This window comes from Streptomyces phaeolivaceus (assembly GCF_009184865.1).
In the GTDB taxonomy this organism is placed as follows: Bacteria; Actinomycetota; Actinomycetes; order Streptomycetales; family Streptomycetaceae; genus Streptomyces; species Streptomyces phaeolivaceus.
In genome coordinates this window covers 7,509,540-7,970,912 of record NZ_CP045096.1, presented here as the reverse complement: position 1 = coordinate 7,970,912, position 461,373 = coordinate 7,509,540, and the positions used below count along the sequence as shown (strand labels likewise).

General features: G+C 70.8%; 382 protein-coding genes, 6 tRNA genes, 3 rRNA genes, 12 pseudogenes and 1 riboswitch (2 of these 404 running past the window's edge). Of the genes and pseudogenes, 163 read left to right on the top strand and 240 right to left on the bottom strand.

All coding sequences use genetic code 11. The features are described 5' to 3' along the window. Positions 1-794, top strand: partial view of an MFS transporter gene (locus F9278_RS36690; protein WP_152172145.1) — the 3' portion only. It extends 757 nt beyond the left edge of the window; the window shows 794 of its 1,551 coding nt (coding positions 758-1,551); its start codon lies off the left edge, out of view; its stop codon occupies positions 792-794. Positions 795-916: 122 nt separating this feature from the next. Here F9278_RS36690 and F9278_RS36685 read toward each other — a convergent pair whose 3' ends face one another. The 4 genes from F9278_RS36685 to F9278_RS36670 all read right to left on the bottom strand — a co-directional run bounded on the left by F9278_RS36685 (position 917) and on the right by F9278_RS36670 (position 5,116). Continuing rightward, positions 917-2,569 (bottom strand): DUF4153 domain-containing protein, encoded by a 1,653-nt coding sequence (locus F9278_RS36685; RefSeq protein WP_226967104.1) that lies wholly within the window; start codon positions 2,567-2,569, stop codon positions 917-919. 236 nt (positions 2,570-2,805) lie between these two features. Next, positions 2,806-3,714 carry an ADP-ribosylglycohydrolase family protein gene (locus F9278_RS36680; RefSeq protein WP_152172144.1) on the bottom strand — a complete coding sequence of 303 codons (909 nt, stop codon included), beginning with the start codon at positions 3,712-3,714 and terminating at the stop codon, positions 2,806-2,808. Positions 3,715-3,726: 12 nt separating this feature from the next. Then, positions 3,727-4,386: a histidine phosphatase family protein gene (locus F9278_RS36675; RefSeq protein WP_152172143.1), complete on the bottom strand. Its 660-nt coding sequence runs from the start codon at positions 4,384-4,386 to the stop codon at positions 3,727-3,729. A 124-nt stretch (positions 4,387-4,510) separates the two neighbouring features. Continuing rightward, on the bottom strand, positions 4,511-5,116 hold the full coding sequence (locus tag F9278_RS36670) for a YdbC family protein (protein WP_152172142.1): 606 nt from the start codon (positions 5,114-5,116) through the stop codon (positions 4,511-4,513). Positions 5,117-5,270: 154 nt separating this feature from the next. Between F9278_RS36670 and F9278_RS36665 the strand changes: the two genes are divergently transcribed. Further along, on the top strand, positions 5,271-5,804 hold the full coding sequence (locus F9278_RS36665) for a TerD family protein (protein ID WP_264300192.1): 534 nt from the start codon (positions 5,271-5,273) through the stop codon (positions 5,802-5,804). Between the two features lie 89 nt (positions 5,805-5,893). Here F9278_RS36665 and F9278_RS36660 read toward each other — a convergent pair whose 3' ends face one another. Together F9278_RS36660 and nrdR are read right to left on the bottom strand one after the other, a co-directional pair. Then, a complete protein-coding gene (locus tag F9278_RS36660; protein ID WP_152172140.1) occupies positions 5,894-8,791 on the bottom strand; it encodes a vitamin B12-dependent ribonucleotide reductase in 2,898 nt (965 codons plus the stop codon). 160 nt (positions 8,792-8,951) lie between these two features. Next, a complete protein-coding gene (nrdR, locus tag F9278_RS36655) occupies positions 8,952-9,515 on the bottom strand; it encodes a transcriptional regulator NrdR (protein WP_152172139.1) in 564 nt (187 codons plus the stop codon). A 539-nt stretch (positions 9,516-10,054) separates the two neighbouring features. Between nrdR and lexA the strand changes: the two genes are divergently transcribed. Beyond that, positions 10,055-10,831, top strand: coding sequence for a transcriptional repressor LexA (gene lexA / locus F9278_RS36650; protein WP_020114122.1), 777 nt, complete (start codon positions 10,055-10,057; stop codon positions 10,829-10,831). Positions 10,832-10,963: 132 nt separating this feature from the next. On the opposite strand, the gene F9278_RS36645 is transcribed toward lexA, so the two are convergent. From F9278_RS36645 to F9278_RS36630, 4 genes are all read right to left on the bottom strand, one after another. After that, the gene (locus F9278_RS36645) at positions 10,964-13,006 is read right to left on the bottom strand and encodes an ATP-dependent DNA helicase (protein WP_152172138.1); all 2,043 of its coding nucleotides are present in this window, start codon (positions 13,004-13,006) and stop codon (positions 10,964-10,966) included. Between the two features lie 92 nt (positions 13,007-13,098). Continuing rightward, positions 13,099-13,845 carry a GNAT family N-acetyltransferase gene (locus tag F9278_RS36640; RefSeq protein WP_152172137.1) on the bottom strand — a complete coding sequence of 249 codons (747 nt, stop codon included), beginning with the start codon at positions 13,843-13,845 and terminating at the stop codon, positions 13,099-13,101. A gap of 30 nt (positions 13,846-13,875) precedes the next feature. Further along, a complete protein-coding gene (locus tag F9278_RS36635; protein ID WP_193241795.1) occupies positions 13,876-15,861 on the bottom strand; it encodes an IucA/IucC family protein in 1,986 nt (661 codons plus the stop codon). A gap of 60 nt (positions 15,862-15,921) precedes the next feature. Beyond that, entirely contained in the window at positions 15,922-17,361 is a 1,440-nt protein-coding gene (locus F9278_RS36630) for a diaminobutyrate--2-oxoglutarate transaminase family protein (protein WP_152172136.1), read from the bottom strand. A gap of 391 nt (positions 17,362-17,752) precedes the next feature. Here F9278_RS36630 and F9278_RS36625 point away from each other — a divergent pair, with 391 nt between their 5' ends. After that, positions 17,753-18,985 carry a trypsin-like serine peptidase gene (locus F9278_RS36625; protein ID WP_152172135.1) on the top strand — a complete coding sequence of 411 codons (1,233 nt, stop codon included), beginning with the start codon at positions 17,753-17,755 and terminating at the stop codon, positions 18,983-18,985. Positions 18,986-19,345: 360 nt separating this feature from the next. After that, positions 19,346-19,801: pseudogene (locus F9278_RS36620) on the top strand (hypothetical protein); the annotation flags it as partial. A gap of 31 nt (positions 19,802-19,832) precedes the next feature. On the opposite strand, the gene F9278_RS36615 reads toward F9278_RS36620, so the two are convergent. From F9278_RS36615 to F9278_RS36605, 3 genes are all read right to left on the bottom strand, one after another. After that, positions 19,833-21,107 (bottom strand): DegT/DnrJ/EryC1/StrS family aminotransferase, encoded by a 1,275-nt coding sequence (locus F9278_RS36615; protein ID WP_152172133.1) that lies wholly within the window; start codon positions 21,105-21,107, stop codon positions 19,833-19,835. Continuing rightward, positions 21,100-22,593 (bottom strand): Gfo/Idh/MocA family protein, encoded by a 1,494-nt coding sequence (locus F9278_RS36610; protein ID WP_152172132.1) that lies wholly within the window; start codon positions 22,591-22,593, stop codon positions 21,100-21,102. Before F9278_RS36610 ends, F9278_RS36615 begins: the two co-directional genes overlap by 8 nt. A gap of 368 nt (positions 22,594-22,961) precedes the next feature. After that, a complete protein-coding gene (locus F9278_RS36605; protein ID WP_152172131.1) occupies positions 22,962-23,945 on the bottom strand; it encodes a LysR family transcriptional regulator in 984 nt (327 codons plus the stop codon). Between the two features lie 186 nt (positions 23,946-24,131). On the opposite strand from F9278_RS36605, the gene F9278_RS36600 reads away from it, so the two are divergent. From F9278_RS36600 to F9278_RS46465, 3 genes are all read left to right on the top strand, one after another. Next, the gene (locus tag F9278_RS36600) at positions 24,132-25,496 is read left to right on the top strand and encodes a (5-formylfuran-3-yl)methyl phosphate synthase (RefSeq protein ID WP_193241794.1); all 1,365 of its coding nucleotides are present in this window, start codon (positions 24,132-24,134) and stop codon (positions 25,494-25,496) included. A 130-nt stretch (positions 25,497-25,626) separates the two neighbouring features. Next, complete coding sequence (locus F9278_RS36595) at positions 25,627-26,541, top strand: carboxymuconolactone decarboxylase family protein (RefSeq protein ID WP_152172129.1); 915 nt, start codon at positions 25,627-25,629, stop codon at positions 26,539-26,541. Positions 26,542-26,554: 13 nt separating this feature from the next. Further along, positions 26,555-27,673 (top strand): hypothetical protein, encoded by a 1,119-nt coding sequence (locus F9278_RS46465; protein ID WP_193241793.1) that lies wholly within the window; start codon positions 26,555-26,557, stop codon positions 27,671-27,673. A 159-nt stretch (positions 27,674-27,832) separates the two neighbouring features. Here the strand turns inward: F9278_RS46465 and hflX are convergent, their stop codons facing one another. The 6 genes from hflX to miaA form a co-directional block, all read right to left on the bottom strand. Next, complete coding sequence (hflX, locus tag F9278_RS36585) at positions 27,833-29,332, bottom strand: GTPase HflX (RefSeq protein ID WP_152172128.1); 1,500 nt, start codon at positions 29,330-29,332, stop codon at positions 27,833-27,835. A 191-nt stretch (positions 29,333-29,523) separates the two neighbouring features. Then, entirely contained in the window at positions 29,524-31,026 is a 1,503-nt protein-coding gene (locus F9278_RS36580) for a M1 family metallopeptidase (protein WP_152172127.1), read from the bottom strand. A 108-nt stretch (positions 31,027-31,134) separates the two neighbouring features. Continuing rightward, entirely contained in the window at positions 31,135-33,312 is a 2,178-nt protein-coding gene (locus F9278_RS36575) for a RelA/SpoT family protein (protein WP_193241792.1), read from the bottom strand. A gap of 299 nt (positions 33,313-33,611) precedes the next feature. After that, positions 33,612-34,481: a diaminopimelate epimerase gene (dapF, locus tag F9278_RS36565; protein ID WP_152172125.1), complete on the bottom strand. Its 870-nt coding sequence runs from the start codon at positions 34,479-34,481 to the stop codon at positions 33,612-33,614. A gap of 46 nt (positions 34,482-34,527) precedes the next feature. Continuing rightward, entirely contained in the window at positions 34,528-35,058 is a 531-nt protein-coding gene (locus tag F9278_RS36560; RefSeq protein ID WP_152172124.1) for a hypothetical protein, read from the bottom strand. A gap of 102 nt (positions 35,059-35,160) precedes the next feature. After that, complete coding sequence (gene miaA, locus F9278_RS36555) at positions 35,161-36,099, bottom strand: tRNA (adenosine(37)-N6)-dimethylallyltransferase MiaA (protein WP_152172123.1); 939 nt, start codon at positions 36,097-36,099, stop codon at positions 35,161-35,163. 181 nt (positions 36,100-36,280) lie between these two features. On the opposite strand from miaA, the gene F9278_RS36550 reads away from it, so the two are divergent. Continuing rightward, positions 36,281-36,568, top strand: coding sequence for a hypothetical protein (locus F9278_RS36550; protein WP_152172122.1), 288 nt, complete (start codon positions 36,281-36,283; stop codon positions 36,566-36,568). Positions 36,569-36,593: 25 nt separating this feature from the next. Further along, positions 36,594-36,842 carry an antitoxin gene (locus F9278_RS36545; RefSeq protein ID WP_152172121.1) on the top strand — a complete coding sequence of 83 codons (249 nt, stop codon included), beginning with the start codon at positions 36,594-36,596 and terminating at the stop codon, positions 36,840-36,842. 84 nt (positions 36,843-36,926) lie between these two features. Here the strand turns inward: F9278_RS36545 and F9278_RS36540 are convergent, their stop codons facing one another. From F9278_RS36540 to F9278_RS36510, 7 genes are all read right to left on the bottom strand, one after another. After that, positions 36,927-37,628 (bottom strand): class III extradiol dioxygenase subunit B-like domain-containing protein, encoded by a 702-nt coding sequence (locus F9278_RS36540; protein ID WP_152172120.1) that lies wholly within the window; start codon positions 37,626-37,628, stop codon positions 36,927-36,929. Positions 37,629-37,771: 143 nt separating this feature from the next. After that, positions 37,772-39,298, bottom strand: coding sequence for a tRNA (N6-isopentenyl adenosine(37)-C2)-methylthiotransferase MiaB (gene miaB / locus F9278_RS36535; protein WP_152172119.1), 1,527 nt, complete (start codon positions 39,296-39,298; stop codon positions 37,772-37,774). A 53-nt stretch (positions 39,299-39,351) separates the two neighbouring features. Further along, positions 39,352-44,004 carry an FtsK/SpoIIIE domain-containing protein gene (locus F9278_RS36530; protein WP_152172118.1) on the bottom strand — a complete coding sequence of 1,551 codons (4,653 nt, stop codon included), beginning with the start codon at positions 44,002-44,004 and terminating at the stop codon, positions 39,352-39,354. A 138-nt stretch (positions 44,005-44,142) separates the two neighbouring features. Beyond that, positions 44,143-45,579, bottom strand: a complete 1,437-nt coding sequence (locus F9278_RS36525; protein WP_152172117.1) for a hypothetical protein — start codon at positions 45,577-45,579, stop codon at positions 44,143-44,145. Further along, complete coding sequence (locus F9278_RS36520; RefSeq protein WP_193241791.1) at positions 45,576-46,139, bottom strand: sigma-70 family RNA polymerase sigma factor; 564 nt, start codon at positions 46,137-46,139, stop codon at positions 45,576-45,578. Before F9278_RS36520 ends, F9278_RS36525 begins: the two co-directional genes overlap by 4 nt. Positions 46,140-46,479: 340 nt before the next feature. Then, a complete protein-coding gene (locus F9278_RS36515) occupies positions 46,480-46,779 on the bottom strand; it encodes a hypothetical protein (RefSeq protein ID WP_152172115.1) in 300 nt (99 codons plus the stop codon). A gap of 107 nt (positions 46,780-46,886) precedes the next feature. After that, a complete protein-coding gene (locus F9278_RS36510; protein ID WP_152172114.1) occupies positions 46,887-49,139 on the bottom strand; it encodes a coiled-coil domain-containing protein in 2,253 nt (750 codons plus the stop codon). A 221-nt stretch (positions 49,140-49,360) separates the two neighbouring features. On the opposite strand from F9278_RS36510, the gene F9278_RS36505 reads away from it, so the two are divergent. The 3 genes from F9278_RS36505 to F9278_RS36495 all read left to right on the top strand — a co-directional run bounded on the left by F9278_RS36505 (position 49,361) and on the right by F9278_RS36495 (position 63,552). Further along, positions 49,361-59,893 carry a scabin-related ADP-ribosyltransferase gene (locus F9278_RS36505; protein WP_152172113.1) on the top strand — a complete coding sequence of 3,511 codons (10,533 nt, stop codon included), beginning with the start codon at positions 49,361-49,363 and terminating at the stop codon, positions 59,891-59,893. Continuing rightward, complete coding sequence (locus F9278_RS36500; protein ID WP_152172112.1) at positions 59,890-62,583, top strand: right-handed parallel beta-helix repeat-containing protein; 2,694 nt, start codon at positions 59,890-59,892, stop codon at positions 62,581-62,583. The genes F9278_RS36505 and F9278_RS36500 overlap by 4 nt, the downstream gene beginning before the upstream one ends. Before the next feature lie 69 nt (positions 62,584-62,652). Beyond that, positions 62,653-63,552, top strand: a complete 900-nt coding sequence (locus F9278_RS36495; protein WP_152172111.1) for a hypothetical protein — start codon at positions 62,653-62,655, stop codon at positions 63,550-63,552. 27 nt (positions 63,553-63,579) lie between these two features. On the opposite strand, the gene F9278_RS36490 is transcribed toward F9278_RS36495, so the two are convergent. Further along, entirely contained in the window at positions 63,580-63,975 is a 396-nt protein-coding gene (locus tag F9278_RS36490; protein ID WP_152172110.1) for a pyrophosphohydrolase domain-containing protein, read from the bottom strand. A 214-nt stretch (positions 63,976-64,189) separates the two neighbouring features. Between F9278_RS36490 and F9278_RS36485 the strand changes: the two genes are divergently transcribed. Beyond that, complete coding sequence (locus tag F9278_RS36485) at positions 64,190-65,341, top strand: peptidoglycan recognition protein family protein (RefSeq protein WP_152172109.1); 1,152 nt, start codon at positions 64,190-64,192, stop codon at positions 65,339-65,341. 191 nt (positions 65,342-65,532) lie between these two features. Continuing rightward, the gene (locus tag F9278_RS36480) at positions 65,533-66,528 is read left to right on the top strand and encodes a TAXI family TRAP transporter solute-binding subunit (protein WP_152172108.1); all 996 of its coding nucleotides are present in this window, start codon (positions 65,533-65,535) and stop codon (positions 66,526-66,528) included. Between the two features lie 39 nt (positions 66,529-66,567). Here F9278_RS36480 and F9278_RS36475 read toward each other — a convergent pair whose 3' ends face one another. Further along, positions 66,568-67,980: a HAMP domain-containing sensor histidine kinase gene (locus F9278_RS36475; protein ID WP_152172107.1), complete on the bottom strand. Its 1,413-nt coding sequence runs from the start codon at positions 67,978-67,980 to the stop codon at positions 66,568-66,570. A 10-nt stretch (positions 67,981-67,990) separates the two neighbouring features. After that, on the bottom strand, positions 67,991-68,677 hold the full coding sequence (locus tag F9278_RS36470; RefSeq protein ID WP_152172106.1) for a response regulator transcription factor: 687 nt from the start codon (positions 68,675-68,677) through the stop codon (positions 67,991-67,993). A 318-nt stretch (positions 68,678-68,995) separates the two neighbouring features. On the opposite strand from F9278_RS36470, the gene F9278_RS36465 reads away from it, so the two are divergent. The 7 genes from F9278_RS36465 (at position 68,996) to F9278_RS36440 (ending at position 75,172) form a co-directional block, all read left to right on the top strand. Continuing rightward, entirely contained in the window at positions 68,996-69,772 is a 777-nt protein-coding gene (locus tag F9278_RS36465; protein ID WP_152172105.1) for an amino acid ABC transporter ATP-binding protein, read from the top strand. Between the two features lie 82 nt (positions 69,773-69,854). Continuing rightward, the gene (locus tag F9278_RS36460; protein WP_193241790.1) at positions 69,855-70,709 is read left to right on the top strand and encodes a glutamate ABC transporter substrate-binding protein; all 855 of its coding nucleotides are present in this window, start codon (positions 69,855-69,857) and stop codon (positions 70,707-70,709) included. Positions 70,710-70,829: 120 nt separating this feature from the next. After that, entirely contained in the window at positions 70,830-71,507 is a 678-nt protein-coding gene (locus F9278_RS36455; RefSeq protein ID WP_152172103.1) for an amino acid ABC transporter permease, read from the top strand. Next, entirely contained in the window at positions 71,504-72,427 is a 924-nt protein-coding gene (locus tag F9278_RS36450) for an amino acid ABC transporter permease (RefSeq protein ID WP_152172102.1), read from the top strand. The genes F9278_RS36455 and F9278_RS36450 overlap by 4 nt, the downstream gene beginning before the upstream one ends. Positions 72,428-72,625: 198 nt before the next feature. Continuing rightward, positions 72,626-74,317 (top strand): FAD-dependent monooxygenase, encoded by a 1,692-nt coding sequence (locus F9278_RS36445; RefSeq protein ID WP_152172101.1) that lies wholly within the window; start codon positions 72,626-72,628, stop codon positions 74,315-74,317. A gap of 184 nt (positions 74,318-74,501) precedes the next feature. After that, positions 74,502-74,549: a hypothetical protein gene (locus tag F9278_RS48535; protein WP_309506048.1), complete on the top strand. Its 48-nt coding sequence runs from the start codon at positions 74,502-74,504 to the stop codon at positions 74,547-74,549. An 83-nt stretch (positions 74,550-74,632) separates the two neighbouring features. Then, a complete protein-coding gene (locus F9278_RS36440) occupies positions 74,633-75,172 on the top strand; it encodes a cupin domain-containing protein (RefSeq protein WP_152172100.1) in 540 nt (179 codons plus the stop codon). A gap of 102 nt (positions 75,173-75,274) precedes the next feature. On the opposite strand, the gene recX is transcribed toward F9278_RS36440, so the two are convergent. The 6 genes and pseudogenes from recX to F9278_RS36420 form a co-directional block, all read right to left on the bottom strand. Next, positions 75,275-76,159, bottom strand: coding sequence for a recombination regulator RecX (recX, locus tag F9278_RS36435; RefSeq protein WP_152172099.1), 885 nt, complete (start codon positions 76,157-76,159; stop codon positions 75,275-75,277). A gap of 3 nt (positions 76,160-76,162) precedes the next feature. After that, a pseudogene (locus F9278_RS48530) lies at positions 76,163-76,795 on the bottom strand (intein-containing recombinase RecA); the annotation flags it as partial. 123 nt (positions 76,796-76,918) lie between these two features. After that, a pseudogene (locus F9278_RS48525) lies at positions 76,919-77,533 on the bottom strand (intein-containing recombinase RecA); the annotation flags it as partial. Then, positions 77,534-78,382, bottom strand: a pseudogene (recA, locus tag F9278_RS48520) (recombinase RecA); the annotation flags it as partial. Positions 78,383-78,691: 309 nt separating this feature from the next. Further along, positions 78,692-79,990, bottom strand: coding sequence for an AI-2E family transporter (locus F9278_RS36425; RefSeq protein WP_226967103.1), 1,299 nt, complete (start codon positions 79,988-79,990; stop codon positions 78,692-78,694). A 104-nt stretch (positions 79,991-80,094) separates the two neighbouring features. After that, positions 80,095-80,289, bottom strand: coding sequence for a DUF3046 domain-containing protein (locus F9278_RS36420; protein ID WP_152172096.1), 195 nt, complete (start codon positions 80,287-80,289; stop codon positions 80,095-80,097). A gap of 79 nt (positions 80,290-80,368) precedes the next feature. Here F9278_RS36420 and F9278_RS36415 point away from each other — a divergent pair, with 79 nt between their 5' ends. Continuing rightward, positions 80,369-81,313 (top strand): hypothetical protein, encoded by a 945-nt coding sequence (locus F9278_RS36415; RefSeq protein ID WP_152172095.1) that lies wholly within the window; start codon positions 80,369-80,371, stop codon positions 81,311-81,313. A gap of 30 nt (positions 81,314-81,343) precedes the next feature. On the opposite strand, the gene F9278_RS36410 is transcribed toward F9278_RS36415, so the two are convergent. From F9278_RS36410 to F9278_RS36400, 3 genes are read right to left on the bottom strand one after another with little or no spacing between them, the layout of a single operon-like run. Then, complete coding sequence (locus F9278_RS36410) at positions 81,344-81,652, bottom strand: AzlD domain-containing protein (protein WP_152172094.1); 309 nt, start codon at positions 81,650-81,652, stop codon at positions 81,344-81,346. Further along, positions 81,649-82,494 carry an AzlC family ABC transporter permease gene (locus F9278_RS36405; RefSeq protein WP_404818974.1) on the bottom strand — a complete coding sequence of 282 codons (846 nt, stop codon included), beginning with the start codon at positions 82,492-82,494 and terminating at the stop codon, positions 81,649-81,651. Before F9278_RS36405 ends, F9278_RS36410 begins: the two co-directional genes overlap by 4 nt. Before the next feature lie 29 nt (positions 82,495-82,523). After that, positions 82,524-83,384, bottom strand: a complete 861-nt coding sequence (locus F9278_RS36400; RefSeq protein WP_152172093.1) for an AraC family transcriptional regulator — start codon at positions 83,382-83,384, stop codon at positions 82,524-82,526. Positions 83,385-83,512: 128 nt separating this feature from the next. Between F9278_RS36400 and F9278_RS36395 the strand changes: the two genes are divergently transcribed. The 3 genes from F9278_RS36395 to F9278_RS36385 all read left to right on the top strand — a co-directional run bounded on the left by F9278_RS36395 (position 83,513) and on the right by F9278_RS36385 (position 90,098). Beyond that, the gene (locus F9278_RS36395; RefSeq protein WP_152172092.1) at positions 83,513-88,273 is read left to right on the top strand and encodes an ATP-dependent helicase; all 4,761 of its coding nucleotides are present in this window, start codon (positions 83,513-83,515) and stop codon (positions 88,271-88,273) included. Between the two features lie 173 nt (positions 88,274-88,446). Next, positions 88,447-89,301: an Fpg/Nei family DNA glycosylase gene (locus tag F9278_RS36390; protein WP_152172091.1), complete on the top strand. Its 855-nt coding sequence runs from the start codon at positions 88,447-88,449 to the stop codon at positions 89,299-89,301. Between the two features lie 32 nt (positions 89,302-89,333). Next, a complete protein-coding gene (locus F9278_RS36385; protein WP_152172090.1) occupies positions 89,334-90,098 on the top strand; it encodes an SDR family NAD(P)-dependent oxidoreductase in 765 nt (254 codons plus the stop codon). Here the strand turns inward: F9278_RS36385 and F9278_RS47660 are convergent. The 3 genes from F9278_RS47660 to F9278_RS36370 form a co-directional block, all read right to left on the bottom strand. Next, positions 90,046-90,339, bottom strand: a complete 294-nt coding sequence (locus F9278_RS47660; protein ID WP_152172089.1) for a hypothetical protein — start codon at positions 90,337-90,339, stop codon at positions 90,046-90,048. The genes F9278_RS36385 and F9278_RS47660 overlap by 53 nt on opposite strands. A 240-nt stretch (positions 90,340-90,579) precedes the next feature. Further along, a complete protein-coding gene (locus tag F9278_RS36375) occupies positions 90,580-91,845 on the bottom strand; it encodes a tyrosine-type recombinase/integrase (RefSeq protein WP_152172088.1) in 1,266 nt (421 codons plus the stop codon). A 272-nt stretch (positions 91,846-92,117) separates the two neighbouring features. After that, positions 92,118-92,570 (bottom strand): helix-turn-helix domain-containing protein, encoded by a 453-nt coding sequence (locus tag F9278_RS36370; RefSeq protein ID WP_226967102.1) that lies wholly within the window; start codon positions 92,568-92,570, stop codon positions 92,118-92,120. Between the two features lie 117 nt (positions 92,571-92,687). On the opposite strand from F9278_RS36370, the gene F9278_RS48880 reads away from it, so the two are divergent. The 61 genes from F9278_RS48880 to F9278_RS46455 all read left to right on the top strand — a co-directional run bounded on the left by F9278_RS48880 (position 92,688) and on the right by F9278_RS46455 (position 130,725). Beyond that, a complete protein-coding gene (locus F9278_RS48880) occupies positions 92,688-93,014 on the top strand; it encodes a helix-turn-helix domain-containing protein (protein WP_152172086.1) in 327 nt (108 codons plus the stop codon). Further along, positions 92,950-93,168, top strand: coding sequence for a helix-turn-helix domain-containing protein (locus tag F9278_RS36360; protein WP_152172085.1), 219 nt, complete (start codon positions 92,950-92,952; stop codon positions 93,166-93,168). The genes F9278_RS48880 and F9278_RS36360 overlap by 65 nt, the downstream gene beginning before the upstream one ends. A gap of 85 nt (positions 93,169-93,253) precedes the next feature. After that, the gene (locus tag F9278_RS36355; protein WP_152172084.1) at positions 93,254-94,429 is read left to right on the top strand and encodes a hypothetical protein; all 1,176 of its coding nucleotides are present in this window, start codon (positions 93,254-93,256) and stop codon (positions 94,427-94,429) included. 115 nt (positions 94,430-94,544) lie between these two features. Then, positions 94,545-95,378, top strand: coding sequence for a hypothetical protein (locus tag F9278_RS36350; protein ID WP_152172083.1), 834 nt, complete (start codon positions 94,545-94,547; stop codon positions 95,376-95,378). Then, positions 95,375-95,935 (top strand): helix-turn-helix transcriptional regulator, encoded by a 561-nt coding sequence (locus tag F9278_RS36345; protein ID WP_152172082.1) that lies wholly within the window; start codon positions 95,375-95,377, stop codon positions 95,933-95,935. The genes F9278_RS36350 and F9278_RS36345 overlap by 4 nt, the downstream gene beginning before the upstream one ends. Next, positions 95,932-96,372 (top strand): hypothetical protein, encoded by a 441-nt coding sequence (locus tag F9278_RS36340; protein WP_152172081.1) that lies wholly within the window; start codon positions 95,932-95,934, stop codon positions 96,370-96,372. The genes F9278_RS36345 and F9278_RS36340 overlap by 4 nt, the downstream gene beginning before the upstream one ends. Then, on the top strand, positions 96,366-96,578 hold the full coding sequence (locus F9278_RS36335) for a hypothetical protein (RefSeq protein ID WP_152172080.1): 213 nt from the start codon (positions 96,366-96,368) through the stop codon (positions 96,576-96,578). Before F9278_RS36340 ends, F9278_RS36335 begins: the two co-directional genes overlap by 7 nt. Beyond that, positions 96,575-97,045 carry a hypothetical protein gene (locus F9278_RS36330; RefSeq protein WP_152172079.1) on the top strand — a complete coding sequence of 157 codons (471 nt, stop codon included), beginning with the start codon at positions 96,575-96,577 and terminating at the stop codon, positions 97,043-97,045. Before F9278_RS36335 ends, F9278_RS36330 begins: the two co-directional genes overlap by 4 nt. Beyond that, positions 97,042-97,242 (top strand): hypothetical protein, encoded by a 201-nt coding sequence (locus F9278_RS36325; protein ID WP_152172078.1) that lies wholly within the window; start codon positions 97,042-97,044, stop codon positions 97,240-97,242. The genes F9278_RS36330 and F9278_RS36325 overlap by 4 nt, the downstream gene beginning before the upstream one ends. Beyond that, complete coding sequence (locus tag F9278_RS36320; protein ID WP_152172077.1) at positions 97,239-97,526, top strand: hypothetical protein; 288 nt, start codon at positions 97,239-97,241, stop codon at positions 97,524-97,526. Before F9278_RS36325 ends, F9278_RS36320 begins: the two co-directional genes overlap by 4 nt. A gap of 87 nt (positions 97,527-97,613) precedes the next feature. Further along, complete coding sequence (locus F9278_RS36315; protein WP_152172076.1) at positions 97,614-98,360, top strand: hypothetical protein; 747 nt, start codon at positions 97,614-97,616, stop codon at positions 98,358-98,360. Next, a complete protein-coding gene (locus F9278_RS36310) occupies positions 98,357-98,650 on the top strand; it encodes a hypothetical protein (protein WP_152172075.1) in 294 nt (97 codons plus the stop codon). The genes F9278_RS36315 and F9278_RS36310 overlap by 4 nt, the downstream gene beginning before the upstream one ends. After that, a complete protein-coding gene (locus F9278_RS36305; protein WP_152172074.1) occupies positions 98,647-99,219 on the top strand; it encodes a hypothetical protein in 573 nt (190 codons plus the stop codon). The genes F9278_RS36310 and F9278_RS36305 overlap by 4 nt, the downstream gene beginning before the upstream one ends. Before the next feature lie 84 nt (positions 99,220-99,303). Further along, complete coding sequence (locus F9278_RS36300) at positions 99,304-99,519, top strand: hypothetical protein (RefSeq protein ID WP_152172073.1); 216 nt, start codon at positions 99,304-99,306, stop codon at positions 99,517-99,519. Beyond that, the gene (locus F9278_RS36295) at positions 99,516-99,917 is read left to right on the top strand and encodes a hypothetical protein (protein ID WP_152172072.1); all 402 of its coding nucleotides are present in this window, start codon (positions 99,516-99,518) and stop codon (positions 99,915-99,917) included. The genes F9278_RS36300 and F9278_RS36295 overlap by 4 nt, the downstream gene beginning before the upstream one ends. Beyond that, positions 99,914-100,162 (top strand): hypothetical protein, encoded by a 249-nt coding sequence (locus F9278_RS36290; protein WP_152172071.1) that lies wholly within the window; start codon positions 99,914-99,916, stop codon positions 100,160-100,162. The genes F9278_RS36295 and F9278_RS36290 overlap by 4 nt, the downstream gene beginning before the upstream one ends. Positions 100,163-100,191: 29 nt before the next feature. Further along, positions 100,192-101,547: an SgrR family transcriptional regulator gene (locus tag F9278_RS36285; RefSeq protein ID WP_152172070.1), complete on the top strand. Its 1,356-nt coding sequence runs from the start codon at positions 100,192-100,194 to the stop codon at positions 101,545-101,547. 15 nt (positions 101,548-101,562) lie between these two features. Beyond that, on the top strand, positions 101,563-101,895 hold the full coding sequence (locus tag F9278_RS36280) for a hypothetical protein (RefSeq protein ID WP_152172069.1): 333 nt from the start codon (positions 101,563-101,565) through the stop codon (positions 101,893-101,895). Continuing rightward, positions 101,892-102,662 (top strand): helix-turn-helix domain-containing protein, encoded by a 771-nt coding sequence (locus F9278_RS36275; RefSeq protein ID WP_152172068.1) that lies wholly within the window; start codon positions 101,892-101,894, stop codon positions 102,660-102,662. The genes F9278_RS36280 and F9278_RS36275 overlap by 4 nt, the downstream gene beginning before the upstream one ends. Further along, complete coding sequence (locus F9278_RS36270) at positions 102,659-103,072, top strand: hypothetical protein (protein ID WP_152172067.1); 414 nt, start codon at positions 102,659-102,661, stop codon at positions 103,070-103,072. Before F9278_RS36275 ends, F9278_RS36270 begins: the two co-directional genes overlap by 4 nt. Further along, complete coding sequence (locus tag F9278_RS48305) at positions 103,069-103,194, top strand: hypothetical protein (RefSeq protein WP_264300191.1); 126 nt, start codon at positions 103,069-103,071, stop codon at positions 103,192-103,194. The genes F9278_RS36270 and F9278_RS48305 overlap by 4 nt, the downstream gene beginning before the upstream one ends. After that, entirely contained in the window at positions 103,191-103,493 is a 303-nt protein-coding gene (locus F9278_RS36265; RefSeq protein ID WP_152172066.1) for a hypothetical protein, read from the top strand. Before F9278_RS48305 ends, F9278_RS36265 begins: the two co-directional genes overlap by 4 nt. Positions 103,494-103,495: 2 nt before the next feature. Next, on the top strand, positions 103,496-103,990 hold the full coding sequence (locus tag F9278_RS36260) for a hypothetical protein (protein WP_152172065.1): 495 nt from the start codon (positions 103,496-103,498) through the stop codon (positions 103,988-103,990). Between the two features lie 125 nt (positions 103,991-104,115). Further along, positions 104,116-104,793: a hypothetical protein gene (locus tag F9278_RS36255; protein ID WP_152172064.1), complete on the top strand. Its 678-nt coding sequence runs from the start codon at positions 104,116-104,118 to the stop codon at positions 104,791-104,793. Then, positions 104,786-105,514: a YheV family putative zinc ribbon protein gene (locus F9278_RS36250; RefSeq protein ID WP_152172063.1), complete on the top strand. Its 729-nt coding sequence runs from the start codon at positions 104,786-104,788 to the stop codon at positions 105,512-105,514. Before F9278_RS36255 ends, F9278_RS36250 begins: the two co-directional genes overlap by 8 nt. Continuing rightward, positions 105,511-105,846, top strand: coding sequence for a hypothetical protein (locus tag F9278_RS36245; RefSeq protein ID WP_152172062.1), 336 nt, complete (start codon positions 105,511-105,513; stop codon positions 105,844-105,846). Before F9278_RS36250 ends, F9278_RS36245 begins: the two co-directional genes overlap by 4 nt. Positions 105,847-105,972: 126 nt before the next feature. Continuing rightward, positions 105,973-106,344 (top strand): hypothetical protein, encoded by a 372-nt coding sequence (locus F9278_RS36240; protein WP_226967101.1) that lies wholly within the window; start codon positions 105,973-105,975, stop codon positions 106,342-106,344. A 34-nt stretch (positions 106,345-106,378) separates the two neighbouring features. Then, positions 106,379-106,786, top strand: a complete 408-nt coding sequence (locus F9278_RS36235; protein WP_193241788.1) for a PASTA domain-containing protein — start codon at positions 106,379-106,381, stop codon at positions 106,784-106,786. A gap of 72 nt (positions 106,787-106,858) precedes the next feature. Continuing rightward, positions 106,859-107,146 (top strand): hypothetical protein, encoded by a 288-nt coding sequence (locus F9278_RS36230; RefSeq protein ID WP_152172060.1) that lies wholly within the window; start codon positions 106,859-106,861, stop codon positions 107,144-107,146. 4 nt (positions 107,147-107,150) lie between these two features. Next, positions 107,151-107,342 (top strand): hypothetical protein, encoded by a 192-nt coding sequence (locus tag F9278_RS36225; protein WP_152172059.1) that lies wholly within the window; start codon positions 107,151-107,153, stop codon positions 107,340-107,342. After that, complete coding sequence (locus F9278_RS47655) at positions 107,329-107,706, top strand: HNH endonuclease (protein ID WP_226967100.1); 378 nt, start codon at positions 107,329-107,331, stop codon at positions 107,704-107,706. The genes F9278_RS36225 and F9278_RS47655 overlap by 14 nt, the downstream gene beginning before the upstream one ends. Next, positions 107,703-107,933, top strand: a complete 231-nt coding sequence (locus tag F9278_RS36215) for a hypothetical protein (RefSeq protein ID WP_152172058.1) — start codon at positions 107,703-107,705, stop codon at positions 107,931-107,933. The genes F9278_RS47655 and F9278_RS36215 overlap by 4 nt, the downstream gene beginning before the upstream one ends. Before the next feature lie 240 nt (positions 107,934-108,173). Next, positions 108,174-108,674, top strand: coding sequence for a hypothetical protein (locus F9278_RS36210; RefSeq protein WP_193241787.1), 501 nt, complete (start codon positions 108,174-108,176; stop codon positions 108,672-108,674). Beyond that, on the top strand, positions 108,658-110,304 hold the full coding sequence (locus F9278_RS36205; protein WP_226967099.1) for a hypothetical protein: 1,647 nt from the start codon (positions 108,658-108,660) through the stop codon (positions 110,302-110,304). Before F9278_RS36210 ends, F9278_RS36205 begins: the two co-directional genes overlap by 17 nt. A gap of 12 nt (positions 110,305-110,316) precedes the next feature. Further along, positions 110,317-111,852 (top strand): phage portal protein, encoded by a 1,536-nt coding sequence (locus F9278_RS36200; protein WP_152172057.1) that lies wholly within the window; start codon positions 110,317-110,319, stop codon positions 111,850-111,852. Beyond that, a complete protein-coding gene (locus tag F9278_RS36195) occupies positions 111,849-112,817 on the top strand; it encodes a hypothetical protein (protein ID WP_152172056.1) in 969 nt (322 codons plus the stop codon). Before F9278_RS36200 ends, F9278_RS36195 begins: the two co-directional genes overlap by 4 nt. 43 nt (positions 112,818-112,860) lie before the next feature. Next, the gene (locus F9278_RS36190) at positions 112,861-113,661 is read left to right on the top strand and encodes a hypothetical protein (protein WP_152172055.1); all 801 of its coding nucleotides are present in this window, start codon (positions 112,861-112,863) and stop codon (positions 113,659-113,661) included. A 17-nt stretch (positions 113,662-113,678) separates the two neighbouring features. Next, complete coding sequence (locus F9278_RS36185; protein ID WP_152172054.1) at positions 113,679-114,530, top strand: P22 phage major capsid protein family protein; 852 nt, start codon at positions 113,679-113,681, stop codon at positions 114,528-114,530. 22 nt (positions 114,531-114,552) lie between these two features. Then, complete coding sequence (locus tag F9278_RS36180) at positions 114,553-114,924, top strand: hypothetical protein (RefSeq protein ID WP_152172053.1); 372 nt, start codon at positions 114,553-114,555, stop codon at positions 114,922-114,924. Beyond that, complete coding sequence (locus F9278_RS36175) at positions 114,924-115,526, top strand: hypothetical protein (protein ID WP_152172052.1); 603 nt, start codon at positions 114,924-114,926, stop codon at positions 115,524-115,526. Before F9278_RS36180 ends, F9278_RS36175 begins: the two co-directional genes overlap by 1 nt. A gap of 12 nt (positions 115,527-115,538) precedes the next feature. Further along, a complete protein-coding gene (locus F9278_RS36170) occupies positions 115,539-116,135 on the top strand; it encodes a head-tail connector protein (RefSeq protein WP_152172051.1) in 597 nt (198 codons plus the stop codon). Next, the gene (locus F9278_RS36165; RefSeq protein WP_152172050.1) at positions 116,132-116,473 is read left to right on the top strand and encodes a phage head completion protein; all 342 of its coding nucleotides are present in this window, start codon (positions 116,132-116,134) and stop codon (positions 116,471-116,473) included. Before F9278_RS36170 ends, F9278_RS36165 begins: the two co-directional genes overlap by 4 nt. A gap of 10 nt (positions 116,474-116,483) precedes the next feature. After that, positions 116,484-116,810, top strand: coding sequence for a hypothetical protein (locus F9278_RS36160; RefSeq protein ID WP_152172049.1), 327 nt, complete (start codon positions 116,484-116,486; stop codon positions 116,808-116,810). A gap of 3 nt (positions 116,811-116,813) precedes the next feature. After that, on the top strand, positions 116,814-117,185 hold the full coding sequence (locus tag F9278_RS36155; protein WP_152172048.1) for an HK97-gp10 family putative phage morphogenesis protein: 372 nt from the start codon (positions 116,814-116,816) through the stop codon (positions 117,183-117,185). 5 nt (positions 117,186-117,190) lie between these two features. Further along, positions 117,191-117,337: a hypothetical protein gene (locus F9278_RS46460; RefSeq protein WP_193241786.1), complete on the top strand. Its 147-nt coding sequence runs from the start codon at positions 117,191-117,193 to the stop codon at positions 117,335-117,337. Between the two features lie 3 nt (positions 117,338-117,340). Next, positions 117,341-117,544 (top strand): hypothetical protein, encoded by a 204-nt coding sequence (locus F9278_RS36150; protein ID WP_226967098.1) that lies wholly within the window; start codon positions 117,341-117,343, stop codon positions 117,542-117,544. After that, on the top strand, positions 117,541-117,942 hold the full coding sequence (locus F9278_RS36145) for a DUF3168 domain-containing protein (RefSeq protein WP_152172046.1): 402 nt from the start codon (positions 117,541-117,543) through the stop codon (positions 117,940-117,942). The genes F9278_RS36150 and F9278_RS36145 overlap by 4 nt, the downstream gene beginning before the upstream one ends. Positions 117,943-117,955: 13 nt before the next feature. Beyond that, the gene (locus F9278_RS36140) at positions 117,956-118,375 is read left to right on the top strand and encodes a phage tail tube protein (RefSeq protein ID WP_152172045.1); all 420 of its coding nucleotides are present in this window, start codon (positions 117,956-117,958) and stop codon (positions 118,373-118,375) included. After that, the gene (locus F9278_RS36135) at positions 118,375-118,746 is read left to right on the top strand and encodes a hypothetical protein (RefSeq protein WP_152172044.1); all 372 of its coding nucleotides are present in this window, start codon (positions 118,375-118,377) and stop codon (positions 118,744-118,746) included. Before F9278_RS36140 ends, F9278_RS36135 begins: the two co-directional genes overlap by 1 nt. Then, positions 118,728-119,111, top strand: a complete 384-nt coding sequence (locus F9278_RS36130) for a hypothetical protein (RefSeq protein ID WP_226967097.1) — start codon at positions 118,728-118,730, stop codon at positions 119,109-119,111. The genes F9278_RS36135 and F9278_RS36130 overlap by 19 nt, the downstream gene beginning before the upstream one ends. Before the next feature lie 50 nt (positions 119,112-119,161). Continuing rightward, on the top strand, positions 119,162-119,452 hold the full coding sequence (locus F9278_RS36125; protein WP_152172043.1) for a phage tail assembly protein T: 291 nt from the start codon (positions 119,162-119,164) through the stop codon (positions 119,450-119,452). 27 nt (positions 119,453-119,479) lie between these two features. Further along, positions 119,480-121,630, top strand: a complete 2,151-nt coding sequence (locus F9278_RS36120) for a phage tail protein (protein WP_152172042.1) — start codon at positions 119,480-119,482, stop codon at positions 121,628-121,630. A 12-nt stretch (positions 121,631-121,642) separates the two neighbouring features. After that, entirely contained in the window at positions 121,643-124,771 is a 3,129-nt protein-coding gene (locus F9278_RS36115; protein WP_152172041.1) for a hypothetical protein, read from the top strand. Between the two features lie 13 nt (positions 124,772-124,784). Further along, the gene (locus F9278_RS36110) at positions 124,785-126,398 is read left to right on the top strand and encodes a right-handed parallel beta-helix repeat-containing protein (RefSeq protein WP_152172040.1); all 1,614 of its coding nucleotides are present in this window, start codon (positions 124,785-124,787) and stop codon (positions 126,396-126,398) included. Between the two features lie 13 nt (positions 126,399-126,411). Beyond that, a complete protein-coding gene (locus F9278_RS36105) occupies positions 126,412-126,663 on the top strand; it encodes a hypothetical protein (RefSeq protein ID WP_152172039.1) in 252 nt (83 codons plus the stop codon). A 72-nt stretch (positions 126,664-126,735) separates the two neighbouring features. Further along, positions 126,736-126,972, top strand: coding sequence for a hypothetical protein (locus F9278_RS36100; protein ID WP_152172038.1), 237 nt, complete (start codon positions 126,736-126,738; stop codon positions 126,970-126,972). Further along, the gene (locus F9278_RS36095; RefSeq protein ID WP_193241785.1) at positions 126,965-127,885 is read left to right on the top strand and encodes an N-acetylmuramoyl-L-alanine amidase; all 921 of its coding nucleotides are present in this window, start codon (positions 126,965-126,967) and stop codon (positions 127,883-127,885) included. The genes F9278_RS36100 and F9278_RS36095 overlap by 8 nt, the downstream gene beginning before the upstream one ends. A gap of 3 nt (positions 127,886-127,888) precedes the next feature. Continuing rightward, a complete protein-coding gene (locus F9278_RS36090; RefSeq protein ID WP_152172037.1) occupies positions 127,889-128,254 on the top strand; it encodes a hypothetical protein in 366 nt (121 codons plus the stop codon). After that, the gene (locus F9278_RS36085; RefSeq protein WP_152172036.1) at positions 128,251-128,592 is read left to right on the top strand and encodes a hypothetical protein; all 342 of its coding nucleotides are present in this window, start codon (positions 128,251-128,253) and stop codon (positions 128,590-128,592) included. The genes F9278_RS36090 and F9278_RS36085 overlap by 4 nt, the downstream gene beginning before the upstream one ends. A 154-nt stretch (positions 128,593-128,746) precedes the next feature. After that, positions 128,747-129,931, top strand: a complete 1,185-nt coding sequence (locus F9278_RS36080; RefSeq protein ID WP_152172035.1) for a helix-turn-helix domain-containing protein — start codon at positions 128,747-128,749, stop codon at positions 129,929-129,931. Positions 129,932-130,026: 95 nt separating this feature from the next. Next, entirely contained in the window at positions 130,027-130,725 is a 699-nt protein-coding gene (locus F9278_RS46455) for a DUF6415 family natural product biosynthesis protein (RefSeq protein ID WP_193241784.1), read from the top strand. Between the two features lie 111 nt (positions 130,726-130,836). Here F9278_RS46455 and F9278_RS36070 read toward each other — a convergent pair whose 3' ends face one another. The 10 genes from F9278_RS36070 to F9278_RS36025 form a co-directional block, all read right to left on the bottom strand. Then, entirely contained in the window at positions 130,837-131,070 is a 234-nt protein-coding gene (locus F9278_RS36070) for a helix-turn-helix domain-containing protein (RefSeq protein WP_152172034.1), read from the bottom strand. 527 nt (positions 131,071-131,597) lie between these two features. Next, positions 131,598-132,068, bottom strand: a complete 471-nt coding sequence (locus F9278_RS36065; protein ID WP_152174330.1) for a Dps family protein — start codon at positions 132,066-132,068, stop codon at positions 131,598-131,600. A gap of 221 nt (positions 132,069-132,289) precedes the next feature. Then, the gene (locus F9278_RS36060) at positions 132,290-132,667 is read right to left on the bottom strand and encodes a helix-turn-helix domain-containing protein (RefSeq protein ID WP_005481441.1); all 378 of its coding nucleotides are present in this window, start codon (positions 132,665-132,667) and stop codon (positions 132,290-132,292) included. Positions 132,668-132,776: 109 nt separating this feature from the next. Further along, entirely contained in the window at positions 132,777-133,322 is a 546-nt protein-coding gene (locus F9278_RS36055) for a CinA family protein (RefSeq protein ID WP_152172033.1), read from the bottom strand. Then, positions 133,319-134,065, bottom strand: a complete 747-nt coding sequence (gene pgsA / locus F9278_RS36050; protein WP_152172032.1) for a CDP-diacylglycerol--glycerol-3-phosphate 3-phosphatidyltransferase — start codon at positions 134,063-134,065, stop codon at positions 133,319-133,321. Before pgsA ends, F9278_RS36055 begins: the two co-directional genes overlap by 4 nt. After that, positions 134,062-135,543: a 30S ribosomal protein S12 methylthiotransferase RimO gene (gene rimO / locus F9278_RS36045; RefSeq protein WP_152172031.1), complete on the bottom strand. Its 1,482-nt coding sequence runs from the start codon at positions 135,541-135,543 to the stop codon at positions 134,062-134,064. The genes pgsA and rimO overlap by 4 nt, the downstream gene beginning before the upstream one ends. A gap of 124 nt (positions 135,544-135,667) precedes the next feature. Next, a complete protein-coding gene (locus tag F9278_RS36040; protein ID WP_152172030.1) occupies positions 135,668-136,531 on the bottom strand; it encodes a helix-turn-helix domain-containing protein in 864 nt (287 codons plus the stop codon). Between the two features lie 324 nt (positions 136,532-136,855). Continuing rightward, positions 136,856-139,591, bottom strand: a complete 2,736-nt coding sequence (locus tag F9278_RS36035; RefSeq protein WP_404818973.1) for an FtsK/SpoIIIE family DNA translocase — start codon at positions 139,589-139,591, stop codon at positions 136,856-136,858. Positions 139,592-139,790: 199 nt separating this feature from the next. Next, complete coding sequence (locus tag F9278_RS36030; RefSeq protein WP_152172028.1) at positions 139,791-140,474, bottom strand: response regulator; 684 nt, start codon at positions 140,472-140,474, stop codon at positions 139,791-139,793. Between the two features lie 297 nt (positions 140,475-140,771). After that, the gene (locus tag F9278_RS36025) at positions 140,772-146,165 is read right to left on the bottom strand and encodes a HAMP domain-containing protein (protein WP_193241783.1); all 5,394 of its coding nucleotides are present in this window, start codon (positions 146,163-146,165) and stop codon (positions 140,772-140,774) included. A 455-nt stretch (positions 146,166-146,620) separates the two neighbouring features. Here F9278_RS36025 and F9278_RS36020 point away from each other — a divergent pair, with 455 nt between their 5' ends. Then, entirely contained in the window at positions 146,621-149,365 is a 2,745-nt protein-coding gene (locus F9278_RS36020) for a SpoIIE family protein phosphatase (RefSeq protein WP_152172026.1), read from the top strand. Positions 149,366-149,426: 61 nt separating this feature from the next. Here the strand turns inward: F9278_RS36020 and F9278_RS36015 are convergent. The 9 genes and pseudogenes from F9278_RS36015 to F9278_RS35975 all read right to left on the bottom strand — a co-directional run. Continuing rightward, a tRNA-Thr gene (locus F9278_RS36015) sits at positions 149,427-149,499 on the bottom strand. Positions 149,500-149,592: 93 nt separating this feature from the next. Further along, entirely contained in the window at positions 149,593-150,255 is a 663-nt protein-coding gene (locus F9278_RS36010; protein ID WP_152174329.1) for a DegT/DnrJ/EryC1/StrS family aminotransferase, read from the bottom strand. 112 nt (positions 150,256-150,367) lie between these two features. Continuing rightward, a 5S ribosomal RNA gene (gene rrf / locus F9278_RS36005) occupies positions 150,368-150,484 on the bottom strand. 88 nt (positions 150,485-150,572) lie between these two features. Beyond that, positions 150,573-153,696: ribosomal RNA gene (locus tag F9278_RS36000) — 23S ribosomal RNA — on the bottom strand. 304 nt (positions 153,697-154,000) lie between these two features. Next, positions 154,001-155,526 (bottom strand): 16S ribosomal RNA (locus F9278_RS35995). The 16S, 23S and 5S rRNA genes sit together here, the layout of an rRNA operon. A 515-nt stretch (positions 155,527-156,041) precedes the next feature. Further along, on the bottom strand, positions 156,042-157,727 hold the full coding sequence (locus F9278_RS35985; RefSeq protein WP_152172024.1) for a ribonuclease J: 1,686 nt from the start codon (positions 157,725-157,727) through the stop codon (positions 156,042-156,044). Positions 157,728-157,890: 163 nt separating this feature from the next. Then, positions 157,891-158,790: a 4-hydroxy-tetrahydrodipicolinate synthase gene (gene dapA, locus F9278_RS35980; protein ID WP_152172023.1), complete on the bottom strand. Its 900-nt coding sequence runs from the start codon at positions 158,788-158,790 to the stop codon at positions 157,891-157,893. A gap of 211 nt (positions 158,791-159,001) precedes the next feature. Next, positions 159,002-159,451 (bottom strand): annotated as a pseudogene (gene thyX / locus F9278_RS48300) (FAD-dependent thymidylate synthase); the annotation flags it as partial. A gap of 3 nt (positions 159,452-159,454) precedes the next feature. Beyond that, positions 159,455-160,651, bottom strand: a pseudogene (locus tag F9278_RS35975) (FAD-dependent thymidylate synthase); the annotation flags it as partial. A gap of 190 nt (positions 160,652-160,841) precedes the next feature. Here F9278_RS35975 and F9278_RS35970 point away from each other — a divergent pair. Continuing rightward, a complete protein-coding gene (locus F9278_RS35970; RefSeq protein ID WP_152172021.1) occupies positions 160,842-161,399 on the top strand; it encodes a hypothetical protein in 558 nt (185 codons plus the stop codon). Between the two features lie 76 nt (positions 161,400-161,475). Here the strand turns inward: F9278_RS35970 and F9278_RS35965 are convergent, their stop codons facing one another. The 5 genes from F9278_RS35965 to rpsO form a co-directional block, all read right to left on the bottom strand. Further along, positions 161,476-161,931, bottom strand: a complete 456-nt coding sequence (locus F9278_RS35965) for a tetratricopeptide repeat protein (protein ID WP_152172020.1) — start codon at positions 161,929-161,931, stop codon at positions 161,476-161,478. A 17-nt stretch (positions 161,932-161,948) separates the two neighbouring features. Further along, the gene (gene dapB / locus F9278_RS35960) at positions 161,949-162,701 is read right to left on the bottom strand and encodes a 4-hydroxy-tetrahydrodipicolinate reductase (RefSeq protein ID WP_152172019.1); all 753 of its coding nucleotides are present in this window, start codon (positions 162,699-162,701) and stop codon (positions 161,949-161,951) included. Positions 162,702-162,744: 43 nt separating this feature from the next. Further along, the gene (locus F9278_RS35955) at positions 162,745-164,124 is read right to left on the bottom strand and encodes a M16 family metallopeptidase (protein ID WP_152172018.1); all 1,380 of its coding nucleotides are present in this window, start codon (positions 164,122-164,124) and stop codon (positions 162,745-162,747) included. Beyond that, positions 164,121-166,340 carry a polyribonucleotide nucleotidyltransferase gene (locus tag F9278_RS35950; protein WP_152172017.1) on the bottom strand — a complete coding sequence of 740 codons (2,220 nt, stop codon included), beginning with the start codon at positions 166,338-166,340 and terminating at the stop codon, positions 164,121-164,123. Before F9278_RS35950 ends, F9278_RS35955 begins: the two co-directional genes overlap by 4 nt. Positions 166,341-166,697: 357 nt before the next feature. Then, positions 166,698-166,985, bottom strand: coding sequence for a 30S ribosomal protein S15 (gene rpsO / locus F9278_RS35945; RefSeq protein ID WP_030041128.1), 288 nt, complete (start codon positions 166,983-166,985; stop codon positions 166,698-166,700). Positions 166,986-167,297: 312 nt separating this feature from the next. Between rpsO and F9278_RS35940 the strand changes: the two genes are divergently transcribed. Further along, a complete protein-coding gene (locus F9278_RS35940) occupies positions 167,298-167,597 on the top strand; it encodes a DUF397 domain-containing protein (protein ID WP_152172016.1) in 300 nt (99 codons plus the stop codon). A gap of 383 nt (positions 167,598-167,980) precedes the next feature. Then, complete coding sequence (locus F9278_RS35935) at positions 167,981-171,184, top strand: SCO5717 family growth-regulating ATPase (RefSeq protein WP_152172015.1); 3,204 nt, start codon at positions 167,981-167,983, stop codon at positions 171,182-171,184. Between the two features lie 105 nt (positions 171,185-171,289). On the opposite strand, the gene F9278_RS35930 is transcribed toward F9278_RS35935, so the two are convergent. From F9278_RS35930 to rimP, 9 genes are all read right to left on the bottom strand, one after another. Further along, positions 171,290-172,243, bottom strand: coding sequence for a bifunctional riboflavin kinase/FAD synthetase (locus F9278_RS35930; protein ID WP_152172014.1), 954 nt, complete (start codon positions 172,241-172,243; stop codon positions 171,290-171,292). A gap of 135 nt (positions 172,244-172,378) precedes the next feature. Next, a complete protein-coding gene (locus F9278_RS35925; protein ID WP_152172013.1) occupies positions 172,379-176,506 on the bottom strand; it encodes a trypsin-like peptidase domain-containing protein in 4,128 nt (1,375 codons plus the stop codon). Positions 176,507-176,903: 397 nt separating this feature from the next. Then, positions 176,904-177,818 (bottom strand): tRNA pseudouridine(55) synthase TruB, encoded by a 915-nt coding sequence (truB, locus tag F9278_RS35920; protein ID WP_152172012.1) that lies wholly within the window; start codon positions 177,816-177,818, stop codon positions 176,904-176,906. Further along, a complete protein-coding gene (gene rbfA / locus F9278_RS35915) occupies positions 177,815-178,279 on the bottom strand; it encodes a 30S ribosome-binding factor RbfA (protein WP_152172011.1) in 465 nt (154 codons plus the stop codon). The genes truB and rbfA overlap by 4 nt, the downstream gene beginning before the upstream one ends. A gap of 72 nt (positions 178,280-178,351) precedes the next feature. Continuing rightward, complete coding sequence (locus tag F9278_RS35910; protein WP_152172010.1) at positions 178,352-178,645, bottom strand: DUF503 domain-containing protein; 294 nt, start codon at positions 178,643-178,645, stop codon at positions 178,352-178,354. Positions 178,646-178,881: 236 nt separating this feature from the next. Continuing rightward, positions 178,882-182,025: a translation initiation factor IF-2 gene (gene infB, locus F9278_RS35905; protein ID WP_152172009.1), complete on the bottom strand. Its 3,144-nt coding sequence runs from the start codon at positions 182,023-182,025 to the stop codon at positions 178,882-178,884. 146 nt (positions 182,026-182,171) lie between these two features. Further along, the gene (locus tag F9278_RS35900; RefSeq protein ID WP_152172008.1) at positions 182,172-182,486 is read right to left on the bottom strand and encodes a YlxR family protein; all 315 of its coding nucleotides are present in this window, start codon (positions 182,484-182,486) and stop codon (positions 182,172-182,174) included. Between the two features lie 113 nt (positions 182,487-182,599). Then, positions 182,600-183,586 (bottom strand): transcription termination factor NusA, encoded by a 987-nt coding sequence (gene nusA, locus F9278_RS35895; RefSeq protein WP_152172007.1) that lies wholly within the window; start codon positions 183,584-183,586, stop codon positions 182,600-182,602. A 2-nt stretch (positions 183,587-183,588) separates the two neighbouring features. Continuing rightward, positions 183,589-184,098 (bottom strand): ribosome maturation factor RimP, encoded by a 510-nt coding sequence (gene rimP / locus F9278_RS35890; protein ID WP_152172006.1) that lies wholly within the window; start codon positions 184,096-184,098, stop codon positions 183,589-183,591. Positions 184,099-184,332: 234 nt separating this feature from the next. On the opposite strand from rimP, the gene F9278_RS35885 reads away from it, so the two are divergent. The 3 genes from F9278_RS35885 to F9278_RS35875 are packed head-to-tail and all read left to right on the top strand — an operon-like array spanning position 184,333 to position 186,233. Beyond that, positions 184,333-184,821 carry a hypothetical protein gene (locus tag F9278_RS35885; RefSeq protein ID WP_152172005.1) on the top strand — a complete coding sequence of 163 codons (489 nt, stop codon included), beginning with the start codon at positions 184,333-184,335 and terminating at the stop codon, positions 184,819-184,821. Beyond that, positions 184,818-185,273 carry a ferritin-like domain-containing protein gene (locus tag F9278_RS35880; protein WP_152172004.1) on the top strand — a complete coding sequence of 152 codons (456 nt, stop codon included), beginning with the start codon at positions 184,818-184,820 and terminating at the stop codon, positions 185,271-185,273. Before F9278_RS35885 ends, F9278_RS35880 begins: the two co-directional genes overlap by 4 nt. Before the next feature lie 27 nt (positions 185,274-185,300). Continuing rightward, positions 185,301-186,233, top strand: a complete 933-nt coding sequence (locus F9278_RS35875; RefSeq protein WP_152172003.1) for an aminoglycoside phosphotransferase family protein — start codon at positions 185,301-185,303, stop codon at positions 186,231-186,233. A gap of 110 nt (positions 186,234-186,343) precedes the next feature. Here F9278_RS35875 and F9278_RS35865 read toward each other — a convergent pair whose 3' ends face one another. After that, the gene (locus tag F9278_RS35865; protein WP_226967096.1) at positions 186,344-187,150 is read right to left on the bottom strand and encodes a ferredoxin; all 807 of its coding nucleotides are present in this window, start codon (positions 187,148-187,150) and stop codon (positions 186,344-186,346) included. Positions 187,151-187,216: 66 nt separating this feature from the next. Here F9278_RS35865 and F9278_RS47650 point away from each other — a divergent pair, with 66 nt between their 5' ends. Next, positions 187,217-187,552 (top strand): hypothetical protein, encoded by a 336-nt coding sequence (locus tag F9278_RS47650; RefSeq protein WP_226967095.1) that lies wholly within the window; start codon positions 187,217-187,219, stop codon positions 187,550-187,552. Between the two features lie 107 nt (positions 187,553-187,659). On the opposite strand, the gene F9278_RS35855 is transcribed toward F9278_RS47650, so the two are convergent. The 6 genes from F9278_RS35855 to dxr all read right to left on the bottom strand — a co-directional run bounded on the left by F9278_RS35855 (position 187,660) and on the right by dxr (position 195,089). After that, a complete protein-coding gene (locus F9278_RS35855) occupies positions 187,660-189,363 on the bottom strand; it encodes a proline--tRNA ligase (protein ID WP_152172001.1) in 1,704 nt (567 codons plus the stop codon). Between the two features lie 97 nt (positions 189,364-189,460). Continuing rightward, the gene (locus tag F9278_RS35850; RefSeq protein ID WP_152172000.1) at positions 189,461-189,991 is read right to left on the bottom strand and encodes a GNAT family N-acetyltransferase; all 531 of its coding nucleotides are present in this window, start codon (positions 189,989-189,991) and stop codon (positions 189,461-189,463) included. Positions 189,992-190,120: 129 nt separating this feature from the next. Continuing rightward, positions 190,121-190,975, bottom strand: coding sequence for a GNAT family N-acetyltransferase (locus tag F9278_RS35845; protein WP_152171999.1), 855 nt, complete (start codon positions 190,973-190,975; stop codon positions 190,121-190,123). 192 nt (positions 190,976-191,167) lie between these two features. Beyond that, positions 191,168-192,325 carry a flavodoxin-dependent (E)-4-hydroxy-3-methylbut-2-enyl-diphosphate synthase gene (ispG, locus tag F9278_RS35840; RefSeq protein WP_086755710.1) on the bottom strand — a complete coding sequence of 386 codons (1,158 nt, stop codon included), beginning with the start codon at positions 192,323-192,325 and terminating at the stop codon, positions 191,168-191,170. Positions 192,326-192,477: 152 nt separating this feature from the next. Further along, a complete protein-coding gene (locus F9278_RS35835; protein WP_152171998.1) occupies positions 192,478-193,782 on the bottom strand; it encodes a M50 family metallopeptidase in 1,305 nt (434 codons plus the stop codon). Further along, complete coding sequence (dxr, locus tag F9278_RS35830; RefSeq protein WP_152171997.1) at positions 193,779-195,089, bottom strand: 1-deoxy-D-xylulose-5-phosphate reductoisomerase; 1,311 nt, start codon at positions 195,087-195,089, stop codon at positions 193,779-193,781. The genes F9278_RS35835 and dxr overlap by 4 nt, the downstream gene beginning before the upstream one ends. A 202-nt stretch (positions 195,090-195,291) precedes the next feature. Between dxr and F9278_RS35825 the strand changes: the two genes are divergently transcribed. Continuing rightward, positions 195,292-195,747 (top strand): lamin tail domain-containing protein, encoded by a 456-nt coding sequence (locus F9278_RS35825; protein WP_152171996.1) that lies wholly within the window; start codon positions 195,292-195,294, stop codon positions 195,745-195,747. A 102-nt stretch (positions 195,748-195,849) separates the two neighbouring features. Here F9278_RS35825 and F9278_RS35820 read toward each other — a convergent pair whose 3' ends face one another. Both F9278_RS35820 and F9278_RS35815 read right to left on the bottom strand, forming a co-directional pair. Then, positions 195,850-197,790, bottom strand: coding sequence for an acyl-CoA dehydrogenase family protein (locus F9278_RS35820; protein ID WP_152171995.1), 1,941 nt, complete (start codon positions 197,788-197,790; stop codon positions 195,850-195,852). A gap of 121 nt (positions 197,791-197,911) precedes the next feature. After that, positions 197,912-198,721 carry a GH12 family glycosyl hydrolase domain-containing protein gene (locus F9278_RS35815; protein ID WP_152171994.1) on the bottom strand — a complete coding sequence of 270 codons (810 nt, stop codon included), beginning with the start codon at positions 198,719-198,721 and terminating at the stop codon, positions 197,912-197,914. 245 nt (positions 198,722-198,966) lie between these two features. On the opposite strand from F9278_RS35815, the gene F9278_RS35810 reads away from it, so the two are divergent. Together F9278_RS35810 and F9278_RS35805 are read left to right on the top strand one after the other, a co-directional pair. Continuing rightward, positions 198,967-199,980, top strand: coding sequence for a LacI family DNA-binding transcriptional regulator (locus F9278_RS35810; RefSeq protein ID WP_152171993.1), 1,014 nt, complete (start codon positions 198,967-198,969; stop codon positions 199,978-199,980). 150 nt (positions 199,981-200,130) lie between these two features. Continuing rightward, positions 200,131-202,182 carry a glycoside hydrolase family 31 protein gene (locus F9278_RS35805; RefSeq protein ID WP_152171992.1) on the top strand — a complete coding sequence of 684 codons (2,052 nt, stop codon included), beginning with the start codon at positions 200,131-200,133 and terminating at the stop codon, positions 202,180-202,182. 25 nt (positions 202,183-202,207) lie between these two features. Here F9278_RS35805 and F9278_RS35800 read toward each other — a convergent pair whose 3' ends face one another. Further along, complete coding sequence (locus F9278_RS35800) at positions 202,208-202,636, bottom strand: ATP-binding cassette domain-containing protein (protein ID WP_152171991.1); 429 nt, start codon at positions 202,634-202,636, stop codon at positions 202,208-202,210. On the opposite strand from F9278_RS35800, the gene F9278_RS35795 reads away from it, so the two are divergent. The 3 genes from F9278_RS35795 to F9278_RS35785 all read left to right on the top strand — a co-directional run bounded on the left by F9278_RS35795 (position 202,627) and on the right by F9278_RS35785 (position 205,674). Then, positions 202,627-202,929 (top strand): ABC transporter permease, encoded by a 303-nt coding sequence (locus tag F9278_RS35795; protein WP_264300190.1) that lies wholly within the window; start codon positions 202,627-202,629, stop codon positions 202,927-202,929. The two genes, F9278_RS35800 and F9278_RS35795, sit on opposite strands and share 10 nt — an antisense overlap. 311 nt (positions 202,930-203,240) lie before the next feature. Further along, complete coding sequence (locus F9278_RS35790; RefSeq protein ID WP_319023151.1) at positions 203,241-204,320, top strand: AI-2E family transporter; 1,080 nt, start codon at positions 203,241-203,243, stop codon at positions 204,318-204,320. A gap of 100 nt (positions 204,321-204,420) precedes the next feature. After that, a complete protein-coding gene (locus tag F9278_RS35785; RefSeq protein WP_152171989.1) occupies positions 204,421-205,674 on the top strand; it encodes a sulfotransferase family protein in 1,254 nt (417 codons plus the stop codon). Between the two features lie 215 nt (positions 205,675-205,889). On the opposite strand, the gene F9278_RS35780 is transcribed toward F9278_RS35785, so the two are convergent. From F9278_RS35780 to F9278_RS35755, 6 genes and pseudogenes are all read right to left on the bottom strand, one after another. Then, positions 205,890-207,068: an IS701 family transposase gene (locus F9278_RS35780; protein WP_152166950.1), complete on the bottom strand. Its 1,179-nt coding sequence runs from the start codon at positions 207,066-207,068 to the stop codon at positions 205,890-205,892. A 66-nt stretch (positions 207,069-207,134) separates the two neighbouring features. After that, a complete protein-coding gene (locus F9278_RS35775) occupies positions 207,135-209,606 on the bottom strand; it encodes a CBM35 domain-containing protein (RefSeq protein WP_152171988.1) in 2,472 nt (823 codons plus the stop codon). Between the two features lie 112 nt (positions 209,607-209,718). After that, a complete protein-coding gene (locus F9278_RS35770) occupies positions 209,719-210,534 on the bottom strand; it encodes a carbohydrate ABC transporter permease (RefSeq protein ID WP_193242069.1) in 816 nt (271 codons plus the stop codon). A gap of 8 nt (positions 210,535-210,542) precedes the next feature. Next, positions 210,543-210,758: pseudogene (locus F9278_RS35765) on the bottom strand (sugar ABC transporter permease); the annotation flags it as partial. Between the two features lie 2 nt (positions 210,759-210,760). Then, positions 210,761-211,597 (bottom strand): annotated as a pseudogene (locus F9278_RS35760) (ABC transporter substrate-binding protein); the annotation flags it as partial. A 149-nt stretch (positions 211,598-211,746) separates the two neighbouring features. Continuing rightward, positions 211,747-212,814: a LacI family DNA-binding transcriptional regulator gene (locus tag F9278_RS35755; RefSeq protein WP_193241782.1), complete on the bottom strand. Its 1,068-nt coding sequence runs from the start codon at positions 212,812-212,814 to the stop codon at positions 211,747-211,749. Positions 212,815-212,900: 86 nt separating this feature from the next. Between F9278_RS35755 and F9278_RS47645 the strand changes: the two genes are divergently transcribed. Beyond that, on the top strand, positions 212,901-215,774 hold the full coding sequence (locus tag F9278_RS47645; RefSeq protein ID WP_404818972.1) for a glycoside hydrolase family 36 protein: 2,874 nt from the start codon (positions 212,901-212,903) through the stop codon (positions 215,772-215,774). 148 nt (positions 215,775-215,922) lie between these two features. On the opposite strand, the gene F9278_RS35735 is transcribed toward F9278_RS47645, so the two are convergent. The 6 genes from F9278_RS35735 to F9278_RS35705 form a co-directional block, all read right to left on the bottom strand. After that, the gene (locus F9278_RS35735; RefSeq protein WP_152171985.1) at positions 215,923-216,672 is read right to left on the bottom strand and encodes a glycoside hydrolase family 12 protein; all 750 of its coding nucleotides are present in this window, start codon (positions 216,670-216,672) and stop codon (positions 215,923-215,925) included. Positions 216,673-216,865: 193 nt separating this feature from the next. Then, on the bottom strand, positions 216,866-218,851 hold the full coding sequence (locus F9278_RS35730; RefSeq protein ID WP_152171984.1) for a beta-galactosidase: 1,986 nt from the start codon (positions 218,849-218,851) through the stop codon (positions 216,866-216,868). Further along, a complete protein-coding gene (locus F9278_RS35725; RefSeq protein ID WP_152171983.1) occupies positions 218,851-221,094 on the bottom strand; it encodes a sialidase family protein in 2,244 nt (747 codons plus the stop codon). Before F9278_RS35725 ends, F9278_RS35730 begins: the two co-directional genes overlap by 1 nt. Positions 221,095-221,631: 537 nt before the next feature. Beyond that, positions 221,632-222,603 carry a carbohydrate ABC transporter permease gene (locus tag F9278_RS35715; RefSeq protein WP_152171982.1) on the bottom strand — a complete coding sequence of 324 codons (972 nt, stop codon included), beginning with the start codon at positions 222,601-222,603 and terminating at the stop codon, positions 221,632-221,634. Next, positions 222,600-223,700 (bottom strand): ABC transporter permease, encoded by a 1,101-nt coding sequence (locus F9278_RS35710; protein WP_152171981.1) that lies wholly within the window; start codon positions 223,698-223,700, stop codon positions 222,600-222,602. The genes F9278_RS35715 and F9278_RS35710 overlap by 4 nt, the downstream gene beginning before the upstream one ends. A 26-nt stretch (positions 223,701-223,726) precedes the next feature. After that, positions 223,727-225,412, bottom strand: coding sequence for a twin-arginine translocation signal domain-containing protein (locus tag F9278_RS35705; RefSeq protein WP_152171980.1), 1,686 nt, complete (start codon positions 225,410-225,412; stop codon positions 223,727-223,729). 398 nt (positions 225,413-225,810) lie between these two features. Here F9278_RS35705 and F9278_RS35695 point away from each other — a divergent pair, with 398 nt between their 5' ends. Continuing rightward, positions 225,811-228,684: a glycoside hydrolase family 3 C-terminal domain-containing protein gene (locus F9278_RS35695; RefSeq protein WP_152171979.1), complete on the top strand. Its 2,874-nt coding sequence runs from the start codon at positions 225,811-225,813 to the stop codon at positions 228,682-228,684. A gap of 145 nt (positions 228,685-228,829) precedes the next feature. Here F9278_RS35695 and F9278_RS35690 read toward each other — a convergent pair whose 3' ends face one another. The 3 genes from F9278_RS35690 to F9278_RS35680 form a co-directional block, all read right to left on the bottom strand. Then, positions 228,830-230,281, bottom strand: a complete 1,452-nt coding sequence (locus F9278_RS35690; protein WP_152171978.1) for an aldehyde dehydrogenase family protein — start codon at positions 230,279-230,281, stop codon at positions 228,830-228,832. 301 nt (positions 230,282-230,582) lie between these two features. Next, positions 230,583-232,361 carry a PucR family transcriptional regulator gene (locus F9278_RS35685; protein WP_152171977.1) on the bottom strand — a complete coding sequence of 593 codons (1,779 nt, stop codon included), beginning with the start codon at positions 232,359-232,361 and terminating at the stop codon, positions 230,583-230,585. 180 nt (positions 232,362-232,541) lie between these two features. Continuing rightward, on the bottom strand, positions 232,542-234,680 hold the full coding sequence (locus F9278_RS35680) for an ATP-binding protein (protein ID WP_152171976.1): 2,139 nt from the start codon (positions 234,678-234,680) through the stop codon (positions 232,542-232,544). A 271-nt stretch (positions 234,681-234,951) separates the two neighbouring features. On the opposite strand from F9278_RS35680, the gene gabT reads away from it, so the two are divergent. Both gabT and F9278_RS35670 read left to right on the top strand, forming a co-directional pair. Further along, positions 234,952-236,286, top strand: coding sequence for a 4-aminobutyrate--2-oxoglutarate transaminase (gene gabT, locus F9278_RS35675; protein ID WP_152171975.1), 1,335 nt, complete (start codon positions 234,952-234,954; stop codon positions 236,284-236,286). Between the two features lie 411 nt (positions 236,287-236,697). Further along, positions 236,698-237,381, top strand: coding sequence for a phosphatase PAP2 family protein (locus F9278_RS35670; protein ID WP_152171974.1), 684 nt, complete (start codon positions 236,698-236,700; stop codon positions 237,379-237,381). Positions 237,382-237,470: 89 nt separating this feature from the next. Here the strand turns inward: F9278_RS35670 and F9278_RS35665 are convergent, their stop codons facing one another. The 7 genes from F9278_RS35665 to F9278_RS35635 all read right to left on the bottom strand — a co-directional run bounded on the left by F9278_RS35665 (position 237,471) and on the right by F9278_RS35635 (position 245,394). Beyond that, positions 237,471-237,923: a hypothetical protein gene (locus F9278_RS35665; RefSeq protein ID WP_152171973.1), complete on the bottom strand. Its 453-nt coding sequence runs from the start codon at positions 237,921-237,923 to the stop codon at positions 237,471-237,473. Positions 237,924-238,133: 210 nt separating this feature from the next. Continuing rightward, the gene (locus F9278_RS35660) at positions 238,134-239,552 is read right to left on the bottom strand and encodes an NAD(P)/FAD-dependent oxidoreductase (protein ID WP_152171972.1); all 1,419 of its coding nucleotides are present in this window, start codon (positions 239,550-239,552) and stop codon (positions 238,134-238,136) included. 46 nt (positions 239,553-239,598) lie between these two features. After that, the gene (locus tag F9278_RS35655; RefSeq protein ID WP_152171971.1) at positions 239,599-240,399 is read right to left on the bottom strand and encodes an ABC transporter permease; all 801 of its coding nucleotides are present in this window, start codon (positions 240,397-240,399) and stop codon (positions 239,599-239,601) included. Beyond that, on the bottom strand, positions 240,400-241,341 hold the full coding sequence (locus tag F9278_RS35650; protein ID WP_152171970.1) for an ABC transporter permease: 942 nt from the start codon (positions 241,339-241,341) through the stop codon (positions 240,400-240,402). Beyond that, positions 241,341-242,522: an ABC transporter ATP-binding protein gene (locus tag F9278_RS35645; RefSeq protein ID WP_152171969.1), complete on the bottom strand. Its 1,182-nt coding sequence runs from the start codon at positions 242,520-242,522 to the stop codon at positions 241,341-241,343. Before F9278_RS35645 ends, F9278_RS35650 begins: the two co-directional genes overlap by 1 nt. Positions 242,523-242,530: 8 nt before the next feature. Further along, on the bottom strand, positions 242,531-243,775 hold the full coding sequence (locus tag F9278_RS35640; protein WP_152171968.1) for a polyamine ABC transporter substrate-binding protein: 1,245 nt from the start codon (positions 243,773-243,775) through the stop codon (positions 242,531-242,533). Between the two features lie 83 nt (positions 243,776-243,858). Next, positions 243,859-245,394, bottom strand: a complete 1,536-nt coding sequence (locus F9278_RS35635) for a gamma-aminobutyraldehyde dehydrogenase (protein ID WP_152171967.1) — start codon at positions 245,392-245,394, stop codon at positions 243,859-243,861. A gap of 212 nt (positions 245,395-245,606) precedes the next feature. Between F9278_RS35635 and F9278_RS35630 the strand changes: the two genes are divergently transcribed. After that, on the top strand, positions 245,607-246,170 hold the full coding sequence (locus F9278_RS35630) for an NADAR family protein (protein ID WP_193241780.1): 564 nt from the start codon (positions 245,607-245,609) through the stop codon (positions 246,168-246,170). 43 nt (positions 246,171-246,213) lie between these two features. Here the strand turns inward: F9278_RS35630 and F9278_RS47635 are convergent, their stop codons facing one another. Then, positions 246,214-247,272: a DUF4190 domain-containing protein gene (locus tag F9278_RS47635; protein ID WP_226967093.1), complete on the bottom strand. Its 1,059-nt coding sequence runs from the start codon at positions 247,270-247,272 to the stop codon at positions 246,214-246,216. 259 nt (positions 247,273-247,531) lie between these two features. On the opposite strand from F9278_RS47635, the gene F9278_RS35620 reads away from it, so the two are divergent. Beyond that, positions 247,532-248,644 carry an adenosine deaminase gene (locus tag F9278_RS35620; RefSeq protein ID WP_152171965.1) on the top strand — a complete coding sequence of 371 codons (1,113 nt, stop codon included), beginning with the start codon at positions 247,532-247,534 and terminating at the stop codon, positions 248,642-248,644. 56 nt (positions 248,645-248,700) lie between these two features. Next, positions 248,701-249,399 carry a glycerophosphodiester phosphodiesterase gene (locus tag F9278_RS35615; RefSeq protein ID WP_152171964.1) on the top strand — a complete coding sequence of 233 codons (699 nt, stop codon included), beginning with the start codon at positions 248,701-248,703 and terminating at the stop codon, positions 249,397-249,399. Positions 249,400-249,427: 28 nt separating this feature from the next. Here the strand turns inward: F9278_RS35615 and gap are convergent, their stop codons facing one another. The 15 genes and pseudogenes from gap to F9278_RS35540 all read right to left on the bottom strand — a co-directional run bounded on the left by gap (position 249,428) and on the right by F9278_RS35540 (position 265,928). After that, positions 249,428-250,426 carry a type I glyceraldehyde-3-phosphate dehydrogenase gene (gene gap / locus F9278_RS35610; RefSeq protein WP_152171963.1) on the bottom strand — a complete coding sequence of 333 codons (999 nt, stop codon included), beginning with the start codon at positions 250,424-250,426 and terminating at the stop codon, positions 249,428-249,430. A 109-nt stretch (positions 250,427-250,535) separates the two neighbouring features. Next, positions 250,536-251,492, bottom strand: coding sequence for a GlxA family transcriptional regulator (locus F9278_RS35605; protein WP_152171962.1), 957 nt, complete (start codon positions 251,490-251,492; stop codon positions 250,536-250,538). 124 nt (positions 251,493-251,616) lie between these two features. Further along, complete coding sequence (locus tag F9278_RS35600) at positions 251,617-253,329, bottom strand: sigma-70 family RNA polymerase sigma factor (protein ID WP_152171961.1); 1,713 nt, start codon at positions 253,327-253,329, stop codon at positions 251,617-251,619. A gap of 204 nt (positions 253,330-253,533) precedes the next feature. Then, positions 253,534-254,082 carry a hypothetical protein gene (locus F9278_RS35595; protein ID WP_152171960.1) on the bottom strand — a complete coding sequence of 183 codons (549 nt, stop codon included), beginning with the start codon at positions 254,080-254,082 and terminating at the stop codon, positions 253,534-253,536. Between the two features lie 88 nt (positions 254,083-254,170). Next, positions 254,171-254,830 (bottom strand): YceI family protein, encoded by a 660-nt coding sequence (locus tag F9278_RS35590; RefSeq protein WP_152171959.1) that lies wholly within the window; start codon positions 254,828-254,830, stop codon positions 254,171-254,173. Positions 254,831-255,027: 197 nt separating this feature from the next. Then, positions 255,028-256,320 carry a hypothetical protein gene (locus tag F9278_RS35585; protein ID WP_152171958.1) on the bottom strand — a complete coding sequence of 431 codons (1,293 nt, stop codon included), beginning with the start codon at positions 256,318-256,320 and terminating at the stop codon, positions 255,028-255,030. 132 nt (positions 256,321-256,452) lie between these two features. Next, positions 256,453-257,265 carry an IclR family transcriptional regulator gene (locus tag F9278_RS35580; protein WP_152171957.1) on the bottom strand — a complete coding sequence of 271 codons (813 nt, stop codon included), beginning with the start codon at positions 257,263-257,265 and terminating at the stop codon, positions 256,453-256,455. Further along, positions 257,262-257,999: an MBL fold metallo-hydrolase gene (locus F9278_RS35575; RefSeq protein WP_152171956.1), complete on the bottom strand. Its 738-nt coding sequence runs from the start codon at positions 257,997-257,999 to the stop codon at positions 257,262-257,264. Before F9278_RS35575 ends, F9278_RS35580 begins: the two co-directional genes overlap by 4 nt. Then, complete coding sequence (locus F9278_RS35570) at positions 257,990-259,324, bottom strand: M20 family metallopeptidase (protein WP_152171955.1); 1,335 nt, start codon at positions 259,322-259,324, stop codon at positions 257,990-257,992. The genes F9278_RS35575 and F9278_RS35570 overlap by 10 nt, the downstream gene beginning before the upstream one ends. After that, entirely contained in the window at positions 259,321-260,256 is a 936-nt protein-coding gene (locus F9278_RS35565; protein WP_152171954.1) for an ABC transporter permease, read from the bottom strand. The genes F9278_RS35570 and F9278_RS35565 overlap by 4 nt, the downstream gene beginning before the upstream one ends. Further along, positions 260,253-261,206 (bottom strand): ABC transporter permease, encoded by a 954-nt coding sequence (locus F9278_RS35560; protein WP_152171953.1) that lies wholly within the window; start codon positions 261,204-261,206, stop codon positions 260,253-260,255. Before F9278_RS35560 ends, F9278_RS35565 begins: the two co-directional genes overlap by 4 nt. After that, a complete protein-coding gene (locus F9278_RS35555) occupies positions 261,199-262,758 on the bottom strand; it encodes a sugar ABC transporter ATP-binding protein (protein ID WP_152171952.1) in 1,560 nt (519 codons plus the stop codon). Before F9278_RS35555 ends, F9278_RS35560 begins: the two co-directional genes overlap by 8 nt. A 4-nt stretch (positions 262,759-262,762) precedes the next feature. Beyond that, the gene (locus F9278_RS35550; protein ID WP_152171951.1) at positions 262,763-263,833 is read right to left on the bottom strand and encodes an ABC transporter substrate-binding protein; all 1,071 of its coding nucleotides are present in this window, start codon (positions 263,831-263,833) and stop codon (positions 262,763-262,765) included. A 267-nt stretch (positions 263,834-264,100) separates the two neighbouring features. Then, a pseudogene (locus tag F9278_RS47630) lies at positions 264,101-264,404 on the bottom strand (spermidine/putrescine ABC transporter substrate-binding protein); the annotation flags it as partial. 87 nt (positions 264,405-264,491) lie between these two features. Beyond that, positions 264,492-265,928: a gamma-aminobutyraldehyde dehydrogenase gene (locus tag F9278_RS35540; RefSeq protein WP_152171950.1), complete on the bottom strand. Its 1,437-nt coding sequence runs from the start codon at positions 265,926-265,928 to the stop codon at positions 264,492-264,494. A gap of 178 nt (positions 265,929-266,106) precedes the next feature. On the opposite strand from F9278_RS35540, the gene F9278_RS35535 reads away from it, so the two are divergent. The 6 genes and pseudogenes from F9278_RS35535 to F9278_RS35510 all read left to right on the top strand — a co-directional run bounded on the left by F9278_RS35535 (position 266,107) and on the right by F9278_RS35510 (position 272,010). Further along, positions 266,107-266,622: an Lrp/AsnC family transcriptional regulator gene (locus F9278_RS35535; RefSeq protein WP_193241779.1), complete on the top strand. Its 516-nt coding sequence runs from the start codon at positions 266,107-266,109 to the stop codon at positions 266,620-266,622. 19 nt (positions 266,623-266,641) lie between these two features. Next, positions 266,642-268,006 carry an aspartate aminotransferase family protein gene (locus F9278_RS35530; RefSeq protein WP_152171948.1) on the top strand — a complete coding sequence of 455 codons (1,365 nt, stop codon included), beginning with the start codon at positions 266,642-266,644 and terminating at the stop codon, positions 268,004-268,006. A gap of 205 nt (positions 268,007-268,211) precedes the next feature. Next, positions 268,212-268,931: pseudogene (locus F9278_RS35525) on the top strand (ABC transporter ATP-binding protein); the annotation flags it as partial. Between the two features lie 278 nt (positions 268,932-269,209). Next, positions 269,210-270,496 (top strand): hypothetical protein, encoded by a 1,287-nt coding sequence (locus F9278_RS35520; protein ID WP_152171946.1) that lies wholly within the window; start codon positions 269,210-269,212, stop codon positions 270,494-270,496. Positions 270,497-270,617: 121 nt separating this feature from the next. Continuing rightward, on the top strand, positions 270,618-271,025 hold the full coding sequence (locus tag F9278_RS35515) for a VOC family protein (protein ID WP_152171945.1): 408 nt from the start codon (positions 270,618-270,620) through the stop codon (positions 271,023-271,025). A 265-nt stretch (positions 271,026-271,290) separates the two neighbouring features. After that, on the top strand, positions 271,291-272,010 hold the full coding sequence (locus tag F9278_RS35510) for an LAETG motif-containing sortase-dependent surface protein (RefSeq protein ID WP_152171944.1): 720 nt from the start codon (positions 271,291-271,293) through the stop codon (positions 272,008-272,010). 106 nt (positions 272,011-272,116) lie between these two features. Here F9278_RS35510 and F9278_RS35505 read toward each other — a convergent pair whose 3' ends face one another. From F9278_RS35505 to rpsB, 10 genes are all read right to left on the bottom strand, one after another. After that, on the bottom strand, positions 272,117-272,932 hold the full coding sequence (locus tag F9278_RS35505; RefSeq protein WP_226967092.1) for a maleylpyruvate isomerase family mycothiol-dependent enzyme: 816 nt from the start codon (positions 272,930-272,932) through the stop codon (positions 272,117-272,119). 11 nt (positions 272,933-272,943) lie between these two features. Further along, complete coding sequence (locus F9278_RS35500) at positions 272,944-273,981, bottom strand: ABC transporter ATP-binding protein (protein WP_152171943.1); 1,038 nt, start codon at positions 273,979-273,981, stop codon at positions 272,944-272,946. Then, positions 273,981-275,615 carry an ABC transporter permease gene (locus F9278_RS35495; RefSeq protein ID WP_152171942.1) on the bottom strand — a complete coding sequence of 545 codons (1,635 nt, stop codon included), beginning with the start codon at positions 275,613-275,615 and terminating at the stop codon, positions 273,981-273,983. The genes F9278_RS35500 and F9278_RS35495 overlap by 1 nt, the downstream gene beginning before the upstream one ends. Positions 275,616-275,668: 53 nt before the next feature. After that, positions 275,669-276,769 (bottom strand): thiamine ABC transporter substrate-binding protein, encoded by a 1,101-nt coding sequence (locus F9278_RS35490; protein WP_152171941.1) that lies wholly within the window; start codon positions 276,767-276,769, stop codon positions 275,669-275,671. 230 nt (positions 276,770-276,999) lie between these two features. After that, positions 277,000-278,106, bottom strand: coding sequence for a 23S rRNA (adenine(2503)-C(2))-methyltransferase RlmN (rlmN, locus tag F9278_RS35485; protein WP_152171940.1), 1,107 nt, complete (start codon positions 278,104-278,106; stop codon positions 277,000-277,002). Positions 278,107-278,213: 107 nt separating this feature from the next. Further along, positions 278,214-279,332, bottom strand: a complete 1,119-nt coding sequence (locus F9278_RS35480; protein ID WP_152171939.1) for a phosphatidate cytidylyltransferase — start codon at positions 279,330-279,332, stop codon at positions 278,214-278,216. Further along, positions 279,332-279,889 carry a ribosome recycling factor gene (gene frr, locus F9278_RS35475; RefSeq protein WP_045561444.1) on the bottom strand — a complete coding sequence of 186 codons (558 nt, stop codon included), beginning with the start codon at positions 279,887-279,889 and terminating at the stop codon, positions 279,332-279,334. The genes F9278_RS35480 and frr overlap by 1 nt, the downstream gene beginning before the upstream one ends. Before the next feature lie 155 nt (positions 279,890-280,044). Next, on the bottom strand, positions 280,045-280,806 hold the full coding sequence (gene pyrH / locus F9278_RS35470) for a UMP kinase (RefSeq protein WP_152171938.1): 762 nt from the start codon (positions 280,804-280,806) through the stop codon (positions 280,045-280,047). A gap of 195 nt (positions 280,807-281,001) precedes the next feature. Further along, positions 281,002-281,838 (bottom strand): translation elongation factor Ts, encoded by an 837-nt coding sequence (gene tsf / locus F9278_RS35465; protein ID WP_152171937.1) that lies wholly within the window; start codon positions 281,836-281,838, stop codon positions 281,002-281,004. A gap of 193 nt (positions 281,839-282,031) precedes the next feature. Further along, complete coding sequence (gene rpsB / locus F9278_RS35460) at positions 282,032-282,958, bottom strand: 30S ribosomal protein S2 (RefSeq protein ID WP_152171936.1); 927 nt, start codon at positions 282,956-282,958, stop codon at positions 282,032-282,034. A 459-nt stretch (positions 282,959-283,417) separates the two neighbouring features. Between rpsB and F9278_RS35455 the strand changes: the two genes are divergently transcribed. Beyond that, positions 283,418-283,960, top strand: a complete 543-nt coding sequence (locus F9278_RS35455; protein ID WP_193242067.1) for a M23 family metallopeptidase — start codon at positions 283,418-283,420, stop codon at positions 283,958-283,960. 102 nt (positions 283,961-284,062) lie between these two features. Here F9278_RS35455 and F9278_RS35450 read toward each other — a convergent pair whose 3' ends face one another. From F9278_RS35450 to proS, 18 genes and pseudogenes are all read right to left on the bottom strand, one after another. Next, positions 284,063-284,620, bottom strand: a complete 558-nt coding sequence (locus F9278_RS35450) for a TetR/AcrR family transcriptional regulator (protein ID WP_152174324.1) — start codon at positions 284,618-284,620, stop codon at positions 284,063-284,065. A 185-nt stretch (positions 284,621-284,805) separates the two neighbouring features. After that, positions 284,806-285,642 (bottom strand): RNA polymerase sigma factor WhiG, encoded by an 837-nt coding sequence (gene whiG / locus F9278_RS35445; RefSeq protein ID WP_152171935.1) that lies wholly within the window; start codon positions 285,640-285,642, stop codon positions 284,806-284,808. A 284-nt stretch (positions 285,643-285,926) separates the two neighbouring features. Continuing rightward, positions 285,927-287,087 carry a DNA-processing protein DprA gene (dprA, locus tag F9278_RS35440; protein ID WP_152171934.1) on the bottom strand — a complete coding sequence of 387 codons (1,161 nt, stop codon included), beginning with the start codon at positions 287,085-287,087 and terminating at the stop codon, positions 285,927-285,929. A 49-nt stretch (positions 287,088-287,136) separates the two neighbouring features. After that, positions 287,137-288,759, bottom strand: a complete 1,623-nt coding sequence (locus F9278_RS35435) for a YifB family Mg chelatase-like AAA ATPase (protein ID WP_152171933.1) — start codon at positions 288,757-288,759, stop codon at positions 287,137-287,139. Further along, the gene (locus F9278_RS35430; RefSeq protein ID WP_152171932.1) at positions 288,759-289,139 is read right to left on the bottom strand and encodes a YraN family protein; all 381 of its coding nucleotides are present in this window, start codon (positions 289,137-289,139) and stop codon (positions 288,759-288,761) included. The genes F9278_RS35435 and F9278_RS35430 overlap by 1 nt, the downstream gene beginning before the upstream one ends. Before the next feature lie 128 nt (positions 289,140-289,267). Further along, a complete protein-coding gene (locus tag F9278_RS35425; RefSeq protein WP_005311352.1) occupies positions 289,268-289,576 on the bottom strand; it encodes a DUF2469 domain-containing protein in 309 nt (102 codons plus the stop codon). A 56-nt stretch (positions 289,577-289,632) separates the two neighbouring features. Further along, positions 289,633-290,184: an NUDIX hydrolase gene (locus F9278_RS35420; protein WP_193241777.1), complete on the bottom strand. Its 552-nt coding sequence runs from the start codon at positions 290,182-290,184 to the stop codon at positions 289,633-289,635. After that, positions 290,174-290,917, bottom strand: coding sequence for a signal peptidase I (gene lepB, locus F9278_RS35415; RefSeq protein ID WP_152171931.1), 744 nt, complete (start codon positions 290,915-290,917; stop codon positions 290,174-290,176). The genes F9278_RS35420 and lepB (F9278_RS35415) overlap by 11 nt, the downstream gene beginning before the upstream one ends. Before the next feature lie 79 nt (positions 290,918-290,996). Continuing rightward, a complete protein-coding gene (gene lepB / locus F9278_RS35410) occupies positions 290,997-292,010 on the bottom strand; it encodes a signal peptidase I (protein WP_193241776.1) in 1,014 nt (337 codons plus the stop codon). After that, positions 291,898-292,998: pseudogene (lepB, locus tag F9278_RS35405) on the bottom strand (signal peptidase I); the annotation flags it as partial. The gene lepB (F9278_RS35410) and the pseudogene lepB (F9278_RS35405), both read right to left, overlap by 113 nt. Next, entirely contained in the window at positions 292,991-293,719 is a 729-nt protein-coding gene (gene lepB / locus F9278_RS35400) for a signal peptidase I (protein ID WP_152171928.1), read from the bottom strand. The pseudogene lepB (F9278_RS35405) and the gene lepB (F9278_RS35400), both read right to left, overlap by 8 nt. An 81-nt stretch (positions 293,720-293,800) precedes the next feature. Next, positions 293,801-294,151, bottom strand: a complete 351-nt coding sequence (gene rplS / locus F9278_RS35395; RefSeq protein ID WP_013000407.1) for a 50S ribosomal protein L19 — start codon at positions 294,149-294,151, stop codon at positions 293,801-293,803. A 133-nt stretch (positions 294,152-294,284) separates the two neighbouring features. Then, positions 294,285-295,118: a tRNA (guanosine(37)-N1)-methyltransferase TrmD gene (gene trmD, locus F9278_RS35390; protein ID WP_152171927.1), complete on the bottom strand. Its 834-nt coding sequence runs from the start codon at positions 295,116-295,118 to the stop codon at positions 294,285-294,287. Beyond that, positions 295,118-295,687, bottom strand: a complete 570-nt coding sequence (gene rimM, locus F9278_RS35385; protein ID WP_152171926.1) for a ribosome maturation factor RimM — start codon at positions 295,685-295,687, stop codon at positions 295,118-295,120. Before rimM ends, trmD begins: the two co-directional genes overlap by 1 nt. Before the next feature lie 84 nt (positions 295,688-295,771). Further along, positions 295,772-296,011 (bottom strand): RNA-binding protein, encoded by a 240-nt coding sequence (locus tag F9278_RS35380; protein ID WP_033526925.1) that lies wholly within the window; start codon positions 296,009-296,011, stop codon positions 295,772-295,774. Positions 296,012-296,013: 2 nt separating this feature from the next. Then, positions 296,014-296,433: a 30S ribosomal protein S16 gene (gene rpsP, locus F9278_RS35375; RefSeq protein ID WP_152171925.1), complete on the bottom strand. Its 420-nt coding sequence runs from the start codon at positions 296,431-296,433 to the stop codon at positions 296,014-296,016. Between the two features lie 326 nt (positions 296,434-296,759). Further along, positions 296,760-297,356, bottom strand: coding sequence for a hypothetical protein (locus tag F9278_RS35370; RefSeq protein WP_033526923.1), 597 nt, complete (start codon positions 297,354-297,356; stop codon positions 296,760-296,762). Between the two features lie 260 nt (positions 297,357-297,616). Continuing rightward, positions 297,617-299,032: a proline--tRNA ligase gene (gene proS, locus F9278_RS35365; protein WP_152171924.1), complete on the bottom strand. Its 1,416-nt coding sequence runs from the start codon at positions 299,030-299,032 to the stop codon at positions 297,617-297,619. 202 nt (positions 299,033-299,234) lie between these two features. On the opposite strand from proS, the gene F9278_RS35360 reads away from it, so the two are divergent. Beyond that, positions 299,235-300,104, top strand: a complete 870-nt coding sequence (locus F9278_RS35360) for an SAM-dependent methyltransferase (RefSeq protein ID WP_193241775.1) — start codon at positions 299,235-299,237, stop codon at positions 300,102-300,104. Between the two features lie 302 nt (positions 300,105-300,406). On the opposite strand, the gene ffh is transcribed toward F9278_RS35360, so the two are convergent. From ffh to nsdA, 6 genes are all read right to left on the bottom strand, one after another. Beyond that, positions 300,407-301,957, bottom strand: a complete 1,551-nt coding sequence (gene ffh / locus F9278_RS35355) for a signal recognition particle protein (protein WP_152171923.1) — start codon at positions 301,955-301,957, stop codon at positions 300,407-300,409. 147 nt (positions 301,958-302,104) lie between these two features. Beyond that, on the bottom strand, positions 302,105-304,555 hold the full coding sequence (locus F9278_RS35350) for a [protein-PII] uridylyltransferase (RefSeq protein ID WP_152171922.1): 2,451 nt from the start codon (positions 304,553-304,555) through the stop codon (positions 302,105-302,107). Positions 304,556-304,581: 26 nt separating this feature from the next. Continuing rightward, positions 304,582-304,920 carry a P-II family nitrogen regulator gene (locus F9278_RS35345; RefSeq protein WP_003997576.1) on the bottom strand — a complete coding sequence of 113 codons (339 nt, stop codon included), beginning with the start codon at positions 304,918-304,920 and terminating at the stop codon, positions 304,582-304,584. Next, entirely contained in the window at positions 304,917-306,194 is a 1,278-nt protein-coding gene (locus F9278_RS35340) for an ammonium transporter (RefSeq protein WP_152171921.1), read from the bottom strand. Before F9278_RS35340 ends, F9278_RS35345 begins: the two co-directional genes overlap by 4 nt. Positions 306,195-306,510: 316 nt before the next feature. Continuing rightward, positions 306,511-307,158, bottom strand: a complete 648-nt coding sequence (locus tag F9278_RS35335) for a hypothetical protein (RefSeq protein ID WP_152171920.1) — start codon at positions 307,156-307,158, stop codon at positions 306,511-306,513. Positions 307,159-307,572: 414 nt separating this feature from the next. Next, positions 307,573-309,048 (bottom strand): transcriptional repressor NsdA, encoded by a 1,476-nt coding sequence (gene nsdA / locus F9278_RS35330; protein WP_152171919.1) that lies wholly within the window; start codon positions 309,046-309,048, stop codon positions 307,573-307,575. A 427-nt stretch (positions 309,049-309,475) separates the two neighbouring features. On the opposite strand from nsdA, the gene F9278_RS35325 reads away from it, so the two are divergent. After that, positions 309,476-310,132 carry a bifunctional DNA primase/polymerase gene (locus F9278_RS35325; protein WP_152171918.1) on the top strand — a complete coding sequence of 219 codons (657 nt, stop codon included), beginning with the start codon at positions 309,476-309,478 and terminating at the stop codon, positions 310,130-310,132. Positions 310,133-310,237: 105 nt separating this feature from the next. Here F9278_RS35325 and ftsY read toward each other — a convergent pair whose 3' ends face one another. Then, a complete protein-coding gene (gene ftsY, locus F9278_RS35320; RefSeq protein ID WP_152171917.1) occupies positions 310,238-311,437 on the bottom strand; it encodes a signal recognition particle-docking protein FtsY in 1,200 nt (399 codons plus the stop codon). Between the two features lie 136 nt (positions 311,438-311,573). Between ftsY and F9278_RS35315 the strand changes: the two genes are divergently transcribed. Then, positions 311,574-312,545: an LLM class flavin-dependent oxidoreductase gene (locus F9278_RS35315; RefSeq protein WP_152171916.1), complete on the top strand. Its 972-nt coding sequence runs from the start codon at positions 311,574-311,576 to the stop codon at positions 312,543-312,545. Positions 312,546-312,687: 142 nt separating this feature from the next. On the opposite strand, the gene F9278_RS35310 is transcribed toward F9278_RS35315, so the two are convergent. The 4 genes from F9278_RS35310 to F9278_RS35295 form a co-directional block, all read right to left on the bottom strand. Next, a complete protein-coding gene (locus tag F9278_RS35310) occupies positions 312,688-314,103 on the bottom strand; it encodes a sugar porter family MFS transporter (protein ID WP_152171915.1) in 1,416 nt (471 codons plus the stop codon). A 92-nt stretch (positions 314,104-314,195) separates the two neighbouring features. Next, complete coding sequence (gene smc, locus F9278_RS35305; protein WP_152171914.1) at positions 314,196-317,816, bottom strand: chromosome segregation protein SMC; 3,621 nt, start codon at positions 317,814-317,816, stop codon at positions 314,196-314,198. 224 nt (positions 317,817-318,040) lie between these two features. Continuing rightward, positions 318,041-318,241: a hypothetical protein gene (locus tag F9278_RS35300; RefSeq protein WP_152171913.1), complete on the bottom strand. Its 201-nt coding sequence runs from the start codon at positions 318,239-318,241 to the stop codon at positions 318,041-318,043. Between the two features lie 400 nt (positions 318,242-318,641). Next, complete coding sequence (locus tag F9278_RS35295; RefSeq protein WP_152171912.1) at positions 318,642-318,923, bottom strand: acylphosphatase; 282 nt, start codon at positions 318,921-318,923, stop codon at positions 318,642-318,644. Positions 318,924-319,113: 190 nt separating this feature from the next. On the opposite strand from F9278_RS35295, the gene F9278_RS35290 reads away from it, so the two are divergent. Both F9278_RS35290 and F9278_RS35285 read left to right on the top strand, forming a co-directional pair. Next, positions 319,114-320,082 (top strand): CAP domain-containing protein, encoded by a 969-nt coding sequence (locus F9278_RS35290; RefSeq protein WP_152171911.1) that lies wholly within the window; start codon positions 319,114-319,116, stop codon positions 320,080-320,082. A gap of 112 nt (positions 320,083-320,194) precedes the next feature. After that, entirely contained in the window at positions 320,195-320,635 is a 441-nt protein-coding gene (locus F9278_RS35285) for a winged helix-turn-helix transcriptional regulator (protein WP_226967091.1), read from the top strand. Here the strand turns inward: F9278_RS35285 and mutM are convergent. The 8 genes from mutM to F9278_RS35245 form a co-directional block, all read right to left on the bottom strand. Then, entirely contained in the window at positions 320,608-321,468 is an 861-nt protein-coding gene (mutM, locus tag F9278_RS35280) for a bifunctional DNA-formamidopyrimidine glycosylase/DNA-(apurinic or apyrimidinic site) lyase (protein ID WP_152171910.1), read from the bottom strand. The two genes, F9278_RS35285 and mutM, sit on opposite strands and share 28 nt — an antisense overlap. A gap of 251 nt (positions 321,469-321,719) precedes the next feature. Beyond that, positions 321,720-322,535 (bottom strand): ribonuclease III, encoded by an 816-nt coding sequence (rnc, locus tag F9278_RS35275; RefSeq protein ID WP_152171909.1) that lies wholly within the window; start codon positions 322,533-322,535, stop codon positions 321,720-321,722. 19 nt (positions 322,536-322,554) lie between these two features. Beyond that, complete coding sequence (gene rpmF, locus F9278_RS35270; RefSeq protein WP_007493396.1) at positions 322,555-322,728, bottom strand: 50S ribosomal protein L32; 174 nt, start codon at positions 322,726-322,728, stop codon at positions 322,555-322,557. Positions 322,729-322,730: 2 nt separating this feature from the next. After that, positions 322,731-323,375: a YceD family protein gene (locus F9278_RS35265; RefSeq protein WP_152171908.1), complete on the bottom strand. Its 645-nt coding sequence runs from the start codon at positions 323,373-323,375 to the stop codon at positions 322,731-322,733. A gap of 127 nt (positions 323,376-323,502) precedes the next feature. Beyond that, on the bottom strand, positions 323,503-324,588 hold the full coding sequence (locus F9278_RS35260; RefSeq protein WP_193242066.1) for a cell division initiation protein: 1,086 nt from the start codon (positions 324,586-324,588) through the stop codon (positions 323,503-323,505). A gap of 111 nt (positions 324,589-324,699) precedes the next feature. Then, positions 324,700-325,179 carry a pantetheine-phosphate adenylyltransferase gene (coaD, locus tag F9278_RS35255; protein WP_193241773.1) on the bottom strand — a complete coding sequence of 160 codons (480 nt, stop codon included), beginning with the start codon at positions 325,177-325,179 and terminating at the stop codon, positions 324,700-324,702. A 29-nt stretch (positions 325,180-325,208) separates the two neighbouring features. Continuing rightward, positions 325,209-325,793 (bottom strand): 16S rRNA (guanine(966)-N(2))-methyltransferase RsmD, encoded by a 585-nt coding sequence (gene rsmD, locus F9278_RS35250; protein ID WP_152171906.1) that lies wholly within the window; start codon positions 325,791-325,793, stop codon positions 325,209-325,211. 173 nt (positions 325,794-325,966) lie between these two features. Beyond that, positions 325,967-329,101 carry a helicase-related protein gene (locus F9278_RS35245; protein ID WP_152171905.1) on the bottom strand — a complete coding sequence of 1,045 codons (3,135 nt, stop codon included), beginning with the start codon at positions 329,099-329,101 and terminating at the stop codon, positions 325,967-325,969. A 195-nt stretch (positions 329,102-329,296) separates the two neighbouring features. Here F9278_RS35245 and F9278_RS35240 point away from each other — a divergent pair, with 195 nt between their 5' ends. Continuing rightward, positions 329,297-331,150, top strand: a complete 1,854-nt coding sequence (locus tag F9278_RS35240) for an HSP90 family protein (RefSeq protein ID WP_193241772.1) — start codon at positions 329,297-329,299, stop codon at positions 331,148-331,150. A gap of 8 nt (positions 331,151-331,158) precedes the next feature. After that, positions 331,159-334,128, top strand: a complete 2,970-nt coding sequence (locus tag F9278_RS35235) for a tetratricopeptide repeat protein (RefSeq protein ID WP_404818971.1) — start codon at positions 331,159-331,161, stop codon at positions 334,126-334,128. A 125-nt stretch (positions 334,129-334,253) separates the two neighbouring features. Here F9278_RS35235 and F9278_RS35230 read toward each other — a convergent pair whose 3' ends face one another. Continuing rightward, positions 334,254-335,945: a DAK2 domain-containing protein gene (locus F9278_RS35230; protein ID WP_152174318.1), complete on the bottom strand. Its 1,692-nt coding sequence runs from the start codon at positions 335,943-335,945 to the stop codon at positions 334,254-334,256. 308 nt (positions 335,946-336,253) lie between these two features. Between F9278_RS35230 and rpmB the strand changes: the two genes are divergently transcribed. The 3 genes and pseudogenes from rpmB to F9278_RS47620 form a co-directional block, all read left to right on the top strand. Then, on the top strand, positions 336,254-336,439 hold the full coding sequence (gene rpmB, locus F9278_RS35225; protein WP_003993230.1) for a 50S ribosomal protein L28: 186 nt from the start codon (positions 336,254-336,256) through the stop codon (positions 336,437-336,439). Positions 336,440-336,496: 57 nt separating this feature from the next. Beyond that, a complete protein-coding gene (locus tag F9278_RS47625; RefSeq protein ID WP_319023124.1) occupies positions 336,497-337,573 on the top strand; it encodes an AfsR/SARP family transcriptional regulator in 1,077 nt (358 codons plus the stop codon). Between the two features lie 593 nt (positions 337,574-338,166). Then, positions 338,167-338,717, top strand: a pseudogene (locus tag F9278_RS47620) (FAD-dependent oxidoreductase); the annotation flags it as partial. Here the strand turns inward: F9278_RS47620 and thiD are convergent. Together thiD and F9278_RS35205 are read right to left on the bottom strand one after the other, a co-directional pair. Then, positions 338,692-339,501, bottom strand: a complete 810-nt coding sequence (thiD, locus tag F9278_RS35210) for a bifunctional hydroxymethylpyrimidine kinase/phosphomethylpyrimidine kinase (protein WP_152171903.1) — start codon at positions 339,499-339,501, stop codon at positions 338,692-338,694. The pseudogene F9278_RS47620 and the gene thiD sit on opposite strands and share 26 nt — an antisense overlap. After that, positions 339,498-340,463, bottom strand: a complete 966-nt coding sequence (locus tag F9278_RS35205) for a thiamine-phosphate kinase (RefSeq protein WP_152171902.1) — start codon at positions 340,461-340,463, stop codon at positions 339,498-339,500. The genes thiD and F9278_RS35205 overlap by 4 nt, the downstream gene beginning before the upstream one ends. A gap of 227 nt (positions 340,464-340,690) precedes the next feature. Between F9278_RS35205 and F9278_RS35200 the strand changes: the two genes are divergently transcribed. Continuing rightward, positions 340,691-340,924: an Lrp/AsnC family transcriptional regulator gene (locus tag F9278_RS35200; protein WP_005479877.1), complete on the top strand. Its 234-nt coding sequence runs from the start codon at positions 340,691-340,693 to the stop codon at positions 340,922-340,924. A 20-nt stretch (positions 340,925-340,944) separates the two neighbouring features. Then, positions 340,945-341,466, top strand: a complete 522-nt coding sequence (locus F9278_RS35195; protein WP_152171901.1) for a DUF3515 family protein — start codon at positions 340,945-340,947, stop codon at positions 341,464-341,466. Positions 341,467-341,594: 128 nt separating this feature from the next. Here F9278_RS35195 and F9278_RS35190 read toward each other — a convergent pair whose 3' ends face one another. From F9278_RS35190 to F9278_RS35180, 3 genes are read right to left on the bottom strand one after another with little or no spacing between them, the layout of a single operon-like run. After that, on the bottom strand, positions 341,595-342,752 hold the full coding sequence (locus F9278_RS35190) for a D-alanine--D-alanine ligase family protein (protein ID WP_152171900.1): 1,158 nt from the start codon (positions 342,750-342,752) through the stop codon (positions 341,595-341,597). A gap of 59 nt (positions 342,753-342,811) precedes the next feature. Further along, positions 342,812-343,822 (bottom strand): NAD(P)H-dependent glycerol-3-phosphate dehydrogenase, encoded by a 1,011-nt coding sequence (locus tag F9278_RS35185; protein WP_152171899.1) that lies wholly within the window; start codon positions 343,820-343,822, stop codon positions 342,812-342,814. After that, positions 343,819-344,640 carry a lysophospholipid acyltransferase family protein gene (locus F9278_RS35180; RefSeq protein WP_152171898.1) on the bottom strand — a complete coding sequence of 274 codons (822 nt, stop codon included), beginning with the start codon at positions 344,638-344,640 and terminating at the stop codon, positions 343,819-343,821. The genes F9278_RS35185 and F9278_RS35180 overlap by 4 nt, the downstream gene beginning before the upstream one ends. 164 nt (positions 344,641-344,804) lie before the next feature. On the opposite strand from F9278_RS35180, the gene cofC reads away from it, so the two are divergent. Both cofC and F9278_RS35170 read left to right on the top strand, forming a co-directional pair. Then, positions 344,805-345,455 carry a 2-phospho-L-lactate guanylyltransferase gene (gene cofC / locus F9278_RS35175; protein WP_152171897.1) on the top strand — a complete coding sequence of 217 codons (651 nt, stop codon included), beginning with the start codon at positions 344,805-344,807 and terminating at the stop codon, positions 345,453-345,455. A gap of 9 nt (positions 345,456-345,464) precedes the next feature. After that, entirely contained in the window at positions 345,465-345,668 is a 204-nt protein-coding gene (locus tag F9278_RS35170) for a hypothetical protein (protein ID WP_152171896.1), read from the top strand. A 95-nt stretch (positions 345,669-345,763) separates the two neighbouring features. On the opposite strand, the gene F9278_RS35165 is transcribed toward F9278_RS35170, so the two are convergent. The 4 genes from F9278_RS35165 to leuC form a co-directional block, all read right to left on the bottom strand. Continuing rightward, positions 345,764-346,417, bottom strand: a complete 654-nt coding sequence (locus tag F9278_RS35165) for an HU family DNA-binding protein (RefSeq protein WP_152171895.1) — start codon at positions 346,415-346,417, stop codon at positions 345,764-345,766. Positions 346,418-346,555: 138 nt separating this feature from the next. After that, complete coding sequence (locus F9278_RS35160; RefSeq protein WP_152171894.1) at positions 346,556-346,786, bottom strand: SCO5555 family protein; 231 nt, start codon at positions 346,784-346,786, stop codon at positions 346,556-346,558. A 287-nt stretch (positions 346,787-347,073) separates the two neighbouring features. Continuing rightward, on the bottom strand, positions 347,074-347,667 hold the full coding sequence (leuD, locus tag F9278_RS35155) for a 3-isopropylmalate dehydratase small subunit (RefSeq protein ID WP_152171893.1): 594 nt from the start codon (positions 347,665-347,667) through the stop codon (positions 347,074-347,076). 6 nt (positions 347,668-347,673) lie between these two features. Then, entirely contained in the window at positions 347,674-349,104 is a 1,431-nt protein-coding gene (gene leuC / locus F9278_RS35150) for a 3-isopropylmalate dehydratase large subunit (protein WP_152171892.1), read from the bottom strand. A 197-nt stretch (positions 349,105-349,301) separates the two neighbouring features. On the opposite strand from leuC, the gene ndgR reads away from it, so the two are divergent. Then, the gene (gene ndgR / locus F9278_RS35145; RefSeq protein WP_003993203.1) at positions 349,302-350,018 is read left to right on the top strand and encodes an IclR family transcriptional regulator NdgR; all 717 of its coding nucleotides are present in this window, start codon (positions 349,302-349,304) and stop codon (positions 350,016-350,018) included. A gap of 170 nt (positions 350,019-350,188) precedes the next feature. Here the strand turns inward: ndgR and F9278_RS35140 are convergent, their stop codons facing one another. Then, the gene (locus tag F9278_RS35140; RefSeq protein ID WP_152174317.1) at positions 350,189-350,698 is read right to left on the bottom strand and encodes a DUF4188 domain-containing protein; all 510 of its coding nucleotides are present in this window, start codon (positions 350,696-350,698) and stop codon (positions 350,189-350,191) included. A gap of 82 nt (positions 350,699-350,780) precedes the next feature. Here F9278_RS35140 and F9278_RS35135 point away from each other — a divergent pair, with 82 nt between their 5' ends. Further along, positions 350,781-351,425: a MerR family transcriptional regulator gene (locus F9278_RS35135; RefSeq protein ID WP_152171891.1), complete on the top strand. Its 645-nt coding sequence runs from the start codon at positions 350,781-350,783 to the stop codon at positions 351,423-351,425. 79 nt (positions 351,426-351,504) lie between these two features. Here the strand turns inward: F9278_RS35135 and F9278_RS35130 are convergent. From F9278_RS35130 to F9278_RS35105, 6 genes are all read right to left on the bottom strand, one after another. Next, a tRNA-Glu gene (locus F9278_RS35130) sits at positions 351,505-351,577 on the bottom strand. Between the two features lie 44 nt (positions 351,578-351,621). Next, a tRNA-Gln gene (locus F9278_RS35125) sits at positions 351,622-351,693 on the bottom strand. Between the two features lie 20 nt (positions 351,694-351,713). Then, a tRNA-Glu gene (locus F9278_RS35120) sits at positions 351,714-351,786 on the bottom strand. Between the two features lie 63 nt (positions 351,787-351,849). Continuing rightward, positions 351,850-351,922, bottom strand: a tRNA-Glu gene (locus F9278_RS35115). Positions 351,923-351,980: 58 nt separating this feature from the next. Beyond that, a tRNA-Gln gene (locus F9278_RS35110) sits at positions 351,981-352,052 on the bottom strand. A gap of 90 nt (positions 352,053-352,142) precedes the next feature. Next, positions 352,143-352,874, bottom strand: coding sequence for an HAD family hydrolase (locus F9278_RS35105; protein ID WP_152171890.1), 732 nt, complete (start codon positions 352,872-352,874; stop codon positions 352,143-352,145). 86 nt (positions 352,875-352,960) lie between these two features. On the opposite strand from F9278_RS35105, the gene F9278_RS35100 reads away from it, so the two are divergent. Further along, positions 352,961-353,245 carry a hypothetical protein gene (locus F9278_RS35100; RefSeq protein ID WP_152171889.1) on the top strand — a complete coding sequence of 95 codons (285 nt, stop codon included), beginning with the start codon at positions 352,961-352,963 and terminating at the stop codon, positions 353,243-353,245. Positions 353,246-353,305: 60 nt separating this feature from the next. Here F9278_RS35100 and gltX read toward each other — a convergent pair whose 3' ends face one another. The 3 genes from gltX to F9278_RS35085 all read right to left on the bottom strand — a co-directional run bounded on the left by gltX (position 353,306) and on the right by F9278_RS35085 (position 355,980). After that, a complete protein-coding gene (gene gltX / locus F9278_RS35095; protein WP_152171888.1) occupies positions 353,306-354,781 on the bottom strand; it encodes a glutamate--tRNA ligase in 1,476 nt (491 codons plus the stop codon). Next, a complete protein-coding gene (locus F9278_RS35090; protein WP_152171887.1) occupies positions 354,774-355,550 on the bottom strand; it encodes a fumarylacetoacetate hydrolase family protein in 777 nt (258 codons plus the stop codon). The genes gltX and F9278_RS35090 overlap by 8 nt, the downstream gene beginning before the upstream one ends. Before the next feature lie 250 nt (positions 355,551-355,800). Continuing rightward, positions 355,801-355,980 (bottom strand): hypothetical protein, encoded by a 180-nt coding sequence (locus tag F9278_RS35085; RefSeq protein WP_152171886.1) that lies wholly within the window; start codon positions 355,978-355,980, stop codon positions 355,801-355,803. A gap of 604 nt (positions 355,981-356,584) precedes the next feature. Here F9278_RS35085 and F9278_RS35080 point away from each other — a divergent pair. The 8 genes from F9278_RS35080 (at position 356,585) to F9278_RS35045 (ending at position 367,238) form a co-directional block, all read left to right on the top strand. Further along, positions 356,585-360,460, top strand: coding sequence for a sensor histidine kinase (locus F9278_RS35080; protein ID WP_152171885.1), 3,876 nt, complete (start codon positions 356,585-356,587; stop codon positions 360,458-360,460). 9 nt (positions 360,461-360,469) lie between these two features. Beyond that, positions 360,470-360,883 (top strand): roadblock/LC7 domain-containing protein, encoded by a 414-nt coding sequence (locus F9278_RS35075; protein ID WP_005479910.1) that lies wholly within the window; start codon positions 360,470-360,472, stop codon positions 360,881-360,883. A gap of 111 nt (positions 360,884-360,994) precedes the next feature. Further along, entirely contained in the window at positions 360,995-361,393 is a 399-nt protein-coding gene (locus tag F9278_RS35070; protein ID WP_086754757.1) for a DUF742 domain-containing protein, read from the top strand. After that, the gene (locus F9278_RS35065) at positions 361,374-361,949 is read left to right on the top strand and encodes a GTP-binding protein (RefSeq protein WP_086754758.1); all 576 of its coding nucleotides are present in this window, start codon (positions 361,374-361,376) and stop codon (positions 361,947-361,949) included. The genes F9278_RS35070 and F9278_RS35065 overlap by 20 nt, the downstream gene beginning before the upstream one ends. Before the next feature lie 398 nt (positions 361,950-362,347). Continuing rightward, the gene (locus F9278_RS35060; RefSeq protein ID WP_193241770.1) at positions 362,348-365,584 is read left to right on the top strand and encodes a sensor histidine kinase; all 3,237 of its coding nucleotides are present in this window, start codon (positions 362,348-362,350) and stop codon (positions 365,582-365,584) included. A gap of 10 nt (positions 365,585-365,594) precedes the next feature. Next, positions 365,595-366,008: a roadblock/LC7 domain-containing protein gene (locus F9278_RS35055; RefSeq protein WP_005479603.1), complete on the top strand. Its 414-nt coding sequence runs from the start codon at positions 365,595-365,597 to the stop codon at positions 366,006-366,008. A gap of 98 nt (positions 366,009-366,106) precedes the next feature. Beyond that, positions 366,107-366,676 (top strand): DUF742 domain-containing protein, encoded by a 570-nt coding sequence (locus tag F9278_RS35050; protein WP_152171883.1) that lies wholly within the window; start codon positions 366,107-366,109, stop codon positions 366,674-366,676. Further along, a complete protein-coding gene (locus F9278_RS35045; protein WP_013000463.1) occupies positions 366,657-367,238 on the top strand; it encodes a GTP-binding protein in 582 nt (193 codons plus the stop codon). Before F9278_RS35050 ends, F9278_RS35045 begins: the two co-directional genes overlap by 20 nt. 220 nt (positions 367,239-367,458) lie before the next feature. Here the strand turns inward: F9278_RS35045 and F9278_RS35040 are convergent, their stop codons facing one another. The 3 genes from F9278_RS35040 to F9278_RS35030 all read right to left on the bottom strand — a co-directional run bounded on the left by F9278_RS35040 (position 367,459) and on the right by F9278_RS35030 (position 371,880). After that, a complete protein-coding gene (locus F9278_RS35040; RefSeq protein WP_152171882.1) occupies positions 367,459-367,644 on the bottom strand; it encodes an acyl-CoA carboxylase subunit epsilon in 186 nt (61 codons plus the stop codon). Positions 367,645-367,701: 57 nt separating this feature from the next. Continuing rightward, a complete protein-coding gene (locus F9278_RS35035; protein ID WP_152171881.1) occupies positions 367,702-369,285 on the bottom strand; it encodes an acyl-CoA carboxylase subunit beta in 1,584 nt (527 codons plus the stop codon). A 165-nt stretch (positions 369,286-369,450) separates the two neighbouring features. Next, complete coding sequence (locus tag F9278_RS35030; protein WP_152171880.1) at positions 369,451-371,880, bottom strand: polysaccharide lyase 8 family protein; 2,430 nt, start codon at positions 371,878-371,880, stop codon at positions 369,451-369,453. 147 nt (positions 371,881-372,027) lie between these two features. Between F9278_RS35030 and F9278_RS35025 the strand changes: the two genes are divergently transcribed. Then, positions 372,028-372,633 carry a YceI family protein gene (locus F9278_RS35025; protein WP_152171879.1) on the top strand — a complete coding sequence of 202 codons (606 nt, stop codon included), beginning with the start codon at positions 372,028-372,030 and terminating at the stop codon, positions 372,631-372,633. 125 nt (positions 372,634-372,758) lie between these two features. Here the strand turns inward: F9278_RS35025 and F9278_RS35020 are convergent, their stop codons facing one another. Beyond that, positions 372,759-373,340 (bottom strand): YdeI/OmpD-associated family protein, encoded by a 582-nt coding sequence (locus F9278_RS35020; RefSeq protein ID WP_152171878.1) that lies wholly within the window; start codon positions 373,338-373,340, stop codon positions 372,759-372,761. A gap of 248 nt (positions 373,341-373,588) precedes the next feature. Here F9278_RS35020 and F9278_RS35015 point away from each other — a divergent pair, with 248 nt between their 5' ends. Then, positions 373,589-374,371: a serine protease gene (locus F9278_RS35015; protein ID WP_152171877.1), complete on the top strand. Its 783-nt coding sequence runs from the start codon at positions 373,589-373,591 to the stop codon at positions 374,369-374,371. Positions 374,372-374,556: 185 nt separating this feature from the next. Here the strand turns inward: F9278_RS35015 and F9278_RS35010 are convergent, their stop codons facing one another. Further along, positions 374,557-375,918: a hypothetical protein gene (locus F9278_RS35010; protein WP_152171876.1), complete on the bottom strand. Its 1,362-nt coding sequence runs from the start codon at positions 375,916-375,918 to the stop codon at positions 374,557-374,559. A 234-nt stretch (positions 375,919-376,152) separates the two neighbouring features. Here F9278_RS35010 and F9278_RS35005 point away from each other — a divergent pair, with 234 nt between their 5' ends. Further along, on the top strand, positions 376,153-376,650 hold the full coding sequence (locus tag F9278_RS35005) for a hypothetical protein (protein ID WP_193242065.1): 498 nt from the start codon (positions 376,153-376,155) through the stop codon (positions 376,648-376,650). Between the two features lie 222 nt (positions 376,651-376,872). Here the strand turns inward: F9278_RS35005 and cimA are convergent, their stop codons facing one another. The 4 genes from cimA to F9278_RS34985 form a co-directional block, all read right to left on the bottom strand. Continuing rightward, positions 376,873-378,474, bottom strand: coding sequence for a citramalate synthase (gene cimA, locus F9278_RS35000; RefSeq protein ID WP_152171875.1), 1,602 nt, complete (start codon positions 378,472-378,474; stop codon positions 376,873-376,875). Between the two features lie 370 nt (positions 378,475-378,844). After that, the gene (locus F9278_RS34995; RefSeq protein WP_152174315.1) at positions 378,845-379,396 is read right to left on the bottom strand and encodes a TetR/AcrR family transcriptional regulator; all 552 of its coding nucleotides are present in this window, start codon (positions 379,394-379,396) and stop codon (positions 378,845-378,847) included. 362 nt (positions 379,397-379,758) lie between these two features. Continuing rightward, the gene (locus tag F9278_RS34990) at positions 379,759-380,844 is read right to left on the bottom strand and encodes a branched-chain amino acid aminotransferase (RefSeq protein WP_152171874.1); all 1,086 of its coding nucleotides are present in this window, start codon (positions 380,842-380,844) and stop codon (positions 379,759-379,761) included. 271 nt (positions 380,845-381,115) lie between these two features. Further along, a complete protein-coding gene (locus tag F9278_RS34985) occupies positions 381,116-382,159 on the bottom strand; it encodes a 3-isopropylmalate dehydrogenase (RefSeq protein ID WP_152171873.1) in 1,044 nt (347 codons plus the stop codon). A 153-nt stretch (positions 382,160-382,312) separates the two neighbouring features. Here F9278_RS34985 and F9278_RS34980 point away from each other — a divergent pair, with 153 nt between their 5' ends. Beyond that, the gene (locus tag F9278_RS34980; RefSeq protein ID WP_152171872.1) at positions 382,313-383,929 is read left to right on the top strand and encodes a purple acid phosphatase family protein; all 1,617 of its coding nucleotides are present in this window, start codon (positions 382,313-382,315) and stop codon (positions 383,927-383,929) included. A gap of 91 nt (positions 383,930-384,020) precedes the next feature. On the opposite strand, the gene F9278_RS48295 is transcribed toward F9278_RS34980, so the two are convergent. The 3 genes from F9278_RS48295 to F9278_RS34965 all read right to left on the bottom strand — a co-directional run bounded on the left by F9278_RS48295 (position 384,021) and on the right by F9278_RS34965 (position 387,175). Then, positions 384,021-384,152 (bottom strand): hypothetical protein, encoded by a 132-nt coding sequence (locus F9278_RS48295; protein ID WP_005479955.1) that lies wholly within the window; start codon positions 384,150-384,152, stop codon positions 384,021-384,023. A 327-nt stretch (positions 384,153-384,479) separates the two neighbouring features. Next, complete coding sequence (gene pruA / locus F9278_RS34970; RefSeq protein WP_152171871.1) at positions 384,480-386,111, bottom strand: L-glutamate gamma-semialdehyde dehydrogenase; 1,632 nt, start codon at positions 386,109-386,111, stop codon at positions 384,480-384,482. 83 nt (positions 386,112-386,194) lie between these two features. Beyond that, the gene (locus F9278_RS34965) at positions 386,195-387,175 is read right to left on the bottom strand and encodes a proline dehydrogenase family protein (protein WP_152171870.1); all 981 of its coding nucleotides are present in this window, start codon (positions 387,173-387,175) and stop codon (positions 386,195-386,197) included. 176 nt (positions 387,176-387,351) lie between these two features. On the opposite strand from F9278_RS34965, the gene F9278_RS34960 reads away from it, so the two are divergent. Beyond that, positions 387,352-388,518 (top strand): PucR family transcriptional regulator, encoded by a 1,167-nt coding sequence (locus F9278_RS34960; RefSeq protein ID WP_152174314.1) that lies wholly within the window; start codon positions 387,352-387,354, stop codon positions 388,516-388,518. Between the two features lie 107 nt (positions 388,519-388,625). Further along, positions 388,626-390,425, top strand: coding sequence for a serine/threonine-protein kinase (locus tag F9278_RS34955; RefSeq protein ID WP_152171869.1), 1,800 nt, complete (start codon positions 388,626-388,628; stop codon positions 390,423-390,425). A gap of 28 nt (positions 390,426-390,453) precedes the next feature. On the opposite strand, the gene F9278_RS34950 is transcribed toward F9278_RS34955, so the two are convergent. Beyond that, a complete protein-coding gene (locus tag F9278_RS34950) occupies positions 390,454-391,086 on the bottom strand; it encodes a TetR/AcrR family transcriptional regulator (protein ID WP_152171868.1) in 633 nt (210 codons plus the stop codon). Positions 391,087-391,184: 98 nt separating this feature from the next. Here F9278_RS34950 and F9278_RS34945 point away from each other — a divergent pair, with 98 nt between their 5' ends. Beyond that, positions 391,185-392,804 (top strand): MFS transporter, encoded by a 1,620-nt coding sequence (locus tag F9278_RS34945; protein ID WP_152171867.1) that lies wholly within the window; start codon positions 391,185-391,187, stop codon positions 392,802-392,804. Here F9278_RS34945 and F9278_RS34940 read toward each other — a convergent pair whose 3' ends face one another. The 7 genes from F9278_RS34940 to F9278_RS34905 all read right to left on the bottom strand — a co-directional run bounded on the left by F9278_RS34940 (position 392,805) and on the right by F9278_RS34905 (position 406,277). Further along, positions 392,805-395,729 carry a helix-turn-helix transcriptional regulator gene (locus F9278_RS34940; RefSeq protein ID WP_152171866.1) on the bottom strand — a complete coding sequence of 975 codons (2,925 nt, stop codon included), beginning with the start codon at positions 395,727-395,729 and terminating at the stop codon, positions 392,805-392,807. A 207-nt stretch (positions 395,730-395,936) separates the two neighbouring features. Then, a complete protein-coding gene (gene serA / locus F9278_RS34935; protein ID WP_152171865.1) occupies positions 395,937-397,526 on the bottom strand; it encodes a phosphoglycerate dehydrogenase in 1,590 nt (529 codons plus the stop codon). A gap of 390 nt (positions 397,527-397,916) precedes the next feature. Beyond that, complete coding sequence (ilvC, locus tag F9278_RS34925) at positions 397,917-398,918, bottom strand: ketol-acid reductoisomerase (RefSeq protein WP_152171864.1); 1,002 nt, start codon at positions 398,916-398,918, stop codon at positions 397,917-397,919. Between the two features lie 139 nt (positions 398,919-399,057). After that, positions 399,058-399,585 (bottom strand): acetolactate synthase small subunit, encoded by a 528-nt coding sequence (gene ilvN, locus F9278_RS34920; protein WP_030040507.1) that lies wholly within the window; start codon positions 399,583-399,585, stop codon positions 399,058-399,060. A gap of 22 nt (positions 399,586-399,607) precedes the next feature. After that, the gene (locus F9278_RS34915) at positions 399,608-401,455 is read right to left on the bottom strand and encodes an acetolactate synthase large subunit (RefSeq protein WP_152171863.1); all 1,848 of its coding nucleotides are present in this window, start codon (positions 401,453-401,455) and stop codon (positions 399,608-399,610) included. Between the two features lie 354 nt (positions 401,456-401,809). Then, a complete protein-coding gene (locus tag F9278_RS34910; RefSeq protein WP_226967089.1) occupies positions 401,810-404,884 on the bottom strand; it encodes a putative bifunctional diguanylate cyclase/phosphodiesterase in 3,075 nt (1,024 codons plus the stop codon). Positions 404,885-405,275: 391 nt separating this feature from the next. Beyond that, complete coding sequence (locus F9278_RS34905; RefSeq protein WP_193241769.1) at positions 405,276-406,277, bottom strand: 2-hydroxyacid dehydrogenase; 1,002 nt, start codon at positions 406,275-406,277, stop codon at positions 405,276-405,278. A 75-nt stretch (positions 406,278-406,352) separates the two neighbouring features. Here F9278_RS34905 and F9278_RS34900 point away from each other — a divergent pair, with 75 nt between their 5' ends. Together F9278_RS34900 and F9278_RS34895 are read left to right on the top strand one after the other, a co-directional pair. Next, positions 406,353-407,351: an aldo/keto reductase gene (locus F9278_RS34900; RefSeq protein ID WP_152171862.1), complete on the top strand. Its 999-nt coding sequence runs from the start codon at positions 406,353-406,355 to the stop codon at positions 407,349-407,351. A gap of 112 nt (positions 407,352-407,463) precedes the next feature. Continuing rightward, complete coding sequence (locus F9278_RS34895; protein WP_152171861.1) at positions 407,464-408,633, top strand: PQQ-dependent sugar dehydrogenase; 1,170 nt, start codon at positions 407,464-407,466, stop codon at positions 408,631-408,633. A gap of 65 nt (positions 408,634-408,698) precedes the next feature. Here the strand turns inward: F9278_RS34895 and F9278_RS34890 are convergent, their stop codons facing one another. The 12 genes from F9278_RS34890 to F9278_RS34835 all read right to left on the bottom strand — a co-directional run bounded on the left by F9278_RS34890 (position 408,699) and on the right by F9278_RS34835 (position 425,876). Further along, the gene (locus tag F9278_RS34890; protein ID WP_152171860.1) at positions 408,699-411,782 is read right to left on the bottom strand and encodes a helix-turn-helix transcriptional regulator; all 3,084 of its coding nucleotides are present in this window, start codon (positions 411,780-411,782) and stop codon (positions 408,699-408,701) included. 74 nt (positions 411,783-411,856) lie between these two features. Continuing rightward, the gene (locus tag F9278_RS34885; protein WP_152171859.1) at positions 411,857-412,072 is read right to left on the bottom strand and encodes a hypothetical protein; all 216 of its coding nucleotides are present in this window, start codon (positions 412,070-412,072) and stop codon (positions 411,857-411,859) included. 200 nt (positions 412,073-412,272) lie between these two features. Then, complete coding sequence (locus tag F9278_RS34880) at positions 412,273-412,920, bottom strand: hypothetical protein (RefSeq protein WP_152171858.1); 648 nt, start codon at positions 412,918-412,920, stop codon at positions 412,273-412,275. 35 nt (positions 412,921-412,955) lie between these two features. Next, complete coding sequence (locus F9278_RS34875) at positions 412,956-413,531, bottom strand: GNAT family N-acetyltransferase (protein WP_152171857.1); 576 nt, start codon at positions 413,529-413,531, stop codon at positions 412,956-412,958. After that, positions 413,509-415,890, bottom strand: a complete 2,382-nt coding sequence (locus tag F9278_RS34870) for an MMPL family transporter (RefSeq protein ID WP_152171856.1) — start codon at positions 415,888-415,890, stop codon at positions 413,509-413,511. Before F9278_RS34870 ends, F9278_RS34875 begins: the two co-directional genes overlap by 23 nt. 257 nt (positions 415,891-416,147) lie before the next feature. Further along, positions 416,148-417,662, bottom strand: a complete 1,515-nt coding sequence (gene gatB, locus F9278_RS34865; RefSeq protein ID WP_152171855.1) for an Asp-tRNA(Asn)/Glu-tRNA(Gln) amidotransferase subunit GatB — start codon at positions 417,660-417,662, stop codon at positions 416,148-416,150. Positions 417,663-417,678: 16 nt separating this feature from the next. Further along, on the bottom strand, positions 417,679-417,921 hold the full coding sequence (locus tag F9278_RS34860; RefSeq protein WP_086751135.1) for a hypothetical protein: 243 nt from the start codon (positions 417,919-417,921) through the stop codon (positions 417,679-417,681). Then, entirely contained in the window at positions 417,918-419,414 is a 1,497-nt protein-coding gene (gatA, locus tag F9278_RS34855; RefSeq protein ID WP_152171854.1) for an Asp-tRNA(Asn)/Glu-tRNA(Gln) amidotransferase subunit GatA, read from the bottom strand. Before gatA ends, F9278_RS34860 begins: the two co-directional genes overlap by 4 nt. A gap of 7 nt (positions 419,415-419,421) precedes the next feature. After that, the gene (gene gatC, locus F9278_RS34850; RefSeq protein ID WP_005480000.1) at positions 419,422-419,718 is read right to left on the bottom strand and encodes an Asp-tRNA(Asn)/Glu-tRNA(Gln) amidotransferase subunit GatC; all 297 of its coding nucleotides are present in this window, start codon (positions 419,716-419,718) and stop codon (positions 419,422-419,424) included. A 300-nt stretch (positions 419,719-420,018) separates the two neighbouring features. After that, positions 420,019-422,397 carry a putative bifunctional diguanylate cyclase/phosphodiesterase gene (locus tag F9278_RS34845; RefSeq protein WP_152171853.1) on the bottom strand — a complete coding sequence of 793 codons (2,379 nt, stop codon included), beginning with the start codon at positions 422,395-422,397 and terminating at the stop codon, positions 420,019-420,021. A 227-nt stretch (positions 422,398-422,624) separates the two neighbouring features. Next, the gene (gene ligA / locus F9278_RS34840; RefSeq protein WP_152171852.1) at positions 422,625-424,844 is read right to left on the bottom strand and encodes an NAD-dependent DNA ligase LigA; all 2,220 of its coding nucleotides are present in this window, start codon (positions 424,842-424,844) and stop codon (positions 422,625-422,627) included. Positions 424,845-424,859: 15 nt separating this feature from the next. After that, positions 424,860-425,876, bottom strand: a complete 1,017-nt coding sequence (locus tag F9278_RS34835; RefSeq protein WP_152171851.1) for a methionine synthase — start codon at positions 425,874-425,876, stop codon at positions 424,860-424,862. Between the two features lie 273 nt (positions 425,877-426,149). Between F9278_RS34835 and F9278_RS34830 the strand changes: the two genes are divergently transcribed. From F9278_RS34830 to F9278_RS34820, 3 genes are all read left to right on the top strand, one after another. Continuing rightward, positions 426,150-427,097 carry an IS4 family transposase gene (locus F9278_RS34830; RefSeq protein ID WP_152169129.1) on the top strand — a complete coding sequence of 316 codons (948 nt, stop codon included), beginning with the start codon at positions 426,150-426,152 and terminating at the stop codon, positions 427,095-427,097. 605 nt (positions 427,098-427,702) lie between these two features. Then, positions 427,703-429,478, top strand: coding sequence for a group II intron reverse transcriptase/maturase (gene ltrA / locus F9278_RS34825; RefSeq protein ID WP_152169128.1), 1,776 nt, complete (start codon positions 427,703-427,705; stop codon positions 429,476-429,478). 95 nt (positions 429,479-429,573) lie between these two features. Continuing rightward, entirely contained in the window at positions 429,574-430,011 is a 438-nt protein-coding gene (locus F9278_RS34820) for a hypothetical protein (RefSeq protein WP_152169127.1), read from the top strand. 62 nt (positions 430,012-430,073) lie between these two features. Here F9278_RS34820 and F9278_RS34815 read toward each other — a convergent pair whose 3' ends face one another. The 4 genes from F9278_RS34815 to mnmA all read right to left on the bottom strand — a co-directional run bounded on the left by F9278_RS34815 (position 430,074) and on the right by mnmA (position 433,640). Continuing rightward, entirely contained in the window at positions 430,074-430,769 is a 696-nt protein-coding gene (locus tag F9278_RS34815) for an SDR family oxidoreductase (protein ID WP_152171850.1), read from the bottom strand. Positions 430,770-430,957: 188 nt separating this feature from the next. After that, positions 430,958-431,497: an LOG family protein gene (locus F9278_RS34810; protein WP_152171849.1), complete on the bottom strand. Its 540-nt coding sequence runs from the start codon at positions 431,495-431,497 to the stop codon at positions 430,958-430,960. Between the two features lie 9 nt (positions 431,498-431,506). Then, complete coding sequence (locus F9278_RS34805; RefSeq protein WP_404818970.1) at positions 431,507-432,373, bottom strand: class I SAM-dependent methyltransferase; 867 nt, start codon at positions 432,371-432,373, stop codon at positions 431,507-431,509. Positions 432,374-432,509: 136 nt separating this feature from the next. Then, positions 432,510-433,640, bottom strand: coding sequence for a tRNA 2-thiouridine(34) synthase MnmA (mnmA, locus tag F9278_RS34800; protein ID WP_152171848.1), 1,131 nt, complete (start codon positions 433,638-433,640; stop codon positions 432,510-432,512). A 60-nt stretch (positions 433,641-433,700) separates the two neighbouring features. Here mnmA and F9278_RS34795 point away from each other — a divergent pair, with 60 nt between their 5' ends. Further along, entirely contained in the window at positions 433,701-434,441 is a 741-nt protein-coding gene (locus F9278_RS34795) for an N-acetylmuramoyl-L-alanine amidase (protein ID WP_152171847.1), read from the top strand. 98 nt (positions 434,442-434,539) lie between these two features. Next, positions 434,540-436,213, top strand: a complete 1,674-nt coding sequence (locus tag F9278_RS34790) for an alpha/beta hydrolase (RefSeq protein ID WP_226967088.1) — start codon at positions 434,540-434,542, stop codon at positions 436,211-436,213. Between the two features lie 412 nt (positions 436,214-436,625). Here the strand turns inward: F9278_RS34790 and F9278_RS34785 are convergent, their stop codons facing one another. Then, a complete protein-coding gene (locus tag F9278_RS34785; RefSeq protein ID WP_152166950.1) occupies positions 436,626-437,804 on the bottom strand; it encodes an IS701 family transposase in 1,179 nt (392 codons plus the stop codon). An 87-nt stretch (positions 437,805-437,891) separates the two neighbouring features. Between F9278_RS34785 and F9278_RS34780 the strand changes: the two genes are divergently transcribed. Beyond that, positions 437,892-439,403, top strand: a complete 1,512-nt coding sequence (locus F9278_RS34780; protein WP_152171846.1) for a multicopper oxidase family protein — start codon at positions 437,892-437,894, stop codon at positions 439,401-439,403. A 101-nt stretch (positions 439,404-439,504) separates the two neighbouring features. Here the strand turns inward: F9278_RS34780 and F9278_RS34775 are convergent, their stop codons facing one another. From F9278_RS34775 to F9278_RS46445, 3 genes are all read right to left on the bottom strand, one after another. Beyond that, positions 439,505-440,674 carry a cysteine desulfurase family protein gene (locus F9278_RS34775; RefSeq protein ID WP_152171845.1) on the bottom strand — a complete coding sequence of 390 codons (1,170 nt, stop codon included), beginning with the start codon at positions 440,672-440,674 and terminating at the stop codon, positions 439,505-439,507. Between the two features lie 100 nt (positions 440,675-440,774). Then, positions 440,775-441,059, bottom strand: coding sequence for a DUF4190 domain-containing protein (locus F9278_RS34770; RefSeq protein WP_152171844.1), 285 nt, complete (start codon positions 441,057-441,059; stop codon positions 440,775-440,777). Between the two features lie 33 nt (positions 441,060-441,092). Continuing rightward, a complete protein-coding gene (locus F9278_RS46445; RefSeq protein WP_193241768.1) occupies positions 441,093-441,257 on the bottom strand; it encodes a hypothetical protein in 165 nt (54 codons plus the stop codon). 102 nt (positions 441,258-441,359) lie between these two features. Between F9278_RS46445 and F9278_RS34765 the strand changes: the two genes are divergently transcribed. Together F9278_RS34765 and F9278_RS34755 are read left to right on the top strand one after the other, a co-directional pair. Then, a complete protein-coding gene (locus tag F9278_RS34765; RefSeq protein ID WP_152171843.1) occupies positions 441,360-441,986 on the top strand; it encodes a TetR family transcriptional regulator in 627 nt (208 codons plus the stop codon). Between the two features lie 374 nt (positions 441,987-442,360). After that, entirely contained in the window at positions 442,361-442,900 is a 540-nt protein-coding gene (locus F9278_RS34755) for a TIGR03086 family metal-binding protein (protein ID WP_319023123.1), read from the top strand. A gap of 46 nt (positions 442,901-442,946) precedes the next feature. On the opposite strand, the gene F9278_RS34750 is transcribed toward F9278_RS34755, so the two are convergent. The 10 genes from F9278_RS34750 to F9278_RS34705 form a co-directional block, all read right to left on the bottom strand. Beyond that, complete coding sequence (locus F9278_RS34750) at positions 442,947-443,795, bottom strand: thioesterase family protein (protein WP_152171842.1); 849 nt, start codon at positions 443,793-443,795, stop codon at positions 442,947-442,949. A gap of 25 nt (positions 443,796-443,820) precedes the next feature. After that, on the bottom strand, positions 443,821-444,462 hold the full coding sequence (locus F9278_RS34745; protein WP_404818969.1) for a trimeric intracellular cation channel family protein: 642 nt from the start codon (positions 444,460-444,462) through the stop codon (positions 443,821-443,823). Between the two features lie 63 nt (positions 444,463-444,525). Beyond that, complete coding sequence (locus tag F9278_RS34740) at positions 444,526-445,734, bottom strand: ABC transporter ATP-binding protein (RefSeq protein ID WP_404818968.1); 1,209 nt, start codon at positions 445,732-445,734, stop codon at positions 444,526-444,528. Beyond that, positions 445,731-446,825, bottom strand: a complete 1,095-nt coding sequence (locus F9278_RS34735) for an ABC transporter ATP-binding protein (protein WP_152171840.1) — start codon at positions 446,823-446,825, stop codon at positions 445,731-445,733. The genes F9278_RS34740 and F9278_RS34735 overlap by 4 nt, the downstream gene beginning before the upstream one ends. Further along, positions 446,822-447,829 carry an ABC transporter permease gene (locus F9278_RS34730; protein WP_152171839.1) on the bottom strand — a complete coding sequence of 336 codons (1,008 nt, stop codon included), beginning with the start codon at positions 447,827-447,829 and terminating at the stop codon, positions 446,822-446,824. Before F9278_RS34730 ends, F9278_RS34735 begins: the two co-directional genes overlap by 4 nt. Before the next feature lie 69 nt (positions 447,830-447,898). Continuing rightward, positions 447,899-449,656: an ABC transporter substrate-binding protein gene (locus tag F9278_RS34725; protein ID WP_193241767.1), complete on the bottom strand. Its 1,758-nt coding sequence runs from the start codon at positions 449,654-449,656 to the stop codon at positions 447,899-447,901. Positions 449,657-449,713: 57 nt separating this feature from the next. Beyond that, positions 449,714-450,712: an ABC transporter permease gene (locus F9278_RS34720; RefSeq protein ID WP_152171838.1), complete on the bottom strand. Its 999-nt coding sequence runs from the start codon at positions 450,710-450,712 to the stop codon at positions 449,714-449,716. A 341-nt stretch (positions 450,713-451,053) separates the two neighbouring features. Further along, complete coding sequence (locus tag F9278_RS34715) at positions 451,054-451,803, bottom strand: enhanced serine sensitivity protein SseB C-terminal domain-containing protein (RefSeq protein WP_193242064.1); 750 nt, start codon at positions 451,801-451,803, stop codon at positions 451,054-451,056. Between the two features lie 222 nt (positions 451,804-452,025). Beyond that, the gene (locus F9278_RS34710; RefSeq protein ID WP_152171836.1) at positions 452,026-452,802 is read right to left on the bottom strand and encodes an enhanced serine sensitivity protein SseB; all 777 of its coding nucleotides are present in this window, start codon (positions 452,800-452,802) and stop codon (positions 452,026-452,028) included. 88 nt (positions 452,803-452,890) lie between these two features. Next, positions 452,891-453,559 (bottom strand): AAA family ATPase, encoded by a 669-nt coding sequence (locus F9278_RS34705; RefSeq protein ID WP_226967087.1) that lies wholly within the window; start codon positions 453,557-453,559, stop codon positions 452,891-452,893. A 197-nt stretch (positions 453,560-453,756) separates the two neighbouring features. Further along, positions 453,757-453,855: riboswitch (glycine riboswitch) on the top strand. 188 nt (positions 453,856-454,043) lie between these two features. On the opposite strand from F9278_RS34705, the gene gcvT reads away from it, so the two are divergent. The 6 genes from gcvT (at position 454,044) to F9278_RS34675 (ending at position 460,495) form a co-directional block, all read left to right on the top strand. Next, the gene (gene gcvT, locus F9278_RS34700; RefSeq protein ID WP_152171835.1) at positions 454,044-455,195 is read left to right on the top strand and encodes a glycine cleavage system aminomethyltransferase GcvT; all 1,152 of its coding nucleotides are present in this window, start codon (positions 454,044-454,046) and stop codon (positions 455,193-455,195) included. Between the two features lie 118 nt (positions 455,196-455,313). Beyond that, positions 455,314-455,691 (top strand): glycine cleavage system protein GcvH, encoded by a 378-nt coding sequence (gcvH, locus tag F9278_RS34695; RefSeq protein ID WP_152171834.1) that lies wholly within the window; start codon positions 455,314-455,316, stop codon positions 455,689-455,691. Between the two features lie 37 nt (positions 455,692-455,728). Continuing rightward, positions 455,729-456,994 carry a serine hydroxymethyltransferase gene (gene glyA, locus F9278_RS34690; protein ID WP_152171833.1) on the top strand — a complete coding sequence of 422 codons (1,266 nt, stop codon included), beginning with the start codon at positions 455,729-455,731 and terminating at the stop codon, positions 456,992-456,994. 110 nt (positions 456,995-457,104) lie between these two features. Next, positions 457,105-458,472 carry an L-serine ammonia-lyase gene (locus F9278_RS34685; RefSeq protein ID WP_152171832.1) on the top strand — a complete coding sequence of 456 codons (1,368 nt, stop codon included), beginning with the start codon at positions 457,105-457,107 and terminating at the stop codon, positions 458,470-458,472. 239 nt (positions 458,473-458,711) lie between these two features. Then, complete coding sequence (locus tag F9278_RS34680; RefSeq protein WP_193241765.1) at positions 458,712-459,821, top strand: sensor histidine kinase; 1,110 nt, start codon at positions 458,712-458,714, stop codon at positions 459,819-459,821. Beyond that, complete coding sequence (locus F9278_RS34675; RefSeq protein WP_152171830.1) at positions 459,818-460,495, top strand: response regulator; 678 nt, start codon at positions 459,818-459,820, stop codon at positions 460,493-460,495. The genes F9278_RS34680 and F9278_RS34675 overlap by 4 nt, the downstream gene beginning before the upstream one ends. Positions 460,496-460,680: 185 nt before the next feature. Here the strand turns inward: F9278_RS34675 and F9278_RS34670 are convergent, their stop codons facing one another. Beyond that, positions 460,681-461,373, bottom strand: the 3' portion of a protein-coding gene (locus F9278_RS34670) for an aldo/keto reductase (RefSeq protein WP_152171829.1). Its footprint extends 267 nt past the window's final position; the window shows 693 of its 960 coding nt (coding positions 268-960); its start codon lies beyond the right edge, outside the window; the stop codon is at positions 460,681-460,683.

Genomic DNA, 461,373 nt, shown 5'->3' with positions numbered 1-461,373 from the left:
TGACGTTCGGCCTCGTCGAGCGGCGCGCCAGGGAACCCATCACCCCACTGCGGATGTTCACCGACCGCAATCGCTCGGGCACCTATGTGATCATGCTGAGCCTCGCCGCGGCGATGTTCGGGATGTTCTTCTTCATCGTGCTGTTCGTGCAGAACGTGCTGCGGTACACACCGATCGAGGCCGGCCTGGCCTTCCTGCCGGTGACCGTCGCGATCGTCACGGGTGCCGGTCTGTCGCAGCGGTTCCTGCCGGTGCTCGGGCCCAAGCCGTTCATGGTGGTCGGCTCGACGCTCGTCGTACTGGGCCTGACCTGGCAGACCTTCATCAGCCCCGACAGTTCCTACGTCGGCGGGGTGCTCGGCCCGATGGTGATGTTCGGCTTCGGCATGGGGCTGAACTTCGTGACCCTCACGCTGACCGCGGTCTCGGGGGTCGCCCCGCACGAGGCGGGCGCGGCGTCCGGTCTGCTCAACGTCACCCAGCAGGTGGGCGGGTCGCTCGGTCTGTCCATCCTCACCACGGTCTTCGGCACGGCCAGCCGTGACGAGGCGGAGAAGCAGGTGGGGCTGTTCATGGCGCAGGCGACGGACGAACAGAAGGCGGAGTTCGCCAAGACCCGGCAGCTGCCGGCCCCCTGGAGTCACGAAGTGCTCTCCCAGGGCATCTCGACGGCCTTCATACCGGCCGTCGCGATGGCCGTGCTCGCCCTGGCCACCGCCGTGGTGGTGATCAGGGTCCGCAAGAGCGATCTGGAGGCCCTCTCCGGCACGGCCGGCCCCACCGCCGGGGGCTGACGGGACGGCCACGCGAGCGGGTGCGGACAGCCGGACCACGCCCACGGAACCGACGACCGGGCGTGGTCCTGGCGCGCGCGGCCCCGGCCGGGCACCGCCGCCCCGGCCCGCGCGACGGCCTCTCAGCGGTAGTACTCGGGCCCCAGCTCACCGCAGGCCGGGCCGTCCGCTCCCACCACCGGCGGACGCGCGTCCAGGATCCGCCTGGCCTCGGCCTCGCCCCAGCTCGTGGCGTACCAGGGAAGGCGACCCCCCTCGTCCAGTCCCTCCTTGATGTCCCACAGCACGCACGACCGCATGGGCTCCTCCAGCCGGTCCAGGGCGGGCACGGCGTCGGCGGACAGCCCTCGCGCGTAGGGCAGGTCGAAGCGGCCCGTCGTCTCGTACCGCTCGACATTGCGCTCGGCGATCAGCGCGTCCGGCGACGCGAGCCCGAACACCAGCACACCGGCGACCGCACTGGCCGCCACGGCACGCGGCAGCCAGCGGGCGCCCCACACCCCGGCGGCGATGATGAGCACGATGACCAGGCCGAGCCAGAGCTCCATGGCCAGCACCGAGATCCTCAGCCGCGTCAGCCCATAGGCCTCCACATACATGTCCATACGTCGCACGGCGGACGCCACGACAACGAGGGCCAGGGCGCACAGGGTTCCCAGCACACCGCGTACGAGCGTCCGGTCACTCGATCGAGTGCGCGGTGCCCAGCGCAGGGCGAGGACGATGACCAGCAGGGTCAGCAGTGTGGCCATGAGCAGCTGCCAGAACCCCTGGCGCGCGTACTGGGCGTACGTCTGACCGGTCTCCTTGAGGACGGCGTCGTAGCCGCCGAAGAGCACGGCGAGCTGCACCGCGTTGAAGACGGCGAAGAGGGCGACGAGCCCGACCAGGGGCAGCGCCCATTCGACGCGGCCCCGGGCGCGTCCGGCGGGCACCTGGACGCGGTCCCAGCGGGCGGGCGCCGCCGCCGTACGTGCCGCGGCGAGGGTCCCGAACAGGCCCAGCGCGAACAGCAGGATCCGCCAGGGCCCGTCGGAGACGGAGACGTCGGGCACCAGGGCGCCGAGCAGATCCGCGAAGGCCGCGTCGGCGCCGGCGAACAGCGTGCCGAAGACGACGAGCAGGACCGTGGCGACGACCAGCGCCCTCAGCACGGGCACCAGCCGGCCGCGGTCGCCGCCCACCCGTTCGCGGAGCCCCTGCCAGGCCCAGGCCGGGCCGGTGACCAGTGAGGTGAGAACGCCGATCGGGCCGAGCAGTACGGCGGGCCAGCTGCGACCGCCGTGCAGGGCGAGCGAGCCCGCCGCGAGGGCGGCGACGACGGCGAAGAAGGTGGGCCACTCGGCGGCGTGCAGCGCGGGCACGATCAGCAGGGCCAGCCCGCCTAGGCCCCAGACCAGCGCCCACGAGCGGGGGCGGCGGCCCGCACGCCGACCGGCGAAATACACGGCGAGTGTGGCGGGCACGGCGACGACGAGACCGTTGACCGCCAGCCCCTCGCCCAGCAGCACCATGCTGAGGATGCCGGCGGCCAGGGCGGCCCACAGGGTCGCGGTGCGGATGGGCGCGGGATCGTCAGGACGGAAGTCGATCAGCTTGGGCGGCGGGGGCGGCGGCGCCGGTATGGGTATCGGTGCGAGCCCAGCCGGTTTCCGGTCCGGTGCGGCGTCCTTGGGCGCCGTCGGCCCGGAAGGGCTCGCGTCGGTCGTGGCGCGTGCCCTGGGTGCCGGGCCTTCGGGCTCCGGCGTGGCGGGCGCAGCTGGTGTCTCGGACATGGGACCCCCTCCCCGACCGGCCCTCCCCGCCCACCGTACGCAGCGCGTGGCTGCGGCAGAAGGCACGGGGCCGGTGTCTCGTCGCCGCGTCCCGTCATGATCAACAGGCGGCGTGGCGGACAGGGTACGCCGCGGAGGAGCGCCCATGGCCGACCAAGGAGCGCACTGTGGCACTCCTGTGACAGTGGGGACGATTGGGGCCGGTGGGTCTGGGAACGCGGGCTCCCTTCGACCGGCTATCCCACCTGGAGCCAGCCCGGGAACGCCTCGGTCCGCTCCACCCAGGCCTCGGGAGGCGTCCCGGTCTTCCCGGAGGCGACCACTCCGCCCACGATGGCGCAGGTCGTGTCGACGTCACCGCCCACCTGGGCCGTCGTCCAGAAGCCCCGCTCGTAGTCACCGAGGGCGCGGGCCGCCGACCAGAGCGCGAACGGCACGGTGTCGTGCGCGGTGGTGCGCCGTCCGCAGCCCAGGACGGCGGCGACGGTGTCCGCGTCGGCGTAGTCGAGCATGTCCCGGGCACGCCGCAGACCCGCGCCGACGGCGCTCTTCGGGACGAGCGCGACGACGCCGTCGAGCAGCGCCCCGGGGCTCGGCGGCCCGGCCGGGTCGGCCGCCAGCGCCGCGGCGGCGGCGACGGCCATGGCGCCGACGACGGCCTCGCGGTGCTGGTGCGTGGGGTAGGCCGAGATCTCCGCCTGGTGGGTCGCCTGCTCGGGGTCGTCCGCGTACCAGGCGCCGAGCGGGGCGATCCGCATGGCCGCGCCGTTGCCCCAGGAGCCCTGGCCGTTGAAGAGCGCGGACGCCAGCTCGCGCCAGTCGCCGCCCTCGCGGACGAGCCGGAGCAGACGGTTGACCGCCGGGCCGTAGCCCCGGTCGAAGTCGTGGTGCACGGCGAAGGAGCGGGCGAGCGCGTCCTGGTCGACGCGGTGGTGGGCCGCGAGGACGGCCACGACCGAGCAGGCCATCTCGGTGTCGTCGGTCCACTGCCAGGGGCCGGACGGGGTCTCGCGGCGCTTCAGCAGCGGGTAGTTCACGGGCACGAAGTACTGCGAGCCCAGCGCGTCTCCCACCGCGAGGCCGCGCAGACTGGACAGGGCGCGCTCCAGGCGGCCGTCGGAATCGGAAGAGGGGTCAGCGGTCATCGCCATGCCACTCTATCCGGTGGCCCCGTACGATTCCGGGTCGCGCCAGCGGTCGAACGGCCGGTCGAGGGTGTACTTGCCGTCCTCCCCGAGAACGAGCATCCGCATCTCCGCGTTCCCGGGGTTCGACAGCGACTCGAACTCCGCCACGGTCCAGTGGAACCAGCGCATACAGAACAGCCGCATGGCGAGCCCATGGGTGACCAGCAGGACGTTCGGCGGGTGGTCGGGATCCTCGAAACTGCGGAACAGGCTCTCCAGGAACCCGCCGACCCGGTCGTACACATCGGCGCCGGACTCGCCCTGCGCGAAGCGGTAGAAGAAGTGCCCGTACGCGTCCCGGTAGGCCTTCTGGAGCCGTACGTCGTCCGGGTCCTGCCAGTTGCCCCAGTCCTGCTCGCGCAGTCGGGGCTCCTCGCGCACACGCACCTGTTCGGGGTCCAGCCGGAACGCCTGGAACGTCTCGTGCGTGCGGCGGTACGGGGAGACATAGACGCTGACGCGCTCATGACCGAGAACGTCACGGACGCGTCTGCCGGTCCTCTCCGCCTGCCGCCAGCCGAGATCGGTGAGCGCGAGGGCGTGGTCGGGTTCACGCTCGTACACGGTGTCATCAACATTGCCCGTTGACTCGCCGTGTCGGACAAGGATGATGCGCCGTGGTCGTGCCATGCCAAGACCCTAAAGGGGACGACGGCCGATCGAGCACTCGTCCGGGCGTCATACGGCGTAGGTCACACAAGTCCCGCACATCACTCGGGAGGGTTGGAGATCCGAACCGACCCGGGTTCGGATCTCACACCGTCCAGCTCGGCTCCAGTTCCACGATGTCGCCCGTCATGGCGGCGATGTCCGCCTCGATCTGCGCCCGCAGCGCGAGGCGCTCGATGCGTTCGACGCGGTACTTGCCGTGCTCGGCGGCCGAATGCCACATGGAGAGGATCATGAACTCATGGCCCGGTGCCTCACCGAACAGTCCCCGCAGCATGCCCGGGGATCCGGCCATCGCGGGGTTCCAGACCTTCTCCTGCATGAGCGCGAAGTGTTCGGCGCGCTCCTCGTGGACGCGACAGTGCGCCACCCGTACGAGATCGGTGTCCGTGAAGCGCGGCTCGAAGCCGGTCTTCACATCGAAGCGGTGGTCGAAGAGCTTGACCTGCATGTCCTTGAACGTGCCCGACTGCGAGGCGGCGAGCCGGTCGTGGGAGCGCGCCATGAAGGAGTCGTAGAAGGCACGGCTCTCCCAGAAGGAGAAGATGTGCGCCACACCCGCCCGCCCCCGGCTCCAACCCCCGCCCTGTCCACGAAATCCCGGTTCCCCCAGTAGCCCCGCCCATTTTCGCTGCCCCCGCTCGAAACCGCGGCGGTCCACCACGGTGCAGCGAATCCACTTGACCAGCACCGCGCCATGGTAAGGCCACGGAACGTGGCGGCGGTCACTCTCCGGCCGGTTGCACCCGGGCGAGCGGCGGCGCGCGCATGCGAGGATGGACAACTGGCCTGGACCGCCAGGCAGTTCGGCCCGCACGCACAGGAGAACGGGGAGGAGAGTTCTGTTGAACGGCCTCAACAAGGGCATCCGCAAGGTCGAGGTGTCGGTGAAGTGGGACCCGAGCCCCGCCGGACAGCCGCCGACGGATCTCGACATCGTCGCGGCGACCTACCCGGCGGCCGATCCGAGCGGCGGCCCCGCCTATGTCGTGCACTTCGACAGCCGCTCGCCCGACGGCACCATCACCCTCAACCGCGACAGCAAGACCGGCCAGGGCCTCGGCTGGGACGAGATGATGGCCGTCGAACTCGACCGTCTCGACAGCCGGTACGGGCGGGTCGTCATCGGTGTCGCCATACAGCAGGGTTCCGGGACGCGGACGTTCGTCAACGTCCACAAGCCGGGCCTGCGCATCCGTGAGGGCTACACCGTCCTGGCGGAGGACGACTTCGGCGGTGTCCTCGGCTCCACCGCCGCGACCGTCGCCGAGTTCCTCCGGGACGACACGGGCGAGTGGACCTTCCACCCCGGCATCACCGGCTACGACGAGGACCCGGCCGCCTTCGCCCGCGTCATGGGCGCCCCGCCCCGGTCCTGACCCACCCCCCGGCGCACAGCGAAGGGCGGTGGAGCCCGACTTCGGCTCCACCGCCCGATCCCGCCGACCGGCGCCCGGGGGCGCTCAGATCAGCTGCAGCCGCTCGTCGAGCCGCAGCCCTCGCAGATGTAGCAGGAGCCGGCGCGCTGCATCTTCGTACCGCAGGAGAAGCAGAGCGGGGCGTCGGCCTGGATACCCAGCTGCATCTCCACCAGCTCGGCGCTGGTGTGAGCCTGCTGCGGGGCGGGCTTGGCGCCCTCCTCGTCGGCCTTCGGCGCGGAGACGGCCTTCAGCGACTGGCGCGGCGCCGACTGGGACAGGCCCTCGACGTCGACCTCCACGTCGTCGAGGATCGGCTCGTACGAACCGGTCTCCAGGTGCCGCTGACGCTCGTCGGCGGAGTGGATGCCGAGCGCGGAGCGGGTCTCGAAGGGCAGGAAGTCCAGCGCCAGGCGGCGGAAGATGTAGTCGACGATCGACGCCGCCATCCGCACGTCCGGGTCGTCCGTCATACCGGCCGGCTCGAAGCGCATGTTGGTGAACTTCGAGACGTACGTCTCCAACGGCACGCCGTACTGCAGACCCACCGAGACGGCGATCGAGAAAGCGTCCATCATGCCCGCCAGGGTCGAACCCTGCTTGGACATCTTCAGGAAGACCTCGCCCAGGCCGTCGTCCGGGTAGGAGTTGGCGATCATGTAGCCTTCGGCGCCGCCGACGGTGAAGGACGTCGTGATGCCGGGACGGCCCTTCGGGAGGCGCTTGCGGACCGGTCGGTACTCGATGACCTTCTCGACCGTGGCCCGGATCGTCTCCTCGGCCTTCTCGGTGATCTCCGCCTTCTCCGTCTCCTTGGTCTTGGCGGAGAGCGGCTGGCCGACCTTGCAGTTGTCGCGGTAGATCGCGAGCGCCTTGACGCCGAGCTTCCAGGCCTCGAAGTAGATCTCCTCGACCTCCTCGACGGTCGCCGTCTCCGGCATGTTGACCGTCTTGGAGATGGCGCCGGAGATCCACGGCTGGATCGCGGCCATCATACGGACGTGGCCCATCGGGGAGATGGCGCGCTCGCCCATGGCGCAGTCGAAGACCTCGTAGTGCTCGGGCTTGAGGCTCGGGGCGTCGATCACATTGCCGTTGTCGGCGATGTGGGCGACGATCGCCTCGATCTGCTCCTCCTGGTAGCCCAGGCGGCGCAGGGCCTGCGGGACCGTGCCGTTGACGATCTGCATCGAGCCGCCGCCGACCAGCTTCTTGAACTTGACCAGCGCCAGGTCCGGTTCGACACCGGTGGTGTCGCAGGACATGGCCAGACCGATCGTGCCGGTCGGGGCCAGCACGGAGGCCTGCGAGTTGCGGAAGCCGTTCTTCTCGCCGAGGCGCAGCACGTCCTGCCAGGCCTCGGTGGCCGCGGCCCACACCGGGGTGTCCAGGTCGTCCACGCGGACGGCCGTGCCGTTGGCGTCGGAGTGCTGCTTCATGACGCGGTTGTGGGCGTCGGCGTTGCGGGCGTAGCCGTCGTACGGGCCGACGACCGAGGCCAGTTCGGCCGAACGCTTGTACGCCGTGCCGGTCATCAGGGAGGTGATGGCACCGGCGAGGGCGCGCCCGCCCACGGAGTCGTACGCGTGGCCGGTCGCCATCAGCAGGGCGCCGAGGTTGGCGTAGCCGATGCCGAGCTGGCGGAAGGCGCGGGTGTTCTCGCCGATCTTCTGGGTCGGGAAGTCGGCGAAGCAGATGGAGATGTCCATCGCGGTGATGACCAGCTCGACGACCTTGGCGAAGCGCTCGACCTCGAAGGACTGGTGGCCCAGGCCGTCGTCCTTGAGGAACTTCATCAGGTTCAGCGAGGCGAGGTTGCAGGACGTGTTGTCCAGGTGCATGTACTCGCTGCACGGGTTGGACGCGGTGATGCGGCCGGACTCGGGACAGGTGTGCCAGTTGTTGATGACACCGTCGTACTGGATGCCCGGGTCGGCACAGGCCCACGCGGCCTCGGCGAGCTTGCGGAACAGCGCCTTGGCGTCGACCTTCTCGATGATCTCGCCGGTCATGCGGGCGCGGAGGCCGAACTCGGTGCCGTTCTCCACGGCCGTCATGAACTCGTCGTTCACGCGGACCGAGTTGTTGGCGTTCTGGTACTGGACGGACGTGATGTCGTCGCCGCCCAGGTCCATGTCGAAGCCCGCGTCGCGCAGGGCTCGGATCTTCTCCTCCTCCTTCACCTTGGTGGCGATGAAGTCCTCGACGTCCGGGTGGTCCACGTCCAGGACGACCATCTTGGCCGCGCGGCGGGTGGCGCCGCCCGACTTGATCGTCCCCGCGGAGGCGTCGGCACCGCGCATGAAGGAGACCGGACCGGAGGCGTTGCCACCGGAGGAGAGCAGTTCCTTGGAGGAGCGGATGCGGGAGAGGTTCAGGCCGGCGCCGGAGCCGCCCTTGAAGATCATGCCCTCTTCCTTGTACCAGTCGAGGATCGACTCCATGGAGTCGTCGACGGCCAGGATGAAGCAGGCGGAGACCTGCTGGGGCTGCGGGGTGCCCACGTTGAACCAGACGGGGCTGTTGAAGCTGAAGACCTGGTGCAGGAGGGCGTACGCCAGTTCGTGCTCGAAGATCTCGGCATCGGCGGGCGAGGCGAAGTACCTGTTGTCCTCGCCGGCCTTCGTGTACGTCTTCACGATGCGGTCGATCAGCTGCCTGAGGCCGGTCTCGCGCTGGGGGGTGCCCACGGCACCGCGGAAGTACTTGCTGGTGACGATGTTGACCGCGTTCACCGACCAGAAGTCGGGGAACTCGACGCCGCGCTGCTCGAAGTTGACCGAACCGTCGCGCCAGTTGGTCATGACGACGTCACGCCGCTCCCAGACCACCTCGTCGTACGGGTGCACGCCGGGGGTGGTGTGGATGCGCTCGATACGCAGCCCCTTGCTCGCCTTGGTGCCCTTGGCGCGGGAACTCCGTGCCGGACCGCTCGCCGTCTCTGTCATGCCGCCTCCCTGTACGGGCGAAAACGCCCTGAAGTGCCACGTTGTTCCCATGACACGGTGTTTCTGTCTTGTGCCGCGACCTGGCTGACACAGCCCTTCGCGACAGGTCTGGATCGCCGCCGATCGTCCGGACCCCACGGTCCGGGGTTGCGGCCCGCCGTCAGTCGGCGGCGTTGGCGGGCACGGGGACCTGGACAGTCCCTCCGGACCCGCGGTCGCTCTCCGGGCGCTCCGCGACCGCGATCTCGACGTCGTCGTCGTTCGCGTCGGGGCGCTTCTCCTGCTCTTCCCTGAGTTCCGCGATGGCGGCCTCGAAGTCGTCCAGCGAGTCGAACGCCCGGTATACCGAGGCGAATCGCAGGTAGGCGACGAGGTCGAGTTCCCGCAGCGGGCCGAGTATGGCCAGACCCACGTCATGGGTGGTCAGTTCGGCGCTTCCGGTGGCGCGCACCGCCTCCTCGACCCGTTGGCCGAGCTGGGCGAGCGCGTCCTCGGTGACAGGCCTCCCCTGGCATGCCTTGCGGACGCCGTTGATGACCTTGGTACGGCTGAAGGGCTCGGTCACGCCGGACCTCTTGACCACCATCAGCGAGCACGTCTCCACCGTCGTGAAACGACGGGAGCAGTCGGGACACTGGCGGCGCCTGCGGATCGACGTGCCGTCGTCCGTCGTACGACTGTCGACGACGCGGCTGTCGGGGTGCCTGCAGAAGGGACAGTGCATAACTCCAACCCTCCTCACAGCACGACTCGATAGCCCCCACGGGCCACTCGGGCCCCGCGGAAGCAGCCCCAAGCATAGGGGATGACCAAGAGCCCCAGGACCGGGGGGACCACAACTTCTGGGCCGTTGCGGCAATCCAAGCACTAGATGTAGGGCTTGGCACGTAAATCCACCCGCAGAGCGCGTGTCGCCCACGTATCGGCATGTGACAGACGGAGGCACCGTCGCGGAGCGCATCCCTACCGTCGCGTAGCGGACGCGGATACGGTGGGACACCAAGGGAGAAGGGGTCAGTCACCGACCGGCGGAGCACCGGGTGGCAGACTGGCCCACGCGGCGTCCCGGGCCCACAAGGCCCTTCGTCCCGGCGGTGAAGAGTACAGCAATCGGCGCTTTTGTCCGCCGGAGCCGCGAGCCCTACACCCAGACACATGGTCACGTCAGGTAATCCACGGTTTTTCACTCGAACGTGTGTTTGGCGCAACCTTTCGAAAGCAACTACCGTTGTGCTGCACGGGAGACCATCGAGAGGGGCCGACGTGACCACCACCGCTGACAGTGCCACCATCACTGCCCAGGACCGCTCCCAGAGCCGACTCGAGCCGGTGCATGCGATGAACGAAGCCACGAACCATGAAGGGCCCAAGCGAGCCCTGCCCGGCCGACCTCCAGGCATCAGGGCGGACAGCTCCGGGCTCACCGATCGCCAGCGCCGGGTCATCGAGGTGATCAGGGACTCGGTGCAGCGGCGGGGATACCCGCCGTCGATGCGGGAGATCGGCCAGGCGGTCGGCCTGTCCAGCACGTCTTCCGTGGCACACCAGCTGATGGCACTGGAGCGCAAGGGCTTCCTGCGCCGCGACCCGCATCGCCCTCGTGCGTACGAGGTCCGCGGTTCCGACCAGTCCTCGGCGCAGCCCACGGACACGGCGGGCAAGCCGGCCGCGTCGTATGTGCCGCTCGTCGGCCGGATCGCCGCCGGTGGCCCGATCCTGGCCGAGGAGTCCGTCGAGGACGTGTTCCCGCTCCCCCGCCAACTGGTGGGTGACGGCGAGCTCTTCGTCCTGAAGGTCGTGGGTGACTCGATGATCGAGGCCGCGATCTGCGACGGGGACTGGGTGACGGTCCGCCGTCAACCGGTCGCCGAGAACGGCGACATCGTGGCCGCGATGCTGGACGGCGAGGCCACGGTCAAGCGTTTCAAGCGCGAGGACGGCCATGTCTGGCTGCTCCCGCACAATGCCGCCTACGAGCCCATCCCGGGTGACGACGCGACCATCCTCGGCAAGGTGGTGGCCGTGCTGCGCCGCGTCTGACACCAGCGGCGGACGGTCGCCCGTGCCGTCCCCGCCCCTGATCCGGGCCCCGGAATCCACTGCGCCGGTTCCGGGGCCCCGGCCTGTCCAGGGCCCGTGGCGGAATCCCGCCGCGGGCCCTGAGGCCGTTCGTCATGCCCCGGCCTTCTCCACTTCGCTGTCCTTCTTCGCTTCGCCGTCGTTCTTCGCCTCGCTGTCCGCCGCCGCTTCTCTGTCCTTCGCCGCGCTGTCGATCGCGGCGAGCGACCTACGGACCTGGTTCCTGTCCGTCGTGTACCAGAAGTCGGGCAGTGACGCCTTCAGATAGCTGCCGTATCGCGCGGTCGCCAGCCGCTGATCCAGTACGGCGACCACACCACGGTCCCCCTGCGCCCGTACGAGGCGGCCGGCGCCCTGGGCCATCAGCAGGGCCGCGTGGGTGGCGGCGACGGCCATGAAGCCATTGCCGCCCGCCTCCTCGACGGCCTTCTGGCGGGCGCTCATCAAGGGGTCGTCGGGGCGCGGGAACGGGATCTTGTCCATGACGACCAGCTGACAGCTCGTCCCGGGCACGTCCACGCCCTGCCAGAGCGACAGGGTGCCGAACAGGCAGGTCCTCGGGTCGGCCGCGAAGCCCTTGATCAGCTCACCGAGCGTCTCCTCGCCCTGGAGCAGGATCGGGTACTCGGGGATGCGGACGCGCAGTTCCTCCGCCGCCAGCTGGGCGGCCCGCATCGACGAGAACAGACCGAGCGTCCGGCCGCCTGCCGCCTGGATCAGCTCCGTGAGCTCGTCGAGCATGTCCGCCCGGTCGCCGTCGCGCGCGGGGCGCGACAGATGCTTGGCGACATAGAGGATGCCCTGCCTCGGGTAGTCGAACGGCGATCCGACGTCCACGCCCTTCCACTGCGGAAGGTCGTCCCCCTGGGCGCCCTCCGGTGCCAGGCCCAGTGACGCGCCCACGCCGTTGAAGTCGCCGCCCAGCTTGAGCGTGGCCGAGGTCAGGGTGACGGAGCGGTCCGTGAAGAGCTTCTCCCGGAGGAGACCGGACACGGACATGGGGGCGACGCGCAGCGAAGCACCGAAGCGGTCGTGGCGTTCGTACCAGACGACGTCCCACTCGGATCCGTTGCTGATCCGCTCCGCCACGTCGTGCACGCTCTCCACCGCCGCCAGCGCCTGCTTGCGGACGGCGTCCTCGTCCTGGACGGACTTGTCGCGGGTGCTGCCGATCGCCGAGATCACCGTACGGGCGGCGTCGCGCAGCGCCATGAGGACGTACGCCAGGTCCTCGGGGACCTCCTCCAGGCGGCCCGGCAGGGCCAGCTCCATGACCCGTTCGAACCCCTCGGCGGCGGTCTGGAGCTGGTCGGCGACCTTCTCGTCGACGAGCTTCGCCGCCCGCTTCACGGCGCGGTCGACCTGGCCGGGGGTCAGCTCGCCGGTCGCCACGCCGGTCACCCGTGAGACGAGTTCGTGCGCCTCGTCCACGATCAGCACCTCGTGCTGCGGGAGCACCGGAGCGCCCTCGATGGCGTCGATCGCGAGCAGCGCGTGATTGGTGACGACGACCTCGGAGAGCTTGGCCCGCTCCCGGGCCATCTCGGCGAAGCACTCGGCGCCGTACGCGCACTTGGTGGCGCCCAGGCACTCCCGGGACGACACGGAGATCTGCGCCCAGGCACGGTCGGACACACCCGGGGTGAGGTCGTCCCGGTCGCCGGTCTCGGTCTCCTGCGACCAGTCCCGCAGCCGCAGCAGGTCCTGGCCCAGCTTGCTGGAGGGCGCGGCGGCCTCGAACTGGTCGAAGAGGCCCTCCTCCTCGTCCTGCGGCACGCCTTCGTTCAGGCGGTGCAGGCACAGGTAGTTCGACCGGCCCTTGAGCATCGCGAACTGGGGGCGGCGGCGCAGCAGCGGATGCAGCGCGTCGACCGTTCTCGGCAGGTCCCGCTCCACGAGCTGGCGCTGCAGTGCCAGGGTCGCCGTCGCCACGACGACGCGCTCTCCCTGGGCGAGGGCGGGCACCAGGTAGCCGAGCGACTTTCCGGTGCCGGTGCCGGCCTGGACCAGCAGATGGGAGCCGTCGTCGATCGCCTCCGCGACGGCTTCGGCCATGGTCACCTGGCCGGGGCGCTCCATACCGCCGACAGCGGTGACGGCGGCGTGCAGGAGTTCGTGGAGTGAGGGCTTCGTCATAGCGCGACCACCCTACGGGTCACCACTGACAACCGGGTGATCGAGGCGGAGGCGTGGGGCGTGAGGGACGGGATCAAGACCGGTTCTTCTCTCTACATCAGATCGCGCAGTAGCCGGTCCCGGATCATGAGGGCGGCCCGTTTGTCGGGCAGGTCGACCTCCGACGAGAACCGGAAGCCCGCGCTCAGGAACGCGGCGACGGAGGGGAAGTTGCGAAGGTCGGGTTCCGCGATCACGCGGGCGCACGACGGTCTTCTGTCGAGGACGAGATCGGCGACGGCACGCAGCAGGACGGAGCCGAGACCCCGTCCACGATCGGCCACGGGTCCGATGAGGAGGTGGATTCCGGTGTCGTGCGGGCGGGCGGGGTAGTGGCGGGCGACGGGGTCGAGGTCCGCCCGGTAGATCTCCCAGTAGCTCATGGGGGCGCCGTTCAGCAGTCCGAGGCAGGGCACGCTGCGGCCGTCTCCGTCGAGCTGCGCCCGGAGGTGGTGCGCGGTCACGTCCTCGGGGCCGGCGAGCTTCCAGGAGGAGGCCACCGCCGCGTCGTTCATCCAGCGGGAGATCAGCGGCAGCTCTCGTTCGAGGCGGACGGGAACGAGGCGCAGGGTGCCCGCCGGAGTGACGACCGGCCCCCAGTCGGCGAGGTGGTCGAGCAGCTCGCCCTTGGCCGAGAGTGCCTCCTGTTCGGCCTCGGTCCGGCCACCGCGTGTGTCGCCGTCCTCGGACAGGAACGCGAGGAGGTCGTCGGGCAGGCGCAGTTCGAGCGTGTCCTCGTTGCTCGTCGGGGCCGAGGCGGTGTCGGTGCTCGCCGGGGTGCTCGCGTCGGTGGGAGGCACGGCGACGCTCCTCTCAGGAGATCGGGTGGGTCATGTTCCTCGGAGCTGAAGGGGGTTGGTGACGCTGACGTAGACGGACTGGGTGGCGACCGGGCCGACGAGTTCGTCGAGGCCGTGGAGACGGGTCAGGAGGTTGGCCTTGCAGCGCAGGACGGGTGAGTCGAGCAGCCGGGCCGGCAGGGTGCCGCGCAGCCGGGCGGGGCCGGTGGCGACACCCGTGAGGAAGCGGCGGAAGGCTGCCAGGAGGAGCCGTTCGTCGCCGAGGCGCTGGGAGCCGAAGGCGCCGATGAGGCCGAGGACGTTGTTGACGCCCAGGTAGTAGGCGAACCGCTCGTCGGTGACCTCGTCGGGGACGAACGTGTCGCTGTGCTCGCCGATGCCGGGCAGCCGGGCCGAGAGATCCGCGCGGCGGGACTCACGGAAGTAGTAGCCCTGGTTGTCGCGGTACCGGCCGCCGATGGGCCAGCCCTCGGGGTCCAGCAGGACGAGGGTGTTCTGCTGGTGCGCCTCCAGGGCGATCCCCGCCTCGCCGTCCAGCCACAGCACGGGCCGCACGACCTGCTCCAGATAGCGCAGGAACCACTCGACGGCGACGGTGCCCCGGGGGCGGCCGGTGCGCTCGGCGAGGCGGGTGACGATGTCGGCGAGGCGCGACCGCGTGGTGAGGCCGAGGAGGTCGCCGGGAGCGGTCTCGCGGCCCTGCCGGAGAGGGGCACGGGTGTACGGCCTCGGTGACACGAGTCCCGCGACACAGCACGCGTCGTCCGCCGGGCCGAACGGGTTGTGCCGGATCACCACGTCCAGGCCGGGCAGCTCGGCGCCGTCCGGTGCGGTGACCGCCAGCCAGGCCGGGTCGCGGACGATGTCGAACCCGGGATGGGCCGCCTGCCACTGCTCGGTCAGCCCGGTGCGCAGCAGGCGGTGGACCTCCACGCCCCGGTGGAGTTCCTTGCGGAGGTTCTCACGGCGGGAGTTGGTGATGCGCAGGCCCAGCGAGAGCTTCAGCATCGCGGGGGCGCCGGTGCGGTGAACGGTGCGGACGGAGGAGGTGGGGTGCCAGGGGGCGCCGTGCGGACCCAGATCGCGGAGCAGACCCGCGTCGAGCAGTGCGGCGACGGCCGGGCGGTGGCGGACCTCGCGGAACTGCCAGGGGTGCAGCGGCAGGGCGGCGTACCCCTCCGGCAGCGGGAGACGGGGGCCGGCCAGGCGTGCGGTCAGCTGTGGGGCGGGGACGGGGCGACCGCGTTCGGTCCAGGCCGAGTCGGTCGACAGGACGGAGGGGGCGACCGCCATCCAATGGAGGGGGAAGGAGCCGCGCGACTCCGGTGAGTAGAGCCGTGCCTCGGCCTCGGACAGCCCTTCTCTGCTCTTCGGGGTGGGGTGCAGGGGATGGCCGAGGATGAGGGCCTGCTCGGCGGCGAGGAAGCGGTCCGGATGATCGGTGGGATCGGCCCGGCGCTCGGCGATGAACACGGCGACACGACGGGCGGAGTCGGCGACCCTGTCGACCAGGTCGCGGTGGTCCGACGGGGTGCCCGGCCCGTGCGTGGATCGGGCGGCCACCTCCTCGGCCAGCAGGGACGCCACCGTGGCCGCGTCGACAGGGGGTGCGGTCGCGCGGGTGCCGGCGAGATGCGGCGGGCCGAAGCGGTGCCAGCCGGTCGGGGACCAGTGGAGCACCGGGGCGAGGAGTGTCGTGCCGGCCGTGGGGAGCGGGACGCGCAGGACGCCGTCGTGGGGGGCGCCGAGGTCGTGTTCGCGTACCCAGCAGCGCAACAGGTTCTCGACCGCCGCCGCCTGCGCCGCCCTGTGCGGGTCGGGGTGGTGCAGGGCGTCGACGGCGGGGCCGGGCGAAGCCTCGGTGGCCTGGGCATCGTCGGGGGTCGGCTCGGTCGGGAGGTGAGCGGGCTGGGCTTGGCGGGGGACCGGCAGGTCGGGGTGCGGGGGCCGGTCTGGTCGGCCGGGGACCGTGTCGTGATCGTGGGTGCGGGCCTCGGGGGCGGAGGGCGGCGTCAAGGCGGTTCCTGGGGTCGCTCGTGCGGGAGGGCGGGCGCGGCTGCTCGGAGGGCCCGGCGGTCATCCCCCGGGCAGGCGTCCCGGGTCTGCGGCGCGCTCGGGCATCCGGGCCACCGGGCCCCGTGTCTCGGCGGCGGACGCCACCGCGGCGATCGCGTCCGTCAGACGGTCGAGTACGGCGTCGGTCTGCTCGTCGGTGATGGTCAGGGGTGGGAGGAGACGGACGACACCGGCGTGACGGCCCCCGAGTTCGACGATCAGACCGCGGCGGAGGCACTCGCGCTGGACGGCGTTGGCGAGGGAGGGGGCGGGTGGCCGCGGGCCGGTGGCGTCGATGGGAGGGGGCGCGTCCGGGCTGACCATCTCGATGCCGATCATCAGCCCCCGCCCCCGTACGTCACCGACGCAGGCGAAGTGCTCGGTGAGGACGCGGAGTCGGGCGAGGATACGGGCGCCCAGGGTCTCGGCGCGTTCGGCGAGGCCGTTCTCACGGACGTGGGCGAGGGTGGCGGTGCCGGCGGCCATGGCGAGCTGGTTGCCTCGGAAGGTGCCCGCGTGGGCGCCGGGCTGCCAGACGTCGAGGTCGTCGCGGTAGACCACGACGGCCAGCGGGAGGCTGCCGCCGATGGCCTTGGACATGACCATCACATCGGGGACGACACCGCTGTGTTCGACGGCCCAGAACCGGCCGGTGCGGCCCACGCCCGTCTGGACCTCGTCGGCGATCAGCGGGATCGAGCGCGCGGCGGTGATCTCGCGCATACGACGCAGCCAGCCGTCGGGGGCGGGCACGACGCCGCCCTCGCCCTGGACGGGTTCGAGGATCATGCCGGCGGGCAGCGGTACGCCGGATTTGGCGTCGTCGAGGACGGACTCGGTCCAGCGGGCGGCGAGTTCGGCGCCGCGTTCACCTCCGATACCGAAGGGACAGCGGTAGTCCTGCGGATACGGCAGACGTGCCACCCGTACGTCGTAGGCGCCCCCGGAGGCTTCGAGGGCACCGGCGGTCATGCCGTGGTAGGCGCCGGTGAAGGCGAGCATCCCGGTGCGTCCGGTCGCCGCCCGGACCAGCTTGAAGGCGGCCTCGACCGCGTCGGTGCCGGCGGGCCCGCAGAACTGGACGCGGGCGCGGTCCGCGAGCCCCGGGGGAAGGGTGCGGAACAGTTCGGTGGTGAAGGCGTCCTTGACGGGGGTGGCCAGGTCGAGGACGTGCAGGGGGGCGCCCGAGTCGAGGACCTTTCGGATCGCTTCGAGGACGACCGGGTGGTTGTGGCCGAGGGCGAGGGTGCCGGCGCCGGACAGACAGTCGAGGTAGCGACGGCCGTCGGCGCCCTCGACGGTCAGCCCTCGCGCGCGTACGGGCACGATCGGGAGGGCGCGCGCGTAGGTGCGTGCCGCCGACTCGCGGGCGGCCTGCCGCCGCAGGATCCCCTCGTGTCCCGCATCCGCCCGCTCGGGCTCACGCCCCACCGGCGCCACCGCAGACTCGGTCACCGCCACGACTGCACTTCCTCCCGCTGTTCAGACCGCTGTTCAGAGGCGAGTTGGCAGGGGTCACCGAACACCGGCGGGTCCCCCGCACGTACCAACGACGTGACTCGCACGGGGAAGCGGGTGAGGCGAAGATCCTTGCCGTGACGGAACCGTTGCCGTTCCCTCGGATGTCCCCCACAACGACCGCATAGTGTGTGGTGCCGTTCCGTAGGGACGCGGCTCGGCGGATCCTCACCGAGCCGCGCGTACGACGCCTACGTACGAAGAAGCAGAGGTACCGAGCCGCGCGAATGCCGTGTCGGCTACGTACAAGGGGGCGGTGGGCGCGCGGAGGAGCCGTGCGCGATCCGCTTCGGCAGCACAGAAGTTCTCTTACGCCCCAGGGGGAGTCCAGACCATGCGACCCATACGATCGCTCTTCGCCGCTCGTCGTGGGAGGAGCGCGCGCCGCGGAACCTCCCCCGTCGTGGCCGCGGTCGGCCTTGCCACGGTGCTGTCGCTGACCGCCACCGCGTGTGGCTCGGGCGACACCACGGCGGGCGCCGACGCGTCGGCTTCCGCGCAGGACAGTGGCAGCGCGGGCGACGGCAAGATCCGGATCCCGGACGACATCAAGGACAAGCTCAAGGAACACGGCATCGACCTCGACAAGTGGCGGGGCGGGGCCTGGAAGAACTGGGACAAGGACGACTGGCTGCGCGAGGCCGAGGACTACGTCAACCCGATCATCGAGGACCTGTGGGACCCGGACCGGATGCGGGACGCCGAGGAGCCGGAGAAGGAGGTCGACGAGAGCGACCTCACCGGTGACCAGGGCGTGACCGACCCGACGCCGCAGTCCGTGGACGCGGAGGCGGTGCCCGCGAAGTACCACGCCAACGCGGCCGAGGCTGGCAAGGTGTTCTTCGACGCGCCCGAGGGCACCATGGTCTGCTCGGCGACCGTGGTCCAGGACCCGGCCAACCCCGGCAAGTCCAACATGGTGTGGACGGCCGGGCACTGTGTGCACGCCGGCAAGTCGGGCGGCTGGTACCGCAACATCGCCTTCGTGCCCTCGTACAACGACAGCGGGTTGTCGGCGTCGGAGGTGAAGACGGCCACCAAGGAGCAGGTCGCTCCGTACGGGGTCTGGTGGGGGGACTGGGCGCAGACCTCGGACCAGTGGATCGAGCAGGGCGGTCAGACCGGTGGTGACGGGGCGCCGTACGACTTCGCGGTGATCCATGTGACGCCGGAGGAGGGCAGCGGGGGCAAGTCGCTGGAGGAGACGGTCGGTTCGGCGCTGCCGGTGGACTTCGACGCGCCCGCCGTGCCGCAGGTGCGCAGCATCACGGCGACCGGCTACCCGGCCGGGGCTCCGTACGACGGCGAGACGATGTACCAGTGCACGGACAAGCCGGGGCGGCTCTCGCTCGTGGAGGCCGACCCGACGATGTACCGCATCGGCTGCACCATGACCGGCGGTTCGTCCGGTGGTGGCTGGGTGGCGACCGGTTCGGACGGTCAGCCCACGCTGGTGTCGAACACCTCCATCGGTCCGGTGAGCGCCGGCTGGCTGGCCGGGCCTCGGCTGGGCAAGGAGGCCGAGGGTGTGTACCAGGCGGTGAGCGACAAGTTCGCGTCGCGGTGACGCCGCGCACGCGGTGACGGCCGGGAGGGCGCGCGGAATTGGTCGGTCGCGCGCCCTCCGCCGATCCCCCGGCGCGCCCCCATAGTGGGCGTGACACACGGATAGTTCCGACGGGGGTCGAGAACCATGCGTTTCTCACATCGGCGGCATCGACGACCTCAGCCGCACCGACGGCATCGGCGGCTACGGCTGCTCGCCGTCACCGGAGTCGTGGCGGCGCTGGCGCTGACGGCGGCGGCCTGTGACTCGGCGGAGGACGGAGGCGCGGGCGACAAGGCCGGTTCCGCCGCGTCCCGCACCTCCGACAGCGACGGTGACGGGATTCCCGACGTCCTCGCCGACCGGCTCCGGGAGCACGGCATCGATGTCGGCGAGTGGACGGGCGGCGCGGGTGCCCCGTACGACTACGCGCTGCTGCGTGTGCGGCCCGAGTCGGGCGACGGGTCCCTGGAGGAGACGGTCGGGGCGGCCCTGGACGTGGACTTCTCCGCGCCGTCCGCGGCCGAGGCCGGGGCGATGGGTGCCTGGGGGTATCCGGCCGCGCCGCCGTACGACGGGCTGGCCATGTTCCGGTGCGTCGACAGGCCGGGGCGGTTCTCGCTCGATCCGTCCCTGCCGACGATGTACCGCATCGGCTGCACCATGACCGGTGGTTCGTCCGGCGGCGGCTGGTTCCGCATGGTCGGTACGGAGCCCCTGCTCGTGTCGAACACGTCGATCGGCCCGGCCGACGGCACCTGGCTCGCGGGACCTCGGTTGGGCGACAAGGCCAAGGCGTTGTACGACGAGATGAGTAGTTCGTACGGCGGGCGGTGAGCGTGGCCGTGGTCGATGTCGGGGACGGATGTCACGCTGCCGCCTTGCGGCGGTCGGCGGCGGCCCGGTCGCGCAGTTGGTCGGCGTGGCAGGCCAGTCGGTCCAGTGCCTGGGGGAAGTGGTCCTCGGCGCCGGGGCGGAGCATCGCGGTGTGCGGGAGGACCACGGAGGAGTCGTACAGGCGGGCGCAGTGCGGGAGTCGGGCCCGGCCGGGGTCGATGGCCTCCCAGTACTCCTGGGAGAGACGGTGCCGGGGCTTGCTGTGCGGGAGATAGGCGGGCGAGGTGTCGAGGGGGCGGTAGCAGGCGTCGACGGGGACGCGGAGTTCGGCGGCGAGGGCGGCTCGGACGATCGCCACGGGGAGGTCGCGCAGGAGGTCCGTGTCGGGGACGTACGACAGGGCGAGGGCCTGTCCGGGTGGTCGTTCGACCTCGGGGAGCAGGCGGGCGGGGCGCAGGAAGCCGGAGGCGAGCGCCGCCTCGCGCCAGCGGCGGGTGACCGTCTCCCGTCGTTCGCGTTGTTCCGCGAACCGTTCGCACTGGGCGAGCAGGATCGCCGCCTGCCACTCGGTCATCCGGTGGTTGCCGCCCTGGAGGGGCCGCCAGCCGGACGGTGAGCCCGCCGGTGGGCGTCCTCGGTCGCGGAGGCCGGACAGACGGCCCGCGAGCAGGGGGTCGGCGGTGGCCACGCAGCCGCCCTCACCGGCGGTGAGCGTGCTGCTCATCCCGAAGCTGAAGCAGGACAGGGTGCCGACCGAGCCGGCGCCGTACCGCTCCCAGCGCGCGCCGGGCGCGTGGGCGCAGTCCTCGATCAGGGCGAGGCCGTATCGGGCGGCGAGGGCGGCCAGGGCCATGAGGTCGGGCATGGTCCCGTAGAGGTGGACGGCGACGACCGCGCGCGTCCGCTCCGTCACGGCGGCCTCCACGGCGGCCGGGTCCAGGCACCAGGTGTCGGGGTCCACGTCGACGAGGACGGGTACGGCGTTCGCGTCCAGGACCGCTCCGGCCGTACCCGGGCGGGTGAGGCCGGGGACGATGACCTCGTCGCCGGGGCCCAGGCCGAGGGCCTCGCAGGCGAGTTGCAGGGCGGTGGTGCCGTTGCTGACGGTCAGGACGCGGCCGAGGCCCTGGAGCGCGGCGAAGCGGGACTCGAAGCGGGTGCAGCGGGTGCCGCCGTGCAGCGACCACTGGCCGTCGTCGAGGACTTCGCGCAGCATGCGGGCCTCCAGCGGTCCGCGCTGCGGCCAGCTGGGGGGTTCGGCGACCACCGGGTCACCGCCGAGGAGCGCGAGGTTGGTCTCAGGCACGGCTCGCCTCCTGGACGGGGTTGTGGACGGTGGTGGGGGCGTCGGCGTCGTGCGGGTCCGCCGGTCCGGGGACGCGTGACCGGCTCCGTGCGTCCGGTTCTCCCGGCGCGGGGGTGCCGTGGGACGCGTGGCGCAGCCGGTCGACGACCTCCTGGACGTGCAGGGCCTCGGCGGTGGTGACGGGCGCGGGGCCTCGGCCGAGGCAGGCGTCGACGAACGCGGCGATCTGCCTGCGGCGGGCGAGTTGGAGGTCCCAGGGGTTGCCGGGCAGGGGCGGGCGGGTGTGGCGCGGGGCGGGCCGGTTCGCGTGGGACAGCAGCAGCGGGAAGATCTCCAGCGCTCCCCGATCACCGACCAGCCGCACCCGGACGGCCTCCGCGTCGGGCGGATCGGCGGCGTACGGGGTGGCGTACGAGGTGGCGTACGAGGTGGCGTACGGGGTGGCGTACAAGGGGGCGTGCGCGCCGGGGTACGAAGGGGTGTGGTGCGAGGCGGGGAGGTGCGAGGCGGCGTGGGACGTGGTGAGGCTCAGGGACATGCCGTCGCGGCAGCGGATGAGGGCGGTGCCCCTGTCCCCGAGCGGGCCCCTGCCGTCGGCGGCGGTGAGGCCGGTGGCCGCGTGCGCCACGGCTCGGGCGGCCCTGGCGTCCGCGGCGGCGGTGCCCTCCTCGGGGCGCCCCGGCCGCCCTGGCGCCCGCGCCGCCTGGGCCTCGGCGCGAACGCCCTCCCGCCCCGCCGTCTCCCCTCGGCCGAGGGGCCGGTCAGGAGTGGTCCAGAGCGTTTCGACGGGTTCGGGGAAGCCGGTGATCCACATGGCCAGGTCGAGCAGGTGGATGCCGATGTCGGTGAGGGGGCCACAGCCGCCGGGGGTCTGACGGCGGGGGTGCACGTCGGCGGCGGACGGCTCACGGAGGCCGTCGGCGCTCCGGGACCGGGCGCGGACGTCGTCCTCGGCCCGCTCGTCGCGGAGCCCCCGGTCCCGATCGGCGCACCACTCCCCGCCCACCACCTCACCACACCCCCGTGCCACGAGTTGGACCTCGTGGATCTCGCCGATCTCACCCGCGTCGACGATGCCGCGGGCGGTGCGGGTCTCGGTGAGGTGACGGTAGGGGAAGGCGTGGGTCAGGACGCGGTGTTCGGCCTTGGCGATCTCCGCCATCCGGGCCAGGTCCGCCGAACCGGCGGCTACGGGCGGCTCGCACAGCACATGGCAGCCGGCCCGGAGCGCGGTCCTGGTGAGCGGGGCGGACAGAGGGGGCGGGACGCAGACGCTGACGAGGTCCACGTCCGTCGTGGCGAGCATCTCCTCCAGGGAGGCGAAGACCTCGCGTACCCCGAACCGGCGGGCCAGGGCACGGGCCCGGCCGTGGTCGGGGTCGACCACGGCGGCCAGGTGCACGCGGGGGTCGGCGGCATGGGCGGAGGCATGGGCGGCGGAAGCGCTACGTCCGCAGCCGACAATGGCCGCGCGGAGATTCACCACGGTGAATACCCTTCAGCGATGTGGCGGCCGGAGACCATGGGCCCGGTGGTCCGGTAGCCCGGCCGGGTGGCTGGTCCTTCCCTCCGAATGCTCGCAACGTCGAACCGACAGCGTCCAATAGATTCGTTCATGCCGGGATGGAATGTTTGCCGTCGAGTCGGCGCCGACCAAGGAGAAACCATTCCGCACGTTTCCCGGAAGAGGGTTCGCCGGGTGATTCACCCCGGGGATTCACCGCGCGATTCAGCCGGTGAATTCGAGAGCCGATTCGACGGACCGGCGCATTCCGGATTCACCGCCGAAGTCAGCTCCGCCACCGCTCCGCCACCGCTCAGCCACCACTCGGCGACCGCTCGGCGACCGCTCGGTCACCTTCCGACCTCTGCGCCCCCCGCGCCCGGCTCGCCACCGGACCCGGACTCCCCACCCTGCTCCCCACCCTGCTCCCCGCTCTGCTCCGCCCCCGCCACCGTCTCCGAGCAGGCCGTGACGAAGTCGGCCACCACCTGGCGGTTGTCGGCCGCGCGCCAGGCCACGGCGACCTCGGTGGGCGTGATCTTGTCGATCGGGCGGCAGACGACACCGGGGCGGGGATAGAACCGCGCGGTCGAGGCGCCCGTCAGACAGACCCCGAAGTTGTTGGCGATGGCCTCCATCCACTCGTCCGTGCTGTTCACCTCCGCCCCGATGACCACGGGATGGCCGTCCCGGTGGTCGAGCGCCAGCCAGAAGTCGCGCCAGACACCGGACTCCACCGGCACGGCGACGAACGGCTCGTCCAGCAGCTGTTCGAAGCGCACGACGTCCTGCCCGGCCAGCGGATGCCCGGCCGCCATCAGCACCCAGCGGTCCTCGGTCAGCAGCACCCGCGTACGGATGCTCGACGGCCCGTGCGGCAGCGGCAGCCGCACCAGCGCCACATCCACGTCACCGCCCGCCAGCCCGGCGGTGGGGTCGATCCACGGTGCCTGGGTCATCACGACCCGCCAGTCCGGGCGGATCATGCCGAAGGTCGCGAGGATCCGGGGGGTGAGTTCGCTGGCCGCGTTGGCGATGAACCCGACCCGCAGCGTCCGCTCCTCCGTGGCCGCCGCCTCCTGGGCCGCGCCGACCACGCCCTGCCAGTCGGCGAGGATCCGGCGCACCCCGGGCAGCAGCGCGCGGCCCGCGGCCGTCAGGGTCACGGAACGGCTGGACCGCTTCAGCAACGGCAGCCGAAGGCTTCGCTCCAGCTGTTCGATCTGTTTGGAAAGCGCGGGCTGCGTAATGTGCAGGCGCTGCGCCGCGCGGGTGAAGTGAAGTTCTTCCGCGACCGCGACGAATGATCGCAGCAAGCGCAGATCCACATCCATGCCGAGAGGTTATCAACGAATCTATTGGACACGGCGCGCCCCGTACTGCGACATTCGAATGGCCACCGCGGACGGCGAATGAACCGCCTGCCCCACGGGACGACCCATGGGCCGGAAATGGCATATCAGTGCGAGTCCGTATGGTGCGCACGCACCTGTACCGGCAATCCGATACCGGGGTTTCTCATGACCGATGACCGGACGATGAACCGCAAACTGCTCGTCAGTGTCTTCAATCCGCAAGAGGCGCGCGAGGCCGTGCTCGGGGGCGGCAGAATCATCGACAGCGAGGATCCGCGCAGCGCCCTCGGCAATATCAAGCCGCAGCAGATCATGGCGGTCAGCGACGCGGTCCTCGGCTTCCGGCGCGATCTGGAGGTCCAGCTCTCCACCAACATCGGCGAGGACCAGCTGCTCTTCGACCGTTCCGGCACCGGGGCGGCGATCCAGAAGTCCGCGTACGAGATCGCCGGCAAGGCCTCGCAGGCCGCGCTCGGGGTGGCGGTGTCCATGGGGACCCGGGTGCACCCCTGCGGCATCGTGAAGGTGGGCCTGGACGGCATGGAGACCGGCCTGCTCACCGAGGTGCTGCGCGAGTGCGTGCAGACCCTGCGGCGCACCGAGGGCTTCTCGCACACCCAGGTGATGTCGGTGCTGTTCGCCCAGGACCTCGATCTGTGGGAGGAGCGCCGCTCGGTGGACGCGATCCGCCGGGCCCTGGTGGGCCTGCGCGAGTTCCACCCCTGCGCGCCCGGCACCGAACACGGATTCGACCTCACCGGATATGTGGCGGGGACGCTGCGGGACGAGGACGGCAGGCTGCTGTTCACCGACCCCGGTCAGGTGGACCTGGAGTCGCTGATCGACCATGGTGTCCTGCCCGAGGGCACCCGGCACACCACGGTCGCCCTCAACGAGCTGTTCCCGCACGCCCGTTACGGCATCACGGGCGACCCCTCCGCCCGTCGCACCGACCGCGAGGCGATCGCCCGGATGGTCGACGCGACCGTACGGGCCGGCGCGGGCGCGATGATGCTCGACACCAGCGTGCTGCTGAAGGTCGCCCGGGTCGGTCTCGTCGCCACCGAACGCAGCCCGGACATGGTCGACTTCAACTCCCTGGACGTGGACGAGACGACCGGTCTGCGGCGGCGGGGCATCCTCAGCCTCGACGACATCCGGTTCTTCGTCGCCTACTGCCACCACCGGGGCATCGAGGCCAACCTCGCGGGTTCCGTCACCAGTCACCAGGCCCAGCAGCTCTGGCGGCTGGTCCCGGAGGTCGACCAGATCTCCACCCGGGGCGCCGCCTCGGCCGTGGCCCAGAACCCGCACCGGCCCGAGGGCGAGGGCGAGGACTCCCGGCGCGACCGGGTGATCGTCCGGAGCCTGGTCCGCGGACTGGTCCCGCCGGAGCAGGGCGGCCACCTGTGGCTCCCGCAGGAGATGAAGCCCCGTTCCGGAGAGGCCGTACGGGAGGTGCTGGACCGCTTCCCGGGCCTCGCCGGCCACTGGGCGGACCGCTACGGCCGCCTGACCCCGTTCGGCTGACCCCGTTCGGCTGACCTGGCCCGACCGCGCCCCTCGACCGACCGCCCTCACCTGCCCCCCCTGCACCCCGACCCCGCCCGGCCGACAGCCGACGCGTCCCCACTTGGAGCCGACAAGGAGCGTGACCCCCATGTCCGATCTGATCCCGCCCGCCGCCCCCGGCCCCCGGGTGCCCGTGCTGCCCGCCGGGCGGACCGAGGCCCGGGTCCGGACCGAGCTCGACAGATCGATCCGGGACTGGGGCATTCCCAGCAACCTGTTCCGGACGATGGCGTGGCTGCCCGGCCTCGCCCTCACCGAGGTCGAGTACGCCAACTCGTTCATCTTCGACGCGCCCCGGTACGCGCCCGCGCCCCGCCCTCCCGGGGACCCGGCCGGGGAGAGCGTCCTGTTCCCGCAGGGCGGCTTCGTGGACCGGATGACGAAAGAGCTGGTCATCAACCTGGTGAGCCTGCTCAACCGCAGCCGGTACTCCCTCACCCACCACAGCTTCATCGGCTACGGACTGCTGAGCGGCCAACTGCCCCATGGGGACCCGGCGCAGCGGGCGGCGCGCGCCGAGGAGATGCTGCTGCGGCTGGTGGACTCGGCGGGGCGCCCGGACTGGGAGGACCGGACCTTCACGTGGGAGGGGGTCACCGAGCCCCTGTACACGGTGCCGCAGCAGCACTGCCTGCGGCTGGCGGAGGCGATCCAGCGGGACCCGCACTCGGTCACCGACCGGCAGTTCGCCGAACTGCGCGAGGTGCTGCGGGGCGTGGCCGCGGAGAACATCGCCAAGGGGCCGCTCGCGGAGGTGCCGGGCACCGGGACGGAGGCCTACCTGGAGGCCTGGGTCAACGCGATGACCGTCGAACTGACCTGGTGCATCGTGCACTTCGACGGCCTGCTCAACTCCTGGTTCACCGTGCTGCGCGTGATGGACGAGACGGGCGCCGAGGACGAGGTGGGCGTGGACTTCGTCGCCGCCTACAACGCGGGGGTCCCGGACCGCGTCAAGGTACGCAACAACAACCTGCTCGGCCCGACGGGCTGGGGAAGTTGAGGACGGACACACCATGCCCGAGAACCCGACCCTGAGCACGACGTCCACCGCGCCCACGACCACCGACGCAGCTCCCGCTCCCACGCCCCCTACGCCCTCCTCCCCCACCGGACCCACCGGACCCACCAGACCCACCGGACCCACCGGACCCACCGGACCCACCGGGGCGGTCGTGCCCACCGAGACCGGTGTCCCGGTCCCCGGCGGCCCCGCCATCCGTTTCGAGTGGCACACCGGCGACTGGTTCGACGTCTTCGAGAAGCATGTCGCCCTCATCCAGTCGGACATCGCCCGCGCCCAGGCCGAGGACCGTGTCGTCGTCTATCTGAGCTGCCCGATCACCTCGCGGGGCGGCGGTCACTTCCGGACCAACACCGAGATCGCGAACTTCGTGACCCGGCGGCTGGCCTCCGAGTGGGGCGAGCGGTTCTTCGTCGTCAACCCGGCCGCGTACCAGCTGGAGTCGAAGGAGGGCACGGGCCTGGTCGCCCGGCACATCGAGGCGCTCTCCCGGGAGACCGGCCGGCCCCTGTCGCTCAAGGCGCTGATGGACACCGCCCGGCCGACCGGCGGCGACTACATGCGCATGTGGACCCGGGTGCTGGCCGAGGACCACTACCTCACGGACCCGCCCGGCGGCCGGTCCTCGCGCCAGAAGCTCCAACTGGGCGGTCTCTTCGACGCGTTCTACTTCCTCGGCCCCGACGACGTGCACGGCTTCTTCCGCGCGGACTCCGGCGGCGGTGGCGCGCTGGTGGCGGCGGTGGAGTCGTACTTCGCCCGCAGGTACGCCGTCGACCCCGACTTCTGGACCGACTACGGCACCGTCCCGGACGGCCCCGAGGGCGGCCGGCGGACGCTCGATCTCACCGATCCGGACGACGCGGCGATCTGGGAGGCCCGGCGCAAGGAGTTCGTCCGCTTCTACACCGTGCGGGCGGGCGGCTCGTACAGCCTCGGCTGCCACGACGAGTGGAACATCTTCGTCCGGCTGAACAGGGCGCGCGCCGGGCACCCCGCCTACGGCCCCGGTGAACTGATCGCCGCCTACTACGGCGGACGGGCCCGCTCGATGGCCGAGAGCGAGATGGAGACCTCCCCCGGTTACGAGGTCAAGGAGAAGACCGCGTAGCACGGGGGCGGACGGGGGGTGTGCGGGGGCACCAAGCGGCCGGTGCTCCCGCACACATGCCGAAGGCCCGCCCCTCGGCGGAGGGCGGGCCTTCGGCCATGCCTGGGACGGCCGGTGCGGCGGACGGTCGGACCGCAGCGCCGCCCGGCCGGACGACCGTCAGGCCGTGGTGGCCGACGGAACGTACGGCGCCAGGTCGGCCGCCAGTTCCTCGTGCACCCGGGCCTTGAGCAGGGTGCCCTCCGGGGTGTGCTCCTCGGAGATCACCTCGCCCTCGGTGTGGGCGCGGGCGACGAGCTTGCCGTGGGTGTACGGCACGAGCGCCTCGATCGCGACCGACGGGCGCGGCAGCGCGTCGTCGATCAGGGCGAGCAGTTCCTCGATGCCCTGGCCGGAGCGGGCCGAGACGGCGATGGACCGCTTCTCGATCCGCAGCAGCCGCTGGAGGGTCAGCGGGTCGGCCGCGTCCGCCTTGTTGATCACCACGATCTCCGGCACGTTCGTCGCGCCCACATCGCGGATGACCTCGCGCACGGCGGCCAGCTGCTCCTCCGGCGCGGGGTGCGAACCGTCGACCACGTGCAGGATCAGGTCGGAGTCGCCGACCTCCTCCATCGTGGAGCGGAACGCCTCGACGAGGTGGTGCGGCAGGTGGCGTACGAAGCCGACGGTGTCCGCCAGCGTGTACAGCCGCCCGCTCGGGGTCTCGGCCCGGCGCACGGTCGGGTCGAGGGTCGCGAACAGGGCGTTCTCGACCAGGACGCCCGCGCCCGTGAGCCGGTTGAGCAGGGAGGACTTGCCGGCGTTGGTGTAGCCGGCGATGGCGACCGAGGGCACCTTGTTCCTGCGGCGCTCCTGGCGCTTGATCTCGCGGCCGGTCTTCATCTCCGCGATCTCCCGGCGCATCTTCGCCATCTTCTCGCGGATCCGCCGCCGGTCCGTCTCGATCTTGGTCTCACCGGGACCACGGGTGGCGAGGCCGCCGCCCTTGCCGCCGCCCATCTGCCGGGACAGCGACTGACCCCAGCCGCGCAGCCTGGGCAGCATGTACTGCATCTGCGCGAGCGCGACCTGTGCCTTGCCCTCCCGGGACTTGGCGTGCTGGGCGAAGATGTCGAGGATCAGGGCCGTACGGTCGATGACCTTGACCTTGACGACGTCTTCGAGGTGGATGAGCTGGCCAGGGCTCAGCTCACCGTCGCAGATGACGGTGTCCGCGCCCGAGTCGAGGACGATGTCCCGCAGCTCGTTGGCCTTGCCGGAGCCGATGTAGGTGGCCGCGTCCGGCTTGTCGCGGCGCTGGATCACGCCGTCGAGCACGAGCGCGCCCGCGGTCTCCGCGAGGGCGGCCAGCTCGGCCAGCGAGTTCTCCGCGTCCCGCGAGGTTCCCGTGGTCCAGACACCGACGAGTACCACGCGCTCCAGACGGAGCTGGCGGTACTCGACCTCGGTGACGTCCTCCAGCTCGGTGGAGAGGCCCGCGACGCGGCGCAGGGCCGCGCGGTCGGAGCGGTCGAACTGCTCGCCGTCCCGTTCTCCGTCGATCTCGAAGCTCCAGGCAACGTCCTCTTCCATCAGGGCATCGGCCCGAAGACCTTCGGGGGTGTTCTGCGCGAAGGCGCTCTGTGCGGCCTGGGAAGGGGAAGAAGAGGAGGTCATTGGGTCCTTACGTCGATGAGGGATACCGAAGGGGCGACGGGACCTGTGGGCCCTTGCGGGTCCCGGCCCGTCATTGGCGACAACGTCCGGGGATTCCGGGAGATTCCCGGGGATTCCCGTCGCCGACCCGAAGATGGTCGCACGGTACGCCCCGTCTCGTCACCCGGGTTGTTTCCCTTCCGCAGCCGGGGTCACACCCCCGTGGATCCCGGCTGGCGCTCGGCGGAGGTCTCCACCGGAGCGGACTTCCAGTCGGGGTGACCGGGCATCGGCGGTGTCCGCACCTCGTACAGCCAGGCGTGGAAGAAGGCGTCCAGGTCGCGTCCGGAGATCCGGGCGGCGAGGTCGCGGAAGTCGGTGGTCGAGGCGACGCCGTCCCGGTGGACGACGACCCAGGCGCGCTGGAGCAGGTCGAAGGCGCGGGCGCCGATCTCCTCGCGCAGGGCGTACAGGAAGAGCGCGGCCCCGTCGTAGACGTTCGCCCGGAAGATACCGATCTTCTGGCCGTTCGCGGGCTTCCTCGGTGCGGCCGGCGGTCCCCCGGCGGCCCGCCAGCGGTCGGAGGAGGCGTAGGCGGCCTTCATCCGCGCCTCCAGGGTCCGGCCCGCGGTCTCCTCGGCGTACAGGGCCTCGTACCAGGTGGCGTGTCCCTCGTTCAGCCACAGGTCGGACCAGGTGCGGGGGCTGACGCTGTTGCCGAACCACTGGTGGGCCAGCTCGTGCACCATGATCGACTCGACGTACCACTTGGGGTACTCGGGCCGGACGAACAACTCCCTCTCGAAGAGGGAGAGGGTCTGGGTCTCCAGCTCGAACCCCGTCTGCGCCTCGGCGATCAGCACACCGTACGTCTCGAAGGGGTACCGGCCGACCTTGTCCTCCATCCATGTGATCTGGGCGGGGGTCTTCCTCAGCCACGGTTCGAGCTTCTCGCGGTCCTTGGCGGGGATCACGTCGCGCACCGGCAGACCGTGCGGGCCGGTGCGGTGGAGGACGGCGGAGCGGCCGATGGAGACCTGGGCCAGTTCGGTGGCCATGGGGTGCTGGGTGCGGTAGCTCCAGGTGGTGCTGCCGGCGGCGCGTTCCGTGCCGGTGACCAGGCCGTTGGAGACGGCCGTGTAGCCGTCGGGCGCGGTGATGCGGACGGTGAACATGGCCTTGTCGGAGGGGTGGTCGTTGCAGGGGAACACGACGTGCGCCGCGTCGGCCTGGTTGGCCATCGCGAGGCCGTCGGCGGTCCGCAGCCAGCCGCCCTCGTCGTCCCCGGTGTACACGGGGTCGCTGGTGTGCCGCACGGTGATGCGGGTCCGGGTGCCCTCGGGCAGCGGCGCCCGGGGGGTGATCACCAGGTCCTCGCCCGCGCTCGTGAAGGCGGCGGAGGCCCCGTCGACCTCCACGGAGGCGACCTTCCCGTGGGTGAAGTCGAGGTTGACCCGCTCCAGCCTGGCGGTCGTCCGCGCGTCGATCGTGGTGACGGCGGTGAGCGGCTCGCTGTTGCTGCCGGGATAGGTGAAGTCGAGGTCGTACGACCGCACGTCGTATCCCGGGTTGCCGAGGTGCGGGAAGAGCCGGTCGCCGATGCCGAGCGGTTCGGCGGGTGAGGGGGCACTCGCGGCGATCAGGCAGACGGAGACGGCGGAGGCGAGCAGCGCGGCCTGGACGCGGCGGCTCCCGGTGCGTGGGGTGAGCGGCATGGACCACCGCTACCAGCACGCCGGCGCTCCGTGCCGCCGACGCGCAGCGGCCCCACCCGAACGAGCGGCTCCCCCTCTGCCGGGCCGCCCCCGCCCGCCCGGTGCCGGTCAGTGCGTGGCCGCCGCCTGGTGCTGGGCGCGGCCCACGTCGTACACGCCCGGTACGTTCCGCATGGCCCGCATCAGGTTCGGGAGGTGGGCGGCGTCCGGGAGTTGCAGCGTGTAGGTGTGGCGGACGCGCTGCTGGGTCGGGGGTTCGACGGTGGCGGTGACGATGTCGACGCCTTCGAGGGCGATGGCCTCGGTGAGGTCGGCGAGCAGATGGGGCCGCTGGAAGGACTCGGCGACGAGGGTGACCCGGAACTCGGTGGTGTCGCCCCAGCGCACCTCGATCTCCGGGCGCCCCAGGCCCTTCATCCGGGTCACGGCGGCGCATTCGACGCGGTGCACGGTCACCACTCCCCCGCGCACGGCGAACCCGGTGACCTCGTCGGGCGGTACGGGCGTACAGCAGCCTGCCAGCCGGACGGTCGCCTCGGGCCGGTCCACGACGACCACGGCGCCGACGGTGTCGGAGGTGGGGGCGGGCTCGTCGAGGGCGGGGCGCAGGGCGGTCGTCCCGTCCTTGCGCGCGCCGTCGCGCTCCTCGCGCTCCTCCTGCCCGGCGTCGGCGGCGGGCGAGGGGTGGGTGGCGAGCCAGCGCTGGATGGCGATGCGCGCGGCGGGCGTGTGGGCGTGCTCCAGCCACTCTCTGGAGGGCTCGGAGGCCGGGTCCTGGCCCATGAGGAGCTGGACGGTGTCGCCGTCCTTCAGGACCGTGCTCAGCGTCGCCAGGCGGCCGTTGACGCGGGCGCCGATGCAGGCGTGCGCGTCCTCGCCGTACTGCGCGTACGCCGCGTCCACGCAACTGGCGCCCTCGGGGAGCCCCAACGTGCCCCCGTCGGGCCGGAACACGGTGATCTCGCGGTCCTGGGCGAGGTCCTCGCGCAGGGTGGACCAGAACATGTCCGCGTCGGGGGCCGCCTCCTGCCAGTCGAGGAGGCGGGAGAGCCAGCCGGGGCGGGTGGGGTCGACGCGCTCGCCCTCGCCGTCGGTCCGCTGTCCGTCGGTCTGCTCGTCCACGGGGGCGGCGTACGGATTGCCCAGCGCGACCACGCCGGCCTCGGCGACCTTGTGCATCTGGTGGGTGCGGATGAGGACTTCGGCGACCTGGCCGTCGCCGCGGGCGACGGCGGTGTGCAGCGACTGGTACAGGTTGAACTTCGGTACGGCGATGAAGTCCTTGAACTCCGAGACCACCGGGGTGAGACAGGTGTGCAGTTCGCCGAGGACCGCGTAGCAGTCGGCGTCCTCGGCCACCAGGACCAGGAGCCGTCCGAAGTCGGAGCCGCGCGGCTGTCCGCGTTTTCGGGAGACCCGGTGCATCGAGACGAAGTGGCGGGGCCTGATGTGGACTTCGGCCTGGATGCCGGCCTCGCGCAGGACACCGCGCACCTCGTCGGAGATCTCGGCGAGCGGGTCGTTCTCCCGGGCCGCGTTCTCCGTGATGAGGGCGCGGGTGTGCCGGTACTCCTCGGGGTGGAGGATCGCGAAGACCAGGTCCTCCAGTTCGGTCTTGAGCGCCTGGACGCCGAGCCGTTCGGCGAGCGGGATGAGCACGTCCCGGGTGACCTTGGCGATGCGTTCCTGCTTCTCGGGGCGCATCACGCCGAGGGTGCGCATGTTGTGCAGCCGGTCGGCGAGTTTGATCGACATCACGCGGACGTCGTTGCCGGTGGCGACGAGCATCTTGCGGAAGGTCTCGGGCTCGGCGGCGGCGCCGTAGTCGACCTTCTCCAGCTTGGTGACGCCGTCGACGATGTAGCAGACCTCCGCGCCGAACTCCTCGCGCACCTGATCGAGGGTCACATCGGTGTCCTCGACGGTGTCATGGAGCAGAGAGGCCGTCAGGGTCGTGGTCTCCGCGCCGAGTTCGGCGAGGATCAGGGTCACGGCGAGCGGGTGGGTGATGTACGGCTCACCGCTCTTGCGCATCTGACCGCGGTGCGAGGACTCGGCGAGGACGTACGCCCGGCGCAGCGGGTCGAGATCGGCGTCGGGGTGGTGCGCGCGGTGCGCGTCGGCGAGATGACTGATCGCGTCGGGCATCCGGTCGCGGGTCGTCGGGCCCAGGAGTGCGGCGCGGCCCAGACGGCGCAGGTCGATACGAGGTCGGCCCTTCCTGCGGTGCGCTGGTGGCGGCGCAGGGGCGGGCGATACGGCGGGGTTCGTGGCCTCCGCGCTCATGGGCACCTCCGGCTGCGTGGACCGGCGGACGGGTGCCCCATGGCGTGCGGCGGCTCAGGGGTTCCGTGTCGTTCCCCCGTCCGTGCCGGTGCTTGATGCTACCGAGCCCATCACGCCCGTCCGACCGCCTCTCGCCGAGCGTGAAACGGATCACCCATTCGAGCGAAGGTTCCGAGGTTTACGGTTTCGGGTCACCCCGACCGGGGTGCGCCATGGATTCGCACGCCTGAACACCCCGTTGGCTTGGATGCCTACGGAACCCTCGCCCCGGACACCCCCATGTCAAGCCCTACCACACCTCAACGCGCCATGTATTCCAGCCACTTGGCATCGATCTCGCCCTCGGCGACGATCACGGCGGGACCGGTCATCTCGATCTCGCCGTCGGGTCGTTCGGTGATGACGAGCGTGCCGCCGGGGACGTCGACGGTGTAGGTCGCCGGGGTTCCCGTGATCGCGGGGTCGGCGCCGTCGCGGCGGGCGGTGGCCACGGCGACGGCGCACGCGCCGGTGCCGCAGGAGCGGGTCTCGCCGGAGCCGCGCTCGTGCACACGCATCGCCACGTGCCGGGGGCCCCGGTCGACGACGAACTCGACGTTGACGCCGTCGGGGTAGGCGGAGGCGGGGCCGAAGGGCGGCGGGGAGAGCAGGTCGCCCGCCTGGGCGAGGTCGTCGACGAACGCCACCGCGTGCGGATTGCCCATGTTGACGTTGCGCGCGGGCCAGCTGCGCTCGCCCACGCTCACCGTGACGTCGCCCTCGGGGAGCCGGGCGCGGCCCATGCCGACCGTGACATCGCCGTCCTTGTCGATGTGGACCTTCTTCACGCCCCCGCGCGTGGCGACGGCGAGGTCGCCCTCGGTGACATGACCGGCGTGCAGGAGGTAGCGCGCGAAGACCCGGACGCCGTTCCCGCACATCTCGGCGATCGATCCGTCGCCGTTGCGGTAGTCCATGAACCACTCCGCCTCGGCCGCCAGCGCCTTCGCCTCGGAGTGCGCGGCGGACCGTACGACATGCAGCACGCCGTCGCCGCCGAGGCCCGCGCGGCGGTCGCACAGGGCGGCGACGGCGGCCGGGGAGAGGTCGATGGCGTTCTCGGGGTCCGGGACGATCACGAAGTCGTTCTCGGTGCCGTGCCCCTTGAGGAAGGCGATGCGCGTGCTCATTCCTCGATTTTAGGGGGTGCGGGAGACAAACGCGCCGAGCGCCGGGTCAGCGCAGCCGGGCCACGCGCCATACGGCCAGGAAGGCGACCGCGGCGACGATCAGGGCGTAGCCGAGGACCAGGCGCCAGTCGGGGCGGCGGCCGGAGCCCCGGGCGGGCAGACCGGGCCACGTGTAACCGACCCGGCGGGCGGCCATCATGCCCCAGCCGGCCGCGGTGGCGCAGATCAGCAGGCCGAGCATGGCGACCACGGCACCGCCGTCACCGAACTCGAAGGCGAGCGGGAAGGCGAACATCAGGGAGCCGACCGCGGCCAGGCCCACGATGGGCGCGAGCTGCCAGAGCCGCAGCCTGCGCTGGGGGCGCAGTTCGACCTCGACCTCCGGCCCGGACATCTCGTCGGGTTCCGGTCCGTCGTCGCTCACACCGTCGGGTGTCTGGTCGTCGGGACCGTCGGGGCTCAGCGGTTCGCCTTCGGGATCCAGTGCGTACCCCTCGGTAACCAGCTGCTCCACGTCCTCAGCGGTGCCCTGCTCCGTGCCTTGTGCGGTGTCGCGAGGGCCGGCCTCCATCGCCACGCGCCCTCCCAACTCGGACTCCACTTGGTCGATCGAAGCTCGATGATGGCACGCCCCCGGAGGCCGGGATGACCGCCGGGGCGACCCGATGCCATGACGTGATCAGGCTGTGACCGGTCGTTCGACCAACGCCAGTGCGAGCTGCGGGAGTTCCGTCAGGTCGGCGAGACCCCCCTTGAGCCAATGCACCCGCGGGTCGCGTCTGAACCATGAATCCTGGCGGCGCGCGAAGCGCTTGGTGGCACGCACGGTCTCGGCCCGCGCCTCGTCCATGGTGCACTGCCCGGCGAGCGCCGCGAGGACCTGCTGGTAGCCGAGCGCGCGCGACGCCGTACGCCCCTCGCGCAACCCCTGCGCCTCCAGCGCGCTCACTTCGTCGACCAGTCCGGCGTCCCACATGCGGTCGACGCGGCGGGTGATGCGCTCGTCGAGTTCGGGGCGTGCCACGTCGACACCGATCTGGACGGTGTCGTAGACGGAGTCATGGCCCGGGAGGTTCGCCGTGAACGGCCTGCCGGTGATCTCGATCACTTCGAGGGCGCGGACGATCCGGCGGCCGTTGCTGGGCAGGATGGCGTGGGCCGCCTCGGGGTCGGCGGTGGCGAGCCGGGCGTGCAGCGCGCCGGAGCCGCGCAGGGTCAGCTCCTCCTCGAGCCGGGCGCGGACCTCGGGGTCGGTGCCGGGGAACTCCAGGTTGTCGACGGCCCCCCGGACGTACAGCCCGGAGCCGCCGACGAGGATCGGCCAGCGGCCGTCGGCGAGCAGGGCGTCGATACGGGCGCGGGCGAGCCGCTGGTACTCGGCGACGCTGGCGGCGGCCGTGACGTCCCAGATGTCCAGCAGGTGGTGCGGGACTCCTTCGCGCTCCCCGGGGGTCAGCTTGGCGGTGCCGATGTCCATCCCCCGGTAGAGCTGCATGGAGTCGGCGTTGACGACCTCGCCGCCGAGACGCCTTGCGAGGAAGACGCCGAGATCGGACTTTCCGGCCGCGGTCGGTCCGACGACGGCGATGACTCGTGGAGGGGGAACTGCGCTACTCACCGACCCAGTCTCGCAAATGTCGGGGCCTCTTCTCGAACGAGCTACGTGACGCGGGGGAGCCGGGGTCGTTGCGTGTTGCGAGTTCCAAGCGCCGGTTTCGAGTGCCGGTGGCCCGGATGACGCAATGGGACGCTCCGGGAGAGCGCGGGAATTAACCCGCATGATTAGCATTGAGGTTGATATGGGCGTTTTTTCACTGTTCCGTCGTAAGGCGAAGGACACGGAAGAGGCCGCCGTGACGGCGCCCGAGCCGGCCGCCGAGACGGAGGCGGAGAAGTCGGACGAGGCGAAGGGATCCACCGAGGCCGCCCGGCCCGAAGCGGAGGCCGAGAACGAGGCCGAGGCGGAGGAGGCGGCGGCCGAGCCCGTGGCGGAGGCCGTCGACGCGGCGGACGACGTGGAGATCCCCAAGCAGCAGACCGCCGAGCAGGCGGCCGACAACGAGGCCAGCGAGGGCGCCCGCAAGTGACCGACCCGCGCGGGAAAGGTGAACCATGGGCCTGCTGGATAATTTGAAATCCAAACTCTCCCCGGCCAAGGACAGGGTCTCGCACCTCGCACAGAAGCACGAGGGCAAGATCCAGCACGGTCTCGACAAGGCCGCGCACACGGTCGACAGGAAGACCAAGGGCAAGTACAGCGACAGGATCCAGTCGGGCACGGGCAAGGCGAAGGACGCCATGGGCCGACTCGCGCACCAGGACGAGGGCGGCGGCCCCACGCCTCCGCCTCCGGCTTCCTGAACACACGCACATCGTCGGACGGCCGCGGAGCCTCACGCTCCCGGCCGTCCGCCGTGTCCGGTCACCTGTGCCGGTCCACGTCCGCTACGACCAGGCGGCGACCAGATAGCCCACCCCGTACGGCGCGTCGTCGTACAGCAGGCCGCCGGCCAACCCGGCGTCCTCGGCGGCGCCCGCGAGGATCTGCCAGGGGGCGCGGCCGGAGGCCTGTAGTTCGCGGGCGAGCCCGGCGTCCAGCGCCTTGAGAGCCCCGACGTCGGCGGCGCCGAGCGCACGCGCCACCTCCGCGTCGAAGCCGGCCGCGCGGTCGTCCAAATACCCCGGGGCCTTGAGCGTGCGGCACGCGCTGGCGTCGCCCATCACCAGCAGGGCCACCCGCTCGGCCGACGCGGCGGCTGTCCTGCCGACCTGGACGCACCGCTCGACGGTGCTCGGTTCCGCCACCCCGAGCCCTTCCACCGGGGCGTCGGCCCAGCCCGTGCGGTCGAGCAGCCAGGCGGCGACGGAGAGGGCGGCGGGCAGCCGGGCCTCCGTACCGTCCCCCTGTCCCAGACGGACGTCGAGGGCCACACCGAAGCCCCGGAACGACCCCCGGGAGCCTTCCGGATACGACGCGTCCCGCCCGGCGGGGCCGACGACGACCAGCCGGTCGGGCCGGGCTGCGGCGAGCACCCCGACCACGTCCGCGCAGGCGTCCCGCACCGGATCCAACTCGGGCGCGGCCCCGGCGGCGACCGCGGTCACGAGCAGCGGCGGACAGGGACAGACTGCGGCGGCGACAAGCATGAGGCGCAGGGTAACTTCCGCAGCCCAGGGGTGCCCCTTCAGGGGCGCGGGGCTGCATTCGATATGCGGCTCCGCCGCGTGGGCGCGAACAACCCCCACTCACCGGCAGCCCGCGAACAACCGTCAAGACCGAGCTGGACCCGCTACTGAAGAACCCCACACCCACCGGTGGTCGCCACCGGCAACGGCTCCGGAACCCCGATCCTCGGCAGCCCCAGCATCACCCCGGCCGCCTTCTCCGCCGGAAGGCCGTTCCGCTTCTCCCAGGCGTCGCCCGCGCGCGTGCGCCGCACATCGAGGACGGCGCCCTCGGCGAGCAGGTGGTGCGGGGCGGCGTAGGTGATCTCGACGGTCACGACGTCCCCGGGGCGGACCTCCTGGTCCGGCTTGGTGAAGTGGACGAGGCGGTTGTCGGCGGCGCGGCCGGAGAGGCGGTGGGTGGCGCCGTCCTTGCGGCCCTCGCCCTCGGCGACCATCAGTTCCAGCGTGCGGCCGACCTGCTTCTTGTTCTCCTCCCAGGAGATCTCCTCCTGGAGGGCGACCAGGCGCTCGTAGCGCTTCTGGACGACCGCCTTGGGGATCTGGCCCTCCATGGTCGCGGCGGGGGTGCCGGGGCGCTTGGAGTACTGGAAGGTGAAGGCCTGGGTGAAGCGGGCCTCGCGGACCACGTGCATCGTCTGCTCGAAGTCCTCCTCGGTCTCGCCGGGGAAGCCCACGATGATGTCGGTGGTGATGGCCGCGTGCGGGATGGAGGCGCGGACCTTCTCGATGATCCCGAGGTAGCGCTCCTGGCGGTACGAGCGGCGCATGGCCTTGAGAATCGTGTCCGAGCCGGACTGGAGCGGCATGTGCAGCTGCGGCATCACGTTCGGCGTCTCGGCCATGGCGGCGATCACGTCGTCGGTGAAGTCACGGGGGTGGGGCGAGGTGAAGCGGACGCGCTCCAGGCCCTCGATCTCTCCGCAGGCCCGCAGCAGCTTGCCGAACGCCTCGCGGTCGCCGATGTCGGAGCCGTACGCGTTGACGTTCTGGCCGAGCAGGGTGATCTCGGAGACGCCCTCGCCGACCAGGGCCTCGATCTCGGCGAGGATGTCGCCGGTCCGGCGGTCCTTCTCCTTGCCGCGCAGGGCCGGGACGATACAGAACGTACAGGTGTTGTTGCAGCCGACGGAGATCGAGACCCAGGCGGCGTAGGCGCTCTCGCGGCGGGTCGGCAGGGTGGAGGGGAAGGCCTCCAGGGACTCGGCGATCTCGACCTGGGCCTCGTCCTGGACGCGGGCGCGCTCCAGCAGGACGGGCAGCTTGCCGATGTTGTGCGTGCCGAAGACGACGTCGACCCAGGGCGCCTTCTTGACGATGGTGTCCCGGTCCTTCTGGGCCAGACAGCCACCGACGGCGATCTGCATGCCGGGGCGGGCGGTCTTCATGGGGGCGAGGCGGCCGAGGTTGCCGTAGAGGCGGTTGTCGGCGTTCTCCCGTACGGCGCAGGTGTTGAAGACCACGACGTCGGCGTTGCCCTCCCCCGCGTCCTCGGGGGCGCGGACGTAGCCGGCGTCCTCCAGAAGACCGGACAGGCGTTCGGAGTCATGGACGTTCATCTGACATCCATAAGTACGCACTTCGTATGTCTTGACGCCCACTGCCTGACTCCGGTCGCTGCTGTTGGTCACTCCGTAAGCCTAAGGCAGCGCCCGGGGAGCCCTCGTCCCCAGGCGCTGCGGTCTCAGTGGTCCGGCTGGTCCGGCCGGTCCGCGTCGAGCACGGTCTCCGGGATCTGGACGTTGACCAGTTCGCCGGTGCGCTGGTCGACGGTGAGGCCCCGGCCGAGTTTGCGGCCGCGCAGATGGGCGTGGGCGAGGCGGGCGCCGATGTAGTCGCCCTCCAGGACGCTCTGCGGGCCGAGGAGGACGCCCTTGCGGTGCCGTTTGAGGGAGCTGAGCCAGCCCATCGCGCCCGTCATGGTCTCGGCGGTGGCGGCGATGACGATGCCGATGCCGTGGTCCCTGCCGGACTGGGCCAGGGAGCGCAGGTTCTGGTCGATGTCCGGCAGGACGAACAGGTCGGCGTCGTCGACCATGACGACCCGGGGTCCGTCGCCGGATTCCAGGGCCTCGGTGAACTCCTCGACCGTGGGTTCGGTCGCGGTGATCAGCCGTACGCCGGGGTGGCCGCCCAGGGTGCGCAGGGGTGACTCGCGGGGCGCGAGGATCACCAGCCGGGTGCCGGCGGCGAGCAGGGAGACCGCCAGGGCGGCCAGGGTGGTGCTGCGGCCGGAGCCGGGCGGGCCGACCACGGAGAAGGTGGGCGAGGTCTCCGCGAAGTCCACGCCGACCGGGGAGACGTCGTCGCCGCCGAGGCCCAGCAGACCCCACATCGGCCGCCGGAACTCCGCCCCCACCTTGTCGTAGGCGTCGGTGAACGTGACCTTCACCGGCAGGGTGCCGATGCGGGCGGGCCGGCGGTCGGTGGGGAGGCCGGTGTCGCGGCGGGCGGCCTCGGCGCCGATCGCGCGCAGCGCCTCGGCCTGTTCCTGGCCGGTGGCGCCGGGGGCGAGCAGGGCGACCTGGATCTCGGTGCCGCCGTCGGAGGTGAAGCCCCGGCCCGGGAGGATCAGGTCCGGGATGTCGCGGGCCCGCTTGCCGACGGCGTGGTAGTCGGTGCGGTCGTTCAGGCGCAGCAGCAGTTTGTTGTCGTTGAGGGCGGTGGCCCGGCCGGACAGCAGGGCGCGTTCGGAGGTGGCGACGATGTGCAGGCCGGCGGCGGCGCCCTCGCGCAGGAACCGGTTGAGCTGTTCCACCAGGCGCCCGCCGTTGTGGTCGGCGACGGCCTCGATCAGCGCGTCCCAGCCGTCGATGAACACCATGATGTGCGGCGGGCGGGCGCCCGCGCCGACCGCCCCGCGGAGTTCGGTGAGGTTGCCGGCGTGCTGTTCGGTGAGCCGCTCCTGACGGCGTTCCAGTTCACCGTCGAGCCTGGCGAACAGACGTTCGAGCCGCTCGATGTCGCCCCGGGGCACGACCGCGCCGCAGTGCGGCAGGACGCCGAGGGCCGTGAGGGCGCCGCCGGCGAAGTCGATGCCGTAGAGGTGGACGTCGGCGCTGGAGTGACCCCGGGCGAGGGCGCCGGCCATGGTGCGCAGCACCTGGGAGCGGCCGGAGCGCGGGATGCCGATGACGTACAGGTGTCCGAACTCGGCGAGGTCGAGGCGGACGGGCAGCTGGGCCTGGGCCTCGGGCAGGTCCGACAGGCCCCAGGAGACGGGGGCCAGACGGGCGCCGCCGGGCTCGTCGGGCTGGGGCAGGTCGTCGATCAGGAGGTACTGGTCGAGGGCCGGGAGCCAGGGGCTGGGCTGTGGGGCGCAGCCGGCGAGCGCGGACGCCTCGGAGACCGCCGCCACCAGGGCGTTGAGGTCGGTGGGCACGTCGTCGCCGGCGGTGTCGGCGGCCGGGTCGCCGCCCTGGTCCGCCTCCGCGGTGCCGGGGAGTCCGGCGGCCCGGCCGAGGCGCTGCCAGTGGAGTTCGGTGCCCCAGACGCGGGACTCCTCGGCGGGCCGCTGTTCGGGGGCCTCCGGGGTGGGCTGCGCACCGGGCATGGGGGTGCCCGCGTAGGCGGTCTGGAAGGGGACGACGGTGCCGTGGCCGAGGCGGGCGAGGGCGCGGCCGGGGGTGGCCGGGGAGATGCTGACGGCGTCCTTGGTGTCGATGACGTCCATGCTCTCGGAGGCGTCGGTGACCCGGAGCGCGATCCGCAGGTTGGTGTTGGCCCGGATGTCGGAGCTGACCACACCGGCCGGGCGCTGGGTGGCCAGGACCAGGTGGATGCCGAGGGAACGGCCGCGCTGGGCGATGGACACCAGGCCGGGGATGAAGTCGGGGATCTCCCGGTAGAGGGTGGCGAACTCGTCGATGACGATCACCAGGCGGGGCACCGGCGGGAGTTCGGGGGTGCGGCGGCGCATGCCCTGGTACTCGGGCAGGTCCTTCGCCCCGGCGTCGGCCAGGATGTGTTCGCGGCGGGTCAGTTCGGCGGACAGCGAGGTCAGCGCGCGCTGGACGAGGTGGCTGTCGAGGTCGGTGACCATGCCGAGGGTGTGGGGCAGGTCGACGCAGTCCTTGAAGGCGCTGCCGCCCTTGTAGTCGACGAGGACGAAGGTGAGTTCGTCGGGCCGGTTGACGGCGGCGAGGGTGGCCACGAAGGTCTGGAGGAGTTCGGACTTGCCGGAGCCGGTGGTTCCGGCCACCAGGCCGTGCGGGCCGTCCTTGACCAGGTCGAAGGCCACGGGGCCGTCGTAGCCGGCGCCCAGCAGGACGCCGGTGGAGGCGGGCCGCCGCTCCCAGCGGGCCGCGATCTGCTCACCGCTCGGCTCGGGCAGGCCGAGGAGTTCCAGGAGCCCGACCTCGGTGGGCAGGCCCTCGGAGGCGTCCGGGGTGACGTCGCGGATCGGGGCGATGCCCCGGGCCACGCGCTCGCACCACTCGGGTTCGACCAGGTCCGGGCGGATGTCGGTGATGTCGGGCCGGCCGGTGCGGCGCAGGGTCAGCCGGTGGTTCTCGTGGCGGACGACGGCGGTGCACTCCTCGGGCAGGAGCCGTTCCTCCTGGTCCAGGCAGAGCGGGAAGATCCGCACGGCCGGGCCCTCCTTGAGGATGGAGACCACGCCGGGCACGTCGCGCAGCCGCCGGGCGCCGTCCATCACCACCAGGACGTCCGGTTCGCTCAGCAGCGCCTTGCTCATGGTGGACTCGGCGGCCCGCTGGCGGGTGCGCAGGGTGGATACCAGTTCGGCGACGCGGTTGGCGACCGTCTCCGGGTCGTTGCCGATCAGGGTGACGGCGCCGCCGCGGATGCCGGGCAGGCCGTCGCGGGAGTGCGGCAGCCAGCGCGCCCAGTGCCAGGACTCCTCGGCGGCCTTGTCGGTGAGGACGACGATCCGCAGATCGCGCGGGGTGTGCAGGACGGCGGCCTGGGCCGTCATCCAGCGGGCCAGCGCCCGCACCGGGCCGGTCGCGCCGGCCAGGCCCACCACCCCGCTCTCGACGAGGCCGACGCCGACGGGGGCGTCCGGGATCGTCCAGTGGACGGCGGTGTGGTTGTCCTCGCGGGCGGTGTCGTCGATGCCGAGCAGGGACGGCTGCGGGGCGGTGCCGATGCGCAGGGACAGATGGTCCGGGTCGCCCCGGCGCCGCTCCCACAGCCGGCGCCCGGGGCCGACCGCCCAGAGGCCGGCCACGGCGGGGTCGGGCGCGCTCTCGGTGCGCAGTCGCCGCTCGGTGGCGACCTTCTGCCGGACGTCCTCCTCCAGCGAGGCCCGGCGCTGCCGGTAGACGCTGGACTTCTCCTCGTAGTCCTTGCGGGCCTGGCGTCGTCCGCTGACGTAGTTCGCGGCGATCAGGACCGGCGAGAGGAACATGAAGATCAGATAGAAGTATGAATTCAGGAAGAACATCATGCTGACGCCGAAGACCATCGGGGCGAGGGCCACGAGCAGCGGTATCGGGCGGCGGGCGGGGGGATCGGGCGGTCCGGGGAGCCGGAACCGCTCGGGGGCCAGATGCGGCAGGATGCGCGGCGGCCGGTTGTAGTCCAGCCCTCCCCCGCCCTCGGACGGCACCACCGCGGCGTCCCGGACGGCCGGTTCGGTCAGCCGCAGCAGATGGTCGCCGACGGACAGCTCCGCGCCGACGGGCCAGAGCACCCAGCCGTCGGGGAGTTCCGCGCTGTCGTCGTCGGCCTCCTCCGGCGCTGTGTCCTCGGTGTATTCCTCGTCCTGCTCCGCGAGCGGCAGCAGCGGGGTGTTGGGCCTGCCCCGGTGCTCCGGCGGCTCCGGGACGGACAGCCGCGCCGGGCCACCCTCGGGCAGCTCCACCACGGCCGAGCCGTCCGGGCGCACGGTCACCCGGAGGCCCTCGCCCGGCATGCCCCTCCCGTCCAGCGGGACGGCGGCGTCCGCGAGCGGGCCGATGCCATGGGTGCCGAGGCCGAGCGGGTGGACCCGTCCGGCGTCCGGGCCGCCCACCACCTGGAGTTCGACCACGGGTGAGTGGTCCGTCCGGTGCGGCTGCGGCATGGCGTCGCGCTCGGGGCCGTAGGCGGTGGCCGGGGACGGCTGCGGGGCGCCGAGGGCGACGACGCTGCCGTCCATCAGCCGGGTGGCGGCCAGCGGGGTGCCCGGGGCGAGGGGTTCGTCGCCCAGATAGCAGGCCGGGGCCGGTCCCGGGGCGGCGGGCGCGGGTCCGGTCTCGTCCGTGTCACCGGAGCGCAGCCGGGCCAGATGGGCGGCGACGTCCTCGACGGGGGTGCTTCCGGAGGCGCTCAGCAGCACGTCCTGGCGACCGGTGGCGTCGCCGTCGGCGACCGTGGTGATGAGGAGTTTCACTGCTCCCCTTGGGGGTGCTCGGGGGTGGGTGGTTCGGGTGGGGTGGTGGCGGGCCGGGCCGCCGGTCACGGGGCTCGGAACTCGGGGCTCGGAACTCGGGGCCCCGCCGACGGCTGTCGGTCCGCTCCGGTGAGGACGTCAGTCCTCGCGGACACCGGAGGAGGCGGCGGTGGTGGTGCGGTCGCGGGCGGCGGCCGGTTCGGCGAGGAGTTCGGAGCCGGTGGTGGTCCGGGCGGGGGCCGGGGCCGGGAGGCCGGGCGCCGGTGTCTCCTCCCGGAGGGTCTCGGCCTCCGCGAGCACCTGGGTCACCTCGGCCGTCCGGGCCACCGCGATCCGTCGCGTCTCCTCCGCCTCTCCGGCCGAGGGGATCCGTCGGGTCTCATCGGCCTGCCGGGACTCCCCGGCCTCCTGCGGCCGAGACTCGCGGTGGTCGGGCCGGGGCGCCAGGGGAGTGCCCCGGCGCGGGGCCGACTCGCGGCGCAGTCGGCGGCGGTCCGCGCGGACGGCGGCGGCGACGGCCCCGCCGAGCGGGGACGCGTCCGCGTCCAGCCCCAGTTCGGGCGCGACCACCCGGCCGCGGCCGTCGACCCGCAGGGCCCAGCTGTGGCCCGCGACCCGGCCGTCGATCAGACAGACGACGGCCCCCGAGGCGGCGAGGGCGCCGAGCCGCCGAGCCTGGTCCGGGCCGGGGGCCGCGCAGACGACCACGGTCGTGCCGGCGCTCCCCGACTCGTCGAAGCCATCGGTGCCCTCGGTCTCCCGGGGCTCCTCGGCCGTCTCCTCCAGATCGCGCAGGACGGCGTCGAGCCGGGGCCCCCGGTAGTGCGGATGGACCCCGTCGGTGACGGTGACCGAGGCCCCGCTGCCGGGCCGGTCCAGCTGGGCGGCCAGCGCCTGGAGCAGCCGGCCCCGGGCTGCGGTGTCGCCCTCGACGGTGATCAGCCGTGGCCCGGCGGTCAGATCGAGGTGGACACAGGCGTCGCCCGCCATGCCGACGGCGACCGGCAGCGGACGGATCCGCGCGCCGGTGCGCGGGCGGCCCTGCGGCAGCCCGTCCGCCTCGGCGAGGGGCAGCTCCCAGCGCTGCGGGCCGGGTTCCTCGGCCGTCTCCCAGGGGGCGGGCGGTTCGGGCAGCGGACGGGCGGCGATCTGCACGGCCGCGAGCCCGGCCTCCGTGCGCACGGCGTGCGGGACCGCGCCGGGCGCGTCGGCGAGGGCGGTCGCCGCCGCGTCCAGCAGCCGGCGTACCAGCAGGCCGCCCCGGGGGTCGGAGAGATGGCGGGCCAGGGCGCGCACACCGCGCCGGTGGCGCCGGTAGCCGCGCAGCGGTTCGCCGAACGCCCGCCGGGTCAGGGTCAGTTCACGGCCGACCCGGCGCCGGAAGCGCCGCCAGCCGCCGCGTTTGCGGATCAGGTGCCGGAGCAGCAGGACGAGCAGCAGCAGGACGACCACGGCCACGATGAGCAACGTGAGCAGCGATTCGGTGGGCTTGCCCAGCGCGAGGACCGAGCCGTACGCAGGGTCGGCGGCGGCCGGGTGGGACAGGGCAGGGCCGGACCCGGCGGGCGCGGTCACGCCGCTGCCCGCGTGTGCTCCGGGTGTCTGCGGCGCAGCTCCCGTATCGCGTGATGGGTGCGGGACTTCACCGTGCCCGGGGGTATGCCCAGGGCGTCGGCGGCGTCGCTGCCGGTGCAGCCGAGGACGTAGACGTAGAAGAGCACCTCGCGGTGGGAGTGCGAGAGCCGGGAGAGGGCGTGGACCATGAAGCGGCGCTGGACGGCCTGGCTCATGGGGTCCACGGTCTCGGCGTGGTGCTCCAGGGCGTGTTCGTGGGCGACCTCGTGGTGCGGGCGCTCGCGGCGGGCCCAGTCGATCACCAGGTTGTGCGCGACCCGCATCAGCCAGGCCCGGGACGGCGACCAGTCCGGCGGCTGGGTGGCGGTGCTCTGCCAGGCGCGGACCAGGGTCTCCTGGACGAAGTCCTCGGCACGCTGCCGGTCACCGCGGATCAGACCGGAGACATAGCGGAGCAGCGGTCCGTGGTGTTCCTCGTAGAGTCTGCGGATCGAGCCGTCGGCGGCGGGCGGCGCTTCACCGGAGGCGGGAGCGCTTCCCGTCGCGACGGGACTGGGCATGGACGTTCTCATAGATTCCCCCAGGGCCGGCGTGAGTCTTCTGTGCCGGTCCGGTCGGGCGCCGCGACGGCGGCGTTGCTGGGCAGGGCTGAGCAGGGCTGAGCGCGGGTACCCGGGATGACCTCGCGGTTCATGGGTGGAAGGCGAGGTTCCGCAAGAGGGAGTCTATGAGTGGTTCTGCAGCTTTCAAGGGTTCCTGAGAGGAACCTGAGGTTACCGATGAGTTGTCCGAAAAACCGAACAGGGGTGCCGGCCCGGGGGAGTGGGCCGACACCCCTGCGCAAGGGACACCGACGGAAGGGGGAGTCCGGGTCGGTGTCCCGGCTCGGGGGGACCCGGATCAGTCGGGGATGCCGCTGGCGATCTGCTTGTCCAGGTTGTTCACGGCGTTGCAGATGTCCCGGAACTGCTTGGAGAACTGCGTGATGTTGGTCACGGCCTCGGTCAGCGACTTGTTGAAGTTCGCGTAGGACGTCTGCATCTTCGGGCTGGTCGCCGCCAGCAGCAGGCCCCCCTGGAGGAGGTTGTCGACCTCGGCCTGGATCGAGGACAGCCGCGGGACCAGCGTGTCGCTGACCGCGGAGTCCAGCTTCCTCGCCGTTGACTCGACTTCCTCGTCGTCGATGACGTTCTTGGCCATGGGGCACCTCGTTCTGTGTCGTCGTTGTCTTTGTCGGACCCGGCGACGCGGGTCGCGCGGGGGGGGCTTCGGGTGGGGCGTCCGGGCGGGCCGACGCCCCGGGTGGGTCAGCGCCAGTTCTCGCCCAGCGTTCCGAGGGGTGGTTCGGCGCTGGAGCGTTCGTGACGGGTGATCGAGTCCCGCAGGTACCAGGACCCGTCCTCCGCGCGCTGCCAGATCTCCTGGATCTCGTTGTTCCCGTCGGCGACGAAGCGGGTTCCGGTGTTCTCGTTGGTGACGACCTTGGTGAGGGAACCGTCGGAGCCCGTGTAGTCGGTCCGGGTGACGCCGTCCTGCACCGTGGTCGTCGTCCCCGGAGCGGTGGAGCCGGAAGGGCGGCCGGTCGTGTCGACCAGGGGGTTCTCCACCGTGAGATACGCGGGGGGACGGTCCAGGAACCGCTGGTCGTCCTCGCTGCCGGCCTGGGAGTCGAGGTAGGTCTCCTTGTCCATGGTCAGCTCCCAGTCACCGTCCGGCCGCTTCGTCCAGATCTGGAGGGTGTCCCGGCCCGTCTCGTCGGTGACGTAGCGCTTCATCCACCCGTCGGGCGAGCCCTCGGGGTCGGAGTCCATGTAGACCTTGGTGACGGAACCGTCGGAGCTGCGGATCGTGGTCACGGAGTCACCGTCCCGGGACAGCGGGTGGTACGTCTCGGAGTACGTCAGGCCCGTGTTCTTGTTGGTGACGGTGGTGGTCGTCTCGACGGGGTCGCCGTGCTCGTCGACCTTGATCTCGCCGTTCCCGTCCAGCTGGTACGACACCGTGGTGGTGCTGTTGCCGTCGTCGATCGTGTAGCCCTTGGGCACGAAGGCCTCGTCCGGCAGATCGTCCAGCTGACCGCGCAGGCCCCTGAGCCGGCCGACGTCGGCGTCCTTGTCCGGGTCCCAGTCGCGGAGCTTGTCGTACTCCTCGCCGAAGGTGTCCTGGAGGTCCTGCTGCCGCTGCTGGACGGGCTTCTCCTCCTCGGTGAGCGCGGTCTGCTCCTTGTCGGTGGCCGACTGGTCGTCCCACAACTCCTGCTGACGGGACTGCAGATCGTCCGACTCCCGGTCCAGGGGGTCCAGCCGCGTCTGGAGGTCGGTGCGATCGGCCTCCAGGTCGTCCCGCTCGGCCTTGAGCGCGTCCTCGACCTCCTTCTGCGTGGACTTCTCCAGCGCCCAGAGCTCCTTCTGCCTGGCCTGGAGTCCGTCCTGCCGCTCGGAGAGGGGCTCCTGGGCGCGGCTCAGCGCGTCCCGCTCGTCGTCGAGTTCCTTCTGCCGGGCGCGCAGCGGGTCGAACGCCTTGTCCTGGTCGCGCTGTTCCTGCTCCAGGGCGTCCCAGCGCGCGGAGAGCCCCTTGCCCTCGGACTCCCACAGGTCGTCGCGCTCCTTGTCCAGGGCGTCCTGGCGGCGCTGCCAGTCGTCGAGGTCCTCCTGGGTGGCCCTGCCGCCGCTCAGCAGGGTCTCGCGTTCCTCCCAGAGGGCGTCCTGCCTGGCCTGGAGGGCGTCCTGCTTGCCGTCGTAGGCCTTCTGCTCCTGCTCCAGGGCGGTGGCCTTCTTCTCCAGGGCCGCGTCCTGTTCCGCGCGCAGGGCCTTCTCGTCGGCCCACAACTGCTGCTGTCCGCGCTGGAGTTCCTCCTGCCGGGCGATCAGGGGCTCCTGCTCCTTGCGGAGGGCCTCGTAGTCCCGCTGCAGTTCGTCCCGCTCGGCCTGGAGCTTGGCCTCGCGCTCCGCGAGGAGGTCCTTCTCCTCCTGCCAGAGCTGCCGCTGTCTGGCCTGCAGCGCGTCCTGCTCCGCGATCAGGGGCTCCCGCCTCCTGGCGAGCTCCTCCTGCTCCTTGTTGAGCTCTTCCTGGCGCTTCTGCTGGGCCGCGGTCCGCTCGTCGATCCGGTTCCGCTTCTCGACCAGCGCGTCCTGTTCCTTCTTCAGCCGCGCCTGCTGGGTCTGGTAGCGGGCTTCGAGGTTTCTGGCCTCCTGGGCGCGGAGCTTGCCGTTCAGCGCCTGCTTGCGGATCTCGTTCTGCCGGTGGGCCTCGTCCCGGACCTGGGCGGTGACCTGCTGGGCCGCGCCGGCGGCGTGGGAGGCGTCCTGGTCGTAGAAGGCCTTGCCCGCCTTGTCGAGGAGGTTGCCGAGGTCGGTCATGGCCTGCCAGCCCTCGCCGAACGACTTCTTCCAGGCGCCGTAGAAGTCCTCCAGCGCCTCCGCCGTCTCCCGGCGCGGGCCGATGTCCCCGGCGGCGAACGTCTTGTCCGTCTTCGAGGCGACGTCGAGTTCGTCGCGCAGGTGCCACAGATGGCGGGCGAGGACGGTCATCAGGTCGTAGTCGTAGGAAACGCGCACCATGTCCGCCGTCCTTTCCTCGAAGCGGTCGTGTTCGTGCCGAACGGCTTGTGGACGCCGAACCGCCCTGTAGACGAGGACTCGGGTCCGGATGGTTCAAAGAAATTTCGTCCGCACCGCGTTGACCGGCGAAAACTGTGGCGTGCGCCACTTTCTTGAACTCCTGGGCCACCTCGGTACGTCTGCTTTCGGTACCCCAAGTCCCGGACCGCCTGGAGGACTCCTTGGCCACCTCCGACGAGTGGAGCAGAGTCGGATTCACCGGCAATCCGGTGTCGGGGAATCCGGGCGTCCTCGACATGGTCACCAAGGAGCTGCGTGACCTCAGCGATCTCTCCGGGCGGGTCAGCAACGGCCTCGACACCCTGCTGACCAAGGCCGAGGACGGCGGCTTCGAGGGGCGGACCGCGGACGCGCTGCGCACCTACGTCAAGGACGAGCTGAAGACGTTCATGGCGAACATCAACCGCTCGTTCGACATGGCGGCCGACGCCACCGCCCGCTACGCGCGCGCCCTCGGGGACTCCCAGGACCGGGCCGAGAACGCCGCCGACACCGTCGCCGCGCTGGAACGGGTCGGCGGTACGCCGCTCGCCGAGAACGATCCGGAGATGACCCGCGCCCGGAACGAGGTGGACGCGGAGATCGACACCGTCCAGGCCGAGGCGAAGATCCTGGAGGACACGCTGCGCGAGGCGGCCCGGCTGGTGTCGCGGCCGGTGAAGAAGCCGAAGCAGAGCTTCTGGAAACGGTTCGTGTCGACGTTCTTCAAGGTCCTGGAGATCGTCGCGCTGGTCATCACCCTCGTCGCGGCCGTGATCGGCGGCCCGCTGGGACTCGTGGCCTTCGGCCTGGGCACGGTGCTCTTCGCCAAGGCCCTCGTCGACTACGCCATGGGCAACGGCAACGCCCTCAGCCTGGGCCTCGCCTTCCTCGGCATCCTGTTCCCGTCGACGAAGGGGCTCACCACCCTCGGCGGGCTCGCCCGGATGGCCTCGGCGGGCGGGAAGGCGCTCGGCGGCGCGCTCTCCGCGAGCGGACGGCTGCTGTTCCGGGGCGGCGGGATGCTGTTCTCCTCCCCCGGCCGGCTGCTGTCGCTGGCCGGACAGGGCCTCGTACGGTTCGGCGGCGGGCTCGGCACCCGGGCCGTCGGCGGGTTCATGGCACTGCCCCGGGTCCTGTCGAAGACGCCCGCGATGCTGGGGTCGGCCCTGCGGTTCATGGGCGGATTCGCCCGGGGCACCTTCCGGCAGGGCTGGTCCGCGCTGACCCGCGACTTCGTCGAGTCGACCGCGTTCATCGGCGGCGGCACGGCCGGCCGGCTCGGTGTCTTCACCTTCATGAGCCTGGGCCGGCTGACGATGACGGCCCTGCTGCCCATGCGGTACTCCGAGATCGCCCGGTTCGGCTACCGGGGCGCCGCCCGCATGGGCTTCATCGACCGCGGTCTGCACTTCACCCCGCGCGCGCTCCGGCCGCTCGGCAGAACGGGCTCCCTGGCAGCCGACCTCACCAACCAGACGGGTCGCAACCTCGACCGGGGCGGAACCCTGCGTCCCGTGACCGGCACGGACACCGGGCAGCTCGCCGTGCCCGGCACCCCGGAGTTCACCACCACCCTCGACGAGCTGGCCGAGATCTCCGTGACGCCGGTGGCCACCCCGCGCACCCCGGCCTTCAGCTCCCTGACCGGCACGGGCAGCCCGCGGATGCCGTCCGGCCTCGACGAGCTGGGCGGCAGGCTCGACACCCTGGACACCCTCGCCACGGTGGGGCTGCCGGTCGGCACGGTCCCCGGCGGTCAGCGGCTCGGCGTGCTGGACCCCCTGACGGGCCGGGTCGCCGACGATCTGACACCGCCCCGGCCGCGCACCACGCTCGGCCTGTTCGACCAGGTGAACGAGTTCGGCGCCCCCCTCACCCCCGGCTCCCCCACCACCCTGCTGCCACCGCGCACCGCCGTCGACCAGCTGCGGGAACTGGACGAACTGATCGGCATGGAGCGGACCTCGACCGGGCTGCTCAAGCCCCTGGACGAGCTGACGGACCTGGCGGAGGTGAGCCTCGACGGCAGGCTCGGCGGTCTGACCGAGTTCCAGGTGGGCAGGATCCTGGACGGCGAGATCGACCTGGTGAAGGTCACCCCGGACGGGGTCGTCCTGCGCGTCGGGACGACCGATCCGGTGGACGTCCGGGTGCGGTTGAAGGACGGGGTGAGGGTCGATGTCCTCGGACCGTCCGACCCCCGCGTCCCGACCTGGAGTGCGGCGACCGGCGCCGACGGCCTGGACGACCTCGGGATCAGGCTCGACGACCTCGCCCGGCTGATCCCCGACACCACCGACGGCTCCCGGGGCGCGCGTGATCTGCTCGGCCTGGGCCCGGTCCGGACCGACCTGACCACCCCGGTCGGCAAGGGCACCACGTTCACGCCGCTGACGCTGCGGGACATCGTCACCGGCGGGGCCACCGGCAGGCTCGCCACGGAACGCTTCCAGGCCTGGCTGCGCACCCAGACCACCCAGGTGCGGCTGGACACCGCCGGGCGCGGACTCGGCGAACTCGACGCGCTGACCGACGTACCGCCGCTGAGCCGTGCCAAGGCCGAGCTGGATCTGAGCGCCGCGCGGATCGACTTCGACCGGTCCCGGCTCGCGTTCGACCGGCTCGGGATGAACCTGGACACGGTCCGGCGGGACATCACCGTGATGATGACCCGGATCGACGGTCCGGGGGCCGCCCTGCCCACCGGTGAACTCCGTCTGCTGGACGACCTCGGACGGCCCACCGGCCGGTGGATCACCATGGAGCCCGGACCGACCGTCACCTGGGTGCTCAGGTCGGACACCGGGATCGTCCCCGACGTCCGGGTGCGGATGGTCGACGGCGCGTTCACCGTCACCACGCCCGAGGGCGTCGTCACCCGGTTCGGCGCCGACGGCAGGCCCGCGGTCCTCGGCGACCCGGGCTCGGTCACGCTCCCCCGGCTGCCCGGGACGGGCCTGGACGAGGTGGTCCTGCCCCCGCCCGCGCAGCTGGACCGGCTGGCGTTCGCCGCCGACCGCTCGGTCGACATCCAGACCATCACGCCCGCACCGGTCTGGCGCACGACCGAGGAGACGCTGTGGCGTATCGAGGGCAAGCGGCCCCTGGACCAGATCTTCAGCGAGGGGTTCACCGTCCGCGATCCGCTGGAGACGAGTCTCGACGTCATGGTCAGGACCGGCCAGCCGTCGGCGTTCCTGAGCACCACCACGGACCGGAACCTCGTCTGGGACGGCATCCTCAAGTTCGAGATCGAGGCGTCCGGCGGCATCGACGTGGGCAGGACGTTCGAACGCTCCATGGGTACGGACGCCTGGCGGGCGTCGGGCTGGGCGTCGGAGAACGAGATCGCCTTCCCCGGCGGTCTCGCCTCGGAGTTCATCCGGGGCGCGTACCGGCTGGACGCCCAGGCCAACCCCCTGGAATGGATCCCGAACCCCAACTTCGGGGGCAACAACCCCTTCCCGGAGCTGGCGTTGGCGCCGAGGGGCGCGGGCGAGGGCACCTCGGGCATCAGCGCGCTGGACTTCCAGGGCCTGTCCCTCGACGACCAGCTGCGGCTGCTGGACCAGCTCGACCTGGGCGGGACGAGACCTCTCGACGACCTCGGCTCCCTCGACGGGGCCGGCTCCCTGGACGGGATCGGCAGTCAACTGGACGAGATCGGCAGCCAGTTGGACGATCTCGGCTATCTGTCGGACGACTTCACCTTCGACCGCTTCGACGCGCCCGCGCCCCGGACCGACACCGTGCTGGTGGACCCGGCGGACTTCGCGGGCACCACCGGCCTCCGCACGGAGTGGCAGCGCGCCCCGCTGGAGAACAGCGGGTTCACCTTCACCGACGGGGCCGGGGACATCCGGCTGGTGTTCGGCGCCGACGACGTCCGGCAGTTCACCGACATCCGGCTCCCCGGCGGTGACGGCTTCGTCCGCTTCGACGCCGGGGCGGGCCCCGGGTCCCTGCCCCGGGTGGTCGGTCCGGACGGGGTGCCCCTGCCCGGCGGGGCGACGATCGAGCCGGTCCGGGGCGCGCTCGGCGTGGTCACGGGAGTGCGGGTGCAGTCGCTCGACGGCGCCTGGATCGGCCGGTTCGACCTGGACGGGACGCGTCTGTCCGAGCAGCTGACCCTGTCCGGCCCCGTCGGCGGCCCGCTGACCGGCTCCCGTCTCACCACCACGTTCACCTCGCTCCCGGGCGGCGACCGGTCGGCGACGTTCCGGCTGACCGTGCCGGGGCTGGGCGAGGGCGCCTTCGACGTCGTACGCCTGGACGGGGAACTGGCCCAGCGGCTGCCCGGCGGGTTCTCGATCACCGACACGGCGACGGGCGGGCGGTTCGTGTTCGACCGGGGCGGCCGTTTCGTGGACCTCCCGACGGACGGGGCGCCCCCGATACGCCTGGACGTCTCGGGCTCGACGACACCGAACTCGACGACGGACCTGCCGTCGACGCTCAATGACCTGGGCGACCTCGGCGGCGCGGGCGGCCTGGGCGACCTGGCCCGACTCGGCGATACGGGCAGCCTTGGCGAACTGGGCGATCTGGGGCGCCTGGGTGACCTCGGCGAGGCCGGGGACCTCAGCCGCCTGAGCGATGTCGGCGACCTCGGGCGCCTCGGAGACGCCGGTGACCTCGGCCGCCTGGACGAGCTGGGTGACGTCGGCGCGCTGAACCGGCCCACGCTCCCCGATCTGCCGCGCACGGATCCGACGTCGCAACCCACCACGTTCGACGCCCGGTTCACGTCGACCGTGGGCGATGGCGCACCGACCCCGCTGAACCCGGCCCGGTTCGACGGCGTAGCCCTGTCCGGTGCCGACGAGTTGGCGAATCTGCGGCTGCGGGTCACGGAGTTCCCGGCGACCGATCTCGCGCCGGCGTCCTTCCGGATCGATGTGCTGGACTTCGGCGCCCCGGGCGGTCCGGTGCGGCTGGAGAACGTGAACGTCACCCTCCGCGAGGGCGGCGGACTGAACGTCACGGGTCCGCAGGGCGGCGTGCGCTGGCAGATCGACGCCCTGGGGCGGCTGGAGTACCGGGAACTGCCGCTGACCGGCACCGATCTGGCCCTGCGCCTCACCGACGACGCCCTGAACCCGATGCCGAGGGTGGTCGGCCCGGACGGGGTCCCCGTCCAGGGCGCGACGCTCACACCGGTCCGGGCGGCCGACGGCACGCTGGGCGAGCTGACCGTACGGGTGCCCGTCGCGGACACGGGCGGGCTCACGGCGGTGTGGCGGTTCGAACCCGGCGGCACCCTGCGCGGGCAGGAGCTGCCGCTCACCCTGCCGGGCCTGGACGGACCGGCGGGCCTGGGCGTCAAGGTGACGATCACCCCCGGAGCGGGCGCCACCACGACCAGGGTCCTCGAACTGACCGGGCCGGCGAACCTCACCGGCTCCTTCCGGCTGGGCCCCATGGACGGCTCGCTCGCCGGACGGCTGCCGAACGGCTTCACGGTCACCGACACCATCACCGGCTCCCGCTTCCACTTCGACGCGAACGGGCGGCTCGTGATCCGGGACGTACCCGCCCGGGACGGCTCCGGCTTCCTCCGCTTCACCGAGGACGCCGCGCCCGGCACTCCCCCGGTCCGGCTCGACGACCTGGGCGGCCCCGCCGATTTCGGCGGCGACCTGGGCGATGTGGCGCGTGTCTTCGAGCGCACGCTCGACGAGGCGGGCGGCCCGCGCGGCCCCCTCGACGACCTCAACCGCTTCCCGAGCCCGGACGCCCCGCACACCACCCCGCTCCGAGGACTGGACCATCCCACCCCGGAGGAAGGGTCCCTCGTCGACGGCCTCTGGAACGACCTGACCCAGGACATCCGCCCCCTCTCCACCGACGAACTGAACCGCCTCCTGAACCCGGACTCACCACGCACCGACGCGCTCTCGGAGATCGGCGACGTGGCGGACGCCGAGCTGGACTCGGCCCTCCAGGCACGCCTCGACGCCCTCCGGCAGGCGAACGACGGACTCCGGGGCGCCGACGACCCGATCCGCGTCCCACTGTCCGGGGTCGACGACCTGGCGGACTTCGACCTGCGGGTGACCCGCCTCCCCGCGACCGACGAGGCGCCCCGGGGCTCGATCCGGCTCGACCTGGCCGACCGCGTCCCCGGCGGCACCGGACCGGTGCGCGCCTCGGACTTCACGGTCGAACTCCTCGACGACAGCGGCAGGTTCGCCGTCATCGACCCGGCCGGCACCACCCGGTTCACATTCGCGCCGGACGGCGCCTTCCTCGGCCGGCAGACCGCTCTCGCCCATGACGGGTTGCCGCAGGGGATGCGGCTCGATGTGACGATCACCCCCCTGGGGGACGGCACCAGGCGGGTCGCGGTCGATGTGATCGGCCCTCCCGGCACCACCGGCTCCATCCGGTTCACCGGGGTGGACAACACGCTGTCCGGGCGGCTGCCCGGCGGATTCACCCTCACCGACACCCTCACCGGCTCACGCTTCCACTTCGATCACACCGGCCGTCTCGCCTTCCGCGATCTGCCCGACCCGGAGGGCTCCGGATTCCTCCGCTTCACCGAGGGCGCCGGGTCCGACACCCCGCCCGTCCGGCTGGACGAACTCGGTGGCCTCGGCGACCTGGGCAACCTCGGCGGCGATCTGCGCGAGCGCTTCCCCCTCCACTCCGTCCCGGAGCACGAGGTCCTGGACGAGGCCCTGGACGACGCCCTGAGCAACGCCGAACTCTCCGACATGTTCGGCCGTACGCTCGACGAGGCCTCAAGCCTGCGTACGGCGCCGGAGGGCGCCCCGGCCGACATGTCCGGCATCGCCGGTGCCATGGACTTCCTGCACACGGCGCCCGACTCCGCCACCTTCCAGGGCCTGGACCTGCCCGGTGTCCAGCGGCTCGCCGACGACGCGGCCCTCTCGCTGGACCGCCTCGGTCTGCGCCCGGGGCTGCTGGGCGACCAGCTGCGGGAGATGACCACGCAGGCCCGGCTGGTACTGCGGCGCCAGGGGGCCTCCGCCCTCGGCGACTATCTGGACCTGCCGCTCGCGACCCGCCTGGAAGACCTCCAGGGGGCCACCCCCGCGGGCCGCGTCCTCGGCGACTTCACGGTCACGCCGACTCCGCACGGCGGGCCCGGCGGCAGCCGCTACACCGTGCACCACACCCCGTCCGACATCACGCTGGGCTTCGACGCGAACCGCGGGCTGACCTACCAGGAGGTGTTCCTGCGGGGCGGCCCGACCGACCTGGACGGACTGAAGCTCGGCGTCGCCGGCCGTTCGGCGGACGGCGGCCCGTGGACGCCCACCGCGGTCGACTTCGTCGGCACCCGTCCGGCGGACGACCTCCTCACGGTCGCCCCGAGCACCCACGTGCCCGGCGGCCTCACCCTCACCGACGCGGCCGGCACCACGCACTGGCACTACGGCCCCGAGGGCGTGCACGCCTTCCAGGACGTCCACCTGCCCGGCGACCGGGGCCTGTTCCGCTTCGACGCCGACGCCCCCGGCGGCGTCCCCCGGGTGCTGGACCGGGCGGGTGGTGACCTGCCGGGCTTCCGCGCCGAGCTGCTCGACGACGGCCGGATCGCCCTGATCCCGACCGGGAAGGCCGCCCAGCCCCTGGAGCGCACGGTGTTCGACCCGGCGGGCAGGCTCCTGGAGGAGACCGTCGCCGTCCGGGTCAAGGGCGGCAGGGCCAACGGCCAGTTCTGGAGGATCGACCACGCGACGGGCAAGGCCGTACGGCTCGACTCCTCGGGCACCCCGCTCACCGGCCGCTTCGACACGGCCACGCTGGAGAAGTCCGCCACCGGCCAGGTCAAGCTGATCGGCGAGGGCAAGGTGACGCTGTTCGAGCGGGAGGTGCTCGGCAACGGCAATGTCCTGCACCTCGATCTGGACCGGTCCGGGCGGGCCCGCTGGACCGAGTTCGACGAGGCCGGGAACAGACTGCGGGCCGGGGAGCGGATCTTCGACGGCGACCGCCGGACCTTCCACGACACGCTGCCGTACCGCTGGGCCCCGATGGACGTCCTCGACGTACGCACCTACACCAAGACCCTCGACGGCGGTCTGATCCGGGCGGAGAAGAACGCGGAGGGCGACTGGGTCTGGACGCGTTTCGACAAGAACGGCACCGAGGTGCTGCACGGCACCCGTGACTGGTCCTGGACCAGGATCGGCTACAAGGACACCTATCTCGACCCGGCCACCGGGCAGCGGGCCGTGGCCCAGCGGCGGGGCGACGTCTGGCCGTTGGACGGCTACCACGGCTCCCGCCAGTATCTGGAGCACCCGGTGCTGTCCGGCCCGGCCCCCGGCGGAATGCGGGCGAACCCCCTGGTGCACACGGCCGTCGGCCCGAACAACAAGCCGATCGACTTCATCGACGAGCTGACCGAGGAGGTCACGCAGCTCGCCGACGGCGGCACCCTGCACGTCGCCCGGATCTCCGACCAGCGCCTCCCGGCGGCGGCCTGGTACCCGCGCGCGGGCCATGGCCGGTTCGACGGCTTCTTCCGCAACTTCTTCACCGGCGACTCCATGTTCCAGGTGTCCAAGTGGACGGAGACCGCGGCCGACGGCACCGAGCTGAAGGGCGTCCGGCTGGCCGCGCACGGGGGCCGCGGCTGGCAGGACATCGACCAGTTCGGCCGGATCGTCCGGGAGACCCGCACCCTGGAGAACGGCAACGTCATCGAGGTGGGCCGCAGCGCCACCGACCCCAGGCAGTGGGGCACCGCCCCGAAGTGGAACGGCTCGGCGGACGCGTACGAACTGCCCTGGCTGGACACCAGGAGCGGCACCACCGGCACCCGGCACGTCTCCGCAGACGGCGGCTTCGTGGACGTGTTCGAGGACGCGGACGGCAACGAACTGCTGTCCCTGCGCTCGCAGGGCACCGGGGTCCGCGAGTACCTGGGCGAGAACCCGGCGCGCGGTATCGGCGCCGACGACGTCTCCGGGGTCTGGGTGGACAAGAACACCCAGCTGCAGATCACCGGCCGCCGCGACCACTGGGGCGACCTGTACGTCGAGGCCCACGGCAACCCGCGCAAGGACCACTGGACCTGGAAGGCGACCGGCCCGGACGGCGAGGTCACCGAGGGCGTCCGGATCCAGAACCGCGGCTCGCTGGTGCGGACCCGGACCTGGGACGACTCGTTCGTCGACTTCGAGCGGCTGCCGAACGGGCGGCGGGGCGACGCGATCCGGGAACGCAACGCCACCGGCGACGGCTCCGTCTGGGTCGACGCCACCCGGGGCTCCGACGGCGTCTGGACCTGGCAGAAGACCGGCGCCGACGGCACGGTCACCTCGAAGGGCGTCCGCACCTACCAGGACCTCGCGGGGGGCCGCTGGAGCGACCACATCGGCACCGACGTCGTACGGTTCCGCGACGGCGGCCGGGTCCGCGAGTACGCGTACACGGTGAACGAGCGGGTCGTCCCGCCGCCCGTGGACCCCGGCCGGATCACCCTGTCCGATCTGCTGTCGCGGTCCGCGCGGCACTTCGAACCGGATGTGTCGGCCACCGTGAACCGGGAGGTCTGGCAGGAGTTCGACATGGGCAAGGTGCTCCACCGCCGTGATCCGGTGGAGGGTGTCGAGGGCCGGTTCCGGGAGTCGGAGTCGCTGTGGGGCCAGTGGCGCGAGTACCAGGACGGCCGGATGGTGGCGCAGCGCACCATCACCGGACGGGTCTGGGTCACCGACGCCTTCGGCCGCTGGGCGAACTTCGACATCGCCAAGCTGCCGGAGATCAGCAGTCTGCCCAGGGTCGGCGGGGAGGTGGGCCTCGACGGGCACCGCAGCTGGCGGCTCATCGGCCGCGAGGCGGACTTCCGCGGCTACACGGCCGAACTGCGCGGCTTCAACCGGGAGTTCCGCGATGTGTTCCACGAGATCTGGACCGGTGTCGAGGACGGCTCCTCGGCCGCGATGCCCATGTGGCGGCACCAGATACGCAAGGCCGTCACGGACTTCACCATGGGCTATCTGATCGAGTTCGGCACCAGCCTCGCCGTCTCCGCCATCACCGCGGACCTCGGCAACACCAAGTTCGACCCGACCGTCGCGCTGCAGCGGGCCGCCCTCAACGGCGCGATCGGCGGCGGCATCCGCGTCAGCGTCAACGTCGCCTACGACACCACCCGTCTCGGCTACGTCAAGTACGGCCTGACCAACCTCGACCAGGGCCAGGACTGGCACCGCCACCCCCTCGCCTCCAGCGACGACTGGGACGGCGAGTGGACCGTGTTCGAGAACCCCACCCGCTGGCGCTCCGGCTCCTACGACTTCTTCAACGGCCTGGGCGTCGGCGTCCTCACCGGCTTCGTCAACAACGCCGTCAACGCGGCCGTGTTCGGGGTGAACGGGCAGAAGCGCACCGGCCTCGACGCCCTCGAAGCCGGTGCCTGGGGCGCGGCCGGCTCGGCCTTCTCCGGCATCACCAGCGGCCTCCTGCGCTACACCTGGCACGCCACCGCGGGCTCGCGGATCTTCCACCGCGGCGGCCCCGGTGAGCTGATCTGGCAGGCCGCCGAGGCCCTGGGCGCGGGCACCCTCAGCTACGGGCTCAACAACAAGGACACGGCCAACATCCAGCCGTCCCGCGCCTTCCCGCCCACAACCACCGCACCCACCGCACCCGCCCCGACAGCACCCACCTCACCGCAGCCGCTGACCCTCGACCCGGCCGCGCTCCCCGACGGAACGGAGCTCCTGTGACCCCCACCGCCACCGTGCACCGGGTGGCCCCCAAGGGCCGCGGCACGCACCGCACCATCGCCTCCGCCGTGCACGCCGCCCGCGACGGCGACGAGATCCGTATCGCCCCCGGCGAGTACGTCGAGCAGCTGCTCCTGGACCGCGCGGTCCGGCTGCTGCCCGAGGACGGCCCCGCACACGCCGTACGGCTGCTGGCCGCCTCCCCCGGCCGCCCCGTGCTGGAGGTCACGGCCCCGGGCGTACGGGTCGAGGGTCTCGTCCTGACCGGCCAGGACCCGGCGCTGCCCGCCGCGCTGGTGGCCGCCGGCGCCCTGGAGCTGGTGGGCTGCGAGATCTCCGGCGGCCGGGTCGAGGCGGGCGGCGACGCCTCGCTGACGCTGACCGACTGCCGGGTGTCGGGGACCGAACTGGCCGCCGTGCACCTCAACACCACCGGCCCGGCCCGGCTGACCCGGGTCGTGGTCGAGGACGTCGAGGGCACCGGTGTCGTCGTCGGCGCCCGTGCCGTCGCCGAGGCCGCCGAGCTGACCGTACGGCGGGTCACCGGCTCCGGTGTCCGGGTGCGCGGCGCCGCCCGCGCGGTGCTGCGCGAGTGCCGGATCTCCGGGCCGGGCCGCAGCGGTCTGCTGGTGGAGGACGAGGCGGCCGTCGCCGCGCTGGACTGCCGGGTCACGGAGACGGGCGCCGAGGGCGTGCGGGTGCTGGGCAGTTCGGCCCGTCCCGAGGACCCGGAGGGCCGCGCGGGCCGGGAGAGCGGGCACGGCGGTGTCCTGCTCACCCGCTGCGAGATCCTGCGCACCGGCACGGACGGGGTCGCCGTCTCCGGCACCGGTGACGTCCTGCTGCGGGACTGCCGGCTGCGGGACGGCTCGGGGCCCGGGGTGAGCGCGGACGGCGAGAGCCGCGTGGAACTGGTGGACTGCCACGTCGACCGGGCGCACGGCTCGGGTCTGGTGGCCCGGGGCACGGCCCGGCTGACCGCCGAGGGCACATCGGTGACCGGCAGCCGCGCCAACGGGCTGCTGGCGGGCGACCGTTCCGAGGTCCGGATGGCCGCCGGGGACATGACGGACTGCTCGTTCAGCGCGGTGCACGCCTGCGACGACTCCCGGGTGACGCTCACCGCGTGCCGGATCGCCTCGACGGCCGAGCACGGGATCCGGGCCACCGACCGGGCCGGGCTGACCGTCGAGGGCGGGCGCGTCACGGACTGCGGGCTGTCCGGGGTACGGATCGACAGCGCGGCCGAGGCCCGGATGCGCGGTCTGTCCGTGGTGCGCGGCCGGGCCGGGATCACCACCGAGTCGACCGGGACGGTGGTCCTGGAGGAGTGCGACGTCACGGACGCCGAGCGGGCCGGGATCTCCTGCGGCACGGGGACGACCCCGGTGCTGCGGGACTGCCGGATCAGCGGGTCCGGCACGGCCGGGCTGGTGATCGGCGAGCGTGCCACGCCCAGCGTGGAGGGCTGCACGGTCCGGGACGCGGCCGGTTCCGGTGTGGTGGTGGGCCCGGGGGCCGAGCCCCGGGTCAGGTCCGTCACGGTGGCCAGGACCGGCAAGAACAGCCTGTTCGTCGGCGAGAGGGCGCGCGGCACCTTCGAGGACTGTGTCTTCGCCGGGGCGGGCAGCGACGGTACGGCCTTCCCGGCGCTGCATGTCGCGGCGGGCGGGGCCCCCGTGCTGCGCGGCTGTCTGGTCCGGGACACCGAGGAGGACGTGGCGCTGGAGAAGGGCGCCCGCCCGGTGTTCGACGACTGCCTCTCCCGGGACGTGAGGAACCCGTCCCTGCCGACCGGCGCGGACCAGTCCCTTGCGGCCTCCGGGAGCCCCGGCGCGGACCCGGGCTCCACGGCACGGGAGACCGAGGCGCCCCCCGAGGACACGATCGAGGACCTGCTCGCCGAACTCGACGGCCTGGCCGGGCTGGACCGCGTCAAGCAGGACGTCTCGTCCCTGGTGAAGCTGATGCGGATGGTCCGCCGCCGCGAGGAGATGGGCCTCGCCCCGCCCCCGCTCAGCCGCCACCTCGTCTTCACCGGCAACCCCGGCACGGGCAAGACGACCGTCGCCCGGCTCTACGGCCGCATCCTGGCCGCCGTCGGTCTGCTGGAGCGCGGCCATCTGGTCGAGGCCGACCGCTCGGCCCTGGTCGGCGAGTACGTCGGCCACACCGGCCCGAAGACCTCCCGGGTCTTCCAGCAGGCCCGGGGCGGGGTGCTGTTCATCGACGAGGCCTACTCCCTCACCCAGTACACCGGTTCGAACGACTTCGGCCAGGAGGCCATCGCCACCCTGCTGAAGCTGATGGAGGACCACCGCGACGACGTGGTGGTGATCGTCGCCGGTTACCTCAAGGAGATGGAGGTCTTCGTCCGCTCCAACCCCGGCCTCGCCTCCCGTTTCAACCGCACCCTGCTCTTCGAGGACTACGGCAGCGCCGAACTGGTCAGCATCGTCGAGCACCAGGCCGCCCAGCACCAGTACGAACTCGCCCCGGACGCCCGCGAGTCGCTCACCGCCCGCTTCGACGCCATGCCCCGGGACCGGGGCTTCGGCAACGGCCGTACGGCCCGCCAGCTGTTCCAGGCCATGACGGAACGCCAGGCGTACCGGATCGCCGAACTGCCGGACGCCACGGAGTCGGACGTGATGACGCTCAGACCCGAGGACATCCCGCAGACCCCTTGAGCCACCCCGCGCACCCTCCTGTACCGCAGCCCAGCCCACGGACAACCCGAACCCGCTAAGGACCGCCCCATGCCGCACACACCCACCCCCGGCGACCGCAGGGACGGCGAGTTCGCCGACCTCTTCGCCCGGAAGACCCGCACCCCGCTCCGCGGCTTCCTGCCCGGCCGCCGGGTGTGGAACGCGGTCGGCGGGTCCGCCGCCGCGGTCCTGGTGATCGCCGGCTCCGCCACGGCGGTGGCCGCCATCGACTGGGACAGCGGCTCCGCCGGGAAGGTGACCACGGCCGCCGAGGAGCCCACCCGGCGGAACTCCTCCCCGGGCGACGCCGAGAAGGCGTCGGCCGCCCCGTCGCCGCGGGAGGGCACGAAGGACGAGGACGACCCCGACGTCGTCTACGTCCCCGTCTCGGGCGGCTCGGGCGCCGGCACGGCAGCGGGCGGCGCGGCCGACTCGGCGCCGGACGCCGAGACGAAGTCCGACACCGACGGCACCACGGGCGGCGGCTCCGGCTCGACGGGTTCGTCCGGCTCGACGGGCACCGAGGAGAAGTCGACCACGACCACCAAGAACACCGAGTCGCAGACGACGTCCGGTTACCTCTGGGCCGACGGCAGCGTGGAAACCGACTCCAACGACTTCTGGGACCAGAGCACCATCACCGTCAAGTCCACCAAGCCGCTGACCTCGCTCAAGGTCGTCGTCCGCGTCATCCAGACCGGCGGTGTGTCGAGCACCGGCGCCTGGACCTCCCTCGGTGACAAGGCGGCCGTGGGCCAGAACTCCACCGCCGACCAGATCGGTTACGTCATCACGCTGAAGTCGGGTGTCACGCTCGCCCCCGGCACCTATGTCTTCAAGGTCCAGTACAACCACGCCGAGGGCGGGCGGGACGCGGGGCGCGACCTCTACACCGTCACCGCCGTCGCCTCCGACTCGGACGACGAGTTCCTCTCCGGCCGCTTCTGAGCATCCCGGTCCGCCCCGCCGGGGCGCTCACCCGGACCAGCCCTGCTCGCGCAGCACTGCGGAGACATCGGGCGCCCGGTAGTGGTCCCCCTTGAGCACCTTGCCGTCGTCCCGGCGGGCCACCCGCCCGTCGGGGCCCAGCTTCGTCATGTTGGAGCGGTGGATCTCGGCGATCACCTCGTCGAGGTCGATGCCGTGCACGAGGGCGGTGCCGTACGCCACGTACACCACGTCGGCCAGTTCGTGGGCCAGCCGGTCGAGCGGGCCGTCGACCGCCACCTCGGCGACCTCGGCGGCCTCCTCGGCCAGCAGCTCACCCCGGTGGGCGGCCAGTGCGGGCGAGACCTCGGTGGGCGCGGTACGGGCGTCGAGGCCGAAGGCCCGATGGAACTCGCGGACCAGGCGAGCGGGAGAGGAACTCATCCGGCGACCCTATCGATCCCGTCGACCGGCCGGCCCCGCGCCGACAGCCCTGTCCGTCCCGTACGGTCATGACACACCAAGTCCCTTTGCGTCATGGATCTTTGACGTTGCGTCAGCACAGGGGGCAGGTGCCGGAACCGGTGACTCCACTCTGTACTCTCCGTTGTGTCTTCACGTACCACCTCGTACCACCCCGAGCGATTGAGGACCCATCGTGAGCGTTCCCCCCACCTCCCCCACCCACCGGGCGAGGTCCCGGGTGACCCGTCGTGCCGTGATCGGCGCCGCGGGCGCGGTCGCGGCCGGCGCCGTGATCACCCCGACCGTGATGGCCACGACCGGCGACTCCGGCACCGCGGACGCCGCGGACACCGGCACCGCGGCGGAGACCAAGGCCGGTACGACGACCGAGACCTTCCCGAAGACCCGCAGCGAGGCCGCCACCGGCGAGGCACCGGTCGAGGCGGCCTTCCCCATCGGCTATGTGGGCGTCCGCTGGGGCGGCACCGACGAGACCACCGGCGGCGGCATCCGGCTGACGGACGCCGACGGCGCCCAGGGCGCGTGGAAGTCCCTCGGCGACGGCGGCTGCTCGGTGGCCAACGGCGGCGGTGTCCTGCTCGCGACCGACCGGGCCGCCGGCTACGAGCTGAAGGCGCCCGACGGCGCGACCGGCCTGCGCTCGCTGGCGCTGGACACACGGCACGGCCCGGACCGCAAGGTGACCGTGCCCTCCGACCCCACCCGTGTCCGGGGTGTCGAGTTCCTCACCCGGGCCGCCTGGGGCGCCGACGAGTCGCTGCGGTTCAAGCCGGACGGCACGGAGAACTCGCCGACCGCGTTCTACCCGTTCCAGACGATCACCGTGCACCACACGGCCATGGCCAACGACGACCCGGACCCGGCCGCCACGGTCCGCGCGATCTACCAGCTGCACGCCGTCACCAACGACTGGGGCGACATCGGCTACCACTTCCTCATCGACGAGGCGGGCCGTATCTACGAGGGCCGCTACTCCGGTACCGACGGTCTGCCCGCGCACGACGCCGACGGCAAGCTGGTGACCGCCTTCCACGTCGGCGGCTTCAACTCCGGCAACCTCGGTATCGCCCTGCTCGGCACCTTCACCGAGCAGGGCCCGAAGGAGGCCGCCCGCGCCGCGCTGACCCGGCTGGTGAAGGTCCTGGTCCGCCAGCACGGCGTCGACCCGCAGGCCCGCGTCACCTACACCAACCCGGTCAACGGCACCCAGAAGGAGGTCGCCGAGATCAGCGGCCACCGCGACTGGCTGGCGACGGAGTGCCCCGGCGAGGTGATGTACGGAGAGCTGGAGCGCCTGCGCACGGCGGTGGCAACGGGCCGATGAAAGGACAGGGGCGCAGCCCCTGTCCTTTCAGGGGCGCGGGGCTGTATCCGATACGCGGCTCCGCCGCGTGGGCGCGAGAAGCCCCACGCACCCGCACCCGAAGAACAAGGTCGCGGCCCCCAGGTCACAGCCTCGCACCGGATGGGTCCGACCCTGGCCGCCCGTCCGGTGACCTGGCAGGATCTCGTCGCATGGTCCAGGTACTCCCCCGCATCGCCAAGCGGCACGCGCTGCTGGGCTCGGTGGCCGCGCTGGTGGTCCTCGGACTGCTCGCCTGGTGGCTGTGGCCGCGCGAGGAAGCGCCGACCGGGACGATCACGTTCATGACCGGAGCCCCCCGAGGCGTCTACCAGCAGTACGGCAACCAGCTGCGCACCGCGATCGTCGGGGACATGCCGGGCCTGCGGGTCGACCTGGAGGCCAGCGACGGCTCCCAGGACAACGTCCGCGCGGTGGCCACCGGGGAGGCCGACGTCGCCATCGCCGCGGCCGACGCCGTGCAGACGTACATCGAGGAGGGCCGTCCCGGCGCCGAGAAGCTGCGCGGCGTGGCGCGCCTGTACGACGACTACATGCAGTTGGTCGTGCCCGCCGACTCGACCATCCAGAACGTCTCCGAGCTGAAGGGCAAACGGGTCGCCGTCGGCCCCGAGGGCTCGGGCGTACGGCTGATCGCCGAACGCCTGCTGGCGGCGGACGGACTGGACATCGACAAGGACATAGACGCGCGGCCGGACACCATCGGAACGAGTCCCGAAGCGCTGCGCACCGGCAAGATCGACGCCTTCTTCTGGTCGGGCGGGCTCCCCACGAAGGGGCTGACCAACCTCGCGGATCAGCAGAAGTACAACTTCCGGCTCGTTCCGATCAGCAGTGACCTGGTGACGAAGCTGCACGACCAGGGCGGAGTCTTCAGTCACTACCGGACGTCCGTGGTGCCCACCGACGCCTACTCCGTCCTCTCCGGTTCCGTGCCCACCCTGACCGTGGCCAACCTGCTCATCACCCGCGAGGACATGGACCCCCGGCTCGTCGAGTGGCTGACCCGCGTCGTCCTGAAGAGCCGGGACAAGATCGGCGAGGACGTCCACGCCGCCCAGGTCGTGGACCTGCGCACCGCGATCTACACGGACCCACTGCCACTGCACGAGGGCGCCCGCGCGTACTACCTGTCGGTGAAGCCGTAGCACGACGCGCGACGCCTGACGTGACGGGCCCGCTCGGTATCAGACCGGCGGGCGCGACCGCGGCACCGTCACCGTCACCCGCAGCCCGTGCGGCTCGTGGTGGGCGTACCCGATGGAGCCGCCGCCCGCCACGATCAGCGCCCGGGAGATGGAGAGCCCGAGGCCGGAGCCCTTGATGTTCTGGTGCGCGGTACTGCGCCAGAAGCGGTCGCCGACGCGCTCCAGCTCCTCGTCGCTGAGACCGGGCCCGCCGTCCGTGACGACGACCGTGGAGGTCTCGCCGTTGGACGCGACCCGGACCTCGACACTCTCCCCGGCGGGCGTGAACTTCAGCGCGTTGTCGATCACCGCGTCCAGGGCGCTGGACAGGGCGATGGGGTCGGCCCAGGCGGTGGTGGCCGGGCAGTTGCCGGCCAGCGTCACGCCCTTGTCGGCGGCCAGCGGCGACCAGGACGCGACCCGCTCGGCGGTCAGCTCGCCCACGTCGATCAGCCGCAGATCGGACTCCGCGTGCTCGGCGAGCGCCAGATCGAGCAGGTCGTCGAGGACCGAGGCGAGCCGCTTGCCCTCGGTGCGGACGGAGGCGATCTCCTCGTTGGCCTCGGGCAGTTCGAGCGCGAGCAGATCGATGCGCAGCAGCAACGCGGCCAGCGGGTTGCGGAGTTGGTGGGAGGCGTCCGCGACGAAGGCGCGCTGCTGCTCCAGCACATCCTCGACGTTGTCGGCCATCTCGTTGAACGACCGTGCCAGGCGCCGGAGTTCGGGCGGCCCGCTGGCCACCGCGACCCGTGACTTGAGGCGTCCGGAGGCGATGGCGTGGGTGGTGACGTCGAGCACCCGGACGGGCTTGAGGACCCAGCCGGTGAGCCGCAGCGCGGCGCCGACGGCGAGGAGCATCGCGGCGATCTCACCGGCTCCGATGATCAGCCAGCCACGCAGGATCTTGGAGCGCATCTGATCGGTGGGCGAGTCCGTGACGACGGCGGCGACGACGTCACCGTCGTGGATGACGGGCGAGGCGACGACGAGCCGGCCCTCCTGCCACGGCCACACCTGCTTCGGATCGTGCGGGCGGCGCCCCAGCAGTGCTTCCTTGAGGGCGGCGAGTCCTTCGCCCTCCGTGGGCCGGCCCCAGTCGTGGGGGGCGTTGGCCATGGCCGACTGGCTCTTCTCCCGGTAGAAGACACCGACCTTGATGCCGTACACCTTCTCGTACTGCTCCAGCTCCCGCTGCAGGGTCTCGCCGCGGCCGTCCGTCGTCTCCACGCGGGAGCCGCTCGGACGCTCGGTGACGAACTGGGCGAGGGAGGCGAAGCGCGCCGTGTCGTCGATGCGGTCGACGACCACCTCCTGCTGCCGCGCCGCCGCGAGGCTCACCGCCAGCGGGATGCCGAGGGCCAGCAGCACGGCGGCCATCAGGACGATGAGCAGCGGAAGAAGACGAGTGCGCACGCGGGGCACGCTACGGCGTCGGGGCGACCAGCCGGTAGCCGACCCCGCGCACCGTCTCGATCAGGGCGGGCATCCGCAGCTTGGACCGCAGCGAGGCGACATGCACTTCCAGGGTGCGGCCGGTCCCTTCCCAACTGGTCCGCCACACCTCGCTGATGATCTGTTCCCGGCGGAAGACCACCCCGGGCCGCTGGGCCAGCAGCGCGAGCAGATCGAACTCCTTCCGCGTCAGCTGGACGACCGAGCCGTCCACACTGACCTGGCGGGTGGGCAGCTCGATCAGCACGGACCCGAGACGCAGCCCGCTGTCACCGGAGGCCGCCGCCTCGTCGGGCGCCCGGCGCCGGGCGACGGCATGGATACGGGCCAGCAGCTCACCGGTGTCGTACGGCTTGACCACGTAGTCGTCTGCGCCGAGGTTGAGGCCGTGGATCCGGGAGCGTACGTCGGAACGGGCCGTCACCATGATCACCGGGGTGCTGGTGCGCTTGCGGATCTTGCCGCAGACCTCGTATCCGTCCTGGTCGGGCAGGCCCAGGTCGAGCAGGACGACCCCGAAGCCGTTGCCCTCCGGGACGAGCGCCTGGAGCGCCTCCTCGCCGCTGCGGGCGTGGGTGACGTCGAAGCCGTGCCGGGCCAGGACCGCGGACAGGGCGGCGGCGACATGGTTGTCGTCCTCGACGAGGAGCAGCCTCATTCCGGCCCCTTCCGGTTCGTTGGAGAGCGTGTTTCGGTCATCTGTACGCCTCGGCTGGCACACATTACGCGGATTCGCATCCCGGGACGCGCGCGTCGGCCTCTTCGCAGTCACACTGATGAGTGAGGACGCCGTCAAGGCCGTACGAGTTCCCGGCGGGTTCCGTTACCCAGCCGAAACGCCCCGCCCAGGCCCGTCACGTGCAGTGTCCGTCCGGCTACCAGATCGTTATGCTCAATTCTCGCTCAGATGTAATGACGCTGGTCGTCGCAGGTCACTACTGTCCTCCGAAACCGAGGAGGACGGAGCCACAAAGCGATGACCGAAGTTTCGGTGGTCAAGGACGCGGTGCCCGCGGCCGACGACCTGGTCGTCCTGAAGAGCGTCAACAAGCACTTCGGCGCGTTGCACGTACTCCAGGACATCGATCTGACGATCACCAGGGGCGAGGTCGTCGTGGTGATCGGACCCTCAGGGTCCGGTAAGTCCACCCTGTGCCGCACCATCAACCGGCTGGAGTCGATCGACTCCGGCGACATCCGGATCGACGGCAAGCCGCTGCCCGCGGAGGGCAAGGCACTCGCACGACTGCGTGCGGACGTCGGCATGGTGTTCCAGTCTTTCAATCTCTTCGCGCACAAGACCGTGCTCGAGAACGTGATGCTGGGGCAGATCAAGGTCCGCAAGGCCGACAAGAACAAGGCCGAGGAGAAGGCGCGCGGTCTGCTCGACCGGGTCGGTGTCGGCACCCAGGCGGACAAGTACCCCGCGCAGCTCTCGGGCGGTCAGCAGCAGCGTGTCGCGATCGCGCGGGCGCTGGCCATGGACCCCAAGGTCATGCTCTTCGACGAGCCGACCTCGGCGCTCGACCCCGAGATGATCAACGAGGTGCTGGAGGTCATGCAGCAGCTCGCCCGGGACGGCATGACCATGGTCGTGGTCACGCACGAGATGGGCTTCGCCCGGTCGGCCGCCAATCGGGTGGTCTTCATGGCGGACGGCCGCATCGTCGAAGAGGCTGTGCCGGACCAGTTCTTCAGCAACCCCCGCAGCGACCGGGCCAAGGACTTCCTGTCGAAGATCCTGCACCACTGACGGCCCTGCCGAAGCCGTTCACGGCCCCCGGCACCCGCACCATGACGGTCCGCATCTCTTCACCACTCAAAGGATGTTCACCATGAAGCTTCGCAAGGCCTCCGCCGCAGCGGCCACCGCCCTCGTCCTCGCCCTCACCGCCACGGCCTGTGGTGGTGACGACAGCAGCGACAGCAGCTCGGGCTCCGGTTCCGGCTCCGGTGGCGGCGACAAGATCAAGATCGGTATCAAGTACGACCAGCCCGGTCTCGGCCTGAAGGAGCCCGACGGTTCCTTCGCCGGCTTCGACGTCGACGTGGCGACGTACGTGGCCAAGGAACTCGGCTACGAGCCCGACCAGATCGAGTTCGTCGAGACCAAGAGCGCCGACCGCGAGAACGCGCTGTCCCGCGGCGACGTCAAGTTCATCGCGGCCACCTACTCGATCAACGACGAGCGTCTGGACAAGGTCGACTTCGCCGGCCCCTACCTGCTGGCCCACCAGGACCTGCTGGTGAAGGCGGACTCGGACATCAGCAAGGCCACGGATCTCAACGGCAAGATCCTCTGCTCGGTGACCGGTTCCACCTCGGCGGAGAACGTCAAGAAGGACATCGCTCCGGACGCGCAGCTGAAGGAGTACGGCGGCTACTCGGAGTGCATCGCCGGTCTGCAGAGCGGTGCCGTGGACGCGGTCACCACCGACGACTCCATCCTCGCGGGCTTCGCCGCGCAGGAGAACTACAAGGGTCAGTTCAAGCTCGCGGGCCTGAAGCTCAGCAACGAGAACTACGGCATCGGTGTCAAGAAGGGCGACAAGGCGACCGTCGACAAGATCAACGCCGCCCTGGAGAAGATGGTCAGCGACGGCGCCTGGGAGACCGCGGTCAAGGAGAACTTCGGCCCGGCGAACTACAAGAACGAGCCCGCCCCGAAGATCGGCGACATCGTCAAGTAAGCGGGTACCCGCACCCAGCGCGGGTCTCGTAGTCGCGCCGCCGCCCGCCGCAGAGCGCGGTGAGGGCGGCGGCGCGGTGCGCCTGCCTCGTATGCCACACACCCGGAAGCGCGGGAGACAGTGTTCGACTTCCTTTCAAACTACAACGACCCAACCTTTCTGGGTGCGTTCTGGATGACGGTCAAGCTCACCGTCTTCTCAGCCATCGGCTCTCTGATCTGGGGAACCCTGCTGGCCGCCATGCGCGTCAGCCCCGTGCCCCTGATGCGCGGCTTCGGCGCCGTCTATGTGAACGTCGTGCGGAACATCCCGCTGACCGTCATCATCGTCTTCACCTCGCTCGGCCTCGCCGACATCTTCCGGGTGACGATGGGCGCCGGCGGCGACGTCAAGCTCCAGGCCTTCCGACTCGCCATTCTCGGTTTCGTGGCCTACACCGCCGCATTCGTCTGCGAGGCGCTGCGGTCCGGCATCAACACCGTCCCCGTCGGCCAGGCCGAGGCGGCCCGCGCCATCGGGCTGAGCTTCACCCAGGTTCTCGGCCTCATCGTGCTGCCGCAGGCGTTCCGCGCGGTCATCGGCCCGCTGGCCAACGTCCTGATCGCGCTCACGAAGAACACGACCGTGGCCGCCGCGATCGGTGTGGCTGAGGCTGCCTACCTGATGAAGGGCATGATCGAGAAGGAGGCGCAGACGCTGCTCATCGGCGCGATCTTCGCCTTCGGGTTCGTGGTACTGACTCTGCCCACCGGCCTGATCCTCGGCTGGCTGAGCAAGCGACTGGCGGTGAAGCGATGAGTTCCGTTCTCTACGACGCCCCCGGCCCCCGGGCCAAACGGCGCAACGTGATCCTCACGGTGGTCTTCGTCGCCCTGATGGCGCTCCTGGCGTGGTGGCTCTGGCGGGCGCTGGACAGCAAGAACCAGCTGGAGTGGAAGCTCTGGAAGCCGTTCTTCACCTCCGAGGCGTGGACCACGTATCTGCTGCCGGGCCTCGCCAACACGCTCAAGGCCATGGCGTTCTCGATCGTGATCGCGCTTCCCCTCGGTGCGCTCTTCGGCATCGCGCGCCTCTCCGACCACCGGTGGGTGCGGATCCCGGCCGGTGCGGTGGTCGAGTTCTTCCGGGCCATCCCCGTCCTGCTGCTGATGCTGTTCGCCAACGAGGTCTTCGCCCGCTCGACGGACGTCACCACCGAGGATCGGCAGCTCTACGCGGTCGTCACCGGCCTGGTGCTGTACAACGCCTCGGTCCTCGCCGAGGTCGTACGGGCCGGCATTCTCGCCCTCCCCAAGGGCCAGACGGAGGCCGCCCAGGCGATCGGTCTGCGCAAGGGCCAGACGATGTCCACCATCCTGCTGCCGCAGGCCGTCACCGTGATGCTGCCGGCCATCGTCAGCCAGCTCGTGGTCATCGTGAAGGACACCGCGCTCGGCGGCGTGATGATCGGCTTCACCGAACTGCTCAGCGGGCGCGCGACATTGGCCGCGGTCTACGCCAATGTCATCCAGAGCTTCGTCGTGGTGGCGATCATCTACATCGTCCTGAACTTCATCATCACGAGTTTCGCCAGCTGGCTGGAGCAGCGGCTGCGGCGGGGCAAGAAGTCGACGGGCGCCGTGCTCCCGGCAGCGGCGGTCGGCGGCACGACGGCCACCGGCGGGGAAGGCGGCGGCCTGCCCGGCCTCGGCACCTACGTCGACAAGCAGGACACCTGACGAACGATCAGGTGACATCCGCCCAGGATGTCCCCCGATTCGCTCCCCGGAGGGCAGTGGCATGATCGCCACTGCCCTCCGTCACTTGACGCAAGCACCGGCAATGGGTTGCATACGTTCTGTGATCGTGCACCCTGCTCCAACTTCCTGTTCGCCCACGTCCGCCGGGACGTCACGTCGGGCGGGGGGCACCGCGCCGTGGACCCGGTGATCATCGTCGGAGCGGGGCCCGTGGGGCTCACGCTCGCCCTCGCGCTGGCGCGCCAGGAGGTACCGTCCGTGGTCCTCGACGAGGGACCGGGCAAGGACGAGCAACGGCTCGCGCGGACGGTGGTACTGAACGAGGACACGGCCGCCCTGCTGGAACGATTGTCCGGCGTCCCGCTCTCCCGGGCCGGCCACCGCTGGACCGGATGGCGGTCGATGCGGCGCAAGCAGGTGATGCGTCAGGTCCGGTTCGGCGAAACCGACTTCGACGAGTCGGAGGCCCCGCCCCGGGACGGGGCGAAGGCCACCCGAGGCGGCCCCGAGGACATCGTCGAAGGATCCGCCGACCTCCCCCCGCTGCACATCGCACAGCACGTCCTGACCGCCGCGCTGCGTGAGGCCATCGCCGGCGAACGGCTCGTCAAGGTCGCCGTGGAGAGCCGTCTCGACGCGATCGAGCAGGAGAAGTCCGGCGTCACCGCCCACACCCGAGGCCCCAAGAGCACCTGGTGGCGCGGGAGTTACCTGGTCGGCTGCGACGGCCCGCGCTCGACCGTCCGCAAGCTCCAGGACATCCGCTTCCCCGGCCGTACGGCGGTGGAACGGCACGCGGTGGCCGCACTGCGCGCCGAACTCCCCTGGCCCGGCGAAGCGTTGCTGCACCGTATGCCGCCGTGGCGCACGGCGGGACCGTCCGGCGGGGAGATCACCGCGCGCCCCCTCGACGGCGGCGTCTGGCGCCTGGACTGGCTGCTGCCGCCGGGCAAGGACCTCGTCACGCCCGAACTCCTCGTGGCCCGCGTCCGCGAGACCCTCGCCGGCTGGACGGGCGGTTCCACACCGCCGTACGACCTGCTGGACACCGGCGTGCACACCGTGCACCACCGGCTCGCCCGGCGGTGGCGGGTCGGCCGGGTCTTCCTCGCCGGGGACGCCGCGCATCTGCTCGGAGCGCTCGGCACCCAGGGGCTCGACGAGGGGCTCCGGGACGCCGACAACCTCGCCTGGAAACTGGCCCTGGCCTGGCACCACGGCCCGCACGAGGCCCTGCTCGACAGCTATCAGGCGGAGCGGCGCGCGGTCGTCGCCACCCGACTGCGCGCCGCCGACCAGGTGCTGCCGCTGCTGCGCGGCGGCAAGGGCCTGCGCGCCTACGTCCCCGGCTCGTCCCGGGGCCATGACGCGCTCCTCTCGGACGGCCACCTGGGGCGCGGGGCACTGGGTGCGCCGGGGGCGTACTCCGACTCCCCGCTGATGCCTCCGCGCGCCGCCGCCGAGACTCCGGTCGAGACACCGCTCGGCCACCAGGTCGTGGATGTGGAGGTGACCGCGGAGGACGGCACCTTCGTACCGCTGCGGGACCGGCTCGGGCGGGGGGCGCTGCTGGTGGTGCTGATCGCGCCGGGCACCGGGGTGTGGGAGCGCAAGCACTGGATGAGCGCCGGGCTCATGCCGCGCCTCGCCGCCGCCGTCGCCGCCCTGCCGCACCCCGCCGAGCTACTTGTCGCCGAGGCCTACCCGGGCGCGGGCGCCCACACCGTCCTCCTCGTCCGCCCCGACGGCTATCTCGTCACCGCCCTGAGCGGCGTACGCCCCGCCGACCTGTACACGGCGGCGGTAGCGACGCTGGGCGGACCGGAGCAGCGGTCCGAGACGACCGAGGCGGCCACGGGTTCCCGCTGAACCGCCCGAGCCGACGAGAACACCCGCCCCCGTCAGACCGTCGCCGTGTCCACCTCGACCGTCGCCGTGTCCACCTCGACCGTCGCTGTGTCCACATAGTGACGGTCAGTTGACCGCTCCGCGCGGTCATGGTCTACTCCGGACCGTGACCGACACCTCTACGCGCCTGTGGCGGAGGGTCCATATGGACCTCGTCCGCTACGCGGGCTGCGTGTGTCGTCCGTCCTGCTGAATTCGCCTCCCTCTTCTTTCCCCGCGCACACCGCCCCCGGGCCGCCGCGCGGTCCCGAGCGAACGCACCTCAGGACGGTACCCGTGTCTGTGTCCCCCGTTGTTCCCCCCGCCTCCGCGCCGACCCTCTCCGCCCCCACACAGGCGGAGCTGCTCGACTTCGCGCGTCGAGCGGCGGCCGACGCCGAACTGATCGCCTCGCTCCCGCTCGACCCCGAGGGCCGGACCTGGGTGCGCCTCGAAGGTCCCGGCGGCAGCGAGGCCTGGCTCATCGGCTGGCCGCCCGGGACCGGTACCGGCTGGCACGACCACGCCGACTCGGTCGGCGCCTTCGTCACCGCCGCGGGCGAACTCAAGGAGTACTCGCTCACCGCCCGGCTGCCCACCGACGGCTGGAAGACCCTCGAACTCACCGAAGACATCGACCGCGAGCGTCAGTTGTCCGCCGGCAAGGGCCGCTCCTTCGGACGCCACCACGTGCACGAGGTGCTCAACGAGTCCACCGAGGAGCACGCGATCTCCGTCCACGCCTACTACCCGCCCCTCCCCCGCATCCGCCGCTACAGCCGCACGGGACAGGTACTGCGCCTGGAGCACGTCGAGCGCCCGTCCGACTGGCAGTGAGCCCGGGGCCGCGCACGAGCGGGCTCCCGCCCAACTCCGCTTGACCGCGACCATGTCGTCCGCGTGCGTGTGCCCTCCCCCGCCCTCGCCAGCCCCCTCGGTTCAGTACCCGTCGTCCTCCAGCCCCTCCGTGTCCTCCCCCTCCTCCTCCAGCGCCTGCCGGACGACACGGAGAGCCATGCCCTCGGGGTAGCCCTTGCGGGCGAGCATGCCGGCGAGTCGGCGGAGGCGCTTATCCCGGTCGAAGCCCCGGGTGGAGCGCAGCTTGCGGGCGACCAGCTCGCGCGCCGTGCTCTCCTCCTGCTCGGAGTCGAGCTGGGAGACGGCCTCGTCGATCAGGGTCGAGTCGACGCCCTTGGTACGCAGTTCCTGGACGAGGGCACGCCGGGCCAGGCCCCGGCCGTGATGCCGGGACTCCACCCAGGCGTCCGCGAACGCGCCGTCGTTGATCAGCCCGACCTCCTCGAACCGCGACAGCACCTCGTCCGCCACGTCCTCAGGGATCTCGCGCTTGCGCAGGGCGTCCGCGAGCTGCTTGCGGGTGCGCGGGGTCCCGGTGAGCAGGCGCAGACAGATCGCGCGCGCCCGCTCGGCCGGGTCCCCTGAGGATTCGCCTTTCTCGGCCCTCGACGAGAAAGACGAACCCCCGTCCTGCGGCCCCCCGCCGTCCGGGCCGTCGCCCGACTCCCCGAAGCCACGCCCCCTGCCACCCCGGTCACCACGTCTGCCGCGCCGCCGAGCACCGGCACCGGCGGCCGAGCCCCCATCGGCACGCGAGCCGCCCTCCCGTCGCGCGGCGCCCCCGTCGCCGTAGGGCTCACCGCCAAACCCGTCACCGCCGTACGCCTCGCCACCGTATGCTTCGACGCCGGACGGCTCGTGCCCGTCCCCGGCGGATCCCCCGATGCCTCCGCCGGTACCCCCGCGCCCCCGGCTCTCGGGGGCACTGGGGCATGCGTAGTCGCCCCAGTCCGTTCTGCGTGTCACGGACTAGCTCTTCGCCGCCGTGGCCTTGGTCTTGGCGGTCTTGGCAGCCACCGCGGGCGCCGTCTTCGCGGCGTCGTCCGCGGGCGTGGCAGCCACCGCCGCGTCCGCATCCGGCTCTGCGGTGGGCTCCTCGGGCCGGACACCGACGCCCAGCTTCTCCTTGATCTTCTTCTCGATCTCGTTGGCGAGATCGGGGTTGTCCTTCAGGAAGTTACGGGCGTTCTCCTTGCCCTGGCCGAGTTGGTCGCCCTCGTACGTGTACCAGGCACCGGCCTTGCGGACGAAGCCGTGCTCCACGCCCATGTCGATCAGACCGCCCTCGCGGCTGATGCCCTGGCCGTAGAGGATGTCGAACTCGGCCTGCTTGAAGGGCGGCGCGACCTTGTTCTTGACGACCTTGACACGGGTGCGGTTGCCGACGGCGTCGGTGCCGTCCTTCAGTGTCTCGATACGGCGGATGTCGAGACGCACCGAGGCGTAGAACTTCAGCGCGCGGCCACCGGTCGTGGTCTCCGGGCTGTTGTGGACCATGACGCCGTCAACGAAGTAGTTGTGCGTCCCCTCTACCTCGATGTCGAACTTCTTCATGGAGCGCGTCGGCGGCTTGACGTGGATGTCGAGGATCTCCGAGGCCACGAGGCGCTGTGTTTCCTCGACGAACTCCGGCTCGACACCGAATCGACCGCGGAAACGCGGAAGCAGCTTGTACTCCATGGAGGGGTGCACGTAGGAAGCCACCATGTCCTGGAAGCGAGCCGACGAGTCAGTGCTGAACTGCAGTACTGCCATCTGCCGTTCTCCTGCCAGGCGAAGGCTCACGTCGAGACCGTGCGTGTCTCGCAGGTAGTCGACGACGCGCTCCCGTGAACCTTCACTCATGGCTTCGACGCAGATCTCGATCCGTCCCGAGCCGCCTTCCGTACGCTCCTGGAGCCCCTTGGAACGCACCGTGAAGCAACCGTCGTCCATGTACCAGACCGCCAGGGCCAGCGGAGTCATCGCCTTGAGATGCTCCCCAGTGATGTGCTTCTTGCCTCCGCCGAAGTAGACGACTTCCCTCAACTCGTCCAGCTCCGGCAGCGGAGAGAAGTCCGCGAAGACCGCACCCTTCTCGTTCTGCGTCCGAGAGCATCCGATATTTCCGAGCAGCGAGACCTTCCAGTCCAGGTACTCGGCCTGCTTGGCACCATGCCCCATACGGAAGCGGGCCCCGGTACGGCCCTTCCGGTTCGGAGAAAGGTTGCCGTCGCCCATCAGCGCCCCGAGGACAACCTGCTCCTGCTGTCCACTCAATGCCTTCTTCTCACTGATGAGTACGCGATCACCAGCGATCAGTTCGCCTGCTTCACGCCAGCCTCCCGGCGTGCGGATCAAGTGGTTCTCCGTCGCGGCGAACTGTGCCTTGCCATTCTTGCCGGACTTGGCCACGGTGAACTGCAGGAACCGCTCGGCGTTCCCATTGTCGAACCAGTTGGTGATGCGGCGGGGGACGACCTTGTCTGTCTCCGGGTCGTAAGAGAGGACCTCCACGTCCATCCGCTGATTGACGATCTTGCCGATCTTCTCCTGCGTGCCGTCGGCGAGCGTGACCCGGGTCGAGTAGTTGAAGCACCCGAACATCACGCCGATCTTCTCGCGGAGCTGGTTGATGAAGATCGCGGTGGTCTTGGACTGGTTGAGCGCGCTGGTGATCTTCCGCAGGGCCTGGCTCATCAGACGGGCCTGCAGACCCACGTGGCTGTCGCCCATCTCGCCCTCGATCTCCGCGCGCGGGACGAGCGCGGCGACGGAGTCGATGACGATGAGGTCGAGGGCGCCGGAGCGGACCAGCATGTCCACGATCTCCAGGGCCTGCTCGCCGTTGTCCGGCTGCGACAGGATCAGGTTGTCGATGTCGACACCGAGCTTCTTGGCGTACTCGGGGTCGAGGGCGTGCTCGGCGTCCACGAAGGCCACCTGGCCGCCGGCCTTCTGCGCGTTCGCCACCGCGTGCAGGGTCAGGGTCGTCTTGCCGGAGGACTCCGGGCCGTACACCTCGACCACTCGGCCGCGCGGCAGACCGCCGACACCGAGGGCTACGTCGAGTGCGGTCGACCCGGTGGGGATGACCTCGATGGGCTCGTTCGGCCGCTCGCCGAGGCGCATCACCGCACCCTTGCCGAACTGCCGTTCAATCTGTGCGAGTGCGGCGTCCAACGCCTTCTCGCGGTCGGTTCCTGCCATGGGTTCCACCCGGTTTGCTTGAGTCGATCGCTTCACGTGAAAGACGCTAACGCCTGCCACTGACAATGGGCCCCGACGCCCGCCCGGCCTGTGGATAACTCGGGCACTTCTCCACGAAAACCCTGCCGAACTCCTGTCGGACTCCGGCCGAGGTCCCCACCAGAGCCTCCATAAGAATGGATGTTCGATTTTAGTGTCAAGCGACACCCCGGGACTTCCGAAGGACTTCCGAAGGACTTCCACGACCGGGTCCCCACCCGTCGCACGGTCCATGCCGAAGGCGGCACGGACTCGTCTCCCGCCCGTGCGCTACGGGGCGGTGTCGCCGTCTCCGCCCGCGTTCTCGGAGTCGTCCGCCGACCGTCCCGTGCCCCGCTGCCTCGCGAGCGTCTCCTCCACCCGCCCGCGCAGCCGGGCGACGAGGTTGCCCGTGCCGCGTCTGCGGTGACCGTGCACCCGGGGGTCGTCGGTGACGTCGTACCGCTTCACATACGCCCCGAGGAAGGCCTGCAGCGTGGCGATGGCGGGGATGGCGATGAGCGCTCCCACGGCGCCCAGCAGCGCGGTGCCCGCGATGACCGACCCGAAGGCGACGGCCGGGTGGATGTCCACGGTCTTGGCGGTCAGCTTGGGCTGCAGCACATAGTTCTCGAACTGCTGGTATATGACCACGAACACCAGGACCCACAGCGCGTACCACGGGTTGACGGTGAAGGCGATCAGCATCGGCAGGGCACCCGCCAGATACGTGCCGATCGTGGGGATGAACTGCGAGACCAGACCGACCCACACCGCGAGCGCGGGCGCGTAGGGCACGTCGAGGTACTCCAGCAGGACGTAGTGCGCGACACCGGAGATCAGCGCCATCAGCCCGCGAGAGTAGAGATATCCGCCGGTCTTGTCGACGGCGATCTCCCACGCGCGCAGCACCTCGGCCTGCTTGGCGGGCGGCAGCACGGAGCACAGCGCGCGCCGCAGCCGTGGCCCGTCGGCGGCGAAGTAGAACGAGAACAACGCGATCGTCAGCAGCTGGAAGAGACCGCCGAGCACCTGCGCGGAGACGTCGAGGACGCCCGTGGCGCTGTTCTGCACGTACTTCTGCAGCCAGTCGGAGCGGAGCAGGCCCTCCTGGATGTCGACGCGCTTGAGCTCCGTGTGGAAGCTCGTGTTGATCCAGCTGATGACGGAGTCGAGGTACGCCGGGAAGTCCTCGACCATCTTGATGATCTGGCCGGCGAGCATCGACCCGAGCAGGGTGACGAACCCGGCGGCCCCGATCAGCGTGATCAGGAAGACCAGGAAGGTGGCGAAGCCCCTGCGCAGCCCCTTCGAGGCCATCCAGCTCACCGCCGGCTCGATCGCGAGCGCCAGGAAGAACGCGATGAGGATGTTGACCAGCAGTCCGATCAGCTGGTGGAACGCCCAACTGCCCAGCTGGAACACGGCGACGAGGGAGAGCGCGAGCACCATCGCGCGCGGCAGCCAGCGCGGCATACGGCCGCTCGGCACCACACCGGGACCCGGGCCGGCCGGGGGGCCGGTGGGCGGTGTCGTGCCGAACGGGGACGCCTGGTGGTCGAACCGCTCGGTCTCGTCTGTGGGGGCCACGGACCAAGTCTCGCCCACGCCACCGACAATCGGTCGCCGCCCCCGGATCTTCCGGTCCAACGACCGGCGTCCACGTGGTGAAGCCCCTGTGTTTTCAGCCTCTTTCAGCGGTTTTCGGCCGGTACGCCCATGGTCGAGCACACCACGCGCCACACGTCCTTGGCCTCCCAGCCGGCGTCCAGCGCCTGGTGCACCGTGCGCTCGCCGAGGCCGGACATCACATGATCGCGCGCGAAGGTGTCGGCGTACCCCTCACCGAAGTGATCCGCCATCCGCTGCCAGAAGACCGTCAACCGCATGAGTCCAGTATCCCGCCCCAGGGGGTGGGCCTGGCCGGGACCGCTTGCCGATACCGCTTTCCGCCCTACGGTCGGACCCATGGCCGAAACCGGAGCATCCCCACTCCCCTCGTCGTCCCCGGCACGCACCCCGCTGGCGCGCGCCGAACAGTTCGTCTGGCTGACCGCGCGCGTGCTGGAGCAGCGCCGTTTCGCGTACCACTTCCTGGACGGGAGCGCCGACGCGGTGGAGACCGCGCTGGCCGCCTACCGCAACACCGACGAGGGCTACGGCCACGCGCTGGAACCCGATCTGCGCGGCCCGGTGAGCCAGCCGCTGCACACCGGGCACGCGCTGCGCGTCCTGGACTCGATCGGGCGCTGCGGCGGACAGCGGGTGGAGCGCGTGTGCCGCTATCTGACATCCGTGTCCACGCCGGACGGCGCCCTCCCCGCGGTGCACCCCGGGCAGCGCGGCTACCCGGCGGCCCCGTTCGTGCCGATCGTCGACGACCCGCCCAGCGATCTGCTGGCCACCGGGCCCGTGGTGGGCCTGCTGCACCGCAACCAGGTGTGGCACGCGTGGCTGTTCCGGGCCACCGACTTCTGCTGGCAGGCCGTCGAGTCCCTGGAGCGGTCGCACCCCTACGAGGTGCATGCCGCCGTGGCGTTCCTGGACTCCGTGCCCGACCGTCCACGCGCGCGTACGGCCGCCGACCGGCTCGGCCGCCTGGTGCGCGAACACCGGCTCGCCACACTGGATCCGCAGCGGCCGAACGACTACCGGGTGTCCGCGGGCTACGCGCCTGGCGAGCACCACTACCCGCACGACTTCGCGCACACCCCCGAGTCCGTCGCGCGCGCGTGGTTCACCGACGAGGAGATGTCCCGCTCCCTCGACTTCCTGGCGGGCGAACAGACGGAGGACGGCGGCTGGCCGATCCGCTGGCGCCAGTGGGCCCCGAGCACGGCCATGGAGAGCCGCCCGATCGTGACGATCGAGGCGCTGCGGACGTTGCGGGCGTACGGCCGGCCGATCGGCTGAGGACCGACCGGTTCCGCAGCCGCCCTGACGTCAGCCCGTCAACGCCCGCACCCCCGCCGTGACGACCACCGCCGCGGCCACGACCAACAGGAAGGGCGCGCGCAGGAGCAGCGCAACGGCTGCCGCGGCGAGCCCCGCGGCCCTCGCGTCCAGCACCAGGACATGTCCGTCGGCGAAGGTCTGCTGGGCCGTGAGGGCGGCGAGGAGGGCCACGGGCAGCAGGGCGGCGAGACGCTGGACGAGCGGGCGTTCCAGGACGCCCTCCGGAACCAGCAGGCCGATGAGCTTGACGGCGTAGCAGCCGACGGCGGTGACACCGATCGCGATCCAGACGTTCATCGGCCCTCCCCGCCTTCTTCGCCCTCTTCGCTCTCTCCGGCCTCGCCGCCGTCCCGCCGGTCGTCGGTCTTCCCCTGACCGTCCGGCCGGTCGTCCGCCCTGCGGCGCCCTTCCGCCCAGAGGACGACCGGGGCCGCCACCGCCGCGACGAGGACCGGGACTCCGGCGGGCAGTACGGGCAGCAGGCCGAGCCCCAGGACGACGGCGATGCCCGCCACGGCCCGCTCCGCGGTGGTCCTCAGCATCGGCGCCAGGAGCGCCAGGAAGACGGCGGGCCCGGCCGCGTCGAGCCCCCACGCGCCGGTGTCGCCGATGGCCTCGGCCCCGAGCGCGCCGAGCAGCGTGGTGAGGTTCCACAGCACATAGAGGCTGAGTCCGGTCACGGTGAAGCCGATGCGGGCGGCACGACGCGTGGGCTGGGCGAGGGCGACGGCCGTCGTCTCGTCGATGACCCACTGCGCGGCGAACGGCCGCACCGCGCGCGGGAGGGCCAGCAACTGGGAGAGCCGCAGCCCGTAGAACGCGTTGCGTACGCCCAGGAAGAACGCCCCGGCCGCCGCCGTGAACGGGTTGCCCCCGGCCGCGAGCGCCCCCACCAGGGCGAACTGGGAGGCCCCGGTGAACACCAGAAGGCTCAGCGCGCAGGTCTGGAGCAGACCGAGCCCGCTGCCCGCCGAGGTCACCCCGAAGGCGAACCCGGACAGCCCGACGGCCACCCCGACCCCCAGGGCGTCCCGGACGACGGCTCCCTCCGGTTTCGCACCGTCGCCGCCACGTGTCTCCACCGTCTGCACTGTCGCCTCTGTCGCCTCTGTCGCCGCGAGACCTGTCTGTTCAGTCACCACAGCCGGGACGGTACGAGCGGCGACCCTCACGGGTCTTGTACGTTCTTGCGCGCCTCCCCCGCCCCACCCGTACGTTCCCGCTGGTACGCGCCCGGAGGCACCCCCACGATCCGGCTGAAGTGGCGGTTGAGATGCGGCTGGTCCGTGAAGCCGACGGAGACGGCGGCCTCGGCGGGGGCCGTGCCCGTGTCGAGCAGGGCGCGGGCCCGGCGGACGCGGGCGTCGGTCAGCCAGGTGTGCGGCGGCATGCCGTAGGCCGTGCGGAAGGCCCGCAGCAGGGCGAAGGGGCTGGTGCCGAGGTCGTCGGCGAGCCGCTCCAGGGTCGGCGGATCGGCCATCCGTTCCTCCAGCACCGCACGCGCGCGTGCCGCGACCGGAGCGCCGGCGGCCCGGACGGCACGCTGGGGCAGCGGCCCGCCGTTGAGGCGCAGCAGCCGGGTCACGGCGACCCGCAGCAGCGTGTCCGCGGCCAGCGCGTTGCCCTCGTCGACGGCCCGCAGCACCTGATGGACGAGGCCCGCCGCGTACGGATCCTCCAGCACGGGGGAGACGAAGCCGGGAGTGCCCCGGATCGTGGTGGTCTCGGCGGCGATCTCGGCCACCACGTCCGGCGACGGGTAGACGGCGCCGTACCGCCAGCCCTCGGGTACGCCGGCGCGGCCGGTGTGCGGGGTGTCGGGGTTGACCAGGGCCAGGGCTCCCGGGCCCGCGTACTGGTCGGCGCCGCCGTGGTGGAACACCTCGACGCCGTCGGCGATGGCCGCGATCACGAAGTTCTCGTGGGTGTGCCGCACGAACTTCTTCTCGACGTAGCTCGCCCGCAGCAGATCGACACCGGGTAGTTCCGCGTACCGCCAGTGCCTCGCCCGCTCCACCGAACCCGCCATACCCCCATTCTGCGTCCGGCGACGACCGCCCCCTGCCTCTCTCCCCCTCCTCCCCCTCCCTCCCGCCCCGTTCCGAGCCGTTTGCCCAGGTCCGGGTCGTTGTCAGTGGTCGGGTGCAGGATGGTGGCATGGTCAGCTCCGCAGATCGAGCCCTCGACGGCTTCTCCCCCGCGACCCGCGGCTGGTTCACGGGGGCTTTCTCCGCGCCCACCGCGGCCCAGGCCGGGGCGTGGCTGGCGATCGGCGAGGGCGCGGACGTGCTGGTGGTCGCCCCGACCGGCTCCGGCAAGACGCTGGCCGCGTTCCTCGCCGCCCTGGACCAGCTGACGTCGACCCCGCCCCCGGCCGACCCGAGGAAGCGCTGCCGGGTGCTGTACGTGTCACCGCTGAAGGCGCTCGCGGTGGACGTGGAGCGGAACCTGCGCAGTCCACTGACCGGTATCCGTCAGGAGTCCGTGCGTCTGGGGCTGCCCGAGCCCGAGGTCAGGGTGGGCATCCGCTCCGGCGACACCCCGCCCACCGAGCGCCGCGCCCTGGCCACGCGCCCGCCCGACATCCTGATCACCACCCCCGAGTCGCTGTTCCTGATGCTGACCTCGGCCGCGCGCGACGCGCTCACGGGCGTGGAGACGGTGATCCTGGACGAGGTGCACGCCGTCGCGGGCACCAAGCGCGGCGCTCATCTCGCCCTCTCCCTGGAGCGGCTCGACGAGCTGCTGCCCGCGCCGGCCCGCCGGATCGGTCTGTCCGCCACCGTGCGCCCCGTGGACGAGGTCGCGCGCTATCTCTCCCCGCACCGCCGGGTGGAGATCGTCCAGCCCCCGTCCGGCAAGGAGTTCGACCTCTCCGTCGTCGTGCCGGTGGAGGACCTGGGCGAGCTGGGCGGTTCCCCGGTCGCCGAGGGCAACGAGGGCGCGGAGCGGCCGTCGATCTGGCCGCATGTCGAGGAGCGGATCGCCGACCTCGTCCAGGCCCACCGCTCCACGATCGTGTTCGCCAACTCCCGCCGCCTCGCGGAGCGGCTGTGCAACCGGCTCAACGAGATCGCGTACGAGCGGGCCACCGGTGTGCCGCTGGACCAGCACCACGCCCCGGCGGAGCTGATGGGCGGCTCGGGCGCGGCCCAGGGCGCGCCCCCGGTCCTCGCGCGCGCCCACCACGGCTCGGTCTCCAAGGAACAGCGCGCCCTGGTCGAGGAGGACCTGAAGGCGGGCCGGCTGCCTGCCGTGGTCGCCACCTCCAGTCTCGAACTGGGCATCGACATGGGCGCGGTGGACCTCGTCGTCCAGGTCGAGTCGCCTCCCTCGGTCGCCTCGGGTCTCCAGCGCGTGGGCCGCGCGGGACACCAGGTGGGCGCGGTCTCCACGGGCGTGGTCTTCCCCAAGTACCGCGGCGACCTGGTCCAGTCGGCCGTGGTCACCGAGCGGATGCGCAGCGGCTCGATCGAGTCCATGCGGATCCCCGGCAACCCGCTCGACGTGCTGGCGCAGCAGCTCGTCGCCATGACGTCGATGGACACCTGGCAGTTCGACGATCTCCTCGCCGCCGTCCGCCGCGCCGCGCCGTTCGCCGCGCTCCCCGAGTCCGCGTTCACGGCCGTCCTCGACATGCTCGCTGGCCGCTATCCGTCCGACGCCTTCGCGGAGTTGCGCCCGCGCGTGGTGTGGGACCGCGTCGCGGGCACGATCACCGGACGGCCGGGCGCCCAGCGCCTCGCGGTCACCTCCGGGGGCACGATCCCGGACCGCGGCCTGTTCGGTGTCTTCCTCGCGGGCTCCGACCCCAAGAAGGGCGGCGGCCGGGTCGGCGAGCTGGACGAGGAGATGGTGTACGAGTCCCGGGTCGGGGACGTGTTCACCCTGGGCACCAGCTCCTGGCGCATCGAGGACATCACCCGTGACCGGGTGCTGGTCTCCCCCGCGCCGGGCGTCCCGGGCCGACTGCCGTTCTGGAAGGGCGACCAGCTCGGCCGCCCGCTCGAACTGGGCCGCGCGGTCGGCGCGTTCCTGCGCGAGGTGGGCGCCCTGTCCCAGGAGGACGCCCGGCTGCGCCTGCTGGCCGCCGGTCTGGATGCCTGGGCCGCCGACAACGTCCTGTCCTACCTGACCGAACAGCGCGAGGCCTGCGGCCATGTGCCCGACGACCGCACGATCGTCGTCGAGCGCTTCCGCGACGAGCTGGGCGACTGGCGGATCGTCGTCCACTCCCCCTTCGGCGCCCAGGTCCACGCCCCCTGGGCCCTCGCCCTCGGCGCGAAGCTCTCCGAGCGGTACGGCATGGAAGCCCAGGTCATGCACGCCGACGACGGCATCGTGCTGCGTCTGCCCGACGCCGACCTGATGGGCCTGGACCTGCTCGACATGGAGCCCATGAAGGCGGGCACACTCCTGAACACGGCGGCCGACGCCGAGCAGGCCCCGGTCGGCGCGGCGGACGTCGCCTTCGACAAGGGCGAGGTCGACCGGATCGTCACCGACCAGGTGGGCGGCTCGGCCCTGTTCGCCTCCCGCTTCCGTGAGTGCGCCGCCCGCGCGCTCCTGCTGCCCCGTCGCAACCCCGGCAAGCGCACCCCCCTGTGGCAGCAGCGCCAGCGCGCGTCCCAACTCCTCCAGGTCGCGAGCGAGTTCGGCTCGTTCCCGATCGTGCTGGAGGCGGTCCGCGAATGCCTCCAGGACGTCTTCGACGTGCCGGGGCTCACCGAACTGATGGGCGACATCGAGTCCCGCAGGGTTCGCCTCGTCGAGGTCACCACCCCGGAGCCCTCTCCCTTCGCCCGCTCCCTCCTCTTCGGCTACGTCGCCCAGTTCCTGTACGAGGGCGACTCCCCGCTCGCCGAGCGCCGCGCCGCGGCCCTGTCGCTGGACTCCCGGCTGCTGGCCGAGCTGCTGGGCCAGGCGGAGCTGCGGGAGCTGCTGGACGCCGAGGTGCTCACCGAGCTGGAGCGTGAGCTGCGCCGGCTCACCGAGGACCGCCGTGTCAAGGACGCCGAGGGCGTCGCGGACCTCCTCCGGCTCCTCGGCCCCCTCACGGACGCCGAGCTGGCCGAGCGCGGCGCCGAGCCGCGGTGGGCGCGGGACCTCGCCGGGACCCGTCGCGCCATCCGGGTCCGGATCGCCGGCACCGACCACTGGGCGGCGATCGAGGACGCGGGCCGCCTGCGCGACGCGCTCGGCACCGCCCTGCCCGTGGGCGTCCCGGAGGCCTTCACCGAGCCGGTCAAGGACCCCCTCGGCGACCTCCTCGCCCGGTACGCCCGCACCCACGGCCCGTTCACCTCGGCCACGGCCGCCGCCCGCTTCGGCCTCGGCGTGGCCGTCACGGACGGCGCCCTCCATCGCCTGGCGGCGAACGGCCGTGTCGTACAGGGCGAGTTCCATCCGGCGGGCATCGGCCAGGAGTGGTGCGACACCACCGTGCTGCGCCGGCTGCGCCGCCGTTCCCTGGCTGCTCTGCGGCATGAGCTGGAGCCGGTGCCGCCGGCCGCGCTCGCCCAGTTCCTGCCGCAGTGGCAGCACGTCGGCGGCGGCCACGGGCTGCGCGGCATCGACGGACTGATCCGCGCGATCGAGCAGTTGCAGGGAGCGTCGGTCCCCGCCTCCGCCCTGGAGAAGCTGGTCCTGCCGTCCCGGGTCGCCCACTACAACCCGGCGATGCTCGACGAACTCACCGCGGCCGGCGAGGTCGTCTGGGCGGGCGCCGGGGCCCTCCCCGGCAAGGACGGCTGGGTCTCCCTGTACCTGGCGGACTCGGCCCCGCTCCTCCTGCCACCCGCGCACCCCCTGGAGCCGACCGCGCTCCACGAGTCGATCCTCAACACCCTCTCCGGGGGCTACGGCCTCTTCTTCCGCCAGATCGCCGACCAGGTCCGCGCCACCGCCCACCCGGACGCCACCGATCCCCAACTGGCCGACGCCGTCTGGGACCTGGCCTGGTCAGGCCGCCTCACCAACGACACCCTCACCCCGATGCGCTCCCTCCTGGGCTCGGGCCGCACCGCGGGCTCCACCGCCCACCGCGCCAAGCGCACGATCCCGCGCGGCCGGTACGGCTCCCTGACGGCCGCCGCCCGCCCCCAGTCCCGTACGGGCCCGCCCACGGTCGCCGGACGCTGGTCCCTCCTGCCCGCCCACGAGCCCGACGCCACGGTCCGCGCCCATGCCCGTGCCCGCACCCTCCTCGACCGGCACGGCGTCGTGACCCGCGGCGCGGTGGGCGCCGAGGGGGTCGAGGGCGGCTTCTCCGCGGTCTACCGCGTCCTGTCCGTCTTCGAGGAGAGCGGTCAGGCCCGCCGCGGCTATGTCGTCGAGGGCCTGGGCGCCGCCCAGTTCGCGATGGACGGCGCCGTGGACCGCCTCCGCTCGGTGTCCCACGCCCGCGACCGCGACGAACCCCTGCCCGGCCCCGCCGCGGACGGCTTCACGGACGGCCCCGGCACCCCCCGGACCCCCTGGGACGGCTCCCCCGACCACACCACCCCCACCCGCTCCTCCACCCCCTCCCCCCGAGCCGTGGTCCTGGCCGCCGCCGACCCCGCGAACGCCTACGGCGCCGCCCTCCCCTGGCCCGATCCGCCCACCGAGGCCGGACACAAACCGGGCCGCAAGGCGGGCTCCCTGGTCGTCCTGGTCGACGGCGAGCTGACCCTCTACATGGAGCGAGGCGGCAAGACCCTGCTCGCCTGGCCCGCCGACCCCGACGCCCGCCCCCAGGACGACCCCCGCCTCCGCCCCGCCGCCGAAGCCCTCTCCGCGGCGGCCCGCGCGGGCTCCCTCGGCACGGTCACAGTGGAACGCGTGAACGGCACCGCGGCCCTCACCGCCCCCCACGGCCCTCTCCTGGAAGCAGCGGGCTTCATCGCGACCCCCCGCGGCCTCCGCATCCGAGCATGATCACTGGGCGCCTCACGACAAGAGCCGGGCACCTCGAAGGGGCGCGGGGCTGTACCGATATGCGGCTCCGCCGCGTGAGCGCGACCAGCCACCCACGAACCCGCACCCGCCAATCAATCGCCCGCCCCCAACCCATCAGGCGCCCGGTCCCACCCACATGCCACCCTTGACCCATGCCCGAAGGCGACACCGTCCGGCAGACGGCGAGGCGACTCCACACCGCCCTCGCCGACAAGGTCCTGTCCCGCTCCGACCTCCGCGTCCCGAAATACGCCACCGCCGACCTCACCGGCCGCACCGTCCTGGACGTCACCCCCCGCGGCAAGCACCTCCTCACCCGCGTCGAGGGCGGCCTGACCCTCCACTCCCATCTGCGGATGGACGGCTCCTGGAAGGTGTACGCCAACGACGAGCGCTGGCGCGGCGGCCCGGCGCACCAGATCCGCGCGATCCTGGGCACCACCGACCGCACGGCCGTCGGCTACCGCCTCCCCGTGCTGGAGCTGATCCGCACCGCGGACGAACACCGAGCCGTCGGCCATCTCGGCCCCGACCTGCTCGGCCCGGACTGGGACCCCGACCGTGCCCTCACCAACCTCCTGAGCGCCCCCGCGCGCCCCCTCGGTGAGGCCCTTCTCGACCAGCGCAATCTCGCCGGCATCGGCAACGTCTACAAGAGCGAACTCTGCTTCCTGCTCCGGGCCACCCCCTGGCTCCCCGTCGGCGCCCTCCCCGACGACACCGCCGCCCGGCTGCCCGCCCTGGCCAAGGACCTCCTGGAAACCAACCGCGACCGCCCGATCCGCAGCACCACGGGCCTGCGCCGCCACGACCTGTTCGTGTACGGCCGGGCCCGCCGCCCCTGTCTGCGCTGCGGCACCCCCGTCCGCGCGGCCGACCAGGGCGACGGCTCCCGCGAACGCCCCACGTACTGGTGCCCCACCTGCCAGCCGGGCCCGGCCCCGGATCCCGGAGCGCCCGGAACTCCCCGCGCGAACCCCCGGTTTCGACGCCGCACACCCAATTGACGGACCGTCAGAAACGCTCGTACCGTCGCCTCATGCCCATCCCGGCGTACGACCTCACCGGCCGCACCGCGTTCGTCACCGGCGCCGGCAGCGGTATCGGCCGCGCGTCGGCCGTCCTGCTCGCCGAGGCGGGCGCGACGGTGCACTGCGCGGACCGCGACGCACAGGGCCTGCACGAGACGGCGACCCTGATCAAGGCCAGGAACGGCACCGCCCACACCCACCACCTGGACGTCACCGACCGGTCCCAGCTCACGCGGGCCGTGGCCGCCTGCGAGCAGCTGCACGTGATGGCGGCGATCGCCGGGATCATGCACAGCAGCCCGGTCCTGGAGACCCGGGACGAGGATCTGGAACGGGTGTGGAGCGTCAACTTCAAGGGCGTGCTCCACGCCTGCCAGGAAGCGGCCCGCCGGATGATCGCCGACGAGACACACGGCAGCATCGTCACCATGGCCTCCGGAGCCGTCGACACCGGCGGCCCGGGACTGCTCTGCTACGGCGTGACCAAGGCGGCGGTGGTCCAGCTCACAAAGACCCTGGCGACCGAGGTGGGCCCGCACGGCATCCGTGTCAACGCCGTGGCACCGGGCTGGATCCGTACCCCCATGACCGACCGCCACGACAAAGAGGCACAGGCACGCACGGAGTCCGTCATGGCACGGCTGTCACCCCTGGGCCGGGTCGGCGAGCCGGACGACATCGCGCACGCCGTGCTGCACCTCGCCTCCGACGCCTCGGCGTTCACGACGGGCCAGATCCTCCGCCCGAACGGCGGGGTGGCCATGCCCTGGTGAGCGCGGCCCCCACCGCGTCCCCCAGCACAGGACCACCCCTCGCGCCCCCTGACGCGCCCCCCGGCCGTCCCGGCACCCGTCTCTTCGGCACGCAGTGGACAGGCAGGAGGCTGAGCCCCCACCCCCCGGCCGCGACCGCCCCCTCCACCGCGCCGGCGTCCGGCACCAGCGCGAGTCGCAGCACACCCCACCACCACAGCGCACCGAGCCCCAGAGCCGCCCCCCAGCGAACTATTCGCATGGCCGCCACCTCCAAGGCCTTCGGGCCCCCAGAACGACGCTAGACGGCCGTCGTCACGGCCGGAGAGGGCGCACCACCGGCACAGGGACGCACGGCCCCCTCACAAGGACCGCGCCCACGGGACACCCGATGCGCCCCGCAGCCACTCACCGCCGTCCTCACGCCCCCACCGGCCACCCGCACCGCGCCGCGCCGCACTATCCGTTCTCCGCCTGGAACATCCAATGGTGAAGCTACGGACTACGCGTTGACCTGGGTCAGAGCACCCTTCCGTGCCATGGATTCCGGTTTCCTTCCGGTGGGCCGGGGAATTTCCGCTGGCCCGGTCTGAGTGTCACCCGGGGTGGCCCACGCCGCATCCAGAACAGACCGCGTCTGCTCCTCGGCCTCGGTGAACAAGTGGGCGTAGATCCGCATGGTGAATGCGACGTCCTTGTGCCCGAGCCTCCTGGAGACGACCTTCGGATTCTCTCCGCCCGCGATGAGCACCGAGGCGAAGTGGTGGCGCAGGTCATGCCACCGGTATGCCTTTGCGCCAGCCTTGGCGCACATCGCTTTGAACGCCCAGTCGAGAGTGCTTTCGCCAATTGGCTTGCCCCCCGGCATGGTGAATAGCAGTCCGGCAAATGGGCCGGACGTCGGGGGAGGATACTTCGCGATGTACCAGGCGAGCAGATCCACCGCCCGCTGGTTGAGCGGAATCGTGCGGCGGCCGGCACCGGTCTTCAGCTTGTCGAAGTAGTGGCCCTTGCCCGGCTCGTACACCAGCTGCCGGTGGACGTCGAGGGTCCGCGGCAGGAAGTTGACCTTGTCGAGGCACAGCCCGCGTATCTCGCCCGACCGTAGGCCGGTGAGGGCGTCCAGCTCGGTCATCACGGCCCACCGGTCGTGGTGCGCCTGGTCGACGATGAGCCGGACGGTAGCGATGTCGGGCGGCTCGATCTGCGGTTCGACCAGCGTGGGCGCCTTGACGCCCATGAACGGGCTGGTAGGAATCATCCGGTCCAGTACGGCGAGCGTGAAGACACTGCGCACCAGGCGGGCGGTCCGGTTTGGCGTGGTGCCGGCCAACTCGTACTTCGTAGTCAGCAGGTTCTGCCAGGCGCTGGCCTCGCTCGGCCGAATGGACCAGATCTCACGGCCCTCCCACTCAGGGATCAGATACCGGTTCATCACTCCCCGGTACTCACGCTTGGTGCGCTCGATGGTGGCCGTGGCCGGAAGCCAGATGTCGAAGACGACCTTCTCAATCGGCGTCTTGCCGCGGTCCGGGTCGATCCACGAGCCGGTGAGCTTCGCTCCTTCCTGCTTGTTGACCTCGTTCTGGGCCTCGGTCTGTGTGCGCCACAGCGCGGTCCGTTCCTTGCCGTCAGGGCCTTCGTACCTTGACTGCCACCGCTTGCCCTGCCCGTGACAGGCGGACGCCACCTTCCCCTTGTGTTCTCCGCACTCCGTCGCCCCGTCGGGCGGTCGGGAGAGATGCCACCGGTCAACGACGTATCCCATGAAGAACCTCGTGGATCGTTTCTGCCTCAACCCCGGCGGCCGCGAGGAGGCGAGCCGCCTCCTCGCGGACCGCTGGGTCGTATCGAGCCAGCTGATTGATGACTAGATGTGGGATGCCGTTCAGGTCGGCGGTGAACGCAGCCACACTGGCCGACCCAAGATCGGCAACCAGGACAACGGCTCTGCGCGCGGACACGGGCAGCCCTCCCCTCCCCCAGGCGGAACATGAACGTTCCGAGGGGAATCGAGACTAATCCCGTTGTGTCTCGTTGCTAAGCGTTTCGGTTCGATTCGTTTTGGTGAGCGCCTGTCAGGTCGGCGAGGAAGCCGCGACGGCGCAACTCGGCCAAGGCGGACTCGGTCGCCTGCCGGATCTCCACGCCGGTCGCACCGTCGATCGACCTGACCATGGCGTTCGTCATGATCGCCGCCACCTCCTCGTCGGCAATCTCCGCGCGCACGTCGTGCCAGCCCCCGGGTGGCTCGCCTCCGGCGATCACCCTCTCGACCGAACCGGCAGGCCAGCCCAGCGCTCGCGCGATCGGGGCCAGCGTTTGCGGCATGCGAGTCTTCGGAACCCTGCCAGCCTCGGCGCCCTGCACAGCCCCCTTGGAGACGCCGGCCTCGGCGGCCAGTTCCTCCTGGGACCACCCGCGCCTCTCTCGCGCTTCCCTCAGCGCCCGCCCCAGGCGGCGCCACACTTCCGGATCTTTGTTCAGTTCCACGAAGCGCCCCTTCGTGTTCCGCGCCAGTCAACGACCGGCAACAACAGGCAACAGAGTACGGGGGGCACACGCTTCCTTGAGCTCAAGAATGCGCCAGCTTTACTCGCGGTAAACCCGATGGACTTAGATGAGCCTCGTTGTGTTGCATCGTTGTGCTTCGTTGGGTACCGTCAGGTCATGCGAGTCGACGGACCGAGAATCCGCCGCCGGCGCGAGCTGAGTGGGCACGGCCTACGCGCCTTCGCGGACTCCGTCGGTATCTCAGCCAGCTATCTGTCCCGGATCGAACGTGGCCAGCGCGCCCCGCAGCCCGAGGTCCTGGCAGCCATCGCTGGACGCCTGCAGTGCCCCATCGAAGAGCTCGAACAGAGGAGCCGAAATGAGCGAGGCGAACACGAACTCGCCCTACATGACGACCAAGGAACTCGCGGTCCTCGTCCGTAAGTCGCCCGCGACCGTCCGCGGGTGGCGGCACCGGGGTGCCGGACCGCGCGGGACGAAGGTCGGCAAGGAGGTCCTGTACCACCGCGACGTCGTCCGCAAGTGGCTGCAGGCCAAGGAGAGCGCGGACCCGGTGGGTCAGCGCGCGTCCGCCTGACCCGCGCATGGTTCGGGGCCGCGCCCGGCTGGACCCCGGAACACGACCCCTCCGGCACACCTCACCCATCAGAAATGAGGACACCGTGACCGCATCATCCCATTACCCCCACCGCCCCGAGCCACAGCCGTTCGGTTTCCAGGCGGCCGTCTCTACGCCGGTGCTGCCGCTGCGGCACGTTGCGGCGCTGCAGACCCGCACGCCTGTCCCGCCGCCCGTGGCGCCGGTTGTCGGGCGGCCGGAGCCGCTCATGCCGATGTGCGTCACCTGCGGCAGCCGGCGCGGCCCGCTCGTTCCGCGCGGCGACCACTACGACAACGGCGCCCAGGTCCTCGTCTGCGGCGGCGACCGGCAGTGCACCGCCGGGCCGCCCGAGCCGGCCGACCACGTGGTCCGTACGTACGACGGCCTGACCGTCGAGGCGATCGCCGAGGCGGCCTGCGCCCAGGCCCGCGCCGAGCTGCGCACCGAGATCGAGGCCATGGCCGAGGCGGTGGAGTGGTTCCATCAGCGGTGGCTGGCCACCGCCCCGCTGTTCGCGGGCTGCCACGCCGTGCATGCCCTGTGTGCGGGCCGTCCGGGCTTCTACCACCTGCCGGTGAGCGAGATCCTGTCCGCTCTCGACGGCGGGCAGCCCGCCACCGTCGGCGGGGAGCGGGCTCTGCGTCTGACGTGGGACGGGCTGATCGCCCCGCCCGCCGGTGACCGCCCCGGTGAGGGCACCCTGATCGGCTGCGAGACCGGGTTCGGCGGTACGGGGGTCCTGGCCCTCGACGACGACCAGCGCGCCGACCTGACCGCCCGTCTCCTGGCGACCGTGCATCAGGCCGAGGCCTGCGCCACCCCCGGCTGCGGTCTCGCCGTCGATGACCTCGACGAGACGGACCCGTCGGTGTGGGGGTGGATCCTCGTCGACGTCGTCGGCACCGAGGGCGGCCCGCGCTGGTGGTGCACCCCGCTCTGTGCGAGCGCGGCCATGGCCGCCGCCGGCGCCGAACTCGCGGCCGCCGACCAGGCCGCCGCCACCGACCCCACCCAGCAGGCCCCCCAGGCGCCGGACACGACCGCCGTCGTCACGGCCGTCGAGGACGACGTGGCCCGCTGCGCGCGCTGCGGCTGCACCGAGGACCGCGCCTGCGACGGCGGCTGCCACTGGGTGCCCAACCCGCAGATGCTCGACCTGTGTTCGGCCTGCGCCAGCCCGGACGAGCTGGCCTTCGCCGCCGTCCGTCCCGAGGGCGGACAGGGGGCGGCCTCGTGATTGTCTCGATGATCGCCGTCGTGTTCGCCGCGTGGGTGGTGGCCATGCTCATCGCCTACCTCTGCGACGACCAGGCCCACGGCCGCCGGACCGGCGGTGACCTGTGAGCGAGTCAATGAACCTGATCGAACTCGCCCTCGCCACCTACACCGAGGGCACGGCATCCCTGACGGATCCGGACGCCGTGGCGCAGGACCGGGAGCGATTCCTGCAGTACGCCCGGTCGCACGCGGACGAGACGCTGTCCCAGGCCGCCGGTGAACTCGTCTGGCAGTACGTCACCGAGGGACTGCCCGACCAGGTGGAGGAGGCCCGCGCCGTCCTCGCCGCCGGGCGCCCCGACTACCTGCGCTACCGCCACGACCCCTCCACCGACTCGGTCGACGCCGAGGTGTCCTTCGACCTGGTCCAGCCCTGCCTCGCCTGCGGCGAGGACCGTGTGTCGCCCGTGAGGGGCCTGTTCCACCTCGGCGAACTCCTCCACGAGGAGCCTCACCCGGACCCGGACCCGGACCCGGCCGTGCAGCGCGAACCGGGACCGCTCGCGGCCGTCGAGGCGTTGGACGCCCGCGCCGCGGACGTGTCCGGCCTGGCCCGCCGTCTGATGGCGCGCTACCCAGACACCGGCCTGACCCTGTCCCACATCCACTGCAGCGGTTGGGACGACGGCGGCGGCAGCACCACGGTGGATGTCCAGGCAGCCAGCGTGGACGCTGTCCGCGAGGTCGCGGCCGGACTCGGCATCGAGGTCACCACCCACCACAACGACACCCCCGGCCCGTACGGGGGCGTCCTCGAACACGCCAGGGCCAGGGGCACCCTCGGCGCCGACGTCGAGGTCACCGTGCGCGGCTGCACCCGGCTGACCGACGACGAGGCCGCCGTATGGCGCGCCCAGCAGGACATGCCCGCCGAGGCTGAGACCGGGGCGGCGGGTGGTGGGCAGTGACCGCCATCGATGAGACTCGCGCGGCGGGCCCGGCCGGGAAGGACACCCACGGCCGCGCTGTGGGCGGAGTTCACCCGGCGCCGGGTCTGCCGGACAAGGTCCTCGCGCAGCTGCGGGCGAAGGCCTTGGTGCTGCCGCGGGGCACGCGCCCCGGGCAGGGCTGGTCGCCGCGGACCGACGCGGAGATGCATCTGCTCACCGAGGGACGTCGCCTCGACCACGCGCGGCAGCTGCTGCTCGCCGAGGTCGGGCGTCTGCGGCACGCGCTCGGGACACCCCGCGGTGACGTACACGAGAAGAAGCCGGAGGCGGAGAAGGGCCCGCAGGGCCGCTGCCCGCTGAGTGCGACCCAGCTGTCGGCGCTGATCGGCGCGTCACGTGGGGAGACGCTGCAGGAGACCGCGGAACGTCTGCGGATCCCCTACGAGACCGCCCGCACCCGCCGTAGCCGCGCCATCAGCCAGCTGAAGGCACGCTCGGCGACGCACGCGGTCGCGATCGCGATGGCCGCCGGCTGGATCACGCCGTGGCAGCCCGGCGGGGGTGAGGGCCGGTGACCGGGACCGTTCAGCGGCTGACGCTGCTGCCGCACCTGCCCTACGGCGACGCCGTGCACATCGTCCTCGGCCGGGCCGGACTGGTCCCCGACGTGCTGGAGGCGGGCCTGCGCGTCGAGGACCCCAAGCGGGGCCCGGAACTCTTCCTCACCTTGTCCTGGCTGCCGCAGCACCCGGACCTCACCGACCCGGCCGGCCTGGACCTGCTGTGGTCGCACCTGACCGGCTGGTCGGCACGGTCCGGACCGGACGTGCGGCGGCTGCTCGTCAGCGCGTTCGCCGCCCCGCCCGTTCTCGCCGACGCGGCCCTGACCCTGCTCACCGGCGGCCTCGGCGCCCCGTGGCAGCCCGCCACGGTGCTGCACGAGTGGGAGGACGGCCGCGCCCTCGACCTGGCCCTCAACTCGGCGGCCGAGCAGGGGCTGATCGCGTGGTGACCCGTCCGATGCCGGTGCTCGGCCTGCGGCCGGGCGATCAGGTCCGTCAGCCCTGCGGGGCGTGGCTGACCGTCGGACGCCGACCGCGGCCCAGCCGCACAGGCGCCGTCCTGACCTGGCTCTACCAAGGCGGCGGCATCGGCCAGGCCGACTGGCTCGACCTGGTGCCCTGCCGTCCCGACACCCGTCGCAAGGGAGCGTCATGAACCCCGTCCACTCCGTGCTCGCCCGGCTGATCGGCAGGCCCCTGCCCGAGAACCTGCCGCCCGTCAGCCCGCACACCGTCGCGTCCGCCGAAGCCAGCGCGGCGGACGCCGGCCGGACAGCCGCCGTGACCGCCGCCGGCGCCATGCTGCCGCCCCGGCCGACCCCGGCGCTGCTCGCCAAACGCCCCGCACCGCCCGTACCGGCGGTGCGGGAGGCGGAGAGCCCGGACGTCGAGGCGCTGCGCCTGGAGGTGGAGCGGCTGCGGCTGTTGCGGACGCCCGCCGACGTGCGGGCCCTCGCGGTCCGGCTGCAGATGTCGGAGGCGGCACGCGCCGCGCTCGACCAGCGGGTCCTGGACCTGCGGGCCGCGAACGAGTCGCTGACCCGCACGGTGCTTCAGGCGGCCCTGGAGAACGAGCGGCTCACCAACGAACTGACGCTCGCGCGTCTCGCGGCTCGCCCGTGAGTCCCCGCCTGGGCCTGGTCGCGGACGCCGTGACGGCGCTCCTGGCCGACCGGCTCACCGAGGAGATGCCGCTGCTGCCCGCCTACGACATCCAGCGCATCGCCGACGCCCAGACCGAAGCCCTGGCCGCCGCCGGAGCCCGGATCACCCTGCCCGTCACCGCCCTGACCCGCACCACTGCTGGAGACACCCCGTGAACCTCACCGACACCGGAGCGCACATCGCCGTCTTCCTCGGCGGCCTGGCGATCGCCACGGCGTTCATCGGGGGCCTCGTCCTCGCCCGCCGCCCCCGCTACCAGGGCCCGGAGCCGTACGCCGGTTTCCGCACCGGCGCCCGCGCCGACAGCGGCAGCCTCGTGCTGCTGGCATGCGAGGGCCACTGCGACGGGGACACCGCGCACGAGACCGACGGCGAGGACACCGCGACCTGCGTCCTGTGCGGCACCCCCCGGCCGGTCCCGGCACCTGACCCGGCCTGACCCGGCCCCTCCGATCCGCCGGGCGGGCGGCACGTGACCTGAGACCCGTCCCGCCCGCCCGGCCCCATCCCTTTTCTGGAGTTGTGCATGTCCCGTACCACCGCCGCGCCCACCGCCGCCTGGTTCGAGCACCTGGTCGACAGCGTGCGCGCCCTCGGCGAGGCCGCGCACGAGTGGCAGATCGCCGACCAGCAGGCCCGGCTCCTGCAGGCGAACGTGCAGATCGAGCGCCGTGTCCTGCACGAGGGCAAGATCACCGGCCAGCCCGCCGCCGACACCCGCGGCTGGGAGAGCAGGCCGGCCTCACGCGAGCCGCACCCCGACGCGGTGTTCGCCCTGCAGAAGATCTATCTGGAACTCGGGTTCACCACCCGCCGCCGCTACGAACACGCCGCGATGCTGTACGCGTCCGGCGCGGCCTGGGCGATCGCCCGCGTGCAGGCGGGCGAGACGCCGGCCCGGGTCACCTTCGCCCTGGACACCGAACGCCGTCACATCCCCGGCTCCTGCGCGGTGGACGGCCTCGACCGGTACACCGAGGCTGGCCGGATCGCCGCGGCGTACAAGCGGCTGATCAGCCTGCAGATCGCCGGCGACCACGCCGAGGAGCTGGCCGGCCGGGACTACATCGCCGACCACGAGGCGGGCGAGATGTTCGACGCCGCGCAGGCGGCCGAGGGCCTGGCCGACGCCGCGTACGCGTACGGGCTGCTCGCCGAACGCGCCGTCGGCTTCGTGCTGCTGGAGCCACGCAAGAAGCACGCCCAGGAGCTGGCCCGGGTCCGCGAGGCCGCCCAGGCCGAGACCGGCCGGCAGCCGGGCGGTGACCAGTGAGCACCGCGTACTACGACGAGGCCGAGCTGGGCGTCGACGAGGCGTGCGGTGAGGGCATGTGCCAGTGCCGCTGCGGCACCGGCTGTGTGTGCGGCTGTGAGTGCCCGGGTGACTCGGACGAGTGGCAGCCCGGCGAGTGCGACGGCTGCTACGGCGGGCCCTACTGCGCCTGTGAGGCCGGGCAGGGAGCCGACTACGCGGAGGACTGCCGCTGCGGCCCTCCGGTCGACGAGCCGCCGTCCGAGGCCGCCCTCGCGCTGGCTCGCGAGCTCGGGGAGGCAGGCCTGTGAGCGCCGTCGACCAGCGCGCCGAGGCGCACCGGTTGAAGACCGAGTGCGGGTACGGAGAGCGGCGGATCGCGGGCGAGCTGGGCATCAGCCGGCACGCGGTCAGGCGGCTGCTCGGCCGTCCGCTGCCGAAGCCAGTGGTCGACGTGGTCGGCCAGGAGCGGCCGGTGGTCGACCATGTTGAGGAACCGGTCGGCCTGGTCGACCGGCAGGCCCGACCGGTCGACCAGGAGCGGCCGCCGTCCGGTCCGGTGGTCGGCCGTCGGCCCTCGGTGGTCGAGCCGGTGGTCGAGGGCGTGGTCGTGCCGGTCGGCCACGCGGTCGGCGCAGTGCGGTTCCCGCTGCCGGGGGCGCGCAGTCCCTGGTTGCGGGTGGATCTGTCCGGTCGCCGGGGACTGCTGCGGGACCTGATGAGCCTGGTCCGCCTCGGCCTGCAGATCCCGTACGTGGTCGAGGACGTCCTCTCCGCGTTCGCCGCCGCCTACCACCAGGCCGTCACCACCGGGCAGTTGGCGCCCGGCCAGGGCTACGACCTGCAGATCCGCGTACGGCCCTGCCGGCACGCGGCGTGAAGACCGGCCGTCCGCCCCGCCCCGCGAACGGGGCGGGCGGCCACTGTCCGGCCGCTGGTCGACGACCGGTTGAGGAGGACCCCGATGCGGAGGCGCTACCTGGTCGCGGTGGCCGGCCACCTGCTCAACCGCAGGCGGCCACCGCCGTGCGAGATCCCGTCCGTGCCGCACTCGCTCACCTACGCCCGGCCGTATCCGTGCGGCTGGCGGTGCGACCGGCACAGCCCCTGGGGCCTGGCCGGCCACAAAAGCCCCACCCCCCGCGTCGCCACCGACACCCCCGAGAAGAGGTCTGCATGACCGAGCCGAGACGTACTCCGACCCCCGGCGACCTCGCCGCCGTCACCCCCGCCGCCACCCTGCGCGTGGGGCCGCCGTACGAGCGGACGAGGTGGGAGGCCGCGGTGCTGGAGCGCCGTCTGCACCGCCTGGACGTCCTGGTCGCGCTCGTCCTCGCCCATTACGCCGGGCCCGGCGGCATCCTTCCCGAGGACGGCATCCAGCGCACGGACCGGCTGCGGGACGTGGCCCCGATCTCCCCGGAGTCGATCCGCGCGGCCCTGCGCAACCTGGAGAACCGCGGGCTCATCACGCGGCTGCCGCTGAACCCCGGCTCGACGTCCGAGGCAGCGCGCGCGATCGCCCTGACCATTCCCGCCCGGCGACAGCGGCCACCACGGGCCGGGCGGCCCCGATGAGCGACCAACAGGTGCCAGGGCAGATCGAGTTACTGCCCGACGACCCCCCGGCGTACGGCGGCCCGGCCGCCGTCCCCGCGACCCCGATCCGCACCTCCGGCCGTACCGAGTACACGGTCCGCTGCGACGGCGCGACCGGCTGCGGCGCCCATCACCGCCACACCGGCCCCGGCGTACGGACGGCCCCGTGTGGCGCCACCTACACCGTTCCAGCCCTCAACGCCCCTCAGGAGTCCCCGCCTTGACCCGCCACCGCCCGGACGGCGTCTGACCGATGGTCCGCCTGCCCGTGTCCTCCGCCGAGCCCCGCCACCACACCGGTGGCGGGGCCGGTGGCGCGGGCCGTGCGGACCTCCCGCCGTGGCACGGGCAGAAGATCAAGCTGCCCAAGTGGGTCTGGGGCAGCGGTTATTACTCCGCGGGCGCCGTCCGCTACATCGCCCAGGTCACCGCCCTGGACCAGCGCGGCCGCCGATGCCGCGCCGGCGTCGTCACCCTCGCCCGTTACCTCGGCGACTCCAAGCGGACCGCTGAGCGGTACCTCGCCGAGGCCGCCGCGCCCGGCCCCGACGGCCCACCCGCGATGACCGTCATCCGGCACACCGCCGACGGCGGCACCGGCGAGACCGCCGAGCGCCGCATCCGCCGCGTCGGCAAGGGCGAGCACTTCGCCTACGTCTCCGTCGGCGCGTTCAAGGCACTGCGTGGCCGCCTCTTCCCCGCGTACTGCGCCCTCACCTACGCCCAGGCCACGAACACCCCTGTCACGGCCGCCGAGCTGGGTGCACTCCTCGCGGTGACCGAGCGGTCCGCGCGCCGCCTGGTCGACCAGCTGGAGGCCCTCGGCTGGATCACCGTGGACCGCCGCACCGGCCGCCACGCCCGCCACGACATCACCGTCCACGACCACCCCCTCCACCTCGTCCCCGCCCCCGGCACAGCGGACACAGATGGCGGATCGGGTCCGGGCACAGATGGCGGATCCCTCGCGATCAAGGAAGACCCTGGACTGACTGACGATGAGAACAACACGCCCCCCGGTGGGGGTGTCCGCCGTAGGCGAGATGACCGTAAGTGGGTCGCCACGCCTGTGGAAAACCTCGGCTCCGCGCCTGCGACGTTCCGCTCCGCGCCAGCGCCACGCCCGTACGGCGGGCCCGCGATGGGCGTCTCACCGCGCGTCTGGGAGGTCCTCGCCCCCGTCGCCGATCTCCTGCCCGGTGTCAGCCCGTTCGTGCTCCGGACCGTGGCCCGGGCGATCGGCCGCCAGCTCGACGCCCAGGTCCCCGCCCTCGACCTCCACGACCAGATCCTCCTGCGCCGCCAGCGCACCGGCGCCGCGAACCTCCGCGACCCCGGCCGGTGGCTCCTCGGCGTCGCGCTCGCCGACTGGGCATCACCCTGCGGCCTCGCCGACTGCGTCGACGGACTCATCCGCCACACCGGCACCCCCTGCAAAGCCTGCGCCGCCCTCCCCGCCTTCAGACCCCGAGGCCGACCCCGAGGACACCCACCGTCCACCACCGCGGCCGCCGTCGGCCTCCACGCGTGCCCCGGCTGCCACGCCCCCTACCGGCCACCCCTCCGACACCCCAACTGCCGCCTCTGCCACCACCCGCTCACCGCCTGACCGAGGAGACCCCCTGTGCCCTACCAGAACCCGCGCCCCGCCCGTAACGGGCCAGGCACATGCCCACGCTGCGGCGACGACGTGATCTTCTGCCTCAACGCAGGCGGCAACACCCAGATGATCAACCGCGAGCGCCGCGACTACGGCAACCAAGCCGTCCGCCAGGACCAGGCCGGCCGCTACCACGTCCGCCAACTCACCAACGAACGCTCCACCCTGGAAGGCAGCGAGGCCCTGCACTACCCCCACGCCCCCACCTGCCAGAACCCACCGGCCCGGCCCGCCGCCCGCCGCCTGTCCTCGGCCAAGGTCCGGTTCGGCGTACGACCCTCCTGGCGGCGAGGATGAAGCCCCGCGAGGACGTCGCCGCGATGCTCCGCGCAGGCGCCACCCAACGGCAGATCACCGCCGCCCTCGGCGTCCAGCCCCGCATCATCGCCGCCACCCGCCAAGCCCTCGGCATACCCGTTCCCCCCGGCCGCGGCGGCCGCCGACGCGACGCCGTCCGCGACCAGGTCGCCGACATGCTCCGTACCGGCGCCACCGCCCGCCAGATACGCGCAGCACTGGGCGTCAGCACCCGCATCGTCACCGAGGTCCGCAAGGACCGCGGCATCCCCATCCCCGCAGGCCGCGGCGGCGGACGCTCACCCGACCCCGCCCTCCACGACCGCATCGCCCAACTCCTCCACGCCGGCCACACCTACGACGAGATCCAGGCCCAGACCGGCGGCACCAGCACCGCCACCATCGCAGCCGTCCGCAAAGAACGCCGCATCCCCCTGCCACCCGGCCGCCACAACCACACCGGCCAACCCGCCCGCACCCCCGAACAAGCCCTCCACCACCACAGCCGGCCCGCCCCCGACGACCACACCGACTGGACCGGACCCACCCAAGGCCACAGCCTCCCCGTCCTCTGGTCCGCCGGCCGCCACAACGCCCTCCACATCGCCTTCCGCCTCCACCACGGCCGCCAACCCACCGGCTACGTCAGACGCACCTGCACCCACCCCGGCTGCATCACCGGAGCCCACCTCAACGACCGCCGCATCCGCCAAGCCAACAACCGCGCCGACCAGGCATACGAACAGATATTCGGGGCCACATCATGACCGCCGACATCACCAGCACCCACACCTACACCGGAAACCACACCGGCCAGCTCGCCGCCTTCCTCGCCGGCGCACCGCATCACTGGGACGTCGACGGCGACCTCGTCCTCACCACCCCCGACGGCGAGATCCACGCCCGCCCCGGATGGCTCCTCGTCCGCTGGACCGACCGCACCATCACCACCGCCACCCCCCACCTCGCCGAACGCACCTACGGCCCCGAAGGCCTCGCCGGACGCCTCGACCAGACCCAGGACGCAGTGGCCCGCGTACGCGAAGCAGCCGCCCAACTCATGCGCGCCGCCCTCAACACCGACGGCGAACCCCTCACACCCCGCGACCAGGGCATCGACACCGCCGTACGCCGCCTCCTCGCCGCCCTCGATCAGCCCCCCGGGAGCGCCTCGTGAACCTCGCCCGCGTCCTCGGCGCGATCCTGCCCACCCTCGCCTTCCTCGCCGTCCTGGCCGCGCTCGCCCTCGCCCTCCGCCCCGAACGCCCCCGCCGCCGAAAGGACCACGACGACTCATGACCCGCTGCTGCGACACCCCCGAAGGCGCCCCCTGCGCCCACGACACGATCCCCACCGTGCCCATGCCCGGCTGGGAACACCGCGAGCAGCTGCTCCAGGCCGCCGCCGAACTCCACACCGCCATCACCAAGTTCACCGAGTCGTTCATGCCCATGGCCCGCGCCCTCGCCGACAGCTACGCCCAGTTCGTCCGTCAGCTCCGCGAGGCCGGCTACCTCGACGACCAGGACCAGCCCGTCAAACCCGCCGACCGCCCCGCCTGGCAGTCCCCCTACGGCCCGCCGAAGCGGAGGCGCTGACCATGGCCAAGCGCAGCGAGTTGCTGATCCTTCTGTACAAGTGCCCGTTCTGCCTCGGCGGGCTCACCGCTGACGGCGCCGGCGGCACCGAGCCCTGCCACCACTGCTCCGGCATCGGTCTCACCGAAGACCCCTGCGGCGAGGCCGAACGCGCGCCACGCCCGCCCGCCGTCATGCGAACCCCCTGCGCAGACTGCGCCTTCCGGCCCGGATCACCCGAGCTGGAGGCCAACGGCGCCCAACTCCCCGACGACGAGCCGTTCTTCTGCCACCAGGGCGTCCCCGTCTCCGCGCGCGGCGCCTACACACCCGTCGCCACCTTCCGAGGCCTCCCCCTCGGCCTCATGGTCTGCGCCGGATGGTGGGCCCTCAAAACCGGTGAGCAACTCCCCTGCAGGCCCTACCGCGAGGTACCCGTCACCGAGGACGAGGTCGAACGCCGCTGGGGCACCGTCCCCCACGCGCTCCGCGACCAGGCCCTTCACGACCCCGACTGACCCTGCCTCGCGCACGCGCGCGCCTGCGAACGCGCACACGGTAACCGCAGGCGCGCGCGTGCGCGACACACCACCCCTACCCGCCAGTACGAATGGCAAGGCCTCCCCGGCCGGAGAGAACGATCATGAAGACGGTCCCGCCCAACCCCTACAGCCCCTACGCCACCGCCAGCCCGGCCGAACGCCACCTCTTCCTCACCATCGTCGGACCCCCCGCACCCGGCGCCCTCGTCCACACCGCATGCGACCGCCTCGCCGTCGTCCCCGACGACGTCATCGGGGTCGACCCCGCCGCCGAGGAACTGCCCGCAGGCCTCTGCGCCACCTGCGCCGCCGTGTTCCGCGGCCTGATACCCCCCATCACCAAGATCGAGACCGCCTGCGTCGAGTGCGGGGGCGCCACGATCCAGAACCACCTGTGCGCCGTGTGCCGCACTCAAGCGCACCTGCTGTGGACCCGCGTCCGCACCACCACCGTCCCGCCCCCGCCTGACGCCCCGTTCCTCGCCCAGGGCGGCCCCATCCACGTCACCCCGTCTGCCTGGTGCGAACACGGCGACCTCGTCATCGGAGCCCGCTTCCACGGCTACTACCTCAACGGCGAACCGCATGAGACGCACATCGACGTCCTCCTGCCACGCTGCTACCTCGCCACCGTCATCGGCGCCGTCCTCGCTCTGGTCGACCTCGACCCCAGCCCGGCGGCGCAGGACCGCTTCACCGACGCCGTCAACGAAACCCAGAACACCGTCCGCGCCGCCTACCGCCAGCGCCTGGACGACGGCGAGGCCGGCCGTGGCTGACCGCTGCGCCATCACCGGCTGCGGCCGCGCCCTCCCCGACGGCCGGCCCGGCCGCGTCTGCCCCCGCTGCACCATCCGCGTACGCGCCTGGCTCACCGAACTCGACCACCAACTCCCCCTCCTGCAGGCCTCCCTGCAGCACGACCGCAGCCCCACCACCGGCACCATCCACGGCGGCCGCGCCCACTCACCCATGCCCGTACGCGCCGACGTCCTCAACCTCCTCGGCCCCGGCAGCAACAGCACCATCGACGACCCGTACGACCAGGCCCGCAGCGACCAGGACGGCCCCCTGCCCATCCACACCCACCTCCGCGGCTGGGCCGAGATGACCGCCCGCCACGTCCGCCTCACCCCCGCCCCCGGCACACGCCCCGGCCGCACCTGGGCGGCCTGGCTCGACGCCTACCTCCCCTGGGTCATCACCGCCCCCTGGATCGCCGAGTTCCACCAGGAGCTGGAAGGCCTCATCAGACGCGTACGAGCCATCACCCGCACCGAACCCCAACGCCACCTCCAGGACGCCCCCTGCCCCAGCTGCGACGCCTTCGCCCTCGTCGACGAGGACTGGCAGCCCTACGTCGAATGCACCGCCTGCGGACTCCTGCTCACCCACACCGAGTACCTCGACCACGCCCGCCGCGTACTACCCGCCCTCCACCGCACCGCCCTCACGATCCTCCTCACCGCCCACAACACCCAGGAGCCGCAAGCGTCATGACCGACAAACCGCCCGTACCCGCCACCATGTTCGACCTCTGGCCCCGCATCCCCGTCGACACCTCCGACACCAGCGCCTTCGACCGCATCGCGCGCCTCGCCGCCTTCGCCGCAGACGACTGGACCCTCGGCCCCAACGGCCCCTTCAAACAGCGCATGACCCCTGCCGAGATCTGCCGCCGCCAGATACACGAAGGACTCCTCCACCTCCTCGAACTCGGCCTCATCGACATCGACACCACCCGCATCGACGCCGCCCCCGGCATCCCCTGCCAACGCGAAGAACCCACCGCCCCGGAAGCAAAACCGCAGGACCAGGCCCCACTGCCATAGCCCCGAGCCACACTGACCACGCGTCCGTTTCACACGGCCCGCCACGCCCCCGTCGTGGCGGGCCGTCGGCGTTGTCGCTGGACAAACGCCAGTTCATAGCGTCAACATGGCGCCAGCACCACACGTGTGCCCCTTTCACGGAACTCCCACCAGCAGCCCCAGACCCACACCGGTCCGGGGCTGCCGTGCATCCCGGAGAAGGAGGCGGCCATGCCCCAGCTCTACAACGGCACCCAGGCCGCCGCCCTCGCCACCCGATGGCGTCGCACCCTCACCGCCGACGCCGCCGCCGTCTCCCGCTCCGCTATCTGCAAATGGGTCGAACGCGGCCACCTCCCCGTCGCAGGCCTCGACGAACACGACCGCCCCCTCTACGACCCCACCGACCTCGCCCGCGCGGAGAAAGCCACCCGCACCCGCGCCCTGCGTCTCGTCGGTATCGCCACCGCGTCACAGAATGGTCATCTCCCCATCACAGGGCATACACCTGGCGCATGATGCCCACTCAGCATCAATCGCCCCTGGGGGACCCATGCGCACCCGAACGGCCGCCGCCGCACTCGCCGCCGCCGCACTGCTCACGCTCACGGCCTGCGAAGGCAGCAACACCAGCCCCAGCAAGCCGGACACCACAGCCCAGGACACCAGCGAGCAGCCCAAGACAGCCGCCAGCGCCACCGAGACCGAAACGGACGCGCCCGCCGCCGAGGCCGAGCCGGAGACCAGCGAGGTGCCCGACGTCGTCGGCATGAACCACGGCGAGGCGCAGAGCCTGCTGCGCAGCAAGGGGTTCATGGTCAACGAGGAGGACGCGTCGTCCCAGGGCCGCTGGATCCTCGACAACAGCAACTGGAAGGTCTGCCGCCAGGACCCGGCGCCCGGCGCCACGGACGCCCTCCGCGTCGCCATCTACTCCGTCAAGCTCGACGAGTCCTGCTGACCAGTCACACCACTCGCGACGAGCCCCCAGGTGGCCTGAACCATGGGGGCTTCGTCGTACCCGGAGGCATCCATGGAGGCACCGAAGTACGGCACCGCCGAATACCGGCTGTGGGCAGCAGGAGCCGAAGCCGAAGCGAAAGCCCGGCGCGAAGGACGGAGCAAGGCCGGCCTCGAAGTCCTCGGCTACGTCGACGCCCTCGCCGAGCACCGCAGCGAGATGGACCACACCGACATCGCGTTTCGTGTCTTCGCCGTATTCGGTCTCGCCGGCCTGGCCTTCGACTCCTGGCGGGCTCGCGCCCGGCTGGCACTGTGGGTACTGCGCAACGGCAAGGGCCGCGCCCGCCGGAAGGGGTGAGGACATGCTGGCGTACACCGTCCACGACGTAGCGATCAGCTGCGGCATCCGCGAACTGCCTCCCGAGGACGGCTGGCGCTGCTTCGAGTCCACCGGCGTGGCCACGCTCACCTGCAGCTGCGGATACACCGACGGCCCCATGCCGAAGCCCCTGGCGCGCCTCACGGCAGAACTACACATCCATGGCGCCACGTAGAGGCCTCCAGGTCTGCCCCACACCAGGCTGCCCGAGGCTCACCGTCGGCGGACGCTGCGCGACCTGCCAGGGCAACGCCCAACGCGCACGGCCCACGGCGGCCTCCAAGGGCTACAACGCAGGCTGGGCACGCACACGCACCGAGTACCTCCGCGCCAACCCGTACTGCGAGTGCGACGAGTGCGCAGCGATCCCCGCCCTCCTCCGCCCGCGCGCGACGGAGGTCAACCACCGCGACGGACTCGGTCCCCTCGGCCCGCGCGGACACGACTGGACCAACCTGCAGGCCATGACCAAGGCCCACCACTCCCGTGAGACCGCACGTCACCAGCCAGGCGGATGGAACGACAGGGAGACACCGTGAACATCGTGCATCCCCCATGGGGGAGCACAGCGCCGAGCGATGTATGCCGCGTCTACTGGGGCAGCAGCGGATGCGATCTCCCACGTGGCCATGACGAGGACGAGGACGTACGTGTCCATCGTCAGCTCGAACCCACAGCCCAGGACGTGAGCGTCGAGGACGCCTTCCTATGGGGCGAAGACCTGACCACGAAGGAACGCAGCCTCGTCGAGCAGATCTGGGGCTGATCCAGCCCACTCTGAGCCCTCCGAGGTCACTTTGAGGCATCGTTGCAGTTCAGAGGCCTATAGGGATGCAAAAGCCCAGGTCGGAGGCCTGCCGGGGGGTGGGGGGTGACCCCTGGCCAGTAGGGGGTCCAGAACGCCGGGGAGGGCTCTGGGGGGTCAGTCAGGTTCAAAGGGTCAAGATCGTCACGCAACGTGACGGTCCCCTGGTGCTGCGCAACGCAGCTCGGAGGAGTGATCAAGATGCCCCGTGGAGGAGCCCGAGTCGTCTCCGGACCGGCCCCCGATCCGCTGGCCCTGCGCCGCAACCGGCCCTCCGACAAGGCCGGCTGGACCCTCCTCCCCTACGAGGGGCGGCCCGGCCTGCCTCCCGAGTGGCCGCTGACCGATCCGACCGACCGCGAGCTGCAGCTGTGGGACGAACTCTGGGAACGCCCGCAGGCCGTGATGTGGGAAGAGCTGTCCCAGGAGCTCGAAGTCGCGCTCTTCGTACGCTGCCTGGCCGAGGCCGAGCAGCCCGAGGCCAAGGTCGACGTCCGCAAGCTCGCCCGGCAGTACCTCGACAGCCTCGGCCTGTCCGTCCAGGGCATGCTCCGCAACCGGTGGAAGATCAGCCCCGGCGAGCCGGGCACCGTGCCGGTCCCCGAGGCCTTCGAGGACGACGAGCCGCCGACGCCGGCACCGCGCCGACCGTCCGCGCGCGACCGTATGAAGGTTGTGCCGTTCCGTGGCCGGGAGGACTGAGCCCGCGGCCGAGTTCGTCGTCGACTTCCCGACGATGTGGGTGGTCCCGGACTGGATCGAGCGTCACTGCCCGGTCCCGGACGGGTTCCGCGCCGGTCAGGACCTGCAGCTGTACCCGTGGCAGCTGTGGTGCACCGTCAACCACTACCGCGTGAAGCCGACCGCGCGCCCGGGCCAGCTCGCGCCGGCGTTCCACTACCGGCGCTCGCAGGTCGTGGCCCCGCAGAAGACCGGCAAGGGCCCCTGGTCGGCGACGATCGTCCTGGCCGAGGCCTGCGGCCCGGTCGTCTTCGCCGACTGGGCGCGCGGCGGCGAGCGGTTCATCTGCGCGGACTACGGCTGCGGCTGCGGCTGGTACTACACCTACGAGCCGGGCGAGCCGATGGGCGTGCCGTGGCCGACCCCGCTGATCCAGCTGACCGCCACCTCCGAGGACCAGGTCGCGAACGTCTACCGGCCGCTCAAGGCGATGGTGAAGAAGGGCCCGCTGCAGGAACGGCTGCGGGTCGGCGAGGAGTTCACCCGGATCGGCGAGGACGGGCAGATCGACGTCGTCACCTCCTCGGCGATGTCGAGGCTGGGCAACCCGATCATCTTCGCGCTGCAGGACGAGAGCGGCCTCTACACCACGGCGAACAAGCTGCGGAAGGTCGCCGAGACCCAGCGGCGCGGCGCGGCCGGCATGGGCGGCCGCTCGATGGAGACGACGAACGCGTGGGACCCGTCGGAGGACTCGGTCGCGCAGACGACGTCCCAGGCCAAGGCGCGGGACATCTTCAAGTACCACCCGCAGGCCCCGAAGTCGCTCAGCTTCAGGGACAAGCGGCAGCGCCGGAAGATCTATCGGTGCGTCTACGCGGGCTCCGCGCACGTCGACCTCGACGCCATCGAGGCCGAGGCCGCCGAGATCATGGAGAAGGACCCGGCGCAGGCCGAGCGGTTCTTCGGCAACCGGTGTGTCGCCGGCACCGCGAGCTGGCTGGACGGGACGAAGTGGGCGGCGAAGGCCAAGCCCCGCCGCGTACGGCCGATGACGCGGATCGTCCTCGGGTTCGACGGCTCGGACATGGACGACTGGACGTCGATTAGGGCCGAGACCATGGACGGCTACCAGTTCACCCCGCTGTACGGGGCGAACGACGAGCCGACGATCTGGAACCCCGCTGACTACGGCGGCCAGGTCCCGCGCGCGGAGGTCCGCGCGGCGATGGGCCAGCTGATGAACCGCTACGACGTCGTCCGCCTGTACGCCGACCCGCCGTACTGGGACAGCGAATGCGACGACTGGATCGACGAGTACGGCGAGGAGCGGGTCATCCGCTGGTACACGCGCCGCATGGTGCAGATGCACTCGGCGGCCGAGCGGCTGAAGACCGACGTCCTGAAGCGGAACACCGCCGACGGACAGCGCGCCTCGGCGTTCACGCACGACGGCTGCGAGCTGACGCAGTCGCACATCGAGAACACCCGCCAGGCCGACCGCCCCAGCGGGCTGTACGTCCTGCGCAAGGCCAGCCCCGCCCAGAAGATCGACATCTCGGTGGCGTCCGTGCTCGCGCACGAGGCGCTTGGCGACGTGATCGCGGCGGGCCTCGCCAACCCGGAGACGTCCTACTACTACGGCTCATGAAGGGGGGCGTCTATGCCGGCCACCCTGGGGCAGGCGCTGCAGCTGGTGTCGCTGCTGGAGTCGGAGCTGATCCGTCGGCAGGCGGCGATCGACGAGTACAACTCGTACTACCGGGGCAAGCAGCCACTGAAGTTCGCGTCCGACGACTTCGCGAAGTTCCACGGCAACCGGTACAAGGACTTCTCCGACAACTGGGTCCAGGTCGTGGCGGACAGCCCCGTCGAGCGGCTGACCGTGACCGGTTTCCAGGCCTCCGGCGAGACCACGGCGGACAAGGACCTGTGGGAGGTGTGGCAGGTCAACGGCCTCGACACCGACAGCCAGTTGGGGTTCCTCGGCGCGATCGTCAGCGGGCGGTCGTTCGTGCTGGTGTGGGGCGACCCGGACGACGACGAGATGCCGGTGGTCACGTTCGAGGACGCCGCGCAGTGCATCGTCGTCTACGAGCCCGGCTCGCGGGTGAAGCGTCGGGCAGGCCTGAAGCGGTGGCAGGACGGCAACATGGACTACGCCACGCTGTACCTGCCCGACCAGCTGTGGAAGTTCGAACGGCCGCTGCTGAAGCAGAGCAAGTCACCGCAGATGGCCGACGTCGACGAGGCGATGCGGCTGTGGCTGCCCCCCGGTGCCGAGGGACGGCTGCGCACGTGGGCACCGCGCGAGGAGGAAGTGCTCCGCGAGCCGAATCCACAGCCCAACCCCATGGGCCTCGTGCCGCTGGTGGAGCTGCCCAACCGGCCGATGCTCGCCAACGACCCGATCTCGGATGTCGCCGGCGTCATCGCCATGCAGGACGCGATCAACCTGATCTGGGCACAGCTGTTCACCGCCTCCGACTACGCCTCGTTCCCTCAGCGCGTGGTCCTGGGCGCCGAGCGGCCGATGATCCCCAAGCTCAACTCCGCCGGCGAGATCGTGGGCAGGCAGCCGGTGGAGTTGTCCAAGTTCGCCGTCGACCGCGTGGCGTGGATCACCGGCAAGGACGCCAAGATCGCCGAGTGGCAGGCCGTCAACCTTGCCGCGTACACGCAGATCGTCGAGGTCGCCGTGGGGCACGTGGCCGCGCAGACCCGCACCCCGCAGCACTACCTGATAGGCAAGATGGCCAACCTGTCCGGGGACGCGCTGCTCGCCGCCGAGACCGGCCTCGTCAAGCGCTGCGACGAGGAGAAGCTCTGGTTCGGGCAAGGCCTGCGCGAGGTCTCCCGGCTGGTCTACCTGGCCCGGGGCGAGGACGCCAAGGCCAGGGCGATGCGCGCGGGCACGGTGCTGTGGGCCGACTCCGAGTCCCGCTCCTACGCCCAGCTCGCGGACGCCCTGGTGAAGCTGAAGGACATCGGGTTCCCCTTCGAGTGGCTGGCCCTGCGCTACGGGCTCACCCCGACCGAGGTCGCGGACGTCGTCGCGATGCGTGAGCGGGAGGCCGAGATGGACCCGATCGCCGCCGCCACCCAGATGCTCGCCCAACGGCGCGCCCCCGGCGAGGAGGGCGACGTCGTCGAGGACGAGGACCAGGACGCGGACGTCGAGGAGGGGGCGCTCGTATGACGGTCCCTCCCGAGGCGCAGGCGCACCAGGCCGAGCGCGCCGCCCAGGCCGCGGTGACGGCGGCCGCAGTGCGCTCGGTGTGGATGGCCACCGACCCCGAGGACCTTGAAGGCTCCTGGCTCACGAGCGCGGTGTTCGCCGCCGAGCTGCTCCACGCCGGACAGGTCGCGGCCGCCGCCACGGCCGACACATGGCTGACCCGGGAGACCGGCGGCCCCGGCGAGGGCGCGGTCGATGCGGAGACCGCCGCGGTGGCGGCCGGGGACCTGACACCGGCGCTGCTGTATCCGCTGCTGATCGCCCTCAACCGGCTGCGCCGCGGGTTCTCGGTGGCCATGTCGATCCTGTCGGGGGCCGCGTTCCTGGAGATGGTCACCCGCTCCCTGGTCGCGGACGCCGGGCGTATCGCCGACATGGCGGGGATGATCGCCCGCCCGCGCGTGGTGTCCTACGTGCGCGTGGTGCACCTGCCCGCGTGCGCGAGATGCGTGATCCTCGCGGGCAACGAGTACTCCCTCTCGGACGGGTTCCTGCGGCACCCGCGCTGCGACTGCACGCTCGCTCCCCGCCGCCCCGGCGACACCTGGGAACTCCTCGGCCCCGAGGAACTGTTCGCCCAGATGGACCCCGCCCAGCAGCGGCGGGCGTTCGGGCAGGCCGGGGCTGAGGCGATCCGCGAGGGCGCCGACATCGGCCAGGTCGTCAACGCCCGCCGGGGCATGACCACGAAGACCCTCTACCGGCGCGAGGTGCAGGCCACCAGCGAGGGCACCACCCGCCGCGGCCTGTATGCCTCGCGCCGCCGCAAGTTCGAGAAGGCGGCCGGCACCCGCTTCGGCGAGAGCACCGGCGGACGCGCCCGGACCAAGGCCGTCAGGTTGATGCCGGAGGAGATCTACCGGCTTGCCGACGGCGACCGTGAGCACGCGATCCGGCTGCTGAAGAAGAACGCCTACATCGTCTGACCGGGCGCAACGCCCGGCAGGTTCACCCGCAACGGGAGACACCATGCACGCACCCCTGCCCGTACACCCGCGCACCGGACTCACCGCCGTCGGCTGGCGCAAGGCCCGCCCTCACCACGGCGAGGACGAGGGCGAGCTGTACCCGATCTGGCCCATCCTCGGCGGCGCCCCCGACGAGGACGACGACGACCAGGACGACGACGCCGGCGCAGACGACGGCGACGACGAGGGCGATGACGACGGCCAGGACGACGACGCCGGCGACGGTGACGACGGTCAGGACGACGACGGGGCCGGGGACCAGGACGGCCAGGACGACGCGGACCCCGACGGCGCCGACCAGCTCGGCGACAAGGGCAAGCGCGCCCTGGCGTCCATGAAGGGCAAGTGGCGCAGCGAGCGGGACAAGCGCCGCGACCTCGAACGCCAGCTGGCGGGCAAGGGCAACAGCGGCGATGACGCCGTTGCCAAGGCGACCGCGGCCGCAACGGCCAAGGCGAACGCCCGCATCCTCAAGGCCGAGATCAGGGCGGCCGCCGCGAAGAAGCTCGCGGACCCGCGCGACGCGCTCCGCTTCCTCGACCTCGGACAGTTCGAGGTCGACGACGAGGGCGAGGTCGACGCGGAGGAGATCGCCGACGCGATCGAGACCCTGATCAAGGACAAGCCCTACCTGGCGGCCGCAACGGCCAAGCCACGGTTCCAGGGCTCTGGCGACGGAGGGGCAGCGCGCAAGGCGGGCCGTCCGAAGCAGCTCACCGAGCGCGACCTGAAGAACATGAGTGCCGAGCAGATCGTCAAGGCCCAGGAGGAGGGCAAGCTCGACGACCTGCTCGGCGCCTGACCCCTTGGAGGGCACCGATGTCCATCACCAACTTCAAGCCGCAGATCTGGAGCGCCCGGCTCCTGGTCGCGTGGCGCAAGTCCCTCGTCTACGGCGGGCCCATGGTGGTCAACCGCGACTACGAGGGCGAGATCGCCGAGTCCGGCGACGTCGTCAAGATCACCTCCATCAGTGACCCGACGATCTCGGACTACGTGCCGAACTCGACGGTCATCACGCCGGAGGAGCTGACCGACGCTCAGCGCAACCTCGTCATCGACCAGTCCAAGTACTGGGCGTTCAAGGTCGACGACGTCGACAAGCGGCAGGCCAAGGGCAACGTCATGCCCGAGGCCATGAGCCGCGCGGCCTACCGGCTGCGCGACGTCGCCGACCAGTACATCGCCGGCCTCTACACCGGCGTCGCCTCGGGCAACAACCTCGGCACCATCTCGGTCGTCGCGGCCACCCCGACGGACGCCTACGACGACGTGCTGATCCCGCTGAAGGTCACCCTCGACGACGGCGACTGCCCGACCGAGGGCCGCTACTGCGTGGTCCCGCCCTGGTTCACCGGCCGTCTGCTGCGCGACGACCGGTTCGTCCGCGCCGACGCCTCCGGCACCACCGAGGCCCTGCGCAACGGATTCGTCGGGCGCGCGGCGGGCTTCAACATCGTGCAGTCCAACAACACCCCGAACCCCACCGGGGACGACAACGTCGTCCAGGCCGGGGTCAACTCCGCGATCTCCTTCGCCGAGCAGATCAACAAGACCGAGGCCTACCGGCCGGAGTCCTCGTTCTCCGACGCGGTGAAGGGCCTGGCGCTGTACGGGGCGAAGCTCGTGCGCCCCGACGGCATCGCCATCGCCACCGCCTCCCAGACCTGAGCCAGGAAGGAGACCACCCGACATGGCCACCACCGACGTTGCGTACAGCAACCTCGTCGCCAACGGCAACCTCGTGCAGCCCGCCGGTACGACGCTGGTCGCCGCGCCGACCAACAACATGCGGATCGTCAAGGCGGTCCCGGAGTACACCGTGCTGCGGGTGTCGAACACCGACGACGACACCGCGCTCACGCTGACGGTGAAGGCGGGCGACAACCCGCCCGCGCTCGCCGCCGGTCAGGGCGACCTCGCCGTGTCCATCGCGTTCGGCACCGTCCGCTTCATCGGCCCGTTCGAGTCGGGCCGTTTCATCCAGTCGGACGGCTCGATGCTGATCGAGTCGACCACCACGACCGGCACCATCACCGCCCTGCGCATCCCGCGGAGCGTGTAATGGCTGGGAACGACGAGTTCACCGAACAGGAGCTGGCGGCCGCGCTGCAGCTGCTGCGCGCCCGCCGTGGCGCCGCCGCCCGCTCGCGGCCGCCGGTGCAGGACGAGGGCACCGTGTTCATCCGGGGCGAGGGCGGCGCCGTCTTCGAGATGACGCCCGCCAAGATGAGCCCCGAGATGAAGCGGCGCCTGCGCCTGGGCTACCTGCGGCAGGTCAACCCCGACGGCTCCCCCCTGGAAGCGCCCGCGCAGCCGGCCGCGCCCGCCGGCGGGGGGACGCCCGGTCCAGATCCGGTGCCGAGGCCAGCCAAGTCGGCGCCCAAGAAGGACTGGGTGCTGTACGGGGTGACCGTCCTCGGCCTCGACGCGGAGCAGGCCGAGGGCATGACCCGGCAGGACATCATCGACCTGCCCCCGGACTTCGCCCAGCACCCGGGCCCGACCCCCGGCGACGACGAGAGCGGCGCCCTCACCGGACCCGGGCGCCCGGCGGAGGACGCCCCGAAGTCCGAGTGGATCGCCCACGTCGTCTCCAAGGGCCTGCTCTCGGTCGAGGACGCGTCCAACTACACCAAGGACGACCTGATCGACCTTGTGAGCTGACAGGAGGCCACCGTGGCACTGGACCCGCTGGCGACGGTGGCCGACCTTCAGGCCCGCGGCCTGACCGTCGCACCCGAGGAGGAGGCCCTCGCCGGGACGTTCCTGGAGGAGGCCTCGGCCGCCGTCCGGGAAGCGGCCGGCGTGCCGATCAGCGAGACCACCTCCACCGTCACCCTGGAGGCTCCGGACAACTCGCCCTGGCTGACCCTGCCCGGGCCGCCGATCCAGTCCGTCTCCGCCGTCACCATCGACGGCTGGACCGTCACCGACTACAAGCTCCGCTCCCACCAGCTGTGGCGCCCCGGCGGCTGGCAGCTGGGCAGCGAGCCGTCCGAGGTGCAGCTCACCCAGCTGCACGGCCTGCCCACGGTCCCCGCGGACCTGGTGGGCCTGGTCTGCCGGATCGCGGCCGCCGTCCTCGTCCACCACCGGGCCCAGCCCGACGGCGAGGGCCTGGCCGCCAAGGACATCCGCTCCGAGCGGATCGGGGACTACGCCGTGTCCTACGGCGACAGCGGCCGCATCACCGACATCGAGCTGCCCGAGTACCTGCGCGAGCAGCTCGCCGCGCGCTTCGGCGGCGGGGTCGCGGTGGTGAGGTCGAGGTGAGCCGCGCCGGGCACCTCCTCAACCGCAAGGTCGAGGTGTGGCGGGAGACGGCCGTCGACGACGGCGGCGGCGGCCGCACGAAGACCTGGGTGCACCAGGCCACCGAGCGCGCCCGGAAATCGCAGCCCACCGCCAGGGAGCGGACTACCGCCGATCAGACCGGCGCCGAGCTGGACGAGGTCTGGTACTTCGACCCGGGCACCGACGTCCGCCGCGGTGACCAGCTGCGGCCGCCCGGCCGCGTCCTGAAGGTCACGTACATCGTCGAGCCCTCCGTGGACGACGTCTACCGGCGGGCGAACTGCATGCTCGTCCAACCCCTGAACGGCACCACGTGAGGAGCCCGATATGGCTGTCCTGATCGCGCAAGCGATGCCCCTGGGCGGGCTTCAGCCCACCTACGCCAACGCCGCCGGCGGCGGCGACCAGGCCCCGTGCGGGGAGAAGCTCGTCCTGCACGTCCGCAACGACGACGCGTCGTCCAAGACGGTCACCGTCGCGACGCCGGGCACGGTCGGCGGCCTGGCGATCGCCGACGCCGCGCAGACCATCCCCGCCGGCGGCGACGCGTTCATCCCGCTCAAGAGCGCGTTCCGGGATCCGGTGACCGGCCGGGCCGCGGTCACCTACAGCGCGGCGACCTCGGTCACCGTCGCCGTCCTGCAGCTGCCCTGACCGATGGTCCGGGCACGGCTGGACGGCCTGCAGCGGGCGTTGCGCGCTGTCGGGCGGGTTCCCGAGGCCATGCGGCAGGCCCGCGACGAGACGCTCCGAGAGTGGGCCGACAACGTCAAGAGCACCGCCCAGGAGAAGGTCCCCCGGGACCGGGGTGAGCTGTTCCAGGCTCTCGACGACCGCGTCAACACCCACTTCGGGCGGGCCGACGTCGGCGTGTGGGACGCGGACCAGCTCGAATACGCGATGTACGTCGAGAAGGGCACCTCGAAGATGCAGGCCCAGCCGTACCTGGTGCCGGCGTTCAACGAGCACCGGCGGCAGGTCACCCGCACGTATCGTGCCGCGTTCCGCCGGCACATCGGAGGGGGGTGACCGGTGTGAGTCTGCTCGATTCCCACCTGAGGCAGCTCGCGCGCGAGCGTGAGCGCCTGTCGGACGCGGAGAAGAAGGCGGCCGAGGCGCGCAAGGAGATCGCCCGGCTCGAGAAGAAGATCGCCAACGCCAAGCAGCGCGGGAGGGGGTGAACCATGGCCATGGCCGCTCCCATCAGCATGCCGATCTATATGCGTCTCGGCGGCGGCGCCGAGCTGCAGGTCGGCGACGTCGAGGTCCCCGTCAGCGGGGAGGGCGCGCTCTCCCTGAGCCGCACGATGCTCGCTGCGGCGCTCCGTTCCGCAGCTGACCACCTCGATGCCCCGCCCGTCGGCGAGGCCTGCGAGGCCTCGCCGTGACGACTGCCCTGTGGCCCCTGCAGGTGGCGGTCGTCACCAGGCTCCGCGCGGACAGCCCGCTGACGGCTCTGGTGTCCGGGGTGTTCGACGATGTCCCCGAGGACCAGGCGCACCCCTACGTCACCGTCGGCTCGATCACGGAGACCGTCGACGACGCCCACAACCAGCGCGGCCTGGAAGCCCAGGTCGAGCTGCACATCTGGTCGCGCTACGCGGGCTTCCGCGAGGTCGCGGACATCCTCGCCGCTCTCGACGCCGTCCTCGACCGCCAGCCGCTGACCGTCACGGGCTTCAAGGACGTCTCGGTCGCGCATGTGCAGCACACCGAGCTGCGCGACCCCGACCCCGAAATCCGGCACATCAACGTCAGCTATCGCGTGTGGCTGACCAAAGCGTAAGGAGGTACAGACCATGGCTGGTCTGGACGCTTTCGGCACCCAGCTGCAGCGCGGCGACGGCGCCACCCCCGAAGTCTTCACCCCCCTCGCGGCCGTCACCGACATCACGCCGCCCGGCATCGAGAGGGAGACCTACGACGTCACCGCCCACGACTCCCCGGACGCCTACCGCGAGTTCATCGGCGGGCTGAAGGACGGCGGAGAGGTCGAGATCGACATCAACTACGACCCCCGCGAACACGACGCCCTGATCGCCGACTTCGCCGACGCTCTGCCCCGCAACTACAAGGTCGTGTGGCCGGGCACGCTCGGCTCCTGGGCGTTCGCCGCGATCCTGACGAACTTCGAGCCGGAGGCCCCGCACGACGACAAGCTCGCCGCGAGCCTGACCTTCAAGGTGTCCGGCAAGCCCACCATCACCACCGGCTCCTGATGGCCGGCGACCAGGTCGTCTACGAGCCCGATCAGTACCTGGAAGTCCTCGGCACCGAGCGGCACGAGCAGCTGAAGACGTGGCTGCGCGCGAACTGCATCGACCCCGCGGACGTGACCGTCGGCGCCCCGATCAGCATCGAGCGCGAGACGTACGACGTCACCGCGCACGACAGCGCCGGGCCGGTCATGCTCGACGGCGGCCGGGCCATCCGCCACACCGTCCTGCTGCGCAACGCGGAGGGACGCAAGTACGTCGACGAGGCCACCGGCGACGCGGCCCAGGAGGAACGCGTCGTGCCCCTCGTCGTCGAGCCCCCGCCGCAATGGCGGACAGAGAAAGAGAGCAGCCCATGTCAGAGCAGCCCGTGACGCAGTACCTGTCCGCCGATCAGATCCTCGGCGCGGACGACCTCAAGTACGAGGACGTCCCCGTGCCCGAGTGGAACGGCACCGTCCGCGTGCGGGAGCTGACCGGCACCGAGCGCGACAAGTTCGAGGGCCAGTTCGTCGGCAAGGACGGCACCTCGGTCCGCGCCGAGGGCATCGAGGGGTTCCGGGCCCGGCTCGCGGTCGCCTCGCTCGTCGACGGCGACGGCAAGGTGCTGTTCCGGTCGGCCGCGGAGACCAAGCGGCTGGGGGAGAAGTCCGCGGCCGCGCTGCAGCGGGTGTGCGACGTCGCGATCCGCCTGTCCGGGATCCGCGACGAGGACGTCAAGGAACTGACGGGAAACTGAGGGCGCGGCCGGAGAGGCAGTTCTACTTCCGTCTGGCCGCGCACCTCGGCATGACCGTGCGCCAACTGCTCGCCGTGACCGGCTCGTACGAGCTGAGCGAGTGGCGCGCCTACGAGCAGCTCGCCGGGCCCCTCGGAGGGCTGCGGGGGGACCTGAACGCGGCGACGATCGCCGCGGCGATCGTGGCGGTGAACCGGGGCAAGGGCCAACGGGCCCCGAAGGTCGCCGACTTCATCCCTCAGTGGGACCGCACCCGCGTGCGCAAGACCCCTGAGGAACTGTTCAAGGCGGCCATGGTCGCGAACTCCGCTCTGCAGGGGCTGGTGGTCACCAACAACTGAATAGCGCGCGCGAGGGGGTGATGGCCGGTGGCCACGCTCGCCTCGATGATGGTCCGCCTCGGCATCGACACGGACCAGCTGGAAGCCGGTGCCGCGAAGGCCAAGAAGGTCCTGACCGGTGTCGGCAAGGCTGTTGGCGGTCTCGGTGTCGGGCTGCCGGTGGCGGCCGCGGTCACGGCCGGCGTCGGCGCGATGGCGGCGAGCTTCGTCTCCGCCGGTATCGCCGCGAAGGCGCTGCAGCTGGCCGTCGGCCCGCAGATGCAGGCCATCGCCGACGTCGCCACGCTCGCCGAGGAGGCCGAGAAGGCGGCGGCCGAGGGCGCTGCGGACGCGGCCGAGAAGCAGAAGGCGTACAACGACGCCCTCGCCGAACTGCCCCCGGCGACCAGGGCGACGGCCAAGGAGTTCATCGGCCTGAAGAAGGACTACTCGGCCTGGTCCGACTCGCTGTCGACCAGCACGATGCCGGCCTTCACCAAAGGCCTGCAGCTCGTTCGCCGTCTGCTGCCGGCGCTCACCCCGTTCGCGAAGGCCGGGGCGGAGGCCTTCGGGGAGTTCGTCGACGAGATCGACCGCGCCACCTCCGGCAAGGGCCTGCAGGCGTTCGCCGACTCCATGGCGAAGGTCGCCGGGAAGAACCTCAAGTCCTTCCTGTTCGGCCTGAAGAACATCGCCGTCGGTATCGGCGGGATCATCAAGGCGTTCCTGCCGCTGTCGACCTCGATGTCCGGCGGGTTCGAGGAGGGCACGGCCGCGTTCGCCCGCTGGGGGCAGAGCCTGTCCAGCTCGGAGGGGTTCGCGGATTTCATCGCCCTCGCCCGCGAGGGGGCGACCACCCTCGGCCAGGTCACCACCGCGGTCCTCAACCTCCTCGTCGCGCTGGGCCCGCTGATCGGGGTCAGCGCGCAAGTCGCGCTGTTCCTCGCCCGGATCATCAACGCACTGCCCCCGGACGTCCTGTCGGTCCTCGCCACGGGGATCTTCGCGGTCGTCCTGGGGATGAAGGCCTGGGCGATCGGCGCCCGGGTCGTCGCCACGGCGAACGCCCTGATGGCGTCCTCGACCTACCTGGCCATCGCCGGGTGGGCGCGGATGCTGGCCTTCGGGGTCGCCACGTACGTGCGGCTCGGGGCCGCTGCGGTCGCCTCGGCGACTCGTACGGCCGCCGCCTGGGCCGGGGCCGCGCTGCGCTCCATGGCAACGTTCGCCGCCTCGCTCGCCCGCACCGCCGCGATGGCCGTCCGCACGTTCGTCATGATGGCGCTGCGGGCGATCTGGTGGGCGGCGACCATGGCCGCGCAGTGGCTGATCGCCATGGGCCCGGTCGGCTGGATCATCCTCGCGGTGATCGCCCTGGTCGCGCTGATCATCGCCTACTGGGACGAGATCAAGGCCTTCACGATCGCGGCCTGGAACGCCGTCTGGACGTGGATCAAGGGCATCGCGCAGAAGGTGTGGGATCTCTTCCTGAACTGGACGATCATCGGCCTGGTCATCAAGCACTGGTCGACGATCCGCTCGAAGACGGTGGAGATCTGGAACGCGATCGTGGCCTGGGTGAAGCAGATCCCCGGCTGGATCTACAACGCCTTCCTCAACTGGACGGCGCTCGGCCTGCTGATCAAGCACTGGTCCGCCATGAAGTCGGCCACGGTCCGCAAGGCGACCGAGCTGATCAACTGGGTGAAGGGCATCCCGGGCCGGGTGAAGTCCGGGCTGGGCAACCTCGGCAACGTCCTCACCGGCGCCGGCCGGGCGCTGATCCAGGGGTTCATCAACGGCATCAAGAACATGCTCGGCTCGGTGAAGAACGCGGCCGGATCGATCGTCAGCGCAGCCCGCGAGTACTTCCCGTTCTCCCCGGCGAAGACCGGTCCTTTCTCGGGCAAGGGCTACACCCTCTACTCCGGCATGGCGCTCGCCGACGCCTTCGGCCAAGGCATCACCGCCGGCGCCCCCGGCGTCCAGTCGGCCCTGGACGGCCTGGTCGACGTCCCCGGCCTGCGCACCGCCAACCGGATCGGCCGCAGCGGTGGCGCGGCGGCCGATGCGGCGACGCGGATCCTCGTCGAGGTCGCCGGGCCCGAGGCGATCAAGCAGATCATCCGCGCGATCGTCGTCAAGGACGGCGGCGGCAGCGTCCAGAAGGCCTTCGGTAAGCCGGCATCCACCGCGTAAGGAGGCTCGCCCGTGGCGTTTCCCAGCACGCCCCTCGACATCCGCACCGAGCTGCGGCTCGATGGGGTGTGGACCGACATCAGCGGTGACGTGTACGTGCGCGACGTCAAGGCGATCGACCACGGCCGCCGCGACATGGGCTCGCGCACCGACCCCGGCTCGCTGACGCTCACCCTGAACAACCGGGACGGCAAATACACCACCCGCAACCCCGAGTCGCCCTACTGGGGGCTGCTCGGCCCGAACACGGGCATCCGCGTCTCGGTGCCCGGCGACGTCCGCTACCTCGAACTCACCGGCGCCGAGACCTCCTACGCCTCCACCCCCGACCATGCCTCCCTCGACATCACCGGCGACGTCGACCTGCGGTGGGAGGGCGAAGCCAACTGGTACGGGCCCGGCGCGGTCATGCTCATCGGCAAATGGGGCGCCGCCGGACAGCGTTCGTACCACATGCGCCTGCAAGACGGCTCGCTCTACATGCAGGTCCACTACGGCAGCAGCACCTTCGTGTTCACCGCCCAGCCCCTGCCGGTGCTGCCCGACCGGGCCGCGCTGCGCACGGTCCTGGACGCGGACAACGGCGCGGGCGGCTGGTCGATGACCCACTACTGGGCGCCGACCATCGCCGGGCCCTGGACGCAGATCGCGGACACGTTCTCCTTCACCGACATCGGCCCGATCACCGTGCACACCAGCACCACACCGCTGACCGTCTCCCCCAGCCACCTGGCCGTCACCCCGCCGCGCCGCCCCTTCGAAGGCAAGGTGTACGCCGCGCAGGTGTGGGGCGCCGGCGTCCTCGTCGCCAGCCCGGACTTCACCGCGCAGCCGCTCGGCACCACCGGCTTCACCGACTCCGCCGGCCGCGACTGGTCCTACAACGGCACCGCGCGCATCAGCGAGCGGGCGTACCGCTTCCACGGGGAGATCTCGACCTGGCCGAAGGAGTGGGTACCCGGCGGCTCCGACGTGTGGTGCTCAGTGGAGGCCTCCGGGGTCCTGCGCCGCTACGACCAGGGCACCAAAGCCCTGAACTCCACCCTCAGGCGGCGGATCCCGTCCGGGAACCCGATCGCGTACTGGCACTTCGAGGAGGACCGGGAGTCCTCGCGCGCGTACTCGCCGATCGCCGGCGTCGCCGCGGCCTCGGTGACCGGCGTGGAGTGGGCCTCCCTGGACACGCTGCCCAGCTCCAAGCCGCTGCCCAAGCTGTCGGCGGCCGCGACGCTGTCGGCGATCGTGCCCGACCACGACCCCGGCGGGCAGTGGCACGTCGAGTTCGTCTACAACGCCGACGACACCGCCCCCGTGGCCGACACCGAGATCGTCAGCGTCTCCGCCACCGGGACCGTGCGCCGCTGGTCGCTGAACCTCCGCAACGGATCGGCGCGCGTGATCGGCTACGACGCCTCCGGCACGGCCGTCGTCAACCAGTCGGTGGCTGTGGGCGGCGACGTGTTCCACAACTGGGTACGCCTCAGGTTCTACGTCAGCGAGGACGCGGGGACCGTGACGTGGACACTGGCCTTCCAGGACCCCGGCGGCGACGCGGGCGGCATCGCCCGCACCGTGGCCGGCACCGTCGGCCGGGTGACCGCGATCACCGCGAACTGGGGGGCGGCCACCGAGGGGTGGGGGTTCGGCCATCTGTCGGTCCTCCCCGACGCGGGCAGCACCCTCTACACCGGCTCCGACACCGGCTACGCGGGCGAGACAGCATGGCTCCGCCTGCGCCGTCTGGCATCCGAGGAGGGCCTGCCGATGGCCCGGATCCCCGGCCGTCTCACCCCCGAGCGGGTCGGGCCGCAACGCCCCGAGGAGCTCCTCGAACTGCTGCACCAGGCGGCCGAGGCCGACGGCGGCATGCTGATCGAGGACCGCGACCGGCTCGGCCTGGTCCTGCGCGAGCGCTCCAGCATGTACACCCAGGAACCGCGCCTCGTCCTGGACTGCACCATGCCCGGCCTCGACGACGAGAACCTCAGGCCCGCCGAAGAGGCCGACTCCGTCCGCAACGACATCACCGTCAAACGCGCCGGCGGGAGCGAGGGCCGCGCCGTGAAGACCGACGGAAAGTTCGCGGTCGACCGGATCGGCTCCTACGACACCGCACCCGAGCTGTCGCTGTTCGCCGACACCCAGACCGAGCCGATCGCGTACTGGCTGCTGCACCTGCTCACCTACGACGGCGCCCGCTACCCCAAGGTCACCGTCATGCTCCACAAGCCCGGCGCCCAGACACTCATCCCCGGCGTCCTGGCGCTGCGCGAGGGCGACCTGATCCGCATCACCAACCTGCCCGGCTACGTCGAGTTCGGGCACCTCGATCTGATCGTGCAGGGCTGGCACGAGGAACTCGACCTGCACCGCTGGACGATCACGTTCAACTGCTCGCCCGGTGGCCCCCTGCGCCTGGCGACCACCAACACCGTCCACGAAGGGTTCGAGGACGCGCTCTACGACGTCACGATCACCGGCGGCGGCAGCCTGCCGTGGACACGCACCAGCGCCCAGAAACACTCCGGCACGTACTCACTGCGCTCAGGGGCGATCGCCAACAACCAGACCTCCGATGCGGCACTCGTGCTGCCGGCGGCAGCGTCGTCGTTCTCGTTCTGGTACCGCACCTCGTCCGAGGCGTCCGGGCCGGGCTTCGAGGGGGACCGGCTCCTGGTCCTCGTCGATGGCGTCCAGGTCCTGCGCGCCCAAGGGGCGGTCGGGTGGACGAAGTTCACCGTCGACGTCACCGGCAAGTCCGCGGTCGTCTTCCGGTACGCCAAGGACAACTCCGCGACCGCCGGGGAGGACGCGGTCTACATCGACGACCTGCGGATCGTCGTCGGCAGCCACGCGCCCGCGAAGGCGAACACCGACGGCAGCCAGCTCGACGTCGGCGTCGACGCGGACGACGGCACGCTCAGCGTGAACGTCACCGCGGGGCCGCGGTGGACCACCGACGCCAACGAGATGCCGATCCTGATCGAGGTCGGCGGCGAACAGATCCTCGTCACCGCCATCTCCGGCACCAGCAATCCGCAGACCTTCACCGTCGGTGCCCGCTCCTACAACGGCGTCACCAAATCCCACGCCGCCGACGCCCCGGTGGCGCTGGCGTACCCGGCGATCGCGTCCCTGTAGAGAGGAGCACCTTGTGGCGACACCGGTCGAGGAGTGGTTCGCCGGGATGGACATCACGGCCGGCCGCCTGGAGTCCATGAACCAGCGCAGTTCCTTCCAGGTCACCAACTTCGGCGCGGACTCCTCCGGCACCGTCAACGCTGACCCGGGCATCCAGCTGGCGCTGAACGCCGCCCGCGACATGGGCGGCGCCGAGGTCCTCGTCCCGCCCGGGGTGTACCTCATCGGCGCGACCCTGCGGATCTACACCAACACCCGGCTCAGGTTGATGGCCGGCGCGGAGTTCCGCCGCAACGTCGCCGGAACGATGATCGTCAACGGCGACGCGGGCCAGAGCTTCGGCGGGTACACCGGTCACAGCAGGATCGTCATCGAGGGCGGCCTGTGGAACATGAGGGGCACGACCAGCGGCCTGACCGCCTCGGCGATGTGCATCTCCATCGGCCACGCCACCGACATCGTCATCCGCGACCTCGAAGTCCGCGACGTGCCGGGCTATCACGCGATCGAGCTGAACTCGACGCTGCACGGCGTGGTGACCAACTGCCGCTTCCGCGGGTTCGTCGACCCCGGCAGCCGCGACTTCTCCGAGGCCGTCAACATCGACCTCGCCAAGTCCGTCACCGTCTTCGGCGCGTTCGGCCCCTACGACCACACCCCGAGCGAAGACATTCTGATCAACGGCTGTCACTTCGGGGCCTCGGGGACGGCCGGCACCACCGCGTGGCCGCGCGGAATCGGCAGCCACTCCGCGACGATCACCAAATATCACCGGCGGATCCGCATCTCGGACTGCGCGTTCGAGGGCGTCCTGCAGTACGCGATCAGCGCGTACTCCTGGGAGGACGTCACCGTCACCGGCAACACCTTCGTCGACTGCGGGTCGGGGGTGCGCTGCCGCTCCGTGATCGTCGCCGACACCGAGGACACCAAACTCCCCGACGGCACCCAGACATCCGCCTCACAGCTGATGCGGAACATCGCGATCACCGGCAACTCCTTCCGGGGCGGCCTCGCCTACGACGAGCCGATCGTCTGCCTCGGGGAGACCACCGGCACCGTCCTCAACGTCGCGATCACGGGCAACACGATCGACGGCTCCACGTCCGGGCAGGCCGGTATCCGGCTGCAAGAGGTCTCCCGGGCCACGGTCACCGGCAACAGCCTCAACAACGTCAACGGCAGCGCCGTGTCGACGGAGAACTGCAACTCGCTGACGGTCGACTCCAACATCATCTACAACCCGGGCTCCCACGGGGTGACCGTCGTGACCGGCACCAACATCAACGTCGACTCCAACGTCATCCGCGAGCCCGGCAGCAACGGCATCCTCGTCCAGGGCGGCAACTTCATCCAGCTCCGCAACAACTTCGTCCGCAGCCCAGGCCGGACCACGAACAACACCTTCTACGGCGTACGGATCTCCACCGCCGCGGACTCCCTGAACCTCTCCGGGAACAAGGTCCGCCCGCACGGCTCCGGCAACGAGGCCGCCTACGCCCTGTCCATCGCCTCCGGCGTGACCACGGTGAGCCGGTACGGCAACGACTGGCGCGGCACCTACGCCACCGGTCAGCTGCAGGACGGCTCCACCTCCCCGAACACCACCGCCACCGACCTCACCTGACCTGGAGGCCCCCTTGAGTCTCACCATCCGCGCCGAAGGGCTCGTGGCGGACGTCGTCGCCCAGGTCGAAGCCGCCGACGCCCACGGCGACGTCTGGCAGGCCGAGGCCGTCCGGGCGTTCATCCTGGCCGAGCTGGATGCGTGGCCGACCGGCCCGGGCGCCCCGAACGGGGTGCTGGTGGAGGCGTCCGGCTACCACAGCGACACCAGCCGCAACGTGACGATCATGATCCGTCCGCAGAGGATCGGCGCCCCCGAGGACTGATCCACTCTCACCCCTCGCACGCCCCGAGCCACCAGGCCGGGGCATTGTCATGCCCGAGAAACGAGGCCCCTTATGGACGCCACACAAGGACGGCACCCGAGCACCGTGCAGGCCTGCCGCGGGTTCGCCTACAAGCACCTGCCCACCGAACTGCAGCCCGTCAGCCGCGTCTTCCACGACGCGGCCGCCGATCTGCTCCGGCTACTGCCCGACGACCCCGAACTCACCGCAGGCCTGCGCAAGCTCCGCGAGGCCAAGGACTGCGCCGTACTCCTGGCGGCGACCGAAGGGGTGCGCTCCGATGGCTGAACCGATGACCGCCCCCCGGTTCGCCGCCGCCCTGCGCACCGAGGGCCTGGCCGTCGTCGAGGTCGGCGACTGGGAGGACCACAACCGCAACCACGTGGGCCCGTGGGGCCCCGTGCACGGGGTGATGTTCCACCACACCGTCACGCGGGGCAGCGCGCACACCGTGTCCCTGTGCAGGAACGGTTACTCGGGCCTGCCCGGCCCGCTCTGCCACGGCGTCATCACCAAGGACGGCCGCGTGCACCTGGTCGGCTACGGCCGCGCCAACCACGCCGGCCTCGGCGACCCGGACGTCCTGCGCGCCGTCATCGCCGAGAAGGCCCTGCCCGTCGACGACGAGGCGACGGTCGACGGCAACCGCCACTTCTACGGCTTCGAGTGCGAGAACCTCGGCGACGGCGAGGACCCCTGGCCGCAGGCCCAGCTCGACGCGATCGAGCGCGTCGCCGCGGCGGTCTGCCGGCACCACGGCTGGAACACCGTCTCGGCGTTCCGCCACCTCGACTGGCAGCCCGGCAAGGTCGACCCCCTGGGCGTCGACTGGAAGGCGATGCAGAAGAGGGTCGACAGGCGCCTCGGCAGCGGCGCTCCCGGGCCGTCCACGCCCGCGCCGTCGACACCCACCGTCAGCCTCAGGAGGCTCCGGGAGGCGGCGCTCGGCGACCCGAAGAGGCCCGGCACGCCGGTGTCGTACAAGGGCGTGATCACTGTCGAGACGGCGCTCGGCGACCGCGGGCTCCTCGACGAGCTGTACGTCGACGGGCACTGGGGCACCAGGACCACGCCCGGCTACGCCCGGTGGCAGCGCTCCGAGGCCGGCGGCGGCTACCGGGGCGACGACGCGGACGGGATCCCCGGCCGCGACTCCCTGACCCGACTCGGCCTGAAGGCCGGATTCAAGGTGGTGGACTGACTGATGCCCAACCTCTTCGTCAGCCTGATGCGCACGCTCGTCCCGGGCGTGGTCGGACTCGTCCTCGCGTTGGCCGCGCGCATCGGCCTGGACCTCGACGACGCCACCGTCACCCTGTATGTCGGGGCGGCGCTCACCGCCGGGTACTACACCGTGTTCCGGCTCCTGGAGGAGCTGGCCGAACGCATGTCGTGGCAGCCCCTGCAGACACTCGCCGGGATCCTCCTCGGCTGGGCGCGCCCGCCGCAGTACGTGAGGCCGGTGACCGCGCCGGTCCGACTGCGATTGGACCGGGCGGCGATGCGGGAGGACATCAGCGAGTTCTACCGGATGCTGAATGCGCTGGGCGAGGACGGGAGGCCGAGATGAGTGAGGGCACCGGCGTCCCGGCTGTCGACGTCCTCGTCATCTGGGCCCTGGCCGCCGTGGCGATCGCAGGGCTGATCGCGTTGGTGTGGCGGGTGTGGCGCGGCGTGCGGCGGATCGTCGACCGGCTCGACGACCTGGCCGACGACTGGAACGGCACGCCGGCGCGGCCTGGCGTGCTCGCGCGTCCGGGCGTCATGGCCCGGTTGCACGGGATCGAGGAGCGGGTGGCCGCCGTCGAGCACGAGCTGCAACCCAACTCCGGCGCCTCGCTACGGGACGCCGTCGACCGCGTGGACCGCCGCACGAGGACCCTCGCGCCCGACACCGACACGTCATAACGGATGCCCCCTGCACGGCCTTCCCCGGTCGTGCAGGGGGCACTTCTCGTGTCCGGGAATACGTCGGCCCCCACCACCAGGCGGGGGCCGAGCGCCGCACACCCTGGAGCCGACCAGGGGTACCGTTCTGATGTCGAGCAGAACGGAGTTCAGCATGCCACAGCGCATCGAGGAGCACACCGGCGCACGGATCAAGTCGGCGCGTAAACGCCGTCGGCTGACGCAACGTGAGCTGGCTCACCGCAGTCGTGTCTCGTACAGCACCCTGACCAAAGTCGAGCAGGGCCACATCCCGGCCAGCCCGTCCGTCATAGGGGCGCTCGCCCACGCGCTCTCGGTCCCCGTCACGGAACTCACCGGTCAGCCCTACCTGGAAGAGCTGCAGCAGGACCACCTGGACGGCCTGATCCATCCCATCCGCGAGGCCCTGAACCTGTACGACTTGGGCGCTGACCCGGACATCACCCCGCGCCAGCTCAGCGACCTTGCGGACCAGGCCGAGGAGATGTGCCGCCTCGTCCGCGCCACGAACATCAAGCAGGTCGCCACCGAACTGCCGGCCCTGATCGTCGAGGCGACGACGGTCGCGCACGTCGAGGGGACGACCGAAGCGTGGCGGACGCTCGCCAGCAGCTATCGCACGGCGTACGACGTGTCCACCAAGCTCGGGTTCATAGACCTGTCGGCGATCGCCCTGGACCGGCTGGAGTGGGCAGCGCAGCGCGCCTCGGATCCGATCCTCGGCGGCATGCGGCAATACCTCCGTGCCCTCGCCTATCTGCGGGCGAGCGACTACACGACGGGCAAGCGGCTGATTCGGCTCGGGATGTCGACGCTGGATCAGGCCGACGACGGCCAGGAGCGGGACGTGGTGACGGGCCAGATGCACCTGGGCGCCGCCGTGCTGGCCGGCCGCGACAAGGACCGCGACACGGCGGAGGGGCACCTCGCCGAAGCCGGCCGGATCGCGACTCGCACGGGCCCCGCAGAGGCGGTCCACTGGCTGAGTTTCGGACCGACGAACGTAGGCGTCCACCGGGTCAGCGTCCTCGCCGAACTGGACCAGTACGGCGAGGCGGTGGAGAAGGCCGAATCGATCCGGATGCCGGACGACTGGCCGCCGTCGCGGATGGCGCACCACTACGCCGAGGTGGCCCGCGCGCAGATGTGGACCGGCCGTACCGACGACGCGTTCCGGAATCTGCTGAGGGCGCGGAAGCTCGCACCGCAGCAGACCCGGTACCACCCGACTGTGCGAGAGACGTACTCGGGGCTGCAGGCGGCGAGGCGTCAGATGCCCGACGACCTCATCAACTACGGCGCCTGGCTGGGCGCCTAACGCACCGTCAACCTTTGGCCGGGACTATCAATGAGGTCTGATAGTTCCGGCCTTGCCATGCCGACACCATGTGATGGTCAGTAAACCGTCTGTGCATGGAGCCGAACATGCCACAACGCCGTACGCCGAAGGACCGCGATCGCCGCGCGGCCCTCGCCTCCCAAGCCGCCGACATCTGGCCCGACGCGCCGAGCGATACGCCAGAGCAGGCGACTCTGCCGATCGACATCGAGACGATGCGCGCGAGCGCCCGCAGACTGCTCGTAGAAGACGCGGAACTGCCCAGCACCGAGGACGAGCTGAAAACGCTCATCCTCGAACTGCGCGGGTACATCATGCTGGCCATCCCCGAGGTGGAGGCCGCAACCGGGAGGCTTGACGAGGACGACATCCCGCGGAAGTGCGCGCTCGCCTGCGTCGACGAGGCCCGCACGCGCCTGAGCCTGGAGGGCGCCGCCACGCTGCCCGCAGGCTTCGCGCACGCCCAGCGCCTCGCCCGTTCCGTGAACGCCCTGTGCGACCACTTCGACAACCTGACGCACCCGGCGACGGGCCAGGTCGAGGAGTGCTGGATCGACACCGGCTCCGGGCCCGGCCGAGTGGTGCAGGTGCACGTCTGCGTCGACGAAGACCCTGAAGCCGCGTACCAGCGGATCCTGGACCACGGGATGACCTGCCCGACGTGCCGGGCCCTGGACGGGGACGGCAACGCCAAGGGCGACGACTGTGGGGCTGCCCGGCGCCTGCACCTCGCCTGGCGGATGGCGCAACGGCAGCTGGCGGAACGCCGCTGAGACTGCCACCGGTGCGGGATTGTCTCCCCGCACTGGTGGGGCCGCCCAAGGGGCCCCGACTGTTCCGGGGTGGGCGGCTGGTGATCCGCCGCCGTCCCCCGCGGCGGCGGATCACTGCACGAGGTCGGACAGCGGTACGTCGAGGACGTGCGCGATGCGCTGCAGCGTGGAAAGGCTCGTGTCCCGACCAGTCTCGACGCGCCAGATGGTGACGCGGTCTATACGTGCAGCCAGGATGAGCTGGTTCTGACTGAGCCGCTGCCGCTTGCGTTCGGCTCGGATACGCGCACCGATGACCCGGCGGTCATCGAGCATCCAGGAGTCGTCGTCGGGCAGCTCTCGCACTCGACAACGCTCGATGCCCCGTGATCGTATGTCGACTGAATCTATTCAGCATTCTCAGCCCCGGCACAGACGTGCGGGTTAGCCATTAGGGCAGACCCGCATTCCGTTTAAAAGTGAACAGAAATCAGCCTCGCGAGATTTGGCTGACATTGGACGGCGAGATCACCCTCGCACATCGAACCCCCGCCATCGCGAGGCTGGGTATCGCGTGGCAAAATCGAACACACGTTCACTCGATCGGATGAACGAGACGGGAGCGCCCTAGGCAATTCCGCTCACAGGGGTAGCTTCAATGCGCCCCCCACGAAGCGCCCCCGCTCCGGTTGCGCCCCAACCGGAGCGGGGGTTACGCACGCACGGAGCCCCCGGCCTGGTCTGGCCGGGGGCTCCGCGTCTTCCGGGAGCCTTCCGCTGCAGGCTCGGATTCCGGGTTCCTTCCGTGAAATACCGGAAGGCGACGCAACGTGATGCGACACGTTGAACGATGCTCCGCCGCAGGTCAGAAGCGATTCATGGCCCTGGCCTCGCTATCCGTTCTCCGCCTGGAACATCCAATGGTGCTTCTCGAGATCCGCCGTGATCCCGATGAAGATGTCCTGGCTCACCGGATCCGCCTCGGCGGTGCTCTCCACGCGTGTCCGCATCCGGGTGATCACCGCGCCGAGCGCGTCCACCAGGGCCCCCACGGCGTCCGCGTCCTTGACCCAGCCTCCGGGCACCTTGCCGATGCCGCTGCTCCCGGCCACCGTCCCGGCCCGCCCGTCCGGCGGGACGCCGAGGGTGGAGGCGCGTTCGGCGACCGTGTCGGAGTGCAGCCGGGCGGTGTCCACGACCTCGTCGAGCTGGAGATGGACCGAGCGGAAACGGGGGCCGACGACGTTCCAGTGGATCTGCTTGGCCACGAGGGAGAGGTCGACGAGATCGACCAGGGCACCTTGCAGCGCTTCGGAGACGGTCTTGAGATCGGCCTCGGACAACGGGCTCTTCACCACATACATCAGCACGCTCCGGATTCTCTGGACGCACGTAAGACCACCAGACCACCATGACCGCACGCCGACACCCCGGCAAACGGGAGGCCCCGGGCAACGCGGGAGCCCCGGCCGGCGCCCCCAGGTCTCCCTGGAGGCCCCGCCCGGGGCTCCCGTTTCGCTGCTACCGCTTCTCTACTTCTTCTTCACCGGCACGCGCCGAACCGCACGCGCGCCGTCGCGGCAGGTCACGCCGCGACGACGTCCACCGCTTCGGCGGGTGCCTTGATCGTGACCCGCTCCGGTGGCACACCGGCCACCGAGACGGAGTTGAGCATCGGTCGACGTACTGGTGCTGGTACCGGCTCGGTGGCTGCTGCGGACTGGGCCAGCTCGGCAAGGGCGAGCTCGTCGCTCACTTCCCGCATGAGCTCGGACATCCGTACGTCCAGCGCGTCGCAAATGGCGGAGAGCAGCTCGGAGGAAGCCTCCTTCTGCCCCCGCTCCACCTCGGAGAGATAGCCGAGTGAGACTCGGGCGGACGAGGAGACTTCGCGCAGAGTACGGCCCTGGCGCTGGCGCTGCCGACGCAGCACGTCACCCAGCAGGCGACGGAGCAGAATCATCGGTGGCTCCCTCCTCGGACCGCGTAGCCGCATCCTTCACGCCCCACCGTACCGCCTCGCGCTGCGGCCGTGCGGGGAGCGCTGTTGTGTTCACTCAGGGCTGCAAACATCAAGTCCCCCCGTTCTGTTCCGTATCCTGTGCCCGCTCATTCCCGGTCTGTTCGCCCGCAAGCTCCTGAAGAAGCAGTGCGAGTACGCTCCGTACACTCTCCATACGGATTTCCGCCCGGCCGCCGTTCAACCGCAACGACGACACTTTCCCGCCACCTGATACGCCGGAATCGGCTGTGGACGGCCCGGCGACGGCCACATGGACCGTGCCGACGGGCCGGCCGTCCTGGGGTTCCGGGCCCGCGACTCCGGTGGTCGAAATCCCCCAGTCGGCGCCGAGCGCCTTGCGGACGCCGTCCGCCATCTGGGCCGCGACCTGCGGATCCACCGCTCCACGCTGGTCCAGGAGGATGGCGTCGACATCGAGCAACTGGTGCTTGAGGTCCGTGGCGTACGCGGTGACCGAGCCCCGGAAGGCCGTCGAGGCGCCGGGGACCTCGGTGATCGCGGCGGCGACCAGACCGCCGGTCAGCGACTCGGCGACGGCGAGCGTCTCACCCCTCACCGTCAGTAGTCGCAGCACGTCGGCGGCCGTGGAATTCAACGCTCCGCTCCCTCCGCCGCAGCTTCGCGCTCGGCGGTTCCGCGGCGGCGCAGCACAATGGCCTGTCTCACATAGTCGATTCCGGTGACGACGGTCAGAATGACCGCGGCGGCCATCACCCACCACCTCAGGGTGGCCAGGGGGCCCTCCAGCGCCAGGACGTACATCCCGACGGCGATGCCCTGGGTCAGGGTCTTCAGCTTGCCGCCGCGGCTCGCCGGGATGACTCCGTACCGGATGACGATGAAACGCAGGAGCGTGATCCCGAGTTCCCGGCCGAGGATGACTCCGGTCACCCACCACGGCAGATCGCCGAGGGAGGACAGACAGATCAGCGCGGCGCCCATGATCGCCTTGTCGGCGATGGGGTCGGCGATCTTCCCGAAGTCGGTGACGAGGTCGTAGGTCCGGGCCAGATGGCCGTCGAAGACGTCGGTGATCATGGCGACGGCGAAGGCGGCCCAGGCCCAGGCCCGCCAGACCGGGTCGTACCCGCCGTCCATGAGCATCAGGACCACGAAGCCCGGTACGAGGACCAGGCGGACCATGGTCAGGATGTTCGCGATGTTCCAGAGGCTGGCCTGGTTGACGGCGGCGGCTCCCAGCTTCCCGCCTCGTACGGGCCGTGTCTCCCCGGCAGCACTCGGGGCGGCGGCGCTCGGGGCGCCGGTGACGCCGGAGGCGCTCGTCGCGCCCTTGGCGCCGGAGGTGCCGCCCGCCGCGGATGCCGGGACTCCCGTCATCTGGCCGCCTCCTCAGTACACACGAGGGAGCCGAGCGAACCCGGAAGCACCTCGGCCACCAGGTCGACGCCTTCCGTGCCGACCACCTTCGCCTCGACCATAAGGCCGACGCTCAAGTCCTCGCCGCTCGTGAACAGCACCTGCCCGTCCGTCTCGGGCGCCTGGTGCGCACCGCGGCCGTACGCGCCCTCGTCGCCGTCGACCGACTCGACCAGCACGCGCACGGTCTGGCCGACGCGCTCCTCGGCGCGCTGCGAGACCAGCTCCTCGGCCAGCCGCGAGACGTGTGCGAGACGCTCGGCGACGACGTCCTCGGGCAGCTTGTTCTCGTACGTGGCCGCCTCGGTGCCCTCCTCGTCGGAGTACCCGAAGACGCCGATGGCGTCCAGTCTCGCGCCGTTCAGGAAGCGCTCCAGCTCCGCGAGGTCGTCCTCGCTCTCGCCGGGGAAGCCCACGATGAAGTTGGACCGCACACCGGCCTCGGGGGCCTTGCCGCGGATGGTGTCGAGAAGCTCCAGGAAGCGGTCGGTGTCCCCGAAGCGGCGCATCGAGCGCAGCACGGCCGGGGCGGAGTGCTGGAAGGAGAGGTCGAAGTAGGGCACGACCTTGGGGGTGGAGGTGAGCACGTCGATGAGGCCGGGCCGCATCTCGGCGGGCTGGAGGTAGCTGACGCGGACCCGCTCGATGCCGTCGACATCGGCCAGCTCGGGCAGCAGGGACTCCAGGAGCCGGATGTCGCCGAGGTCCTTGCCGTACGAGGTGTTGTTCTCGGAGACGAGCATCACCTCCTTGACGCCCTGCTCGGCCAGCCAGCGGGTCTCGTTCAGCACGTCCGAGGGCCGGCGCGAGATGAAGGAGCCACGGAAGGAGGGGATGGCGCAGAACGAGCAACGGCGGTCGCAGCCGGAGGCGAGCTTCACGGAGGCGACGGGTGAGCCGTCCAGCCGGCGGCGCAGCGGTGAGCGCGGCCCGGAAGCCGGAGCGAGACCTTCCGGAAGATCGACGGGGGCGTGTCCCGGAAGCGCGACCCCGGCCGCGGACTCCTGGCGCTGGGCCGGGCTGATCGGCAGCAGCTTGCGCCGGTCGCGCGGGGTGTGCGAGGCGTGGATGCCGCCGTTCAGGATGGTCTGGAGACGGTCGGAGATGTCCGCGTAGTCGTCGAAGCCGAGCACGCCGTCGGCCTCGGGCAGCGCCTCGGCCAGATCCTTGCCGTATCGCTCGGCCATGCAGCCGACGGCCACGACGGCCTGGGTTCTGCCGTGCCCCTTGAGGTCGTTGGCCTCCAGGAGCGCGTCGACGGAGTCCTTCTTGGCGGCTTCGACGAAGCCACAGGTGTTGACGACCGCGACGTCCGCTTGCTCGGCGTCCTCGACGAGCTCCCAGCCGTCCGCCTCCAAGCGGCCTGCGAGCTCCTCCGAGTCCACCTCGTTACGGGCGCAGCCAAGAGTGACGAGTGCGACGGTACGGCGTTCAGGCATGGGCTCAAGACTACTTCGTCCCACTGACAGCCCACGTCGACGGGGTTGGCCGATCTTGGCCAACCCCGTACCCGCGTTTCCCTTTGAATCGTCTGTACGTCCGCGGCCCGGACGTATCGAAGGCTCAGCCGACCTCCGGGTCGCCCTTCGTGTACGTCAGTCGTTCGACCTGACCGGGCTGGAAGTCGTCCTTGATCTTCTTGCCGTTGACGTAGAGCTGGACGGCCCCGGCGTCACCGAGGACGAGGTCGATCTTGGAGCTGTCCTGGAAGGTCTTGGACTCGCCCTGCTTGAGGAGGCCGTCCCACAGGAGCTGGCCGTTGTGGTCCTTGGCGGAGATCCAGCTGCGGCCGTCGGAGGCGCTGACCTGCACGGTCACCTTGTCGCGGGGCGCGGCGGCGATGGCGCTCTCGGTCGGGTCGGGCTTCGGGTCGGCGTCGGACTTGTCGGCCTTGGGCGTGGGCGAGGCGGACTTGCTGGTGGTCGGCGTGGAGCCCTCGGCGACCTGGGTGGTGTCGCCGTCGTCCCCGCCGTCGAAGGCGGTGAAGCCGACGAAACCGATCACCGCGACGATCGCGGCGACCATGGCGGCGGTCCAGTTGGGACCGCGCCGCTCGGGCCGGATCCGTTCCGCCTCGAACAGCGGTGCCGCCGGGGTCGGCGCGGGCCGCCCGCCGCGCGTCTCGGCGAACTGGTCGAGCAGCGGGACGGGGTCGGTGCGGACGGCGCGCGCGAGGGTGCGGATGTGACCGCGCGCGTAGACGTCGCCACCGCAGGCGTCGAAGTCGTCCTGCTCGATCGCGTGCACGATGGCGATGCGGACCCGGGTGGCGTTGCTGACGTCGTCGACGGTCAGCCCGGCAGCGATACGGGCCTGCTGGAGGGCACGGCCGATCGAGGGGCGTTCCGCCGAGCGTTCGTCACGGTCGTCTTCGAACGGACGCTCGTCTTCGGGGAAGTTGCCGTCAGGGGAGTTGCCGATGGACACGGGGGCGCCTTTCGAGCGTGTAGCCACCTGTGCTGGAAGTTCAGTCTAGGGGGGGTACGAAAGGGTGGGGCAACCGGGCGGTGGGACTTTGTACGCCATCAGAATGGCCGGACATCCTGCTGGTGGTTGAGGGTGGGGCACGGGGCTGTCCCCTCGTCCAACTTGACGTACGACGAAGGGAAACGGTTGCTCACCATTTCCTTACGGGTGAGTCACGTTCGAATACCCGGATGCCGTAATTGCATCCGTGTTCCGCCCGCCGGACAACCGCTCTTCCCTGCCGTGCGCCCCGCTCGCGCCCCTCCGCGACACCGCTTGCGGTCCTTACGCCCCAGTGTCCCCCCGGATCACGGCGAGCACGCCGTCCAGTTCATCGGGTTTCACAAGAACGTCACGAGCCTTGGAGCCCTCGCTCGGGCCCACCACACCCCGGGACTCCATGAGGTCCATCAGCCGGCCTGCCTTGGCGAAGCCGACGCGCAGTTTGCGCTGGAGCATGGAGGTCGAGCCGAACTGGGTGGAGACGACCAGTTCGGCCGCCTGGCACAGCAGATCGAGGTCGTCGCCGATCTCCTCGTCGATCTCCTTCTTCTGCTTGGTGCCGACCGTGACGTCGTCCCGGAAGACGGGCGCCATCTGGTCCTTGCAGTGCTGGACGATCGCCGCGACCTCGTCCTCGGTCACGAACGCGCCCTGCATCCGGGTCGGTTTGTTCGCGCCCATCGGCAGGAACAGCCCGTCGCCCTTGCCGATCAGCTTCTCGGCGCCGGGCTGGTCGAGGATGACCCGCGAGTCGGCGAGCGAGGAGGTGGCGAAGGCGAGCCGCGAGGGCACGTTCGCCTTGATCAGACCGGTGACGACGTCCACGGACGGCCGCTGTGTGGCGAGCACCAGATGGATGCCGGCCGCGCGCGCGAGCTGGGTGATGCGCACGATCGCGTCCTCGACGTCCCTGGGCGCGACCATCATCAGGTCGGCCAGCTCGTCCACGATCACCAGCAGATACGGGTACGGGGACAGCTCGCGCTCGCTGCCCTCGGGCAGCTTCACCTTGCCGTTCCTGATGGCCTCGTTGAAGTCGTCGATGTGGCGGTAGCCGAACGCGGCCAGGTCGTCGTAGCGCAGGTCCATCTCGCGCACGACCCACTGGAGCGCCTCGGCGGCCCGCTTGGGGTTGGTGATGATCGGGGTGATGAGGTGCGGGATGCCCTCGTACGCGGTCAGTTCGACGCGCTTGGGGTCGACGAGGACCATGCGGACGTCCTCGGGGGTCGCGCGGACCATGACCGAGGTGATCAGGCAGTTGATGCACGACGATTTGCCCGAGCCGGTCGCACCCGCGACGAGCACATGCGGCATCTTCGCCAGATTGGCCATCACATAGCCGCCCTCGACGTCCTTGCCGAGCGCGACCAGCATCGGATGGTCGTCCTCGGCCGCGTCCGCGAGACGCAGCACATCGCCGAGGTTGACCATCTCGCGGTCGGTGTTGGGGATCTCGATGCCGACGGCCGACTTGCCGGGGATCGGGCTGATGATCCGGACGTCCGGGCTGGCGACGGCGTAGGCGATGTTCTTGGTGAGCGCGGTGATCCGCTCGACCTTGACCGCCGGGCCCAGCTCGACCTCGTAGCGGGTGACCGTCGGCCCGCGCGTGAAGCCGGTGACGGACGCGTCGACCTTGAACTCCGAGAACACGTTCGACAGGGAGGCCACTATGGCGTCGTTCGCCGCGCTGCGCGTCTTGCCGGGGCCGCCCCGCTCCAGGAGGTCCAGCGAGGGCAGGGAGTAGGTGATGTCGCCGGAGAGCTGGAGCTGTTCGGCGCGCGGCGGCAGGTCGCGGGGCGCGTCCGGGGCCTGCTTGGTCAGGTCCGGCACCAGGGCGTCCTGGCGGGCGCCCTTGGGCGGCTTGGCGGCCGGGGACTCCTCCTTGGCCGGCTTGCTGCGCGCGGCCGGGACGGGCGTGGTCTCCTCCCGGTCCCCCACGCTCACACCCTGGGTGAGGTCGGCGACCACCGGCGAGGGCGGCATCCCGTGCAGCACGGCCCCGTCGAGCGCGGCAGCGGCGGCAGCGGCGACGTCCACGGCGTCCATCGGCCGGTTCGGGTCGGGCTGCCGGACGGCCGAGCGCCTCGGGCGGCGCCGGGTGAGGGCCTCCTGCTCGGCGCTGTCGGGGTCGTACGGCTCGGGGGCGGATCCGCGCCTGCGGGGGCGCGCGGGGATCGCGTCGCGCCACTGCTCGCCGTAGCGGGCGTCGTCCTCGCCGAACTCCTCGTCGTCCTCGTCGTCGGCGACGATGCCCAGCTTCTGCCCTAGCAGCCGCAGCCGCTGCGGGATCGCGTTGACCGGGGTCGCGGTGACGACGAGCAGCCCGAAGACGGTGAGCAGCACGAGCATCGCCACGGCGAGGGCCTCGCCCATGGTGTACGTCAGCGGGGTGGCCGTGCCCCAGCCGATGAGCCCGCCGGCGTCCCTTATCGCCTGCATACCGGAGCTGCGGGCGGGCGACCCGCACGCCAGGTGGACCTGGCCGAGGACCCCGATGACCAGCGCGGACAGGCCGATGACGATCCTGCCGTTGGCGTCGGGCTTCTCGGGGTGCCGGATGAACCGGAAGGCGATGACCGCGAGCAGTATCGGCACGAGCAGGTCGAGCCGGCCGAAGGCGCCGGTCACGAGCATCTCGACGAGGTCGCCGACCGGGCCGCGCAGATTGGACCAGGTACCGGCGGCGACGATCAGGGCGAGGGCGAGCAGCAGGAGCGCGACTCCGTCCTTGCGGTGCGCCGGGTCGAGACCCTTCGCGCCCTGCCCTATGCCGCGGAAGACGGCGCCGACGGCGTGTGCGGCACCGAGCCAGATGGCGCGTACGAGTCTGTACACGCCCCCGGTGGGATTGGGCGCCGGCTTAGGAGGGGCCGTCTTCTTCGCCGCCGCCTTCTTGGCGGGTGCCTTTTTGGCGGCGGCTTTCTTCGCGGGGGCCTTCTTCGCCGGAGCCTTCGTCGGAGCGGACGCCTTCTTCGCGGGCGGCTTCTTCGCTGCGGACTGACGTGAGGCCATGGGTGTGAGGTTACCGGTGGAGGCCACAGCCGACACGTGTGCCTACTGCTTCACCCGTTCGTGTCGCGCTGCCGACGTCCCGAAGCTGACACGGTCTGACAGGCCCTCAGCACGCGTGAATCACCCGTACGGCCTGCGGACCACAACTGGGCGCGGGCTCGGGCCACTTCCCTGGCCCCGCCCGCGCTCCGGAACGTGCTCAGTTCTGCGACGGCAGCGACGGGGGTCCGCCCGCGCCCGGCTCCAGCGCGTCCAGCGCCCTGCGCAGGCCCGTCAGTTTGCGTTCGAGATGGGCCGCGGTGGCCACCGCGGCGGCGTCCGCGGAGTCGTCGTCGAGCTGTTTGGACAGCGCCTCCGCCTGCTCCTCGACGGCCGCGAGCCGCGCGGACAGCTCGGCGAGAATGCCGCCGGAGGGCTCCTTGGAACCGCCCGCCGCACCCTTGCCGCCACCCTCCAACTGAAGCCGCAACAGCGCCGCCTGCTCCCTGAGCTGGCAGTTCTTCATATACAGCTCGACGAAGACCGAGACCTTGGCGCGCAGCACCCAGGGGTCGAACGGCTTCGAGATGTAGTCGACCGCACCCGCCGCGTACCCGCGGAACGTGTGGTGCGGTCCGTGGTTGATGGCGGTGAGAAAAATGATCGGGATGTCCCGGGTCCGTTCGCGCCGCTTGATGTGCGCGGCCGTTTCGAAACCGTCCATTCCCGGCATCTGGACGTCCAGCAGAATGACCGCGAAGTCGTCCGTCAACAGCGCCTTGAGCGCTTCCTCCCCGGACGATGCCCGCACCAGTGTCTGATCGAGCGCGGAGAGGATGGCCTCCAGCGCCAACAGATTCTCCGGCCGGTCATCGACCAGGAGGATCTTGGCCTTCTGCACCATGGCCCGTCCTCCTCGCCCCGGCTTGGGGCCTCCCCTGTCCGCAGGACTCGACGTGACACCGCTCGGCGTCACCCCAGGGGACGACTCCCTCGCGCCACCCGTCCTTGTGCCGGTCATCGTAGCCGCACCCCGCCTGTCGCCACACCCTGTCACCGTGATGTCACTGTGCTCGTAGCAGAAACGCAAGCGGGGACCAGAAGGTTCCCCGAATCCCGCGTTTCTACACGACCTCGGCCACACTCAGTCAGCAACTCCGTGCGCCCCCCAACGCGTTGCGACCACCGGCGGCACTCCCTGTCACTCACTCCGCATCCACTGCTCCATGACCGACAACAGATGATCGGGATCGACCGGCTTCGTCACATAGTCGGAGGCTCCCGAGTCGATCGCCTTCTCCCGGTCGCCCTTCATCGCCTTGGCCGTCAGCGCGATGATCGGCAGCCCGGCGAACTGCGGCATCCGACGGATCGCCATGGTCGTCGCGTAACCGTCCATCTCGGGCATCATGATGTCCATCAGAACGACCGTCACATCGTCGTGCTGCTCCAGGACCTCGATGCCCTCACGGCCGTTCTCGGCGTACAGCACGGACAGCCCGTGCTGCTCCAGGACGCTGGTGAGCGCGAAGACGTTACGGATGTCGTCGTCGACGATGAGCACCTTCTCCCCGTCGAAGCGGACCGTCCGGCGCGGCTGTGCCGCCGCCTCCTGCGCGGCCTGCCGCGCCCAGTGCTCCTGCGCCTGCCCGTTGCCCTGCCGGTGCAGCGTGGACGGAGGGGTGGCCGGTACGGACCTGCGGCGCCGCCTGAAGAGCGCGGCGGCCCCGTTCTGCGTCTCCCGGTACGACTTCACCTCGGCCGGTGTCTCGGTGCGCTCGGCCAGTTCGTCCTCGGAGGCCAGCAGCTCCCCCGCCTCCAGCGCGGCCGACGCGCTGTGCGCATAGCCCTGCGGGGGCAGTTCGCTCGGGTGCAGCGGCAAATACAGGGTGAAGGTGGAGCCACGTCCGGGCTCGCTCTGCGCGTGGATCTCGCCGCCCAGCAGCCGGGCGATCTCCCGCGAGATGGACAACCCCAGCCCCGTACCGCCGTATTTGCGGCTCGTGGTGCCGTCCGCCTGCTTGAACGCCTCGAAGATGACCCGCATCTTGCTGGCCGCGATCCCGATGCCCGTGTCCGTCACCGAGAACGCGATCATGTCGGCGTCCGCGTCCCGCAGCGAGCCCGCTTCGAGCAGCTGCTCCCTGATGGCCACCGGCACATCCGCGCCCGCCGGCCGGATCACCAGCTCCACGGCCCCGGAATCGGTGAACTTCACCGCGTTGGACAGCAGGTTCCGCAGCACCTGCAACAGCCGCTGCTCGTCCGTGTGCAACGTGGCGGGCAGCTCCGGCGAGACCCGTACGGAGAAGTCGAGGCCCTTCTCCGCGGTCAGCGGACGGAAGGTGGCCTCCACGTAGTCGACGAGCTGGACGAGGGCGATACGGGTCGGAGAGACGTCCATCTTGCCCGCCTCGACCTTCGACAGGTCCAGGATGTCGTTGATCAGCTGGAGCAGGTCCGAGCCCGCCCCGTGGATCGTCTCGGCGAACTCGACCTGCTTGGGCGTCAGATTCGACTCGGCGTTGTCCGCGAGCAGCTTGGCGAGGATCAGCAGCGAGTTGAGCGGGGTGCGCAGCTCGTGCGACATGTTCGCCAGGAACTCGCTCTTGTAGCGCATGGAGACCGCGAGTTGCTCGGCGCGCTCCTCCAGGACCTGCCGCGCCTCCTCGATCTCGGTGTTCTTGACCTCGATGTCGCGGTTCTGCCGGGCCAGCAGCTCGGCCTTCTCCTCCAGTTCGGCGTTGGACGCCTGGAGGGCCTTCTGCCGGTTCTCCAACTCGTCGGACCGATCCCGCAGTTGCTCGGTCAGCTCCTGCGACTGCTTCAGCAGCACCTCGGTCTTGGTGTTGACGGAGATGGTGTTCACGCTCGTCGCGATCATCTCCGCGATCTGGTTCAGGAAGTCCTTCTGGATCTGCGTGAACGGCGTGAACGACGCCAGCTCGATCACCCCGAGCACGGTCCCCTCGAAGAGCACCGGCAACACGATGACCTGAGCCGGGGGCGCCTCCCCGAGCCCGGAGGAGATCTTCAGATAGCCGCTCGGCGCGTTCTCCACCAGGATCGTGCGCTTCTCCTTCGCCGCCGTCCCGACCAGCGCCTCACCGGGCCGGAACGACGTCGGCATGGAGCCCATCGAGTAGCCGTACGAACCGAGCATGCGCAGCTCGTACTGGTTGTCGTTGTCCGGCGCCAGGTCCTTGCCGTCGAGGAACGGCAGCGCGAGGAAGAACGCGCCGTGCTGCGCGGACACCACCGGCGTCAGCTCGCTCATGATCAGCGAGGCCACGTCGTCGAGGTCCCGGCGGCCCTGCATCAGGGCGGAGATCCGGGCGAGGTTGCCCTTGAGCCAGTCCTGCTCCTGGTTGGCGATCGTGGTGTCGCGCAAATTGGCGATCATCTTGTTGATGTAGTCCTGCAGCTCCTTGATCTCGCCGGACGCGTCGACGTCGATCTTGAGGTTCAAGTCGCCCCGGGTCACCGCGGTGGCCACGCGCGCGATGGCGCGGACCTGCCGGGTCAGGTTCCCGGCCATCTCGTTCACCGACTCGGTGAGGTCCCGCCAGGTGCCGTCGACGTCCCGCACGCGCGCGAGGCCGCCCAGCTGCCCCTCGGTGCCCACCTCGCGGGCCACCCGGGTGACCTCCTCGGCGAAGGACGACAGCTGGTCGACCATCGTGTTGATGGTGGTCTTCAGCTCCAGGATCTCGCCGCGCGCGTCGATGTCGATCTTCTTGGTGAGATCGCCCTTGGCGATGGCGGTCGTGACCATCGCGATGTTGCGGACCTGCCCGGTGAGGTTGGACGCCATCGAGTTCACCGACTCGGTGAGGTCCTTCCACGTACCCGCCACACCCGGTACGTGCGCCTGGCCGCCCAGGATGCCGTCCGTGCCCACCTCACGGGCCACCTTGGTGACCTGGTCGGCGAACGAACTCAGCGTCTTCACCATGCTGTTGAAGGTGTCGGCCAGCTCCGCGACCTCACCGGCCGCCTCGATCGTCACCGTACGGGTCAGGTCGCCGTTGGCGACGGCCGCCGCGACCTGGGAGATGTTCCGCACCTGCATGGTCAGGTTCTTGGCCATCAGGTTCACATTGCCGCTGAGGTCCTTCCAGATGCCGGTGATGCCCGGCACGTGCGCCTGACCGCCGAGGATGCCCTCGGTGCCCACCTCACGGGCCACCCGGGTCACCTGCTCGGCGAACGACGACAGCTGGTCCACCATCGTGTTGACGGTGGTGACGAGTTCGAGGATCTCGCCCTTCGCGTCGACGGTGATCTTCTTCGACAGGTCGCCCTTGGCGACGGCGGTCGTGACCTCGGCGATCTGACGCACCTGGATGGTCAGGTTGTTCGCCATGAAGTTCACCGACTGCGTGAGGTCCTTCCAGGTGCCGGAGACGCCCTGCACCTCGGCCTGACCGCCGAGTTGGCCCTCCGTACCCACCTCCCGGGCGACCCGGGTGACCTCCTCCGCGAACGACGACAGCTGGTCCACCATCGTGTTCAGCGTGTTCTTCAGCTCCAGGATCTCCCCGCGCGCGTCCACGGTGATCTTCTGGGAGAGGTCGCCGCGGGCCACCGCCGTGGCGACCTGCGCGATGTTCCGCACCTGGCCGGTCAGGTTGCCCGCCATGCCGTTCACGGACTCGGTGAGGTCGCGCCACACACCGGCGACACCCGGCACCTGCGCCTGACCGCCGAGGCGGCCCTCCGTGCCCACGTCCCGGGCGACCCGGGTCACCTGGTCGGCGAAGGAGGAGAGCTGGTCGACCATCGTGTTGATGGTGTTCTTCAGCTCCAGGATCTCGCCGCGCGCGTCGACGTCGATCTTCTGGGAGAGGTCGCCCCGCGCCACCGCCGTCGTCACCTGCGCGATGTTGCGCACCTGCGAGGTGAGGTTGCCGGCCATCGAGTTGACGGAGTCGGTGAGTTCCTTCCAGGTGCCGGACACACCGTCCACGCGGGCCTGACCGCCGAGACGACCCTCGGTGCCCACGTCCCGGGCCATCCGCGTCACCTGGTCGGCGAACGACGACAGCTGGTCCACCATCGTGTTCACGGTGTTCTTCAGTTCGAGCATCTCGCCCGCGACATCGACGGTGACCTTCTGCGAGAGGTCACCGTTGGCCACGGCCGTCGTCACCGCCGCGATGTTCCTCACCTGTCCGGTGAGATTCCGGAACGCGGTGTTGACGGAGTCCGTCAGGTCCTTCCACGTTCCCGCCGCGCCGGGCACCTGTGCCTGACCGCCCAGCCGTCCCTCGGCCCCGACCTCGTTGGCCACCCGCGTGACCTCGGCACCGAAGTACGAGAGCTGGTCCACCATGCCGTTGACGGTGTTCTTCAGTTCGAGCATCTCGCCGGCCACGTCCACGGTGACCTTCTGCGAGAGGTCACCGTTGGCCACGGCCGTCGTCACCGCCGCGATGTCCCGCACCTGGATCGTGAGGTTCCGGAACACCGTGTTGACGGAGTCCGTCAGGTCCTTCCACGTTCCCGCCGCGCCCGGCACCTGTGCCTGACCGCCCAGCCGTCCCTCGGCCCCGACCTCGTTGGCCACCCGCGTGACCTCGTCCGCGAAGATCCGCAGCGTCTCGGTCATCTGGTTGATGGTCTCGGCGAGCTTGGCGACCTCACCCCGTGCGGGCACGGTCACCTTCTGCGACAGATCACCGTTGGCGACCGCGGTGGTGACCTGGGCGATCCCCCGCACCTGCGCGGTGAGGTTGCCCGCCATCAGGTTCACCGAATCGGTGAGTTCCTTCCACACACCGGCCACACCCGGCACCTCGGCCTGACCACCGAGCTGCCCCTCGGTGCCGACCTCCCGGGCGACGCGGGTCACCTCGGAGGAGAACGCGGAGAGCTGGTCCACCATCGTGTTGACGGTGACCTTCAGCTCCAGCATCTCGCCGGCCACGTCGACGGTGACCTTGCGGGACAGATCGCCCTTGGCGACCGCGGTCGTCACCAGCGCGATGTCCCTCACCTGCGCGGTGAGCCGGTACGCCATCGTGTTGACGGACTCCGTCAGGTCCTTCCACGAACCCGACATGCCGCGCACCTTGGCCTGTCCGCCCAGCTTGCCCTCGGTGCCCACCTCGCTGGCCACCCGGGTGACCTCGTCGGTGAACGTCGACAGCTGGTCGACCAGGTTGTTGACCGTACGCCCGACCTTCAGGAACTCCCCGCGCAGCGGATGCCCGGACCCGTCCGGCGCCTGCGTCCGCAGCTCCATACGCGGCGACAGATCACCGTCCGCGACGGCCGACAGCACCCGGCTGACCTCGGAGACCGGCCGTACGAGATCGTCGACCAGCGCGTTCGAGGCGTCGATCGCGGCGGCCCAGGAGCCCTCGGTGGCCCCGGTCTCCAGCCGCTCGGTGAGCTTGCCCTCACGCCCCACCACGCGCCGCACCCGCGACAACTCGCCGGTCAGATGCAGATTCCGGTCCGCCACCTCGTTGTACACGGCGGCGATCTCCGCCATCACGCCGTCGCCCGAGACGGTCAGCCGCTTGCGGAAGTTGCCGTCCCGCATCGACTCCAGCGCCACCAGCAGCCGGTCCAGGGCAGCCGTGTCCACGGTGGTGGTCCCATTGCGTGGTTTGCGCGATTTACGCTGTTCACTCAGGGACTGTCCGCCTTTCGCGCGCGCCTTAGTGCCTCGCGTCGCTGCGCCAGACTCCACTGTGTCCCTCCCGCAAGGGTCGACCGTTCCTGCTAGACGTACTTCGCCGTATTCGAACGCTTCGTACTGCTCACACTGCTCGTACCACTCGTACTGCTTCGTACTCGGACTCGCCCGACCTTCTCCTGGAAGCCTGCCCAGTGTTTCACCATGGCTGAACCAGGCCATAACAGTTCGGCAGCTTCGCACACGGTCCGCACACCTCCGGACGGAAACACAGACGACCGGCATCCGCATGGACGGCGAAGGTAAGTAACCTTGCATGCGGCTGTCCAGCCATGCCGGTCCCGTCCGGCCTGGGCGGTGGCGCACGAGCACGAGCGGGCAGGCATCGGAGGGGCGGCCTCACCATGACCACCGGACTGCATCCCGGGGAGACCCCCCAGGACCCCAGGCCGACGGAGCACCAGCCTCTGCCACGGCAGGAGGCCGTCCACGCACCCCCGCACGTCGAGAACCGGACAAGGAGTTCTGTGACCACCGCGCGCGCGGCCGCCAGCTTCGCTGCCGTCTCACGATCCGTCGCGACCGCCCGCTCGTTCGTCCGCGACACCCTCCAGGGCTGGGGCTTCGCCGACATCGTCGACGACGCGGTGGTCCTCACCAGCGAACTCGTCACCAACGCGGTCGTCCACGCGGGCACCTCCGCCGACGTCCTCTGTCTGCGGGCCGACGACGGCGTCCGCATCGAGGTCGCCGACAGATACCCCGAACGTGAGATCCCCCTCCAGGGCAGCCACATCAACATGGGCAGCCCGGACCGCGAGGGCGGGCGCGGCCTCCAGCTGTGCGCGGCGATGGCCACCCGCTGGGGCGTCGAATACACGTCCACGCACAAGCAGGTCTGGTTCCAACTCGATCTCCCGGACCGCCCGGTGGGCACCCGCTCGGCCGGCCCGTCGCTCCCCGCCGACCTGCTGCCGCTCGCCGACGGCCGGGTCCGCGTCGCCGTCGTCCAGATCGACCGCGCGGGCGCGATCGGCGCCTGGAACGAGGACGCCGAGGAACTCTTCGGCTACGCCCCCGACCACGTCATCGGCAAACCCCTCACCGATCTCGCCGCCTGGCCGCACACCCCCGGCACCAGCACCGGCGTCGCCGAGGCCCTCCAACTCTCCCGCTGGGAGGGCAGCTACGGCATCCGCGGCGCCAACGGCCGTGTGACACCGGTCTACGCCTCCCACCTCCGGGTCCGCGACGCCGACGGCGACCCCTCCACGGTCTGCCTGCTCGTACGGGACCACGAGCGCGCCGTTCTGCAGACCCCGATCCGCATGCCGTCCGGCGACACCGCCGGCTCCGGCGACGGCCAGGCCACGGACCCCTTCGAGGTCTTCATCGGCTCACCGGCCCCGGACGACCTCGACGGCCTCCTCCAGCGCACGGTCGAGCGCGCCCGCGACATGCTCGACGGCGACTCCGCCTTCCTGCTCCTGGCCACCGACGACGAGACCGAGCTGGAGGTACGGGCCTCCACGGGCCTCCCGTCGGCCCGCCAGCGCTTCGCCCGCGTCCCGGTGGAGGCCGGCCCCGGCCGCTACAGCTCCGCCCGTATGCCGGCCGTCCACGACGATCTCACGGCCGTCCCCGGCGCCGTCCCCCTCCTCAACGGCACGGGCATGCGCTCGGTCGTCACGGTGCCCCTCAAGGTCGAGGGCCGCCTCACGGGCTCCCTGGGGGTCGCCGCCGAGGCGCACGGCCGGTACTCCAACGAGGAGGCCCTGCGCCTCCAGTTCGCCGCCGACCGCATCGCCCTGGCCGTCGAGTCGGCCCGCCTGGGCGAGCTGGAGCGCCTGCGCCGCGGCTCGCTGAGCTTCCTGGTCGAGGCGTCCGACCTCCTCGCGGGCACCCTGGACCGCGACCAGACCCTCGCCCTCATGGCCCAGATGACGATCCCGACGCTCGCCACCTGGTGCGCGGTCTACACGATCGCCGACCAGGCCTCGGACCCGTATCTCTCGTACGTCCTGCACGAGGACGAGGACCTCATCGACGGCCTCAAGGCCCTCCTGTCCAGGATCCGCCCGCCGGAGCCCATTCCCACCCCGGGCGCCCGCGTCTGGACGGCCCCCGCCGAGGCGGCCCACCAGGCGGCCCTGCGCACCTCCATGCGCAGCCTGGGCCTCGGCGAGCCCGCCACGGTCAGTTCGGGCATCGGTACGACGCTGGCGACGGCCTCGGCGGTGGGCGGCGAGACCGTCGTCCTCCCTCTCGTGGCCCGCAACCGCGTCATCGGCATGCTGACCCTCGGCAAGCCCACGGACGAGCACTTCCGCCAGGAGATCCTGGAGCTGGCGGAGGACCTCTCCCGCCGGGCCGCGCTGGCCCTGGACAACGCCCGTCTGTACTCGGAGCGCGTGGCCATCAGCCAGTCCCTCCAGCGCAGCCTCCTCCCGCCCGAGCTGCCCCAGATCGACGGCGTCGAGGTCGAGGTCATCTACCGCGCGGCCGGCGAGGGCAACGAGGTCGGCGGCGACTTCTACGACCTGTTCCCCATCCGCGACGGCGCGTACGGCTTCGCCATCGGCGACGTCTGCGGCACCGGCCCGGAGGCCGCCGCGGTCACCGGCCTGGCCCGCCACGCCCTGCGCCTGCTGGCCCGCGAGGGCTACGCCGGCCCGGCGGTCCTGGAGCGCCTCAACTCCGCGATCATCGACGAGGGCGCCCGCAGCCGCTTCCTGACGCTCCTGTACGGCGAGTTGTGGCCCCAGGAGGACGGCAGCGCCGTACTGAAGGTCGTCTGCGCCGGCCACCCGCTCCCCCTGCGTCTGCGCCAGGACGGCACGGTCGAACCGGCCGCCGAACCACAGGCGCTCCTCGGCGTCATGGAGGACCTGGAACTGTACGAGCAGACCGTCACCCTCGACCCCGGCGACGTCCTCCTCTGTGTCACGGACGGCGTCACCGAACGCCGCGAAGGCACCCGCATGTTGGGCGACGACGGCCTCACCGAGGTCCTGACCACCTGTACGGGCCTCACGGCGGGCGCGGTAGCGGCCCGTGTCATGCGCGCGGTCGAACGCTTCGCCTCCGACGCCCCCTCGGACGACATGGCCATCCTGGCGATGCGCGTCCCGGGCCTCCAGCAGGACTGATCCGGCAGGACTCAGCGGGCATGAGAAAGGCCCCGCCCAAGTGGGCGGGGCCTTTTGTCTGAGCCCCCAAACGGAATCGAACCGTTGACCTTCTCCTTACCATGGAGACGCTCTACCGACTGAGCTATAGGGGCCTGTCACCTGTTCGAGGTTTCCCTCGCGGCAACGAGATAGATCATACCCCGATCCGGCGGCTGCTTCGAACCACCCGGCGCCCGTCGGAAGAACTAGAAGGCAGGCTGCAGCAGTCCACCGAGCGCGTTGCAGGCGGACACCAGCCGGTGCAGTTCGCGCCGTGACATCTCACCGGCGATGGGCAGCGCCAGTGTCTCGTCGGCGGCCCGCTCGGTCTCGGGCAGACACACATCACGCCGGAACCCGGGCATCCGGTGCACGGGCGTCTTCACCGGCACACTGCACTGAACGCCCTTGGCCCGTACGGCCCGAGCGAAGGCGTCCCGGTCGGGCCGCCCGTTCCCGGGCACCCGCACGACGTACTGCTGATAGGTGTGCCCGTCGCCGCCTTCGGGAGTCCGTACGCCCTTCAGCTTCGCGCTGAGATACGCGGCCCGTCGCCGGCGCTCCCCCAACTCGCTGTACGGCGTCTCCGACTCGCCCTGCTCCAGCACCAACAGCCCATGCCGTTGCCCGACTTGACGCAGCGCCGCGATGTCGGCGGAGCGGCCGAAGCGGTGGACGACGACCGCGGCCACCGTCCTGGACGTCACTGCGGCCTCGACTGCTGCGGTGTCCAGGCAGTACGTCACCGGGTCTATGTCGGCGAACACCGGCACAGCCCCTGCCAGGCTCACCGCCTGTGCGACCTCCGGGTTCCCGAACGCCGGCACGACCACCTCGTCACCGACGCCGACACCTGCGGCCCTGAGCATTCCAACGGTACCCATGGCGCGGATCCTGGTCGCGCAACGTGAACTCCAAGTAAAGACAAACAAAAAAGAGCTGGCCCCCGAACCGAAATTCGGGGACCAGCTCTCAATATTTGTTCGGCGGCGTCCTACTCTCCCACAGGGTCCCCCCTGCAGTACCATCGGCGCTGTAAGGCTTAGCTTCCGGGTTCGGAATGTAACCGGGCGTTTCCCTCACGCTATGACCACCGAAACACTATGAAACACTCAACCGCACCACCCAGTGGCCCTGGGCGGGGTTGTTCGTGGTTTCAGAACCAACACAGTGGACGCGAGCAACTGAGGACAAGCCCTCGGCCTATTAGTACCAGTCAACTCCACCCGTTACCAGGCTTCCATATCTGGCCTATCAACCCAGTCGTCTACTGGGAGCCTTACCCCATCAAGTGGGTGGGAATACTCATCTCGAAGCAGGCTTCCCGCTTAGATGCTTTCAGCGGTTATCCCTCCCGAACGTAGCCAACCAGCCATGCCCTTGGCAGAACAACTGGCACACCAGAGGTTCGTCCGTCCCGGTCCTCTCGTACTAGGGACAGCCCTTCTCAATATTCCTGCGCGCGCAGCGGATAGGGACCGAACTGTCTCACGACGTTCTAAACCCAGCTCGCGTACCGCTTTAATGGGCGAACAGCCCAACCCTTGGGACCGACTCCAGCCCCAGGATGCGACGAGCCGACATCGAGGTGCCAAACCATCCCGTCGATATGGACTCTTGGGGAAGATCAGCCTGTTATCCCCGGGGTACCTTTTATCCGTTGAGCGACGGCGCTTCCACAAGCCACCGCCGGATCACTAGTCCCGACTTTCGTCCCTGCTCGACCCGTCGGTCTCACAGTCAAGCTCCCTTGTGCACTTACACTCACCACCTGATTGCCAACCAGGCTGAGGGAACCTTTGGGCGCCTCCGTTACCCTTTGGGAGGCAACCGCCCCAGTTAAACTACCCATCAGACACTGTCCCCGATCCGGATCACGGACCCGGGTTAGACATCCAGCACGACCAGACTGGTATTTCAACGACGACTCCACCCGAACTGGCGTCCGAGCTTCACAGTCTCCCAGCTATCCTACACAAGCCGAACCGAACACCAATATCAAACTGTAGTAAAGGTCCCGGGGTCTTTCCGTCCTGCTGCGCGAAACGAGCATCTTTACTCGTAGTGCAATTTCACCGGGCCTATGGTTGAGACAGTCGAGAAGTCGTTACGCCATTCGTGCAGGTCGGAACTTACCCGACAAGGAATTTCGCTACCTTAGGATGGTTATAGTTACCACCGCCGTTTACTGGCGCTTAAGTTCTCAGCTTCGCCAAGACGAATCCTGACTAACCGGTCCCCTTAACGTTCCAGCACCGGGCAGGCGTCAGTCCGTATACATCGCCTTACGGCTTCGCACGGACCTGTGTTTTTAGTAAACAGTCGCTTCTCGCTGGTCTCTGCGGCCACCCCCAGCTCAAGCAGCAAGTGCTATCACCGGTGATGGCCCCCCTTCTCCCGAAGTTACGGGGGCATTTTGCCGAGTTCCTTAACCATAGTTCACCCGAACGCCTCGGTATTCTCTACCAGACCACCTGAGTCGGTTTAGGGTACGGGCCGCCATAAAACTCGCTAGAGGCTTTTCTCGACAGCATAGGATCATCCACTTCACCACAATCGGCTCGGCATCAGGTCTCAGCCTCCATGTACGACGGATTTACCTGTCGCACGGCCTACACCCTTACCCCGGGACAACCACCGCCCGGGATGGACTACCTTCCTGCGTCACCCCATCACTCACCTACTGCAAGTCTGGTCCGTCGGCTCCACCACTCCCCTTTGCCCGAAGGCTCCGGGGCGGCTTCACGGACTTAGCATCGCCTGGTTCAGTGTTTGACGCTTCACAGCGGGTACCGGAATATCAACCGGTTATCCATCGACTACGCCTGTCGGCCTCGCCTTAGGTCCCGACTTACCCTGGGCAGATCAGCTTGACCCAGGAACCCTTGGTCAATCGGCGCAAACGTTTCTCACGTTTGTATCGCTACTCATGCCTGCATTCTCACTCGTGAACCGTCCACAACTCGCTTCCGCGGCTGCTTCACCCGGCACACGACGCTCCCCTACCCATCCCAGCCCCCGTTGGGGGTATCTGCTGGAATGACACGACTTCGGCGGTACGCTTGAGCCCCGCTACATTGTCGGCGCGGAATCACTAGACCAGTGAGCTATTACGCACTCTTTCAAGGGTGGCTGCTTCTAAGCCAACCTCCTGGTTGTCTCTGCGACTCCACATCCTTTCCCACTTAGCGTACGCTTAGGGGCCTTAGTCGATGCTCTGGGCTGTTTCCCTCTCGACCATGGAGCTTATCCCCCACAGTCTCACTGCCGCGCTCTCACTTACCGGCATTCGGAGTTTGGCTAAGGTCAGTAACCCGGTAGGGCCCATCGCCTATCCAGTGCTCTACCTCCGGCAAGAAACACACGACGCTGCACCTAAATGCATTTCGGGGAGAACCAGCTATCACGGAGTTTGATTGGCCTTTCACCCCTAACCACAGGTCATCCCCCAGGTTTTCAACCCTGGTGGGTTCGGTCCTCCACGAAGTCTTACCTCCGCTTCAACCTGCCCATGGCTAGATCACTCCGCTTCGGGTCTTGAGCGTGCTACTCAAACGCCGTATTAGGACTCGCTTTCGCTACGGCTACCCCACCCGGGTTAACCTCGCAACACACCGCAAACTCGCAGGCTCATTCTTCAAAAGGCACGCAGTCACGACGCACCAAGTAAACTTGATGCGCGACGCTCCCACGGCTTGTAGGCACACGGTTTCAGGTACTATTTCACTCCGCTCCCGCGGTACTTTTCACCATTCCCTCACGGTACTATCCGCTATCGGTCACCAGGGAATATTTAGGCTTAGCGGGTGGTCCCGCCAGATTCACACGGGATTTCTCGGGCCCCGTGCTACTTGGGTGTCTCTCAAACGAGCCGCTGATGTTTCAGCTACGGGGGTCTTACCCTCTACGCCGGACCTTTCGCATGTCCTTCGCCTACATCAACGGTTTCTGACTCGCCTCACAGCCGGCAGACTGTGAAAGAGAGATCCCACAACCCCGTATACGCAACCCCTGCCGGGTCTCACACGCATACGGTTTGGCCTCATCCGGTTTCGCTCGCCACTACTCCCGGAATCACGGTTGTTTTCTCTTCCTGCGGGTACTGAGATGTTTCACTTCCCCGCGTTCCCTCCACTTGCCCTATGTGTTCAGGCAAGGGTGACAGCCCATGACGACTGCCGGGTTTCCCCATTCGGACACCCCCGGATCAAAGCCTGGTTGACGACTCCCCGGGGCCTATCGTGGCCTCCCACGTCCTTCATCGGTTCCTGGTGCCAAGGCATCCACCGTGCGCCCTTAAAAACTTGGCCACAGATGCTCGCGTCCACTGTGCAGTTCTCAAACAACGACCAACCACCCACCACCCCGCCTTCACAGACGAGTTCACTGGGGTCGGCGTCGAGGGGATTCATTCCCTCAGACACCCAACAGCGTGCCCGGCACCCTCGCCACTCCGGTCAGCTTTCCACGCCCCGAAGGACAGTACTCACAGCCTGAGATGACTGACGATGCCGAATAATCAACGTTCCACCCATGAGCAACCAGCATCAGACGTTCGCTGATGAACTGGCCTCTGACCTCACCCCGGAGGGATCGGTGAGAAGTGCTCCTTAGAAAGGAGGTGATCCAGCCGCACCTTCCGGTACGGCTACCTTGTTACGACTTCGTCCCAATCGCCAGTCCCACCTTCGACAGCTCCCTCCCACAAGGGGTTGGGCCACCGGCTTCGGGTGTTACCGACTTTCGTGACGTGACGGGCGGTGTGTACAAGGCCCGGGAACGTATTCACCGCAGCAATGCTGATCTGCGATTACTAGCAACTCCGACTTCATGGGGTCGAGTTGCAGACCCCAATCCGAACTGAGACAGGCTTTTTGAGATTCGCTCCGCCTCACGGCTTCGCAGCTCATTGTACCTGCCATTGTAGCACGTGTGCAGCCCAAGACATAAGGGGCATGATGACTTGACGTCGTCCCCACCTTCCTCCGAGTTGACCCCGGCAGTCTCCTGTGAGTCCCCATCACCCCGAAGGGCATGCTGGCAACACAGAACAAGGGTTGCGCTCGTTGCGGGACTTAACCCAACATCTCACGACACGAGCTGACGACAGCCATGCACCACCTGTACACCGACCACAAGGGGGCGACCATCTCTGGCCGTTTCCGGTGTATGTCAAGCCTTGGTAAGGTTCTTCGCGTTGCGTCGAATTAAGCCACATGCTCCGCTGCTTGTGCGGGCCCCCGTCAATTCCTTTGAGTTTTAGCCTTGCGGCCGTACTCCCCAGGCGGGGAACTTAATGCGTTAGCTGCGGCACCGACGACGTGGAATGTCGCCAACACCTAGTTCCCACCGTTTACGGCGTGGACTACCAGGGTATCTAATCCTGTTCGCTCCCCACGCTTTCGCTCCTCAGCGTCAGTAATGGCCCAGAGATCCGCCTTCGCCACCGGTGTTCCTCCTGATATCTGCGCATTTCACCGCTACACCAGGAATTCCGATCTCCCCTACCACACTCTAGTCTGCCCGTATCGAATGCAGACCCGGGGTTAAGCCCCGGGCTTTCACATCCGACGCGACAGACCGCCTACGAGCTCTTTACGCCCAATAATTCCGGACAACGCTCGCGCCCTACGTATTACCGCGGCTGCTGGCACGTAGTTAGCCGGCGCTTCTTCTGCAGGTACCGTCACTTTCGCTTCTTCCCTGCTGAAAGAGGTTTACAACCCGAAGGCCGTCATCCCTCACGCGGCGTCGCTGCATCAGGCTTTCGCCCATTGTGCAATATTCCCCACTGCTGCCTCCCGTAGGAGTCTGGGCCGTGTCTCAGTCCCAGTGTGGCCGGTCGCCCTCTCAGGCCGGCTACCCGTCGTCGCCTTGGTGAGCCGTTACCTCACCAACAAGCTGATAGGCCGCGGGCTCATCCTTCACCGCCGGAGCTTTTAACTCCCTGCCAGGAGGCAGAAAGTATTATCCGGTATTAGACCCCGTTTCCAGGGCTTGTCCCAGAGTGAAGGGCAGATTGCCCACGTGTTACTCACCCGTTCGCCACTAATCCCCACCGAAGTGGTTCATCGTTCGACTTGCATGTGTTAAGCACGCCGCCAGCGTTCGTCCTGAGCCAGGATCAAACTCTCCGTGAATGATTACCCGTAACCGGGTGCACACATCACGAGAGCGGAACCACCGGAGGAATGATCCGATGGTTCACAGCGTCCTCGCTGTGTTTTCTTCAAAGGAACCTCGTCCCAGCAGAAGCTGGAGACGGGGTATCAACATATCTGGCGTTGATTTTTGGCACGCTGTTGAGTTCTCAAGGAACGGACGCTTCCTTCGTACTCACCCAAGTTGCTACTCAGGCTTTCCTCCGGGCAGTTTCCCTTCGGTCCTGCTGTCTTGCTGTCTTGCGTTTCCGACTCTATCAGATCGTTTTCCGGTCCGATTTCCTCGGCGCTTTCCAGGTTTCCGCTTCCGCGTTTCCCTTTCCGGCGATTCCGACTTTATCAGAGGTTCTGAGTCGGAATTTCCACCCGGTCCGGGCGGCTCCTGACGCGTAGTTGCGTCGGGTTCCCCCCTGGGCGGAGCCGTAAACGTACTGGAGCGGGGCGCCCCGATGCAAATCGAGGAGCCCCGCTCCGGTACGGGCGCTGACGGAGGGTCAGACCTCCACCACCACAGGCAGGATCATCGGCCTGCGCCGGTAGGTGTCGGAGACCCACTTGCCGAGGGTGCGCCGGATGAGCTGTTGCAGCTGGTGGGGCTCGACGACCCCGTCCTGTGCGGAGCGCTCCAGGACCTCGGTGATCCGGGGGACGACCACGCTGAAGGCGGAGTCCTCGATACCGGAGCCGCGGGCCTGGATGTGCGGGCCGGCGGTGATCTTGCCCGTGGACGAGTCCACGACGACGAAGACCGAGATGATGCCCTCGTCGCCGAGGATCTTCCGGTCCTTGAGGGCCGGCTCGCCGACATCGCCGACCGAGAGGCCGTCGACGTACACATAACCGGCCTGGACCTTGCCGGAGATCTTGGCCTTGCCCTCGATGAGGTCGACGACCACGCCGTCCTCGGCGATGACGATGCGGTCGTGCGGTACGCCGGTCAGGGCGCCCAGTTCGGCGTTGGCCCGGAGATGGCGCCATTCGCCGTGCACCGGCATCAGGTTCTTCGGACGGCAGATGTTGTAGAAGTACAGCAGTTCGCCGGCCGAGGCGTGTCCGGAGACATGGACCTTGGCGTTGCCCTTGTGGATGACGTTGGCGCCCCAGCGGGTCAGACCGTTGATGACGCGGTAGACCGCGTTCTCGTTGCCGGGGATCAGGGACGAGGCCAGGATCACCGTGTCGCCCTGGACGATGCGGATCTGGTGGTCCCGGTTGGCCATCCGGGACAGGGCCGCCATCGGCTCGCCCTGCGATCCCGTGCACACGAGGACGATCTCGTGGTCCGGCAGATCGTCGAGGGTCTTCACGTCCACGACCAGGCCCGGCGGGACCTTGAGATAGCCGAGGTCCCTGGCGATGCCCATGTTCCGGACCATCGAGCGGCCCACGAAGGCGACCCGGCGGCCGTACTCGTGCGCCGCGTCGAGGATCTGCTGGATGCGGTGGATGTGGCTGGCGAAGCTGGCCACGATGATCCGCTTGCGGGCGCCCGCGAAGACCTGCCGCAGGACGTTGGAGATGTCCCGCTCCGGCGGAACGAATCCGGGGACCTCGGCGTTCGTGGAGTCGGAGAGAAGGAGGTCGATGCCCTCCTCGCTCAGCCGTGCGAACGCGTGTAGATCTGTGAGGCGGTTGTCCAGCGGAAGCTGGTCCATCTTGAAGTCACCCGTGTGGACCACCATGCCCGCGGGGGTGCGGATGGCCACGGCGAGGGCGTCCGGGATGGAGTGGTTGACCGCGACGAACTCGCAGTCGAAGGGGCCGATGCGTTCGCGGTTCCCCTCGGCCACCTCAAGGGTGTACGGGCGGATGCGGTGCTCCTGGAGCTTGGCCTCGATGAGCGCGAGGGTCAGCTTGGAGCCGATCAGCGGGATGTCGGGCTTCTCGCGCAGCAGATACGGGACCGCGCCGATGTGGTCCTCGTGGCCGTGCGTGAGGACGATGCCCTCGATGTCGTCGAGGCGGTCCCTGACGGACGAGAAGTCCGGCAGGATCAGGTCGATTCCGGGCTGCTCCTCCTCGGGGAAGAGCACCCCGCAGTCGACGATCAGCAGCCGGCCGCCGTATTCGAAGACGGTCATGTTCCGGCCGATCTCGCCGAGGCCGCCCAGTGGGGTGACCCGCAGGCCACCTTGGGGAAGCGGCGGCGGCGGGCCGAGTTCAGGATGCGGATGACTCAAAAGACTCTCCTCACCATGCGCGCCACGTACCCGTGGCACGTGGCGCGCATGACGTTCGTGCAAAAGCAGTTGTGGATGTGGACGCAGGCGCTTTCGTCCTGCCTATTCAGTTGTGAAGTCTCGGGGTGTGACATCGGGTTGTCGCGTCGTACGAAGTCCGGTGCTAGAGCTGTACCCCGCCCGCACCAAGATCGATCTTGAGCTGGGCCGTCTCCTCGGGCGAAAGCTCCACCATGGGGGCGCGCAACGGTCCGGCGGGCAGGCCCTGGAGGGCGAGCGCCGCCTTGGTGGTCATCACGCCCTGGGTGCGGAACATACCGGTGAAGACCGGCAGCAGCTTCTGGTGGATCTCGGTGGCCTTCTGGACGTCACCGGAGACGTACGCGTCGACGAGGGCGCGCAGCTCGGGGGTGACGACATGGCCGACGACCGAGACGAAGCCGACCGCGCCCACGGAGAGCAGCGGGAGGTTCAGCATGTCGTCGCCGGAGTACCAGGCGAGGCCGGAGCGGGCGATGGCCCAGCTGGCGCGGCCGAGGTCGCCCTTGGCGTCCTTGTTGGCGACGATGCGCGGGTGCTCGGCGAGCCGGACGATCGTCTCGGTGTCGATCGGGACACCGCTGCGGCCGGGGATGTCGTAGAGCATCACCGGCAGGTCGGCGGCGTCGGCGATCGCCTTGAAGTGGCGGTACAGGCCCTCCTGCGGGGGCTTGTTGTAGTACGGCGTGACGACGAGGAGACCGTGGGCGCCGACCTTCTCGGCGGCGCGGGCCAGCTCCTTGCTGTGGTGGGTGTCGTTCGTGCCGACGCCGGCGATGATGTGCGCGCGGTCGCCGACGGCTTCGAGGACGGCTCGTACCAGGTCCGATTTCTCCGCGTCACCGGTGGTGGGGGACTCGCCGGTGGTGCCGTTGATGACCAGGCCGTCGTTGCCTGCGTCCACCAGATGGGTGGCGAGCCGCTGCGCGCCGTCGAGGTCGAGTGCGCCGTCCGCCGTGAAGGGCGTGACCATGGCGGTGAGGACCCGCCCGAAGGGGGTCTGCGGAGTCGAGGTCGGAGCCATGGGTAACACGCTACTCGCTGCTCAGGGCGCGGTCTGCCCTCGGGGGGCGGTAAAAGTCAGGACAAATGCGGAGCCCGGCACTGCCTGCTCGGGGGTTCAAGCAGTGCCGGGTCCGTTTGATCAGGCTAGATGAACTTCGCGAAATGCCGCAATACGGACACTTCGCTCGGCTGACCCGTACATCTGTGCCTGGCCGAAAGTCAGCGGTCGGCTAGGGCGCGACCCGGCCGTTCGCGTTGAACGCGGCATGCGTGAGCGGCATCAGCTTCGCCCACTCCGTCTCCATCCGTTCGCCCACCATCTCGATCTCCCGCTGCGGGAAGGACGGGACCTTGGCAAGCTCGTGCTGGGTGCGCAGACCGAGGAAGTGCATCAGCGAGCGGGCGTTGCAGGTGGCGTACATCGAGGAGAAGAGTCCGACCGGGAGGACCGCGCGGGCGACCTCACGGGCGACACCGGCGGCGAGCATCTCCTGGTACGCCTCGTACGCGTGCGCGTACGAGTCCTCCATGACCCGCCCGACCAGCTCCTGCTGGGCCTGCGTGCCCTCCACGAAGACGTACTTGCCGGGGCGGCCCTCCTGGACGAGCTTGCGGGACTCGTCGGGGACGTAGAAGTGGGGCAGCAGTTCCCGATAGCGGCCCGACTCCTCGTTGTACGAGTTGTGCACGACGATCCCGTTGGCGAGGAAGTTGTGCCAAGGGCCTTCGACGGAGAGGTCGTACGTCATCTCCTCGCCGTCCTGCTCGATGGAGACGATCCGGTCCGCGACGGCCTTGGCGATCTCGCCTCCGCGCTGGGCCTGGGCCTGCTCACCGGCGCTCTTGACCGCGTGGCAGGGCTCACAGGCGGGCGCGAGGTTCCGCTCGTCGAGGGCCTGGGTCAGGTCACCGGCCACCGGGACCACATGGTCCAGGGCGAGTTCCGCGCGGGGGAAGTCCCGGCCGCAGAGGTGGCAGCTGTCGGTCTCCTTGATCAGTCGCTCGCGCTGCATGGAGGTCCACACACCGATGCCGCGCCGCAGACTCGGCGGCACCTGGGCCTCCGACGGACGAGGGGTGGTCCCCTCCGCCAGGACCGCGTCACCGACGACCAGTTCCCCGGCCTTGCACCAGCCCTCGGGGGTGAGCACCGCGTGGTCGACCGTGGAGCGGAGCGTCTTCCCGGACTCCGTGGTGATCCTGATGAGCTGCTTCACCCCGGACTCGATGACGTCGACGATCCTGGCCCGCCGGGCCAGCAGTGTCTCCTCGTCGTAGCAGCGCACGTGGTTGCGGCGGACCGATTCGAGCTTGTGGAGGCGGGTGCCGGGGTGGAGCTCCCGGTATTCCGCCACGGCCGACTCGGCCGCCTCGCGGTTCTCGTACAGGCCGAGGTACTGGTTCTTCTCGCCGTGCCGGACCTGGGCCGTCCACTTGCCGGCCCTGCTGTGCCAAGTCACTCCACCGGCGGAATGCGGAAGCCGGTCCTCGACGCCGAGGTGCCAGAGCTCGTACAGCTCGGCGATGGTGCGCCGACGGAGCCGGCCGGCCTCGCTCTCCAACGTGATCTCGGTGTCACCCGCGACGCACCAGCCCACCCGGTGGCGCATGAACTCGCGGAAGACGAAGATCGGGGCGCTGATGAAGAAGGTCATCGAGTTGTGCTCGAAGGGGCTGCCGTGCCGGTCCCGCATGAGGTAGTTGATGAGGCCCTTGGACCGCTCGGGATCCTTCTGCAGCTCCTCCAGGGACTGTTCGCCGGCGGTGGAGACGCGGGCGGCCCACAGCACATCCGAGTCGGCGGCACTGTGCTTCACCAACTCGACGGAGACATCGCTGCGGAAGCTGGGCTTGAGATCGTCGGCGGGGGTGTCGGTCACGGCTCGGAGGGTCCTTCCCATTGCTGCTCTCGGGCGGCGCCCACTCTACGGCCCGGCACCGACAAGGGGCCCGGATGGCCCGAGTTGCACCCCCTTGTGCCCCTGTTGGACCCCCGGGAGTGGTGGGCGGGGGTCCGGCTAGGTAGCCTCACCCGGCGATACCTGTGCGTGGATTGAGTGAGGATCAGCCGTGCCCCTGCCCTTCCTGACCGCCGACCGCGCCTTCGACCAGGCGGTGGACGAAGCGCTGCCCTTCGACGACCGTGACCGCTGGCGGCGCCCCTACCGGCCCGGCCCCTGGCGGGTCGGCGCCGCCGCGCTCCTGCTGCTGCTGGCCTCGTACGTGCTGGTCGCGGCGGTCATCATCGCGATGGCCGAGACTCCGCAGGCGGGCGCGATCTGCTTCGGCGGTGCGCTGCTGGTCATCGGCTGCGCGCTGCGGCTGCTGCGGGTCGGCATCTGGGTGAGCGCGCGGGGCGTGCGCCAGGTGGGCTTCTTCCGTACGCGTACGGCTTCCTGGGAGCCGAGTGTGTCGGTGCGTACCGTGCAGCAGCCGGTGCGGTGGCTCGGGCTGCCGCGGTCCGTGCAGGGGCAGGCGCTGCTCCTCGTCCGCAGGGACCAGGTGCAGGAGTATGTGACGCCGTTGATGACCACGCACAACGCCGACTTCCTGGCGCGTACGGAGGCCTTCGACCGGGCGGCGGACACGATCGAGGCGTGGGCGGCGGAGTACCTGCGCGCCGCGTAGTCGAACAGCTGAGCATAGGGGTGAGGGGCCGGTCCGCTGGTGCGGTCGGCCCCTCGGCCGTGTGCGGGGAGCGCGGTCAGACGGTCGGGGTCGGCCTGCCGTCGTGGAGGGCGATCGCTCGCTGCATCGCCTTGCGGGCCCGGGGTGTGTCGCGGGCGTCGTGGTAGGCGACGGCGAGCCGGAACCAGGCGCGCCAGTCGTCGGGGGCGTCCTCGGTCTCCTCCTTGCGCCGAGCGAAGACCTCGTCGGCCGAGTCCCGGTCGATACGGCCGCTCGGGGTGCGCTTCAACTCGTCGACGGGGAGGCCCCCTTCGGCGTCGAGTTCGGCGGCGAGCTGGTTGGCCCTGCGGACGAACTGGGTGTTCTTCCACAGGAACCAGAGGCCGATCCCCGGCAGGACCAGCACGGCGACACCGAAGGCGATCGTGACCGGTGTGCCGGTCTCTATGAGCAGGACCCCGCGGCTGCCGACCAGGACGAAGTAGACGACCAGAACGGCTGCCGTGACGGCGTAGGTGATCTTCGCGCGCATGACGTCTCCCGGACCGATCAGCCCAGGTCGAGGAAGTGTTCGAGGCCGAAGGTGAGGCCCGGGGCCGTCACCACGCGGCGGGCGCCGAGCAGGATGCCCGGCATGAAGCTGCTGTGGTGGAGGGAGTCGTGGCGGATGGTGAGGGTCTCGCCCTCGCCGCCGAGCAGGACCTCCTGGTGGGCCAGCAGGCCGCGCAGGCGGATGGAGTGGATGGGGACACCTTCGACCTCCACGCCGCGCGCGCCGTCCAGAGCCGTCTCCGTGGCGTCCGGTGCCTGGGCCGTGCCCGCCGCGCGCCGCGCCTCGGCGATGAGCTGGGCCGTGCGGGTCGCCGTACCGCTGGGAGCGTCGACCTTCTTCGGGTGGTGCAGTTCGACGACCTCCACCGACTCGAAGTAGGGGGCGGCCAGCTGCGCGAACCTCATGGTCAGGACGGCCCCGATGGAGAAGTTGGGCGCGATGAGCACACCGGTCTCCGGGGATCCGGCCAGCCAGCCGTTCAGCTGCGCGAGGCGTTCGTCGGTCCAGCCCGTCGTACCGACGACCGCGTGGATGCCGTGGCGGACGCAGAATTCGAGGTTGTCCATGACCGAGGCGGGAGTGGTCAGTTCGACGGCGACCTGGGCGCCGGTCTCGGCCAGGGTCTCCAGCTTGTCGCCCCGGCTCAGGGCGGCGACCAGTTCCATGTCCTCGGCGGCCTCGACGGCCCGCACGGCCTCGGAGCCGATCCGGCCCTGGGCACCGAGGACCGCCACGCGCAGCTTGCTCATTGCTTGGTTCCTTAACTGGGTTTGTCGGGCGACGAGTGGAGTGTCAGGCGACGGCCTCGTGGAGACGGGACGCCTGTTTGTCCTTGAGCGGGCCGATCACCGACAGGGAGGGGCGCTGTCCCAGGATCTCGCGGGCCACGGCCCGGATCTCGTCCGGGGTCACCATGGCGATACGGGTCAGCATCTCGTCGACGGACATCTGCTCGCCCCAGCACAGCTCGCTCTTGCCGATGCGGTTCATGATCGCGCCGGTGTCCTCCAGACCGAGGACCGTGGAGCCGCGGAGCTGGCCGATGGCGCGCTCGATCTCGTCGTCGGGCAGTCCGTGCTCGGCGACCTGGTCGAGTTCGTCGCGGCAGATCTTGAGCACGTCGTGCACCTGGGAGGGACGGCAGCCGGCGTAGACGCCGAAGAGGCCGCAGTCGGCGAAGCCGGACGTGTACGAATACACGCTGTAGGCGAGGCCGCGCTTCTCCCGGACCTCCTGGAAGAGGCGGGAGGACATGCCGCCGCCGAGCGCGGTGTTGAGGACGCCGAGGGCCCAGCGCCGCTCGTCGGTGCGGGCGAGACCGGGCATGCCGAGGACGACATGGGCCTGCTCGGTCCTGCGGCCGATCAGCTCGACGCGGCCGGCCGTACGCAGGGCGCGGCGGCCGTCGCGCGGGGCGATCGGGGCGGCGTCGGCGCGGTCGAGGGCGCCGGCGCTCTCGAAGGCGGCGCGGACGAGGCGTACGACCTTGTTGTGGTCGATGTTGCCGGCGCAGGCGACCACGAGGTGGGTGGGGTCGTAGTGCTTCTTGTAGAAGCGGCGGATACGGTCGGCGCCGAGGGCGTTGACCGTGTCGACCGTGCCGAGGACCGGGCGGCCGAGGGGGGTGTCGCCGAACATGGTGTGCGCGAAGAGGTCGTGCACACAGTCGCCCGGGTCGTCCTCGGTCATCGCGATCTCTTCGAGGATGGCGCCGCGTTCGACGTCGACGTCCTCCTCGCGGATGAGCGAGCCGGTGAGCATGTCGCAGACCGTGTCGATGGCGAGCGGCAGGTCGGTGTCGAGCACGCGTGCGTAGTAGCACGTGTACTCCTTCGCCGTGAACGCGTTCATCTCACCGCCGACCGCGTCGATCGCGGAGGAGATGTCCAGCGCGCTGCGGCGGGCGGTGCCCTTGAAGAGCAGGTGCTCCAGGTAGTGGGTGGCGCCGTTCAGCGCGGGCGTCTCGTCGCGGGAGCCGACGTGCGCCCAGATACCGAAGGTGGCGGAGCGCACGGACGGCAGGGTCTCGGTGACGATACGCAGGCCGCCCGGGAGGGTGGTCTTACGGACCGTACCGATGCCGTCTCGGCCCTTGATCAGGGTTTGGGTACGGGCGACGGCCCGCGCCTCCGTGGAGGTGCGGGCCGTCGCCTTGGAGCTACGGGACGTCACTTGTCGCCGTCGTCCTTCTTGTCCTCGGAGCCTTCTTCGCCCTCGATCACGGGGATGAGGGAGAGCTTGCCGCGGGAGTCGATCTCGGCGATCTCGACCTGGACCTTGGCGCCCACGCCGACGACGTCCTCGACGTTCTCCACGCGCTTGCCGCCGGCGAGCTTGCGGATCTGCGAGATGTGCAGCAGACCGTCCTTGCCCGGGAGCAGCGACACGAACGCACCGAAGGTGGTGGTCTTCACGACCGTACCCAGGTAGCGCTCGCCGACCTCCGGCATGGTCGGGTTGGCGATGCCGTTGATCGTGGCGCGGGCGGCCTCGGCCTGCGAGCCGACCTGGGCACCGATGTAGATGGTGCCGTCGTCCTCGATCGTGATCTCGGCGCCGGTGTCCTCCTGGATCTGGTTGATCATCTTGCCCTTGGGGCCGATGACCTCGCCGATCTTGTCCACGGGGATCTTGACGGTGATGATCCGCGGGGCGTTCGGGGACATCTCGTCCGGCGTGTCGATCGCTTCCATCATCACGTCGAGGATGTGGAGGCGGGCGTCACGGGCCTGCTTGAGGGCGGCGGCCAGGACGGAGGCGGGGATGCCGTCCAGCTTGGTGTCGAGCTGGAGGGCGGTGACGAACTCCTTGGTGCCGGCGACCTTGAAGTCCATGTCGCCGAAGGCGTCCTCCGCACCGAGGATGTCGGTGAGGGCGACGTAGTGCGTCTCGCCGTTGATCTCCTGGGAGATCAGGCCCATGGCGATACCGGCGACGGGGGCCTTCAGCGGCACACCGGCGTTAAGGAGCGACATGGTGCTGGCGCACACGGAACCCATGGACGTCGAGCCGTTGGAGCCGAGGGCCTCGGACACCTGACGGATCGCGTAGGGGAACTCCTCGCGCGTCGGCAGGACCGGCACGATCGCGCGCTCGGCGAGCGCGCCGTGGCCGATCTCGCGGCGCTTCGGGGAGCCGACGCGGCCGGTCTCGCCGACGGAGTACGGCGGGAAGTTGTAGTTGTGCATGTAGCGCTTGCGGGTCACCGGGGAAAGGGTGTCCAGCTGCTGCTCCATCCGGAGCATGTTGAGGGTGGTGACGCCCAGGATCTGGGTCTCGCCACGCTCGAACAGCGCCGAGCCGTGCACGCGCGGGATGGCCTCGACCTCGGCGGCGAGCGTACGGATGTCCGTGACGCCACGGCCGTCGATGCGGACCTTGTCCTTGATGACGCGCTCACGGACCAGGGACTTGGTCAGCGAGCGGTAGGCCGCGCTGATCTCCTTCTCCCGGCCCTCGAACTGCGGGAGCAGCTTCTCGGCGGCCAGGCCCTTGACGCGGTCCAGCTCGGCCTCGCGCTCCTGCTTGCCCGCGATGGTGAGCGCCTGGGTCAGCTCGTCCTTGACGGCGGCGGTGAGCGCCTCCAGGACGTCGTCCTGGTAGTCGAGGAAGACCGGGAACTCGCCGGTGGGCTTGGCGGCCTTCGAGGCGAGGTCGGCCTGGGCCTTGCAGAGCACCTTGATGAAGGGCTTCGCGGCGTCCAGACCGGCGGCGACGACCTCCTCGGTCGGCGCCTCGGCACCGCCCTTGACCAGCTGGATCGTCTTCTCGGTGGCCTCGGCCTCGACCATCATGATCGCGACGTCGCCGTCCTCCAGGACACGGCCCGCGACGACCATGTCGAAGACGGCGTCCTCCAGCTCGGTGTGCGTCGGGAACGCCACCCACTGGTTGTTGATCAGCGCGACGCGGACGCCGCCGATCGGGCCGGAGAAGGGCAGACCGGCCAGCTGGGTGGACGCGGACGCGGCGTTGATCGCGACGACGTCGTACAGGTGGTCGGGGTTGAGCGCCATGATCGTGGCGACGACCTGGATCTCGTTGCGCAGGCCCTTCTTGAAGGACGGGCGCAGCGGGCGGTCGATCAGCCGGCAGGTGAGGATGGCGTCCTCGGAGGGACGGCCCTCACGGCGGAAGAAGCTGCCGGGGATCTTGCCGGCCGCGTACATCCGCTCCTCGACGTCCACCGTGAGGGGGAAGAAGTCGAGCTGGTCCTTGGGGTTCTTGGAGGCGGTGGTGGCCGACAGCACCATGGTGTCGTCGTCCAGGTAGGCCACGGCCGAGCCGGCGGCCTGGCGGGCCAGACGGCCCGTCTCGAAACGGATGGTGCGGGTGCCGAAGGAGCCGTTGTCGATGACGGCCTCGGCGTAGTGGGTCTCGTTCTCCACTAGCAAATTCTCCGATACTTTTCGTCTTTCGTCCCTGGGCCTGCCCGTGTGGCAGGGGGACGGTGGCGGAGAAGCGCGCCGTCTGGTGCGGGCCGGTCTTCGATCGAAGCCCTCGGGGTTCGCAATCCCCCGGGGGCCACTACCGAGGACCGGCGGCGGCGAGGTGCGCTTCTCCTCGTGCGTGGTGCCTTCGTTTCGCGTGCGGTCGTCCGTGTCCGGGCGCCCTCACACCGTGTCGTGCGTATTGCGTTGTGCTACCACACTACAAAGGGGTGGTGACACTCCGCACGTTTCCGCACGTACCTACAACAAAAGGAGCGGTCCCCCTTTCCCGGGAACCGCTCCCCTCACGGCGTCTTACTTGGCGCCCGCCGCACCGCGACGGATGCCGAGGCGGTCGACCAGCGCACGGAAGCGCTGGATGTCCTTCTTGGCCAGGTACTGCAGCAGACGGCGACGCTGACCGACCAGGATCAGCAGACCACGGCGGGAGTGGTGGTCGTGCTTGTGGGTCTTGAGGTGCTCGGTCAGGTCAGAGATACGGCGGGAGAGCATCGCGACCTGCACCTCGGGGGAGCCGGTGTCGCCCTCCTTGGTACCGAACTCGCTGATGATCTGCTTCTTCGTAGCGGCGTCGAGCGACACGCGATACTCCTCATGAGTCTCTTCGGTGCCACCGAGTGCCCCTGGTCTTCTTCTCAGGGGGGCTTACGTGACTCGGGTGGCCGGGATCCGTCGGCGCGGTCTCCGGGGTCCGCGAAGGAGCCCCGGGTGCGAACACAGACGGCCAGGAGACAGGTTACCAGTGCGACAGGACCGCTCATGCCGCCCCGCCTGCTGTGACGGAGCGACCACCCCTCGTCACGGTCGTCCTTGGGCGAACCCCTGAGCAGCGGGAACGGCAGCAAGTAGGGTGACCGCACAGTGCGTTGGCGCGGAGGAAGGATCGAAGCCGTCATGGCCGAGGCCGAGGACAAAGAACGCAAGGCACGCAAGGAGCGGGAGAAGGATGAGCTCTACGCGCTCGACATCTCGGGCGTCGAGTGGCACAGCGCACCGGGCACGGAGGAACACGAGGAACGGGTCGAGATCGCGTACCTCCCCGAGGGCGCGGTCGCGATGCGCTCGTCCCTCGACCCCGACACCGTGCTCCGCTACACGGAGGCGGAGTGGCGGGCCTTCGTCCTGGGCGCGCGGGACGGGGAGTTCGATCTGGAGCCGGCTCCGCACAACGGGGGGCTGGACGTCGCGCAGTGACGTCGGTACGGCGGACGACGAGTACATGAACAACTGAGTCCTTCGGACACGACGATGCCCTCGCGGGTGGCGGAGCCCACGGCGAGGGCATCGTCGTGTCCGGTGTCAGGGCATCGTCGTGTCCGCGCCGTGGCGATGCGGCTGCCTTCATGTCCCTTGGCTGCTCGGGCCGCTGTCGCGGGCGCGGAGCCGGTCGCTATCCGGGCGGGTGTGACGGAGCGGGCGGGAGCGGAGGGGTGGACGGGCCTGCCGTCGTCGTGCTTGCGGTGATTAGGCTGGGACCGGGGGCGCGCATCAACGACGTCACGACGACACGGCTCGTACGACCAGAACGGTCGGCCCCGGCACGGCTTTGAGGGTGCTCGACCACACCAGGAGGAATTGTGAACAGCGATCCGGACGGGATCCGCGGGGGCTGGGCCACACCCGGCGATGACCAGTCCGACGCGGAGTCCGCCATCGAGACGACGGGCGAGTTCACCATCGACTACGCGCCGCCTGCCTGGTACACGCAGAACGCGTCGTCGGCAGGGGCCGGTTCGGAACCTGGCTCGGAACCTGGTGCGGCTGCGGGTGCCGGTGCCGACGCGGGGGCGAGTACGGGGGCGGGGGCGGTTCCTCCGGTCGCCGGGCCGCCGGTGCCGCCGCCAGTGCCTCCGGCGGCTCCGCCGGTCGGTCCTCCCGCCGGTGCGCCGGGCGCGCCCGCCGTGGCGCCGGGCGCGGTTCCGCCTCCCTGGCCCCCGGTGGCCGCCGCGCCCCAGGCCGACGGCGACAGTGGGGACGTCGACAGTGGCGCGACCATGCGGATCTCCGCTGCCGCGCTGAAGCGTGAGATCGGGGACACTGCCGCGCCTGCCGGTCCGGTGGCTCCTCCGGCTGCCGCTCCGGCTGCAGCCCCGTCTGTCGGTGCGGGTTCGCCTGCGGGGGCGGTGCCGGACACCGGTGTGGTCGCGGGTGCCGCTTCCGGTGGTGAAGTGGGCTCCGGTGACTTCGAGTTGAACGCGCCTCAGGTGGCGGAGGGGGCGTCGGGGTCGGACGCCGACTCCGGTGCCGGTTCCGACTCCGGTTCCGGTTCCGGTTCCGGTGATGCCGATGTCGTGCAGCCTGGCGAGGTGGTCCCCTCCGGTGATGGTCAGGAGGCCAGCGGTCAGGGGGGCGACGGTGGTGCTGCCGCCGAAGGGGAGCAGCCCGGCGAGGCCTCGGCCGACGCAGGCGTGCACCCCGGCGGCGACGCGAAGCCGGAAGGGGTCTCCGAAGGGGTCGAGCCGGCGGATGCCGCCCCGCAGGACATCGTTGCGGCGGCTCCGGCTCCGCAGGACCCGCCTGCCCAGGACCCGGCTGTCCAGGGCGCCGTCCCGCAAGGCGCCGTCCCCCAGGACGCCGCTCCTCCTCAGGACTCCGCCCCCCAGGACACGAGTTCCGGCACCGCGGAGCCCGCCGTACCCGCTCCGGGCGCCCCCGGTGACGTACCGCAGACCCCTCCCTCCTGGACGCCGCCGGTGCCGAATCCGCAGGGTGGGCTTCCGCCGTTGCCGCCCGCGTTCCAGTTGGCCGAGGCGGCTGGACCTGCTCCGGGAGCGCAGTGGCCGCCGTCCGCGCCGGTGTATCCCGAGACGCCCGGCCAGCAGCCGACGGCCCCGCAGGGGGAGCCGTCCGTGCCTCCGCACCAGCCCTTCCACCCGCAGGCCCCGCAGGGCGCGCCCGCGGGCTGGGGCAACCCGATCGACGCCACGCCGGGTACACCGGGCGTGCCCAACGCCCCGGTCCCGCCTGCCGCCCCCGGTGCGCCGGTCGCCCCGGGCCCGACGCCCCCGCCCGGCCAGCAGCCGACGCCCCCGCAGGTTCCCAACGCCCCCTCCCCCGCCGGTTACGGCTTCCCGCCCCCGGGCGCACCGGTACCCCCGCAGGCACCCATCCCCCAGCAGGGCGGCTACGGCTTCCCCCAGCCCCCCGCCCAGCCGGCGCAGCCGGGACAGCCCGGTCAGCCCGCCGCCCCCACCCCCGGTTACGGTTTCCCGCCCCCCGGCGCACCCGTACCCCCGCAGGCACCCATCCCCCAGCAGGGCGGCTACGGCTTCCCCCAGCCCCCCGCCCAGCCGGCGCAGCCGGGACAGCCGGAGCACCCCGGCCAGCCCAACACCCCGGGTGCTCCCGCCCCCCAGGCCGGCTACGGCTTCCCTCAACCCCCCGCTCAGCCCGGACAACCGGAGCACCCGGGTCAGCCGGGCCACGCCGGTCACCCCCACCCCTCCGCGCCCTCCGCGCCGTCCGCGCCGTCCGCGCCCAACGCCCCCGTCGACCCCCGTACCGGCGCCGCCTGGCCCCAGCCCGTGCAGCACGATCAGCGGCAGCCCACCAATCCCGGTGTGGCGCCGCTCGGTTACACCGCGGCGGTCGAGCTGTCCTCCGACCGGCTGCTCAACAGCAAGAAGCAGAAGACGAGGAGCAGCCGTCCGGCGTCGGGAGGTAGCCGGTTCAAGCTGGGCGGGAAGAAGGAGGAGGCCGAGCGGCAGCGGAAGTTGGAGCTGATCAGGACGCCGGTGCTGTCCTGCTACCGCATCGCGGTCATCAGCCTCAAGGGCGGCGTGGGCAAGACCACGACCACCACCGCGCTCGGCTCGACGCTCGCCACCGAGCGGCAGGACAAGATCCTCGCGATCGACGCCAACCCGGACGCCGGCACACTCGGCCGTCGCGTGCGGCGCGAGACCGGGGCGACCATCCGTGACCTCGTCCAGGCGATCCCGTACCTCAACTCGTACATGGACATCCGGCGGTTCACCTCGCAGGCGGCCTCCGGGCTGGAGATCATCGCCAACGACGTCGACCCGGCCGTCTCCACGACGTTCAACGACGAGGACTACCGGCGCGCGATCGACATCCTCGGCAAGCAGTACCCGATCATCCTCACCGACTCGGGAACCGGGCTGCTCTACAGCGCCATGCGCGGGGTGCTCGACCTCGCCGACCAGCTCATCATCATCTCGACGCCGTCCGTGGACGGGGCGAGCAGCGCCAGTACGACGCTGGACTGGCTCTCCGCGCACGGTTATCAGGACCTGGTGGCACGTTCGCTCACGGTCATCTCGGGGGTGCGCGAGACCGGCAAGATGATCAAGGTGGAGGACATCGTCTCCCACTTCGAGACGCGCTGCCGCGGTGTCGTCGTCATCCCCTTCGACGAACACCTTTCCGCCGGCGCCGAGTTGGACCTCGACATGATGCGGCCGAAGGTGCGGGAGGCGTACTTCACGCTCGCCGCGATGGTCGCCGAGGACATCGCCCGCCATCAGCAGTCGCACGGCCTGTGGACCTCGGACGGCAACCCGCCGCCGGTGGTCGCCCCGCCGATGCCGGGACAGCAGATGCCGGGCCAGCCCTATCCGCCGCAGCAGCAACAGGGGCAGCCGTACCCGCCGCAGCAGGGCCAGCAGCCGTATCCCGGCCAGCCCCAGCCCTATCCGGGTCAGCCGGCCCCCGGCCAGGCTCCGGGACCCTACGGCCACCCCGGCCAGCCCGCCCCGGGCCAGCCGTACCCGCCGCAACAGGGCCGGCAGCCCTACCCGCCGGCACCGCCGCAGCAGTAGCGCCGGAGGGCGAGACACGAGACGGCTGAGGGCCCGTACCGTTCAAGATCCTTGAACGGTACGGGCCCTCAGCCGTGCGTCAGGCACAGCGCATGGCCTCGGGGACTACTCCCCCGCGTACGCGCCGATCAGCTCCCGGCACCTCTTCACGTCCTCGCCCATCGCCACGAGCAGCGCGTCGAGGGAGTCGAACTTCGCCTGGCCGCGCACGAACGCGAGGAAGTCGACGGCGACATGGAGGCCGTAGAGGTCGAGGCCGACGCGGTCGATGGCGTACGCCTCGACCGTGCGCTCGGTGCCGTCGAACTGCGGGTTCGTGCCGACGGAGATCGCGGCGGGCATGGCCTCGCCGTCGACGTGCAACCAGCCGGCGTAGACGCCGTCGGCGGGGATCGCGGTGTGCGGGAGGGTCTCGACGTTGGCCGTCGGGAAGCCCAGTTCGCGCCCGCGCTGGGCGCCGCGTACGACGACGCCCTCGACGCGGTGGGGGCGGCCGAGGATCTCGCGCGCGCCCTCGACATCGCCCTCGGTGACCAGCCGCCGGGTCAGCGTGGAGGAGAACGGCTGTCCGCCGCCCGCCTCGCCGGTGACGAACAGGTCGACGACCTCGACGTCGAAGTCGTACGTCTTGCCCTGCTCGGCCAGGAACGCCACGTCCCCGGTGGCCTTGTGGCCGAAGCGGAAGTTGGGGCCCTCGACGACGGCCTTGGCGTGCAGCTTGTCGACCAGGACCTTGACGACGAAGTCGGCCGGGGACAGCCGGGAGAACTCGGTCGTGAAGGGCAGCACCAGGACCGCGTCCACGCCCTGCTCGGCCATCAGTTCGGCGCGGCGGTGGTGCGGGGCGAGCAGCGGCGGATGGGTGCCGGGGCGCACGACCTCGCTGGGGTGCGGGTCGAAGGTGACGGCGACGGAGGGAACGCCCAGCTCACGCGCGCGCTCCACGGCGTGCCGGAGGATCAGCTGGTGCCCTCGGTGCACCCCGTCGTAGGAACCGATGGTGACGACGCTGCGCCCCCAGTCCTCGGGGATGTCCTCCAAGCCACGCCAGCGCTGCACTGTGACCGCTCCTCATCGAACCCGTGTCCGTATTGACGCCTGACCCTTGAGCACCCCCTAGGGTGCCATGCCCGGTGGCCTCGGCCCGCATCGGCATCCGGCCTGTGACCCGGAGCACGGAAAGTCGCCGCTTTCTCACGCGGACACCCGTACCCCGGGGGCCTCTCTCACGCCCTGTACGCCTTGTACGCCCGCCAGGTTCTCGATCATTCGGCGGGTGCTCGGCCCGACCACCGCCGCCCACTCCTGGGGCGTGCCGTTGAGCCAGCCGGCCACCCGTCCCGCGAAACCGGGCACATGGCGGGCCAGGTCGACGAGCGCCCAGTCGAAACGGGTCGCCCCTTCGGGCGTACGGACGAGCAGCATCCCGACCCGATGGACCAGCGCCCGGGTGTCCCCGATGTCACCCGACCCGTCCGCCGCTCCCTCCGCGCCCGCCTCGGCCCCGCGCGCGGCGGCGGCCCGCAGCAGCGCGTCGAGGACGGACGGGTCGCGCTCGGTCGCCATCAGCAGGTCGAGCAGTTCACGCCGCAGCGGGCCGGAGGCCTGGGTGCCCGGCTCGGCGAAGACCGCCGCGAGGGCCGCGCGGACCTGTACGGGGCCGTCGACGATGAGGCCGCTGACCAGCGGGAACAGTACGGCGCGGGTGCCCGGACCGTGCTCCAGCCTGCGGTCGACGTACGCGGCGACCTGCCCGGCGACCTCGGGGCGCAAATCGACGATCTCGCGGACGAGGAGGGTGACGCGGCGCGCGAGGCCGGGGGTGGTGACCTCGGCGAGCGTGCGCAGGGCCTCCCCGTCGGAGCCCTCGGGGCCCGGGGTGCGCAACCGGGCGCGGAAGGCGTCCAGGACCGGGTCCGGGTCGGTGGCGAGCGCGGTGACCAGGGCGCTCGCGGGCAACTGCGGATCACCGGCCGCGAAGCGTTCCAGTGCCTGCGGCAGATGGCGCGACCTGGTCCGCGGATCCCGGACGAGCAGGGCGAGGGCGCCGCTGTGCAGGGTGACGTCGGCGGGGCGGCCCAGCAGGGCGAGCGCGGCGTAGCGGAGGAGCTCCCGGTCGGCCTCCGCGCGTACGTGCGGAGCGGTCCGCAGCGCGTACGCGAGCCCCGCGACCCGGCGCGCCGGGCGCTCGTCGTGCGCCCATCGGTCGACGGCCCGGCACACCGCCGAGGGCTCCTCCTCGGACAGGACGGCGAGCAGCTCGTCGCCGCGCCGGTGCGCGCTGTCGACCAGCGCCTCGATCAGGTCGTCCAGGGCGCACCGGCGACGGGTGTGCAGCAGCGCCTGCGCGGCCGTCGCCACGGTGGCGTCCGGGGTCGAGACCAGCGGGGTGTCGTCGGGGAACCAGCGGGTGAGCAGCGGCTGTACGCCGGTGGGGTCGGCCGCGAGGAGCCGGGAGACCACGTCCAGATAGCGGGACCCTTCGCCGGTGGGCGGGTCGGCCACGACGAGGCGTCGCAGCAGGTCGAACCGTTCCGCCTCGGGCAGCGGCAGCGCTGCCCAGAAGTCCGGCCCGAACTCCCCCGGTACGCCCCGGCCCTGGGCCCGCCAGGCCCCGATCCGCTCGGTGAGGAAGCGCAGCACCCTGGTGTACGGCGTCGCGTCGGGCACCCGGAGCAGGACCTCGCCCAGGAGGCGGGTGGCCCACCAGGTCGGGTCGTCGGGGGCCGGGCCGCCGGGTGGCAGCAGTGCGTCCAGGGCGTCGAGCAACTCCTCCAGGCGGCCCGCGAGTTCGGTGGGCCCCTGCTGGCGGCCGAGGAGGAGCAGGGCGTGGACGACGGGGCCGATGCGGTGGCGGGGGACGGGGAGGTTGCGGGTGGCCCGGCGGGCCTGCCTGCGGACCCGGGCCTCGGACGGCATGGTCCCCCAGCCGCGCCGTGTCTCGGCCTGGGCGACCCAGCCCCGGTGCACCAGCGCGTGCAGGGCCGCGTCGAGGTCCAGGTGGGCGCCCTGGATCCAGTCGGCCAGCTCCTCGTGGGCGAAGCGGTAGCCGTCACCGGCCGGGACGAGCAGGCCTTCGGTGAGCACGGCCGAGGCCCAGCCGGTGGTGCCGCCGAGCCGCCGCCCGGACACCGGCCCCCAGGGGAACACGGCCTCGAACGCCGCCCGGTCCAGCTCCCCCTGTCCGGGGCCCAGACATCGCCGGGCCGCCTCGTGCACCTGCCCGGAGACCTGCGCCGCGAGCCGTCGCACGGCCGTCCCCCGCACTCCGTTCCCCACGGCCAGCCGCACGGCGACCCGCAGACACATCAGATCCAGATAGGCGGCCAGCACCTCGTCCCGGTCCGGGCGCCCTGAAGGGTTGGAGGACGCGGGCGGGCCGTAGGGGGGCGGGGTCGAGCCGCGGGAGGACGGCCCCGTGGCCGAGGAGGGTGCCGCAGGATCGGACGGGCGGGCGCCGCCCGCGTCGACACGCTCACCGAAGAGCGGCGTGCCGACGCCCGAGGAGGCCTCCGCCCGGCCGTACCCGCATCCTCCCGCGCCCGGCCGACCGCCCCGATCCGCGCCCCGGTCCCCGCCCCCGTCACGCGGTCCGGCGGAGGCGCCATCCTCGCCGGGCCGCCCGGCCGGGGGCTCCGGCAGCGCCGCCCGTACCTCGGACAGGAGCCGCAGGGTGAGCGGATGCCGGGCGTCGGTCCCGGCGAGCGCGTCCTCAGGGATGCCGTACCGCAGCCGGGCCCGCCGGGCCTCGCTCTCCGTCAGGTCCCCGAGCCGTACGCAGGCGGGCAGCGTCTGCCCCTCCTCGCCGGACGCCTCCCCGTACAGCAGCTCGGCCGGGAACCGCGCCCCGGCCCGCTCCCAGTACTCGGCACGGCAGGCCACCACCAGCCGCGCCCCGTTCTCCCGCAGCCACTCGGCCGTCCCGGCGGTCCACTCGGCCAGCCGGTGCGCGAGTTTCGGCGGCATCTCCTCGGGCCCGTCGAGAAGCAGCAGCAGGGGCCGCCCCGCCGCCCCCGCGAGCCGTGCGAGCCGCTCCGGCCGGATGTCCCCCAACTCGCCCTCGTAGCGGCCGGGCAGCCACGGCCGCCCCACTCCGGCCCGCGCCCCTGCCGCGTCGTCGGCACCGCCCGCCGCGTCCCAGCCCCCGGACGCGGCGAAGGCGGCGGAGAAGTCCGAGGCGGCCCATCCGCCCGACGCGGCGGACCCGGCGGCGCCACCGCAGCCGCTGGATCCGCCGGCCCCCGATGAGCCCGATGAGCCTGACGAGCCCGATGCCCCGCTCTCCTCGGCCCCGGCCGCCGGCACCGACGACGCCGCCACGATCCGCCCCGCCCGTTCCAGCGCGCGGCGGGCCGCGTCCGCGACGGAGGCGTCGTCGGAGAGGAGGTCGGCGCCGCGGAGCCAGAGGGTGGGGGCCGGTTCGGGGCCCCGGCCGCGCCGGGCGGCGAGGGCGGCCAGCTCTGTCGTACGGCCGCTGCCGGGTGGGCCGACGAGGCCGAGGACCGTCGACGGGCCTTCGGCGAAAGCGGTGAACTCGCCGACGACAGCGACCCGTTCGACGGGGGCGGGCGCCCCGGTCGCCGCGACGGCTCCGGCGCCCGCCTCCGGCCCGTCCGACCCGACGGTGGTGGCCGTCAGCTCCAGCACCCCGGCCAGGTTCAGATCGGCCCCGTACGCCCCCACCGTCGCCGCGTTGCGCGCGAGCAGCTCGGCCAGCGGCCGTTCGGCCCGCCATCCGCGCAGGGGTACGGCGAAACCGGTGGCCCGGTGCTGGGCCTCCAGCGCCGTGCCGAGCACGCCCACGACGGCACCGGTGGTCGCGTCGAGGACCGGTCCGCCGGCCGCGCCCCCGCCCAGCCGCAGCGCCTCGCTCCCGGCCGTGCCGATCGCCAACTCCAGGGCGCCGCGCAGCAGATGGAAGCCGTCGGTCGCCGTGTAGGTGACGTCCGCCGTGCCCAGCACCCGTGCCTCGCGCCAGCCGCCGGCCGCGATACGGACGTAGGCGCCCGTGTCGACGTCGTCCCGCAGGGCGAAGGGCAGCGGGTCCACGCAGAGCCCCTCGGTGCGGATGAGCGCGAGATCGAGGGCGGGCAGCGGGGTCACCGCGTCGGAGGTCACCACGCAGACGCGGTCGCCGGTGGCGCGCACCACGATCCGGGCCAGCCCGTCCACCGCCTCGTGACTGGTCACGACGGTGCCCTGATGATCGGCCACGAAGCCCGTGCCGCGTGGTCGTCCCGCCAGATCGCCGACCCGCACCAGGACTTCGTCCCGCGCCGCCCGGCGGCCGTCGTCGGTTGCCCGACGGCCCCGTACCGCCATGTCCTGACCTCCCCGTCGTACCTGTGTTCCGACGGTAGGCACGTGAAGATCAGCGGAACAGATCTCGCGGCGAACGCGCCCCCTTCCGCTCCCTCGGTTCACTCCGAGCGCCTGCACGAAGGGGTGAATAGCCGTAGGGAGATGGATACACCTCTGGGTGGGGGAACCGAGGGGGGACCGTGGAGCGGCGGGAACAGTGACCCCGTGACCGCCGCTCCACGCTCCGCCGGGTTGAGCGGTTGGGCGCCTCATGGCTCGGGAGGACAGGTTGCGCGGCGGGTGCGGGTGAGTCGTGGTTGCTCGCGCCCACGCGGCGGAGCCGCATAGTGTGACCGCCCCGCGCCCCTGAAGAGCGCGGGGCTGCGCCCCTGCTCCTCAGCGCCGAAGTCCCCCGGCTCTAGCCGAAGACCGCCAGGCTCTTCGCCTTGCCCTTCTGGCTCTCCACCAGGGCCAGGAAGCGGCCGGTGGGGTCGAAGACGGCGACGGCGCCGCGGTCCGTGTACTCCTCGGGCATCTCCAGGCGGACGCCGTTCAGCAGGAGTCGGGCGCGCTTGTCGTCCACGTCCCAGCGGGGGAACGCGGCCGTGGCGGCCTCGGCGACCGGCATCACGGTCAGCTCCTCCTGGAGCTGGTCCAGGGTGCGGGCGGAGTCCAGCTTGTACGGGCCCACGCGTGTGCGGCGCAGCGCCGTGAGGTGGCCGCCGACGCCCAGGCCGGCGCCCAGGTCGCGGGCGAGGGCGCGGATGTACGTCCCGGAGGAGCACACCACCGACACCACCAGGTCGAGGACGGGGGTGCCGTCCTCGGCGACGGCGTCCCGGACGTCGTACACCGCGAAGGAGGAGATGGTGACGGGCCGGGCGGGAATCTCGAAGTCCTCGCCGTCCCGGGCCCGTTTGTAGGACCGCACGCCGTCGATCTTGATGGCGCTGACCTTGGACGGCACCTGCATGATCCGGCCGGTCAGCTCGGCCACACCGGCGTCGACGGCGTCCCGGGTGACCTTCGACGCGTCGACCGACGCCGTGATCTCGCCCTCGGCGTCGTCGGTGACCGTCGTCTGCCCGAGCCGGACGGTCCCCAGGTACTCCTTCTCGGTGAGCGCGAGGTGACCGAGCAGCTTGGTGGCCCTCTCCACCCCCAGGACGAGCACTCCGGTGGCCATCGGGTCGAGCGTTCCCGCGTGCCCGACCCGTCGGGTCCGGGCGATGCCCCGCATCTTGGCGACGACATCGTGCGAAGTGAAGCCCGACGGCTTGTCGACGATGACAAGGCCGTCGGGCGTGGTGTTCTTCCGGCGCTGCTCGGTCATTCGGCGGCGGCATCCTCATCGGCGTCGTCATCGGCGTCTTCGCCCGGCTTGCGGTACGGGTCGGCCTCACCGGCGTACTTGGCGCCCGACGCGCTCTCGCGCACCTGGGCGTCCGAGGCCCGCGCCTTGTCGAGCAGGTCGTCGATGGTCTTGGCGGTGTCCGGGAGGGCGTCGGCCACGAAGGTGAGGGTCGGGGTGAACTTCACCTGTGCGGCGCGTCCGACCTCGGAACGGAGGATGCCCTTGGCGCTCTCCAGCCCCGCGGCGGCTGCCGCCCGCTCCTCGTCGTCCCCGTAGACCGTGTAGAAGACGGTCGCCTCCCGCAGGTCCCCGGTCACCCGGGTGTCCGTGATGGTGACGTGTGAGCCGAGCCGCGGGTCCTTGATCCCACGCAACAGCTTCTGGGCCACCACCTCTCGGATGAGGTCCGCCAGCCTCTTGGCGCGCGCGTTGTCGGCCACTGGTCCGTCTCCTAGCTCGTTCCGCGTTACTGCTGTTTCCTGAATTGTGCTGCTCTTCGGCTCCGCGACCGGTCAGTCGTCGTCGCCGTGCAGCCGCCGTCTGACCGAGAGGAGTTCGACCTCGGGCCGCGCGGCGACCAGTCGCTCGCACCGGTCCAGTACGTCGGTCAGATGCCCCGTGTCACCGGAGACCACCGCCAGCCCGATCACGGCCCGGCGGTGCAGATCCATATGGTCGACCTCCGCCACGCTCACCGCGAACTTGCGGTGGAGCTCGGCCACGATCGGGCGGACGACGGAGCGCTTCTCCTTCAGCGACCGTACGTCGCCGAGCAGGAGATCGAAGGACAGAGTCCCCACGTACATGTGTGTGTCCGGTTCACCCGCCGGTACGGGATCGATGGCCCACCCGTAGGCCGGGCGGCAACATCAGAACCGTACATCGAACCCGGTGGGGGCTCGACGGGATTTACTCGCCCCCGGGCCCAGACCTTCAGGGGCGCGGGGAACTGCGCGAAGGGGGTCTGGGGGCGAAGCTCCCAGGAACGGCCACACCGGCCGGGGGTACCGAATGGCACCCCCGGCCGGCATGAACCACCGGCTTACGCCCGCGGCTTCTCGCGCATCTCGTACGTCGCGATGACGTCGTCGACCTTGATGTCGTTGAAGTTTCCGAGGTTGATACCACCCTCGAAGCCTTCGCGGATCTCGGTGACGTCGTCCTTGAAGCGACGCAGACCGGAGATGGTGAGGTTCTCCGCGATGACCTTGCCGTCGCGGACGAGGCGCGCCTTGGTGTTGCGCTTGACCTCGCCCGAGCGGACCAGGACACCGGCGATGTTGCCCAGCTTGGACGACTTGAAGACCTCGCGGATCTCCGCCGTGCCGAGCTCGACCTCCTCGTACTCCGGCTTGAGCATGCCCTTGAGGGCCGCCTCGATCTCCTCGATGGCCTGGTAGATCACCGAGTAGTACCGGACGTCCACGCCCTCGCGCTCGGCCATCTGCGCGGCACGGCCGGCCGCACGGACATTGAAGCCGATCACGATGGCGTCGGAGCCCATCGCCAGGTCGATGTCGGACTCCGTGACCGCACCGACGCCGCGGTGCAGGACGCGGATGTCGACCTCTTCGCCGACGTCGAGCTGGAGCAGCGAGGACTCGAGGGCCTCCACCGAACCGGACGCGTCGCCCTTGATGATGAGGTTGAGTTCCTGCACCAGACCGGCCTTGAGCGCCTCGTCCAGGTTCTCCAGGGAGAACCGGACGCCACGCCTGGCGAAGTTGGCGTTGCGCTCGCGCGCCGCCCGCTTCTCGGCGATCTGACGGGCCGTACGGTCCTCGTCGACGACCAGGAAGTTGTCGCCGGCGCCCGGGACGTTCGTGAGACCCAGGACCAGGACGGGGGTCGAGGGACCCGCTTCCTCGACGTTGTTGCCGTTGTCGTCGAGCATCGCCCGGACACGGCCGTACGCGTCGCCGACCACCATCGTGTCGCCGATGCGCAGCGTGCCGCGCTGGACCAGGACCGTCGAGACGGCACCGCGACCGCGGTCGAGGTGGGACTCGATCGCGATGCCCTGCGCGTCCTGCTCCGGGTTGGCCCGCAGGTCGAGCGAGGCGTCCGCGGTGAGGACCACGGCCTCCAGCAGGCTCTCGATGTTGAGGCCCTGCTTGGCGGAGATGTCGACGAACATGGTGTCGCCGCCGTACTCCTCGGCCACCAGGCCGTACTCGGTCAGCTGACCGCGCACCTTGGTCGGGTCGGCACCCTCGACGTCGATCTTGTTGACCGCGACGACGATCGGGACGTCGGCCGCCTTGGCGTGGTTGAGCGCCTCGACCGTCTGCGGCATGACGCCGTCGTTGGCCGCGACGACCAGGATCGCGATGTCGGTCGACTTCGCACCACGGGCACGCATGGCGGTGAACGCCTCGTGACCCGGGGTGTCGATGAAGGTGATCTTGCGCTCTTCGTCGTTGACCGAGGTCGTGACCTGGTAGGCACCGATGTGCTGGGTGATGCCGCCGGCCTCGCCCGCGACGACGTTCGTCTTGCGGATGGTGTCGAGCAGACGGGTCTTACCGTGGTCGACGTGACCCATGACGGTCACGACCGGCGGACGCGCGACGAGGAACTCCTCGCCACCCTCGTCCTCGCCGAACTCGATGTCGAAGGACTCGAGCAGCTCGCGGTCCTCCTCCTCCGGGCTGACGATCTCGACGACGTAGTTCATCTCGCCGGCGAGCAGCTGGAGGGTCTCGTCGGAGACGGACTGCGTGGCGGTGACCATCTCGCCGAGGTTCATCATCACGGCGACGAGCGACGCCGGGTTGGCGTTGATCTTCTCCGCGAAGTCGGTGAGGGAGGCACCGCGCGACAGGCGGACGGACTGTCCGTTGCCGCGAGGCAGCATCACGCCGCCGACCGACGGGGCCTGCATGGCCTCGTACTCCTGGCGCCTCTGCCGCTTCGACTTGCGACCGCGACGCGCGGGACCACCGGGACGGCCGAAGGCGCCCTGTGTGCCACCACGGGCACCCGGACCACCGGGACGACCGCCGAAGCCGGGACGGCCACCGCCGCCGGCACCCGGACCACCGGGACGACCGGCGAAACCGCCACCGCCACCGGGAGCACCCGGACGACCGGCGAAACCGCCACCGCCGCCGCCACCGGGACGACCGGCGAAGCCGCCGCCACCACCGGGACGACCGCCGCCACCGCCACCGGGACGGCCACCGCCGCCGCCGCCGGGACCGCGACCGCCGGGGCCACCGCCACCGGGACGGGGGCCGGCAGCCGGACGCTGCGGCATCATGCCGGGGTTCGGACGGGGGCCACCGGGGCCACCGCCGGGACGGGGACCGCCGCCCTGCGGACGGGGCATGCCGCCCGGGGTCGGACGGGCGCCGCCCGGAGCCTGCGGACGGGGACCGCCGCCGGCACCCTGCGGACGGGGCGCCTGGCCGGGGGACGCGGGACGCGGACCGCCCTGGGCGCCACCGGGACCACCCGGACCGCCGTGTCCACCGGGACGCGGCGCGCCGCCGGGACGGGGGCCCTGCGGGCGACCCATGCCGGTGGAGCCACCGGAGGTGAAGGGGTTGTTGCCCGGACGCGGACCGGCCGGACGGGCACCGCCCGGCTTGGGCGCGCCGGCACCGCCGGGACGCTGACCGCCGGGACGCGCCGACTGGCCGCGGTCCTGGCGCTCAGGACGGTCCTGGCGGTCCTGACCGGGGCCACCGGGACGCTGCTGGCCACCCGGACGCGGCGCACCCGGGCCGGGGCGAGCGCCCGGACGCGGGGACGACGACGGGGCGGCCGGAGCCGACGGGGGCGCCTGGAACTCGGGCACGCTCGGGGCCGGGGAGGCCGGAGCGGGCTTCGGCGTCGGCGGCTTGGGACCCGGCAGCGGGCGCGGGCCCGGGGCGGGGGCCGAGGCCGCGGGCTTCTCCGCGGCGGGCGGCTTCGGTGCGGCCGGACCCGGGCGCGGGGCGGCCGGACGTGCGGCCTGCGCGGGAGAGGGGGCCGCCGGACGTGCCGGGGCGGCCTTGCGGGGGGCGGGCTTGCCGCCGCCGCTGCCCTGCTGGAGGGCGTCTGTCAGTTTGCGTACAACGGGCGCCTCGATCGTCGAGGACGCCGAACGGACGAATTCACCGAGCTCTTGGAGCTTGGCCATGACGACCTTGCTCTCAACCCCGAACTCCTTGGCGAGTTCGTATACCCGGACCTTAGCCACTTCGCTCCTTTTTAGGTCCGGGTGCGTCCGGACCGTCGCTACTTCATGGGCGTACTCATCGCGTGCTCATCGAGTGCTCATCGCAATCTCGACCTACTTCCAACTCGCGGAATACCGGGCCGCACGGAGGTTCCGTACGACACGTCTTACGGTGTTGCCTGCTCGGCAACCGTCACCTGCTCGGCAACTGTCGTCTGCTCCACGTAGAGGCGCAACGCCTTTGTGTCGAGCGCTCCCGGGGCACGCAGCGCCCGCGTGAACGCCCGACGGCGTACCGCCAGGTCGAGACAGACCTGGGCGGGGTGTACGTACGCACCCCGGCCGGGCAGCGTACCGCGAGGATCGGGGGCGCATTCGCCCTCGATCGCCACGACCCGCAGCAGTTCGGTCTTGGCCGCTCGCTGCCTGCACCCCACACAGGTGCGTTCAGGGCATGCGCGGGCACGCGTCCGGCCAGACACTGCTAAGTCTACCTCCCCGCGCCGCCCTCACCCCTTTGGGGCAAGAATCGAACAGTTGCCGCGCATATAAGTGACGTGATCCAAGCGACCTGCGGCTTGGATCTATTCCCCGCCTACTCCGACGGCTGCTCGGTGTCCGGGCGGATGTCGATCCGCCAGCCGGTGAGGCGGGCGGCGAGGCGGGCGTTCTGGCCCTCCTTGCCGATCGCCAGCGACAGCTGGTAGTCGGGCACCGTGACCCGCGCGGAGCGGGCCGCGAGGTCCACGACCTCGACCTTGGAGACCCGGGCCGGGGAGAGCGCGTTCGCCACCATCTCGGCCGGGTCGTCCGACCAGTCGACGATGTCGATCTTCTCGCCGTTCAGCTCGCCCATGACATTGCGCACCCGGCCGCCCATCGGGCCGATACAGGCACCCTTGGCGTTCAGCCCGCTGCGCGTCGACCGAACGGCGATCTTCGTACGGTGACCGGCCTCACGCGCGATGGCGGCGATCTCGACGGACCCGTCGGCGATCTCCGGCACCTCCAGGGCGAAGAGCTTCTTCACCAGATTGGGGTGCGTGCGCGAGAGCGTCACGGAGGGACCGCGGACACCCTTCGCCACCCGCACGACGTACGAGCGCAGCCGCATGCCGTGCTGGTAGGCCTCGCCCGGGACCTGTTCCTGCACCGGCAGGATGGCCTCCAGCTTGCCGATGTCGACGAGCACGTTCTTCGGGTCGCGGCCCTGCTGGACCACACCGGTGACGATGTCGCCCTCGCGCCCCGCGTACTCGCCGAGCGTGGCGTCGTCCTCCGCGTCCCGCAGGCGCTGGAGGATCACCTGTTTGGCGGTGGTGGCGGCGATGCGCCCGAAGTCCGACGGGGTGTCGTCGAACGGGCGCGGCTCCTGCCCCTCCTCCAGGTCCTCGGGGTCCTCCTTCGCCCACACGGTCACATGGCCGGTCTCCCGGTTGAGCTCCACGCGCGCGTGCCGGCGGCTTCCCTCGGTGCGGTGGTAGGCGATGAGGAGGGCTGCCTCGATCGCCTCCACGAGCAGGTCGAAGGAGATCTCCTTCTCCCGTACCAAGCCCCGCAGGGCGCTCATGTCGATGTCCACGGCTACGCCTCCTCCTCTTCCGTCATGTCCTTCTTGTCCTTGCGGTTGAACTCGACCTGGACGCGGGCCCTGTCGATCTCGTCGAAGGCGAGCCGGCGGGCGGTGGGCTTGCGGCCCTTCACGCCGGGCACTTCGAGGTCGAGGCCCTCGTCGTCCACGGTCAGGATTCTGGCGATCAGTTCCCCGTCCTCGCGGAGCGCGAACTTCACCAGACGGTCCACGGCACGGCGGTAGTGACGGTGCTCGGTGAGGGCGCGCTCGGCGCCCGGTGTGCCCACTTCGAGGGTGTACTCCGCCTGGCCCATCGCGTCGGTCTCGTCCAGCGTGGCCGAGAGCGCGCGGCTCACATCGGCGACCGTGTCCAGATCCGCGCCCTCGTCCGAGTCGACGACCACCCGCAGCACCCGCTTGCGTCCGACCGAGTCCACTGCGATCTCTTCGAGATCGAGGCCCTGGGAGCGTACGAGCGGTTCCAGCAGTTCTCGCAGCCTCTCGCTCTGGGTGGTGCTCATCCGGGTGACTCCTCGGCCGCGTGTGCTGTTGTGGGTAGGGCGCGTGTCAGGTCAAAGGGTAGCCGCTCCGCTGGGGTGTTGCCGTCCACGAGTCGCCCGCGCCCCTATCGGGACCGGGGCCCGTTCACAGGTACCGTGATCGCACCGCTTCTTTGTTCGTACGACCCCCCTAGGACGTCTGCTGTGTCGTTCAGCCTGTCGTCGCGTGCCCTGTCGGGGCCGCGCAGAAGGAGTTTGCTCGTCGGGGCAGCCGGTGTGGGGCTGCTCGTGGGGTGCTCCTCCGGGGGTGAGGGGTCCGGGGGCGGGAGCGGTACGTCGGAGGCGGAGCGGGCACGCGCGCGGGTGGCCCGGGACAGCGAGGGGCTCGTGGAGCGGTACGACCTCGTGATCGCCGCCCATCCGGATCTGGCCGCGCTGCTGACACCGCTGCGGGCGGAGGTCGTACGGCATGCCAAGGCGTTCGGGGGCGCGAAGGGGGCGGGCGCGCGTACGGTGAGCGCCTCTCCGTCCGGTTCGCACTCCCCCTCGTCCTCGGCTTCCCCCTCCCCCGTGCCGGACGACCCCGGGGCGGCCCTCGCCGAGCTGGCCACGGCCGAGCGGCGTCTCGCCGACCGGCGGGCCAAGGCGTTGCTGGAGGTATCGGGTGAGATGGCGCGGCTGATGGCCTCGGTGGCGGCGGCGGGTGCCGGGCACGCGTACTTGTTGACGGAGGGAGCCAAGTGAGCGGCGGGGAACTGAAGGCGGTACAGGCGGCACTCGGGGCCGAGCACGCGGCCGTGTACGGGTACGGCGTCGTCGGCGGGAAGATCGACGAGGCGCGGCGGAGCGAGGCCCGGCAGGCGTACGACGCGCACCGGGCCCGCCGGGACGGGCTCAGCCGGGCCGTGCGGGATCTCGGCGGTGAGCCCGCCGCGGCGGCGGCCGGGTACACGCTGCCCTTCCAGGTGTCCGATTCCGACTCCGCCGTGCGGCTCGCCGCCGAGCTGGAGGAGCGGGTGGCCGGTGTGTACTCGGATCTGGTCCGGGCGTCCGAGGGCGACCGGCGGGCCGCGGCGGCCGAGGCGCTGCGGGAAGCGGCGGTGCGGGCGGTGCGGTGGCGGGGCGGAAGCGTAGCCTTCCCTGGTCTCGCCGAGCGGACGGCCGCCGCCGGTCCGTCGGCGACACCGCACACCTGATCACGGCCCGAAGGGAACCACTCGCACATGGCTCGCATGGCTTTCGAGGACTTCGAACCGCCGCAGCGGCTGGTGCGGGCACTCGCCGAGACCCGGCGGCCGGAGGGTGGTGACGGGATCGGCGGCTGGCTGGAATCCCTCCCCGAGCTGCTTCAACAGGCCGTGGATCTACGCGAGTTGACAGTGGAGCGGGTGCAGGCACCCGGTGGCCGCAGCAGTCTTGTGCTCCTGGTGCGGATGATCGACGACACCCCCGCCGTGCTGAAGCTGGCGCCCGGGCGGGCCCGGCCGGAGGCCGAGCGGGCGGCCCTCGCGCACTGGGACGGGCGGGGTGCGGTGCGGATGCTCAACCCCGGGGACAGTCACGGCGTACTGCTGCTGGAGCGGCTGCACCCGGATCTGTCGGTGCGGTCGCTGCCGGAGGCGAAGGCGCTGCTGGAGGCCGCGGCGACCCTGCGGCGGCTGTGGGTCGAGCCGCCGGAGGCGCATTTCTTCGAGACGGTGGCCGAGCGGACGGGGCGGCAGGCGGAGGCCCTCCGGGCGGGCGCCGAGGAGGACTCCGAGGTGCGGGGGCTGGTCGACGCGGCTCTCGGGGTGCGTGCGGAGCTGGTGGACTCCGTGCCCGAGGAGCGGTTGCTGCACGGGACGTTCCGGCAGAGCAAGGTGCTGGCCGGGGAGCGGTTGCCGTGGCTGGCGGTGGGGCCGGATCCGGTGGTGGGTGAGTGCGCGTTCGATCTGGCCCGTCTGGTGCGGGACCGGGTGGAGGACCTGATCGCGTCGCCGTCGGGGGCGGCGATCACTCGGCGGCGGGTGAAGAAGCTGGCCGAGTCGCTGGACGTGGATCAGGAGCGGTTGCGGGGGTGGACGTTGTTCCGGGCGGTGGAGTCGGGGGTTCGGGCTCGGCGGGTGGGACGGCCTCGGGACGGGGAGTTGTTGTTGGAGTTCGCTGGATGGCTTTGACCTGATCGGATGACGGGCTGATTCGGTTCGGAGCGGTCGGACGGTGACGGCCGTCGGTGGCTGGTCGCGCCCACGCGGCGGAGCCGCATATCGAAACAGCCCCGCGCCCCTCAGTCGGACCTCAGTTTCAAGGCAAGCACCGGGCAGTCGGCCGCTGCTCGCTTCGCTCGTTTCAGGGCCGCTCTCGGTATCGGGCCCTTCGCGACGATCGGGTAGCCCCACTCGTCCAACCGCATGTGGTCCGGGAGGAGTCCCGCGCAGAGGCCGTGGGCCTGGCAGGCGGTCCAGTCGACGTCGAGGGTCGGGGTGGCGGGGGCGGTGGTGGTGGTCACGGGCGGGCTCCTTCGACCGTGCGGAGCAGGGTGGCGGGGGTGGCGGCGGGCGTCCCGCAGGGCGTGGGCGGTGCGCGGGGCGAACGCGGCGAGCACGGTGGCGACGCAGGCGACGGTGAGCCAGGTCATCCAGGAGGTGCCGTTGTCCGTGCCGATGCCGATGCCGTGGACCAGGGCGAACGGCCAGGACGCGTACGCCAGCCGGTGCACGGTCCGCCAGGTGCGGTGGCCGATGCGGGCCCGCAGCAGGCTGGTGATCAGGACGGCGAGCATCAGGTCGAGGACGACCGTGCCGAGGCCGAGCCAGAGGGGCTGGCAGTCGGAGACGAACGGGACGACAGTGTCGACGACGGTGATGTTCACATAGTCGTCGACCACGGCGGTCGCGATGTGCAGGACCAGGAACGCGGTCGCGGAGAGGGAGAGGGCGCGGTGGAGGGAGACCGTGCCGAAGCGCGGCAGACCGGGGACGCGGGCGCGGAGTCGTACGGCGATGCCGAGGAGGACGACGACGGTGAAGAGGACCAGGCGGACGCTCGTGCCGAGGGCCCGCCAGTCGGTGGCGGCCGTGGGGCTCGGGGTCATCGTGGACACGGTTATCACGACGCCCCCGAGGTCGAGTCCGCAGAGTCGTCGCCCGTGGAGGACGTCATGCCGTCGGAGGAGGACTGGAGGTCCGGGGACGAGTCGGAGGAGTCGGTGGAGGAGTCCGCCGAGCTGTCCGTGGACGTGGAGGAGTCCGAGGAGGAGGACGAGTCCGTGGTGCTGCCGGTGTCGTCGCTCGACGAGGTGTCGTCGTTCGTGCTCGACGACGTCGAAGTCGTACCGCTGCCGCTCGCGGAGGTGTCCGCGTCCGCCTGCATCGTGCCGATCAGCGCGAACATCCCGGCCGCCGCCGCGAGCGTCACCGCCGCCGCGGTGGCCGCCGTGCGGCGCGGGCACCTCTGCGGATGCCCGCGACCGCCCCTCGTTCCCTGGTCCTCATGACCGTTCCCCTCCGTAGTGACGTCCTGTCACGCACTACGGTCGGGGAACGGTCTGAGAGATTCCGGTGAGGCGGCCATACGCCTCACCAGAACTCTCTGAGAGGTCGCTTAAAGAGTCAGGCGGGCGATCGCCTCGTCCACCGTCAGCTCCTCGCGCTCACCGGTACGGCGGTCCTTCAGCTCCAGGACGCCCTCGGCGGAACGGCGGCCGGCGACCAGGATCTTCGGTACGCCGATCAGCTCGGAGTCGGTGAACTTCACGCCCGGGGAGACACCGGCACGGTCGTCGACGAGGACACGGAGGCCGGCGGCCCGCAGCTTCTCGGAGACGTCGAGGGCCAGTTCGGTCTGGAGGGCCTTGCCCGCGGCGACGACGTGGACGTCGGCCGGGGCGACCTCGGCGGGCCAGCACAGGCCCTTGTCGTCGGCGGACTGCTCGGCGAGGGCCGCGACCGCGCGGGAGACACCGATGCCGTAGGAGCCCATGGTGACGCGGACCGGCTTGCCGTGTCGGCCGAGGACGTCGAGCTTGAGGGCGTCGGCGTACTTGCGGCCGAGCTGGAAGATGTGGCCGATCTCGATGGCGCGGTCGAGTTTGAGGCCGGTGCCGCAGTTGGGGCAGGGGTCGCCCTCCTGGACGACCACGACGTCGACGTACTCGCCGACCTCGAAGTCACGGCCCGCGACGACGTTCCTGGCGTGCGTGCCGGGCTTGTTGGCGCCCGTGATCCAGGCGGTGCCCGGCGCGACGCGCGGGTCGGCGATGTAGGTGACCTTCTCGCCGAGGCCCTGCGGGCCGACATAGCCGCGGACCAGGTCGGGGCGGCCCGCGAAGTCCGCCTCGGTCACCATCTCGACGACGGCCGGGGCGAAGTGCGCCTCGACCTTGCCCATGTCGACCTCGCGGTCGCCGGGGACGCCGACGGCGACGATCTCGCCGTCGACCTTGACGAGGAGGTTCTTGAGGGTGGCGGAGGCCTGGACGCCGAGGTGGGCGGCGAGGGTCTCGATGGTGGGGGTGTCGGGCGTCGGGATCTCTTCGAGGACGGGCACGCCGTCGGCGTCCACCGGCTTCAGCTCGAAGGTGATCGCCTCGGTGTTGGCCGCGAAGTCGCATGCCGGGCAGTCCGCGAAGGTGTCCTCGCCGGCGCCGGCCGGGGCGAGGAACTCCTCCGACTTGGAGCCGCCCATCGCGCCCGCCGTCGCCGCGCAGATGCGGTAGTCGAGGCCCAGACGCTCGAACACCTTCTGGTAGGCCTGGCGGTGCAGCGCGTACGACTGGGCGAGGCCCTCGTCCTCGGTGTCGAAGGAGTACGAGTCCTTCATCAGGAACTCACGGCCGCGCAGGATGCCGGCGCGGGGGCGGGCCTCGTCACGGAACTTGGTCTGGATCTGGTAGAGGATCACCGGCAGGTCCTTGTAGGAGGACGCCTGGTCCTTCACGATCAGCGTGAAGATCTCCTCGTGGGTGGGGCCGAGGAGGTAGTCGCCGCCCTTGCGGTCCTTGAGGCGGAACAGCTCCGGGCCGTACTCGTCCCAGCGGCCCGTCGCCTCGTACGGCTCCTTCGGCAGCAGCGCGGGGAGCAGCACCTCCTGGGCGCCGATCGCGTCCATCTCCTCGCGGACGACGCGCTCCACGTTGGCGAGGACCTTCTTGCCGAGCGGCAGCCAGGTCCACACGCCGGCCGCGGTACGGCGGACGTAACCGGCGCGGACGAGGAGCTTGTGGCTGAGCACCTCGGCGTCCGCCGGGTCGTCGCGCAGCGTCTTCGCCATCAACTGGGACATGCGCTGGACCGGTGCGTTCGCCATGGTTGTCGTACTCCTGCCGGGTTGGGTGATGGCAGGAGGTTAGCCGGGGGGTGGGTGCCCGTGGAAATCCGGTGGTGGCGGTGGGGTGGTACGGCGGCTATCCGCGGCGCAGGGGCAGGGGGGCGCCCATCACGGCATACGGCTTGGGGGCGCTGGGGAAGACGACGCGGCGGGCGAGGTCGGTGTAGCCGAGGGAGCGGTAGAGGCCGCGGGCCGGGCTCTCGACGTCGATCGCGGAGAGGATCGAGCGGGGTTCGGTCGCGCTGTCCGTGATGGAGGTGATCAGGGCGCGGCCGACGCCGTGGTTCTGGTGGTGGGGGTGGACGTGCAGTTCGGTGATCACGAAGGAGTCGTCCAGCCAGTGGTCGTGGCCGAGGGCGCGGAGGTAGGGCTCGACGACGGTGGACCACCAGTGGGTGCGGTCGTTGGGCATGCCGTAGACGAAGCCGACGAGGTGGCCTCCGGCCGTGGCTCCCAGTGCGCGGGCTCCCGGGTACGTCATGTGGCGGAGGACGATCTGGCGGCGGACCGCTACCTCGTCGGGGGCTAGTCCGAAGGCGATGGCTTGGACGGCTAGGGCCTCGTCTACGTGGGTGGAGAGGTCCAAGGGGCCGATGACGAGGCTCATGTTGCGGATGCTACAGGGGGGTTCGGGTTGTGGGCGGGGGGCGGGTTGTATGTGGCTGGTCGCGCCCACGCGGCGGAGCCGCATGTCGATACAGCCCCGCGACCCCGACTCTGTCGCAGTCGACCCTCGTCAGAACAGGACGCTCATGAAGGCGCCCACCTCTTGGAAGCCCACCCTCTGGTACGTGCGTCTCGCGGCCGTGTTGAAGTCGTTGACGTAGAGGCTGACCAGGGGGGCGACGTCGGCGAGGGCGTAGCGGAGGACCGCTGCCATGCCGGGGGCGGCCAGGCCCCGGCCCCGGTGTTCGGGGTCGACCCAGACGCCCTGGATCTGGCAGGCGTGGGGGGTCGCGGCGCCGATCTCGGCCTTGAAGAGGACACGGCCGTCGGGGCCGAGGCGGGCGAAGGAACGGCCGGAGCCGACGAGTTCGGCGACCCGGGCCTGGTAGAGGAGGCCGCCGTCGCCGGCCATCGGGGAGACGCCGACCTCCTCGGTGAACATCGCGACGCACGCCGGCATGATCGTGTCCATCTCGTCCTTGCGGATCCGGCGGACGTACGGGTCGGGGGTGACCTCGGCGGGGTCGGGGAGCCGGTCGGTGACCATGAGGGGCTGGTGGGAGCGGACCTCGCGGGCCGGGCCCCAGCTGGGTTCGAGGAGGCGCCACAGCTGGGCGGTGGGTTCGGCGGGGCCGACGACCGAGGAGCAGCGGCGGCCGGCCCGGCGGGCGCGGTCGGCGAAGGCGCGCACGGCGCGGGGGGTGGCGCAGATGGGGACGAGGTTCGCGCCGGCGTAGCAGAGGGAGGTCAGGGCACCGTCCTCGTACCAGCCCCACATCTCGCCGCCGAGCCGCCAGGGGTCCAGGCCGGCGACCTGGACGCGGGACGTCACGAAGGCGTTCGCGACGGGGTCTCGGTCCAGGACGGCGAGTGCGGCGTCCAGGTCACTCGGTTCGAGGACCCTGGTGGTGGTCTGGGTCAACACGTGCGGGGGCCTCACCCTGGGGTCTGCGCTGGTCTCCGCACGATACCCTGCCGGGCTCGGCGGGGGCGCCTCAGAGCTCGGGGGCTCCTGTGCGTGGGCGGGTGCGGGTACGTGGGCGGGTCGTGGCTTGTCGCGCAGTTCCCCGCGCCCCTGAGGATGGCCCTGCGGGCCGATCCTCAGGACACCCAGGTCTCAGCCCGCCACCGCCACCGTCGGTTCGCCCGAGGCGACGCCGTCCGCTTCCATCTGTTCGGCGATCTTCATCGCTTCCTCGATGAGGGTCTCGACGATCTTGGACTCGGGGACGGTCTTGATGACCTCGCCCTTGACGAAGATCTGGCCCTTGCCGTTGCCGGAGGCGACGCCGAGGTCGGCCTCGCGGGCCTCGCCGGGGCCGTTCACCACACAGCCCATGACGGCCACGCGGAGGGGGACCTCCATGCCGGTGAGGCCGGCGGTGACTTCCTCGGCGAGCTTGTAGACGTCGACCTGGGCGCGACCGCAGGAGGGGCAGGAGACGATTTCGAGGCGGCGGGGCTTCAGGTTCAGCGACTCCAGGATCTGGTTGCCGACCTTGATCTCCTCGACCGGCGGGGCCGACAGGGAGACGCGGATGGTGTCGCCGATGCCCTCGGCGAGCAGCGCGCCGAAGGCGACGGCCGACTTGATGGTGCCCTGGAAGGCGGGGCCCGCCTCGGTGACGCCGAGGTGGAGGGGGTAGTCGCACTGGGCGGCGAGCTGGCGGTAGGCGTTGACCATGACGACCGGGTCGTTGTGCTTGACCGAGATCTTGATGTCGCGGAAGCCGTGCTCCTCGAAGAGGGAGGCCTCCCAGAGCGCGGACTCGACGAGCGCCTCGGGGGTGGCCTTGCCGTACTTCTGGAGGAGGCGGCGGTCCAGGGAGCCGGCGTTGACGCCGATGCGGATCGGGGTGCCGTGGTCGTTCGCCGCCTGGGCGATCTCCCGGACCTTGTCGTCGAACTGCTTGATGTTGCCCGGGTTGACGCGGACGGCGGCGCAGCCGGCCTCGATCGCGGCGAAGACGTACTTCGGCTGGAAGTGGATGTCGGCGATGACCGGGATCTGCGACTTGCGGGCGATGGTCGCCAGGGCGTCGGCGTCGTCCTGCGTGGGGCAGGCGACGCGGACGATCTGGCAGCCGGAGGCCGTCAGTTCGGCGATCTGCTGGAGCGTGGCGCCGATGTCCGACGTACGCGTGGTGGTCATCGACTGGACCGACACCGGGGCGTCTCCACCGACCGCCACGGATCCGACCTGGATCTGCCGGCTCTTCCGGCGCTCGGCGAGCTTGGTCGGAACGGACGGCATGCCGAGAGAAATCGCAGTCATCTGCTGTGCAACCCCAAGTTGTGGATCAGGATCGGTTCCCGGGACGGGCGGGCTCCAGGCTTCGAGATTACGGCACAGGCAGGGGCCCGAGCACATCACCGTCGGCCGGGCCCACCCGGTGAGTGTGCCCGGCCGCCGTGAACCACGGGTGTCTAGGAGATGCGCACCGGGTTCACAAGGTCCGCGATCAGCACCAGGAGGGTGAAGCAGACGAAGATGCCGGCCACCACGTACGCGACGGGCATCAGCTTCGCCACGTCGAACGGGCCGGGGTCGGGCCTGCGCAGCAGCTTGGCCGCGTTCCGGCGGAGCGACTCCCACAGGGCGCCGGCGATGTGGCCGCCGTCGAGCGGGAGCAGCGGGAGCATGTTGAACAGGAACAGGGAGAGGTTGAAGCCGGCCAGCAGGATCAGGAAGCTGGCGAGCTGCTGGGTGGCGGGGATGTCCATGGTGAAGATCTCGCCGCCGACCCGGGCCGCGCCGACCACGCCCATCGGGGAGTCGGCCTCGCGCTCGCCGTCGCCGAAGGTGGCGTCCCACAGGGCGGGGATCTTGGCGGGCAGGGAGAGCAGGGACTCGACGCCGTTCTCCATCATGTCGCCCATGCGGTCGACGGAGTCGCCGAAGGAGAGCGGGAGGATGTCGGAGGCGGGGGTGAAGCCGAGCCAGCCGGCGTAGACGTACTTGTCCTTGACGTATCCGCCCTGGCCGTCGGTCTGGCTGACCTGGTTCTTGATGAGGGTGGTGGTCAGGTCGACCTGCTCGCCCTTGCGGTCCACGGTGAGCGTGACCTGCTTGCCGGGGTTGTCGCGGATGTCGGCCTGGAGGGTGGACCAGTCCTCGACGGGGGTGCCGTCGAAGGCGACGATCTTGTCGCCGGGCTTCAGGCCCGCCGCCTTGGCGGGGGCCTCCTTGTCGCTGTCCTTGCACTTCGAGCGGTTCTCACTGGCGGAGATGACGCAGTCCGAGACCTTGCTGACCGTGGTCGTCGAGGTCTGGGCGCCGAAGGTCATCATCACGCCGAGGAAGATCACGACGGCCAGGATCAGGTTCATGAAGGGTCCGGCGAACATCACGATGACGCGCTTCCACGGCTTGCGCGTGTAGAAGAGGCGCTTCTCGTCGCCGGGCTGGAGCTCCTCGAAGGAGGCCGCGCGGGCGTCCTCGATCATCACGCGCCACGGGGACGTCGAACGGGATTCGATCCTGCCGTCCTCGCCGGGCGGGATCATGCCGATCATGCGGATGTAGCCGCCGAGCGGGATCGCCTTGACGCCGTACTCGGTCTCGCCCTTCTTCTTCGACCAGATGGTCGGGCCGAAGCCCACCATGAACTGGGGCACGCGGACACCGAAGAGCTTGGCGGTGGAGAAGTGGCCCAGCTCGTGCCACGCGATCGAGAACGCCAGGCCGATCACGAAGACCACTATGCCGAGGATGAACATCAGGGTGGTCATGCACGGGCCTCCGCGGTCGTCCGCTCGGTGGGTTTGCCGGTCGAGGTGGTCGAGGTGATGGAAGTGGTCGAGGTGGTCGAGGTGGTCAGTTCGCGGGCCCTGGCGCGCGCCCAGGTCTCCGCTTCGAGTACGTCCGCCACGGTCAGGGAAGTTCCCGTTCCGGGGGTGCCGTGCTCCTCGACGACCCGGGTGACCGTCTCCATGATCGCGTTGAAGGGGAGACCGCCGTTCAGGAACGCGTCGACGCACTCCTCGTTCGCCGCATTGAACACCGCCGGCGCGGTGCCCGCGAGCTGTCCCACGTGCCGGGCGAGCCCGACCGACGGGAACGCGTCGTCGTCGAGGGGGAAGAACTCCCAGGTGGACGCCTTGGTCCAGTCGAAGGCGGGCGCGGCGTCGGGGACGCGCTGCGGCCAGCCGAGGCCGATGGCGATGGGCCCGCGCATGTCCGGGGGCGTCGCCTGGGCCATCGTCGATCCGTCCGTGAACTCAACCATCGAGTGGACATACGACTGCGGGTGCACGACCACCTCAATGCGGTCGAAGGGAATGTCGTAGAGGAGGTGCGCCTCGATGACTTCCAGGCCCTTGTTGACGAGGGTCGCGGAGTTCACGGTGATGACCGGGCCCATGGCCCAGGTGGGGTGCGCGAGGGCGTCGGCCGGCTGCACGTCCGCCAGCTCCGCCTTCGTACGGCCGCGGAACGGGCCCCCGGAGGCGGTGACGACCAGCTTGCGCACATCGGCCCGGGTGCCGGAGGCGAGGGCCTGGAAGAGGGCGGCGTGCTCGGAGTCGACCGGGATGATCTGGCCGGGCTTGGCCACCGCCTTCACCAGCGGGCCGCCGACGATGAGCGACTCCTTGTTGGCGAGCGCGAGGGTGCGGCCCGCCTCCAGGGCGGCGAGGGTCGGGGCGAGGCCGATGGAGCCGGTGATGCCGTTCAGCACGGTGTGGCAGTCGGAGGCGGCGAGGCGGGTGGCGGCGTCCGGTCCGGCGAGGATCTCGGGCAGGGCCTCCCCCGCGCCGTAGGCACTGGTCAGGGCCTCGCGCAGGGCCGGTACGACATCCTCGCGGGCGACGGCGACGGTCCGTACGCGCAGCCGGTGGGCCTGCTCGGCCAGCAGGTCCACCCGCCCTCCGGCGGCGGAGAGCCCGGTGACGCGGAAACGGTCCGGGTTGCGCAGGACGAGGTCGATGGCCTGGGTGCCGATCGAGCCGGTCGATCCGAGGATCACGGTGTCCCGTACGCCGTCGACCGGGTCGAAGACGAGATGCGGATCGGCGAGAGGGGCTGGACTGTCGCTCATCCCTCCATTGTGGCCGCATCCGGTGTCCGGCAGGACCGCGAGTCCCCCGATGTCCCACCGATGTCCCGCTTCGCGCCGTCTGTGGCCGACGGGACTGTTTCTCCGTTTGTGAAGCACGCGTGAAGGTGGGGTGATATGACTTTTCCCTTGTTGATCCGATTTTCGGATCAACCGATCGTGAACGAGGACCCTGGGGGGATCCATGCACAAGCGCGTACGCGCTGCCCTGCCCGCGCTCGCCGGAGCCGTCGCCCTGACCGGGACGCTGCTCAGCAGCCCGGCGGAGGCCGCGGGGGGTGTGGTCATCCACCGCGTGTACTTCGACAGTCCCGGCAAGGACACCCGGACGAACGCGCAGTACAACGGCGAGTGGGTGCAGATCAAGAACACGGGGTCGAAGGCGGTCTCGCTGAAGGGGTGGGTGCTGAAGGACCTCGACAACCACAAGTACACGTTCCTGAACGTGTCGATCGGGGCGAAGAAGACGATCAAGGTGCGTACGGGGTCGGGCAAGGACACGTCCGCGACCAAGTACCAGAACCGCAAGGCGTACGTCTGGAACAACACCAGTGACACCGCGAAGCTGACGAAGGCGAACGGTACGAAGGTGGACTCCTGCTCCTGGACCACGCGGGACGCCAGCGACAAGTACTGCTAGGCGCCGCGCGCGTGGGTCGTTCGTAGGCCGCGGCTCCGTTGTGGCTGGTCGCGCAGTTCCCCGCGCCCCCAGGAGCGGCTGGGGCGCGGGGAGTTGTGGCGGTCAGCGGATGCGGCGGTGGACGTTCTCCTTCTCGCTCGCGCCCGGGGTCGCGTCCGCGATCCACGGGCCCTCGCCCGAGGGGTCGATCACGCCCTCCTCCAGCCACTCGTAGGCGCCGCCGAGGACGCCCTTGACCACCTTGCGGTCGATGTCGTCGGTGTTGCTCCACAGGCGGCCGAAGAGTTCCTCGACGCGGATGCGGGACTGGCGGCAGAAGGTGTCGGCCAGTTGGTAGGCCTCGCGGCCGTGGTCGGTGGTGGTGCGGAGCAGCTCCGCGCGGACGACGGCCGCGCTCATCGCGAAGAGCTCGGCACCGATGTCGACGACCCGGCCCAGGAAGCCCTGCTTGGTCTCCATCCGGCCCTGCCAGCGGGACATGGCGTAGAACGTGGAGCGGGCCAGCTTGCGGGCGTTGCGCTCGACGTAGCGCAGGTGCGCGGCCAGGTCGGGGTGGCCCGTCGGGTGGAACTCGCCGTAGGTGCGCGGGAGTTGCCCGGGGCCCGCGACCAGCTTGGGCAGCCACTTGGCGTAGAAGACACCCGCGTTCGCGCCCGCCTTCGCCTTGTCGGAGAGGGACTTGTCCGGATCGATGAGGTCGCCGGCCACGGTGAGGTGGGCGTCGACGGCCTCGCGGGCGATCAGCAGGTGCATGATCTCCGTGGAGCCCTCGAAGATCCGGTTGATGCGCAGGTCGCGCAGGATCTGCTCGGCGGGGACGGCCCGTTCGCCGCGTGCCCGGAGCGAGTCGGCCGTCTCGAAGCCCCGGCCGCCGCGGATCTGGACCAGCTCGTCGGCGATCTTCCAGCCCATCTCGGAGGCGAACAGCTTCGCGAGGGCGCCCTCGATACGGATGTCGTTGCGGTCCTCGTCGGCCATCTGGGAGGAGAGGTCCAGGACCGCTTCCAGGGCGAAGGTGGTCGCCGCGATGAAGGAGATCTTCTGGCCGACCGCCTCGTGGTGCGCGACCGGCTTGCCCCACTGCTCACGGGCCGCCGACCACTCACGGGCGATCTTCAGGCACCACTTGCCGGCGGCCACGCAGGACGCGGGCAGGGAGAGCCGGCCGGTGTTGAGGGTGGTGAGGGCGATCTTCAGGCCCGCGCCCTCGGGGCCGATGCGGTTCGCGGCGGGGACCCGGACCTGGTGGAAGCGGGTGACGCCGTTCTCGATGCCGCGCAGGCCCATGAAGGCGTTGCGGTTCTCGACGGTGACGCCGGGCGAGTCGGACTCCACGACGAAGGCGGTGATGCCGCCCTTGTGGCCCTCGGACTTGGGGACGCGTGCCATGACGACCAGGAGGTCGGCGACCACGCCGTTGGTCGTCCACAGCTTCACGCCGTCGAGGACGTAGTCGTCGCCGTCGGGCACCGCGCTGGTGGCGAGGCGGGCCGGGTCCGAGCCGACGTCGGGCTCGGTGAGGAGGAAGGCGCTGATGTCGGTGCGGGCGCAGCGCGGGAGGAACTTCTCCTTCTGCTCGGGGGTGCCGAACAGTTTCAGCGGCTGCGGTACGCCGATCGACTGATGCGCCGAGAGCAGCACGCCGATCGCCGGGCTCGCCGATCCGACCAGGGCGAGCGCCTTGTTGTAGTACACCTGGGTGAGGCCGAGACCGCCGTACTTGGGGTCGATCTTCATGCCGAGGGCGCCGAGTTCCTTGAGGCCGTCGATGACCTCGTCGGGGATGCGGGCCTCGCGCTCGATCAGGGCGCCGTCGACCTTGGCCTCGCAGAAGGCGCGGAGCTTGGTCAGGAACTGCTCGCCGCGCCGGACGGCCTCGTCCGTGGGGAGCGGGTGGGGGTGGATGAGGTCGAGGCGGAACCGGCCCAGGAACAGTTCCTTGGCGAAGCTGGGCTTGCGCCAGGCCTGCTCCCGGGCGGCCTCCGCCACCTGGCGGGCCTCACGTTCTGTGACGACGGGCTTCTTGAGGGGTGGGGCGGACATGAGGCTCACCTCGCCGCGAATCGGGATCTGTACCGGAGGGGTACCTGATTGGTTACCGATGGGTGCTACTCGATCGTTGGTACCCGATTCGGGGTGACCCCGCCACCCCTCGCGTCCGTGCTCAGCCGATGTTCACCGAGTACGCCTTCGTGTCCAGCCGGCCGGTGCCCTTGAAGACCTCGGTGCCCGCCTCGATGCCGGAGACGTACTTGTCGTTGCCCAGCAGCTTGCGGCGGACGAGTGCCTGGGTGAAGTCGTCGAGGTTCAGGGTCGCCTTGGTGGTGTTGGCGCGGCGGACGAAGGAGAAGACCTTCCAGCCGATGTCACCGGTGTAGATGTCCCACATCGCGCCGCCGAGGCTGACGCTGCCGTACTTGCTGCCGAGCGGGCCCGCGCCGCCCTGCCGGTTGAGCCAGATCATGACCTCGTCGGTGGGCTGGTCCTGCCAGTCGGCGGTGTTCTTGGAGTGCAGCCACAGGTCGTAGGCGACGTTCATGGTGCCGGGGTTCGAGCTGACCGAGAACTCCCAGCTGGTCCGTACGGGCTTGCGGTCGCCGACCCTGATGGGCAGCCGGGTCGCCGCCTTGTCGGTCTTCCAGCCCCAGTGCCAGCCGAGGACGCTGCTCGCGTAGGACTTCACGTCGTAGTCCTTGCCGGTGCCGCTGTTGGCGAGGCTGTAGCCGGTGCCCCAGGAGATGGTGGAGCCCGAGCGGGAGTTGTCCCAGACGCACTGGGTGCCGGTGGCCTTCTCCCGGTTCCAGACGTTGTTGTTCACGTAGTACTCACCGAGCGTGATCGTGTCGAAGTCCGTGCACTTCTTGGCCTCCTCCCCCGCCATCGCCACGGTCACGGAGGCCCCGACCGCCAGCGCGGTGCCAACGGCCGCGCCGATCTTGGCGGTACGGGTGAGGCGGGGGCGGCGGTGCTGCATGGGGGTTCCTTCCGGGGGCGGTGCGTTACGGGTGCTGGTCGCCGCCGGGGAGTACGAAGGTTGCCGTCCGGTTCTAAGCTGAGACTCCCCCCACCCCTTCCTCCCTGGGCGCCCGGCGAATAATCGAAGCGCTTCGACAACCTATGGACACCCACTCAGCGCCGAGCTACTGTCGAGCCACCCTCACTCGCCCTTGTTCAGAGACAGCGCGCTGTCGAAGCGCTTAAACACGCTTGGAGAGCTGGATGGTCACCCTCGCCGAGGTCGCCTCGCACGCCGGAGTCTCGGCGAGCACGGTGAGCTATGTCCTCAGCGGCAAGCGGTCCATCTCCGCGGGCACCCGGCAGCGGGTCGAGCGGAGCATCCAGGAGCTCGGCTACCACCCGAACGCGGGGGCCCGCGCCCTGGCGAGCAGCAGGTCGAACATCGTCGCCCTGATGGTCCCGCTGCGCACCGACATGTACGTCCCGGTGATGATGGAGATCGCCATCGCGGTGGCCACCACGGCCCGGACGTACGGCTACGACGTGCTGCTGCTCACCGGTGAGGAGGGCCCGGACGCGGTGCGCCGGGTCACCGGCAGCGGGCTCGCCGACGCGATGATCCTGATGGACGTGGAGCTGGACGACGAGCGGCTGCCGCTGCTGCGCGGCACCGACCAGCCGTCGGTACTGATCGGACTGCCGGCCGACACCAGCGGCCTGACCTGCGTCGATCTCGATTTCGGGGCGACGGGCGCGCTGTGCGTGGAGCATCTGGCGATGCTCGGCCACCGTGACATCGCCGTCGTCGGCGAGGCGCCCGCGGTGTACGAACGGCACACCGGTTTCGCCGAACGCACCCTCGACGGACTGCGGTCCCGGGCACGGGAGTTGGGCCTGCGCGTGCTGCACCGCCCCTGTGAGGGCGGCTATGACGCGATGGCCGCGACGCTGGCCCGGATCTTCGACGAACGGCCGGGCACCACGGGCATCGTCGTGCAGAACGAGTCCGCGGTGGAGCCGCTGCTCGCGCTGTTGCGGCAGCAGGGGCGCGCGGTGCCGGAGGACGTCTCGGTGATCGCGGTCTGCCCGGACCAGGTCGCCGTGCAGGCCTCGGTGCGGCTGACGTCGGTGGCGATCCCCGCCCAGGAGATGGGCCGCCGGGCCGTGGAACAGCTGGTCGCCAAGCTGGAGGGCCGGGACACCGACGAAGTGGTGCTGCTGGCCCCCGAGTTGACGGTCCGCGCGAGCACGGGGCCGCTGTCCACGGCCGGTTGAGCCGCCGACGCCGTACGCGAGGCGTCGCCCATCGGCCGGCGCTGCACGGATCGGCCGACGCGGTACGGATCGATCGGCGCTGTACGGAAGCCGCCGTACCGCGGCTTCCCGCTCCTGATGTCCTTCACCCCTCCCTCCCAGGAGACTCTCGTGAATCAGCCTGCCGAGAACCGGACCCCGTCGGGTGCGGTCAGCCTCGCCCAGTCCTCCCCCACCGTCGGCACGTTCCGTGAGCGGGACGGCGCCCTGGAGTGGAGCGGACGCCAGGAGACCCTGCGGATCGAGCCCTGGGGCCCGGACGCGGTCCGGGTCCGCGCCCGCCTCGGCGGCCCGGTCCTCGACGGGCTCCCGGGCGCCCTGCTCGACGAGGCGGAGTCCACCGAGAGCAGCGTCAAGATCGAGGACGGGCAGGGCCGGCTGACCGTCGGCGCGCTGACCGTCGAGGTGAACGCCGAGGGCCTGATCCGCTACAGCCGTACAGCCGACGGAAGCGAGCTGCTGGCGGAGGAGCGCGCGCACTTCTGGTGGCCGGGCTCGCGCCTCTACACCGCCGTCGGCAACGGCCACCACCGCCTGGAGCAGCGGTTCGCCGCGTACGAGGACGAGAAGCTGTACGGCCTCGGGCAGCACCAGCACGGGCGGTTCGACCAGAAGGGCCTGGTGCTGGACCTGGTGCAGCGCAACGCCGAGGTCGGCATCCCGGTGCTCACCTCCAGCCGGGGCTACACCCTGCTGTGGAACAACCCGGCGATCGGGCGGGTCGAGCTGGCCGGGAACGGCACCCGGTGGGTCGCGGACTCGGCCCGGCAGATCGACTACTGGATCACCGCGGGAGATCCGGCCGACGCGCAGCGCCGCTACAGCGCGGCGACGGGCCGTACGCCGATGCTGCCGGAGTGGGCGGCCGGGTTCTGGCAGTGCAAGCTGCGCTATCGCACCCAGGACGAACTCCTCGCCGTGGCACGGGAGTACAAGCGGCGCGGCCTGCCCATCGATGTCATCGTGTGCGACTTCTTCCACTGGACGCACCTCGGTGAGTGGAAGTTCGATCTCGACGAGTGGCCCGATCCTGCCGCCATGGTCCGGGAGTTGGCGGAGCTCGGCATCAAGCTGGTGGTGTCCGTGTGGCCGTCGGTGTCGCCGCTGAGCGAGAACCACCCGGTGATGGAACAGCGCGGCTACTTCATCGGCACGCAGTACGGCCCGATGGCGCACGCCGACTGGCCGGACAAGGGGGTCGCGTCGACGGTCCAGGTGGCGTTCTACGACGCGACGAACCCCGGGGCGCGGGAGTTCGTGTGGGCGCGGGTCAAGGAGAACTACCTGGAGCCGTACGGCATCGACGCGTTCTGGCTGGACGCCTGTGAGCCGGAGCTGAAGCCGGGCTTCCAGGAGAATCTGCGCTACTGGGCGGGGCCCGGTCTGGAGGTCGGCAACATCTATCCGGCCGAGAGCGCGCGGACCTTCTACGAGGGGCTGCGGGCGGCCGGGCAGGAGGAGATCGTCTCCCTCAACCGTTCGGCGTGGGCGGGCAGTCAGCGGTGGGGGGCCGCGCTGTGGTCCGGTGACATCGGTACGGACTTCCCGACCCTGCGGCGGCAGATCGCGGCGGGGCTCAACACGGCGCTGTCCGGCATCCCCTGGTGGAACACCGACATCGGCGGCTTCCACGGGGGTGACCCCGACGATCCGGCGTATCGCGAGGTGATGGTGCGCTGGTTCCAGTTCGGGGCGTTCTCGCCGCTGATGCGGCTGCACGGGTTCCGGGATCCGGGGATGCCGTTGGGGCCGGACATGACCGGGGGGCCGAACGAGGTGTGGTCGTACGGGGAGGAGGCCGGGGCGATCCTGGAGGCGTATCTGCGGCTGCGGGAGCGGTTGAAGCCGTATGTGCTGCGGGTGATGCGGGAGGCCCATGAGGAGGGGCTGCCGGTGATGCGACCGCTGTTCCTGGAGTTCCCGGAGGACACGGCCGCGTGGGGCGTCGACGACGCATATCTGTTCGGGCGGGATGTGTTGGTGGCGCCGGTGCTCGAGGCGGGGGTCGATCGGTGGACGACCTATCTGCCGGCGGGGGCGACCTGGGCTGATGCCTGGACCGGGGAGACGTACGCGGGTGGTCGGTCGGTGACCGTGGACGCGCCTTTGGAGAGGATCCCGGTGTTTCTGCGGGACGGGGTTTCCCTGCCGATCGCCGAGTAGGTGCGCGGTGCGCGCCCGCACGTGGTCAGGAGGAGGGGAGTCGGGGGGCCACCTCTGTCATCAGGAGGTCCAGGTGGGGCAGGTCCGTCAGGTCGCGTAGGCGGACGTATATCCGTGTGACGCCCAACTCCGCGTAGGCGGCCAGCTGTTCGGCTATCAGCATCACGCGGGGGCGCTGGATGAGGGAGCGGCACAGGGCCACGCGCTGCCGCATACCGCCGGACAGCTCGTGCGGGAGGCGGGTGTGGAAGGGGGCGTCCAGGCCGACTTCGACGAGCAACTCGCAGGCGGTCGCCCGGTGTTCGGGCTTGGGGCGGCCGTGGACGACGATGGGCAGCAGGACGTTGTCGAGGGCCGACCGCCAGGGCAGCAGGGCCGGGCGCTGGAAGAGGATCGCGACGTCGCGGCGGGGCCGGCGCACAACTCGCCGAGCTGGCACGGTCGTTGCGGACATCCCGGACGCGGACGTTCCTGCGGTTCCGGTTCCCCGGCGCGCTCCCGCAGATCTTCGTCGGGCTGAAGGTGGCGATGCCGCTGGCAGCCGTGGGCACGGTGATCGGGGAGTTCAGCGCGGGCGACGAGGGGCTCGGCTTCGTCATCGTGCAGTCCGGCGCCAACTCGGACACCGCGCTGGCCTTCGCGGCGGTCGCGCTGCTGGGCGTGATGAGCGTGGCGCTGTTCTATGTGCTGGTGGTGGCGGAGCGGTTGCTGCTGCCGTGGGTGCGGGAGACCACCTCGCAGCGGTAGGACCACCGGGCGGACCGGCCGGACGGCCGTTCGCCGGCCGGGTCTACGCTATGGCGCCACGGCCATCCCATGATCCTCAGGGGTGTGCGCGACCTCTGAGTGAGTGGAGATGACAGAGGATGAACAGCCGTACGGGAGACTCTCGCGGGGGACGGCAGGGCGGCCGGGGCGGGCCCCCGCGCAGGCGGGTGCATCGGACGCGTACGACGATACGGAGCACCGGTGGGTACGTGGAGACGCCGAGGGCGGTGGTGCCGTCGGCGCCGGTCGCGCCCCGGGGTTTCCTGCCGGGGCCCGCGCGGCACATCGCCGTGTGGAGCGCGCTGACGCTGCTGGTGACGGGTGTCGTCTATGTCGGCGTGTGGATCTGTGTGACGTTCCAGACGGCGGTCACCCCGGTGCTGATCGCGCTGCTCGGTACGGCGTTGCTGGGCCCGCTCTACCGGCGGCTGGTGGCGATGCGGTTCAACAGGTCGCTCGCCGCCGGGCTGACCTGCGCGGCCGTGATCGTGGTGATGGGCGGGGCCGCGTACATCGTGGTGGCCGCGCTGATCGACACCGGGGATCAGATCATCTCCTCGCTGCGGGACGCGGCGAAGTCGCTCAGTGAGGAGTTCGGGTTCGCGGGGACCTCGCTGGACGATCTCGCGAAGAACGCCAAGGAGCTGATGTCGAAGTTCGGCGGCACCGCGGCCTCCGGGGTGCTCACCGGGGTCAGCGCGGTCAGCGAGTTCGTCGCGATGGCGATCCTGGCGATGCTGCTGATGTTCTTCTTCCTGCGGGACTCCGACAAGGCGGTCGCGTCCCTGCACTCGCTCGCGCCGCGCGGCAGCGGCGACACCCTGGAGGTGATGGCCCGGCGCGCGTTCCGGGCCATCGAGGGCTATATGCGGGGGACGACGCTGATCGCCTTCATCGACGGTGCCTGTATCGCCATCGGTCTGCTGATACTGCAGGTACCGGGCGCGATCGGTCTCGGCGCGCTGGTGTTCGTCGGCGCGTACATCCCGTATCTGGGCGCGTTCCTGTCGGGCGCCGTGGCGATCCTCGTCGCGTTCGCGGACCGCGGTCTGGTGACGGCGCTCTGGGCGGTCGGCGTCGTCTTCGCGGTGCAGATCCTCGAAGGGAACGTGCTCCAGCCGATGATCCACAGCCGGACCGTGCAGATGCACCCGGCGGCGATCCTGCTGGCGCTCACGGCGGGCGCCTCCATCGCCGGCATCCTCGGCATGCTCCTCGCGGTGCCGCTCACGGCGGCGGTGTCCGGGGTGCTGTCGGAACTGCGGGCCCGGTACGGCGACGGGGCGGGGGCAGGAACGGGTGCAGGGACGGGGGCCGGGGCGACGACCGCACCCCCGGGGACGGCCCAGGTGGCGCGCGCGGCAGGATGATCGACGGCGGTGCGTCCGGACCGGGCGGCGCCCCCGCTCCGGCGAATCCGGAGGGCCGGGGCTCCACCGCCGGTACCGGACCGCGCCGAAGGGAACCCCGATGTCCTCCGCTCCCGTCCCCCTCAAGCTGGCCAATCTGTTACTCCGGCCGACGCTCGGCTCCCGCCGGGACCCCGACCGGGTGTTCGACCGGATCGCCGCCAAGGCCGCGCGGGAGGGCGGGGACGGGAGCGGGGACGGGAGCGGAGAGGGGATCGGGGAGGGCGCCGGGGAGCGGGTGGGGAGCGGGGACGCGGAGTTCGTCGAGGGCTTCCGGTTCCTGCTGCGGGAGTGGGCGAAGGACGAGGAACTCAGCCCGGTCGGCTGGCAGTCCGCGCAGTCCCACGTCCGCAGACACCTCACCAACCGGGCCCGGATCCGGCGGCTGATCGCCGAGAACCCGGCCATCGCGGAAGAGCCCGTCGAGAAGCCGGTGTTCGTGGTCGGTCTGCCGCGCACCGCGAGCACCCTCACCCACGGTGTGCTCTCCCTCTCGGACGACCACCGCTGCCCGCTGCTCTGGGAGTTGCTGGCACCCGGCCTCGAACCCACGCCCGGCGAACGGCAGAAGCGGATCACCACCGCGCGCCGCGTCCTCGACGCCGCCCATCTGCTCAGCCCGCGCTTCCGCGACATCCATCCGATGACCGCCGAGGGCCCGGAGGAGTGCACATTCCTCCTGCCGCACGCCCTGGTGCCGCTGTCCCAGGCCCGCATACCCGCCTACCACGCCTGGCACTTCGAGCGCGATGCCGTGCCGGACTACCGGCATCTCAAGCGGGCGTTCCAGGTCCTCCAGTACGGCCGTCCGCGCCGCCGCTGGATTCTCAAGTCCCCCTTCCACACGGGGAATCTGGACGCGCTGATCAAGGTGTTCCCCGACGCCACGCTCGTGTGGACGCACCGCGACCCGGCCGCCGCCGTGGCGTCCTTCTGCAGTCTGGTCGAGGTCGGCATGGTCACCTCCCGGCGCGAGGTCGACCCGCACGGGCTCGGCGCCACCTGGCTCGACCTGCTGAGCCGGTCGGTCCGGCGGGGTCTCGCCGCCCGTGCCGCCGTCCCCCGCGAGGCGCTGGTGGACCTGCCGTTCTCCGCGCTGGGCTCCGACCCGGCCGCGGGCGCCCCGAAGCTGTACGACGCGGTCGGCGCCCGCTGGACCGAGGCCGACGCCGCCCGGCTCCCGGAGGCCGCGACCCGCGCCAAGGGCAGCCGGCCGCACCGCTACGACCTGGCCCGCTACGGCCTCACCCCCGCCGACGTCGAGTCCGCGTTCGCGGAGTACAACGCGCTGCGGGCCGAGGTCGACCGGGCCTGACGGCACCTGGCACGCGGGAGACCCCGGCCGTGGGTGGCGAGGTCTCCCGCGTTCCTGTGCGCGTGGGTCCTAGTACTGCAACCGCATCTGCGGGTTGTGGCCTCGGCGTTTGTAGTGGGAGCGGCGGGCACGGGCCTGGCTGCGTCGTCGGAAGCGTGACCAGTGCAGATGATGGTCGTTGCTGTGGTGGCGGGGCGTGACGATGATGTGGCCGATCAGTCGGCGGATCTCCGGGACGCTGAGGGGTATGAGGTCTTGCTCGTCGTCCGCTCCGCCCCTTTTGCGGCTTCTGCGGCGCGGACGGCGGTCAGGTAGGCGAGGGCGGCCATGGCCAGGGTGATGTGGCGGTACCAGGCCCGGTAGAGCCTCACCTGGTAGTGGTCCAGGCCGCACTCGCCCTTGGCGGTCTGGAAGCACTCCTCCACCGCCCACCTCGCGGCGGCTACCTTGACCAGGTCTTTCAGCCGGGAGGCCACCGATCCGTAGCAGACGTAGTAGGCGATCTCGGTGGGGTCGCTGATGCTGCGGCGGGCCAGAACCCAGTGCCCGAAGCCGTTCTCCCAGTACGGGCGGATGGCGACGCGGGCCCAGTCGTAGATCCGTTCGCCGTGCGCGCCCTGGCCCCCGGAAACCCGCTTCCACGCTTGCCTGGGCAGGGCGGCGACCAACTGGTCCACCCTGGCGTCGCCGCCGTCCGCCGTGGTCACGGTGTCGTTGACCTTGGTGGCCAGTACGTGCGCGATCCTGCGTTCCTCCAGCCATACCCGCAGGTGCTTGACCTGCCCGTATGCCTCGTCAGCGGTGACCCACGCGAACGGGATGCCTGCGTCGACGGCACGTTGCAGCATCCACTTGCAGTGCTCATTCTTGGTCGCGAAGGGGATCTCGTCGTCGATCCCGGCTGCGCGGCAGCGCTCACGGTCATCCGTCCAGGAAACGGGGATGTAGAGCTCACGGTCGATCAATGCCCGCCCCCTGGCGGAGGCGTAGGCCAGGAAGGTCCCGATCTGGCAGTTCTCCGTGCGGCCGGCGGTACCTGTGTACTGCCGCTGGACTCCGGCGGACTTGGTGCCCTTCTTCAGGAAACCGGTGTCGTCGCAGATCAGGACCGCGTTCTTGGCTCCGATGGTCTCCACGACGAAGTCGCGCACATCGTCGCGGACCGCGTTCTCGTCCCAGTCGGAGTGGTTGAGCAGGCGCTGGACGCCGTCCGGGCGGAGCTGCCCGACCTGCTCGGACAGCGTCCACCCGTTCTTCTTCTCCAGCGGCGCGACGAGTCCGTTCAGGTAGTCCAGCGCCCGCTCGCGGGGCTCCGACCTGCCGAAACGGTGGGCGAACCGGGCATGGAGCCCGGCCACCCCCTCGGACCACGACTCGACCTGCTCAACCGTCAGCGCATCAGCACACAGTCATACCAACGAGACCGCCGACCATCCGTCACGCCAGATGCGGTTGCAGTACTAGCCGACGACCCGGCCCACCTCGATCCGGTCGATGTTCGGGGCCCAGGCGCCCGCGTTGCCGAAGGTCACCTTGTTGGCGCCCTTCCTCAGGTCGACGGGGACGCCCACGGTCCAGTAGTCGTCCCAGCCCCAGGTGTTCTTGAAGGTGACCGTGCGCGGGTCGCCGTCCCCGACCGTGATGTCCGCCGTGCGGGACATGATGTCGGTGTTGTAGGCGTGGCCGTTGTCGCGGCGGTCGTTGTGCGCGTAGTGCACGACGAGGACGTAGCGGCCCGAGGCGGGGGCGTTCACCGTGAACTCGGCGGTGCTGTCCGCGCTGTTGCCGAGCCAGCCGATGTACGAACCGGCCGAGGCGTACGGGGAGTCGACGAGCTTGGCCCCGCCCGCGAGGGTGGCCTCGGCGCCCTCGTACGCGAGGGCGCCGGTGGTGGAGCCCGCGCCGGTGACGTCGAGGGCGCGGACGGCGGTGTGCTTGGCGGTCGCGGTGATCCGGTTGTTGCCCGCGACGAGGTACAGCCGCAGCGGCCGGTCGGGCACCGCCGCCACCGACTGCCCGTGCAGGGCGAGCTTCACCGGCGCCGACGCCCGGGGCACCACCCGGTAGTAGCCGTCGCGCGGGGCGTACACGTCGAAGACCGCCTTGTCGCCGGAGCGCAGCAGGAGGGCGCCGGTGCCGACCCCGGCCGAGGAGGAGTAGTCGTACGACGGCTTGCCGCCGATGTCGGCGAGGGTGGCCTCGTAGGAGGCGGCGGGGTCGGCGGTCCGGGCGGTGAGGTCGATCCGGTCGAGGGTGACCTCGGTGGCGCCCTTGGCGAGGGTCAACCGGTGGTCGCCTGCCGAGAGTTGGACCGTGACGTCCTTCTTCGCGCGGTAGGTCCAGTTCTCGGTGGAGGGGTAGGTGACGGTGACCGGGTCGCCGCCGTCGATGGTCAGTTGCTGGGTGGCCGGGGTCCCGGACTGGTTGCCGTACAGGATCGCCAGGTCGTATGTACCGTCGTTCGGGACCGTCACCGTGAAGTCGACCTTGCTGCCGGGCTGGTTGAGGGAGCCGACGTCCTTGGTGCCGGAGGCCGCGTAGCCGTTGGCGTTGCTCACGGTGCCCTGGGTGTAGACCTTGCCGTCGGTGATGGCGGCGTCCTCGGCCTCGTGGGAGGCGGTCCAGGGGACGGACGGGGTGGTCGGGGTGCCCGTGCCGCCGGGGGTGAGGACGACGCGGTAGGCCGACATCTTGTGCAGCCCCCGCAGCGGGACGGTCACCGTGCCGTCGTCCGCGATCCTCACCTTCGTACGGGACAGGACGCGCGGGGCGGCGTGCTGCCCCTCGTAGCCGGACCAGGCGGCCTCGGCGACGGTCGCGGTGACCGTACGGCCGAAGAGCGACCGGGGCACCTTGCGGACCACGACGTCCGTGTCGGCGGCCGAGCCGCCCAGCAGGACCTGGGCCTGGCGGCGGGAGGTGTCGAGGGAGGCGAGGCCCTGGAGGGTGTCGATGGTGTTCGCCTGCGGCGGGGTGACCTTCACCGTGTTGCCGGTCAGGCCCGCGTACCAACGGAAGAACCACCAGCCGCCGTTGGGGATGTTGGAGCGGACGACGTTGCCGTCCATGTTGCCCGCCGCGTCCCAGTAGGCCTGGTTGGCGTACACCTTGTTCCGCTCGAACATCGAGACCCACTGGACGAGTTGGCCGGGGACGGAGAGGTCACGGCGGTTGGCGTACTCGTCGATGTTGACGGTGAGTGGCTCGATGCCCAACTGCCGCTCGATGGAACGGTAGTTGTCGTAGTGGCCCTGGAAGTCGCGGAGCGAGCCCGAGCCCAGTTCGTGCCAGGTCATGATCTCGGGCAGGACGTTCTCGCGCTGGGCGAAGGTGAGGAAGTCGGTGATCAGCCGGGAGTGGTAGCCGGACTCGTTGGGGCCGGCGATACGGGCGTCGGGGTCGATGGCCCGGATACGCTGGTGGACCGCCTTCCAGTCGCGGAGGAACCGGTCGCGGTTGGCCTCGTACTTCGCCGGGTCGGAGGCGTTGAGGCCGTACCAGATCAAGTCCGGTTCGTTGAAGGGGATGTAGACGAAACGGTCGCTGTTCGGGTCGGCCGAGACCTCCTTGGTGATCTTGTCGACCTTGGGGAGGTAGTCGCCGATGCCCAGGTCGTCGTACGGCCACCTGGGATAGATGTCCTGCATCATCACCAGGACCTCGCCGCCGCCGTTGCGGAAGAACGACCTGGAGACGGTGAGCGCGTCGCCGTTGGGGTGTTGGGCGCCGCCCTCCGGCTTCTGCGAGATGCTGGTGATCTTCAGGGGTGCGAGGGCGGCGTCGCTGGGCACCCCGTCGTCGCTGAGCCCGTACAGCGCGCCGTTGGCGCCGCGCAGCACCGGGCCCTCGGAGGCGGAGAGGTCGACGGTGAGGCGCTGCGGATCGGCCGCCGCTGCCGTCGGGGACGCGTCGGCGGGGAGGGTGCCTGCCATGAAGGTGACTCCAAGTAGTGCTGTGAACAAGGCGGTTCTGGTGCGAGACCTGGTGCGGGTCCGGGTGCGGCTTCTCGTGCGGGTGGGGGTGATCACGCGGCTGGACCTCCGGTCATTTGACGGCTCCACTGGTGATTCCGGACACGATCTTTCGCTGGCCGACGAGGAAGACGGCGACCATCGGCAGGCTCATCACGACGACGTACGCGAAGACGAGATGCCAGTTGTTGAGGTAGAGCTGGGCGCTCGCGACCTTGTAGAGGTTGAGCGGGAGGGTGGCCCGGTCACCGCCGCCGAGGACGAAGAAGGCGTAGAAGATGTCGCTCCAGGCGTAGAGCATCACCATGATCGTGGCGGTGGCGATGACCGGCCGGAGGAGCGGCAGGACGATCCGCGCGAAGATCCGGAAGGGCTTCGCCCCGTCGATCCGGGCCGCCTCCTCCAGTTCCATCGGGATGGCGCGGATGAAGCCCGTCATGAAGAAGATCGAGGTGGAGAGGTACATCCCGGTGTAGACGGCGATCATTCCGGGCCGGGTGCCGGCCAGTCCCAGCTGCCGCAGCTCCATCACGATGGTGATGACGGCCGGCGGCAGCAGCAGTCCGCTGATGCACAGCGCGTACGCCGCCGACACCAGCCGCGACCTGCGGCGCGCGAAGACCCAGGCGGCTCCCGCGCCCAGGATCAGCACGAGCACGACCGAAGGGACCACGACCAGCAGGGAGTTGAGGAGGCCGCGCAGCATCTCGCCCTGGGCGACGGCGTCCTCGTAGTTGGCGCCGGGCTGCCAGTGCCGCGGCAGGTCGAGGTTCGTTCCGATGGCCTCCGCCTGCGGTTTGGCGGAGGTGACGAGGACCAGCCACAGGGGGACGCCGACGGCGAGCCCGGCGAGCAGGAGGACCAGGGCGGGGCGGCCGTAGCGCCACATCACCGTGCTCACAGCAGCTGCTCCCTTCGGCGCAACCCGATGACCAGCGGAATCGCGACGGCGACCACGACCAGGAAGAGGACGAGACTCAGCGCGGAGGCCTGTGCGTACAGGCCCTGTCCGAAGATCCGGAACATGTAGATGTTGAAGACCTCGGTGGAGGCGGCCGGACCGCCGCCGGTCATGGCCTGCACGATGTCGAAGGTGTTCATCGAACCGATGAGCGTGCGTCGGCCTGCCCGGTGAAGGTGCCGGTCCGGTAGTTCTTCTGGGCGAGCCCCGCGTCGAGCAGCTTCTCCTTGTACTTCTTGATCGCCCCGACCACCACCGGGTCGGTCCACTTCTCCTTGTTCTCGTTCAGATCCGCCCACCACTGCTTGTCCAGGTCGGTGAGCTGCACCTGCGTCTGCCACTGGAGGGGCCACTTGTCGCCGCCGGCCTCGTAGAAGGCCGCCGCGTCCGTGTCGTCGCCCACCCGGTGGCCGAGGGCGAGGAGTTCGTCGTACGACTTCGGGAAGTCCTTCTCCTCGATACCCGCCTGCTCGAAGACGTCCTTGTTGTAGTAGACGCCGAGCATGGCGGGGCTGGTGACGATCGCCGCGTACCGCTTGCCGTCGATGACACCGAGCGACTTCTCGGTGTCGCCGAGCCTGGAGACCCACTCCTCGCCGTCGAGGGTGAGGAGGTTCTGCCGCGGCTGGACGAAGGGGAGCGTGGAGACCGACGGCTGCCAGAGCATCAGGTCGGGGCGGTCGCCGGAGGCCAGCCTCGTCGGCACGTTCGACTCATAGGGGTCCGGGACCGGTTGGACCTCCACCTCCGCGCCGGTGGCCTTCTCGAACGCGTCGATGACCTGCTTGGGCGCGGTCACCGTGTTCTGCGCGGTCCACATGGTCAGCTTCACACCGTCGAGCCGGGCGGTGGGATCGACGGCCGCCTGCTTCCCGTCCGCCCCCGTACCCGAGTCCGTGCCGGAGGTCCCCGCCGTGGGGTCGCTGCACGCGGTGGCGGAGAGGCCGAGGGCACAGAGGAGGGCCAGCGTCGGGAGAGCTCTTGTCTTCATCGCGTGCCTTTCGAGAACGGGTGGTTCAGGGCAGGGCAGGATGCGGAACAGCGGAACAGTGCAACAGCTGTGCTCATAGGGGGAGTTGGGAGGCGTGCCGGGGGGACGGGCGCCGCGAGTCGGGGACTCCGGCGCCGTGAGTCCCTGGTTCAGGCCTTCGTGCCGGTCGCGGGCGGGCCGGGGCGCGGTGCGGGCGGTGGGCCCGCGCTCTCCCGGACCACCAGTTCCGGTACGGAGACGGGGTGCGGGGCGATCTGCGCGGACTCCTCGACGACCCCGTGCAGCAGGGCGAACGCGGCCCGCCCGAGGCCGGTGAAGTCCAGGCGTACGGTCGTCAGGGACGGGGTCAGATAGGCGGAGTGCGGGGCGTCGTCGAACCCGGCGACGCTCACCTCGCCGGGCACGGACCGCCCGGCCTCGTGCAGCGCGCGCAGCACACCGAGCGCGAGGTCGTCGTTGCCGCAGAGGATCGCGGTGACCGCCGGGTCCCCGGCCAGCGCGAGCCCGGCCGTGTGACCGCCCGCCGGGCCCCAACTCCCCTGCACCGGAAGGGGTTCGGGCGCCCCGGCCTCCTTGAGGGCCTGCCGCCAGCCGGTGGTACGGGCGCTGGTGCGGCGGGTGCTGGAGGGGATGGCGACGTAGTGCACGGTCTCGTGGCCGAGGGAGAGCAGATGCCGGGTCGCCTCGTAGGCGGCCTCGCGGTCGTCGGTCCACACCCAGGGGCGGTCGCCGCCGGGCGGGGTCGTGGGGGTCTCGACTACGCCGACGACCGGCAGTTCGGCGGGGACCGCCGCGAGGGCGGCCACCCCGGCGGGATCGTAGGCGATCACGATGAGACCGCCCCCCGCGTCCGACGCGCGCTGCACCTCGGCGGCGACCGCGGCCTCGTCCGCCGACTCCAGGACACCGATCCCGACCGCGTACGACGCCGCCCGCGCCGCCTCCTCGATGCCCTGGAGGATCGAGGCGTAGCCGTAGTGGGTGGTGTTCGCGGTCAGCACGGTCACGGCCCGGGTGCGCCCGCTGGCCAGCGCGTGCGCGGTCGCGTTCCGCCGGAACCCCAGCTCGTCGATGGCCGCCTGCACCCGCTCCCGCGTCGTCCGCCTGACGCTGGGATGGCCGTTGATCACCCGGGAAACGGTCTGGTACGAGACGCCGGCGGCGGTCGCGACATCTCGGATGCTCGCCGCGCGCCTTGTGTGACCGGTCACATTCATGGCAGGATTGTGACCGGTCACACAGGAGTCGTCAAGAGAACGTAACGACGGATTCACGCACTGGCCGGCGTGAGAGGGGTAGCGACTTGGACTCGAGTGCGAGCGACTTCTACGGCGGCGACCTGAGCGGCCCCGGCGACCCGGCGGACGGCGCGGATGCGCTGAACTGTGTTGACTCCCGGTTCACTTGGGGGCATCCGGGGATCGAGAGCGTGTTCGCGAGGGCCGCCGACGGGACGCTGCGGGTGGTTCGGCTCGGGCCGTCCGGTGACGCCTTCGATCCCGAAGTCGCGCTTCCGCTCGTTGAGTTGACGGCGTTCGGGTACGGGAGCGGGTGGTCGGGGCCGCGGTTCACGGGGACGGCTCTCGGGGCGCGGCTGGGGTATCGGGGGCACCGTGGTGAGCGGGGTGGCATCGGCGGCGGGGACGGTGACTGGGAGCGGCTGACGGTCGAACTGCACGATCCCGACAGTGGGTTGACCGCGTTCGTCGAGTTGTCGTCTCCGGTGGGTGTCGCGGCGCTCCGGTCGCGGGTGCGGCTCCGCAACGACGGCACCGAGCCGCTCGTCGTCCAGTCGGTCAGCAGCCTGCTCCTCGGCGGGCTCCCCTCCCCCGACGTCCTCGATGTGCACCGGGCGCGCAACGACTGGCTCGCGGAGTGCCGTTGGTACGCCGAGCCGCTGCGGGACACGGTCGCGGACATCGGCGTCGACGCCCATCAGCACGACAGCCGTGCCTCGCTCGCCCTGACGGGGCGCGGGAGTTGGCCCAGCGACGGGCATCTGCCGATGGGGGCGCTGACGGAACGCGGGGAGGGTGCGGGCCGGGGGCGGGCGTGGGTCTGGCAGGTGGAGTCGCCGGCCGGGTGGCGCTGGGACCTGGGGGAACGGGCACACGGTACCTATCTGGCCGTGAACGGGCCGACCGATGCCGAGCATCAGTGGCGGGTGCGGTTGGCGCCGGGGGCGGAGTTCACGACGGTGGTGGCGGTGCTGGCGCTCGGGGTGGCCGGCGCCGAGGGTGCCGGGTCGGCCGGCGCCACGGGTGCCGGGTCAGCCGCCGCCTCGGGTGCCGGGTCAGCCGCCGCCACGGGTGCCGGGTCAGCCGCCGCCACGGGTGCCGGGTCAGCGGCTGCCGCGGCCGCCGGGCTGCCTGCCCGTTCCGTTTCCGGGGCCGGGCACGCGTCGGGGCTGGACGAGGCGTTCGCGTCGCTCACCGCGTACCGGCGGGCCGCTCGGCGCCCGCACCCGGACCACGAGGCGCTGCCGGTGGTCTTCAACGACTACATGAACACCCTGATGGGCGACCCCACCACCGAGAAACTGCTGCCGCTGATCGACGCGGCGGCGGAGGCGGGCGCGGAGTACTTCTGCATCGACTCCGGCTGGTACGACGACACGGTGGACGGCGGCTGGTGGGACGAGGTCGGCGAGTGGCTGCCGTCACCGCGCCGGTTCCCTGAGGGGGGTGTGGACGGTGGGGGTGAGGCGGGAGGCGGGACCGGTGGGGCCGGTGGGGCCGGACTGGGCGGCGGGAGCGACAAGCGGGCCGAACCCGACGGCGCAGCCGCGCAAAGCCACGGCACCCAAACGCAGGCCGAAGCCGAAGCTGAACAGGGCGGCGAGGCCACGGGCCACGTCGGCGACGGAACCATGGGCCGAAGCGGTGGCGGGACCGCAGGCCGAGCCGAGGGCGAGACTGCGGACCACGCCCCCGACGGAACCACAGACCACGCCGGTGGCGAGGCCGCAGCCCGAACCAGTGACGGAACCACAGACCACCCCGCCGACAAGACCGCAGCCCGAACCAGTGACGGAACCACAGACCACCCCGCCGACAAGACCGCAGCCCGAGCTCCCGCCGCATCCGACCGCGGCATCCGTGCCGTCCTGGGGCGGATCCGGGAGCGTGCGATGGTCCCCGGGCTGTGGCTGGAGCCGGAAGTCGTCGGCGTGCGGAGTCCCGTGGCGGCGGAGCTGCCGGCGGAGGCCTTCTTCCAGCGGGACGGTGTACGGCTGGCCGAGCAGGGCCGTCATCAGCTGGACCTGCGCCACCCCGCCGCCCGCGCGCACCTGGACAAGACGGTGGACCGCATCGTCGGCGACTGGGGGGTGGGCTATCTCAAGCTCGACTACAACATCGTGATCGCCCCCGGCACCACCGCCCCCGGCGACCTCTCCCCCGGCGCCGGTCTCCTCGGCCACGCCCACGCCTACCTCGACTGGCTCTCCGGCGTCCTGGACCGCTACCCGCACCTCGTCGTCGAGAACTGCGCCTCCGGCGGTATGCGCATGGACGGCGCCACCCTGGCCGTGTCCCAGCTCCAGTCCACCAGCGACCAGCAGGACCCCCTCCGCTATCCCCCGATCGCCGCCGCCGCGCCCACGGCGGTACCGCCGGAACAGGGCGCCGTCTGGGCCTACCCCCAACCCGAGTACGACGACGACCTGATCACCTTCACCCTCGGCGGCGCCCTCCTCGGCCGTATCCATCTCTCGGGCCACCTCGACCATATGACGGAGCATCAACTCCGCCTCGTGCGCGACGCGGTGGACACGTACAAGTCGATCCGCGGCGACCTGGCCCACGCGGTGCCGTTCTGGCCGCTCGGTCTGCCGGGCTGGTCGGACGGATGGCTGGCACTGGGGCTGCGCTCGCCCGAGCACGGAAACGGGCACGGGCACGGGGACGGGCACGGGGACGGGCACGGGGACGGGCACGGGGCGTCGTACGTCTCGGTGTGGCGCAGGGGTGGCGAGGCCGAAACGCGGCTGCCGGTCGGGCACTTGGCGGGCCGGGACGCCCCGGTGCACGCGGAGATCCTGCACCCGGCCGCCGCACCGGCGGACACGACGGCGGTCTGGGACCCGGCGGCGGCCGAGCTGCGGGTGTCGGTGCCGCGCACGCCCGCCGCGCTGCTGATCCGTCTGACGGCGACGGAAGCGGGCCCGGCGGACTAGAACGGCCCGAGCCGGTGCCGCGTGGGGGTGCGGCACCGGCTCGGACTCGCGCTCCCCGCCCAGCTACGGCTCAGCGGCCATGGAGAGCGGCCGGGGAAAGCGACTAGCGACTAGCGACTAGCGACTAGCGACTAGCGACTGCGGAACGTCAACTGCTGCTGACGGTGAGGTTGTTGGTGGCGAAGTCCAGCCCGCCCGAGGACGAGGTGACCTCGAAGCCGAACTGCACGTCACCGATGGTCTCGTTGCCCATCCAGCCCTTGGTGTCCTTGATCCACTTGAGGATGGGGAGGATCTGGACGGTGCCGGAGTTCGAGTCCGAGGTGCGCAGGAACGAGAAGACCTCGTTGGCCCCGTTGCTGCCCTTGTAGACGCTCCAGGTGTGGCCGCCGAGCGTCACGTTGCCCTGCGAGGTGCCGAGCGGGCCGACGGCCCCGTTGTAGTTGACCCAGAGCATGATCTCGTAGTCGTAGTCCGTGTCCCAGATGTCGTACGACGAGTTGTACGCGCCCGACGACGGGACCGTGACGTTGTAGCTGCTGCTGAGCGAACCGAGCGAGGTGATCGTCTTGTTGATCACCTTCTTGGAGTTGGGGTACGACTTGATGCCGCCGGTGTTGGGGTGGTTGGCCCAGACCCCCCAGTTGGTACCGGAGTTGGCCCAGACGCACTGACTGCCGGCGCCGGAGCCCCAGATGTTGTTGTAGAGCGTGTAGCCGTTGAGGCTGGTGTTGCCCCATTGGTCGCAGGAGTTCCAGACGGCGGCCGAGGCGGGGGCGGAGGCGAGGCCGATGGTGGCGCCCAGCGCGAGGGCGGGGGCGAGCAGGGCCTTGCCGATCCGGCCCAGGGTGCGGGTGCGGGTGCGGGTGCGGGTGCGGGTGCGGGTGTGTAGTGCCATGGGTGTCGTGTTCCTTCCATGGGTGGGGGGAACTGCGGTGTGGGGAGCTACCGCGGCCCCAGGGTGAGGCCGTGGTCTTCTCCGGCGACCAGTCCGGGCGATGCGCCCGGAACGAACGGTTCGGCGCCGGAGGAAGTCGTGGGTTCCGCGCGGCGGGTCCGGGTGGGGCGGACCGCCGCGGTCGTATGGGTGATCATGGTTTCAGCACCGCCGCTCCGTAGCGGCCGAGTGACAGCGAACCCGTGACGGTCGCCCCGGTGAGCAGGTCGCGGTGCGTGCCGGGGATGTCGACGGTGACCTTGTCGCGGCCGTGGTTGAGCACGAAGAGCACCTCGCCGCGGCGTACCGCCTCGACCCCGTCGGGCAGTCCGGCCAGCACCGGCCGTACCCCGGCGTCGTCCGCGATCCGCACCAACAGGCCTCGCAGCGCGGTGGGTTCGGGCAGCGTGGAGACGTACCAGGCACGGCCCTTCCGCAACACCGCCGGAAGTCCGTCGAGTTCACCGCCCCGGTACACGTGGGGAACGGCCTCGTCCCTGTCCGCCGCCTCGATCTCCTCGGACCAGAGCGTGCCCCGGAAGGTTCCCGGGAGGCCCGCGCACTCGACGTGCTCGCCCGCGTCCAGCGGCCACCACTCGTGCAGGGTGCGGATGCCGAAGAGGTCACGCAGTCGCGCGTCCATGCCACCGGGGCGTACGCGGTCGTCCTCGTCGGCGACGCCGGTCAGGAAGCCGCTGACGAGGGTGCCGCCGCCCCGGACGTACGCGAGGAGGTTCTCGATCGCCGTGTCCGTGAGCAGGTACAGCTGGGGCACGACGACGAGCCGGTACGGGGAGAGGTCGTGCTCGGGGTGGGCGAACGCGGTGGTGATGTGCGCTTCCCAGAGGGCGCGGTGCCAGGCGCGTACGACCTGGGGCAGGTCGACCTCGGACGACAGCCGGCCGTCCTGGGCACCGGCCCACCAGGAGTTCCAGTCGAACAACACCGCGACATCGGAGGGGATGTGATGACCAGTCACCTCAGCGCCGATGGAAGCGAGTTCGGCGCCGAGCTGCTTCACCTCCTGGTAGGTACGCCCCTGTTCACCGGCGTGGCTGACCATGCCGGAGTGGAACTTCTCCGCGCCCTGCCGGGACTGCCGCCACTGGAAGTAGCAGACGGCGTCCGCGCCTCGGGCGACGGCCTGGAGTGACCACAGGCGGTTGAGGCCACGGGGCTTGGGGTGGTTGACGCCACGCCAGTTGACCGGACCGGCCGCCTGCTCCATGAGCATCCACGGGCCGCCGCCCGCCTGGGAGCGCGTCATGTCCTGGATCAGCGCCCCGTTCTGCGCGCCGAACGGGTCACGCGGGTCCGGGTAGATGTCGACCGAGACGACGTCCTCCTCCTCGGCCCACCGCCACGCGTCCTGGCCCACCCACATCGGCATGAAGTTGGTGGTCACCGGGAGGTGCGGGGTGTGCCGACGGACGATGTCCCGCTCGATGACGTAGCACTCCAGGAGCATGTCGCTCGTGAAGCGTTTGAAGTCGAGCACATGGGTGGGGTTCCTCATGTAGTGGGCGCGGCGCGGCGGGAGGATCTCGTGCCAGCCGTCGTAGCCCTGGCTCCAGAAGGCGGTGCCCCAGGCCTCGTTGAGGGCGTCGAGCGTGCCGTACCTCCGCTTGAGCCAGTCGCGGAAGGTGGCCGCCGCCTCGTCGCCCCAGTCGTAGGTGCAGTACTCGTTGTTGATGTGCCACATGGTGAGGGCCGGGTGGCCGCCGTAGCGGGCCGCGAGGTCCTCGGTGATGGCGGCGGCGTAGCGGCGGTAGGTGTCGCTGGAGTGGGAGAAGTGCTGGCGGGAGCCCCACCATTCGATCTGCCCGTTCTCGTCGCGCGGGAGGGTCTCGGGGTGGAGGCGGCCCATCCACGGGGGCGGGGAGGAGGTGGGCGTGGCGAGGACGACACCGACGCCGTTGCCGTGCATCAGGTCCATCAGCCGGTCCAGCCAGCCGAACTCCCTTGCCCCCGGGCGGGGTTCGAGCTTCGCCCAGGAGAAGACGCCGAGGGTGACGGAGTTGACGCCGGCCTCCTTCATGAGACGCACGTCCTCGTGCCACACCTCCTCGGGCCACTGCTCGGGGTTGTAGTCGCCGCCGAAGAGGATCCGGCCGCGGGTCACCTGGCTGAGGTCCGGCATCAGACCGGCTCCCCGTACTGGATGCCGCGCCCGTTCGTCGCCAGGTACACGCGGCCGTACACGCGCGGATCGCCGATGACGACCTCGCCGGTCCAGCCCCACTGATGGGCGTCGTCGTTGATACGGGTCCAGCTCCGGGCTCCGTCGTCGGAGCGGTAGACGGCGGTCAGGGCCTCCGTCGAGCCGACCTGGTAGACGGCCGGGTAGTCGGCGCCCGGGGCCGCCTTGCCGAAGCCGAGGGTGTACGAGGCCCAGCAGCTGTCGAGCTTCGCGAAGGTCACCCCGCCGTCGGTGGAGCGGTACAGCCCGTTCCACTTCACGCTCAGCCACAGGTCACCGGATCTGCCCGGGGCCGCGACCAGCTTGAACTGGCTGTCGCCGGACGGCAGTCCGGTCGCACGGGCCGTGAACGAACGGCCACTGTCAGTGCTGGCGTATAGCGTTCCTGTGTCGGTGTCGTATGCGTAGAAGTGCGTCGGGTCGGCCGGGTCGGCGACCGGCGTGGCGCCCTTCGGGAAGGAGGAGACCTCGGTCCAGGTCGCGCCGTTGTCGGCGGAGCGGTGGGCTGGGTACTTCGTGCCGTCCCAGTGCACGAAGGACCACAGCAGCGCGCTGCCGTCGGCGCCTGCGGCGATCGGCCCCGGTGCGCTCTTGGCGATGTCGGGCTGGGCTGCGAAGGGCGCCCAGGTCCGGCCCCCGTCGTGCGAGTACGCGCCGTTGCCGTGATCGCCCCAGCCGGTGCGGACCACGTACGACGGCTTCGTCGAGGCCTGCGCGAGTCCCGTCGCCGACCCGAACACGGGGTTCGACGCCATGCCTCGCGACGGGGACGCCGTGAGGCGTTCGTGGTACATCGTACCGATGTCCCGCGAGCCGCTGAGCAGGTGCGCCTCCCCGACCGGGGGCGACACCAGCTGCACCACGGACGCCTCCTCCAGGCCCCGGACCTGCGGCGCCCAGCGCTTCAGATCCCGGGTGCCGAAGAGGGTCGCACCCGTGCCGTAGACGAGGTGCTTCGAGTCGTACGGGTCGAGGGCGAGGGCCTGGATCCACCAGCCGAACTTGGGCTTGTCGGCGCCCCACTTCAGAAAAGGAGTCTCGGACACGTCGAAGACAGCGGAGTCCTTGAGGGACGTCCAGGTACGGCCCGCGTCGGTGGACCGGTACACGGTGTCGATGTCCGCCCAGCGGTTGTTGGTGGACACGACCACCGTGCCGGGGCGGCGGGCGTCGACGGCGACCCCGCCGTACCCGAAGCTGTCGGCGGAGCCGTCGGCCGTCGTGCCGCCCGGCTTCACCGGGGTCACGTCGGTCCACTCACCGGTGGTGGTGCGGAGCTTGTGCACACTGCCGTCGGACTGGCCGTTGGGGCCGGGGGCGTTGGCGTACGTCAGGTACAGCTCGCGGGTGTGCTTGTCGTACGCGGCGCGGATCGGGACCTTGGCGGCGGTACCGGTGGGCTGCCCGGGGACCGTCTCCCAGGTGGTGCCGTCGGTGCTGCGGTAGAGGTTCGCGGTCGCGGAGGTGCCGTCCGCGTCGCCCCAGCCGGCGTAGAGGGTGCGTCCGGCGGCGACGAGCAGGGTGACGCCCTGCCCGGAGCCGCCCGGGGTCGCCGGGAAACCGGTCGCCGCCGCCCAGGTGGCGCCCCGGTCGGTCGATCTGAGCAGGCCGTCGTGTCTGGTGCCCAGCCAGAGCGTGTCGCTGTCGCGCGGGTCGACGAGGAGGCGCTCGCCCGCGCCCCGGCCGTCCTCGTTGGCGCCGAGTTTCACGGTGAGGTCGGTACGGGTCCAGGTGGCGCCGCGGTCGTCGGAGCGGAGGATCGCGCCGTTGCCGGCCCAGGACTGGGCGTAGGTGCCGAGGGCCAGGTAGAGGCGGTTCGGGTGGGCGGGGTCGACGGCGATCGACTCCACGCCGAGGAGGTTCCAGTCGTCCCAGCCGAGGTGGTCGGTCAGCGGGGTCCAGCGGGCCTTGTGGTCGTCCCAGCGGTAGGCGCCGCCGATGTCCGTGCGGGCGTAGGCGAGGCCGGACCTCGACGGGTGGAAGAGGATGCCGGTGACGAAGCCGGTGCCGCCGATCACCGCGTTGCGCCAGCGGTAGGGGTCGCCTCCGGCGGTCGAGGCGCTCTGGGCGTCGGCCGCGTGGGCCGGGGTGCCGGGGGTGGGGAGGGCCGCGGTGGCCGCGGTGGCCGCGGTGGCCGCGGTGGTGGTGAGTACGGTGCGGCGGCTTGGCCGGGGGGTGTGCATGACATACCTCGTTCTGCGGGGAGGGGGTGCGGGGTGGGCGCCTCATAGCTCGGGGGTGCGGGTTCGGTTGGCGGGTGCGGGTCCGGTGGGGCTTCTCGCGCAGTTCCCCGCGCCCCTTGAAGGGCCTGCGGCCCGTCCAAAGGGCCTACGGCCCGGCTGAGGGGCGCGGTCCGTCCGGGAGGCCCGGCCCGTCTGAAGGACCCGGCCCGTCCGAGGGGCCCGGCCCGTCCGAGGGGCGCGGCCCGTCCGAGGGGCGCGGCCCGTCCGAGGGGCGCGGTCCCTCTGAAGGGCTACGGCCCGCCTAAGGGCCTACGGCCCGTCCGAGGGGCGTGGCACCCGGGCGGCTGCGGCTGGCGGCTGGGCGGCTGGGGCCGGCGCCCGGGGGCTGTGGTTGGCAGCCGGGCCGCTGTGGCTCTTTGGGGCTGAAAAAGCAGGGCGCAGCCCGCTTTTTCAGGGGCGCGGGGAACTGCGCGAGAAGCCCCACCGGACCCGCACCCGCCAACCGAACCCGCACCCCCGAGCCAGTAGGCGCCCCGGTCAACCCTTGACCGCCCCGGTGAGCATCCCCTTCTTGAAGTGCTTCTGGACGAAGGGGGACAGGACGGCGACAGGCAACAGGGCCATGACCATGACGGCCATCTGGACCGCCAGCGGGGAGAGCTGTCCCGTGTTGATCTGGGCCGAGAGGCCGACCGGACGTTCCTGTTTCTGGACGAGCTGGATCATGACGTTCTGCAACGGCATCATGTCCTGGTCGGTGAGATAGATGGACGCGTTGAACCAGGCGCTCCAGTAACCGACCGCGTAGAAGAGGGCGATGACCGCGAGAACCGCCCTCGACAGCGGCATCACGATCTGCCACAGGATGCGCAAGTCACCGGCACCGTCGATCCGCGCGCTGTCGATGAGCTCCGGTGAGATGCCCATGAAGAACGCGCGCAGCACCAGGATGTTGAAGACACTCACCGCGCTCGGGAGGATCAGCGCGAGATAGGTGTCCATGAGGCCGAGGGCCTGGACGAGCAGATAGGTCGGGATGAGTCCCGCGCCGAAGAACATCGTGGCGAGCAGGGTCATCAGGATCCAGCGGTGGCCCAGCGAACCCACCCGCGACAGGCCGTACGCGCACAGGACCGACACGGTCATGCTGAACACGGTGCCCACCACAGTCACCCCGACGCTGACCAGCGCGGCCGTCTGGACCTGGCCGCCGCTGAGCAGCTCCTTGTAGGCGATGAGGGTGATGCCCTCGGGGACGACGACCAGGCCGCCCGCCTCGTCGATGGTCTTCTTCGTCTGGAGGCTGGTGACGATGACGATCCACAGGGGGAAGAGGATCGCGAAGCAGGCGAAGCCCAGGGCGATGCCCTTGCCCGCGAGACCTGCCTTGGCGGGTTCCTCCTCCCAGACCGGGCGGGGCGGCGCGGCCCAGCGGCCCGGCTTCGGTGCCGTCGGCCGCCGGTCGGCCGACTCGGCCGCCCTGGCCGTCGCGTCGGCGAGTGCGCTCATTTCTTGTACACCCCCTGCTCGCCCATGAGATGGGCGACCTTGTTGGCGGTCAGGACCAGCGCGAGGCCGACCACACCCTTGACGAGTCCCGCGGCGGCGGCGTAACTGAAGTCCTGGTTGCGGATGCCGTTCCACCACACATAGGTGTCGAGGACATCCGAGGCGTCGACGCCCACCGCCTGCCGTTGGAGCAGCAGTTGTTCGAAGCCGACGGTCAGCGCGTCGCCGACGCGGAGCACCAGCAGCAGGGCGATCACCGGGCGCAGGGCGGGCAGGGTGATGTGCCACATGCGCCGCCAGCGTCCGGCGCCGTCCATCGCGGCGGCCTCGTACAGGTCGTTCGAGACGGAGGAGAGCGCGGCGAGGAAGACGATGATGCCCCAGCCGGCGTCCTTCCAGATCATCTCGACCGTGACCAGATACTTGAAGATCTCCGGGTTGGTCATCAGGTCGAAGCCGTCGTAGCCGTGCTGGCGGAGGGTCTGCGCGATGACGCCGGCCCCGCCGAAGATCTGCATGAACACGGTGACGACGAGAACCCAGGAGAAGAAGTGCGGGAGGTACATGATCGCCTGGGCGACCGCCCGGATCCGGGGCCTGACGATGCTGTTGATGAGCAGCGCCAGCAGGATCGGGATGGGGAAGAACAGCACGAGCTGGAGGAAGAACAGCACGAACGTGTTCTGCACCGCGTGCCAGAACGCCGAGTCGGCGAAGATCCGTTCGAACTGCTCGACGCCGACCCAGGGGCTCTGGAAGATGGCGACGAAGCCGTTCTCGCTGAGGTAGGGGTCGTAGTCCTGGAAGGCGACCACATTGCCGAGGATCGGTATGTAGTTGAAGACCAGGATCAGCAGGACCGCCGGCAGCGTCATCAGGATCAGCGTGCGGTCGCGCCGGAATCTGAGCCGCAGGCTCAGCTTGCCCGCGCCTTTTCCGGTGCGGCTCCCCGTACGTCCGCCCCTGCGCCCGCCCGTGCGCCGGCCCGTGCGTTTGTCGCCGCCGGGCCCGGTCCCGGTGGCGTCGTCGGACGCCCCGGGGGCCCGCTCTGGGGTCTTCGCCTCGGACCTGGGCCGGGGCACCGTGCTGTGGGACACGGCCTTCTCCTCGCCTCGGCGCCGGATCAGTTCGCCGAACCGGTGTCGTCGAGCAGCTTCTTGTACCAGTCCCGCAGCCCGTCGCCGCCCTTGCTCTTCCAGTCGGACACCGCCTGCTGCACGTCGCTGATCTTCTTCCGGCCGCGTACGACGTCGTCCTCCAACTGCTCGAAGTTGTCGGCGAGGTTGGCCCAGCGGTTCGGCTCGGTGACGGTCAGCCCGAAGAAGGAGGTCTTCTTGGTGAAGGCGCCCATGCGCTGCTGCCACTCGACGATGCCCTTGGTGACCTCGGGGAAGTCGGGGTAGGCGACGTACGGGGCGGGGTTGCCGGTGTAGTCGTAGGCGCCGTTGACCTCGTTGACGCCCTGCGTGGTCTTGACCGGCAGGCCCTTCTTCGTGTCGTAGTCCGTGCCCTCGACGCCGTAGGCGGTGAGCATGAACTCCTTGGTGCCGTAGGGCGCGGCGCAGTAGTTGCAGAGGGCGAGGAAGTCCTTGATCTGCTGGGCGGAGGCCTTCTTGCTGACGAAGGTGAAGATGTTGGCGGGCTGGACCGCCCAGAGGGTCGGGTCGCCGCCGTCGGGGCCGAAGATGTCGAAGGCGCCCATGTCGAAGTCGGAGTTCTGGGTGGCCTGTTCGGAGACCGAGCCCCACCAGCCGGAGATGTTGCCGTTGAAGACCAGGGACTGCCCGGCGGTGAACCGGTTCCTGGCGTCGCCGCCCGCCTTGCCGGAGACCGCGTCCGGGTGGACCACGTCGGCGGCGTACAACTTGCGCGTCCACTCCAGCGCTTCGAGGAACTCCTCGGTCTCGACGCGGTTGACGAGCTTGCCGTCGACCAGGTTCCACCACAGCGCCTTGTCGCTGCTGGGGAAGACGCCGTAGATGTTGAACGCCGTCCACTTCATGTCGTCGCAGGCCCACACCTTCGCCTTCGCGTCGGTGGCCTCCTTCGCCCAGGACAGGAACTCGTCGGGGCTCGTCGGGACGGAGTAGCCCTTCTTCTCGAAGAGGTCCTTGCGGTACATGGGCGCGATGTCGGTGACGTACGAGGCGGGCATCGGGACCGCGCGCAGCTGGCCGCCGAAGATGCCGCGCTGCCAGGCCTCGCTGGGGACTGCGGCGAGGTTCGGGTACTCCTTGACCTTGTCGCCGGAGAGATAGGGGCCGAGGTCCGCGAACTTGGCGTTGATGGCGCTCGGTATCTTGCCCATCAGGTTCCAGCCGGGGACGACCACGACTTCCGGGATGTCGCTGGAGGCGAGGACCGCGCCGAGCTTCTGGTCGTAGGTGACACCGTCCTGGTTCTGCCAGGTCACCTGGACGCCGACGGCCTCGTCCATCGCCGTGTAGTAGGGGTTGTCACCCTTCGGCGGGGTGCCCCAGAACGGTGCCATGACCTTCAGCGCGCCGCCGCTGCCGAGCTTCTTCGGGACGGAGGTCTTCAGATCGGCCGTGGCTATCGCCTTGCTGAAGCCGGCCGCCGAGCCGTTCTTCGCCGGGATGTCGGGCGCCACGACGGTCGACGCGACGAACGTCGGAAGGATCTTCTGCGCGTCCTTGCCCGACGTCGTGCCCTCCTTGCGGCCTTCCTGCGAGCCGCCGCAGGCGGACAGCAGCGGCACACCCCCCGCCACTGCGGCGGCGGCGACCGCCGTGGAGGCGAGGAAGCTTCTCCGGCTGGGCGCGGCGGAGGTGGCGGAGTTCGGCGTCATTGCGTCAACCCTTCATGGCGCACACCAGGACACCCGGCGGTGGCCGTCGGCTGCGGTGTCTGAGTGGAACTGGCTGTGCTGAAGCGAGGGAACTGATGAACAGCGGAGGGAGGTGAGCAGGCGAAGCGTTCCCTCCGCGCAGTCGAAGCGCTTCGATGTTGCTGCGAGGTTAAGTGAACGACCGGGGGTGCACAAGGGTCGATTCGCAGATTCCTCGGAGGTATGAACGAGGTGCGGACGACCGGAACGCCCCCTTCCCACCTTCGATATCCCGGCCTGTATGACGGTGCGGAAACGGATCTGTCGCGTCTTGGTCTCTTGACACCCACCCCACGGTCGAATGAGCATCGAAGCGCTTCGAAAGCGCCTCGCCGCTCCACCGCAAAGGGATGCCCAACGTGACCGCACAGACGACGCCCACGCCGCCTTTCCGCGATCCGCAACTGCCGCTCGCGAAGCGCATCGACGATCTGCTCCAGCGGCTCACCGAGGACGAGAGGGTGGCGTTCCTGCACCAGTTCGCACCCGCCGTCGACCGTCTCGGGGTGGCCGCCTTCCGCACCGGCCAGGAGGCCCTGCACGGCGTGGCCTGGATGGGCCCGGCGACGGTGTTCCCGCAGGCCGTGGGCCTCGGCGCGACCTGGAACGAGGACCTCGTCCGCCGCGTCGGCGAGGCCGTCTCCACCGAGACCCGCGCCATGCGCGCCCACGACGACCGCGTCGGCCTCAACGTCTGGTCCCCCACGGTCAATCTGCTGCGCCACCCGCTGTGGGGCCGCAACGAGGAGGGCTACTCCGAGGACCCCGGGCTGACCTCGGCGATCGCGACCGCGTACACCCGGGGCCTGCGCGGCGACCACCCCACGTACTGGCGCACGGCCCCCGTCCTCAAGCACTGGCTCGCGCACAACAACGAGACCGACCGCTCCACCAGCTCCTCCTCGGTCCGCCCGCGCGTGCTGCGCGAGTACGACCTGCGCGCCTTCCGCGAGACGGTCGAGGCGGGCGCGGTGGCCGGGGTGATGCCCGCGTACAACCTGGTCAACGGCCGCCCCAACCATGTCTCGCCCCACCTGGCCGACCAGCTGCGCACCTGGACCGACGACCATCTGCTGGTCTGCTCGGACGCGGGCGCGCCGTCGAACCTGGTCGACTCCGAGCACTACTTCGCCACCCACGAGGAGGCGACCGCCGCCTCGCTGCGCGCCGGCGTCGACAGCTTCACCGACCACGGCACCGAGAGTTCGACGATGATCGGACGAATCCGGGGCGCGCTGGACCGGGGCCTGCTGACCGCCGACGACATCGACACCGCGGTCCGCCGCCAGCTCTCGGTCCGCTTCCGCCTCGGCGAGTTCGACCCCGGCGCCGACCCGTACGCCGACCTCAGGGACTTCGACACCCCGGCCCACCGCGCCCTCGCCCAGGAGGCCGCCGAACAGGCGATCGTCCTGCTGAAGAACGACAGCGGTCCGGCACGGGAGGGGGTCGGCCTGCTGCCGCTCACCGCCGACACCCGCGTCGCCGTGGTCGGTCTGCTCGCCGACGAGTGCAAGCTCGACTGGTACAGCGGCACCCTCCTCCACCGCTCCACCCCGCTCGAAGGCCTGTACGACCGCTTCGGCGCCGAGCGTGTGACGTTCGCGGAGGGCGTGGACCGCGTACGCCTGCGGGCGCTGTCCACCGGCGCGTACCTGTCCGTGCCGGAGGCGCCCGAGGCCGCCGACGAGGCGCGCGGCGCGCAGGGCGCGCTCGACCCGGCGCTCCTGGCGGGCCGCACCGACCTGCCGCCGCTCACCACGGACGCGGACGGCACCGAACTGGCCCTCGTCGACTGGGGCGAGGGCGTGCTCACGCTCCGCGCGCCGGACGGCCGCTATCTCTCGGTCGCCGACGACGGCCGGCTGCGCGCCTCGGCCGATCAGCCGGGCGGCTGGGTCGTCCAGGAGACGTTCCGCCTGGAGCCCTCCGGATCGCACGGGAACGGTCACCTCCTCAGGCACACGGGAACAGGACGGTACGTGACTGTCGGCGCCGACGGAGTAAAGGTTGCCGACGGCAATCCGGAAATCTTCGAGCTGGTCGTGAGCGAACGGGGCGAGGCGTCCGTCGCACGCGTGGCCGCCGAGGCCGACGTGGTCCTGGTGGTCGCGGGCAACGATCCGCACATCAACGGCCGCGAGACCGAGGACCGTACGACCCTCGCGCTCCCCGCCCACCAGGAGCGCCTGCTGCGCGCTGCCCGCGCCGCCAACCCGAACACCGCGCTGATCCTGGTCTCGGCCTATCCGTACGCCGTCGACGCCACCGACCTGCCCGCCGTCCTGTGGACCGCGCACGGCGGCCAGGCCGCGGGCACGGCCCTGGCCCGCGTCCTCGCCGGCGACGTCTCCCCCGCCGGCCGCCTCCCGCAGACCTGGTACGCCACCGACGCGGACCTCCCCGGCCTCCTCGACTACGACGTGATCGGCGCCCGCCAGACCTACCTCTACTTCGAGGGCACCCCGCTCTTCCCCTTCGGCCACGGCCTGTCGTACACGGAGTTCGCGTACGAGAACCTGGTCACGCAGGTGGGTGACGCCGACCTGACCGTCTCCCTCACCGTCACCAACGCGGGCGCGGTGACCGCCGACGAGGTCGCCCAGCTCTACGTCCGCGCCGAGGCCCCCTCGGTCCCGCGCCCCCGCCGCGAGCTGCTCGGCCACCGCCGCGTCACCCTCGCCCCCGGCGCCTCGACCGAACTGACGTTCCGACTCCCGCTCTCCGTCCTGGAGTTCTGGGACGTGGCCCACGGCACCTGGCACCTGGAGCCCGGCGGGTACGAGCTGCTGGCCGGCGCGTCGAGCGAGGACATCCGCCTCCGTACGACCGTCACCGTCGACGGCGCCCCGGTCGCCCCGCGTCCGGTGGTCACCCACGGCCTGGCGGCGGCGGACTTCGACGAGCAGCGCGGCACGGAGATCGTCGACCGTACGAAGGTGTCGGGCGACGCGGTGACCCCGGCGGGCGACGGCGCCGGCGAACTGCTCTTCCAGGACTGCGACTTCGGCGCGGGTGTCACCGAGGTGACGGTGGAGGCGGCGGGCGCGGGCAGCGTCGAGTTCTCCGTGGTCGGCGGCCCGGTACTGGCGACCCTGACGCTCGACACCCCCACCGCGGACCCGTACACCTACACGACCCTGCGCGCCGCCGTCTCCGCGGCCGGTGTGCACGACGTCCACCTCGGACTGCGCGGCCCGCTGCGGCTGGCGCACGTCGGCTTCTGCGGTTGAGGGTCCGGAAGCAGGCCGGCACACAGAAGGGGCCCGGCACCGGAAGGCATCGGTGCCGGGCCCCTTCATCCCGGGATCTGACCCGAGACTACATGAAAACGATTGTCACAAGCTAGGGGTGGAGCGGATCGATCTCAGCGGCGCGTCAGAGCTGGATCCCCGTGAGGACCATGACCCGCTCGTAGGTGTAGTCGTCCATCGCGAAGCGCACACCCTCACGCCCCACACCGGACTGCTTGACCCCGCCGTACGGCATCTGGTCGGCGCGGTAGGACGGCACGTCGCCGATGACCACACCACCGACCTCCAGCGCGCGGTGGGCGCGGAAGGCGGTCTGCAGGTCGTGGGTGAAGACGCCCGCCTGGAGGCCGTACTTGGAGTCGTTGACAGCGGCGAAGGCCTCGGCCTCCCCCTCCACCTTCCGCACGGTGAGGACGGGCCCGAAGACCTCCTCGCAGGAGACGGTCACGTCGGCGGGTACGTCGGCGAGGACGGTCGGCGCGTACGAGGCGCCGTCGCGCTTGCCGCCGGCCAGCAGGGCGGCACCGGCGTCGACCGCCTCCTGGACCCACGCCTCGACGCGCTTGGCGGCGTCCTCGCTGACCAGCGGCCCGACATCGGTGGCACCGTCGGCCGGGTCACCGGTCACCTGGGCCTCGACCGCGGCGACGATGCGCGGCAGCAGCCGGTCGTACACGGAGGCGTCCGCGATCACCCGCTGGACGGAGATGCAGGACTGGCCGCCCTGGTAGTTCGAGAAGGTGGCGATGCGGGTCGCGGCCCAGTCGAGGTCCTCGTCGCTCGCCCAGTCGGCCAGCACGACCGCCGCGCCGTTGCCGCCCAGCTCCAGCGTGCAGTGCTTGCGCGGCGCCGAGTCCATGATCGCGTAGCCGACCTTCTCGGAGCCGGTGAAGGAGATCACGGGCAGCCGCTCGTCCTGGACGAGGGCGGGCATGCGGTCGTTGGCGACGGGGAGGACGCTCCAGGACCCGGCGGGGAGGTCGGCGGCGGCGTCCGCGATCAGCTCTCCGATGATCAGACCGGAGAGGGGGGTGGCCGGGGCGGGCTTCAGGATGATCGGCACCCCGGCCGCGATCGCCGGGGCGATCTTGTGGGCGCAGAGGTTGAGCGGGAAGTTGAAGGGCGCGATGCCGAGGACGACGCCCTTGGGGAAGCGGCGCGTGAAGGCGAGCCGTCCCTGTCCGCCCAGGTCGGTGTCGAGCCGCTGCGCCTCGCCGCCGTTGAACCGCCGGGCCTCCTCGGCCGCGAACCGGAACACGGAGACCGCCCGGCCGACCTCGCCCCGCGCCCACTTGATCGGCTTGCCGTTCTCGGCGGAGATCAACCGCGCGATCTCCTCGGTCCGCTCGACGAGACTCCGGCTGACGTGGTCCAGGACGGCGGCCCGGACATGCGCCGGGGTCGCCGCGAACTCGTCCCGTACGGCGTACGCGGCGGCCACGGCCTCCTCGACCTGCTCGTCCGTCGGCACGCTCACCCTGCCGACCAGGCGGCCGTCCCAGGGCGAGTTCACATCGAACGTGGTCTCACCGGTGGCCTGACGGCCGGCGAGCCAGAAGGCGTGGGTGGCGGTCATAGTCGTTCCCGGCCCTTCGGTGGGTGGCACATTTCAACTTCCGGCTCCACGGTAGGGCCGGGACGGCGGGGGGTCGTTTGTCCGGCGCGTATGAGTGGGGGTGGGGGTTGCGCCGAAATGGTGGGGTGGGGTGGGGGTGCGTTGTCGGGTGCGGGTCCGGTGGGGGCTGGTCGCGCAGTTCCCCGCGCCCCTGAAAAAGCGGGCTGCGCCCTGCTTTCCTCACGGCCCGCCAGGGCCGTGTCTCTTAGGGGCGCGGGGAACTGCGCGAGAAGCCCCGCGCGGAGCGCGACAGGGGCTCGCCCTACTCCCCCGCCGCGGCCGTGGCCTTCAACGCCAGCCACAGCTCCATCCGCACATCGGGATCGTCCAACGACCTCCCGAGAATCTCCTCCACCCGCCGCATCCGATACCGCAACGTATGCCGATGCACCCCCAGATCCGCCGCTGCCGCGTCCCACTGCCCATGCCGCGACAGCCACGCCCGAAGCGAGGCCACAAGATCCCCCCGCCCGGTCGCGTCATGCTCACGGAGCGGTCGCAGCAGACTGTCGGCGAAGGCCCGCACCGCGTCGTCCCCGAGCAACGGCAGCACCGACCCGGCCGCCAGCTCCTCGTGCTCGACCAGGCACCGCCCCCGCCGCCGAGCCACCGACAACGCCTGCTCGGCCTGCTTGTACGCCGCCGCGGCGGCGATCGGCCCGGCGGGCGCGGACAGCCCTACGACGAGTTCCTCCTCCTCGACGGGGCCGGAGTCAGAGGCCACGGACAGCGCGTCCCGCCCGACCACCCGGGACGTCTCCAGCTCGATCGCGAACTCCCCGCACGCGGCCACCACGGCGCCCCCGTCCACCGCGAGCACGACCAGCCGCTCCCCGTCGGGCACGACGAGCACCGCTTCCCCGGCCCGCGCGGCAGCCGCCTCCACGACCTCGACGAGCTGCCCCAGCAGATCCGCCCTCGGATCGACACCGACCGCCCGCCCGGCCTCCCCCACCCCGTGCACAGCTCGTGAGACAGCGGCAGCCCCGGCGGACCCGGCCACCCCCTCCACAGTTCCCGCCGTACTCGCCGTCCCCGGCGTGCCCACCGTCACCACGGCCCCTTCCACCCGTGCCCCTTCCACCCGTGCCCGCGCCGCCGACGCCGAGGCCGATTCGGCGAGGATCAGCCGGAACGGGGCGTCCAGCAGCTCCCCGTACAGGTCCTGGGCGACGGCGCGCGCGTGGTCGCACTCCCCGGCCAGCAGCATGCGCAGCACCGCCGCGCCGATCCGCTGCTCGGCGGCGTGCAGCGAGCGCGACCGTTCCGTGGTGAGGGTGAGAAGGGCGATCGCGGAGTGGACGGCGTACCGCTCGGCCGTGCCGAGGGCCGCCGCCGTGCCGACGGCGAGGGCGGCGCGCGCCCGGCGCCCGGTACCGAGGGAGTGCAGTTCGACGCGGTCCTCGCCGCCCACGACCGCGCTGGCCGGCGCGGGCCGGTCGCGCAGCCGTTCGATGTCGGCGGTGAGCCGGCCGGCCCGCCGCTCCGCCCACTCGGGCGCGACCGCGACGACGGCTCCGGAGGCGTCGTACAGGGCCGCCCACCCGTCGACCTGCCCGGCGAGCGCGCCGAGCAGCCCCTCGGGGCCGTCCGACAACGTCTGCTTGGTGAGTTCCCGCTGCGCCGCGAACCCCGCCGTCACGGCCCGGTACCGCTCGGCGGCGATGGCGGCCGACACCGCCTTGCTGATCGCGAGGAAGGGCGTACGCCGGGGCACTCCCAGCAGCGGCAGCCCTTCCCCCTGGGCCGCCGCGACGAGCGCCTCGGGGATGTCCTCGTAGTGCACCCCGACGGCGAAGCCGAGCCCGACGACCCCGGCGCCCACCAGCCGCCGTACATAGCGCCGCATCGCCTCCGGATCCTCCGCGTCCAGCTTCAGCGCGGTGATCAGCAGCAGCTCCCCGCCCTCCATGTACGGCACCGGGTCGGCCAGCTCGCTGGCGTGCGCCCAGCGCACCGGCACATCCAGACGGTCCTCGCCCGCCCGCACGGTCAGCTTGAGCGCGGAGTGATGGACGAGCGAGGCGAGCGTGGGGGGCATGGGACCTTCAGGTCGACGGGGGTGTGGGCTTTTGGCCGCCGCGTATGAACAGCCTGTCCCGATTCTGCCTCACCGTACGATCACAAGCCCCACACGCCATCACCCGAATGGCTCAAACCGAACGGTGCCCGCCCTCTCCTCTCGGCCGCGCCTCTCGATCGTGCTCCTCGGCCGTACCTCTCAGCCCCGTAGATCCACCAGCAGCGGCGGCGCGTGCTCCCCGCGCACGTTCGTCAGCGACAGCACGGCGTGGCCCGGCGGCACACCGTGCGCCAGTTCGGAGGCGGACCACCGCTCCCGCTCCACCTGCCGTACGGTCACGGCGCGCGCGGTGGGCGCGTTGCCGGTGATGGCGCGGCGCAGCGCGTGCCAGGCCTTGCCCGCCGGGGAGTCGGCGATGATCTGCCGGTCGGTGACGTCCCGCGCCTCGGTCCACTCCTTGCCCCACACCTCGGCGAAGTCCTGCCCGTCCCACGGGGTGAGCCCGGACAGCGCCATCCGGCAGCCGGTGGCGCCGAGGAGCGGCCCGCGCAGCGGCCGGGGCACGTCGTCGAGGGTGCGCAGGGTGAGGACGGTGCCCGCGTTGGCGGAGCGCAGCCGCTGGATGCCGCGGACGGCCTCCGGTGTGACGATCCCGGTCGCGTCGTCCAGCACGAGGCAGGCGAACAGGGACCGGTCCTCCCGTACGGCGACGCTCGCCGTGAACTGGGCGAGCACCAGCCGCGCCAGGATGCGCGAGGCGTCGGCGTGGCCGCGTTCGGGGAGGTCGATACGGACCCGTACGGGATGGTCGAGGGCCCGCAGGGAGAAGGGCCGGGACTGGCCGGAGGTGTCGAAGAACGCGGCGAAGGCGGGCCGGTCGAGGAGCGCGACCCGGTCGGCGAGCACGCTGCCGACGTCCCCGGGATGCCCGAGCTGCCGCTCGCGCGCGTCCAGCTCCCGCAGCAGCGACTCCTGCCCGGCGTCCTGGAGGGCCTTGCGCAGCTCGCCCAGCGGGCCGGGTGAGCCGTCCAGCAGCTGCCGCAGCTGCGGCACCGACGGGAACCGTCCGTGCACCGCCCGGAACGGTCCGAGCAGCTGGGCCAGGACCGTGGTGGAGCGGCGGCTGTCGCCGCCTGGGTGCGGGTCGGCGAGATCACCGACGAGCGCCTCCGCGAGCACGGCCGCGGCCTCGTCGGGGTCCGTGGTGCCGCCGTACAGATCGAGGTCGTACACGGACTCCGGGTTCCCGATCCGTACGACGACGTCGTACGCGTCGGCCGGTCCGAGCCCCGCGCCCGCCGCCCCCACGACCACGACCGCGGCCCGCCCGGCCAGCGCGTGCAGACACAACGACTCGGCGACGGGCCACACCACACTCCCGGTCTTCCCGGATCCGGCGGGGCCGACGGCGAGCAGGGACGTGCCGAGCAGTTCGGGGCCCACGGCGAGGCCCGTGCCCCGGTAGGCGTAAGGGTTGCGCGGGTCGTCGACGGTGCCGCCCAGGCGGACCTGCCCGGTCACCATGTCGTGCCTGGCCAGCCGCCCCGGCAGATCCCGCTCCCCGGACGGGTGCAGACACGCCGCCGCGCCGTCCTTCAGCACCGCGCCCGTGAACGTCGCCAGACTGTGCCGCCCGCTGCGCACGCCCTGCCACGCCCGCATGATCCGCGCGTGATCCACATCCCGCATCAGCCCGGCCCCCGCCTCGACGACCAGCCGCTCAGCCGCCTCCCCGGCCCCGGCCTCCCGAAGCTGATTCCACTGGGCGGGGTCGTCCTCGGGCGGTGGTACGACCTGCCGCACCTGCGGCTGCCGGAGGCGCGGGGCGCCGTAGCGGCGCCAGACCTCGCTCCAGCGGCCGAGCCGTCCGACGCCGATCAGGATCGCCAGGGCGACGATCGTGTACCAGATGTAGCCGAAGACCACCGAGGCGTACGAGCCGGGCGGGGCCCAGGAATCGGGGACCATCGCCCACAGCGGCAGCGTCCACCAGCCGCCGAGGTAGCCGTTCCAGAGCAGGGACCAGATCAGCCAGCCGACGAGGAAGGCGATCACTGCGCCGCCGAGCAGCTGCCGGGCGGGGACGACCTCCGGCTCCTCCTCCGGCCGAGCCCGATGCCCGAAGCGCCACACCCCGGGCGCCGCGTCGGGCCGCGGTGTCCGCAGCCAGGTCAGGAAGGCGTTCCCGTCCGGCCGGGGCGGTACCCCCGGCGCCCCCGGAACCCTCGTGGGCATGGGAGGCACGGGAGGCGCCGAAGGCATCTCCGGCGACCCCGTCGGGCGCGGCACAGGATTCGCATGCGTGCCCCGCGCGTCCCGCGTCCCGTCGCTGTTCATCGCGCTTGCCCCCTGACCAGCCGTTCCGTCCACCATCAGCGAGCCAATCTAACGCTCCCGCAAAGGGAGTTCACCGTTTACGCGGCCGGGCGGACCTCTGCGGTCACCGTATTACGCGGCCAGGCGCACACCCGTGCCCACCGTCCTCCATGTCCAAGGCGGACAAGACGAATCCTCGACACCGCCCACATGGAGCATGCCCACCCACCGGTCCCCGCCCTAGCCTGCGAGAAAAGAAGACAAGCGTCCGCAAAACCCCCAGGAGCCCCCCATGAGCGCACTTCCTCAGGAGCGCCGCGTAGTCACCGCCATCCCCGGACCGAAGTCCCAGGAGCTGCAGGCCCGTCGTGTCGCCGCGGTCGCCGCGGGCGTGGGGTCGGTGCTGCCGGTGTTCACCGCGCGCGCGGGCGGCGGCATCATCGAGGACGTCGACGGCAACCGGCTGATCGACTTCGGCTCGGGCATCGCCGTCACCAGCGTCGGCGCCAGCGCCGAGGCCGTGGTCCGCCGGGCCTCCGCCCAGCTCCAGGACTTCACACACACCTGTTTCATGGTCACGCCGTACGAGGGCTACGTCGAGGTCGCCGAGGCCCTCGCCGAGCTGACCCCGGGCGACCACGCCAAGAAGTCCGCGCTGTTCAACAGCGGTGCCGAGGCCGTCGAGAACGCCGTGAAGATCGCCCGGTCGTACACCAAGCGGCAGGCCGTCGTGGTGTTCGACCACGGCTACCACGGCCGCACCAACCTCACGATGGCGCTCACCGCCAAGAACATGCCGTACAAGCACGGCTTCGGGCCGTTCGCCCCCGAGGTGTACCGCGTCCCGGTGGCGTACGGCTACCGCTGGCCGACCGGTGCGGAGAACGCCGGCCCGGAGGCCGCCGCGCAGGCCGTCGACCAGATCGCCAAGCAGGTGGGCGCGGAGAACGTGGCCGCGATCGTCATCGAGCCGGTGCTCGGCGAGGGCGGCTTCATCGAGCCCGCCAAGGGCTTCCTGCCCGCGATCAGCAAGTTCGCCTCCGACAACGGCATCGTCTTCGTCGCGGACGAGATCCAGTCCGGTTTCTGCCGCACCGGCCAGTGGTTCGCGTGCGAGGACGAGGGCATCGTCCCGGACCTGATCACCACCGCCAAGGGCATCGCCGGTGGTCTGCCGCTGGCCGCCGTCACCGGGCGCGCGGAGATCATGGACGCGGCGCACGCGGGTGGCCTGGGCGGCACCTACGGCGGCAACCCCGTCGCCTGCGCGGGCGCCCTCGGCTCGATCGAGACGATGAAGGAGCTGGACCTCAACGCCAGGGCGAAGAGCATCGAGGCGGTCATGAAGGCCCGTCTCACCGCGATGGCCGAGAAGTTCGACGTCATCGGCGACATCCGGGGCCGCGGCGCCATGATCGCCATCGAGCTGGTCAAGGACCGTGCGACGAAGGAGCCGAACCCGGAGGCGACCGCCGCGCTGGCGAAGGCCTGCCACCAGGAGGGCCTGCTGGTCCTGACCTGTGGCACCTACGGCAACGTGCTGCGCTTCCTGCCCCCGCTCGTGATCGGCGAGGACCTCCTCACCGAGGGCCTCGACATCATCGAGCAGGCGTTCGCCGGAATCTGAATCCACGTCCGGGCGGACCCGACATCCGTGCGGGTGCCCGATTCAGCGGAGATTCCGCGGGGCTCCCGCATACGGAATCCCCCATCCGCCTCCGACGTCCCACGCTTCCCGGAACCGGAACCGAAACCGGTGTCCGATCCGGATTCCGGTCCCTGTGGACAAGCGTCGGACGGCGTGAAGAAGGTGTGCAAGGTGCATGTCGGGTCCCGATTCCGCCTGTCGTGACCGCGTTCCCTGCCGTAGGTTCTGACGCAGATGAGAGATACACCCCGCCCACAGGGGACTGTGGGCGACACAGGGTCGGGGCCTCCCCAGCTTCGCCCTGGTCGTGCCCTCGCGCACACACCCGGAGCTTCCGGCTCCGGATCTCCTCACCGATCGGATGGCCGCGCGTCCCAAACCCCCCGGGGCGTGCGGCACACCGATCCGGACGGCCACCCCCGAACCACCCCCCCTGTTCGGGGGTGGCCGACCACCCCCTCCGGCCGCCGCGCCGCCCTCCTTCTTCTCGGCCTCCCGGCCCTCCTCTTCGCGCTGATCACCTGGCAGGTCCTCGCGCACGGCCCGCTGGCCCGCGTCGACGAACGCCTCAGCGACTCCCTGGTCCACCGCGGCGCCCCCACCCAGTTCCTCGCCGACCTCGGCAACATCACGGTCGCCGTCCCGGTCCTCGCCGCCGTCCTCCTGTACGTCGCGTGGCGCGCGCGTGCCACCGGTCGGGACCACTGGTGGCGGCCGTCCGCCGCGGCGGCGCTCCTGATGGCCCTCGTCCCCCTCTGGGTCGTCCCGCTGAAGGAGCTCATCGCCCGCTCGGGTCCGCCGATCATGGGCCCCGGCACGGGTTTCTACCCCTCCGGCCACACCGCGACCGCGTCCGTCGCGTACGGCGGTGCCGTCCTGCTTCTGCTGCCCTGGCTGCGCGGCGCCCCCGCGCGCCGCGCGGTCGTCGTCCTCGCGGTGGTCCTGAACATCGGGGTCGGCTTCGGCCTGGTGCGCCAGGGCTACCACTGGCCGCTCGACGTGCTGGCGAGCTGGTGCGTGTGCGCGTCACTGCTCGGCGCGCTGTGGTTCCGGGTGGACCGCGGTCCCCGATGACGTCCGCGTCGGCCGCACGGGCGGCCGACGAGAGAGCGCGGTGCGGCCGGGGGACGGCCGCCTCGCGGCGGGTCGCGGTCAGCCCCCGGCTACCGCTCCTCGTCCCTGGCCAGGCCCGCCGCCGCCTCGTGCATCGCCAGTTCCAGGAGGGCCGGGTCGGTGAGGGTGCCGCTGCCGTCCGGCGGGATCAGCCAGCGGACGCCTCCGGTCTGCCGTCCCGGGTACGGCACCACGATCCAGGTGCCCCGGCCCGCGCTGCGCACGCCCGTGCCGAGCCAGCGGGAGGCCGTGCCCGCCGGTACGAAGAACCCCATGCGGTCGTCGCCGAAGTCGACGAGCACGGGCCCGGGTTGGTCGATGATGCGGGTCAGGACGTCGAGTGTCGGATAGCCGAGTGTGCCCGGCAGGATCAGCACGTCCCAGGCCCTGCCCGCCGGAAGCAGGGCGACCCCCAGGGGGTTGCGCTCCCACTCCCAGCGGCAGGCCTCGGGATCCGGTGATACGGATGCCAGCCACTCGGCCGCCGTCTTGGCCCCAGTCATGACAGGGACCTTCCTCTCTCTAGAGCTCCGTCGGACGCGGTTTCGCGTCAGGAGCACAGACAGAGGTTGGGGGCCGGCATTACGCGGGTTCGGACCACTTCTTGGTGGTGAATGGGGTAACACGGCCGGGCGGGGCGTACGCCTGTTGATCACGCGTGCGCCTTCACGCCCCGCTGACTGGCGTTTCAGGGGGTTCCGGACGCCGCCGTGTCAGCTGTCGAAGCCCAGGCCGAGCCGGTCCATGGCCTTCAGCCACAGGTTGCGGCGGCCGGCGTGGGAGTCGGCGCGGGCCAGGGACCATTTGGTGAGGGCGATCCCGGTCCAGGCGAACGGCTCCGGCGGGAACGGCAGGGGCTTGCGGCGGACCATCTCCAGCTCGGTGCGTTCCGTGCGCTCCCCCGCGAGGAGGTCGAGCATGACGTCCGCGCCGAACCGGGTGGCGCCCACGCCCAGCCCCGTATAACCGGCCGCGTAGGCGACTTTCCCCTGGTGGGCGGTGCCGTAGAAGGCCGAGAAGCGGGAGCAGGTGTCGATGGCGCCGCCCCAGGCGTGGGTGAAGCGGACGCCCTCCAGCTGTGGGAAGCAGGTGAAGAAGTGGTCGGCGAGCTTGGCGTAGGTCTCCGGCCGGTCGTCGTACTCGGCGCGCACCCGGCCGCCGTACTGGTAGACCGCGTCGTAGCCGCCCCAGAGGATCCGGTTGTCGGCGCTGAGCCGGAAGTAGTGGAACTGGTTGGCGGAGTCCCCGAGCCCCTGCCGGTTCTTCCAGCCGACGGCGGCCAGTTGCTCGGGGGTGAGCGGCTCGGTCATCAGGGCGTAGTCGTAGACGGGGACGGTGTACGCGCGGACGCGCTTGACCAGGCTGGGGAAGATGTTCGTGCCGAGCGCCACCTGCCGGGTACGGACCAGGCCGTAGGGGGTGCGGACGGCCATGCCGGCGCCGTACGTCTTCAGGTTCAGCGCGGGGGTGTGTTCGTACACGCGGACGCCGAGGCGCAGGCAGGCCCGCTTCAGGCCCCACGCGAGCTTCGCGGGGTGCAGCATGGCGACGCCCCGGCGGTCGTGCAGGCCCGCCTCGAAGGTGGGTGAGGCGACCTGGTCGCGGACGGCGTCGGTGTCGAGGAACTCGATGCCGTCGGCGAGGCCCTTGCGGGCGATCTCGTCGTACCAGTCGCGCAGTTCCCAGGCCTGGTAGGTCTCGGTGGCGACATCGATCTCGCCGGTGCGTTCGAAGTCGCAGTCCAGGCCGTGGCGGGCGACCGCCGCCTCGATCTCGTCGAGGTTGCGGTCGCCCAGCTCCTGGAGCTTGTGGATCTCGTCGGGCCAGCGGGCGAGGCCGTTGGCCAGGCCGTGGGTGAGCGAGGCGGCGCAGAAGCCGCCGTTGCGGCCGGAGGCGGCCCAGCCCACCTCACGGCCTTCCAGCAGGACGACGTCCCGTTGCGGGTCGCGCTCCTTGGCGATCAGCGCGGTCCACAGCCCGCTGTAGCCGCCGCCGACGACGAGCAGATCGCAGGTCTCGGCGCCGGTGAGCGCGGCCTCGGGGCGGGGCTTGCCGGGGTCTTCGAGCCAGTACGGGACCGGCTGTGCGTCGGAGAGCGACTTTGTCCAACGGTTCATGGCGCTTGGGGCCATGATTTCAACTCCCTACAGAGCCAACGAGGGCTCAGGGCCTTTCGCCCTATGCCTTTTGCTTCTTCCGGCGGTTTCCGATGACCATTCCGGCCATCACGAACAATACGGCGACCAGGAACATGGCCGTACCGATGACATTGATCTGGACGGGCGTACCGCGTTGTGCCGAGCCCCAGACGAACATGGGGAAGGTGACGGTCGAACCCGCGTTGAAATTGGTGATGATGAAATCGTCGAAGGAGAGCGCGAAGGCGAGCAGCGCGCCCGCCGCGATGCCCGGGGCGGCGATGGGCAGGGTGACCCGGACGAAGGTCTGGACGGGCCCGGCGTACAGATCGCGCGCCGCCTCCTCCAGCCTGGGGTCCATGGACATCACGCGCGCCTTGACGGCGACCACGACGAAGCTGAGGCAGAACATGATGTGGGCGATGAGGATCGTCCAGAAACCCAACTGAGCACCCAGATTGAGGAAGAGGGTGAGCAGGGAGGCCGCCATCACGACCTCGGGCATCGCCATCGGCAGGAAGATCAGCGAGTTGACGGCGCCCCGGGCGCGGAAGCGGTACCGGACCAGCGCGAAGGCGATCATCGTGCCGAGGACGGTCGCGCCGAGGGTCGCCCAGGCGGCCAGCTGGAGGCCGAGCGAGAGCGAGCCGCAGAGGTCGGCGACCCCGCACGGGGAGGTCCAGGCGGCCGTGGAGAATTCCTGCCACTCGTAGTTGAAGCGGCCCTTCGGCTGATTGAAGGAGAAGACCGTGACGACCACGTTCGGCAGCAGCAGATATCCGAGTGTCAGAAGTCCCGCGATGATGACGAGTCGGCGCTTGAGCCAGTTCACGAAGGCCATTTAGACCAGGTCCTCCGTCCCGGACTTGCGAATGTAGACCGTGACCATGAGGAGGATCGCGGCCATGAGGATGAAGGAGAGGGCCGCCGCCGTCGGATAGTCGAGGATCCGCAGGAATTGGCTCTGGATGACGTTGCCGATCATCTGGGTGTTGGTGGAGCCGAGGAGTTCGGCGTTCACGTAGTCGCCGCTCGCCGGGATGAAGGTCAGCAGCGTGCCGGAGACGACGCCCGGCATGGAGAGCGGGAAGGTGACCTTGCGGAAGGTGGTGAAGGGCCTGGCGTAGAGGTCGCCGGCCGCCTCGTGCAGCCGTCCGTCGATGCGTTCGAGGGAGGTGTAGAGCGGCAGGATCATGAACGGCAGGAAGTTGTACGTCAGGCCGCAGACCACCGCGAGCGGGGTGGCCAGCACCCGGTCCCCGGCGGTGAGGCCGAGCCAGCTCGTGACGTCGAGGACGTGCAGGGTGTTGAGGGCGCCGACGACCGGGCCGCCGTCCGACAGGATCGTCTTCCAGGCGAGGGTGCGGATCAGGAAGCTGGTGAAGAACGGGGCGATCACCAGGATCAGGATCAGATTCCGCCAGCGGCCGGCCCGGAACGCGATCAGATAGGCCAGCGGGTAGCCCAGCAGCAGACACAGGATCGTCGCCGAGCCCGCGTAGAGCACCGAGCGCAGGAACTGCGGGTAGTACTCGCTCAGCGCGTCCCAGTAGGTCGCGAAGTGCCAGGTGACCCGGTAGCCGTCCTCCAGGGAGCCCGTCTGCACGGACGTCGATGCCTGGTAGACCATCGGCATCGCGAAGAACACCAGCAGCCAGATCAGACCGGGCGCGAGCAGCAGATACGGCGTCCAGCGGCCCCGTCTGCGGGGCGGTTTCCCGGTGGCCGGGGCGGGTGCGAGGGGTGGTGGTGCCTCGGCTTCGGCGAGGGTTCCGGTCGACATCAGACGGCCGCCCCCTCGTCGACACCCGCGTCGATGTCCTGGGCGGCGTCCAGGCCGAAGGTGTGCGCGGGGTTCCAGTGCAGGACGACATCGGCGCCTGGGACGAGCCGGGTGTCGCGGTCGATGTTCTGGACGTACACCTCGAACTCGGGGCAGACCGAGCTGTCGATGACGTACTGCGTGGAGACGCCGATGAAGCTGGTGGCGGCGATCTTGCCGGTGATGCGGTTGCGGCCGACCGGTATCTCCCCGGCGTCGTCCGCGTGGGTGAGGGTGATCTTCTCGGGGCGTACGCCGACGAGGACCTTGCCGCCGGTGGTGGCGGGCGCCGAACATCGCGCCTCGGGGAGCACGAGCTTGCCGTCGCCCCCCTTGAGCACGATGTCGCCGCCGCTCTTCGAGTCGACCTCGGCCTCGATGAGGTTGGAGGTGCCGAGGAAGTTGGCGACGAAGGTGGTCCGGGGGTTCTCGTACAGGTCGGTGGGGGAGCCGAGTTGCTCGACGCGTCCGCCGTTCATCACGGCGACCGTGTCGGCCATGGTCATGGCCTCCTCCTGGTCGTGCGTGACATGGATGAACGTGATGCCGACCTCGGTCTGGATGCGCTTCAGCTCCAGCTGCATCTGGCGGCGCAGCTTGAGGTCGAGGGCGCCGAGCGGCTCGTCGAGGAGAAGGACCTTGGGGTGGTTGATGAGGGCGCGGGCGACGGCGACGCGCTGCTGCTGGCCGCCCGAGAGCTGATGCGGCTTCTTGCGCGCCTGCTCGCCGAGCTGGACCAGCTCCAGCATGTCCTCGACCTGCTTCTTCACGCTCTTGACGCCGCGCCGGCGCAGACCGAAGGCGACGTTCTCGAAGATGTCGAGGTGCGGGAAGAGGGCGTAGGACTGGAAGACCGTGTTCACCGGCCGCTTGTACGGCGGCAGGTTCGTCACGTCGTGGTCGCCGAGCCAGACGCTTCCGCAGGAAGGTTCCTCCAGGCCGGCGATCATGCGCAGGGTGGTGGTCTTGCCGCAGCCGGAGGCACCGAGCAGGGCGAAGAAGGAACCTTCCGGCACGGTCAGGTCGAGCGGGTGCACGGCGGTGAAGGAGCCGTAGGTCTTGCCGATGCCGGAGAGACGGACGTCGCCGCCGCCCTCGGCCGTGCGCTTCTTTCCGGTCTTGCCTGTCTTGTCGCTGGTCATCGTCCTCGTCACGCCCCTGTCAGCTTCGCGAACTTCTCTTCGTACGCCGTCTCTTCCTTCTGGCTCAGGGAGCGGAAGGCATGGGACTTGGCCGCCATGGCCGCGTCGGGAATGATCAGCGGGTTGTTCGCCGCGTCCGGGTCGATCTTGGCCAGCTCCGCCTTCACCCCGTCGACCGGGCACACGTAGTTGATGTACGCGGCGAGTTCGGCGGCCGGCTTCGGCTCGTAGTAGTAGTCGATGAGCCGTTCGGCGTTGGTCTTGTGGCGGGCCTTGTTCGGTATCAGCAGGTTGTCCGTCGAGGTCATGTAGCCGCTGTCGGGGATGACGAAGTCGACGTCCGGGGTGTCCGCCTTGAGCTGGACGACGTCACCGGCCCAGGCGATACAGGCCGCGAGGTCGCCCTTGGTGAGGTCCGAGGTGTAGTCGTTGCCGGTGAAGCGGCGGATCTGGCCCTGGTCGACGGACTTCTGGAGGCGGGCGATCGCCGCGTCGTAGTCGTCGTCGGTGAACTTCGCCGGGTCCTTGCCCATGTCGAGCAGGGTCATGCCGATGCTGTCGCGCATCTCGGAGAGGAAGCCGATGCGCCCCTTGAGCTTCGGGTTGTCGAGCATGTCGGAGACCGACGTGACCTCCTCGCCGTCGAGGGCCTTCCTGTTGAAGGCGATGACGGTCGAGATGCCCTGCCAGGGATACGAGTAGGCGCGGCCCGGGTCCCAGTCGGGGCCGCGGAACTGCTGGGCCAGGTTCATATAGGCGTGCGGGAGGTTGGACGCGTCCAGTTTCTGGACCCACCCGAAGCGGATCAGCCGGGCGGCGAGCCAGTCGGTGACGCAGATGAGATCGCGGCCGGTGTCCTGACCGGCGGCGAGCTGCGGCTTGATCTTGCCGAAGAACTCGACGTTGTCGTTGATGTCCTCGGTGTACGCGACCTTGATGCCGGTGCGCCGGGTGAACTGGTCCAGACTCGGGTGGCGCTTGCCGCTGTCGTCGACGTCCATGTACTCGGTCCAGTTGGAGAAGTCGACCTCCTTCTCCTTGGCCGAGTGGTCCTCGGACGAGCCGCCCGAGGTGTTCTTCGCCGCGGGGATGCCACAGGCGCTCAGCGCGCCGAGCCCGCCGATCGCGAGTGCGCCGCCGGCTCCGGCGCGCAGCAGCGAACGGCGGCCGATGGCGGCCCGGCCGTTCCTGAGGCTGCGCCGCACGGCGGCCACCTGGGCCGGGGACAGGCGGTCGGGCTCGTACTGCTCCATGCGCGTGATGCCCTTTCGGAGGTGCCCTTTCGGGAGGGTGGGCGGGGACCGGCCGGGGGTCGGGCGGCCGGTCCCCGGACTGGCTAGCGGTCCCCGAAGATCGTGCGGTGCCAGTCCTTCCTGGCGATCGCCGTATTGTCGAACATGACATGTTTCACCTGCGTGTACTCCTCGAACGAGTACGTGGACATGTCCTTGCCGAAGCCGGACGCCTTGTAGCCGCCGTGCGGCATCTCGCTGATGATCGGGATGTGGTCGTTGACCCATACACAGCCCGCCTTGATCTCGCGGGTGGCACGGTTCGTCCGGTACACGTCCCGGCTCCAGGCGGAGGCGGCGAGTCCGTACGGGCTGTCGTTGGCGAGGCGGATGCCCTCGTCGTCGCTGTCGAAGGGCAGGACCACGAGCACCGGCCCGAAGATCTCCGACTGGACGATCTCGCTGTCCTGGGCGGCGTCCGCGACGAGCGTGGGCAGATAGTACGCGCCGTTCTTGAGCTCCCCCTGTGGCGCCTGTCCGCCGCTCACCACGCGCGCGTACGCGCGTGCCCGCTCGACGAAGGCGGCGACCCGGTCGCGCTGGGCGTGCGAGATGAGGGGGCCCAGGTCGGTGCCCGGGGCGAAGGGGTCGCCGAGCCGGACGGTCTCCATGAGGGCGGCCGTCCGCGCGACGAACTCCTCGTAGAGGGGCCGCTGCACATACGCGCGCGTGGCGGCCGTGCAGTCCTGGCCGGTGTTGATGAGGGAGCCCGCGACCGCGCCGTGGACGGCGGCCTCCAGGTCGGCGTCGTCGAAGACCACGAACGGGGCCTTGCCACCCAGTTCCAGATGGAGGCGCTTGACGGTGGCCGTGGCGATCTCGGCGACCCGCTTCCCGACGGCGGTGGACCCGGTGAAGGAGGTCATGACCACATCGGGATGGCCGACGAGGTGCTCACCGGCCTCCTTGCCGGTCCCGGTGACGATGTTGATCACACCGTCGGGGATTCCGGCGTCGGTGGCGGCCTGCGCGAAGAGCAGCGAGGTGAGCGGCGTCGGCTCGGCGGGCTTCAGGACGATCGTGTTGCCCGCGGCGATCGCCGGGAGGATCTTCCAGGCGGCCATCTGGAGCGGGTAGTTCCAGGGCGCGATGGAACCGACGACGCCGATGGGCTCCCGGCGTACGTACGAAGTGTGGTCGCCGGAGTACTCGCCGGCCGACTGGCCCTGGAGGTGCCGGGCGGCGCCCGCGAAGAACGCGGTGTTGTCGATGGTGCCGGGCACGTCGAACTCGCGCGTCAGTTTGAGCGGCTTCCCGCACTGCAGGGACTCGGCCCGCGCGAACTCCTCCGCCCGGTCGGCGAGGACCGCGGCGAAGCGGTGCAGGGCGTCCGACCGCTCACCGGGGGTGGTGGCGGCCCAGCCCGGGAACGCGGCGCGGGCGGCGGCGACGGCCGCGTCCACGTCGTCGGTCCCGGCCAGTTCGTAGGTGAGGACCTCGTCGCCGGTCGCGGGGTCGACGACCGCGTGGGTGCGCCCCGATGTGCCCTTCGTGGGGCGGCCGGCGATGTACTGCGCGCCGGTCGCGAAGCGGTCCTGTGCGGGGAATCGTTCCGGGGTGACGCTGCCCGGGTTCTGCATGTCGCTCTCCTCCGCCGGTGCCCCCTCTGTCCCCGGGGGCGGGTGGCGTAGCTCCAGCTCGATTTGAGTGCCGATCCTGACAGAGCCATGCGGCACCAACAAGTGATTCCGTTGTTGCCTTTTGGTTACGCGACGGAATCTGTCGACCAGGCGTCCAGTCGGGACAGGAAATCGAGGACGGATTGTCAGTGGTGGCTGCCAGACTCTTCGACATGACGAAGATCGATTCTTGGGACACGCTGACGGAGGCGGTCCGCTCCGGGGCGAGGGTCAAGTACCTGCACTTCTGGGGCCACCGCCCCCTGCCCGACGGCCGGATCGGCGCGAGCTGTCTGAGCCAGTGGTGGCCGTCGCCGTTCACGGTGGACGGCGTGGAGTACGCGACGGCCGAGCACTGGATGATGGCGTCGAAGGCCCGGCTGTTCGGGGACGCGGAGGCGGAGCGCGAGGCGGTCGCCGCGGCGAGCCCGGCGCAGGCCAAGAAGGTCGGGCGGCTGGTGCGCGGCTTCGACGACGCGACATGGGAGCGCGAGCGCTTCGGAATCGTGGTCGAGGGCAGCTTCCACAAGTTCGCCGCCCACGCCGACCTGCGGGAGTTCCTGGTGGGCACGGGCGGTCGCGTGCTCGTCGAGGCGAGCCCCCTCGACCGGGTCTGGGGGATCGGCCTGGCGGCGGACGACGAGCGCGCGAGGGACCCCGCGCGGTGGCGGGGTCCGAACCTGCTGGGTTTCGCGCTGATGGCCGCGCGTGGACGCTTCGCCGAGGAAGCCGCATAGCGATACGGCCCCGCGCCCCTTCAGGGGCGCGCTGCGCGCCGCCTCACCTCGTCGGCAGCACCAGGGACAGCGAGGTGGAGTAGCCGTCGTCGAGGAAGGGGTCGGTGTCCGAGTCCTCGCTGCTGGACGCCATGACGATGAAGACGATGAAGCCGATGCCGAGCAGGATGCCGACAACTCCGCAGATGATCCCGGCCAGGGCGTGCCCGGGGTTCGTCGCCTCGCCCTTGCTGACCTTGACCCGGCCGATGGATCCGAAGATCACGGCCATGATCCCGAGCAGGATCGCCAGCGGCCACAGACAGAACAGCACGGCGGCGCAGATGCCGAGCACCATCGCCGCGATACCCATCCCGTTGCTGGGCGGCGGCGCCATCGGGGCCCAGGCGTGGCCGCCGGGGGCCGGGTAGCCGACACCGGGATGGGCATGGGCATGGGCTCCCGGGTACGACGGGTACTGCGGGTAGCCGTACGGGACCTGCCCGGGTCCCTCGGGGCCGATCGGCGGGGGCGGCACGGCGGAACCGGGGGTCGGTGTGGCGTAGGCGGGGCCGGCCACGGGCGGCGGGTAGGACGCGTGGGGGGCGTTGGGCACGGGTGGGGCGAAGGGGTTGGGGACGGGCGTGTCCGCACCCGGCATGGCCATGACCGTCATCTGGTCGTGCACCGAGGGCGAGGCGGGGGTGGGAGCGGGCGTGGGCGTGGGGCCGCTCGGCGCCGGGGTGTCGGCAGGCGGGGTCCACGGGTCGCGGGCGGCCGGAGCGGCGGTGGCGGCGGTGGGGGCCGACCACGCGGGCGCAACCGGCGTGGCCGGCTTGTCCAGGGCGACCGTCGGGGCCGGTGCCGCGTCCTCGGTGATCGTCGGAAGCGTCGCGCCGTCGACCAGCGTCGACGGGACGGCGTCGTCGGTCACCGTCGGCAGGGCGGCACCGTCGACCACGGTCAGCGGGTCCGCGTCGTCGGTGACCGTCGGGAGCGTCGCGCCGTCGACCACCGTCGGCGGCAGCGCGCCGTCGCCCTGCGGCGGGGCCCACGGGTCGGGCCGCCGGTCGGGCCTCGGGTCGGCCGGTGTCTCGGGAATCGGTGCCTCGTCGGACGGCATAAGTGGGTCCCCCTGTTGCGTTCCGTGCCGCTCTGCGTCGTCTTGTGCGTCGTGTCGTGCGTCGTGCTCGATCAGTCGTACGCGATCAGTCGTGCTGGATCAGTCGTACTCGATCAGCTGTACGTTCGGTCATGCTAAGGCCCCTGGTTCAGCGTGTGGCTCGCCGCCTACGATGATCCCGAGTCATCGATCAGCCGATCACCCGCGTCCCCCGACGTCGACCATGGTCCGGGGCGGACGCCGTTCCCGGGGAGGAACCTTGACCGACCACCGCACCACGCAGGGCGTGCCCGTGCCCCCCGCTGTCTCCGCCGCGTCCACGGTGCCCGGCGCCTTCGGCACCCGCGACCCGCACGCCTTCATCGCCGGTCTGCCCAAGGCCGAGCTGCATGTGCACCATGTCGGCTCCGCCTCACCCCGTATCGTCGCGGAACTCGCCGCCCGCCACCCCGACTCCCAGGTGCCCACGGATCCCGAGGCGCTCGCGGACTACTTCACCTTCACGGACTTCGCCCACTTCATCCAGGTGTATCTGTCCGTCGTGGACCTGATCCGCACCCCGGACGACGTCCGGCTGCTGACGTTCGAGGTGGCGCGGGACCTCGCCCGGCAGCAGGTGCGGTACGCCGAGCTGACCGTCACGCCGTACTCCTCCACCCGCCGCGGCATCGACGAGCGGGCCTTCATGGAGGCGATCGAGGACGCCCGGAAGGCCGCGGAGGCCGAGTTCGGGACCGTGCTGCGGTGGTGCTTCGACATTCCCGGCGAGGCGGGGCTCCAGGCCGCCGAGGAGACCGTCCGGCTCGCCACCGACGACCGGCTGCGGCCGGAGGGGCTGGTGTCGTTCGGGCTCGGCGGGCCCGAGGTCGGTGTACCGAGGCCGCAGTTCAAGCCGTACTTCGACCGGGCGATCGCGGCCGGGCTGCACTCCGTGCCGCACGCCGGGGAGACCACCGGGCCCGAGACGATCTGGGACGCGCTGAACGTGCTGCGCGCCGAGCGCATCGGCCACGGCACCAGCGCGGCCGGCGACCCGAAGCTGCTCGCGCACCTCGCCGAGCACCGGATCGCCCTGGAGGTCTGCCCGACCTCGAACATAGCCACGCGCGCGGTCCGCACCCTCGACGAGCACCCCATCAAGGAGTTCGTGCGGGCCGGGGTGCTGGTCACCGTCAACTCCGACGACCCGCCGATGTTCGGCACGGACCTCAACACCGAGTACGCGGTCGCCGCGCGCCTCCTCGAACTCGACGAGCAGGGCCTCGCCGCGCTGGCGAGGAACGCGGTGGAGGCGTCCTTCCTCGACGAGCCCGGCAAGGCCCGGCTGTCCGCCGAGATCGACACCTACACCTCGGCCTGGCTGACCCCCTGACCCGACCCGGCCAGACTCGACCCGACCCGACCCGATCGGCACCGGAAACCACCACCATGCGCACCGTGACAGCCGTCGCCCATCGCGGCGCACCCTACCGCCACCGTGAGAACACGCTCGACTCCCTGCGGGCCGGGCTCGAACTGGGCGCGGACGCCGTCGAGTTCGACGTGCGGACGACCCGTGACGGCGTGCCCGTGCTGCTGCACGACGCGACGCTGAACCGGCTCTGGGAGGTGGAACGGCCGCTGGCCGCGCTCTCCGCCGCGGAGCTGCGCGGGCTGACGGCCGACGGGGTGCCGACGCTGGCCGACGCGCTGCTCGCCACCAAGGGCAACCGGGTCATGGTGGACCTGCCGGGCGCGGTGAACCCGCGGGCGGTGCGACAGATCCTCGGCGTCGTACGGGAGTACGACGCCGAGGACCGCGTCTACTACAGCGCCGACCCGCCCACCGTGCTGGCCGTCCGCGCCGCCGCGCCCACCGCGGAGATCGCCCTCACCTGGAAGACCCTCGCCCCGCCCCGCCCGGCCCTCCTGGAAGCGATCCGCCCCCGCTGGCTCAACTACCGCTTCGGCCTGGTCACCCGTCCCCTGGCCGAGCGCGTCCACCGGGACGGCTGTCTCCTCTCCGTCTGGACCCCCGACACGCGCCGCTCCATGCGCCGTCTGATCGACCTGGGCGCCGACTCGATCACGACCAACCGGATCGACGCCCTGTGCGCGCTGCGGCGAGGCTTCCGGGACACGCGCTGACGCGGCGCCCCGGGAAGCCAGGGCCGGGTCAGCGGGTGGCGAGGAGCTCCAGGGTGTCGATCACGCGGTTCGAGAAGCCCCACTCGTTGTCGTACCAGGCGACCACCTTGACGTGGCGGCCCTCGACGCGGGTGAGGGCGGAGTCGAAGATCGACGAGGCGGGGTTGCCCACGATGTCCGACGACACCAGCGGGTCCTCCGAGTATTCGAGGACACCGGCGAGCGGGCCCTCCGCAGCCGTGCGGTAGGCCGCCAGCACGTCGTCGCGGGTCACGTCGCGGGCGACGGTCGTGTTGAGTTCGACGATCGAGCCCACCGGCACCGGCACCCGGATCGAGTCGCCCGACAGCTTGCCGTCGAGGTTCGGCAGCACCAGGCCGATCGCCTTGGCGGCGCCGGTCGTGGTCGGCACGATGTTCACGCCGGCGGCGCGGGCGCGGCGGGCGTCGCGGTGCGGGCCGTCCTGGAGGTTCTGCTCCTGCGTGTAGGCGTGCACCGTCGTCATGAAGCCGTGCTCGATACCGGCGAGGTCGTCGAGGACCTTGGCGAGCGGCGCGAGCGCGTTGGTGGTGCAGGAGGCGTTGGAGACGATCGTGTGCAGGTCCGGGTCGTAGGCGTCGGTGTTGACGCCGAACGCGAGCGTGATGTCGGCGCCGTCCGAGGGCGCGCTGACGAGGACCTTCCTCGCGCCCGCGTCGAGGTGGGCGCGGGCGGCCTTCGCCGAGGTGAAGCGGCCGGTGGCCTCCAGGACGATGTCCACGCCGAGTTCGGCCCAGGGCAGGTTCGCCGGTTCGCGCTCGGCGGTCACCTTGATCCGGCGGCCGTCGACGACGAGGGTGTCCCCGTCGACGGTCACCGGGCGCCCGAGCCGGCCGGCCGTGCTGTCGTAGGCGAGCAGCCGGGCGAGGGTGGCGGGCTCGGTGAGGTCGTTGACGGCGACGATCTCCAGGGCGCTGTCGCGCTCCAGCAGGGCACGCAGCACATTGCGTCCGATGCGGCCGAATCCGTTGATGGCGATGCGAGTCATGAGTGAGGTCCCTTCCCTTCTCCCCACCAGGCTCGCGCGCGCCCGGCGCCGCCGACAGTGGCGGGATCGCCATGGTTCACAAGGATCCCGCCAGGCGGCGCGGTGCGGATCACTCGCCCCGGGTGAAGGTGCGCCGGTACTCGCTCGGGGTGGTGCCCAGGATGCGCTGGAAGTGCAGACGCAGATTCGCGCCGGTGCCGAGGCCGACGTCGGCGGCGATCTGTTCGACGCCGCGCTCCGAGCGCTCCAGCAGTTCGCGGGCCAGGTCGATACGGGCCCGCATCACCCACTGCATCGGCGTGTACCCGGTCTCCTCGACGAAGCGCCGGGAGAACGTGCGCGGCGAGACCTCGGCCTGCCGCGCCAGTATGTCGAGGGTGAGGGGCTCGCCGAGCCGGTGCAGCGCCCACTCCCGGGTGACGGCGAACCGTTCGCCGAGCGGCTCCGGCACACTGCGCGGCACGTACTGGGCCTGGCCGCCGCTGCGATAGGGCGCCGCGACCAGCCTCCGGGCCGCGTGGTTGGACGCGGCCACGCCGAGGTCGCCGCGCAGGATGTGCAGGCACAGGTCGATGCCGGAGGCGGCGCCGGCCGAGGTGAGCACACTGCCCTCGTCGACGAACAGCACGTTCTCGTCGACCCGGACGAGCGGATGCCTCGCCATGAGGGCGCGCGTGTAGTGCCAGTGCGTGGTGGCGCGTCTGCCGTCGAGCAGGCCGGTGGCGGCGAGCGCGAAGGCGCCGGTCGAGATGGCGGCGAGCCGCGCGCCCCGGTCGTGGGCGGCGATCAGCGCCTCGACGACGGCGGGCGGCGGGTCGTCACGGTCCGGGAACCGGTACCCGGGGACGAAGACGATGTCCGCCCACCCGAGCGCGTCGAGGCCGTGGTCGACGTAGTACGCGAGACCGTCCCCGCCGGTCACGAGACCGGGCGTCGCCCCGCACATCCGCACCTCGTACGGCATGCTCGCGCGCGTCGTGAAGACCTGCGCGGGAATCCCGACATCGAGCGGCTTCGCGCCTTCGAGCACGAGAACGGCGACGCGATGCAGGCGAGAGGCTGACACGGGAAGAGGTTACGTGGAGCGGGCGCGGGTCCTGTGGGCTGTGCCTTTCAGGGGCGCGGGGAACCGCGCGAGAAGCCCCACGCACCCGCACCCGCACCCGCACCCGCCCACGAACCCCCCACCCCTACTCACTGGGCGCCCCCTGCACCTCCGACCGCTGCGCCACGGTCGCGGCGTCGGCCGGCTTCTTCCGGGTGACGTACTGCGGTACCGGTGCCGAGTCCTCGCCGTCGTCGCGGACGAGGCCGTAGCGGTGGGCGCCGCGGTCGGGGCCGTAGGTGATGTCCTCGGTGACGGCGTCCCAGGTGGAGGGGGCGACGGTGATGCCGTAGTCGGCGCCGCGTTCGTTCTGGGTGAGGGTGACCGTGCCGTCGAGGTAGAAGTACTCGTTCTGCCACATCTGCTGGGTGCCGGCGGGCAGGACGGTGTAGCCGGTGTCGGGGCCGCCCATGCCGGAGGTCTTCCCGTCGGCGGAGGTCGGGTCGTCCATGCGGCGGCCACCGCCCGAGGCGACGTGGAAGAGCTTGCCCGTGAGGCCGGTCCAGGCCGGCATGACCAGGGCGCCGGGCCGGTACTGGGGCGAGATCTGCCAGCGGACCAGGACGTAACCCTCGCCCGTGAAGGTCACGTTGTCGCCGCGGTGGTTCATCACGGCCCGCGCACCGCCGCTGCTGGTGACGCCGGACTCGGGCCGGCGTGGGAGGGCGCCGGGCGGGGTGTCCGGGTCCGGTGCCTCGTCCACCGCGTCGACGACGCTGCCGTACAGGTCCGTCTTCTTCGTCGGCGACGGTGAGGCGGAGGGGGACGGCGAGGACGACGGTGACGAGGAGGGGGAGGGCGACGGGCCTCGGGGCGCCGCGGGCGCGGGCTCGCGGGCCGTGCTCAGTGAGGTGGGCGCGGCCTGCGCCGGCCGGTCCTCCGGGGGCTTGGTGACGACGTACGCGCCCCCGGCGACGATGGTCGCGCCCGCCGTCACCGCGACGGCGGGCTTGGTGAGGACGCCGAGCATCTTGGCGGACCAGCCCACCGAGGCGGTCGCGGCCGTCGCGGCGACGGCGGTCTTGCCGCCGAACGCCAGGGACAGGGTGAAGCCGACGGGGACGGGGACCAGGGCGAGGCCGACGAGGAGGCGTTCGGCGGGGACGAGGACCTCGCCGGGGCGGCCGTGGCCGTCGCAGCGCCCGCAGCCCCGGATGTGCCGGGCGATGCGCTTGCGCCACACCGAGTCGGGCCGTCCGCTCCAACGGGCGGTGACCCGGCCCAGGTCGGAGCAGGAGGAGTCGAGGGCGCGGACGATACCGCGCGCGGTCTCCAGGCGGGCCTTCATCCGCTGCACCCGTACGGCGGCGTGCTGTCTGCTGATGCCGACGGCGGCGGCGAGTTCACGCCGGGTGAGTTCGCCCGCGACCTCCAGCCACCACAGCGACAGCAGTTGGCGGTCCTCGTCGTCGAGCCAGCGGACCGCTTCCGCGACCTCCTTGCGCTGGCCCTCCAACTGGAGCCGCAGCACGGTCAGTTCGGCGAAGTCGGCGGCGCCGTGGGCATCGGCGTCGTCGAGGTGGTCGGCGGTGCGGCGGCGTGCCCGGTCGCGTATCTGCCGCATGGCGATCGCGACCAGCCAGGACCGGAAGCTGTCCGGATCGCGCAGCGTGTCGAGGTTGTCGACGGCGCGCAGCATGGTCTCCTGCACGACGTCGTCGACGTCGGCGTGGCCGTTGAGGGCCCGGCCGACGATGTTGTAGACGAGGGGCAGCCAGCCCTCGACCAGTTCGTCGAGGGCGCGTCGGTCCCCCGCCTGCGCGGCTGCGATGGTGGAGCGCCACTGCCGCCCGTCCACGTACGTTCCCTCCGGTCCCGCCGGCCTCACCCTGTTCACTCGGCCGTGTCCCGTACCTTCTCAGCCATCCCCGTGCCGTGGGCAACCACCGAGGCGCAGATCACACGCCTCGCACGCCTCATGTCACTCACACCGCTCACCCGGCTGATACGGCTCGCACGGCTCATACGGCTCGCTCCTGTACGTGGGGAAACAGGGGGGTCCCTACGGAGACGGTGTGGAGGCGGCCGGGATAACAGTTTTCTCGCCGTCCCATCCGCCGGTGAGCGCCTCCAGCCGCTTGATCCGCCGCCGGACGACGTACAGCGGGATCACCCCGAAGATCCCGAACGACATGTCGATCACCGTCCACCAGAACGGGATGTCCCGGATCGGCCCGCAGATCAGGGCCAGCGGGATGATGCCGGCGCAGGCGATCATGCCGAACTCGATGATCCAGATGTTGCGGACCGGGTCGCGGTAGGGGCCGTAGAAGGCCACGGCGATCACGAGGTGGGCGAAGGCCAGCCAGTCCGTGCCGTAGAGGAGGAAGGGGTACTCGGCGTCGGCCTCGTCGAGCCCCGCGCGGACGCGTGCGATCCATTCCGTGAGCGCCGGGAGGTGGTCCCCGACGGACAGCGACCGCAGCGCCTCCTCGGTCCAGCGCAGTTCGTGGACCAGGGGGAACGCCGTGGCGCCGCTCAGCACCAGACAGACGACGAAGAAGACCAGCCATGCGCGGATGCCCTTCAACAGGGCGGCTCTGTCGCTCATGCGGTGAGCGTACGCCCCTCCTTGAACGCGTTCAAAAGTGGGGGCCCCGGCAGCTGCCGGGGCCCCCACGGGCGAGCGGAACGGGCCGTCAGCCGCCGGGAATCGAGCGGATCGCGGCGATGTCGAACTGCAGGCGCACCTTCTCGCTCACCATGGCACCGCCCTCCGCGAGCCGCTGGTTGTAGGTGAGGCCCCATTCGGAACGATTGATGGTGGTCGTCCCGTCGAAACCGACCCGCTCGTATCCGAACGGGTCCATGACGTGACCTATGTAGGTGAGTTCCAGATCGACGGGACGGGTGATGCCCTTGATGGTGAGTTCACCGGCCATGCGGTAGACGTCGTCGCCCACGAGACGTACCGCCGTACTCACGAAGCGCATTCGTGGATAGGTGGCGGCATCGAGGAAGTCGCGGCCCGTCAGATGGGCGTCGCGCTGTTCCACTCCGGTGTCGACGGAAGCCGTGGACATCACTATTTCGGCCCGTGAACGAGCGGGATCTCGACCGTCGAAGTAGAGACGGCTCTGAAACTCGGTGAACGCCCCGCGCACGGTCGTCACCAGGGCGTGCCGGACGGAGAAACCGATTCGGCTGTGCGCCGCGTCGATCATCCATTCACCGGTCAGCATCGCCAGAGCGGGATCGGACGGGCCGTGGGAAGCGAAAGCCCGGGACTCGTGGGGGAGTTGTGAGGCTGTGGGGGCTGCCGGGCGGCGCAGCGACGCAGCACGGGTGAACAGGTTCATGAGTCACGTAACTACGGCACGACGGATATCGCCGCAACCCTTCGTCCACCGATCCATGAGGTCTGAATCGACACCGAAAGACGGATAAAGCGCCACCGCGCGGCAGACGATCGCACTATCTCCACAGGGTCGCCACGAATTTCCCGCCGCCCGTCCGCCGCGATTCGCCTGACACGGACCGGAATACGACCACGGGTTCAGCGCCTCGCCGCGAGCGCGAGCGGGATGCGGTCAAGCACCGGGAACGGGACGAGTCCGTAGTGGTAGAAGTCCACGGCGTCTGCCCCGCCGGGTCCGGTGGCCGCCGCGGTCTTCACCGCCAGGCGCTCGGCGGAGTCCGTGTCCGGAACTCCCGGGCGCAGCACGGCCCGCAGGGAGCAGCCGTCCGGCAGGGCCGCCCGGTAGGCGGTGATGTCGGCCGCGATCCGCTCGGGTTCCCGGGCGTACGCGAGCACGGCGTAGCCGGGGACGACGGCGCCGACGGCCGCCGCGTCGACACCGATCCGCCAGGCCTCGTCGACGGCGAGCGCGCCCGTCGGCCGGCCGTCCGCGTACCCCTTCACCGCCCCGGTCAGATCGAGGAAGACCAGCCGCGCCCCCTCCTCCGCCACCGCGTCGGCCACGGCCGCGGCGAGCGAGGTGACGGTGTCGGTACGGGTCCGGACGTAGACGGCGACGGCCTCGGGAAGGTCCGCCACGGTCAGGGAACGCGGGTCGGCCCCGACCGTGGACCCCGGGTCCACCCCGACCTTGGCTCCCGGGTCCGCCGCGCCCGTGAGCCACGGTTCCGCCCCGTCGAGCACCCGGCCCACCAGCCGGGCGGCCTCGGCGCGCGCGGCTTCCGCGTCCGCCCCGGCGGCCTCCGCGCGCTCCCCGCAGTACGGGCAGAAACAGAGCCCGAGCAGGAACTCCTCCAGCGGGCCCAGCGTCACGAAGGCGCGCTCGTGGTGGTACCCGTGGCCGAAGATGCCGTAGTGCAGGGACTCGGCGACCACCGCGTCCACCCCGGCGCGCGCCACCGAGCGCGCCAGCGCCACGGCGTACGCCCGTACGTCCGGGTGCGCCGGGCAGAGGTCGGCCGGGGCGGCACGGTCGCCGAAGCAGTTCAGCTGGGTGACGTCGGGGTGCGCGAGCCCCAGCGTGGTGTTGTGCAGGAACACGGTCCAGCCGTGCAGCGCCGCCCCCCGCTCCGCCGTACGCCGGCGCAGCTCACTCAACGGCTCCTCCTCAGCCCCCGCCCGCACGGGAGGCACCAGCCGCAGCCCCGCGAACAGTTCGACCGGCGGCACGAAATGGGTCCCGTCGCGGCGCAGGGTGACCCGCGCCGGCCCGTGCGGGGTGACGTCCCGGGCCCGGTGATAGGCGGCGGCGACGGTGACCGTGTCACAGCCGTAGCCACCGAGAATCCGATCGAGCACGGCGTCGACGCCTTCGGCACGCAGGTCCTCGACGAAGACGTAGGTGGAGGCGGCGGAGGAAGGGCTTTTCATGGGGCTCCTGTTCAAGCGGGCAGGCGCCCCATCAGGGGCGCGGGACTGTTTCGCTATGCGGCTCCGCCGCGTGGGCGCGACCAGCCACAACGGCGAGTCAGCCAACCGACAGCGGAGTTCACGGCACCCCCGTCACCGCCCCCCGTCCCGCACCCGCGAAGACCCCAGCACATGCGAGATCTCCAACCCCGTGCGCACCACCATCGGCCCCACCTCCCGCACCCGCGCCGGAGTCATCCGCGTGGTGAGCCCGGAGACACTCACCGCGCCGACCGCCGCGTCCGTGTGGTCGAACACGGGCGCGGCCACACACCGCACCTCGGGCTCGTTCTCCCGGTCGTCGATGGCGTAGCCCTGTCGGCGGACCCGGTCCAGTTCGACGCGCAGCCGCTGCGGATCGGTGGTCGTGTGCGCGGTGACCGGCGGCATCCCGGCGGCGACCACCACCCGGAACTCCTCCTCCCCCAGCCAGGCGAGGATGGCCTTGCCCACGGCGGTGCGATAGGCGGGGACCCGGCTGCCGACCCGGGAGGCCATCCGGACGTTGGTCTCGTTCTCGACCTTGTCGATGTAGACGATGTCCGGCGCCTCGTACACCACCAGGTGGCAGGTCTCCCCCACCGCGTGCTGGAGCAGCCGCAGCGGCTCGGTGGCCACGGTCCGCAGATCGAGCGAGGACAGATAGGCCTGGCCGAGCCGCAGCGTGCCGTGCCCGAGCCGGAACCACCCCGTCTCCCGGTCACGGACCAGCAGATCGGCCTCCAGGAGCGGCGCGGCGAGCCGCAGCACCGTGCTCTTGTTGATGCCGAGTTCCTCGGCGAGCCGGGTCAGCGAGATGCCCCGGCCGTTGCCGGCGTGGTCGCGGATGTACTCCAGGACGGTGAGCGCCCGGCGCAGCGAGGACGCCTGGTTGCGGCGGGCGGGGGCTCCCGGGGTGGTGGTCATGTCGTACTCCTCGGCAGCAGTCCACGGGCGACGGTGTCGCGGGCGGCGGCCAGATGCCGTCCGGCGCGGGCGAGCGAGACCTCATGATGGCCGGGGAACAGCGCGTCGACGTCGAGCGCGGCCAGCAGGGTCAGACTCGCGGCGTACTCGGGGACCCGGCAGTCATGCAGATTCTGCAGGGAGACACGGCCCCCGGTGAAGACGCAGTCCCCGGAGAAGAGCCCCCGGTAGTCAGGGGTGCGCAGGTGGTAGCAGAGGTGTCCGTCGGCATGACCGGGGGTCGCGACGGCCCGCAGGACCACACCGCCGCCGAGGTCGATCTCCTCGCCGTCGGCCATGGCCTCGACCTGCGGGCAGGGGGCGAGGGTGTAGTCGGCCGGGTAGTACCCGGCGGCCTTGCCCCGGTCCAGGCTGACGCCCTGCTCGTCGCCCGCCGCGATCCAGGCCGCGGCCTCGGCGCCGGCCCGCACCCGCAGACCGGGCAGCCGCTCGGCGAGCGCGGCGGCTCCGCCCGAGTGATCGGCGTGGCCGTGGGTGAGGAGGAGATGGCCGGGGTCGGCGCCGGTGGCACGGACGGCGCGCACGATGGCGTCGGCGGACCGGCCGGCTCCCGCGTCCACGAGCGCGCTGTGCCGCGCGCCCCGCACCAGATAGACGTGACAGTCCAGCGGGTCGGTGAGATCGAAGCCGTACGCACCACTGGCGACGAGCGAGACATGGCCGGTCAGCCGCATGGCGACCCTCCTGCTTGAGTTGCTGAAGACGACGAGGACGACGACGGGGGCGGAAGCCGGGGCGGGACGGCCGGTCGGCCGCGCGACACCCTTCCCCCGCCCTCCCCAACGCCGCCGCCGGGCAGGAGGTGACCCCCAGCCGCACGACTCCCCTCCCCTCCTCGTCCCGAGGCCCCCGTCCGCGTCTCCGTCCCCCGCGTCTCCATCCCCCGCACCGCCGCCACGACGATCCGCGCCGCCAGTTCCACCTCCGCCAGTTCCACCGACTCCGCCGCCGCGTGGGCGTCCGCGACCGAGCCCGGTCCGAAGACCACGGAGGGGATGCCGGCGCGGGCGAGCTTGCTGGCGTCCGTCCCGAACGGCATGCCCCGGGCCTCGGCCGGCCGGCCGTGGGCGGCGAGGGCCCGGCACAGGGCGGTGACGATCTCGGCGTCGGGCCGGGTGTCGAGCGCCGGGTCGACGGTGAACGGAGGGTCGACCTCCGCCCCCAGCGCGGCGAGTTCGGCACGGTCGTCGCGCCAGACGGTGTCGAGGTCCTCCCCGGGGAGCGTCCGGCGGTCGACGTCCGCCTCGCAGCCACCGGCGATGGTGTTGGGGCCGGTGCCGCCCCGGATCCGGGTGACCGAGCGGGTGGCGGGCCCGAGCAGCGGATGCGGCGGCACCCCCGGAGGGTGGTCCGCGAGGTGGGCGAGGACCGGCCCCATCAAGGTGATCGCGTTGACGGCCTCCTCGGGCCGTGAACTGTGCCCGGCGCGCCCGGTGGTGCGCACGGTGTAGCGCACCACCCCCTTGTGCGCGACCGCCGGCACCAGCGCCGTCGGCTCCCCCACGACCGCCCCCACCACCGCACGCCCCCGGAGCGTGTCCACCAGCCCCAGCACGCCCCGGTACGCGTGCTCCTCGTCGCACACGCCCGCCAGGACGACCGTGCGCGGCGGCGGTTCCCCGGCCGCGAGTTCGGCGACGGCCAGCAGGAACGCGGCCAGCGGCCCCTTCGCGTCACAGGCACCCCGCCCGTACAGCAGCCCGTCCCTGACCTCGCCCTCGTACGGCCCGACGGTCATCCCGTCCGTCTCGACCGTGTCGAGGTGCGACTCCAGCAGGACCGCCTCCTCGGACAGCCCCGGTACGACGGCGACGACATTGCACCGCCCCGGCAGCACCTCGTGCAGCTCGGCCGGCACCCCCCGTCCCGCCAGCCATTCCCGCACATACTCGGCGACCGCGGTCTCGCCCCCGTCGCCCGCCCCGTCACGGGGGTTGACGCTCGGGATACGGACGAGTTCCCGCAGCAACTCCTCCACGCGGTTCGTCGCGGCCGTCATGTCCGGCGCTCCCTCGCATAGACCAGCAGCAGTCCGATGATCAGCACGCCGAGCACGACCTGCCGTACGCCCTCCGAGAGGTTCCAGGAGGTGAGCAGCGCGGTGAGGAGCGTGAGCAGGAGCGCGCCGCCGACCGTGCCGAGGAGGTGTCCCCGGCCGCCCAGGATGGAGGTGCCACCGAGGACCACGGAGGCGATGGACAGCAGCTGGTACGGGTTTCCCATGGTCAGCGAGCTGGTGCCGGTGAAGCCGAGCAGGACCAGGCCCGCGACCCCGGCGAGGACCGCGCACGAGACGTACGCGGTGAACGCCGTGGACACGACCGGCACGCCCGACGCACGGGCCGCGTCCTCGCCCGCGCCGAGGGCGAACGCGTACCGGCCGGTGCGGGAGAGGTGGAGCAGCCAGAAGGCGACGGTCGTGACGACGAGCCAGAGCACGAAGGCCCAGGGGACGCCCAGGAGGCGGCCGTTGGCGAGGGTGTCCAGCAGGGGGACCTGTGCGGAGCTGGGTGATCCGTCGGTGTAGACGAGCAGCGCGCCCGCGAGGATCGTGCCGGTGGCGAGGGTCATCACCATCGGCGGGACGCGCAGCCACACCACTCCGGCCGCGTTGACCGCGCCCACGAGCGCGCTCAGCAGCAGCGCCACGAGGACGGCCGTCGCAGCGCCGCCCGTGCCGGAGGCGACCTTGGCGCACACGACGGCCGAGAGCGCCACGACACCGGAGACGGACAGGTCGATGCCGCTCATCATGACGACGAGGGTCTGACCGACGGCGACGATGCCGAGGAACGACGCCGTCTGCACCAGATAGCGGAAGTTGGAGACGCTGTCGAAGCCGTCCGCGAAGAGGATCGCGGCGAACCAGGTGACGGCCAGGACACCGAACGCCCAGGTCGCTCTGGAGGTGGGTAGCGCCAGGCTGCTCATACGGCCGCCTCCCTCGTGAGGTACGTCTTCAGGGCGAGCGCCACCACGAGGATCACGCCCTGCACGATGAGCTGGTAGAAGGGCGAGATCCCGGTGAAGAGGAGCAGGTTGGTCAGCAGGCCGATGACGAGCGCGCCGAGGACCGTGCCGCGCATCCGGCCGACCCCGCCGAAGAAGCTGATGCCGCCGAGCACGCACGCGGCGATCGAGTTGAGTGTGTACGGGGCTCCGATGGTCGGGTCCGCCGAGCCGGTCTGGACGGCGAGCCCGATCCCGGCGAGCCCGGTGAAGGCGCCCGCCAGGGCGTACCCGGCGATCTTCACGCCCCGGGTGTGCAACCCGCTCGCGTAGGCGCCGTGTTCGTTGCCGCCGACGGCGTAGAGGGCGAGCCCGTGCCGGGTGGTGCGCAGCAGCCGCCACAGCCCGAGGACCACCGCGACGGTGACGGCGGGGAGGGCGACGCCGTTCCAGCCGTTGTTGTACGCGTCCACCAGCCCGGCGGGCACCTGTCCCCCGGGCTGCGGCAGCACCACCAGGGTGGCCCCGCCCCACAGGAACGAGGCGGCGAGGGTCACCACGATCGGCGGGAGCCCGGCGTACGCCACGAGCGCCCCGTTGACCGCGCCCGCCGCGACCGCCACGCACAGCGCGAGCCCGGCCGCCGCGAGCACTCCGCCCGCGCCCTGGGCCTCGTAGGTCGCGAACACGGCCATGGCGAGCGCCAGCACGGCCCCGAGCGAGAGGTCGATGCCGCCGAGCAGCATCACCGTCGTCTGCCCCGCCGCCGCCAGGATCAGCGGCAGGAACTGGGCGGACAGGATGGTGATCGAGGCGGGCGTGAGCAGGCTGGAGTCGTAGTGCTGGTACGCGGCCAGCACCAGCAGCAGGAGTGCCGCGAGCGCGAGGAGATCGGTGTTGCCGCGCGCGGCGACGGCGAGACGCTCACGCATGGACCACGCTCCCCGTGCCGGGGGCGTCCGTGGCCGAGGTCCCCATGACCGAGGCCCTGACCAGGTTCTCCTCCGTCAGGTCCGGCCCGGTGAGACGGTCCACGACCGCCCCCTCGTACAGGACGGCGACCTCGTCGCACAGGCCGACCAGTTCCATGGTGTCTCCGGAGGTGACGAGCACCGCGAGGCCTTCGTCGGCGAGGCGGCGCAGCAGGTGGTAGATCTCGCGCTTGGTGCCGATGTCGATGCCCCGGGTCGGTTCGGCGAGCAGCAGCACCCGGGGCTCGGTCGGCAGCCACTTGGCCAGCGCGACCTTCTGCTGGTTGCCGCCGGAGAGCCGGCGGGCCTCCTGCGCCGGAGAAGCCGTCTTGATGCGCAGGCGTGCGATCAGATCGTCGACGAGCGCGGTCTCGGCGCCGCGCGCGACGGTGGTGAGACGGCTCGCGGGGGCGAGCGAGCGCATGCTGGGGAGCGCGAGGTTGGCGCGCACGCTGCGTGCGGTGTGGACGCCCTCGGTCTTGCGGTCCTCGGGCACATAGGCGATACGGTGCCGGATCGCGTCCCGGGGCGACGACAGCCGCACCGGCCGCCCCTCGAAGGTGACGTCCCCGGTGTGCCGGGCCAGCCCGAACAGGGCCCGCAGCACCTCGCGTTGCCCCTGCCCCTGAAGCCCGCCGAGCCCGACGATCCGCCCGGAAACGAGATCGAGGTCCACACCGGCGCAGGCACGCGGGACGGTGAGTCCACGCACCCGCAGCAGGGGGCCGCCGGCGCCTTCGGCGGGGGCCGTGGCGTCGGCCTTCGCCGGGAACAGATCCGACAGTTCCCGCCCCACCATCAGCCGCACGATGTCGTCGTGATCGGTGTCGGCCCGTTCCCGGGTCGCCGTGACGGCACCGTCCTTCAGTACGGTCAACCGGTCGCCGATGGCGAAGAGTTCACCCATCCGATGGCTGACCAGGATCACCGACCCGCCCTGGTCACGCAGTTCGCGCACCACCCGGAACACGGCCCCCACCTGGTCCTCGTCCAGCGCGGAGGTGGCCTCGTCGAGGATGAGCAGCCGGGGTTCACCGGCCAGGGCCTTGGCGAGTTCGACGAGTTGGCGGCTGCCCAGCGGCAGCCGTCCGACCGGGGTGCGCGGGTCGACGTCGAGGCCGACCCGCGCGAGCAGCGGCCGGGCCCGTGCCGCGAGGTCACGGCCCCGGACCAGGCCCCGGCGGCTGGGCCAGGCGCCCAGGAACACGTTCTCCGCGACGCTCTGGTGCGGGTTGAGGCTCAGCTCCTGGTGGACGGAGCCGACCCCGGCGACCCGGGCGTGGTGGGGAGACCACGCCCGGGGGACAGGGGTGCCGTCGTGGACGACCCGGCCGGAGTCGGGGGCCAGGAGCCCGGTGACGAGGGAGAGGACGGTGGACTTGCCGGCCCCGTTCTCCCCGACCAGGGCCAGCACCTCCCCCGGTTCGACGTCGAAGCTGACGTCCGTGAGCACCCGGTTGCCCGCGAACGACTTCGACACCTTCTCCACGCTCAGCAGCGGCACGGTGGTCACCCGCTCACTTGCCGATGAGCTTGTCGATGTCGGCCTGCGGCAGGTCGTTGATCGGGTACGAGTCGTCGGCCTGGTCGGGCTTGGCGTAGTCGCCGAGGTTGTCGTCGGTGATCTCGGGCAGCGGCACGTCGATGTCCTGGGGGACGTCCACGCCCTCGCGCTTGGCCACGGCCGCCTCCAGGGCGATCACGGAGAGGTAGTTGGGCTGGGCGGTGGCCAGCGAGGAGAACCCTTCCTTCTGCTTGCTCTGCCAGAGCTTCAGGAAGCCGTTGTAGTTCTCGCCGGTGATCGGGACGAGCTTCTTGTCCTGCTTGACCAGGGTCTGCAGCGCGGCGGCCGAGAGCGCGCCGCCCTGCGAGAACACACCGTCGATGTCCGGGTGCGCGGAGTAGGCGGAGGCGAAGGCCTGGGCGGCCGGGGCGAGGTTGTACTCGCTGTGCACATTGCTGACGATCTTGATGTCGGGGTACTTCTTGAAGACCGTCTCGGCCCCCGACCAGCGGTCCTCGCTCACGGCGACACCGGCCGGCCCGTTCATGGCGATGATGCTGCCCTTGCCGTCCAGCTTCTTCGCCAGCCACTCGGCCATCATCGAACCCCAGGCCTTCTGGTCCGTGCCGACCCGGATGACCTTCGTACTGGTCGGCAGCGAGTCGAAGGCGACGACGGTGATACCGGCGGCGACGGCCTGCTCCAGCGCCGGGTTGAGCGCGGTGGAGGAGCCCGCGTCGACGAGGATCACGTCGTACTTCTGCTGGATCATCGCTCTGATCTGCGCGATCTGCTGCGAGGTGTCTCCGTTGGCGTTGAACGTCTTGAACGACGACACCTTGCCCGCCGACTTCAGCTTGTCGACGTCCGTCTGAAGCATCTTCAGGGTCTGCTGCATCCACGACGGGGTCAGATAGATCGTCGACCAGCCGACCTTGAGGTCCTTGGCCGACGGTGCGGACGAGGCGCTCTTGTCGGCGCCGGCTGATGTGCTGCCGGACTCGACGTTGCAGGCGGTGACCCCGGTCAGTGCGCAGAGAGAGGCGGCCACGGCCAGCGCGCCACGTACGGAACGTGCGTTCATCGAAGTTCCTCAAATCCCTCGAAAGGTGCCCGTGCCGCCGAAACGGCCCGGATGGCAGGTGAGTTGGGGAAGGGGCTTTCGCCGGGATCCGGGCACAGGAACATCGCTGTCCCGGCCGTGGGGGGGGCGGTTCGCCCGGTGAGGACCGGTCTGTTGAGACGGGAAGGTAGGAGCTGGGCGAGCCCGCGCACCACCTCTGCAACACAGAATTTCGCATTGCACAACACACCCGCTCGTGGGGCTACAACCCGACAACGCGGGGAGCCACAAGCCCACGATCCCGTTCCACCGCCGTGCGAACTCCCGTCGTTCCGCCGAGGTGCTGTCCCGGGCGACGGGGACGGGGACGGGGACGGGGCAGACGTGGTCGACCCGGGCGGCGAGTTCGGCGGCGGCCCTCGGGGACGACGAAACGGATGTCCGGGTCGTCGGCCCGGAGCTGGCTGGCGTCACCGCAATAGGTCTGGCCGGCGAGGACGTCCCCGCCGGCCAGTTCCTTGATGTAATCGTTGCCCGTGAAGCGGCGGATGTGACCGCCCCGGAAGCGTGCCTCGACCTGCTCGCAGACGGTGCGCGAACGCCTCGTTCAGGCCGGACGCGGATCCTCCGCGTGGGCGCGACCAGCCACGACGAACCTTCTTCAGCCGTCGACGAACCCTCAGCCCAACGAAGTCATCACATGCTTGATCCGCGTGTAGTCGTCGAACCCATAACCCGAAAGATCCTTGCCGTACCCGGACTTCTTGAACCCGCCGTGCGGCATCTCCGCGACCAGCGGAATATGCGTGTTGATCCACACGCACCCGAAGTCCAGCGCCTTCGACATCCGCATCGCCCGCGCGTGGTCCTTCGTCCACACCGACGAGGCGAGCGCGTACTCCACCCCGTTCGCCCAGCCGACCGCCTGCTCCTCGTCGACGAACGACTGCACGGTGATGACCGGCCCGAAGACCTCCTTCTGGACGATCTCGTCGTCCTGCTTCAGCCCGGAGACGACGGTCGGCGCGTAGAAGTACCCCTTCTCGCCCACCTGGTGACCACCGGCCTCGACCTTGGCGTGGGCCGGCAGCCGCTCGATGAACCCGGCGACCTGCTTGAGCTGGTTGGGGTTGTTCAGCGGACCGAACAGCACGTCCTCGTCGTCCGGCTGCCCCGTCTTCGTCTCGGCCGCCGCCTTCGCGAGCGCGGCCACGAACTCGTCGTGGATGCCCTCCTGGACGAGGACGCGGGTCGCGGCCGTACAGTCCTGCCCGGCGTTGAAGAAGCCCGCCGCCGAGATGTCCTCGACGGCCTTGGCGATGTCGGTGTCGGCGAAGACGACGACCGGCGCCTTGCCGCCCAGCTCCAGGTGGACGCGCTTGACGTCCTTGGCCGCGGACTCGGCGACGGACATACCGGCCCGCACGGACCCGGTGATGGACGCCATCGCCGGAGTCGGGTGCTCGACCATCAGACGCCCGGTGCCACGGTCGCCCGTGATCACGTTGAAGACGCCCTTCGGCACGATCGCCCCGATGATCTCGGCGATGAGGACGGTCGACGCCGGCGTGGTGTCCGACGGCTTCAGCACGACCGTGTTGCCCGCGGCGAGCGCGGGCGCGAACTTCCACACGGCCATCATCATCGGGTAGTTCCACGGCGCGACCTGGGCGCAGACACCGACCGGCTCACGGCGGACGATCGACGTCATCCCCTCCATGTACTCGCCGGCCGACCGGCCCTCCAGCATCCGGGCGGCACCCGCGAAGAAGCGGATCTGGTCCACCATCGGCGGGATCTCCTCGGAGCGGGTCAGCCCGATCGGCTTGCCCGTGTTCTCCACCTCCGCCGCGATGAGTTCCTCGGCCCGCTCCTCGAACGCGTCAGCGATCTTCAGCAGGGCCTTCTGGCGCTCGGCGGGGGTCGTGTCGCGCCAGGCCGGGAACGCGGTCGCGGCGGCGGCCATGGCCGCGTCGACATCGGCCTGGCCGGACAGGGGCGCGGTCGCGTAGGCCTCGCCCGTCGCGGGGTTGACCACCTCGGTGGTCCGTCCGTCGGCGGCGTCACGGAATTCCCCGTCGATGTAATTGCGCAGACGACGCAGCTCGGTGCTCACTGCCGGCCCTCCAGATGTGGGTGTCCAGGTACGGGTGTCCATTCCTTGAGACACCACCCTAATCCGCCCACCCACGTTTTCAACACCCCCGACACCTCACCTACTGCGAAATCCGCACGCTACAAGCCCGTAAACAACGAATTTCATCGATCCAGCCTTGCGGAACTGTCGAGACGTCGTGCACAGTGACCTCGTGGCCAGTCGAAGCGCAGACCCGAAAGACTCCAAGGAGCCCAGGAACGGCACTCCGCAGCTGGACGCCGTCTCGCTCGCCATCGTCGAGCAGCTCCAGGAGGACGGCCGCCGGCCGTACGCCGCGATCGGCAAGGCCGTGGGCCTCTCCGAGGCGGCCGTGCGCCAGCGCGTCCAGAAGCTGCTCGACCAGGGCGTGATGCAGATCGTCGCCGTCACCGACCCGCTCACCGTGGGCTTCCGGCGGCAGGCGATGCTCGGCATCAACGTCGACGGCGATCTGGATCCCGTGGCGGACGCGCTGACGGCCATGCCGGAGGTCGAGTACATCGTGATCACCGCCGGCTCCTTCGACCTGATGGCGGAGGTCGTCTGCGAGGACGACGACCACCTCCTGGAGGTCGTCAACAAGCGCATCCGGACCCTGCCCGGCGTGCGGTCGACGGAGAGCTTCGTCTACCTCAAGCTCAAGAAGCAGACCTATATGTGGGGAACCCGATAACCGTGAGGACGCGATAACCGTGAGCCCCAAGGACCTCAGCAAGACCGCGTACGACCACCTGTGGATGCACTTCACCCGCATGTCCTCGTACGAGAACTCCCCGGTCCCCACCATCGTCCGGGGCGAGGGCACGTACATCTACGACGACAAGGGCAAGCGCTACCTCGACGGTCTCGCCGGTCTCTTCGTGGTCCAGGCCGGCCACGGCCGCGTCGAGCTGGCGGAGACCGCCTTCAAGCAGGCGCAGGAGCTGGCCTTCTTCCCTGTGTGGTCCTACGCCCATCCGAAGGCCGTCGAGCTGGCGGAACGTATCGCCTCCCACGCTCCGGGCGACCTGAACAAGGTCTTCTTCACCACCGGCGGCGGCGAGGCGGTCGAGACCGCCTGGAAGCTCGCCAAGCAGTACTTCAAGCTCACCGGCAAGCCGACCAAGTACAAGGTCATCTCCCGCGCGGTCGCCTACCACGGCACCCCGCAGGGCGCCCTGTCCATCACCGGCCTGCCCGCCCTGAAGGCCCCCTTCGAGCCGCTCGTCCCGGGCGCGCACAAGGTCCCGAACACCAACATCTACCGGGCACCGCTCTTCGGCGACGACCCGGAGGCCTTCGGCCGCTGGGCCGCCGACCAGATCGAGCAGCAGATCCTCTTCGAGGGCCCGGAGACGGTCGCGGCGGTCTTCCTGGAGCCCGTGCAGAACGCCGGCGGCTGCTTCCCGCCGCCGCCCGGCTACTTCCAGCGGGTCCGCGAGATCTGCGACCAGTACGACGTGCTGCTGGTGTCGGACGAGGTCATCTGCGCCTTCGGCCGGCTCGGCACGATGTTCGCCTGCGACAAGTTCGGCTACGTCCCGGACATGATCACCTGCGCCAAGGGCATGACCTCGGGCTACTCCCCGATCGGCGCCTGTGTCATCTCGGACCGGCTCGCCGAGCCCTTCTACAAGGGCGACAACACGTTCCTGCACGGCTACACCTTCGGCGGCCACCCGGTCTCCGCGGCTGTCGGCCTCGCCAACCTCGACCTGTTCGAGCGCGAGAAGCTCAACCAGCACGTCCTCGACAACGAGACGGCGTTCCGGTCCACGCTGGAGAAGCTCCACGACCTGCCGATCGTCGGCGACGTCCGCGGCAACGGCTTCTTCTACGGGATCGAGCTGGTCAAGGACAAGGCGACGAAGGAGAGCTTCGACGACGCCGAGACCGAGCGCATCCTCTACGGCTTCCTGTCGAAGAAGCTGTTCGAGAACGGCCTCTACTGCCGTGCCGACGACCGCGGCGACCCGGTCGTCCAGCTCGCGCCGCCGCTGATCTCCGACCAGTCGACCTTCGACGAGATCGAGCAGATCCTGCGGGCGACGCTGTCGGAGGCGTGGACCCTGCTGTAACCCGCGCCCCGCACACGCGTTCCGGTGGGCGAAACGGCCCGGGACGCCCCCATCCGAGTGAGATGGGGGCGTCCCGGGCCGTGTGCTGTCCGGCCCCCGCCACCCTGACTCCCTAGCGTGCCCCTGTAACCGATCGGCCCTGCCTTCGTTCCCCCGGACGGGGGACTCCCCCGGCACAACCTGATCCGAACCGAGGTGTACGCCCATGGTGGCCCCGCCGGACAACGACGTGCTCTGGGCACGTGGTCTGACCTACGCGCACGACGGCTCGCCCGCTCTGCAAGGCGTGTCGATGGGTGTCCGGGAGGGCGAGATCCTCGCCGTCACCGGCCCGCGCGGCAGCGGAAAGACCACGCTCCTGCGGTGCCTGTCCGGACAGCTGCGGGTGCAGCGGGGCGAGGTGTGGTTCAACAGCGTTCCCGTGCACACGATGGGGCCGCTCGCCCGGGAACGGCTGCGTCGCGACCGCTTCGGCTGGATCGACCCCGAGCCGGTCCTCGTCCCCGAGCTGAACGCCTGGGAGAACACGGCCCTGCCGCTGATGCTGCGCGGCACCGGGCGCCGGGCCGCCAAGGCCGCGGCCCTGGAGTGGCTGGAGCGCCTCGACATCCGTGACGCGGCCCGCAAGCGCCCGCACGCCCTCCTCCAGTCCGAGCGCCAGCGCGTGGTGGTCGCGCGCGCCCTGGTGGCCGCCCCCACGGTGCTCTTCGCGGACGAACCGACCGCGTCCCTCCACCGCGCCGAGCACACCCACGTCCTGCGCACCCTCACCACGGCGGCCCGCTCCCACGCCATCACGGTCGTCCTCGCCACCCACGACCCCGAGATCGCCACCCTCGCCGACCGCACGCTGCCCCTCCTGGACGGCCGCCACGTGAGAACGGTCCACCTGCCCACACCCCCTCAGGGCGAGACCCCCACGGCGACGGCGGGCAGCCCCACCACCGAAGCCACGGGCCGCCGCCCCGCCCGGGAAGGCGCAGGCCGACCCGTCGGCGAACACACCGGCCGCCCATCCGCCGCCGACACGCCGGCCCCCACCACCGGCACGGCTGCCGACACCGAAGGGCGGCGCGCGGCGGGCGCCCAAGGGGAGCACGCGACCGGCGCTGAAGGGGAGCGCGCGACCGGTGGCGAGCGGGAGGACCGGGCCGGCGCCGTCGGAGACGATCGCGCCGCCGTCGAAGGGGAAGGCCGGGCCGCGTGCTCGCTCTCCGTCTAGCCCGCCGGGCCCACCCCGTGGTCCAGCTGCGCCGGCTCCTGGTCGCCGCGGCCACCGGCGGTACGGGCTTCCTGCTGCTCTGCGCCCTCGGGCACGCCATGACCCACCCGCACGCCCCGGCCGGCTCCGTGCTGCGCCTGGCCTGGTGCGTGGCGCCCGCCGCCGCCACCGTGTACTTCGCGGTGACGGTGGCCCGTACCGACCCCGGCACCCGCCCCCGCCCCGGCCTCTCCGCGATCGGCCTCGGCCCCGGCCGACTGATGGCCATCTCGGCGGTCACGACCGCCCTGTCCACCGTCCTCGGCTCCCTCCTCGCCCTGCTGTTCTTCCTCCATCTGCGCGGCGACCTGACGGGCATGCCCTTCGACGGCGCCGCCGCCGACGTCCTCGCCGCCGGTCGCCCCCTGCCCCTCCCGGCCGCCCTCACCCTCCTCGCCCTGGTCCCGGCCGCCGCCTCCCTCACGACCGCGCTCGTCCTGCGCCCCGAGGACACCGCCGCCCGCCCCGCCGGACCGCGCACCCGCTTCATGGCCTACGACACCTTCGCCATCGCCCGACGGGCCGCGTCCCCGGCGGGCGCCACGAGGTACGAGGAGGAACCGGACGAGGAGGCCGCCACCCCCACGGCCCCCGCGCAGCCGCCGGAACCGCCGGCGCCGCGCCCCGCCCCCGGCGGCCTTCCGTGGGGCGTCGCCGTGCTCGCCGTGGGCCTCGCCGTCGAGACGTACGCCGGACAGTCCGACCACGCCTCCGGCCTCGCCCTCCCCGGCGGCTTCGCGGACAGCCCCGCCGGAGTCCTCGGCGGCTGGCTGCTCACCGCGCTGGGCCTGATCCTCGTCGGCCCCGGCCTCACCCATCTCACCGGACGCCTGCTCCAGTCCGTACGCCCCGGCGCACTGCGCCTCCTCGCCGGGCGCGTGCTCCAGGAAGAGGCCCGGCGCATCGGGCGCCCGCTCGGGGTGGTGTGCGCGGTGGCCTCCGGCGCGTACGCCATGATCACGCTCTCCTCCGGGGTGCGCCCCGCAGTCGGTCCGCTCACCCTGCTGGGCGCGCTCGTGGTGACCGGCTGTGCCGTGCTCACCCTGGCGACGGCCGTCGTCGAGTCCCGGCGGGCGCACGCGGACACCACGGCCGCGCTGGTACGGCTGGGGGCGCCCAGCGCACTGCCCCGGCAGGCGGTCCTGCTCCGCGCGGGCGCCCTGCTCGCCGTCTTCGGTCCCCTGACCTGGACGATCGCCCAGCTGGCCGCACTGCCCCTGGCCGCCTGACGGCGTACCGGAAAACTCGTACGAAAAAATCCGGGCGCGCCGATGAGTTCCGCAGCGGCCCCCGGTCTACCCCTCCGAACGGACCGAAACCGATCGGCCATCCACCGGGAGAGACCTCGCCATGTACCAGCAGATGATCTTCGTGAACCTGCCCGTGAACGACCTCGACGCCTCGAAGAAGTTCTTCACGGAGCTCGGGTACGCGCTCAACCCCCAGTTCAGCGACGAGAACGCGGCGTCGGTCGTGATCAGCGACACCATCGTGGCGATGCTGCTCACCAAGCCGTTCTACTCCACCTTCACCCAGAAGGAGATCGCGGACGCCACGAAGACCAGCGAGGTGATGCTCTGTCTGAGCGCCGAGAGCCGCGAGAAGGTCGACGAGCTGGTCGAGAAGGCGGTCGCCGCCGGCGGCACGGCCTCGGAGAAGGTCCAGGAGATGGACTTCATGTACGGCCGCGCGTTCGACGACCTCGACGGCCACACCTGGGAGGTCGTCTGGATGGACCCGTCCGCGATCCAGGGCTGAACCCCCGCTCGTTCCGCACCCCGCGCCCGCAAGGGGCGCGGGGAACGGCGCGAGCAACGTTCGACGGAGGTCCGGATCGCCCTGGTGGACCGGATCGAGGAGGCCCCGGAAGCCTTGGCCCGCCTCAAAGCCGACCGTTCAAACGCTTCTTCGGATTGACAGTGCTTATGGCCCGCTTATAAACCTGTGAGGCACATGGGGAAGCCGCCCCTCCGGCGGCCCTCCGCCACCCCCACTCCCCCTGTGCTTCCCGTGAAGGGCAAAAGTGTCCATAATCCCCCGTACCGTGCGGACTTCACGCTATGTCGGTGTTGTCATCGCGTCCGCCGCACTCGTGTTCGGCGCCGCCGGCAACGCCATGGCCTGCAGCATCAGGGACTTCTCCGCCGTCGCCGGGTGCGACGGTGACAAGGGCGTCATCCGTGTGACCGACGTCGACCCCCTGGGCGTCAAGGCCGAGATCACCGTCTACCTGGAGAACAACGGGGCAGACCTGCGTCAGGTCGGCAGCAAGACCATCGAGAACTCCACCGCCGACGGTGTCACCGTCACCTTCGAGGAGGACTGGGAGCCGGAGGCCGAGTACCGGATCCATGTCACGGCGGCGGAGTACGTCGACGAGGACATCACGCCCAACCTGATCACCCCCGCGAAGGCCTGCGGAGCGGACGCGGACACCCCGCCGGCCGCCTCCAAGAGCCCGGAGAAGCCCGCCGACGACGAGGGCACGGAGGACCGGGAGGACAAGGGCAAGGACGAACCGTCCGAGACCAAGAACTCCCCCACTCCGTCCGCGTCCGAGGGCACCACGCCCGTGGGCTCGAACGACAACAACGCCCCCTCCCCCGAGGGCGACTCCGACCTCGCCGAGACCGGTGGCGACTCCAACACCGGCACGATCGCCGGTGCCGCGGCGGCCCTGGTCGCCCTCGGCGCCGGTTCCGTGTACTACAGCATGCGGCGGCGTGGGGCCTCCACACGCTGATCACCGCTGGTCAGGGCCGTGTGGCCCGTACCCCCGCACCACGGGGGTACGGGCCACACGCCCGCCCGTCGACCCGCGCTCACCGGGTCGCGCCGACCGGTCGTACTCAGCCGAACGTCGCCCGCCGCAGCCAGAAGTCCAGCAGCCCGCGATCGCCCAGCACCTCCAACTCCCCGGCGTCCGGCGGCAGTCGGCGGTAGAAGGCGAGCAGCACCTCGGTGAGGGGCCCGCGCAGCGCGACGGTCGCCTTCTCGTGTCCGTGCCGCCAGCGCACCACGTCCTCGGTCAGCTCGACCACCCACTCGGCGTTCACCTCGGCCGACGTGTCCGTGGCGTGGAGATGGATGCTGCGCCCCGGACCGCGCAGTTCGGCCGCCTCGTCGTGCGGCATGGTCCGCTGCACGAACTCGACGATCTCCAGCCACTCGTCGATCGCGTCGGCGGCGATCTCCGGCGCCACCTCGACCGGCCGCCCCACGGTGAGCGCCGCGTCGGCCCCGTGGACGACCTGTTCATGGGCCATCCGGCGGGCCCAGAACCCGGCACTGTGCTCCCAGCCCCACGACCACACCGGCGCCCCGGGCCCCGCCTCGCGCAGCGTGGCGACGACCGCCTCGCCGGTCTCCGCGAGCCACGCGTCCAGCGCGGCCGGGTCGCCCTGCTTCTCCGGGCCCTCGTACAGCGGGACCTCGGCCTCGGGCACCTCCTCGACCGCCCGGGTCCGTACGTTGAGTTCGACCCAGCGCAGGGCACCGCCGGTGTGCCGTACGAGCTGCTCCAGCGACCAGTCGGGGCAGGTCGGCACGGTCGCCGACAGATCGGCGCCGGAGGTCACGATGTCTCTCAACCGCCGTACCTGGAGGTCGATCTCGGCGCAGTAGCGCTCATGCCTGTCCCGGGGTTCTCGCGTACGCATCGCCATGGTGCCGCACCCTATGCGGCCGGGCCCGCCCCCAGCACGACGATTTCGGCCGGGTCGAAGCCCACGCCGACCTGGTCCCCGGGCTCCGGCGCGTCCCGCAGCGCGCACGCCGCCTCCAGGCGCGGCGCGCCCTCGGGCTGGAGGTGCACGGCGACATGGGTGCCCCGGAAGGTGCGCGCGGCCACGGTGCAGCGCAGCCCGTCCGCCACCTCCACCAGGCGCACCCCGGCGGGCCGCACGAGCAGCGCGCACGCCCCCTGGGGCGAGCCCTCCGGCACCGCCACCTTGCCCCACGCCGTGTCCGCGACCGCCCCGGTCACGGTCGCCTCGACCACGTTGTCGAAGCCGAGGAAGCGGGCCACGAACTCGTCCACCGGCCGCTGCCACACCTCCAGCGGCGTGCCGGACTGGGCGATGCGCCCGTCCCGCATCACCACGACCCGGTCGGCCAGCGCGAACGCCTCCCCCTGGTCGTGCGTGACCGCCAGCACGGTGGTCCCCAACTCCCCGAACAGCTCCCGGAGTTCCACGACCAGCCGCTCCCGCAGCGACCGGTCCAGCTGGCCGAGGGGCTCGTCGAGCATCAGCAGCCGGGGGCGCGGGGCGAGCGCCCGCGCCAGCGCGACCCGCTGCTGCTCACCACCGGACAGCTCCCCGACCCGCCGGCGCGCGGCCCCGGGCAGCCCGACCAGCTCCAGCAACTCCCGCACCCGTACGGCCCGTTCGTCCTTCGCCGCGCCATGCATCCGGGGGCCGAAGGCGACGTTGCCCGCCACGTCCCGCTGCGGGAAAAGCTGATGGTCCTGGAACATCAGGCCCACTCCGCGCTTGTGCGCGGGCACGCCTCCCTGGTCCTTCCCGTCGAGCAACACCCGCCCGCCGTCGAGAGGTTGGAGCCCGGAGACCACCCGCAGCAGCGTCGACTTCCCGCTCCCGCTCGGCCCCAGCACGCACACGATCTCGTGCTCGGCGACCTCCAACTCGACCGCGTCGAGCACGGGCCGCCCGTCGAACCGCACGGTCGCGTCCTCAAGCCTGAGCAGCGCCATCAGAACTCCCCCATACGATCACCACGGTCACCGCTGCCGGTACTGTCCGTACGGAGACGTTCCAGCACCAGCAGGGCCACCGCGCACACCACCATCAGAATCGTCGAAAGGGCCATCGCCTGGCCGTAGTTGAGTTCGCCGGGGCGGCCGAGCAGCCGGGCCACGGCGACCGGGAGCGTCGGGTTGTCGGCGCGCGCGATGAACACGGTCGCCCCGAACTCCCCGAGCGACACGGCGAAGGCGAACCCGGCCGCGATCAGCAGCGCCCGCCGCACCAGCGGCAGATCGACCTCGCGCCACACCCGCCACGGCGACGCCCCGAGCACGGCTGCCGCCTCCCGCAGCCGTTCGTCCACCGCGCGCAGCACGGGCAGCATCGTCCGTACGACGAAGGGGACGCCGACCAGGGCCTGGGCGAGTGGCACCAGGATCCAGGAGGACCGCAGATCCAGCGGCGGCTCGTCCAGCGCGATCAGGAACCCGAAGCCGACGGTCACCGCGGACACCCCGAGCGGCAGCATCAGCAGCGCGTCGAAGCCCCGGACGAGCCGGCCGGCCCGCCGGGTGAGCGCGGCGGCGGCGAGCCCGCCGATCAGCAGGGCGATGGCGGTCGCGACAGCCGCGTACCGCAGGGAGTTCCCGACCGCCTCGATCGGTGCCACCAGGAAGATCCCGCTGTCGTCGCCGGTCAGCGCCCTGTAGTAGCCGAGCGCCGACCCGGACGACGTATCGAACGACCGTTCCACCAGCACACCCAGCGGCAGCAGGATCAGCAGCACGACCGTGGCGAGGACCCCGCCCAGCAGCGCCCACTGTCCCGCCCCGCGCGGTCGCCGGGCCGTGAGCGACGCGTCCACCAGCCGCAGCGCGGTCTCCCGCCGCCGTACGGTCCACGCGTGCACGGCGAGGATCAGCCCGACCGCGACGAACTGCACCAGCGTCAGCACGGCGGCGGCGCCCAGGTCGAAGATCTCCGAGGTCTGCCGGTAGATCTCCACTTCGAGCGTGGCGAAGGTCGGCCCGCCGAGGATCTGCACCACCCCGAACGAGGTGAAGGTGAACAGGAAGACCATCAGCGCGGCGGCGGCCACGGCGGGCGCGAGCGCCGGGAGCGTGACCCTCCGCCAGGCGGCGAGCGGGGACGCCCCGAGCATGCGCGCGGCCTCCTCCTGCCGGGGATCGAGCTGCGACCAGAGCCCCCCGACGGTCCGTACGACGACCGCGTAGTTGAAGAACACATGCGCGAGCAGGATCGCCCACACGGTCGTGTCCAGCCGTACGCCCCACAAGTCGTCGAAGAGCCCTCCCCGCCCGACGAGCGCCAGGAACGCCGTGCCGACCACCACGGTCGGCAGCACGAACGGCACGGTCACGATCGCCCGCAGTATGTCCTTGCCCCTGAAATCGAAGCGCGCGAACACATACGCGCCGGGGAGCGCGATCAGCAGCGTGAGCGCCGTGGAGACGAGCGCCTGCCAGGTGGTGAACCACAGCACATGCCGGATACCGGAGTCCGCCAGCACCTCCCCGATCCGCCCGAACCGCCAACCACCGTCCGCCTTCAGCCCCCGCACGACGATCGCGGCGACGGGATAGGCGAAGAACACCCCGAAGAACGCGACGGGCAGGGCCATCAGCCCGAGCCGCGCCGCGCTCCCCGACCGGGTGGGCCGCCGAGGTGCCTCGACTACTTCAGTACGAGCGAGGTCCACGACTTGACCCACTGGTCACGGTTCTCGGCGATCTTCGCGGGCGCCATGGTCTCGGGGTCCTTCGCCGCGGGCCCGTACTCCGTGAACTCGGCGGGCACGGACGTCCCTTCGACCACCGGGTACACGAACATGTTGAGCGGCATGTCCTCCTGGAACTTCTTCGAGATCAGGAAGTCGATCAGCGCCTTGCCGCCCTCGGCGTTCCTCGCGTTGCTGAGCAGCCCCGCGAACTCGATCTGCCGGAAGCAGGTGCCCTCCGCGACCCCGGTCGGCGCGGTCTTCGGACGCGGGTCCGCGAAGACGACCTCGGCGGGCGGCGACGACGCGTACGACACGACGAGCGGCCGGTCACCACCGGCCTTCTTGCCGTCGGTCGATCCGGAGAACTCCTGGTAGTAGGCCTGCTCCCAGCCGTCGACGACCTTCACACCGTTGGCCTTGAGCTTCTCCCAGTAGCCCTGCCACCCGGAGTCGCCGTACTTGGCGGCCGTACCGAGCACGAAGCCGAGGCCGGGCGAGGAGGTGGAGGCGTTCTCGGTGACGAGCAGATCCTTGTAGGCGGGCTTGACGAGATCGTCGAACGACCGCGGCGGCTCGATGTTCTTCTTCTCGAAGTACGCCTTGTCGTAGTTGACGCAGATGTCACCGGAGTCGATGGGCGTGACCCGGTGCTCGTCCTTGTCCAGCTGGTACTCGGCGCCGACCTTGTCGAGCCCCTTCGCCTCGTACGGCTGGAAGAGGCCGTTGTCGAGCGCGCGGGACAGCAGCGTGTTGTCGACGCCGAAGAAGACGTCGCCCTGCGGGTTGTCCTTGGTCAGGATCGCCTGGTTGACGGCCTGCCCCGCGTCCCCGCTCTTGAGGACCTTGACCTGGTACCCGGACTCCTTCTCGAACGCCTTCAGCACGTCCTTGGAGTAGGCGAAGGAGCCGTGGCTGACGAGCGTGACGGTCTTGGAGCCGCCGCCCGATCCGCTGTCGTCGGAGGACGACGAACCGCACGCGGACAGCGTGACGAGCCCGAGGCCGACGGCCGCGGCGACGAACGCTCTGATGTGCGCTGACCGAACTGACTGCACAGACTGCACTGGATTCCTCCTGGAGGTGACCAGGAAGAGACGCGGCCCTGCCCGGGGACCGTCGGAGGTTCCTCCGGCTCCCGGACAGGGCGCAACAGCTTGAGTGAAGACCGAACTTCCTACCCAGAATGACCTGGGCGAGGTTCAGAGGGTCTGCGGCCTGGATGCCGCACTCTCAGCGCTGTGGCGCTCCCCTGTCGGAATATGAATATGTACGTACGGGTCTCAGACTACCTCTCGGTCGCCGCGAGCTGACCGCACGCCCCGTCGATCTCCTGTCCCCGGGTGTCCCGGACGGTCACCGGCACCCCGTGGGCGGCGATGGCCTCGACGAACGCCTTCTCGTCCTCGGGCCGGGACGCGGTCCACTTGGAGCCCGGGGTCGGGTTCAGCGGGATCAGGTTCACATGCACCGGCTTGCCCCTGAGCAGCCGACCCAGCCGGTCACCGCGCCACGCCTGGTCGTTGATGTCCCGGATCAGCGCGTACTCGATGGACAGCCGACGCCCGGACCTGTCCGCGTACTCCCACCCGGCGTCGAGGACCTCGCGCACCTTCCACCGCGTGTTCACGGGGACGAGGGTGTCGCGCAGTTCGTCGTCCGGCGCGTGCAGGGAGATCGCGAGCCGGCACTTGAAGCCCTCGTCGGAGAACCGGTGGATGGCGGGCACCAGCCCGACCGTGGACACGGTGATCCCGCGCTGCGACAGCCCCAGCCCGTCCGGCTCCGGATCGGTCAGCCGCCTGATCGCGCCGACGACCCGGTTGTAGTTGGCGAGCGGCTCGCCCATCCCCATGAAGACGATGTTGGAGAGCCGCGCGGGCCCACCGGGAATCTCACCGTCCCTGAGCGCCCGCATCCCGTCCACGATCTGATGGACGATCTCGGCGGTGGAAAGATTCCGGTCGAGCCCGGCCTGTCCGGTGGCGCAGAACGGGCAGTTCATCCCGCATCCGGCCTGCGAGCTGACGCACATGGTGACCCGGTCCGGGTACCGCATCAGCACCGACTCGACGAGCGTCCCGTCGAACAGCCGCCACAGCGTCTTCCGCGTGGTCTCCTGGTCGGTCGACAGATGCCGTACGACGGTCATCAGCTCCGGAAGCAGCGCCTCCTGAAGCTTGGTGCGCGCACCGGCCGGGATGTCGGTCCACTGCTCCGGGTCGTGCGCGTACCGCGCGAAGTAGTGCTGCGAGAGCTGCTTGGCGCGAAACGGCTTCTCCCCGATCGCGGCCACAGCCTCCTTCCGCTCCACAGGCGAAAGATCAGCAAGATGCCGCGGCGGCTTCTTGGCTCCGCGGGGGGCGACGAATGTGAGTTCTCCGGGCTTAGGCATAGCCGTACCAGTGTCGCAGATCGTTTGAGGTGTACCTGCGGCCACGGCAGTGGGCCCCCGCCCCGGCGAACCGGGACGAGGGCCCACACGTACGACCACCGCGACCGTCAGCCGGAGCCGACGAAGAGCACCAGCAGCAGCCAGACCACCGGGGCCGTCGGCAGGAGGGAGTCCAGGCGGTCCATGATGCCGCCGTGGCCCGGCAGCAGCGTGCCCATGTCCTTGATGCCGAGGTCCCGCTTGATCATGGACTCGCCGAGGTCGCCCAGCGTGGCGCTGGCCGCGACGGCGAGACCGAGCAGCAGGCCCTGCCACCAGGCGCCGTCGTCGATGACGAACTCCATGAGCAGCGCGCCCGCGACCATGGCGAAGGCGATCGCGCCGAGCAGTCCCTCGCGGGTCTTGCCGGGGCTGATGCGCGGCGCGAGCTTGTGCGTGCCGAAGCGCCAGCCGACGGCGTACGCGCCCGTGTCGCTGACGACGGTCAGCAGCAGGAACACCAGGACCCGCTGCGGCCCGTCGTCGGCGGTGAGCATGAGCGCGACGAACGTGGCCAGGAACGGCACGTAGAAGGCCGCGAAGACCCCCGCCGTGACGTCCTTGAGGTAGTTCTCCGGCGGTTCCGTCATCCGCCAGACCAGGACGGCGAGCGCGGTGAGCGCCATGGCCACCCAGGCGCCCTCGGGTCCGCGCACATACCCGGCGACGACCATGGCGGCCCCCCCGACCGCGAGCGGCACGAGGGGCGCCTTGATGCCCTTGCGTTCCTGCAGACGGGAGGTCAGCTCCCACAGCCCGACGACCACGGCGACCGCTATCACGCCGACGAAGGCCGCCTTGACGATGAACAGCGAGGCGACGATGACCGCGCCGAGCGCGACGCCGACTCCTATGGCGGCGCCCAGGTCACGGCCCGCGCTCTTCTTGGGCGGGGCGGGCTGCGGGGCGTCGGGCATGGGATCCGGCTTCTGCGGCGCCTCCCTGTAGGGGTGCGCCGACGGCGTCTCGTCGTGGAACAGGGGACCGGCCTGCCGAGCGGCCCCCCGGTCGTCGTCCTGGTTCCCGCCATGCGCGGGTACGTCGGGCACGATGGGCATGGGGCGAGTCTGCTGGGCCTCAGGCGCATCGTACGTGGGACCCGCCGGGGCATGCCCCTGGACAGGTCCCCGGTCGGTCGGCGCCCAGTACCCGGCTTGTGGCGGCGCCCCCCAGGAAGAGTCGTTCATCAGACCTCGAGGAGCTCCGCTTCCTTGTGCTTCAGGAGCTCGTCCACCTGAGCGACGTACTTCGCGGTGGTGTCGTCGAGCTCCTTCTCCGCACGACGGCCCTCGTCCTCGCCGACCTCGCCGTCCTTGACGAGCTTGTCGATCGCGTCCTTGGCCTTGCGGCGGACCGAGCGGATGGACACCTTGGAGTCCTCCGCCTTGCTCTTCGCGACCTTGATGTAGTCGCGGCGGCGCTCCTCGGTCAGCTCGGGGAACACCACTCGGATGATGTTGCCGTCGTTGCTCGGGTTGACGCCGAGGTCCGAGTCACGGATCGCCTGCTCGATGTTGCGCAGGGCGGTCTTGTCGAACGGGGTCACCACGGCCATGCGCGGCTCCGGCACCGAGAACGAGGCCAGCTGGTTGATCGGCGTCAGCGCGCCGTAGTAGTCGGCCACGATCTTGTTGAACATCGCCGGGTGCGCACGACCGGTGCGGATCGCGGCGAAGTCGTCCTTGGCCACGACGACGGCCTTCTCCATCTTCTCCTCGGCCTCAAGGAGGGTCTCTTCGATCACCACTAGCTCCTGCGTGTCTTGAGTAGGCCCGGCAGCTGTACTTGGTCTGGTCGGCGGCCGGCTGCGTCGCGTCTTGTTCCTGCACGGTTCCCGACCGGCAGGACATTGTCCATCCCCCGGTCAGGCTCCGTCCCCCGGGCAGGGGAAGGACCCGGTCAGGCCCGGCTTCCCTGATCACCCACGAGAGTGCCGATCTTCTCACCCTTGACGGCCCGCGCGATATTGCCCTCCTTGAGAAGCTCGAACACGAGGATCGGGAGCTTGTTGTCACGGCAGAGCGTGATCGCGGTGGCGTCGGCGACCTTCAGCTCGCGGGTGATGACCTCGCCGTAGCCGAGGGAGTCGAACCGGACCGCGTCCGGGTTGGTCTTGGGGTCGGAGTCGTAGACCCCGTCCACGCCGTTCTTGCCCATCAGGAGCGCCTCGGCGTCGATCTCCAGGGCGCGCTGGGCGGCGGTGGTGTCGGTGGAGAAGTACGGCATGCCCATACCGGCGCCGAAGATGACCACACGGCCCTTCTCCAGGTGGCGCACGGCCCGCAGCGGGATGTACGGCTCGGCGACCTGGCCCATGGTGATGGCGGTCTGCACGCGGCTGTCGATGCCCTCCTTCTCCAGGAAGTCCTGGAGGGCGAGGCAGTTCATGACCGTGCCGAGCATGCCCATGTAGTCGGAGCGGGCCCGGTCCATGCCGCGCTGCTGGAGTTCGGCGCCGCGGAAGAAGTTGCCGCCGCCGATGACGACCGCGATCTGGGCGCCGTCGCGTACGACGGCCGCGATCTCCCGGGCGATGGCGTGCACCACGTCCGGGTCGACGCCGAGGCCACCGCCCCCGGAGAACGCCTCTCCGGACAGCTTCAGCATGAACCGGCCGCGTTCCGCTTTGCTTTCGTCGCTCTTCTCGGGCTTGGTGGTCATGGAGATTCGCCTCTTTACGTGTCGCACATACGAAGAAGGCCACTGCCGGTGGGGTGGTGTTCACATCCCATGCGCGGCAATGGCCTCCTCGTCAGATCTGCTGTCGTCCGTCGCGCGTCACGCGCGCAACGTGGCGGCGTACGCGGACGACTGCCCCCGACCCTATCGGGGCGGGGCGCCCGTCGCGTAACGGACTCAGATGCCGACCTTGATGCGCGTGAAGCGCTTCAGGGTGACACCGGCCTCGTCCAGGACCTTCTGGACGGACTTCTTGTTGTCCAGCGCGTACGGCTGGCCGAGCAGCGTGGCGTCCTTGAAGAAGCCGTTGAGGCGACCCTCGACGATCTTCGGCAGGGCGGCCTCGGGCTTGCCCTCGGCGCGGGTGGTCTCCTCGGCGACGCGGCGCTCGGACTCGACGACCTCGGCCGGCACGTCCTCCTTGGCCAGGTACTTCGGCGCGAAGGCGGCGATGTGCTGGGCGATGCCCTTGGCGACGTCGGCGTCGGCCTTGTCCAGCTCGACCAGGACACCGATCTGCGGGGGCAGGTCGGGCATGGTGCGGTGCATGTAGGAGAAGACGAAGCCGTCGGCGTACTGCGCGAAGCGGTCGAGGACGATCTTCTCGCCGAGGTTGGCGTTGGCCTCGTCCACGTACGCCTGGACGGTCTTGCCGGCCTCGATCTCGGAGGCGAGCAGGGCCTGAAGGTCGGCCGGGGAGGTCGCGGCGACGTGCGCGGCGATCGCGTGGGCGGCGGCCTGGAACTTCTCGCCCTTGGCGACGAAGTCCGTCTCGCACTTCAGCTCGACCAGGACACCGGAGGTGTTGTCGTCGGCGATGAGGGAGACGACGGCGCCGTTCTCGGCGGAGCGGCCCTCGCGCTTGGCGACGCCCTTCTGGCCCTTGATGCGCAGGGCCTCGACGGCCTTGTCGACGCTGCCCTCGGCCTCGTCCAGGGCCTTCTTGCAGTCCATCATGCCGGCGCCGGTGAGCTCACGGAGCTTCTTGACGTCAGCGGCGGTGTAGTTCGCCATGATCTGTGAATCTCTTCTCGGAGTTCGAAGTCTCGAAGTCGGCGTCCGCCGCCGCGCTCAGGGCGGGCGCCCGCCGAAGATCTACGGGTTGTGGGGTTTCCACGGCCACGAAGATCTAGTGGCTGTGGATGAACGGCGGGTGGCGTGCTCGGCGCCACCCGCCGTCATCTCGACAGCCTTACGACCGTGAAGGTCAGGCCTGCTCGGCGTCCGCGGCCGGAGCCTCGGCCTCGACCTCGGCGACGGGGGCCTCGGCGACGGCCTCGGCCGGAGCCTCGGTCTCGGCGGGGGCCTCGGCAGCAGCCTCGGCCGGAGCCTCAGCGGCGGCCGGAGCCTCGTCCGCCTTCTTCTCGCCCTCGAGCAGGTCGCGCTCCCAGGCGGCCAGCGGCTCGCCGGCGGCCTTGTCGCCCTTGCCCTCGGTCGCGACACGCGAACGGGAGATGAGGCCCTCGGCGACCGCGTCCGCGATCACACGGGTGAGCAGCGTGACGGAGCGGATCGCGTCGTCGTTGCCGGGGATCTTGTAGTCGACCTCGTCGGGGTCGCAGTTGGTGTCGAGGATGGCGACGACCGGGATGTTGAGCTTCCGGGCCTCGCCGACCGCGATGTGCTCCTTCTTGGTGTCCACGATCCAGACGGCGCTGGGCACCTTCTGCATCTCGCGGATACCACCGAGGGTCTTCTCCAGCTTGGCCTTCTCACGCGAGAGGACCAGGAGCTCCTTCTTGGTCAGACCCGACGACGCGACGTCCTCGAAGTCGATCTGCTCAAGCTCCTTGAGGCGCTGCAGACGCTTGTAGACGGTCGAGAAGTTGGTGAGCATGCCGCCCAGCCAGCGCTGGTTGACGTAGGGCATGCCGACGCGGGTGGCCTGCTCGGCGATGGCCTCCTGCGCCTGCTTCTTCGTGCCGACGAACATGACCGTGCCGCCGTGGGCGACGGTCTCCTTGACGAACTCGTAGGCGCGGTCGATGTACGACAGCGACTGGAGCAGGTCGATGATGTAGATGCCGTTGCGCTCCGTGAAGATGAAGCGCTTCATCTTCGGGTTCCAACGACGGGTCTGGTGACCGAAGTGGACGCCGCTTTCCAGCAGCTCCCGCATCGTGACGACGGCCATGGCCGTTCTCCTTGAATTTCTCGGTTGTGCCGCGGGAACCGGACGGCTCCCGCGCCTGACGCCCGCGATGCGCCGTTGCCACTAAGGACCGAGGGGCGCTGATACGGACCCGTGAAGGGCCTCGTACCGGGGCGTGCGAAGTCGACCCGGTGACCCGGATCGCCACCAGAAGTGTACGGGACCCGGGAGGCCCCGGGTGACGCCGATATCCACAACCGACGAGTACTCCACAGATCCCGGCCATGATCACGCCACTCGCGGGACGCTTCCCCCATGTCTCAAGAGATGCCTGACGAGTTGCGTCACAAGTCGCGTCACGGGTCGCGTCACGAGTCGCCTCACGAGTCGCCTCACGAGTCGCGTCACGAGTCGCCTCACGAGTCGCGTCACGAGTCGCGTCACGAGTCGCCTCACGAGTCGCCTCACCGGCGAAGGCCCGCACGGCGAGCGAGAGTGTGGCTGGCCTTACTGCTGTGTCTGACCTCGACACTCCTGGCCACGGCCGGGACGACGGCACCACGCGCGGCCCCGGGACCACCGGGCGCCGACGAGTCCGTACCCGCCGTGGGCCGTGCCTGGCCGGTGGGCCTGCGCCCCTTGGTGGTCCGCTCCTGGGACCCGCCGCCGACCCCCTACGCCCGGGGCCATCGAGGCGTCGACCTGTCCGCCCCCGCCGGCTCCCCGGTACGCGCGGTCGCGCCGGGCCAGGTGTCCTTCGCGGGCCGGGTCGCGGGCCGCGGAGTCGTCACGGTCGAGCTGACCGGCACGGGCGACCCGCCCCTGCGCACAACCTACGAGCCGGTACGCGCATCGGCACAAAAGGGCGACGAGGTGACTGCGGGCACCCTTCTCGGCGCCCTGGAGGCAGCCCCGTCCCACTGCCCGACGGCCTGCCTCCACTGGGGCCTGCGCAGAGGCGACACCTACCTGGACCCACTGTCCCTACTGCCGCCATGGCTCCTACGCCGGGGCCCCTCACGCCTACTGCCGGTCCCCGGGTAACGGGGTTCTCCCGGCCCACCCCGGCCCACCCCGCCCCGGCTCAGCCCTGGCGGAGGGCGCCGAAGCCACGAGGGCCCGGCCCCGAGGCAAGGCGCCGCACGCTCAGCCCCGAACCCCCCGCAGAGCCATGGCCACGGCGGCCTCGGTGATAGCGGAGGGATCCTCGGCGGCCCCCAGCTCGATCCGCCGCACAGCCGCGTCCACGACCCCCTGCAACAGCATCGCCCCCAACCGGGGCTCCGCCTGCCCGAGCTCCGCCAACGCCTCCACGATCATCGCCACGAGCCCACCGTGCGCGGCCCGGATCTTCTCCCGCGCCCCGGCGTCCAGCTCACTCGCCGAGATCGCCACGACGGCCCGATGCCGCCGGTCCCCGACCAGCTCCAACTGCTTGCGGACGTACGCCTCGACCTTGCCCTCGGGCCGCTCGACCGAGGCCATCGCCGCCTCGACCTCCGCCGCCCAGACCGGGAAGTCGACCTCGCACAGTTCCTGGACCACGGCGGCCCGGGATTTGAAGTACTCATAGACGGACGACCGCGCCAGCCCCGTCCGCTCGGCGAGCGCGGGGAACGTCAACGCCTCCGTCCCGCCCTCGGACAGCAGGGACCGAGCCGCGTCCAGCAGGGCGGCTCGCTGCATCGACCGGTGCTCGGCCACGGAGGCCGCTCGAATCCTTGGCACGTCATCCACTTTACGGACGGACCGCCACCCACGGGAATGCCTTCCCCGCACGAGCCCCCTCCGAGCCCCCACCCCGGGCCCCTGCCGAGCCCCGGACCACAGCCCGGCCAAACAGCCCGGCCGCAGCCCGAGCAAGGCCGTCCGAGGCCGTCCGAGGCCGTTCAGCGGCCGAAACTCGCCAGCTTCGCCCGCAGCTGCAGCACCGACTTCGTGTGGATCTGGCTCACCCGGCTCTCGGTGACCCCCAGCACGTTCCCGATCTCCGCGAGCGTGAGGCCCTCGTAGTAGTACAGCGTGACGACGGTCTTCTCCCGCTCCGGCAGCGTGTTGATGGCCCGCGCCAGGAAGCGGCGCAGCTCCCGGTCCTCGGCGACCTCGACCGGGTTGTCCGCGGCCGTGTCCTCCAGCGTGTCCATCAGACTCAGCCGGTCGCCGCCCTCGCCCCCGACATGCAGCAGCTCCTCCAGCGCCACCACATTGGCCAGCGACAACTGACTGAAGACCGCGTGGAGTTCGTCGACCGCGATCCCCATCTCGACGGCCACCTCACCCTCGCTCGGGGTGCGTCTGAGCCGTGACTCCAGCGTGGCGTAGGCCCGCTCCACATTGCGGGCCTTCTGCCGCACCGACCGGGGGATCCAGTCCAGCGCGCGCAGCTCGTCGATCATCGCGCCCCGGATCCGGGTGATCGCGTACGTCTCGAACTTGATCTCGCGGTCGATGTCGAACTTCTCGATCGCGTCGATGAGCCCGAAGACCCCGGAGGAGACGAAGTCGGCCTGCTCGACATTGGCCGGCAGACCGACACTCACCCGGCCCGCGACGTACTTCACCAGCGGTGAGTAGTGCAGGATCAACTGCTCGCGCAGCCGTTCGTCGCCCGTCGTCTTGTACGTCCGCCACAGCTCGTCGAGTGTCGAGGGGGCGGGCGGGCGCACGGTGCCGCGGGCGGCGGAGGGAACCGCCGCCCGGTCAGACCCGGAGGTGTGCTGGGGCATTCGTCGCCTTGTGCCGTTCTGCCGTGAACTGGGGGTGCCTGGGTGAGCTGTCGGTCTGATGTCGAGTTGCCTGTCCTGATCGCCTGCCCTGAGGGGAATCCTTGTGAGCGTAGCGTGACTGGGGAGTCGCAGTGCGCGAAGGGCGAGGGACCGCCGGTGCGCAGATACGTTCCGCTGGGCGCCCCCCGGGGGCACGGCGATCGCGCTGTGTGACCTGGTCCGGACGCCAACTGCCGGAAACCGCAAGGCTGTCGGCGTTCCCCCGGACGGCCGAACACGCTCGGTCAACCAGGCCTCCGATCCGGCGATACGGAGATCATCGCCTGGCGTGTCAACTTCCAGCCGTCGCCGTGTCGTTCGACGTATCCAAGTGCGCGGAGTTCGTACAGTCTCCCGACCGCCTCGTCCACGGAGGTGCCCGCGCCCCGGGCGACCTCGTCGACGGCCGCGGTGCCCTGTCCGGGCAGCGCGGCCAGCACCTGGCGCGCTCCGGGTTCCAGCAGATCACGGGGGAGCACGGGCCCTCGCCGGTCCGGCGCCAGCTCTCCCATGTCACCGACCAACTCGACGACTTCGGCGGCGTCCGACACGAGCACGGCGTCGCCCCGCAGCAGTTCGTGCACTCCGGCCGAGAGGGCCGAGGTCGCCGGCCCCGGCACACCCATCGTGAATCGACCCAACCGCTGGGCCGCCCGCGCCGTGACCAGCGCGCCGCTGCGGTAGGCGGCCTCCACGACCACGGTCCCCCGGGTGAGGGCGGCGATGACCCGGTTCCGCAGAATGAACCGGCTCGACGTCGGATGCTCCCCCGGCGGCAACTCCCCGACCACCAGGCCCTGTTCGGCGATCCTGCCGATCAACTGCACATGGCCCCGGGGATAGGGCCGGTCCACCCCGCAGGCCAGCACGGCGACGGTCGCCCCGCCGACGCCGAGCACGCCCCGGTGCGCGGCGCCGTCCACACCGTAGGCGCCGCCGGACACCACCACCCATCCCCGCTCGGCGAGCCCCGCCGCCAGCGAGGCCGCGACGTGCGCGCCGTACTCCGTACAGGCACGCGCCCCCACCACGGCCACGGACCGCAACGCCCACATCCGCACATTCGCCCTCCCCCGCACCCACAGCCCCACAGGCCGCCCGTCCCCGAGATCATCGAGCTGACCGGGCCACTCCCCGTCCCCGGGCACGAGAAACCGGACCCCGGCCTCCCGCGCCTGGTGCAGGTCTCCTTCAGGATCGGCACGGTCGGCGCGGGCGCACAGCCCCGCCCACCGTTTCTCCGAGGCCTCCGGCAGCGGTCGCCCGCCCCCGGTAAGCCTCCGCACCACGTCCCGGGCGCCGTACTCCCGCAGCCACCGCCCGCCGAGTTCGTCCCCGGGTTCGATGACACGGGCCAGGAAGGCGCGGTCGAGCCGCTCTTCCTCCGGTGCGCCGCCGCCGGTCATCGCCCACCCGCCGATGGCCCGTCCGCCGACGGGCCACAGGCCGCGGTCCTCATGTCAGCGCCCCGATCGCCATCGGCACCCCTCGGGGAACTCCGGTGCGCAGTTGCAGACCCAGGTTGACGTCCATCGCGTCCGGGCGGTCGTGACCGACGAGGTCGGCGATGGTCCAGGCGACCCGCAGGACCCGGTCCAGGCCGCGCGCGGTGAGCACACCCCGCTCAAGACTCCGCTCGGCCTCGTCCATCGCGCCCGGCGCCGCATGCCACCGGCTGCGCAGCTCCCGCCCAGGCACCTCGCTGTTCGTCCGCCACGGTGTGCCCCGCAGACGGTCGGCCGCCCGCTCCCTGGCCGAGCGCACCCGGTCGGCGACCGTCGCCGTGGACTCGCCCCGGGCCCCGCGCCGGGTGAGTTCGGAGCGGGTGACCCGGTCGACCTCGACCCGTAGGTCCACCCGGTCCAGCAGCGGCCCGGAGAGCCGGGCCTGATAGCGGCGGATCAACGCGGCCGGACACTCGCAGAAGTCGTCCGTCCGTGAGAAGCGCCCACAAGGACAGGGATTGGCGGCGAGCACCATCAGGAATTTCGCCGGGAAGCGCACCACCCCCGCGCTCCGCGCGATCACGACATGCCCCGCCTCCAGCGGCTGCCGCAGGGCATCCAGCGCCTGACCGCTGAACTCGGGGGTCTCGTCGAGGAAGAGCACTCCACGGTGGGCGAGGGAGACCGCACCGGGCCGGGCGATGCCCTGACCGCCGCCGACGAGGGCCTGCATCGTGGCCGAGTGGTGAGGGGCGCAGTAGGGCGCCACGTCGACCAGCGGTTTCCCCGCCGGCAGCAGACCGGCGATCGAGTGCACCGCCGTGACCTCCAACGACTCCTCCCTGGCCAGCTTCGGCAGGATGGCCGGAAGCCGCTCGGCGAGCATCGTCTTGCCCGCGCCCGGCGGCCCTTCCAGGAAGAGATGGTGTCCGCCCGCGGCGGCCACCTCCACGGCGGTCCGGGCCGCGAGCTGCCCGACGACGTCGGCCAGGTCGTGACCCAGGTCCTGCTGGGCGGCTCCCGCGGTGTGCATCCCGGTGGCCGCCCCCGCGCCCGGCAGCCGGAGTCCCGCCAACAGCGGGTCAGGACGGCCCTCGTCGGGCTCCTCCTCCGGCACGGGCTCGTCCGCGAGCACGGCGATCAGCTGCCGCAGGGTGCGCACGCCCAGTACCGAGACACCGGGCACCAGCGAGGCCTCCGCGGCGGCGCACTCCGGCACGACCACCTGCTCGTATCCGGCCTCGGCGGCGGCCAGCACGGCCGGCAGGATGCCCCGTACCGGACGGACACGGCCGTCGAGCCCCAGCTCCCCGATCATCACGATGTCGGAGAGCACCCGGGGATCGATCCGCTCGGCGGCCCCCAGGATCGCGCAGGCGATCGCCAGGTCGAACCCGCTGCCGGCCTTCGGCACCGAGGCGGGGCTGAGCCCCACCGTCAGCTTCTTCTGCGGCCACTCGGCGCCCGAGTTGACCACCGCCGCCCTGACCCGGTCCTTGCTCTCCGTCAGGCTCTTGTCCGGGAGCCCCACCAGTGTGAAGGCGGCGACGCCCGGTTCCAGGTCGGCCTGGACCTCGACGACGACGCCCTCGACGCCGACGAGGGCCACGGAGCATGTGCGGGCGAATCCCATCACGCCACCCCCCGCACATGCTCCACGACGGGGGCGCCGCGGTCGGGGAGGACGATGCCCACGACGTCGATGCGGACGCCGCCCGGTGGGCTCCCTCCGTGTTCCTGGAGCCAGCGTTCGGCGAGGCCGCGCAGCCGCTGCGCCTTGGTGGTCGTGACGGCCGCCATCGGATGCTCGAAGGGGCCGGCCCTGCGGGTCTTCACCTCGCAGACGACCAGCGCGTCCCCGTCACGGGCCACGATGTCGATCTCGCCGGCCCTGCCCCCGCGCCAGTTGCGCTCCAGGACCGTCATCCCGGCCTGGACCAGCCGCCGCGCGGCCAGCTCCTCGCCGTACTTCCCGAGCGCACCTCGTGCGCCGCCGCCTCGTGCCTCGCTCATGTCGGCACCACCTCCGGCGCCAACACTGAGGGCAGCTCAGCCCGCTATTGGATCTTGGTGGACAAGAAGCCGATTGTGGATATCTCCGTCACCCACACGAATGACAGCCCCCGTCCGCCACCACAGGCTCAGCTGCCCGGCAGCTCCAGATCGCTCTTGTTCAGCTCCTCGATGTTCACGTCCTTGAACGTGAGCACCCGTACCTGCTTCACGAACCGAGCCGGCCGGTACATGTCCCACACCCAGGCATCCGCCATCGACACCTCGAAGAACACCTCGCCCTGGACCGAGTGCACCTGCATCTCGTAGTCATTGGTGAGGTAGAAACGCCGCTCGGTCTCGATCACGTATTTGAACAGACCGACGACATCGCGGTACTCCCGGTAGAGCTTCAGCTCCATCTCGGTCTCGTACTTCTCGAGGTCCTCGGCGCTCATGGCATGTTCCCCTTCAGCCGTGCGATCCCACCATTGTGCGCCAGTCCCGCGAGCCCCTAGACAATTTCGGTGTCGAGGACCACGGGTCTGGCCGGGGGACCCTCGTCGAGCAGCGTGCGAAGCAGTTCGGCGAGCCTGGTCGGGTACACCGTCTCATGCGTCCGGGCCAGTTCCCCGCACGTCCACCAGCGTGCTCCGGCGACACTGCGTCGTTCCAGCTCCGTCAGCCCCGCCGCGGCGGGCACCACCTGGTGCGTATCGGGGGTCCGGGCGAGGTAGTACCACTCGTCCTGGTCCCAGCGGCGCCCGGCGAAGGGGAAGGAGCACATCCGCCGCCAGAGCACGGGGCCCAGCTCTACGTCGGTGATCCCGGTCTCCTCCGTGAGTTCCCGCAGGGCGGCCTCCTCACGGGTCTCCACGCCCTCCACACCGCCGCCGGGCGTGAACCACCAGTCGTCGGCCGGGTCGTCCGGCTCGTGCCCGTGGAGCAGCAGGACGCGCTCCCCCGGGTCCAGCAGGATCACCCGGGCCACCCTGCGCAGCCCACCCTCGTACGTGTCCCCGTGAGCGGCCTCGTGCGCGCCCCCGGACAGGCCGTCAGCCGACACGGGCAGGCTCCGGCCGCGTCGTACGACCGCGTCCCCCGAGGCGCTTGGCGACGGGCCCGTAGGCGGCGCCGCCCAGCACGAGCACCATGCCCACGACCAGCGCGGCGGTGATCAGCCGCAGCGGGCCGGGAGTGGAGAGCGCGCCGAGCTTCTCGAAGCCCGTGGGGCGGGCCAGCATGCCGTCCATGGGCCAGACGACGGCGTCCACGCGCGCGTCCACGTTGGCCCGGGGCACCGTGCCCTGGCCGGCCTCGGTGAGGTGGGCGGTGGAGTCCAGGGAGCCGCTGCGCTCGTCGCCGAGGAGGAACAGCCGGCCCTTGGGGACGGTGATCTCGGGGATACCGGTCAGCTCGGCGTCCTCGCCGTGCAGATACGCCTCGTCGATCTTCTTGCCGTTGACGGTCAGCCTGCCGTCGGTGCAGCAGGCGACCGTGTCCCCGCCGACCGCGACGACCCGCTTGACCATCGGGGAGTTGCCCCAGGTCTCCTCCCGGAAGACCACGACGTCACCGCGCTCGATCTCGGCGCCGTCGATCCGCTGGGCGAGTATGCGGTCCCCGGAGACGATGGTGGGGGCCATGGAGTCGGTGGGCACGGTGTAGGGCGCGTAGACGATCGCACCCCACACGAAGCCGCCCAGGAAGAGCACACAGCCGAGGGCCACGGCCAGTCCCGACAGCGTGCTGCCGAGCCGTCCGAGGCCCTCGTCCGTACGACGTGTCGTCCCGCTCATCCCAGTGCTCCCCCGTTCGGAGAATCGACCGTCCGGGCCCCGTACGGGCCGCGGAAGATCGGCGATCTGGGACGGCACCCTACCCGGCGGTACCCGTGCCAGAAACCCTCGGGCTCGCGGTGGCCAGAAGGCGGCGCCGGCGCCACAGCACCAGCGGCACCGCGCCCGCGAGGCCGAGCGCGCCGGGGGCGGCGGCGCTCAGATTCTGGTCGAAGGTGTCGGGAACCGGCAGCGTGGACCAGCGGGTGGGCGGCCAGGCGACCACGATGGCGCGGCCGACGACCTGGTCGACGGGGACCATGCCCTTGTTGCTGTCGTTCTGGTGGTAGCGGGAGTCCAGCGAGTTCTGCCGGTGGTCACCCATGACCCAGATTTTGCCCTCGGGTACCTTCACCTTGAACTGACCGCCCGTGTCGTCGACGGTGCAGGGGGTGTTGCCCGGGTACACGTAAGGCTCGTTCAGCGCCTTGCCGTTGACCTTGAGCGGGCCCGTGCCGTTGCACTCCACGGTGTCGCCGGCGACACCGATGACGCGCTTGATGAGGTCCTTCTCCTCGGCGGACGGCATCAGACCGATCCAGCCGAGGACGCGCTGCACGGCGTTGGGCTCCAGGGTGGGTTCGCCGTCCAGCCAGCCGTCCGGGTCGTGGAAGACGACGACCTCACCGCGCTCGGGCTCGGAACCGAACCAGGGGGTGAGCTTGTCGACCAGGACCCGGTCGCCCTCTTGCAGGGTGTTCTGCATCGAGTCGGACGGGATGGAGAACGCCTGCACCAGGAAGGTCTTGATCAGCAGCGCGAGCACCAGCGCGATACCGATCAGGATCGGCAGTTCCTTCCAGAAGGAACGCTGTTTCTTCCTGGGCCGCTCGTTCCGGTCGCCGTCGGCCGGGGCCGGGGTGCCGTCGCCGTCGGGCGTTCCGTTCGTTTCGTCCGGGGAGTCACTCCCGGAGTCGGCGGAACCCTCGGAATTCACGGTGCTCTCCACGTTCTCCATGTTCTCCGCGGCCGGGGAAGCCGCCTCGTCGGATCGCTCCGGCCGCTCTTCGGAACCACCGTGTCCCGACCGTGCGCCGACCGCCAAATCCCCCACATCCACTCCTCACTCCGTACCGCCGCCCGCGCCACAGCCGGTGCAGGCCCACCACTCCCATAACGAGCGGGAGTTCCGCAGGGGTCGGGAGGGGGATCAATCCATTTCGATCCGCGGAGGCCACCCTATGCGAAGCGCCGAGGGCCGTGGTCGACCCGCTCGGTACGGCGGAGAATGTGTCCGGCTCCTCCAACTGCCCCCAGTGGCCGACCGGCCAGGCGATGACCACGGCCCGGCCGACGACGGAGTCTTGAGGGACCGTCCCGCCGAACTTCGCCGTCGTCGAGTCGTCGGACTGGTGAGCGCGCGAGTCCGCGGAGTTCTCCCGGTGATCGCCCATCACCCACAGTCGGCCCTGGGGGACGGTCACCTGGAACTGCTGGGTCGAGGGCTGGTTGCCGGGGTGGATGTACGCCGTCTCGTCCAGCGGCATGCCGTTGACGGTGACGCGCCCCTGGGTGTCGCAGCACTTGACGGTGTCGCCGCCGACCGCGACGACCCGCTTGATCAGGTCCTGCTCGTCGTCGGACGGGAGGAGGCCGATGAACTGCAGGCCTTCCTTTATCTGCTTGATGACGATGGGGTCCTCGGTGGCCGCCGTCGTCTGCTCGTCCTCCAGCCAGCCGCCCGGGTCCTTGAAGACGACGACGTCCCCGCGGGTGGGTTCGGAGCCGAACCAGGGGGTGAGCTTGTCGACCAGGACCCGGTCGCCGATCTGGATCGTCTGCTCCATGGAGCCCGACGGGATCACGAACGCCTGGACGAGGAAGGTTTTCAGGACCAGGGCTATGAGGACGGCGACACCGACGAGGAGCGGGATCTCCTTGACCGCGGAGCGACGCCTGCGCCGCTTGATCTTACGGGCGAGTTTGCGCCGCTCGACCCGGCTCGGGCGGGCGGCCCCGCCGGACCGCCGCGAACCGGTGGGCAGCAGGTTGGCCGCGGGGCTGGCGGGAGCCGCACCACGGGGTTTGCCACGGTTACCCATGCGCACCGCCGGCGGCGGGCACACGCGCGTAGGCGTCCGGACGGTCCAGCCGCGTCCAGTGGTCGGCGGGCCAGGCGATCCAGTCGGCTCTGCCGATCACGGAGTCCAGGGGGACCATGCCACCGCCGGGCGATCCCAGGTGGTCACGGGAATCGCTGGAGTCACCACGGTGGTCGCCGAGGAGGAACAGCCTGCCCTCGGGGACGACCACGTCGAAGGGAACGTTCGACGGGCTGTCGCCCGGGTACAGAAACGACGACTCGTCGACCCACCGGCCGTTCACCTCAAGCCTCCCCTCCTGGTCGCAGCAGACCACCCGGTCTCCCCCCACGCCGACAACGCGCTTGACATAGTCGGCGTTCCCGAAGTAGCCGGTGCCGTCGAAGACGACGACGTCACCGCGCCGCGGCTCAGATCCGAAACGGTACGCCAACTTATTTACGAGAACGCGGTCCCCGATCCTCAATGAGTCGGCCATGGAGCTGCTGGGAATCTGGAACGGCTGCATCACGAAGTTGCTGAAGAGCGCCAGGAAAAGCAGGCAGATCAGCACGGTCAGGGTGTAATACCCGCCCGGTACCCATGCGGTGGCGCGGTCCCCCCATGCGAAACGCGACCGCTCCCTCGGCCCTTCTGTGTCGGAGATCTCCTCGGAGACCTCCGCGCCGGAAGGGCGGGGGGAACGGTCGCGCTCCATGTGCTGCTGTGCTTCGGTGTCCATCGGGGCCAAATCGTATCCGGCCCCGCTGTGACGACCTTTTGTGACTCGGGTCGTGGCCTGAGCCGTGACCCGGGCGCGCGATCAGTTGTCGCGCTTCTCCTTGATCTTCGCGGCCTTGCCGCGCAGCTCGCGCAGGTAGTACAGCTTCGCGCGACGGACGTCACCGCGGGTCACGAGCTCGATCTTCTCGACGATCGGGGTGTGCACCGGGAAGGTGCGCTCGACGCCGACGGAGAACGAGACCTTGCGGACCGTGAAGGTCTCGCGGACACCGGCGCCCTGGCGACGGATGACCACGCCCTTGAACTGCTGCACACGGGAGCGGTTGCCCTCGATGACGCGGACGTGGACGTTGACGGTGTCACCCGGGCGGAAGGCCGGGATGTCGCTGCGCAGCGACGCGGAGTCGACGGAGTCGAGCAGGTGAGACATTTCGTCTGCTTTCTTCGCCCATGCCACAGGTCATAGGCGGGAGCTAGGTGTTTCGAGAGGATGCTGTCCGGTCGGGGCGGGCGTCGTGTCCCCCTGCGGCAGGGGCGCGCGCCGGACGACGCACAACAGCGGCCTATTCTTCCACGCCCTCCGGCCGCCGCCAAAATCGGCCGTGGGGCTCCCCCTCCGGATCCGGGGCCCAGCCCAGGATGGAGAGCATCTCGCGGTCCTTCTTGTCGAAGGCCTCGGGGTCGCAACGCTCGATCAGGTCGGGCCGGTTGGCCGCCGTACGCTTCAGGGCCTCGTCGCGCCGCCAGCGTGCGATCTTCCCGTGGTGGCCGCTGAGCAGCACCTCGGGGATGTCGCGGCCACGCCACTCGGGGGGCTTGGTGTACACCGGCCCCTCCAGCAGATTGGCCATGGCGCCGGGTGCGAAGGAGTCGTCCCGGTGGGACTCGGCGTTGCCGAGGACACCGGGCAGCAGCCGTGCCACGGCCTCGGTGACGACGAGGACGGCCGCCTCGCCGCCGGCGAGCACGTAGTCGCCGATGGAGACCTCGTGGACGGGCATCCGGGTCGCGTACTCGTCGATCACGCGCCGGTCGATGCCCTCGTAGCGCGCCGGTGTGAAGACCAGCCAGGGGCACTCGGAGAGTTCGACGGCGAGCGCCTGGGTGAAGGGCCGGCCGCCGGGGGTGGGGACGACGAGCGCGGGCCGGGCGGATCCGGCCTCGTACCCCTGGGCCAGCACGTCGTCGAGCGCCTCACCCCAGGGATCGGTCTTCATGACCATGCCGGGGCCGCCGCCGTAGGGGGTGTCGTCGACCGTGTTGTGCCGGTCGTACGTCCATTCCCGCAGGTCGTGGACGTGCACCTTGAGCTGCCCGCGCGCGCGTGCCTTGCCGACGAGCGAGACGTTCAGGGGTTCGAGGTACTCGGGGAAGATCGTGACGACGTCGAGCCGCATCAGGCCTCGTCCCCGGCGTCTTCGGCGTCATCGGCATCCCGGGAGGACGCGATCTCCGCCCGGTCGTCGATCAGGCCGGGCGGCGGGTCGATGACCGCTCGCTGCTCGGTCAGGTCGATCTCGGTGACGATCGACTCGACGAACGGGATCATCACCTCGCTGCCGTCGGGCCGCTCGACGATGAAGAGGTCCTGGGAGGGCAGATGCGAGATCTCGGTGATCCGGCCGACCTCGACGCCGTCCTTGGTGACCACGTCCAGGTCCATCAGCTGATGGTCGTAGTACTCGTCCTCCTCCTCCGGCAGCTCCTCCGGGTCCACCTCCGCGATCAGCAGGGTGTTGCGGAGGGCCTCGGCGGCGTTGCGGTCGCGGACGCCCTCGAAGCGCAGGAGCAGCCGGCCGCTGTGGACCCGGCCGGTCTCGATGGTGAGCGGTCCCGTCGAGGCGGGGTCCGTGAGCAGGACGGCGCCGGGGCCGAGCCGAAGCTCCGGCTCGTCGGTGCGGACCTCGACGGTGACCTCGCCCTTGATGCCGTGGGCGCGGCCGATCCGTGCGACTACGAGCTGCACTGTGCTTGATCTCCTGTCATACGACTACGGGCCGGGGACGGCCCAGTGGCCCTCCCCGGCCCGAGCCGGTGCTGCGAATCTTCGTCAGCGGACGTGATCCACGTCGACGAGGTCGACACGGACACCGCGCCCGCCGATGGCGCCCACGACGGTACGCAGAGCGCGGGCGGTACGGCCGTTGCGGCCGATCACCTTGCCGAGGTCGTCGGGGTGGACCCGGACCTCGAGCACGCGCCCGCGGCGCAGGTTGCGCGAAGCGACCTGCACATCGTCGGGGTAGTCGACGATGCCCTTGACGAGGTGCTCGAGAGCCTCCTCGAGCATGCTCAGGCCTCGGTCGACTCGGACTCGGCGGCGGCCTCGTCCTTCTTGTCGGCCTTCTTCTTCTGGGTGATCGCCTCACCCTTGCCCTCGTCGTCGCCGCCCAGGGCCTCGAACGACGGGCGCGCGGACTTCGGCTGAGCCACGAGGAGCGGCGCCGGAGCGGGCTCGCCCTTGAACTTCTGCCAGTCGCCGGTCTTCTTCAGAATGGCGAGCACGGGCTCGGTCGGCTGCGCGCCGACACCCAGCCAGTACGCGACGCGCTCCTCGTCGACCTCGATGACCGACGGGTTGTACGTCGGGTGGTACTTGCCGATCTCCTCGATCGCACGGCCGTCACGACGGGTGCGGGAGTCGGCGACGACGATGCGGTAGTGAGGCGAACGGATCTTGCCCAGACGCTTCAGCTTGATCTTGACTGCCACGGGAGTGGGTTCTCCTGGTTTTGACGTGATTGGGCACGGCGGAAGAGCCGCGTGGGGTTGCGGTACCCGAGTGCCCGATGGACGCGTCAGCCGGAGGAGAGAGGGGTCCTGTGCGACTGTCGAGTACAGCTAGCCATTGTGCCACACGCCGCGCCAGGCCTCTTACCAGGGCCGGGCGGAAGCCATGCCGAAGCGGCACCCCGCGCCAGGGGTGCTTGCCGCTGCTCACGGGCGCGTGCGGGGTGCCACCGTCGGCGGCACCCCGCACTCCCCGCACGACTCACTGGTACGGCTGCCACGAGCGGCCGTCTGTTCAGCTCGTCGTGTCACGCGGCTCCCACGACCTCCGGGATCCGGAAGGGCTTGCCGCAGCCGCCGCAGACGATGGGCGCCTGGGCGAGCACGGACGGGACGACCCGGACGTTGCGACCGCAGTCGCAGACGGCCTTGACGCGGACGCCGCCGCCGGAGGAGCCGTGGCGAGCGGCCGGGCCCCGGAAGCTGCGGGCCGTGTCCGCGGAGGTCGCGGCCGTGTGCGCCTTGAGGGCGCGCTGCAGTCTGTCGATCGTGGGCCGGTAGCGACGCTTGGCCTCGGGGTTCAGCGTGACCAGCGAGAAACCGCTGCTGGGATGCGGCTCCTCGGGGTGGTCGAGGCCGAGTTCCTCGGCGATCGCGAGGAATCTGCGGTTGTGGTACCGGCCGGCCCGGGAGGTGTCGCGGACTCCGCGCGCGGCGGCGATGCCATGGACTGCCTCATGGAGCAGTCGCTCGAAGGAGAGCTCGTGTCCGCAGGCGGACGACGACTCCCCGATCAGGGACTCGGGAGCGGCAAGATCCGGCAGCTCGGGGTGGTGCCGTTGAATGTCGGCCCACGCCTGCGCCAGTTCTGCGGCGAGAACAGGTGGTGTCTGTGTCGTGCTCACGTAATGAGAACGAGCCGGAGTGCCCGTGTGTTCCGATTCCGGGCCATCCCAAATAATTTGCACGTACCCGTCAGTTGCCACTAGTGCGTCCTGACGAGGGCGGGTGCGCTGATCTGCGGAGAAGCCTCACAGCTCACCACAAGGCGGTACGTAGTAACACGTACGCCCCGGCGCGTAGACGAGGTCCGCGCGCCGGGGCACCTGTGGTCGGCAGATGCGCAAGGGACGTTTCGGTCGCTCTCCCGGCGGAACGGGGTGCTCTAGTAAGCGCGCGCCACGACGGCGACGTTACCGGGTGCGGCGTAGGAGTCGGGCACCGACCCGTCCTCGGCGACCAGACACCTTACGGTCACGGCGTGCTCACCGAGCTTGCTCTCGCCGTCCTCGCCCAGCGTCGACCAGGGGATACGCGCCCAACCACCGGCCGCGGCGGCCTCGATAGCCTCGTCGAGCGTGGACACCTCGGTCGTCCGGGACTCCCGGCGCTCACGCGACTGCTTCAACAGCAGCGCCTGGTCCTCCTCCAGAATCGTGGGCAGCAGCTGGACGAGCGAGTCGAGGGCGACCGGCTCCTTGCCGCCCGGGATGCGGCGGGCCAGCATCGCGGTACCGTTCTCCAGGTCACGGGGGCCGACCTCGATCCGTACAGGCACGCCCTTCAGCTCCCAGTCGACGGCTCGACGGCCGAACGGGACGTCCGTACGGTCGTCGACCCGCACCCGGACACCGGCCGCCTTGAGCCGGTCGCCGAGCTCGCGGACCTTGGCCAGAACCGCTTCGTCGCCCTTGATCGCGAGAACGACGGCCTGGACATGGGCCAGCCGGGGCGGCACCCGCAGACCGTTGTCGTCGCCGTGCATCATCACCAGGGCGCCGATCATGCGGGTGGTGGAGCCCCAGGAGGTCTGCCAGACCAGCTCCTGCGTGCCTTCCCTCGACAGATAGCGGGTGTTGAAGGCCTTGGCGAAGTTCTGGCCCAGCTCATGACTGGTGGCCATCTGGAGGGCCTTGCCGTCGCCCATCATCCCTTCCAGCGTGAGGGTGTTGATGGCGCCCGCGAACCGCTCCCGGACGGTCTTGCGGCCGGGGACCACGTCCATCGCGAGGACGTTCACCATGAAGTCCTCGTAGACCTCCCGGTGGATGTGCGCGGCGAAGTCGCGCGCCTCCTCGTACGTCGCGTGCGCCGTGTGGCCCTCCTGCCAGAGGAACTCGCTCGTGCGGAGGAAGAGCCGGGGCCGCAGCTCCCAACGGACCACGTTCGCCCACTGGTTGATCAGCAGCGGCAGATCGCGGTAGCTCTGCACCCACTTCGAGAAGTAGTCGTTGATGATCATCTCGGAGGTGGGGCGGACCACGGCGGGCTCTTCGAGCTCCTTGCCGCCGCCGTGCGTCACCACGGCCAGTTCGGGCGCGAAGCCCTCGACATGCTCCGCCTCTCGGGTCAGGTACGACTGCGGGATCAGCAGCGGGAAGTACGCGTTCTGCGTGCCCGTCTCCTTGATCCGGGCGTCCATCTCCTGCTGCATCCGCTCCCAGAGCCCGTACCCGTACGGTCGGATCACCATGGTGCCGCGCACCGGACCGTTGTCGGCCAGCTCGGCCTTGGTGATCAGATCCTGGTACCAGCGCGGGAAGTCGTCCGCGCGGGGCGTGAGTACGGGTGCCTTTGCCATGGCGCGATGGTACGGGTCCACGTTGCGGGGATGTGAATTCTTTTGCCCACGCACAGACAGTCCGCAAGCCGGTGTCCGAGACCCCTGGACGACTCGCCGGGCGCGGAGTTACCTGGCATACGGGGGGAGTGCGAGCGCGCACTGCCACGGGGGCCAGGAAATCCGGCAACGGCAACTCACGGCGGATTGGGGCGCTTTCGATATGACACCTACGCTCGTGCGGCAGCAACTGCCTCGCGCGGGGACCGCACCCCGCGTGGACCGGTGTGCACGCGCGCGTGACTGGGCCGAGATCCAGGAACGGATGCTGGTACCGCTGTACGAGGCCGTCCACCGGCGGCTCGACATCAGCACCGGCACCCGGCTGCTCGGCCTCGGCTGCGGCTCGGGGCTCGCGCTGCTGATGGCGGCGTCCCGGGGCGCGGCGGTCACCGGCGTGGACACGGGGTCGCCCGGGAGAAGGGCACTCACGGCGCTCGCGCGGGAGCGGTTGCAACCGGAGGCGTGGGGCAGGCGCGCGCGAGCCGGCGCACGGATCGTCGAAGGCACCCCCGAGGACGCGGCACGCGCCCCCAGTGAGGGGTTGTACGACCTGGTGACCGCCTTCGAGCCGATCGGCTGTCTGGCCGGCGACTCCGAGGGCCTCGGCGATCTGCTCGCCTCGGCGACCCCGCTCGCGGAACGCGGCACCCCCGTGGTCCTCGCCGGCTGGGGCCCACCGGAGCGCTGCACCACGTCCACCGTGCTGCGGGTGGCGACCAAGCTCGCCGATCCCCTGCGCAGCGCGGGCAGCTGGCGCCCGGCGCTACGGGACGACCTGGAGGAGGTCGCCCAGCGGGCCGGCCTGAAACCGGACGGCTCCGGACGCGTGGCCTGCCCCTTCGGGTACGCCAACGTGGACAACGCGGTACGGGGGCTGCTGTCGACCGGACTGTTCGACGCGGCGATCCGGGCCACCGACCAGGCCCAGGTGGACAAGGAACTGACCGAGGCCCTGCACCCGCACCGCCGCCGCGACGGCACGGTGTGGATGCCGAACGTCTTCCGCTACCTGATCGCGCGGACCCCCTGAACGGCGGGCACCCCGCACGTTCGGGGACCCCCTGAGAAGGTCTTCGAGACTTCTTCCGATGCGGGTGTGAATGGTGTGAAGAAAGCGGTCCGGCAGCGCTTTCCCTTGGCCAAGTGACCCACCGCGCACCTAACCTGACGCATCGTCCAGGGGAACACCACATCCGCGTAGGGGAGTTGCCAGCAGGAGCACCACGAGCGACACCACACCCATGCCGTCCACGCACACGGCACCCGGCGCCGCGCGCCCGGCCACACCCCCCGGCCGGTCACGCGGCGTCCGCCATGTACGGGCCGGGCCCGTCAGCCCATGAACTTCTTGAACTCGTCCGGCAGCTCGAAGTCCTGGGCACCCTGCTGACCCGGCAGACCGAGGGCACCGCCCTGAGCGGCGGCGGCGCGACGGGCGGCCTCCTCCTGCTCCTGCTGCTTGCGCTTCATCGGGTTGCCGGAGCGCTGCTTGCCCTTGGCCTGCTTGGGCTGCTTCTTGCTGCGACCGGGGCCACCACCCATTCCGGGCATACCCGGCATCCCGGGCATGCCGCCGCCCTGGGCCATGCGGGACATCATCTTGCGGGCCTCGAAGAACCGCTCGACGAGGTTCTTCACCGCGCTGACCTCGACACCGGAGCCCTTGGCGATACGGGCGCGGCGCGAGCCGTTGATGATCGTCGGTTCCTGGCGCTCGCCGGGGGTCATCGACTTGATGATCGCGGCCGTGCGGTCGACGTCGCGCTCGTCGATGTTGTTGATCTGGTCCTTGATCTGGCCCATGCCGGGCAGCATGCCGAGCAGCTTGCTGATGCTGCCCATCTTCCTGACCTGCTCCATCTGGGCCAGGAAGTCGTCGAGCGTGAAGTCCTGCCCCTTCTTGGACGCCAGTTTGCCCGCCATCTTGGCGGCCTCTTCCTGGCTGAAGGTCTTCTCCGCCTGCTCGATCAGGGTGAGCAGGTCACCCATGTCGAGGATACGGGAGGCCATCCGGTCGGGGTGGAACTGGTCGAACTCGTCGAGCTTCTCGCCGTTCGACGCGAACATGATCGGCTTGCCGGTGACCGAGGCGATCGACAGGGCGGCACCACCGCGGGCGTCACCGTCGAGCTTGGACAGGACCACACCGTCGAAGCCGACGCCGTCCCGGAAGGCCTCGGCCGTGTTGACGGCGTCCTGACCGATCATCGCGTCGACGACGAAGAGGATCTCGTCGGGGCCGACGGCGTCCCTGATGTCCGCGGCCTGCCGCATCATCTCGGCGTCGATACCGAGCCGGCCCGCGGTGTCGACGACCACGATGTCGTGGACCTTCGACTTGGCGAACTCGATGGAGTCCTTGGCGACCTTGACCGGGTCGCCCACGCCGTTGCCCGGCTCCGGCGCGTAGACCGCGACGCCCGCGCGCTCGGCGACGACGCTGAGCTGGTTCACCGCGTTGGGGCGCTGGAGGTCACAGGCGACGAGGAGCGGCGAGTGGCCCTGCTCCTTCAGCCAGCGGCCCAGCTTGCCCGCGAGGGTGGTCTTACCGGCACCCTGGAGACCGGCGAGCATGATCACGGTCGGCGGGTTCTTGGCGAAGCGCAGGCGGCGGGTCTCGCCGCCGAGGATCCCGACCAGCTCCTCATTGACGATCTTGAGGACCTGCTGGGCCGGGTTCAGCGCCTTGGAGACATCGCTCCCGAGCGCCCTTTCCTTGACGTTCTTGATGAACGTGCGGACGACAGGCAGGGCCACATCCGCTTCGAGGAGGGCGATGCGGATCTCGCGGGCCGTGGCGTCGATGTCCGCCTCGGACAGGCGCCCCTTGCCGCGCAGGTTCTTGAAAGTCGCTGAGAGGCGATCGGAGAGCGTATCGAACACGGCGGTGTCGGTCCTCGGAGTCGGGGGCAGGGTGGGCTGCCCTCCAGGGTATCTGTCTGGGTGTGGTCGGGTCTCCACCCCTGTGGATAGTCACCGGCCGCACCCGATTCACGGGTGCGGGGCCGGGCGGCCCCGCACCCGCCGCGCTCAGCCGCGCAGCGTCTCCTCCAGTTTCCGCGCCAGGGACGCCGCCTCCTCGCCCGGCAATGGCAGCCCCTTGTCGCCCGTCACGTAGAAGGCATCCACCGCGTTGGCGCCCAGCGTGCTGACATGCATGCTCCGCACCCGCACCGCCGCGTCCTCCAGCGCCCGTCCGATCCGGTGCAGCAGCCCCGGTGCGTCCTGGGCGCGGACCTCGATGACCGTGGCGTGCCGGGAGGCCGCCGGGGCCACCGTGACGCGCGGCGGGGGCGCGACGACGCCCCGGCGCCGGGGGTAGGCCGCGTCCCGCTCGGCCAGCCGCCCGGCGATGTCGAGCGACCCGTCCAGGGCCCGGACGAGGTCCGCGCGGAGCCGGGCCGCCTGGGGCAGTGAGCCGTACTCGGCGGCCACCCGCCAGTTCAGCAGCAGCACCGAGCCCTCGACGCCGTCCGGGAGGTCGAGCGTCCGGAGTTCGGCCGTGCGCACGGTGAGCCGGTGCATGGCGAGGACACCGGCGACGGCGGGCAGCACGCCCGCCTGGTCGGGTACGGCGATGAGGAGTTCCACACCGAGCGGCTCGGGGTCGGCCTTCTCGTCCTTCTCCTCGGCGGCGGCCTCCGTCTGCGCGCGCAGCGACAGCACCGGCCCGCCGGTACGGAACGCCTCGATGGCGAGCCGCTCCTGCTCGGCGCTGGTCTCGCCGGGCTCCGGCTCCTCGGGGGCGTCCCCGGCGAACAGCGCCTCGACCCGCTGGACCAGTTCGGTCACCAGCGAGGCCCGCCAGGTCGACCAGGCGGCGGGCCCGGTGGCCAGCGCGTCCGACTCGGTCAGCGCGTGCAGCAGTTCGAGGGTGCCCGGTGATCCGACGGCGTCGGCCACGGACCGGACGGTGGCCGGATCCTCCAGGTCACGCCGGGTGGCCGTGTCGACGAGCAGCAGATGGTGGCGTACGAGGGTGGAGAGGACGGCCACGTCGTCGCGGTCGAAGCCGATCCGGGCGGCCACGTCCTTGACGATGATCTCGCCGGCGACGGAGTGGTCGCCGGGCCAGCCCTTGCCGATGTCGTGCAGCAGCGCGGCGACCAGCAGGAGGTCGGGCCGGTGGACCCGGCGGGTCATCTCGGAGGCCTGGACGGCGGTCTCGATGAGATGCCGGTCGACGGTCCAGATGTGCACGGCGTTGCGCTGCGGCCGGCAGCGCACCCGCTCCCAGTCGGGCAGCAGATGCGTGATGAGCCCCTCGGCCTCCAGCGCCTCCCAGACGTCCACGGTCGGCCGCCCGGAGCCCAGCAGGGTGACGAGCTGTTCGCGGGCCTCGGCGGGCCAGGGCGTCGGCAGCGGCCGGGCGGCGGATGCCAGCCGTCGTACGGCGTGCAGGGAGAGCGGCAGTCCGGCCTGGGCGGCCGCGGCGGCGGCGCGCAGGGGCAGCACGGGGTCCCGGTCGGGCTTGGCGGCGCGGGCGAGCACGACCTCGCCGTCCTGTTCGACCACACCCTCGGCCAGCGGCGACCGCTCGGGAGCGGGCTTCCCACCGCCGAGCATGGCGCGCAGCCGGGGCCGCACGGCGCGCGACCGCAGTACGCGCCCCACTTCACGCCAGGTGACATCACTGGCGTACGAGATGACCCGCGCCGCCTCGTACACCTGGCGCAGCAGGGTGTCGGCGTCCAGCAGTCCCAGTTCGGCGGCGACCTGGTCCTGTTCCTGGAGCGCGAGCCGGTCGGTGGCGCGCCCGGTGGTGAGATGCAGCGCGTCCCGGACGTCGAGGAGTCGGCGGCGGGCGTCGGCGAGGCCCTCTCGCGGGGCGTCGGCGAGCCAGGAAGCGGCCACGGCGCGCAGGGCGGTGGCGTCGCGGAGTCCGCCGCGCGCCTCCTTGAGGTCGGGTTCCAGCAGATACTGCAGTTCGCCCTGGCGCTCGGCCCGCTCGGCGCACAGCTCCTGGAGTTCGGGGAGGCGTTTGGGTGCCTGGTTGCGCCAGTCGGCGAGGACGGCGGTGCGCAGGGAGGCGGTCAGGCCCAGGTCGCCGGCGATGTGCCGGGCGTCCAGCAGGCCCAGCTGGACCTTGAGGTCCTCCCCGGCGGTCTTGCGGGCCTCGGCGGGGGTGCGCACGGAGTGGTCGAGGGCCAGTCCGAGGTCCCAGACGGGATACCAGATGCGGTCGGCCAGCGCGGCCACCGCCCGTTCGTCGGACCCGTCGTGCAGGAGCAACAGGTCCAGGTCGCTGCGGGGCGACAGCTCGCCCCGCCCGTATCCGCCGACGGCGACCAGGGAGGCCCCGCGCAGTTCGGTGGCGCCGGCGCCGAACAGGCCCGCGAGCCAGTCGTCGGTCAGTTCGGCGAGGGCCGCACGGCGCGGCGGCCCGGACCGCGCCTCCTCCTGGAGGAGGCGCAGCCGGGCCGCCGCATAGCCGCTGGGTCCCGAGTCCTCTGCTTCCGTACGTACGTCCGTACTCGTCACCCAGCGACTCCTGTTCTTCTCTTCGATCAGAGCGCGTCCGGGCCGCGCTCGCCGGTCCGGACCCGAACGGCCGTCTCGACCGGGAGGGACCAGACCTTGCCGTCACCGATCTTGCCGGTGCGGGCGGCCTTGACGATGACGTCGATCAGCTGCTCGGCGTCGTCGTCCTCGGCGAGGACCTCGATGCGGATCTTGGGGACCAGGTCCACCGTGTACTCGGCGCCCCGGTACACCTCGGTGTGGCCCCGCTGCCGACCGTACCCACTGGCCTCGGTCACCGTAAGTCCGTGCACCCCGAAGGCCTGCAGGGCTTCCTTGATCTCGTCGAGCCGGTGCGGCTTGACGACGGCGGTGATCAGCTTCATGCCTCGACCTTCTTGCTCTGAGGGGCAGCGACGCTGCTCGTGGTGCTGGCGGAGATGTGTGAACCGGCGGCCGAGCTGAAGTCGTACGCGGTCTCGGCGTGTGCGGCCTGGTCGATGCCGCTGATCTCGTCGTCCTCGGAGGCACGGAAGCCGATCGTCTTCTGGATGGCGAAGGCGAGAACCCAGGTCACGACGAAGGTGTAACCCATCACAGCGAAGGCACCGATGGCCTGCGACAAGAACTGGCTGCCGCCACCCTTGCCGTCGATGGCGAGGAAGCCCACCATCAGGGTGCCAAGGACACCGCCGACAAGGTGGACACCGACGACGTCGAGGGAATCGTCGTAGCCCAGCTTGTACTTGAGGCTGACGGCCCAGGAGCAGACGGCACCAGCGACGACACCGATGAGCAGAGCACCGAAGATGTTGACGTTGCCACCGGACGGGGTGATCGCGACCAGGCCGGCGACCGCGCCGGAGCAGGCACCGAGCGTAGTGAACGCGCCGTGGCGGATGCGCTCGTAGATCAGCCAGCCGAGCATGGCGGCGCCGGTGGCGACCTGGGTGTTGATGGCCATCTGGGCGGTGGTGCCGTCGACGCCCAGCTCGGAGCCCGCGTTGAAGCCGAACCAGCCGAACCACAGGAGAGCGGTGCCAAGCAGAACCAGCGGCATGTTGTGCGGACGCATCGGGTCCTTCTTGAAGCCGACGCGCTTGCCCACAACCAGGACCGCAGCCAGGGCGGCGATACCGGCGTTAATGTGGACCGCGGTACCACCGGCGAAATCGATCACGGCAGGGTCCAGCTGAGCCAGCCAGCCGCCGCCCCAGACCCAGTGGGCGACTGGGAAGTAGACCACGGTGACCCACACACCGATGAAGATCATCCACGCGCCGAACTTGACGCGATCGGCGAGAGCACCGCTGATCAGAGCGGCCGTGATGACGGCGAACAGCATCTGGAAGAGGGAGAAGGCGAACAGCGAGATGTCGTTGCCAGTGAAGCTCTCCATCGTGCTGTCGGCGCTTACACCCTTCAGCCCGATCATGTCCAGGTTGCCGATAAAGCCACCCAAGTCACCGCTGAAGGCGAGGGAGTGTCCGTACAGCACCCACAGAACGCTGACGATGCCCAGCGAGACGAAGGACATCATCAGCATGTTCAGCGCGCTCTTGGCCCGGACCATGCCGCCGTAGAAGAGGGCCAAGCCGGGCGTCATCAGCATGACGAGCGCTGCACTGATCAATACGAATCCGGTATCTGTGCCGTTCAATGCCGGTACTCCTCGTCGTTGGAACGGCCCGTGCGGGCGTTGGGGCCAAGATGCGCCCCAGGCTCACCAAACCCGGTTTCCATCGACACTACGGAACATTTCAAGGATGTAACCAACTGGCCGATAATGTTACATCTCTGTAAAATCGCAGGCTCTGCGCACACTTTCCCGTTATCTGGGCGAGACCTTTCCGTACACCATCCGACCCGGACCGCTACCTACCCGAAGCCCCCTCGGCCTCACAACGAAAAAGCGGGTTGCCAGTGCAGAATGAAACCCTGGCAACCCGCTTCGATTTTCTGGTCACTCCCCGCTTTTACTTCTTGAAGCAGAACTTCATCGTCTGCGACCAGGCATCGGAGTTGTTCTTGACGTACGCCTGCACTGTCGTACGACCCGACATACAGAACCTCCGGTCATACTTGGCGGTGGGCGAGTGCCGGATCTCCAGCTTCCCCTTGAAGTAAAGGGGCCGACCGGTGTTGGACTGGGTGTAGGTCTTATTCTTGTTGCTGTACACGGACTTGCGAGTGCCGGCCTTGCGCGAGCCGCACTCCACCGTCGGGGTTACCGAGATGCTCCACGGGGCACCCGCAGATACCCCGACCTCCATTTCGCACTTACGGCTCTCGTACCAGCGTTGAGTCATCTCCATCTTCGTGGTGGTGGCGGCCTTACCACCCGAGCACTTGGTCAGGACCTTGGTCGCCATCTTCGGCTCGATGACCTTGATGTCCTTATACGTGTGCCTACCCACAATGTAGCCGTACTTGAAGGTCACCTTACCGGACAGGGTGGCGCGAACGCAGCGCTTGAGCGGCTTGGAGTAGAAGCTCTTCGTCTGCGCGTACTTCTTCGTGTGCGTCGTCCACGTGGCCGCATTGGCTTCAGAAGCGGGAAGCACAACGAACAGACCCGCTGCAAGGCCTGCCAGGGCAGCCGAAACCGACGTCTTTTTGAACATGGAAAATTCCTCGTCCCCGTGAAAGATGGCATCTGATCGAGCACCATCACTAGCAAGCAACCGAATCCCAGCTCGCGAGAGAAAAGGCTGCCAGTTCGACACGCCCATGTCAATCTGCAAACGCAACCCCACTCCAACAGAAATGATCCCCCGAAGAAAAAGCGAGACGAATGCGCGATATGCCGGATTCTTCTTCGTGTTTCACTCGAGATCGCCGACACCAGCCACGACTGATGGCTATCGCAGTGCATCCTTTGCAGACAACCCGGATTGGGCAGACAGCAAAGCTGGACGAGCCAAGGAGACCGACCACGGCAGACCATCCGATGACCTGGCATGGGGGAGCCGAGTCGGGCAGTCGGGATGGCCGGCCGCGGCCGGAGTGCGTGGGGCCCGGGGTGTGCCGGGCCCGGGTCAGACCGCCTCGGCGGTCTCCGGGAGGTGGACGGCGAGCTGGTCGGTGAGGTCGACGACCTCGGCGAGCCCGCCGAACTCGCGGACGGCCGTGTCGACGGTCTTGCGGATACGGGTGTTGACGCGCTCGGAGCGGACCTTGCCGGCGACGTCCATGGCCCGCTTCGCCATGGTGGCCCCCTGCTCGGGCTCGCGCTGGAGCAGATGGACGGTGGCCATGCCGATGAGGTTCAGCGCGTACGACCGCTGGTGTTCGGTGTCCGTGGAGAAGAGCTCGACGGCCCGGCGCATCACGGGCTCGGCGAGGGAGGCGTAGGTGGGGCTGCGGCCCGCGACATAGGCGAGGTCGCGGTAGGAGTGGGAGTTCTCGCCGTGCAGCTCGGCCTCGTTGAAGAAGCGGATCCAGTCGGGGTCCGGGTCGTCCCACTCCTCGGCGTCGGCGAAGACGTCCTCGGCCATCCGCACCGCCCGTTTGCACTTGCCCGGCTGGCCCATGTTGGCGTAGGCGCGGGCCTCCATCGCATACAGCATCGACTGGGTGCGCGGGCTCGCGCACTCACGGCTGCCGTACTGGGCGAGGTGGATCAGTTCCAGGGCGTCGTCGGGCCGGCCGAGGTGGATCATCTGCCGGCTCATGCTGGACAGGACGTACGAGCCGAGGGGTTTGTCGCCCGCCTCCTTGGCGGCGTGCAGGGCGAGGACGAAGTACTTCTGGGCGGTGGGCTGGAGGCCGATGTCGTAGCTCATCCAGCCGGCCAGCTCGGCCAGTTCGGCGGCGACCTTGAACAGTCGCCGGGTGGTGGCCTCGGGCTGGGGTTCCTGGAGGAGGTCGGTGACCTCGTGCAGCTGGCCCACGACCGCCTTGCGGCGCAGACCGCCGCCGCACTGGGCGTCCCACTCGCGGAACATCCTGGTGGTGGATTCGAGGAGGTCCAGCTCCGGTGTGGAGAGCCGCCCCGGGCGACGGGAGACGACCGGGGGCTCGGGCTCCGCGCGCGGGGCGGGGGGCGTGGGGACGAGCCAGCGCTGCATCGGCTCGATGAGGGCCGGGCCCGCGGAGAGGGCGAGCGAGCTCCCGAGGAAGCCGCGCCGCGCCAGCATCAGGTCGCTGCGCGAGAACTCGCTGATCAGCGCCACGGTCTGCGGGCCCGTCCAGGGCAGGTCGACACCGGAGACGGACGGTGCCTGGTGGGCCGCGCGCAGCCCCAGGTCCTCGACGGCGACGACACAGCCGAACCGCTCGGAGAACAGTTCGGACAGGATGCGCGGGATCGGTTCGCGCGGGTTCTCCCCGTCGAGCCAGCGCCGTACGCGCGAGGTGTCGGTGGAGATGTGGTTGGCGCCGAGCTGACGGGCCCTGCGGTTCACCTGGCGGGCCAGCTCGCCCTTGGACCAGCCGCTGCGGACGAACCACGAGCCCAGCAGCTCGTTCGGGCGCTTCTCAGCGTTCGTGCCGCTTCCGCCGTTGCCGCCCACTGGAACGCCCCCATCCCTGAAACCACCTGTTGCGCTGTGTGCGCCAAGCCCTACCAGAATGCCGGTTACCACGCCGTACGTCCGACCCTTGTCACCCATCGAACGGAAAGACGACTTGCCTCCGGCATACCCACGAGCGCATACGTCCCCAGGTCCCGTGCACTCAAAGTAATCCTACGATCACGCGTCCGGCCACGGTGATTCCAGAAACGCCACCATTCGCCACCCCTTCGAATGAACTAACGGTCCCCGGTCCGCGATTCACTTGACACATGACGGCCGGGAGTGGGCGGAGCGATGCGTTCAGGGGCGCGCGTCGCCGACCACGCCACCCGTGACGCCGGAGTGCGCCGCCCATGCGGAAGCAGAGCGTCGCATTCCGACTCCGTCGCGTAACCACCGGCGCGCTGGACCCGTTGGAGGGGGCATGGGCTTCACGATCGGCGGCATCCGGGAGATGCGATCCGGCACACGTCGGCGCGGCCGTTCCTCGGAATGCACGGCCGTGGCCGAGTTCACCGGCCTCTGGGGGTGGGACGTCGTCCCCGGCGCGCGGACGGCCTCGGGCGCGTGCTCGTGCGGCCGGAGCACCTGTTCCGCGCCCGGCGCGCATCCGCTCGACTTCGCGCCTCCGGTCCGCGCCGGAGCGACCCTCGACGAGGTGACCGAGGCCTGGTCCGAGTTCCCCGGCGCCGCCGTGATGCTGCCGGTGGGCCGCGCCTTCGACGTGATCGAGGTCGCCGAGTCGGCGGGCCGCCACGCACTGGTCCGGCTCGAACGGATGGGTCTGCCCGTCGGCCCCGTGATGGCCACCCCCGAGGGCCGCGCCCACTTCCTCGTCGCCCCTGGTTCGGTCGCCGAGCTGTCCACCCTGCTCTACCGCATGGGCTGGGACGACCCCTCCGCGCTCGATCTGCGCGGCCTCGGCCCCGGCAGCCATGTCACCGCCCCGCCCTCCGACCGCGGCGGCCTCGGCCCGGTCCGCTGGCTCCGCTCCCCCGCCCTCGACTCGGCGACGAAGCCACCGGCCGCACGGCTGCTGCTGGGGACGCTGGCGTATGTGGCCCACCGGTCGCGGGCGTAGAAGCAGCAGAAGCAGAGACGGCGAAGCGCCCGCCCCCACTGGACCTCGGGGTGGGCGCTTCTCGTACCGCCTCTTGTCGCGCCTACGGATCTCCGTAGGCGCCGATCAGTCGCCGATAAGCGCATCCACGAACGCCTCCGGCTCGAACGGCGCCAGATCGTCGGCGCCCTCCCCCAGACCGACCAGCTTCACGGGGACGCCCAGCTCGCGTTGGACGGCGATGACGATGCCGCCCTTGGCGGTGCCGTCGAGCTTGGTCAGGACGATGCCGGTGATGTCGACGACCTCGGCGAAGACGCGGGCCTGGACGAGACCGTTCTGACCGGTGGTGGCGTCGAGGACGAGCAGGATCTCGTCCAGCGGCGCGTGCTTCTCGACGACGCGCTTGACCTTGCCCAGCTCGTCCATGAGGCCGGTCTTGGTGTGCAGTCGGCCGGCGGTGTCGATGAGGACGACGTCGGCGCCCTCCTCGATGCCCTCCTTGACGGCGTCGAAGGCGATGGACGCCGGGTCGCCGCCCTCGGGGCCGCGCACGGTACGGGCGCCGACCCGTTCGCCCCAGGTCTGCAGCTGGTCGGCGGCGGCGGCCCGGAAGGTGTCTGCGGCACCGAGGACGACGTTCTTGCCGTCGGCGACGAGCACCCGGGCGAGCTTGCCGGTGGTGGTGGTCTTCCCGGTGCCGTTGACACCGACGACCATCACGATGCCCGGGGTGTCGAGCGGCGAGTCGGTGTTGACCTCGCGGTCGAACTCGGGGACGAGGATCGTCAGCAGTTCCTCGCGCAGCAGGGCGCGCAGCTCGGCCGGGGTGCGGGTGCCGAGGACCTTCACGCGCTCGCGCAGCCGCTCGACCAGCTCCTGGGTGGGCTGGACGCCGACGTCGGCGGTGAGGAGGGTGTCCTCGATCTCCTCCCAGGTGTCGTCGTCGAGGTGCTCGCGCGAGAGCAGCGTGAGCAGCCCCTTGCCGAGCGCGTTCTGCGAGCGGGAGAGCCGGGCGCGCAGCCGTACCAGACGGCCGGCGGTCGGTTCCGGGATCTCGATCTCGGGGGCGGCGGGCGGTTCCTCGACGGCCACGGGCGCCGACGCCGAGCCGTCCGGGAGGTCCACCTCCTCGATCGTGCGGCGCGGTTCGTCGCGCAGTGTCTCGGCCTCGTCGCCGACATGCGGCTCGGCCGGAGGTGCGGTGATGTCGGGTGTCGTGGGGGGCGCCGGGGGCAGCGGCTTCTTCCTGCGGCTGCCTACGACGAGCCCGCCCAGCACGCCGAGCACGACCACGGCGATGACTACAGCAAGGATGAGTTCCATAACCCGACCAGTATGCGGGACCGCCCCGCGCCGCGTTCGATCGCCGTACGGGGCCACACGGGCCTTCCGCATCCCTGGCCACCTGATGCCCCGTCAGCTACCGTCCCCCTCCACAGCCGCCCGAAGGGGGTCCCCCATGCCCGTCACGGTCGTCCGTTTCAATCTGGTCGAGCCCGGTGCCACGCCCGCCTCGCTCCGGGCCCGCTACCGGGCCGCCGTCGAGATGGCCGCGTACGCCGATGAGCGGGGCCTCTCCACCGTGCAGACGGAGGAGCACCACGGCGTCGAGAACAACTGGCTGCCGTCGCCGTTCGTCTTCGCGGGAGCGGTGTTCGGGGCGACGAAGCGGATCGCGGTGACGGTGTCGGCGGTGATCGGGCCGCTGCACGACCCGCTGCGGCTGGCCGAGGACATCGCCGTACTGGATCTGCTGAGCGGCGGACGGCTGGTGACGGTGGCCGGGATCGGGTACCGGCCGGAGGAGTACGCGCAGTTCGACGTGGACTGGAAGGGGCGCGGCAGACTCCAGGACGAGGTGCTGGAGACGCTGCTGCGGGCGTGGACCGGTGAGCCGTTCGCGTATCGGGGGCGCACGGTCCGGGTCACCCCGCGTCCGGGAACCGAGCCGCATCCGCTGCTGCTGGTCGGCGGTTCCTCGAAGGCCGCGGCCCGCCGGGCGGCCCGCCTCGGGCTGCCGTTCTTCCCGAGCGCGCATCTGCCGGAGCTGGAGGCGTACTACAAGGAGCGGCTGGTCGAGTACGGCACCGAGGGCTGGACGATGATGCCGGCCGCCGAGACGCCGTTGCTGCACGTGGCGGAGGATCCGGACCGGGCGTGGGCAGAGTACGGCGGGCATTTCCTGCACGAGGCGCGAACGTACGCCTCCTGGCAGTCGGCCGGTATCCGGTCGGCGGTGCGGTCGGGGGCGGCGACGGTGGCGGAGCTGCGTGCGGAGGGGGTGTACCGGATCGTCACGCCGGACGAGTGTGTGGCGCTGGGTCTGGACAACTACGTCCTGCATCCGCTGGCCGGTGGGATGCCGGTCGAGGAGGGGTGGCGCGGGCTGCGGCTGTTCGCCGAGCAGGTGCTGCCGCGCCTCGACGGCTGACCCTCGCCCCTGGCGCCAACCCCTCGGCGTCCCGCCGTCCCGGCCCGCTCGGCGGTCGGGACGGGACGGCGGGCCGGGCGGTGCGGGCGGGCCGGACCTCGCGGGCGGTGCGGGCCTGCGGTGCGGACGGGCTAGCCATGGGCTAGCCCATCTCCTCCAGCGACTTGCCCTTCGTCTCCTTCACGAACCTGAGGACGAAGGGGATGGAGAGCGCGGCGAAGACCGTGTAGATCAGGTACGTCACGGAGAGGTTCCGGTCGGCGAGGGACGGGAAGCTCGCGGTGATGGCCCAGTTGGCGATCCACTGCGCGGAGGCGGCCACGCCCAGGGCGGCGGCGCGGATCCGGTTCGGGAACATCTCGCCGAGCATGACCCAGACGACGACGCCCCAGGAGAGGGCGAAGAAGAGGACGAAGGCATGGGCGGCGATCAGGGCGACCCAGCCCTGGGTGGCGGGGAGCCTGCCGTCGACCAGGTCGAAGGAGAAGGCCCAGGCCTCCAGGGCGAGGCCGACGACCATGCCGACGGAGCCGATGAGAGCGAGCGGCTTGCGGCCGATCCGGTCCACGAAGATCATCGCGATGACGGTGCCGACGATGTTGATGATCGAGGTCGTGAAGGAGTAGAAGAACGACGCGGCCGGGTCGACACCGACGGACTGCCAGAGCGTCGCGGAGTAGTAGAAGGCGACGTTGATGCCGACGAACTGCTGGAAGACCGACAGGCCGATACCGATCCAGACGATCGGCTTGAAGAGGAAGCTGCCGCCGAGCAGGTCCTTGAACGTCGACGTGTGCTCGCTGTGCGTCGCGGACTCGATCTCGGCGACCCGGGCGTCCAGGTCGGCGCCGTCGCCCTCGACCTCGGCGAGCACCTCACGGGCGCGCTCGCGCTTGCCGACGGAGATCAGGAAGCGCGGGGACTCGGGGATCGCGAAGGAGAGCAGGCCGTACAGCACGGCCGGGACGACCATGACGCCGAGCATGATCTGCCAGGCCTCCAGGCCCAGCAGTTCACCGCGCTGGTCGCCGTCGGCGGCGTTGAGGATGCCCCAGTTGACCAGCTGGGAGATGGCGATACCGACGACGATCGCGGCCTGCTGGAACGAGCCGAGCCGCCCCCGGTAGGCGGGCGGGGCGACCTCGGCGATGTAGGCGGGGCCGATGACGGACGCCATGCCGATGGCAAAGCCGCCGACGATCCGCCAGAAGGCGAGGTCCCACAGCGCGAAGGGGAGCGCGGAGCCGACGGCGCTGACCGTGAAGAGGGCCGCCGCGATCTGCATGCACCTGATACGGCCGATGCGGTCGGCGATCCGGCCGGCCGTGGCCGCGCCGACGGCGCAGCCGACGAGGGCGATGGCGATGACCTGTGCCAGGGCCGTGGAGCCGATGTCGTAGCGGTGCCGGATGGCTTCGACGGCGCCGTTGATCACGGCACTGTCGTAGCCGAAGAGGAAGCCGCCCATCGCGGCCGCCGCCGCGATGAAGATCACGTGCGAGAGATGTTCGGGCTGGGCGCCACGAGCTCCTGCCCTGGGCTGCGCTGTGCTGGTCACGTCTGTACTCCTCGGCGGGCACGTCGCCGATCTCGGGGGAACGGGCCTGATGATCTGCTGGACCAGCCCCGCCTACCCGCGCTCGGGAACGCCTAACGCAGCCGCTGGCTGATCACCTTCGAGACGCCGTCGCCCTGCATGGAGACGCCGTACAGCGCGTCGGCGACCTCCATGGTCCGCTTCTGGTGGGTGATCACGATCAGCTGGGAGGCCTCCTGCAGCTCCTGCATGATCCGGATCAGCCGCTGCAGATTGGTGTCGTCGAGCGCCGCCTCGACCTCGTCCATCACATAGAACGGGCTGGGCCGCGCCTTGAAGATCGACACCAGCATGGCGACGGCGGTCAGCGAACGCTCCCCGCCGGAGAGCAGCGACAGCCGCTTGACCTTCTTGCCCGGCGGCCGGGCCTCGACGTCGACACCGGTGGTGAGCATGTTGTCCGGGTCGGTGAGGATGAGTCGTCCCTCGCCGCCGGGGAAGAGCCTGCCGAAGACACCCTCGAACTCGCGTGCGGTGTCCCAGAAGGCCTCGGTGAAGACCTGCTCGACCCGTTCGTCGACCTCCTTCACCACCTGGAGCAGATCGGCGCGGGTCTTCTTCAGGTCCTCCAGCTGCTCGCTGAGGAACTTGTGCCGCTCCTCCAGCGCCGCGAACTCCTCAAGGGCCAGCGGATTGACCTTCCCGAGCTGCTGGTACGCCCGCTCGGCCGCCCTGAGCCGCTTCTCCTGCTCGGCCCGGTGGAACGTCTTCGGCTGGTTACGGGGATGCTCCGGGTCCTCCGGCAGCTCCTCACCCTCGGCCGATGGCGACGGCGGTACGAGCTGGTCGGGCCCGTACTCCGCGATCAGCCCCTCCGGTTCGACGCCCAGCTCCTCCAGCGCCTTGGTCTCCAGCTGCTCGATCCGCATCCGCTTCTCGGCACCGAGCACCTCGCCCCGGTGGACGGAGTCGGTCAGTTTGTCCAGCTCGGCCTTGAGGTCGCGCCCCTCGCCGCGGGCCTCGGCGAGTTCCCGCTCCCGGCGGGCCTTGGCGGCGTCGGCGGCGGTGCGTTCCTCGTCCGCGCGGGCGAGGGAGACCTCGACGTGCAGGAGCAGCTGCCGGGCGCCGGAGCCGACGGCCTCGGCCACGGCCGCCTCGTGCCGCAGCCGCGCCCGGCGCTGTTCGGCGCGCGCCCGCGCCTCGCGCTCGGCGCGCGCGGCCCGGTCGAGCGAGTCGGCACGCCCCGCGAGCCCCTTCACACGCTCCTCGTGCGTCCGCACCTGGAGCCGCGCCTCCATCTCGGTCTGCCGCGCGTTGGCCCCGTCCGCCGCGAGCCGATCCCGTACGAAGGTGTCCGGCTCCTCCTCGACGGGCATCTCCTCGGCCACCGCGAGCCGTTCGGCCAGCTCCTCGGCCTCCTGTACGGCCCGGTCGAGCGCCTCCTGGGCGCGGGCGGCGGCGGCCGTGGACCGCTCGGCCTCCCCGGCGGCGCCCCGCGCCTGCCCGCCCAGCCGCCCGAGCTGCTGGGCGACGGCGGACTTCTCCCGCTCGGCCGCCCGGCGCCGCTCGCCCAGCTCCTCCACGAGTCCGGCCCGTTCCCGGCGCAGCCCGACCGCGCGCTCCTGGGCCTCGGCCAACTCCTCGCACCGTACGGCCAGTTCCTCCAGCTCGGCCGCGGCCTCGTCGACGGAGGCCTGCACCTCCAGCAGGCTCGGCGCGCCGGCGGAGCCGCCGTGGGCGAAGTGGGCCCCGAGCAGGTCGCCTTCGGCGGTGACCGCGGTGAGGTCGGGGCGGGCGTAGACGAGGGCCTCGGCGGCTTCGAGGGTGTCGACCACGACGATGCGGTGGAGGAGGCGGCGGACGGCGGGGGTGAGGTCGGAGGGGGCCCGGACCAGGCGCTCCGCGGGAATCCCCGGGTGGGGCCGTTGTTCGTCCGCGGGTCCGTCGTGGCTGGTCGCGCGGTTCCCCGCGCCCCTTCGGGGCTCGGCCGAGGGATCCGGCGTCGGGTCCTCCAGCCCTCCCGCGGTCAACAGCGCCGCTCGTCCGGCGTCCTGCTTGCGCAGCAGCCGGATCGCCTCCGCCGCCGCGGACGGTGAGGTCACCGCGATCGCGTCCGCCGCCGCGCCGAAGGCCGCCGCGAGGGCGACCTCGTGGCCCGGGGTGATCGTCAGGAGTTCGGCCGCCGGGCCCAGTACGCCGCCGAGGCGGTCCTTCGCGGTGAGCAGCGCGCCCGTGCCGTCCTTGCGGCGCAGGCCCAGGGCGAGGGCCTCGTGGCGGGCCTGGGTGGCGGCGCGGCGACGTTCGGCGGTGGTGGTGGCCTCGCGGGCGGCGGCGTGGGCGGACTCGGCCTCGGCCAGGGCGCGTTTCGCGGCGTCGTGCCGCTCGGCGAGTTCGGAGTCGTCGGCGTCGAGGCCGTCGACCTCGGCCTTCAGTGCCTCGTACTCCTCCTGGGCGGCGACGGCACGGTCCCGTGCCTCGTCCCGGGCGGCTGCGAGTCGGTCGATCTCGGCCTGGGCGGAGGCTGCGCGGGAGCGGGCGGCGTTGACCTGGCCGCCCAGCCGGGCGAGGCTCTCGCGGCGGTCGGCGATGGAACGGGCGACGTCCTTCAGCCGGCGTTCCTCGACGGTCAGTTGGCGCTCCAGCTCGGCCCGGTGCTCGACCGTGTCCTCCAACGCCCGCTCGGCGGCTTCGAGAGCCGCCTCCAGCTCCGCCTCCTGTTCGCGGATGCGGGCGGCCTCGCGTTCCATGTCCTCCGGGTCGCGGCCCCGGCGCTCGTCGGGGGGCGCGGAGGTGGCGCTCTTGACCCGGGCGTCGGCCAGGGAGATCGTGCCGCGTACCCGTTCGGCGAGCTGCGACAGTTCGTACCAGGTCTCCTGGGCGCGCTGGAGGCGCGGGGTGAGGCGGCGTACCTCGCCCTCCAGGTCGGCCTCCCGGTGGAGTGCCTTCTTCAGCTCGGTCTCGGCCGCCTCCTTGCGCTGCTTCAGCGCGGCCTCGTCGGCGACCTCGGTGCGCAGCGCGGAGTGGAGCCGTACGAGGTCGTCGGCGAGCAGGCGCAGACGGGCGTCGCGCAGGTCCGCCTGGATGGCGGCGGCCCGGCGGGCGACGGCGGCCTGCCGGCCCAGCGGCTTGAGCTGGCGGCGGAGTTCGTCGGTGAGGTCCTGGACGCGGGCCAGGTTGGCCTGCATGGCGTCGAGTTTGCGGAGCGCCTTCTCCTTGCGCTTGCGGTGCTTGAGGACTCCGGCGGCCTCCTCGATGAACGCGCGGCGGCCCATGGGGTCGGCGTGCAGGACGGAGTCGAGTTGGCCCTGGCCGACGATGACGTGCATCTCGCGGCCGATGCCGGAGTCGGAGAGCAGGTCCTGGATGTCGAGGAGACGGCAGGTGTCGCCGTTGATCTGGTACTCGCTGCCGCCGTTGCGGAACATGATCCGCGTGATGGTGACCTCGGAGTACTCGATGGGGAGGGCGCCGTCGGAGTTGTCGATGGTCAGGGAGACCTCGGCGCGGCCGAGCGGGGGGCGCCCGGTGGTGCCGGCGAAGATGACGTCCTCCATCTTGCCGCCGCGCAGCGACTTCGCGCCCTGCTCGCCCATGACCCAGCTGAGCGCGTCCACGACATTGGACTTGCCCGAACCGTTCGGTCCGACGACACACGTGATGCCCGGTTCGAACCGGAGCGTGGTCGCCGAGGCGAACGATTTGAACCCGCGCAGGGTCAGGGCCTTGAGGTGCACGGCGCTGGACTCTACCTTCCGGCCTTGTCCCACTCCATGAACGCGCGGTTTCACCCATGAACGTGCAGGGCACATCAGACGTTGAAGAGTGTGACGAGAACGCGGGGGTTCGGGGGAAAGAAAGAAGGGACGCCTCTAGAGAAGGCGTCCCTTGCAGATCTGACAACTTAGCGGTTGATACGGGCAGCCCAACCACTGCTGTCTGTCGTGGTGCGATGCAGTGATCAGGTGAGCGCAGGCTCCGCCTGGTGTGCGTCGAGCTCCATGAGCGAGTCGTGAGAAGCGGCAGCCGTCAGCGCGTCGTTCTCCGCCTGGATTCGTCCGAGTTCGGATTCCAGGTCCTGGACGCGCTGCTGGAGCCGTCGCATCTCGGCGAGGAGTCGCGGATCGGAGCCGCCGACGTAACCGAGAAGCGCCTTTGCCATGATGGATGGTCCTCCACACTGAGTGACCGACCGAAGCGGTGTGGGTCGTGAGGGAATCGCACCCGCGGTGCTTGGCACTGTTGAATTTTCGCTGCCGTTCTCCATGCCAAACAGCTAAGGTGCGCGGGGCTTTCAGCGTCTCACCAAAAAGTTTGACGGTCAACACGATCACGCCCCGCATTGGCGGGCATCCCGGTGCCGCGCGGCCCGGATCGGGCGACGCCGCGGCGGTTCGGGAACCTCTCCTGGCCGGCGGAGCGAGGGGATCATCCTTTCTTCGGAGCCTGCCATGACAAGTCCGTCTTGGCAATCACCTGCACATTTCTGTCCTGTGCATGCTCCTGGCATATGCCGGTGGCGTCACCCTCCACTCCTGCCGGGCCCCTCCCGCCGAGGGCGGTCAGCGGATGGCGAAGCCGTCGTAGCCCCCTCGCGGTGTGTCCCAGATCTCGGTGACACCGTCCACGCGTCCGGGCGTGTCGTCACCCTGGAGCCACCCCAGAAGCCCTTGGCACGCCTCGGGTGAGCCCTCGGCGACCACCTGCACCCGCCCGTCGGCCAAATTGAGAGCAAACCCACTCAGCCCCCCGATCTCCAGCGCCCGAGCCCGGGTGAACCAGCGGAAACCCACCCCTTGCACCCGTCCGCGCACCCAGACGACCAGCCGTACATCCTCACTCATGGCTGCACGCTAACGGGCCAATGTCTCTCGGGTCTCTCCCTCCCCTGGCGCCATGCTGTACCGTCCCGACCCAATGAATCTCATATGAAACTCACTCCTTCGTGTGAGATTCGTGAAGGCCACGATCACAACGTTGACAAGATCCCCAACGTTGACCGCAGGACACCGCAAGGACGAGGAAGGCCAAGACATGGGACGCCACCGACGCTCCGCCGCCGGCCGCGCCGCCAGGGGGGGCCGCGCCGCCGGGGTCACTGACACGGGTTTCGCCACCGAGGAGCCGCACTACGGCCCGGAGAACCTGTACGGGTTCGCCGCCTTCCTGGAGGCAGACGCCCAGGCCGCCTCGCGTGCCGGTGGTGCGCGTCGCCGTAAGAAGCGGACCGTGACGCCCGTGAAGACCGGCCTCCTCGGTGTCTCCGCCGCCGTCGCCCTCGGTACCGTCGCGGTGGCCACCGGCGTGCTGCCGGGCGGCGACAAGTACGCGGTCAGCGGGGGCAGCAGCAACGAGACGGTGGTTCCGGCAGGCTCGCCGACGGGTGCGGCGAGCCAGCAGGGCGGTACGGACGGCGCCGCGCAGGAACAGCGCGAGGACGAGTCCACCAGCCGTGACGCCGAGCGCGAGGCCTCGCCGTCGAACAGCCCGTCCCCCTCCGAGAAGCCGACCGAGAAGCCCGCCGACGAAGCGGAGAAGGAGTCCGGCTCGCAGAAGAACAGGACGCCGTCCGCCGAGCCGACCAAGGAGAAGGAGGAGGCCACTCCCCCGGTGGAGGCCTCCGTGGAGACCCAGGCCGAGGCCGCGGTCCTCCTGCTGGTCAACGAGGAGCGGGCCAAGGCCGGCTGCAGCCCGGTGGCGGCGAGCAGCGATCTGGCGAAGCTGGCCGAGACCTTCAGCGCCGACATGGCCCTCCGCGGCTTCTTCGACCACACCAACCCCGACGGCGACGACCCCTGGGACCGCGCGGCGGCCCTCGGGATCACCGGCCTCGGCGGCGAGAACATCGCCCGCGGCCAGGCCACCGCCGAGGCGGTCATGGAGGCCTGGATGAACAGCCCCGGCCACAAGGCGAACATCCTCAACTGCGACTTCAAGACCCTCGGCGTCGGCGTCCACCTGGGTGACGGCGGACCGTGGTGGACGCAGGACTTCGGCTACTAGCCCCCGCCGGGCGGCCGTCAGCCCCTCCTTTCCCCGCTCCTCCCCTCCCGAGTCGCTAACCAGAAGTTAGTGCAACCTTCTGGTTAGCGCTGTGCCGGAGTATCCTCGGGGTATGGAATCAACCGCGCAGACCGCCGTGACGCCCGCGCAGGCCGCCGCGGGCGCGGACGCCTTGAACCTCGACGAGCTGGCCTTCGACGTGTTCGCCAGGAACTGTCCGTCGCGGGGCACCCTGGAGCACGTCACGGGCCGCTGGGGCGTGCTCACCGTGGGCGCGCTGTACGAGGGCTCGCTCCGCTTCAACGAACTGCGGCGCCGGGTGGACGGCGTCAGCGAGAAGATGCTCTCCCAGACCCTGCACGCCCTGGAGCGCGACGGCCTGGTCCACCGCGAGGCCCAGCCCACCAACCCGCCCCGGGTCGACTACACCCTCACCCCGCTCGGCCGCGAGGTCTCCGAGCGTCTGCTGTCCCTCATCACCTGTGTGGAGGACCGCATGGAGGACGTGCTCCGGGCCCGCGAGCGTTACGACGAGACGCGCGGCGCCCGCTGACACGTCGGGCAGAAGTAGCTGGACCGATTCATCCACGGCCGCCGCCGCATCGGTGTGGCACAGCGGCGGCAGGGCAGTCCCTCACGGCCGTACGCGTCCAGCGACCGGTCGAAGTACCCCGACTCGCCGTTCACATTGACGTAGAGGCTGTCGAAGCTCGTGCCGCCCTGGGCGAGGGCAGCGTTCATCACGTCCCGTACATGGCCCAGGAGTTCGGTGGTGCGCGGGCGGGTGAAGCCGGCGGTGGGGCGCTCGTAGTGGATGCGCGACCGCCAAAGCGCCTCGTCGGCATAGATGTTGCCGACCCCGCTGATCAACGACTGGTCGAGCAGGGCCCGTTTGACGGTCGTACGCTTGCGGCGCAGCGCCTGGTGGAAGGCCTCCGCGTCGAACAGCGGGTCGAGGGGGTCGCGGGCGATGTGCGCGATGACGTCCGGCAGGCCGTCGGGGGTGGTGCCGTGCAACGACAGCCCGCCGAAGGTGCGTTGGTCGACGAAGCGGAGTTCCCTGCGCAGGTCGTCCGCGAAGCGGACACGGATCCTGAGGTGCTTCTCGTCCGCCGTGTCGTGCGGCTGCACGAGGAGTTGGCCGCTCATGCCGAGGTGCGCGAGGACGGCGATACCGGTGTCCTCCACGGGCAGCCAGAGGTATTTGCCGCGTCGGCTCGGCTCGCCGATACGGCTCCCCTTCAGCCGGTGCGCGAAGTCCTCCGGACCGGCCAGGTGGCGGCGGATCGCCCGGGGGTGCAGCACCTCGACGTCGGCGACGGTGCGGTGGGCCACCCAGCGCGCCAGGCCGCGCCGCACGACCTCGACCTCGGGAAGTTCTGGCACGGGGTCCTCCGGAGAGTGCGGGGGGGTGGGGGTGGGTGATGTCGTGAGTCGGGTGCGGGTGGGTGGGGGCTGGTCGCGCAGTTCCCCGCGCGCCCCTGAAAGGGCCGTGGGCCCTGACGGGCCACGGCCCTTTCTGACCGAAAAGCATGGGGCGCAGCCCCTGCTTTTCAGGGGCGCGGGGAACTGCGCGAGAAGCCCCACCCACCCGCACCCGACAACACACCTCACCGCACCCGCACCCGGCGGAGCCGTTACGCCGGGGCCGTGTCCGAAGGAGTCTCGGCGGACTCTTCGGGCAGCGCGGCGGCCTCCGCCGCCGCCTTCGCCCGCTCGTCCGCCGCGGAGCGGATCGCACGCCAGGCGGACTCGGCCGCCTGCTGCTCCGCTTCCTTCTTGCTGCGGCCGGTGCCGGTGCCGTACGAGACGCCTCCGACGCGGGCGGCAGCGGTGAAGGTCTTCTCGTGGTCGGGGCCGGTCTCCGTGACCAGGTACTCGGGCACACCGAGCCCCTCGGTCGCGGTGAGCTCCTGGAGACTGGTCTTCCAGTCCAGGCCGGCACCGAGGTTGGAGGACTTTTCGATCAGCGGGTCGAACAGGCGGTGCACCAGCTCCGCCGCCGAGTCCAGCCCCTGGTCGAGATAGACCGCGCCGATCACCGCTTCGAGGGTGTCGGCGAGGATGGATGCCTTGTCCCGGCCACCTGTGCCCTCTTCACCGCGGCCGAGCCGGATGAAGGAGCCGAGGTCGAGCCCGCGGCCCACCTCCGCCAGCGCACGAGAGTTGACCACCGCGGCCCGCAGCTTGGCCAGTTGGCCTTCGGGCAGGTCGGGGTGGGTGCGATACAGCGTGTCCGTGACCACGAGGCCGAGGACGGAGTCCCCGAGGAACTCCAGGCGCTCGTTGGTGGGCAGACCGCCGTTCTCGTACGCGTACGAACGGTGGGTCAGCGCGCGCACCAGAAGGGCGGACTCGAGCTGATAGCCGAGCCGCCCTTCCAGAAGCGTGTGGGACGAGGCTGTGTTCTCCGCCTTTTTCTTGGCGTTGGTCTCCGCCTTGGCGTCAGACATAGAGCCTCTCACCAGCCGCTCAGACCTCGAGGACCTGGCGCTTGTTGTAGGTGCCGCAAGACGGGCACGCGATGTGCTGCAGCTTGGGCTCGTGGCAGCGCTCGCACGCAACCAGGGTGGGGACCGCAGCCTTCCACTGCGACCGGCGGTGGCGCGTGTTGCTGCGCGACATCTTCCGCTTCGGAACAGCCACGGCTACTTCTCCTGCTTCTCGTCGACACCGGACTCGGCGCCGCTCATCTCGTCCTTCTCGCCGTCTTCGAGTGAACCGGCGAGTCCCTGCAGTGCCGCCCAACGGATGTCGACGGCGTCGTGGTGGTGGTCCGGGTCGTCCGCCAGCCGGGCTCCGCACTCGGAGCACAGGCCGGGGCAGTCGTCCTGGCACACCGGCTGCATCGGCAGTGCGAGCACCACCGCATCGCGCAGCACGGATTCGAGGTCGAACAGGCCGTCCTCGATGAAGAGCCTGTCCTCGTCTTCCTCGGCGTCGTCGGCCGGCTCCGCCTTGGGGCGGCCCCGGTCGTCGGCGTCAGGGTACGAGAACATCTCCTGGAATTCCGCTTCGAGCTCCAGCTCCAGCGGCTCCAGACACCTTACGCACTCCCCCTTGGCCCGTGCACGGGCGGTGCCTGTGACAAGCACACCTTCCATGACCGACTCCAGGCGGAGTCCGAGCTCCACCGGGGCGCCTTCCGGCACTCCGATCACTCCCTGGATCCCGAGATCCTTGGGGGCGTCGATCTCACGGGTCAGGCGCTGCAGCGCGCCAGGACGCCGCCCCAGCTCGTGTGTGTCGAACACGAGAGGGTTGCGGTGGTCGAGGCGGGCGTTCAGGGCCATTCCTGCTTTCGATCTTGAAGCTTGGGAAACGCCGCCCTTCGATGTTTCCCGGGCAGCGTTGATCGCGGACGTACACGCGACCGAAGAGCCAGGATACTGGACCTTTCGCTCTCGGCCCAATCCGCTGTCAGCGGCCCTGTTCGTAGCGGCGCAACTGCTCCGCCGTGATCATGGTCGTGTCGAACAGGCTGGTCTCGTCGAGCACGTTCGCCGGCTGCTGCGCGTACCCCTGGTGCCCCTGCTGTTCCTGGTGCGCCTGGGGGTCCGGATGCCCCTGGTTCGGGTCGTACGCCGGCTGCTGCGGGTAGCCGGCCGCGTAGGGGTCGGCCTGCTGGTACCCGTAGGGGTCGGCGGCCTGCTGGGGCTGGGCGTACTGCTGCTGGTAGCCGCCGTACGGGTCCTGCTGGTACGCCGTCGCCTGGTACGCGTCCTGCTGCTGCCCGTACGACGGCTGCTCCGGCACCGCGCGGGACTGTTGGGCGGGGCTGTCGGAGAGGTCGGCGAGCCCGGCCAGGTAGTCGGCGTCGCTGGTGAGCTGCCCGGAGGTGCCGTCGTCGCCGAGGGAGAGGGCGCCGAGGTCGTCGGTGGCGATCCGGCCGTGGAGCTTCTGGCGGCCCCGGCCGACGGCCTCCAGGGTCTTGGCGAGCACCGCCTCGAAGGCGCCGAGCTTGGAGTCGACATAGGCGTCGGCGTCGCGGCGCAGGGTCTCGGGGTCGTGGCTGCGCTCGGGGGCGTCCTCGTCCGCGTAGCCCTGTTCGTCGAGGCCGGGGCCGGTGCCGAGGAGCTTCTCCCGGCCGCGGCCCACCGAACCGAGGGTCTTGGTGAGGACGACCTCGAAGTTGGCGAGCTTGGAGTCGACGTAGTCGTCGGCCTCGGCGCGGACCTCCTCGGCCTCCTGGCGGGCCTCGCCCAGGATGCGGTCGGCCTCGTTCTGGGAGCGGCGGGCGACCTCGGTGTCGGAGATCAGGGAGCCGCGCTCGGCGTGCGCGTTCTCGATGATCCGCTCGGCCTCCTGGCGGGCCCGCTCGACCATGTGGTCACGGTCGCCGATCAGCTCCGCCGCCTGGGCGAGGGAGTCGGGCAGGGCCGCGCGCAGTTCGTCGAGCAGGGTGAGCAGATCGGCGCGATTGACCACGCACGAGGCCGACATGGGCATGGATCGGGCGCCGGAGACCACCGAGACGATCTCGTCGAGCTTCTTCTGCACGTCCACCGTGTGGTCCACCGTGTGCTCGCCACTCTCTACAGCCGGGTTGGAGACGGTCGGGTCGACTGTACGGCCAGCGGGGGAGGTTCGTCCGCCCGGTCCCGCGCCAGTCCCGTGTCAGTCGCGCTTCAGGCGTTCGTTCAGCGCTTCGAGGACGAGCGGGGGCACCAGGTGGGAGACGTCGCCGCCCCAGGTCGCGACCTCCTTGACGAGGGAGGACGACAGGAAGCTGTAGGTGGGGTTGGTGGGGACGAAGAGGGTCTCCACGCCCGACAGGCCGATGTTCATCTGGGCCATCTGCAGTTCGTAGTCGAAGTCGCTGACCGCGCGCAGGCCCTTGACGATGGCCGGGATGTCGCGCTGCTTGCAGAAGTCGACCAGGAGTCCGTGGAAGGCATCCACGCGTACGTTCGCGTACTCGGCGGTGACCTGACGGATCAGCTCGATCCGCTCCTCGACCTCGAAGAGGCCCTTCTTGGACTTGTTGATCATCACCGCGACATAGATCTCGTCGTACAGCTTGGACGCGCGGCCAATGATGTCGAGGTGTCCGTTGGTGATCGGGTCGAACGACCCGGGACAGACGGCACGGCGCACTTGAGGTCCCTCGCTCTCCGGTCCGGTCATCATGCGTCTTCGCACGTAGAGGCGGCGCGACCGTACCAAAACGTTCCCTCGCCGTAGCGACGGGCCCTGAGGGCCTCGAAACCGGTCGGCCAGGCGAATTCACCGCCTCTGGTGCTGCGCTCCACGGTGACGAGCGCTTCCTCGCCGAGCCAGCCCCCGGTACGGAGTGTGAGCAGGATCTCGCGAAGATCGTCGTCCGAGACGGCGTACGGGGGGTCGAGGAAGACGAGGTCGTACGGCTCGTCCGGGGCCGAGCCACGGACGATCTGCTCCGCTTTGCCCGCCCTCACCTCGGCGCCGGGGAGGCCGAGCGATCTGACGTTGTCCCGGACCGTGCGGGCCGCTCGTGCGTCGGCCTCGACGAGGAGGGTGTGGCCGGCGCCTCGGGAGAGGGCCTCCAGGCCGACGGCGCCCGAGCCCGCGTAGAGGTCGAGGACGCGTTCGCCGTCCAGAGGGCCGCCGAGGAGGGACTGCCAGGTGGAGAAGAGGCCCTCGCGGGCGCGGTCGGAGGTGGGGCGGGTGCCGGTCCCTGGCGGGACTGCCAGGCGGCGTCCGCCGGCTGCGCCGGCGATCACGCGGGTCATCTTGGGTCCTTGTTCGAGGGCGTGGTCACAGGTCCAGTTTGGCAGTCGAAGGTGGAGAGGCCTTCGCGTGGTGGGCGGGGCCGCGGGTTCGTGGGGCTTCTCGCGCAGTCCCCCGCGCCCCTTGAAAGCACAAGCGGCGCGGCTGTTCTCGGCCCGCGGCGGAGCGGCGCTCTCTACCCCTTGTCCAAGTACTGCTCCCGCTCCTCGTCCAGGAGGGCGTCCAGGGCTGTGCGCAGGCCGGGGAGGGTGTTGAGGTCGGGGTCGGTGGCGACCAGGGACGTCGCTTCCTCTCTCGCCTCCGCGATGATCTCCTCGTCCTGGATGACGGCGAGCATGCGCAGGCTGGTGCGGGCGCCGGACTGGGCCTGGCCGAGGACGTCGCCCTCGCGGCGTTGTTCGAGGTCGATGCGGGAGAGTGCGAAGCCGTCGAGGGTGGCGGCGACGGCGTTGAGGCGCTGGCGGGCGGCGCTGGCGGGCGGCATCTCGGTGACCAGGAGGCAGAGGCCTGCGGCCGATCCCCGGCCCACCCGGCCGCGGAGCTGGTGGAGCTGGGAGACGCCGAAGCGGTCGGCGTCCATGATCACCATGGCGGTCGCGTTCGGGACGTTCACACCTACCTCGATGACCGTGGTGGCGACCAGGACATGGGTCTCGCCGGCGGCGAAGCGGCGCATGACCGCGTCCTTGTCGTCGGGGTGCATCCGGCCGTGCAGGACCTCGACCTTGAGGCCTTGGAGCGGGCCCTTGGTCAGCTGGTCGGCGATGTCGAGGACGGCGAGGGGCGGGCGCTTCTCGGCCTCGTCCTCGGCGGACTTCCGGCCCGCCTTCTTCGGGTCGTCCTCCTCGTCCCCGATGCGGGGGCAGACGACGTACGCCTGGTGGCCGTTCTCCACCTCCTCGCGGACGCGCTCCCAGGCGCGGGCGAGGAAGTGCGGCTTGTCGGCGGCGGGGACGACATGGCTGGCGATGGGTGAGCGGCCGGCGGGGAGCTGGTCGAGGACGGAGGTCTCCAGGTCGCCGAAGACGGTCATGGCGACCGTGCGCGGGATGGGGGTGGCCGTCATCACGAGGAGGTGGGGCGGCTGTTTGCCCTTGCCACGCAGGGCGTCGCGCTGTTCCACGCCGAAGCGGTGCTGTTCGTCCACGACGACCAGGCCCAGATCGTGGAACCGCACCTTGTCCTCGATCAGCGCGTGCGTGCCGATGACGATGCCGGCCTCGCCGGTGACCAGGTCCAGCAGTGCCTGACGGCGGCCCGCGGCGCCCATCGAACCGGTGAGCAGCACCACCTTGGTGGAGTGCTCGGTGCCGCCCAGCATCCCGCCCTCGGCCAGTTCCCCCATCATCTCGGTCACCGACCGGTGATGCTGCTGGGCGAGCACCTCGGTGGGCGCGAGCATCGCCGCCTGCCCACCCGCGTCGACGACGGCGAGCATGGCGCGCAGGGCCACCATGGTGTTGTGGGTGACTGTGAAGTTGTCCGTGACATAGGCATGGCTCGGGTGGGCGACGCTGATGCACTGGACCGGTTTCCGGCCCACGTACTCGACGGCCCGGATTCCGCGTCGAAACGTGTTGTCCTTCGGCCGGCTCCGTACGCGTTCGGCCTTGTGGGTCAGCCGGAAGGGCGCGTGCCCCTCGGGCAGGGCGACCGAGACGTTGAAAGCGGCTCCCTTCGGTAGAACTCGTGCACGGCCACCCAGCGATCGCACGAGCCAGGCGACGTCGTCCGCCAGCCTGCGCGAGGCCGAGCGGAGCGAGATGCCGAAACCGTCCGCCTGGACGGTGCCGTCCGTGTCCAGAAGGCCTTGCAGCAGGGCCAGACGGTTCTTGACCGACGTGTTCTTGAAATCGTCCGGCACGAACTTCCCGTATGACGTGAGGCCCCACAGGTTCAGGTCGCGCAGCGTCTGGATCACGGGACTGCGGACGCCGCCGGCCCCTCGGATCTCCTCGTCGACCGTGGGGAAACTCAGGTTGTGACGGAACGAGCCGTCTCCGAGAAGCAGGCCGAACAGGTAGGGATCCAACGGCGGTCCCGAATCGCCTCCGAGGTCGACAGGGGTTGCGGCCGGGATGTACCACTTGGATGATCCGTCCGCCGCGAAGGTGTCGAAACGGATCTCCCGAGCGGTCATGACCTTGGGTTCCTGCCCTCGGTGCCACCCACGGCTCGTACCGACGATCCAGAGATGCTCGTCGTCGCACTCGACGGAGCTGCCGTCGGACAGCACCAGCCTCCAGACGTCGCGCTCTCCTTGTGGGAAGACTCCGTCGATCGCCGCGATCTCCCCGTCGGGCACGACAACCTCGTCTCCCACGCTCAAGTCCCCCATCCGGCGGAAACCGGCGGGAGTGAGCACCAGCGAGTCGAGAGGCTGAGCCTTGCCGGAGCCCACCTCGCCCTGGAGCAGGCGGTGCATCGGGTGTTCCGTGGCCAGGTCGTCGAAGATCTCCTTGGAGACCTTCCGCTGGCCGTCGGTGAGCGTGAAGGGGAGGCGGGCGTCGAAGGCGGTGAGGAGGCCTTCGGGGGCGGGGCGGCGGGCGGCGGCGGGGAGTTGGGCGTCGGCGTGGCGGCGGCGGGCCAGGGCGACCTGGAGGACGAAGGCCTCGTCCCACTTGAGGCGGTCGCGGGCGCCCTCCACGTCCGTCTTGGAGTGCGGGCGGTGGATCTTCAGGAGGGCTTCGGGGAGGGAGACCAGGCCCCGGCCCTCCCGCAGCGACTCGGGGAGGGGGTCCACGGCGTCCTGGGCGCTCGGCAGGACCGTCTGGACCGCCTTGGCGATCTTCCAGGACTCCAGTTTGGCGGTGGCCGGGTAGATCGGGATGAGGGCGCCGGCCCAGGTGTCGACGGTCTCCGTGACGTCGTCGCCGCGCAGCAGTTCGTAGGCCGGGTGGGCGAGTTGGAGGCGGCGGTTGAAGACGGAGACCTTGCCGGAGAAGAGGGCACGGGTGCCGGGGAGGAGGTCTTTGTGGGGTTTGTGCACGCCGTTGCCGAAGAAGACGAGCTGGAGGCGACCGCTGCCGTCGGTGATGGTGACCTCCAGGCGCTGGCCCTTGCCCCGGGGCGCCTTGGCGGAGGCGAAGCTGTGCAGACGGGCGTCGGCGACCTGGGCGACCACCGTGACGTGCTCGTCCATCGGCAGGTCGGCGAGGTGGGTGAGCTGGCCGCGCTCCTCGTATCTGCGGGGGTAGTGGTGCAGCAGGTCCCCGACGGTGTGCAGGCCGAGGTGCTCGGCCATCACCTTCGCGGTGGCGGCGCCGAGCGAGTTCTTGAGCGGTTCTTCGAGCGCGGGCACGAGATCCATTGCACACCACGGCACTGACATTGCCGTATACATACTCGAAATCCGCTGGTCAGACGGGTCGTTCGCGCCTAGGATGGCGCACTCCCGGGCCCAGCCGTGTCAGGGTCCGTATCGCCTCCCGTCCGCGGTCACCGTCTCCCGGGACCGCCCGACCCCGCCGCCGTCGCCAGAATCCCATCCACCGGCGCTGCGACGATGGATTCAATGACCTCACAGTCATCCCAGGCACCCCAGACTCCTCAGGCACCCCAGTCGCCTCATACCTTCCAGGTCGATCTGCGTGGCCTGGTGGATCTTCTCTCGCACCACCTCTACTCCAGTCCGAAGGTCTATCTGCGCGAGCTGCTGCAGAACGCCGTGGACGCGATCACCGCGCGCCGCGCAGAGCAGCCCGACGCGCCCGCCCGGGTACGGCTGTTCGCGGAGGGCGGCGCGCTGCGGGTGGAGGACTCGGGCATCGGGCTCACCGAGGCCGATGTGCACAACCTGCTCGCCACCATCGGCCGCAGTTCCAAGCGGGACGACGGCGGCCTCCAGGAGGTCCGCTCGGACTTCCTCGGTCAGTTCGGCATCGGGCTGCTGGCGTGCTTCGTGGTCGCCGAGCGCATCCGGGTGGTCAGCCGCAGCGCCCGTACGCCCCACGCGCCGCCCGTGGAGTGGACGGCGGCCGACGACGGCTCGTACACCGTGCGGACGCTGCCCGACGAGGCGCGCCCCGAGCCGGGCACCACCGTGCACCTGGTCGCGCGGCCCGGGGCGGCCGAATGGCTCTCCCCCGCGCGCGTGCTGACCCTGGCACGGGACTTCGGTTCGCTGCTGCCCTACGACGTCCGGGTCGGCGACGAGGCGGTCACCGACCTGCCGGCGCCCTGGAACCGCGCGTACGCCTCCCCCGCGGGCCGGCGGGTGGCCCTGGCCCGGCACTGCCACGACCTGTTCGGGTTCACCCCGCTGGACTCGATAGAGCTGGACGTGCCGCTGGCCGGGATCCGGGGCGTGGCGTACGTCCTGCCCTCGGCCGTCAGCCCGGCGCAGCGGGCGAGCCACCGGGTGCACCTGAAGGGCATGCTGCTCACCGAGCGGGCCGAACAGCTGCTGCCGGACTGGGCGTTCTTCGTGCGCTGTGTCCTCGACACGGACAGTCTGCGGCCCACCGCGTCACGGGAGTCGCTGTACGAGGACGAGACCCTGGCGGCCGTACGGGAGGCGCTGGGCGAGCGGATCCGGGGCTGGCTCACCGGGCTCGCCGCCGGTGAGCCGGAGCGGCTGGCGGCCTTCCTGTCGGTGCACTACCTGGGCGTGAAGTCCCTGGCGCGGCACGACCGGGAGATGCTGCGCACGATGCTGCCGTGGCTGCCCTTCGAGACGACCGACGGGCGGCTGTCCCTGGAGGAGTTCGCGCAGCGGCACCCGGTGGTGCACTTCACGCGCACGGTCGAGGAGTACCGGCAGGTCGCGCCGATCGCGTCCGCGCAGGGCGTCGGGGTGATCAACGGCGGCTACACGTACGACAGCGAGCTGGTGGAGGCGCTGCCGTCGGTCCGCCCGGGGACGGTGGTCGCCGAGCTGGACGCCGACACGGTGACCGCGCATCTGGACCCGCTGGACCCGGACGACGAACTGGCGCTCGCGGGCTTCCTGTCGGCCGCGCGGGCCAAACTCGACCCACTGGGCTGCGATGTGGTGCTGCGGGCCTTCCATCCGCTGTCGGTGCCCGCGCTGCACCTGGACGACCGGTCCTCGCGGCACGAGCAGGCCCGCGCGGAGGCCGAGGAGCAGGCCGACGACCTGTGGGCGGGCATCCTCGGCTCGCTGCGGGGCAGCGCCCCGCGCGCGCGGCTGGTGCTCAACCATCTCAACCCGCTGATCCGGCGGATCAGTTCCCTGTCCGACCGCGAACTGATCGGCACGGCCACGGAGTCCCTGTACGGGCAGGCCCTGCTGATGGCCCAGCGGCCGCTCAGGCCCGCGGACTCGGCGTTGCTGAACCGCGCCTTCATCGGCCTGCTGGAGTGGGCCACGCACACCGAGGGGAACGGCCGCACGTGACGGATCCCATGGATTCCACGAACGCCATGGACGCCATGGACTTCGACGAGCTGCGCCGGGCCATGGCGGAGAACTACGAGCGGCCGGAGGGCCCGGCGCGCAACGCGCGCGCGGAGCGGCTGCTCGTGGAGGCCGAGAAGCTGAAGGTGCCGCTCGCCGTGATCGAGGCGCTCGGGCACCAGCTGAAGGTCTACAACTACAGCTCCGAGAAGGACAAGATGTTCGTCCCCTTCGCGCGTCTGCTGCGCATGTGGGACGAGCGTCCGGAGGACTTCGACGAGTACGAGATCCACTCCCTGCACTGGGTGTTCAAGTGGATGTCGGCCGGCATGCTGAACCAGCCGCACGTCCCGCTGGCCTCCGTCGAGAAGTGGCTCGGCGAGATGGAGCACCGCTATCGGCTCGCCGGGCACTCGGAACGGGCCGTGCGCAGCGCCGAGTTCAGTGTGGCCGCGCACATCGGCGATCTGGCGCGGGCCGAGCGGGCGTACGGGGCGTGGCTGGCCGCCGACCGGGACACGATGGCCGACTGCCACGCGTGCGAGCTGCACGGGCAGGGCTGGTGGCGGGCGCGGCGGCGCGAGGACGCGGCGGCGCTGGAGCTGTGGGCGCCGGTCCTGGAGGGCGAGTACGCGTGCGCCCACGAGCCGCACACCGTCCTGGCGTCCTCCCTGCTGCCGCTGCTGCGCCTGGGGCGCCCGGACGAGGCGCGGGCCCACCATCTGCGGGGTTTCCGGCTGGTGCGGGCCATGGAGAGCATGCGGGGCGCGTTCGCGGACCATGTGGAGTTCTGTGCGCTGACCGGCAACGAGGCGCGCGGCCTGGAGCTGCTGGCCGAGCGTCCGGCGTACTTCACGGACTCCGGGGACCCGCGCAGCAAGCTGGACTTCCTGAGTGTGGTGGCGCTGCTCATGGACCGCCTCACGGCACGCGGGTTCGGCGATCAGACGGTCCCCGGTCCCCCCGACCGCGCCTGGACCGCCCGCGAACTGGCCTCCCACGCGCGCGTGGAGGCGGTTTCCCTGGCCGCGCTCTTCGACGAGCGCAACGGCACGGCGTATGTGAGCACGCAGGTCCGGGAGCGGATGGACCGCTCGCCGCTGCTGGACCGGCTGCCGCTGGGGGTGCGCTCGACGCGGCCCGTCGTCCCGGTGCCGGCGCCCCGGCGGCCGGACACCGTGGAGCGGACGGGACCCTGGGCGGCCCCGGCGCCGGACGGTCTGCCCGGCCTCCTCGCCGAGGCGCGGCGGCTGTCCGAGGCGCTGCATCCGGGGTCCGTCGAGGCCTGGGCCGCCGTGGCGCGGGCCGCCGAGGCGGAGGGCGCGGAGCTGGACGCCCGGGACCGCGCGGAGATCGTGGAACACGAGGCGATCGCCCTGGGCCCGGAGGGCCGCGCCCTCTTCGAACGGGCGGCCGAGCTGTACGAGGAGGCCGGCGACCCCGGCGAGGCGCTGGCGGCACGCGCGCGTGGGGCGAACGTCCACGCCCTGACGGGCCACCCGGACGCCGCCCTGGAGCTGATCTCCGGGCCGTACGAGCGGATCCTCGCGCTCTGGGCGGACGGCGGGACGGGGGTGCGGCAGACGGCGTCCGTGCTGGTGGGACGGGCCCGGATACTCGTGCAGCGGATGCACGAGACGCAGGCCGAGGACACCGGCGCGGTGCTCCCGGCCGAGGCCGCCGTGCGGGAGCTGGCGGAGTTCGTCGAGCCGCGCCGCGCGGAGGACGTACGGCTGGCCTCGCGGGCCGCGGAGGCGCGGGCGATGTTCGGGGAGCTGGCCGTGCGCGGCGGGGACCTGGAGGCCGCCGCCGAGCTGTTCGCGGAGGCCGCGGAGCGGTATGTGGCGGCCGGGCTGCCCTGGTTCGCGGTGCAGTACGAGGCCCGGCTCGCCGGGGTCGCGCAGCACCTCGGGGATCTGGAGACCGCCGAGCGGGCCGCTCTGGCGGCCCTGGAGCACGGCGGGGCGGAGCTGGAGCCGGTGGGCCAGGCGCAGCTGCGGCTCCAGCTGGCCGAGCTGCTCGGTGCCGGGGAGCGGGTGGCGGAGGCCGCCGTGCACGCCCTGGAGGCGGCGCACTGGGCCGACGAGGCGGGCGAGGGGCCGACGCTCGGCGCCTGGGCCCGGCATCTGCTCGGCGGGTTCCTGCTGGGGCTGGGGCGGTGGGCGGAGGCGGCCGAGGTGCTGGAGTCGGCGCTGCCGGATCTCACCGCCGAGACGCACGGGGACGGGGCCGTCGCGCAGGCCCTGTGGTGGCTCGGCGACTGCCACACCGAGCTGGGTGAGCACCGGGAGGCCGCCGAGCGGTGGCTGCGGGCCGCCGACATCGCCCGGCACTGGCCCGAGCAGCGCGACCACGCGATGCTCGCGCATCTCGCGGCGGAGGCGCTCGCGCGCGGGGGGCTGCCCGGCGAGGCCGATCGCGCGTACGCGCGCGCCGTCGACCTCTGGGGTGAGCTGGGGAACGTCCACGGGTATGCGCGGGCGCTGCGGGCGCGGGCCTGGTACGCGGTGCGGGAGGGTGCCGGGTCCTCGTCCCTGGACGACGCCCGGGAGCTGATGGGTGACGCCGTGGTGGGCTGCGAGGCGGCCCTGTCCGACGTGACCGGTGAGGAGAACCGGCGGCGGATCCTCGCGGAACTCGCCGAGACCTCCCGGCAGTTCGGTGATCTGCTCGCCCGGTCCGTGGCCGAGGACGCGGAACTCGACGTGTTCCGGCCGGTCTTCGAAGAGGCGCTCGGGTTCGTGGAGCGGGCGGTGTCCGTGTACGACGCGTTGGGCGCGGACTTCCTCGACGCGCGCGCCGCCGCCGAACTGGCCGCGGGCTGGCTGGAGATCGATCTCCGGCGGCCGGCTGCCGCGGTGGAGCGGGCCGGGGGTGTGTCGTCCGCGTTCGCCGGGCGGGACGACGAGACGGCCGTGGCTCGGCGTGCGGAGGCGGAGCGGTTGGCGGAGGCGGCGAGGGGACGCGCAGAGGGCTGAGTGGGGGCGCCATGGCCTTTTTCGCCCCCGCGCCCCTGGAAGCGGCGCGGGGAACTGCGCGAACGGGGTCTGGGGCGGAGCCCCAGGGATGGGACGGGCAGGGGCGGCGGGGGCGAGAAAGAGTTCTACTCCACGCCGATGAGCAGCAGCGCCCCCTGCCGCCCGCCCCGGTACACCACCGTGTCCACCGCCAAGTACCCCTCGCGCACTCGCGTCTCCACGTGGTCCACGACGTCGAGGGGGGCCTCGTCGCCCAGCACCAGGGTGACCATCTCGCCGCCCGCGGCGAGCATCCGGTCGACCACCGCGGCAGCCGTCAGCGTCACATCGGAGCCGATGACGGCGACATCGCCGTCGATGAGGCCGAGGACGTCACCGGCCTGGCAGATGCCGGCCATGGTCCAGGACTGCCGCTCGGCGACGACGACCTCGGCGTAGCGGGTGGCCCCGGCCGCGGAGGTCATGGAGACGACGTCCTCGTCGAAGCGCCGGTCGGGCTCGTGGACGGCGAGCGCGGCGATGCCCTGGACGGCCGAGCGGGTGGGGATGAGGGCGACCCGGACCCCTTCGGCGCGGGCCTGCTCGGCCGCGGCGGCAGCCGTGTGGCGGAGGTCGGCGTCGTTGGGCAGCAGCACCACCTCGCGCGCGTGGGCCCGCCGTACGGCCTCCACCAGTTCTCCGCTGGCGGGCGGCTCCCCGGGCCGGGCCAGGACCGTGGTCGCGCCGGCCTCGGCGTACAGCCCGGCCAGCCCCTCCCCCGGGACGACGGCCACGACGGCCCGCTGGGCGCGCTCGCGCGGCTGCCGCCCGGCCTCGCCGGTCATATGGGCGTCCTCGGCCCCGAAGTGCGTGATCCGGATCCGGTACGGCCGCCCGGCCTCCACGCCCGCCTCCACGGCGGCCCCGGCGTCGTCGACGTGCACATGGACGTTCCACAGCCCGTCCCCGCCGACCACCACCAGCGAGTCGCCCAGTTCGTCCAGGCGGCGCCGCAGACGGGCCACGGCCGCGTCCGACGCCTCCAGGAGGTAGATCACCTCGAAGGCCGGTCCGCCCGTCTCGGGCCGGTCGTCCCCGTCGCACACCTCCGCCACACCCTCGGTGCCGTGCACGCGCGCGTGCACGGCGGGAACGGCCACGGCCCGAGGCGCCTCCCCGGTGAACGTCTCCACCAGCGCCGCCAGCACCGCCACCAGCCCCCGTCCGCCCGCGTCCACGACCCCGGCGCGGGCCAGGGCGGCCAGTTGGGCGGGGGTCGCCGCCAGGGCCGTACCGGCGCCCTCGTAGGCCGCGCGGGCGACGGTGCCGCAGTCGCCCTCGGCGCCGGTGGCCGCGTCGGCCGCGGCCGAGGCGACCGTGAGGACGGTGCCCTCGACGGGGTGGGCGACGGCGTCACGGGCGGAGTCGGCGGCGTGCCGGAGGGCGAGCCGCAGCCCTCGGCCGTCGGTGTGGATCGCGTCACCGTCGTCGGCGAGGACCTGGGCCATGCCCCTCAGGAGCTGGGCGAGGATCGTCCCGGAGTTCCCCCGGGCGCCGATCAGGGCGCCGTGCGCCATGGCCCGCGCGGCCTCGGCGAGCGTGGGCCGGCCCGCGCCGGCCGGCGGCCCGCCGGCCTCGTGGCCCGCGAACACCGCCTCGACGGCGGCGACCGCCGACTCCATCGTCAGATACAGATTGGTGCCGGTGTCGCCGTCGGCCACCGGATACACGTTGATGGCGTCGATCTCCTCGCGCGCGCGTCCCAGCGCCGCCAGCGCGAGTCCGCACCAGGTGCGCACCGCGAGAGCATCGAAGAATGTCTGCGGCACCTGCGGCACCTGCGCCTCCTTGAACTGCTTGCCTGCTCGGCTGCTGGACGCGGGACCAGGGGGACGCCGCACGTCGCACGCAGCGTAGACCCGTGGTGGTGACCGCCGGTAAGAGGGCCGGGACGAGGCCCGGACCAGCCATGGTAGTTTCGTTGTACGGACGCAGTCGTTGTATGCTGCTCCGGTTGTCCGATTCAGATCGATGATCGAGATCGGACTCTCCCCCTGGCAGCGCCACTCAGACCCCAGTCACTGGGATCGTGATCCCGGCATGCCGGGATCAACCGTAAGTGCATCTGAAGTCTTTGGAGTGACCCGTGGCTGCCAACTGCGACGTCTGCGGCAAGGGGCCGGGCTTCGGCAACAACATCTCGCACTCGCACCGCCGTACGTCCCGTCGCTGGAACCCGAACATCCAGCGCGTGCGTACCGTGGTCGGTGGGACGCCGAAGCGCGTGAACGCCTGCACCTCGTGCATCAAGGCCGGCAAGGTCTCGCGCTGACGCTCAGCCAGCGCGCGGCCACTGCCGGTTCGCCGCACAGAGCCGGTCCACCGAAGGGTGGGCCGGCTTTTTGCCGTGCCCGCACACACGGCCTCGGGGACTCCGTCCTCCCCCATCCGCCGTGCCCGTCGGGCGCCCTGCTGCCGGAATCCCGTGAATGCGGTTCGGCATCCCCGGTCCTCTCGACATACGCACCGACGACGGCACCTCGCTGGACCCGGGTGGCCCCCGCGCCCTGCTGACCCTGCTCCTGCTCCTGCTCCTGCTCGAAGCGGGCCGTACGGTCTCCGTCCGGCGCCTCACGGACGGCCTGTACGGCTCCGAACCGCCCGCCGGGGCCGCCCGACGCCCTGCAGTCCCAGATCTCCCGGCTGCGCGGACGCCTCGGCCCGCTCGCGGAGATCGAGATCACCTCCGCCGGGTACCGCCTCGCCGTCCCGCCCGACGCCGTCGACGCCCCATCTCTTCGAACGGCTGTCCAGGGAAGGGCGGGCCGCTCTCACCGCGGGGGACCGTCCCCGGGCGGCGGCACTGCTGCGTGAGGCGCTCGCCCTCCGGCGCGGCCCCGCGCTGCCCGACCTCCCCGGCGCGTACGCCGAGGTCGCGCGCCTCGACGAACTGCGGCTGGCCGCCGTACGGGACCGGATCGAGGCGGACCTCGTGCTCGGCGGCGGACCCGAACCCGTCCCCGAGGTGCGCTCGCTGCTCACCGCGCACCCGCTGAGGGAACGGCTGTACGGCCAGCTGATACGGGCGCTCCGGGCGAGCGGGCGTCCCGCCGAGGCCCTCGCCGTCTACGAGGAGGCCCGGCGCACCCTCGCCGACGAACTGGGCGCGGACAACCCGTCCCCCGACCTCGCCGCGCTCCACCTGGAGCTGCTGCGGGGCCAGGATCCCGCCGCGCACCGCCCCCGGGTACCGGCCCAACTCACCCGCTTCATCGGCCGTCACACCGAACTCACACGCATCGCCACACTGCTGTCCGGCGCGGGCCCGTCCGACGCGGGGCGGTCCGGCTCGGGCCCGTCCGGTGCCCGGCTGATCACGCTGACCGGCCCCGGCGGGGTCGACAAGACGCGGCTCGCGATCGAGGCGCGCGGGTCCGGGCGGACGCCTCCGCGCACGTCTGTGTGACCGAGCTGGCGCCCCTGACCGACGGCGCGCAGATCCCGTACGCCGTCCTCGCGGCCCTCGGCGTCCGGGAGGGCACGCGGGCGCCGGGGAGCCCCGTCGCAGGCGCCGCGGAACGGCTGCTGGCCGCCCTTGAGGAACGCGAACTGCTGCTCGTGCTCGACCACTGCGAGCACCTCGTCGAGGAGGCCGCCCGGCCCGTCGGTCTGCTGCTCGGCGGCTGCCCCGGTCTCCGGGTCCTGGCCATCAGCCGGGAGTCCCTCGGTATCACCGGCGAGATCCTCGTACCGGTCCCGCCGCTGCCCCCGGAGTCCGCCGGCCGCCTGTTCCTGGACCGCGCGCGGGCCGTACGCCCCGACCTGGGGAGCGGCTCCGGCGAGGAGCACGCGCGCGGGGCTGTGGCGGACGCGCACGCGCGCGGGGCCGACATCTGCGCCGCCCTCGCCGGTCTTCCCCTGGCCAGCGAACTGGCCGCCGCCCGGCTGCGCACCCTGTCCGTCCACGAACTCGCCGACCGCCTCGGCACCCGGCTGGACACCCACGACACCCACGCGGACAACGGCACCCACGGCCCCGCACCGGGGACCGCCGACGCCCCCGACCGCGCGGGCGCGCTGCTGGTCTTCCGGTCCGAGCGGCTGTCGTACGACCGGCGGGACGTGGCCGCGCAGAAACGGATCCTCGCCGAGCGGTTCGCGGGGATGGGCTGGGAGGGGCCGCGCGTCCTCAAGGCGCTGGAGACGGCGGACGACCTGTACTTCGACGCGATCGCCCAGATCCATGTGGACCGGCTCACCGAGGGCCGGGGGCGCTGCTCGGGGACGCGGGGTACGGCGCCACGAGGGGCGGGATGGGCACCGGTGCGGCGGTCGTCGGCGCCTACGTCCTGGCCGGTGAACTCGCCCTGGCGGGCGGGGACCACCGTACGGCGTTCGCCGCGTACGAGCCCCGGATCCGGGACTTCGCCAAGGGCTGCCAGAAGACCTCGGGCAACGCCGGGCCGTTCTTCGCGCCGCCCACCGAGCGGCGGATCCGCAGCCGGGACCGTATGTACCGACTGCCGGCCTCCCGCCCGCCGGCCGGCTTCTTCAAGCGCCTCACCGAAAGGTCGGCGACGAACATCAAGCTGCCGGAGTACCCCGTGTGAGGGCCCAGCCGTGGTCCACGGGCCCGATCCCCCCGCCGAGCGCGAACCCGGCGGCGATCGCGCCGGTGACGTACTCCTTGGCCGCCGTCACGGCCTCGGGGACGGTCCGTCCCAGGGCGAGGTGCGAGGCGATCGCGGAGGCGAGGGTGCAACCCGTGCCGTGGGTGTGCCGGTTGTCGTGCCTGGGGGCGCGCAGCCAGTGCGCGGCGGAGCCGTCGGTCAGCAGGTCGACGGCGTCGCCCGCGAGATGCCCGCCCTTGATCAGCGCCCACCGGGGCCCGTACGCCAGCACGGCCTCGGCCGCTTCCCGCATCCCGGCCTCCGACTCGACCCGTACGCCGGTGAGCTGGGCGACCTCGTCGAGGTTGGGGGTCGCGACGGTGGCCGTCGGCAGCAGTCTTTTCCGTACGGAGTCCAGCGCGGAGGCGGCGAGGAGCGGGTCGCCGTGCTTGGAGACACCGACCGGGTCGACGACCACCGGGGCGTCCGTGGTGGCCAGCAACTCGGCGACGGCCTCGACGAGTTCGGCGGAGGCGAGCATGCCGGTCTTGACCGCCCGGACGCCGATGTCGTCGACGACACTGCGGTACTGGGCCCGTACGGCCTCCACCGGAAGCTCCCAAGCGCCTTGCACGCCGAGGGAGTTCTGCGCGGTGACGGCGGTGACGACACTCATGCCGTGCACGCCGAGCGCGAGCATCGTCTTCAGGTCCGCCTGGATCCCGGCCCCGCCACCGGAGTCGGAGCCGGCCACGGTCAGGACCCGTACGGGAGCCGGACTCATGACTCGATGTCCCCGAAGTGGTCCCAGCCACCCTTGCTGGTCCAGGGCGCCCCGTCCACGGTCACCTGGGGCAGCGCGGAGGGGTTGAGGACCTCCCCGATCACCTTCCAGCGCGCGGGCAGCTTCACGTCCTGCGGGAAGGTCGCCACGATCGCGTGGTCCTCGCCGCCGGTGAGCACCCACTGGAGGGGGTCGACGCCGACGGCCTGCCCGATGTCGTGCATCTGGGTGGGGATGTCGATCGCGCCGGAGCGGATGTCGATCCGGCACTTGCTCGCCTCGGCGATGTGCCCCAGGTCCGCGATCAGCCCGTCGCTGACGTCGCACATCGCGGTCGCGCCGAGCGAGGCGGCGGCCGGGCCCGCGTGGTACGGCGGCTCGGGCCGCCGGTGGGCCTCCACGAAGGCGCGGGGCGAGCGGAAGCCCCGGGAGAGCACGGCGTGCCCGGCGGCGGACCAGCCGAGCCAGCCGGTGACGGCGACCACATCGCCGGGCTGGGCGCCGCCCCTGGTCACGGGCTCGTGGTTGCGCAGATCACCGAGCGCGGTGATCGAGATCATGATGGTGTCGCCGCGCACCACGTCACCGCCGACCACGGCCGCGCCGGCCACCTGGCACTCGTCGCGCAGGCCGTCCATCAGTTCGGTGGCCCAGGTCACCGGGAGTTCGACGGGCGCCACCAGGCCGAGGAGCAGCGCGGTGGGCACGGCGCCCATGGCGGCGATGTCCGCGAGGTTCTGCGCGGCGGCCTTGCGGCCGACGTCGTACGCCGTGGACCAGTCGCGGCGGAAGTGCCGCCCTTCCAGGAGGATGTCGGTGCTCGCCACGACCCTGCGGTCCGGCGCCGCCACCACGGCGGCGTCGTCGCCGGGGCCGACCCGGACCGCCGGGGTGGTGGTGAGCCGGGAGGTCAGCTCCCTGATGAGCCCGAACTCCCCCAGCTCGCCCACGGTGCCCTTCATCGTCGTATCGCCCCTTCTTGTGCCGCTTCCAGTGTCACAGGCGCCCGGTCGCGGGCCGTTCTCGTCCTCGGTACGGTCGAGTGGACCGTCAACTTCCGTCGTCCCCGCACCCCGGTGCGTGCGGCGCGGCCTCCACGGGTCTCCCCCTGGCGCTCGGCGACGCGATACCGTGGCGTTCCTTTTCCCGACATGATCCACATGATCCTCGTGGCCGCCCTGGAGGTTCCGTGGTACAGGCGTACATCCTGATCCAGACGGAGGTCGGCAAGGCGTCGACCGTCGCCGACACGATCAGCAAGCTCCCCGGTGTCGTCCAGGCCGAGGACGTGACGGGTCCGTACGACGTCATCGTGCGCGCCCAGGCCGACACCGTCGACGATCTCGGCCGGCTGGTGGTCGCGAAGGTCCAGCAAGTGGACGGGATCACCCGCACCCTGACCTGCCCGGTCGTGCATCTGTAGCCCCCGTCTACCCTTGGCCGGTGAACTCGTTCCGTCACCGGCGCCCCGCTCGCCTCGGGCTGCCCGTCCTCGCCATGTCGTTGATCGCCGTCGCGGGCTGCTCCTCAGCAGACGACGGCGGCTCGGCGGCGGTTCCCAGCACGGGGGCCGCCGCCGTGAAACTGTGCCGGAACCTGGACAAGGTGTTGCCGCGGAAGGTGGACGGTCTCGGCCGCCGGGATCCGCGGCCGGCCTCCGAGCTGACGGCGGGCTGGGGTGACGCGGTGATCATACTGCGCTGTGGTGTACCCCAGCCGCCCAAGATGATCGACCCCGGGGTGGCGGAGGGGCGGGACGCCGACGCGTTGGCCGGGGTGGTGGACGGGGTGAACTGGCTGATGGAGAAGCGGGACGGGGGGGCTTACCGCTTCACCACGGCGAATCGCTCCGCGTATGTGGAGGTGTCCGTGACGGCGGAGCGGGCCGCGGAGGACACGTCGCCGATCCTGGTCGGGCTGGCGCCTGCCATCAAGCAGGCGGTTCCTGAGGGAGTGGCCTCCTGAGGGGGTGCCTCGAGAGGCCGTCGGGAGGCTGCGAGCCGGATCGTGGCTGGTCGCGCCCACGCGGCGGAGCCGCACATCGACACAGCCCCGCGCCCCTTTTGGGCCTCGCGGCCCATCAGGGGCTCGTCTCAGCGCAGGCCCGTCGACCTGTGCAGCGCGGCCTGGATCAGACGGTCCACCAGTTCGCCGTACTCGACCCCGCTCGCCTTCCACATCGCCGGGTACATCGAGATCGGGGTGAAGCCGGGGAGCGTGTTGATCTCGTTGATCACGAACTCGCCGTCGTCCGTGAGGAAGAAGTCCGCGCGGACCAGGCCCTCGCAGGAGGCCGCCTCGAAGGCGTCGACCGCGAGCCGCTGGACCTCGGCGGTCTCCAACTCGGTGAGCGGGGCCGGGACGATGCCGGGCGTCGAGTCGATGTACTTGGCCTCGAAGTCGTAGTACGCGTGGGCCTCGGGCGGCGGGATCTCGGCCGGGACGGAGGCGCGCGGGCCGTCCTCGAACTCCAGGACGCCGCACTCGATCTCCCGGCCGCGCAGCGCCGCCTCGACCAGGATCTTCGGGTCGTGCCGCTGGGCCTCGGCGATCGCCTCGTCGAGCCCGGCGAGGTCGTCGACCTTGGTGATGCCGATCGAGGAGCCCGCGCGGGCCGGCTTCACGAAGAGCGGCCAGCCGTGCTCACCGGCGAGGTCGATGATCTTCTTCCGGGCGGCGGACTCGTCGAGCTGCCACTCGCGGGGCCGGATCACCACGTACGGGCCGACCTTGAGCCCGAAGGAGGTGAACACCCGCTTCATGTACTCCTTGTCCTGGCCGACGGCCGAGGCGAGGACGCCCGAGCCGACGTACGGGACACCGGACAGCTCCAGCATGCCCTGGAGGGTGCCGTCCTCGCCGTACGGACCGTGCAGGACGGGGAAGACGACGTCGACCTCGCCGAGCGCCTTGGGCACCGATCCGGGTTCGCTGTAGACGACTTCGCGGTTGGCGGGGTCGACGGGGAGCACCACACCGCCCTCCCGCGACTCGGCGAGATCCTCGACGCTCGGCGTACGGCGGTCGGTGATCGCCATGCGGTCCGGTTCGTCGGCGGTGAGGAACCAGCGGCCTTCCCGGGTGATACCGATCGGCAGGACGTCGTACTTGGTCCGGTCGATGGCCCGCAGGACGGCGCCGGCCGTGACCACGGAGATCCCGTGTTCCGAGCTTCGGCCGCCGAAGACGACGGCCACGCGCGGCTTGCGGGACGGCTGCTGAGGGCTCTGGGGGAGGTTCTCGGTGCTCATATCGCGATGAGAGTACCCGTTGGTAGGACGCCAGTCAGTGCCCGAACGGTCGCTTTCGCTCAGCGTCGCTCCGGTTTGGCACTGCGCGACATCATCTCCTTGAGGGCGACGACCGGCGGCTTGCCGTCGTGCACGATGTCGACGACCGTCTCCGTGATGGGCATGTCGACGCCGTGCCGGCGCCCCAAGTCCAGTACGGACTCACAGGACTTGACGCCCTCGGCGGTCTGCTTGGTGACCGCGATGGTCTCCTGGAGGGTCATGCCCTTGCCGAGGTTGGTGCCGAAGGTGTGGTTCCGGGAGAGCGGCGAGGAACAGGTCGCCACCAGGTCGCCGAGGCCCGCGAGTCCGGCGAAGGTGAGCGGGTCGGCGCCCATCGCGAGACCGAGCCGGGTCGTCTCGGCGAGACCGCGGGTGATGAGCGAGCCCTTGGCGTTGTCGCCGAGGCCCATGCCGTCCGCGATGCCGACGGCGAGCCCGATGACGTTCTTCACCGCGCCGCCCAGCTCGCAGCCGACGACGTCGGTGTTGGTGTACGGGCGGAAGTAGGGGGTGTGGCAGGCGGTCTGGAGCCGCTGGGCCACGGCCTCGTCGGTACAGGCGACCACCGAGGCGGCCGGCATCCGGGAGGCGATCTCCCGCGCCAGGTTCGGCCCGGTGACGACGGCGATACGGTCCTGCCCGACCTTGGCGACGTCCTCGATGACCTCGCTCATCCGCATGGCGGAACCGAGTTCGACGCCTTTCATGAGGGAGACGAGGACAGTGCCGGGGGCCAGCAGGGGCACCCATTCGGCGAGGTTGGCGCGCAGCGTCTGGGACGGTACGGACAGCACCGTGAAGTCGGCGTCGGCGGCGGCCTCGGCCGGGTCCGTGGTGGCCCGCACGTTCCCCGGGAGTTCCAGGCCCGGCAGGTAGTCGCTGTTGATCCGTGTGGAGTTGATCGCGTCCGCGACCTCCGCGCGGCGCGCCCACAGGGTGACCTCGCACCCGGCGTCGGCGAGCACCGTACCGAAGGCCGTGCCCCATGAACCGGCGCTGAACACGGCCGCCTTGACCGGCTTGCTCACTTGCCCTGCCCCTCTTCCTGACGTTCGGGACGTTGCTGCCCCCGCAACGCTCCATTGTGCTGCTCGGGCCGCCGGTGCTCGACCGCGCGGGCGGACCTGCGCCGCTGCTCGATCCGCTCCCGCTTCGGGTCGTACGGCGTCTCGGGCGCCTGCTCGCCGCGGATCTCCTCCAGCTGGCGGGTGACGGCGGCCATGATGACCTCCGTCGCGTCCTTCAGCAGGTCGGGGCTCATCTCCCGGCCGTAGAAGGCCGACAGGTCGACGGGCGGGCCGGCCAGCACATGGTGGGTCTTGCGCGGCAGGAGGCTGGGCTTCCTGGCGTACGGCGGCAGCAGTTCGTTGGCGCCCCACTGCGCGACCGGGATCACCGGGCACCTGGTCTGCAGGGCGACCCGCGCGGCGCCGGTCTTGCCGGTCATGGGCCAGCCGTCCGGGTCGCGGGTGAGGGTGCCCTCGGGGTAGAAGGCGACGCACTCGCCGCGCTCCACGGCGTCGATCGCGGCCCGGAAGGCGCTCAGCGCGTCGGTGCTCTCGCGATAGACGGGGATCTGTCCGGTGCCGCGCATCACGGCGCCGATGAATCCCTTGCCGAAGAGACCGCTCTTCGCGAGAAATCGCGGAACCCGGCCGCTGTTGTACTGATAATGGGCGTACGCAAAGGGATCGACATGCGAATTGTGGTTCACGGCGGTGATAAATCCACCCTCGGCCGGAATGTTCTCCATTCCACGCCAGTCCCGCTTGATCAGCACCACCAGGGGTGGTTTGGCGATCACCGCGGCGAGGCGGTACCAGAAGCCGATTCTCCGGCGGGGCACGCGGACACCTTCCTCTAGGACTTCCCAGGGCCTGTTCCGGGGCCCGGAGCCGCACAAGTGTCGCCCCGGGCTGCCGGTCTGTCGAGAACACCGTACGCCCCGCCCCGCGACGGTCCATTGCGCCCAGGTGACAATGGCGGCGACAAGAGAGGGACGTAACCCCCGTGCAGTGGACCCTGGTCGTACCCGTGAAGCCCTTGGCGCGGGCCAAGAGCAGACTCTCGGACACCGCCGCGGACGCGGTGCGCCCCGGCCTGGCCCTCGCCTTCGCCCAGGACACCGTGGCCGCGGCCCTGGCCGCGGCGGCGGTGCACGGTGTGGTGGTGGTCACGGACGACCCGCTCGCCGCCCGCGAACTGGCGGCCCTGGGCGCCCGCACCGTCCCCGAGAATCCCCGGAACGGCTCCCCGGACGGCCTGAACGCCGCGCTGCGGCACGGAACAGCGATGGTCCGGGATATACGCCCGCAAAGCCCCGTAGCGGCTCTGAACGCCGATCTGCCCGCTCTGCGCCCCGAGGAATTGACCCGCGTCCTGAACGCGGCAGCCGAATTCCCCCGTTCCTTCCTCCCGGACGCCGCGGGCACCGGCACCACCCTGCTCGCCGCGACCCCCGGTCATGACCTCTCCCCCGTCTTCGGCCCCGGCTCGCGCCTGCGCCACCGCCGCTCCGGCGCCGTGGAACTCGCCCCGACCGCCGTCGACTCCGTACGCCAGGACGTCGACACCGGCGACGACCTGCGCGCCGCCCTCGGTCTCGGCGTCGGTCCCCGTACGGCCGCCGCGGCCGCGCGTCTGCTGATCCCCGGCCAGTAGGCTGCGGCCATGCAGGCCACCGCGTACACCTACGACCCCGCCACCCGCACCGGCCAGGTCCTCCTGGACGACGGCACCCCGCTCCCCTTCGACGCCCCGGCCTTCGACGCGGGCGCCCTGCGTCTGCTCCGGCCGGGCCAGCGGGTCAGGATCGAGACGGACGGCGAGGCGGAGAACCCGCGCATCACCCTGATCACCCTGCAGACGTTCTGAACGGATTCCTACTCAAGGCCACGCCCTTGCACACGCCGCGGGCCGGGCTCCAAGTAACAGGGAGCCCGGCCCGGTGCGTGTGAGTACCAAGCGTTCTACGCCTGACGCGCGGCCGTCTTCTTCGCGGTCGTCTTGCGAGCCGTCGACTTCTTGGCCGGCGCCTTCTTCGCGGTGGCCTTCTTGGCCGGCGCCTTCTTCGCCGCGGTCTTCTTCGCCGCCGCCGTGGTCTTCTTGGCGGCCGTCTTCTTCGCCGCCGCCGACTTGGTCGTGGCCTTCTTGGCGGTCGTCTTCTTCGCCGTGGTCTTCTTCGCGGCGGCCGTCGTCTTCTTGGCCGCGGCGGTGGTCTTGCGGGCGGTCACCTTCTTCGCGGTGGTCTTCTTCGCCACCGCCTTCTTGACCGTCGCCGAAGCCCCACCGCTCAGGCTGCCCTTGGGCGCCTTCTTGACCGCGACCTCGCCACCGCGGGGAAGCTTCTTCGAGCCGCTCACCAGGTCCTTGAAACCCTGGCCCGCGCGGAAACGGGGCACGGAGGTCTTCTTGACCCGAACCCGCTCACCCGTCTGCGGGTTGCGGGCGTAACGGGCCGGCCGGTCGACCTTCTCGAACGAACCGAAGCCAGTGACCGACACCCGGTCGCCGGCGACGACCGCGCGGACGATGGCGTCCAGAACGGCGTCGACCGCGTCGGCGGCCTGCTGACGCCCGCCGACCTTGTCCGCAATCGCTTCTACGAGCTGCGCCTTGTTCACGTCTTCCCCTTCGGAGACATCGCCAGAACGAAAGTGTTCAAGCTTTTTCGCACGTTAGGCAGATATATACCGCAAATCAAACACGAAACGGGCTTATCACCCTTGTGCCGCAACGAACTCGGCGGTCATGGAGTTCCTTCAGCGTTCCCCCGCGGGCATTCGCCCCTCGTCGAGGTCCGTCATGAAGCTCTCCAGCCGCCTTGCCGCGTCGGCGAGATCGTGCTTGGCCACGGCCGTAATGACCAGCAGCTTCCGGGTCAGCGCCATGCGTACGCCCTCCGGGACTTGCAGTGCGCGCACTCTTGTGTGCGCTTCCTTGAGTTGGCCCGCGACCGCCGTATAGAGCTTGAGTTGGCCGTCGTGTTCCATGCACAGATTGTGCCATCTGGGGCGAGTTGTCGCCTGCGCAGGGGGCAACTGCCGTCTCCCGGGGGCCTTGGAAGCACCCCCGGCGGTGGCCGCACCATGGTGCGCGTACCCCGGCAATCGCCTTTGTAACTAGGGGAGTTGAAACCTTTCTGCACAGGACTTCGAAGGTCTCCGAACCCGAACATGGCGGTACCCCCAACCGTGCACGATTGGGGGTACCTGGGGGTGTCGCGGTGGCTGGAATCCGCCTTGCGCGGGCCGCCCGAGGGGTGGCCCGCGCCGCCGGATCAGACCTTCAGCGTCCTCGGCTTGTACGAGGGCCGCTTGGCCTCGTACGCCGAGATGTCGGCCTCGTTCTGGAGGGTGATGGAGATGTCGTCCAGGCCGTTCAGCAGCCGCCAGCGGGAGTTCTCGTCCAGCTCGAAGGAGGCGGTGACGCCCTCGGCGCGCACCTCGCGGGCCTGAAGGTCGACGGTGATCTCGGCCTGCGGGTCCTTCTCGGTGAGTTCCTGGAGCGCGTCCACGATCTTCTGCTCCAGGACGACCGTGAGCAGGCCGTTCTTGAGCGAGTTGCCGCGGAAGATGTCGGCGAAGCGGGAGGAGATGACGGCCTTGAAGCCGTAGTTCTGCAGCGCCCACACCGCGTGCTCACGGGAGGAGCCGGTGCCGAAGTCGGGGCCGGCGACCAGGACGGTGGCGCCCTCGCGCTCGGGCTGGTTGAGGATGAAGGTCTCGTCCTTGCGCCAGGCCTCGAACAGCCCGTCCTCGAAGCCGTCCCTGGTCACCTTCTTGAGCCAGTGGGCGGGGATGATCTGGTCGGTGTCGACGTTGCTGCGGCGCAGCGGGACGGCCCGGCCGGTGTGTGTGGTGAATGCTTCCATGGCTGTTCAGACTCCAGCGGGCGCGGGGGCGGTGGCGTCGGTCAGGTCGGCGGGGGACGCCAGATGGCCCAGCACGGCCGTCGCGGCGGCGACCTGCGGGGAGACCAGGTGGGTACGGCCGCCCTTGCCCTGCCGCCCCTCGAAGTTGCGGTTGGAGGTGGACGCGGAGCGCTCACCCGGGGCCAGCTGGTCCGGGTTCATGCCCAGACACATCGAGCAGCCCGCGTGCCGCCACTCGGCGCCGGCCTCCTTGAAGACGATGTCCAGGCCCTCGGAGACGGCCTGCAGACCGACCCGCGCGGAGCCCGGGACGACCAGCATCCGTACGCCGTCGGCGACTTTGCGGCCCTTGATCAGCTCGGCGGCGGCGCGCAGGTCCTCGATGCGGCCGTTGGTGCACGAACCTACGAAGACGGTGTCCACGTTGATGGACTTCAGCGGCTGGCCGGCCTCCAACCCCATGTACTCCAGGGCCTTTTCGGCGGCGAGGCGCTCCGAAGCGTCCTCGTACGAAGCCGGGTCGGGGACGGACGCCGAAAGCGGCGCGCCCTGGCCGGGGTTGGTGCCCCAGGTGACGAACGGCGCCAGCGTGGTGCCGTCGATGATCACCTCGGCGTCGAACTCGGCGTCGTCGTCCGTCCGCAGCGTCCGCCAGTACGCGACGGCCGCGTCCCAGTCCTCGCCCTCGGGGGCGTGCGGGCGGCCCTTGAGGTACGCGAAGGTGGTCTCGTCGGGGGCGATCATGCCCGCACGGGCGCCGGCCTCGATGGACATGTTGCAGATGGTCATCCGGGCCTCCATCGAGAGCTGCTCGATGGCGGGACCGCGATACTCCAGGACATAGCCCTGGCCGCCGCCCGTGCCGATCCTGGCGATGATCGCCAGGATCAGGTCCTTGGCGGTGACGCCGTCGGCCAGCTCGCCCTCGACGGTGATGGCCATGGTCTTGGGGCGGACCAGCGGCAGCGTCTGGGTGGCCAGCACATGCTCCACCTGGGAGGTGCCGATACCGAACGCCAGACCGCCGAAGGCGCCGTGCGTGGAGGTGTGGGAGTCGCCGCAGACGACGGTCATGCCCGGCTGGGTCAGACCCAGCTGCGGGCCGACGACGTGCACGACACCCTGCTCGACGTCGCCCAGCGGGTGCAGCCGCACACCGAACTCGGCGGCGTTGGCGCGCAGTGTCTCCAACTGTACGCGGGAGACCGGGTCCGCGATGGGCTTGTCGATGTCAAGGGTGGGGGTGTTGTGGTCCTCGGTCGCGATGGTCAGGTCGAGCCGGCGCACCTTGCGCCCGCTCTTGCGGAGACCGTCGAAGGCCTGGGGGCTGGTCACCTCGTGCAGCAGGTGCAGATCGATGAAGAGGAGGTCGGGCTCGCCCTCGGCGCGCCGGACGACATGGTCGTCCCAGACCTTCTCCGCGAGTGTCCTACCCATCGCTTTCCCTCCGGCCGGCTTGTCCGAGCGCCGGCCCAACTAGAGATATCGGAGGTGGCGAGCGCACGTACCCCTCGTATGAGCGCCGGCCGCCGGGCTCGTTGGTCCGCGAGCCGTTCGTTGTTCTGCTTCCAGAGTGGCAAGGTCCACGCGAAATTGAACTTGCGTTTCACAGAGTGAGACGCGAGTATCGTTGCATGGACAACAGTAGCGGCGTCGGCGTTCTGGACAAGGCGGCCCTGGTCCTGAGCGCTCTGGAGTCCGGTCCGGCCACCCTCGCGGGTCTGGTCGGCGCCACGGGACTCGCACGACCCACGGCCCACCGCCTGGCCGTGGCTCTGGAACACCACCGCATGGTGGCACGCGACATGCAGGGCCGATTCATCCTCGGTCCGCGACTGGCCGAGCTGGCCGCGGCCGCCGGCGAGGACCGCCTCCTCGCCACCGCGGGCCCGGTGCTCACCCACCTCCGCGACATCACGGGCGAGAGCGCGCAGCTCTATCGCCGGCAGGGCGACATGCGTATCTGTGTCGCCGCCGCGGAGCGGCTCTCCGGCCTGCGGGACACGGTCCCGGTCGGTTCGACCCTCACGATGAAAGCCGGTTCCTCGGCCCAGATCCTCATGGCCTGGGAGGAGCCGGAGCGGCTGCACCGCGGCCTCCAGGGCGCCCGCTTCACGGCCACGGCCCTGTCGGGGGTACGGCGCCGGGGCTGGGCCCAGTCCATCGGCGAGCGCGAGCCGGGCGTGGCCTCGGTCTCCGCGCCGGTGCGCGGCCCGTCGAACCGTGTGGTGGCCGCCGTCTCGGTATCCGGTCCCATCGAGCGCCTGACCCGCCACCCCGGCCGTATGCACGCCCAGGCGGTCATCGACGCCGCCGGCCGCCTCTCGGAGGCCCTACGCCGCACCGGCTGACCACCCCCGTCCAACCATGCGAGAAGGCCTGCCCCAACGCCGCGGCAGGCCTTTTCGCATGAGGGTCACCCCTGTCCCGTCAGGGGCGCGGGGAACTGCGCGAGCAACCACATCGAACCCGCAGCCGCCAGACCACAGCTCCCCCCACGGCGACTAGGCACCCACCCCACTCACGCACTCACCCCCGGCCGGTGGGCGAACCGCTCCTTCGCCGACCTCCCCCGCTTCTCCAGCGGCAGCGCCCCCGTCGCGGCCGCGAGCCCGAACGCGGGCATGTCCGCGTAGATCGACTCGTACGACCCCTCCGGCACCACATACGTCTCGTGCCAGAGCCCCACATGCTGTCGGCTCCCGCCCTTCCGCTCCTTGCGGTTGAGCGCCGCCCACGCCACCCGGTGGAACGCGTCGGGCGCGTGCGCGTAGCCGTAGAGCTTCTCCTTGGACTCCCAGTACTGGACGACGTAGTAGGTACGCGGCGAGGCCGTGAGCAGCACGGCGTTCAGCAGTCCCCGGCCCGGGTCCCTGCGCAGTTCCCGCAGCATCCGGGGCATCGCGGTGAGCACGGGCATCCAGTGGCGCACGGCCCAGAAGTGGTTGATCCGTACGCCGATCAGCAGGACCACCACCTCGCCCTCGGCGCCCGCGGTGGTACGGCCCGGGTTGACCCGCTTTCCGAACATGGACTCCCCCTCATTGGTGAGCGGCACTATCCGACCATCCATGTTTGGATAGTGACACTTCCCAAGGAGAGGCGCAACAGAAATGCGGCTGGCGGAGCTGAGTGAGCGCAGCGGGGTGTCCACGGCGACGATCAAGTACTACCTGCGCGAGGGGTTGTTGGCGCCGGGCCGCCAGATCAACGCGACGACGGCGGAGTACGACGAGGAGCATCTGCGGCGGCTGCGGCTGGTGCGGGCGTTGATCCAGGTGGGCAAGGTGCCGGTGGCGAACGCCCGGGAGGTGCTGAAGCACGTCGACGACGAGTCGCTGGGCCGTACGATCCGGCTCGGCGCGGCCCTGTGGGCGCTGCCCCAGGCCCCGGACCCGGACGAGGAGGACCCCGCTACGGTCGCGGCGGCGGCCGAGGTGGACCGGCTGCTGCGGACGCTGGGCTGGGAGTCGGCGCGGGAGATCGGCCCCCTCTCCCCCGTACACCGTTCGCTGGTCGCGCTGGTAGCGACACTGCTGCGGCTCGGCTATCCGTGCGATGCCGAACTGATGCGTCCGTACGCCGAGTTGATGTACCGGGCGGCCGTGCGGGACCTGGATCGTCTGGAGACCTATGAGTCCGACACGGAGAAGGTGGAGACGGCGGTCTCGTCGGCGGTGCTCTTCGAACCGGTGCTGCGCTCCTTGCACCGACTGGCCCAGGAGGTGGAGTCGGCGCGACGCTACGGGATCGAGTAGCCGGGCGGTCGAGCGGCCGGGGCGCGTGACCGGCACACGAAGAAGGCCCCCCACCGAAGTGGAGGGCCTTCTCGATGCGTACCCCCGACCGGATTCGAACCGGCGCTACCGCCTTGAGAGGGCGGCGTGCTAGGCCGCTACACAACGGGGGCGTGGAGCCTGCAAGCGTTTGATACTACACCGCCGCAGGTCCCAGCTGGTCTACCTGGACTCGAACCAAGACTAACTGAACCAGAATCAGTCGTGCTGCCAATTACACCATAGACCAATGTGGTTTAGACCAGTCAGTACCCCCGACCGGATTCGAACCGGCGCTACCGCCTTGAGAGGGCGGCGTGCTAGGCCGCTACACAACGGGGGCCCTAGCGATCCTGCATCGATGGTGGTGGGAGCTACCCTGGTCCACCTTCGCGGGAAGGATCTGTACCCCCGACCGGATTCGAACCGGCGCTACTGCCTTGAGAGGGCAGCGTGCTAGGCCGCTACACAACGGGGGCTTCGCGGATCTGATTTCCGCTTGTGCAGATGCGATGTGTGGATCAATGCATCTGCGAGCTGGCCTACCTGGACTCGAACCAAGACTAACTGAACCAGAATCAGTCGTGCTGCCAATTACACCATAGGCCACTGGAACTCAAGCCCCTGTGGGGATCTTGTTCTAGCTTGCCCCGTCGGTTCCGGCCTTTCGGCCCGCTCTCCGGCGGCGCAGGAAGAACATTACCCGAAGGTGGACGGCGCTCCAAAACGGGTATCCGAGCCGAGGATCGCGGGGAGTTCGGCGAGGGTGACGATCCGGTGCGGCCCCACGGGCGGGTCGACGGTCGCGTGGAGGTCTCCGCGATCGATCCACACGGACAGCAGACCGGCGTCGGCGGCGCCCCGTCCGTCGATCTCCGGGTGATCGCCGACGTACGCGACCTCGTGCGGTGGCAGTTCGAGGGCCTCGCAGGCGACATGGAAGGCCTCGGCGGCCGGCTTGTGGACGCCCAGTTGCTCGGCGCACAGCACCGTCTCGAAGCGGTCCCACACACCGAGGGCGCGCAGCTTGCGTTCCTGGACGGGGAGGCTGGAGTTGGAGAGCACCGCGTGCCGGTGGCTGGCGGCGAGCGTGTCCAGTACGGGCACGACGTCGGGGAAGAGCGACCAGGCCCGCTCGTAGTGGGCGACGTAACGCTCGAACCAGGCGTCGGCCTCCGTGTCGGTGAGGGGGCGGCCCTGGAAGTCCCGTACCCGGTCGCGGCGGGTGGCCTCCCAGTCGCCCTCGCCCGCCGCGAACCGCCGCCAGTGCACGCCGCCGAGTTCGCGCCAGCGGGTGAGCGCCTCCTCGACGGAGCCGTACCCGAGCAGCAGGCCCTCCGCCGCGAGATGGTCCCTCATACCGGCCCGGTCGGCCTCGGTGTAGTCGAAAAGGGTGTCGTCGACGTCCCAGAGCACGGCCTTGATGTTCATGGAACGACCGTAGCCGGAGCAGGGCCGCGCGTAGGGCGGATGCCCTAACGTGGTGGTACCGACGAGTGAAAGACCGAGTCACAGCCATGAACGAGTACCGCGTCCAGTTCACCGTAGAGGCCCGCGCGGCGTACGACGCTCTGCCCGGAGAGCGCCAGGCCCAGCTGGACAGGGCCGTGCGCGTACTGGCCCGTGACCCCTTCCGCAAGCACTCGACCGCTCAGTTGGGACCCGATGAGCACCTTCGCAAGGCGTACGTGGCCCCCGGAGTGATGCTGGAGTACATGGTCGCCGGCGCAGTCATGGTGGTCGTGGTGCTGGAGATCTTCGACGAGAGCTCCTACTTGATCGACGAGAACGACGCCATCTGAGCCCACGCGGTGAGGGGCGGTATCCGGACCTCCGGGTACCGCCCCTCACCTGTGCGGCCGTTACGCGCTCAACCTCGCCAGGGCCGCGTCGATCCTCGCCAGGGTCTTCTCCTTGCCCAGGATCTCCAGGGACTCGAAAAGGGGCAGGCCGACCGTGCGGCCGGTGACGGCGACGCGGACGGGGGCCTGGGCCTTGCCGAGCTTGAGGCCGTGGGTCTCGCCGGCGGCCAGGACGGCCTCCTTCAGGGACTCGGCCGCGGTCCAGTCGGCCGCCTCCAGCTTCTCCCGCGCCGTGCGCAGGAGCGCGTCGGAGCCCTCCTTCATGGCCTTCGTCCAGGACGCCTCGTCCGCCACCGGCTCCGGCAGGAACAGGAAGTCGACGTTGTCCGTGATCTCCGAGAGGACCTTGAGACGGGTCTGCGCGTGCGGGGCGACGGCCTCCCACTTGGCCGCGTCGAAGTCCTCCGGCGCCCAGGGGGCGAACGGGGCCTTCAGCCAAGGGGCGCAGCGCTCGGTGAAGTCCTTCACGTCCAGCAGGCGGATGTGGTCGGCGTTGATCGCCTCGGCCTTCTTCAGGTCGAAGCGGGCCGGGTTGGGGTTCACGTCGGCGATGTCGAAGGCGGCGACCATCTCCTCGATCGTGAAGATGTCCTGGTCGGCGGAGAGCGACCAGCCCAGCAGGGAGAGGTAGTTGAGCAGGCCCTCGGGGAGGAAGCCGCGCTCCCGGTAGAGGTTGAGGCTCGACTCGGGGTCGCGCTTGGAGAGCTTCTTGTTGCCCTCGCCCATCACGTACGGCAGGTGGCCGAAGGACGGGACCTCCTTGGCGACGCCCAGTTCGATCAGTGCCTTGTAGAGGGCGATCTGGCGGGGCGTGGAGGAGAGCAGGTCCTCGCCGCGCAGGACGTGGGTGATCTCCATCAGGGCGTCGTCGACCGGGTTGACGAGGGTGTAGAGCGGGGCGCCGTTGGCGCGGACGATGCCGTAGTCCGGCACGTTCTCCGGGGTGAAGGTCAGCTCGCCGCGGACCAGGTCCGTGAAGGTGATCGTCTCGTCGGGCATCCGGAAGCGGACGATCGGCTCGCGGCCCTCGGCCTCGTACCGGGCCTTCTGCTCGGCCGTGACCTCGCGGCACTTGCCGTCGTAGCCGGAGGGCCGGCCGGCGGCGCGGGCGGCGTCGCGGCGCTCCTCCAGCTCGGAGGCGGTGCAGTAGCAGGAGTAGGCGTGGCCGGCGTCCTTGAGCTTCTCGGCCACCTCCCGGTACGTCTCCGTGCGCTGCGACTGGCGGTACGGCGCGTGCGGGCCGCCGATCTCGGGGCCCTCGTCCCAGCTGAAGCCCAGCCAGCGCAGGGAGTCCAGGAGCTGCCCGTAGGACTCCTCGGAGTCGCGGGCCGCGTCGGTGTCCTCGATGCGGAAGACGAACGTGCCGCCGGTGTGGCGGGCGAACGCCCAGTTGAACAGGGCCGTGCGGACCAGGCCCACATGGGGGTTGCCGGTCGGGGACGGACAGAAACGTACGCGGACGGAGCCGTTAGCCACGCTTGATCACCTTGTTGGTGAGAGTGCCGATGCCTTCGATGGTGACGGCGACCTCGTCGCCGACGTTGAGGGGGCCGACCCCTGCCGGGGTGCCCGTGAGGATCACGTCGCCGGGGAGCAGCGTCATGGCCTCGGTGATGTTGACGATCAGGTCCTCGATGGAGTTGATCATCTCGCTCGTACGGCCCAGCTGACGCTGCCCGCCGTTGACGGTGAGCTGGATGGTCAGGTCGCTCGGGTCGAGGTCGGTCTCCACCCAGGGGCCCAGCGGGCAGGCGGTGTCGAAGCCCTTGGCCCGCGCCCACTGCTTCTCGCGCTTCTGGACGTCACGGGCGGTGATGTCGTTGGCGCAGGTGTAGCCGAAGATCACGTCCTTGACGCGTTCGCGGGGGACCTCGCGGCACAGTCGGCCGATGACGACGGCCAGTTCGGCCTCGTGGTGGAGGTCCTCGGAGAAGGACGGGTACTGGATCTCGTCGCCGGGGCCGATCACCGAGGTGGCGGGCTTGAAGAAGGCGAAGGGGGCGTCGGGGACCTCGTTGCCCAGTTCGCGGGCGTGTTCGGCGTAGTTGCGGCCGAAGGCCACGACCTTGTTGGGGAGCACCGGCGGCAGCAGCCTGACCTTGTTGACCGGGACCTTCGTACCGGAGAGCTCGAAGTCCGCGAACGGGATGCCCTTGATGATGTCGAGGACGAGCTCGTCCGGCTTGTCGCCCTCGACCGCGCCGAAGGCTACGTTCCCGTCGATGGAGAACCTGGCGATGCGCACGGGATGCCTGCGCCCCTTAACTGTGCTGGCTGGAGTCTGACGGTCCAGGCTAACGCGGGGCGGGGTGCCCGCCTCGCGTATTACCGGCGTACGCGCGACTCGGCGGCGCCCGCGCGTACCGGCGTACGCATACGGAAGGGCGCCCGGCTGGTGCCGGGCGCCCTTTCGCGAAGCCTCACGGAAATCCGCCGATCCTTCACAGGAATCCGCTTGAGCGATTGGCGATTTCCGCGCGTACTTGAGCGTGCAACTACTCCGCCGTCTGGACCGGGACCGTCATCAGGACCGTCCGACGGGGGTTGGCGGTCACGGAGGGGAGGTCGACGGAGTGCTCCAGTTCCGGTGTGCGCAGGTCCTCGGCGTCGGCGAGGTGGGCCAGCGTCGTACGCCGGGGGTTGGCTATCGTGCGGAACATCGTCGTCGTCTTCACTGTTGTCCTGGACCTCGTCATGTGCGGGCGCCGGGCGGGCCGCAAGGGCCGTCCCACAAGCGCGGGTTGTCGGATTCGCCATCCCTGTAAAGCGTCAGGCTAAACATCCGATTCCCGGGTCAAGACGTGAAGAAGACACGATCGGCGTGTGAGTTTGCTCACTCAGCCATGGGTAAAACGGGCAATCCAGGCCGCCAACGCGCCCCCACGAAACGGACATCAGATACCTGAAGCCCTCATTCCGCTCCTGATCATGGCGACTGGGACACCCACTTCACCCCCCTGTATCGCACGGGTATGTCCGCAATAGGGGGGAAACACCTTCCACGCCTGGTGACGTAGTCCTCACATGCTGTCACAGTGAACAGACCGTTACCCATTGGCCTTGTTGGAGATCCGGCACTGTGCTGGAATTCCACGGACCGCCGCAGGACCGTGCCGGCGCGCAGGGGCGCAGAACAACAGCGCCTGGCGGCGGTGGAGGGGAGCCAGCGCCGGTCACTCACGACCACCAATTGGGGACGTATTCAGGGCGTCCCCGAAGACGCCGACACCGTCCCGCCGTTCACGCGGTGGGGCGCCTGGTCCAGAGGTTGCGACGCTAGTGCAGGGACGTTTCAAGAGGGATGGCAGCGCTTCGGCGGAGCCGGAGCCACACAACGGAACCGGTAACGGTTCCTCCCCCCAGCACGCCCAGAACCCGGGTCCGGCGGAGATCGGCGACGGCGGGGAGCGCTCCGGGCGCCCCGGCACGTCAGTTGCTCCCGCGGCACCCGGGAAGCCCAAGGGCGGCCCCCATGCCGGCGGCGGAAGCGGCGGCTCCCGAATAGCCCTGCGCAACTGGCGCATTTCGACTCGTCTGGTCTCGCTGCTCGCGCTCCCCGTGGTGGCGGCGACCTCGCTCGGTGCCCTGCGCATCGGCGACAACGTGGACGACATCCAGCAGCTCGACAACATGCGGCTGCTCACCGACATGACCAAGCAGGCGACCGAACTGGCCACCGCGCTCCAGCAGGAGCGCGACCTGTCGGCCGGTCCCCTCGCGCACGGTCTGGACGCCACCGACTACACGGTCAAGGGCGCCCGCGAGAAGACGGACCAGGCCCGCGTCCAGTTCACGGACGCGACCCAGGCCGCCGAGACCGCGAACACCACCACGAAGATGCCCGGTGTCCGCGACAGCCTCGTCCGGGTCGTCCGCGAGCTGTACAACCTCAGCAGCATCCGCAAGAACGCGTATGTGGACAGTGAGAACTCCACGCAGACGGTCGAGGCCTACCACCGGCTGATCGACCAGCTGCTGGAACTGTCCACGGACATGGCCGAGGCCACCAGCAACCCGGACATGATCAAGCGGACCCGTGCCCTGGCGGCGTTCTCCTCCGCCAAGGAGTACGCCTCCGTGCAGCGCGCGGTCATCGCGGCGGCCCTGCCCGAGACCAAGGACAAGGCCGGCGACCTCTCCGAGAACGACCGGCTGTACGCCAACGCGGCGCTCGCCAACGAGGAGTCCGACCGCAGCACCTTCTCCGACATCTACGGTGCCGGTGCCGAGGAACTGACCCGGCCGATCGACGACGCGAGCCCCACCATCGAGGCCTCCGACGTCTACGCGGACCGGGTCCTCGCCAGCGCGGGCGGTCTGGGCGGCCAGGACAAGCGCTCGTACAAGGACTGGACCGACGACTCCGCGGCCAAGATCGAGCAGATGAAGAAGATCGAGGGCTCGCTCCTCGAGGAGATGGAACAGACCGCCCGCAACCTCCGCGCCGACGCGGAGCAAGAGGCGATCATCTCCGGTGCGCTGATCCTGCTCGTCCTCGGTGTCTCCCTGGTCGGCGCGTTCGTCGTGGCCCGGTCCATGATCCGCTCGCTGCGCCGCCTCCAGGACACGGCGACCAAGGTCGCCCAGGACCGGCTGCCCGAGCTGGTCAAGCAGCTGTCGGAGTCGGACCCGCAGGACGTCGACACCTCCGTCGAGTCGGTCGGTGTGCACTCCCGGGACGAGATCGGCCAGGTGGCCGCGGCCTTCGACGACGTGCACCGCGAGGCCGTCCGCCTCGCCGCCGAGCAGGCCCTTCTGCGGGGCAACGTCAACGCGATGTTCACCAACCTCTCGCGCCGCTCCCAGGGCCTCATCCAGCGTCAGCTGTCGCTCATCTCCGAACTGGAGTCCCGCGAGGCCGACCCGGACCAGCTGTCCTCCCTCTTCAAGCTCGACCACCTCGCCACCCGCATGCGCCGTAACGGTGAGAACCTCCTCGTCCTCGCCGGTGAGGAGCCCGGCCGCCGCTGGACCCGTCCGGTCCCGCTGGTCGACGTCCTCCGCGCCGCCGCGTCCGAGGTGGAGCAGTACGAGCGCATCGAACTGTCCTCCGTGCCGACGACCGAGGTCGCCGGCCGGGTGGTCAACGACCTCGTGCACCTGCTCGCCGAGCTGCTGGAGAACGCCACCTCGTTCTCCTCCCCGCAGACCAAGGTCAAGGTCACCGGTCACGCGCTGCCCGACGGCCGGGTGCTGATCGAGATCCACGACACCGGTATCGGTCTCTCCCCGGAGGACCTCGCCGCGATCAACGAGCGGCTCGCCTCGCCGCCCACCGTGGACGTCTCGGTCTCCCGCCGCATGGGTCTGTTCGTGGTCGGCCGGCTCTCGCAGCGCCACGGCATCCGTATCCAGCTGCGTCCGTCCGACTCGGGCGGTACGACCGCGCTCGTCATGCTTCCCGTCGACGTGGCCCAGGGCAACAAGAAGCCCACCCCGGGCAAGCCCGGCCAGGGCGTGCCCTCCACCGGTGGTCCGGCCGCCGCACAGGCCGCGGCCGGTGCCGCCGCCGCGCGTCGCCAGGCCGGCAACCAGTCGGGTCCGCCGCTGGGCGGCCCGTCCTCCGGTGGCGGTCTGCTCGGTGCCCCTCCGCAGCGTGGGCAGGTCGGCGCGGGCCAGGGTCCGCGGGCCGCGCTGCCCGGCAACCCCAGCGGTCCGGGCGGTTTCGGCAACCCCGGCGGTCCGCGTGGGCCGCAGGGCGGTCCGCCGGTTCCCCCGCAGGGCGGTCGGCCGCCGGCCGGTGCCGGTGGGTTCGGCGGCGGTCAGGCGCCGGGTGCCCCGCAGGGTCTGCAGGCCGCCGGGACCGGTGTCCCGGGCGGCTTCGAGAGCTTCGACGACTCCGGGCGCCAGGGCGGCTTCCCCTCCGGCGGTTCGGGCCTGCGCCCGGCCGGCGGTCCGGGTGACGCGGGTGCGGGCCGGCCGGGCGGGGCCGACAACGGTCCCGGCGCCGTGCCGCCCAAGCAGGGCAAGGAACGTTCCGGCAGGCGCCGTCCGCAGCTGCCCGGCCGCGGTGGCGCACGCGCCGAGCTGCCCGGCGGCAACTCCACGTCGCGGACGCCCAGCTGGAGCGACGACAACGCGCAGCCGCCGGTGCCCCGCGCCTCGCTGGACGCCCCGCGCGGCCACGAGGAGCAGCCGGACGTCACCGCGCCGATGCCGCGCGTCGACCCCGGTCGCGCTCCGGCCCCGCCCACCGACTTCCCCCGTTCCCCGGGTGCCGACTTCGACAGCCGGCGTCCCGGCGCGGGTACGCCCGCGCCGCAGAACGGCACCGGATCCTTCGTCCGTCCCGATGTGTTCGGCGGGGCCGGCGCACCGCCGGCGCCCACCGGTCCGTCCCGGGGCGCCCCGCACGACCCGTCGTCCACCGGCCAGTTCGCCATGCCGGGCTACGACGGCTCCGGCACGGGCCAGTTCCCGGCGCAGGGTCGGCAGAACCCGCAGGACACCGGCCAGTTCGGGGTCCCGGGCCGGCAGAACCCGCAGGACACGGGACAGTTCGGTACGCCCGGCCGGCAGAACGGCCAGGACACCGGGCAGTTCGAGCGGCCCCAGGTGAACGGGGCGAGCTACGGCGCGCCCCGCCCGCCGGTGCCGCCGCAGCGTCCCCCGGTGCCCCCGCAGCGCCCCGCGCGCCCGCAGGAGCCGGAGGCACTGCCCCCGGCGACGGGTCCGATGGACGGCCGTACCCCGCTGTACGACACGCTGGAGACCAACTGGTTCCACGGTCAGGGCGGTCAGAACGGCCAGCAGTCGGGCCACCAGCAGGGCAACGGTTCCGCTCCGCAGGCGCCCGCCGCCCCCGCCCCCCAGACTCCGGCCGCCCCACAGCGTCCGGCGACCCCCGCCTCGCCCGCTTCCCCCACCTGGCGCAGCACACCCAACGACGACCTGGTCCGCCAGGCCGAACGAGCCCGTCAGCCTTCGGCGGGCGGGGTCACCACCTCCGGCCTGCCGCGCCGGGTCCCGCGCGCCAACCTCGTGCCGGGCACGGCTCAGCAGCAACAGCACCAAACCGGTCCGCAGGTCTCGCGTTCGCCTGACGACGTACGCGGCCGGCTGACCAATCTCCGTCGGGGCATCGCGCAGGGTCGACAGGCCGGTACCGGCCAGACCGGCAGCTTCCCGAGCCCCACTCACCAGCAGGAGCGTTAGTTGAGCCAGATGAGCCAGGCGGCACAGAACCTCAACTGGTTGATCACCAACTTCGTGGACAACACCCCCGGGGTGTCCCACACCGTCGTCGTGTCCGCCGACGGCCTTCTCCTGGCGATGTCGGAGGGCTTTCCGCGCGACCGTGCCGATCAACTCGCGGCCGTCGCCTCCGGGCTCACCTCGCTCACGGCCGGGGCCTCCCGGATCTTCGAGGGCGGGGACGTGGCCCAGACCGTGGTCGAGATGGAGCGCGGTTTTCTCTTCCTGATGTCCGTCTCCGACGGATCGTCCCTGGCCGTCCTCGCCCACCCCGAGTGCGACATCGGCCTGGTCGGTTACGAGATGGCGCTGCTCGTCGACCGCGCGGGCGCCGTGCTCACGCCCGACCTGCGCGCCGAACTCCAAGGCAGTCTGCTCCACTGACGCCTGCGGATCCACAGAACTCACCACATCACCGTCCGGCCGACACAGTCCCCCCACCGGCCCCCGTCAGACGGCACGACTGACCGACTTGCTGTCCCGCTCGGAGGATCAATGACCCCGCCCACCGCTCCTCACGATCCGTACGCAGAGCCGTACGGAGACGAGGGCGACCAGCCTCTGGTTCGGCCGTACGCCATGACCGGTGGCCGGACGCGGCCGCGATACCAGCTCGCCCTCGAGGCGCTGATCAGCACGACGGCAGACCCCGCCCATCTGATGGGTCTGCTCCCCGAGCACCAGCGGATCTGCCACCTGTGCCGCGAGGTGAAGTCGGTGGCCGAGGTGTCGGCCCTGCTGTCCATGCCGCTCGGTGTGGCACGGATCCTTGTCGCGGACCTCGCCGAGGCCGGACTCGTCGCGATCCACCAGCCCGGTGGCGACGAGAACGCCGGTGGCGCCCCGGACGTGACTCTGCTGGAAAGGGTGCTCAGTGGACTTCGGAAGCTCTGAAGCGGGGCGGGCCACCACCTCGGCGAAGATCGTGGTGGCGGGTGGCTTCGGCGTGGGCAAGACCACGTTCGTCGGGGCCGTCTCGGAGATCAACCCGCTGCGTACCGAGGCCGTGATGACGTCCGCGTCCGCGGGCATCGACGACCTCACCCACACCGGGGACAAGACGACCACCACGGTCGCCATGGACTTCGGCCGCATCACCCTCGACCAGGACCTCATCCTGTACCTGTTCGGCACCCCCGGTCAGGACCGGTTCTGGTTCATGTGGGACGACCTGGTCCGCGGCGCGATCGGCGCGATCGTCCTCGTCGACACCCGCCGACTCGCCGACTGCTTCCCCGCCGTCGACTACTTCGAGAACAGCGGACTCCCCTTCGTCATCGCGCTCAACGGCTTCGAGGGGCACCAGCCCTACACGCCGGACGAGGTTCGCGAGGCGCTCCAGATCGGGCCCGACACCCCGATCATCACGACCGACGCCCGCCACCGCGCGGACGCCAAGTCGGCCCTGATCACCCTGGTCGAGCACGCGCTCATGGCACGGCTCCGCTAGGGCAGAGGGACCGAAGCACCACACCCGGGGCCAAAACAGGACCCAAGTCCACAACCTCATAGGGCAGTTGTCGTAGTTACACCGGAGCCGGCTGTGTCCTTTGACACGGTCGGCCTCGGTGTTCATAACGTTTCGACAGAGAAATAGGGTGGTACGACCACGCGTCGCGGTCGATCGGTGCCGCTGCGCTCACCATGCCCCCGCTTTTTGCCGGGGCTCGCTCTTTATGACCGTTTTATCTGGGACTTACATCACGCGGAATCGTTGCCTCCCAGTGTTTGGAAGTCCTCAGCGTGACGTGCTGGAATGCCTGAACTGCCCATTAGTCAAAGACGTACTAGGGCGTGGAGTCACCCGCGGCACGACGTAGGTGCCGGCGCCGAGAGGTTGTTGGTCGAGTGAGGCGAAGCAAGAAAGGTCCCGAGCCGTCGGCGCGGGGCAACTTCACCCCGCCGCCGCGCGGAGCGGCACCCGCACAAGTGGCCGGACCGGAGCCGACGGCAGCCCCCGCAGCGAGCGGCAGTCGTCTCTCCCCCCGCAACTGGCGTGTACCCACTCGCCTGAACGCGATTCTCCTCATACCCGTGCTGGTCGGCCTCGTCATGGGCGGCTTCCAGGTGAAGGGCTCGATCGACACCTGGCAGGAGGCACGGGACGCCGAGAAGGTGGCCAAGATCGTGGCCGCCGCCGGCGTCTACGCCGAAGCACTGCTCAATGAACGTGACCTGTCGGCCGAGCCCCTTCTCAACGGCAAGCGCGACAGTGAGGTCGTCAAGGACGCCCGCGCCTTCACCGACGAGAAGGCGGACGCCTTCCACGCGGAGGTCGTCGGGATGCCCGCCGGGCAGGGCCTGGAGCGCCGTCTGCGTCTGGTGGAGGAGGCCGAGCCGTCGCTGGAGAAGCTCCGGCAGATCGCCTTCACCCGGGCCGCCGACCCGGTACAGACCGAAGAGGGCTACGTCACCGTCGAGCACCTCCTGGCGGAGTTCTCCAACGAGCTCGGCCTCGGTACCGGCAACATCACCGCGTACGGCCGTACGGTCTACGCGGTCACGCTCGCGAAGGGCGCCGCCTCGCTGCAGCGTTCGATCGGTGCCCACCTGCTGATCCGCCCCAGTGAGGACGAGACGGTCTTCCGTCAGCAGGTCACCGCGTTCACCTCGTACGCCTACCTGGAGAACATCGCCGTACAGGAGTACGTCTCCGGTGGCACCGAGGCCGACGCCGCGCGTCTGGAGTCGGTCATGGCGCAGAAGACCGAGGAGGGCAAGAAGCAGGCCGCCGAGGCCGCTGCCGGCAACGCCGACTACAAGGCGCCGCCGGACACCATGCTGAAGATGATCCAGCTGATCGGCAGCGGTGCCTCGCCCGAGCAGCTCGCGGCGCAGGGCGTCACCTACCAGAACTGGATGGCCGCCTCCACCCTGAAGTTCGAGGGGTACAGCGAGGTCGAGACCGAGCTGATCAACCGCGCGGTGGACGAAGCCGGCCAGATCGCCTCCGACGCCCAGCGCGATGCCTACACCAACGGCGCCATCGTCATCGTCGCACTGCTCGCCGCGTTCATCATCGCGGGGATCATGGCCCGCCAGATGAGCCGCTCGATGCGCCAGCTGCGCAACGCCGCCTTCGGCATCGCCGAGCAGCGTCTGCCGATGCTGGTCGACCAGCTCTCCCGCACCGACCCCGGCCGGGTGGACACCCGGGTGGCGCCGATCCCGATCAACACCACCGACGAGATCGGCGAAGTCGCCCGCGCCTTCGACCAGGTCCACCGCGAGGCCGTCCGGCTCGCCGCCGAGCAGGCCCTGCTGCGGGGCAACATCAACGCGATCTTCACCAACCTCTCGCGCCGCAACCAGTCGCTGATCGAGGGCCAGCTGACCCTGATCACCGACCTGGAGAACAACGAGGCCGACCCGGACCAGCTGGAGAACCTCTTCAAGCTGGACCACCTGGCGACCCGTATGCGCCGCAACGGCGAGAACCTCCTGGTCCTCGCCGGCGAGGAGCCCGGCCGCCGCTGGGACCAGCCGGTCCCGCTGATCGACGTGTTGCGTGCCGCCTCCTCCGAGGTGGAGCAGTACGAGCGCATCGAGCTGTCCGGCGTCCCGGAGGCCGAGATCCACGGCCGTGCCGTGACCGACCTCGTGCACCTGCTCGCCGAGCTCCTGGAGAACGCCACCACGTTCTCCTCCCCACAGACCAAGGTCCGCGTCACCGCGACCCGTCTCCCCGACGGCCGCGTGATGATCGAGATCCACGACAAGGGCATCGGCCTCACCGCCGAGGACTTCGCGGACATCAACCACAAGCTGGCCAACCCGCCGACCGTGGACGCCGCGATCTCCCAGCGCATGGGTCTGTTCGTGGTCGGCCGGCTGTCCGACCGGCACGGCATCCGCGTCCAGCTCCGCCCCTCGGGCGAGCAGGCCGGTACGACCTCGCTGGTCATGCTCCCCGACGTCATCACCCATGGTGGCGGTGGCGAGCTGCAGCAGCCGGCGGCCGACCAGTTCACGGTCTCGCAGATCATCCCGGAGCAGCAGCACGCCTTCCAGCAGCCGGGCCTGGCCCCGATGCGGACCGCCGCGGAGCTGGGCTTCGACGACAGCCGCTACGAGGTGCCGGACGACATCCGCGACCTGGACCCCGTGGGCCGTTCGCTGATGCGCGAGGAGCGCCGCGCGGCGCTGGAGTCCCAGACCCACCAGAGCCCGCAGTTGCCCGCCGGCCAGGCGCCGCGCTACGGCGACGACTTCCAGTCGCCCGAGCCGTCCTACGACAACGGCGCGACGGCCTTCGTGGACCCGCAGCGGTCCTTCGACCAGCAGACGGCGTACGAGGAGCCGCAGCAACCGTCGTACGACGAGGCGTACTTCGGCCAGGGCAACGGCGTGGCGAACGGCAACGGGCATCTGCCGGGCGGGAACGACACGTTCACCGCTACCGGCGGTTACCCCGAGCCCGCCTATGCGGAGTCCGTCCAGGAGGAGCACGCGACGGCCGCCCCCGCGGCGCCGGAGACCTACTCGGGCTACGACGAGCAGTCCTATCAGGACGACTGGCCGCAACAGCAGGACTACCAGAGCTCCTACCGCTCCGAGTACGCTCCGGAACCGGAATCTGTGCAGGCCGCTGACGTGAAGGAGCCGGAACGCGTAGGCTTCGACCGTCCGGGACCCACCCCCTCCGCCGGCCACGCGCTGACCGACGCCGGCCTGCCCCGCCGCGGATCCACCGCGAGCGCGGGCGGCACGAGCGCGGGCGCCGTGAACGGACGGCAGGAAGTGGCCCAGGACCAGCCGACGGCCGGGGGACCGAACGGCGACTGGCGCTCGGCCAACGACGAGCGCTGGCAGCAGGCCTCCGCGCTGAAGAAGCCCAAGGCGGGCGGGGTCACCTCCTCCGGCCTGCCGCGGCGGGTTCCCAAGGCCAACCTGGTCGAGGGTGCCGCCACGACGACCCCGCAGGGAGGTCCACAGATCTCCCGCGCCCCCGAGGACGTCCGGGGCAGGCTGAGCAACCTGCGCCGAGGGGTCCAGCGGGGACGCAACGCAAGCAGTGAAACGAACGGCCAGGCCACTAGAAATCAACACAGTGGTCCTGACAGCACCTACAACCAGGAGCGTTAGTGTGAGCCCGATGAGCCAGGCGGCACAGAACCTGAACTGGTTGATCACCAATTTCGTGGACAACACCCCCGGGGTGTCGCACACGGTGGTGGTCTCCGCCGACGGACTCCTTCTGGCGATGTCCGAAGGGTTTCCCCGCGACCGTGCCGACCAGCTGGCGGCCGTCGCGTCGGGTCTGACCTCTCTGACCGCGGGTGCCTCCCGCATTTTCGAAGGTGGCAGCGTCAATCAGACGGTTGTGGAGATGGAGCGGGGATTCCTCTTCATCATGTCCGTTTCCGATGGTTCCTCGCTCGCCGTTCTCGCACATCCGGAAGCCGACATCGGTCTCATCGGGTACGAGATGGCACTTCTGGTGGACCGTGCCGGTACGGTCCTGACGCCCGATCTTCGTGCGGAGCTCCAGGGCAGCCTGCTCAACTAACAGTCAGACGGTGCGTTTTGGCGTCCCGGGGCCGTAAGGTTTCGGGACGCGGCTTCCAATGAGCCATGGATGCCAGCACAGTCGGAGGAGGAGAGAACGTGGCAACACCCCCAGGCGGTTCATCGTCGGGCAACTGGTCCTACCCCGGCCAGGGGCCGGGCCAGGGTGACCAGAACCGGTACAACTTCCCCTCCGCACCGAGCCGCCAGCAGCCGTACGCACCTCAGGGCCCCGGCCCCTCGCCGTACGACCAGCCGCCGGCGCCGCGCATCCAGCCCGTGCAGCCGCAACGCCGCACCCCCGAGCCGTCGCCCGCAGGGGCGGCGACCAACCCCCTGGTGCGCCCGTACGCCATGACGGGCGGTCGCACCAGGCCGCGTTACCAGCTCGCCATCGAGGCGCTGGTGCACACCACCGCGCAGCCGCACCAGATGCAGGGCCAGTTGCCCGAGCATCAGCGGATCTGCAACCTCTGCCGGGAGATCAAGTCGGTGGCCGAAATCTCGGCCCTCCTGACGATTCCTCTCGGCGTGGCCAGGATCCTCGTCGCCGACTTGGCGGAGGCGGGCCTGGTCGCCATTCATCAGCCCGGCGGCGACGAGAGCGCCGGCGGCCAGCCAGCTGTGACTTTGCTCGAAAGGGTGCTCAGTGGACTTCGCAAGCTCTAGCGGAGGGCCTTCCCGCTCCACCACGTCCGCGAAGATCGTGGTGGCGGGCGGCTTCGGCGTGGGCAAGACCACGTTCGTCGGGGCCGTCTCGGAGATCAACCCGCTGCGTACCGAGGCCGTGATGACGTCCGCGTCCGCGGGCATCGACGACCTCACCCACACCGGGGACAAGACGACCACCACGGTCGCCATGGACTTCGGCCGCATCACCCTCGACCAGGACCTCATCCTGTACCTGTTCGGCACCCCCGGTCAGGACCGGTTCTGGTTCATGTGGGACGACCTGGTCCGCGGCGCGATCGGCGCGATCGTCCTCGTCGACACCCGCCGACTCGCCGACTGCTTCCCCGCCGTCGACTACTTCGAGAACAGCGGACTGCCGTTCGTGATCGCGTTGAACGGCTTCGACGGGCAACAGCCGTACAACCCGGACGAGGTCCGGGAGGCGCTCCAGATCGGGCCCGACACCCCGATCATCACGACCGACGCGCGGCATCGGTCCGACGCGAAGAGCGCGCTGATCACCTTGGTCGAGCACGCGCTGATGGCTCGGCTGCGGTAGGCCGTGCGGCGCCCAGCCGACGACGAAAGGGGACCCCTTCCTGTTCTTCCGGGAGGGGTCCCCTTCGTTGCGTGTCGGGTGCGGGTGAGTGGGGGCTGGTCGCGCAGTTCCCCGCGCCCCTGAATAGCAGGGGCTGCGCCCCATGCTTTCCAGGCCCGCAGTCGACCCACACGGGAAAGGACCCCCTCCATTCGGAGAGGGCCCCTTCAAGAACCAAGGCTCAGCGCCAGCTGTGCGGCGCCCTGAACCCCGGCTCGCGCTCCAGTCGGCGCCAACCCGCGCGGGGGCGAGCGGCCGGGGTCTCGACGGGCTGGGCGGCGGCGCGGGCGAGGAGCAGCGCGGTGATCGCGGCCACTTCCTCGGGCTCGGCGTGACCCTTCTCGACGCGAATATCAGGCAGCTTCATGGGTGTCAGTCTCCGTGAGAGAGGTTTCCGCAGAGGGACCGCGAAGGAACCGTCGGGTTACTGCGGCGGGTTGCCGTGCTTGCGGGACGGCAGGTCCGCGTGCTTGGTGTGGAGCATGGCCAGGGAGCGGATGAGGACCGCGCGGGTGTCCGCGGGGTCGATCACGTCGTCCACGAGACCGCGCTCGGCCGCGTAGTACGGGTGCATCAGCTCGGCCTTGTACTCCTTGACCATCCGGACCCGCATCGCCTCGGGGTCCTCGGCCTCGGCGATCTGCCGACGGAAGATGACGTTGGCGGCGCCCTCGGCGCCCATCACGGCGATCTCGTTGGTCGGCCACGCATAGGTGAGGTCGGCGCCGATGGACTGGCTGTCCATGACGATGTAGGCACCTCCGTACGCCTTGCGCAGGATCAGGGAGATCCGGGGGACGGTCGCGTTGCAGTAGGCGTAGAGCAGCTTCGCGCCGTGGCGGATGATTCCGCCGTGCTCCTGATCGACGCCCGGAAGGAACCCGGGGACATCCAGCAGCGTGATGATCGGGATGTTAAAAGCATCACACATCTGGACAAAGCGTGCAGCTTTTTCGGATGCCTCGATATCCAGGACACCCGCGAGGGACTGCGGCTGGTTGGCGACGATGCCGACGACCTGGCCGTCGAGCCGGCCGAGGGCGCAGATGATGTTGCGGGCCCAGCGCTCGTGGACCTCCAGGTAGTCGCCGTCGTCGACGATCTCCTCGATGACCTTGGTCATGTCGTACGGCCGGTTGCCGTCGGCGGGGACCAGGTCGAGGAGGACGTCGCCGCGGCGGTCCGCCTCGTCGGAGGGCTCCACGCGGGGCGGGTTCTCGCGGTTGTTCTGCGGGAGCATCGACAGGAGGTAGCGCACCTCGGCGATGCAGGTCTCCTCGTCGTCGTACGCGAAGTGCGCGACGCCGGAGGTCTCGGCGTGCACGTCCGCGCCGCCGAGGCCGTTCTGGGTGATCTCCTCGCCGGTGACCGCCTTGACGACGTCCGGGCCGGTGATGAACATCTGCGAGGTCTCGCGGACCATGAAGACGAAGTCGGTGAGGGCGGGGCTGTAGGCCGCGCCGCCCGCGCAGGGGCCGAGCATGACCGAGATCTGCGGGATGACACCCGACGCCCTGGTGTTGCGCTGGAAGATGCCGCCGTACCCGGCGAGTGCGGAGACGCCCTCCTGGATACGGGCGCCCGCGCCGTCGTTGAGCGAGACCAGCGGGGCCCCGGCCGCGATGGCCATGTCCATGATCTTGTGGATCTTGGTGGCGTGGGCCTCGCCCAGCGCGCCGCCGAAGATCCGGAAGTCATGGGCGTAGACGAAGACCGTACGGCCCTCCACCGTGCCCCAGCCGGTGATGACACCGTCGGTGTACGGCTTCTTGGCCTCCAGACCGAATCCGGAGGCCCGGTGCCGGCGCAGCTGCTCGACCTCGTTGAAGGAGCCCGGGTCCAGCAGCAGCTCGATGCGCTCCCGGGAGGTCAGCTTGCCCTTGGCATGCTGCGCCTCGGTCGCCTTCTCGCTGGGGCCGGCCAACGCCTGGGCACGAATCTCGTGCAGTTCGGCCACCCGCCCGCGCGCGTCCGTCGGCTCACCCGGTGCCTCATCCAAAACGGTCATGTAGCGACCATACGAAGCCGAGCGAGGAAAGCGGTCCGTCGACTCCGTACAGTCTCCGGCGTGTTTTCCTGGTACCCCTGAACAGAACCCGGTCGGCATGCAGGCGAACCGACTGCTCAGGGGGTGTGGGGCTTGTAGGGGTCACACAAAGCCGGGTCGGGTTCCTCAGGGGAGAGTCAGCTCACAGGTGTGCGTGGCGCAGGCCGTGCCGGGGGTGACGCGGAGGCGCAGGCGGCCGGGGGCCGACTCCAGCACCTCGACCGGGTCGTCCGCCCGGATCACCGTGCGGAACGGGCCATTCCAAATGATCTCCATCGGCTCGCCCGTGCGCGGTGGTTCGCTCACGTGGAGGGTAGCGGTCCTCCCCCGGCGGCGGACCAGCACGCTCGCCCCGGCGGAGGCCGTCAGCGGGCCCACCGTACCGGGCTGCCAGAAGTTCGCGCCGATCAGCCCTAGCGAGGGGACGTGGACTGCCTGGCGGGCGCTGTCGTTGGCGAGGATCGACAACCAGCGCCGGTCGGTGGCACGGGCCTCCACGGCGTGGCGCGAGGCGCCGGGCATGAGCAGATAGGCGTAGTCGGCGTTCACCGGATCGGTGCCGTGATCCAGCCAGAGGGTCTGCCAGCGCCGGGTGCGGCGCTCGGTCGTGCCGGCGGTGTTGATGTCGGACCAGGCGCCGGTGCGGTCCTCGCGGAGGGTGCGGAGGGTGTGGTGGGTGCGGTGGGTGCTCAGGGCGCCGTCCGCGGACCTGCCGCCCGGGAGGACCCAGCCGCCGTGGCCCTCCAGATGCGCCCAGCCCCGGCCGCGTACGAGGGGCCGGGGAGCCGCCGTACCGCCGCTCTCGCCCAGGTTCCGGTTGTCGACGACCGTCTCCACCGGGACGCCGTCCGCGCAGCTGATGCCCGCCCCGAGGCAGATGACGGCGTCGGCGACGCAGAACCAGGACTTGTGGGCCCGGAGCGTGGAGCCGAGCCCTTGGAGGTGCTGGCCGATCGCCGCGTACTCGCCGTCGGTGGTGCCGCCGACCCAGCGGACGGCGGGCTTCGGCGCACCCCATTCGCCGCCCTCCCGGTCCGCGAGCCGTTTGGTGGAGACGGTGGTGCCGGGGAGGCGGTACCAGTCGACGGTGGGCCAGAACCAGTCGGTGTACTGATCGGCCCGGCCGCCGTGCCCCTCGGCCCACCAGAGGGTGGCGCCCGCGCCCGTGTGCCAGCCGCGCGGGTTCTCGCCGTTGCCGCACTCGTAGTGGGCGATGCGGTCGGAGGCCATGGCGATGTTGACGGTGAAGTCCGGGCGGCGGTGGACGGCCCGGTCCATGGCCGGGAAGAGCCGGTGGCCGACGGGTTCGGGCGCGGCGGCGACCGGGGACGCGGCGACGGCGTGCAGCCGGGCGAGGTCGGCGACGCCGAACTGTCGTGCCGTGAGGATCGGTGTCACGGTGTCGCGTGCGATCCAGCCCTTGATCCGCCCGTGCCACCGCTCGCGCTCGGCGGCGTCCGCGCCGAGCGCGAGCAGGGCGATCGCGGCGATGATCCCGTGACCGTGGAAGTGGTCGCCGCGCAGGATGTGCCGGTCGTCGCCCTTGAGGTAACCCCGGCTGATGGCGCGGCCGTTGACGCTGTCCATCACCAGCCCGTCGAGGATGAGCGGCGCGTACGCCCGTTCCACGGAGTCCAGGACGATCCGCCGGTTCGGGTCGGTCACCTCCCAGGTCGACCCGGCCAGCAGCGCGAAGAGCCGCCCGAGGCCGTCGAGCAGGACCTGCCCGTACGTCCCCGAGTAGGCGACCCAGGTGTGCTGCACGAAGGAGCCGTCGGCGTACAGGCCGTCGCCCCGGGTGGCGTACGGGAAGACGGGTGAGAGGGCGTCCCGGGCCAGGGCGATCTTGTCGGGGGCGCGGCCGAGGATGCCGCGCAGGGCGACGGAGCGGCAGAGGTCGACGCGGTTGGCGCCGGTTGAGGTGCCGGTGTAGTCGCGGAGCATGGCGTCGGGGATGAAGTGGTCGACCGCCGCGCAGGCCTCGGCGCGGCGCGCGGGCGTCAGTTCGTCGTGCAGGGCGGTGACGATGTCCAGCAGGAGGCGGGGGCTGCCGATCTGCCACTCCCACCAGTTGCCGTAGCGGGTGGTGGAGGGGTTGTAGACGGTCGCGGTGAGGTGGTCGAGGCCGCGCACCACGTCCGCGAGGAGGGCGGGGTCGCCGGTGGCGCCGGTGCCCGGCTGTGCGTACGCCTGGGCCATCGTCCACAGGCGGCTGTAGCTCTTGGTGATCCCGGCGGGCGGGTCGAAGGGGTGGCCCGGCCAGAGGGAGCGGGTGGTGGGCGCCATGGCCGCGCGGAACGCGTGGGCGAGGTCGCCGGTCTCGCGCAGCCGGGTGGCGTAGGGCTCGGTGGCGGGGTCGTAGCCGGTGCCGAGCGCGAGGGCCGTCCAGCGGCGGCGGAGGGTGTCGTACTCGTCGTCGGAGGGCCCGTCGGCCGGCCCGTGGGAGGGCTCGCCCGCAGGCCCGTCGGGGGCGTGCGCGGTGGGGCCGGGCGGGGGCGAGGCCGCCAGGGTGGCGGCGAGGAGCAGGACGGTGCGGCGTGTGGGGGTCATGCCCATGCCGTGTATCACCTGAGGTACGCGATATCAACGCTGCGTGACACAATGGTCACCGGAACGACAAGGTTGAAACTTGAACGGAATAGGTCTACGGTAGGCCGTGTTCAGTTCGTTGAACATTGAATGACATCACTCAAGGAGCACGCCATGGGCATCTTCGGCCGCAGCACCACGACCACCGACACCGCCACCGCCGCCGCGGTGAACCCCGAGCTGGCGGCGCTGACCGGTGACTACACGATCGACGCGTCCCACACCACGATCGGCTTCACGGCCCGCCACGCCATGGTCACCAACGTCAAGGGCGGCTTCCTCGACTTCACCGGCAGCCTGCACCTGGACGGCTCGGACCCGTCCCGGTCCACCGCCTCCCTCGACGTCACGATGGAGAGCATCGACACCGGCAACGCCGACCGCGACGGTCACCTGAAGAGCGCGGACTTCTTCAAGACGGAGGAGTTCCCGACGATGACCTTCCGCTCGACCGAGGTGGAGGCCCTCGGCGGTGACGACTACCGCATCACCGGTGACCTCTCCATCCTCGGCACGACGAAGCCGCTCACCATCGACCTGGAGTTCAACGGCGCCGCCAAGGACCCCTTCGGCAACGAGCGCGTCGGCTTCGAGGGCAAGGCGGAGATCCTGCGCTCCGAGTGGGGCCTCACCTGGAACGCGGCCCTGGAGACCGGCGGCGTCCTGGTGTCCGACAAGATCAAGCTGAGCTTCGACATCTCGGCGATCCGCAACGCGTGAGCCGCCCGGCGGCGGCACCGAGCCGTTCCGCCGCGCCTCGTTGAGCACACCCGCCCTCCGACTCCCCGTATCAGGAGGGCGGGTGCTCGCATGTCCGCACGCGCGCGTGGAGTACGCCGCATCCCTCAGCGGTCCGCCCGGTCCTCCTCCAGCCTCCTGACCGTCGCCGCCACCTGGGCGGACAGACTTCGTGGGGTGCGCGCCCGCGGCACCCCGAGCATGGCGAGGTAGCGCTCCGTCCTGCCGAGCCCGTCGAAGGCGGCCTTCGCGCGGGGGTTGCGCTCCAGTGCGGCCCGGAGTTCCTCGGGGACGGCGGCCTCCTTCTGCGACTCGTACGCCGCCGCCCACCGCCCGTCCGCCTGCGCCGCGGCCACCTCCGCGAGACCACCGGGCCGCATGCGTCCGGCGGCGCTCAGCTCCGCCACGCGCCGTACGTTCACCCTCGACCACTCACCGCCGGGCCGGCGCGGAGTGATCCGCTGCGGGAAGTACGACTCGTCCAGGCGCCGTCGCGTGCCGGTGATCCAGCCATGGCAGAGGGCGACGTCGTTGACCTCGCCCGCGGTGACCGAACGCACCCCGCCGCCCTTCTTGGCGACCTTCACCCAGAGACCACCGGAGGGCGGTGCGGGGTGGGCGGCCAACAAGGCGTCGAGGTGGGCGGCGTCGGGGAACGCGTGCGGTTCGGAGCCCTCGGGGATGGTCATGCTCCGCACGGCAGCGAGGCGGCAGGACGGTTCCTGGCCTATATGGCCATGCCGCGGGCTGGCTGGTTCACGCCTCTTGTGTGGGAGCTTTCGGCGTTCTCATAATCCTGCAACAGAAATTGACCTGGGCATGCCATCGAGGGCGATTTCCTGCCGTCCGATTGGCATGCCTACGTCATATCTGCGCTTCGGTAGTACGCGTCATCGCACACGTCATCGCATGTCAACCCCCCACGGAAGGCATCACGTTGAAGCGACTCATCACCGCTCTGAAGAGATGCGCGGTTGTCGGTGCCGCCGCGCTCGCGATCGCCAGTCTGCAGCCCGTGTCGGCGGCCGAGGCCGCGCCGGCGCCGGTGGTCGGCGGAACGCGGGCCGCGCAGGGCGAGTTCCCGTTCATGGTCCGGTTGTCGATGGGCTGTGGCGGCGCGCTGTACACACAGCAGATCGTGCTCACGGCCGCGCACTGTGTCGGCGCGACCGGCAACAACACCAGCATCACGGCCACCGCCGGTGTCGTGGACCTGCAGAACACCAGCGGCCGGGTCCAGGTCCGCTCGACCAAGGTGTACCGGGCCCCCGGCTACAACGGCGACGGCAAGGACTGGGCGCTCATCAAGCTCGCCTCCCCCATCAACCTCCCGACGCTGAAGATCGCCACGACCACCGCGTACAACACCGGCACCTTCACGGTCGCCGGCTGGGGCGCGGCCACCGAGGGCGGCGCCCAGCAGCGGTATCTGCTCAAGGCGACCGTGCCGTTCGTGAGCGACGCGACCTGTCGTTCGTACAGCGGCTACAGCGGTCTCATCGCGAGCGAGGAGATCTGCGCCGGGCTCACGGCCGGTGGCGTCGACACCTGCCAGGGTGACTCCGGCGGTCCGATGTTCCGCCGGGACAACGCGGGCGAGTGGGTCCAGGTCGGCATCGTCAGCTGGGGCATAGGCTGCGCCCGGCCCAACGCGCCCGGTGTCTACACCGAGGTGTCCACCTTCGCGTCCCAGATCGCGGCGGGTGCGGCCACTCTCTGAACCGGCTCACGCGTCAACTCCCGTACGACGTCCACGGGCCCGGCGGCTCACCGCGCCGGGCCCGTGCGCGTGCGCGTGCGCGTTGCCATGGCAGGGCGGGCCGGCGTCGGGGACGGTGCCGGGGACAGGGACAGGGACAGGGACAGGGACAGGGACAGGGTCGGAGCCGGGGCCGGTGCCGGTGCTCAGAAGCCGCCGCTGAAGTCCCCGCCACCGCCGAAGTCTCCGCCGCCGAAGCCGCCGCCGAAGTCGTCCGAGTTGAAGTCGCCGCCCGAGACGTCGCCGCCCCCGTAGCCGGAGCCCGCGCCGAAGTCGCCGTAGCCGGAGCCGTACATGGCCGCGTAGGACGGGGTGGCCATCATGCTGCCGAGCAGGGTGCCGACGAGGAGGCCGGGGAGGAGGGCGCCGCCGTAGTAGCCGCCCGCCCAGGGGCCGTAGGCGGGGCCCGCGTCCCAGTAGGGCCGGCGTCCGCCGGAGGCCGTCTCCACCTCGCGGATCATGGGGTCCTGGCCGTCGGCGAGCCGGGCCCGGTCGGCGGCGCAGACCGGGACCTCGCGTTCGGTGCCGGTGCCCGGGGTCCACAGGACGTCCGCGGCGGAGGGGCCGTGGCGGGGGTCGAAGAAGCAGGGGGCGCGGCGTTCGGGGAGGGGGAGGCCCTGTCTGCGGGCCGCGAGCTGGGTGAGGGAGAAGCGGCCGTCCTCCAGGGTCCGGGTGACCGCGCGGACCTCCTCGGGGCGGGTGGCCGCCGCCATGAGGGACTTGGCCTTCTCGTACGCGTCCAGGGCGCGCTCGTAGTCGGCGCGCATCGCGTCGTCGGCGCCCGCCTCGGCCGGGTGGAAGTCCAGCCGGTCCAGTTCCTCGCCGAAGGCCGTGATGTCCTCGTCCACGACCACGGCGAGCTTGGCCAGCGCCTCGCGGCGTTCCTCCTCCTTCTTGCGGCGGCTGCGGCGGACCAGCGCGTACGCGCCCGCACCGCCCGCGACCACGACGGCGCCCGCGACCGCCAGGGCGCCGGTGTCCACGCCCGTGTCGGCGCCGCCGCTCCAGCTCGACGGGGCCGTGCCGCCCGGGTTGCCGCGCAGGGCGTCGTCCACGAAGTCGTTGAGCTGGGCCTTCGGGTCGCCGGCGCCCTGGACCGAGGTGACCAGGTTCCGCACGGCCTGCTGGCTCAGCACCCCGCTGTCGGCGCGGGCGTCGAAGCGGTCGCCGAGGCGGACGGCGTAGAGACCGGTGATGCCCGTCTCCGTGCGCAGGTTCTGGAAGAGGTTCGCGGTCGGCTGGTCGGCCGGGAGGACCGCCACGAAGATCGGCTCGTCGGCGTCCTCGATCTTGTCGGCGAGGGCCTCGGCGTCCGCCGAGGAGAGCAGGTCGGAGGCGCCCGGGGCGACATAGACAGGGCTCTCGCGCAGGGCCTCGGCCACCGTCGAGAGATCGGTGGCCGCGTGCGCGCCGGGCGCACCGACCGACAGCACCGCCAGGGTCGCCGCGGCGAGCGGCGCGATCAGCAGGCGGAGGAGGAGACGACGTCGACTCGGTACGCCTTTCATATCTTCGAAGCTACCTCGATCGCCGCCAAAACGGACGATCCGATCAATGACTGAGCGGTGAAGCGGGGCGTCCCGTCGTCCGGCACGCCGCCAGCCACCGCCCAACTCCCGTTTTCCTTTCGTGACTTGATAGGAGTCGACCGTCGACTTGGGTGGGGACCTCGACGGCTGTACAAACGTTCGATAGGGGTGGGTCACGCAGTGCGACGGGGTGGTGGAACGGGGGTGAGCGGAATGCTGCGCAGGGTTCTCGCGGTGGTGGGTTCGGTGGCCGGGGTGGCGCTGTTGAGCGGCTGCTCGGCGGAGGATCTGCCGCTGGCGGCGGTGACGGTCGACGCGGAGGGGGCGACCCGGGTGCTGGTACGGCCGTGCGACGACGACCCCTACGAGGATCCGACGCTCTCCGGCCGGCCCGGTTCCCACGAGGACGAACCGAGCGACGACGAGACGGACACGACGGTCTGGACGGCGGACGGTGAGTGGTCGGGCGACGAGGAGTTCCCGCTCTTCTCACCACCGGACTTCTGGGAGGCCGAGGCCAGGGGGGAGCAGCGGCTCGTATCGGGGCACACGTACCGGTTCGTCCTCTACGGCCAGACCGACGACTACGCGAACGGGGCGGTCTCCTTCACCACGGGGGATCTGGGGCGGCTGGAGTCCGGGCAGGTGTGGGCGGACGACCGGGCGATGAGTGCGGCGGAGTTCGAGGAGCTCGCGGAGGGGGCGTGTTGAGGGGGCGGTGAGGGGTGCGTTGTCGGGTGCGGGTGAGTGGGGCTTCTCGCGCGGTTCCCCGCGCCCCTGAAAGGGCCGCAGGCCCTGACGGGCCCGCGGCCCTTTCGGGCCGAAAAAGCATGGGGCGCGGCCCCTGCTTTTTCAGGGGCGCGGGGAACCGCGCGACCAGCCCCCACCGGACCGGCGGCCGACAACGCACCCCCCGGCCAATCCCGCGGAGCGCTACTCCGGTTCCACGCCCGCCCGCAGCAGCCCGTACGTGTACGCGTCCTCCAGTGCCTGCCACGACGCGGCGATCACGTTGTCGGCGACGCCCACCGTGGACCACTCGCCCGTGCCGTCCGTCGTGGAGATCAGCACACGGGTCGTGGAGTTGGTGCCGTGCTTGCCCTCCAGGATGCGGACCTTGTAGTCGACCAGCTCCAGCTTGGCGAGCTGGGGGTAGATCTTCTCCAGGGCGACCCGCAGGGCGCGGTCGAGCGCGTTGACCGGGCCGTTGCCCTCCGCCGTGGCGACGAGGCGTTCGCTCTTGGCCCACAGCTTGACCGTGGCCTCGTTGGCGTGGCTGCCGTCGGGGCGGTCCTCGACGATGGCCCGCCAGGACTCCGTACGGAAGTACCGCTGCGGCTTGCCCGCGACCTCGTCGCGCAGCAGGATCTCGAAGCTGGCGTCGGCGGCCTCGTACGTGTAGCCCTTCAGCTCGCGCTCCTTGACCCGCTCGACGACCCGGCCGACCAGCTCGCGGTCGCCGCCGAGGTCGACGCCCAGCTCCTTGCCCTTCAGCTCGATGGAGGCGCGGCCCGCCATGTCGGAGACCAGCATCCGCATGGTGTTGCCGACCTGCTCGGGATCGATGTGCTGGTACAGATCCGGGTCGACCTTGATCGCGGAGGCGTGCAGACCCGCCTTGTGCGCGAAGGCGGAGACACCGACGTACGGCTGGTGGGTGGAGGGGGTGAGGTTGACGACCTCGGCGATCGCGTGCGAGATACGGGTCATCTCGCGCAGCGCGCCCTCGGGGAGGACCTTCTTGCCGTACTTCAGCTCCAGGGCGGCGACGACCGGGAAGAGGTTGGAGTTGCCGACGCGCTCGCCGTAGCCGTTGGCGGTGCACTGGACGTGGGTCGCGCCCGCGTCGACGGCGGCCAGGGTGTTGGCGACCGCGCAGCCGGTGTCGTCCTGGGCGTGGATGCCGAGGCGGGCGCCCGTGTCGGCCAGCACGGTGGCCACGACGGCCTGGACCTGGGCGGGGAGCATGCCGCCGTTGGTGTCGCAGAGGATGACGACATCGGCGCCGGCCTCGGCGGCGGCCCGTACGACGGCCTTGGCGTACGCGGGGTCGGCGCGGTAGCCGTCGAAGAAGTGCTCGCAGTCGACGAAGACCCGGCGGTCCTGGGAGCGGAGGTAGGAGACGGTGTCGCGGACCATCTCCAGGTTCTCGTCCAGGGTGGTGCGCAGGGCCAGCTCCACATGGCGGTCATGGGACTTGGCGACCAGGGTGATCACCGAGGCGCCGGAGTCGAGCAGGGCCTTGACCTGGGGGTCCTCGCTCGCCTTGCCGTTCGCGCGGCGGGTGGCGCCGAACGCGACCAGCTGGGCGTGTTTGAAGTCGATCTCGCTCCGCGCGCGGGCGAAGAACTCGGTGTCGCGCGGGTTCGCGCCCGGCCAGCCGCCCTCGATGAAGCCGACGCCGAAGTCGTCCAGGTGCCGTGCGATGGCCAGCTTGTCCGCGACCGTGAGGTTGATGCCCTCACGCTGGGCGCCGTCGCGCAGGGTGGTGTCGAAGACGTGGAACGAGTCGTCCGGCTCGCTGGTTTCCGTCATGGTGTCAAGGCTCCTGCTGTTGGATCCCGCTGGATCTCGGTCTGTACCGGAATGACCGGCTCCACCGCCCCCAATGGTCCCTCACGCTGCGCTCCCGGCTGAAGGTGGGCCAGAAAAGCGAAAAACCCCTCGCGGGTGCGAGAGGTCTGCGCGCGGGTCGAAGACGACGATGGCCGCCCGTACCTGGTCGTACGTGACGGTCACTGCGGACCGGCGCGCCTGCTGCCAATAATCGTGGCGAACGAGAGCACGGGGGCAGTCTGGCACAATCCGTCCCCGCGCTCACCGTCCGTCTCAGGATGCGAACAGCGCGCTGATCATCCCGTGGCCGTCCGTGATCACCGGGCGGTCGATCGCGGGTCCGCGAGTGTCACGACCGGCGCTGTCGGCCCAGTGACTCGTCGAGGAACTCCCGTACGTGGGACAGGATCTGGTCACGGTCCGTCCCGCGCAGGCCGATGGCCACATGGATGGAGAAGCCGTCGAGCAGGGCCCGCAGCCGGGCGGCGAACCGGTCCGGGTCCACCGCGCGGAACTCCTCCTTCGACACCCCCTCCGCGAGCAGCGCCACCAGGTCGCGGTGCCGGGCTCCCTCGATGGCGGCCTGCCGGTCGCGGGCGTCGTCGGCGGCGTTCTGCGAGCGGTTCCAGACCTCCAGCCAGAGCGTCCAGTGCGGGTCGCGGTGGCCGTCCGGGACGTACAGGTCCACATACGCTTCCAGCCGTTCGCGGGCGGTGCCCGTCCGGGTGAGCAGCCGGGCGCGTTCCGCGCCGAGCCGGTCCTCGCTCCACTCCAGGGTCCGCAGCAGCAGTTCGTGCTTGGAGTGGAAGTAGTAGAGGAGATGGCCGCTGCTCATGCCGACCGCACGGCCGAGCGCCGCCATGGTCAGCTTCTCCGGGCCCCGTTCGGCGATCATGCGCATGGCGGCGGCGAGGACGTCCTCGCGGGGCGGGGCGGTGTTGCGGCGCCGGGCCGCCGTGGGGGGCGTGAGGCGTGGCGAGGACGCGGGTGAGGGCGGCGACGGGGGCGGTGGCGGTGGCGTGGTCATCGGTACGTTTCTACCTGACGCCGGACGTCCGTCCTCGGCTGCCGGGTCCGGCACCTCCTCACTCCCTCGGTTTAGAACATCACTCCAAACAGGAGGGGCCCACGCGAGGAAGAACGCGAAGCAGGAAGGCGACTCTCGATTGAGCAACGCTCTAATGGAAGGGGGCCAGAACGCGGCAGGGCCGCCGCGGACGAGATGTCCGCGGCGGCCCTGCCGAGGGGGAGGTACGGCCGGCGTCAGCCCAGCTCGTGCATCCAGCCGTGCTTGTCCTCGACCGTGCCGCGCTGGATGTTCAGCAGCGCCTCGCGGAGCTTGAGGGTGACCGGGCCGGGCTCGCCGCCGGACTGCTGCCAGGCGGCGCCGGTGCGCTTGACCGTGCCGACGGGGGTGATGACGGCGGCCGTACCGCAGGCGAAGACCTCGGTGAGGGCGCCGCTCTCGGAGTCGGCCTGCCACTGGTCGATGGAGATCCGGCCCTCCTCGGCGGTGTGGCCGAGGTCGGCGGCGACGCTGAGCAGGGAGTCGCGGGTGACGCCCTCCAGGATGGAGCCGGTGAGGGAGGGGGTGACGATGCGGTCGCCGTACACGAAGTACAGGTTCATGCCGCCCAGCTCCTCGACCCACTTGCGCTCGACCGCGTCGAGGTAGCAGACCTGAGCGCAGCCCTCGGCCGCCGCCTCGGCCTGGGCGAGCAGGGAGGCCGCGTAGTTGCCGCCGGTCTTGGCGTCGCCCATGCCGCCGGGGACCGCGCGGACGTGGTCCTCGGAGACCCAGATGGAGACGGGCTTCACGCCACCGGGGAAGTAGGCGCCGGCCGGGGAGGCGATGACCAGGAAGAGGTACTCGCCGGCCGGCTTGACGCCCAGGCCGACCTCGGTGGCGATCATGAAGGGCCGCAGATAGAGGGATTCCTCGCCGCCGTGGGCCGGGACCCAGGCCTGGTCCTGGCGCACCAGCGCGTCACAGGCCTCGATGAACGTCTCGACCGGCAGTTCCGGCATGCCGAGCCGGCGGGCGGAGGCCTGGAAGCGGGCCGCGTTCTTCTCCGGGCGGAAGGTGGCGACCGACCCGTCCGGCTGCCGGTAGGCCTTCAGACCCTCGAAGATCTCCTGCGCGTAGTGCAGGACCATGGTGGCCGGGTCCAGGGAGAGCGGCGCGTACGGAACGAGCTGGCCGTCGTGCCAGCCGCGGCCCTCGGTCCACTTGATGACGACCATGTGGTCGGTGAAGTGGCGGCCGAAGCCGGGGTTGGCCAGGACCGCGTCGCGCTCGGCGTCGGAGAGCGGACTCGCGGAGGGCTTGAGCTCGATCGTGGTCGTCATGAGTGGTTGTCCTTCACCGGTTGTGTGTGACGGGCCGCGTGCACATCCGCACCGCCGGTGGCGAGTGCTAGGACGCCCGAGCACTGCCTCATTCGGCGGCTCCGCGTTCGATTATCGCAAGCGGAGTCGGCGGACGAAAACGGCGTGAAAACGGTGTGAATACGACCCAGGGATGATGGTGACACCCGGCGGGGACATACGAAAGCCGCCGGGTGCAGGTGCGACCCGGCGGCTTCGGAGGAATTCGGAGAATTCGAGTGAGCGCGGCAGGTCAGCCGGCTACTCGTACGGCGAGGGCGTCGCCGATCTCGTCCGTCGAACGGGCGGGCTTGCCGACACGCTCCGCGAGGTCGGCGGAGACGGCCTCCTCGATGCGCACGGCCTCGGCCTCGTAGCCGAGGTGGCGCAGGAGCAGGGCGACGGACAGGACCGTGGCGGAGGGGTCGGCCTTGGCCTGGCCGGCGATGTCCGGGGCCGAGCCGTGCACCGGCTCGAACATGGACGGGAACTCTCCGGACGGGTTGATGTTGCCGGAGGCCGCGACGCCGATACCGCCGGAGACGGCGGCGGCGAGGTCGGTGATGATGTCGCCGAAGAGGTTGTCGGTGACGATCACGTCGAACCGGGCCGGGTCGGTCACCAGGTAGATGGTGGCCGCGTCGACGTGGATGTAGTCGGTGGTGACCTCGGGGAACTCCTCGGCCACCTTGTTGAAGATGTTCGTCCACAGGTGACCGGCGAAGGCCAGCACATTGTTCTTGTGGACGAGGGTGAGCTTCTTGCGCGGGCGGGCCTGGGCGCGGGCGAAGGCGTCGCGGACCACGCGCTCGACACCGAAGGCCGTGTTCACGGAGACCTCGGTGGCGACCTCGTGCTCGGTGCCCTTCCTGATGGTGCCGCCGTTGCCCGTGTACGGGCCCTCGGTGCCCTCGCGGACCACGACGAAGTCGATCTCGGGCTGACCGGCGAGCGGGGTGGCGACACCGGGGAGCAGCTTCGACGGACGCAGGTTGACGTGGTGGTCGAAGGCGAAGCGGAGCTTGAGCAGGAAGCCGCGCTCCAGGACCCCGGAGGGGACGCTCGGGTCGCCGATGGCGCCCAGCAGGATCGCGTCGTGCCGCTTCAGCGCGTCGAGGTCGGCGTCGGTGAGGGTCTCACCCGTCGCGTGGTAGCGCTTGGCGCCGAAGTCGTACTCCTTGGTCTCCAGCTTCACATCCTGCGGAAGGACGGCGGAGAGGACCTTGAGTCCCTGGGCCACGACTTCCTGACCGATGCCGTCACCGGGGATCACTGCGAGATTGAGGCTGCGAGACATGACGGCACCGTACTCCTTGTCCCAGGGGATGACATGACGTGTCCGCGATACGGACGCACGAGGGGGTGGCCGGAAGGTGACGGTGCCCACACGTCACCCCGCGTTCACCCGTACGGGGGGCGGGTGTTGGGATTCGCTGGGAACTTCGTCGACATGACCCTGCTTTCCAGGGGGACACCCCCCGGACCCCCCGTACCCGACTTCGGCATCCCGCCGCAGCTCGCGCGCCGGATGAGCATGGCCGAGCAGCACGAGTACCTGCGGACGAAGCTGACCCGGCGCCGCACCCTGGTGACGGCCGGCTCGCTCGCGGCGGGCGGACTGCTGACCGGCTGCGGCGGTTCCGGTTCGTCGGCCTCGCCCAACGCGACGACCTCGGCGTCCTCGTCCCCGTCGCCCGCCACCTCCAAGCTGCCCGGCGCCGCCGTCACCCCCTTCGGCCGCCATCTGGCCTTCGGAGCCGACCCGAGGACGGAGATGCGGATCTCCTGGCAGGTGCCGCTCGCGGTGCGGAAGCCGTACATCCGGGTGGGGCCGAAGCCGGACGAGCTGAGCCGGAAGATCGACGCCGAGGTCCGCGACCTGCACACACCGGGCGTCGACGGCGTACGCCTGGAGCTGGACCAGTACTACCTGCACGCGGCCCTGGACGGGCTGCGCCCCGGCACGACGTACTACTACGGCGTCGGCCACGAGGGCTTCGACCCGGCCGCCCCGGCCCACCGCTCCACGATCAGCACCTTCCGCACCGCGCCCGCCTCGCCCGAGAAGTTCGTGTTCACCGCGTTCGGCGACCAGGGCGTCGGCAAGGCCGCGGCGGCCAACGACAATCTGATCGTCCGCCAGAAGCCCGCGTTCCATCTGCACGCCGGGGACATCTGCTACGCGAACGGCAACGGCAAGGGGGTGGAGTCGGACGGCTACGACCCCGCGTTCTGGGATCTGTTCCTCAAGCAGAACGAGTCGGTGGCCCGGTCCGTGCCCTGGATGGTGACGACCGGCAACCACGACATGGAGGCCTGGTACTCACCGGACGGCTACGGCGGCCAGGTCGCCCGCTGGTCCCTCCCGGACAACGGCTTCGACCCGCGCTCGTCCCCGGGGGTGTACGCGTTCACCTACGGCAACGTCGGCTTCGTGGCGCTGGACGCGAACGACGTGTCGTACGAGATCCCCGCCAACTTCGGTTACTCCGGCGGCCGGCAGACCGAGTGGCTGGACAGGAAGCTGGGTGAGCTGCGGGCGGCGAAGGGCGTCGATTTCGTCGTCGTCTTCTTCCACCACTGCGCCTACTCGACGTCCGCGCACGCCTCCGACGGCGGTATCCGCGACACCTGGCTGCCGCTGTTCACCAAGCACCAGGTGGATCTGGTGATCAACGGCCACAACCATGTCTACGAGCGGACCGACGCGGTCAAGGACGGCGCGGTCGGCAGGGCGGTCCCCATCGGCGCGTCGACCGACCCGACCCGGGACGGGATCGTGTATGTGACGGCGGGCGGCGGCGGGCGCGATCTGTACGGCTTCCCGTCCGGCGTGAAGGAGAGCTACGAGGGGCACGTCACCCGCCACGAGGCCGTCGAGACCTTCGAGTGGACCAGGTCGCGCAGGTCGAAGGCGGAGACGGTGGAGTGGTCGCGGGTGCGCTACCGGGGCTTCTCGCTGCTCTCGGTCGAGGCGGAGAGCGGCGCGCGGCCGGCCCTGAAGGTGTCGGCACTGGCCCAGGACGGCGAGCGCATCGACCACTTCGAGGTACGGCGCGGCGGCTGAGTCCGCTTCGGAGTACGGCGCGGCGCGTGAGTCGTCCTCCCACGGCCGCGCCGCACCGCGAACGGGTGCGGCTCCCGGCTGGTGGGGGCGCTCAGTGCCCGGTCGAACCGCCGTTGTCCCTGCGGTCGAGGGCGCGCTGGAGGGCGGCGGCAGCGTTCTTGCGGTCGGACTCGGTGGTCCGCGAAACGTGACGGACTCGGCGGCGGACGGTCGTCTCGGCCATGGGGAATCGACTCCTTCGAGGCATTGCGGAGTACGGAAACGGGAGGTGTACGAGACGCCGGGTGGGGCGGGGAGCGGGGCCGCAGGGGTTGCCTGCCTCGGGCTCCGGCTCACGACCGCCATTCGCTGGATCGAGCGAGACGTTCGGCTCCTACAAAGCTAGGTGAGGGGCGCGCGTCTGTCTCTACAAGTAGTCGGACTTCCTACTATCTGAGACGGTGGGTTGGGTCACACCGTGTTGACCTGCGGCTTCCATGATCTCGTCGGACATGGCGGCGCCCGGCACCTCCCTGGTGGAGGAGCCGGGCGCCGCTGTCGGTGGCCGATGTCAGCCCATGTGCGGGTACGTGTAGTCCGTCGGCGCGACCAGGGTCTCCTTGATGGCCCGGGTCAGGGTCCAGCGCATCAGGTTCTGCGGGGCCCCGGCCTTGTCGTTGGTGCCGGAGGCGCGGCCCCCGCCGAACGGCTGCTGCCCGACGACCGCCCCGGTGGACTTGTCGTTGATGTAGAAGTTGCCGGCCGCGTAGCGCAGCTTCTCCATCGTGTGCGCCGCCGCCGCCCGGTCGCCCGAGATGACGGAGCCGGTCAGCGCGTAGGCCGACACCGACTCCATCTGGGTCAGCATCTCCTCGTACCGGTCGTCCTCGTAGACGTGCACGGCGAGGAACGGGCCGAAGTACTCGGTGGTGAAGACCTCGTTGGCCGGGTCGGTGCACTCGACGACGGTCGGGCGGACGAAGTAGCCCACCGAGTCGTCGTAGGAGCCGCCCGCGACGATCGTGCAGGTCGGGTCGGCCTTGGCACGGTCGATGGCTGCCTTGTTCTTGGCGAAGGAGCGTTCGTCGATGACGGCGCCGACGAAGTTCGCCAGGTCGGTGACATCGCCCATGGTCAGATAGTCGACCTCCGCCGCGAACTCCTCCTTGAAGCCGGAGTTCCAGATCGACGCCGGGATGTACGCCCGGGAGGTCGCGCTGCACTTCTGCCCCTGGTACTCGAAGGCACCCCGGGTGAGGGCGGTCTTGAGCACGGCGCGGTCGGCGCTCGGGTGGGCGACCACGAAGTCCTTGCCGCCGGTCTCCCCGACCAACCGCGGGTAGGAGCGGTACTTCTCGATGTTCGCGCCGACCGTCTTCCACAGGTACTGGAAGGTCTTGGTCGAGCCGGTGAAGTGGATGCCGGCGAGATCACGGTGTTCGAGGGCCACCTCGGAGACCTCGATGCCGTCGCCGGTGACGAGGTTGATGACGCCCTTGGGCAGCCCGGCCTCCTCCAGCAGCCGCATCAGCAGCACGGCGGCGTGCGTCTGGGTGGGCGAGGGCTTCCAGACGACCACATTGCCCATGAGGGCCGGGGCGGTCGGCAGATTGCCCGCGATGGCGCTGAAGTTGAAGGGCGTGATCGCGTAGACGAATCCTTCGAGGGGGCGGTGGTCGAGGCGGTTCCAGACGCCCGGGGAGTTCGCCGGGGGCTGCTCGGCGAGCAGGTCACGGGCGTACTTGACGTTGAAGCGCCAGAAGTCGACCAGCTCGCAGGGACAGTCGATCTCGGCCTGCTGGGCGGTCTTCGACTGGCCGAGCATGGTGGAGGCGGCGAGCGTCTCGCGCCAGGGCCCGGCGAGGAGTTCGGCGGCGCGCAGGATGATCGCGGCGCGGTCGTCGAAGGACATCGCGCGCCAGGCGGGCGCGGCGGCGAGGGCCGCGTCGATGGCGTCCTGGGCGTCCTGCCGGGTGGCGTTGCCGTAGGTGCCGAGGCGGGCCTTGTGGTTGTGCGGCTGTACGACGTCGAAGCGGTCGCCGCCGCCCATCCGCTTCTCCCCGCCGATGGTCATCGGCAGATCGACCGGGTTCTCGGCCAGCTCCTTCAGCTTGGCCTCCAGCCGGGCGCGCTCGGGCGAGCCGGGGGCATAGCCGTGCACCGGCTCGTTGACGGGGGTGGGGACCTGGGTCACAGCGTCCATGGTTTCCATGTCTCCTTGACGTGAGCGGTGTCGTGAGCGGGCGGTGTCGTCAGGGGGTGGTGTCGTCAGGGGGTGGTGTCGGCTCAGCCCTTGCTGACCATCGAGCGGGCGAAGAAGCGCAGGTTCGCCGGCTTCTCCGCGAGGCGGCGCATGAAATAGCCGTACCAGTCGGTGCCGTACGCGGTGTAGACCCGCATCCGGTGGCCCTCGGCGGCGAGCCGCAGATGTTCGTCGCCGCGGATGCCGTACAGCATCTGGAACTCGTACTCGTCGAGCTTGCGCCCGGCCCGGCGGGCGAGTTCCTGGGCGATGGAGATGAGGCGCGGGTCGTGGGACCCGATCATCGGGTACCCCTCCCCGTCCATCAGGATCCTCAGGACGCGGACGTACGCCTTGTCGATCTCGGCCTTCTGCTGGAAGGCGACGGCGGCGGGCTCCTTGTAGGCGCCCTTGACCAGCCGCACCCGGCTGCCGTTCTCGGCGAGGCGGCGGGCGTCGGCCTCGGTGCGGAACAGATAGGCCTGGATGACACAGCCGGTCTCCGGGAAGTCCCGCCGCAGTGCGTCGTGGATGGCGAACATCGAGTCGAGGGTGGTGTGGTCCTCGGCGTCGAGCGTGACCGTCGTCCCGATCGCGGCGGCGGCCTCGACGACCGGCCGGACATTGGCGAGGGCCAGCTCATGGCCGCCGGGAAATGCAGGGGCGGGCCCGGAGGGCCCTCGGCCGAGGGTGGTGGTGGGCGACGGGAGGGACTGGCCGAAGAGGGAGAGCTTGACCGACATCTCGGCGCGGTCGCCCAGCTCCAGTTCCTTCAGCCGGTCGATCAGCTCCAGATAGGCGTCGCGGGCTGCGGCGGCCTGCTCCGGGCGGGTGATGTCCTCGCCGACGACGTCCAGCGTGACCTCGAGGCCCTTGCCGGTGAGATCCCGGACGACCGGGACGATGTCGTCGACCCGTTCACCGGGGATGAAGCGGTCGACGACCTGCTTGGTCACGGGCGCCGCCGAGATCAGGCGTCGCATCCGGTCGCTGCGCGACGCGGCGAGAATCACGGGACCCAGCACGGGGCACCTCCACAAACCAGCAGATAGAACCACCGTGAAACCTAAGGATCCCCCGCATCGCCGGCCATCGACAGCTGTCACGTATCCGTGCCGCAGATCTCAGACAGATGTATGAAGGCTCCTGGGAAATACGCGACAATGCCCGGGTGACCCCGGAAACCTCATCGCCCCACCCCATGGGTGGCTACCAGGACCTCGTCGACGAGATCTCCGGGCTGCTCGGCGCCCCCGCGACGCTGGAGAACCGCGACTTCGAGCTGATCGCGTTCGGCGCGTACGACAGCGAGGGCGACCTCGACCCGTCGGCCCTGGACCCGGTCCGCACCCGCTCGATCCTCACCCGCCGCTCGACGACGGCGGTACGGGAGTGGTTCGAGGGCTTCGGCATCACCCGGGCGACGGGCCCGGTCCGTATCCCGCCGACCCCGGAGGCCGGAGTGCTCCGGGGCCGTGTCTGCCTCCCGGTACGCCATCGGGGTGTCGTCCTCGGGTACGTCTGGCTCCTGGACGACGATCCGGGCCCGACCGACGCCCAGCTGACCGCCGCCATGGCCGTCGCCTCCCGGATCGGCGCCCTCCTCGCGGACGAGGCCCAGGCCGGGGCGGACCTCACCCGGGAGCTGCGCGCGGTGCTCACCACCGCGCGCGACTGGGAGCGCGACATGGCGGTGGCAGAGCTGCGCGCCGCCCTCGGCCCGCGCGGCGACGGCGTCCACACGATGGTGTGCGTGGCCCCCTGGCCGTCCGCCGATCCGGACGACGCCCCGTCCTTCCGTACGGTGCCGGGGGCGACCGCGCTGTGCACGGTGCCGTGGGGCACGGCGGGCCAGGGCCTGGCCCTGCTGGTGCGGCTGCGCTCGGCGGACGTACCCGCCCCGGCACTCACGGCCGCCGCACGACTGCTGGAGCGCGCGGGCGCGCACGCGGCGGCCGGTGTCTCGGACGCCCGCACGGGCCTGGCCGCGCTGGGCACCGACTGGCGGGAGGCCTCGGCGGCGGCGCGCGCCGCGCTGGCGGAGCCGAGGCTCGGCCCGATCGCCGAGTGGCGCTCGATCGGCCCGTACCGCCTCCTGACCGCGCTGCCGCCCGGCATCCCCCAGGACCCCTCCGTACGTCTCCTCCTCACCCCGGCCCACCGCGAACTCGCCCGTACCGCCGAGGCGTTCCTCGACCACGCGGGGCAGGCGGGCCGCACCGCCGCCGAGTTGGGCATCCACCGGCAGACCCTCTACTACCGCCTCTCCCGCGTCGAACAGCTCACGGGCCTGCACCTCACGGAGGGCGAGGACCGGCTGCTGCTGCACATGGCGCTCAAGGGGGCTCGGCTCACGACGACGCCGTAGGTCCGCAACTCGAAACAGCATGCCCACAACAACCCTTAGGCTGCTTCCGTCGGCCGGATCATCGGACCGGCGCATGGGGGATCAGGGGATCAGGGGGACGTGCGCAGTTGAACGACGCGACCGAGGTGTTCCGGCCGCTCCAGGCGGACGATCCGCCACAGGTGGCGGGCTACCGTCTCGCCGCCCGGCTCGGGGCGGGTGGCATGGGCAGGGTCTATCTGTCGCACACACAGGGCGGCAGACCGGTGGCCATCAAGGTGGTCCGCCCGGAGCTGGCCGACGACCCGGCGTTCCGGCGGCGGTTCGGCCGGGAGATCAAGGCGGCCCGGCGGGTGCGGGGCGCGTACACCGCCGAGCTGATCGACGCCGACGCGGACGACGTACCGCCCTGGCTGGCCACGCTCTATGTGCCCGGCCCGTCCCTGGCGGAGGCCGTCGGCCGGCGCGGGCCGCTGCCGGTGCCCGCCGTGCTGTGGCTGATGGCGGGGGTGGCGGAGGCGCTCCAGGCCATCCACGACGAGGGGATCGTGCACCGCGATCTGAAGCCGTCGAACGTGCTGCTGGCCGCCGACGGGCCCCGGGTGATCGACTTCGGTATCTCGGTGGCCGCCGACCTCACCTCGCACACCGCCACCGGCACCGCGGTCGGCACCCCCCAGTTCATGGCGCCCGAGCAGGCGACCGGGGGCGATGTCACGACGGCGACCGACGTGTTCGCGCTGGGCCAGACGGCGGCGTTCGCGGCCCTGGGCGAGCCGCTGTACGGCGACGGGCCGTCGGTCAGCGTGCTGTACCGGATCGTGCACTCGGAGCCCGACCTGTCCCTGCTGCCCGAGCCGCTCCGCCCGATGATGGCCCGATGTCTCGCCCTCGATCCGGCGCGGCGGCCCACTCCGGCGGAGGTCGTCGAGTGGTGCCGCGACCGGCTGGGCGGGGACGCCGGCGCGGGCGGCGGACCGGCCGTCTGGCGGGAGGTCACCGGACCGGAGGTCCCGCCCCCGCCCCCGCCGACGGCCCACCAGGCCACCGTCCCCCACCCGATACCGCAACCGACGCCGACTCGACCGATGGGTCCGCACGGGCCACTGGCACCGCTCGGGCCGATGGTGCCGAACGGGCCGATAGTGCTGACCGGCCCGATGGTGCCGCACGGGCCGATGAGCCCGTACGGCCCGATGAGGGCGATGGGGCCGAACGGGCCCGCGACGCCGGAACGGCCGGAGCAGCGACGCGCCCGGCGACGGCGTACCGCGCTGATCACGGCCGTGGCCGTGCTGGGCGGCGCGCTGCTGCTCACCGGCCTGGGCTGGACGCTCAAGGAGGGCGTGGACCGGTACCGCACCCGGGAGACGGCCTCCTCCTCGACGTCCGGCGGCGACCCGTCCGCACGGTCGTCGGCGTCCCCGTCGCACTCCGCCGCGGGCTCGGGGACAGGATCAGAGGGGGACTCGGGGACGGCGGACGGAGGGACCGACGGCGAACGGACGTCCGGGACGACGGACTCCTCCCCGACCACACCCCGGGACCCGCAACCCACCGCCTACCCCATGCAGTTCCTGTCGCAGACCAGCTCCGTCGACATCCGGAGCGGGGAGACCCGCGAGGACCGCAAGGGCGACGTCCGGCTCGCCTGTGAGGAGATCCTCTGCGCGCTGGAGAGCGACAAGAGCGTGATCACGATGATGTACGCCGACCCCGGAGCCACCCTGGAGACGTGCCGTATCGCCCTGTCCGGTGCCAAGAGCCACAGCTTCACGCTCTCCGGCGCGGCGGCCGGCAGCGAGTTCTGCGTCAAGCACCCCTCCGGAGACATCGCCCTGCTGGTGATCCAGGTGAAGTCGACCGCGCTCGGGGACCACGACGCCAGCTTCGTCACCGCGGACATGACGGTCTGGCCGAAGGCCTAGGCGGGCGCACGACGGTCCGGCCGAAGGCCTAGGCGGGCGGCACGACGGTCCGGCCCAGGGCCTGGACGCCGCCCGCCCCGGGCTCCGCCGCCGCCTCCATCACCAGGCGGAGCCCTTCGGTGAGGGCCTCCGCGTCGGGGGCGTTCTCGGGATCGAAGGTCCACTGGGCGACCAGGCCCAGCAGGAGGGTGAGGTAGAAGCGGCCGAGGGTGTCCGCGGCCGAGTCCGGGACGTCCTCGTCCCGGCCACCCATGAACAGCGTCACGATCCCGCGCGCCCCCTCCCGCTGGGCTCGCGCCAGATGCTCGCGCACCTCCGGCAAGTGGTCCCCCATGGCCAGCACCTCCATGCTGAGCCGCCACATGGAGCCCGGCTCCCGCATGGTCGCGACGGCGTTCGCCCACACCTCCCGGAACCGCTCGACCGAGCCGGGCGCGCTGTCGCTCCCGACCGCCTCGCCGCCGTCGAAGGTGTCCGAGATCTCCTCGACCATCGCCACGTACGCCTGCGCCAGCAAGGCGTCCTTCGAGCCGTAGTGGTAGCCGATCGAGGCCAGGTTGGTCCCCGACTCCTTGACGATGTCGCGCGCCGTCGTCCGCGCGAACCCCTTCTCCAGCAGGCAGCGCTTGGCGCCTTCCAGCAGATCCTCACGGTGTCCCATGCGGGTCAGCGTAGCCCGCGGGCCATACAAGCGTCCAAGACGGCCGTTTTATACAAGCGTACTAGACGAACGTATAAGACGTCCGTACAGTCACCTCCATGACGACGAACCCCACGAGCCCACCCGCCCCCGACACCCCGCGCGGACCCGCCGGACGCCGCGAATGGACCGCCCTCGGCGTGCTGATGCTTCCGCTGCTGCTGGTCTCGATGGATGTCTCGGTGCTGTACTTCGCCGTCCCGGCGCTCAGCGCGGATCTGGAACCGAGCGGCACCCAACTCCTGTGGATCTTCGACATCTACGCGTTCGTGCTGGCCGGACTGCTGATGACGATGGGCTCGCTCGGTGACCGCGTCGGCCGCCGCCGGCTCCTGTTGATCGGCGCGGCGGCGTTCGGCGCGGCGTCCCTGGTGGCCGCGTACGCGAACAGCGCCGAGACACTGATCGCGGCCCGCGCGGTGCTCGGTGTCGGCGGCGCGACACTCATGCCGTCGACGATGGCGCTGACCCGGACGATGTTCACGGACCCCGGCCGGCGGGCGAAGGCCATCGGCATCTGGTCGGGCGTGATGGCGGGCGGTGTCGCCCTCGGCTCGGTGCTCAGCGGTGTGCTGGTGGAGCACTTCTGGTGGGGCTCGGTCTTCCTGGTGAACCTGCCCGCGATGGCCCTGCTGCTGCTCCTCGGCCCGCTCCTGCTCCCCGAGTCGCGGAACCCGGCCCCCGGCCGCTTCGACCTGCTGAGCGTCCCCCTGTCGATGGCGGCCGTGCTGCCGGTGATCTACGGCCTGAAGGAGATCCCGTCGGAGGGCTGGAACGTGCGGTACGTGCTGTCCGTGACCGTCGGTCTGCTCTTCGCGGCCCTGTTCGTCCACCGCCAGCGCACCGCGGCCTCCCCTCTCGTCTCCCCCGCGCTGTTCCGGGGCCACGGCTTCACCCCGGCCCTCGTCCTGAACCTCGTCGCGGCCTTCGGGATGCTGGGCTCGGTCTACTTCACCACCCAGTACCTCCAGTCCGTCCTCGGCAAGAGCTCACTGGAGGCCGCGCTGTGGGGGCTGCTGCCCTCCGTACTCGTCGGGGTGGCCGCGCCGGTCACCACGCTCCTCGTGCGGCGCGGCGCGAACCGGGCCCACGTCGTGTCCGGGGGCTTCGCGACCGCCGCGTGCGGTTACGCGCTGCTGGCCCTGGCCGGCACCGACTCCCTCTGGCTGGTCCTCGCCGGCGCCGGAATCCTCGCCGCCGGCATCGTCGCCGTGTTCGCGCAGATGACCGACCTCGCCCTCGGTGCCACCCCCGTCGAGCGCGCGGGCTCCGCGTCCTCCCTGTTGGAGACCGGCCAGGAGTTCGGCGGCGCCCTCGGCATGGCCACCCTGGGCTCCATCGGCACGGCCCTCTACCACCGCGAGATCCCGGCCACCGCGCCCGCCCCGGCCCGCGAGACCCTCGGGGGCGCCCTGGCGGTGGCCGACCAACTGCCGGGCCCGGCGGCCGAGTCCCTGAGGACGGCCGCCCGAGCCGCCTTCACCACCGGCATGCAGGGCGCGGCGACGGCCGGCGCCGTCGTCCTGCTGACAGCGGCGGTCCTGACGGTCGGCGCGCTGCGCGGAGTGCGGGTACGCGAGCCCGCCCACGAACAGCCCGCCCACGAACAGCCCACCTGCGATCAACCCGCCCGCGACCAGCCCTCACATGACCAGCCCGCCGCGACCACCCCGTCCTGATCAGCCCGCCGTGATCAGACCCTCCCGGTACGCGATGGACACCGCCTCCGTGCGGCTCGCCGCGCCCAGCTTGGCCAGGATGTTGGACACGTGCACGCTCGCCGTCTTCCCGGTGATGAACAGCTCGTCACCGATCTGCCGGTTGGTGCGCCCGAGCGCGAGGAGCCGCAGGACATCGCTCTCCCGGGAGGTGAGCGCGGGTACGTCCCCGGCCGCCGGGCCGCCCGCGAGCCGTCCCCGGCGGATCAGCGCGTCCAGGTCGGCGCGCAGCGCCACGGCCCCCAGCCGGTCGGCGGTCTCCCGCGCCGCCCGCGCCTCGGCCCCGGCCTCCTCCCGCTCGCCCGCCCCCAACAGCGCCTCCGCCAGCCGCAGCCGGCACCGCGCGCCCTCGTAGGGATCACCGAACGCGAACGCGTCCACCGCCCTGCGCCAGCCCTCCACGTCGGGGCCGGTCGTCACCCGCGTCCACTCGGCCTCGGCCCGCGCCAGCCAGGCCAGCCCCTCCGGGCCCTGCCGTCCCCCGTCCTCCCCCTCGGCGGCGGTGATCCGCGCGGCCCGCACCAGCTCCTCCCCCGTGGGGGCCCAGTGCCGTACCCCTTCCTCGTCCCCGGCCGACCGCCGTTCCGTCACCGCGTCCGCGACGGCCCCGAGGGCGAGCGCGGCGAGGCGGACGGTCGCGTCGGGCCGGGCGCCGATCTGCTCGGTGAGGACGGCGACACTCGTACGGAACCGGGCGACCGCGGCCTCGGGATCGTGCCGCAGGACGGCCGCCTCGGTGAGGACGATCGCCGCGACGAGGGCGGCCATGAAGTCGTACGGCCCGTCCAGGAGCGCCCGCGCCCGCTCCGCCGCGCTCTCGTCGCCGCGCGCGAGGGCGACGTACAGGGCGGGGCCGAGCGCGTACCCTGCCGTCGAGGGCAGCCGGTCGGCGTCGGCGGCCGAGCGGACGCACTCGTCCCAGCGGCCCAGCGTGTACAGGCACAGGGACTGGAGGTAGCGCATCTCGACCGGGTACGGGGAGGAGAGCAGCCCGGTGCGGCCCGCCCGGTACAGGCCCTCGGAGAGCCAGCCGAGGCATTCGTCGAGGTCGCCGGATTCGAAGCAGCCGACGGCGAGGTTGAACAGGGCGCGCATCTCCACGGTGACGTTGCCCGCGCGCCGGGCCAGCTCACGGGCGTCCTTCAGCCGTGCCCGGCCCTCCGGGGTGCGGCGGTTGCGCCGGGGGTCGAGGCCGACGACGGAGATGGCCAGGTCGGCCTCGGCGTCGGCCAGTCCGAGCCGCCCGGCGACCTCCAGCGCCTCGCGCGCGACCCGCCCGGCCTCCTCGTCCTGCCCCACGTATCGCGCCGCCATCACATGTGTGGCCGCCGCCCACACCCAGGTACGGGACGGGGGTTCGGCGGGGATCATCGCCAGCGCCTCGCTGCTGTACCGGAACGCGGCCTCCAGGTTGTCCACCCGCATCAGGTCGCCGGCGAGGGTGTAGCGCACCCGGGCGGCCAGTTCGGAGTCGGCGTCCGCGCCGGTTCCGGCGAGCGCCGAGCGGGACAGGGAGACCGCGCGGTGGTTCTCCCCGGCGCGCGCGGCGGCGGACGAGGCGCGCAGCGTCAGGGTGACCGTGTCGAGGTCCCGGGGCCGGGCCCCGCAGTCCACGGACGACCACAGATCGAGGGCGCTCTCCAGATGCCGCAGCTCCTCGGCGGGCGCCCCGATCCCGGACGCGTGGTCGGCGGCCTCGACGGACGCGGCCAGCGCGTCGGCCAGATCATGGCTCTCGCGCGAGTGGTGGGCGCGCTCGGCGCTCTCCCCCACCCGGCCCCGGCGGGCCAGCAGCTTGGCGAACACCCCGTGCAGGCGCACCCGTTCGCCCGGCAGCAGATCCGCGTAGACCGCCTCCCGGGTGAGCGCGTGCCGGAACTCGTACGTCGATCCCTCGCCCGGCAGCAGCAGTTGCCGGCCGACCGCCTCCCGCAGCGCCGACTCCAGCTCTTCGTCCGGGAGTTGGACGGCCTCCCGCAGCAGGTCGTGCCCGACCCGGCGGCCCGCCACGGCCGCGGTGCGCAGCACCTGCTGGGCGGCGCCGGGCAGTTGCTCGATCCGGATCAGCAGGAGGTCGGCCAGCCCGCTCGGCAGGACCGCGCCCGGTTCGTCCGCCGTCGCCGCCAACAGCTCCTCGGCGTAGAAGGCGTTGCCCTCCGCCCGCTCGACGATCCTGCCGACCGTGGCCTCGGACAGCGGCTCGGCGCGCAGCGAACGCACCAGCCTCGCGACCTCCGGGTCCGGCATCGGCCGCAGCTCCAGCCGCTCCACGGCGGGCAGCCGCACCAGTTCGGCGAGCAGGGGGCGCAGCGGGTGGCGGCGGTGCAGGTCGTCGGCGCGGTAGGAGGCGAAGACGGCGAGGCGGTGGGGCGGGGTGCCCGGGGTGGGGCGCTGGAGGACGCCCCGGCTGAGCAGGAAGCGCAGCAGGTCCCGTGAGGACTGGTCGGCCCAGTGCAGGTCCTCCAGCACGAGCAGGGCGGGGGTGGTGGCGGTGAGGTCCGTCAGCAGGGCGGCGACGCCCTCGAAGAGCTGGAGCCGGTCGACGCCGTCGGCTCCGCCGCCGAGGAGGCGGGCGGTCGCCGGGTGCGCCTCCAGCAGCGGCGCGAACCGCTCGTCGACGGCGAGGGCGCCCAGGATCTCGGTGAACGGCAGATAGGGCAGACCGACATCCCCGAGGTCCACGCAGTGCCCGGTGAAGACGACGGTCCCCCGCTGTTCCGCGTACGCCGCGGCCTCCGCCAGCGTCCGGCTCTTCCCGACACCCGCGTCCCCCGCGACCAGCACGGCACGGGGTTCCCCGTCGACGGCCCGGTCCACGACGTCCCTCAGCCGGGCCATCTCGGCGTTTCGGCCGACGAACGGCGCGTACACGATGCTCTGCCCCACGGCACCATCCTGGCACGTGGGTCAGGGGGTGCGTGGGCGGGTGCGGGTGGGTGGGGGCTGGTCGCGCAGTTCCCCGCGCCCCTGAAGAGCCGGGGCTGCGCCCCGGGCTCTTCGGCCCGAAAAAGCAGGGGGCGCAGCCCCCGCTTTTTCAGGGGCGCGGGGAACTGCGCGAGAAGCCCCACCGGACCCGCACCCGCCCACGCAACCTCAGACCAGGTTCACCGAGCGCGCCGACGTCGCGCCGATCTCCTCCGCGACCTCCACGAGCACCGGCTGCGGCACGGTGTCGTCCACGGTCAGCACCGCGAGCGCCTCGCCCCCGGCCGCGGAACGGGCGACCTGCATCCCGGCGATGTTGATCCCGGCCTCACCGAAGATCCGCCCCACCGTGCCGACGACACCGGGCCGGTCGACGTACCGGAAGACGACCATGTGATCGGCGAGCGCCAGATCCACGTCGTACTCACCCACCGCGACGATCTTCTGGTGGTGCTTCGGCCCGGCCAGCGTCCCGGACACCGACACCTCCTCGCCGCTGCCGAGCGTCCCGCGCACGGTGACGACATTGCGGTGGTCGGGCGACTCGGACGAGGTCGTCAGCCGCACCTCGACGCCGCGCTCCTGCGCGAACAGCGGGGCGTTGACGTACGACACCGTCTCGTCGACGACGTCCTCGAAGACGCCCTTGAGCGCGGACAGCTCCAGCACCTTCACATCGTGCTGGGTGATCTCGCCGTACACCTCGACGTCGAGGCGGACCGCGACCTCACCGGCCAGCGCGGTGAAGATCCGGCCGAGCCGCTCGGCGAGCGGCAGACCGGGCTTGACGTCCTCGGCGATGACACCGCCCTGGACGTTCACCGCGTCCGGGACCAGCTCACCGGCGAGCGCGAGACGCACGGAACGGGCGACCGCGATGCCCGCCTTCTCCTGCGCCTCGTCCGTGGACGCGCCCAGGTGCGGGGTGCAGACGACCTCGTCCAGCTCGAACAGCGGCGAGTCGGTGCAGGGCTCCTTGGCGTACACGTCGAGGCCCGCGCCCGCGACCCGGCCTTCCTTGAGCGCCGAGTACAGCGCGGCCTCGTCGACGATCCCGCCGCGCGCGGCGTTGACGATCCGCACCGACGGCTTGACCTTCGTCAGCGCCTCGTCGCCGATCAGACCGGCCGTCTCGGGGGTCTTCGGCAGGTGGACGGTGATGAAGTCGGAGACCTCGAGGAGCTCGTCCAGGGAGAGGACCTTGACGCCCATCTGCGCGGCCCGCGCGGGCTGTACGTAGGGGTCGTAGGCGACGACCTTCATGCCGAACGCGGACATGCGCTGGGCGACGAGCGCGCCGATGCGGCCGAGGCCGACGACACCGAGGGTCTTCTCGGCCAGCTCCACGCCCGTGTACTTGCTGCGCTTCCACTCGCCGTTCTTCAGCGCCGTGTTCGCCTGCGGGATGTGGCGGGCGGTGGCGAGCAGCAGACCGCAGGCCAGCTCGGCGGCGGTCACGATGTTCGAGGTGGGGGCGTTGACGACCATCACGCCGGCCTTGGTGGCGGCGGAGACGTCCACGTTGTCCAGGCCGACGCCGGCGCGCGCGACGACCTTCAGCTTCTTCGCGGCGGCGATCGCCTCGGCGTCGACCTTGGTGGCCGAGCGGATCAGGATCGCGTCGACGTCGGCGATGGCCGGGAGCAGTTCGGCTCGGTCCGCTCCGTTGACGTTCCGGATCTCGAAGTCCGGGCCCAACGCGTCGACGGTGGCGGGCGACAGCTCTTCAGCGATCAGTACGACTGGTTTCGAGCTCACGTGAGTCCTCACAAGTCCAATGCTGCGGACGGCCGTCCCGACGGCCGCAGGCGGTGGAGGGGAAGCGGCACCGGAGATTCGCGGGGCGTTCCCGTGTCGTTCGGTGCGTGCTCTCGGTGTGCCGGACGAAGGCTCTCGTAGCGGAGCTACTGGGGCCTTCGGCCGGTGCGGCGAGAGTGCGTGCCGGGCGGCGCGGGGGCGTGCCCGTAAATCTTCGGTGTCGCTGGGCCGCGTGGAAGACGCACGACGCTGTGGGCCTGACGCGTATGTAGTGCAGCAGTGTAGTGGCGCCGGGGGCCTCGCCTCACGCCACTGCGGAAGGATCACCCGGACGTGAAACAAGGCCGGCCGTGGCACCGGGTGAACCCCGCCACGGCCGACCTCACAGGATCACGCCTCGTCGTCGTTGACCCACGACATGAGCTTGCGCAGCTCCTTGCCCGTGGTCTCCAGCAGGTGCTCGGAGTCCTGGGTCTTGTACTCGTTGTACTTCTTCAGACCGCCGTGGTACTCGTCCATCCACGCCTGGGCGAAGGTGCCGTCCTGGATCTCGGCGAGGACCTTCTTCATCTCGGCCTTGGTGGCGTCCGTGATGATCCGCGGGCCGGTGACGTAGTCGCCCCACTCGGCGGTCTCGGAGATCGACCAGCGCATCTTCTCCAGGCCGCCCTCGTACATGAGGTCGACGATCAGCTTCAGCTCGTGCAGGCACTCGAAGTACGCGATCTCCGGCTGGTAGCCGGCCTCGGTCAGCGTCTCGAAACCGGCCTTGACCAGCGCGGCCGTACCACCGCAGAGGACGGCCTGCTCACCGAACAGGTCGGTCTCGGTCTCCTCGGTGAAGGTCGTCTTGATGACGCCGGCGCGGGTGCCGCCGATGCCCTTGGCGTACGACAGGGCCAGCGCGAAGGCGTTGCCGGTGGCGTCCTGCTCGACGGCGGCGATACACGGAACGCCGCGGCCCTCCTCGTACTGGCGGCGGACCAGGTGGCCGGGGCCCTTGGGGGCGACCATGCAGACGTCGACGCCGGCCGGGGGCTTGATGAAGCCGAAGCGGATGTTCAGGCCGTGGCCGAAGAACAGGGCGTCGCCGTCGTTGAGGTTGTCCTTGATGGACTCCTCGTAGACCTGGGCCTGGATGGGGTCCGGGACGAGGATCATGATGACGTCGGCCTCGGCGGCGGCCTCCGACGGGGTCACCACGCGCAGGCCCTGCTCCTCGGCCTTCGCCTTGGACTTGGAGCCCTCGTGCAGACCGACGCGGACGTCGGCACCCGAGTCGCGCAGGGACAGCGCGTGGGCGTGGCCCTGGCTGCCGTAGCCGATGACCGCGACCTTGCGGCCCTGGATGATGGACAGGTCGGCGTCAGCGTCGTAGAACAGCTCGGCCACTTTGGTTTCTCTCCTTGAGTGCAGGTGTTGCGTCCCACCGTATGACGGCGGGCGGAATGAAAGTCCGCGGGTCTCGGTATACGGGCGGCCGGGTCGACGGTCGAGGGCCGACGGTGGCCGGCCGCCCGTGTTCAACTGCTCAGGCCGACCGGTCGAGCGCCCTCAGCGAGCGGTCCGTGATCGAACGGGAACCACGTCCGATCGCGATCGTGCCGGACTGGACCAACTCCTTGATACCGAACGGCTCCAGCATCTTCAGCATGGCGGACAGCTTGTCGCTGGAGCCGGTGGCCTCGATGGTGACGGCCTCCGGGGAGACGTCGACGGTCTTGGCGCGGAAGAGCTGGACGATCTCGACGATCTGGGAGCGGGTCTCGTTGTCGGCGCGCACCTTCACCAGAACGAGTTCCCGCTGAACGGCGGAGCCCGGCTCCAGTTCGACGATCTTCAGGACGTTGACGAGCTTGTTGAGCTGCTTCGTCACCTGCTCCAGCGGCAGTTCCTCGATCACGTTCACCACGATGGTGATGCGGGAGATCTCGGGGTGCTCGGTGACACCGACCGCGAGGGAGTCGATGTTGAAGCCGCGACGGGAGAACAGGGCGGCGATCCGGGCCAGGATGCCGGGGGTGTTCTCCACCAGGACGGAGAGCGTGTGCTTGGACATGGCTTCTTTACGTCTCTTTCGCTCAGTCGTCTTCGTTGTCGCCGAAGTCGGGGCGGACGTCCCGGGCGGCCATGATCGTGTCGTTGGAGGTGCCGGCGGCGACCATCGGCCACACCATCGCGTCCTCGTGGACGACGAAGTCGACGACGACCGGGCGGTCGTTGACCGAGTTCGCCTCCTCGATGACCTTGTCGAGGTCGTCCGGGGACTCGCAGCGGATCGCGTAGCAGCCCATGGCCTCCGACAGCTTCACGAAGTCGGGGACGCGGGTGCCGCGGGCCTTGGGGTTCACGTCGTCCGGGCCGCTGTGCAGGACGGTGTTGGAGTAGCGCTGGTTGTAGAACAGGGTCTGCCACTGGCGGACCATCCCGAGGGCGCCGTTGTTGATGATGGCGACCTTGATCGGGATGTTGTTCAGGGCGCAGGTGGTGAGTTCCTGGTTGGTCATCTGGAAGCAGCCGTCGCCGTCGATCGCCCAGACGGTCTGCCCGGGGGCTCCGGCCTTGGCGCCCATGGCGGCCGGGACCGCGTACCCCATCGTTCCGGCGCCGCCGGAGTTCAGCCAGGTGGCGGGCTTCTCGTACTGGATGAAGTGGGCGGCCCACATCTGGTGCTGGCCGACGCCCGCCGCGAAGATCGTGCCCTCGGGGGCGAGCTGGCCGATGCGCTCGATGACGGCTTGCGGGGAGAGCGAGCCGTCGGCCGGCTGGTCGTAGCCGAGCGGGTAGGTCTCGCGCCAGCGGTCGAGGTCCTTCCACCAGGCGCTGTAGTCGCCCCGGACGCCCTCGCTGTGCTCCTTCTGCACGGCCTGGATCAGGTCGGCGATGACCTCGCGGGCGTCACCGACGATCGGCACGTCGGCGGCGCGGTTCTTGCCGATCTCCGCCGGGTCGATGTCCGCGTGGACGATCTTCGCGAACGGCGCGAAGCTGTCCAGCTTGCCGGTGACCCGGTCGTCGAAGCGGGCGCCGAGGGCGATGATCAGGTCGGCCTTCTGCAGCGCGGTGACGGCGGCCACCGAGCCGTGCATCCCGGGCATGCCCAGGTGCTGCGGGTGGCTGTCGGGGAACGCGCCGAGCGCCATCAGGGTGGTGGTGACGGGCGCGCCGGTCAGCTCGGCGAGCACCTTCAGCTCGGCCGTGGCCCGCGCCTTGAGGACGCCGCCGCCGACGTACAGCACGGGCCGCTTGGCGGCGGTGACCAGCTTGGCGGCCTCGCGGATCTGCTTGGCGTGCGGCTTGGTCACCGGCCGGTAGCCGGGCAGGTCGGTGGTGGGCGGCCAGCTGAAGGTCGTACGGGCCTGGAGGGCGTCCTTGGCGATGTCGACCAGGACCGGACCGGGGCGGCCGGTGGAGGCGATGTGGAAGGCCTGCGCGATGGTGCGCGGGATGTCCTCGGCCTTGGTGACCAGGAAGTTGTGCTTGGTGATCGGCATCGTGATGCCGACGATGTCCGCCTCCTGGAAGGCGTCCGTGCCGATCGCCTTCGACGCGACCTGCCCGGTGATCGCGACCATCGGCACCGAGTCCATGTGGGCGTCGGCGATCGGGGTCACCAGGTTGGTGGCGCCGGGGCCCGAAGTGGCCATGCAGACACCGACCTTGCCGGTGGCCTGCGCGTAGCCGGTCGCGGCGTGGCCGGCGCCCTGCTCATGACGGACCAGCACATGACGCACGCGGGTGGAGTCCATCAGCGGGTCGTAGGCCGGGAGGATCGCACCGCCGGGGATGCCGAACACCGTGTCGGCCCCGACCTCCTCGAGAGAGCGGATGAGGGACTGCGCACCCGTGACGTGCTCGACGGGGGTGGACGGTCCTCCGGATCGGGGCCGCGGCTGCGGATGGTGGGCCCCGGTGGCCTGCTCGGTCATCGGCATTCTCTTCTCGATGCTGAGGGTGTTTTGCGAGGTTTGTACGAAGTGCGGCTGGCGTCCGACTGGTGCCCGTGCAACAAAAAACCCCTCCTTGCCACGAGGCAAGCGAGGGGAGCGCGCCGGGTACGGTCGCCGGGGATTCCGGAACGTCCTCCGGTGGGTCCCAGCTTCAGCCGACGCGCTTTCCAAGTACGAGGATTCGAGTGCGCATGGCACTGACCCTCCCCCCGGCGCGCACCGCGTGTCAAGTGAGTGGGACGGGAGTCTCATCATGTGAGCTATGGGCACGTCCGCCTCCCTCGACAGCGGTTACCCCCTTGTGTACACCCCCGCGCCCCTCAATGCCCGCTCTCACCTCCGGGGCGCCAGCGTCGGTGGCGACGCCACGACCGCGCTGAGCGCCTCGGACCTCCGCCCTCCCCCGCTCTCGGCGCCGATCCGCCCCTCGGGCTCCCTCCCGCCACCCGCGAACGCGGGTTCCGCGGGTCCGCTGGGCAACGGGTAGTGCCCGAGCGACAGGGCCCGGCGCAGGCGGTACTCGTCCAGGGGCCCGGAGAAGGCGGCACCCTGGCCGTGGGTGCAGCCCATCGCGCGCAGGGCGACGACCTGCTCGGGCAGGTCCACCCCGTCGGCCACGGACTGCAGCCCCAGGTCGTCGGCGATCCGCAGCAGCCCACGGGTGATCTTCTGGAGCCGCGTGGACTCCACGATCCCCTCGATCAGGCCCCGGTCCAGCTTCAGTACGTCGACGGGGAGCCGGCGCAGTGCCGTGATGGCCGCGTGGCCGCTGCCGAGGCCGTCCAGCGCGACCCGGACCCCGAGGCGCCGCAACTGGTTCAGCCGGCGCTCCAGCTCGTCCAGCGGGCACTTCAGCTCGGTGTCGGACAGCTCGACGACCAGGGAGCCGGAGGGCAGCCCATGGCGGGTGAGGAGCGTCTCGATCGAGCCGGGGGGCAGTGAGCGGTCCAGCAGCCGCCGGGCGCTCATCCGGACGGAGACCGGTACGTTCAGGCCGCCGGTGAGGCGGTCGGCGGCCTGCTCGACGGCCTGCTCCAGCATCCAGCGGCCCAGCTCGGCGGTCTTCTCGCTGTCCTCGGAGACCCGCAGGAACTCGGCGGGCGTGAACAGCACCCCCTGGGACGAACGCCAGCGGGCCGCCGTCGCCACCGAGGAGATCCGGCCGGTCTCCAGCTCCACCACGGGCTGGTTCAGCAGCATGAACTCGCCGTCGTGCAGCGCGGCCCGCAGCCGGGTGGCCAGCTCCGCCTTGCGTACGACGTCCTGCTGCATCTGTGGCTTGTACAGCTCGACACGGCCCTTCCCGGACGCCTTGGCCCGGTACATGGCGAGGTCGGCGTTGCGCAGCAGCTCGCCCGCGCCGAGGCCGGGCTCGGCGAAGGAGACGCCGATGGAGGCGGCGACCCGGACATCGTTTCCGTCGATGGTGTACGGCTGCGAGAGGGCGATCCGCAGGCGGTCGGCCAGCTCCAGGATGTGCTGTTCGCGGGCGGAACGGTCGCGGGAGCCGTCCCCGACGATGAGGGCCGCGAACTCGTCGCCGCCGAGGCGGGAGGCGGTGTCCCCCTGCCGGACGGCGTCCTGGAGTCTGCGGGCGGCCTGGACGAGCAGTTCGTCCCCGGCCTGGTGCCCGATGGTGTCGTTGACGGCCTTGAAGCCGTCGAGGTCGATGAAGAGGACCGCAGTGTTCCGCAGGGCGACGCCCCGGTCGGAGGAGCGGCGGCCGGAGAGCGCCTGTTGCACGCGCTTGGTGAACAGGGCGCGGTTGGGCAGGTCGGTGAGCGGGTCGTGTTCGGCGTTGTGCTGCAACTGGGCCTGGAGGCGGACCCTTTCGGTCACGTCCCGGCTGTTGAAGATGAGGCCGCCGTGGTGGCGGTTGACCGTGGACTCCACGTTCAGCCAGCCTCCGCCGCCGCCGGACTTGAAGCGGCACTCGATGCGGGTGGTGGGCTCCTCGGCGGGGCTGGCGGCGAGGAAGCGGCGCACCTCGTGGACGACGCAGCCGAGGTCCTCGGGGTGGATGATCGAGGCCAGCTCCTTGCCGACGAGGTCCTCCGCGGGGCGGCCGTAGACCCCGGCGGCGGCCGGGCTGACGTAGCGGAGGATGCCGTTCGGGGCGGCGATCATGATGACGTCGCTGGAGCCCTGCACCAGGGAGCGGAAGTGGTTCTCCTTCTGGGCCAGTTCCTGGGTGAGGGTGATGTTGTCGAGGAGCATGATGCCCTGGCGTACGACGAGGGCGAGCACCACGGTGCAGGCGGTGATGAGCACCACGCGGTCGACGCTGCGGCCGTTGAGCACGTTGTAGAGGATGCCCAGGGTGCAGACGGCGGCGGCCAGGTAGGGAGTGAGCGCGGCCAGGGATCCGGCGATTGGGCGGGTGGCCGGATACCGGCTGTGACCTCCTCCCTGGAGGAGCACATGCACGTGTCCACCGGGGCCGTCGTGCCGGTGGCCGGGCTGGACCTCGTGGCGGTGTCCCGGCTTCGGGTCGTGCCGCTGGCCCGGGATGTGTTCGTGCACCACGCGCGCGTGCCCGCCCTCGTCCGACCGGCCGTGCCGCTGGCCGGCCCAGGGGGCGTAGGCGAGGAGCAGGGAGCCCGCGAACCAGCCGGCGTCGAGGAGCTGCCCCGACTGGTAGCTGGTGTGCAGCAGGGGTGAGGTGAACAGGGCGTCGCACATTACGGTGAGCGCGAGGGCGCCGATCGCGGTGTTGACCGCGGAGCGGTGCATCGAGGAGCGGCGGAAGTGCAGCGCGAGCACCATGCTGACCAGGGCGATGTCCAGGAGCGGATAGGCCAGGGAGAGCGCGGTGTGGGCGGTGTCGGAGTCGTCGAGCTGGGCGTTCTGGGCGAGGGCGAGGCTCCAGGAGAGGGTGACCAGGGAGCCGCCGATGAGCCAGGAGTCCAGTGCGAGGCAGATCCAGCCGGCCTTGGTCACGGGCCTCTTGGCCAGCACCAGCAGGCCGACGATGGCGGGTGGCGCGAAGCAGAGGAAGAACAGGTCCGCGTAGCTGGGCTCGGGGACGGGCCGCTCCAGGACGACCTCGTACCACCCCCAGACGCCGTTGCCCAGGGCCGCCATGGCGGAGGAGAGGGCGAACAACAGCCAGGCCGGTCGAAAGCGGCTGCGGCGGCTGCGCGCGTAGCGGAAGCAGGAGACGGCCGCCGCGGCAGCCGCGGCGCTGAGGCCGAAGTCGCCCATGACGAGGGCGACTTGCTCATTGCCCCAGCCGAGCGCGGCACCGACGGCGTAGGCCGCGCAGAGCAGGGCGAGGACGAGCTGGGCCCGTAGGCTCGCGCCACCGCGGGCGGGTGCCCGTCCGCCGGGCGACGGCGGCCCGGTCAGCGGCCTGGCCGCCCGGAGGGTGGGGCTCAGCGTGGTGGCGGAGGACGGGCGGGGGCTCACCGGATCTCCCCGGTGAGTGCCGCCCCGGTGTCCCGCCGGTCCCGGTGGGTCGGCTGGGTGTGCTTTCTGCGGTTGCTGTGCCTGCGGTGATGACCTTGACCGCCGCGACCGCCGTGGCTCCCGTGCGGGTGCCTTCGCGTCGCGGCTCGCCAGGGCCGCCGTCGGCGGCTCCGCCGCGTCGGATCGTTCGTCCATAGGCCGTGCATCGCCCGTCGCCCCCCTCGCTGTCTCAAGTCCGTCCCCGGCGCCGAACGGTGCGCGGCGCAGCCCCTGTCGGGACGATACACCAGTCTCGTCACTCAGGGACATAGTTCCTCTACGCTCAGTGACCACCTCTGGCAACACGAGCACGGTCCGCTTCCGAAGGAACGCGGAGGGTGCCCGAAGTGGATTACGCGTCGTCCGTCTCGCCCGTCGTAAGAACCACGTTGCGCAGTGGCTCCCGGTTCACGAATCGTCCCAACTGGTCCACCAGCAGCCTTTTGGCACGCGGCAGGAAGGCCGACGTGGGTCCGCCCACATGCGGGCTGATGAGCACGCCGGGCGCGCGCCAGAGCGGGTGCCCCGGCGGCAGCGGCTCGGGGTCGGTGACGTCGAGTGCCGCGGTGATGCGCCCGGTGTCCAGTTCCGCGAGCAGCGCCTTGGTGTCGACGACTCCTCCGCGGGCAACATTCACCAGGAGGGCGCCGTCCTTCATATGGGCCAGGAAGTCGGCGCCGACCAGGCCTTTCGTCTGTTCCGTGAGCGGAGTGGACAGGATCACGACGTCGGCCGACGGCAGCAGGGAGGGCAGTTCGGTGAACGAATGCACCGGTCCGCGCGCCGTGGTGCGCTCAGAGCGCGCGACGCGCGCCACCCGCGCCACCTCGAAGGGTACGAGCCGGTCCTCGATGGCGGAGCCGATCGCGCCGTAGCCGACGATCAGGACGGACCTGTCGGCGAGCGCGGGGCGGAAGTCGCCCTGCCAGCACTCCTGTTGCTGGGCGCGCACGAAGTCGGGGACACCGCGCAGCGAGGCGAGGGTCAGGGTGAGCGCGAGTTCGGCGGTGCTGGCCTCGTGCACTCCGCGCGCGTTGCACAGCTGGACCCCGGGAGGGAGGCTCGACAGCCGGGCCAGGACGTCGTCGACGCCCGCCGTGAGCGTCTGCACGACCCGCAGGTTCCGCATCCGTTCCAGCGGGTTCACCTTCACCGGCCACCGTTTCATGTACGGCACCACGTACAGGACACAGTCCGCGGGATCGCCGGGATACGGCTGGGTGCCGTCCTCGCCCCCGTCCCAGAAGAGGTAGTCGGGGCCCTGCGGGAGCCCCTCGATCTCGTCCGGCGGGATGGAGAGCCACACATCGCCGGTCACGTCCGCGGTCGGGTCGGCAGTCGCGTCAGCAGTCATGCTCCGGAGGCTATGTCAGGTACCCGGTACGGCAGAGGTTAGGTTGGGGGTCGCGAGAGGGAGGGTCACGACCAGGTGGAGCGCAGGACGATCGGCGCGGCGACGCTCGACGTGGGGGCCGTAGGACTCGGGTGCATGCCGATGAGCTGGGCGTACACCGGATCGCGGCAACGGGGCGACGAGTCGATGCGGACGGTGCACCGGGCGCTCGACCTCGGCACGACTCTGCTGGACACGGCCGACATGTACGGCCCCTTCACCAATGAGCTGCTGGTCGGCCGGGTGCTGAAGGAGCGCCGCGCGGAGGCCTTCGTCTCCACCAAGGTGGGTCTGCTGGTGGGCGAGCAGCACATCGTGGCCAACGGCCGCCCCGGCTATGTGCGACGGGCCTGCGATGCCTCGCTGCGCCGGCTCCAGACCGATGTCATCGACCTCTACCAGCTGCACCGGGCGGATCCCGAGGTCCCCGTCGAGGAGACATGGGGCGCGATGGCGGATCTCGTCCGGGCCGGGAAGGTACGGGCGTTGGGCCTGTGCGCGGTGGGCGCGCGGGCGGGGCGCCGGCCGGGCGCGGGCATGTACGACACCACGATCGGCCAGCTCCAGCGGGTCCAGCAGGTCTTCCCGGTGAGTGCCGTGCAGGCCGAGCTGTCGGTCTGGTCGCGGGAGGCGCTGGACTCGCTGCTGCCCTGGTGCGTGGCCCGCGGTATAGGTTTCCTGGCCGCCATGCCCCTGGGGAACGGTTTCCTCACCGGCACCCTCACGCCTGGCGGGGGCTTCGAGCCCGACGACCTCCGGGCCCGTCATCCCCGTTTCACCTCCGAGATGATGGCCGCCAACCAGCCCCTCGTCGTCGGTCTGCGCCGGATCGCCGCCCGGCACGGGGCGGACGTGACCCCGGCGCAGGTGGCGCTGGCCTGGGTGCTGTCCCTCGGCCCGCACGTGGTCCCGGTGCCGGGCACCAAGCAGGCGCGGTGGGTGACGGAGAACGCGGCGGCCCACGCGCTGCGGCTGACGGCCGGGGATCTGGCCGAGGTGGCGGGTCTGCCGCCCGCGCGGGGATCCTGGGACTGAGGGGACGGCGGCCGGGCGTGGGGCCGGAAAATCCTCTTGATCCGGCGGAGGTGGAACTTGTGGGGCGCTCGCGGTGTAAGACAAGGAGAAGCTCCACGCCGAAGGGATCGTGATGGTGCAACGTCGAGTGGTGACGGCCGTGTTGGCCGCAGCCGTGCTCCTGGTGACGACCGGCTGCTCCTCCGACGACGGGGAGGGTACGGACGCGGCCGGCAGCTCGCCCCCGAGCAGCAGTGGTGCCGGGTCGTCCCCGCCCGGCCAGGAGGCGGAGGACGCGGCGCCCCCCGCGAAGGGCTCGGTGAAGGTGGTCCGCACCGTCGCCGAGGGCCTGGACACCCCCTGGGGTCTCGCGGCCCTGCCCGAGGGCGGACTCCTGGTGTCCTCCCGTGACGGGGCCACGATCAGCAGGATCGACGAGGAGTCCGGCAAGGAGACCGTGCTCGGCGAGGTCCCGGGGGTGGCCCCGGCGGGCGAGGGCGGCCTCATGGGCATCGCGGTCTCCCCGGAGTACGCCTCGGACCACATGATCTACGCGTACTTCACCTCGGAGTCCGACAACCGGATCGTACGGATGCTGTACGACCCCGAGAAGCCCGCGGGCGAGCAGCTCGGCGCCCCCGACACCCTCCTGCGCGGCATCCCCAAGGGCACCAACCACAACGGCGGCCGGCTCGCCTTCGGCCCCGACAAGATGCTGTACGCGAGCACGGGTGAGCGGTACGAGGGTCCGCTGGCCCAGGACAAGGACTCCCTCGGCGGCAAGATCCTCCGGATGACCCCGGAGGGCGAACCGGCCCCGGGCAACCCCTTCGACGACTCCGTCGTCTACTCGTACGGGCACCGCAATGTCCAGGGCCTGGCCTGGGACGGCAAGCAGCGGCTGTGGGCCTCGGAGTTCGGCCAGAACACCTGGGACGAGCTGAACCTCATCCAGCCCGGCGGGAACTACGGCTGGCCCGAGGTCGAGGGCAAGGAGGGCGGGTCCGGCTACATCGACCCGGTGGCCGTCTGGACCACGGACGAGGCCTCCCCCAGTGGCATCGCCCTGGCCGAGGGCTCGGTCTGGATGGCGGGCCTCAAGGGCCAGCGCCTGTGGCGCATCCCCCTGGACGGCACGGAGACCGCCGCCGACCCCCAGGCCTTCCTGGAGGGCGAACACGGCCGCCTCCGCACGGTCCTCTCCGCCGGCGGCGACAAACTCTGGCTGGTGACCAGCGAGACGGACGGCCGGGGCTCCCCGGAGGACGGCGACGACAAGATCCTGGAGCTGGAGGTGTCGTAGCCGACGGGTGCGAGCGGGTCATCGGCCCCCATGATCCCCGCATGCTCCCCGCATGATTCCCTCGGTCATCCCGCCGCCAGCCGCTCTCCCTCTCCCTCCCCCACCGGCGCCAGCCCGACCCGATGGGCCACCGCCGCCGCCTCGCCTCGGCCCGAGACGCCGAGTTTGGCGAGGATGTTGGAGACGTGGACGCTGGCGGTCTTCGGGGAGATGAAGAGTTCCCCGGCGATCTGGCGGTTGGTGCGGCCGACGGCGACCAGGCGGAGCACGTCGTGTTCGCGGTCGGTGAGGCCGAGCGCGGCGACGGGGTCGGCGGCGGCGAGGGCGGTCCCGGGGGCGCGGTTCAGGGTGAGGCGGGCCCGGCGGGCGAGCAGGGCGACCTCGTCGGCGAGCGGCCGGGCGCCGAGGTGGTCGGCGACGGCGGCGGCCAGCCGCAGCAGTTCCGTCGCGCGGTCCCGGGTCTCGTCGTCGGTGCCCTCGGTCAGCAGCGCCTCGGCGAGGCGGTGCCGGACGCGGGCGAGGTCGTAGGGCCGTTCCAGGGGCTCGAAGGCGGTGACGACGTCGGACCAGGTGTGCGGGGTCATCAGGCCCTCGGCGCGCTGGAGTTCGGCGCGGACCCAGCGTTCGTGGGCGAGCCAGATCGGTGCGCCGGTGGTGAGCTTCTTGACCACGGCGCGGATCCCGTCGAGGACCTCGGCGCGGCCGGCCCCGGCGGTCGGCAGGGCGCGGGCGTCGGCCTCGGCGGTGGCGGCGGTGAGCAGCAGCGGCCAGGCGTAGCGCTGGGTGCCGACGGGGAACCCGGTGTCGAGGACATGGGCGAGTTCGGCGCGGGCCTCGGGGAGGCGGCCCTCGGCGGCGGCGATGCCGAGGGCGAGGGCGGACAGCGGCAGGTTGTTCTGCGGCATCGGGTTGTGGCGGCCGTAGAGCGTGTGGGCGGTGGTGAGTCGGTGCCGGGCCTCGGCGAGATCGCCCCGGGCGAGCGCGACGGCGGAGGCGCACATGGCGCTGAGGCCGCCCGGTTTGGGGCTCGGGCCGCTGATCCCTGACTGTCTGGCCGCTTCCACGGCCTCGTCCCAGCGGCCCAGGGAGATCAGCGACTCGGCGAGGTTGCCCCAGATCCAGGCCTCGGACACCGACAGGCCCATGCTGCGGACGACGTCGAGGCCCTCGCGCAGCAGGTCTACGGCCTCCTGCGAGCGGCCGACGCTCTCCAGACAGGACGGGACGTTCACATAGGCGCGGCCCACGACAGCTGCGGGACCGCGTTCCAGGGTGCGGCGGCGGGCGTCCTCCATCTCCGCGATGCCCGCCTCGACGTCACCGGCTTCGACCAGCAGGCCGCCGAGGGTGATGCGGGCGTTCAGTTCGATGTCCTCGGCGCCCACCATGCGCGCGTACTCGACGGCGCGCTGGGCGTCGGAGAGCGCGTCGGGGCCGGGGGCGTGGAGCATCGACCAGCAGGCGACGCGGGAGAGCACCTCGGCGTGCACCTCCGACGGGGGCAGACCCCGGACGAGTTCCTGGGCGGTGGCGAGTTCCTTCCAGCCGTCGCCCCGGGCCAGGCCCTCGGTGAGCAGGGAGCGCTGCACCCAGAACCAGGCGGCGCGCAGCGGGCTGCTGCCGTCCGCGAGCCGGTCGAGGGCCCGGCGGGTGATCCGCAGGGCCCGCTCGCGCTCTCCGCACAGCCGTCCCGCGACGGCCGCCTCGGCCATCAGGTCGAGATAGCGCAGCGGATGGGTGCCGGGGGCGCAGCCGCACGGCGGGTAGACCTCGGTGTAGTCGACCGGGCGCAGCGTGGCGCGTACGGCGTCGGGGACCGCGTCCCACAGCTCCATCGCCCTTTCCAGCAGGCGTAGTTGCTCGGCGCGGGCGTGCCGGGAGCGGGCCTCGGCGGAGGCGTCGAGGACGGCGGGCAGGGCCTTGGCTGGATCGTGGGCGTGGTACCAGTAGCTGGCCAGGCGGGTGGTGCGGCCGTCGGCGGGCACGAGCGCCGGGTCGTTCTCCAGGACCTCGGCGTAGCGGCGGTTGAGGCGTGAGCGTTCCCCGGGGAGCAGGTCGTCGCCGACGGCCTCGCGGACCAGGGAGTGCCGGAAGCGGTAGCCGTCGCCGCCGGGGGCGGGGATCAGGATGTTGGCGCCTACGGCGGTCCGCAGGGCCTCGATGAGGTCGTCCTCGGGGAGCCGGGCGACGGCCGCGAGCAGGGCGTACTCCACGGTGGAGCCGCCCTCGGCGACGATGCGGACGACCCGCTGGGCGTCCTCGGAGAGCCGTTCGACGCGGACGAGGAGCAGATCGCGCAGGGTGTCGGTGAGGCCGGGGCAGCCGCCGTCGTGGGCGGCGGCGGCGAGTTCCTCGACGAAGAAGGCGTTGCCGTCGGAGCGGTCGAAGATCTCGTCCACGCGCTGCGGTTCGGGTTCGGCGGCGAGGATGCCGGCGAGCTGGTGGCCGACCTCGGCGCGGTTGAAGCGGGGCAGTTCGACACGGTGGACCGTGCGGAGGCGGTCGAGTTCGGCGAGGAGCGGGCGCAGCGGGTGGCGGCGGTGGATGTCGTCGGAGCGGTAGGTGGCGAGGACGACGAGGCGGCCGGTGCGCAGGGTGCGCAGGAGGTAGGAGAGGAGGTGGCGGGTGGAGGCGTCGGCCCAGTGCAGATCCTCCAGGACGAGGACGATCGTGCGGTCGGCGGCGAGGCGTTCCAGCAGGCGGGCGGTGAGTTCGAAGAGGCGGGCGGTGCCCTCCTCGTCGTGCCGTGCGCGTGGGGCCTCGCCCAACTCGGGCAGCAGCCGGGCCAGTTCCTGTTCCTGTCCGGTGGACGCGGCGGCCAGTTCCTCGGGCAGCCTGCGGCGCAGGGCGCGCAGCGCGGTGGAGAACGGGGCGAAGGGCAGGCCGTCGGCGCCGATCTCGACGCAGCCGCCGAGCGCGACGACCGCGCCCCCGCGCGCGGCCTCACCGGCGAACTCCTCGACCAGGCGGGTCTTCCCCACTCCGGCCTCCCCGCCGAGCAGCAGCGCCTGCGGTCCGCCGCTCCCGTCTCCCCCGATCCCCGTCGCGCCCCGACCGGCGCGGGCCAACGCCTCGCGCAACACCTCCAGTTCGCCGACGCGACCGACGAACACCGGACTGACGGACCTGGTCTCCACATCGCCGAGCATCGCACGACCCTCGGACTCTCCGGCACCGATTATCCGCAGCCCCCGAGGGGCCGGCTTCGCCCTCGCCCCGGCGCTCACGCGGCGCGCGGGAAGCGGAGCCGGCGTAGGCGTTCGCCCAGGACGCGCCCTTCGGACTCCTTGTCACCCTCTCCCGACGCGGGCCTCCGCGTGGCCCTGGAGTCGTGTGCGGCCTCGCGGCGGGCGCGGCGGGCCTCGCGGACCTGGCGGTAGTGCTCCGCCTCGCGGATCAGCTCGGCGGAACGGATCTGGTGCAGCTCGTGCTCGTACATCTGATACCCCTGGTGAAGTCGGTCTCGGCTCGCTTCCTGCGATGCCTCAACCCTCGTCTCCCAGGGGGGTCCGCCACATCGGGAGAGTTCCGCATCTTCACACGTGGGAGGGGCCTTAGGTCCGTCCCAGGAATACCTGGGTCGGGCCTAAGGCCCCTCAGAAGCGGTCCTGAGCCGTCCCGCCCAAGCGGGCGCGGACGTCAGGTGCTCGGCAGTGCCAGCAGGATGTCGGAGTACTTCAGGGCGGCCAGCACCAGCCCGATGAAGCCGACCGAGACACCGGCCCAGGCGACCGACTTGATCCACGGCGTCTGCACCTGGTCGGGGTCGCCGAACGCGGGCCGCACCAGCACGGCGACACCGACGATCAGGCCGACCAGCGCGAAGATGCCGCCCCAGAGCGCGTTGGCCTGCCAGGCGTCGCCGTAGACGGCCTGGAGCTGCGTGGCGACGGTGGCGTTCGTCGCGGCCTGCATCTCGATCTGGCCGGTGATCTCCGCGCGCGCGGAGGCGACCGTGCCGACCCAGCCGCCGGTCAGCGAGACCAGGCCCAGCACCACGGACACGATGCCGGCGGCACCCTGTCCCACACCCGGCGTCGCCTTCGCGGCGGCCGGCGGGAACTCCTCGTCGAACTCCTCGGCCTCGTCGGAGTCGCCGAGGTCACCGGAGCCGTCGGCCTCGGCCGCGTCACCGGCGTCCGCCGCGGCGTCCGTCGTGGCGTCCGTCGTGGCGTCCTCCTTGGCCGCGTCCCCCTTGGTGAGGTCGGTGCCCTTCACCGACTCGTCGTCGTTCCTGGCCTCGGCGCCCGTGTCGGCCCCGGTCTCGTCAACTGTCTTGGTTCCCATACCTCGCACCGTACGAATGTTGTCTGAGAGGTTTCTTAACGCTCGCTGTGAGCGCCGCGAGCGCGTGCCGCACGCCATTCGGGCGCCAGGACGGACCATATCTCCAAGTCGTGCCGGACACCCCGGTGGGGATGTCTCTCGCGCTGCACACCGTCCCTGACCATGCCGAGCCGCCGTGCCACGTTGAGGCTCGGCGTGTTGCCGGAGGCGGCGATCCACTCGACGCGGTGGATGGCGCGTTCGTCGACGGCCCAGTCGATGAGGATCCGCACGGCGCGGGTGACGAGTCCCCGTCCGGTGCCGGCGGGCTCCAGCCAGCAGCCGACCTCGCAGTTGGCGTTCTCGGCGTCGAAGTTGAGGAAGAGGACCCCGCCGACGAGCTTGCCGTCGAGCCAGATGCCGTGCAGGGAACCGGTGTCGGCGGCGCGCATGTCGGCGTACCGCTGGAGGACCGCGCGGGCGCCTTCGCCGTCCGCGGCGGTCTGTCCGAAGGGGACGTACCGGTTGATGAAGTCCCGCCCCCGCTCCAGGTGCGCGAGGAACTCCTCGGCGTGCCAGGGTTCCAGTGGCCGCAGTTCGGCCCCGTCGTCACCCAGGGATATCGCGTACATCCGGTTGTCGCTCCTCACCCCGTACGTCCGTGACCGGCGGGTCCATGGCCGGTAGATCCATGACCGGCAGGTCCATGACCGGTACGTCCGCGGTCCGTGTCTCCGTCGCGTCGGCGTCCCGCGCCGCCGGTACCCTCGCGGCGTCCCCCGCCAGTACGTCCGCCACCTCGGCGTCCGTCGCGGCGGCCAGCCTCTCATGGGCGGCGCGGGATTCGGGCGGTTCGATGCTGATGCGGGGCATGCGCCGGTCGAGCCAGCGGGGCAGCCACCAGTTGGCGCCGCCGAGCAGATGCATCAGGGCGGGGACGAGGAGCGTCCGCAGGACGAAGGCGTCCAGGGCGACGGCGGCGGCCAGCGCGATGCCGAACATGGCGATCACGCGGTCGCCGCTGAGCACGAAGGCGAGGAAGACGGAGATCATGATGACCGCCGCGGAGTTGATCACCCGGCTGGTCTCGGCGAGGCCGACGCGGACCGCGCGCCGGTTGTCGCCGGTCTCCAGCCACTCCTCGTACATCCGGCTGACCAGGAAGACCTGGTAGTCCATGGAGAGCCCGAAGAGGACCGAGACCATGATCACGGGGAGGAAGGGTTCGATCGGCCCGGCCCGGCCGAGGCCCAGCAGCTCGCTCCCCCAGCCCCACTGGAAGATCGCGACGACCACACCGAACGCGGCGGCGACGGCGGCCACGTTCATCGCGGCGGCCTTGAGCGGTATCCCGACGGAGCGGAAGGCGAGCAGGAGCAGCAGACAGCCGAGGCCGATGACAACACCGACGAACAGCGGCAGCTTGCCGACGATGACGTCCGCGAAGTCGTCGTAACCGGCGGTCACCCCGCCGACGTGCAGATCGAGGGAGGTCCCGGTCTCGGCGCGCGGCAGCACCTCGCCGCGCAGCCGTTCGACCAGCTCGCTGGTCCTCGCGGACTGCGGGGAGGAGTCGGGTACGACGGTGAGGTAGGCGGTGTCGCCACCGGTGTTGTACGTCACCGGGGTCACCGCCGAGACGCCCTCGGTGGCCCTGAGCGTGGTGTCGAGGTTGTCGAGGGCGAGCTTGTCGGCGGCGCCGTCGACCTCGGTGACCAGGGTGAGCGGGCCGTTCACGCCCGGCCCGAAGCCCTCCGCGAGGAGGTCGTACGCCTGGCGGGTGGTGGTCGCCTGCGGGTCGTTGCCCTGGTCGGAGGTGCCGAGGCGCAGTCCGAGGGTGGGCAGCGCGAGCAGGGTCATCACGACGAGGGCGATCGCGCCCAGCTTCTTGGGGTGCCGTTCGACGAAGGCGGACCAGCGGGCGGCGAAGCCGGTGGGCAGTTCGGGCTCGGGGCCGTGCTCGGCGAGCCGGCGGCGCTCGCGGCGGCTGAGCGCGCGCATGCCGATGAACGACAGCAGGGCGGGCAGCAGGGTCACGGAGGCGGCGACGGTGAGGACCACCGTGAGGGAGGCGGCTATCGCGACGCCGTTGAGGAAGCCGAGCCGCAGGATGAGCATGCCGAGCAGGGCTATGCAGACCGTGGCGCCCGCGAAGACGACGGCCCGTCCGGTGGTCGCGACGGCGCTCCGCGCGGCCTCCTCGACGGACAGCCCCCGCTTCAGCCCCCGGCGGTGCCGGGTCACGATGAACAGCGCGTAGTCGATACCGACGCCGAGGCCGATCAGGGTGCCCAGCATGGGCGCGAAGTCGGCGACCGTCATGGCGTGCCCGAGCAGGGTGATCCCCGCGTAGGCGGTCCCCACGCTGACCAGGGCGGTCGCGATCGGCAGCAGACTGGCGGCGAGCGAGCCGAACGCCAGGAAGAGGACCACGGCGGCGACCAGCACACCCACGATCTCGGCGAGATGCCCGCCGGAGGACTCGGTGAGCCCGATGGAGGTGCCGCCCAGCTCCACCTGGAGCCCGTCGCTCTCGGCGGCCTTCGCGGTGTCGACGACGGCCTCGGCCTGCGCCTTGTCGACGTCCTCGGCCGGCTTGTCGAAGGTGACGGTGGCGTACGCCGTACGGCCGTCCTGGCTGATCCGGCCGCCGTCGGCGCCGTCGTACGGGTCGGTCACGGCGGCGACGCCCGGCAGTTCGGCGATCCGGTCGAGGGTCCGGGTCATGGTCTGCTCGACGGCGGCGGCCCGTACCGATCCGGTGCCCGCGTCCGTGTGCCAGACGACGGTGGCGTTGTCGCCGCCGACGCCCGGGAAGCCCTCGTCGAGGAGGTCGGTGGCGCGGCTGGACTCGGTTCCGGGGGTCTTGTAGTCGTTCGAGTACGCGGCTCCCGCGACGGCGGCGCCGGCGGCCGTGCCGGCGAAGGCGAGAAGCCACAGAAGGACGGCGACAAGACGGTGCCGGACACACCAGCGCGCTAGGGCTGCCACGGATCGTGCTCCTGGGGAGGGGAGACATGAACAATTCCTGGCAACTGTCGCACCACAATGTGATCGTTTGGCCCCTTTGAGGGTCTCCTCACATGGGATGGGAGGCACCTCACAGGACGAACGGCGGCGCTCTGTCGCCCCCGCGTCACCGCCGTGACACGCCTGAGGGCGGCTCATCGCGGGGATGTGCCGCCCTCAGGGATACGGAGCCGAACAAATACTTGTTCAGTCGACCAAATATTTGTTCAAACCCGGGCTCAGCCCTCGCCGACGCCCAGCTTCTCCAGGATCAGTTCCTTCACGCGGGCCGCGTCCGCCTGACCGCGCGTGGCCTTCATGACCGCGCCGACCAGCGCACCGGCCGCGGCGACCTTGCCACCGCGGATCTTGTCGGCGATGCCCGGGTTGCCGGCGATGGCCTCCTCGACGGCCGTCGTCAGGGCGCCCTCGTCGGAGACGACCTTCAGACCCCGCCGGTCGACGACCTCGTCCGGGGTGCCCTCGCCCGCGAGGACGCCTTCGATGACCTGGCGCGCCAGCTTGTCGTTCAGATCGCCCTTCGTCACCAGCGCGGTGACCCGGGCGACCTGCTCGGGCGTGATCGCCAGCTCGTCGAGCGCCTTGCCCGACTCGTTGGCGCTGCGGGCCAGCTCGCCCATCCACCACTTGCGCGCGGAGGCGGCGTCCGCCCCGGCGTCGATGGTGGCGACGATCAGGTCCAGCGCACCGGCGTTGGTGATCGACTGCATGTCGGTCGCGCCGATGCCCCACTCTTCGAGCAGCCGGTTGCGGCGGACCCGCGGCAGCTCCGGAAGCCCGGCCCGCAGTTCCTCGACCCACTCGCGCGAGGGGGCCACCGGCACGAGGTCCGGCTCGGGGAAGTACCGGTAGTCCTCGGCCTCCTCCTTCACGCGGCCCGAGGTCGTGGACCCCGTGTCCTCGTGGAAGTGCCGGGTCTCCTGGATGATCGTCCCGCCGTCGTTCAGCACGGCGGCGTGCCGCTGGATCTCGAACCGGGCCGCCCGCTCCACGGAACGCAGCGAGTTGACGTTCTTCGTCTCGCTCCGGGTGCCGAACTTCTCCCGGCCGTGCGGGCGCAGCGACAGGTTCACGTCGCAGCGCATCTGGCCCATCTCCATCCGGGCCTCCGAGACGCCGAGCGCCTTGATGACCTCGCGCAGTTCACGGACGTACGCCTTGGCGACCTCGGGAGCGCGCTCGCCCGCGCCCTCGATCGGCTTGGTGACGATCTCGATGAGGGGGATGCCCGCGCGGTTGTAGTCGAGCAGCGAGTGCGAGGCGCCATGGATACGACCGGTGGCGCCACCGACATGGGTGGACTTGCCGGTGTCCTCCTCCATGTGGGCGCGCTCGATCTCCACGCGGAAGATCTCGCCGTCCTCCAACTGCACGTCGAGATAGCCGTTGAAGGCGATCGGCTCGTCGTACTGGGAGGTCTGGAAGTTCTTCGGCATGTCCGGATAGAAGTAGTTCTTCCGGGCGAAGCGGCACCACTCGGCGATCTCGCAGTTCAGCGCGAGACCGATCTTGATCGCCGACTCGACGCCGATCGCGTTGACGACCGGGAGCGCGCCGGGCAGGCCGAGGCAGGTGGGGCAGGTCTGCGTGTTGGCGTCCTGACCGAGTTCGGTCGAACAACCGCAGAACATCTTGGTCTTGGTGCCGAGTTCGACATGGACCTCAAGGCCCATGACGGGGTCGTACGACGCCAGCGCGTCCTCGTACGACACCAGGTCGGTCGTGGTGGTCACGGTGGAAACTTCCCTCTCAGCCCAGCAGGACGTCGTCGTCGCCCAGCCGCTTCAGTTCGCGGTACAGGATGGCGAGGCCGGTGACGATGCCGACGGCGGCCACGGACGCGTCGATCAGCCGCAGCGTGTCCTGCTCGGCGCGGGCCTTCTTGATCCGCTTGGCGATGCCCCACGCGCCGAAGGCGGTGGAGGCGATGGACACGTACGTACCGGACTTGGACTTCTGGAAGTCCTTGGCCTTGGACAGTGCGTTGCTCACAGCGACGGAGCCTCCTCGAGAAGCGGGTGGCCCCACTTTTCCACGAAGGCGGCCTCGACGGCGGCGCCGACCTTGTAAAGACGGTCGTCCTTGAGCGCCGGGGCGATGATCTGCAGTCCGACCGGCAGCCCGTCCTCCGGCGCGAGGCCGCAGGGCAGGGACATCGCGGCGTTGCCCGCGAGGTTGGTCGGGATGGTGCAGAGGTCCGCCAGGTACATCGCCATCGGGTCGTCGGCGCGCTCGCCGATCGGGAAGGCGGTGGTGGGCGTGGTCGGCGAGACGATGACGTCGACCTTCTCGAACGACTTCTCGAAGTCCCGGGTGATGAGCGTCCGGACCTTCTGGGCGCTGCCGTAGTACGCGTCGTAGTAGCCGGAGCTGAGCGCGTACGTGCCGAGCATGATGCGGCGCTTCACCTCGGGGCCGAAGCCCGCCTCACGGGTGAGGGAGGTGACGGCCTCGGCGGAGTTGGTGCCGTCGTCGCCGGTCCGCAGGCCGTAGCGCAGCCCGTCGAAGCGGGCGAGGTTCGACGAACACTCGCTCGGCGCGATCAGGTAGTACGCGGCCAGCGCGAGGTCGAACGAAGGGCAGTCCAGTTCGACGATCTCGGCGCCCAGCTCCTTGAGGAGGGCCACGGACTCGTCGAACCGCTGGACCACACCGGCCTGGTAGCCCTCGCCGCGGAACTGCTTGACGACGCCGACGCGCATCCCGGCGACGCTGCCGTTGCGGGCGGCCTCGACGACCGGCGGGACCGGGGCGTCGATGGAGGTGGAGTCGAGCGGGTCGTGCCCGGCGATCACCTCGTGCAGCAGCGCCGCGTCCAGGACCGTACGGGCGCAGGGCCCGCCCTGGTCGAGGGAGGACGAGAAGGCGACCATGCCGTAGCGCGAGACCGCCCCGTACGTCGGCTTCACACCGACCGTGCCGGTGACGGCGGCCGGCTGGCGGATGGAACCGCCGGTGTCGGTGCCGATGGCGAGGGGCGCCTGGTAGGAGGCGAGCGAGGCGGACGAACCGCCGCCGGAGCCACCCGGGATACGGGTGAGGTCCCACGGGTTGCCGGTCGGCCCGTACGCGCTGTTCTCGGTCGAGGACCCCATGGCGAACTCGTCCATGTTGGTCTTGCCGAGGATGACGACGTCCGCGTCCTTGAGCCGCTTGGTGAGCGTGGCGTCGTACGGCGGGATCCAGCCCTCCAGGATCTTCGACCCGACGGTGGTGGGAATCCCGACCGTGGTGAAGATGTCCTTGAGCGCGAGCGGAACGCCGGCGAGCGGGCCGAGCTTCTCGCCCCTGGCCTTCTTCTCGTCGACGGCACGGGCCTGGGCGAGCGCGCCCTCACGGTCGACGTGCAGGAAGGCGTGCACCTTCTCGTCGACGGCCTCGATCCGGGCCAGGTGGGCCTCGGTGACCTGTACGGCGGTGAGTTCGCCGGACGCGATCTTCGCGGCGATCTGGGCCGCGGTGAGCTTGATGATGCTGTCGGTCATGACGTGATCAGTCCTCCCCCAGGATCTGCGGCACCTTGAAACGCTGCTGCTCCTGGGCCGGGGCGGCGGAAAGCGCCTGCTCGGGGGTGAGCGAGGGACGGACCTCGTCCGCGCGCATGACGTTCGTCAGCGGCAGCGGGTGCGAGGTCGGCGGAACATCTTGGTCGGCGACCTCGCTGACGCGGGCGACCGCGCCGATGATGTCGTCCAGCTGGCCCGCGAAGTGTTCGAGTTCTTCGGGCTTCAGCTCCAGACGCGCCAGCCGTGCGAGGTGGGCGACCTCCTCGCGCGTGATGCCAGGCATGCAGCGATCCTCTGGGGTGAGTGTGTGTGGTTTGGCGCCAATCCTATGGGGCGCGGAGCGCTTGCCGCGCCGCGCGGCCGGGGCGCCTTATGACTCGGGGGTACTTGTGCGTCGGCGGGTGCGGGTACGTGGGGCGTCTCGCGCAGTTCCCCACGCCCCTAAGAACCCAGGCCCTGCGGGCCTCAAAAAGCATGGGGCGCAGCCCATGCCTTTTCAGGGGCGCGGGAAACTGCGCGAGAACCCCCACCGGACCCGCACCCGCCAAACCGAGCCCGCACCCCCGAGCCACAAGGCGCCCCGCTACTCCTCCACCGTCGCCGCAGGCAACGCCGCGGCCGGCCGCTGCCACCCCCGAGACCCCCGCGCCCGCAACCACGCCGTCGTCTCGTCCGGCGGCATCGCGGCAGCGACGAGCCACCCCTGCACCGCGTCACACCCCAGATCCCGCAACCGCTCCCACGTCTCGTCGTCCTCGACCCCCTCCGCGACGACGAGCAGCCCGAGCGAATGCGCGAGATCGACCGTGCAACGCACGATCTCCGCGTCCTCGTTGTCGATCGCCAGCCGGGCCACGAAGGACCGGTCGATCTTCAGCTCGCTCACCGGCAGCCGCCGCAGATGCACCAGCGACGAGTACCCCGTCCCGAAGTCGTCGAGCGACATCTTCACCCCGTGCCCGGTCAGCCCGGCGAGGGTGTCCGCGGCCCGCTGGGGGTCCTCCAGGAGCACGTGTTCCGTTATCTCCAGCTGCAACGACCCCGCGGGCACCCCATGACGGGCGAGCCGCGCGGCCACCGCGCCCGCGAAGCCGGGGGTGTGGACATCGCGCGGGGACACGTTCACGGCGACCGGTACGTGCAGGCCCTGTGCCCGCCACCGCGCCACCTGCCCGAGCGCGGTCTCCAGCACGTACTCGGTGAGGTGCGGCATCAGCCCGGAGGACTCGGCGATCGCTATGAACTCGTCCGGCGGCACCTTCCCCCGCTCCGGGTGCACCCAGCGCACCAGCGCCTCCAGCCCGGCGACCTGCCCGTCGAAGCGCACCTTCGGCTGGTAGTGCAGCTCGACCTCGTGCGCGTCGAGCGCGCGCCGCAGATCGCCCAGCAGACCGAGCCGGTCCGGGGTGTTCGAGTCCCGCTTGGACTCGTAGACCTCGACGCCCGTACGGTCCCGCTTCGCCTGGTACATCGCCACGTCCGCCCGGCGCAGCAGCCCCTCCGCGTCGAGCGCGTGGTCGGGGAAGACGGCGAGCCCGGCACTGGCCTCCAGGACGAGGGTGAGCCCGTCGAGGTCGAGCGGTGAGCCGAGCGCGGCGACGAGGTTGCGGGCCACGCGGGACGCGGACGTGGTGGAGTCGGCGACGGGCAGCAGGACGGCGAACTCGTCACCGCCGAGCCGCGCGGCCTCCGCTCCGCGCGGCAGGGCGACCCGCAGCCGATCCGCTATCTGCAACAGCAGCCGGTCGCCCGCGAGATGCCCGAGTGTGTCATTGACCGACCGGAAGCGGTCGAGGTCGATCAGCATCAGCGCCGACCTGGCGCCGATCCGTTCGGCGTCGTCCAGGGCGGTCCAGGTGCGTTCCAGCAGCCACTGACGGTTCGGCAGTCCCGTGAGCGGGTCGCGCAGCTGCTCCTCGGCTCGGGCGCGGGCTATCCACAGGGTGGAGTCGAGCGCGATGAGGGGGATGGCGAAGAGCGGCAGCAGCAGCGGCTGGGCGGTGGCGACGACACAGACCAGCGGCGCGATGCCGAGCAGCGCGACGGCGACGAGCCCCTGTCTGACCAGGGCCGTGCGGGCGACGGTGGGCAGTCCGCCGCGCGGTTTGGCGAGATACCAGAGCAGGGCGCGGCTGACCACGAGATAGGCGACGGCGACCAGGGCCACCTGGGGCGCGGAGTAGAGGTTCCAGCTGTCCGGGTCCCAGGGCCGTTCCACCGAGGGGACACGGCCGAAGACCCGCAGGACGAGCGCGGCGGCGCCGATGCCGAGGATGTCGACCGCGCCGTGCAGGACGCCCTGGCGCCAGCGGCCCCGGCGGGCGATGCCGACGAGGACGACGACGGTGAGGCTGACCATCCCGGCGGCCACCCAGCCGTACAGCAGCAGGACGGCGAGGGTGAGGGCGGCGCCGGAGCCGGTTCCGCCCCACCAGCGCGCGCGGCCCATGGCGACGAGATGGCCGACGATGATGCCGGTCAGCAGGGCGAGGGACCAGCCGACGGCGCCGGACGGGAAGAGCGCGTGCTGTCCGGCGAACGCCCGGTAGAAACCGGCGCCGAGGATGGCGCCGGCGAGGCCCACGATCACGGCGGGCAGCGCGGGCCAGGTCATGTGCCGCTCGGCGTCGTGCCCCGGCAGTTCGTGTCCGCGCCCCTCGCTGAGCACACCGGTGACGGCGGGGGCCCCGCCCGTGCCCACCGCGGGGCCGGAGGTGAGCTGTGCCGGACCGGGTACGAGGGGGCTGTGTGCGCTCGCGCCCGCACGGCCCGGCGACCGTGCCGCCCCGGTCACGGACTCCGCCGGCGCCGTCCGCTCGGGACCCCGCTCGCGGTCCGCCCGCTCCCGGCTTCCCTCGAACGGGCGTCCTCCCATGAGCAGGGAGCGTCCCCGTCGCCAGGCCCCGGACACCCGGCGCAGGCGCAGCCGTGAGTCCGGGGCGACGCTCTCGGTCGGTTCCATTCCCGTCCCTCTCACAGCCGGCGGTGCCCACGCCACGCGGCCCGTTGCTCCCGACAACCCTCAACGGCACCGCGTCCGAAAACCCACCACGCGTCCGGGCACGGCAGGCGCACACCTCAACAGTAGGCCGCACACGGCTTCCACGGGCAGCGGTCGACGTCGGTTGCCCGAACGCGACCGGCCACCCGTATGCATCTGGTATGCGCCGAACGGGTGGCCTTCAACCTTTACTCCTCGATCGGGAGCGCGACGTCCGCCGCCGCGTCCGGGCCCTGTTCGAGCAGCACCGCGAAGCCGTCCTCGTCGAGGACGGGGACCTTCAGCTGCATCGCCTTGTCGTGCTTGGAGCCCGGGTTCTCCCCCACCACGACGAACGAGGTCTTCTTCGACACCGAACCGGTCACCTTGGCGCCCCGGTTCTGCAGCGCCTCCTTGGCCCCGTCCCGTGTGTGGTGTTCGAGTGTGCCGGTCACGACGACCGTCAGCCCTTCGAGGGGCCGGGGGCCCTCGTCCTCCCCGGAGCCCGCGTCCTCCAGGGGGACACCGGCGGCCTTCCACTTACGGATGATCTCCCGGTGCCACTCCTCGGCGAACCACTCCTTGAGGGCCGTCGCGACGATGGCGCCCACGCCGTCGACCGCCGTCAGCTCCTCCTCCGTGGCCTGCTCGATCCGGTCGATCGAACGGAACTCGCGGGCCAGGGCCTGGGCGGCGACCGGTCCGACATGGCGGATGGAGAGGCCGTTGAGGAAGCGGGCGAGCGGACGACGCTTGGCCTCCTCGATCTTCTGGAGCAGCGCGAGCGTGTTCTTCCGGGGCCCGCCCTCCTTGTTGGCGAAAGGCGTGGCGACCTTCGGCTCGCCCGTCTTGGGGTCGTGCTTGGGCAGCCCGCTGTCCATGTCCAGGACGTACGCCTTGATGGGGAGCAGCTTCTCGACCGTGAGGTCGAAGAGGTCGCCCTCGTCGACCAGGGGCGGGTCGGCCGGCTCCAGGGGCCGGGTGAGGGCCGCGGCGGCGACCCCGCCGAAGTGCTCGATGTCCAGGCACTCCCGGCCCGCCAGATAGGCGACGCGTTCTCTCAACTGGGCGGGGCAGCTGCGGGCGTTGGGGCACCGCAGATCGATGTCGCCCTCCTTCATCGCGCGCAGCGGCGTCCCGCACTCGGGGCACTCGGTCGGCATGACGAACGGGCGGGTCTCGTTCTCGTCGCGCAGGGTCACGACGGGCCCGAGGATCTCGGGGATGACGTCACCGGCCTTGCGGATCACGACCGTGTCCCCGATGAGGACGTTCTTGGCCTTGACGACCTCCTGGTTGTGCAGGGTGGCGAACTCGACCTCCGAGCCGGCCACGGTGACGGGCTCGACCTGGGCGTACGGCGTGACCCGGCCGGTGCGTCCGACACCCACCTTGATGTCGATGAGCTTGGTGTTGACCTCTTCCGGGGCGTACTTGTACGCGATCGCCCAGCGGGGTGCGCGGGCCGTCGAGCCGAGTCTGCCCTGCAGCCGGATCTCGTCGAGCTTGACGACCGCGCCGTCGATCTCGTGCGCCACGGAGTGGCGGTGCTCGCCGTAGTAGGCGATGAACTCCCGTACGCCGTCGAGGTCGTCGACCACCCGGTTGTGCTCGGCGGTGGGCAGGCCCCAGGACCTGAGGAGGCCGTAGGCCTGGGAGAGGCGGGTGAAGCCGCCGTCGAAGCCCTCCAGGGCGCCGATGCCGTGGACCACCATGTGCAGCGGCAGGGTGGCCGTGACCTTGGGGTCCTTCTGACGCAGTGAACCCGAGGCGGAGTTACGGGGGTTGGCGTACGGCTTCTCGCCGGCCGCGACACGGCGTTCGTTGAGGCCCTGGAAGGCGTCCATCGGGAAGTAGACCTCGCCGCGGATCTCGACGAGCCGGGGGACCCGGTCGCCCTTGAGGCGGTGCGGGATCTCGGCGATCGTCATGACGTTGGGCGTGATGTCCTCGCCGACCTCGCCGGTGCCCCGGGTGGCGGCCCGGGTCAGTCTGCCGTCCTCGTACGTCAGGTTGACCGCGAGGCCGTCGATCTTCAGCTCGCACAGCAGGTGGTAGTCGGTGGTGCCGACGTCCTTGGCGACGCGCTCGGCCCAGGCGGCGAGCCCCTCGTCGTCGAAGACGTTGTCGAGGGAGAGCATGCGCTCGCGGTGCTCGACCTCGGCGAGGTCGGTCTCGTACTCGACGGCGACCTTCTGCGTCGGTGAGTCCGGGGTGCGCAGCTCGCTGTACTCGTCCTCCAACGCCTCCAGGGCGCGCAGGAGTTCGTCGAAGTCCGCGTCGCTGACGACCGGGTCGTCCTTCACGTAGTACCGGAAGCGGTGCTCCTCGATCTCCTCGGCGAGCCGCGCGTGCTTCTCGCGTGCCTCGGGGGGCACCGTCGCCTCGGCGGGTACCGATGTGGGCTGTGCGTCCTTGTCGCCGGCCACCGTGTTGTCCTCCCGTTACTCTGGGTTGTCCGCGAGGGATCTCGCCGCCTTGACGCAGTGGGCGAGCGCATGGCGTGCGTACGCCGGGGAGACCCCCGCGAGCCCGCACGTCGGAGTGACCGTGACCGTGTCCGCGAGAAGCCCCGGAGACAGCCCCAGCCTGCGCCACAGCGTCCTGACCCCCATGACGCTACCGGCAGGGTCCGACAACGCCCCCTCGGTGGTCGGCACGACACCGGCGAGCAGCTTGGTGCCCCCTTCCACCGCTTCCCCGATCGTGTCATCGTCACGCTCAGTAAGCAAGGTGAAGTCGAAGGAGATCGCGGTGGCACCGGCTCGGCGCAGGAGCGCGAAGGGTACGTCGGGGGCGCAGGAGTGCACGACGACCGCCCCTTGGTCCGCGTGGACGCCGATGACGTCCCTGAGGGTGGCCTCGACGAGTTGGCGGTCGACGGCGCGGTGGGTGCGGTAGCCGCTCGCGCTCTTCACCTGGCCGCGCAGGACGGCGATGAGGGAGGGTTCGTCGAGTTGCAGGACGAGTTGGGCCCCCGGGGCGCGGCGGCGGACCTCGGCGAGGTGCTCGCGCAGGCCCTCGGCGAGGGAGCCGGCGAGGTCGCGGGAGGCGCCGGGGTCGGAGAGGGCCACCTCGCCGTTCCTCAGTTCCAGCGCGGCGGCGAGCGTCCACGGTCCGACGGCCTGCACCTTCAGCGGGCCCTCGTACCCCTGGGTGAACTCCTCCAGGGCGTCCAGATCCTCGCCCAGCCATGACCTGGCCCGCCTGGTGTCCCGTCCGGGGCGGTCGCCGAGGCGCCAGCCGCTGGGCTCCACGCGCGCGTACAGCTCGACGAGCATTCCTGCGGTTCTGCCGATCATGTCGGCGCCGGGGCCTCTGCCGGGGAGTTCGGGCAGGTGCGCCATGCCCGTCTCCGGCCACTCGAAGGTGCCGGTGACGGTCTTGGCGGCCTCCCGGGCGTCGCCGCCGGGCAAGGAGCCGATGCCGGTGGCGGGGCCGAGGACGAAGTCTTGTTTCACGCCCCGAAGCCTACGTTCGACTTCGGGGGCCGTGTGTCGGCCGCGGGTCCGGTGGGACTTCTCGCGCAGTTCCCCGCGCCCCTGAAAAGCCAAGGCCGTGAAGTTAGGGCTTTGGGAGCGTTGGCAAGTGCGCTCTGGTTCTATGGCTTCTTGGAACGTGGGAAGCGGAGCCCCGGTAGAACTGGCAGTCGACCAAGACAGCCGTTCACAGGACCGGAGGCTCCGCTGTCCGATCAGTGTGTCATCACGCGGGAAATCACGGTAGCCAAGGGCGTGTTCGCCCCGGGGCATCTGGGGGAACTCACCCGGATCATCCCGTTCGAGATGGTCGATGCGGTCCTTGCCGAGACCGGTGCTGTCCAGCAACGGCTGCGGAAGATTCCCGCCCGGGTGGTGGTCTACCTGCTGCTGGCCGCGGCCCTGTTCGAGGACTGCGGCTACCTGGCCGTCTGGCGCAGGCTCACCGCCGCGCTGGAGACGATACCGGTCGTGAAGATCACCGGCGCGGGGCTCTGGGACGCCCGCAGGCGTCTGGGCGTGCGGCCCATGCGGGCCCTGTTCGATCTGCTGCGCGGGCCGGCCACGGTGATCCGCACCCGCGGCGCCCGCTTCAAGGGCCTGCTGGCCGTTGCGATCGACGGCACCTACCTCGACGTTCCCGACAGCCCGCCGCACCGGGCCCGTCTGGGCAAGGGGTCCAACCGGTTCGGAACTGCCGGCTACCCGCAGATCTGCCTGACCGCGCTGGTGGCCTGTGGCACCCGGGCGATCCTGGATGCCGCCTTCGGACCGCGCTCCCAGGGAGAGACCGGACACGGCAGGCGGCTCATGCGCTCCCTGCACGCCGGAATGATCGTCCTGCTGGACCGGGGCTTTTCGGGCAACGCGTTCCTGACAGCCGTCGCCGCCACCGAAGCCTCCTTCCTCGCACGCATCACTGCCACCCGCAAACCTCCCGTCCTGGCCCGCTTCGGCGACGGCTCCCACCTCTCCCGCTTCGGCGCCCTCGAGGTCCGCATCATCGAATGCGAGATCACCGTCACCACCAGCCAGGGCCGCCGCACCGGGCTCTACCGGCTGGCCACCAACCTCCTGGACCACCACCGCTACCCGGCATCCGACCTGGTCAGTCTGTATCACGAGCGGTGGGGTGCGACACGAAGTCGCACGAGTATGAGTGAACTACCTGAAGGAGGGCGGCAGTTGTTGTCGACAGGATAGTTCCGGGCCAGTGCTCAGGGCCCGTCCCCACTCCGGCATGCGCCGCTGGTAACGGCGGGGTGTGAAGCCCGGAGGAGACGCCCAAGGACTCCCGTTCCATCCGGGAGTTACCGGCAAGGGGAAGACCGGACGGGTGAACGCGAGTGAACCCCTGATGATGCTTCGTGATCGTTGGGCCCCGCCGATGGGATGGTCCAGCGGGGTGCAGGACTGGCCGCTGAGAAGCGGCAGGCGCCGGCTGAACACCCATCGTCAGCCGGGAGAGCACCGCCGTCCCGGAGTTTAGGGGGCACCCACCCCGGTCGTATCTCACTCGTGTGGAACGTGGAAACCCCGTTGGGGTCCGGCGCCGGAAGACGCCGGTCAGCCGACCGTAAGGAAGGCTCAACTCCCCAGCGGGAACAGGATGACCCAAGAAGCCAATGCCGGTGGCCGAAAGGCAGCGGGAAACCGGAGCACATGGCCAGCGCCTCCGTTGGTCGCCCTGGATAACCGGCCGGATACGGGCGCTCTGCCCGGACCCGAAAGGGTGCTGACGTGGGTCAGGTGGGCCTGTGGAGAACCGATGATCATCAGCACCGGAACCGAAGGACAAGTTGGACGCCATGACGACTGGAACCTCCCGGGCGCATGCCGTCCTGGGCGACAGCGGCGCGGTGAACGGACCGGAGGGCGGCCCCACCGACTGGCAGTCGATCGACTGGCACAAGGCGGAGGAGGAAGTACGGCGGCTGAGGCAGAGGATCTTCACGGCATCACAGGCAGGGGACCTCAAGAAGGTCCGCAATCTCCAGAAACTGATGCTCCGTTCCCGCTCCAACACGCTGCTGAGCGTGCGGCGGGTGACGGAGATCAACGCTGGCCGCAAGACGGCCGGGGTCGACGGGAGGGTCGTCCTGCTGCCCCAGGGCAAGGCCGAGCTGGCCGACTGGATGCAGCATCGGGCGACACTCTGGAAGCCCCGGCCCGTCAAGCGGGTGTTCGTGCCGAAGGCAGGCGGCCGTCAGCGCGGACTCGGGATCCCCGTGATCATTGACCGGTGTCTTCAAGCCGTGGCGGTGAACGCGCTGGAGCCCGAGTGGGAGGCACGGTTCGAGCCGAGGTCCTATGGATTTCGGCCCGGCCGTGGCTGCCATGACGCGATCGGAGTGATCTTCCTCGTCGTCAAGGGCAAGAACCCGAGACGGCAGTGGATCCTTGACGCGGATCTGGCGGCGGCATTCGACCGCATCGACCATGACCGCCTCCTGGCCGCTCTCGGCCACTTCCCCGCCCGGGGACTGGTCAAGCAGTGGATGAAGGCGGGTGTGCTCGATCGCGGGCGGCTGTCCCCGACCGAGGAAGGGGTCCCGCAAGGCGGGATCATTTCTCCTGTGCTGATGAACGTGGCCCTGCACGGAATGGAAGCGGCCGCCGGAGTCCGCTACCAGCTCACCGGTGTTGGTGCCGGGGAGCTGAAAGAGGGCTCGCCGAGTCTGGTCAGGTACGCCGATGATCTTGTGACGCTCTGCCACAGCCGTGGCGAGGCCGAGCAGGTCAAGGAACGGCTTGCCGGGTGGCTGGCGCCCAGGGGCCTTGCCTTCAACGAGGACAAGACACGCATCGTGCACCTCGACGAGGGCTGTGACTTCCTGGGATTCACCATCCGCCGTTACCACGGCGTGCTGCTGATCAAGCCGAGCAAGGCGGCCGTGCGACGGATCCGGGCACGGCTCACCGCCGAAGTGCGGGCTCTTCGGGGCCAGAACGCGACGGCGGTGATCGCCAAGCTCAACCCCATCATCCGGGGCTGGGCTGCCTACTACCGGGGCGTGGTGTCCAGCGAGATCTTCACCGCGCTGGACAACCACGTGTGGAAACTGGTCTACAAGTGGGCCAGGCACACCCACCCGAACAAGTCGAGGGGCTGGGTCGCCGCTCAGTACTTCGGCCGGTTCAACCGCTCCAGGCAGGACCGGTGGGTCTTCGGCGACCGGGCCTCCGGCCGCTATCTCACCAAGTTCTCCTGGACGAAGATCGTCAGACATCAGCTGGTCGCCAAGGGCGCGTCTGTGGACGATCCCGCGCTGGCCGACTACTGGGCCTCCCGGCGCCACAGGAACAAACCGCCGCTGAGTCCGTACGGACTACGCCTGCTCCAGGCGCAGCACGGACGGTGTTCCCTCTGCGGGGACCTCCTTCTGCACGCCGACCGGCAGCCGCAAAGCCCCCAGGAATGGGAGCAGTGGCTGCGGGTGACCCGGATGGCGGTGCGGAGCAATGCACTCACCGTCACCCCGGACGGAGACCAGTCCGACGATCACGTCGCATTCCAAATGATCCACACCCATTGTCACCGTCGACGCGGCGGCAGGGGCCCGGCGACTCCGGGGGCCTCGTGAGCCTTCAGGGCCTGCTTGAGCCGGATGCGGTGACAAGCCGCACGTCCGGTTCTGAGGGGGGTGCGGCGCAGCAATGCGCCGCACCTACCCGACAAGTGGAGTCCGCCTACTTCGCGATCAAGAAAACGATGCTGGGCCGGCGGGTCCTGCGCTCCACCACTCCGCCCGGCATCGCCCAGGAGGTCTACGCCCTGCTGAGCGCCTACCAGGCCCTGCGGATCGCTATCGCCGACGCCACCGGGGCCACACCCGGAACAGACCCGGACCGGGCCAGCTTCAGCGTTGCCCTGCGATGCGCCCGCGACCAGATCGTCCAGGCCGCGGGCATCATCGCCGGCACCACGATCGACCTCGTCGGGACGATCGGCCGAACCGTCCTGGAACACCTCATGCCCGCCCGCCGCCTCCGCATCAGCCCCCGCGCAGTGAAACGACCCCTGTCCCGATACGCCTACAAAAGCCTCAATATCGACCGACGCACCTACACAGCCACCCTCAGCATCAACATCTTGACGCCGACGATCAGCCCATAACTTCACGGCCTTGCCTGAAAAGCAGGGCCTGCGCCCCTATGCTTTTCAGGCCCGGAAGCGAGCTACTGGGCGCTCCCCGGGCGGACCGTCAGGTCGTTGATCTCCGCGTCGCGGGGGAGGTCGAGGGCCATGAGGATCGTCGTCGCCACCGACTCGGGGGCGATCCACCTCGACGGGTCGTACTCCTTGCCCTCCTGCCGATGCACCTTCGCCTGCATGGGACTGGCCGTCCGCCCGGGATAGACCGTCGTCACCCGCACCCCGTTCCCGTGCTCCTCCCACCGCAACGAGTCCGCCAACGCCTTGAGTCCGTGCTTGGACGCGGCGTAGGCGGACCAGTCCGCGTGCGCGTTGAGCCCCGCGCCGGAGTTGACGAACACCACATGCCCGCGCGCGGCGCGGAGTTGGGGCAGGAAGTGCCGGGTCAGCTCGGCGGGCGCGACGAGGTTGACGTTGAGCTGGTGCCGCCAGGCCTTCGGCGTCAGATCGCCCACCGCCCCGAGGTCGACCACACCCGCGATGTGCAGCAGCGAGTCCACCCGGTCGGGCAGCGTCTGATGGGAGAAGGCCCAGGACAGCTTGTCCGGGTCCGCCAGATCGCCGACCAGCGTCCGCGCCCCCGGGAACTCCGCCGCCAACTCCTTCGCCCGCCCCGCGTCGCGCGCGTGCAGCACGAGTTCGTCCCCGCGCGCGTGCAACTGTCGCGCGACGGCCGCGCCGATGCCGGAACCCGCCCCGGTGATCACATGAGTAGCCATACGGTCATGCTCGCATCACCCCACCCCCACGAAGAACGCCCGGCCGCCAGGGCCTGTCGTTCGGATCACGCCGGCTTCGGGCCACGGCGACCGACGACAACGCCGCTGGGGGTCCCTCCACGCCCTCAAGGCAGTGGGGGAGTGCGTGCCAAGCCCCGCGGCCCAGGCGTGATCCGAAACGACAGGACCTAGGCCACGCCCCGGCTCTCCTCCAGGTATGCCATCGCGCCCACCGGCTCCTCGGCGAAGAAGACCAGGTCGGTGAGGGGGCGGGGCAGGAATCCCTCGTCCTCCATGCGGCGGAACTGCTCCTTCAGGCCGTCGTAGAAGCCCGCGGTGTTCAGCAGCACGACCGGCTTGTCGGTGTGGCCGTGCTTCTTCAGCTCCAGGATCTCGGTCGCCTCGTCGAGCGTGCCGGTCCCACCGACCATGACGACGACGGCGTCGGCCTTCTCCAGGAGCACCCGCTTGCGCTCGGCGAGGTCCCGGGCGACCACCATCTCGTCGGTTCCGGGCCGCGCCTTGGCCGACAGGAACTCGACCGAGACGCCCAGCAGTCTGCCGCCGGCCTCCTGCACACCGTCGGCGACCACCTTCATCAGCCCGACGTCCGAACCACCCCACACCAGGGTGTGTCCGCCCTTGCCGATCAGCTTCGCGAACTCCTTCGCGGGGCGGGTGTAGCGGTCGTCGAGGTCGGCGGCGGAGAGGAAGACGCAGATGTTCATGGGTCCACGTTAGGGGGCGCCACCGACGTCGGGACCCCCTCGTTCGCCGGCCTCCTCCGCCACCGTCGCGCGGATCTTCGACTGGCGGTGCGGAAGGTCCTCCCAGTCGTCCATGAGGCGGGCGGACAGGCCGTGTTTCCGGGCGAGTTCGACGAGGGTCTCGGTCCGGTAGTAGAAGTCCTCGTGGAGCACCTGGTGTTCGGTGCCCTCGGTGCGGCCGAAGGTGAAGTCGAAGAAGCCGCCGGGGGCGAGGACGCGGCCGACGTGCGCGAGGCACTGCTCGATGACGTGCGGCGGCGAGTGGGAGAACACGCTGTGCGCGTGGACGACGTCGAAGTGCCCGGCGGGCAGGAAGGAGAACGTGAGGTCGGCGACGAGCGCGAGATGCGGGAGTTTGGACTGCAGGCCCTCGCGCGCGAGGGTGCGCTGGGCCTCCATGAGGATGGCCGGCGAGATGTCGATGCCGTAGTAGTTCCCGGCGTCCAGGTGGTCGATGAAGAGCCGCCCGGCCCGCAGGTTCCCGCAGCCGATCTCCAGCATCCGGTGCCGCGGTTCCAGCCCGTGCCGCAGAAGGTAGTCGAACTGCATCCGCCCCATGCGCTGCCACTTCTCCACCGACGGGTTGTGCCCGACGGCGGCCTCCGGGCTGCGCGCGGTGTCGGCGGCCATCACGGCCCGGTAGTAGGCGATGTGATCACGGTGCTTCAGCCGCAGCCAGGTGTCCCGCGCCACCCGGTGCGCGTGCGCGGGCACCCGCCGGGGATGCCGCAACGCGTACCGCATCCGATGCCCGAGACTCCGCCGGTTCCGGGACGGATCTCGGGACGGATCGCGGGACGGGTTCCCGGCCTGTCCCGCCGGTTCTGTGGCTGTCATGACGACCTCCTACGTCCCCCTCGTCCCCCCTGTGGCCCGGCAGGGCCTCCTGGAGAGCTTCCGAGGCCCACCAAGCAGCCTGCGCCGCGCACGCGCGGACTGCTACCCGGGGAGGGGCGATCGGGGGCCGCGGGCCCTACACGGCTCCCGCACGCGCGCGCGTGGTCGACGCGATCGTCGCCGACCCCACCACCCGGGTGTCGTCGTACAGGACGATCGCCTGGCCGGGTGCGACGCCGCGGACGGGCTCGGTGAAGGTGACCTGGAGGGTGCCGTCGATCAGCTCCGCGTGGACCTCGGTCTCGCCGCCGTGGGCGCGGAGCTGGGCGGTGTAGGTGCCGGGGCCGGTGGGGGCCGCGCCGCACCAGCGGGGGCGGATCGCGGTGAGGGCGTCGACGTCGAGGGAGGCGGCCGGGCCGACCGTCACCGTGTTGTCCACCGGGGAGATGTCGAGGACGTAGCGCGGCTTGCCGTCGGGGGCCGGGGTGCCGATGCGCAGGCCCTTGCGCTGGCCGATGGTGTAGCCGTAGGCGCCCTCGTGGGTGCCCAGGACGTTGCCGGACTCGTCGAGGATGTCGCCCTCGGCGCGGCCCAGCCGGTCGGCGAGGAAGCCCTGGGTGTCGCCGTCGGCGATGAAGCAGATGTCGTGGGAGTCGGGCTTCTTGGCGACGGCCAGTCCCCTGCGCTCGGCCTCCGCGCGGATCTCGTCCTTCGTCGTCACCGTGTCCCCCAGCGGGAACAGCGCGTGCGCGAGCTGCCGGTCGTCCAGGACGCCCAGGACGTACGACTGGTCCTTGGCCATGTCGGAGGCGCGGTGCAGCTCACGCGTGCCGTCCGGGTTCACGATCACCTGGGCGTAGTGGCCCGTGCAGACCGCGTCGAAGCCCAGGGCGAGGGCCTTGTCGAGCAGGGCCGCGAACTTGATCTTCTCGTTGCAGCGCAGGCAGGGGTTCGGGGTGCGGCCGGCCTCGTACTCGGCGACGAAGTCCTCGACGACGTCCTCACGGAAGCGCTCGGCGAGGTCCCAGACGTAGAAGGGGATGCCGATGACGTCGGCGGCGCGGCGGGCGTCCCGGGAGTCCTCGATCGTGCAGCAGCCGCGCGCGCCGGTCCGGAAGGACTGCGGGTTCGCGGACAGCGCCAGATGGACGCCTGTCACATCGTGCCCGGCTTCCGCCGCGCGGGCGGCGGCCACGGCGGAATCGACCCCGCCGGACATGGCGGCGAGGACACGGAGGGGGCGGGAGCGCTGCGAGATCTCAGTCATAACCCTTCAAGGGTAAGGGGCGCCGGGAACCGGAGCCCGCGAGTATCCGTTGATGATCTCGTGGGAACGAGACGGGCTTCGAAGAACGGGTCGAGCGGTTCCGGGGGCGGCGGCGCGAGCGGCGGCGCGACAGGCTCCGGCGGCAAGGACGCGGACCGGCGCGTGGGCCGCCGTGCGCTGCTCATCGGCACGGCGGTCGCCGCCGTCGGTACGGCCGTGGTGGCCCGGGACGAGCTGACGCGCGCCTGGTGGCGGGTGCCCGGGGTCGCGAAGCCGCGCAAGGAGGGCGAGGTCGACTACACGGGCGCGAAGTGGGTCTCGGCGTCCGACGCGAACTGGCGGATGGCGGACCGGCCGGACGACTTCGGCATAGACATGGTGATCATCCATGTCACCCAGGGCAGTTTCGACAGCGCCGTGAAGGTGTTCCAGGACCCCCAGCACGGGGCGGCGGCGCACTACGTCGTCCGCGAGGACGGCCATGTCACACAGATGATCCGCGAGCTGGACGTGGCATACCACGCGGGCAACCGCGACTACAACGAGCGCAGTGTCGGCATCGAGCACGAGGGCTTCGTCGAGAAGCCCGAGGACTTCACCGCCGAGATGTACGAGGCCTCCGCGCGGCTGACGGCCCGGATCTGCGCGCGCTACGACATCCCGCTCGACCGCGAGCACATCCTCGGCCATGTCGAGGTACCGGGCACGGACCACACGGACCCGGGCGAGGGCTGGGACTGGGACCGGTACATGAAGCTGGTGCGCGCGGCGGCGGCGTCCCGGACGTCGACACCCGCCTGACATTCGACGGACGGCACCCCAACATCCTTGGCAGGGACGGGAGTTCGGCACATGCTGTGATCTTGCATGTGCACTTCAACCTCCAGGAAGGGACGTCCGTGCCATCCGCCATTCCCCCCACTCCCCCCGCGCCTCCCGCGCCTCCCGCCCACGGCGGCACCCGCCCGTACCGGCGCACGCGCGGCAGACTCGCCGTCGCGGCGATCGCCACCGCGCTCTTCGGACAGTTACTCACCGGCACCTCCAGCGCCGCCGCCCCGACCGTCCCCACCCCCTTGGCGGGCCCCCTGGAGGCCATCGACTGGGAGCCCTGCGAGTCGCCCTACGGGAAGGGCGTGTTCGAGTGCGGCACGCTCGCGGTCCCCCTGGACCGGCGGCACCCGGACGGCGCGACCGTCGATCTGGCGCTGGTCCGGCACCGGGCCACCGATCCCGACCTGCGGATCGGCCCGCTGCTGCTCAACCCGGGCGGACCCGGCATGTCCGGAGTCGATCTCGCCTTCAGCGCCCCGTCCTCCTTCTCCCCCGAACTGGTCGAACGGTTCGACTTCGTCGGCTTCGACACGCGCGGCACCCACGCCAGCACGCCCGCGTACTGCGACGGCGACCTGACGGCCGCCCGACGCGCGGCGCTCGATCCGCAGGACGAGGCCGGACTCGACGCCCTGCGCGCGGCCAACCGCGCCTTCGCCGACAGCTGCCGCACGCTGTCGGGGCCCCTCGCCGCGCACATGGACTCGGCGAGCGTCGCCCATGACATGGACGCGATACGCGTGGCGCTCGGCGAGCGCCGGATCAGCTATTGGGGCGGCTCGTACGGCACCCTCATCGGCCAGATGTACGCCGAGCTCTTCCCGCGCCGCGTCCGGGCGATGGTGCTGGACTCGAACATGGACCACAGCCTCGACGCGTGGGGCATCCAGAGGACCCGGGCCGAGACCCTGGAGGGCGCGTTCGGCGAGTTCGCCGACTGGTGCGCCCGTACGTCCACCTGCGCGCTGCACGGCCGCGACGTACGCGCCCTCTACGCCTCCCTGCACGACGCCGCGGAAGAGGGCCGGCTGATCTACTACGGCCGCCCCATGAGCGCCTCGACGTTCCGGAGCGTCACCTCCGGGCAGATGAACGACCCGGACACCGGCTGGCCCCTGTTCGCGCAGATCCTGTCCGCCATGAGCACGACCCCCGCGACCCCCGCGACCTCCACACAGACCCCTGTGAGCGCGACGGCCGCCCCGGTGAGCGCGACGGCCGCCCCGGTGAAGTTCGCGTACGACCTGATCCTCTGCCAGGACTACGACCTGGACGTACCGTCGTACGCGGCGATCGACCGGATGGAGCGCCGGCTCGCCGAGATCGCGCCGCTCACCCGGCAGGCCTCGCTGAGCAGGTCGTATCTGGCGAGTTGCCAGAACTGGACGGACACGGTCGCCAATCCGCAGCACCCGCTCCGGGTGCACGGCTCGCCGCCGATCCTGGTGACCAACAGCAGGTACGACGTGGCGACCCCGCACGCGTGGGCCGCGAACGCGGCTCGCCAGATCGGGCGGGAGGCGACACTGCTGACGTACGACGGTGTCGGGCACATCACCTACTGGCGGAGCGCCTGCGTGCGGGCGGCGACCGACACGTATCTGACCACGCTGGAGACCCCGGCGAAGGGCACGCACTGCCCCGCCAACTGGCCGGGCGACAGCGGGCAGCGGCTGGGGGCCGAGGGCGGCGGCCTCGTCGATCCGCTGGCCGGCTCCCGGAGCGTTCTGGAGCCGTAGGGGGCGCGGACAGCCTGTTCACAGGGGTGCGAGGGGGCCGGGACAGCGGTGGCACAGACCGGCGAGAATGTGACGCGCATCACATACGCGTGTTCCCGTGGCCGCCTCGCACCCGCTGGCCGTCCGATACGTCCCGCGCCACGGACTCGACCTGCGACTGCCTCAACTCGCCTTGACGAAAGGCGAGTTGAGGTGCCCCGGGGCTCACGGCGGTCGCACAGCGCGCTCGGTCCGCTCCTCATTTCACCCCAGTGCTTACACAGCCCTTAGTACTGCAACCGCATCTGCGGGTTGTGGCCTCGGCGTTTGTAGTGGGAGCGGCGGGCACGGGCCTGGCTGCGTCGTCGGAAGCGTGACCAGTGCAGATGATGGTCGTTGCTGTGGTGGCGGGGCGTGACGATGATGTGGCCGATCAGTCGGCGGATCTCCGGGACGCTGAGGGGTATGAGGTCTTGCTCGTCGTCCGCTCCGCCCCTTTTGCGGCTTCTGCGGCGCGGACGGCGGTCAGGTAGGCGAGGGCGGCCATGGCCAGGGTGATGTGGCGGTACCAGGCCCGGTAGAGCCTCACCTGGTAGTGGTCCAGGCCGCACTCGCCCTTGGCGGTCTGGAAGCACTCCTCCACCGCCCACCTCGCGGCGGCTACCTTGACCAGGTCTTTCAGCCGGGAGGCCACCGATCCGTAGCAGACGTAGTAGGCGATCTCGGTGGGGTCGCTGATGCTGCGGCGGGCCAGAACCCAGTGCCCGAAGCCGTTCTCCCAGTACGGGCGGATGGCGACGCGGGCCCAGTCGTAGATCCGTTCGCCGTGCGCGCCCTGGCCCCCGGAAACCCGCTTCCACGCTTGCCTGGGCAGGGCGGCGACCAACTGGTCCACCCTGGCGTCGCCGCCGTCCGCCGTGGTCACGGTGTCGTTGACCTTGGTGGCCAGTACGTGCGCGATCCTGCGTTCCTCCAGCCATACCCGCAGGTGCTTGACCTGCCCGTATGCCTCGTCAGCGGTGACCCACGCGAACGGGATGCCTGCGTCGACGGCACGTTGCAGCATCCACTTGCAGTGCTCATTCTTGGTCGCGAAGGGGATCTCGTCGTCGATCCCGGCTGCGCGGCAGCGCTCACGGTCATCCGTCCAGGAAACGGGGATGTAGAGCTCACGGTCGATCAATGCCCGCCCCCTGGCGGAGGCGTAGGCCAGGAAGGTCCCGATCTGGCAGTTCTCCGTGCGGCCGGCGGTACCTGTGTACTGCCGCTGGACTCCGGCGGACTTGGTGCCCTTCTTCAGGAAACCGGTGTCGTCGCAGATCAGGACCGCGTTCTTGGCTCCGATGGTCTCCACGACGAAGTCGCGCACATCGTCGCGGACCGCGTTCTCGTCCCAGTCGGAGTGGTTGAGCAGGCGCTGGACGCCGTCCGGGCGGAGCTGCCCGACCTGCTCGGACAGCGTCCACCCGTTCTTCTTCTCCAGCGGCGCGACGAGTCCGTTCAGGTAGTCCAGCGCCCGCTCGCGGGGCTCCGACCTGCCGAAACGGTGGGCGAACCGGGCATGGAGCCCGGCCACCCCCTCGGACCACGACTCGACCTGCTCAACCGTCAGCGCATCAGCACACAGTCATACCAACGAGACCGCCGACCATCCGTCACGCCAGATGCGGTTGCAGTATTAGGTCAAACATCCCGGCCCATGACGAACAACACGGAGCGCGAGGCCGGTCACCGGAGCAAGGGCAAGGGCAAGGGGATGCACCGCCGCAAGTTCCTCGGCGGGATGGCGGGGGCCGGGCTGGCGGCGGTCGCGGTGGCCGGGACGGCCTTCTCGCTGCCGACCGACGCGAAGGGCGACAAGGCGGGTGCCGCGACCAACACCGCCACGCTGAACATCCCGGACCTGCTGGAGGGCACCACCTCCGACGGGACCACCACGTTCACCCTGACCGCCCAGACCGGCACCCACGAGGTGCTCTGCGGTGTCACCAGCGACACCGCCGGCTACAACGGGTCGTTCCTCGGCCCCACCATGAAGTGGACCACCGGCTCCACGGTCCTGCTGAACATCACCAACGACCTAGACGCCGACACCAGCGTCCACTTCCACGGCGCGCACATCCCGCCCGACATGGACGGCGGTCCGCAGAACGCCTTCGCCGCCGGGGAGACCTGGTCCCCCACCTTCGAGATCCTCGACGAGGCCAAGACGCTCTGGTACCACCCGCACGCGCTCGGCACCACGGCCGAGCAGGTCGCGCACGGGCTGGCCGGTCTGATCATCGCGGAGGACGAGACGGACGCGTCCGCGGCGCTGCCGAGCGAGTACGGCGTCGACGACATCCCGATCGTCCCGCAGTGTCCGGCCACCGACGCCGCGGGCGACATCAAGTACGACCTGAACGGCTATCTCCGCAACACGCTCAGCTTCCCGGTGCTGTGCAACGGCACCAACGTGGACGACACCACGCCCACCTTCACCGCGACCAGGACCCGCACCCGGTTCCGGGTCCTGAACGCCTCACCGTCCGACATCATCACCGTGCAGCGCGGCGACGGCGGCACGCTCACCCAGATCGCCACCGAGCAGGGCTGTCTCACCGAGGCCACCGAGGTGGAGACCATCCGGCCGGTGGCGGGCGGGCGCGCCGAGTTCGTGATGGACCTCAGCGACGCGGTCACGCTCCAGGCCGTCATCACGACCGGCTGGGTCCGGGGCGGCAGCGGTACGTTCGACTTCCTGACCGTCACCCCTGACGCCTCGGACACCCCCGACGACCTGCCGTCCTCGCTCAACACGATCGAGCGGTACGACACTTCGAGCTTCACCGCCCAGGAGATCACGCTCGACCAGGACGGGCTGGAGATGGCGATCAACGGGGCGGTCGGCACCACCATGGACTCCATGGCGACGATCATGACGACGCTCGGCTCCCAGGAGATCTGGACGATCACCGACAACACGATGCGGGAGCACTCGTTCCATCTGCACGACGTGCCGTTCCAGCTGATCGAGATCAACGGCGCCGAGTCGGCCGGCGTGGATCTCGGCTGGTTCGACACCTACGAGGTGGTCGGCGGCGGTTCCATCAAGATCGCCATGGAGTTCACCGACTTCGCGGACGACACGTACATGTACATGCTCCACTGCCATCTCCTCCAGCACGAGGACGAGGGCATGATGGCCGGCCTGATGGTCATGGAGAGCTAGGGCCGGCCCGGCCCGGAGCCCCCAGGACGACGGTGGGGTCGCGTATCCGCGGACTCGGTGACCGCGGCCCCGCCGTCAACTCACCCACCGGGCAGGGTTGTTCAGCTGAGGCCGGCGTTGCGGGCGCGTTCCACCACCGGGCCGATGGCCTTGGCGACCGCCTCGACGTCCGCCTCCGTGGAGGTGTGGCCGAGGGAGAAGCGGAGAGTGCCGCGGGCCAGGTCCGGGTCGATGCCGGTGGCGAGGAGGACATGGCTGGGCTGGGCGACGCCGGCGGTGCAGGCGGAGCCCGTGGAGCACTCGATGCCCTGGGCGTCGAGCAGCAGGAGCAGGGAGTCGCCCTCGCAGCCGGGGAACGTGAAGTGCGCGTTGGCCGGGAGGCGTCCCGCCGGGGACGGGTCACCGCCGAGGACGGCGTCCGGCACCGCCGTACGGACCGCCTCGACGAGCGCGTCGCGCAGGGCGCCGATCTCCCGGGCGAACCACTCGTGCTGCTCGGCGGCGAGCCGGCCCGCGACCGCGAAGGAGGCGACGGCCGGTACGTCGAGGGTGCCGGAGCGGACATGGCGCTCCTGGCCGCCGCCGTGCAGGACGGGTACGGGGCTGTACTCACGGCCCAGCAGCAGCGCGCCGATGCCGTACGGGCCACCGATCTTGTGGCCGGAGACGGTCATCGCGGCGAGTCCGGAGGCGTCGAAGTCGACCGGAACCTGACCGAAGGCCTGCACCGCGTCGGCGTGCAGCGGAACGTCGAACTCCTGCGCCACGTCGGCGAGTTCGCGGACCGGGAGGATCGTGCCGATCTCGTTGTTGGCCCACATCACGGTGGCCAGGGCGACATCGTCGGGGTTGCGGGCGACGGCCTCGCGGAGCGCGTCCGGGTGGACCCTGCCGTACGGGTCGACCGGGAGGTACTCGACGGTGGCGCCCTCGTGTTCGCCGAGCCAGTGGACGGCGTCGAGGACCGCGTGATGCTCGACGGGGCTGGCCAGGACCCGGGTGCGGGCCGGGTCGGCGTCGCGGCGGGACCAGTACAGGCCCTTCACGGCGAGGTTGTCGGCCTCGGTGCCGCCGGAGGTGAGGACCACCTCGCTGGGGCGGGCGCCGAGGGCTTCGGCGAGGGTTTCACGGGCCTCCTCGACGGTGCGCCGCGCTCGGCGGCCGGAGGCGTGCAGCGAGGAGGCGTTGCCGGTGACGCCCAGGTGGGCGGTCAGGGCCTCTGCCGCCTCGGGGAGCATCGGGGTGGTCGCCGCGTGGTCGAGGTAAGCCATGGTGAGCCGATTCTACGGGGCGGGGTTCAGGCGTCCTCGGGGGTACTCCTGGACTTGGCCGACAAGGCACCCGGCGCTGTCGGCTGTGCCCACCCTCCCCCTAGAAACTCCAGGACACCGTGTTCGTGGTCTGCGTCAGGGTGGCCAGGACGACGAGGTCGGCGATGCCCAGGCCCAGGCCCAGGTAGGCGCGGCCTCGGCGGGTGGTGCCTCGCTTGAGGGAGAGCGCCGCGAGAACGATGGCGATGGGGCCGAGGAAGAGGTTGAGGACGAGGAGGCCCAGCAGGCCGAGGATGAAGGAGGCGACGGCCATGCCGTCGGCGTCGCGGCCCCGGCCGCGGGCGGTGGTCGTGGCGGTCTGCTGACGTGCGGCGGTGAGTTGCATGGTCGGTCTGCTCCCAACGGGCGGCGGGGACGGTCAGTCGGTGGTGCGCGTGCGACGGGCGTGACGCTCGCGGTACGCGAAGACCGCGAGCCAGAGGGCGATACCGGCCGCCAGGGCGGACGAGACGGCCAGCGGCACATGGGCGACGGTGCCCAGGACGACACCCAGCAGCAGAAGTGCGGCGACGAGGAACAGCATGGCGGGTTCGCCTCTCGTTGTGGTTACAACTGTTCACTGACTGTCGAGTCTAGCGCGTCGCCCGGCTTTGCGATTACGGAGAACAGTTGTTGACTGCATGGCATGAGTCACACTCTCGGTATCCGGCAGGCCCAGAAACAGCGGACCCGGCAGGCGCTCATGGACGCCGCCCTCGGTCTGCTGGAGGAGCAGAGCCTCAGCAGCCTGGGACTTCGCGAGGTCACCCGGGCCGTGGGCGTCGCCCCCACCGCGTTCTACCGGCACTTCCGGTCGACCGCGGATCTCGGGGTCGCGCTGGTCGAGGAGGTGCTCGGCAGTCTGCACCCCGTGCTGGGGGACCTGATGGCGGCGGTCGGCGACAGCGACGAACTCATCGAGCGGGCCGTCGACCTGATCGCCCGCCATGTCGACGCCTACCCCGCGCACGTCCGGTTCATCGCGCGCGAACGGCACAGCGGGGTCCAGCCGGTGCGGGACGCGATCCAGGGCCAACTGCTCCGGTTCACCGAGGAGGTGCGCGCCGAGCTGGCCAAGCGGCCGGAGACAGACGGGTGGACCGACGACGACCGGCTGATGCTCGCGGGTCTGTACGTCGATCAGATGCTGGTGACCGCCTCGCTGTTCCTGGAGGCCCGCAACGAGCCGGACGAGGAGCGCCTCCGGGTCACCCGGCTGGCGAGCCGCCGGATGCGGCTCATCAGCATCGGCTGCCGCCACTGGCTGGATTGAGCCGGCGCATGGGCAAAAGGGAGGGGCGCGCCCGATCGCCGGGCGCGCCCCTCCCCTTCCGTACGTACGGTCAGCCGTCCTCCTTACGGTCAGCTGCCCTCCGTACGGTCAGCTGCCCTCCGTACGGTCAGCTCTCCTTGGACGCCGACGCCGAGGCCTCCTGGCTCGGCGCTCCGCTCGGCGCCTGGCCGCCCTGCCCCTGCTGACCGCCGCCGGGGCCGCCGCAGCCGCCACCGCCACCGGGGCCGCCGTTCCGACCGCCGCCACCGGGGCCCCCGCTCGGCGCACCTGACGGCTGGCCCGAGGGGGCACCGGACGGCGCGCCCGAGGGGGCCTGGCAGCTCTGCCGGCCGGAGGGAGGCAACCGGGTCCGGGTGCCGAGGGCTGATCGGGACCGTACGGCCCGAGCAGCCGGCCGGGCCCACCCCCTGCACCGAGTACGACGTACGCACGCTGTCAGCCATGTCGTCGGCGGCACGCATCGCATCGTGGTCTGCGGGGAGCGGGGGGACTGCCTCGACGTACGCATGTTCGTCGACGGGGTGCCGGACGACGGCTGGACGACCGCGTACGGGGAGACGCGGAACCGGGCGCTCAGGGCCTGGAAGAGCGATGAGCGGATGGCGGAGCCGGTGCGGGTGCCGTGGGGCGAGGTCCCCGGGCGGGACGCGTTGTCCGCGTACGTCATGGAGATCGTGGCGCACACCTGGGATCTCTCCGAGGGCCTGGGCCGGCCGCTCGCGCTCGATCCGGAGCTGGCCGAGCACTCGCTGACGGCGGCGCGGGCGGCCCTTCCGGACGGGCCTCGCGAGGGGCGCCCCTTCGCACCGGCGGTGGCGGCCCCCGAGGGTGCCGACGCCTACGGCCGGATGGCGGCCTGGCTGGGCCGCAGGCCGCTCACACCGACGGCCTGAGACCTCGGAGCGACGAACCGGGGCGCCGCTCCGGCACCCCGGCGCCTCAGTCCGCCAGCCTGGCGCGGGCCAGCTGGCGGGACTGGGCGACCAGTCGGTCCGCGCTGTCCCAGACCTCGGCGTCCTCCTCCAGGAAGCCGCCGGCGAGGTTGCGGGTGGTGATGGAGACGCGGAGCGGTCCCGGCGCCGGGCGGCACCGGACGTGGACGGTCAGCTCGACCGTCGGGACCCAGCCCTTGAGGCCCATCTCGAAAGCGGTCGGCGGCAGCGCGTCCACCGCGAGGAGCAGCGAGAACGGGTCGGCGTCGCGGCCGTCGGCGAGCCCGAACCAGGAGCGCATCTCCCCCTTGCCGGAGGGCGCGCCGAGCGCCCAGCCGAGGGTGGCGGGGTCGAGCTTCAGGAAGAGCCGGTCGGCGATCGCGGAGCCGCCGGGGACCGGGCCGGGGGCGTCCTGCGGGCCGAAGCACTGCTGGATCGGCGGGATCGCGGGCGGCTTCGCCGTCGTACGGACGTCGTCGGGGAGGGTGTCCAGGTCGCCGTAGGAGGCGAGGACGCGGATCCGTTCGACCTCGCGGCCCTCGTCGTCGTGCTGGAAGAGGGAGGCCTGGCCGGTCGACAGGGTGCGTCCGGTGCGGACGACGTCCGTGCGGACGGTCGCGGGGCCGGGCCGGGAGGCGGTCAGATAGTGCGCGGAGATCGTGAACGGGTCGTCGTGCGGGAGCGCGTCGGCGAGGGCGCGGCCGAGGACGGCCAGGAGATAGCCGCCATTGAGGGCGCCGGTGATGGTCCAGCCCGCGGAGAGGTCGATGTCGTAGACGCCGGGGCCGCGTCGGGTGACGGCGGTGTCGCGGTCGAACTCGCTGTCGCCGACGATCGCCTGGGATGCCTGAGCCATGCCGGTACCGTACAACAAGTTATTACTAAGCGGTAGCTTCGTCCGTCGCGGCGGATCGCCGGTTCCATGCCCGTGGCGCCCGCCAGTGGTAGCGCATCGCCAGCAGCCGCAGCACGAAGGCGGTGAGCGCGGCGGTGGCGGAGGAGAGCGGGGTCAGGGCGTCGAGCTGGATGCACAGGACGACCATCCCGGCGCCGACCATCGCGGGCACGGCGTACAGATCGCGGTCCCAGCGCAGCAGCGAGGGCACCTCGTTGGCGAGGACGTCCCGCAGCACACCGCCGCCGACCGCCGTCGCGAGGCCGAGCGCGGCGGAGGCGGTGAGGCCGAGGCCGTACTCGTGCGCCTTCGTCGTGCCGGCGACACAGAAGAGGCCGAGGCCGGCCGCGTCGAAGACGTTCACACCGGTCTGGATGCGCTCCACGTGCGGGTGCAGGAAGAAGACGAGGAGGGCGGCGAGCAGCGGGGTGAGGAAGTAGCCGAGGTCGGTGAAGGCCGCCGAGGGTACGGCGCCGATGACCAGGTCCCGGAACAGCCCGCCGCCGAGCGCGGTGACCTCGGCGAGGACGGCGATGCCGAAGACGTCGAAGTTCTTGCGGACGGCGAGGAGCGCGCCGGAGATGGCGAAGACGAAGATGCCGATCAGGTCGAGCGGGTATTGAGACACCTGCATATTGTGGCGCAAGAACAAGCCCCCGCCTTGCAATGCAAGGCGGGGGCGCGTTCCTGCTTACTTGTCGTCGGTCTCCGCGACCGGCTCGGTCTTCTCGGCCGTGTCCTTCTCGACCGTGTCCTTCTTCACCGCGTCCTTCTTCACCGCGTCCGGTACCAGTTCCGCCGCCTCCTTCGCGGCCGTCAGCAGGACGACGTCCTGCGGCTGCTGGTCCGCGAAGTTCTCCGGGTGGTGGCAGGCGACCCGCTGCCCCGGCTTCAGCTCGGCGAGGGGCGGCTCGGTGGTCGTGCAGACCTGGGTCGCCTTCCAGCACCGGGTGTGGAAGCGGCAGCCGCTGGGCGGCGCGATCGGCGAGGGCACATCGCCCTTGAGCAGGATGCGCTCGCTCTTGGCGTTGCGGCGCTTCGGGTCCGGGATCGGCACGGCCGAGAGCAGCGCCTTGGTGTACGGGTGCATCGGCGCCGCGTACAGGGAGTCCCGGTCGGCCAGCTCCACGATCTTGCCGAGGTACATCACCGCGATGCGGTCGGAGACATGGCGGACGACGGAGAGGTCGTGCGCGATGATCACATAGGTCAGACCCAGCTCGTCCTGGAGGTCGTCCATCAGGTTGACGACCTGGGCCTGGATGGACACGTCGAGCGCGGAGACCGGCTCGTCCGCGACGACCATCCGGGGCTTCAGGGCGAGCGCGCGGGCGATGCCGACGCGCTGGCGCTGGCCGCCGGAGAACTCGTGCGGGTAGCGGTTGTAGTGCTCGGGGCTGAGGCCCACCAGCTCCAGGAGGCGCTGGACCTCCTTCTTCACCCCGCCCTCGGGCTCGACGCCCTGGAGCTTGAACGGCGCCGAGACGATGGTGCCGATGGTGTGCCGGGGGTTCAGCGAGCCGTACGGGTCCTGGAAGATCATCTGGATGTCACGGCGCAGCGGACGCATACCGGCGGTCTTGAGGTGCGTGATGTCCGTGCCGTCGAACTCGACCTTGCCGCCGGACGGCTCCAGCAGGCGGGTGATGAGCCGGCCCATGGTCGACTTGCCGCAGCCGGACTCGCCGACGACACCGAGGGTCTCGCCCCGGCGCACCTCGAAGTCGATGCCGTCGACGGCCTTGACCGCCCCGACCTGCCGTTGGAGCAGGCCTTTCTTGATGGGGAAGTGCTTGACCAGGCCCTCGACCCTGAGCAGCGGTTTCTCGTCGGCGTCGGCGCGCTGGGCCGGCACGGCGGCCCCGCTCCCGGTCTTGGCCCCGGTCTCAGTCTCACTCACAGCTTCGGCGCAATCTCTTCGGTCCAGATCCGCGTGCGGTCCTCCTGCGACAGGTGGCAGGCGGTGAAGTGCCGGCCGCCGACCTCACGCAGGTCGGGGCGCTCGGTGCGGGTGACGTTGTCCTTGGGGACGTCCGCGTAGGGGCAGCGCGGGTTGAAGGCGCAGCCCGAGGGGACGTTGATGAGGCTCGGCGGCTGGCCCTTGACCGGGATGAGCCGGTCGGTCTGGGCGCGGTCGATACGTGGCATCGAACCGAGCAGACCCCAGGTGTAGGGGTGCTGGGGCTCGTAGAAGATGTCGTCGACCGGGCCGCGCTCCACACAGCGCCCGCCGTACATCACGAGGATGTCGTCGGCGATCTCGGCGACCACGCCGAGGTCGTGCGTGATGATGATGACCGCGGAGCCGAACTCCTTCTGCAGGTCCCGGATCAGGTCGAGGATCTGCGCCTGCACGGTCACGTCGAGCGCGGTGGTCGGCTCGTCGGCGATCAGCAGTTCGGGGTTGTTGACCAGGGCCATGGCGATCATCGCGCGCTGACGCATACCGCCGGAGAACTCGTGCGGGTAGCCGTCGAGGCGCTTGTGGGGTTCGGGGATGCCGACGCGGTCGAGCAGTTCGACGGCACGCTTGCGCGCGACCTTCTTGCTGACGTCGTGGTGGACGCGGTACGCCTCCACGATCTGGCTGCCGACCTTGTAGTACGGGTGCATCGCGGACAGCGGGTCCTGGAAGATCATCGCCATGTCGCGGCCGCGCAGCTGGCGCACCTCGTCGGGGCTCGCCCCGACGAGTTCCTTGCCGTCCAGCCAGATCTCGCCGGACATCCGCACGTTCTTGCCGCGCGCGCCGAGCCGGTGCAGGCCCATGATCGCCAGCGAGGTCACCGACTTGCCGGAGCCGGACTCGCCGACGATGCCGAGGGTCTTGCCCTTCTCCAGCTGGAAGGAGAGACCGTCGACGGACTTGACCAGGCCGTCGTCGGTCGGGAAGTGCACCTTGAGGTCGCGCACTTCGAGGAACGCCTCGGGGGCGTCCCCGGCGCGTGCGGGCTCGCCGACGGCGGCCCCGGTCTTGGACAGTTCGGTCACGAGAGCCTCACCCGCGGGTCGATCGTGGCGTACAACAGGTCCACCACAAGGTTCATGAAGACGACGAAGAACGCCGCGAGCAGGGTCACCCCGAGGATCGGGGGCAGGTCGTTCGTGGTGATCGACTGGACCGCGTACTCGCCGATACCGTGCAGGGAGAACACGGTCTCGGTGATCAGGGCACCGCCGAGGAGCAGACCGACGTCCATGCCGAAGACCGTCACCAGCGGCGTCAGCGCGGCCCGCAGACCGTGCTTGACGACCACGTTGCGCTCCCGCAGTCCCTTGGCCCGCGCGGTGCGGATGTAGTCCTCGTTCATCGTCTCCAGCATGCCCGAGCGGGTGAGCCGGGCGTAGATGGCCGAGTAGAGGAGCGCCAGCGAGCACCAGGGCAGGAAGAGGGTGTTGGCCCACTGCGAGGGGTTCTCGGTGAAGGGGACGTACGTCCTGCCGAAGATCTCCAGCTGGTAGCTGAACAGCAGCAGGGCGAGCTGACCGGTGAAGAACATGGGCAGCGAGACGCCCGCGAGGGCCACGCCCATGGCGGCCCGGTCGAAGATCGAGCCGGGCTTCAGGGCCGAGATGACACCGGCGATGATGCCGCCCAGCAGCCACAGCACGGCGGCACCGGCCGCGAGCGAGATCGTCACGGGGAGCCTGCTGGTGAGCTGCGGCCAGACCTCCAGGTGGTCCTTGAAGGAGTAGCCGAAGCAGGGCGCGTCGCAGCGGACCGTGGTGGGACCGAGGTCGTACGTGGCACCGGAGACGATCCCCTTGAGGAAGTTCCAGTACTGCTCGTAGACCGGCTGGTCCAGGCCGAGGTTCCGCTTGACCGCCGCGATGTCCTCGGGCGTGGGGTTCTTGCCGATGTACTGCTGTGCCAGCTGGTCGACGGACTGCCCGGCGAGCTTCGGCAGGATGAAGAAGATGCCGAAGGTGACCGCGGTGACGACGAGCAGCAGGATCACCGCCGCGATCGTCCGGCGGATGATGTACGAGATCACGAGGACCGGCGCCGGCGCCCGCGGGTGTGTTCACCCGCGGGCGCCAATGCCTTCACCTGCCTTCCGGGGCTACTTCTTTTCCTTGGCACCGATGTTGAGGTAGTCGTACTGACCGCTGAAGGCCGAGGACGACACCAGGTTGGTGGCGTACGGCGAGCGGTACAGCAGGACCTTGAAGTAGGTCAGCGGCACGATGGCGGCCTGCTCCATGACCTTCTTGTCGACCTCGGTGTACGCGGCGGTGCGGGCGGCCTCGTCGGTGTTGCCGATCGCGTCGTCCAGCAGCTTGTTGATCGCCGGGTCGTCCAGCTCGGAGAGGTTGGTGTTGCCGGACTCGCCGATGGCCTTGCCGTGCACGATCTGCTGCAGGAAGCCGTAGCCGGTGGGCCAGTCGGAGCCCCACTGCATCATGATCAGACCGATGTTGTTCTTCTTGTTGAACGCGGGGACACCCGCGTAGTCCGAGAAGTACTTGCCCGACGGGTACTGCTTGATGTCGGCCTCGATGCCGACCTTCTTCAGCGCCTCGACGACCGCGGTGGCCGCGTCGACCTCGCCCTGCCGGTCGGTGCGGGCGGAGATGGAGGTCTTGAAGCCGCCCTCCTTGCCACAGGCCTTCAGGTGCTCCTTGGCCTTGGCGACGTCACCCTTGCTGTCCGGGGTGGCGTACAGGTCGTCCTTCGCGTAGCCCGAGACATCGGTGGGCAGGACGGTGGAGGCGATGTCACCGCGGATCGGGCCGCCCATCGCGGTCTGCACGGCGACCTTGTCGATCGCGTACTCGACGGCCTTGCGGCACTCGACGTTGTCGAACGGCGCGACCTTGGTGTTGATCGCCGTGTAGACGAGCCGGCCGCCGAGCGCGTTGTCGGTGTTGGCCAGCTGGTCCTTGTCCTTGAGGACCTGGGCCTGCGTCTGGGCGTCGACACCGGTGCCCTGGATGTCGATCATGGTGTCGCCGGCCATCACGTCCTTGTCGATGGTGGCCTTGTTGACCTTCAGGTTCACCACGATCTTGTCCGGGTACTGCTTGCGCAGCGGGTCCGTCTTGGCGTCCCACTGGTCGTTGCGCACCAGGACGATCTGCTTGCCCTCGTCGTACTTCTCGAACTTGTACGAGCCGGAGGAGACGACCTTCTTGGTGTAGTCGACGCCGGTGTCCTTGGCCTTCGGCACCGGAGCCGTCTGCGGCATGCTCGCCAGGTAGTCGAACTCGGAGAACGCCTTGTTCAGCTTGAAGACGATGGTGTGGTCGTCCGGCGTCTCGATGGAGGCGATGCCCTTGTCGCTCTTGTCCGCGTAGGGGCCCTTGTACTTGTCCGGGTCGTTCAGCATCTGCTGGAAGTAGTTCGGACCGAGGGAGAGCACGTCACGCGCGAAGTTCGAACGCTCCACGGCGTACTTGACGTCCTTGGAGGTGACCGCGGTGCCGTCCTCGTACTTGACGCCCTGACGGATCTTGTACGTCCACGTCTTTCCGCCGTCGCTGGGCGTGCCCGCGCTCTCCGCGAGGTCCGGCACCAGCTCGTTGCCCGCGTCGCCCGCGCCGGGCTTGAACGTCATGAGCGGACGCGCGTAGAGGCGGCTGAAGTTGAAGCCGTAGGCGTAGTACATGTTGCCCGGGTCGAGGGACTCGGGGGCGTCGGAGCTGGCGTACGTGACCGTGCCGCCCTTCTCCGTCGACTCGTTCACGACACCCTTGGTCGCGGCGTTGGCGCCGGCCCCCTTGGGGGCGTCGTCCGTGCCGTCATCCGCCTTGCTGCACGCGGACAGAAGCAGTCCGGCGGCGCTCGCAACCGCGACCGCGGCCATTGCTGACCTTCGCATGATGGTCGGTTTCCCCTTCGTAGTTGGACAGTTGTGTGGGACGACAGACCGCAGACGTCAGCGGCTGCGGGGGTCGAGGGCGTCCCGGAGGCCGTCACCGAGAAGGTTGAAGGCCAGCACCGTGATGAAGATCGCGAGGCCGGGAACGATCATGTACTGCGGGTCGACCTCGAAGAAGTCGACCGCCTGGTTGAGCATGCCGCCCCAGGATGCCTGCGGCGGCTGGATACCGACGCCGAGGAAGCTCAGCGACGCCTCGAAGATGATGTTCGTCGGGATGAGCAGCGTCGAGTAGACGATGATCGGCGCGACGAGGTTGGGCAGCAGTTCCTTGAACAGGACGTACGGGCCGCCGGCCCCCATCCCGCGCGAGGCGTCGATGAACTCGCGCTCGCGCAGCGCCAGTGTCTGACCGCGCACGATGCGTCCCATGTACGGCCAGTTGAAGAAGCCGATGACGAAGATCAGCACCGTGATGTGCAGCGGCAGTCCTTCGAGACCGAAGGCGCCGCCCTGCAGCGTCGCGGAGATGGCGATCGCGAACAGCAGCAGCGGGAACGCCAGGAAGGTGTCCATCAGCCGGCTCACGATCGTGTCCACCCGGCCGCCGTAGTAGCCGGCGACCAGGCCGAGCACCACGCCGATGGCGTTGGACAGGATCGTCGCCCCGAAGGCCACGACCAGGGAGACCCAGGAGCCCTCCAGGATGCGGGCGAGGATGTCACGGCCGAACTTCGGCTCCACGCCGAGCGGGTGGTCCCAGCTCATCCCGCCGAAGTCGCCTTTGGGCAGGGAGGTGTTGGCGTCGATCAGATCCTGGTTGAACGCGTTGGGGTCGAGCCCCAGCATCGACTGCAGCGGCCGGGAGAGGGCCGCGATCAGGATCAGCAGGACGACGACGACTCCGCCGGCCACCGCCACCTTGTCGCGCTTGAAGCGGGTCCAGGCGATCTGACCGAGCGAACGGCCCTCGATCTTCTTCGCCTCGACGCCCTCCAGCACGGCCTCGGGTTGTGCCTCGGCCTGCGATCCGGTCGTCTCAATGGGTGCGGTCATCGTCCCTCGTGCTTGCCCGTGCCGGTGGTTGCCGACTGTGCCTGGCGGCCGCCCGGGTCTGCGGTGCGGTCCGTCACCACTGCTGCTCTCTTGCTCTGTGACTACTGATGGGTACGGGAGGAGGTACGGCACCGAACTTCACCGCGTGAACAGCGTGTTCGCCGGATCCCCCCATCGCTCTGGGGGAGTCTTCAACGGTCGCGCGATCAGGCACCAGACTTGGCGACGAATGTATGCGCAACCGTGATGTGGCCAGCAGGGTTCCGCTATGCGGACGTGACGCTCTGTTGAGCGGTGGAAACCCGCCCGGGTGCGGCTCGCCGGCTCCCGGATGTGACGGCTCAGTACCCGCCGGGGTATCCGTAGCCGCCGGCCGCCGGGGCCTGGGCGGGGGCGGCGTGGGCCTCGCGGTCGTAGAAGGGGCGGGCGCCGGCCCGCAGCCACATGGCGACCGGGTCGTACTCGTCGGACATGGCGACCGTGGAGACGGGCAGGCCGTCGGGGACCGCGCCGATGGACTGCTGCATCATCGCGCGCACCGAGTCGACGGCGGGCGGCGAGGTGTCGTACACATCGAGGCCGATGGCCAGGTACGGGGCGCCCAGCGCGGGCTGCACCCAGGCGCGGCGCAGCGAGCGCACGGCGGGGGTGCGGTGGGCGTTCTGTGTCAGCAGGGCGTAGAACTGCGGGATCTCGATGGCCGGGTCGGAGAGCCGGAGGGGGCCCGCGGGCTGCCGCTCCAGGCCGGTGGCGATACGGCGCAGATCGAGCCAGGGGATGCCGACGCCGCCGCCCGGCGCGTGCGGGTTGAGCCAGAGGCCGTAGTGGTCGGGGTACAGGGTGCGGGCCACGTCGAGGCCGTCGACCACCTCGTAACTGCGGTTCCAGCCACTGGCGGAGAGCTCCTGGGCGGAGGTGACGCAGGGGGCGTAGTTGAACCCGTCGACCTCCATGTTCCCGTACTGGGCGTCCGGGGAGCCGGCCTGGCCGTGCCAGAGCAGCATCCAGATCTGGCCGGAGGACGGGGAGGCGAGGGCACGCAGCAGCGCCTCGTAGGCGTCGTAACGCCCGGGGGTCACCTGGCGCAGCATGTGCTCGACGTTGCCGCTGCCGCTGCCGCTCACGTTGCCGCCCTTCGGTGTTGGACCCTGGTTGCAGGACCAGCTTAGGTGGTGTGCTGGTTGAGCCGATCAGGGCTCGGGGGTTGTTGTGCGTTGCGGGGTGCGGGTGCGTCGTGGCTGGTCGCGCCCACGCGGCGGAGCCGCATATGGATACAGCCCCGCGCCCCTGAGGACAAAAGACGGGCTCGGGGGTCAGTAGCCCTGTTGGTAGAAGGGCCGCACCTTTTCGCGGAGCCAGTCGCCCACCGGGTCCTGGGCCACGTCCAGGAAGACCATGTTCACCGGCCAGGGGACGGGGGTCTTGGTGAGGGCGCGGCCGAGGGCGGCGAGGGGGAGGGCGCGGTCGGCCTCCCAGGAGGCCAGGTCGACGCCGATGAACATGACGGGGTGGGCGGTCTCGATGGTGGCGAGGCAGCGGCGGGCGGAGAGGACGACCCCGGTCGCGGCGAACTCGGCGGAGGCGGCGGCCAGGAAGTCGACGGGGTCGTCCTGCCAGTCCGGTTCGTGGAGCCGGACCCGGGCTCCGTTCGCCGAGCCGTCCAGCGGGGTCCGCCCGGCCCGGCACACTTCGGCGACGGCGGGCGGCGGCAGCGGGATGCCCACCACACCGTCCGGGTTGAGGGCGAGACCGATCTGCGGGGGCAGTCCGCGCGCGAACTCGACGGCCGGGGCGATCGTGTACGACATGTGGCTGCCGACGACCTGGCGGAACTGCTCCTCGGAGCTGAAGACCGGCACATACGCCTGCCCGTCGAACTCCATGGTCGGCAGGTCCAGCTGACCGCTCCGCGGACCGCCGCCCTCCGGCAGCGGCACCCAGACGAAGCTGCGGGCCAGCACCTCCACGATTCGTGCCCCGGCCTGGGGCACCCCGAGCGAGGCGGACAGCACCTCCTCCAGCTCGTTGCCGGGCCACCCGCCGTGCCCATGGGGATACGCCTGTGCCGGAAAGTCCGCCGGGAAGTCCATCTGCTGCCTACCGCTTTGCTCCGTGATGCTGTTGTAGCTGCACCTTAATTGGTTCCGGCCCGGGAGCGCGCCCCCCGCGGCTCCGGGCTCACCCCACGAAGTCGATCCGCTTCAGAACGTCCGCGGCGGCCCGGTCGATGATCACCGCCGCCCCGCACCCCTGGGGCAGCCGCCCCTTCTCCACCGAACGCAGCAGCCGGGTCATCGCCCCCCGGTGCCGGGCGAACGCGTACCGCGACACCCCGCGCCCGCGCTCCCGCTGCCCGTCCCGCGCCTCACCGGGTGTGACGTCGAGCAGCAGCAGATGCAGTGTGCCGCCGCGCCGGCGGGCCTCGCGCGCCAGCCAGCTGCGGACCCAGGCCTGCGCCCCGCAGTCGTGCACGACGACGCCCTCCCCCGAGCGGAGGGCGCGCCGCAGCCCCGCGTAGTGCGCGAGGCGCACGAGGGGGCGGTAGACCGCGTACGGCAGATGGCGGGCGAAGCGCGCGTCGAAGCGGTCACGGGTGTCCTGGGAGTCGATCCGGACGCCGGGGACGGCCCGGCGCATCAGGGTCGACTTGCCGCTGCCGGGGAGCCCGGTGACCACCACCAGGTCGACCGGGCCGAAGGACAGGCCGTGCGGGCTGCGCCCCGCACGCTCCCTGAGGTCCCGGACGACCGCCCTCGGGAACGGGCCGCACGCCTCACCGACCGGTGCGACGGGCTGCTTGGGCATCGCGATGCCCGACGTCGTCGCGTACGCCGTGGTCCTGTTCACCGTGATCGTCCTCCCCAGGGGTATGAGAGGTCCCATCCCCACAGACTGTAAAGAGAAGGTAATGCCCGATCCCTCCTGGTTCAGTCCTCGTATTGCCACAAGAGTGCTACGGACCGCCGTGTCTGCCTTGAAAGCTCCCCCTGACGTACCGCGTCGATGCGTGCGATGATGTCCGCGCCAACTGCATACCGGCCGCTTGAATCCGCGCGGGAGAGTTCCCAGCGACAGTTCGCTGGGGCGCCGAAGGAGCAAGTCCCTCCCTTGAATCTCTCAGGCCCCGATACCGCGCGGGCGAGGCAGATCTGAAAAGCGGGCCGTATCTCCCCTTCGCGGGAGGCGGCTCCACCCACGGTGCAAGTCACGGCCATCGGTACGTACACCGGTACGTACGGTCGTGGTGAACCTCTCAGGTTCCGATGACAGATGGGGAGGACTTTCCTCACCCGTCATCCGTCGTCCGTCATGCCCTGGGAGCGTCACACCGATGAGCAGCAGCCCCACCACCGCACCCCGCCGTACCGCGCTCGACGCCCTGCATCGCTCGCTCGGCGCGACGATGACCGACTTCGCGGGCTGGGACATGCCCCTGCGCTACGGCTCGGAGCGCGACGAGCACACGGCCGTCCGCACGCGGGCCGGTCTCTTCGATCTCTCCCACATGGGCGAGATCACCGTCACCGGCCCGGGGGCCGCCGCGCTGCTCGATCACGCGCTGGTCGGCGACATCGGCGGGGTGCGGCCGGGCCGCGCCCGGTACACCATGATCTGCCGCGAGGACGGCGGCATCCTCGACGACCTGATCGTCTACCGACTGGCGGAGACCGAGGCCGGTTCCTCGACCTGTCTGGTCGTCGCGAACGCCTCCAACGCCCAGGTGGTGCTGGACGCGCTCGTGGAGCGCTCCGCCGGGTTCGACGCCGAGGTCCGGGACGACCGGGACGGGTACGCGCTGCTCGCCGTGCAGGGCCCCGAGTCGCCGGGGATCGTCAAGGCCCTCACCGACGCCGACCTCGACGGTCTGAAGTACTACGCGGGACTGCCCGGCACGGTCGCCGGGGTGCCCGCGCTGATCGCGCGCACCGGGTACACCGGCGAGGACGGCTTCGAGCTGTTCGTGAATCCGGAGCACGCCGTCGAGCTGTGGCAGGCGCTGACCAAGGCGGGCGAGGGCGTCGGCCTGGTGCCCTGCGGGCTGTCCTGCCGGGACACGCTGCGCCTGGAGGCGGGGATGCCGCTGTACGGGCACGAGCTGTCCACCGCGCTGACGCCCTTCGACGCCGGGCTCGGACGGGTCGTGAAGTTCGAGAAGTCCGGGCAGCCGGCCGACTTCGTCGGGCGTACCGCGCTCGCCGAGGCCGCCGCCCGCGCCGAGTCCGCGCCGCCGCGGGTGCTCGTCGGACTGGTCGCCGAGGGCCGCCGGGTGCCGCGCGCCGGCTACCCGGTCGTCGCCGACGGCCGGGTGATCGGCGAGGTCACCTCCGGCGCGCCCTCCCCGACGCTGGGCCGGCCGATCGCCATGGCCTACGTCGACGCCACGCACGCCGCGCCGGGCACCGTCGGTGTGGGTGTGGACATCCGGGGCAGCCACGAGCCGTACGAGGTCGTGGCGCTGCCGTTCTACAAGCGGCGGAAGTAGACACTGGGCGCCGGGTCGCCCGCCCCAGGCGTGACCCTGCGCACGTTTCCGCTGCTCAGCAGTGGTTTCAGCAGTCCCCCATTCATCAGCACTCCCCGCGTACAGGAGAATTCAGGCCATGAGCAACCCCCAGCAGCTGCGCTACAGCAAGGAGCACGAGTGGCTGTCGGGCGCCGAGGACGGCGTCTCGACGGTCGGCATCACGGAGTTCGCGGCGAACGCGCTCGGCGATGTCGTCTACGCCCAGCTTCCCGAGGTGGGCTCCACGGTGACCGCGGGCGAGACCTGTGGCGAACTGGAGTCCACGAAGTCCGTCAGCGATCTGTACTCGCCGGTCTCCGGTGAGATCACCGAGATCAACGAGGACGTCGTCAACGACCCGTCGCTGGTGAACACCGCCCCGTTCGAGGGCGGCTGGCTGTTCAAGGTACGCGTCGCGCAGGAGCCGGACGATCTGCTCTCCGCCGACGAGTACGTCGCCCACACCGCCGGCTGAGAAGACTCGATCGAGACTGAGGACTGAGGTCGCACGCATGTCGCTTCTGAACACGCCCCTGCACGAGCTGGACCCGGAGGTCGCCGCCGCCGTCGACGCCGAGCTGCACCGCCAGCAGTCCACGCTGGAGATGATCGCCTCGGAGAACTTCGCTCCGGTCGCGGTGATGGAGGCCCAGGGCACGGTCCTGACCAACAAGTACGCCGAGGGCTACCCCGGGCGCCGCTACTACGGCGGCTGCGAGCACGTCGACGTCACCGAGCAGATCGCCATCGACCGGCTCAAGGAGCTGTTCGGCGCCGAGTACGCCAACGTCCAGCCGCACTCGGGTGCCTCCGCCAACCAGGCCGCGCTGTTCGCGCTCGCCCAGCCCGGCGACACGATCCTCGGGCTGGACCTCGCCCACGGCGGCCACCTCACCCACGGCATGCGCCTGAACTTCTCCGGCAAGCAGTTCGACGTGATCGCCTACCACGTGGACACCGCCACCGGACTGGTCGACATGGCCGAGCTGGAGAAGCTCGCCAAGGAGCACCGGCCCAAGGTGATCATCGCGGGCTGGTCGGCGTACCCGCGTCAGCTGGACTTCGCGGAGTTCCGGCGGATCGCCGACGAGGTCGGCGCGTACCTCTGGGTCGACATGGCGCACTTCGCCGGTCTGGTCGCGGCCGGGCTGCACCCCAACCCGGTCGAGCACGCGGACGTGGTCACCTCCACGACCCACAAGACCCTCGGCGGCCCGCGCGGCGGGATCATCCTCGCCAGGAAGGAGTTCGCGAAGAAGCTCAACTCCTCGGTGTTCCCCGGGTTCCAGGGCGGTCCGCTGGAGCATGTGATCGCGGCGAAGGCGGTGTCCTTCAAGGTCGCGGCGAGCGAGGAGTTCAAGGAGCGCCAGCGGCGTACGGTCGAGGGCGCGAAGATCCTCGCCGAGCGGCTGACCGCTGCGGACGCGCGCGAGGCCGGGGTCGACGTCCTGTCCGGCGGCACCGACGTGCATCTGATCCTGGTCGATCTGCGCGCCTCCGAGCTGGACGGGCAGCAGGCCGAGGACCGGCTCCACGAGGTCGGCATCACCGTCAACCGCAACGCCGTCCCCAACGACCCGCGTCCCCCGATGGTGACCTCCGGGCTGCGTATCGGTACGCCCGCGCTGGCCACCCGCGGCTTCACCGCCGAGGACTTCACCGAGGTCGCGGACGTCATCGCCGAGGCGCTGAAGCCGTCGTACGACGTGGAGGCGCTGAAGGCCCGGGTCCGGGCCCTGGCGGACAAGCACCCGCTGTACCCGGGGCTGGGGAAGTAAACCCCGGCTTCATCGCTCCGTAGTCCCGCTTTCCGGGGCACCGCGCACACTGGGGAACGAGCGCGGTGCCCCACTCCCCGCACCACCCTCCCCCGTTCTGAGGAGTCACCGTGGCCATCTCCGTCTTCGACCTTTTCTCGGTCGGTATCGGCCCGTCCAGCTCCCACACGGTCGGCCCGATGCGGGCCGCCCGGATGTTCGCCCGCCGGCTGCGCAACGAGGAACTGCTCACGGGCGTCGCCTCGGTACGTGTCGAGCTGTACGGCTCGCTGGGCGCGACCGGCCACGGGCACGGCACCCCGAAGGCCGTGCTCCTGGGTCTGGAGGGCGCGTCGCCGCGCACGGTGGACGTCGAGTCCGCCGACGACCGGGTGGAGACGATCAAGGAGTCGGGCCGTATCCGGCTGCTCGACGACCACGAGATCCCCTTCGACTTCGACCGGGACCTGATCCTGCACCGCCGCGAGACCCTGCCCTACCACGCCAACGGCATGACGATCTGGGCGTACGACACGGCGGGTGCGGAGCTGCTGTCGAAGACGTACTACTCGGTGGGCGGCGGCTTCGTCGTGGACGAGGACGCGGTCGGCGCGGACCGCATCAGACTCGACGACACGCCCCTCAAGTACCCCTTCCGCACGGGCGACGAGCTGCTGCGCGTGGCGAAGGAGACGGGCCTGTCGATCTCCGCGCTGATGCTGGAGAACGAGCGGGCCTGGCGCACCGAGGACGAGATCCGCTCCGGTCTCCTCGACATCTGGCGGGTCATGCGGGTGTGCGTCTCGCGCGGCATGTCCCGCGAGGGCATCCTGCCGGGCGGGCTGCGGGTGCGCCGCCGGGCCGCCATGTCGGCCCGCCAACTCCGGGCCGAGGGCGACCCGTTGCCCCGCTCCATGGAGTGGATCACGCTCTACGCGATGGCCGTGAACGAGGAGAACGCGGCCGGCGGCCGGGTGGTGACGGCGCCCACGAACGGCGCGGCCGGGATCATCCCCGCCGTTCTGCACTACTACATCAACTTCGTGCCCGGCGCCGACGAGGAGGGCGTCGTCCGCTTCCTCCTCGCCGCCGGCGCGATCGGCATGCTGTTCAAGGAGAACGCGTCCATCTCCGGCGCCGAGGTCGGCTGCCAGGGCGAGGTCGGCTCCGCCTGCTCGATGGCGGCGGGCGCGCTGGCGGAGGTGCTGGGCGGCAGCCCCGAACAGGTGGAGAACGCGGCCGAGATCGGCATGGAGCACAACCTCGGGCTCACCTGCGACCCCGTCGGCGGCCTGGTCCAGATCCCCTGCATCGAACGCAACGGCATGGCCGCGGTGAAGGCCGTCACGGCGGCCAGGATGGCGATGCGCGGCGACGGCACCCACAAGGTGTCCCTCGACAAGGTCATCAAGACGATGAAGGACACCGGCGCCGACATGAGCGTCAAGTACAAGGAGACGGCGCGGGGCGGGCTGGCGGTGAACATCATCGAATGCTGATGCGATTGCTCTGCCACGCGGAGCCCGTGGACGCATATGCCACCGGAAATCGGCCCTTGCGAAAAAAGAAACAAGGGCTACATCCACTACAAAATCATTACAAAAAATTTACATATTTGAAGGAACCGCACCTTTGGCGAAATATTGCCAAATATCGACCGAGAGCCATCAGTCACCAGCCGTCCTCATGTGTTAACTTTCAACATCATCCCCTATGTCAAGAGGGACGGTGGCAGAACGTGGCCGACGAGGCGTTTGCGACAGAGGCGTTTGCAACAGAGGCGCGTCAAGTAGCTGATTCCATCGAGGAACACGCAAACGATGTACTGGCCGCGTACAAGGCCGAACTCCACGCTGCCCGGAATTTGCTCGACCGCAATCCCGCGATGCTCGACCAAACCCTCACACACGCCCTGCAGATAATCACCGATGTCGCCAACTGCCTCCGCATCGGTTCGTTCCAGGTGAGCCCGAGCCACAAAAGGATTTCACGCTCCATCGGATCCAGTCGAGCGGCGAGTGGCGTGAACACACAGGAGTCACTCGTTGCCGCGTCACTGTTCCACGAAGCAGCTCTCTCCATCTGGGCACCGCTTCTGACGCAATCCACACAACCGTTGCGCCTGTTCTGCCTGGTGGCAGTGACCCTGGAGCGCAGCATTTCCTTACGAGTTCGCGAGGCGGTCTCGAGTTACACCGGATTCCTCCTCGACAAAATACATGACGTTCAGCTGGACGAACGACGCCACACTGCCCGCGACCTCCACGACCGAATCGGGAACAGCATGAGCGTCGCCCATCAGAACATCGAGCTTTTCCAGATTTTCCGTGAAAGTGATCCATTAAGGGCAAGCATCAAGCTTGATTTTGCCGAACAGGCCTTGCAGGAGGCTATGCAGAATCTGCGCGCAGTAACCTCAGATCTGCACTCCAGGAATTCATTCAACAATCTGGAGAAAGCCCTTTCGCACTACCTGGAGACCATGCAGAGGGATGATTTCGATATCCACCTGAAGGTGAGCGGAGACGAGCGCTGGGCTCCCTCGAATGTCCTGGACGAGGTATTTCTCATCACCAGAGAAGCCTCACATAATTCACTGCGTCACGCCTTTGCGTCCATACTGTTCATCAACATAACCATCACCCCCCATGAATTACATGCGTCGATCGAGGATGACGGCCGTGGATTCGAGCCCTCCCGAGAACCTGAGTCCACCGGGGTTGGCATATCCTCCATGCGCGCGCGCAGCAGGCTACTCGGCGGAACCATGCTCATCAGCAGTCGAATCGGTCAGGGAACCTTGGTGGAGTTCCTCATACCCTTGGGAAAGACGGCACCGATTTCATGAACGCACACGAAAAGACCCCGGCCTCGCTCACGGACCAGGAGAGAATCGCCCTCGTCCTCGTCGACGACCATGCCCTCGTCCGCGAAGGCCTCAGAGAGATCATCGATTCCCACGACGACATGACGGTGGTGGGCGAGGCAAGCCACAGCGAAGAAGCGCTCGCCCAGGTGGCGCGCCTGCGCCCGGACGTAGTGCTGCTTGACGTCGAGATACCCGGTGGAGAGTCGGCCGACACCGTGGCCAGAATGCGGTCTCTCTCACCGACAACGCAGATCATCATCGTCAGCATGTACGACGGTCCTCAGCTGTTGCGCCGCCTGATCAGCGCAGGAATCCGCGGTTACCTGCTCAAGAGTGTGCACCGGAGGGAACTCGTAGCGGCGATCCGAAGCGTCCACCACGACCCCAACCGTATGGTTCTCGCGGTTTCCCGCGCCTCCCTCACACAGCTTGAGCAGTCGGACGACGCCTTGCTCTCACCTCGCGAACTGGAAATTCTCCAACTGGTTGCCCAGGCGCTGAGCAACAGTCAGATCGCACATCGGCTCGTCCTTTCCGAGGCCACCGTCAAGCGTCATCTGCACAACGTGTTCGTCAAGCTCGATGCCAACTCCAGGATCGACGCAGTCAACAAGGCCATCAGCGCCTCCCTGATCCCACCGGGCCGCAAGTAGCCGGGCAGTCATGACCGGCGCGGCCGGGTGATCGTCCTGTGCGAGGCGAATCCACGGTTCCTGCCGGACGGATGCGCCCGCCCCTCTTCCAGACCTCGGCCCGCGGCCACGCCTGTGTGGGTGACCTCGTGCGGCTTGCCGCTCCGGTGGGATTACGCGCCGACCAAGGCGTCCGACAGCGTCGCTCAGTCCGCCGCCCCCTCCCCTCGTTCCCCAGCGGGAACGGGAAGTGGGAATGCCTCATACAGACGGCGCAGCGCTTCCTGGGGCAGTCGAAGGCGATGGGCCGACAGGTTCATCTCCAGGTGGATGCGCTCCCGTGTACTCGGTAGAGGAATCACGTCTGTTCCCCCGAGAAGCAGCCAAGCCAGGGACAACCGGCCCGCGCTGGTGTCCAGGTCGGCCGCGACCTCGTGCAGTGTGCGCAGCAATACCTGGACGGACGAAAGTGCCTCCGCCGAGAAGCGGGGATCGGTGCGCCGCACGTCTACGGCATCCAACCGCGCGGTGTCTGTGATCCGTCCCGCCAGAATGCCTCTGCCCAGAGGCCGACCCGCCAACAGCACCGCCCCGAGTCGGCGGGCCAGTGGAAGAATCCCGAGTTCCGCCTCGCGCCGCAACAGGGAGAACTCGACTGCAACGGCAGCGACAGGGTGGACGCTATGGGCGCGGATCAACCGATCTGTGTCCATACCGCTGATGCCGACGTTGCGCACCTTCCCGGTCGCCACCAGCCCCGCCAACTCCTCCATCTGTTCCTCAACCGGCGTTCGACCATCTGCCGGATGCAGCACATAGAGATCTATGTGGCTGAGGCCCAGTTCCCGAAGCGCGTTCTCACAGTCGTCCACGATTTCGCCGCGGCCCGTCCCTGCCAA

Bases quoted from the DNA above. Each gene is read 5' to 3' on its own strand.
- F9278_RS36685 (WP_226967104.1), bottom strand. From the start codon at position 2,569: ATGTCCGAGACACCAGCTGCGCCCGCCACGCCGGAGCCCGAAGGCCCG.
- F9278_RS36680 (WP_152172144.1), bottom strand. From the start codon at position 3,714: ATGACCGCTGACCCCTCTTCCGATTCCGACGGCCGCCTGGAGCGCGCC.
- F9278_RS36675 (WP_152172143.1), bottom strand. From the start codon at position 4,386: ATGGCACGACCACGGCGCATCATCCTTGTCCGACACGGCGAGTCAACG.
- F9278_RS36660 (WP_152172140.1), bottom strand. From the start codon at position 8,791: ATGACAGAGACGGCGAGCGGTCCGGCACGGAGTTCCCGCGCCAAGGGC.
- nrdR (WP_152172139.1), bottom strand. From the start codon at position 9,515: ATGCACTGTCCCTTCTGCAGGCACCCCGACAGCCGCGTCGTCGACAGT.
- F9278_RS36645 (WP_152172138.1), bottom strand. From the start codon at position 13,006: ATGACGAAGCCCTCACTCCACGAACTCCTGCACGCCGCCGTCACCGCT.
- F9278_RS36625 (WP_152172135.1), top strand. From the start codon at position 17,753: ATGCGACCCATACGATCGCTCTTCGCCGCTCGTCGTGGGAGGAGCGCG.
- F9278_RS36605 (WP_152172131.1), bottom strand. From the start codon at position 23,945: ATGGATGTGGATCTGCGCTTGCTGCGATCATTCGTCGCGGTCGCGGAA.
- F9278_RS36600 (WP_193241794.1), top strand. From the start codon at position 24,132: ATGACCGATGACCGGACGATGAACCGCAAACTGCTCGTCAGTGTCTTC.
- F9278_RS36595 (WP_152172129.1), top strand. From the start codon at position 25,627: ATGTCCGATCTGATCCCGCCCGCCGCCCCCGGCCCCCGGGTGCCCGTG.
- F9278_RS46465 (WP_193241793.1), top strand. From the start codon at position 26,555: ATGCCCGAGAACCCGACCCTGAGCACGACGTCCACCGCGCCCACGACC.
- hflX (WP_152172128.1), bottom strand. From the start codon at position 29,332: ATGACCTCCTCTTCTTCCCCTTCCCAGGCCGCACAGAGCGCCTTCGCG.
- F9278_RS36580 (WP_152172127.1), bottom strand. From the start codon at position 31,026: ATGCCGCTCACCCCACGCACCGGGAGCCGCCGCGTCCAGGCCGCGCTG.
- F9278_RS36575 (WP_193241792.1), bottom strand. From the start codon at position 33,312: ATGAGCGCGGAGGCCACGAACCCCGCCGTATCGCCCGCCCCTGCGCCG.
- dapF (WP_152172125.1), bottom strand. From the start codon at position 34,481: ATGAGCACGCGCATCGCCTTCCTCAAGGGGCACGGCACCGAGAACGAC.
- F9278_RS36550 (WP_152172122.1), top strand. From the start codon at position 36,281: ATGGGCGTTTTTTCACTGTTCCGTCGTAAGGCGAAGGACACGGAAGAG.
- F9278_RS36545 (WP_152172121.1), top strand. From the start codon at position 36,594: ATGGGCCTGCTGGATAATTTGAAATCCAAACTCTCCCCGGCCAAGGAC.
- F9278_RS36540 (WP_152172120.1), bottom strand. From the start codon at position 37,628: ATGCTTGTCGCCGCCGCAGTCTGTCCCTGTCCGCCGCTGCTCGTGACC.
- F9278_RS36520 (WP_193241791.1), bottom strand. From the start codon at position 46,139: ATGCCCAGTCCCGTCGCGACGGGAAGCGCTCCCGCCTCCGGTGAAGCG.
- F9278_RS36515 (WP_152172115.1), bottom strand. From the start codon at position 46,779: ATGGCCAAGAACGTCATCGACGACGAGGAAGTCGAGTCAACGGCGAGG.
- F9278_RS36510 (WP_152172114.1), bottom strand. From the start codon at position 49,139: ATGGTGCGCGTTTCCTACGACTACGACCTGATGACCGTCCTCGCCCGC.
- F9278_RS36495 (WP_152172111.1), top strand. From the start codon at position 62,653: ATGCCGCACACACCCACCCCCGGCGACCGCAGGGACGGCGAGTTCGCC.
- F9278_RS36490 (WP_152172110.1), bottom strand. From the start codon at position 63,975: ATGAGTTCCTCTCCCGCTCGCCTGGTCCGCGAGTTCCATCGGGCCTTC.
- F9278_RS36480 (WP_152172108.1), top strand. From the start codon at position 65,533: ATGGTCCAGGTACTCCCCCGCATCGCCAAGCGGCACGCGCTGCTGGGC.
- F9278_RS36470 (WP_152172106.1), bottom strand. From the start codon at position 68,677: ATGAGGCTGCTCCTCGTCGAGGACGACAACCATGTCGCCGCCGCCCTG.
- F9278_RS36465 (WP_152172105.1), top strand. From the start codon at position 68,996: ATGACCGAAGTTTCGGTGGTCAAGGACGCGGTGCCCGCGGCCGACGAC.
- F9278_RS36460 (WP_193241790.1), top strand. From the start codon at position 69,855: ATGAAGCTTCGCAAGGCCTCCGCCGCAGCGGCCACCGCCCTCGTCCTC.
- F9278_RS36450 (WP_152172102.1), top strand. From the start codon at position 71,504: ATGAGTTCCGTTCTCTACGACGCCCCCGGCCCCCGGGCCAAACGGCGC.
- F9278_RS36420 (WP_152172096.1), bottom strand. From the start codon at position 80,289: ATGCGGTTGACGGTCTTCTGGCAGCGGATGGCGGATCACTTCGGTGAG.
- F9278_RS36415 (WP_152172095.1), top strand. From the start codon at position 80,369: ATGGCCGAAACCGGAGCATCCCCACTCCCCTCGTCGTCCCCGGCACGC.
- F9278_RS36410 (WP_152172094.1), bottom strand. From the start codon at position 81,652: ATGAACGTCTGGATCGCGATCGGTGTCACCGCCGTCGGCTGCTACGCC.
- F9278_RS36400 (WP_152172093.1), bottom strand. From the start codon at position 83,384: ATGGCGGGTTCGGTGGAGCGGGCGAGGCACTGGCGGTACGCGGAACTA.
- F9278_RS36395 (WP_152172092.1), top strand. From the start codon at position 83,513: ATGGTCAGCTCCGCAGATCGAGCCCTCGACGGCTTCTCCCCCGCGACC.
- F9278_RS36390 (WP_152172091.1), top strand. From the start codon at position 88,447: ATGCCCGAAGGCGACACCGTCCGGCAGACGGCGAGGCGACTCCACACC.
- F9278_RS36385 (WP_152172090.1), top strand. From the start codon at position 89,334: ATGCCCATCCCGGCGTACGACCTCACCGGCCGCACCGCGTTCGTCACC.
- F9278_RS47660 (WP_152172089.1), bottom strand. From the start codon at position 90,339: ATGCGAATAGTTCGCTGGGGGGCGGCTCTGGGGCTCGGTGCGCTGTGG.
- F9278_RS36375 (WP_152172088.1), bottom strand. From the start codon at position 91,845: ATGGGATACGTCGTTGACCGGTGGCATCTCTCCCGACCGCCCGACGGG.
- F9278_RS48880 (WP_152172086.1), top strand. From the start codon at position 92,688: ATGGACTTAGATGAGCCTCGTTGTGTTGCATCGTTGTGCTTCGTTGGG.
- F9278_RS36360 (WP_152172085.1), top strand. From the start codon at position 92,950: ATGAGCGAGGCGAACACGAACTCGCCCTACATGACGACCAAGGAACTC.
- F9278_RS36350 (WP_152172083.1), top strand. From the start codon at position 94,545: ATGAACCTGATCGAACTCGCCCTCGCCACCTACACCGAGGGCACGGCA.
- F9278_RS36330 (WP_152172079.1), top strand. From the start codon at position 96,575: ATGAACCCCGTCCACTCCGTGCTCGCCCGGCTGATCGGCAGGCCCCTG.
- F9278_RS36315 (WP_152172076.1), top strand. From the start codon at position 97,614: ATGTCCCGTACCACCGCCGCGCCCACCGCCGCCTGGTTCGAGCACCTG.
- F9278_RS36300 (WP_152172073.1), top strand. From the start codon at position 99,304: ATGCGGAGGCGCTACCTGGTCGCGGTGGCCGGCCACCTGCTCAACCGC.
- F9278_RS36295 (WP_152172072.1), top strand. From the start codon at position 99,516: ATGACCGAGCCGAGACGTACTCCGACCCCCGGCGACCTCGCCGCCGTC.
- F9278_RS36290 (WP_152172071.1), top strand. From the start codon at position 99,914: ATGAGCGACCAACAGGTGCCAGGGCAGATCGAGTTACTGCCCGACGAC.
- F9278_RS36285 (WP_152172070.1), top strand. From the start codon at position 100,192: ATGGTCCGCCTGCCCGTGTCCTCCGCCGAGCCCCGCCACCACACCGGT.
- F9278_RS36275 (WP_152172068.1), top strand. From the start codon at position 101,892: ATGAAGCCCCGCGAGGACGTCGCCGCGATGCTCCGCGCAGGCGCCACC.
- F9278_RS36270 (WP_152172067.1), top strand. From the start codon at position 102,659: ATGACCGCCGACATCACCAGCACCCACACCTACACCGGAAACCACACC.
- F9278_RS36265 (WP_152172066.1), top strand. From the start codon at position 103,191: ATGACCCGCTGCTGCGACACCCCCGAAGGCGCCCCCTGCGCCCACGAC.
- F9278_RS36260 (WP_152172065.1), top strand. From the start codon at position 103,496: ATGGCCAAGCGCAGCGAGTTGCTGATCCTTCTGTACAAGTGCCCGTTC.
- F9278_RS36255 (WP_152172064.1), top strand. From the start codon at position 104,116: ATGAAGACGGTCCCGCCCAACCCCTACAGCCCCTACGCCACCGCCAGC.
- F9278_RS36245 (WP_152172062.1), top strand. From the start codon at position 105,511: ATGACCGACAAACCGCCCGTACCCGCCACCATGTTCGACCTCTGGCCC.
- F9278_RS36235 (WP_193241788.1), top strand. From the start codon at position 106,379: ATGCGCACCCGAACGGCCGCCGCCGCACTCGCCGCCGCCGCACTGCTC.
- F9278_RS36230 (WP_152172060.1), top strand. From the start codon at position 106,859: ATGGAGGCACCGAAGTACGGCACCGCCGAATACCGGCTGTGGGCAGCA.
- F9278_RS36225 (WP_152172059.1), top strand. From the start codon at position 107,151: ATGCTGGCGTACACCGTCCACGACGTAGCGATCAGCTGCGGCATCCGC.
- F9278_RS47655 (WP_226967100.1), top strand. From the start codon at position 107,329: ATGGCGCCACGTAGAGGCCTCCAGGTCTGCCCCACACCAGGCTGCCCG.
- F9278_RS36210 (WP_193241787.1), top strand. From the start codon at position 108,174: ATGCCCCGTGGAGGAGCCCGAGTCGTCTCCGGACCGGCCCCCGATCCG.
- F9278_RS36200 (WP_152172057.1), top strand. From the start codon at position 110,317: ATGCCGGCCACCCTGGGGCAGGCGCTGCAGCTGGTGTCGCTGCTGGAG.
- F9278_RS36195 (WP_152172056.1), top strand. From the start codon at position 111,849: ATGACGGTCCCTCCCGAGGCGCAGGCGCACCAGGCCGAGCGCGCCGCC.
- F9278_RS36190 (WP_152172055.1), top strand. From the start codon at position 112,861: ATGCACGCACCCCTGCCCGTACACCCGCGCACCGGACTCACCGCCGTC.
- F9278_RS36185 (WP_152172054.1), top strand. From the start codon at position 113,679: ATGTCCATCACCAACTTCAAGCCGCAGATCTGGAGCGCCCGGCTCCTG.
- F9278_RS36180 (WP_152172053.1), top strand. From the start codon at position 114,553: ATGGCCACCACCGACGTTGCGTACAGCAACCTCGTCGCCAACGGCAAC.
- F9278_RS36175 (WP_152172052.1), top strand. From the start codon at position 114,924: ATGGCTGGGAACGACGAGTTCACCGAACAGGAGCTGGCGGCCGCGCTG.
- F9278_RS36160 (WP_152172049.1), top strand. From the start codon at position 116,484: ATGGCTGTCCTGATCGCGCAAGCGATGCCCCTGGGCGGGCTTCAGCCC.
- F9278_RS36155 (WP_152172048.1), top strand. From the start codon at position 116,814: ATGGTCCGGGCACGGCTGGACGGCCTGCAGCGGGCGTTGCGCGCTGTC.
- F9278_RS36150 (WP_226967098.1), top strand. From the start codon at position 117,341: ATGGCCATGGCCGCTCCCATCAGCATGCCGATCTATATGCGTCTCGGC.
- F9278_RS36140 (WP_152172045.1), top strand. From the start codon at position 117,956: ATGGCTGGTCTGGACGCTTTCGGCACCCAGCTGCAGCGCGGCGACGGC.
- F9278_RS36135 (WP_152172044.1), top strand. From the start codon at position 118,375: ATGGCCGGCGACCAGGTCGTCTACGAGCCCGATCAGTACCTGGAAGTC.
- F9278_RS36130 (WP_226967097.1), top strand. From the start codon at position 118,728: ATGTCAGAGCAGCCCGTGACGCAGTACCTGTCCGCCGATCAGATCCTC.
- F9278_RS36125 (WP_152172043.1), top strand. From the start codon at position 119,162: ATGACCGTGCGCCAACTGCTCGCCGTGACCGGCTCGTACGAGCTGAGC.
- F9278_RS36100 (WP_152172038.1), top strand. From the start codon at position 126,736: ATGGACGCCACACAAGGACGGCACCCGAGCACCGTGCAGGCCTGCCGC.
- F9278_RS36095 (WP_193241785.1), top strand. From the start codon at position 126,965: ATGGCTGAACCGATGACCGCCCCCCGGTTCGCCGCCGCCCTGCGCACC.
- F9278_RS36090 (WP_152172037.1), top strand. From the start codon at position 127,889: ATGCCCAACCTCTTCGTCAGCCTGATGCGCACGCTCGTCCCGGGCGTG.
- F9278_RS36085 (WP_152172036.1), top strand. From the start codon at position 128,251: ATGAGTGAGGGCACCGGCGTCCCGGCTGTCGACGTCCTCGTCATCTGG.
- F9278_RS36080 (WP_152172035.1), top strand. From the start codon at position 128,747: ATGCCACAGCGCATCGAGGAGCACACCGGCGCACGGATCAAGTCGGCG.
- F9278_RS46455 (WP_193241784.1), top strand. From the start codon at position 130,027: ATGGAGCCGAACATGCCACAACGCCGTACGCCGAAGGACCGCGATCGC.
- F9278_RS36065 (WP_152174330.1), bottom strand. From the start codon at position 132,068: ATGTATGTGGTGAAGAGCCCGTTGTCCGAGGCCGATCTCAAGACCGTC.
- F9278_RS36060 (WP_005481441.1), bottom strand. From the start codon at position 132,667: ATGATTCTGCTCCGTCGCCTGCTGGGTGACGTGCTGCGTCGGCAGCGC.
- pgsA (WP_152172032.1), bottom strand. From the start codon at position 134,065: ATGACGGGAGTCCCGGCATCCGCGGCGGGCGGCACCTCCGGCGCCAAG.
- rimO (WP_152172031.1), bottom strand. From the start codon at position 135,543: ATGCCTGAACGCCGTACCGTCGCACTCGTCACTCTTGGCTGCGCCCGT.
- F9278_RS36035 (WP_404818973.1), bottom strand. From the start codon at position 139,591: ATGGCCTCACGTCAGTCCGCAGCGAAGAAGCCGCCCGCGAAGAAGGCG.
- F9278_RS36030 (WP_152172028.1), bottom strand. From the start codon at position 140,474: ATGGTGCAGAAGGCCAAGATCCTCCTGGTCGATGACCGGCCGGAGAAT.
- F9278_RS36020 (WP_152172026.1), top strand. From the start codon at position 146,621: ATGACCACCGGACTGCATCCCGGGGAGACCCCCCAGGACCCCAGGCCG.
- F9278_RS36010 (WP_152174329.1), bottom strand. From the start codon at position 150,255: ATGCTCAGGGCCGCAGGTGTCGGCGTCGGTGACGAGGTGGTCGTGCCG.
- dapA (WP_152172023.1), bottom strand. From the start codon at position 158,790: ATGGCTCCGACCTCGACTCCGCAGACCCCCTTCGGGCGGGTCCTCACC.
- F9278_RS35965 (WP_152172020.1), bottom strand. From the start codon at position 161,931: ATGCGCGCGAAGATCACCTACGCCGTCACGGCAGCCGTTCTGGTCGTC.
- dapB (WP_152172019.1), bottom strand. From the start codon at position 162,701: ATGAGCAAGCTGCGCGTGGCGGTCCTCGGTGCCCAGGGCCGGATCGGC.
- F9278_RS35940 (WP_152172016.1), top strand. From the start codon at position 167,298: ATGGCCGAGGCCGAGGACAAAGAACGCAAGGCACGCAAGGAGCGGGAG.
- F9278_RS35925 (WP_152172013.1), bottom strand. From the start codon at position 176,506: ATGGCGGTACGGGGCCGTCGGGCAACCGACGACGGCCGCCGGGCGGCG.
- truB (WP_152172012.1), bottom strand. From the start codon at position 177,818: ATGACCGAGCAGCGCCGGAAGAACACCACGCCCGACGGCCTTGTCATC.
- F9278_RS35910 (WP_152172010.1), bottom strand. From the start codon at position 178,645: ATGTACGTGGGGACTCTGTCCTTCGATCTCCTGCTCGGCGACGTACGG.
- rimP (WP_152172006.1), bottom strand. From the start codon at position 184,098: ATGAGCACCACCCAGAGCGAGAGGCTGCGAGAACTGCTGGAACCGCTC.
- F9278_RS35875 (WP_152172003.1), top strand. From the start codon at position 185,301: ATGGCTCGCATGGCTTTCGAGGACTTCGAACCGCCGCAGCGGCTGGTG.
- F9278_RS35865 (WP_226967096.1), bottom strand. From the start codon at position 187,150: ATGACCCCGAGCCCCACGGCCGCCACCGACTGGCGGGCCCTCGGCACG.
- F9278_RS47650 (WP_226967095.1), top strand. From the start codon at position 187,217: ATGCCGTCGGAGGAGGACTGGAGGTCCGGGGACGAGTCGGAGGAGTCG.
- F9278_RS35855 (WP_152172001.1), bottom strand. From the start codon at position 189,363: ATGGCGAACGCACCGGTCCAGCGCATGTCCCAGTTGATGGCGAAGACG.
- F9278_RS35850 (WP_152172000.1), bottom strand. From the start codon at position 189,991: ATGAGCCTCGTCATCGGCCCCTTGGACCTCTCCACCCACGTAGACGAG.
- ispG (WP_086755710.1), bottom strand. From the start codon at position 192,325: ATGACTGCGATTTCTCTCGGCATGCCGTCCGTTCCGACCAAGCTCGCC.
- F9278_RS35835 (WP_152171998.1), bottom strand. From the start codon at position 193,782: ATGACCACCCTGATGTTCATCCTCGGCATAGTGGTCTTCGTGATCGGC.
- dxr (WP_152171997.1), bottom strand. From the start codon at position 195,089: ATGAGCGACAGTCCAGCCCCTCTCGCCGATCCGCATCTCGTCTTCGAC.
- F9278_RS35825 (WP_152171996.1), top strand. From the start codon at position 195,292: ATGCACAAGCGCGTACGCGCTGCCCTGCCCGCGCTCGCCGGAGCCGTC.
- F9278_RS35820 (WP_152171995.1), bottom strand. From the start codon at position 197,790: ATGTCCGCCCCACCCCTCAAGAAGCCCGTCGTCACAGAACGTGAGGCC.
- F9278_RS35815 (WP_152171994.1), bottom strand. From the start codon at position 198,721: ATGCAGCACCGCCGCCCCCGCCTCACCCGTACCGCCAAGATCGGCGCG.
- F9278_RS35810 (WP_152171993.1), top strand. From the start codon at position 198,967: ATGGTCACCCTCGCCGAGGTCGCCTCGCACGCCGGAGTCTCGGCGAGC.
- F9278_RS35800 (WP_152171991.1), bottom strand. From the start codon at position 202,636: ATGTCCGCAACGACCGTGCCAGCTCGGCGAGTTGTGCGCCGGCCCCGC.
- F9278_RS35785 (WP_152171989.1), top strand. From the start codon at position 204,421: ATGTCCTCCGCTCCCGTCCCCCTCAAGCTGGCCAATCTGTTACTCCGG.
- F9278_RS35775 (WP_152171988.1), bottom strand. From the start codon at position 209,606: ATGGCAGGCACCCTCCCCGCCGACGCGTCCCCGACGGCAGCGGCGGCC.
- F9278_RS35770 (WP_193242069.1), bottom strand. From the start codon at position 210,534: ATGTGGCGCTACGGCCGCCCCGCCCTGGTCCTCCTGCTCGCCGGGCTC.
- F9278_RS35755 (WP_193241782.1), bottom strand. From the start codon at position 212,814: ATGAATGTGACCGGTCACACAAGGCGCGCGGCGAGCATCCGAGATGTC.
- F9278_RS35735 (WP_152171985.1), bottom strand. From the start codon at position 216,672: ATGGCACTACACACCCGCACCCGCACCCGCACCCGCACCCGCACCCGC.
- F9278_RS35730 (WP_152171984.1), bottom strand. From the start codon at position 218,851: ATGCCGGACCTCAGCCAGGTGACCCGCGGCCGGATCCTCTTCGGCGGC.
- F9278_RS35725 (WP_152171983.1), bottom strand. From the start codon at position 221,094: ATGCACACCCCCCGGCCAAGCCGCCGCACCGTACTCACCACCACCGCG.
- F9278_RS35715 (WP_152171982.1), bottom strand. From the start codon at position 222,603: ATGAGCGCACTCGCCGACGCGACGGCCAGGGCGGCCGAGTCGGCCGAC.
- F9278_RS35705 (WP_152171980.1), bottom strand. From the start codon at position 225,412: ATGACGCCGAACTCCGCCACCTCCGCCGCGCCCAGCCGGAGAAGCTTC.
- F9278_RS35690 (WP_152171978.1), bottom strand. From the start codon at position 230,281: ATGACCGCCACCCACGCCTTCTGGCTCGCCGGCCGTCAGGCCACCGGT.
- F9278_RS35685 (WP_152171977.1), bottom strand. From the start codon at position 232,361: ATGCCCCCCACGCTCGCCTCGCTCGTCCATCACTCCGCGCTCAAGCTG.
- F9278_RS35680 (WP_152171976.1), bottom strand. From the start codon at position 234,680: ATGAACAGCGACGGGACGCGGGACGCGCGGGGCACGCATGCGAATCCT.
- gabT (WP_152171975.1), top strand. From the start codon at position 234,952: ATGAGCGCACTTCCTCAGGAGCGCCGCGTAGTCACCGCCATCCCCGGA.
- F9278_RS35665 (WP_152171973.1), bottom strand. From the start codon at position 237,923: ATGACTGGGGCCAAGACGGCGGCCGAGTGGCTGGCATCCGTATCACCG.
- F9278_RS35660 (WP_152171972.1), bottom strand. From the start codon at position 239,552: ATGGCCCCAAGCGCCATGAACCGTTGGACAAAGTCGCTCTCCGACGCA.
- F9278_RS35655 (WP_152171971.1), bottom strand. From the start codon at position 240,399: ATGGCCTTCGTGAACTGGCTCAAGCGCCGACTCGTCATCATCGCGGGA.
- F9278_RS35650 (WP_152171970.1), bottom strand. From the start codon at position 241,341: ATGTCGACCGGAACCCTCGCCGAAGCCGAGGCACCACCACCCCTCGCA.
- F9278_RS35645 (WP_152171969.1), bottom strand. From the start codon at position 242,522: ATGACCAGCGACAAGACAGGCAAGACCGGAAAGAAGCGCACGGCCGAG.
- F9278_RS35640 (WP_152171968.1), bottom strand. From the start codon at position 243,775: ATGGAGCAGTACGAGCCCGACCGCCTGTCCCCGGCCCAGGTGGCCGCC.
- F9278_RS35635 (WP_152171967.1), bottom strand. From the start codon at position 245,394: ATGCAGAACCCGGGCAGCGTCACCCCGGAACGATTCCCCGCACAGGAC.
- F9278_RS35630 (WP_193241780.1), top strand. From the start codon at position 245,607: ATGACGAAGATCGATTCTTGGGACACGCTGACGGAGGCGGTCCGCTCC.
- F9278_RS47635 (WP_226967093.1), bottom strand. From the start codon at position 247,272: ATGCCGTCCGACGAGGCACCGATTCCCGAGACACCGGCCGACCCGAGG.
- F9278_RS35615 (WP_152171964.1), top strand. From the start codon at position 248,701: ATGCGCACCGTGACAGCCGTCGCCCATCGCGGCGCACCCTACCGCCAC.
- gap (WP_152171963.1), bottom strand. From the start codon at position 250,426: ATGACTCGCATCGCCATCAACGGATTCGGCCGCATCGGACGCAATGTG.
- F9278_RS35595 (WP_152171960.1), bottom strand. From the start codon at position 254,082: ATGAGCGACAGAGCCGCCCTGTTGAAGGGCATCCGCGCATGGCTGGTC.
- F9278_RS35590 (WP_152171959.1), bottom strand. From the start codon at position 254,830: ATGAACCTGTTCACCCGTGCTGCGTCGCTGCGCCGCCCGGCAGCCCCC.
- F9278_RS35585 (WP_152171958.1), bottom strand. From the start codon at position 256,320: ATGAAAAGCCCTTCCTCCGCCGCCTCCACCTACGTCTTCGTCGAGGAC.
- F9278_RS35580 (WP_152171957.1), bottom strand. From the start codon at position 257,265: ATGACCACCACCCCGGGAGCCCCCGCCCGCCGCAACCAGGCGTCCTCG.
- F9278_RS35575 (WP_152171956.1), bottom strand. From the start codon at position 257,999: ATGCGGCTGACCGGCCATGTCTCGCTCGTCGCCAGTGGTGCGTACGGC.
- F9278_RS35570 (WP_152171955.1), bottom strand. From the start codon at position 259,324: ATGACGGCCGCGACGAACCGCGTGGAGGAGTTGCTGCGGGAACTCGTC.
- F9278_RS35565 (WP_152171954.1), bottom strand. From the start codon at position 260,256: ATGAGCAGCCTGGCGCTACCCACCTCCAGAGCGACCTGGGCGTTCGGT.
- F9278_RS35560 (WP_152171953.1), bottom strand. From the start codon at position 261,206: ATGCGTGAGCGTCTCGCCGTCGCCGCGCGCGGCAACACCGATCTCCTC.
- F9278_RS35550 (WP_152171951.1), bottom strand. From the start codon at position 263,833: ATGAACGCACGTTCCGTACGTGGCGCGCTGGCCGTGGCCGCCTCTCTC.
- F9278_RS35515 (WP_152171945.1), top strand. From the start codon at position 270,618: ATGTACCAGCAGATGATCTTCGTGAACCTGCCCGTGAACGACCTCGAC.
- F9278_RS35505 (WP_226967092.1), bottom strand. From the start codon at position 272,932: ATGGCGATGCGTACGCGAGAACCCCGGGACAGGCATGAGCGCTACTGC.
- F9278_RS35500 (WP_152171943.1), bottom strand. From the start codon at position 273,981: ATGGCGCTGCTCAGGCTTGAGGACGCGACCGTGCGGTTCGACGGGCGG.
- F9278_RS35495 (WP_152171942.1), bottom strand. From the start codon at position 275,615: ATGGCCCTGCCCGTCGCGTTCTTCGGGGTGTTCTTCGCCTATCCCGTC.
- rlmN (WP_152171940.1), bottom strand. From the start codon at position 278,106: ATGCCTAAGCCCGGAGAACTCACATTCGTCGCCCCCCGCGGAGCCAAG.
- F9278_RS35480 (WP_152171939.1), bottom strand. From the start codon at position 279,332: ATGAACGACTCTTCCTGGGGGGCGCCGCCACAAGCCGGGTACTGGGCG.
- pyrH (WP_152171938.1), bottom strand. From the start codon at position 280,806: ATGACCACCAAGCCCGAGAAGAGCGACGAAAGCAAAGCGGAACGCGGC.
- tsf (WP_152171937.1), bottom strand. From the start codon at position 281,838: ATGGCGAACTACACCGCCGCTGACGTCAAGAAGCTCCGTGAGCTCACC.
- rpsB (WP_152171936.1), bottom strand. From the start codon at position 282,958: ATGGCCGTCGTCACGATGCGGGAGCTGCTGGAAAGCGGCGTCCACTTC.
- whiG (WP_152171935.1), bottom strand. From the start codon at position 285,642: ATGCCCCAGCACACCTCCGGGTCTGACCGGGCGGCGGTTCCCTCCGCC.
- dprA (WP_152171934.1), bottom strand. From the start codon at position 287,087: ATGACCGGCGGCGGCGCACCGGAGGAAGAGCGGCTCGACCGCGCCTTC.
- F9278_RS35435 (WP_152171933.1), bottom strand. From the start codon at position 288,759: ATGGGATTCGCCCGCACATGCTCCGTGGCCCTCGTCGGCGTCGAGGGC.
- F9278_RS35430 (WP_152171932.1), bottom strand. From the start codon at position 289,139: ATGAGCGAGGCACGAGGCGGCGGCGCACGAGGTGCGCTCGGGAAGTAC.
- F9278_RS35425 (WP_005311352.1), bottom strand. From the start codon at position 289,576: ATGAGCGCCGAGGACCTCGAGAAGTACGAGACCGAGATGGAGCTGAAG.
- lepB (WP_152171931.1), bottom strand. From the start codon at position 290,917: ATGAGCGGGACGACACGTCGTACGGACGAGGGCCTCGGACGGCTCGGC.
- lepB (WP_152171928.1), bottom strand. From the start codon at position 293,719: ATGGACACCGAAGCACAGCAGCACATGGAGCGCGACCGTTCCCCCCGC.
- rplS (WP_013000407.1), bottom strand. From the start codon at position 294,151: ATGTCTCACCTGCTCGACTCCGTCGACTCCGCGTCGCTGCGCAGCGAC.
- trmD (WP_152171927.1), bottom strand. From the start codon at position 295,118: ATGCGGCTCGACGTCGTCACGATCTTCCCCGAGTACCTCGAACCCCTG.
- F9278_RS35380 (WP_033526925.1), bottom strand. From the start codon at position 296,011: ATGCTCGAGGAGGCTCTCGAGCACCTCGTCAAGGGCATCGTCGACTAC.
- proS (WP_152171924.1), bottom strand. From the start codon at position 299,032: ATGGCAAAGGCACCCGTACTCACGCCCCGCGCGGACGACTTCCCGCGC.
- F9278_RS35360 (WP_193241775.1), top strand. From the start codon at position 299,235: ATGACACCTACGCTCGTGCGGCAGCAACTGCCTCGCGCGGGGACCGCA.
- F9278_RS35345 (WP_003997576.1), bottom strand. From the start codon at position 304,920: ATGAAGCTGATCACCGCCGTCGTCAAGCCGCACCGGCTCGACGAGATC.
- F9278_RS35335 (WP_152171920.1), bottom strand. From the start codon at position 307,158: ATGTTCAAAAAGACGTCGGTTTCGGCTGCCCTGGCAGGCCTTGCAGCG.
- F9278_RS35325 (WP_152171918.1), top strand. From the start codon at position 309,476: ATGGGCTTCACGATCGGCGGCATCCGGGAGATGCGATCCGGCACACGT.
- ftsY (WP_152171917.1), bottom strand. From the start codon at position 311,437: ATGGAACTCATCCTTGCTGTAGTCATCGCCGTGGTCGTGCTCGGCGTG.
- F9278_RS35315 (WP_152171916.1), top strand. From the start codon at position 311,574: ATGCCCGTCACGGTCGTCCGTTTCAATCTGGTCGAGCCCGGTGCCACG.
- F9278_RS35300 (WP_152171913.1), bottom strand. From the start codon at position 318,241: ATGGCAAAGGCGCTTCTCGGTTACGTCGGCGGCTCCGATCCGCGACTC.
- F9278_RS35295 (WP_152171912.1), bottom strand. From the start codon at position 318,923: ATGAGTGAGGATGTACGGCTGGTCGTCTGGGTGCGCGGACGGGTGCAA.
- F9278_RS35290 (WP_152171911.1), top strand. From the start codon at position 319,114: ATGGGACGCCACCGACGCTCCGCCGCCGGCCGCGCCGCCAGGGGGGGC.
- F9278_RS35285 (WP_226967091.1), top strand. From the start codon at position 320,195: ATGGAATCAACCGCGCAGACCGCCGTGACGCCCGCGCAGGCCGCCGCG.
- rnc (WP_152171909.1), bottom strand. From the start codon at position 322,535: ATGTCTGACGCCAAGGCGGAGACCAACGCCAAGAAAAAGGCGGAGAAC.
- F9278_RS35265 (WP_152171908.1), bottom strand. From the start codon at position 323,375: ATGGCCCTGAACGCCCGCCTCGACCACCGCAACCCTCTCGTGTTCGAC.
- rsmD (WP_152171906.1), bottom strand. From the start codon at position 325,793: ATGACCCGCGTGATCGCCGGCGCAGCCGGCGGACGCCGCCTGGCAGTC.
- F9278_RS35245 (WP_152171905.1), bottom strand. From the start codon at position 329,101: ATGGATCTCGTGCCCGCGCTCGAAGAACCGCTCAAGAACTCGCTCGGC.
- F9278_RS35240 (WP_193241772.1), top strand. From the start codon at position 329,297: ATGGATTCAATGACCTCACAGTCATCCCAGGCACCCCAGACTCCTCAG.
- F9278_RS35235 (WP_404818971.1), top strand. From the start codon at position 331,159: ATGGATTCCACGAACGCCATGGACGCCATGGACTTCGACGAGCTGCGC.
- thiD (WP_152171903.1), bottom strand. From the start codon at position 339,501: ATGAGTCCGGCTCCCGTACGGGTCCTGACCGTGGCCGGCTCCGACTCC.
- F9278_RS35205 (WP_152171902.1), bottom strand. From the start codon at position 340,463: ATGAAGGGCACCGTGGGCGAGCTGGGGGAGTTCGGGCTCATCAGGGAG.
- F9278_RS35190 (WP_152171900.1), bottom strand. From the start codon at position 342,752: ATGAGCACCGAGAACCTCCCCCAGAGCCCTCAGCAGCCGTCCCGCAAG.
- F9278_RS35170 (WP_152171896.1), top strand. From the start codon at position 345,465: ATGCAGGCCACCGCGTACACCTACGACCCCGCCACCCGCACCGGCCAG.
- F9278_RS35160 (WP_152171894.1), bottom strand. From the start codon at position 346,786: ATGGAACACGACGGCCAACTCAAGCTCTATACGGCGGTCGCGGGCCAA.
- leuD (WP_152171893.1), bottom strand. From the start codon at position 347,667: ATGGAAGCATTCACCACACACACCGGCCGGGCCGTCCCGCTGCGCCGC.
- leuC (WP_152171892.1), bottom strand. From the start codon at position 349,104: ATGGGTAGGACACTCGCGGAGAAGGTCTGGGACGACCATGTCGTCCGG.
- ndgR (WP_003993203.1), top strand. From the start codon at position 349,302: ATGGACAACAGTAGCGGCGTCGGCGTTCTGGACAAGGCGGCCCTGGTC.
- F9278_RS35140 (WP_152174317.1), bottom strand. From the start codon at position 350,698: ATGTTCGGAAAGCGGGTCAACCCGGGCCGTACCACCGCGGGCGCCGAG.
- F9278_RS35135 (WP_152171891.1), top strand. From the start codon at position 350,781: ATGCGGCTGGCGGAGCTGAGTGAGCGCAGCGGGGTGTCCACGGCGACG.
- F9278_RS35105 (WP_152171890.1), bottom strand. From the start codon at position 352,874: ATGAACATCAAGGCCGTGCTCTGGGACGTCGACGACACCCTTTTCGAC.
- F9278_RS35100 (WP_152171889.1), top strand. From the start codon at position 352,961: ATGAACGAGTACCGCGTCCAGTTCACCGTAGAGGCCCGCGCGGCGTAC.
- F9278_RS35075 (WP_005479910.1), top strand. From the start codon at position 360,470: ATGAGCCAGGCGGCACAGAACCTCAACTGGTTGATCACCAACTTCGTG.
- F9278_RS35070 (WP_086754757.1), top strand. From the start codon at position 360,995: ATGACCCCGCCCACCGCTCCTCACGATCCGTACGCAGAGCCGTACGGA.
- F9278_RS35055 (WP_005479603.1), top strand. From the start codon at position 365,595: ATGAGCCAGGCGGCACAGAACCTGAACTGGTTGATCACCAATTTCGTG.
- F9278_RS35040 (WP_152171882.1), bottom strand. From the start codon at position 367,644: ATGAAGCTGCCTGATATTCGCGTCGAGAAGGGTCACGCCGAGCCCGAG.
- F9278_RS35035 (WP_152171881.1), bottom strand. From the start codon at position 369,285: ATGACCGTTTTGGATGAGGCACCGGGTGAGCCGACGGACGCGCGCGGG.
- F9278_RS35030 (WP_152171880.1), bottom strand. From the start codon at position 371,880: ATGGGCATGACCCCCACACGCCGCACCGTCCTGCTCCTCGCCGCCACC.
- F9278_RS35025 (WP_152171879.1), top strand. From the start codon at position 372,028: ATGGGCATCTTCGGCCGCAGCACCACGACCACCGACACCGCCACCGCC.
- F9278_RS35020 (WP_152171878.1), bottom strand. From the start codon at position 373,340: ATGACCATCCCCGAGGGCTCCGAACCGCACGCGTTCCCCGACGCCGCC.
- F9278_RS35010 (WP_152171876.1), bottom strand. From the start codon at position 375,918: ATGAAAGGCGTACCGAGTCGACGTCGTCTCCTCCTCCGCCTGCTGATC.
- F9278_RS35005 (WP_193242065.1), top strand. From the start codon at position 376,153: ATGCTGCGCAGGGTTCTCGCGGTGGTGGGTTCGGTGGCCGGGGTGGCG.
- cimA (WP_152171875.1), bottom strand. From the start codon at position 378,474: ATGACGGAAACCAGCGAGCCGGACGACTCGTTCCACGTCTTCGACACC.
- F9278_RS34995 (WP_152174315.1), bottom strand. From the start codon at position 379,396: ATGCGCATGATCGCCGAACGGGGCCCGGAGAAGCTGACCATGGCGGCG.
- F9278_RS34990 (WP_152171874.1), bottom strand. From the start codon at position 380,844: ATGACGACCACGATCGAGCTCAAGCCCTCCGCGAGTCCGCTCTCCGAC.
- F9278_RS34985 (WP_152171873.1), bottom strand. From the start codon at position 382,159: ATGTCTCGCAGCCTCAATCTCGCAGTGATCCCCGGTGACGGCATCGGT.
- F9278_RS34980 (WP_152171872.1), top strand. From the start codon at position 382,313: ATGACCCTGCTTTCCAGGGGGACACCCCCCGGACCCCCCGTACCCGAC.
- F9278_RS48295 (WP_005479955.1), bottom strand. From the start codon at position 384,152: ATGGCCGAGACGACCGTCCGCCGCCGAGTCCGTCACGTTTCGCGGACC.
- pruA (WP_152171871.1), bottom strand. From the start codon at position 386,111: ATGGACGCTGTGACCCAGGTCCCCACCCCCGTCAACGAGCCGGTGCAC.
- F9278_RS34960 (WP_152174314.1), top strand. From the start codon at position 387,352: ATGGGTGGCTACCAGGACCTCGTCGACGAGATCTCCGGGCTGCTCGGC.
- F9278_RS34950 (WP_152171868.1), bottom strand. From the start codon at position 391,086: ATGGGACACCGTGAGGATCTGCTGGAAGGCGCCAAGCGCTGCCTGCTG.
- F9278_RS34945 (WP_152171867.1), top strand. From the start codon at position 391,185: ATGACGACGAACCCCACGAGCCCACCCGCCCCCGACACCCCGCGCGGA.
- ilvN (WP_030040507.1), bottom strand. From the start codon at position 399,585: ATGTCCAAGCACACGCTCTCCGTCCTGGTGGAGAACACCCCCGGCATC.
- F9278_RS34915 (WP_152171863.1), bottom strand. From the start codon at position 401,455: ATGACCGAGCAGGCCACCGGGGCCCACCATCCGCAGCCGCGGCCCCGA.
- F9278_RS34905 (WP_193241769.1), bottom strand. From the start codon at position 406,277: ATGACTGCTGACGCGACTGCCGACCCGACCGCGGACGTGACCGGCGAT.
- F9278_RS34895 (WP_152171861.1), top strand. From the start codon at position 407,464: ATGGTGCAACGTCGAGTGGTGACGGCCGTGTTGGCCGCAGCCGTGCTC.
- F9278_RS34890 (WP_152171860.1), bottom strand. From the start codon at position 411,782: ATGCTCGGCGATGTGGAGACCAGGTCCGTCAGTCCGGTGTTCGTCGGT.
- F9278_RS34885 (WP_152171859.1), bottom strand. From the start codon at position 412,072: ATGTACGAGCACGAGCTGCACCAGATCCGTTCCGCCGAGCTGATCCGC.
- F9278_RS34880 (WP_152171858.1), bottom strand. From the start codon at position 412,920: ATGGGAACCAAGACAGTTGACGAGACCGGGGCCGACACGGGCGCCGAG.
- F9278_RS34875 (WP_152171857.1), bottom strand. From the start codon at position 413,531: ATGTACGCGATATCCCTGGGTGACGACGGGGCCGAACTGCGGCCACTG.
- gatA (WP_152171854.1), bottom strand. From the start codon at position 419,414: ATGACCGACAGCATCATCAAGCTCACCGCGGCCCAGATCGCCGCGAAG.
- gatC (WP_005480000.1), bottom strand. From the start codon at position 419,718: ATGCCTGGCATCACGCGCGAGGAGGTCGCCCACCTCGCACGGCTGGCG.
- F9278_RS34845 (WP_152171853.1), bottom strand. From the start codon at position 422,397: ATGGAACCGACCGAGAGCGTCGCCCCGGACTCACGGCTGCGCCTGCGC.
- ltrA (WP_152169128.1), top strand. From the start codon at position 427,703: ATGACGACTGGAACCTCCCGGGCGCATGCCGTCCTGGGCGACAGCGGC.
- F9278_RS34815 (WP_152171850.1), bottom strand. From the start codon at position 430,769: ATGGCTACTCATGTGATCACCGGGGCGGGTTCCGGCATCGGCGCGGCC.
- F9278_RS34810 (WP_152171849.1), bottom strand. From the start codon at position 431,497: ATGAACATCTGCGTCTTCCTCTCCGCCGCCGACCTCGACGACCGCTAC.
- F9278_RS34805 (WP_404818970.1), bottom strand. From the start codon at position 432,373: ATGACAGCCACAGAACCGGCGGGACAGGCCGGGAACCCGTCCCGCGAT.
- mnmA (WP_152171848.1), bottom strand. From the start codon at position 433,640: ATGACTGAGATCTCGCAGCGCTCCCGCCCCCTCCGTGTCCTCGCCGCC.
- F9278_RS34780 (WP_152171846.1), top strand. From the start codon at position 437,892: ATGACGAACAACACGGAGCGCGAGGCCGGTCACCGGAGCAAGGGCAAG.
- F9278_RS34775 (WP_152171845.1), bottom strand. From the start codon at position 440,674: ATGGCTTACCTCGACCACGCGGCGACCACCCCGATGCTCCCCGAGGCG.
- F9278_RS34770 (WP_152171844.1), bottom strand. From the start codon at position 441,059: ATGCAACTCACCGCCGCACGTCAGCAGACCGCCACGACCACCGCCCGC.
- F9278_RS46445 (WP_193241768.1), bottom strand. From the start codon at position 441,257: ATGCTGTTCCTCGTCGCCGCACTTCTGCTGCTGGGTGTCGTCCTGGGC.
- F9278_RS34765 (WP_152171843.1), top strand. From the start codon at position 441,360: ATGAGTCACACTCTCGGTATCCGGCAGGCCCAGAAACAGCGGACCCGG.
- F9278_RS34750 (WP_152171842.1), bottom strand. From the start codon at position 443,795: ATGGCTCAGGCATCCCAGGCGATCGTCGGCGACAGCGAGTTCGACCGC.
- F9278_RS34725 (WP_193241767.1), bottom strand. From the start codon at position 449,656: ATGCGAAGGTCAGCAATGGCCGCGGTCGCGGTTGCGAGCGCCGCCGGA.
- F9278_RS34720 (WP_152171838.1), bottom strand. From the start codon at position 450,712: ATGACCGCACCCATTGAGACGACCGGATCGCAGGCCGAGGCACAACCC.
- F9278_RS34715 (WP_193242064.1), bottom strand. From the start codon at position 451,803: ATGCTGCGCCAGGTGACCCCCGGGCGTTACGACGCCTACGAGGCGCTG.
- F9278_RS34710 (WP_152171836.1), bottom strand. From the start codon at position 452,802: ATGGACTTCCCGGCGGACTTTCCGGCACAGGCGTATCCCCATGGGCAC.
- gcvT (WP_152171835.1), top strand. From the start codon at position 454,044: ATGAGCAGCAGCCCCACCACCGCACCCCGCCGTACCGCGCTCGACGCC.
- gcvH (WP_152171834.1), top strand. From the start codon at position 455,314: ATGAGCAACCCCCAGCAGCTGCGCTACAGCAAGGAGCACGAGTGGCTG.
- glyA (WP_152171833.1), top strand. From the start codon at position 455,729: ATGTCGCTTCTGAACACGCCCCTGCACGAGCTGGACCCGGAGGTCGCC.
- F9278_RS34675 (WP_152171830.1), top strand. From the start codon at position 459,818: ATGAACGCACACGAAAAGACCCCGGCCTCGCTCACGGACCAGGAGAGA.